The sequence below is a fragment of the Pseudohongiella sp. SYSU M77423 genome (assembly GCF_029911965.1).
In the GTDB taxonomy this organism is placed as follows: Bacteria; Pseudomonadota; Gammaproteobacteria; order Pseudomonadales; family Pseudohongiellaceae; genus Pseudohongiella.
Genome location: NZ_JARYTH010000002.1, coordinates 244843 through 609384, shown reverse-complemented (window position 1 = coordinate 609384; position 364542 = coordinate 244843). Strand labels below are relative to the sequence as shown.

Genomic DNA, 364542 nt, shown 5'->3' with positions numbered 1-364542 from the left:
CACCTCTGTACGGGCCTCTAACTGCAGTAGAAAAATGAGCTGCAGTGGATAGAGGGATGCGAACCCGAAAGAGGGTTCCGACGGATTGCAAAGCAATCCAAGACGAGCGCGACAGCGCGAAGCCCGAAGGGTTGGACAGCCCCCAAGGCTGTTCAATCAATCCCTCTCTCTCCGCCATACGCCTTATCCACCTCTGTACGGGCCTCTAACTGCAGTAGAAAAATGAGCTGCAGTGGATAGAGGGATGCGAACCCGAAAGAGGGTTCGACAAGCATCGCTTCGCGATGCGCAGCACGTCACCGCCAGGTGACGCCCCGACGGGGTGAGTCGCGCAGCGACGAATGCATCCCTCTCTCGTCAACCCTGCGCTAGATCCAATCAATCCCTCTCTCGTCAATCCTGCACTAATGCCAATCAATCCCTCTCTCGTCACTCCAGCGATACCCCCAAACCATACCTCTGGCTGTTTTCTAATATACCGTTCCCGGTCTCACACTTATCTGTAATCACTGTTCTACAATTTTCGATATCACAATTGATAATCATTACTATTCTTAGTATCATCACCGTTCCCAAATTTGAGTACCACCCATTTCTGGAGATTTTTACGTGATCGATCGACATACCTCTCGTGCTCTTGGCATTTTGTTCGGCGCTACGCCGCTTACCCTGTCCATACTATCAGCGCCAGCGCTTGCGCAGGGTGCCGAGGGAGGCGTGGTTGAAGAACTGGTGATAACAGGCCGCTATCTGAGCCAGGACCAGGTCAATGCGCTGCGCACACCAACCCCAATCATTGATGTGCCGCAAAGTCTGTCAATTGTCACGGCCGAACAGATTACCCAGCAGGGTATTACCAGCATCGGTGGCATTGTCGATTACACGCCAGGAGTAAACACCTCCCAGGGTGAAGGCCATCGGGACTCGGTGGTGTTCCGTGGTGTGCGGTCTACTGCGGACTTCTTCATCGACGGCGCCCGGGATGATGTGCAGTATTACCGGCCTCTCTACAATCTGCAGCAGGTCGAAATCCTGCGCGGTCCCAACGCGCTGCTTTTCGGTCGCGGGGGTACCGGTGGTATTCTCAACCGGGTCACCAAGAAGGGTGTTATCGGTGAGGCATTCACCAGCGCTCAGGCCGGCATGAATTCCTTTGGCGGCTTTGATCTTCAGCTCGACAGCAATTTTGCGACTGGCGACAACTCCGCTGTTCGCGTTAATGCCTTCTATGAAAGCCTGGACAGCCATCGCGACTTTTTTGACGGCGAGCGCATTGGCCTCAACCCGACCGCCAGGATTGCTCTGAGTCCGGACACTACCCTGGATCTGTCCTATGAGTACGTCGATCACCAGCGGTTTATTGATCGCGGTGTCCCCACTGGCAGTGACGGTCGTCCGATGGATGCGTTTGAGGACATTGTGTTCGCGGATCCGGAATTGAATACTTCTGATCTTCAGGCACATCTGTTCCGAGGCGCTCTGCAACATCGGTTCTCTGAAAACCTGAAGGCTAATTTCAGTGCTTTTTATGGTGACTACGACAAGTTCTACCAGAACTTTTATGTCTCAGGATACAACCAGGCCGTAGCGCCCCTGGAAGTGACGCTTGATGGCTACGCAGATGAAACCCTGCGCGAAAATATGATCCTTTCCGGTAACTTTATCTGGGAATCCAGTATCGGTGGCATTGGTCATACCATTATCGCAGGCGGTGAATACATCGATACTTCTTCGGATCAGTACCGCTTCAATGCGCTTTGGAGCACCACCAACGATGATAACGAAGTGTTTGCGGTGACCCGACCCCTTAGTCTGAACAACGGTGTCGGCGTCAATGCTGCGGGTGCCAGGACCGTCAATTCTTTCGCATCGGATCTGAATGACGATACACGGGTAGGCATTGATGTTCGTTCAATCTACATTCAGGACGAGATTGAGCTGTCAGAGATGTTGGATGTGGTAATTGGTGCGCGTTTTGACAGCTTCGACATCGAGGTTTTTGATGTCCCGGCCAACCAGGTGCGTACCCGCCAGGATGAGGAAGTTTCACCGCGGGCCGGCCTGGTGTTCAAACCGCTGGAGAATATTTCCCTGTATGCCAGCTATAGCGAATCGTTTCTGCCACGCAGCGGCGAGCAATTCGCGAATATCAGCGGCAGCAGCGGTCAGCTGGATCCGGATACATTCAGTAATCAGGAAGCGGGTCTGAAATGGGACTTCGGCAGAGGTCTCAGCCTGACCGCAGCGGTCTTCGAAATCGAACAGAGCTCGCCTCAGGTGGCCGATAATAATCCGGAAACACTCGATGTTATCGACTCTGAGATCAGTGGCTTCGAACTGCAACTGCTTGGCCAGGTAAATGACCGCTGGTATCTGTCTGCCGGGTACAGCAATCTGGATGGGGAGCAGGTGGACCGCTCAGGCCCGACCGGCTTGCGTCCGCGGGAGCTGCCGGAACATATGTTCTCACTCTGGAATACTTATCAGTTGACCGAACAGTTTGGCATGGGTCTGGGTGTGACACATCAGAGTGACAGTTACATCGACAATGGTAACTTTGCAGTACTGCCAGGCTATACACGAGTGGACGCTGCGGCATACTACGATGTTTCCGCGGATTTCCGTATTCAGGTGAATATTGAAAACCTGACAGATGAGCTGTACTACCCCAATGCACACAGCACTCATCAGGCTACCGTAGGCAGCCCGTTGAATGCTCGTGTGTCTTTGATTCGGAACTTTTAAGCGACGGCAAGACAGCTCCGATTCGGGCCTTCCGGCGTATTCAAGGTAAAGACGAATACCCGGAGGCCCCCATGCCCAACAACATCACCATCTTCGGCGCCAATGGCACCCTCGGCAGCGAATTCACAAGAGCGCTGTCCTCACACTATCCCGAAGCAACCATCCACGCCTTCTCTCGCAGGCCTCAAGACAGTGCCGCCCAAAACGTCACCACTCACCAGCTCGACTACCTCGACGAAGCCGCCCTGAAATATGCCGCTACAGAGGTATCTGCAAACGCCCCCGTCGACCTCGTCATCGTAGCGACAGGCATTCTGCACACTGACGACATCATGCCGGAGAAATCCCTGCGTGATTTATCTGCAGACAAATTCATGCAGATCTATCAGGCCAATACCATCGTGCCTGCGCTGATTGCCAAATATTTTGTGCCCGTTTTAAACAAAAAGCAGCTTTCGGTTTTCGCGGCTCTATCAGCACGTGTCGGCAGTATTTCCGACAACCATCTAGGTGGCTGGTACTCATACCGCGCCTCAAAGGCCGCGCTGAACATGATCATCCGAAACGTCGCCATCGAGGCGCGTCGCACCAATAAACAAGCGATCATCTGCGCCCTGCACCCGGGGACTGTTGATAGCCCGTTGTCAGAACCTTTCCAGAAAAACGTACCAGAGGGCAAGCTGTTTACCGCCGAATATTCAGCGTGTCAGTTGTTGCAGGTCATTGGTTCACTGAAAAATGAAGACAGCGGCAAGGTGTTTGCGTGGGATGGTAATGAGGTTCTACCCTAGGACAGTCGATCAGGGGAATGCGTTAGTCAGGGGGCCGGCAAAGGGGGAGGGCTTCTCGTCGTAGAGATTCAGTTCATTATTCAGCGTTAAAGGAAAGCGAGTCGGCGCCTGCATTCACAAACGACCGACTCATCTCAAACCTGTTGCTTTGATTGTTTTCATGTTTTATCCCGTATATCGTTTTTTGTGATTATGTCTGTTCTTCACTGGCTTGTGGCCGTGAAACGCCTTGTTGCTTACGGGTTTGAAACAACAAGCGTACTGTCTAACTATTCAACTATGAATCAAGGTACGTGTAACGACCGTAACTTACTGCTTACCAACGAAGCTGAACTTCATCAGCGTACGAACAGGAACTGCTTCACCAGCGTCAGCAACTACCGGCTCAAACTTCCAGGATTCAATAGCGCTCAGAGCGGCGCGAGTGAACAGGCGAGAGTTTGACTCAGCCACTGCAGGAGAAGAAACGCTGCCGTCGGGCATTACAGTGAACTCAACAACGGTGTAGCCTTCGATGCCAGACAGTTCGGCACGACGTGGGTACTCTGGCAGTGAAGACTCAACAACGCGCAGATCCTTGCTGCTGTACATGCCCATTGCTTCAGGAGTCTGTGCGTTGGCGCTTACAGAAACTGCGCTGCCAATAACACCGGCCAGAACTGCGATTTTTACTACTGCTGACTTACTCATTTATTTCACCTCGAATTTTGGGGTTGGATTAACTTGCACTTGGAATAAAGCAAAGCCTGTGCCAGTTTTTTATATTTAATAAAAACAATAACATAGCAAAACAGGCCGATTCGCGAGCAATTTTCTGGTGCGCTGTTTTAATGCAGGCTGCACCAACTTGCTTCACGAATGACAGCATGTTGCCATTAGACATTGACAATGTTGTGTCATATTTCTGAATCTTTCGTGACACTCCATTTCTGAACGCATTCATGATAATGTCCGGCGGTAGGTCATTGGCGCATCAGCCAATGAGTGCCGGAACACCGATCGATGTCCATTAAAAGCAGAACAGCAGCAAAACAATAAGAGAAGAGGCAGATCATGATTCGCAAGGTACCCCAGCTAGCCCTGACCGTTAGCCTGCTCGCCGCGCTGGCGGCCTGCAGTGAACCAGATACCGACACCAACTCCGCCAATCCGGCGGCTGACCTGGCCGCGGCTCGCGCAGCCGTAGACCTGGCTGTTGCTTCCAGCGCACCTGACCAGATCAGTGGTAGCTCGGTGCTGGTGACCATTAATGGGATTGACTCGCTGCAGGGGCTGACCTTCCTCGCTGATGACCGGCCATTGGCAACCGTCAGAGAGACCGCAATGTCTGCCGGGAATTCATTTAATGTGCTGCTGGCAGGGCTGGAGCAGGGGAGTCAGGCACTGTCGGTGCAGAACAGCCAGGGTCAGGTGCTGGCCTCGATTCCGGTGACCAGCCATCCTCTCAGTGGTCCCATCTTCTCCGGCCCGCAGCAATATCCCTTTGTCTGTACCAGTGTGCTTGAGTGGGGTGTGCAGCCACTGGTTGATCACAATGAGGAGTGGGGGTTCCCTGTATACGCCCCCGGCGCAACTGCCGAGAATGCAGAGCCCATCGGATACAGCAAGGACTGCATGATCGAACCCTTTGTTGAATACCACTATATGAGTACAGAGGGCGGCTACAAACCCTGGCCAGCCGATGGCATGCGCCCGGCTGACCTGGCAACAACCACGCTGACAGACGGCACTGAGGTGGACTTTGTGGTGCGCTGGGAACGCGGCACCCTCAACCGCTTCCTTTACAGCTTTGCTACTCTGGTACAGCCAGATGCAATGACCGGCAGTGTCATCGATCCTGGGCCCGCCAACTGGAATGGTCGCCTGTTATACCACTTTGAAGGTGGTGTGGGTGTCGGTCACAGTCAGGGGCGCGTCAGTGCCAGCCGTGCACGTTTGCCAGAGGCGCTGGGGCAGGGCTACGCCGTCATCTACTCGTCCGGCAATCGCACCGGTGAGCATTACAACCTGCAGGTCGGTGGCGAAACCGCGCTGATGGTCAAAGAGCACTTTATCAAGCGTTTTGGAGTGCCCGATTACACCGTCGCGGTGGGTGGATCAGGTGGTGCCATCCAGCAGTATGTGTATCAACAGAATCATCCTGGTCTGATTGACGCCGGTGTAGCCCAGTACTCCTATCCCGACATGGTCACACAGACCATCCACGTGGGTGACTGTGAGCTGCTGGAACACTATATGGATGTCACTGATCGCAATAACCCGCGCTGGCAGGTCACCGGGAACCGCAGCCTGATTATGGGTTTCAACTCCACCGATGCCGTGCCGGATCCGCTGGCCGACATCAAACGTCAGCTGGGTTATGCCTCCGCCCCGGGTGCCAACGAATGCATCCCTGCCTGGCGCGGCCTGACCCCGCTGAGCATGAATCCGCACTATGGGCAGGTACGGGAGCAGGACAAGATGCACCCGCCCGGTATCATGGATGACGTGGTGTGGACCCACTACGACGATCTGAAGAACATCTACGGCGTCGACGAAAATGGCTGGGCGCGCACGCCCTGGGACAATGTTGGTGTGCAGTACGGTCTGCAGGCACTGACAGAAGGTGCCATCACACCTGAGGAATTCCTCGACCTGAACGAAAAAGTCGGCGGCTGGAAACATCCGTCTGACATGGTGCAGGAAGGCGCCCCGTTTCTGGGTGAAATGACCCCGGAGAACTTTGATCCCTGGAGCAGTCGCAATATGAACCTGTCCACCAATGGTGAGCCAGCGCCGCGCACCAGTGGCGATCTGCAGGCCATCAGCGCACTGTATGAGTCCGGCATGGTGTTTGATGGCCAGCTGAACATTCCCATCATCGACTGGCGGCATTATCTGGAGCACGTGCTGGATATGCACAACTCGCATCAGTCCTTCTCTGCGCGCCAGCGCATCGAGAACCAGATGGGCCACAGTAACAACCAGCTGATCTGGTTCACCGATGCACGGCCCGAGCCTGCCTTCGACCAGACCCTGCAGGCGCTGGAAGTGCTGCACGAGTGGGTGAGCAATATCAAAGCCAATCCGGATGCCAGTGTCGCCGCGGCGCGTCCGGACAGCGCCCAGGATGCCTGCTTCAATACCCAGGGCGAACTGATCGCGCAGGGAGACGATGTCTGGAACGGCATTCTCAACGAGCAGCCAGAGGGTGCCTGTACGCAGCAGTTTCCGGTTTACTCGACCTCACGGATGGTGGCAGGTGGCCCAATTGAAGGCAGTATCTTCAAATGCGAGCTGAAGTCGCTTGATCAGGCGCTGGCCGATGGCACCTACGGCAGCTGGCAGCCGGACCAGACGCAACAGCAACGCCTGCGCAACATATTCCCGCAGGGCGTGTGTGATTACAGTGAGCCTGACAGTGCACGTCCACAATAAGGCAGGGTTTATGGAACACTTTGTCGGCATGCGGGTGATACGGTTACAATCGGGCACCGTATCAACCCGTCGACAAACGATTTGATGTAGAGCAGTAGTAAATTCTCAAAACAGGAAAACACAACACAGGACGCAACAATGAACTTTGAAGACATCAAGAATATATGTGTAGTGGGCGCCGGCAACATGGGTCATCAGATTGCCCTGCAGGCTGCCATTTGCGGATACAAGGTCAAATGTTTTGACGTCAATCAGGAAACGCTGAAAAAGGCCGATGCCTTCGTTGATTCCTATCTGCCGGGTCGCGTTGAAAAAGGCCGCCTGACCACCGAGCAGGCGCAGGCTGCGCGCGGCAATATTCAGTTTGTCGACTCACTGGAATCTGCGGCGGGTGATGCCGACTTTGTCATTGAGGCAGCCACCGAAGTGCTTTCACTGAAGCGCAAGATTTTTGCCGACCTGGATCGCATCGCACCCAAGCACGCGATTCTGGCCACCAACTCGTCTGCCATCGTCAGCTCCAAAATTGCTGATGCCACCCAGCGTCAGGATAAAGTGTTGAACATGCACTTCTTCAATCCGGCACTGGTGATGAAGCTGGTGGAAGTTGTTAAGGGGCCACATGTCTCGGATGAAAGCGCTGATCTGACCATGGAGCTGTGCCGCGTCTTCCAGAAAGTGCCGGTACTGCTGAAAAAAGAAGTGGATGGCTTTTTGCTCAACCGTATCTTTGCAGCGATTTCACGCGAAGCCAGCTGGCTGCTGGAGATGGGTGTGGCCGAAGTGGAAGATATTGATAACGCCTGCGTCTACGGCGCTGGTCACCCGATGGGGCCGTTCCGCCTGAACGACCTGACCGGACTGGATCTGAGCTACATCATGCGTATGGAAAAATTCCGTGAGACCGGCAACCCTGCCGATTTGCCCAACCCTCGCCTGGTAGAACACTACATGAAAGGCGAATACGGCGAAAAAACCGGCAAGGGCTGGTACGACTACTCCGGCAAGAAGTAAGTGCGGCGGTCGCCGTCAGGCTTCGAAGTCTGACGGCGCCAGTGCTTTGGCCAGTTCCGCCGGTTCCACTTCGCCACCGGTCAGCTCGGCATCCCAGTCAGTCCCCACCATGGCATTGTCTTCATGCATGCCCGGCAGCCACTCGGTCAGGAAATCATCCAGGCTGATGGCGCGCGGCTTATACACTGACCACTCATCCGTACACATGGCCGCTGCGGCCTGTTCGCTGGACCAGAACGGAAATACATCGGTATCTTCATACTCGATGGAGTCGCACAGCGCCCAGCCATCCTCGCCATACAGGCCCCAGACCTGGCCCTGCTGCAGCGCCTGTTCTACGAATGTCTCAATGTTGCTGTCATCATCGGTGTGGGTGTTCATAGGCGTCGAGGCTCCGCAGGCTGGCTGACCGGTCAAAGAAAGTCGCGTATTCTATCCACGTCAGGATATCGTATCCACCGATATTATTGCAGCAAAAAGGATGACCTTGCATGACTCAGGAAAACTGCCGTTACCAGACCGTAAATGCCGCCATCAGTCCTACGGGCAGCCTCGAGCTGCTCTCCCAGCAGGAGGTGGAACGCCTTAGCCGGGTAGGGCATGGGGAAATTCACGAGCTGTTCCGCCGTTGCGCACTGGCGGTGCTTAACTGCGACGATAGCTCCGACAGTGCCGAAGAGGTGTTTGCGCGCTACCCGGACTTTGATGTCGAGATTGTGCAGCGTACCCGCGGCGTCAAGCTGAAGTTAAAAAATGCGCCGGCCTGTGCCTTTGTGGATGGCAAGATCATGAGCGGCGTGCGTGAGCATCTGTTTGCCGTGCTGCGCGATATCGTGTTTGTGGCCAGTGAGCTGTATCGTCAGGATGAAACCAGTGTCGAGGAGGGCTTCGAGGCCATTCGTCTGGTGCATCGTGGCCCGCTCAGCCCCGCCGCCATCAATAATCTGGTATTTCTGCTGCTGCGCAATGCCGGTCTGCTGAAACCACGCATGCTGCCCAATCTGGTGGTGTGCTGGGGCGGTCATTCGATCAGCCGCGACGAGTACGATTACACAAAATCGGTTGGTTACGAACTGGGCCTGCGCCATCTGGACATCTGCACCGGCTGTGGACCAGGCGCCATGAAGGGCCCCATGAAAGGCGCCGCGATCGGGCATGCCAAGCAGCGCATCCAGGGCGGGCGTTATATCGGGATCAGCGAACCCGGTATCATCGCCGCTGAGTCCCCTAACCCGATTGTGAATCATCTGGTGGTGCTGCCGGACATTGAAAAACGCCTTGAGGCCTTTGTGCGCGTGGCCCATGGCATCATCGTGTTCCCGGGCGGAGTGGGGACGCTGGAGGAGATTCTGTTTCTGATCGGCACACTGATGGATCCGGCCAACAAGGACCAGCAACTGCCACTGATTTTCACCGAAGCGGCCTGCAGCAACGGCTATTTCAAGCGCATTGACGAGTTCCTGGTGGCCACGCTGGGAGAAGAAGTGCGCCGCCACTATCGCATTATTGAAGACGACCCGGTGGAGGTGGCGCATGTGATGCGCGAAGGCATGCAGCAGGTGGGCAAGGGCCGCCGTGTCTCGCGTGACGCCTATTACTACAACTGGCTGCTGCACATCCCGGAAGAGATGAAGCACCCCTTTGAGGTCAATCATGACAGCATGGCCAGCCTGCGCCTGACCCGTTCACTGCCTCCGCAGGAGCTGGCCATCAACCTGCGCCGGGCGTTTTCCGGCATTGTAGCCGGCAATGTGAAGGACCATGGGGTAAGGCTGGTGCGTGAGAAAGGGCCCTTTGTGCTGCGCGGCGATGTCAGCATAATGGCGGCGATGGACGGTTTATTGCGTGATTTTGTGGCACATGGACGAATGAAACTGGCCAGGGAACGCTACAACCCCTGTTATACTATCGAGCCCGAGCCAGCCCAGTCAGAACCGGTCTAATAGTTGACTAAAATAGTCGGATACTCGATAATTTGCGGCTCCTGAAAGCTTTTTTAATCGTCGTTAGAGCCGAGGTTGCCCATGAGTGAACAAGTCGAAAGCCTGATCCGTAAGGACTATGCTGCCGGATTTCATTCAGCAATCGAGTCCGACACGCTGCCACCGGGCCTGAATGAAGACGTCATCCGCCACATTTCGGCCCAGAAAGAAGAGCCGCAGTGGATGCTGGACTGGCGCCTGAAGGCCTTCGAGGCCTGGAAGCAGATGACCGAACCGACCTGGGCGCACGTGCACTACCCGCAGATCGATTTTCAGTCGATCTCCTACTACAGCTCGCCCAAGAGCATGAAAAACCGCCCGAAAAGCCTCGATGAGGTGGATCCGGAGCTGCTGGAGACCTACAAAAAGCTGGGTATCCCGCTGCACGAGCAGGAAGCGCTGGCAGGTGTGGCGGTGGATGCGGTATTCGACTCGGTATCGGTGGTCACTACCTTCCGCAAAAAGCTCTCAGAAGCTGGCGTGATTTTCTGCCCGATCAGCGAGGCAATTCGCGAGTATCCAGAACTGGTTCAAAAGTACCTGGGTTCTGTGGTCCCGCAAAAAGATAACTACTATGCCGCGCTCAATTCCGCGGTGTTCTCCGATGGCTCCTTTGTGTACATCCCCAAGGGCGTGCGCTGCCCGATGGAGCTGTCCACCTATTTCCGTATCAATGAGCTCAACACCGGACAGTTCGAACGGACCCTGATCGTGGCCGATGAAGGCTCCCACGTCAGCTACCTGGAAGGCTGCACCGCGCCAATGCGCGACGAGAACCAGTTGCACGCGGCTGTGGTTGAGCTGGTGGCGCTGGACAATGCCCAGATCAAATACTCGACCGTGCAGAACTGGTATCCCGGCGATAAAGAAGGCAAGGGCGGTATCTACAACTTTGTGACCAAGCGCGGTATCGCGCACACCAATGCCCGTATCTCCTGGACCCAGGTCGAGACCGGTTCGGCCGTCACCTGGAAGTACCCCAGCTGCATACTCAAGGGTGACAACAGCGTCGGCGAATTCTACTCAGTAGCACTGACCAACAATTTCCAGCAGGCCGATACCGGCACCAAGATGATTCACCTGGGCAAGAACACCAGTTCGACAATTATTGCCAAGGGTATCTCGGCCGGCCGCAGCAACAGCTCCTATCGCGGGCTGGTGCGTATCAATCCGGCTGCCGAGGGCGCACGTAACTTCACCCAGTGCGATTCACTGCTGATCGGTGATCGCTGCGGTGCGCACACCTTCCCGTATATCGAAAACCGCAATGCCTCTGCCGTCATCGAGCACGAGGCGACTACCTCCAAGGTCAGTGATGACCAGATGTTCCTGTGTCAGCAGCGCGGCCTGGATGCGGAGAAAGCGGTGTCGATGATCGTCAACGGCTTCTGCCGTGAGGTGTTCAAGGAGCTGCCCATGGAGTTTGCGGTGGAAGCCGGCAAGCTGCTGGAAGTCAGCCTGGAAGGCTCGGTCGGTTAAACCACCGCAGTCTGAACCTGATTCTTTTTTTATCAAACGGAACTTTATTATGTTACAGATCAAAGAACTGGTTGCTGAAATCGACGGCAAGCAGATTCTCAATGGCCTGAATCTGACCATTGGCGACGGCGAAGTCCACGCCATTATGGGCCCAAACGGGGCAGGCAAAAGTACGCTGGGCAATGTGCTGACCGGCCGCGATGGCTACGAGGTCAAATCCGGCGAAGTACTGTTCAACGGCAAAAATCTGTTTGATCTGGAGATCGAAGAGCGTGCCCGTGAAGGCATGTTCCTGGCTTTCCAGTACCCGGTGGAAATCCCCGGCGTCAGCAATATGGAATTCCTCAAAGCCTCGCTGGATGCCCGGCGCAAACACCAGGGCCTGGAAGAGCTGTCCTCCTTCGACTTCATGAAGCTGGCGCGCGAGACCAGCGCCAAGGTCAGCCTGGATGCCGCTTTCCTGAAGCGCGGCGTCAATGAAGGCTTCTCCGGTGGTGAGAAAAAGCGCAACGAGATTTTGCAGATGATGCTGCTGGAACCGCAGCTGTGCATTCTGGATGAAACCGATTCCGGTCTGGACATTGATGCCCTGCAGGTGGTTGCCAATGGCGTCAACGCCATGCGTGACGGCAAGCGCAGCTTTATCGTCGTGACTCACTACCAGCGACTGCTGGACTACATCGTGCCTGATCACGTGCACGTGCTTGCCGGTGGCAAAATCGTCAAATCCGGTGACAAAGAACTCGCCAAAGAACTGGAAGCCAAAGGTTATGGCTGGCTGGAAGGTGAGGTCGCCTGAACATGACTCAGCCCGTTCAGCCAAGCGATTTTCAGAAACGCGCCCTGACGCTGGCACAGCAGCGCAGCGCGCCTGCGTTCCTGCAGACGGTGCGACAGCAGGGCCTGGATGAATTCGGCCAGATTCAGTGGCCCGGTCGCAAGACCGAAATGTGGAAGTACACCACTTTGCGTCCGGTCGAAGCCTTTGCCAATGCCGAATGGCCGGCCGACGATGTCGCCGCCGACGGCGAGCAGCTGGCATCGCTGCCCGAGCTGGATGCCACACGTCTGGTATTTGTCGATGGTCTGTTTGATGGTGCCGCGTCGGATGAACTGCCCGACGGTGTGCGCCTGTTCAGTCAGGCCGACGAGGCGGCACGCGTGGTGCTTGACCAGTACCTGGGCAAGATCGCCAAGGATATTGATCCGTCACGTCGCAATCTGTTTGCAGCTCTCAATGATGCCTGGCTGACCGACGGCGTGCTGGTCTATGTGCCGAAAAATGCCACACTGGAAAAGCCACTGTATGTGGTGCACCTGTCGACTGCGCAAGCGGCCGAGCGCGTCGCCAATCAGCGACTGCTGGTGATGCTGGAGCAGGGCGCCAGTGCCGATATGATCGAACACTATCTGAGCGCCGACGATGCGAGTGCCAGCTTTGTGAACACGCTGACTGAGATACACGTCGGCGATAACGCGAGACTGAGCCATACCCGTCTTAACCTGGAACACGAAGCCAGCAGTCATGTCGGCGCGGTGCATATCAACCTGCAGCGCAGCGCGGTGGCCAATGGTTTCACACTGGCTGAAGGTGGCGAGCTCAAGCGTCTGGACTACCAGATTAACCACTGTGGCGAAGGTGCCGAGCTTAACCTCAATGGCCTGTATCTGGGCCGACATCAGCAACACGTCGACTACCACACTACTATTGAACACCGCGTGCCCAACTGCACCAGCCAGGAAGTGTTCCGAGGCATTGTGGGTGACAAGGCCAAGGCCGTGTTTAATGGCCGCATCCATATCCATCAGGATGCGCAGAAAACCCTGGCGGAACTGAACAACCGTAACCTGCTCACCTCCAACACTGCTGAGGTGGACACCAAGCCGGAACTGGAAATTTACGCCGATGATGTGCGCTGTGCACACGGTGCAACCATCAGCCAGCTGGACGAGACGGCGCTGTACTATCTGCAAAGCCGTGGCATTGAACTGCCCCAGGCGCGCATGATGCTCAGCTACGGCTTCATCAACGAGGTGCTGGAAACCCTGCCTCATGAGGGTATCCGTACCGCGCTGCAGAAGCGTCTGCGACAGCGGTTTGTTGAGGAGATCTAAGGTGGCCGACGTGGCAGCGGAGACAGTAGTGCAGGCGCACGGCTTTGATGCCGGGCGCGTCAAGCAGGACTTTCCGATCCTGAATCAGCAGGTGAACGGCCAGCCACTGGTCTACCTGGACAATGCCGCGACCACCCAGAAGCCACAGGCCGTCATCGACGCCATCAGCCACTATTATCAGTTCGACAACAGCAATGTGCACCGCGGTGCCCATACGCTGGCCGATCGCGCCACCGCCAAGTTTGAACAGGCACGGCAGCGCGTCGCACAGTTTATCAATGCCCCGGCCGCCAAACAGGTGCTGTGGACCCGTGGCACTACCGAAGGTATCAACCTGGTCGCCTCCAGCTGGGGTGGCGCGAATCTGAAACAGGGTGACCGCGTGCTGGTCTCGGCCATGGAGCACCACTCCAACATCGTGCCCTGGCAGATGGTTGCCGAAAAAACCGGTGCCCGTGTCGAAGCCATTCCGGTGGATGACACCGGCACGCTGGATCTGCAGGCCTTTACGGACATGCTGGATGACCGCGTACGTATGGTCTCCGTTAACCAGGTCTCCAATGCCCTGGGCAGCATCAATCCGATTGCCGACATCATCCGGCTGGCCCACCAGCACGGTGCGTTGGTGCTGATCGACGGCGCCCAGGCCATCGCGCACTGGCCGGTCGATGTGCAGGCCATGGACTGCGATTTTTATGTGTTCTCCGGCCACAAACTGTTTGGCCCCACCGGTATTGGTGTGTTGTATGGCCGCGAAGAACTGCTCAACGCCATGCCGCCGTATCAGGGCGGTGGTGAGATGATTGAAACGGTCAGCTTTGATGGCACCACCTACAACCAGCTGCCCTACAAGTTTGAAGCCGGCACGCCAGACATTGCCGGTGCCATTGGTCTGGCCGCGGCCATTGATTATGTCGACAGTCTGGATCGCGCAGCAGCGGCCGAACATGAACATGCGCTGCTGGCCTACGCGACGGAGAAAGCGACGCAGGTGCCGGGTCTGAAACTGATTGGCACTGCCACCGACAAATGCGCGGTCTTGAGTTTTGTGCTGGAAGGGGTGCATCCCTCGGATCTGGGCATGCTACTCGACCAGCAGGGTGTGGCCGTGCGAACCGGCCACCACTGCGCGCAGCCACTGATGCAGCAGTACGGGATACCTGGTACGGTGCGGGCCAGCTTCAGCTTTTATAATACATTTGACGATGTAGACAGATTATTCGCCGCCCTGGACAAGGCGCGGCAGTTATTAACGTGAGGTAACACAAATGACGGTAGAGACATTCGATCCGCAAGCTGCCTCCACCCCGGTGTCGGTCACTCCGGCGGCGGTGGCGCATTTTCGCAGGCAGCTGCAAAAAGACACTAACGCCAGAGCCGTGCGCCTGAGCGTCAAGGAAAGCGGCTGCACCGGTTTTATGTATGTGGTCGACCTGGTCCAGGAAGGCCAGGCCGAAGACCTGCACCAGCAGCTGGAAGACGGCCTGGAGCTGTTGATTGACAGTGGCAGTCTGGGGGTTGTTAAGGGGACGAAGATTGATCTGGTTACTGAAGGCGTTAATCGCCAGCTTCGCTTCCAAAACCCCAATGTCGTTGATCAATGCGGCTGCGGCGAAAGCTTTTCGATTGCGAAGGACTGACTGAGCCTCGATTGGATTATTTGATTTAGGAATCGGATATGGAACGCAAGATGGTGGTGGCGCAGCAGGATTGTCCGGCGCGGCGGGTGCCGGATGGGACGCCTGTCACCATCCCCAGGGACAGTTTTGTCAGCATTACGCAGGCGCTGGGTGGCAACTACACGGTGGTGCACCAGGGGCAGATGCTGCGGGTGGATGGCACGGATGCGGGCGCGCTCGGGCTGAAGCCGGAGACGCTGACGTTTCCGCCGGCCACTGACGACCAGATTCAGGAGTCGCAGGTCTGGGAAGCGCTGGGTACCGTGTTTGATCCGGAGATCCCGGTCGATCTGGTAAACCTGGGGCTGATCTACAAAGTGGACGTGGACCAGGATGCCAAAACCGTCGACATCGACATGACCCTGACAGCCCCCGGCTGCGGCATGGGTCCGGTACTGGTGGGTGATGTCGAATACCGCGTGCGCAAGGTGCCCAACGTCAAAAAGGTCAACGTCGATCTGGTGTTTGATCCACCCTGGAGCCGCGAGATGATGAGCGAGGAAGCCCAACTGGAAACGGGGATGTTTTTCTGATGGCTAAGCAATTCGGCGTCGACATCACCAGCGAAGACATCGTCGACACCCTGGCGTTTTTTGACAGCTGGGACGATCGCTACAAATACATCATCGACCTGGGCCGCGAACTGCCTCCTATGGCCGACGAACACAAGGTGGACGATAACCTGATCCGCGGCTGTCAGAGCCAGGTCTGGCTGGTCACGCGCGAGGAGCAGGGCAGCCAGGACGGCAAACTGTATTTCGACGTCGACAGCGACGCGTTTATTGTGAAGGGCCTGCTGGCCATTGTCATGGCCGCCTACAACGGCAAAACCGCCGACGAGATTCTGGCCTTCGATATCCAGGCCTACTTCGAATCCATCGACCTGATGCGCCACCTCAGCCCCACAAGAGGCAGTGGCCTGCAGGCCATGGTCGCCCGCATCCAGCAGATCGCCTCGCAGGCAGCCTGAGCCTAAGACCAGGTGTAGGTAAAAGCTGAGGCTTGCGCCTCAGCTGCGATTCTCCAGCACCCAGTTGGCATAATCACGCTGCCCCTGCGAGCGCTGCGCCGCGCTCATCTCAGTCTCCAGCGTGGTCAGAAACTGGGTAGCCAGCGCCACCTCATTATCCTGTGCCAGCCGCGCCCACATATAGGCCTGCGCCAGATCCCGGTCCACGCCGAGTCCCTGATGGTACATGGTCGCCAGGTAGTACTGAGCCTCACCATCATCATAGCCCGCTGCCTCACCGTACCAGCGTGCCGCCTGTTCATAGTGCGCGCCACGATTGATCAGTGACAGCGGCCAGACACTCATCCACGACGGCTGTACCCCCAACTGGTTGTAATACAGCACGCCCAGATTCACCATCGACCGCACATAACCCTGCTCAGCCGCCCGCTGCGTCCACAAAAAGGCCTGCTCATAGTCCTGCGGCACACCCTCACCACTGAAATACAGCACGCCCAGATTGTGCTGCGCAATCGCCAGCCCATTCTCCGCCGCCTCGGTAAACAGGGCGACCGCCGTCGCCATATCCCCCGCATCCCGCGCCTCAACGCCCTCGTAATAGACGCTGTAGTCCGGCAGCTCGGTATCCTCATCCGCCACCTGAACCTGCGCCTGCAGCGCAGCAGCCGGACAGAGCAGGGCAGCAACCAGCATCAGGCAGGAAACAATACGACTGGAAAACATCACCAAAAAACCTTCCTCAAGACCTTTCTTAAGACCGTATTCAAGACCTTTATTAAGGCGAGGGAGAGCCCGCCTGCTGGCTGTTGAATTCTTCAATCCACTGCTGCACTTCCCGCTGGACACGCTCCACCTCGGCAGGGGGCAGCAATTCCTGGATCAGCACCGCATTGGCCGCCGCACTCTGATGCCCACCGGCACCGGCCAGCGTAAACCAGCGATAGGCTTCCGCCGTATTCTGCGGCGCACCCATCCGGCCATTAAACATCACCACACCCAGTGTGAACTGTGACTGCCGGTCACCATTGTTAGCGGCCTTCAAAAACCACTCCAGCGCCTCAGCCTCGTCCCGAATCACACCCAGGCCATTCAGATACATCACCGCAATGTTGTACTGCGCATTGGCATTATCCTGATCCGCCGCCAGCGTAAACCACCGCAAAGCCTCAAAATTATCCGCCGCCACGCCCTCGCCATTCAGGTACCGAGTGCCCAGCGCAAACTGCGCCGCCGACTCACCCGCCTCAGCCCGCGACTGCAGCGCAGCCAGCTCATCCGACGACTGTGCGAATGCCCCGGTCGCCCATAAGCAAAGCCCCAAAACGCAAACTGCCCCGCAGGCCACGCGCCTAAAGGCACGCACCGGCAGGGCAGAACTCATCCAGCGAAAAGAATTCAAACGAAACCGCTCAGAACTGCTCGTACAGACTGTCCGTATCATCGTCAGCAAACACCACACGGTTGGCATCCTCCAGCCACTCCAGCGCCAGTTGCTCACCCCGAACCACATCCGACTCACTCAGACTCTCCCGAATCATCTCCAGCGTAGGCGCCAGATCCCGCTCCCCATTCACATAGGCCAGCGTCAACCACTTAACCGCCTGCACCAGATCCGGCGCCGAAGCCCCCTGACCCGTACGATACATCTCCCCCAGGCGGCGCTGAGCCTGCACATGCCCCTGATTGGCCTCCTGCGTGAACTCCATCATCGCAGCCCGGTAATTCCCCGACTCATAAGCCCGAACCCCAGCCTCAAAATCAGCCAGCACGGCCCCAGAGACCATCAACAGGCCAGCCATACCAACGGCGCCCAGCGTTTGTTTTATTGATATAGGCATAATGCGACCCTTAGACAATAAGTAGAGCGAAACAAAAGATTCCCGATCTTAGCACGACCACCCCGACCCTGGAAATTTCTACAGAAAATATCAAAAAGGGCTTTGAAAATACTGCCAGTTATATATAATACGCACCCTCAACGCACCCGTAGCTCAGCTGGATAGAGTACCTGACTACGAATCAGGTGGTCGCATGTTCGAATCATGCCGGGTGCGCCATATCCATAAAGAAGCCCGCCTTGCGCGGGCTTTTTTTATGGATCCGGCTTACCCGGCTACGTGAGAACTGCCGTTCGACAAAACGCAGAGCGTTTTGGACGCCCGCCAGGGCGCCCCGAAGGGGGGAGCGAATTTGCCCAAGGCAAATACGCGAATCAATCATGCCGGTTCCTTTCGAGTCACCCCAAAATGCGACTTATCGCACAAATCCCTCCGATTAGCCAAATGGCTAGTTGCCACAACTCTCTGATTCTGCACATATTCGGCCAATTAGCGCACCCAAGACGCAGGTGGCCAATCAATACGATTCACCCGTAGGGCGGTAGCGTGCCTGACTAATAAGGAATTGCTTGCCTGCACGCCTCCCTGAAAGAGCGGGCGCATGTTTATCTTATAGTTGATTAGGGCATCTACCGAATCTCTTTACTGGGTCAGTGTACTTTGGTGACAAGTAATGCAAAAACTGTATCGATATAGCGTGCAGTAAACCAGCGAAATTGTGTCAGTGTGCGATACGTATGGTGAGCAATTAGGAGAGATTTGTGCCGGGAAAAATAAAAAATCGTAAGCCACGCTCCAGGGGGATAGCCGAAACTTACATCCACATTAAAGATGTTCCTAGCGACCTTTCTAAAGAGAAAGTCCAACAATACCTAAAACAGCATGCTTGGATATGGGCAAAGAAAAATTTTAAGCATCCCGTAATTGTCAAAGTCCGGGTAGAAGAAGGTTCACTTAAAGTTTGGGTTTTTGTCGGCGGCCTATCGCTTATTAATTTTGTATCTGACTACGGGTCTTTTCGTAGCGGTATCGATCAGATGGTATCGGATGCCAAAGCATTTTCTTCATTTGTAATTGAGCATTTTAGTCACGATGAAGACATTCCAGATCAGGCGGTCATTCGAGCAGAAAAAAGACTCGGTGTACCTGGTAAAATTCAGAGATTTCTTAAATCCCTAGAAAATATTGATTCTCAAGACCTAACTCATAACGAGCGTCAAGTTAAAATTCAGGATTTGAGAGATGAGTTTTTAGTGATAGTACAACTACTTGATAACCCACGAGACCGTCAACTTTTTATGGAGCAAGTGCCAGATAATATTAAGCAAACTCCTAACATTCCCTTACCCGAGCCAATCCCTGGTGTTCTTTCGTTAGATGTTATCCGAAATGAAGAGGATTGAGATGCTTAACCAAATGAGCAAGTATGTTCGCGATTGCTTGCTGGGACGTACACGACGTTCGCTCCCCTTAGTATGACGTTAAAAGCTGTGCATTTACCGAGAAGATCAAGAGTTTAAATGTCAGAGCCTAAGCCAAGGAAAGAAAAGCTATCCATTTACTTGGTCAAAACTAGTTTGGCTGACGAAATATCAAAGTTCATTAATGTCGAAATCTCTAAGCCGCCGATTAATATTGAACTTATAGATGTGGAGGCAACTCTCTACGTCAAGAAAGAACCTCCAAAGTCGCCACCTACATGGACAAAGCTGTTTACTGAACACCAAGAATTGCCAGAAGATATTTTTGGCAGCAGGAAGTCAGTTGGTGCAGCACTCGTTATTAAGCTTAGTTCGAAGTGCTTTGTATTAACCTTCGGCACAGGTTTTCATATGGTTCGTAATGAGGCAATAGAAAGAGATTTCGGCCTAAGGGTAACGCTGAATTCGGTTAATCCCGATAAGCTGCGAAGCTTGGACAAAGCGAGTTACGATCACAACCCGTTAAACTCGCGGACTCAGAGCTCAATAGATTTAGGCGTGTTTGATTTGGATGTGGATTCCGAGATGGATATGCTGTATGCCGTAACTGGAGCATCAAAAGTACCTATTTTTGGCTCTCATGTGACGGGTAGAGACGCTTTATCTTTATCGCTAGAAATAAGTATGGATGGATTGAAAGAAGTTTTGCTAGAGGCAATTTCTAGATACGAGGCTTCGCTGCCAAAAGAATTTGAATGGGTTGATAACATACAGAGAATAAAAGACAAAGAGTTGACTGAAGTACTAGACTTAGAGCTTGATGAGATTCTTGCCGAAAAGAACTTCGGTAATATGTGGCTAGGAGAACCCGAAATAGTTGATTGGGAATCGCAGATAGGATATTCGTTTGATCTATATGCTCAAACGCCAAGGCATGTAGTACTAAGATTAGAGGACTTGATTAAATACTTAGAAGACAAGGGTATAACGTTTACATCAGAGAATCTTAAATCACAAATTATCAACATCAATGATAATGAATTCAATTCAATCAAGAAGTGGTCAGCATACAGATGCTTATACGCCGAGGTAAATTTTGACAAGGAGAAATTTATACTAAGAAATGGATTATGGTACAGGGTTAATACTAACTTTGCGAACTCGGTTGATGATTATTTACAGAGTCTTGATGCGTATGACTTCGAGTTTCCCGTGTATGCTCATGAACGCGAAGAAAACTACAATATTTCTGTCAGTGACTCGAATGGAAACATCGAACTTATGGATAAAGAGTTTGTGAAGATAGGTGGTCCTTACGACAAACTGGAATTCTGTGACCTAATCAAAGACTCAATTGAGTTTGTTCACGTCAAGTATTATAGAAATTCGTCGACTTTGAGCCATTTGTTCTCACAGGGGGTCGTTGCATCAGAGGCGTTCATAGGTGATGCAGCCTTTCGGCACAGGCTTAATGAAAAACTCCCGGTTGCCAGCAAACTGAAAGATGCGAATAGCAGGCCAGACCCCAGCAAATACAAAGTAGTATATGCTATTGCAACAAATCGAAGTATACCTAACGAATTGCCATTTTTTTCCAAGGTAACCCTAAAAAATGCCCTCAAACGGCTGAAGACTCTGAATTTCAACGTATCCCTTTCTGCAATTAACGTGGATCCTTCATTGGAAGTTAGGAAGAAATATAAGCCCAAGAAGTACAAGTAAGCCGAATAACTATCCTCTTCAGCTAAGCAATTCGTTGAACTAGCATCGGATCAAATTTGAATTAGAGGATCTATGCGAACGCGATTCTTTTTTGCGAGGAAAGTTTGTGCCGAGAGATCTGTATGATGGGTTTTCCAGACAACGCAGAAACTTGATGATCATGAGTGTGTTGATGATTATGTACTATCTTGCGGATCTGCAATTTACCAAGCTAAATATCTTTGGTAACGAAGTTGTTATTGGAAATCCTCTATATATTCCAATGATGTTATGGTTAATTCTTTCCTATTGGTTTGTCAGATATATGCAGTATTTTATCGATCTAGATGACAGATCCTATCGAGACAAATTTAATAAAACCTACGACCGCTGTATTTTTAAATACCACTTAAAGAAACTAAATTCAGATCCAGTTAAATTACAAGAGCTGGGAACAGTCGATGGGAAGCAGCGTCTGATTAAGCCTTTTAATATTAATTCATATAATCGACAAGCGACTTGGGCGAAATTCGAGTATTCATATTATGTTACTCACTTGAGAAGTGGGGATGTAGAAGCTCTCAAAAACCATAGCTCTCATACTGTTGAGATTAGCGGTTTGCCAGTGCTCCTAATATACTTATGGGCGAGATTTAGCGGATTCGCGCTGACTACATATGCCACGGAATATCTATTGCCTATACTTTTGTTTTTGGCGACGCTGATAATTGCTTGGCTATGAGCAATTAGATGTAGTAAAGGTGTTGTGATGGGTGGTCTTAGGTTTAGCAAGGGGAAATACAGATTATCAGTTGATCAACTGAAAGTGGCTTCGGCCGCTGCATCTGTCAAGAGGCAAGTAATTCGAACTATAAGGGGACTATTAGAATGACAAAAAGCATAAAAGAAACCCTAGTTTCCGGAAAGCTGGCTCGATTGATTCCAGTCGTTGCCGATTCTAAGAAAGAAGAACGAGCGACGGCTTCGCTATTGGCTTCCTTTATGGTCGTGCCAGCATTCGCGAGCGACGTTCTATCGGATCTCGGCGCCTCCATGGGAAAGCGCACTGTTGTAGAGGGCTATACAGAAGTTTGTTTCAAAGCTGCTGACAAGACAAAGAACTGCCGTCCAGACGGCTTGATTATCGTTACATCTGGTTCAAAGATCTGGACTGCCCTGATAGAGGCTAAGACAGGAAACGCGATACATACGAAAGAGCAGGTAGAAACCTACCTGGATCTAGCCCGTGCCCATGGTATCAATGCTGTCATTACGCTCTCCAACCAGTACGCGATTACGCCTCGTCACCACCCAATTGTATTGGCGAAGCAGAAGACCAAACATGTAGATGTATTTCACTACTCGTGGCTGTCACTGATTTCGAAGGCTGTTTTGATTACTGACAACAAAAAAGTCGAAGACCCAGAGCAAGCATATATATTGAGTGAGCTCGTACGTTACTACCGTCACGAGTCATCTGGCGTGACACATTTCACCCGAATGGACGGTGCCTGGAAGAATGTCTGCACAGCTATTCTACAGAATGCCCCATTATCTAAGTCCTCCAGCGACGTCACCGCTGCAATCGTTAGTTGGCAGCAGCTGCTCAAGTACCTAGCTTTGGATCTGAGCATGAAGATCGGGCAACCAGTAGCTCTGCACCTTTCCCGTACTCAAGCTAATGAACTTGAGTTAAAGTTTCAGGAAGATTGTGACAGCCTTGTGCAGCAACACTGTTTGAGTGCTGCCTTAGATATACCAAACGCAGCAGCGAAACTCACAATTCATGCGGACTTCGTGCGAAGAACATTGAACTTCAGTATGAAACTGGATGCACCAAAGGATCGTACTCGCGCCACTGCTAGTGTGAACTGGTTTACACGTCAACTCAAAGGTAAGAAGAATATTGAAGATCTTGTCCTTCGGGCCAATTGGCCACGGCGGCGCCCAGATACAGCAGCGCCCTTGGTAGACCTATTCGAGAAACCTGAATTGCTAGTGCCAGAAGGTGCTAGTGATACCCCCTCGAGCTTCGAGATCACGCGAGTAGTCGATCTGATGTCCCGCTTCAAAGGTGCGCAGACATTCGTCGAGGATGCGTCGCATAACATCACAGCTTTTTATCATGACGTAGGACAGCATCTGTCGCGCTGGGTTGCCAAGGCTCCAAAGATCAAGGAAAAGGCTGCCGAGCAGCCGACTATCCCGACAATAATGTCAGGCGTGACTGAGATTTCAGAAATAGAAGATTCGCCAAGTCCCGAATCGGTAGAACAAACTAAGCGGTCCTTTTTAGGGAGAATGTTGAACGTCTGAGTGGCACATAGTCGTGAATAGATCGCAGTGCACTGCGTAGGATTTGGCCTGACTAAAGTGCAACGACATGAGATTGATATCTTCGAAAAACATTGATGTTGCAAACGAACAGTGAATGGTCTGATAGGCAATATATCTATCCCACAGAGAATATTTAAAATGGTGTCGAAGAAACGCAAGGAACAGTCTCGAAACATACAGTTACCCAAAGATGCTCTGAAACGAATAAAACTCGGCGAGGCATTTGCAGAATACGACATAATACGAAGCGATCCTCAGCTATTTGTTACCACCCCATCCACAATTAGCTCGATGGATCCTGATAGCACCGATTGTTTCTATGTTGGCCGAAGAGGCGCAGGAAAAACCGCAATCACATTTGAAGTTCAAAGGAAGTTCAAGCGGTCCATACATATCATTCCTCAAATATTCGATCTATTAGTGTTACCACTTCAACATGAAGAGTTCCTTGATACCCGGCAACGCCCTTTTAAATCTTTAATGCACTCGATGGAAAGAGCATTAGTAGATGAAGTGATAAAAGTTTGGCAAGAAACCGGGATTTTTAGCTTTCAGAGAGAATCCGATGCAATCCGCCGTGAGCGGGGACTTATCGAAGACTGCGACTTCGATGTAAGAGTACTAAATCTTACAGAAGAGATATTCGATGCATACTCAAAGGAGAACGATAAGCTGTGGTTGCGACAGATCAATAGAAGTAAAGAGATAATTAGGGAAGCAAATGCAATCGCACTAAACGGTAGCTATGATTTTATTCTGCTTATTGACAGATTGGATGAGTCTTGGGACGGTTCAGATTCCGCCATAATCTGTTTGATGGCAATGATGCATGCGGCTGTCCGACTCAGAGCTTCGACCTCGTTTCTAAGGCCTTACATTTTTATTCGTGAGAATATCTATGATCGAATTCGTGCCATTGACAATGAGTTTTCTAGATTAGAGACATCCTCAGTATTTTTAGATTGGACAGATAATAAACTTATCGAACTTGTCGAAAGAAGGCTTGTCAGGCCGTTTAGTACCAAGCCAGCTCTTGGTGGGGACGCATGGGGCCACTTTTTTGAGGAGGAAGAAGGGAGGGAGCCAACGTCTACTCGTGTGTTGTCGCTCTGTCAGCATCGTCCTCGAGATATACTCATGCTTTGTAGTTACGCTATTGACAACGCAATAAATATTGGCCACACACGGGTTAAGCACGTCGATTTAGACGAGGCATCCGTGAGGTACAGTACGAGCAGGCTAAAAGATTTAGGGGACGAATACGCAGAGAACTACCCAAATATAAGTTTGGTATTGGAATATTTCTATGGCCTAGGTAACCAATACACAGTCAACGCCATCGAAGATTTTATTCAGAAGTTGCTAATTAATGACTCTATAAAGAAGCACTGCAAAGAATGGTTTTTTAGGAACACAACGCCTTATCGGTTTGTTGAAGTATTATACGGGATTGGTTTTGTCGGAATACAAAGAAGGAAACATACTCAATACAAAGGATCTGGGATGGATTCAAATGCAAAACCGGCATTTGATAATAACTCCATATTCGAAATCCACCCAACTTATCAGCAAGCTTTGAATCTTCGCTCTGTATTGATATCTGACTTAAAAGACGAAACCACACTAAAGAATGAAGGAATTCTTGAAGATATACCTGAGAGCTTCCAGCTTGATGATTATAAAATGGCACTTGAGCTTGTGCTTCGTAGGTTAAGAGGTCTTCCTTCAGGAAGAGGGAGCGCGAATGAATTTGAACAGATCGTCGGCGATGTAATCAAGCTTTGTTTTTTCCGATCTCTTACCAATATTCAGATATCTGAGCGTACGGCTGATGGGACGATTGTGAGAGATTGGGTGGCTTCTAATAGGGCCACTGGTGGATTTTGGGATATGGTACGCACCAAATATGGTGCTACTCAAGTTGTATGGGAGTGCAAAAATTACACGGAGCTTAAGTCTGATGACTTTCACCAGATTCAGTATTATCTAAATGATACATTTGGCAGATTCGGAATTATTGTCTTTAGAGGTGAGGATATTAAGGAATCGTATTTGAAACACGTTTCAAGCATAGCGAATAAGAATAGGGCTGGCTTAGTAATTTTGTTGACACAGAAGGACTTAGAAGTGTTTCTACGACAGTCAATTAAAGGAGCTTTCAAAGAGAGCCATATTCAAGACAGACATGATTATTTCGTAAGGAAAATATCTTAGTCAAATTTAACAATATTTTATTGGGTTAACTAACTCGGAATTAAGGTAAGGTCTCGACAATCCCAAGCTAACTTTCGAGTCAGGATTCGAGGTCTAGTGCGGCAGTGAACTAGACCCCAATTAAACCGGACACTTCGTTTGAAGTTATAGGCCAGAGGTGTTCGCAAACTGGGATCAGTCCACTGGCTAATTGGTGTTCAGTTTAGCAGGGGAAACACAAGAGCCTAGCTGAAATATTTCTGATCAGTAGCCTGTTAAAACAAGAGCCAGACTCATAACCTTATGTCATTGTGACATGTATGATTCTGGATATAGACGCTAAGAATGCACTGTATCGACTCTCAATTGATTGACACAATAGAATTTTCAGAAGCATGGAGTTGGTTCAAACGAACCTATTTACTGGAGAATCCAGTTTGACGGGTCTGGTGATGTCATAACGGGTACTACGCTCAAGGAGTATAATCGATATTGTGAAATCATATTGTTCGGAGAATATTGCAATCTCTTCACTTGGTTCGTTAAACCAAACGGGGGTCTCATGCCTTATACCATCGCGAGCCTTCTTGAAATCAACTGTACTTTTATTTGCCGCTAGAGATAGTGCCGGAACCTCAATCGGTGGGCGATTGGCTGTACGATAAAACGCACCACTCTTATATGCTGGTTTGCTCGACCGCGCAGATAGGATATAGCCGTCTCGTGAAACTACCAGAACTGCCCGTTGACTGGTGTACTCAATCCAGCGCGAAAGTGCCGCGATTAGTGAGACTCCGTATCGGTCTGTGATGAAGTCCATCAGCTCCATTGTTATTTTACAGCCATCAGGAGCTTGAGCTCGAAAATCATCTAAGGGCATCAGAAAGTTGGCAGCAAATACATTAGCCTCGTGCTCAACTTGGCCAAACTCGGATGCCCATTGAGTGAGGTCTCGCTCTCCGCATTGAATTCCTGACGGGTATTTCTTACGATGTAACAGGTAGTGCCCAAACTCGTGCGCAAGTGTGAAATTTATGCGCCCGGACGAACTGACGCTGTCATTGTAAAGAATGGCCCAACCTTTTTTGCCAGAAGGGTCTTTGAATAGAGCCCCCTCAAAACCTGGTAAATTTGCCCCTTGAACTAGACTAATCGGATCGTTCGGGTAAAGGGTACGAGATAACTCTTCTGCGACCTCCTTTGTCCTTATAGGAAAATGATCTGGGCCGAGTACAGTGTTCAAAATGCGTGATATTCTGAATGCCCACTGTAGTGGAGTTTTAGATTCAGTCATTGCTCTCCGTCCATTTGTTGACCATAGCCTTAAGCATATCTTTAGTCTTTTCATCCATAGACTTGTACTTTCGATAGAAGAGAGCGTCTTCTGCAGACTCCTTTGTAATCCCTGAGTCCGTATCGAGTAGATATTCGATCGTGACACCCAAGTGTGCAGCTATCCTTGATAGTTTTTCCGCAGACGGGCGCGGAGGGGTCTTGTTTTCCAGTTCCCATATATAGCTTTTGCTTGATTCAGTAAGGTCGGCTAGTTTTTCTAGGGTATATCCCTTCTCATCACGTAATTCCTTTATTTTTGAACCAAGTGACGTAGGCATAACAGCGGCTCCGGGGTCATTAAGTAGTTTGTTCAGAGTAGCGGAAATTATAGTATTGACTAGCGGCAAATGGAACTGGTATATTCTGTTCGGTATAGCGAACAATGGGTATGTTTATAAAGGAATATAATTGTTTGAGATACTATATATAGTGCTTTTTAACTGAATTGTGTCTATATGTCATATGGATGCTTAGGGATCGCACAAACTTAAGCTGGATATCTCATTCCCTATTCGGTTCGAGTGTAGATCTATGATGAGATGGCCAAATAGCTTCTCTCTTACAGCAGCAAATTTATGTTTGTGGACAAGGTAGTAAGCGGTAATTGAGGCATAACGCAGTAACTCAAGCCAGTTATGCAAATTGAGAAATAGGAGAGTTAGCTGTCATGTCAAGGCTGCACGTTAGTCATAAAGATATTGCTAAGTTCGCTGATGAAAAGGTGAATCTGCCAAAATTCAAGGCGGACGAGTACCGCAAGCAGGTTCGTGGGCTAAGAGAAAAGCTTGAAACGCATATCGCTGAAAACCCTACATTTTCTCTGCGAAAGATGATGCTCTCCGGGAGTCTGGCGAAGGGGACAGCTCTGCGGTCCCTAAATGATATAGATGTTGCCTGCTATGTAAGTGGATCCGATGTTCCCCAAGATATTTCTGAATTGTTGAAATATATAGCTGAGCGACTTCGAAAGGCATTTCCAAATTTTTCACCAGACCAAGTAAAGCCTCAAACCTACAGTATAACAGTGTCCTTTAAAGGTTCAGGATTGGATGTTGATATAGTCCCCATAATCTATAACGATGATCCTCAATGGTATGGAAATCTAGTCAGTCAAGATGATGGATCATTCCTGAAAACAAGCATCCCATTGCATCTTGACTTCATTCGCAACAGAAAGAAGCAGCAAGAAAAAGACTTTGCGCAGGTTATTCGACTCGTGAAGTTCTGGGCTAGACGCTTGAAGAATGAAGACCCCAATTTTCGATTCAAATCATTCATGATTGAAATGATCATGTCGCACTTACTGGATAGGGGCTTTGACTTCTCAGATTATCCAGAAGCACTTCAGCACTTCTTTACGTATTTGATCACGAGCGAAGTCCGGGAAAAGATCGTCTTTGGCGATTTTTATGAAGAATCTAAGGTTGGATCGTTCTCTGACCCCATTCAAATAATTGACCCCGTAAATGAGACCAATAATGTTGCGTCTCTCTATAGCTCAGCGCAAGCGGATTCGATCGTAGCCGCCGCATTAGACGCCGGGGATGCAATTGATTCGGCGCTAAGGGCAACAACGAAAGAAAAGACTGTCTACTACTGGCAAAAGGTCTTTGGGCCTTCATTTCAGGTATGAGGTGAATTATGTCATTTAGCACTACTGTTACGGAGTCAAGAACGTTTACAGTCACCCACGCAAGATATCTGGCATCAAAAATATCAACAGATCTTAAGCGAATTCAAAGATTTTATCCTGGTCATATCACGGACGATAGAATATCGGATTTTGAGCAGGAAGTGACAGAATACCTGAAAGCGGGATACCTTCAGTCAGTCACATACGGGTTTCAAAGAGATGGAAAATGGGTAGAACCTACAGTCAGATATTCCGCACAGCAGCTATTGGACAGTGAAGTGGATGACGATCCTGGAAAGATAAGACCAAATAGAAATGTAGAGGGTGCACGTTTTGCGAGTTATCTGATTCAAAATGATGCGTGGGGAAAGCTAACTGGAGAGCAAAAAAAAGCTTTCGAGGAAAAAGTCGTTATAAAAAGAGTCGGTGCCCCGGCTCCGAGTGTTAACGGTTATTTCGAGTCTGACTTGAAGTATACCGCAGGTGGACAATCCTTAATGCGATCAAGAGTAAGGAGCTTCGGATGAGTACTAGGCCTCCTATTGATGAATTATTTGAAAAGCGAATCGTCTATCCAGATTTTGAGCCTCAAGAGCGGCTTGCACGGCTTGTTGGACTAGATGCTCACATAGAAAGGCTTAAAAAAACGCTCGGCTTGCTGATTAATCCCGCAGGACTAGTTGCATGGGGAGAAAAGTTTCACCCAGGCTGTAGCTCCGTATTGAACTTGGTGCTACGTCGTCCACCGCTTGTGGTCCTTGCAGGTGATGTGGGGTCAGGTAAATCTGAGTTAGCCGAAACAATTGGTGATGCGGTTGCACGACAAGAGCATATTGATATTACACTTTTGCCAATGAGTCTGGCGACTAGAGGCCAAGGAAGAGTTGGAGAAATGACACAACTTGTTTCTGCTGCTTTTGATCACGCGATAGAAGAAGCTCAGAAGCTCCGTAATCCTCATGGGAAAGCAAGAGGTGGCGTAATTCTTCTGATCGATGAAGCTGATGCTCTAGCTCAATCAAGAGAATCTGCCCAAATGCATCATGAAGATAGAGCTGGTGTGAACTCTTTTATACGCGGAATAGACCGAATTGCCAATCAGAAACTGCCGGCGGCAGTAATTATGTGTACGAATCGCATCAATGCGCTCGATCCCGCTATCACCCGAAGAGCAGCAGATATATTGAACTTTTCCAGACCAGATGACGCGCAACGCCGATATATTCTTACAATGTCATTAGGCCCCCTTGGATTAACTAAAACAGATATTGACGCTTTGGTGGCATTAACAGGTCCTTCGGGGAATAGTGACTACGGGCTAACATTTTCTGATATAACGCAACGTTTAATACCTACGATAGTGCTCGAAGCATACCCTAGTCATTCCGTCGAGAGGGAACTCGCCATTGAAGTCGCCAAACGAACAATTGCAACAAAGCCTTTTGTAGAGGAAGTCAAATGAGTGAATGGTCTCTTACTAATATTTTTGAATCACTTCATGCCGACATTCATACGCAGTTGACTAGCGCTCGCAAGTCATTCGCACATCCAGGAACTAAAGGCGATGGTAGCGAAAACGCTTGGCTAGAGTTGCTGCGGACCTATCTTCCTAAAAGATATCAGGCGGATAAAGCTCATGTTGTAGATAGCAATGGGAATTTTAGTGAGCAAATGGATATTGTGATATTTGATCGGCAGTATTCGCCCTTTGTGTTTGATTTCCAAGGACAGATAATCGTACCTGCAGAAAGTGTGTATGCAGTATTTGAGTCAAAGCAAACTGTGAATAGTGAAAACATTCAATATGCGAAGAAAAAAATAAGCAGCGTACGGAAGCTACACCGAACCAGCCTTCCCATCCCTTTTGCAAATGGAGTTTATCCACCCAAGCCCTTGTTTCCAATAATTGGAGGCCTATTAGCGCTGGACTGTGACTGGAAGCCAGCTATGGGCGAAACGTTGGTTCGGCATCTAAGTGAGAGTACCACACATGGGGCAATTGACATTGGTTGTGTGGCGGCTCATGGATACTATTACTTTGACAAAGAGAAGCGAGACTTTGAGATACTGAATAGCAACAAGGCGGCTACGGCATTTTTGCTAAAGTTGATTGCCGAATTGCAGTTCAGCGGTACTGTACCTATGATTGATGTTCTTTCGTACTCAAAATGGATGTCATCATGAATAGTCATGCTCTATCGCTCCTAGAGATAGATAGCAACCGCAATATACTGACTATTATCTAATATTTAGAATAATTACCTTTTAGTGGGGGAAGAGTATCGTGAACCAAAAAGACAAGCAGGAGTTCACGGAAACGTTCCTAGATATATATTTGTCTCACGGCTTGGGGAGCTTGCCGAAAAGTGAGATCGACCTTTTGGTGTTTTACCTGCTAACTCAAACCAGCGAATACAAGAATAAATCCAATTACGAACTATCTAGCTTATTCAAGGTTCCAGAATCAAGAATCAAATCGCTCCGACTTAGCTCCGCTCTCAAATACGAAGAGATCAATTCAAAGGCGGTATTGTCGCGAATTGTCTTGCGGTTTATCCAAAGTGAGCAATTTGCCGAGTACGAAGACGGAAAGATGGAACTGTCATTAGAAGACCCTATTGAGAAGAGAGAACTTGAAAACTTCTTAAAATGCCGTGGACACCACGCTGAGTACGCTCTTAACTCCGAGGTGCTCAGGATATCGCCAGTAAGATTGTTTGAGCTGATTATTGAAAACTTGGAGAACCCAAAGTCTGAGTTTAATTCGATTATACGAGCCAGTATTCAGGATGCGGATATTGCTGAGGAGCTTACCGGTCAGGCACTCACGCTTGGGCAGAAATTCGCTCGATTCAGGAAACATGCTATTAGCGCAAGTACCATTAGAACCCTGATAGAAGCTGCTGCGAACGCACTGTGAAATACTAGAATGCTAAATATAGGGCTATAGGCGGATCAATTTCCGCATTGAGGACAATGTGAAGATTAAATTAGGGCCTCTGTTGGGTATCGAAGCAAACTATAGATATTCCGCCTGTTTCCTATCAGAGACAAAGCTGAATAAGAGTAACGTGAGACTGTGCCTCGACCAAGTTTCTATTGGCCTATCGTCATTGTTTGTATGTGAATCTCGGACAGATTTGGAGGCGCATTACTTCTATCGATTCAGTTTTGATGTTCCAAGGTCGGAAGAGTCCTACTTGTTCAAATACTCTATCGAAGTGAACGGGAGCAAACTCAGTGATCAACACGGAAGGACTGTATGGGAATTTGAAGTCCCTGGTCGGGGTGTAATACCAAAAGTTGGATTCTCCTCGTGCAATGGTGATAGTAAGAAACACCCTTCAAAGATCTTAAAAAAAGATTTTCTGATGTGGAAAAAGATGAAGGAAAACCATTTGCGCCCCGGCGAATGCTTTCACCTACTTCTAATGGGTGGAGACCAGATATACGCTGACAGCATTTGGGATGAGGTGCCCATAATAAATAGCTTAAAAGTCAAGTCAAAACTAACCTCCAAGGTCGTCGAAGAATTTTCTCTAACTCCCCGTTTGAGGCAAGAACTTACTGATCAACTAAAAAAGTTCTATGAACAACTCTATATTGACAGTTGGTCGGACTCTGACATGAGTTACATGATGGCATCGGTCCCCACAGTTATGATGTGGGATGACCATGATATATTCGACGGTTGGGGCTCATACCCGGACGAGCTACAGAACTCGGATCTTTTTAGGTGTATATACCCTGTCGCCAACCGATATTTTGAGATCTTCCAAACCCGTACCTCTTCGAACATATCTCGAATTTCGAACACACACTTTTCAATGCATTTTTCCTTTCGTAATTACGAAGTAATTCTGCTAGACAATCGTACTTTTAGAACTATGAAGAATGTTATGAGCCCTTCACAGTATTACGATCTGGGAAAGGTACTTGATAAGGCGCTATTCTCAGAAGTCCCAGAGGAACTTTCGAAACAGCGGACCCTTTGCTTCGTAGTTCCTGTTCCTATAGCTCATCTGGATTACTCACATCTTGTCGAAAGATTGCTCCCAAAAGTACCAAAAAAGGAGTTTCGTCACTCTATGAACGATGACGCCATTGACCACTGGGATCATTACAACCACAAGGCTGAGCAAAAGAAACTGCTGGATATTCTATTCGATGCGGGGGAGAAGCATAATGCAAAATATGTTTGTGTGGTTTCAGGTGATGTCCACACTGCAGGTGCCGCTACTATAACTAAAACAGGCGGCAAACGAAAAATTACGCAAGTAATTTCATCGGGTACGGTTCACTCGGGGCCTAATAGGTGGGAGTTTGCCCTCATGAATCTGGTCACTACCCCCAAAAGTGATATCACAGGATACAACTTATACCTAAAGAATTTTGGGAACTTCAGAAAACATACGATCAATCTACGTAACTTCGGGATTCTGACAAAAGCAAAGCATAGTGGCATTGTTGCTAGTATTGAGATGGAAAATAGGGAAAATCTCGCACACAGAACTTTGAATAAATTTAAGAATTGATTAGCCTTGACCGATTTTGGGTTTTCAGAAGGCGCGCCAAGTAATATAGATCAAAAACTGCCCTAATTAGGTGTCTGATAATGTAACAGAAATGAGGGCAGCTCAGATAGTCGTCGGGGCTCTACAGCCGATTATTATTGCGAAACTGTTATTGGGATATATCTCACGTTCCGGGTAATAACCAAGGAGGAGAAGGTTTTAAACTAATCACGATTAATGAGATCACTAAAATTCCCCACTCCAGGTATGTAATCACTTAGCACCTCATTATCGATTCCAGGGCTAGCCATTACATGAACCTTCCCACGAGGAACATATATTGTCCTTAAGGAGAATTTTTCGCCGTTATTTATCATTGGATGCTGAAATATACCCCAGTAGAAATCCATAGCATTATAGTTTCTAACATTTTCTGTTTCTTTTATACAGAACTTATCAAAGACCAAATGTATTGCAGCGCGGTTTATGTGAAAAAGTTCTTGGGTGACTTGGGTCTCCAAGCTAAATACCGCGGCGTTTAGGATGGCATTCGTGGCTTTTTTGTCGATGATCCTTTTAATGACGAAAAATGCTATCAAAGAGGCCCCAAAAGTTGGTAGGGCGAAAGCTAATGCAAGCAAAAACAAAACTATCAGATACATCTATACGTCCTTGTTAAATCTAAAAAGGGGCGATTCTAACACATATATCGGTCTGCCCCTGTATTGAACCGGACGCTCCGAGCAAAGTTCAGGCCTAAGCATCGTATTTAGCTTAAGGAATGTCGAAGACTTATAATAGGTAGAGTCTTTACCGGACCGACGTCGATCCGCAGCTGAGTAGCAACTCGATTTAGAGCTGAATATCCCAGCAAACACGGTGATTATCCATTGAATGACACACGTCCTAACCCACATTGCCGGAGACGCCTGGAATAGATAAAACACCACCCATCCCTCAAGCCCCAACCACCATTCTCTCCGCCGCCGTATACTCCATCCCAAAAACCTCCGCCACAGCTTTATAAGTCACCTTCCCCCGGCAAACATTCAAACCCGCCATCAAATGCTTATTATCCCGAAGCGCAGCCTCCCACCCCTTATTAGCAATCGCCAGCACATGCGGCAGCGTTGCGTTATTTAGCGCCAGCGTCGAAGTCCGCGCTACCGCCCCAGGCATATTCGCCACACAGTAATGCACCACCCCATCAACCAGATAAGTCGGATTCTCATGAGTAGTAGGGCGCGAAGTTTCAAAACAACCGCCCTGATCGATGGCCACATCTACCATAGCCGACCCCTGTTTCATTCGCGTCACCATCTCCCGCGATACAAGCTTCGGGGCAGCAGCGCCCGCTACCAGAACCGCCCCCACCACAAGATCAGACTGCAGCAGTTCCGCCTCGATCGTCTCCTCCGTAGCATAAGCCGTTGTTATGCGACCCTGAAACAGATCATCAAGCTGACGAAGGCGGGTCAGCGACCGGTCAATGATAGTGACATGTGCCCCCATCCCCACAGCCATACGCGCTGCATTAGTGCCGACAACACCGCCGCCAATAATAGTAACCTTCGCCGGCGGTACCCCAGGCACGCCCCCCAGCAGCGTCCCGCTGCCACCCTGACTCATTTCCAGAGCATGTGCGCCAGCCTGGATCGAAAGCCGTCCAGCCACCTCGGACATCGGCGCCAAAAGCGGCAAACCACCCTTGTCATCGGTGACCGTCTCATACGCGATTGCCACAGCACCGGAAGACATCAGCCCCTGAGTCTGCTTCTGGTCGGCAGCCAGATGAAGATACGTGAAAATAATCTGGTTCTCTCTGAGCATTTTTAGCTCAACTGCTTGTGGCTCCTTGACCTTAACAATCATGTCCGAGCCTGCGTAGATCTTCTCGGCATCAGGCGCGATATCCGCGCCGGCCTTCTCGTAGTCCTCATTCGTAAAACCAATGGCCAGGCCTGCATCTTTCTGAACCGCGACCTGGTGTCCATGAGCAACAAGTTCACGAACCGACGCGGGCGACAGACCGACCCGGTACTCTCGATTCTTGATCTCGCTGGGGATTCCGATACGCATAGCAAGCTCCTTACAACGACGGGTTCAAAGAATTTGTCAGATCAAGCTTAACATGATGATATGTATTCGCTGGTTTTCGACTCATTGGATCATTGCACAGAAAGCCGAATCGGAGTGCCAGACGTTTTTATATATACTGACTAACAAATCCTTATAGAATCCGAGCAAACACGGTGCTTATCCACTCCATGACACGCTTTCTGACCCACATTACCGGAGACATTCAATGGCTGTAGGTGTCTGGATAAGCCTGTTTGTCTACTTTGCGCTGATGATCATCATCGGCCTTTACGCCATGCGCACCTCAACCTCATCGTCGGAAGCCTACATGCTGGGCGGGCGCACACTCAGCCCCAAGGTTGCCGCCCTGTCAGCCGGTGCCTCCGATATGAGTGGATGGCTGCTGCTGGGCCTGCCCGGCGCTTTGTATATATCCGGTCTGGCGTCAGCCTGGATAGGCATTGGTCTGTTTATAGGCGCCTTCATCAACTGGATTCTGGTGGCACCCAGGCTGCGCGAGCAGACCGTCCAGTACGGTAACGCCATCACCATTCCAGCGTTTCTGTCGAATCGTTTTCCAGCCCAGGCATTATCCCTGCGCACCGTCTCAGCCCTCGTGATCGTCATCTTCTTTGTGGTGTATACCGCATCCGGCCTGGTGGCTGGCGGCAAGCTGTTTGAAAGTGCTTTTGCAGGAATCTTTAATGTCGCCGGTATCAGTGATTACGCCATGGGCATCCTCATCACCCTGGGTGTGGTGCTGGCGTACACCGTAGTGGGTGGTTTCCTGGCCGTGAGCCTGACGGATTTTGTGCAGGGCTGCATCATGATGCTGGCCCTGGTGATTATGCCAGCGGTTGTGCTGTTTGGCGAAGGCGGCGGGGGCTTTGCCCAGGCGTCTGCAACGTTGAATCAAGTGGATCCCGCACTGCTGTCCTGGACGGCCGGATTAAGCTTTGTCGGTTGGCTCTCAGCACTAAGCTGGGGACTGGGTTATTTTGGTCAGCCCCACATCATCGTCCGTTTCATGGCCATTCGCTCGCTGAAGGATGTGCCTATCGCCCGAAATATCTGCATGAGCTGGATGGGCATTTCGCTGATAGGTTCTATTTCCCTGGGCATTTTCGGCCGTGCCTATGCGATCAGAAACGACCTGGTTGTGGCCGACCCGGAAACCATCTTCATCATTCTGTCGGAACTGCTGTTTCATCCGCTGATTACCGGCTTCCTGTATGCTGCGCTGCTCGCCGCCATCATGAGCACCATTTCCAGCCAGCTGCTGGTGTCCTCATCATCGCTGACCGAAGATTTCTATCGCCTGTTCCTGCGCAAGCAGGCCACCGACCGTGAATGCGTCATGGCAGGCCGGGGCTGCGTTGTCGCCGTGGGCTTGATGGCTGCCCTGATTGCCTCCGATCCGGACTCTCAAGTGCTGGGCCTGGTCAGCAATGCCTGGGCCGGCTTTGGCGCGGCATTCGGTCCACTCATTATCCTGTCGCTGATGTGGCCGCACACGACCGGTACCGGTGCCATAGCGGGTCTTATCGTCGGGGCTGCGACCGTCATGATCTGGATTTCGCTGGGCTGGAACAGCCAGTTTATGGGAGGCCCGGGCGTTTATGAGATCATCCCGGGCTTTATTGCTTCCTGGATTGCTATAGTGGTTGGGAGCGTGGTGGGCGCTGGATCGCGCAGCTAGTTAAACATGGGGTGAAGTCGCAGGAAAACTGTTTTTCTGCGCATACTCACGATACGAATGTCAGGGCTCGTCGTAGTGACCACCCAGAGCAAAGATATAGATTGATGATTCGTCGAACCTATACACAATTCTATCCTTCTGGGATATGCGCCTTGACCATAAACCGGTCAGGTTATGCTTGAGGGGTTCAGGTTTGCCTGTCCCAACAGCGGGGTCCTCGCAGCGAATGAGCTCTTTGATCATCTTGCGAGCAGCGTCATGCAGTTTTTTGTCGTTCTGGCGCATGGCTTCATACGCTTCCCAGGTCTTACCCTCAAATACCAGTGATCTCATCCATTTGCTCTTTGGTAGGCGTGTATCCTTTACGCTCAGCATGGGTTTTGACCGATTCGGCCAGTTGTTGCATCAGGCTGCTGTTTTGCAACACGTACAACGTTTCCTGTTCGCGCTCCCAGTCTTCGGCGCTCATCACCACAAAGTCTTGCCCAGATCGTCGGGAGACTCTTATCGGTTCATGTCTACTAACACTTTGTTCTACAAGCTTTTTCAGGTTATCCCTGAACTTATTTACACTTACTGTTTCCATCGCAACCACCAATATATGTACGGGAATGCCGTACGAGTATACTCTGGCCGCCCCAACAATCACAAGCGATTGGGCGCCAGCTTATCTGGCGCCGTTGTTGATGGGCGTTATGTGTATTGATTCATTAGATCGATAGGGGTATCGTAATACCAAAGTCTTATCGATGGGTGGCGTCATGACAGAAGTTACTGTTTCTCCGAAGTATCAGATTGTAATTCCTAAAGAAATTAGAGAATCCATGGGAATAGTCTCTGGGCAAAAAGTCCAGATGATGTCATATCAAGGACGCATCGAAGTGATCCCGCTAAAATCCATGAAGGAGATGAGGGGCTTCCTCAAAGGGATTGATACCTCCGTAGTCAGGGAAGAAGATAGGGAATGAATGTTGTTGATTCGTCGGCTTGGCTGTCGTATTTCGCCAGTGACGGGAATGCCGCGGTATTTGCAGAGCCAATTGAAAGGCTTTCGGAATTGCTGGTGCCGAGCATCACGATTACGGAAGTTTTTAAAAACGTGCTGCGTCAACGTGGAGAAGAGGCTGCCTTGATTGTCACGGCCCACATGAAGCAAGGCAAAGTTATCTCGCTGGATTCAGAATTGGCAATGGGTGCTGCCAAGCTTGGTGTTCTCCATAAACTGCCCTTGGCTGACAGCATTATTTTTGCCACCGCTCAAAAGTATTCTGCTGTCATCTGGACTCAAGATAAAGACTTTGAGGGCTTGGCGAATGTCAGATACATTTCCAGAAACAACACATAACAACCCGCTCAAATTCGTTCCGCTTTGCTACATCGGACACGAACTGCGTTCTTAGTTATTGCACGGAAAGGAGTGACATGAACATGCGATTCTTCACCACCTTGATCTGCTATCCTCTAGCTTGGCTGATTCCGGCCACTGCGCTTGCCCAACACTTCCCCCCGGACCAGGATCTCATCGAGGTGATCCAATCCCGGGTCGAAGAGGGTCGAGGCGTCGGCATCGTACTCGGCGTCATGGAGGCGGACGGTTCGACTCGCGTGGTAACTTACGGCGACACTGGTGTGGACGACCTGCCTCTGGGCGAGAGAGCTTTATTCGAGATCGGCTCTATCACCAAGGCGTTCACAGGAATTCTGCTCGCCGACATGGTCGCACGGGGCGAGGTGTCGCTCTCCGATCCCGCCTCCGGCTTCCTGCCTGATGGCGTCACCGTCCCCAGGGCCGACCGCGAGATCACCCTCCTTGACCTCGCGACTCACCGTTCGGGACTGCCCAGAATTCCCGGGAACATGCCCTTTGCTAACCCTGCGAATCCGTACGCTGACTACACAGTTGACCATTTGTATGCTTTTCTCTCGAATCATGAGCTGCGGCGCGATGTCGGTTCACAGTACGAGTACTCAAATCTTGGCTTCGGCTTACTTGGTCATCTGTTGGCGCGCGCGGCAGGAGTTACCTACGAGGATCTCGTGCGTGAGCGAATCCTGGAGCCGCTTGGGATGAGCATGACTGGTATTACTCTCGACGCAGAGATGCTTCAGTGGATGGTGGCTGGTCACGATCAACAGGGTGAGAGAGTTCCGCTTTGGGACCTGCCCACGCTGGCTGGTGCGGGGGCGCTTCGCTCCAACGTCCGTGACATGCTTGCTTTTCTTGCTGCGAACATCGGCCCGCCCACGTCTGAGCTTGAGCGCTCGATGCACGCCAGCCATCAGGTACGGGAGAGTGCCGGTATGAGTAGGAGTATAGGGCTTGGCTGGCTCGTTCGGAGCGTCGATGAGCAGAGGATTGTCTGGCATAACGGGAGCACAGCTGGTTTTCGTACGATCATCGCTTTCGATCCTGATGCGCAGGTAGGGGTGATCGTCCTTACCAACTCGGCGCACGGCGCCGATGACATCGCTTTTCATTTGATCAATCCGGAACTGCCGCTCGCGCCGCCCCCAACACCTCCACGCGAGCGCGATGAAATCGCTGTCGCAGAGCACATTCTTCAGACCTACGTCGGCGAATATCAGCTCTCACCAAGTTTTTCGATCACCGTCACGCTGGAAGATGGAGCCCTGTTCGCTCAGGCCACAGACCAAAGCAGGTTTCCGATTTTCGCGGAATCAGAGACAGAGTTCTTCTACAGGGTTGTTGATGCACAGATCACCTTCGAGCGGGACGAAAACGGAATCGTGACGGGCATGGTCTTGCATCAGGCGGGACAGAACATACCGGGGCAAAAAGTGCGCTGACGCTGCGCGCGACCTCATCCCGTAATTGAGTAGCAGCGCATGTGTCGTCCTTACGAGTTCGTCTAATGGGGTTGACGGCACACCACCATCAAATACATACGTTATGATTTGGGGTGACAATCTGGTGAGATTCGTTGGACATCCAACTTTGACAACGTGAACGTTGAGTTCGATGCACCTGCCACTATAAAAAGCGCCAGTTCTTAACGCGGAGCACCATGTGATCACAGATAATCATAAAGAAATAGAAAACCTGTTTCACGCCATCGGCGAAACCTTCTCCAGGCTCGACTTCGACGCCTGGCTCGCACTTTTCACCACACCTAGAACCATCATATCCAAAGGCAATATTTTCTCCTCCGCCTCCACCGAAGAAACCCGCAACAAGATGATGCCCGTGTTCGACAGCCTGCGCCAACGCGGTTTCACCCACACCCGCCTCGACAAATGCCACATCAAACTACTCGGCGACACCAACGCCATGGTCAGCACCGTCTGGACCCGACTCGACAGCCACGGCGATGTCATCGAAACACTGGGCGCTACCTACACGCTGGTGCTGACCGACGATGCCTGGAAAGTCGCCGTTGTCATGTCACATCGCGCCGACGTCATGGCGATCCCGGACCAGGGTCAGGACTCGTAATAAGCCATCAGCCGGTTCATGCCCAGCACGTGCGGCTCGACCTTTTCCAGGAATTCCGCCAGTTCCAGCCCGTCAGCCATGGAGGGCTCCAGGTCCAGGGCCAGCACCCAGAAATAATAGTGGTGTCGACCGTGGCCGGGTGGCGGCTTGGGACCACCGTAGCCGATGCTGTCAAAATTATTCAGCCCCTGTGCGTAATCCTTGCAACCCTGTGGCAAATGATTCACTTTGGGCGGAATGTTGTAAACCAACCAATGCACAAAACCGTAATTACCCGTTGTCGAGATCAGAGGGGCATCCGGATCGTGACAGAATATCGCCAGTGACCTTGTGCCCTCGGGCACCTTGCTCCACGTCAGCTCTGGCGACACATTGCCACCGTCATGGCTGTGCCTGTCATCGATACGCTCACCCTGTTTCAGGTCGTGACTGGTCAGTTTCATGTCTGAAAGTGCAAATGTCATGAGGACTCCTTTATTGTCAGATTGTGATCGTGGAATACTTGAATATTACCTTACGGAGACCGGTCCGCATGTTCAAGCGTAAACTCTACCTGTTTGCCGGGGCATCCAGCGTGGCCTTGGTCGTCGTCCTGCTGGCCGCCGCTGTATCCGCGCAGATTACCCGCCAGAACCTCTCACAGAGCACCATGGCCCAGACTCTGCTGATAGAACACCAGCAGCTGTCCAGCATCTCCTACCGCCTGTTCAAGCAGCTCACCGACGGACTGATTTTTGGCCAGACCGCCAATCAGGCCGAGGTTCGCAACAAAAAGGAGCAGATAGATGAGTCACTCAGCAACATCCGGCGTCTGGAACTGACGCAGCGTGAATCGCTGGGTGCAGAAGCGACCCGTGGCAGCGTTGAAGACACCGAAGACCTGGCGCTGCTGATTACGCAGATTATTGAAGAATTCCAGTCAATCGCTGCAAGCGGCAGTGATGTGCCCCTGAGCCGGCAGGAAAGGGTGAGAACCCTGCTTGAGGTGACCATCGATAACCAGTTCCGCGAAGCCATCAATGATGCCGTTTCGCGTCAGAGCAATGTCGTGGCTGCCATCAATGCCCGCATCGACACGCTGAACACCGCCATTGTCTGGTTTACCGCTGCCTTCGGTTTGCTGGGACTGCCACTGATCGTGCTGGCCTGCCGCTGGCTGATCAATCAGCTCTATCCTCCCTTGCAGACCATCTCCAGCGGCGCCGAGGCGCTGGCACAGGGCAACTATGACCACCGTCTGCCAGACACGCTGGATCAGGAGTTTCTGCCCATCGTGCAGTCCTTCAATTCCATGGGACGGCAACTGCAGGAGCACAAGCTCATGGCAGAGCGCTCACGCAAACAGCTTGAGTTCGAAGTGGAACAGCGCACCAAAGAACTGATGGACGCGAATAACAAGCTGACTGACATCGATAATCGCCGGCGTCAGTTTCTGGCAGATCTAAGTCACGAGTTACGCACCCCGTTGACAGTCATCCGCGGTGAGGCTCAAGTGACCCTGCGCCAGCCTATCGTTACTGAAGACGCCAGCCGGCAAACTCTGGAGTCCATTCTTAGCCAGGCCGTCGGACTCAGCCGGCTGGTCGATGACCTGTTACTCCTGGCACGTGCCGATTCCGGCCAGCTGGTAATTGAGCCGCAGTGGATTGACATGGCCAGCTGGTTGCGACAGCAGACTGAACACTGGCAACGGCTTGCACCGACCCACCGTATAGAAATGGAATGGGCCTTTGATGACGAGGGGGCGCAGCTCTACGGCGATGAACAGCGTTTGACACAGGTCATTGCCATTCTTGTCAACAATGCCGTTAAGTACAGTGACCCGAATACCCGTGTCATGGTTAAGGCGTCACAGTCCGCCACTGACTTCAGGATCTCCGTGATTGATCAGGGACCCGGGATTTCTCCCTCCGATCTGCCTTATATCTTCGAGCGATTTGTCAGGATCAACCGTTCCATTGAAGGTTCGGGACTCGGCCTGGCGATCGCACGTACCATCGCCGAAGCCCATCATGGCGAGCTGAGCGTTGACTCGGTCGTCGGCAGGGGATCAACCTTTACGCTGACACTGCCCAGGGAGCCGCAGCCATGAGGGTGCTGATAGCCGATGACGAGCGATCCCTGCTTAACTTCATTGCGCGCGGGCTTGGCGCGGAAGGTATTGAATGCACGACGGTCAACCAGCTGCACGAGGTCAGCATGCAGGCCTATCAGCAGCAACCGGATGTCATCGTGCTGGATCGCATGTTTGCCGATGAGGACAGCCTGCTGGAACTGCCGGCGATTCTGAAGCGTTCGCCGAAGAGCAGGGTGCTGCTGTTGACCGCACTGGATGACGTCGCTGACCGAGTTGCAGGACTGCGAGCCGGCGCGGATGACTACCTGTGCAAACCCTTTGATTTTGACGAATTGCTGGCCCGTGTGCAGGCACTGGGACGACGCCTCGATGCACCGGCGCAGGAAAGCGGCGATATCATTCAACAGGGCCCGATTACGCTGGATATTGGTAGCCGACTGGTGGTCCGCGACGGTGTGGAGATATCCCTGACCAGCCTGGAATTTGATCTGCTGATGTTCCTGATGCAGAACCACGGCAAGGCTCTTTCCCGCGAGCGCATTCTCAACAAGGTCTGGGGGCATCAGTCCGAGCCCCTGACCAATATCGTTGATGTCTACGTCAGCCGGCTGCGACAGAAGCTGGACAACCCCCCACCAGCTGAATCCATGATCCAGACGGTGAGGGGGCTCGGATACCGCTTCCGGGCATTACATGGGTGACAGCAGCGACGGATGCGTCACCAGGTTGCGCACGCCGTGTGCCTGGGTCTCATCAAATACATTGTCATTACACCATTCCCCGACCGTTTCGATGTCGACAAAGGCTACGTTGGGCCGGACGCTCCAGCTGACCAGCAAGGGCGAACCATTTTCATTGTAGGCAGGACCCGTTGTTGATCCGGCGTATTGAATCGGCGTGCCAGTGTCAGTAGGAATGTTCAATGCCTGGTGATAGCCATTGCGCTCACCGATGGCCGCCAGCTCATTGAAGTCCAGCGCCGAGCGATCATTGACCAGCACCAGTACCTGTCCTTCCACACGCAACTGCGGGTTCATGGTGTTGTCATTCAGGCAGGCGCCCAGTGTAGGGCCTGGATTGATCTGCGCGCTGCTGAACACATAATGTACTTCAATGGTATCTCCCGGCATCAGGGACTCGTTATTGGTGGGGCAGATGTTCCCCGTGATTGGTGCCAGCTGGCTGGCAGCCAGTTCGCCGTCATAGAGAAAACCGGTGTGATTGCCGTGGCCGTCGCCGTTACCGGCATAGACAGTGAACTCCCCACCTTTGTGCTCAGCATTCTTGTGGAAATGGATGTTGCACAGGTTCAACTGCTCGTACTGCGGGGCCAGACTGAACTGACGCGTGTTCTCGCCAAGCGGGTTTGACAGATCACGAGGCGACTGCGGACCGAAGCCTTTGCCAGCGGTATTCTCCAGCAGTTTCTGATTCTGTTGCTCGATAACGCTGTCGGCGACGGCTGCGCCGTTGTCATTGGCATACACTGCCAGGGAAGCTGACATGCTGATAATGCCAGCCATTGCTGCCATTGATTTCATCTATTCACTCCTGCTGTGGATTAAGTGGCCCCAAAGGTAGTGAAAGATTCCGAATTGATAATGAATTAATTATTAAAAGTTTATGAACAGCGTGGTGGCAGGTGATGACCAGACTGGCGGCCGACAACGCCAACGTCCACTGGGTCGACATCACCGATAGAGACGAAGAGTTACGCCAACAGAGTATCGACCCCGAGCGGGCGCTGCGAGAACTCCACGTCAAAGATGCCAACGGGCAGATTCACAGCGAAATAGATGCCTACCAGCTATTGATGCGCCGCGCCCCCATTCTGCGCCCAGTGGGCTGGCTGATTGGTCTGCCCGTGATCAAACCCATCCTTTCCAGGCTGTACCGGCGCATGGTGGATAAACGATTGGAACGCACCGGGCGAGGGTAAGTACCACCCCTAAGCGCTATCCCGGACAGGCTTGACCCAAATCAAAAGCAGCGCGAGCACCAGCAGGTATTGTGGGGGTAGCTAACACAACCCAGACCGCGACCTTTTACATGCTTGCCTGGAATTCACCCCAATGTCCGTCACTGTTTATCTGCTCGCCATTCTCGTCATCACTGTGATTGTATTGTTTGACCGGCGACTGCTCGATCATCGCGCAGACCTCAACACCATGCATGAATTGCTGGCCTCGCAGCCCGCAAACCCGCCCGTCTTTACCCCGGAACGGGTTGCTGACCTGCCTGATCCTGCTCGACGTTACTTCCTGTACACCATTAAATCGGGCACGCCGCTGCTGAAGGTAGTCAACATCACCATGGCAGGGCGCTTTGGCATGGGCACCAAAGACAAACCCAATTACCTGGACTTCACTGCGACTCAAGTCCTGGCAATGCCGGCCGGATTCGTCTGGAAGATGCGTGCACGGCGCGGTGCCATGGTCTTGTCTGGGTCCGACAGTCAAAGCTGGACACGTTTCTGGCTGATGGGTTTATTGCCAGTCGCCCGCATGGGGGGAGACCCCGATCATACCCGTTCAGCCTTTGGTCGTTATGTCGCCGAAGCCGTCTTCTGGACACCTGCCGCGTTGTTGCCTGGTCCCGGCGTGGTTTGGGAGGCCCTGGCAGCTGATCGTGCACAGGTAACCGTCGAGTATCAAGGGCTGACTCAGGTTGTAGAACTGACCGTGAGCGAGAATGGTCAGCCGATTCAGATCAGGTTTGATCGCTGGAGCAATGCTAATCCCAGGAAACAGTATCAGCTGCAATCGTTTGGCGGTTATCTATCTGAATTTCGCGATTTTGGCGGTTTTCGTCTGCCGACACACCTTGAAGCAGGCAATCACTTTCAGACTGAACAGTACTTTCCATTTTTTGTGGCGGACGTGACTGAGATTGAGTTCGAGCATGGCTGACACGGATTATGCCTGGCTTCAATAACTCCGCAACCCCGGCAGCGGCGCCCGTCGCGTCGCAAACGCTGGCTGTTCAGTCAAACTGACACTGTGCTGCGCCACACCGGCTGCCGGCACCTCCACAGTAAACTCTGTCAGTTCCTGCCCGACACCTAAACCCTTGTGCCACATTCTTGCCGTGTAAGTTCCTGCCGGCAGATCCACAATTTTGCCTACACCTTCCATATCGCTGATGGCCATCAGATGCGACTCGCCGATATAGATATAACCGACCATCCAGTCGTGGATATTGCATCCAATCGTGACAACGCCCGGTGTTTCAAATACCACAGGGGCGGCCGGGTCGCCGGTGTAAAGTGGCAGTTCAAATCTTTTTGTCGGCGAGAAAGAGTAAACGTGGTGATGCACATCATCACTGTTTGGAAAACTGACCGAGGTACCAGCAACAATAGCAATCACCGGCTCGACAAACTCTTTGTTGATCTGATCAATGACAGCCGACTGCGGCCAGTCAGCCGGCTGTGGCAGGCCAGTGTTGATCAGCTCGACAACGGCACCCTCGACAGGATTACCCGCTTCATCGCGAATTAATACCTCAAGGTCGCCTCCATATGCTGCGTGGCTCAGGCTGAGCATGACAGCAATCGACACACCAGTTTTGGTACAGGCCATGATCAGAACCTCTTCAGGTAATCGAGATGAACGCGCGTTTCCCGATAACGCACACCCGCATCAGCGCGTGCCAGACGACGTTCAGCGCCCAGTGACAGCGAACTGTCCATTGATAAAGGCATGCTCCATTGCAGGCCGGCGGCGTAGCGGCGCGCCTCGACGCGATACGCCAGGTATCCTCGGTCAATACCGTTATCTCGGGCAATTGCCTCACCGATCCGGAGCAGGGCACTGCCAGGTCGCGCACTGGCACCCGTGTCACCATCTGTCGCGCTGAGGTGCGCACTCAGGGCATGGCTGTTATAGAGCAGGTAGTCTGCCTGAATGGTCAGTTGCTGTTGCTCCTGATTAAAAACATCAACGTCAAAAGCAGGATTGGCAAGTAATTCGCGCCGCGATGGCGCTGACTGTGCCGTCCACGACCAGCTTCCACTGAGCTGAATGTTATCAGCGATCCAGCGGCTCAATGCTGCACTGTGCGAGTGCACCGGGCCGCTTCGAACCGAGCCCTCAAACTCCTGATATAACCATTGTGAGCGCAGATTCAGGCGGGGTGCTTCGGGGCCAAGACCGAATTTGTGGCTATAGCCCACAGCCACGCCGGCAGCCAGCCTGTTCATGCCGCCGGTCTGCTGCCACAGGTCACCCTGGGTGAGCAGGCCAACGCTGAACCAGTTTCCTGGCGAGGTCACAAATCGCCAGTCCCGGTTGTAGTCCGCCTGCAGCAATCTATCCCAAAATGTATTGATGTCATCAGCCGCATTGGGGACGTTGCTGTGATGTGCCAGCCGCAGATTCAGAATGGCATCCGATTCTGCCGCTCGGAGGGAGCTTGCCGACAGCAGCAACAGCACACAAAGCAGTACCACTGCACTTTTGATCAGGCTGCGATGTGGGTCCTTGCTGTCCCGATGAACCTTGATTTCCACCAGAGATTCTCCATGTCTGAATCTCAGGTATTTTGCGCCTGAACTTGTGCGCTGTCTACGCTGTATGACGCCTCAGAACCACGTAGTCACATCCCTGCGCATGTAAAGAGCATGGCTGGCGTCATAACGTACAGAATACATAACTGATAAATCCAGAATATACCCTGGGCTGAGATAATGGTTGAGACAATTCACAAACACACAGCAGTACTCATAGTGAGATCCAATACTCAGTCACTCAGTGGAGAGCCCATCTGACCACTAAGCCTCCACCACGCCGACATGGAGGTACTATGAAAATTTTAATTGCGTGTTTTCTGGCCCTGTTTACAAGCGCCTGTGTGTCATTCAAGCCTGTAGAGCTGGGAAGCGTTCAGAGCATTACTGATACAAGCGCTTGTGGCACCCCAGTCACCGACATTTGCAAAGCCAGACTTTATGCATCTGAGGCTACTCAACAATATAAAACAGCCGTGATGACAAACTACGACAAAAACAATGAGTTTGATTCCTGGATTCTGAATCTGGTGACACTGGGCATTGGTGCTGAAGTGGCCGAACTTCACTCTGACGTATTAAAGACATCTGCGATGGGTCTTGGTTATCAGTCTGCCAGGAAAACGTATCGAAGCATCCCGTTTCAGTTGCAGATATACACCAGTGCAATCAGCGCAAGCCAGTGTGTTTTCGACAATTCAGAACGACTGGAGGAAGGTTTTTCGGATTTTCAGACCATCCAGAGCATTGCTTCACAGTTGAATCAGTCAAAAAATATTCTGGATACTAATCAATCGGCGATAAATCAAATTATTAGCGATCATTATGAAGAGCTTGGCTCATACAGTCAGGTCGCGGCCAAGTTAGACCGAGCTCTGGATCTGGCGGAACGATCCCTGGAGGCGCTTGAAACCGCCGACAATGAAGTTGTAAAGAGCATACAAAGAATCGAAGTCACAATCCTGCAGCGCTTTAACGGCCAGCTTCCTGATATCGACACGATTACCACACAGCTGCGGACGCAGATTGCTGAAAATATTGAACTGGAAGAGGGCGGCAAGGTAAGTGAGACGCCGGCTGGCAACGTACCTCTGTTGGGTCTCGCTGATTCTCTGGACGCACGTCTTCAACAACAACTGGAAACGGCTCTCGCAGCAATGAACGCCTTGGCCAGCCTGAGAGTGGAGCGATACCTGTCAGATCTGAATCTGGTAAAAGCCTGTTCGGTGAGCGTTTAAAAATGTAGCCAGCACGTGCGTCGCCATGCCGGTATGCTAGTCTAGAGGTCTGACCGAACCACGGACCCTGCCGCGCATGACGACAGACAACGAATTCAGCACCGACCGCCGCCAGAAGCAGGCCCGGAACCTTGTGCTGATTGCATTGATCGTTGGGCTTTTGGGTACGGTGCTGGGCATTGTTTTCGGGATCTCGGCAGGCACATTGGTCGGGCCCGATTTCTGGCTGATCAGCCTGTTGGGCATCGTCACCGGGGTCCTGACGCTGCTGCTCATCCTTAAACCCACGCTAGCGACCAGCGTGATCGCCGGTTCGCTGACCATCTACTTCGCCATTCATCTGAATGCTGGCGCAATCGTCCTTTACCGTGCCACTGGGGAGATTGTGCGCCTGATCCCCTATGTCATCTGGCTCTTTCCACTCGTTATTTTTCACCATTTCACGAATTTTGGTTTTTATAAACGCGCCATCACTATCCTGGTGGGCTTGAGCCCGCTACCGGTAGCCGGGGTTGTGCTGATGGACCTGCCACAGCCTCTGTCCGTTGCTACGGCAGACGCCGTCGTAACCTTTCTGTTCAGCTTCTACATCTTTGTTATCTGCTTCGGACTTTACGCGCGTCATCGTGACGCGGAAGTCCAGCGGGTGGCGATGGCTGAAGAAGCGCAGCGCAGCGCAGAGGCGCTCCGGGTTAGCGAAGAGCGCTTCAGACTGCTCAGTCGGGCGACGGACGATCTGATTTGGGACGCCGATCTGACATCCGGAAAAGTCTGGTGGAGCGAGTCCCTGCTCGAAACACTGGGTTACTCAACAAAGGATGCCAGGTCCGGCCTGTATGCCTGGCGGCGCTGGATACACCCCGATGACCGTCACCGGGTGGTCAGTAAACTCATTAAAGCCATCAAAAAGGGGACCAACTGGGCCAGTGAATTTCGATTGCTGTGCTCGGACGGGGAGGTCCTGGACGTTGTATCAAAAGGCGTTGTGCTGCGGGACTCAGTGGGCAAACCGGTTCGACTGATTGGCAGTACCACCGATGTCACTGAACTGCGTGTTCTGGAAAACAAGTTGCGCCAGTCACAGAAAATGGAAGCGGTGGGGCAGTTGACGGGCGGCATCGCGCACGATTTCAACAATCTGCTGACCATTATCATGGGCAGTTCGGAATCCTTGGCGGACATGTTTCCCGACAACCCCAACGCGCTTGAGTTGGCCAGTCACGCCATGCTCGCTGCACAGCGCGGTGCGGACCTTACCGCGCGGCTGCTCTCATTCGCACGTCTTCAGGCCCTGGCGCCCGAATACATTAATCCTGGACAGTTGCTGAAAGACATCAATGGCCTGATAAATCGAACCATATCTGAGGATATCGAGATCGTTGTCAGTGTGGCTGACAATGTGCAGCCCATTGAAGTCGATCGCAGCCAGCTTGAGAACGCCATTCTGAATCTGGTGATCAATGCGCGCGATGCCATGCCCTATGGAGGACAACTGACCATTGAAGCGTCGAACATCACGCTTGCAGCCGATGATCTTCCCTATTATGACGGTATGCAGGCAGGCGACTATGTAGTGATCGCTGTTTCCGACAATGGTATTGGCATTTCGCCGGAGACCATGGAGCGGGCATTTGAGCCATTTTTTACCAGCAAAGAGGCTGGAGAAGGCTCCGGGCTTGGGCTGTCCATGGTCTGGGGGTTTGTCCGGCAGTCAAAAGGCCAGGCATTGATTTACTCGGAGGTCGGCGAGGGCACTTCCGTAAAACTCTACTTCCCGTCGGCTAAAACCGCACAGGCCCGGGTCACTACTCCGACCACGAATGACAGACTGACCGGCGGCACTGAGCGTATCCTCGTTGTTGAGGACGACAAACTGCTGCGCGAGCAGGTTGCTGTTCAGCTTGCCGATCTTGGTTACCAGATCAACCAGGCTGCATCCGCCGATGAAGCGCTGATGCTCATGAATGATGGGCAGACAGTCGATCTGCTGTTCACCGATGTTGTGATGCCGGGTGGCATGAATGGGAAGCAGCTCGCCGATGCCGCAAAATCGCTACAGCCTGGAATCAGGGTGCTGTATACCTCCGGTTACGCCGAAGATGCGATCGTTCATCAGGGCCGTCTGGACCCGGGTGTGGATTTGCTCGGCAAGCCTTATCGACGGGCTGAGCTGATGAGCAAGATTCGCGAGGTACTGGACAGGGAGTCGGATTAAGCACCCGGTCAGGTACTAATCCGGGCGCCGCCAAGCAACGGCACCCGGATCATCACAACATCAGGCCAATCGCAGCGGCAGGCGCGTAAACGTCCTTCCAGTCACAGCTGCCAGCGCATTCGCCACCGCCGGTGCAATCGGCGGCGTGCCTGGCTCACCCACACCTGAAGGTGCATTGGTGGATGGGACGATATGCGTCTCTACCACCGGCATCGCATTCATGCGCAACACACGATAGTTGTGGAAGTTGGTCTGATCCACATGACCATCTGTCAGTGTCACCTCATCCGCCAGCGCTGCCGACAGACCGTAAGCAATGGCACTTTCCACCTGTGCTTTTACGATGCTTGGATTCACCGCGATACCGCAGTCAATTGCTGCGACCACCCGTTCAACCTTGAAATTGTTGCCATCAACAGAGACATCGACGATCTCTGCCACGGTTGAACCAAATGAGGTATGCACGGCCACGCCACGACCCCAGCCTTCCGGCAATTCAGTCGTGCCCCAGCCCGCTTTTTCTGCCGCCAGTTTCAGCACTGCGGTTTCGCGTGGATTGTTTTTTAACAGTTCCAGGCGATAGGCTACCGGGTCTGCACCCGCTTTTCGTGCCAGCGCATCAATAAACACTTCCTTACTGAACGCCGTATGCGTGTGACCCACCGAACGCCACCACTGTACTGGCACACCCACCTGGGGTGAATGCAGTTCTACTTGGCGCTCTGGCACCTCATAAGCAAACTCGGTCAGACCTTCCACTGAGGTATTGTCAATGCCGTCTCTGACCATCATCGCTGCCATTGAGGTGCCAGCCATGATGGACTGTCCGGCAATACGGATCTTCATCGCGTTGGGTTTGCCCGCAGCATCCAGCGCGGCAGACAGCTTGTGCACATAGGCCGGGCGATAATATCCCGCCTGCATATCATCCTCTCGCGACCACACCAGCTTTACGGGCGTATTTGGTACCTGGCGCGCAATCTGTACCGACTCCAGCACATAGTCCGAGGCCGGGTTGGCGCGGCGACCAAAACCGCCACCAGCAAATACCGTATGGATGGTGACCTTGTCACCGCTGGTACCGAGCAGCTGAGCAATTGCTGCCTTGTCACTGGTGGGTGACTGACAGCCATACCACATTACCGCTGAATCGCCGTTGACCTGCGCAACGCAGTTCATCGGCTCCATCTGTGCGTGCGCCAGATACGGATACTCAAACATCAGCTCTGTCACATCTGAAGAGGCCGACAGCACTGAATCCGGATTGCCATGCGCTTCGGCAATAGCGCCGGGTGTTTCCACCAGTTCACGATACTGCGCGAGGATGTCACCGGAGCTGCGGGTTTCCGCGTCACTGGCATCCCACTCAATCTGCAGCAGCTCGCGTGCCTTTATTGCGGTCCAGTAATCACTGGCCACCACCGCAACGCCACTGTCGATCTCAAACACCTGCTGCACGCCGCGGCGGGCAAGGGCAGCGCTGGCGTCGAAGGAGCGTACTGTGCTGCCAAAGCGGGGCGGGTGTGCCACGACTGCCGTCAGCATGCCCGGCAGTTTGACGTCCTGCGTGTAGATGGCGGTGCCATTGTGTTTGCCGACATCCTTGCGCAGCGTATTGTCCTGGCCGATCAGCTTGAATTCGCCAGGCGTTTTTAAGGTCAGTGAGGCTCTGTCCGGTGTAGGCTGCTGTGCCGCTGCAACCGCCAGCTCGCCAAAGGTGGCTGAATGATTACCGTGTGACACGACACCGTTACTGACCGTGATCTCACTGGCATCGACTTGCCACTGTGCCGCAGCTGCTGCAACCAGCATGGCTTTAGCGGCCGCGCCAGCCTGGCGCATCTGCATGAAGCTGTTGGCGATGGCGGTGCTGCCGCCGGTACCCTGCTGACCCATCAAAAGGTTGGCATATTTGGTGACATCCGCCGGTGCGTGTTCACAGACCACCTGGCTCCAGTCCGCATCAAGTTCTTCGGCCACGCAGGTGGCGAGACCGGTATACACACCCTGGCCCATCTCCAGATGTTTGATCAGCACCTTGACGGTGTTGTCCGGGCTGATGCTGACAAAGGCATTCATCTCCAGGGCGGCATCTGACGCCTGCTGGGCGAGAGCGGACGGTGCAGAAAAACTGACTCCCAGCATCAATCCGGCAGACGCTCCGGCACTGACTTTCAGGAAGCTGCGACGGCTGCTATCGGGCACTGCGGTGTCGGTTTTCAGAAAACGTCTGATATTCATTATGCAGTCTCCGCAGCGTTGGTGAATTGGGCCGAGGCCATCTTGATACCGGCCTTGATACGCGGGTAAGTACCGCAGCGGCATATATTGCCGGACATGGCGGCATCAATGTCGGCGTCGGTCGGGTTGGGGTTTTGCTCCAGCAGTGCCGTAGCAGACATCACCTGTCCGGACTGACAGTAACCGCACTGTGGAACCTGCAATTCCACCCAGGCCTGCTGCACGGCTTTTGCCTGCGGTGACTGCAGGCCCTCGATGGTGGTGATGTTCTTGCCGACCGAATCAGCCACGGTCATCACACAGGTGCGCGTGGCGACTCCGTCGACATGGACGGTGCAGGCGCCACATTGCGCCATGCCACAGCCGAATTTGGTGCCGGTGAGGTTGAGATGATCGCGCACCACCCATAGCAAAGGCATATCACCTTCGACGTCAACCTCGTGGGATTGACCATTGATTGTTAACAGGTAGGCCATACGTCCTCCGCAGACTTTTCAGGAACTGTTCAGAAATTTATAGGGATCGTTCGACATTAAAAGCCAAACTTGACAAATAGTCAAATTCTGTAAAGATGTCATTCTATGACAGCACCTGCAATGGACCAACGGGAAATCGATATCGTGGACGCCGCCATGCGAGTGGTGCTTCGCTATGGCATGGCACGCACCACGATGAGCGACGTTGCCCAGGAAGCCGGCATATCCCGGCAGACTCTGTATGCCATCTTTTCGAGCAAGGACGAGCTGCTGCGTGCCATCATCCGGCACCTGGCCAACCGCACCGTGGCGGAAATCGAGGCGGAATTTGCCCGTACCAGCGACCTGGGCGAGCGGCTGGACGCGGTGATCTGGCAGATAGCCGGGCGAAGCTTTGAGCTGCTGCGTGCGTCACCGGATGCAGACGACATTGTCAGTGGCTTTAACGCTGCCTGCAAAGAAGAGCTTGAGCGCAATACCGCCCGTTATCGCACGTTGATCGAAGCGATGCTGCAGCCATATTCAGAGCGCATCAGCGGCACTGGCATGAGCGTGCCCGCGCTGGCTGACTTCATCCAGAAGTCCACCTTGACGCTTAAGCATGAGGCTGCGGACATGGCCCATCTCAAAACGCTTGCCGGTTCATTGAAAACCCTGGTGCTGCAGGTGGCACGACCTGCAAACTAAGACCGCTCGCCAGTCGATATGACTGATATACAATGACCGGACGAGCGCGGGCAGCCTGCTGGCGACAGCCACTCAGTTGCCAGTCCCCGTTTACAAGAAAAACAGCTATCTGGGAGACGTGTCGTGATCAGCATGTATTCAAGACTTCGCCTGCGAACATTGCCATCCATCTTTGCCCTTCTATTTGCCGCCTCTAGCAGCATGGCTGCGGAGATACCCACGGTCACCCGCCTGAATGACGGCCCCATCATCACGCAGCACATGGATTCCCGAATGGGCTACAACGTTCAGGGCCCGTCGCTGATCAAGGTGCCTGACTGGGTCGAAAATCCTCTGGGTGAGTACTATCTGTATTTTGCCGATCATCGCGGCACCTATATTCGTCTGGCGTACGCCGATGACCTGCTGGGTCCGTGGACAACGCACGAACCGGGTTCCCTGCAACTGGCAGAATCTTTTTTCCCGGAGACGCTGGAAGAGGGTGCCGCCGCAAACGCTTATGCACACATCGCGTCGCCCGACGTACATGTACGCGATGATCTGCAGCAGATTGTGATGTACGTGCATGGCCGCGACGCCCGCGCCTTTGATTCAGCCACCTCGCAAGGGCTGTCCGCCCAGGTCACCCGACTGGCAACGTCCACAGATGGCATCAACTTTACCGGCCATCCTGAAATTCTGGGGCGACCCTATTTTCGCGTGATCCAGCACGGCGACTATTACTACGGTCTGGCCATGCCGGGTTATCTGTATCGATCACAAGATGGCATCAGCAATTTCGAAGAAGGTCCGCGCCTGTTTAATGATGACATGCGCCATTCGGCGTTATTGTTGAGGGGCGATACCCTGTATGTGTTCTGGACACAGGTCGGCCACGCCCCGGAGCGCATTCTGATGTCGACCATCGAGCTAGATGGCGACTGGATGAGCTGGCAGGAGTCGGAAGCTATCGAGCTGTTACGCCCCGAGACCGACTGGGAAGGTGGCAATCTGCCAATTGAACCCTCAACGCGCGGGCATGCCGAAGGCGATGTCAACCAGCTGCGCGATCCGGCCATTTATGAGGAAGACGGTGAAATCTACCTGCTGTATTCGGTTGCCGGTGAAAGTGGGATTGCCATCGCCAGGTTGGAGTTCTGAGGCTTGCCTGCCTCACCACGATCCAGAATAATCAAAGTGGCGACTCCAACACCGGCCAGCTACGTTAATAGGGATGACTGATACATGAAGAGCACTAGCGTCCAAACAGTATACGCATTCTTTATTATGTTGCATCTGGTCAGTACCGCCGGCGCAGCAGAACAACCCTACCAGCATGCCGATGAGCAGATTGGCACCGTTCGTCAGGTCTACGATGGCAAACTGTATCCTGATATTCAGGTCAACACCTTCCGCAATATTGACCGTCTGTTTCCCACACGCACCGTGGCACGTGGCGATTCGGTCAGCGCGATACCTGTGAGCGATCAGCCACTGCAGGATTTCTCTTATGTGGTAGATGGTCAGACTTATGACCTGTACGACGTGCTGGCGATGAATCGCGTCAGCGGCATGCTGATCATCAAGGATGGGGAAATCCTGTTCGAAAAATACCTGTTGGGCAACGATGAACACACACGCTGGATGTCCATGTCGGTGGTCAAGTCGATTACCGCGACCCTGATAGGCGCCGCCATCCACGACGGCTTTATCAGCGATATTGACGATCCGATTGTGGATTATCTGCCGCGTTTTGAAGGCACTGCCTATGATGGCGTCACGGTCAGAAACCTGCTGCAGATGAGCTCAGGCGTGGACTGGAACGAGACCTACACTGATCCGACGTCTGACCGACGCCGCATGCTGGAGGCGCAGATCAGTCAGCAGCCGGGGGCAGTTCTGGATTTGATGGCCTCCCTGCCGCGGGCAGGGGAGCCTGGCACAATCTGGAACTACAGTACCGGTGAAACCCAGTTGGCGGGTGCGCTGGTGCAGGCCGCTACCGGGATGCCGGTAGCCGACTACCTGTCACAGAAAATCTGGGCCAAAGCAGGGATGGAGGCGGATGCCAACTGGTGGCTGCAATCGGAAGACGGTCTGGAAGTCGGTGGCAGTGGCCTTTCTGCCACGCTGCGTGATTATGCCCGCTTTGGGCTGTTTCTGCTCAACGACGGTGTCATCAACGGTGAGCGGGTGTTGCCTGAAGGCTGGGTAGAGGCTGCCAGTACCCGCAAAGTGGTAGGCGGTGAGACGGTGCCTTATGGGTATATGCTGTGGCCATTGCATGGCAGAAGTTATGCTGCCGAGGGCATTTTTGGTCAGTACGTGTTTGTGGATCCGGACAAAGACCTGGTCGTGGCCATCTGGAGCGCGCAACCCAAGCCGCTTAATCGTGCCGGCCTGAATGAATACGTGTTTCTGCGTGCCCTGTCTGATTATTTTGAGTAACAGGTTTGCCCAATTTGGCTGCTCCCCTGCATAAAGCTCAATGGCTGGCTGATAAATCCTCGTAGTGCGGCCATGACGCTCTGTCGCAACAGGCACAAAGCACAGGAAATGCATGTTAATCTGATATTTTCCTGGCAGTGCCGCTCTTAGCTTGGCATTTCGGAATGTTCGAGTAGTAAGTCAGTGGCCGCATCTTCAATCATCCAGCGCTGAGCCTGGCAAAAGGCATCAATGCGGATCAGCTGCGCAGGTGGCAGCAACACCGCCAATACCTCCGGTCGGCTGAGCCGCCAATGCTTTTCCAGTTTGAACCACTGCTTAATAGCCAAAGGGCGTCTGGATCGCTTTTTAACCGTGCAGCGACAAATACATCGGCGCGTTTAAACTGATCAGTAGCAGGGATGATCATATTATGATCAATGATGAGATTTTCGTATCCACCGCGGACGGAGGTCTGGGGCATGCAGTACTCTGTGATTTCACCTGACTCGGTAACTTCTGTGGCCTGCGCCAATCCAGAAATAGTGCTTGCAAAGGATATAGCGACCAGACAGGCTCGCTTAATGTTCACATTCATGATGTTTCTCTCCTTGATGACCTTTCCTTGTGATTGAGTCACGCTTAGAATCTCACAAAGTCCGCTGCGAATCGTGTGACCTTTATCACATGAATCCAGATGCTATCCGTGTTCCTCACCAACAATACTTTAACTCTTAAATAACAGGTGCATTGTGAAAGGAAGCTGTCTGTGCGGCACAAGCCGATACGAAATAAACGCCCTGGCGGGTCCCATCGTGCATTGTCACTGCCTGACCTGCCAGAAGGCTCACTCCGCAGTATTCGCCACAACGGCACGCGTGAGCCGCAGTGATTTTCGCTGGCTGGCGGGCGAAAGTGAATTAGGGTCGTTCGAGTCTTCCCCAGGTAAACGTAGATGGTTTTGCAAAAACTGCGGCAGCCAATTGATGGCCGAGTGGGCTGATCGCCCAGAGGTGATAGTAAGAGTCGCAACACTGGATGAGGACCCAGGTGCGGTCCCTAAGGCGCATATCTGGACTTCACACGATCGCAGCTGGTTGGCGATCGATGGGGATATTCCTGTGTATCATGAGAAACCCTGAGCTGCGGCATCGACACGCGTCAGATTACGAAATGTTCACGCAATGAATATCACCCTGCGCCCAGCCAACACTGGCGACTTGCCCACATCTGCCATGGAGCGGGCCATACTACAAACGCAAAACCCCTGACCACAAAGGCCAAGCCATGCAAAGAGTCTATTCCCACGAGAACATGATGATTCTTTCATCTGCCAAGAACCTGCTCGAACTCAATGGCATCGATTGTTTCGTAAAAAACGAATACCACGCCTCTGGTGGTCATGTTGGTTTGAATGCCGTTCCTGTTGAACTCTGGGTTTATGACGATCAGTCAGCAGACAATGCAATCTCTATCATTGAGAAAGAGCTCAATCAGATTGGCGATCTCCCCGACTGGCAATGCAGGCACTGCTCGGAGTGGAATGCCAGCACATTTGAGACCTGCTGGAAGTGCCAGGCCACGCCGCAGTAATTCTTCAATCGCCCGCCGCGGGCTGTCCGGTAGAATTCTCTTTGTGTCGAATTCCTCCGTGTTCATTCGACTGGAGTCAGATCAATCACGATTTCCTGAGGAGAGTACCTGTGAAAATTACCATTGAAACCCTGGTCAAGGCTAAACTGGACACTGTCTGGGATGCCTGGAATAACCCGGACGATATCAAACAATGGAATGCGGCATCAGACGACTGGCACACGACACGCAGCACTGTTGATTTGCGCGTGGGTGGCAGTTTTCTGTCGCGCATGGAAGCCAAAGACGGCAGCTTCGGCTTTGACTTTGAAGGCACGTACACTCGCATTGTGCCGCACGAGCTTATCGAGTACAAAATGAGTGATGGCCGCGAGGTTACCACAACGTTTATTGATACTGCCGACGGTGTGCATATTAATTCAGTATTTGATGCGGAGTCAGAGAATCCACCTGAGATGCAGCGGGATGGCTGGCAGGCAATTCTGGATAATTTTGCAAGGCATGCGCAGTCACTTGTTTAGCCAGGCGCCCGAATGCGAAACACCAGAGGATATCAGGGTTGGCACTATAATCATCAGGAGCTACTGCCAATGAAACAAAACAAGCAGCTTGTACTCGACTTTTATGAGGCTGGTGCGCGGGGTGACACAGATGCTTGCTTCGCGCTTCTGTCGGATGACATCAGCTGGACCAACATCGGTTCTACCCGTTTCTCTGGAACGTTCCAGGGCAAGCAGTCGCTTGCGGAAAACCTTCTGGGCCCATTGTTTGCTCAACTCAAAGCAGGAATATCCACAAAAATCGAACGGCTGATTTCGGAGGACGATATCGTTGTCGCGCAGACAGTCGGTACCGCAGAAACCGTGGATGGACTGCCGTACAACAATAGGTACTGTCAGGTCATCAGGATTAGTGACGGGAAAATCGCATCAGTGACAGAATACATGGACACGGCATTGATCGACTCTATTTTCGGGAAAACCGACGACCATTAATTCGGCGAGCTGCCAGGCCACTATATCAGCAAGCCTATTAAGGATTATCTGTGATGATCGTAAAACGTGTATCGATGGCACTTCTAGTGTCCATGTTAGTCGCCTGCGGTGCCGGAGAAGAGAGCGCCAGGACAATCCATTCAACCGATGCCGTCTACCCGGCCGTCGGGCCGTACTCACAGATGGTACAGACGGGCAATCTCTACTTCCTGTCTGGCGTGATCCCGCTGAACAGTGAAGGGAGTTCTGTTGTGGGAGATGACATTGAACAGCAGACGCGCCAGGTCTTCGAACATATCACCTCAATGCTCGAATCGCAGAGTCTTTCACTGGCCGATGTGGTTATGGCAACAGTCTATATGACAGACCTGGGTGAGTTTGCAGCGATGAATGGTGTTTACGGCGAGTATTTTTCCGAGGCGCCTCCAGCCAGAGCGACTGTTGGGGTGGCCGAGTTGCCAAGAGGGGTGAAAATTGAGATCTCTGTCATCGCCAGCCGGTCGCCCTAGGGTTCGGACTGGCGCGAAGAGTCCAACAAAAAAGGCCTGGTGCAATTTTGCGCCAGGCCTTTGTTCATAGCGGGGTGACCCGCTCTTTTAGCAGCTGTGCAGTTTTAAGGCACACGTGCCGCACGTATTTCAATTTCGATCAACCAGCCATCAACGACCAGATCTTTGATCTCCACGAAAGAACGCACGGGCTTCATCGGGTTCTCTTCGGTTCCGAAGAACTGACGGTAGCCGCGATTGAAGCCGTCAAAATCTACCGTGCCATTGTCACCGGCGACGCCAAAAGCGCGTACCTGGATGATGTCGGACATTGACCAGCCTTCTGCTTCCAGCGTTTCCTTGAAGCCGTTGAAGGTATCAATGGTCTGCTGTTCCATATCGCCCCAGGTGCCATCTTCCATCGGAGATGCGCCCGAGCCGCTCAGATACAGGAATTCGGCATTGGCGGGCACGCGGATGGTGGTGTAGAAATGGCGGCCTTCGCCTTTACGCTCAATTTCCTGCGCCGTGACCATTGCTGCTGGTGCCATAAACATCCCGCCCAGCACTGCTGCCAGAGAGAGTAACTTCAATGCTTTCATACATTTTCCTCTTATTATCCAAATTCATGTCAAATGGCCGCTAAGGTTTGTTGACCAGGCCAGACTCAAGTATGCCATTATTCGACGCCAGCTGCGCCTGTTGTTTGAGCTTACTGCGCTCGTGTCATGCTCCATTCGCGGGTGGTTCCCATGGCCGTAGCCGTGCCAGTCGCCTGATTACCGTTTACAGTGCCTGACATTTCATAAATAACGCCAGAGTCGCCACGTTCCAGCTCAAAGCTGAAGGTGGGTCCGTTGGCTGATCCATTGCTGATCGGCCAGATGCGACCGTCGCTCAACTCAAACTGACCAATCAGGGAGGTACCGTCGGCGTACAGGTCGACGACCGCGGTGACATCGCCATTGGGGCCTGACATGACAAAATTCCACACTCCATCGGCTGAGTTCTGTGCATACAGCGTGGAGCTTATGGTAGCGAGGGCGGTGACCAAGAATACAAAGATTCCGGCTTTCATGGCTGCTTTCATATTTTTTCCTGTTATTGTGTTGATTGGTGTCTATTGGCCGTGCGGGTGATTGGACATGGCCAGACTCAAGTATGCCACTAATCCACTCCCGCTTCATTGACAGCTTGATACTTTCTTGGTTATCACTGAAGGACTGATCGGCCTGGCTTCGTATCTCGTAGTCATGGCAGGCATTAAGCAACTTCCCGGGAGCATATTATCAAGGCGATACAACCCGCAAAAATCGGCGTAGGCACTTTTGTTATACGTGATGGAAAGATTCTGCTGGGCAAACGGATTGGCGCTGACGGCGCGGGTTCGTGGGGGCTGCCTGGCGGCAAGCTCGACACGGGCGAGAGAATTGAAGCCTGCGCCCGCCGCGAAGTTCTGGAAGAAACCGGACTGGAGCTGGCCCAACTTGTTAAATGCGGCTTCTCCGATGATATCTTCACAGAGACAGGCAGGCACTGGGTGACAATATATTTTGGCACGCATTGCCCGACGGGCGAGGTTATAAACCTGGAGCCCGAATTCTGTGAGCGCTGGGACTGGTTTGAGCTGGATAATCTGCCGCAGTCATTATTTCTGCCCCTGAGTAATTTCCTGAAAGACACCAATAACCGCAAAGCAGTGTCTGACCTGCTGGCGCTTCACTCATCCCCGGACTGAGCCCTGTCCAGACACTGCACTCCGCGGTCAGGTTAGTGAAATGATCGATCGCAGTGGCGAGGCACAACGCTTTGATTATGGGATAAGTGCGGATGACAGGATATGGGCGATACCCTGGACTTCCTGGATGCTGCGAGCAATATTGTCGCTGTTGCAGCTTCTGGAATCTACCTTACAGGGGAGTACATATGCGCCATCTCATGATGAGTCTTATCGGAATTCTATTGGCTGGTACGGTGTCAGCCCAGTCCAATACCACCACGGCAGACGGACGCGAAATCGCGCCGTTGCCGCCCATCACCATCTACCACCTGGAGGCGCGTCGTTCGGAGCGTATCGTCTGGTTGATGGAAGAGCTGGGTTTTCCTTACGAGCTGGAGTTCGTGCGCGGCAATCTCGGCGCATCGTTGATGAACATCCGCCGCGCGAATCCGGAAATGCCGGTGGCACCCACCGTCATTTATGGTGATGAGATTCTGGTGGAGTCAGGTGCCATTATTGATGTGATCCTCAATCGTCATGCGCCAGACCGGCTGCAGCCACCTGTGCACAGTCCGGACTATCCCCACCATCAGATCTGGATGCACTACGCAGAAGGTTCGCTGGCTGCCCGCATGGGCATCGACTATCGGGTATGGCAATTACAGCGGCCGACATCATGATGCACTTCCCGATCAACTACACATTCCTGATCAATGTGGTGGATCGAAGCCTGTTCCCAAACATCAATGCGTGGATGGAAAAGGTCGAAGCTCGGCCTGCCTATCAGCGTATGGCGGAAATCTCCAAGCCAGACGGTATGCCCAGCCCTCCCGAGCCGCTGCCGGACAGCGCAAGACCGCCGATTACATTGGGTAATTAAGAGGTGTGAATTCTGGACAGTCTCTGTTACTCAGCACATGGGTGACAGAGACTGTTCCAGCGATTAAAACTATTGGCGGGAACTACTCTTCGTCTTCCTCGACACCGCCCAGCCAGCCGCTTCTCAATTCAGCAGCTGTTTCGCCAGCGTCCTCATTTACGTCGACCTCAAAATCTCCAATGACCGGATTCAGTGTCAGCGGCAGCGTTTTGAGGATGCCATCACGGAAGAGCGTAAACTCAACTTCCTCACCCGGACTGTAGCGTCTCAGCATTACATCCAGTCCATTGCTGATCTGCACGCCATCCAGTGCAATAAGTTCGTCGCCCGCGTTGATGCCGGCATTCCACGCCGCACCATCCAGGCGTGCGTAAGAGACTACCGGCGGGTTTCCACGGACAGGAGCGTCAATGGATACCTGCACCCGGTCTTCACTAGTGTCCTCGCGCTCCAGCACCCAGCCAATTGACGCCAGCGCCTCAGCCAGTGGCAGGGGTTGCGTGTCATAGACCCAGCCGTCCAGCTGGTCGGCAAGTGCATCGCCACCGGCTGCCGCCAGTCGCTCGCGGAAATCGGCATAGGTGAATCCGCCGCCGCCCAGAGGAAAGTCGTCATACAGCGCGGTCATCACCGTATCCAGGCTGCGCTCGCCATTGCTGATGCGACGGATCTCCAGATCCAGCACCAGACCCAACAGGCCACCCTGGCTATAAAAGGACACGGTACGGTTAGGTTTATCGGCTGCGCGGTCGGCACCGCGATGGAAGTTTTTGGTCCAGGCTTCAAAGCTTGCGCGCGCCAGTGTGTCCTGACTGTAGCCGGGTGCGTCCACCACGCCAGTGATGGCGCTGGCCAGCTGGTCACGGTAATCGTCGACCGACACCAGGCCGGCGCGCACTGGTAGCAACTGATCGTAATAACTGGTCAGGCCTTCGGCGACCCACAGCAGCTCTGTGTAATTGATGTCCTGGTAATCGTAGCGATCGATTGAAGCCGGGCGGAAGCGCTTGACGTTCCAGGTGTGGAAAAACTCATGTGCCATGAGTCCCAGAAAACCCTGCCAGCGATCCTCGTCCCAGAATGCGCGCGGATCAGTATGGACCAGTGTGCTGTTGTAGTACTCGGTGCCGCCACCGAGACCATCGCCGCTGTGCAGAATAAACAGATAGTAGTCGGTTGGCAGACCCGTGTCTGAGGCCGCAAATACTTCAGCGGTCGCTTCGACCAGTGCCGCCATTTCACTGGCCAGACGCTCTTCATCACCATCCCAGATACCGTGGATCAGGAAATCAACCGTCATGCCTGCGGCTTCAAAGGTGACCAGATCAAACGTGCCGGCCTCTATGGGTGAGTCCACCAGGCGATCGAAGTGCGGGGCCACAAATCGACCGGAGTCCGGCTGTTCCATGCCGCTGGCGGCTCGCCAGCCATCCGGCAGGTCCATGCTGACCTCGATGGGCTCATCGCGCAGCTGGTCGGCGTACATGAATACGGCGGCCGGATTCAGGAAGGCATGATCGGCATCAACATGGCGTGTGCGGTCGGTCAGACTGTCCGCATAGACTCTATAGGTAACGACTACATCACCAGAGCGGGCATTGGGCCGGGTGACCTGCCAGGATGACTTTGCGGTCTGTTCGAATGGCAGAGCATTGCCATTGCCATCAGTGACTTCGATGCCTGAAACCGTGCCCACAAAATCAAGGATCAGATACAGGCCGGAGCGCCAGACCGGCAGGTGAAAATCCAGCGTATTGCCAGTGACATCGCTGAATCGCGCCTCAATATTGACTGTCTGCGTCGCGCGCTCGGACAGGTCTACCTGGTAGTGAGTTTCCTGAGCGCTGGCGCTCCAGCTCAGGCAGCTCAGCACCAGTGACAACATGATGGCTGTCAGGGCAGGGATGTTTGATTGCTTAAGTCTCATAGATACTCCTCCGAATGTCCCGAAGGATAACCCAAAACGGTTGATCAGACACGATAGTGAGCTCAGTTGTGCTTAAATGTTTGAGCAATGATTGGTATAACTGACCCAGAGTTAGCAGCACAATAATAATGCCAGCACCTGCCAGCGAAGGAGAGCACCATGAAGAGGTTTTTACTGCGACGCAGGCTGATAGCAGCCTTGCTGGTCACCCTGCCGGGGCTGACCACAATTCACGCACAGCCCACAGCAAGTCCGGAAGAACTGGCGACCACCGTTGACGATGGCTTTACGCTGGCAGTTGTCGGCGACATCATCATCGCCTATCCCCTCAATCAGATGATGTCGACGCCAGGTTTCCCAGAAGTTCTGGAGCTGCTGCATGGCGCTGACGTTGTGGCCGGCAACATGGAAGGCAATATCATCGATGGTCGCACGTTTCGTGGTTCCCGCCCCGGCGGCTTTCGGGCCGAGCCAGAGGCGGCAGAATGGTTGAAGGAGATGGGCGTTGATATCGTGGCGCGCCCCAACAATCACGCCAATGACTTTGGTATTGAAGGGCTGATGGAAACCTCCGTGCATCTGGATCGGGCCGGTGTGCAGCACGCGGGTTATGGCGAAACTTACTGGGCAGCTCGCTCCGCCCGGTTTGTCAGCAGTGATCGTGGTCGCGTGGGCATGGTGGCCGCCTCCGATCACCTGCCACAGGCCGCCCCGATGAGCGGTGAGTGGCCCGGTACCGGCGGACTCAGCCCGCTGCGCGTGACCCGTAACTTCATGGTGCCAGAGGCTCACTGGGACGCCATAGGGACAATGCGCGACCTGTTTCCCAACGGTACCTCGCACTTTGCCCGTGGCGCGAACACCGATGAACATATCCAGTTTGTCGGTCAGAATTTTCGCAAGGCGGCACCAGGTATTGAAAAACCCTACTATTCATTTTCGATCAACCCGACTGACATGCGCGATATCATGACCGCGGTGGAAGAGGGCAAGATGATCTCTGATCTGATTACTGTGGCGTTTCATGCCCATCATTTCCACGATGCAAGTGGCGGCTATCGTGGTGAAGGACTGGAGGAAGGTGAGCATCTGGATACCAATCCCAGCATTGCCGACTATCTGCCAGTGTTCTCAAAGGCAGCGATCGACCACGGTGCCGATGTGGTGCAGGGCACCGGTGTCCACGCGCTGCGTGGGATCGAAATCTACAAAGGCAGGCCGATTTATTATGGTCTGGCTGAGTTCATCCGCCAGATGGACGTCACGGGTCTGGCTGGACGTGGAGCCCCCGGCAAGAGTGAAGGGCCGCCGGGGTTCGAGGAGATTCCGGTAAAGTACGAAAGCATCATTGCCATTAACGAGTTCCGAAACGGGCAGCTTTACGAGGCGCGACTGCATCCGATTGAGCTGCGCTATGACGAGCAGAAACTGGCCCGTCGGGGTATTCCGGTGATTGCACAACCTGAGGTGGCCCAACGTATCCTGCGGCGCCTGCAGGAGCTTTCAGAGCCATTGGGCACGCGAATCGAAATTGAAGGCAATATCGGGGTGATTCGGCCCTGATCAGGGGGCAATGGACAAGCGGTGTGTCTGTCGAACCTGTTCAGCCATCTGCGGATCCACACCTGCCGCTTCGACATAAGCCTGCCAATTATCTACGCTGTCGCAAACCTGCCGTATCAGCGTTCTGGCACGCCTGGGTTTAATCCCGCCCAGCGTGGCCAGCGCCATCAGGTCCTCCAGCACAAAACCATCACGCTTGCCATTGATGCTCATCTGGTGCTGCGCGGTGAATTTACCCTGCGGATTGTAGGAGTAAGCTACATCAAAGGCGGGGGAGAGCCACCATTGTCCCTGAGGATTCATCAGGAAAGCGATGTTCTTGACGTGGTCGTCCTGATTTCTGGCAATGACGTTCAGACTTGCGCGCAGTAATTGCTGCTCGGCGTCTTTGATAGGGTTTTTGCAGATCTGTCGGATGGCCTGCATGGCCTGCTCATAGCTGTAGCTGCTCGGATCGTTGTAGTCGAAGTGACACAGGCCACCCAGGGACAGCATGTGAATCTTTTTGCCCTCGGCAGTCCGGTCGAAACGGCGCGTCATAAAGTGCGCCCTGCCACCTTCTTCATGCAGACGGCATTCTTTCATGTCGATGCCGGCATCTCTGGCCATCAGGTAGTAGGCATACTCCAGCCGTCCAAAACCCTGAGGGTCAGCCAGCTCACGGTCGCGGTTATTGCTGATGCCATCAAATTTCAACAGCCAGTGTTCAAAACCCTCGGGGCCGGCAAGCTGGCCAGAGCGGAACTCGCCGGTACTTCGATTCCAGAGCAGCAGGGCCTTGGCGCGGGCGCCGCCTGCCGAGGTTCCAACACGAAGAATATTCTGCAGATGGTCCTGATCTTCGGTGCTGCCATCAAGCAGCCCAGCCAACTCACCGCGTTGAGACAGCACTTTGTTGGCCAGTTTCGTCAGTGCAGCCACATCCACATGGGAGTCATTATCGGCCTGCGGGCCAACCGTTGGTTCGAACTCCAGCGCCCCCATGCCGCGTCTTCCAATGTAGCAAAGTCGCTCCACCGGATTCATGCTGTTGGGCTTTCTGCCCTCAGCCGCCAGCCATGCGTCGATCAGCCGGTTGCCAAACTTGTCAGGCAGACTGTCGGCGACCAGTCCCGGCAGGTTTGAAAAACTGCCTTTGAGCTGGGGAAACTGATAAATTGCCTGGCTCAGTGGCATGGTGATGGGGCTGACTTCGATGCCAGAGTGGCGAAATGCCTCATCGTATTCAAATACGCCGAGTTCGCGTTCATCATCCCAGACAACGGCGCCAATCGTTCTTCCCCACAGCCGGACGGCAGCACTCATCATGGCGTCTCCTGCTCATCCCAGGACCAGGCGGGAATGGGCTTAACGGCTTTCTTGCGCGCACGCTGTCGCGACTTGTCTTTAATGACCCGTTTGCCGGGCGATTTAATCGCCTGCATGGGACTGATACCTGCGCGGGGGAGTATCAGTTCGAGTGAATCCGCCTGACCAAGTGCCTGCAGAAGACGAACCAGTGTTTCCAGCGAGCCGCCGTTGCCGGCTTCAAAACGGCGCAATGTGCGGACAGCGACGCCGGATTTTTCCGCCAGTTCGTCCTGGGTAATGTTTTGCTGCAGACGGCTGGCCGCGACGCGATCGCCGAGTTCTCGCAGGACTATGGCAGGAGGCGCTATTGTAAAATCTATTTTAGAGGCCATATATTGCCTTTAATATCGATAATATGCGAATAAGAGGTCAGAAGTGGCTAATAAAGATGATGTTTTAAGTGCCTGTCGATCATGCTATTGGATGTAAATAAAAGGTCATAATATGCCTATTAATACGATATATCAATATCAAAAGGCCATATATTGCCTTTTATAAAGGTGTTTGTGAATGCTGGTGGCATCCGTGATCATGCAGTGGTCTGGGTTCGTTGATTTTGGAGCGAGCGTCTAACGAACTTAAAGAGTAAAAACTGTGCTAGTGGGTCTGCGCCAGCGGCGCAGACTCTTGTCGTCCAAACTGCTCACGGTAGCGTCTGGGTGACACTCCAATCGCCGCCCGAAAGTGATGGCGCAGATTGCTTGCATTGCTGAACCCGGACAGTTCGGCCACTTTCTCTACATCATGTCGCGTGCTTTCCAGCAGCTGACGCGCGGCGTCCAGTCTCTGTGTGGTCAGCCATTCCTTGGCGGACACGCCAAATGTGTCCCTGAACTTACGATCGAACGTGCGTCTCGACATCCGCGCTTTTTCCGCAAACTCGTCGATGCCAATCGGACGGGAAAGGTTGTTCATGGCCCAGTCCAGAGATCTGGAAAACTGGCTGGGCTTCTCTGGCATTGGAGTTTCCACAAACTGGGACTGCCCGCCCTGGCGATGGGCGGATATCACCAGACGGCGTGCCACATGATTGGCGATACGGTAGCCGAAGTCACTGCGAATCACCTCCATGCCCAGGTCGATGGCCGCAGCGCTACCTGCAGAGCAGCCAATCTGGCCGTCATAGACGTAAAGAACGTCGTCTTCATACTCGATCTGCGGGTAAAGCGCCTTGAGTTTGTCCGCATAACGCCAGTGGGTTGTCGCCTTGCGCCCATCCAGTATTCCCAGCTGCGCCAGCAGGAAGGCGCCCGAGCAAAAGGTCAGGATACGTTTGTCAGAGTTGTAGGCGTTTATCAGCTCCGAACGGATGGCCTCGGGTACGGGTTTGCCGTCGGTCGACCAACTCGGGATGACGATCATAGAGTAGTCAGCAAGGCTGCTGACTGTCTTGACGGCAATGCTGACGCCGCCGGTGCCGACAATAGAGCCTTCGGCGAACGACACCACGTCGCAACGATACCAGTCGTCCATCTCGGGTCGTGGCAGCGCAAACAGCTCTACAGCGCAGCCCAGTTCAAACAGTGCGATCCGGTCGTGTACCAGAATGGCCACACGATGCATTTTAATGTCTCCCTGAGTGTTTGGCTGAATATATACGAATATTGTCCTTTCAGCCAATATTCTGATAGCTCCACGCGGTAGACAATAGCTTCGAACCGTCAGACAGGGACGGACAATCCCGAACGTAAACAGGAGGTATCATCATGTCATCAGCCGTATCCCGACCACCCGCCGCCGACAGTGCATCGGCACTGGCCCACTATGAGGCGCTGCTTCAATTTGAAACAGACTGCTGGGATGTACACCATGCCATCAGCAACAAGCGGCAGGATTTTGTGATTCTGGATGTCAGAGGCGAGGAGAGTTACCAGCAGGGGCATGTGCCGGCCGCCATTAATCTGCCGCACAGCAGGATCGGCGTGGAAACACTCGCACAGTACCCGGCGGACACCCTGTTTGTTGTCTACTGCGCCGGCCCGCACTGTAACGGCGCCGACAAGGCCGCGATCCGTCTGGCACGTCTGCAGCGCCCCGTAAAAAAAATGATCGGTGGTGTCACCGGCTGGCTGGATGAAGGCTTCAGCCTGGAAGTTGGTAAAAATGTCTAGCAATATTGTTGTCCGTCACGCAGAGCCCGACGACAGTCGGGCTGTACTCGGCTTAATGCAGGGGCTGGCAGAATTTGAAGGTTATGCTGAAAGATTCAGAGTCACTGAGGCAGCACTGTATGAAGGTCTGTTTGAACGACGCAGCTTCAATGTACTGGTTGCCAGCGTCGAGGGCAGGCTGGTGGGTATCCTGACCTACTATCACCTGCCATTCACTTACGACCTGACCCCTTGGGTCTACATGAAAGAACTGTATGTCGAGACGGATTTCCGTGGCGCCGGCGTGGGCAGATGTTTGATGAATAAATTGATTGCTGAGTGCAGGGCACGGGGTGGACGTAGGATTCGTTGGGACGTGCTGTCCGATAACCTGCCAGCCAAAAGGTTTTATCAAACGCTGGGTGCCCGACATGACTGCAGCTGGGAGTTGTATGCGCTGGATCTGAGTGAGGCAACTGAAGTTGGGCTTGAATTGAGATAGAGATGACAGGAAGTTGAAATGCAAATTAATGTCGCAGTGGTTAATGCGTTTGTCGATGGTGCGGCTGATACTGGTGCCGCAATGAATGGCGCAGCTTTGGAAAATACTATCGGTGGAAATCCGGCGGGCGTTGTACTTGATGCGGATAGTCTGACATCTATTCAAAAGCGGGAGATCGCCAGAAAAGTGGGCCTGTCAGAGACCGCCTTCGTCTCGAAGTCTTCGGTGGCGGACTTCAAACTGGAGTTTTTTACCCCGACACGACAGATTGCTCACTGCGGACACGCGACGATCGCGACATTCAGTTACCTGGCAGAGCAGGGCTTGGTGCCGGCCGCAAATACGTCGAAAGAGACCATTGATGGTTGCAGAAGTATCCGGATGCAGAATGGCTTTGCTTACATGGAGCAACTCAAGCCTAAGTACATTGACGTCACTGAGGACGAAACAGCCATTTTGAAATCACTGCGGCTTGCAGGCGGCAGCGTGACGGTAGCTCCAATTATCGCCAATACCGGAAACTCATTTGTCCTGGTGGGCGTTCGGGATCTGGAAACATTGAAGCGCATTCAACCCGATCAGATTTTGATCGAAGAATTGTCGGAGAAGTGGGACTTAATCGGGTTTTATGTGTTTGCGCAGGAAACCTGCCATGCCGGCAGAGATGCCTCCGCCCGGATGTTTGCGCCGCGCTACGGCATCCAGGAAGAGTCGGCCACTGGGATGGCCGCAGGGCCACTGGCCTCTTTTCTCCACGACCATCTGGGTATTCACAAAAGAGCTTTTGAAATTGAGCAGGGCTACTGCATGCCAAATCCGTCGCCTAGTTGTATCCACGTTTCACTTGAGAAATCGGGTACTCAAATCACGTCTCTGTCAGCAGGCGGGCGTGGCGTCTTGAGCAGAATGCTGCAGATAGAAATAGATGCGACGCTGTGATCAGAGCTCGGCGATCCATGCCACGGCAAGATGAAACGAGCCAACCTGTTTGTCTGCCAGCAGAAAGCCTATCTGTTCGACTTTTGCGGCATCAAATACGGGGCCAGGCAGGTTGCGGCCCCTAAAAACAGGCTTCAGACCGGAAAATGGAATGGGTATCTCTAGCCACTGACCCTTAACGGTATCTAAACCGAAACTGTAGGCAATTCTGGAGCCTTGGTAAGAGGCGTCCGTGTACAGCCGGAACTGGTAGCGGCGACCATCACCACAAACGCAGAGCATCAATCCATGCAGCTTGCTCAAATCCTGACGGTGCTGCCCGCGGATGGATGCAAAGCCACCGTTGTTCTCCAGCGAAATGACACCAGAAAAGTGCAGGCAGCCGTTGGCGATATCAGGAGCACTGTTCGAACGGCCGCCCATGACCTCATCGTCTATGGCGCGCCAGTTGGTTTGGGGCACGCTATTGGAGAAGTCGAGCAGAACTGTGTCTGGTGTTTGCCTTGAGTTCATGTTGGCAAGCTACCCTCTTTGTCGACGCCTGGCAATGCAGCGACCACAAGCCTGCTGCGCGGTCAGTCAGATGCGCGGCAGCCACATCCCGAATGTTGCACTCAGCACGCCTCCCAGCATAACAACACTGAGCAGAGCCACGCCGCTGGCGGTCATCAGCTTCTGAGTTGCCGACCCGTGTGCCTTTGCCCGCAGATACACTTCGAGAAAAAGCAGGGGGACGATATACGTCAGTGTATGCAGCGCTGTCAAAAATGGCCCTGTAAAACTCACCGGGTCAAAACCGACGGGTGCTCCGTGCAGGCCCAGCCAGGCCATCATGCCAATCCGGAACAGCCACACACCACTGACCGCCACGAACAGACGCAGGGCCCAGACACGGTGGCTTGCAAACTGTCTTCGGCGCGCAAATTTGAATGCCATGACCGCGCAGAGCAATATGATGCCGCCATTAATCATAAGCGCCGTATGTCCGAATGCACCGCCAGCTACCAGGTCAGTTCGCGTCACAATCATGTAGGCACCGCTCAGGCTCATTACGATTGCGATCAGAACATAAATACGGCCGTTCCAGCGGTGCAAAGCGGGCAGACGCCGACGAATACCCGGTAACAGCTGAAGCAAGCCACCCATTGTAATCAGCGCAGCAAACATCACATGCGTAATCACGGCGACATTGCCCGGGCCGTCGCCCTCGATGTAGCCGGCCGGCATCACCTGATTGAATCGCGCAAAATTACCCTGCAGGGTGGAACCGTAGTAGAACATAACGATATACATAGAAAATATCGCCTGTCCCAGCAGGACTGTCGCAAACCAGCATCTGGCGGCTGCATCCAAGGCCTTGCTGGCAAACACCGGGGACCGCCACCCCGAATCGAGCATCGCTTGTGATGTCATAACTGACTTTCTCCCTTGTGGTACTATCGTCCTGACTCACCACGAATGCAGGACTACGCCACCCAGTATCCGCATTGCCAGATCGTAGTCTTGCCGTTTTGGAAATCGACCAGTTTTAAGTTGACGACTATGTGGAAAATCAGCTCGCTGCCTGACGAACTAACAGCTGGAAGGCCCCGGGACGCGGCGTCAGTTGCTACCTCACTGATTTACCGCTTAAAGGATATTGAACCAGTTGTGCTGCTTTGGTGGTGTTTCGCCCTGGCCACCCTGAGTGCATCTCTCGCCCGTTATTATCCGACTGATACCGGATTTACCTACGTCGCACTAGTCATCACCGGCGCTGGTCCCTGTGCCTGGTTATGGTTTCTTAGCAGAGCACTGTTTCGTGACCGTAAACACCTGGGCGTAGGCGTATTCAGTCTGGTACCGCTTGTTATTGCTATTGAAGCCGCCGCTGCGTTGACCCCGTTTAGCGGGGCTTCCGTGTTTGCCACGGAGGCTGGTCGCATCATCCGCAATGCCGAAGCGCTGGTCTGTTTTACCGCTATCGCATTTGTCTGGCGTGAGACCCTGCATGGGTTTTCGGGACAGCCAAACGCGGCGGAGCGCCGTGTCAGAGTGCTTTTTTTAGCTGGATTCAGCCTTCTCGTTGGTGTTTCACTGCTGTGGGTGTCAGGGGCCGCGCCAGGTTCTATTGCGGCAGAGTGGCAGGACACCATGCTGACCCTTTGCGCGCTGCTTACGCTGATAATTAGCCTACTGGCTGTGCAGTTTCGTTTGCGCCACCCGCTGCATGAAACTGCCGGGCCGGGGAGAAACCAACGCGCGAGCTCTGTCGAAGGGGAGTCGGTTGAGCTGGCCAGCCGGATTCTCACCGCCCTGAAGGACGATAAACTGCTGACGTCAAGCTATCTGAAAGTGGCTGATCTGGCAGAACACACTGGGGACCAGGAATACAAGGTAACGCGGTGTATTACCAGCCACCTTGGCTACCGGAACTTTAACCACCTGGTGAACAGCTTCAGGATAGAACGGGCCAAACGCCTTTTCGAGGATCCGGAGCGTCAGCGCATGACCATTGCCAGTATTGCTTACGATTGCGGGTTTAACTCTCTTGGCCCATTTAATCGGGCTTTCCGACAGCATACAGGTGTCACCCCCAAAGAATATCGTCAGCGATCTGGTGCGGCCTGAGACGGCCTGTCAAGAAGATGCTTGGCGAGGTGATTGGCTGGCTCGATGATGAGGCTTCCTGCTGAAGTCTGAATAGACCGATGATTCGGATGCATCATGAGTAATTACATTGAATTCCTGAAAGAGATGTTTGCCGAGTTTGGCGACATTCGCGCGAGGAAAATGTTCGGCGGTCATGGCATCTATCACAATGATCTGATGATCGGTCTGGTCGCAGATGACATGCTCTATCTGAAGGTCGACGCTGTGACGGTCAGTAAGTTCAGGCATCGTGGTATGTCGCAGTTCATGTACCAGAAAGGTCAGAAGATGGTCGGCATGTCCTACTATCAGGCGCCCGAAGAAGCCCTGGAAGACCCGTCAGAAATGCGGCACTGGGCGGCCCTGGCGTATGAGGCTGCGCTTCGGTCGAGAAACTGAAAGCCGGGCTGGTCAGCACGAATATCACTGCTTGCCTGCCCGGTACCGAGCTTGTTGTGCCTGTCAACCAGATGGCCTCAGCTATTAGACTATCGGCTAGTTGTACCGAGCTTGATCGTCTGGTCTTATTGCTGACTATCTTAGTCCCGGGCCATGGCTCGTAGCCGAGAATCTCACTATGCAACCTGGATCGACATTTGTGACTGTGTTGGCCTGGATCTTTATTATTTTCGCCGGGTTTGCGACCCTGGTCTCACTTTCACAAGTCGTGATGGTATCGATCATATTTAGTAGCGAGGAATTACAGATAGCCAGTCTGTTGCTGCAAGCCAATTCGCTCTCGGACCTTATTGTTGCGCCGGAGGGTGGTGGTTTTGAAGGGGTCGAGCAATTTGGCACTATTTTACTCTGGTTCAGTGTGGCACTCGGCATTGCCATCAGAAACGAGTTTGTGCAATTCACTTCAGAAGATATGAGCGGTCCGCAGGCCGCCATCCAGTCATGAACATGTGGGCGGCGATACTCAAGAACGCGCAAGTGTGTTGCTTCACTGCCTGGGTGCCATGTCAAATCAAACGCCACAGATTGGTAATGGCCGTCATCGTGTCGTTTTTCGCGTTGTTTATGTCAATCGCACACGCCACCGTTGAGCCCCCAGTCTCGGACGTCCGCCAGCAATACGAGCTTCCAGCGCTGAGCATATCAACTTTCCTCGGCCGTTGGCTCGATTCCGTCAACTTGCGTTATAAGCCGGCAGGTGCGCATTCAGCGTATTCTGATAGCGAAGCTATGCTGGAGATGTTGCGGGAGGCTGCGCAGCGCTGGGAGAGAGTTAGTGGGATCAGATTTGACGTCGAGCTGGCCTCAGTTGCTGCTCCTGACGAGACAGATGTTATCGTTAGCTGGCAACATGCTGCGGGTGAGACCTGGGCCGGCAGGGCCGGCCCAGATTTTGGTGATTATCTGGAAAGTCGTGGATATTTCGAGTTTTCAGGTGGTGATTTAACCCTTAATAGCGCCGGCACCTGGTCCTCAGATCCATACGAAATGATGTCGATTCTTACTCACGAACTGGGCCACCTCCTGGGTTTGGGGCACTCTGAAAATCCGAACTCCATCATGTTTGCGAACCCCTACAACAGAATGGCATTTCCTATGGCTGACGATGTACGTGCTGTTCAGGTGCTGTATGGTCATCCCGATGCGGCTTTCGACTCAAGCTACATACAACCGCCTGCCGCATCTGCAGCGAAAGTCAGACGATTTATGGGGTCGGAGGCTGCCAGTCTGTTACTCGGAAGTTTTCAAGATTCCGACAGTATGACCGCCGCTTCAGTGATCAACGATGACACTCCCGACGATTCCTGGTTAATTCTGAAGACGCCGGTCCTGTCGACTGACGGTTTGCGAGCGCGGCTTGATATTGTGGGTCCAGACGGGATGCTGCATTCCAGTTTGCCTTTTGCGCCGGGCTGCCATTGGTGTTACTACCTCAAGGCCCTGGGTTTGGCCAGCTATTTCAAGGATTTTCCAGGTACCTGGTCAGTTTTCCTGCGCGAAGACAGTGCGCTGGTTTCCGAGCCTGAGCTTCTGTTCGCTACCTCATTTGAAGTGGATGCTTTCCGGCAATACAACCGCATCCCAGAAGCCAGAGCACTTGTTGAAAAGGCGGATACGCCCTATAGCATCAATGTGAAAGTTTTTGCAGACGATCCAGAGGGTGACGACATTATTGTGCGTTGGCATTTGCCGGAGCCCCGCAGCGACAAGGACGGTGATGGCATTGCAGACTACCATCTGACAGAAGACCTGGGCGGCAACATGCAGTCTGCGTGGCAACAAATAGACTTTAAGCGTCCGGGAATACACGAATTTTTCATTCAAATAAATGACAAGGCGGCACGATACGAAAACAGACCTGGCTTGGAGCAAAATACCAGAGCAGGGAAAGGTTTCCAGACCTTATTGAAAGTGACAGTCACGGTGCCCATTCAATCCAGTGCTGACATCAAAACCGTGTCATCCTACGTGCCGGATGGTCGCAGGCGATGGCTTTCAAGTCTGAATGGCGTTCAGGCGCATCCGGACTATCAGCTGCCTTACCAGCGCATAGGCACGATCGGCGATGGCGAACAACGTCTGTATTCATGTGTCAGGGTAACGACACGAGGTGAACCTGACCCCGGTTTTGCTGAGAATACAGACGTTACGTTTGTGATTACTTCCGTGGGTGAAGGTGAAATTCAGTTACAGGCCAGCAGAGCGTCGGCTCCTGTGCCCGGGGCAAATCCCACACAACAACGCTGCAGCGGCCGGTTTGAGACAAGCACTGGTCTATATACAGATATCATAAGGCTCGGTGAGCAGATTCTGGATGTTGAGTTCACAATGACAGACGACACCGCATTAACCTTCCGGCTTCAGGGCCTCCGTGAACTGCTGCCTCGAATCTGAGTGTTTGGTCTGCCAGGACAGGCTGATGCTGGAAGGCTGCTTATTCTTTCACACGCTTGAAGTTCTCGCTCAACTCATTGAGTGATATCTGCCTTATTGGTTTTGATTGTGACCAGCCGCCACTGTGCCCCTTAAACTTCGCAGCTCCATGTGAATATGGACATCCCTGATCACGTGTTCTATAAAGTAGCGTTTTATATAACGACCTTGAGTAGCAAAACGCGTCGTTCAACCACAATCGAATGCAGAAATTGAGAGTATTTATGAGCCTGGGGCACCGGTCAGCATGTTGAACGACCCAGAGATTGATCAGCAGCACCGTGAGTTTGCCCGCAAGATGCTGTTGGCCTACTCGCTGCTGGCTGTACTTCTATTGCCGATTTATCAGGTGTTGGACCTGATGTGGACTGATGGCATTCCTTCCTTGTGGTGGAGCAATGCAGCCTGGCGTGCTCTGGCTGTGATAACGGCGCTGTTCGGACTGTTGTGTATATTCAGGCGGCAGGATGGGCAGGGCGCACCTTTAATGTTGCGCCTGCTGGTTATGAACGTGATGTTGATGATGTTTGGACTTTTCATCAGCAACTATTTCGCACCTGATGGCAATGTCACCCTGATGGTGAATGGACTGATCATTATTATCTTCGCTGCGGCGCCTGCCTGCCTGCGTGGGGCTCGCGAGTTGTTGCTGATTTTTGGCGTACCTTTTATTGCCACTTTGCTGTTGATGGGGTGGCTGGATCAGTCGTTTCGCGATAGCAGCTATGTCCTTTATAACGTAGTCACCTCACTGATCATCGCGCTGATCATCTCAGAACTGCTGTTCCGCACCCGAACCGCCCTGTTTGAACAGCAAGTTGAGTTGCGCAAGTCGGCTGCAACTGACCCGTTGACCGGAATGAACAATCGACGCTTTGTCGAGCCACAATTACACAGCGAAATTGCCCGGGCACGGCGATACAACAAGACATTTTCTGTGGTGATGGCCGACCTGGACCGCTTTAAGCGCGTTAATGATGATCACGGTCATAATGTTGGTGATGCGGTACTGCGCCTGCTTGCCATCCGGATCAGTGAAACCATACGCGATGAAGATCGCGCTGTGCGCTGGGGCGGGGAGGAATTTCTGATACTGATGCCTGAGATAAATGCAGAACAGGCACTTCTTGCTGCTGAGCGTATCCGACGTGCTGTCAGCGCCAGACCTTTTGAAATTGATGGTCTGTCATTAAGCATCACAATCAGCCTGGGTGTGGCCGAATACGCTGGCGAAGAAAATCCTGAAACTCTGATAGCCAGAGCAGACAAGAACCTCTATCGAGCCAAGGACGAAGGTCGCAACCGCGTGTGTGCTGATCCTTCGTAAAACTTTTTCCTGCGTTACGTTGTTTCTTCATGCGCTTGGTCGGTGAAGGCCGACAAATGAAATTCTGCGGCTTCTTCGACCTCTTTGACGCCAGTTGCACTGACTTGCGGCACCTCGCCGCCTGCCAGTACCTCAAGAACTGCATGTACGCCCTGTGATAGGGAGGTCAGGTTATACCCGCCCTCCAGGACCAGCGCCAACCTGCCATCGCAATGTTTTTCTGCAATCCTCTGCACAATGCTGGTGATGACCTTAAAGCCATCATAAGTCAGGTTCAGGGCCATATCGTTGCGGTGGGGGTCAAAACCCGCTGAAACCAGCACCAGGTCCGGTTTGAAATGGTCGGCTGCTGGAACGAGAATCTCTCTGAAGGCCTTTTCGAATGCCACATCACCTGCCGATTCCGGAAGTGGCACATTGATGGTGTAACCCTCGCCGATGCCTGCGCCAACTTCTTCAAGGTGGCCCGATCCTGGGTAGAAAGGCGCGGCGCAGTGAGTATCAAAAAACAGCACACTGGAGTCAGCCCAAAATATATCCTGAGTGCCATTGCCATGGTGCGCATCCCAGTCGATGATCAGAATACGTTCGCAACCTAACTTGGCGTGCGCGTGCGCGGCCGCCACGGCAACATTATTGATCAGGCAGAATCCACGCGCGCGCACCGGCTCTGCGTGATGGCCCGGTGGCCTGACCAGTGCAAATGCACTGTCAGACTTGCCTTTAACCACCGATTCTACGGCGGCGATAGCCAGCCCTGCGGCCATGACGGCTGCCTCAATGCTGTCCGGCGATACGGCGGTTGTATCCGAGTCCAGCCAGGCACGTTTGCCGGTCAGAGAGAACAGATAATCCAGATAGGCACTGGTGTGAACGCGTGCCAGTTGTTTGTAGCTCGCTTTTGGTCCGGTTCGGTACTGCACGCCAGGTATGGGGTTTTCATCCAAGTAGGATTTGACTGCAGAAATGCGGCCCGGATGTTCAGGATAACTCCACTTGAAGTCCAGCTCGCTGAGGATGTGCCTGACGCGTTTTTCCACGCGGCTGGGGACGTAGGGCACGTCAACCTCAGGGTTGTGGCCAAGCATGACCTCATCGTAAAACACATTGACAGTGCGTGTAGTCATCAGCTGATTTCCCCTTTTTGTTGTGTCAGCGAGTTCGGCTGTTTTCAAGTGGTGTCACTCGTCTCACTTCAGCGCTTCCTTCACATTTTGTGTGAAGGCGGCGGCGCGAATGCCGGTTGTTACGAAGCCAAGACGCGTCCATGCCTGTTTAGCTTCTTTGTTTGATGAGGAGTACTCCAGCACCAGGTCGTAGGCACCACGTTCATCTGCAAATTCAACCAGGCGTTTTAACAATGACCGGAAGACACCGAATTTACGATAATCGGGCTCCACCCAGATATCGTCAATGATTGCCGAGCGATACTCTGCCACAGTGGCCTGCTCCCAGATACTCTGGCTGGACCAGACGGTGACGTCACCCATGCCAATCAGTCCGACACCGGGCAAATCCGCGACCACAATACGTTTGTCTGGCGACTCAAGCGCCGTCTCCAGCACTTCGTACAGGCGTTGATACTCTGACTCCTTGAGCTGCATTTCCAATCCACCGTTCACATGCAGCGCGAGCCTGGTCAGAAAATCCACCAGCACTGGCAAATCCGCGGTGACTGCATCGCGAATTGTGAAGGCTGGCTTGGGTATTCGGGAGGCCATGCCAAGGTCCTGTAAAAGTGAATGTCAGCCCCATGGTACCAGCATAAACATGCAGTGCTCCAATCACACGGTTCAGATAGCTTCGAGCCTCTGATCCGAATACGTCCAAGCTGTTTGGGCAGCAACGATTACAATCAAGATATTGAAAATATTTATAAATATACCGATAGTATGACAATCAGATTGGAGCAGGTTTTTAACGTGACCAACAGCAAACAAGGCGTTTTAATTGTTACCGGTGCGAGCCGCGGTATTGGTGCGGCGACTGCCCGCATTGCCGCCGAACGCGGTTACGCTGTCTGTGTTAACTATCACAGGAACCAAGCAGCTGCGCAGTCCCTGGTCTCTGAAATTGAGCATGGCGGTGGACGCGCGATTGCAGTAGCGGCAGATGTGTCCAGCGAGTCAGATGTCATTAGCCTTTTTGCAGATGTGGACAATGCTTTTGGGCCAGTCACCGCGCTGGTCAACAACGCGGGAATTCTGGAAAAGCAGACGCGTGTCGAGGACATCGATGCCGCGAGGCTAAACCGGATACTGGCTACCAATGTTATTGGAAGCTTTCTTTGTGCCCGTGAGGCGGTAAAACGCATGTCAACGCGACATGGCGGGCAGGGCGGTGCGATTGTCAATGTATCATCCGCGGCCTCCAGACTTGGTTCGGCTGGTGAATATGTTGACTATGCTGCCTCCAAAGGCGCCGTTGATACGCTGACAATTGGATTGTCGCGTGAGGTGGCTGGCGAAGGTATTCGCGTAAATGCAGTGCGTCCTGCGTTCATCTATACAGATATGCATGCCGATGGTGGAGAGCCAGGTCGCGTTGATCGCATCAGTAAATCGCTTCCCATGCAACGCGGCGGCCACCCCGTAGAGGTGGCACATGCGATTATGTGGTTATTGTCGGAAGAGGCTTCATATACAACAGGGACGTTTATTGATCTGGCGGGAGGGCGATAGCCTGTGACTGAGCGTCAGAGACAACACTTTAGAGGCAACAAACAACATCTGCCCAGTAAACCCTGCAAGACCTGCGGTCGGGAAATGAGTTGGCGCAAGGCCTGGGCCAAAAACTGGGATCAGGTGCTGTATTGTTCGGACAAGTGCCGGGCCAGCAAAAATAAATCTGCTGGCCCCTGATCTTACTCTGCCAGACTTTCGTAAATGATATCGCGTGCCACCTCACCCATATTGGCTGCGCCAGGGCGTCGCGGGCCCTGAGCCTGAATCATGGACAGCCAGAAAATGTCATTGACCGGATCAATCCAGAATGAGGTGCCGGCAGCGCCTGCCCAATAATAGGTGCCTGGTCCTTGTGGTGAACCGGCGGCTTGTGGATCGTAAAGCACGGCCATGTCAACGCCCCAGCCCTGTCCAGGCTGGCCGGGACCACCAATGCCGTAGCGCATGTCTTCATCACCGGTCAGGCTGTTGGTGCTCATGATGCGGACGGATTCCGGCTTCAGGATACGCACGCCATCAAGCTCGCCGTTATTGACCAGCATCTGGATAAAACGTGCGTAGTCATGAGTGGAGGAAACCAGACCGCCGCCACCAGACTCCAGTCTGTCAGCGTCCAGGTAGCTGGGTCGATCGGGGCGCTCGGCCTGCTGGGCCAGTGTATTGCGCTCAGCATCCCAGTAGTGAACCTGTGCAAAACGATCGACATCTTCCGGCAGCACATAGAAGCGTGTATCCATCATGTCCAGCGGCTCAAACAGATGCTGCCGCAGATATTCGCCAAAGCTCATGCCGGTCAGCTGCTCAACAATGTAGCCCTGGATATCCATGCCAATAGAGTAATACCACTGCTCGCCGGGTTGTGCCATCAGCGGGATTGCGGCGACTTTCTGGATGAGTTCATTCAGGTCGCTGGACGCCAGCACTTCCTGCTCGCGGAATGCCTGATTCGCCGGGTCATTGCCAAACAGACCGTATGCAAAACCAGCGGTGTTGCTCATCAGCTCACGCATGGTGGGCTGGCGTTCAAGGTCTTCCAGTTCGACATTGCCATTGTTGTCGTAGCTGACCAGCACTTTCAGATTGGCAAACTCAGGGACATGCTTGCTGATCGGATCATCAAAATCCCACAGGCCCTGCTCCCAGAGCATCATCATGGCAACGCCGGTTACCGGTTTGCTCATGGAGTAAATTCGAAACAGTGAGTCTTTGGTCATGGGTGTCTGATCATCAACACTGGCGAGTCCGGCAGCCTCGAAGGTGGCGATCTGACCATCCTTGCCCAGCATCCAGACCATGCCGGCCACGTCCTGATTCGCCACGATCTCGCGCATGGCGTCGTCCAGTCTTTCGATTCCCTCTGCAGTGAAACCGGCGGCTTCGGCGCCGACTTCGGCCTGGGGCCAGGAATCGGCGTGTAATGGCATTGCCAGGCAGGCTATGAATAAAGCGCTGAACAGTTTTTTGAAGCAGGGCGGCGGTGTGGGTAGTTTCATGAGTTATTCCTGGACTTTTTCTATTATTGGAATGGCTGGCTTGCCGTAGGATAACCCAAAATACGTCTATTTGTAGGGCAGCTTGGGACAGTCGGGCATTTTACAAAGAAAACCCGCTCTGCATTGCTGCAGAGCGGGGCCGTTTCTGCGACGGCTAAGTCACCTACTCAAAGCTGAACGCTACCCGCGCATAAACCACACGTCCCAGCACATCCTGTGATTCGGCAGCGACACCGGCAATCATGCCTGTCTTTTGTGGCATACGGTCAGTCAGGTTGCGAGCGCCAATGGAGAGACTGATATCGCTGCCAAATGCTTCCAGCCCACGATAGGAATAGAACATGTCCAATTGTGTCCAGGCTCGCAGCTTGTCGGTTGGCCCGCCCCACTCAGCGCCAGGGAAGAATCGCTGAAAACTGAACTCATTGGCATCGAAGATCACTTCGTCGATGTAACGGGTGGTTGCGTTTAGCGAATGCCCACCCATCGTCCAGTTGATACGCAGATTTGCTCTGAGCTGGGGAATGGTCGGCACGGCACCAAAATCGTTGTTCTGCTTACCTACGGCCTCCATGCGGGGCAGGTCATCGGCTAGCTGGAAGGTATAGGTGTCCATGTAGGTGGCCTGCAACTGGACACTGATGTCGCCCCAGCCGGTCAAATTCCAGTCATCCAGGCTGAAACCGTAGTCGAGCTGAGTATCCCAGGCGCGCACCAGCATCGATGATGCATTCGAATCGCTCTGCAATATGCGATCTGGCGTTGTGATATCGCCAGGATTACGAATGATGCGTTTGTCTGAGCGGGGGTCATTAACCCAGGCTTCCAATTGGGCAATTGTCGGATAGGGGTTGGCATCCGTTGGATTGAAGCCTGTGGCGGCGCGGAAATTACGGTAGTCCGAGCGAATGATGTCCTGGGTAGTGGTGCTGACGATTCGATCGGCAAAGTCAGTCTCACTCCAGGTGATCGACCAGGTCAGGTTGTCAAGGAGAGCCAGGTCCACACCAAATGACAGGCTGTCTGAGGTCTCCGAAGTGAGCCCTGGATTACCGGTTCTACAGGACGTGATAAAACCCTGGAACTGAGTAAAGAGATCATCCACATTACTCAAACCGCAGCTTTCGGGTGAATTCAGCTGAGCCAGCGTTGGTACGATAAAGGCCTCGCCGCGGGTGGCGCGCACACTCAGCCAGTCTGTAGGCACGTAAACAAGACCGAATTTGTCCACCACGGCGCCTTGCCCGGTACTGAAGCTTTCATCGCGCACCGCAGCGGATAGTTCCAGATTGTCCAGGACGGGGAATGCAAGTTCCGCGAACCAGGAGTTACTGAAACGGCTCTGGCTGTTGGGCAGAGCCTGCACACCGATCAACTGGTCATTGCGAATTGAAGTGGCGGTAGGGCCATCCTTGTCTGTTTCCTGACGACGCTGGTAACCCGTTGCCATTGCTATTGGCCCGCCCGGAAGTTCGAACTCGCCCAGGGGTACCTGGCCGTTCACAATCAGGTCGAAGGTCTGCAGTGAATCCCGGTCGTCTAATTGATCCTGGGTGAAGATGGCATCGGCAACATGCTGTGGAGTTCTGTAGCGCGGATCAATGGCGCCGAAAGGGTTAAAGCAGCTATCGACATCGTTAATGACGTCACAGTTCAGACCTTGTGCCAGGGCACCCAGACTAAATTGCTGGGTACTGTTGCTGACATTGTCGTAGTGGCTGTAAACATAATTGGTGGTTCCTTCCCAGCCTTCCAGGTACGGCACCGCGAAATCCAGCCCAGCCGCGAATCGAAATGCGCGCCGGTCGCCATGATTGATCTGAACATCGCCGTGTCTGGCCATTTCAGTCGGCAGCGTGTTGGCAGCTGATTTGCCGAATGGCAGCCATTGCGATCCATTGATAGTGACATCCTCACTGAACGGGACCCCGCCCAGCGGATCGTTATCAATTGATGCAAAACGGTTATTGGCCAGCTGTACCTGACCCGATGCGTCCCTTCGCGGCAGGGGGCGTCCATAGCCGTCAGTGACGATCGCTCCCGAACTATCCCTGAGGGGCTCAGCAAACAGATCTGCGCCAGTAGAGCTTCTGGCCCGGAAGGTGTTGCCCGGCAGTTCGCCGCGTATTACGGGGATGTCGGCAGTCCTGGCACCAGGATTGCCGGTATTGTTCCGGTTGCGTGTTACCTGTCGATTCCAGATTAACTGGGACCTGAAGCTGGTCTCAGAGTTAATATCCCAGTTCAGATTTCCGTAAAGCGAGGCTGTATCAAACTCTGGCTGGAAATCACGGGTATCGCCAAAGCTGAAAAAGCAGCGGCCACCCAGTGGATTGCCCCAGGGATTGTTTCCAGGGCTTACCTGGTCTGGTTCAGTCTGATACCCGCAACTGGGATCGACCCGGCTTCCTGCGGTGCCCGTCAGATTGCCGTTTGCATCGCGATTGGGGACCAGAAAGTTGCCGGGATTGGAGCCGCCATTGTGTGTCAGACCTGAGCGAACATAGTCCGGGCGCTCCGCCCATTCCAGAGTGGAGGCATCAACGTAGGAACCTGCCACGACGAGGTCGACGGGGCCAAGGCTGCGTCCACCGAGGAATGAAATCTCTGACTTGCTGTAGTCGCCGCGGCTGTCGCCTTCTTCAAAATACTCTAGCTTGACGCCGTCGTAGGATGTATACGGGATAAGATTGACAACTCCCGCGACTGCATCCGTTCCGTACAATGCCGCGGCCCCGTCGGTTACAACCTCTATTCGTTGCAAGGCGGAAGCTGGCAGCATGGACTGTACGTTATCAGTAGCTATCCGTTTACTGTCGATCAGTGTCAGCGTGGCGCGAGGTCCCAGGCCGCGCAAATTGAAATTAGAGGTAGTACTTGTGACACCCTGAATGGAATTGGTCACAGCAGTGCCGTTGTTAAAGGTCAGATTTTGCACAACCTGAGCCATATTGACAGTACCCTGGGCTTCCAGGTCTTCGGCATTGAGCTGAGTTACTGGTGATGCGGCATTCAGGCCTTCACTACGGCGGATGAATGATCCTGTAACGATTATCTCTTCCACCTCGGGTGAGTCAGATTGAGCATGACCTTGTGTCGACAGGGTAAAGAGAGTCATTGAAATGGCTGTACACAGCAAGCCGGTCTTTCTTTTGAAACAGGGTAACTGATTTGGCAGGTGAGAAAGCATCTTGGGCCTCGTCTGATTATTGTTATTGATCGTTTTCGGAACAGAACGCTCAATCGCATTACCATACAAGGCTTGCAATGATGTCTTGCGTAAAATGAAAAAAGTTCTGACGAACTATGGAAACGTTCGATTACAGAATACGTCAGCCGACGTATTTTAAATTTTGTTCCGCAATGCGAACTGGGTCACGATGAAACTGGAAAATGGCGGTTGTAGTTATTGCCAATTCAATTCAGGTCGATTATCTTCGAAGGATAACAAACAATAAAAGTCAGGCTTTAATGCAGATCGTATTGCACTATTCCGTTAGTGCACTCGCTGTCTCCCAATTGTTGTTCATGGGACTGAGCAGCCTCGTGCACTATCGTCACCAGACGTTGGCACGCCTGATGGCGCTATACAGCGTGGGTCTGATTTTCTATATCATTCTTGTGATGCCCGTCACAGAATTTGCTCCCACGGCGGCGCAGCAAACTTTTCGAGCGTTCGCCAGTAGTACTCCCTTTCTCTTGTGGTTGATCAGTCGAAATCTATTCATGGACCAACATGGCACGCCTGCCTGGGCCTGGGCTACGCTAGCGGTTTATGTGAGCCTGAGAGTGATCGGCTCGATCCTGATTTCTACCACGGGCGAGATTCCTTTTTTATCGCAGCTATTGCTTATGCAACTGCCTCTGGCTGTCATGCTTGGATTTACGGTACATGCGATATATCTGGCGCTAAAGCACTTCAATTCTGATCTTGTAGAGTCACGCAGGCGACTGAGGGGGCCTTTTGTTGTTTCCATGGGTTTAATAGTCGGTGTGATTGTCGCCTCTGGTTTTTTCTATTCCGTCCCCGGCGCTGTACGAATTGGATTTTTTACTGTTATTTTTGCTTGTGCACTGTTTTTTAATATTGTCATCTTTCGGCTTCATCACGATTCGTCGCAACTGATCAGAAACAAGGCGGTCGGTGTGGCACATAATATCAATCTTACTGATTTTGAAAGTCGGTCTGATAAAGCTCTTCTGGAGCGTCTGAAGTCAGCAATGGAAAAGGATCAGCTTTACACCAAACTCGGTCTTACGATTAAAGACCTGGCGATGGCTTTGGGAATTCAGGAATATCTGCTGCGGCGCTTCATAAACAAAAAAATGCACTACCGTAACTTTAACCAGTTTCTTAATGAGTATCGTATCAACAAAGCCACCGCGCGCCTGATGGATCCCTCGGAGTTTGATACACAGATATCCAATATCGCTTTCGAGGTTGGGTATGCCTCGTTATCTTCATTTAACAAGGCGTTTAAGGAGAAACATGGCGTCACGCCAAGTGCATTTCGAAACCAGCTTGGAAGCCAGGAGTTTGACCAAGAGTCGTGGCTGACTCAACAGATGTAAGGAGAGAGCTGCAAATAGATTGTGAACCGTTCACAGCATAATAATCAGGAGGTCGGATTGAGATTTGATCCCCGTTTGTGGCGATTGAGAAATTTGCATTTGATCATGTTTCTGGTCGTCGGGTGCTCGGTTGCCGAGCCGCACGCAATCCGTATAGAGTCAATGGCGGACAGCAATCAGAGTTCGGCAATCGCTGTTGATCTTGTCGCTGTTAATGATCCAGTCTTGACCTCAGAATTGAAGTCACTGTCCGGACCTGACTGGTTTGAGCGAAGAGCCGAGTTGTTGGCGGCTCATGCAGACAGGCTGTCTGTCGTCAGTCTGCAGATCGCACCCGCGTACGTGGTAACTGAAGTTCAGAGACCTTCCTGGCACCGAAGTGCTGAGACAGTCTTGCTGTTTGCCAATTACCTGTCGCCAGCCGGACAGCACGCATCGGTGCTATCCGGTTATAAACAATTACTGATTCGCCTTGAGCGCGACAGCTATCAACTGCTTGAGTCGGACTGAAAGTTTGACACAATTGCCGGGTAGCGCAGGAAAACCACCACCCACACGCTGAGCAGCATCAGCGACTGAAACCAGAAGCTTGTCAGCACCGGGCCAAAAAAGTTCTCGCCGCGGATGATATGGAACAGAATGGCGCCGCCCAGGTGGGCGCTTAGAAACAAGGCGCCGATGATGGATGTTCTTGGCACCGCATACAGCAGCGCTGCAGTTACCTCACCGAGACCGATCCAGAACACCCAGGGTGCCATGGCATCGATACTGGCCAACGGATTGGCGCCCAGCATTTTGGTAGAGCCTGCCAGCAGCAGGAACAGCGTGGCTGGCACCACCAGCACCCAGGCGGCAAGATTCAATTTCTTTTGCGTATCAGGCATGGGTTTGCTCCCCCGGGCTTATTGAGCGGGCTCCAGGCGCAGAACCGCGCCGTTTTCTTCTTCAGTCAACAGGTAGATCAATCCGTCTGGCCCCTGTGCCACGTCGCGCACGCGCTGATGTAATTCAGTGACCAGTGTTTCGCGTTGCAGCTCCCACATGTTTTCATTGAACACGACGCGCTCCAGTCCGCCGGTGCCGGGCAGACGTCCGCGCTGAATGCTGCCGGCAAACAGATTGCCCTGCCATTGCGGGAAAGCATCGCCGGTGTAAAACATCAAACCGGACGGCACGATACCCGGCTGCCAGATCAGCAGAGCTGATTCATAACCCTCGCGCGGCAGTTTGGCCATCGGTTCGCCATCGTTATAGCTGCCGTAACCATAAAGTGGCCAGCCGTAGTTGCCACCTGCCTTGATGATGTTGAGTTTGTCGCCACCCAGTGGACCCAGCTCGGCGTGGAACAGCTCACCGGTCTGCGGGTGAATGGCCACAGCGTACTGGTCGCGATGGCCATAGGAGTATATTTCCGGGCGTGCGTCAGTGCGCCCCACAAATGGGTTGTCGGTGGGGATCGTGCCGTCTGCATTCAGGCGCAGCACCTTGCCTTCCAGACGCATCAGATCCTGCGCCAGCGGGCGTCTGTCCATTGCACCGCCTACGGTGACGAACAGTTTGCCGTCGGGAGCGAACACCATCCGGGAGCCGCCAGAGATCGTCATCGGTGTGCCAATAAACAGTTGCTCAAAGTCTTTGAGCTGATTGCTGCCGTCGTAGCGTGCCCGACCGACCGCGATGGCATATTCACCTTCGGTTTCCAGGGCGGTGTGGTAGCTCAGATAAATGAGCTGGTTCTGCGCGAAGTCTGGATGCGCCTCAACATCCAGTAGTCCGGAATGAAAGCCCGTGCGGATCGCCGGCAGTCCCTGCAGAGGCTCAGGATCAAGCATGTCGTCGCGGATCACACGCAAAGCGGGTGTATAACGGTCGGTAATCAGGATATGGCTGTTGGGTAGCACAGCGAAACCAAATGGACGTGGAATACCTTCTGCCACCACTGAAACCTGAATGTTGGCAGTAACGCTGTCCAATACAACCGGTGCATCCGGTAATGGATACGGCGTGGGGCGGCCCTGAGCGTGGGCAGGGGCTGCCAGGATTGCCTGGAAGGCGAGGATGACGATAGTGAATAAGAGGCGTTGGTACATAGCGGCGAACCCTGGTAGTGACATTTGTGACTGGAGTCAGATGGAGAGTGGGGAGCATACGGTAATAGGGCTGCGTCTGAAAGCATTTTGCCCGCTGTTTTGCGTTCTGTTCTGGCGATACGGGCTTGAGGCTGCGATTATTGCCCACGGCGCGTCACACATTGTCAGTTTCGTGATGATGACCCTTGTGATGTAAATCCAACGGAATGGTTCAGCACCGAACAGGTAAGACAGACAATGAAAACAGGTCAATTGACTTTCTTCTGCGGAAAAATGGGCGCAGGCAAATCCACAAAATCGCTGGAAATTGCGAGAGCCAGCGGCGCTGTTCTGCTGTCGGAAGACGACTGGCTGGCATCACTGTATCCAGGCTGCATACAGACGCTGCAGGACTACATTGAATATTCGCGTCGCCTCAAACCGCCAATCAAAAAACTGGTGCAGGATATGCTGCTTGCCGGTACCGATGTTGTGATGGATTTTCCGGCCAATACCGTGCAGCAGCGGCAATGGTTCAGGGCAATTTATTCAGAGATCAATGCGCCGCATCAGCTGATCTTTATCAACCAGTCTGATGCGGTGTGTCTGGAACAGATCGCCAGGCGGCGCGAGTCACATCCGGAAAGAGCAGCAACAGACACCGAGGAAATGTTTGCGAGCGTCAGCAAACATTTTGTGGCGCCCACCGCGGATGAAGGGTTCAATCTCGTCACCATCAATCAGGCCTGAGCTTCACGCTCTCCATGTGCTCCCAGCGAAATCACCGGGATAAACGCTGTAATCAGCAGCCCGATCAGGCAGATCCACAAACTCGCACTGAACATCGATGTGATGGCATTGGAAAAAGCAGTACGTGTACCTTGCTGAATGGTGGTCACTGCAGTCTCTACCTGAGCGTCGATGCTGTCATGGTAAGCGGCAAGATAGCGCTGCGCGTTGGGGACTGCACTGTCGCTTTTGCTGCCCAGATATTCCACCAGTGGCGCCTTGAACTCATCAGGCAGCAGGGGATTGCCAACCACCTCCGACGCGGCGCTGCGGTCACCGGCAAAGGCCTGCTCCACCGTCGGGGCATACGCGTCGAACCGGGCACGCACCATGTCCTGCACTGCCTGCGGATTCATGGCACTGGACTGCGCCTGACTCATGTTCATTGACGCGCCGCTGCCTGCCATTTGTGGTAACTGTCTGGGAAGTTCAGTTGCCAGACTGCTGACCATGACTGCACCGAAGATGGCGACACCAACGGTATTGCCCACTTGCCGGAAGAATTGGGTAGAACTGGTTGCGACACCAATTTTTGCAATCGGAAATGCACTTTGCACGATCAGGTTGATCAGGCTTTGCGACGGACCCAGACCCAGTCCAACCACAACCATGGCAATATTCAATTGCGTGAGTGTGGAACTGGCATCAAGTCGTGTCAGCAGATAAACACCAGCCACCAAAATGATCACACCACCGACCATGTAGGCCTTGTACTTGCCCGATTTTGAAACCAGACGACCGCTGAGAATGCTGGTGAACATCAGTCCGCCCATCAGTGGCAACATGGCAAAGCCACTGCCTGTGGCGTCCACGCCCAGCACCACCTGCATGTAAAGAGGCATAAACATCACCGCGCCCATGAACGCCATGCCCAGAATGAACGAGGACAGATTGGCGAAGACAAACACCCGGCTTTTGAACAGATCGAGGGGCATGACCGCATCGGGCGTGCGTGACTCGACGGCAATAAAGGCGATCAGAGAGACCGCGCTGAGTGCAAACATGCCAAGCAATTGAGCAGAGTCCCAGGCGTAGCGGTTGCCACCCCAGGTCAGGGCGAGGAGGAAGGGGATAAACACCAACAGCAGCAGCGACGCGCCCAGGTAGTCGATTTTGCCACCCTGATGACTGTTAAGCGTGGGCATCTTTTTAGCGACCATGTACAGAGCAATCAGTCCCAGTGGCAGGTTTGCATAAAACACCCAGCGCCAGCCGGCAATCGGGTGACCAAACCACACACCACTGGCGTGATCAGTGAGCAGGCCACCGATGGTCGGTCCTATGAGACTGGCAAGCGCAAATATTGCGCCGAACAGCCCCATGAACTTGGCGCGCTTCATGGGTGGGTAAAGGTCGGCCACGATCCCGATGGCGCTGGTGAACAGAGCGGCGCCGCCAACCCCTTTGACTGCACGAAAGATGATGAGCTGCATCATGCCGTCACCGAGCAGGGGCAGATCACCAAACTCACCACTCATGCCACACAGCACCGAGCCGGCGAGGAAAATACTGATGCCCCACAGCAGAATGCGCTTGCGACCATACATGTCGCCGAGTTTGCCAAAAATTGGTACCAGCACTGTTGATGAAAGCATGTAGGCCGTGGTCACCCAGGCATACAGTTCCAGACCATTCAGGTCGGCCACAATGGTGGGCGTGGCGGTGGACAGGATGGTCATGTCCAGCGCGCCGAGCATGAATACAACAAGGATGGCGATCAGTGAAATACGGCGTTGCTGATCCGTGATCGCGGTTTGGGTGTCACTCATGGTGATTGTGTCCTGAATGGTGTCTTTTCTATTCGGGGGAGCTGGTCTTGCGCAGGGCATCGACCAGTTTTTTGTTAAGGCGCTCGTATTCCTGTAATTCGTCGGCACTCAGCGCCTCAAAAATTGGCGCCAGGTAAGAGGCCGCATTCTCTGTTCGGGCTGCCACCAGCTGTTCATATTTGAGGCCCAGCGTCACAACGGAGGCACGGCGATCGCGCGTGTCCTGACTGCGAATCAGCAGGCCTTTGTCGACGAGAGAATTAACGACCTGCGTCGCCGCACTGCTGCTGATCATGCGTGCTGCGGCAATCTCCTTGACGCTCATCGCACCCCGTGCGGCGATGGTCAGCAGTGTCATCTGCTGCGCCAGGCTGACATTGTCTTCGTTGTCATGGCACGACTGGTGAGCAGCCACCTGTTGCAGCATGGCGCGCCGGATGATCTGGAAGCTGCCAAGAATTCTGGAGATGGTCTGTTTGCGGCTGGGCATGATGTTTCAGGCTGCCTGTGTGACTGGCATTTAGGTAAGTAACTTAATAGATAAGTAGCTTACCTATATTTTGTGAATAGTCAAGATTCGTATCACCAGGGAGACATTAATGGAGGTCACGGAGACACTGAGGAAGCGCAAACAGAAAGCGGGGTAACAAAATTAATGGCGGAAGGACATGGGAGTCGAACCCACCAGACGCGCGCTGCGCATCTCACCGGATTTGAAGTCCGGGCGCCCCACCGGGGACGATGTCCTTCCATGTATGGCAACTTAATTCTTGCCCGGAACGGCCTCCTCACGCCAGGCTGCCTGCATGTATCGGCGCTCATCACGGTAGTATGTCACACCTGCGCGATCCAGATACTCAAGCACTTTAATGGTCAGGTTGCGGCCTATACCTGAGAGGTCACGATACTCGGCAGCTAAAAAACCGCCGTCACTGCTATTACGGCAAAGCTGCTGTGCCACTGCGGCAAGGTCATCCAGTTGCTCGGGCAGATAAAAGCGGTTGGGAGCCACTGGCAGCAGATACCCCCAGGCCTGCAGGCGGTGCAGAATGGCAAGCATCTGGTCTCGCGGCAATCCCAACTGATCGCCGAGCTCTCCGACAATTGGCGGACGTAATCCCGCCTTGCTGATGATGTCACGAATCTGTGGCCAATACTTTTGATCCTCAACCGGCAGTTGTGGCTGATGATCAGGCAGTGCCAGGATGCTGCCGTGTCGCCGGAGTTGCCCGTCGTTCAGCAATTGTTTGATGAGGGCCAGGCCGGTCGCTGGCGACAGTTCAGGTATTGCAGCTCTTAGCACAGACTGCTGGTGTGTGCCCAGCTGTTCAGGTTGTGAAGCGTGTGCCTTTGTCAGAAACTCCAGCAACAGCAATTGCGATCTTTGCCATCGGTTTTTGCTGAGAGCCATATCACCCAGTTTAACGACATCGGACCCTGCCAATAGCTTGTTGCACTGCGATTCGCTCAAATTCCAGCGTTGCGCGAATTTGGGTAACTCAATCTCAGCCTGGTGTTGAAGCTCGATAGATAGCGCATCGGCGGCAGATCGGATGCCAGCCAGTGCCCGTAGCCGCGCAATCGACCCGGGCTTGCTGCGGCCGCGTTGACGCCCCTGCGGATCCAGTACACGACCACCAGCCAGCGTGATATTGGCAGCAGGTTCACGCACGACCACTGTATCACCGACAATGCTGTGCACCGGTTTGTCGAGCAACAGTTGCGCCAACCCGGAAGACTCCTCCAGCCAGACCAGTCGACCGCTGACTGCTGTGGCGCCGCTGAGAATCTGCAGTGTGCCACGGTGCACATTTTGGTCCGGGAGCATGCGTAGCTGCACATCCAGTCGCTGACTGGTCTGCACCTTGTCGGTAGCCAGAAGCCAGTCACCGCGCTGTGGGTGCGCCTCGTTGATATCGCCCGTCAGGTTTAAGGCACCGCGTTGCCCGCTGACGATTTCAGTTGCAGGTTCTCCGTCAATCTGGATGCTTCGCAGGCGCAGCTGGCCTTCAGTGGCGGCCAGCTGCAGTGCGACTGGTTCTTTTGAGTTCAGCCTCCCATTCATAAGCGTGCCTGTCACCACACAACCTGCCCCTGAAACGGTGAAACGCCGGTCAACCAGGAAGCGGGGTGAACCCTCTGTGGCGCGCGCCGGGTTTGTCAGGGCCAATTCCCTGATGCATGTCTGCAGTTCGCCCATCCCGAGGCCGCTGACGGCATCGGTTACAACAACAGGTGAGCCTGCCAGACTGCTATCCGTGATGAGAGACCGGATAGCGCCCAGACAGTCATCTAATTGTTGCGGGCTGGCGCGATCTGCAGCGCTTATGACGATGATGCCGCGATCAATAGCAAGCAGGTCCAGCAGGGCGAGATGTTCACGTGTTTGTGGCATCAGACCTTCATCGGCGGCGACCACCAGCAGGGCGGCATGCGCACCGACCAGACCAGCCAGCATGGTGCGGATAAATTGCGCGTGACCCGGCACGTCAACAAAGCACAGCGCGCCTGCCTGCTTGTCGTGAAGCCAGGCAAATCCCAGGTCGATGGTCAGACCACGGCGTTTTTCTTCAGCCAGCTGGTCGGTGTCTTTGCCAGTCAGAGCTTTGATGAGAGTGGTCTTGCCATGGTCGACATGACCTGCGGTCGCGATAATCAAGCCGCTGTCTCCGGCACATAACGATGTGACAGCCATTGGCTGGCAAGGGTGTCTGGGTCTTCGACGCAACGACAATCAAGCAGCACACTGTCATCGGCTATGCGGCCTATGACTGGCACAGGCAGCTGTCTCAACTGGCTGGCCAGTTCCCGTAACTCCCGACTGCGGGCGCGTTTGTTGCCCAGTTGGCTGCGCAGGCGCAGTGCTGCACTGGGCAGTCGGTCCAGGGGCTGGGAACCGGAACCAATCTGGCTGAGCGTATCAGTACCATCAACGTCGATGCTGTCGCCGGTCCAGGATCTTAGCGCCGGCAAAAGAGCTTCAACTGTCGTCTGGATAGCAGTCTGTTCCCTGGCCAGCAGTCGCAGTACCGGGATGCGCTGGGCGAGTGTTTCCGGGTTGGCGTAAAGCCTGAGCACGGCGGACAGGGCGGCCAGCGTAAGCTTGTCACATCGCAGTGCGCGTTTTAGAGGACTTTTGCGAATGCGGGCAATCAGGTCTGCACGCCCGGCGATGATACCGGCCTGTGGTCCGCCCAGCAGTTTATCGCCGCTGAAGGTGACCACATCGACACTCTGGGCCAGTACATCGCGAACCACTGGCTCGGCCGGCAGTCCCAGATCCTGCATGTTGATCAAAGAGCCACTGCCCAGGTCCACCACCAGGGGTATGCCATGATCATGGGCTATCGCAGCCAGCTCCGATTCGCTCAGGCTGCTGGTGAAGCCCTGCACAGCGTAATTGCTGGTGTGTGCTTTAAGTAAAAGTGCAGTCGATTTGCCAATGGCATCGACGTAATCATGTGTATGTGTGCGATTGGTGGTGCCGACTTCGCGAAGTTTGCAGCCAGCGCGCGTCATGATGTCTGGCAGGCGGAATGAACCACCGATTTCGATCAGTTCCCCGCGCGAGACAATGACCTCCTTTCGCGAGGCGAGGGCGTTCAGTACCAGCAGCACTGCCGCAGCGTTGTTGTTGACGACTGTGGCAGCTTCCGCGCCGGTCAGACGGCAGATCAAGTCTTCGACATGAACGTCGCGGTCGCCGCGCCGCCCGCTGTCCAGCTCATACTCCAGGTTGCTCGCACCGCTGGCGACAGCGGTCATTGCCTCAATGGCTTCAGGTGGCAGGGGCGCACGTCCCAGATTGGTGTGAATGACAGTGCCAGTCAGATTGAAAACCGGCTTGAAGGAGGGCGTCAGCCAATCTTCCAGGCGGGTGCGAACATCAGAGAGCAGGGATTGTTCATCATGAATCAGGCCGTCGCGCCATCGCTGCAGACCTATACGCAGTGCATCCAGAACCAGCGTGCGGCCATGGCAGGCGATCAAATCTTTAACACCTGGCCAGGCAAGTGTTTTGTCAACCGAAGGTGGGCGTGTACTGGGGGCGCTACTCACATCCACGCCCCCTTTTCTGGCTCAGCTGGGCCCGGCTGTCCCGCCGAGGTTTTGATCTGCACACAGCAGGCGCAGAATTTCACCCAGAGCCTCGTCGGCCAGGGTGCGCATTTCCGCGTCGGTGCGGTTCTGAATCGGGTGCGGCACAAATACCATGGCCGGATCGAAACCCAGCGTTTTGCATTGTGCAGCTGCCGCATCAATAAACTCAGTGGAGGCAACTCCAACTCCCGGAATCTGTCGTGACTCCAGATCGGCTATGTCATGCATACAGCACGACGTGCACGATCCTCAGTCAGCCAGACCTTCTACCAACACATCCACTTCGCCCGCTATCTGCTGCTTGAGCTCAGTCGGGGCAGGGCGGGTGAATGTGGGTTTACTGTAGCGTTTGACCGAAACGCCAATGGCCGACAGTTGCTCCTCGATGCGATCAAGGAAAACATTGCCGCGCGGTTTGGAAATGTCCAGCAGACCAACGACCTTGCCATCCAGATTATCGGGTCTGGGCAGTCGGGCCCGCTCGGCCGGGGCGTTCTCGGCCGTCGGATCCAGCAGAATGGATTCGTTCATAATGTAACCTCTCGTGTGACAGGTGAAGAGCCTACCGGGCCAGAGGCGGCCCAGCCGGCGATGATCGCAGAAAACAGGCCGGCTGTGCCACCGGCGCGGACTATCAACAGGCCGCCCGGTCGGAACTTGGGCACCTGTTTATCTCTGAATTTTTCCGGAATACCCTCGGCCATGCCGCGTGCGCCCACCACCAGGTTTTCGCCCGGAGCCAACAGCAGCTGTTCAAGTGTCTCTCGCAGGCGCTGCTTGGACCAGCCAGCCTCGATAAAAATACGTGCATGATCGGGTGCCACCACCAGCACGGCATCGCCCGCCATGGCCAGTTTGACATTGTCCACCGCACGCAATGATTCGGCGATAGACCGTGCCAGCGACTCGGGGTCGCGCGACTTCTGATCAATGATGCCCTGCACACCCTCACCAGGGAAAATAGTCACAGCGGAGCGACCCGCCGGAATGCCGCGCTCCTGTGCCAGGGGCAGCCAGTCGCTGTCCTCGGCTTCGGCAAAGCAGAAGGTGTATTTGCCGGGATTGCCGAGCGTGGCCCGGTCAATTTCCCCGGGTCGGCCGCCGCCTACATTGCGTATGATGAGCTGCAAGGCCCGCCCAATCGTTGCATTGGCGCGATTACCCTGCCCCAGGGCATTATTGCCTGAGTTCATACCGATGGCTTTGGCGATCGGACCATTGACCATGATCATGGGGCTGCCGAACATGGTGGTGCAGATCAGGCCATGCAGGCCAAAGTCATCATCCAGTGACGCCTCCAGCGCTGCCAGCAGCACCGGCATGTATTCGGGTTTGCAGCCGGCCATGACGGCGTTGATGGCGACTTTTTCAATGGTGCACGGGACCAGATCTGGCGGCATTATGCCAATGACTTCCTGTGGGTCGCGCTGGGTGCCTTTTAACATGCGCAGCACGCGCACTGCTGTTGGCGGCACCACTGGCAGACCATCACTCCAGCCGCGGGCATAACAGGCTTCGATGGCATCATCTTCGGCGCTGACATCAATCTCGCGTGATTGCAGCTTTGTATCGCCAAACTCCAGTTCGAGCTTCTCCGCGATGCCAGGTTCCAGCGTTTTAGAGCCGCAGCCGGGGCGCATGACTGGCAGCTCTTCACCAAGGTCAGTGAGCCCGCTGATCGCCCGCCATTCCGCCTTGTCCCAGCCGTAAGTGCGCGCCGTTTCCTGCCCATTCTCAAAGCGTATCAGGGTTGGAACAAACTCAGTGTTCAGCCGCCAGGAGTGTTCCAGGCTCTGGTCAAAGTGAGTGCCCGGCAGGCTGGCCGCGAACTCAGGGTCATCCTGGACGAGCACCTGAATTGGGCCAGCAGCGGCAAGATCGGTCAGCAGGGGTTCGATCAGTCGGCAGGTAGGACAGTCTGCCTTGGCAACAACAACGAGGCCGTCGGCTGGTAGTGAAGTCATGGAGCTGCCTTATCAACAAAGATTATAGTTTTCACGGGTTCATTATTCCTGAAAGGTAGCGCCAGCCCGGAGAATTGTCCAGCCGCAACAGGCTGGCGGGCGTCCTGATCGAGAAGAGGCTTCCTGACGTACAAGTGGATAACCGACCTAACTGCGGAGATTTGCATGAAATTGCGTGTGTTCTACGACGGCAGTTGCCCGCTTTGTGCAGCCGAAATGAAACAGCTGGCTGCGGCGGACCGTCAGGGCCAGGTGGAGCTCCAGGATATCACCCAGCCGGATTTCAGTGAACGTTTTCCGCATATTGATCCGGTGGCGGCTGATCGTATTCTGCATGGCGAAACGGATGATGGAACCCTGCTGTACGGCCTTGATGTGACCGCGCGAGCGTGGAATCTGGCGGGTAAGGGCTGGCGGGTAAACTGGTTGCGCTGGCCGCTGATCCGTCCCGTGGCTGATCGGGTGTATCTGTTTTTCGCCCGGCACCGGCATCGTATCTCACGCCTGCTCACCGGGCGGGAACACTGCGAGGCTGGAACCTGCAGCCCCGCCGAGTCCAGACAACAGTCGTCGCGGCGCTAGACGAGGCTAAGGCCGTCGAACCTAGTCTTCGCTGACAGTTTCAACCACTTCCTCTTCGCCGGTGATTGCCAGATACAGAGCCGCGAAGGAAGCCTTGATCCAGATCAGCGCCGGGAATACACCCACTATCAGCAATACCAGGCCCAGAACGAATACAAAAATCGACACAATGGCCAGCAGAAAAATTCGCCAGGTGTGTCCCCGGGTCAGACGCCAGCTGGCTTCCACGGCTGCGATCGGATCCAGGTCTTCATCCATGACAAGGTAGGAGACAAACGCCAGACGGCAGGCGACATAAATGCCAGGGATGATAAAAACCACCAGGCCAATGCCTATCAGGCCGGCTGTCAGCAATGACGCGAGAATGACATTCACGTAATTATCAAAGCCATCAAAGATGCTTTTCACTTCTACCCGATCTCCGCGCACTCCACGCAGGAAAATCATGTCAGCACCATAGTTGATGATGGGATACAGCAGAACCAGGTATGCCGTCTCCAGGATACCAATCAGGGCTGAGACGTCGCCATGGTCGTCACCATCAATGTTGACCGGCATCATAAAAACGGTGAGCACCAGAACGGCCAGCAGGAATACCAGGAAGTTCTCCCGCATCTCGGACCAGCCGCGCCCAAGTGCATTTCCTACGCCCAATTCGAAGTCTTCTTTGTAAACGTTGTCCTGTAATTCATCGTTCATGGCGATCTCCACCTTTGGTTGAGTCTTGCAGGGAGAGTGACAGGGCTCTCGTGATGCCAACACTAGGTCTGATGCGCAATACTGCCAACCTACCAAAGTAGTGATTTGTGTTTTTATGCCATTTACTACTTTGGTAGGGGGTCAGAATTGTGGCCCGGTGCTATATTCCAGACCACAAGTTACCCGGGCCAGATTCCTTGAGCGCTAATGAGTCTTTTTAATAACTTCAACATCAACAGCCTGCCTCTGTGGATCAGCTTTATGCTGTGCCTTTCCATCACAGCGGGTGGTTTACTGGTGCTGTTTCGATTTCGCCAGACCCGCAACAGTAATAGCTTTCACTATCTGCAGTACTTTCTCATCCTGCTGTATGTGTACGGCTATTACAGCCTGTGGAGTGATATTCTGCTGTCCGGATTTTTGCAAATGGACAACGTGGAGGGTGTGGCGACCCTGGTGGCGCAGATGGGTGCCCCTTTTCTTTTGATCAGCCTGATCATGGTTCTGTTATGGGTAGCGCGCGTGCAGCAGCGGTCCTGGCCGCTATTGCTGGGCATCAGCATGATCGGAGGTGCTGCCGTTTTTGCTAGCCAGTACCTGTGGGCGGGGCCCCTTATGGACGGAGTGCGGTTGTTTTGCTCATCACTGGCGATGGTCAGTCTGCTGGTGGTAGCGGCAACTCTTGCGACGGGAAAGCAGGAAATTGTCACCGACAAGGGACGCCGACTGCTGATAGCGCTCGCGGCGGCAGCCGGCCTTATGCACCTGACCGTATTCAGTTCTCTGACAGACTATCAGCACTTCGACACGGTATTTGTGTTGTACTTCTATCTGCTGAATACCGCGCTGGTTGTGGTTTACACCTACCAGGCCACTGAGGGCTTGATGCGGCCTCAGCTGTCGCTGGATGATTTTCTGGTCAAACACGGTATCAGCAAGCGCGAGGCTGACATACTCAGGGGCATCTACGCCGGCAAAACCAACAAGGAAATCGCCGACGAGCTGTTTATCTCGCTGCAGACCGTCAAAGACCACTCCTCACGCATCTATCAGAAGACCTACGTGAAAAATCGCGCGCAGCTGATGGCGCTGGTGCGTGAAAGTCAGGAGGTCTGAAACAGCCGCCGCTCTTCCATCATCCTCCGGCAAGCCAGCTGCCGTGTTAGCATACGGTCATTGTCTGAATTGCGAGGATATTGACATGACAAACATCCAGATCGACATCGTTTCCGACATTGCCTGTCCCTGGTGTGCCATTGGCTACGCCCGTCTGGAGCGCGCCATGGCTCAGCTGGAAGCCGAGCACGAGTTTACGGTCAACTGGCATGCCTTTGAGCTGAATCCCACCCAGAGTGGTCAGGGCGAACCCATCCTGCCGGCGCTGGCCCGCAAATACGGCCGCAATGAGGACGAAATGCGCGAGGCGCAGGGCAATATGATGAGCATTGCCAAAGAGCTGGGAATCAACTTTGAAAAGTTACAGGAGCGCAGGACGGCCAATACCTTTGACGCCCATCGTCTGGTCAAGTGGGCCGCAGAGCAGGGAAAGCAGACCGCGATGAAACAGGCCCTGTTCGAGGCCTACTTTGGGCGCGCCCTGGATGTATCCGACCATGAAGTACTGCTGGATTGCGTTAAATCTGTCGGCCTGGACGTGACAGCTGCTGGCAAGGTGCTGGCGTCCGATCAATTTGCTGACGCAGTCCGCGAAGACGAGGCGATTTACCAGCGCGCGGGCGTGAACTCAGTGCCGGCCTTTATTATCAATAAGAAATACCTGATTTCGGGTGCACAGGATCCCGATGTGCTGGTAAAAGCCTTTCAGGATATCAGTGCGGAAGCAGCCTGAAGAGGGGCACCCGTCAGGCTGCAGTTGTGGTATTGTTAGTCGACAACAACAAGCAGGATGCCAGCTATGACTCAGTCCTATCAGTCAAAGATTCCGGTAAAAGAGCTTGATATACCGCTGGAGCGCGACGTATTCATGCGCTCTATGTTGCGTGAACTGGCCGGCGCGCTGCAGGATGTTGTTGGTATGGAAGAGGCCTCAGGTTTTGTCAGTCTGGTGGGCCAGCGCATAGGTGATCAGCTCAACAAAAGCTATCGCGAGGCACTTTCCCAGCGGCGCTTGAATCGAGAGCAGGTAGCGGATGTTCTGGTCGATCTTAAGCGACGCATCAATGGCGGGTTTTCAATTGTCGAGCAGAACGACGAACGCATCGTTTTGAGCAATACCCACTGTCCTTTTGCTGAGAAGATAGAGGGCCGCCCCGCACTGTGCATGATGACATCCAACGTGTTTGGAAATATTACCGCTGAAAATCTGGGCTATGCCCGGGTTGATCTTGAAGAAACCATTGCCGAAGGTGCTCCAGGCTGCAGAGTAGTCATCCACCTTAACCTGCCCATGGAGGAGCAGGTTACTGGCCGAGAGTATTTTCGCGGGTGAGCAGCAAGACTTCTGACATATCTTTCCTGCAGGCCGCTGAGCTGTTGCAGGATGCCTTGCTGGTGGTTGCCAGCGACGGCCTTATTCTGGGCGCAAATCGTGCTGCCAGACGCTTATTGACCAATTCTCGTCAGTCGATCGATGGCCAGTCGCTGTTAGCAATTGCGCATGGTGCTGAGGCCGATGTGCTCAAACTCCTTCGAGACGGGTCACGCACGCGAGAACGTCTGCCGGGTGTGATTGTTTTAAAGAGTGAGAACGGTCAACCGCTTCGTGTTCGCAGCTCGATACACCTGCTGACGCCCGCTACTGAAGAAAAACCTGCGCAACTGGTACTTCAATTGCGTGACGCAGACAGCGCACCAACAAAATTCAAGGAACTCTCCGATCGCGTAGCAAAAGTTACTGCGGCCCTGCATCGCCAGCAACGTGCAGAAGAGGAACGCCGTGAGCTTGAAGCCCAGATGCTGCAATCCCAGAAACTGGAAAGCCTGGGGGTCATGGCGGGCGGCATAGCGCATGACTTTAATAATCTTTTGACCAGCATCATCGGCTATTCCGAGCTGGCACGCGCTCAACTTCCAGAGCATTCGGCGGCCGGAGAGTTTGTTGATGCAGCAGTAACAGGAGCGCGCCGCGCTGCAGAGCTCACCCAGCAGATGCTGGCTTACTCAGGTAAAGGATCGCGAATCGTAGAGCCGGTCCAGTTGTCCCGGCTGGTCAAGGATATCACCCGGCTGCTGGAGGTTTCGATCTCCAAGAAATGTGTCATGCGCTTTGAACTGCCAGAAGACCTGCCGGCATGTATGGCCGATGCCACGCAGCTCCGGCAGGTGATCATGAACCTGATCATCAATGCGTCTGATGCGATCGGAGACAGAAGTGGCGTGATCTCAATAACGACGGGTGCGGCCTGGTGTGATCAGGAATACCTTGCTGACAACTTTATCAATGACACCCTGGAAGAAGGTCTTTACGTGCATCTTGAGGTGGCAGACACCGGTAAAGGCATGACTGCTGATGTTCGCGCACGTATATTTGATCCGTTTTTCACTACCAAGTTTACCGGGCGCGGTCTCGGACTGGCAGCGGTGCTGGGTGTAATACGCGGCCACAAGGGAGCGATTCGGGTTTACAGTGAGCCAGGACGAGGCACTACGTTCAAGGTGTTGTTGCCAGCCGCACCGGGGGTGGAGCCACAGTCAGCCAAGACAGACAGTGAGTCTGAACAATGGCAGGGGTCTGGCACCGTGCTGGTAATCGACGATGAAGAGAGCATTCGCGCACTGGCACGCCACATGTTGATGCGCATGGGTTTTGAGGTGGCAACAGCATCTGATGGTCGCGAAGGGGTCGAGGTGTACCGGGATATGGCCGCCAGCAATCCGCTGGTGTTGCTCGACCTGACGATGCCGCATCTGGACGGGGCGGCGGCATTTGCCCAGCTGCGTCGTATCAATCCGAAAGTCCGGGTCATTGTGATGAGTGGCTACGGCGAACAGACTATTGATACGCAGTTCGCAGGCAAGGGGCTGGCTGGTTTTCTGCAAAAGCCATTCCGCCTGGCTGAGCTGCGTGATGTGGTCAAGTCTGCAGTAGAGCCTTAGTCGACCTGCCCCAGCCTTCGTCAGGTCTGTTATCTTATTACCCCCTCAGTGTTATACAATTCGCGCGCCTTGCCGATAGCAGATGAGTCGGCTGACAAGCGACCTCAGTAACTCACCCATGCAGCACATCCCGTTGCCTTGAAACGAAAGAGCGCAGTTCATGATTATTTTTGGAGACTCCCGGCTAACGATAGAAGATGTCGCGGTCGTGGCGAGGCATCAGCAGTCTGTTGCCCTGAGTCAGGCACCTGAATTTCGTCGGCGTATCGCTGCGGGTGTCGAATTTCTGGATTGTCTGCTTGCCGAAGAAGGCGTGATCTATGGCGTGACGACCGGATACGGCGATTCCTGCACGGTATCCATACCTGCTGCGCTGGTTGAGGAGTTGCCCAGACATCTTTACACCTTTCATGGCTGTGGTCTTGGCGAAAACCTGTCAGCAGAGCTTGGGCGGGCCGTGCTGGCAGCACGACTGGTTTCCTTGTGCCAGGGCTACTCAGGCGTCAGAGAGGTTTTGCTGCAACAGCTTACCCGCTTATTGCAGGAAAACATCATACCGGTTATTCCCAGTGAGGGTTCTGTGGGGGCCAGTGGCGATCTGACGCCGTTATCCTACGTGGCTGCCGTTTTATGCGGTGAGCGCCAGGTCTACGACAAAGGCCGCATTCGTCCCACCATGGAGGTATTCCAGGAGCGCGGTATCACACCATTGACACTGCGCCCCAAAGAAGGACTGGCCATCATGAACGGTACCGCAGTCATGACCGGCATCGCCTGTATGGCCTATCAGCGGGCGGCCTATCTGACCCGGTTGGCGACCCGAATCACCGCCATGGTGTCTCTGGTAACAAATGGCAATGCCAACCATTTTGACGAAACCCTGTTTCAGGTCAAACCTCACCCAGGGCAACAGCAAATCGCAGAGTGGTTGCGCCATGATCTCCACACGGGTGAGACCCCGCGCAATTCAAAGCGTCTGCAGGATCGTTATTCGCTGCGCTGCGCGCCACATGTGATTGGTGTGCTGGCGGACACATTGCCGTGGGCGAGGCAGTTGATCGAAAATGAACTGAACAGTGCCAACGACAATCCGATTATTGATGGCGAGGGTGAGCATGTGCTGCACGGTGGGCATTTTTATGGCGGGCACATCGCGCTGGTCATGGATACCCTGAAGAACACAGTGGCAAACATCGCGGACCTGCTGGACAGGCAAATGGCGCTGATGATGGACACCCGTTTCAACAATGGGCTGCCTGCCAATCTGTCTGGTGCCGCACCTGAGCGCGCCGCGATCAATCATGGCCTGAAAGCTGTGCAGATCGGCACCTCAGCATGGACCGCCGAAGCACTCAAGCAGACTATGCCTGCCAGTGTGTTTTCACGGTCCACCGAATGTCATAACCAGGACAAAGTCAGCATGGGTACCATTGCTGCGCGCGACTGTCTTCGTGTGCTGCAATTGACCGAGCAGGTCGCCGCCGCTTCACTGATTGCCTGTGCACAGGGGCTGGATTTGCGCCTGGCGCGTGCTGAGCTATCGGAGCAACAGATTGGAGTGCAGTTGCTGGACACAGTCAGACAGGTGCGCGAGGTGACGGCATTTATCACCGAAGACCGCGCGCTGGAGCAGGAGCTCAGAGTGCTGATTGATCAGATACAGCAGCAACGCTGGTCTTTGTATGAGAACTGGCACTGATTACAGGTTCAGAATTTTGTCCAGGCCAAGCTGTTCGGCAAAAACTTCACCGTGGGTCACGACAAGCAGCGTGCCTTGGTAGCTTTTCAGTACATGAGCGAGCAGGGTCTGGCTCTCCAGGTCCAGATGGTTGTCGGGTTCATCCAGTAGTACGAGCTGGGCAGCTGTCGGCCCCATCAGCGTGCAGGCCAGTGCTACCTTCAGGCGTTCGCCGCCGCTTAACTGAGCGACCGGGTGCAGCGCCTGATTGCCCGGCAAGCGCACCAGAGCCAATCTGTCCCGGTAAGCCCATTCAGTCCAGCCAGGATTCAGTCGTCGGAAATTTTCCAGTGCGCTTTCCTCGTCGTCCAACAGGCTCAGGTGTTGGTCCAGTTTCAGCACTGAGCCTCGGCGATGAATCTGTCCCGCCCGTGGCTCAATATCGCCGCTGATCGCGTTCAACAGTGTTGATTTTCCGCTGCCATTATTTCCGCTCAGCCACCAGCGCTCACCGCTCCTGATCTGGATATCAAGCGGAAGAGGGTTGCTGACCCAAGGCAGAATGACTTTATCCAGCTGCAGCAGGTGCCCTGAAATGGGTTCCGGCTCGGTAAGCGGGAAGCCCAGAGTAATCTCCCTGCCCAGCACTGATTCGGCGCCCGCTTTGCGCCGCTGTTCTTCCCGCAGCACGGACTGATGCTTTTGAGCGATGCGCCCACCGGTGGCTTCGCTACGCTCTTTGCGAGCGTCCAGCAGGATCTTCGGCAGGTCCTTTTTGCTGGCTTTGGCTCGGCCTTTTTGGACGCGCTGTTCATGGCGCTCTTTTTCAGTCTGCTGTTGTTGCTGCTCTTTTTTTATCGTCTGGCGTGCATGTTGCTGGTCATGCCGGGCCTTCTCCAGCAATTGCTCGCGGGTTTGCAGATAGGCTGCGAATCCCTGACCGTGCCACTGCAGGGCGCCATCGCGCAGTTCGAGCAATCGTCCAAACGACTGCAGAAGCGTTTGATCATGCGTGATCACCAATGCACCACCAGGCCGCTGGCTGAGCCACTTGCTCAGCCAGCGTCGACCGGCCTGATCCAGATGATTGCTCGGCTCGTCCAGGATCAGGAATGCGTCACGGATGCGTGACAGTCTCAGCAAATGTAAACGCGTACGCTGTCCGCCGCTGAGCGAACTCATCGGGACCAGCAGGCAATCGGCGGGCAGATCGAAGCGGATGAGCTCTTCGATCAGATCCTCCTTCAGGGTCCAGCGTTCATCGAGTAAAGACAGGTCATCGACCTGTCCGGCGCCGGAGAGCAGGCGATCAAGCGCCGCTAACGCTGATTCAACACCCAGAAAGGCAGCCACAGTGTCCGGTGTGAGATGCTCTGCTGCGTGCTGAGAGAGATTGGCGACCGGCACATGGTGTTGTACCTGTCCAGCATGCGGAAGGCGAACACCTGCCAGGCATTCGCCCAGCAGCGTTTTGCCGGCGCCATTGGGGCCGATCAATGCAACAGTCTCGTCAGGCAGATGCAGATCAAGAGAGTGAAAAACCGGGGGATTGGGTTCGAATGCAACGGAAAGCCCCGTTGCGGAAATACAGGCCTTGGCCATAAACAGCTCCTCTAACACACCAGAAAAAATAGGGGTTTAGAGTGCTGACTTCATTGGCCTGGCTCCTGCTGATGGTTGGTGCTGATGGTTGGAAAGAAACGCGGGTCGGTATTAACCTATGCGATTAGTTTAACAGTAATGCTGACTATTGATCAAAAACTCAATTACTCAGAGCAAAAGGTCGTATCGATAACAGCACATTCAATAAGCTACCCAGTCCCGAGAAATCGTAGTATGGTTGCCTCAAAACACAGATTCACGGAGCGAATATGTTTTTCACACTATTGGCCCTTACGCTAAGCCTGTCCCTGGCCGTTTCCTACACGGCTGCCCGCGTATTTCGCAAGCCAATCGGCGCCATCTTCACACGCATCATCCAGGATGAAATCAGCACCGCATGGCAGCGCTACGTGATGTTTGCCACCTACGTGGTCGGCATCTCCTCTGGCGTTCGTATCTACGAACTGGAGCGGTACATTAGCCCACAGATCAGCGACATGGGCATCCTGCAACTGACATTGGAGCGCTGGGTGCTGGAGATCTATCGCACACTGATCGCCTGTCTGCAGGGCATCGCCTGGATGTATCTGGTGGTGTTTGTGGTGGCCCTGATTGCCTATGTGATTGTGCGTGGGTTTGAATTGCGGCGAGGGAAGGTATCCAAGTCAGAATATCCAGAATCGATGGAGTAATAGTGATTTAATTCATCGCACGCTTGGGGGATTAGTATCATATGCTTGTTTCAATTCTCTCTGGGAAAAAGCTTTTATCGAAATTTGGTTTGTTTGTCGTGTGCGCTACCGGTTTTCTATCGCATGTGTTCGCACAGTCTGATCTGCTTTCGCTGGAACTGGACCTGGAAGGAATGCCCAAGCTGATTCATGAAGTTGAGCCGCGTTACCCTGCACGGGCGGCAGCCCGAGGTATTGAAGGATGGGTTCAGCTAAAGTTTACAATTATGGCTGATGGGACTGTTGATCCATTCTCTATCGTAATCACGGATGCTGATCCATGGGGCATGTTTAACTCAGCGGCCATTAGAGCGATCGAAAAGTTTAGATACGAACCCAGTGTGGTTGACGGCGTTGCCGTGGAAATGCCGAATTTTCAGCACGTTGTCCGTTTTGAATTGTGAGCTGTGGCGGTTTATGCAATTCATATTTCTAGCCAATCTCCCCCAGGCCATCCCCACTGTCGCTGACTGGTATTATCAGGAGTGGGGCGCGTCCAATCCGGACCTGAGCCCAGCCAGCATCGCGGCCAATCTGGAGAGTAGTCTGAACACTGATGAGCTGCCATTGATACTGCTGGCCATGGATCAGGGCGACCTGCTCGGCGTGGTGGAGTTGAAATACCGCGAAATGGCGATGTATCCGGACAAGGAGCACTGGCTGGGCGGCATGTATGTCAGGCCGGATTATCGTGGCAGGGGCATAGGCAGAAAATTGATTGAACATGCATTGGAGGTGGCCGCCCGTCTGGGAGTACGAACATTGCACCTGCAAACCGAACAACTTGATGGCGGTCTGTACAGGCGTCTGGGGTGGCGGCCAGTTGAGCAGGTCAATAACAAGGGCATTCAGGTGCTGGTGATGGAGCGCGATATCTGAACCGGTAGACGAATAAGGCGCGTCACACGTCAGGATGTTGGACAGAATCTGAAATTGGCGTTAACGTGTCTCACTGTAATTACAACAATAATGCAAGTCCCGGGAGTCGAACAATGAGAAGAAGATCGCTCTATACCCTGGCAGTTGCGGCCCTCGTGTCGCTGCTTGCCATGCCAGCCAGCGTGCTGGCCCAACCCAATATCCAGCCCGCAGAACCCTTCAAGGTCGGCACCTTCGCGGTAGGCAATGAACAGTTCTCCGGTCTGGTCATGCGCGATGACAGCCTGATCGTGGATCTGGTCGAGGCCAACAAAGCTCTGGAACTGATGCCGGAGTACCCCTCGATTGACATGCCTGATGATGTTCTTGGCCTGATAGAAGGCTACGAATACGGTCTGAAGTTCCGGGTCTACGAAATCGTCAATGCGCTGGTTGATTCTGGCATGCTGAATGGCAGCAACATGCCTGATTACATCCATGCTGTTGAAGACGTGGATATCCGCGCGCCCATCCAGTATCCCAGCAAGATCATGAACGCGGCAGTCAACTTCTACACTCATGCCTGTGAAGGCTGCACCGAGGCAGAACTGGCTGAGCGCACCCGCCAGCGTCGCGAAAACCGTGGCGTGCCCTATCTGTTCCTGAAGCCAACGCGTGGTGCCATCATCGGTGACGGTGAAAATGTGATCATGCCTTATGGTCGTGATGAGATCGAATACGAAGTCGAGATGGCTATCGTTTTCGGTCGATCTGGCAAATACATCTCTGCTTCGCGTGCCTACGACCATGTCTTTGGTTACATGGTGGCAATGGATATTTCAGACCGTGGTGGCCGTCCACCAGGTGGCTTTAGCTCCGGTCTGGACTGGTTTGTAGGTAAAGGCCACGATACCTTTGCGCCGCATGGCCCCTGGATTGTGCCTAAAGAGTTTTATGGCGACCCCATGGACCGTCTGCACCAGATCACGGTTGTTGATGGTGTTACCGTGCAGGAAGCCAAAGCAGGCGACATGATCCACAACATCCCTGAGCTGATTGAATACGCTTCATCACTGATCACCTTGTTCCCGGGCGATGTGCTGCAGAGTGGCACATCAGGTGGCACTGGTGCCGGCCGTGTTGAACGTGCAACAGGTTCGGGTTATCTGATTGATGGTGAAACCATCAGCGCAACGATTGAAGGTATCGGCACCCTGACACACCGTGTGGTTCGCGAACAAAGCGTTCCCGATGATCTGTCAGGTTCGCAGTTGCCGCCGACCAGTACTTACTGATACTTTTCGACTGCATGAATGAATAAAGAGCCCTGGCACCTGTGATGGTGTCGGGGCTTTTTTCTGATTGAGACAAGGAACAACGGCCATGTCAATGCGCAAACTGATACTGCCTGCGGTGATTGTTGTCGTAGTGGCTGGGTTGTTTATCAACAGCAGGATTAGTCAGCGGGACCAGAATGCTGACTCAATGGCTGATCTTTCAGAGGGAGTTCAGCAGGTCGCTGATGGCCAGACGACTGACCTAGGTCAAGCTGCGGAAGCTGAGACGCATAACGATGCGGCAAATACTCAGTCTGTATCAGATGAGAGTTCGCCGACAGACGCAACAGACCCACGGGCCGCCGATCGAAGTGGCGATAGTACAGCCGAGCCGCAACGATCTACGCGCACACTCTCTACAATCAGCGACAACGCGGATGTGCCCGCCATGAGCGATCGCGTTTATTATGTCATTGAAGAAGCTCAGCGGATGCAGCAGGCTGATCAATGGGAAGCGGCGTTGATGGAACTGAATGCACTTTACGCCAGCTTTGAAAACCTGACACCTTTCGAGCAGATGACACTGCTGAACTTCTACACCAATACCCTGATCAGGCTGGAGATGTGGCAGGAGTCGATCACCGCATTTTCAAAAATGCTGACGGTGCCCGATCTGCGTCCGGATATCAATGCGCGCGCGCTGCTGGCTCTGGGGCAATTGCATCAGCAAGTTAACGAAGCGCCCGCGGCAGTTACCTATTACGAAGCCTGGCTTGATTTCACCGAGAATACACCCGGTCTGGAGGCGCAGAGAGCACGCGTGCGTGACCAGATGCAGGCGTTACGGTAGCCATTTGGTTCAATCAGACATCCGTTTTGTCAAACACTTCTTCGACAGACAGTTTGAACGCATCTGCAATCTTGAACGCCAGCGGCAAGGATGGGTCAAACCGTCCGTTTTCTATGGCGTTGATGGAATTGCGGGAAACCTGCACACGCTCAGCCAATTCGGCCTGGCTCCAGCCTTTTTCAGCACGCAGTACGCGAATAAAATTCTTCATGTTAGTACCCGTCCATCACTCCGATGACTTGCCCAGTCGCTGAGTCCACCAGAACGAAATGGCGCCGGTGCCAATGAGTTGCAGAACGACTACCAGCATGAATCCAATTGTGATACCCAGCTTGACGGCTTCCTCTGGTGATTCGGTTCCCAGCCGTAACGCCGCATCGGCAAGGGCGTTCATCAATGGCGGTATCATCATCACAATGACAGCGGCCACACTGCCGATGGTCATACCCCAGGTGCTGGAAAAGCGTTGGCCAGCTACCTGCACTTCATCCAGCCGACGATTGACCCGGGCAGACAGAAACAGGCTATAGGCCATGACGAACAGCGCCGCTGCCGCAGCGACAGACAGTGTAAGGGCGTCAGGTTGTTCGGCCAGCCATGGGGTAGCTGCAAAAAAAGCCACAGGTACGATAATCACGGGCGATATCCAAAGTGCACAGCGTCCTATTTTCCGGGTATTCAAGGTGGCCATGGCAAGCTCCTGAATTGTCTATTAACGGGTGAATGAAAAGGGTATTGGTCAAAATGTAAAGCTAGCTTGTCATACTGCGGCGATAATGACAAGTAAACTTTGCATTTTATTTCTGAGCTGTGTTCATCTCTGTATTACTGAATGACGAACCGTAGTATCTTGACCGCTAAATAGCAGCGCCAGCCCGAGACGAAAAAGAATGCAATCTCTGGAACTAAAAATACCTCCGCTGGCACTGGTCGTTATATTCGCAGGCCTGATGTGGCTGCTTGCGCGACTCACCCCGGGATTTGATTATGCAGTGCCATTGCGTCAGGTGCTGGTGGTCGTTGTCAGTGCATTAGCTGTTTTGATAGCACTGGCAGGTGTTGCGTCTTTCAGGCGAGCCAGCACAACCGTAAATCCCCTGAATCCTGGAAGCTCCAGTACGCTGGTGGTGTCTGGCATCTATCGCGTCACGCGCAACCCAATGTACCTTGGTTTCCTGCTATTGCTTGCGGCCTGGGCGCTGTTGCTGAGTAACCTGGCAGTGTTGCTATTTCTGCCTGTGTTTGTCTGGTATATGAATCGCTTTCAGATTTTGCCAGAAGAGCGTGCACTGACCAGTCTGTTCGGGAATGACTATACCAATTACTGTGCGCGAGTCCGGAGGTGGCTTTGATGTCTTCATTACTTTCCTCTGTGCCCTCGCGATCCATGGTGTTTTTATTAATGATCCTGACACCGCTGTCAGCCACGGCTCATCATGGTCTTGGCAGTTATGACCAGAGCAATGTGCTGACACTCAAGGGCAAGGTAGTCGGCTTTGAGCTCCGCGACCCTCACTCACTGCTGTTTGTAGAGGTGGCCAACCCTGACGGGTCAGCGACTGTCTGGGCCATTGAGGGGGGCGCGGCGCGAGGCATTGTCGAAACTGGCCTAAGCAGAGAGTTTCTCTCCGGCGGGCCCATGGTGACGGTGACAGCGCTCCCGTCCGTGGATTCCCGATGTGAACCATTATGCCGTGCCGCTGGCCAGAACTTCGATTTTGAACGGTAAAGGGGGGGACCCGCATGTGGTTACGTCGTCAGTTCAGGAATCTGGATCCGCGCCCTTCACCATGGCCAATGAAAACATTAAAAAGCGCTACTACCTCATTCAGAAAAAGCAGGAATGGTGTGCTTGAGTTGACCATACAGCACGACATTCTGCTTGGCGTAACACCTGCCATGCTCGCCTGGTGGTTTCATCATCTCGGGGAGACCATGTCGTTTAGAGGCGATACTTATGCCCGTTATCTGGTATGGCATCCAATTGACCACATCCATTGGCAATTGCTGGTTACCGGACCGGATGGCTGCACCGGGCAGGGTGCTACTTTCAGAATAGTCGAGGCTTTCGGTGGCCAGCTGGACCATTATATAGACAGTATTGAGTTCGTTGAAAAATGTGATGATCAGGGTTTGACTTTGGTGAAGCGGGTGATGGGGCTTGAGGTTTTTCGCCTGGAGCATCGTTTTATTCCGATGTCCGATGGCACGCGATACGCATCTCGTATGGTTGTCGGGAGCTGCACTCCCATTCTTGGGTGGTTGATTAATTATTTGATTCGGCCGGCGGTTTTCTCTGATGCCACTGCTCGGGCCTGGCTGTTGCACAATATTGAAGAGGTAGGTAATTTTGAAATATTTCTACCCGAATTATTCGCAGCTTCTATGGTTGATCAACAGAACACCACTCAGTCACCGTGAGGCACGCAAATAAGGATTAAGACAGTGATATCGCGAAGGAAAGCCGCGCTCCTGATTTATATTTTTATACTTGTCCTGCTCGCCGGTCGAGGTTTACAGCTGATTGTACCTGATTTACTGCCATACCAGGCTGCGCTTGTAGGCATGTCCTGGTCCGAGGTGCCGGCAGATATACAGACCCTGATTACCTTTCTGAATGCTTACAGTGGTGGCGTGTTGATAGTGTTCTGTGTAGTGATGGCAGTGCTGTTGCTGGTGCCTTACAGACAAGGTGCGGGCTGGGCAATCTATGCTGTCCCATCGCTGCTGCTTGTCTACTGCGCAGCTTCCGCTTCTTCCATGTGGCCGCTGATGGCTCATGCGCATTCGCAGCCGCCCATGGACTCTGTTGCGGTCATTGCTGTCACCACGATACTGGCCTTCCTGCTATCACGGAATAAGGATGTCCAGGACAAATCACAATAGACCCGCGGGCTATCCAATGGCAGAATCTAAAACTTGAACGGTCACGGAAGGCTTAATAAGGACGTCATATGAAAGACCCAAGAAAGTTCTGGAACAAATTGGCACCGCGCTATGCCAAAAGCCCGGTGCGGGACGAGAAAATCTACCAACAGAAGCTGGAAATCACCCAGTCCTATTTCAAGCCAGACTGGTCGGTGTTTGAGTTCGGCTGCGGTACCGGCAGCACAGCCATTGTCCATGCACCTTATGTCAAACAGATTCTGGCAACCGATATATCCGATGCAATGCTCGCCATTGCCGAGCAGAAGACCCAGGCGCAGGGCATCTCTAACATCAGTTATCAGCAGGGCACTCTCGAGAGCCTTTCCCTGCCACCCGAAAGTTTTGATGCTGTGCTTGGTCTGAATATTCTGCACCTGCTGCCCAACGTGGATGAAACCATCAAGCGGGTGCATCAATTATTGAAACCGGGCGGTATTTTTGTGTCCAGCAGCGCATTAATGCGTGACGTGGCTCTGCATTGGCGGATGTTAATCCCGGTAATGCAGTTAATTGGCCTGGCGCCGCAGATCGCCCACTTTAACAAGGATGAGCTGATCGGCAAGCTGACCAAAAACGGGTTTACCATTGACCATGAGTGGCAGCCAGCCAAGGCGTCGTTGTTCATCGTCGCAAGGAAAAAAGAGAACTGATGAACAGACGTACCGGCGGTATTACCTATGCAAGCTCAGAGTAGCAGCGGGCAGCAGCAGGGAGTCGCAGATCTGGATGACTTGCTGCGGTCCCTGCAGCCATGTCTCACAGATTCCGAGTTTGTGTTCTGTTGCGTGCCAGGCTCGCTCGATGACTACATCAGACTTGAGCCCTTGGCCACGATTCGGGAGGAAGAGGGGCTGACTCTGGTGTTGCCCCTGTCAGTAGCCGAGCGTGAGAGATTAGGGTTCAACGGCGTCTTTCGCCAGATAACGCTGTCAGTGCATTCCAGTCTTGAAGCTGTCGGCCTGACGGCGGCTGTATCGCGCCTGCTGGCTGATCATGGGATTGCTGCAAACATACTGGCGGGCTATTATCACGACCATATTTTTGTGCCTCGCGACAAGGCTGACGTCGCCTTAAGCTTACTTCAGCGCATCTAGCGCTACATAACTATGTCTATTCTTGTCTGGTTAATGGCCGCAATCAAGCTGGGAATGCCGATGGCAGCTCTGAGCTGGCTTATGTTCAACTGGTTATATGGTGCCGGCCAGCTCCCTCGAGATGCTGGGCACAAGGCGATTCGTGACCGCCTTGCGGAGCTCAAGAAACATCACAAGACCAACAAGAGCCGCAGTGGCAATTACCTGTACAAGCAATGGCTGTTTTTTGGCGGCGGTTTCTATGGACTGGCGGTACTCTGGACATTGCTGGTGCTGGAGATTCGCGAGTTGATCGGTTTTATTGCCAACTTTGATATCCCTGGCCTTTTTGCGAATGGGATTGTGGCGTTGATTGTCAATTTCATCGTGTCCCAGATTGGCAATATCGTTCAGGCGTTCATGTGGTTCGGTTACTGGCCCGATGGGCGGGGCGGGGAGCAGATTGTCGTCTGGGTGCTGGTTGCTTATGCAGGATATCTGTTTGGTATTCACCTGGCGCGAGAGACAGAAAGCCTGCACAGCCTTTCAGAACTGGTCCGGAGAGTCAGTCGTCGCAGGCAGATGCGAAACAAGGATGAGGAGTAGTATGTATCACCCGATGTGGCACCTGCAACGGTGTCCTTGTCGCCCTCAGTCGTTATAATCCCTCCCGTGAATAACAACTATCTCCAAAAGTGGCGCTCTTCCCGGTCACTGATGCGCAGTGTACTGGTGCGCATCATGCTGGCAGCTGCCCTGGTTGTCGGCGGACTGACTGCGCTTGCCTACACGTTTATCTACAACGAAACCCAGAGCCGAATGCTTGATAATTATGGCGACTGGATCGTTGAGCGTGCTCACAATGACAGCCTGATCTTTGAGCTGGCCCAGGAGAATCTGGCACGTTTCAGCCAGGAATTTCTGCGACTTTACACCTCGGATGTGGTGGTCGATGTAGAGACCTTCTGGGCCTATTACCAGCATGGTGACGATGGTGCAGTGCGATTGCGCCGGGAGTTCTATGATGGACTCTATGCTGATGATGGTCTGTATTACAGTGGTGTCACCAGCTTTATTGGCAATAATCAGCCGGTAGATGACCCCGAGCTGCAGCGCCGTCTTGTCCTTTCACTGAGGTTACTGGCGCAATTGGGCCCGGCGATGGTCAACCGCTTCGAAAACGTTCATGTGACCTATCCGGAGAATGCCATCGCACTGTACGCGCCTGGCACACCGTGGGGGCTGGAAGCCGAGGCTGATCTGCCTATGAACGAACTGGGCGTCATCAGAGCCATGCAGCAGTCGGAGAACCCGGAACGTCTGCCCGGCTGGAGCGGGCTCTACTTTGATGCGACTGCACAGGAATGGGCGCTGACCTATCAGGTGCCGCTGGACCTTGACGGTCGTCACCTGATCAACCCCAGCCACGATATTTCATTGACGGACCTGATGGAGCGACTGGTCAGCGACACCCCAGAGGGTGCGTACAACCTGATATTCAGACCAGACGGTTACCTGATTGCCCATCCCGCTGAACCGGCCTCAGACCGTCGCTGGGTGGGTCAGATGTCGCTGGAGACCATTGACGATACTGAACTTACAGGGCTGTATCACCGGATTAACGACGCCACGGGTGGGCGCCCCGGGGAGCGCACGCTGCTGCATTATCCGGAAATGGATGCCTGGTTGGCTGTGAGTGAGCTGACTGGACCGCAGTGGTGGTTTATCTCTGTTTACCCCGATGCGCTGTTGCGTCAGGCCGCCAATCAGGCGGCGACAGCGGTGCTGGTGTCGGGCCTGGTCCTGATGGCTTTGCTGATCGGCATCATTGTTTACATCATTCAGCGCGACGCGGCGACACCGCTGGCCCAGCTAAGCCGAGCGGCCGAAAGTGTGGCAGACGGTGACTATGATGCCGTTGCCGAGGGGCGCATCAGTCTGCCGCGCGGGCTTCGTAACGAAGTCGGTCTACTGGCGCGGACATTCCATGGCATGACCATCAATATCCGCGATGCCCAGTCAACGCTTGAGAAAGTTGTCGCGGAGCGCACAGAGGCACTGGAATCGGCCAATAAAAGCCTGCGTGAGTTGAGCCTGCTGGATGGCCTGCTGGGAATTCACAATCGTCGGGCCTTCGATCGTGACCTTAAATCAGTGTTTGAACAATCCAGGCGGGGTGTCGGGGATTTTTATCTGATGATGATCGACGTCGACGAATTCAAACTGTTCAACGACACCTACGGTCATGCTCGCGGTGATGAAGTGTTGAAGCAGATTGCTGCGAGCATAGCGGGCAGTATTCGCCGCGATGATCGCGTTTATCGCTATGGCGGCGAAGAGCTGGCAGTCATTTTCACACCGCATGGTAGCGAACCGCCAGAGCAGGCGGCCAGACGCGTACTGGCGGGCGTTGCGCAAATGAATATTCCATTCCCGGAGTCCGCCCACGGTCGAGTCACGATCAGTGCGGGACTCGCACACGGTCACACTGACTGTGTTGACCCTGATGAGCTTGTCACTGAGGCTGACAGACATCTGTATGCCGCCAAACGGGCAGGTCGCAACAGGTTGATCTCAGAACAGATCTGACGCGGTTCGCCATCAATCGCTGTTGGTTTTCCCATTGTGACACCAAAGTCACGAAACCCTCATCTAATCGTCACCGACTGGTCATAGTTTCGGCGTAGGCTGCCTCAACAATCACAAGCAGCCCCTGGAGAGTTTTTATGTCCACCGGTCATTTCAAGCGTCGTTCCACCAAGCTTTGTTTTGGCATTTTCCTGGCCATGAACAGTGCCACCCTCGTTTTTGCCCAGAGTGGCGATGGCGCCGTTTCTGGTCGTATTGCCGAGGCCGCCAGCGGTCGCTCACTTGAAGGCGCAATCGTCACTGTAGCGGACGAGCGGTTCCGTGATTTTACTGATGCCAGTGGTCGATTCTCGATTGCAGACGTGCCTCCTGGCACCTATCCGGTCACCATCACATACGTCGGCCTTGCGCCAGTGGAAAGTACCATCACTGTTTCTGCCGACCAGGTCGCTACCCTGAATGTGTCTATGGAGCGCAGCGACGCCATTGAGACCATCACTGTACGTGCGGCCCGCACTGGTACCGATCGTGCCATCAATGAGCAGAAAACTGCAGCCGGTATCGTTAATGTGGTCTCCGAGGAGATGTTCGGTGCCATGCTGGATGGCAATATCGGTCAGGCCATGCAGCGCCTGCCAGGCCTGAGTGTAGATCTTGCCCAGGACGGCTCGCACGGAGGTATCAATATCCGTGGCGTGTCGGGTGAGTTCAACTCCGTGCAGATGGATGGCAATCGCGTCCCGTCCTCTGGCAGCAGCAATACTTTTGATCCCCGGCAACTGGCTGCTGATGGTGTTACCAAGATTGAAGTGATCAAGTCGCCAACACCGGACCGTGACGGTGATGCGGTAGGCGGTATTGTCAATCTGGTATCGCGAAGTGCGTTTCAGCGTCCGGGTCGCGAAATGAGTGTTGATGTTGGAGCACAACTGAATGAAGAGCCCGGCAACTGGGGTCACAGCGGCAAATTCTCATTCTCTGATATTTTCAGCGTCGGGGATGAGCAAAACAATCTGGGTATCAGCTTTACATTGAGCACCTATGATACCGATCGCTATTCGCGCAATGCCGATCAGGACTGGGTGCGTGTGACACCTGAAACAAATCCGCAATTGAATCTTGGTGGATATAACGAGCCGGTATGGTTCATGGAGTCCACTCACTTTGAACACGACACCCGCACGACTGAGACGCATACGCTGAGTGGTTCTATTGATTTTCGTGTAGGCACCAATCACGAGTTCTATGTGCGACCGATGGTCAGCACCTTTTCGCGCCAGGGCACAAAATACGAAACCGATATCGATATCGACACCGCGTTTGGCAACAGTCTGAGCGGCGACAAAACCTACGCCGAACTGACGCCCACTTATGGCCGTGGCACGGCGGACAGCGAAGCGTCTCGCGGCTGGATCGGCACGCTGGAAGATCAGGATAACGACCTGTTCTCACTGTCTGTTGGTGCAAAACATGAATACGATGCAGACCTGTTGACCTACGATATTTCCTTCTCTCGAAACAAAAGCCAGATACATGACGACAGTGAATTGAACATGCTGATGGAGCCGGATGACCCCTGGTTCATCTTTGAGTATGAAGTGTTTGATCCCAACGGTGATATCCGCGTTGATGTGGTCAATGGTGTTGATTCCACAGACCTTAGCCTGATGACTGAAGGCGAGCTGGAAGATGTGTTTGGCGCAAAAGAAGACGAAGTATTGAGCGGTCGCATCGACTGGCAGCGTGAAATGGCACTGGCCAGTGGTTCGTTTACCTTCAAGACTGGCGCCAAGTATCGCCGTAGTTCGCAGTTCCGCGATATGACGGTTGACCTGTATGAGATGGATGATGCTTTCCCGTATGCGGAGGTGCTGATTCCGACCGACGAGCTCATCTTCCGCAAGCCCAAGTACTTTGATGTGCAACCGCAGATCGGCCTGGCCATGCTGCAAAGCAACCCGGGACTGTTTGAGTTTGTCGAAGACGACTCACTGGAAGACAGCAACGTTGAAGATTACGATGCCACTGAAACTGTCTCAGCCGCTTATCTGATGGGCACCTACGAAACAGGAATCCACACAGTGATTGCTGGCGTGCGTTACGAGCGTTACGAATGGGATAACCAGAACAAAATCGTCAGCTACCTTAACGATGTGCCTTCCGTGACACCAGGCACTAGTGGTGACAGTCATGGCTTCTGGTTGCCAGGCATACACTTCCGTCACGCGCTGACCGACAACCTGATCCTGCGCGAAAGCTACAATCGCAGCTATGCGCGACCGCGTCTGACTGAGCTGTCTCGTGGGCGCTGGGTTGATGACGACGGTAATATAGAAGATGGCAACGCCAACCTTCAGCCGGCGCTGTCGGATAATTTTGATGTCCAGCTTGAGTACTACACCGATCGCGGTGGTCTGTATTCGGTAGGTGTGTTCTACAAGGATATCGAGGATTTCACTTACACTGAAACTTACGACTTTGACACGCTGGGCAGTAACGGCATTCCGGTACCGGCGGAAAATGGGGATCTGGAATATGAGCGTCCAGTCAATGGTTCCTCCGCTACCAACTATGGTCTGGAGTTGATTGCCCGTCAGAACCTGTTTTTCCTCCCGGGTGCACTGCAGGGACTGAGCATCGCCGCCAGTACCACATTGACTGAAAGTGACGCGACCTATCCAAACCGCACGGATAATCGTGATCTGCCACTGGAAGGTTTTTCAGAGTTGCTGTACACGTTCACACTTGATTATGCCTGGGGCAACCTTAGTGCGCGACTGGACTATACCTTCCGTGATGATTACATCGAAGGACTGGGTAGCGATATTGAAAGTGATGAGTTCTATGCGGCTGAAGATCGCGTGGATGCTGAAGTACAGTATCGCTTTTCAGACAATCTGCAGGCCTTCCTCACCGGCAGCAACCTGACTGATGAGCCTCAGGTCTCCTATCAGGGCTATCGTCCGTTTGTTGAGGATGCCAGTTTCTCAGGACGCAAGTACACGATGGGTGTGCGTTACGAGTTCTGATAGTCGGAGCTTAAGAGATCAGCATTGATACGTCATCAAAAAGCAGCGCCCATGGCTGGGCGCTGCTTTCTTGATAGGGCTGATCAAGGATCGACCGAATACTTGGTGAACGCACCACCAGCCTGGCTCAGTGAGTTGGGTCCTTCCGCAGCATAGACGTTGCCATCTGCATCGACTGCCACACCTTCACCTGCTGTACCCTGATACACACGGTCTTCGCGTTCAAATGGCGGAATGAATCCAGTCACATGATCGTGATCGATATGGCCGATACGGACACCATTACGCCAGCCAACGTGGTTGGTCGGACTTGATTCGGAATCAATGGCGTAAAGCATGTCGTCATCGGTGATAAAAATTCCACTGACCCGGCTGAACATATAGCGGGACTCCAGGTAGTTACCGTCCTGGTCGAATATCTCGAGTCGATGATTGCCGCGATCCGCCACCCACAAACGGCCCTGGGAGTCAAAATCCAGCGCATGTGGTGTGCGGAATTCTCCGTGGCGAACCCCAATCTGTCCCCATTGTTTGATGAACGTGCCATCGGGCGCGAACTTCATGACACGTGCTGTCTGACCATTGGCTCTGCCTTCGGCCATGGCCTGGTTGGTGGTCATGCCCTGGCCGCTGTGACCATCGGACACATAGATGCTGCCGTCAGGACCAACCACCACATCGTTCGGCTGATTAAAATGCTGACCGTCGTTGCCAGTCTGCCCGGGTGTGCCCAGGCTCATCAGCAACTCCCCTGTGGGGCTGAATTTATGCACCTGCTGGCCTTTGGTGCCTTCATCGTTGGTGGCGAAGTCTGTGACCCAGACATTGCCCTCATCGTCAACGTGAATGCCATGCGGCGTGACCATGATGCCCCCGCCAAAGTTGGCAAGAACTTCACCGGTGTGGCGATCAAATTTAAAAATGGGATCGACCGGATTGGTATGGCAGTTGACCGGCACACCTGATCCGAAACTGCCGGCGCCACAGCGCTCGTAGGCCCAGATGTTTCCGTCAAAGGGATCAATGTCCACGCCTGCAGTAGAGCCCCATTCACGACCGGCTGGCAGCTCTCCCCAGTTGCGTGTCACAACGGGAGCAGGGTTGGGCAGGCCGTCGCCGGTGATTGCATTGTCATAACTCGTATTGAGGTTGTTACAGCCGGTGAGTAGCGCCAGTGCCAGGCCGGCGCCTGCAAGGCCCGGTTTGATGGGGTTTGTCATGGGTGCTCCTTGTTATTATCGTGTCCTGCATTGATTGGGTGAGGTACTGCCATGAAGTCCCAAGCATACTACCCCCGGTGTCCGGGTCAACCCAATCCTGTCAACGGCGGCCTGTTGAGGATTGCTGCAGGGCCCAGAGCAACAGTCGCTGCTCCAGCCAGTCCATTGTGGTTTGTGGCTTTTCCATACTCATCCGTTGCAACAGTGGCTGCCAGCCCTGACGATTTGCTGGTCGCAACAAAGCCGCTGCGATCGTTTGCCATTTCCCGGTAGTGGTAGCTGTAGCAGACTTGAGCGCCTGCAGTGCCTGACTCAATTCCAGCTCTTCATCGGTGAAATCATGACCAAACGGGTAGGGTGGGAACAGACTTTTCAGGGATTGATCTTCAGCAAGTGCCTTGATTGCCTCAGGAGTATTGCCCTGCCAATGCGGTGGTGGGGTAAAGTCAGGGTGAATCTTGCCAGCATCTTTGGCCTGTTGCAGCAGTTCATCCTGAAATTGCGCGTCGGCCAGGCCGATCAGTCGGGTATAGACTTCCTGCTCGGGTTGGCCACGCAGATCAGCAATGCCGTACTCGGTGATGACAATGTCGCGCAGGTGCCTGGGTATTGTGCAGTGAGCGTAGTTGAACACGATGTTTGAAACTGTTTTGCCTTTGTGCTGCCGGGTACTGCGCAGTGTGATGATGGATCGTGCATCGGGTAACTCATGAGCCATCGCAACAAAATTGTATTGGCCACCGACGCCAGAAATAATACGGCCATCTTCGAGCGCGTCGGAGATAACCGCGCCATTCAATGTGCACATCATGGCGGAATTTATAAACCGGCCATGATCGCGCTGCGACACCTTCAGCTGCTGATCTCCCAGGCGATGGTCGAACAGATCATTAATGAAGTTGACGCTGGTCATGCAGATTTTTTCACGCAGCTCATCAGGAAGCTCGCGCAGACGCTGATAAAAACGACGGGAACCCAGAAAGAAACCGCCATGCATTAGCGTGGCGCCGACGTCATCAGATTCACGGCTGGCGACTTCACGTTTTAGTACACCTGCATCAAGCAGATCGATAAAGCCCTCCGTCATCATCTCGCTGCAGCCATAAAGACCTGCGGTGAAAGGCTCCGTGCCGCCGACCTCGCAGGCAAAGGGGAAGCGCTGGTCGATGTCCAGAGCCCGGTATAACTGCAGCCACTGCTGATTATTGCTGTGCCGCTGGATCGCCTGGTAAATGAGACCTGTCCCCAGTGAGCCTATGCCCAGCTGAAGGGTGCCACCATCGCGCAGCAGGGTGCTGGCGTAAAAACCGATGAGGTGGTCCTGGGCACTGAGTGCCATGTTGGGAACAGAAAACAGGGGATAGTCATGCTGCGGCGAGTCAATTACAACATCGAACTGAGTCTGGTTGACCAGAGCATCACGAGTCATGAACGGCAGATTGCGGTTTGTTTCAGCGACCAGCGCGGTCGGCGTGCCATCCTGGGCGCGCTGTTTCAGCAGAGGAATCAGGTCCAGTGTCAGGTCTGGATTACCACTCAGGCTGAATGCCCCGGAATCGCCTGATGGGTCGGGTGACACCAGTTGCGCAATGACGTTCATGCCCTGTGCCATCAGGTCGCGAACTGCGTGGGTGTAATTTGTACACACGTAATCACGTTGTTGCTGCGGCTGATCAACAAAGCTGCCCGCCTGGAAAAAGAATTCGGATACCCTGACATTTTCCGGCAGCTTGCCGGTGGCTGCGTCACGGGCATATTCAAGTTCGGGAATGTCACCGTAAAGACGCTCTAAAAAAGGTTCGAGAAAGCGGTGCTCCATGGATGAGGAAGCCTTCGGCGCCTGCAGCGAGAGACCGGTGACAATATGCAGGGAGATGCTTGAGTCACGGCATGCGCGTTGATAGATGGCGTTGGCAAAATGCAGGGGTTTGCCAATGCCCAGTGGCAGGCCAAGCACGACGCGAGGGCCCACGCGTTCCAGGACGGCGTCCACAGCGGCCTCGGCATTGCCAAGCCAGACAGAGTCTGTCACGTACATGTCAAGCTCCTGTCGGTGCATTGCGGGCAGCAAAAACAATCTGTGCACCGCATATTAGCCATCTGACCGATGGCAGCTCTTGAAGTTTTGCAGTATCTTTCTGGCGACGTGCCAGCGACGCCGAGCAAGTCCCAGTACCCACACTATAACAACGAGGAATCTTTCATGTCTGCTCTGATCGGCAAAACCTTGCTGCTTCTATCTATTCTGACGGCGGTATTGGCCAGCTTGCCGGTTCAGGCACAGTTCGACAATGAGTTGGAGGCCGTTAGACGACCGGTCTTGTGGCACCCACCATCACAAGTGTATGGCGATGATGAAGCGTTTGTGTTGGTACATTTCATGGTGGACTCAGAAGGGTACGTGATTGAGCCCAGCGTCTACAGGTCTACAGGTCACCCGGACTTTCAAAAAGAAGCGTTGAAGGCAGTGGCAAGCAGCCGCTGGAAACCGCTTGAGCGCGATGGGGTTCCAACGTTGACAGCCGCTTTTTTTCTGGCACGTTTCGTTGATAGACACGAAGAACCATCCGTAAACTTCGCATTTCGTAGACGCTACGATGCAGTCATTGCCGCCATTGCGGAGAATGATCAGCAGTCCGCCAAAAAGCTGTTTGATGAGCTGGAGGCATATTCGATTTCCACAAACTTTGAACATATTTTATTAAATCTGACACGCTTCAGCTATTTTCGTAAATACGGTGGTGATGAGTTGCAACTGATGCAGTATCTTGACGCCGCGTTGTTTTTTGAGTCGAGTTTTCGCTCTCGTCGCACGATCGAAATCGGTGCTGAATCCATGCCTGCTGATGTGGTAGCGCTGGCCCTTCGAAATCTGTTTATGCTGCAGGTCAACAATAGACGTTACGTGGAAGCCTTGAGGACCTATGAGTTTATGCAGGAGGCCGGCCAGAATGTGGATGAGTATGATCAGGTGGCAGAGCGCATTCGCGCTGTTCGTCAGGATGAATCCGCCTATATCATAAATGATGTCATCCCTGACAGTGGCTCCTGGCACATACTTGTCGCCAAGCCGGGTTTTTTTGTCCAAAGCGCCAATAGTGACATCAGTGAGTTGACCTTAAGGTGTCTGCACAATTCACAGACGTTTGCGTTTGAGGAAGGGGCAGAGTACCGGATCCCACCATCGTGGGGGAGTTGCAGCCTGGAGATCAAGGGTAGTCCCGGTTCTCAGATACAGCTTGAACAGTTTGGCTGATTGACCCGACTCTTATGATGGGTGATGCAAATAGTAGTGAATTGGAAAGTTACCCTGGTCGTTTGTTAGGCTTCCCGCATGAAGGCCAATGCAAGCGAGGAAGAATTTCTTAAACAAGCAGTGCGCGATCATGTCGCACGTCCACCTCTCGGGTACCATCAACTACGGTGGTACGGTCCTGGCTTACTGTGGATGCTCTCCTCGGTAGGCACGGGGTCTATCCTCTTTACACCGCGAGTTGCTGCCGCCTATGAGTACCAGCTGCTTTGGTTATTGGTGCTGGTGGTTTTCTTCATGTGGGTGATGATTCGTGAGATGGCCAGATACTCCATTGTCACTGGTCAGACCATGCTTGAAGGTATGCATACCCTGGCTGGGCCACGGAATTGGGCGGTTTGGCTGATATTTTTACCTCAGCTCCTGGCAGCCGCTGTGGGTATCGCGGGGCTATCTTCGGTTGTTGGCGGGGCAATTGCCTCGTTCGCTCCGGGAGGCAGCGCGGTGTACGCCATGATTGTGGTGGCCGCCTGTACCTCATTAACGGCCACCGGCCGCTATTCCCTGATCGAGAAACTTAGCCGCACTTTGGCGATTGTCCTGCTCCTGATGGTGGTGATAGCAGCAGCTGTGGTGTTTCCCGGCATCAGCCGTGTCGGTGCCGGTCTTTCTCCAGGCTGGCCCAGTGATGCCGATCTTTACGTAATACTTCCCTGGGTAGGCACAATTCTGGCAGGTTCCATGGGAATAATCTGGTTTGGATACTGGACAGCCACACGCGGCTACGGCGGGGGGCTGAGAAGCCAGGAGTCTGACCAGGAAACGGTTGAGTCGGAGGAAAAATCCACCTCCAGAGAGCAGGCGCCAAAAACACCGCAACAGCGGTTGCAGCGATGGATCTCAGTGGGTTCTGGCGCCGCCCTGCTGGGCTGCCTGGGTGGCCTTATCGTGCTGGTGGCTTTCATGATTCTGGGCGCCGAACTATTGGCAGCTAAAGAGAATCTGCCGCAAGGCACTGATGTGGCCATCGACCTGACCACAATGTTTTCTGGTATCTGGGGAGCAATGGGCAAATGGATGTTGCTGACGATTGTCTTTATTGCGCTGGTAGGCAGCATTGTGGCCAATCAGGATGGCTGGGGGCGCAGTTTCGCGGATATGTGCCTGATTCTCTCCCGTAGAGCCCGACAGGCTTCTCAGCCTGGGCCGATGATCAGCATTATCCGCTCGCTTGAGTCTCGATTTGAGAGTGAAATACTCTCACGGATTATGTTGAAACGACTGTTCATCTTGAGTGTCACCGGTCTCGTTCCACTGCTGATTCTGGCGTTTTTTCGGGACCCGGTTCAGGTGATGTCGGCGTCGGGTATCATCGCAGCTGCACACACACCGTTCATTGTGGTTACAGCTCTGATTGTTAATCGGACCCGTCTCCCAAAGCAGCTCAGGCCCAATCTGTTCTATACGGCAAGCATGTCAGCAGCTGGCATCTTCTATGCCATATTTGCCGTGCTTTATATTGTTCAACTGATCAATGGCTACTCTTCTGGAGGTCCGTCAGGGTAGGGCGGTATTCGCATTAACGATGAGGATATGTTACACAGGAAATGAAGGATCAATGAACGAAGGAGGTGTTATGAGCAACTTGCTGAAAATGAGTTGGGAAAGTCACCGCAAATGCTTCGCTACCTTGATTTTGAGCGCCGGTTTGGCAGCTTGCGCGTCCACGGATGATGGGTATGAAGCGCCATCCTACGCAACCATGTGGGACAACGACAGTTATCGCGTCATTTGCACCGGTGTCGACAATCGCGATGTGTATGTGCGCTACAACGCCCTGGACACTTTTTATCATGAAGATGGTACAGCCAAGACGCGTGATGAGTTCTGTCGTGAGCACGCGGCAGGTGCCAGATCGCGATAATATGTAATTTTTTAATCGATAGTTCTGTGACTCAGCCAGAGCAGTTTTTGCTCTGGCTGAGTGTGAATCATCAGCCAGTAAACTAGAACTGATATCGTGTCGTGAGCAGGGCAGTGCGACCGTAGGTGTTGTAACCGTCCACCACCTGATAGTCCCTGTCAAAAAGATTGCCTATCTTGAGCTGTAAACGCAGATCGTTTATCAACTGATATTCCATGACAAGATCGAATACGGCACTGCTGTCCACGGAAGACGTGCCAAATGTCACTGGATCAACGTCCTTTTGTTTGCCACGCAGATGCCAGTCCAGCCCTACTTCGAGCTTCTGGAAAGTTCGTGAAATGCCGGCGCTCAGGGTTTGATTGGGACGGCGTAGTAATTCCTGACCCGTATCGCGGTTCTCGTGATCCAGCAGAGTCAGCGCCGCATTTGCCTGCCAGCCTGACCATTCGCCCTGAATGCTGAGTTCCAGTCCGTTGATCAGAGCGCTTTCCACATTGGCTAATGTCGTAAAGCTCGCGTCCGTGGCAATGAGGTTTTTGATCTCATTTCTGAAGGCATTGACGGACCAGCCAACGCTGGGATTTGAGCCACGCAGGCCAAGCTCAACGTTGCGTGAAGTTTCAGGCTGCAGGTCGGGATTCCCGTAGAAGAAAAACGCTGGGAAATCGACGTAAAGATCTACCAGTGTCGGGGCCTTGAATGCCGTGCTGTAGGATGCCCAGAGCTGCATCGTTGCACCCAGGTCGGTGCCTATGGCGGCTTTGCCAGTTGTCTCGCCTCCGAATTGTTCATTGTCATCGTAGCGCAGTGAAAATGTTGTGTGCAGGGTGTTGCCGTCGCGCGGGAATTCACTGTGGATGACGGCGAATGCGGCACTGTTGTCGCGACTGGTGTCGCTTTGTGTCGCTCCGCTGGACAGGTACAGCAGCTCTTCTGATTCAAAGTCAGCACCCAGCACCAAAGCATGTTCACCAAGCTCAATATGGTTTTGCCAATTGAAGGAGTCCCGCTCTGTGCGGCTTTGTGAGCCAAACGTACTCCGGTTGATGCTTTCATCCTCGAAACGCGCGAGCTGGACATCACTTTGCCACTGCTCTGTGACCGGCAGGCTCAGTCCGACGCTGGCGGACTGGGCATCGCTGTTATTGATACCGCCGTCATAGACCAGCTCAGATTCCGTCCAATAGTAACCACCTCTCAGAGTGGCGCCACCGGTGAATTCGTGGGCGATTGAAACGTCGGCGGCATCACTGTCATAGGCGCTCCGACGGGCGCTCGGTGTTGGCGTGTGGATGGGACGGATGCCGTCAGTCTCATGATGGGCCACGTTGAGTGACAGCGATGTGTTGTTGATTCGGGTATTGATACTGCCATTGGTATTGACGGTTGACTCCGTGCCTGCTGCGACGCTGACACTGCCATTCACGCCCTGTTCAACGGATCGATTGGCTGCCTGTTTGGTGAAAACCTGAATTACACCACCAATCGCATCGGCGCCATACAGGCTCGATTGTGGTCCGCGCACGACCTCAATACGCTCAATTTGCGCGACCGGGATATTTTCCAGTCTGGCGAAACCTTCGCTGGCTGTGTTGGCCTTGACGCCATCAATCAGTATCAAAGTATGGTCAGAGTTGGTACCACGCATGAACAGGCTGGTCTGTGTTCCCTGGCCGCCTGTTCGTGCCATCTGGATGCCAGGTGAGCCGCTCAGCAGGTCAAACAGGCTGAGCGCCTGCGAGGCTTCAATGTCTTCCCGCGTAAAGACGGTGCTGGCAGCCAGCGTTTCGTTCAGCGGCTGACTCATGCGGTTGGCAGTAACGATAACTTCCTGAGCCTGTTGATCGGCAGACTCGTTTGCGGGAGTCTCCTGACTGGCCGAGGCCATCGTCGCAAGCGGCAGTGCGGTACACAGCAGACCAGCGTAGCCCAAAAGGGCGGCAGCGCTGCGCGGTGTTTGTATGTTTGTCGTGTTGTCGTTAGGAGTCTTGTTAGGCGTGTTCTTGTAAATCATTGTGCAATCTCACCCGAGTGCGTCATGTAAAATCACGCAGTCAGAGATGGCGGCAACAGAAAGAACCACGGGCGGGCCGGGGGAAGCGTCTTTCCGCAGCACTGCCCTCCGCAGCGTGTCGTTGGCATCAGGCCGGTCTCCGGGCTTGCAAGTCATAATCGTTCGAAACAGAACGTTATCAAGCAGTATCGCCTTCCCGTCATTATCGCCGTTTGGCACTTTTGACAGTGGCACTGTGATACAGCTTACTTGCTTACCGTTGCGGGGGCAGCGTTGGCATTGACCTGATTGTGCGTCGCACCAACTTCCCGTTTAATTCCGTGGTCACCAGGGAGCACGGAACACCTGAAGCGGCGCCAATGTTAGGTGAATGCAGCGCATTAGGCAAATTGAATCGCAGATGCCTTGAAGCCAACAAAGACGTTGAGCTTGACGTCTATCCAGTTGGCATCGGAAACTGAATGTTCACCTATCTGTCGGAGAGAGCATGAAAAATAACAACATCTCAAAACATGGCGTGTCGCGATCAATCGCCCTGGTGGTGGGGCTGATGACCGTATCCACAGTCATTGCCCAGGACTGGGTGCCGTCGCGTTTTGGTGCAGATGATCGGATTGGAGCTGCCAATTATCTGAATGATGATCTGGTACTGCAGGCCGCCGAGTTGATCAGCACCGGCAAAGTCTATTCACTGGGCGTGGAGACTGCTGAAAACTCCCCGGCCTACGGCAATCGCAGTTACAACATCGATATTGTCAGCGCCAACAGTCAGATTCCGGTCGGCACCGATGTTGTCACTTCGAACGATGAACGCGTCAGCACCAGCTTTGGTATTGGTTCGCAACTTGATGGTCTCGGTCATCTGGGGATCGGCCACCAGTACTACAATGGCCTGACCACCGAGCAGATTGTTGCCGACGATGGTCTGTCGCAGCTTGGCACCCACAATGTTCCGCCCATCGTGACACGCGGCGTGCTGATCGATATGACTGCGCACTTCGGCGTTGATATGGTCAGCGAAGGCACGGCGTTCAATCGTGCCGAAATCGACGCGGCCGCCGAGGCGCAGGGCATAGAGATACGCCAGGGAGATGTTGTGCTGTTTCACACTGGCTGGATGCAGTTGCTTGGTGTGGATGATCAGCGCTTTATATCCGCCCAGCCCGGCCCGGGCGTTGAAGGTGCGGAATATCTGGCCAGTCTGGGCGTTGTTGCCATAGGGGCTGATACTCCTGCGCTGGAGGTCATTCCCTTTGAAGATCCCGCTCGTGCCTTTGCGGTGCATCAGACGCTGCTTGCCAAGCAGGGCGTGTACATACTGGAAAGCATGAACACCGCGGAGCTTGCTGCGGATGGCGTCCAGGAGTTCATGTTTGTTCTGGGTCAGCCGCGCTTCAAAGGTGCCGTGCAGGTGGTGGTGAATCCGATCGCCATACGCTAAGCTGATCGTCATAACTTACAGGGAGAGACCCAGATGACCGCGAAATACTCCAGCCATCCGGCAATGTTCAAGAATAATCCGATTGGCTTTGTAATCTCGGTGTTGCTGATTCCGGTGTTTGGCGTCGGCATCCTCATTCTGCTGTGGTGGTATCTGCAGACCAAGGCAGCACGACTGACAGTGACAGATACCGAGATCATTTACGAAACCGGGCTGCTGAACAAAGAGCACTCCGAAGTGAGCCTGCAAAGCATACGGACAGTGCGAGTCAAACAGAGCTTCTTCGATCGAATATTCGGCGTCGGCACCATCGCCATCTACACCGCCGGGGACAACCCTGAAATCATTGCCAAGGGCATGCCGGATCCAAACCGGGTCAGAGAGCTGGTCTGATTATGAAAACGCCCCTGGGAGATACAGACAACAAGGATAAAAAAGAGTCGCGACGTGTTGCCGCAGTGCTGGTGTCGCTGCTTATCGTATTGGCAGTGGGGGTGCTGTTATTGCTGCCGAGTCTTTCCGATATCGTTGCGACGCAGCTTACTCCGGGTGTGGGGCTGCGCACTGCAGCAATCATTGCATTTTTTGTGTCGGTCGTACTGATGATAGTGTTTACACTGTCGTCTGGGGACGGGCTAATCGGGGAAGTGCAGTTTGTGATTCCTGGTTTTTTGCTGTTTTTTGTCATTTTGTGGTTGATGATCGCCTGGATTTTCTAGGCCGTGTTTCAGTCGATCATCAATGGCTCAACACACTAAAGAATTTCCCGGTGCACTTCCAGCACGGGTGCATCTATGTGCTGGGCAATTGCCTTTTCGATCTGATCCAGTCTTGCATTGATTTCAGAGGGCGAGCCACCCACAGTGACAACACTCCAAACCGCGCTGTCCAGGGCGTCAAAATCGCCGCTTTCGGCAACGGCCAACTCGGGCTGTTTACCCCAGATTGAACGCATTGGCGCGAACACGCGTCGCTTCTCTTTTAAATCACTGACACCATAAAGCTGAAAGTGCAGGGACATGACACCAACCGGCACAGTGATGGCCGTTGGCACTGGCTGGCGGGCCGCCATAAGCTTGCGAAATGCTTCAGACATCGTTACTGCTTCCTGTTTGACTGGTATCAGCGTTGACGCGCACGGCTGCCGCGCGTGGCTTTATTTCCTGCCCCCTGGCAAGCAGATGCACGCGACTGAACGCGGCACCGAACAGCAGGATCAGCGAGGAATAGTAGACCCACATCAAAATCAGCACAATGGCACCGGCTGCACCGTAAGTGGAATCAGGAGCCTGATAGGCGAGGTAGGTTGCAATACCGAAGCGACCCAGTGAAAACAGCAGCGCAGTGACGACTGCTCCGATCAACACCTGGCGCCACCCCAGCACGACATCAGGCAGAACTTTAAATATGGCTGCGAACAGCAGCGTAATAACTACAAATGAGAGCACCGCCTCGGCACTGCTGATCAGCATCTCAACGGCTGGCAGAAGCTGCACGGTAAAATCCAGCATGGCGCGCAGCACTACCCCCAGCACCAGAGAGACCAGCAGGATAAAACCCATGGAGACGACCAGCATCAGCGAAAAAAATCGCTTGCGCAGGAACAGGAAAAAACTATTGCGCGAAGGTTTGGGTTTTACGCCCCAGATATCGTTAAGTGAATATTGAAGTTGTGCGAATACGGTTGTGGCGCCGACCATCAGTGCTGCAATACCCGCTACTGTGGGTAAAATGCCGTTGGCTTCAATACGCGAATTGGCGACTGCTTCCTCGATGAGACTGGCTGCATCATTGCCCATGACAGACTGAAACTCGGCCACAATCTGTCCTTGCGCAGCTGCTTCTCCAAGGACAACGCTGGCTACCGAGACGGCGATGATGACCGTTGGTGCCAAAGAGAAAAGCGTGTAGAAAGCCAGGGAGCCAGCATAGCTGAACGCATTGCATTCCATCCACAATTTGCCAGCATCAACCAGCAAGCGCCAGCCATACCGCAAAGTGTCCATCAGTGCATCTCCTTACTTGCCAGCAGACTTACAGTGTGACGGTTGAAGCGCGGGCTTGCAAATCTGACAGGTAATGGGGATTTGTATCGTCTGAAAGAATCCTCGCTAAAGACTGTTACCGCTTTTGTTTTGGCGTTGATGAGTTCTCACGCTTGCGCCCGCTGACATAGCCGATAACTGAAACTAGCAGCAATGCCAGCGGAATTGCACCAGGTTCACTTTCCACCGTGACCATCAAGACCAGGAGAACAAACCCGATCACTCCCACAATGATCGATGCATTTTTTTGAATTTTCGGATGCATTCATGTTTCTCCAGTTAGTCCTCAAAGTAAATAAATAACTCTCGGGAATCGTGAACGTGTCAATAATTGCGCTTCGCGCAATGGCCGTGATATCTCAGCACATGGTACGAGTTTCGGCGACGATGCGCTGAGCGTGATGGCGGGCCAGGTTCCAGTCACGCCAGTCCGTGGTAACCGGTTCGGCAAACTCTGCCCACATGCGGTTGAGTGCGCAAGTCGTCAAGTTGCGAGTGTCAGTGGTTTGCAGAAAGTTCGCGTATACGGGCAGCGCATCGGCACCGAGGTGTGTAAGGTAAGTTATGTCCAGCGGTACCTGCCCTGTGCGTGCGAGCTGTAAATTGATCTGCGCTACCCGAGCGGCGGGATTGGCAGCTGCGAACAGCAACATGATAGTTATGGCGCCATACAACAATGCAGACAGAAAGTGCCGTGGATTGCCACGCAGAACTGTCGCGGCGAACCAGAGTAGTGAGCCCCCAAGCCATCCCAGCACAGCAAGCGCCATCATACGCGACAGTGTCATCCCGAAATGGTCAATGTAGAGTGTCAGCCGCATCACGGCGGATACCAGCATCACCATGACACAGGATATGAGTACTGCGCCGAAACGACGAAACAGAGTCTGATGGCAGTCAGTTGATGCCATGGTCATCAGCAGTGCCAGCGTCAGCCCGGCGACCAGCAGCAGTTCGAAGAAGCCACGCCGCGCATAACTGGCCACCGTCAGGTCGGCTCGTTCGGCAATCACGTCGTAGCCACCAAACAGATAGAACGCCTGCAGGGCAACAAAGGCGATAAACAGCAGCGCAATCGATCCCATAATTACCGCTGTTTCTTCCGCTCCCAGTCGCAACCAGCTGTTGGCAGTATCAGGCGCGGAACCCGTTGCTGTGCCTCGAGCCTTGTTATGACTCTGGACCAGTGTACAGCTGAGAACACCGGTTGTCAGAGCAACCAATAGCAGACTGATTAACGGCGTGACAGGAGTGACTTGTCCCAGCATCGTGGTCAGCCTGTTTAATTGCTGGTCGACCAGTGCATCAGCAGAGGCAAACAGCATGACAAAAACAACCAGCAGTGGTGTTGCAAACAGTGCGCCGCGCAGAACGCCACGAACGCGTGGGTTGTTATGATGCGATTGACGCAAAAGTGCGTCGATCGGGGGCATAATGCCCAATGCGATTCTGGCAGGGAACCGCCATGCGGCCTTGATAAGCATGGGCAGTCTGGCGTCAGCAAGAGCTTCAACATGCGTCTTGTAATACACCAGTCCCAGGCTTAGCAACATCACCAGGAACATGGGCAGAATCACTGCTGGAGAGGCGCGCAGCGCTGCCAGCCCGGATGCTGCCACCATGACCAGTGACCAGACGGCAAGTTCGATACGCCATGGCTTCGCTTGGTGTCGATTGAGCCAGCAGACTGTCGCGCTGGCCAGCACGCTCCAGACAACCAGGCCCAGGCCGCCCGGAAGGCGATCCCAGACCAGCCAGTGTAAGGCCAGGCCGCACACCACGCCCGCTATGAGCAGCACAATCATGTCGGAGGTGGACGAGTGAGTGTCGCCTGATCGTGGCGACACTCTTGTGGCCCTGGCGCCGAATTTTGCTGACAGTGAGCTGGACGGATCCAGTATGGTCATGATCTTACTCCTGCTTCATTGCCCTGATCAGGGCTTCCATATGAGATACGTAGCGTTGCAGGGCAGCTTGGCCGCTGTCCGTGAGTGTAAACTCGGTGCGTGGCGTGCGGCCGACAAACTGCTTGTGACAGCTCAGATAGCCTGCCTCTTCAAGCTTTCGGGCCTGGACGCTGAGGTTGCCGTCTGACAACTCCAGCAGCTCTTTTAATTCACTGAAGCTCAAACGTTCATGAACCGCCAGTGTGCTGATGATTGCCAGGCGACTACGCTCATGAATCAGGTTGTCCAGTTGTCCTGCTGTTGCGCCATTCTGCACTGTCTGGGCAGCGGCAAGGCTGGCTTTCTGTTGCGCAGACCTGTGCTCACTGTCCACTTTCTGTTTCGGCTTAGCCGCCATAACGCCTCCAGATAATGAAGCCAAATATGCAGTGAAGACCACCAAATCCAACGCCCATCAGTGTATTGCCGATGCCGGGCATCACCAGCGCTATGCTGCCAAGCGCCATAAACAGCCCGCCCATGATCCGCAAAACACGAACTGACCAGGCCCCGGCGGTCATTACTGCTGCACCGTACAGGGTTAGCCAGATTCCCGGGAGCAGCGCGTGAAAGCCGTGCATATACCCAGCCAATGTCAGCAATCCGCCTGCAATCATGGAAGGCAGGAAGGCCCCCAGCAGTTTGCGTGTTGTAGCCAGCCGCAACGAACGGCCTTGGCGGCGCGTCTTGAGGACGGTGAAGCCGGATGCCACGGTGGTCGCGATAAGGAGCTCAATCATCCAGATGCCCACTCGTGGTTCTGGTGCGTAAGGCGCTGCCACCAGAGCGGCAATCAATGCGGTGAGTCCGGTCAGCAGGTAACCAAGGCCGGAAATGCCGGTGAATACACCAGCCTGTTCCATGGTTGAACGGATAAACCGCAGGTTCTCTTCTGCGTGATCGGATAGACGGGTGGGGGTGGATGAGTGGCTGGTTTTAGTCATATCTATTAGTTAGTGAGAAATTTTAAAAGTACTTTATACTATAAAGTAACTGGTCGCAAGCATAGATGAAGTCATGTGTTCTATATGCTAGTTTGCGGGCGAATGTTCTCAGTTCAGGACGTCAGTTGTAAAAAACTTCAACGAAATCAGATTCGACCGGTGTATTGCCCACATAGGCAGGGATGAACCTGCTTCGATTGACCGCTGTGATAATGTTTCGTTTGCAGGCGTCGCTGATGGATACATTCGATACGTCGATATCATGTGCCATCCCGCTTTTATCTACACGGGCTCTAAGTATCTCCGCAAATCGCCTTTGGCCACAAAACCAGATTTCGGTGGCGACTCGCTGGGCAGAAAAATAATCAGCCCCCAGCGTATCCGAATTCATAAAATGATGGGTGAAAATCCGGACACTTTGATCCCCGCCAGATTTCTGCAGAAGAACCGAAAAGTTCATCCGGACCTCTACAAGCTGCCCGTTCAGCCTTGCAGCTGTTATGCGCCTGTTATCCAGTGTGGTGTTTATCAAACGAATCACTCGCCGTGCGGCATTAGGTGTTTCATTGGGATAGCAGACCAGGCTGGTGAGTTCACCAGAAGTGCGCACGCGCCCGGCGCATCTGACGAGCAGGCTTTCGTCATACTCAAACTTTAAACGGGAAAGTCGGGTGGCAATCAGTTCAGAATGCTCACCGATGTGTGCTGGAGAAGTGACGTTCTGATCTACGTCAGCTGACGAGGTTGTCGACAATATGTGTTGTGCTGCGAATAGTAGCGTAAGGGTGAAGATATAGCGTCGCGGGCTTGACTTCCTTAACTTGATCAAGGTCCAGTCTCCTTTGGACATTTTTCTGTCTATTTATCTGTTTATCAGGATTTTGTCAATATAACTTTTAGACTACGGTAGCGCGAGTCAGTCAGTGTAGGGACATGCTCGCGTTGTCGGTATAAGTGGCAGAATCTACCCATTTTCAGGGGAATTCGTTACGATTTTATACATTGCTTGAAAAGATTTGCGCTCCGGCTAAAATCCCGCGCTTCGATTGGAAATGGGTCTGTGTCCCATAAACAGTCGAAGTCATCTTTCTAGGGAGAAGCCATGTATAATTTCAAGAATGATTTCAAGCGCAGCAAAAAAAATGCCCTTCGGCATGTAATCGCTGCATGTATTGCTTCGTCATCTGCATTGCCTCTGATGGCATCGGCGCAGTCTGACGCACCGGAACTTGAAGAAGTTGTGGTAACTGGCTCTTATATCAGGAATAGCGCGTTTGCCGGCGCATCTCCTGTCAACACTGTTACTCAGGCTGACTTGCTTGAGTCCGGTGCACCGGCCATGGGTCAGTACATTCGTGACCTGCCATACACTCAAAATACCGACGTTGTTGCTAACGTCAACTCTACTCAAAACGGTCAGCAGGATTCCAATGCTGCGCGCTTCAATCTGCGCGGCCTGGGCGTGAACAGCACATTGACACTGGTTGATGGAACACGCTCTGTAAATGATGGTGCTGTGGCATCCTTGCTGCCCGATATCGCCATGGAGCGACTGGAAGTCGTTCTGGACGGTGGCTCCGCGCTTTACGGTTCGGATGCCGTTGCAGGTGTTGTTAACCTGATCCCCATCAAGGAGTTTGATGGTCTGCGCGTACGCAGTTATTACCAGACAGACGAAGAAACCTCATTTGAGGAGCCGAAGCTGGCTTTACTGTTTGGCCGGTCTTTCCGTAACGACGTCAATTGGGTAGCCGCTTTCGAAGCCTCCAAAAAGACACCGGTGCTGCGTACCGAGCGCCCTGAGTACCTGTACTACGATATCTCTGAAACCTCCACGGGTACACCTGGCTCCTTCCAGCGTGCTGCTGGTGGCATTGGTAACGGCGGTGTTGGTGGACTGCTGCGCGACCCCTCCTGTGGTACCTTCAATGAAGGCAATACCGACAAGACCAAGCCTGGCGCATTTCCCAGTGGCCAGCCGCTGGGTTCGACCACCTGTCTTTACCACTACGGTCCACAGCATGACTACGCTCGTGGAAATGTAGACTACACCCTGTTTAACAATCTGACCTGGGACGCCAATGACTGGTTGCAGCTTGAGTGGCAGTCCAGCTACAACTATCGTGAGTCGCGCTATAACACATCTGCGAGCCTCTCGAATACCACCAATAACCGGTTTGCGCTGCTTGTGCCAGAGAATCATCCGGCCAACCCCTGGGGCTTTGATGTTGTGCCACGCAACTGGCGTCCGTTTAATGGTCTGGCAGGAACCCAGCCATCGTTCCTGAAAGATGACGGCCGTGAAGTTCAGGATTACCGTTACTACACTGATTCCAATCGCTTCAGTGCACGCTACGATATGACGGATACCTGGACAGGTTATACCTACTACACACGTCAGGAAATGCGTCGTAGTGTTGACACCCGCACCATGGTGCTGCCGCGACTGCAGGCAGCGCTGCAGGGACAGGGTGGTCCGGATGGCGATGAATGGTTCAATCCGTTTGGCTCCGCTGACCCGCGTTCACCATATTATGTAGCAGGTGTCACTGATAACAGTCAGGAGCTGGTTGACTGGCTGTACGAGATCCAGAATCAGCGCGAGGTCAGTCGCAACAACCTGGAAGTTTTCGAAACCATGGCAACAGGCGAGATCTTTCAGACTGCGTTTGGTCCAACTCAGGCTGCTGTCGGTATACAACGCCGTGACACCCGTGTGCGAACCAGCCCGAATCCTTTCTCAATGATTGGGCAGAACTACAACAGTTCGATCACGGATGCTCCGCCCGAGCCAACCGATTACACTGACCGTGTCAACGCTGCTTTCGTAGAGTTTGAAGTTCCGCTTTACGAAACTATTTCTGCTCAGATCGCTGCGCGTCACGAAGAGTTTACCGATCAGGATATCGAAACCACGACTCCGAAGGTGGCACTGCGCTGGGAAGCGCGTCACGACCTGGCGTTCCGACTGTCATGGGGTGAAAGCTTCCTGGCTCCAGAGCCGGGCACCAATCGTCCGTTCAACCCGAACGAGAATTGTGGTGAAGTTTTCTCAGGTACAGACCCTATCACTGGCAACAGCCTGGCGGGCACTCAGTCCTGTTCATCCGGCAACCCTGATATCCGTCCAGAGACATCCGAAATCTGGAATGTTGGTTTCACCTGGGAGCCAACTGATGAGCTGAGTCTGAGTGTGGACTATCAGACCATCGACTATAAAGACCGTATTCGTGAGCTGAGCACAGTAGATGCAGTTGAGCTGCAGTTTGCCGAGATGCTGAATGCGATCGGCGAAACTGAAAGCAGCTACGATGCGACACCTGGCTCTGCAACGCGTCAGGCAGCCAATGCCTGGCTTGCTCAGCAGGGGCAGCTGACTGGTCCCGGCATCCAGCGTGATCCGAACAACCAGCAGATCATCAAGACTGTTCGCAACGCCGCAAACGTTGCAGAGGTGATGATCGATCTGGTGGACGTAAAAGGTCGCTACCGTATTCCGACAGATGACTTTGGTACATTTGTTGCCACAGCAACCGCTTCTTACTTCACCAAGTACGAGTATGTTGATCTGTCCGGTCAGGTGAGTGATGCCCGTGGTCGCCAGAACGGTGACAGTGGCATTGTGCCACCACTGCCGAAGCTGAAAGCGAACCTGCGCATGAACTGGTTCCTGGGTGCGCACAGCGCGTCCCTGACAGCCAACTTCCAGGATCGTGTCAGCACCGATGGTTCGTTCTTCGCGTACACCACGGGTTTGACAGCACCGGATTACATCTCTTCACAGACATTGTTCAACACGCAGTACTCTTACGCGTTTGACAATTTCTATGACAGCGAAGTGATTCTGAGCCTGGGTGTGACCAACCTGTTCGACAAGCGTGCCCAGCCTCTGCCGCAACTCGGTGGTATGGAAACACGTCTGCAGACACCGTTCGGCCGTCAGTTCTGGCTGAGCCTTGACTGGACGCCGAACTTTTAAGCGCAACGCATAAGTTCAGCTAATAAAAAACCCCGGCACTGCCGGGGTTTTTTTTGACTACTGGTCTGGGCCCTTGCGGAACAGGCCGCGCCACTCAGACCTGATGTGGTAATTGTGTACGTGCCGACTCCAGTGGACGCAACTGCGGCAGACCCAATCTCTGCCTGCGGCGACCCAGCAACAGCACGATGGGTGCTGCTATAAATATTGATGAGCTGGTGCTGACAACAATACCGAAGAGCATGGGTACCGCAAAACTGGCTACGGCACTGCCACCTGCGACTGCCATCGGCAGAACAGCCACCAGCGTGCTCAGCGAGGTATAAGTGGTACGGGTCAGCGTTGCGCTGATGCTGCGGTTCACAATCTGCTCCAATGGCTGATCAGGACGGGCACGCATGCTTTCACGCATCCGGTCAAAGACCACCACTTTGTCGTTAACCGAATAACCGATCAGAGCGAGCAGGGCTGCTATAGCCGTCAGATTAAACTCAATGCCGGTCAGCACAAAAAAGCCGATGGTTTTGGTCAGATCCAGTGCGATTGTCAACACCGCTGCCATGGCAAAGTGGTTTTCAAAGCGGTACCACAGGTACAGCAACATGCCGGCGCCTGCGAGCATTACCGCGAGAATACTCATGTCCGTGAAATCGCCACTGACGCGAGGACCCACCAGTTCCGCTCGATCAATGCTTGCCTCTGGCAGAACTGACTTGACGGTGCCCCGTAGTGTTTCCATCTGACTGCCGCCGTCGATATTCTCCTGTATGGCCTGTCGCAGCAGCCAGGATTGTTCGCCGTCTCCCGACAGCGCCTGAACACTGATATCCACCAGGCCGGCGTCTGCCAGCTGCGTGCGCAGGGTTTCAATGGAGGTGTCTGGGGTTCTGATCTCCAGCAGCGCACCACCACTGAAATCGATACCGTAATTCAGGCCAGGTTTGGCCATCAACCCCAGAGAGGCAATGGACAGGACGGCTGACACGATCAGTCCGGTGGTACCAGCTTTCATGAAACGGATGACACGACGACCGCTGCTGAACTGCTCACCAAATGTATCAAGCATCGGCAGGCCGCGAATGTTCAGCGGTTGACGCGCTCTGCGTCGCACCACCCACTCCATCATGACGCGGTTTACGGCGACTGCCGTGAACAGCGATGTCAGTAGACCGATACCCATAGTTACTGCAAAACCGCGTATCGGGCCAGAGCCCATCATGAACAGGAGGCTGATGGCGATCAGCGTTGTGATATTGGAATCCAGGATGGTGCCATAGGCGCGACGGAAACCATTGTCCAGAGACAGCCAGGCACCTTTACCTTGACGTGCTTCATCGCGGATCCGTTCGTTGATCAGAATATTGGCATCGACGGCCATGCCCAGCACCAGAATCAGGCCGGCAATACCGGGCAGGGTAAGCGTGGCTCCCAGCAGGCTGAGTATGCCGAACACCAGTCCCATATTGATGCCCAGTCCCAGCCAGGCAATCAGACCCCAGCTGCCGTAGCTGCACAACATAAACACCAGCACCAGTGCTGCACCGAAGATACCAGCAACAATACCCATGCTGATGGCGTCACTTCCCAGATTGGGGCCTACCGTACGTTCTTCAACGATTTCAAGTGCCGCCGGCAATGCACCGGCACGCAGTAACATGGCCAGTTCACCAGCCTCCACGGCGTTAAACTGTCCACTGATCTCGCCACTGCCGCCGGTAATGGGAGAACGTATGACCGGTGCAGTAACAACCTCACCGTCGAGCACAACCGCCAGGGCGCGACCAACATTCTGACGCGTCATGTCGCCAAAAATACGGCCACCTTCCTGGTCCAGCGTAAAGTTGACGACGGGCAGGTTGGTCTGTGGCTGCATGGCCATGCGGGCATCGCGCACATGTTTGCCTTCCATCGCCACTTTGCGTTCCAGGCGATAGGTTTGTGCGGGATCCGCCTGATCAGGCAGCGTCATGACATCGCGGTTGCCCGGCTCGGCCACCCAGTGGAAATTCATTTGTGCCGTCGTACCCAGCAGTGAACGGACCTGTTGCGGGTCTTCAACGCCCGGCAGCTGCACCAGTATGCCGTCACGTCCCTGACGGGTGATGCTGGGTTCGACCATGCCGGTCTCATCCAGCCGCCGATGAATGACCTCTATGCTCTGGTTAACGACATCATCAAGCAGCGCCTCAGCGCTCAGTTCGTCGCGGTCTCTGTAAATCTCCTGGGTGTCCACAACCAGCAGCAGCTGTGAGCCGCCGCGCAGGTCCAGGCCAAGTTTGACAGTGTTGGTCTGGTAAGCGCTCGGAAGGCTATTACTGACCGACTCAGGTAATACATTGGGCAGGGCGCTAAGCAGGCCCAGCATGATGATAAATGCGTACCAAAAGGTGCGCTGGTGAAGCGAATTAATCATGTATAACTCCTGTGACTGACACGATTAGCTGTCGAACTTAATCAACAACTGCGACGTCAGCCGGCTACATCAAAGATAGGAAAGATGTGTACAGAGTTATCGGATTGGCGGCGCGCGCGCCTGGTGGGGAGAGCTGCTGTGACGAGGGTTGCTATCAGTGGTGGCAGGGATGCCAACAGTAGCAGTTCGCAAATAGCTGAGCGCTGACTGATTGAGCGTGGTGGAATTATCGTCAGGGTCTGAGTCGCCGGGTACGCCGGAAAGTGCAGCACGGGTGCTTGGCGAAGCCAGCAGCTGTGTTGAAACAAGTCGCTCCAGAGTATCGCCGCTTTGGCGTTCGATCGAGTTGTTGCCAGCAGCAGGCAGGCTGACCCCTACTGACAGTAGCAGCGAGCAGATCAACAGCTGAACAGACAACAGATGGCGGAGCAAAGTCACAGCACGAATATCCTGAATTACATGTGCCCGGTGGCCGACTGGCACTATGTCAGCGGTCAGGGACACTTGCAGCCTCCTTATACGCCTGTCGTAGATGGTTAGCAAGACACCTGCAAATAAATTTCGTCAGCCTCACGCCGCCGGAAGACTGAGGACATAATCGCCTAATGCTGCGGGCACGATTGATTAGTTGAGCCAGGTTGGTTAGATTCCATTGTCGATTATAATCGCTCGTAAACACTGATGGGGCCTATCGCTTGGATCTCGAATCAATCTATCAGCGTCTGATGACGCTGGGTGACCAGATACTGCTCGTTCTGCTGCAGACAGAAACCTATGCGCAGCTCGCGCTGGTGATGCTGATCTATGCATTTGCATTCTTTTTTGCCAACCGGCTGCGTGCCTATCTGCCGGCGTTTGCAGAAGCCCCGCCTGATGCCCCGTTAAGCCCGTTGCGCCGCGCGGCTGGCCATATTGGTAACCTGATGTTCCCGTTGCTGAGCATCCTGGCGCTGGGTTTTGCCGTCGAGCTCAGTGCCTCGCTGATCGGGCAGTCATGGCTGGTCAAAGTGGCACTTGTCGTAGCCATGCTGCTGGTCTACAACGCCATCATTCGTGATCACGTACGCAATGAGTTTATTGCCTTTGTCTTCCGCTGGGCCGGACTGCCGCTGGTGTTCCTGTACTCCGTGGAATGGCTCGGGCCGCTGATATCGATTCTTGAGTCCATGCAGGTGACGCTGGGTAACATTCGGATCTCTGCCTATGGCGTTGTCCGTGTTCTGCTGTTTGGTTCCATTCTGTTCTGGTTGGGACGCCTGTCGAACAACACCGGACAGGAAATCATCCGTCGTCAGGAAAAGCTGGATTTCAGGGCCAAGGAAGTGGCCGCCAAACTGCTGCAGGTCACAATCTTTTTTGTCATCTTCCTGTTGCTGCTCCAGATCATGGGCATCAATCTGACTGCGCTGGCGGTGTTCGGTGGTGCAGTGGGTGTGGGCCTGGGTTTCGGACTGCAGGCCATTGCTTCCAATTTTATCTCAGGCATCATTATTTTGCTGGATCGCTCGATTTCGCTGGGCGACTACATTGAACTCGAAGACGGACGGACCGGTGTGGTTCGTGAGCTGACGCTCAGGTCAACCACACTGGAAACCTATGATGGCAAAGACATCATGGTGCCCAACGAAAAGTTCGTTACGGAAAGTTTTACCAACTGGACTCACAAGAATCAGAAGCAGCGATACCGGGTTGATTTCTCGGTCGCCTATGACTCCGATATTCACAAGCTGGTGGAAGTCATCAAGGCGGCAGTGGCCAGTCATCCTCAGGTTCTCAGCGGGGACGACGTCCCACTTGAAGAGCGACCTGATTGTGAGATTGATGGCTTTGGAGACTCAGGCGTCAACATGTTTGTTGAGTTCTGGATGGAAGGAATCGACGACGGCCGAAACCGTGTCGGTGGCGATCTGATGCTGTTGATCTATGACACCATGCGTGAGCATGGCTTTGTCATACCTTTCCCGCAGCGCGAGGTGCGCGTACTTAACAAGCAGTCACTCAACGACGATCGTCAGTGACCCGATCCAGAAAGGCCTGAATCTCGCGGCGCAGTCCGGTATCGTTGCCGGCTTCGCTCATGGCTCTTTGTGCGAGTGCAGTTGCTTCAGCAGGTCGATTCTGCAACAGACGCACATTTGCCAGACTCAGCCAGATGCTGGCGTCGCGCGGGTCAATTCTTAAACCGCGCTCGGCAATCGCAGCTGCTCGCTCAAGTTCACCCGCGTCTACCGCGCTGTTAATGCCAGCCATCAATGTGGATGTCGGAGTAGCACGAGCGTCTGGCGGGGCAGGGGATGTGGGGCCAACAAAACCACCCTGGGCATCTGCCTGGTCGGTTCCTGAACGGACCGGGCCGGGTGGCTCAGATATTGAACCTGCTGCCGTTGTACCCGTCAATGATGGCTGGCTGCGCTCCACTGGAGCAGGTGTTTGCCTTTGGGGTGATGCACAGGCTGCCAGTAACAGGGTGCCAATCAACAGGCCAGAACGTAAGCTCATGGACTGAACACCCTGAAGCGATCAAGCACCCTGTTAAACAAAGAGCCGTCATCCTCGCAATCAACCGCACGGTCAGGAGGGCGGCTATCAGCAAAGGGCAGCAGGATACTGTCCTGACACTGGCGATAGGCAGGGTCACGTACCGCATTTTGAGAGACCTGGCGCCACTCTATGTCGGGTGGCGGGGCTGTTGTTCTGGGCTCTATGCGCAGTGCGCTCATGATGTCGCTCCACACTTTTAGCGCGCCTGTGGCGCCGGTCAGACCTGTGGCACCGTTGTTATCGTGGCCCAGCCAGACCACCGCCACCAGATCATCACCGTAACCGGCAAACCAGCTGTCACGCAGGTCATTGGTCGTGCCTGTTTTGCCGGCCAGCGGCAGGTTTGCCTGCATGGTGCCCTGAGCAGTCCGTGCAGTGCCGCGACTGAACACACCCTGCAGGGCATGCTCCAGCAGGAACATGCTGCGCTGGCTGGCGACCTGTTCAATGGCAAGACCATAGCGTTGCAGGCGCTGGCCGTCGCCGGTCATGACGGCTTCGACTGCACGCAGGGGCGTGCGGAAACCGCCGCTGGCCAGTGTCTGGTACATTTGTGCGACTTCAATCGGGGTCATATCCACGGCGCCCAGCAGTAGCGAGGGATAGGCTGCCACGTCTCCGTTGTAGCCAAGCCTGCGCAGCATGTCGATGGTTGCCGGCAGGCCCAGTTTCAGGCCCAGATCGACCGTGGCCTGGTTAAGCGAGCGTTCCAGTGCATCAAACAGGTAGACGTCGCCGTAGTAGCGATTTTCATAGTTGCTGGGCGACCAGTAAGTGCCATTGTCCAGTTCGATCTCGCGCTTGGCATCAGACAGCACAGTTGCCAGCGAATAGTCACCGGCACCGGATTCAAGTGCCGCCAGATAAGTTGCCGGTTTTACCAGCGAGCCGATCTGACGGCGAGCGTTAAGCGCGCGGTTGAAGCCGGTATACCCCGCCCGGCGTCCGCCCGCCAGTGCCCGGACATCACCGTTGGTGGCATCAGTAATCACCACGGCGGCTTCCAGCGGGCCATTGTCGCCGTCAGCTGGTTGCACTGCGGCTACGGCTTTGTCCAGACGCGCTTCCAGCGTGGTCTGCATGGCAAGATCCAGCGTGGTAAAGATGCGCAGGCCTTCGGTGCGCAGTGCTGCTGAATCGTAGTCACGGGCCAGATTCTGCTGCACAAGCTCCATAAAGGCAGGGTAGCCGTTGCCCCGGTATGCTGGTCGTGGCGTTACCGCCAGCTCCGCCCGAGATGCCTGCGTTCGCTGTTCATCAGTGATGTATCCGGCATCCACCATTCTTGCCAGCACGGTATTGCGACGGCTGACCGCACGTTCCGGGTTGCGGCGCGGATTGTACAGTGAGGGGCCACGCGGCATGCCTGCCAGCAGGGCAAGTTCGTCGAGACTGAGCTGGGTCAGGGGGCGGCTGAAATAATGCTGGGCACCGAGGGCAAACCCGTGAATGGCCCGGTTGCCATCCTGGCCCAGATAAACTTCATTCAGATACGCCTCGAGAATCTGTTCCTTGCTGAATCGCAAGTCCAGTGCCACGGCCATCAGGGCTTCTTCAATCTTGCGCCTGAATGTCTGGTCGCGATGCAGGTAGAGGTTCTTCACCAGCTGCTGGGTCAGTGTGCTGCCACCCTGGACGATGCCACCAGCACGAATATTGGCCAGCATGGCTCTGGCAATGCCTTTGGGATCGACGCCATGATGTTCATAGAAGCGACTGTCCTCAACGGCGATAACTGCCTGGACCAATGCGGGCGGCACATCACCGAGGGCCAGCGGCAGGCGGTCTTCGCCAGTGTCCGGGTTAAACTGTGTCACTTCGACTGGTTCCAGCCGGGCCAGTGGCACCGCGCCACCGCCAATGCGCTCCAGTGAACTGATGCGCTCGCCGGTGAAAAACACAGCCAGAGTTTGCGGGGGTTCTGGGCCATCCCAGAAATCAAAGCCACGAGTCTGAATCTGCAGGCTTTGTCCGAGGCGCCGAAATTCTCCGGGTCTGTTCAGCTGCGCAACTTCGCGATAACCAAGCTGTTGCAACGTGGTCTGAACTTCAGCAAGCGCGTGACCGGCGCCGGGATAAAGTTCCATTGGGCGCGCGTAAATACGTGCTGGCAGCGCCCACTGCAGGCTGCTGAAGCTTTCGCGAATCTGTCGATCAATCCACACGCACCAAAGCACAAACACAACGGTCGCTATCAAAAGCGTCCATACGGTCAGGCGGCGCAGGGAGGGGAGTTTGGTGTTGAGACGGCTCATAAGCGCTCATTATAACAGTGCTGTAGGTCAAACCGATGCAGCTCGGACCCGTTCCATGGGATTTTTTTGATTGTGGCGGCCAGCCTGCGCTCTTAACTGCAGTTTGGAGCAACAAATTGTCGATACAGGCCAGCCCATGCCGGGCCGTTGTTACTGCTCAAGTGTATTGGATTACTGGGCAGTGAGTGATTCAGCTCAAACTGATGGACGCTTTCCAGTGCCTGTAAAAGATACTGCTGAACGGCTTCTTCACAGCCCTTTTGCACCTGGAAGCCATCCTGATAAAAGTCTCCAAGCAATGGCCAGAAATGATCGTCACCAATGACATGTTTTAACACCAGAGCCTGTCGACTGCTGCCATCGGCCAGCTCAAAACGAATGGTCAGCCAGGTTTGCGGCGTTGCCATCGGCAGGTTAAGACGAATACATGAAACGATTTCCAGCGGGCTGCAAATACACCGCCAGCGCGAACGGTGCCACTGATAAACACCTGACTCGCCAAGTTCAAATAGAAATTCCTGCTGCATACCATTGACCTCTGGTTGGAACTGTCAGTTACCAGAGGTCAACGGCACAGCGGCTTCTTTATTCCCCGCTGCCCGCCGGGTTTATCCGGTTACGATCGGCGGTATCTACCTGCTTGATAAACCAGGCCATGAAGCGGGCCATTCGCTCCATACCGGGCACTGAGATGACCTCTTCGACTTCGCCGCTGGTGTGATAGAGCGGCGGCGCCTGCATGGTCGTCACGATTGGCACATTCGCGCGCCTGTAGCCTCCGCCTTCGCCGCTGGCCATATCCGAGTTGCCGGACACAAAATTGACGCCATAACGCTGTACACCAGCATCAAACAGTGATTGAAGATAAGCTGATTCGTTGGTGATGCCGGCGACTATGGGCGCCTCACCGGAGTCAGCGATAAAATCACGATAGCCATCGGGCAGGACGCTGCGGGCCGGCGAGAAGTTGCGCTGTGCGACATGCTCCAGATTAAAGATCAGCAGCGCCTCGTCAAACAGGTCCGGGTTCATGGCGACCGCATTGCTGGGGCCGTTGAGCCCGGGCGTATGGTGACCAGCGCTGGCCACCAGAACCAGTGTCCGCTGCAGTGTGACATCGTCGCGGGAGAAGTGTCGCGCCAGGGCCATCAGCACGGCCAGCCCATCACCATTGTCGCCGGCACCGTCATACCAGGCATCCATATGGGCATTGATGACAATTGTCTCGGTGGACTGGCCCGGTATGACAGCAATTACGTTTTCTGCCTGGAGTCCGCTGTATTCCTGTGCCTGCAGGCTCAACCTGGCCTGTAGCGTGCCGCTGTGCCCCTGCGAGGCAGCCGCGTCGAGTGCGGCGCTGAGGAAAACACCATCCCGTCCTCCCACGTTGAAACAGGGGCCGCCGCAGTTGGCCAGATCACGCGCCATTTCATTGCCAGGCTGATCGATGATATTAAGAACCGCAACTGCGCCGCGGGCAAACAGATCCTGAGCCCTGGGCACGGCATGACTGCGTTCGAACACCAGGTGGGCCTGTGGTGTGATGTGCTGTACCGCGATTTTGCCGCTTACATCGATATGTTCCAATACGGCAGGGCGCGCATTGCCCGTGTATACCAGCGGTGCCTGCAGTGAACCGCCCGCTATGTATGATGGAGACAGTGCCACCGCTGTTGACAGCACCACATCGTCGCCGCCGGTATGCTCATTGGCCAGCAGGCGAACCTCCCAGCGTTGAGGCAACCACAGGCTGCTGTCGGGATTCTGCGAGACCTGTTGTATCTCGACATCTTCAATCCCGTATTGCTGGAACTGATCTGCAACCCAGTCGGCAGTTGCCGTTAGTGATGGGAAGCCGGCGACGCGTCCCCACATCTGGTTGCCACCCAGTTCCTGATTGATCAGGCTCTGTCTCGAAAATTGCACAATGTTCTTCAGGTCCGAAGCCAGCCGGTCACCTTCCAGTTCGTTGAATTGTAACTCCTGGGCAGGGACTACAGCCGGAGCAGGGCCACGGGAACCGATAATGGCGGGAATCGTATGAGGTGCAAAGGTCGGTGGTACTGGCAGGCCGTACCATGTCTCCTGAGCCTGTGCTGTGCCGGCCAGGGCGACGCAAATCAGAGTGAGCAGTCGTGAACAAGCGTGAATGTACCGGTTCATGGGAGTCCATCCTGTTATTGTGATTATTTTTTCCGTATCAGACTTATTGTACCGCTTATCCTGGTTGACGTGATACAACTGCGTAAATGGCAGATTGTTGACAATGATGGCTAACAGGCGCAGTATTCGCCATGAAAACGCCAATAATCGTCATAATAGTTTAGGATTATCTACAATCCATGACTTCCAACACGAATCAGACCAGTTCCCAGACTCTGTCTGACGGCGCCTTTGAACGCATCCAGAGTGCGATTGTCAAAGGGGATATAGCGCCGGGGACGCGTCTGAGTGAGCAATACCTGAGTGATACTTTCGGGATCGGTCGTGGCCCGCTGCGGGAGGCCATTCGGCGGCTGGAAGGTCGACGATTGGTGGTCAGGATTCCGCACGCGGGTATTCGCGTGGCATCGCTGAGTGTGGCTGAGCTGATTGAGCTGTACTACGTCCGCGAGGCGCTGGAAGGCATGGCCTGTCGGCTTGCTGCACAGCATATGACCGAGGAGGAAATTGCGGGGCTGCGCCAGGTGCTGGCCAGACACGAGCAGCACGCGGGCCTGCATACCAACGAATCCTACTATCAGCAGGAAGGGGAGCTGGATCTTCACTATCTGATCATACAGGGTAGCCGCAATCACATGTTGCATGAGTTACTTTGCAGTGATCTTTATCATCTGGTACGCATGTACCGGTATCGTTTTTCGACAACTCCGGAGCGCCCGCAGCAGGCGTTTTCCGAGCACCATCGTATTATCGAGGCGATTGCCGACCGCGATGGTGAACTGGCGGAACTGCTGATGCGTCGGCACATCAGTGCCTCACGTCGCAATATCGAACAACATCTGGAAAAGCCATAAGACAAAAATCAGTTAAAGAACTCAAAAGGAGAGTCCTGGACATGCAGACAACACCCGGTCAACGCTTTCGTGCAGCAGTCGCAGAGGAGCATCCGCTGCAGGTTGTTGGTGCGATTAACGCCAACCATGCGCTACTGGCAAAACGAGCCGGCTTTAAGGCCATTTATCTGTCCGGCGGTGGCGTCGCGGCAGGGTCTCTGGGGTTGCCTGATCTGGGTATTTCCGGACTGGATGATGTTTTGACAGACGTGCGTCGCATCACTGACGTGTGCGACCTGCCGCTGCTGGTCGATGTTGATACCGGCTTTGGTGCCAGTGCGTTCAATGTGGCGCGAACCGTGAAGTCGATGATCAAATTTGGCGCGGCTGCCATGCACATCGAAGACCAGGTAGGCGCCAAACGCTGCGGCCACCGGCCCAACAAGGAAATTGTCACCCAGGCCGAAATGGTGGATCGTATCAAGGCGGCTGTGGATGCGCGCACTGATGACAGCTTTGTGATCATGGCGCGAACCGATGCGCTGGCAGTGGAAGGGCTTGAAGCGGCTCTGGATCGCGCCGAGGCCTGCATCGAAGCGGGCGCGGACATGGTGTTTCCGGAAGCGATTACCGAGCTGGATATGTACGCCAGGTTCACATCCCGATTGAAGGTGCCGGTACTGGCCAATATTACCGAGTTTGGTGCCACACCGCTGTTCACGACCGAGGAGCTGGCCGGCGTGGATGTTTCGCTGGTCCTGTATCCATTGTCAGCTTTCCGGGCCATGAACAAGGCGGCCGAGAATGTGTATACCGCCATCCGGCGCGACGGCACGCAGCAGAATGTCGTCGATACCATGCAGACACGTGCTGAGCTCTACGATCGTATTGACTACCATGTTTACGAAGAGCACCTGGATGCGCTGTTTGCCAAGCAGAAAAAATCCTGACGTTTTCATCCAAATGCCAGCTATGGTTTCAATAGCAGGGAGGAAATTTAATTATGTCTGACAAAAAAATTCTCAGTGGTGCAGGCCTGCGTGGACAGGTCGCAGGAAAAACAGCGCTGTCTACCGTGGGTGTGTCCGGTTCAGGGCTGACTTATCGAGGTTATGACGTCAAGGATCTGGCTGAGAACTGCCTCTTTGAAGAAGTGGCCTACCTGATTCTGAAAGGGGAGCTGCCAAGCCGCGCTGAGCTCACTGAATACCAGTCCACCTTAAAATCGCTGCGTGGATTGCCTAACGCTCTTAAAGAAGTTCTGGAGCGGATCCCCAAAGAAGCCCATCCCATGGATGTGATGCGTACGGGCTGTTCCATGCTGGGCAACCTGGAAACCGAAGAAAAGTTTGCTGATCAGGGGCACGCTGCAGACAGACTGCTGGCCGTTCTGCCATCCATCATCTGTTACTGGTATCGCTACAGTCACGACGGCGTGCGCGTCGATGAGGTAACCACGGATGAGTCCATTGGTGCGCATTTCCTGCATTTGTTGCTGGGGGAAAAGCCTAAACCGCTGCACGAACAGGTGATGAACGTATCCCTGATTCTGTATGCCGAACATGAATTCAACGCGTCCACGTTTACCGCGCGTGTCTGTGCATCAACCCTCTCTGATATGCACAGCTGCATCACCGGTGCCATAGGCTCGCTGCGCGGTCCTCTGCACGGCGGCGCCAACGAAGCGGCCATGGATATGATCGAGAAGTTCCGGGATCCGGATCATGCTGAACAGGAAATGCTCGGCATGCTGGAGCGCAAGGAAAAGATCATGGGTTTTGGTCATGCGATCTATAAAGAATCGGACCCCCGCAATGACATCATCAAAGCCTGGTCGAAAAAACTGTCCGACGACGTCGGTGACACGGTGCTGTATCCGGTATCAGTACGCTGCGAGGAAGTCATGTGGCGTGAGAAGAAACTGTTCTGCAACGCCGATTTCTTCCATGCCTCGGCCTATCACTTCATGGGTATTCCGACCAAACTGTTTACACCCATTTTTGTCATGAGTCGGGTGACTGGCTGGGCAGCCCATGTCATGGAGCAACGTGCCGACAACCGTATCATCCGACCCAGCGCTGAATACACCGGTCCTGCGCCGCGCCAGGTAACACCCATAGATCGACGGGGATAACATGAACAAACTGTATCGCAAGCCTCTGCCCGGAACATCGCTGGACTTTTATGATGCCCGCCAGGCAGTAGAAGATATCCAGAGCGGTGCCTGGGCGTCACTGCCTTACACCTCACGAGTGCTGGCCGAGAATCTGGTGCGCCGCTGTGATCCGGATATGCTGACTGAGTCTTTGAATCAGCTTATCGAGCGCCGCCGCGACCTGGACTTTCCGTGGTTCCCGGCGCGTGTGGTGTGTCACGATATTCTCGGGCAGACGGCTCTTGTGGATCTGGCGGGGCTTCGCGATGCGATTGCCGAGCAGGGAGGTGATCCAGCCAAGGTCAATCCGGTCGTGCCCGTGCAGCTCATCGTCGACCACTCACTGGCGGTAGAGTGCGGAGGCAATGTTCCGGATGCCTTTGAGCGCAATCGTTCTGTCGAGGAGCGCCGCAATGAGGATCGCTTCCACTTTATCGACTGGACGCGCTATGCCTTCAAGAATGTTGATGTGATACCGCCGGGCAATGGCATCATGCACCAGATCAATCTGGAAAAAATGTCACCGGTCATCTATGTCGACAAGGGTGTGGCATTTCCTGATACCTGTGTGGGCACGGACAGCCACACGCCGCATGTCGATGCCCTGGGTGTTATCGCCGTTGGTGTGGGTGGCCTGGAGGCAGAAAATGTCATGCTTGGCCGTGCATCGTGGATGCGTTTGCCCGACATTATTGGCGTGGAACTCAAGGGTAAATTACAGCCTGGTGTCACTGCCACGGACATGGTGCTGGCACTGACCGAATTCCTGCGCAAGCAACGTGTGGTGGGTGCCTACCTGGAGTTCCATGGCGAGGGTGCAGCTGCGCTGACACTGGGTGATCGCGCGACTATCTCCAATATGGCGCCCGAGTATGGTGCCACCGCCGCGATGTTCTTCATTGATCAGCAGACCATCGACTATCTGACCCTGACAGGTCGTGATGATGAGCAGGTGCAGCTGGTTGAGACCTATGCCCGTCATACCGGTTTATGGGCTGACGATCTGGTCTCTGCCAGATACGAGAGAACGCTGAAGTTCGATCTGTCGAGTGTTACCCGTAACCTGGCTGGACCCAGCAATCCTCACGCACGCGTTGCAACAGCTGATCTGGCAAGTAAGGGTATCGCCGTTGGCCTCGAGCAGGCGCGTGCCGAAGAGGCTCAGGGCCTGTTGCCTGATGGTGCGGTCATCATTGCGGCGATTACCAGCTGTACCAATACCAGTAACCCCCGCAATGTGATTGCTGCGGGGCTTTTGGCGCGCAATGCCAATCGCCTGGGGCTGGTGAGCAAACCCTGGGTGAAAACGTCCCTGGCACCGGGATCCAAAGCCGTTCAACTTTATCTTGAGGAGTCGGGCCTCAAGCAGGAACTGGAAAAACTTGGATTTGGTATTGTCGGTTTCGCCTGCACGACCTGTAATGGCATGTCGGGCGCGCTGGATCCTCAAATACAGCAGGAGATAATCGACCGTGATGTGTACGCGACCGCAGTGTTGTCGGGCAACCGCAATTTTGACGGACGCATTCATCCTTACGCCAAGCAGGCCTTCCTGGCCTCGCCACCCCTGGTTGTGGCCTATGCCATTGCAGGTACGATTCGTTTCGACATAGAAAAGGATGTTCTGGCAGAGGTGGACGGCAAGCCTGTTCGCCTGATGGATCTGTGGCCCACGGACGAAGAGATCAACGAGGTGGTCAAAGCCAGCGTGAAGCCGCAGCAGTTTCGTGATGTGTACATCCCGATGTTTGATATTTCGCGTGACGAAGCCAACAAGGTCAGCCCTTTGTATGACTGGCGCGAGATGTCCACCTATATCCGACGTCCTCCCTATTGGGAAGGCGCGCTGGCGGGCGAACCCAGCCTGAAAGAAATGCGCCCACTGGCCATTCTGGGTGACAACATCACTACGGACCACCTGTCGCCCTCGAATGCCATCCTCGCAGACAGTGCCGCCGGTGAGTATTTGACAAAAATGGGCGTTCCGGAAGAAGACTTTAACTCCTATGCAACGCACCGGGGTGATCATCTTACAGCGCAGCGCGCCACCTTCGCGAATCCCAAACTGATTAATGAGATGGCCATCGTTGATGGCGAGATCAAACAGGGATCGCTGGCGCGTATTGAGCCGGAAGGCAAGGTTACCCGGATGTGGGAAGCCATAGAAACCTACATGAAGCGCAAGCAACCATTGATCATCATTGCGGGTGCCGACTACGGACAGGGCTCTTCACGTGACTGGGCCGCCAAAGGGGTGCGCCTGGCCGGTGTTGAGGCGATTGTGGCTGAAGGTTTTGAAAGGATTCATCGTACCAATCTGATTGGCATGGGTGTATTGCCGCTGGAGTTTGAACCTGGCACCACTCGCAAGACGCTGGAGCTGGACGGTACCGAAACCTACGATGTGCGCGGCGAGCCCAGGGCAGGGGCGGCACTGACACTGGTCATTCACCGCCGCGACGGAACCGACCTCACCGTGCCGGTGCGCTGTCGACTGGATAGCGATGAGGAAACTTCTGTGTACCAGGCGGGCGGTGTGTTGCAGCGCTTCGCTCAGGATTTCCTGCAGGCAGAGGGCGCAGCATGAGTTTTCCACATCAAATGCGCATACCAGCCACTTATATACGCGGCGGCACCAGCAAGGGTGTCTTTTTTGCACTGCAGGACCTGCCAGTTGAAGCGCAGCAGCCAGGAGTCTACCGGGACAAGCTGCTGCTGCGTGTGATAGGTAGTCCTGACCCCTATCAAAAACAGATTGATGGTATGGGTGGCGCGACTTCAAGCACCAGCAAGACTGTCATTCTGTCGCGCAGCTCAAAACCCGGTTTTGATGTTGACTACCTGTTCGGACAGGTTTCGATCGACAGCGCCTTTGTCGACTGGAGCGGCAATTGCGGCAATCTGTCCGCGGCAGTCGGAGGTTTTGCAATAACAAAAGGGCTGATTGATCGCGATAAAGTCCCTCAGGACGGTATCTGTCGCGTAAACATCTGGCAGGCGAATATAGGCAAGGCGATTGTTGCGCATGTTCCCATGCGTGGCGGTGTGGTCCAGGAAACCGGAGACTTTGAGCTGGATGGAGTGACGTTTCCGGCTGCTGAAGTGCAGCTTGAATTTATGGATCCGGCTGAGGACTCTGATGAAGGTGGCGCCCTGTTTCCAACGGGCAACAGGGTCGATGAATTGGACGTGCCTGGCATTGGTCGTTTTGCGGCAAGCATGATCAACGCCGGTATCCCGACTGTATTTCTGAATGCCAGCGACCTGGGTTACAGCGGCACGGAATTACAGGAGGCGATCAATAATAATACTGATGCATTGCTACGGTTTGAGCAGATACGCGCCGCGGCTGCTGTGAAAATGGGTCTGATCAAATCCGTTGAAGAGGCGGCGGCAAGGCAACATACGCCCAAAATCGCCTTTGTGGCACCGCCGGCTGATTACACCACTTCCAGCGGGCGCCGTGTGCTCGGCAGTGAAGTCGACCTGCTGGTACGCGCTCTGTCCATGGGCAAGTTACATCATGCCATGATGGGGACGGCAGCCGTAGCGATCGGCACTGCGGCGGCGATACCTGGCACGCTGGTCAACTCTGCTGCTGGCGGCGGTGATCGGGAGTCTGTGGTGTTCGGTCATCCGTCAGGTACATTACGCGTTGGGGCCCGGGCGGAGCAGCGAGACGGGCAGTGGACCGTTGCCAAAGCCATCATGAGCCGCAGTGCGCGTACCTTGATGGAGGGCTGGGTCTACGTACCGCCGGTGGATTTGTAAAGACTTGACACAGATTGCCAAAAAGTCGATAGCTTAATTTCGTTACAAAGTATCAAACAGGCATTAAAATCGCCGTTCAATTAAATTTGAGGAACTGCGATGCGATCTGCTGTCACCGCCTGCTGGGCCATGTTGTCACCCTGGATGTTCCTGGCGCACGCTGCTTCTGCACAGGATGCTGCAGAAGCAGCTGTTGTTACTGATGCACCGAAACAGGTGCGTGCTGTTCGCATCAGCGTACCACCAGTCATTGATGGTAACCTGAATGACCCTATATGGGAGCAGGCCGAGGTCATCACCGATTTTCACCAGACCCGTCCCGGTAATGGCACACCGACCTCCGAGCGCACCGAAGTTTATGTGCTCTACGATGATGACGCGCTCTATATTGGTGCGCGCATGTTTGACAGCGAACCTGACCGTATCGCAGCGCCTGTCATTCGACATGGGCAGGGCATGCCCTCAGACGACCGGCTGGTTGTGATTCTCGACCCCTTTAATGCCGGCCGCGCTGGCTACCGGTTCGAAACCAATCTGAACGCAGCGCGCCATGACTCCCTGTACACCAGTCCAACCTCGTTCTCGCTGGACTGGAATACTATCTGGGATGTGGCGGCCAATGTCGACGGCAACGCCTGGGTTGCCGAGATAGAAATTCCCTTCAAGTCCATTCCCTTTGATCCGGCCATTGAAACCTGGGGATTTAATTTTGGCCGCGCCATTCGCCGTCGTGGTGAAGAAATGGCTTGGGTGTCGCGCAACCGGACCTATAATCCCACCGTGATGGGTCAGATGACCGGTCTCGAAGGATTGAGTGCAGGCGCAGGGCTGGATATTGTGCCATCGCTGGCCGTCAATCGCCGTCGCGTTTATGGACCTCAGGGTGAGTCGGAAGTGAACTGGGAACCATCGCTTGATGCGTTTTATCGCCTCACCCCATCTTTGAATGCAGCGCTCACTGTCAATACCGACTTCTCAGCCACTGAAGTCGACAACCGTCAGGTTAACCTCTCGCGATTCAGCCTGTTCTTTCCGGAGAAGCGGGACTTCTTCCTGAACGACTCGGACCTGTTCCAGTTCGGTAACATCAGTGGCATGGCTGGCGGCAATAGCGCAACTTCGGGTGGCAGCCGCGAAAACGCGCGCCCATTCTTCTCGCGCCGAATTGGTCTGAGTCAGTCCGGTGCGCCGGTTGATATCAACTACGGCGGTCGTATCAGTGGCCGGGTGGGGCGCTGGAATATCGGCACCCTGGCCATTCGTCAGGATGAGTTTGGTGCTGTCGATGCCTCGGATCTCTTCGTCGCCAGGGTCTCGGCCAATGTGCTGGAGGATTCGGCAATCGGGTTCATCTACACCGACGGTGACCCGGCGTCCAACATCGACAACTCTGTAGCTGGCGTTGATTTCCGTTACATCAACAACCAGCTGGCACAGGGACGAACCTTTGAAGCAGATGCCTGGTATCAGCAATCTGATACACCTGGTCTGCAGGGCGATGATGCGGCCTGGGGTTTTGGTCTGCGTATGCCCAACAGCACTGGCTGGCGGTCACGCATGGGCTTCAAGGAAGTTCAGCGCAACTTTAATCCGGCCATGGGTTATGTGAATCGATCAAACATCCGCGATTTGACAGCGGATGTCGGTTATACGCATTTCTTCACAGGTGGTGGCTTGCTGCAGAGCGCGTTTGCCGGTATCGACGGGCAACGAATCGAAGTCATCGACGGTGGTTTGCAGACCCAGGTGCTGACCTATCGGCTGCTGGAACTGGAGACAAACAGCCGCGACTCAATGGAACTGTCCGTGATAGATAACCGGGAAGTCGTGCAGCGCCCCTTTACGATCTATTCCAGCCCCGATCGCCAGGTCAGCATTGCGCCAGGCGATTATTCCTTCACGGAGCAGGAGATCGAAGTTTCCACCGGTGGTCAACGTCAACTGGCTGGCAGCGTGGGTTATCTGACGGGTGATTTCTATAATGGTGAGCGCGACAATATCCGTGCTTCGTTGAGCTGGAATCAGTCCAGTAACTTTGTACTGAGTACCAGTTTTGACTGGAACAATATTTCCTTGCCACAGGGTGATTTCATTACGCGCCTGACCAGTGTGTCGACGCAGGTAGCATTCTCATCCACCCTGTACTGGATCAATCTGGTGCAGTACGACAACCTGTCGGAGGAGATAGGCATCAATACCCGGCTGCAGTGGATACCACGCGCAGGACAGGAAGGTTTCATTGTGCTGAATTACAACGTGCAGGATTACGACAAGAACAATCGCTTTGAAGCACTGTCATCAGATCTGAGTGTGAAGTTCCGCTATACCATTCGATTCTGATTCGCGCCACCCGGGGTCTGGTCAGGAAGTTAAAGCCTGGCCGGGCCCAATCGGCAACACCGTGGTGGACTTGATTTCCTCCATGACAAAACTGGCTGTGACATCAAACAGGTCGGCCTCAATCAGGGACTGATAAAGCAGGTCATAGCCAGCCATGTCGGTGACAACAGCCTTGATCAGATAATCGATCTGTCCCCCCAGCCGGTAGACCTCCTGAATTCCCTCAATTGACTGCACTACCTCGCGAAACTTGTCCGCCCAGGCCTGATTGTGCTGATTCGTGCGGATGCTGATTAATACGGTCAGGCCCAGGCCTAGCTTCGCTGGGGAAAGCAGGGTGACGCGCTGGCGTATGACGCCCGATTCCTCAAGTTTCTGAATGCGCCGCCAGCAGGCGGACTTTGACATACCCAGCGCATCCGCGAGCTCGGCGACCGAAAGACTGGCGTCCGGCTGCATCAGTCGTAACAGTTTCCTGTCGAGCTTATCCATGATGTGACCTCAATTTTTTGCTCAGAAAGGTTTATCGTGCCGAATAAAGGCGATAATAAGAGACAGTGTTTCATAATATTAGTCTAATGCGAATCAAATAGGAACAATGTTCGCTTGATCCGTCGCTACTATACGGGCATCAAAAGCTGATACCTGATGTTGAGGTCCACGATGCATTCGCCCGATAGCCTGATTGAAAAAATACGCAGCAATATCATAGGCTGCGATGGCGCCATGACCACGGTGTTTGGCCTCAAACCCATGGTCTACGCGGATTACACTGCATCAGGTCGCAGCCTTAAGTTCATTGAGGACCTGATTCAGCAGCAGGTGCTGCCCTGTTATGCCAATACCCATACTGAAACGACGCTGACCGGGGCCAATACAACGGCCTGGCGCGAGTCAGCACGCCAGGCGATACGGCAGGCGGTCAATGGTACCGAAGACGACAAGGTCATTTTCTGCGGCTCCGGCGCGACGGCAGCGATTAACAAGCTTGTTGAAGTGTTAAATCTGCGTTTGCCCACCGACCCGGTTAAACGGCGCCAGGTGCTGGAGTTGACCCCGGCGGAGGAACGCCCGATTGTTCTTATCGGGCCCTACGAACATCATTCCAATGAGTTACCGTGGCGGGAAAGTCTCGCCAAAGTGGTTGTTGTGCCCCTGAACTCTCGCGGCGAGATGGATCTGGAGGCGCTGGAGTTGTTATTGCAGCGTTATCGATCGGCCAGTCGTGTGATTGGCAGCTTTTCGGCAGCCTCGAATGTCACAGGTCTGCGGACAGATGTCGTAGCAGTCACCCGACTGCTGAAGCGCTATGGGGCACTGGCCTGCTGGGACTATGCCGCCGCTGGCCCCTACAGCGCCATCGATATGAGCGAACTTGATGCTGTGTTTCTGTCGCCCCACAAGTTCGTCGGTGGCCCCGGTAGCTCTGGTGTGCTGGTGGCCAAAGCTGCACTGTTTGTGAATCCGGTGCCCGCAACTGCCGGTGGCGGTACTGTGGTTTATGTCAGCCCGGACAGCCATGCCTATGTGACGAATATTGAGCGCCGCGAAGAAGCTGGAACACCCGGCATCGTAGAGTCGATTCGCGCCGGTCTGGTCATGTCGCTGCAGCAGCAGGTTGGGGCAGAGCGCATAGCTGCGCTGGAGCAGCAGATGGCCAATCGGGTCATGAGTCGCCTTAAAAAAATCGACAATATCGAAATACTCGGTGGCTGCGAGAACGAGCGGCTGCCTATATTCTCCCTGCGCTTTCGCAGTAGTCAGGATGGACCCGGGAAAGGGCGGGACCTGCATTACGGATTTATCGTTGCATTGTTGAATGATCTTTTTGGTGTCCAGGCGCGGGGCGGTTGTTCCTGTGCTGGGCCCTATGCGCACTATCTGTTGCATATGGACAGAGACTACAGTCGCCAGGTAGAGAGTGCAGTGTTGCTGGGTGCCAATGTGCTCAGGCCAGGCTGGGTTCGTCTAAGCTTTAATTATTTTATTTCTGACGAAGAATTCGATTATCTGATGACAGCAATAGAACTGGTTGCGCGCCACGCTGAGCAGATGCTGGTGTATTACCACTATGATGCCATGCATGGTGTGTGGCGGCACTGTGAATCACAGCTGGCACCACGTGACCGGTTTGCGGGTATCGACTGGTTTGCTGAGAAAGTGGAATGTTCATTAAAATCGCAGCGTCCGGGTTTACAAGTCGCGCTGGACGACGCCCAAAAGCAGATAGAAGCGGCAGTAGCATCGGCACGATCGCGTTACCCGAAAGCGCTGAAAGAGCATCAGGAAGCGCTTAAACTCCCGCCAGAACAGGAAACAATCCGCTGGTTTATCTGGCCCTCCGAGGTCTTTTGCAACGAATTGTAGCCAGCTATCGGTGATTCTGAAACTTACCGTTATAGTCCGACCATAACTAGAATCAAGAGATCACCCACATGGTAGCAGTTCTTCTCTCGCGCCTCTCAGCCCGTGCGCGCTCTTCCCGTTTGCAAATTACCATCGCAGCTGTTCTTGCGTCACAGCTGGCCGCATCACAGGTTTCAGCCCAGGATGTCATTCCCCGTCTGACTCGTATCGATGTCCAGGCCAACATCGAACTGGACGGACGCCTTGACGAGGCAGTATGGCAGCAGATACCCGCTTTTGACGGGATGCGGGTTGTGACCCCAGACACCCTTGCTGAGAGTTCACTGCGCACCGAAACCCGCATTTTTTACACAGAACGCGGTATTTATGTGGGTGTGATGAATCACCAGGACACCGACACGCTGGTTGCCCGAATGACGCCACGTGACACGCGTCTTGAGCGCGATGGTGTGGTGATCAGTATTGATGCCTCTGGTGATGGTCTCTACGGCTACATGATGCGTGTCAATCTTGGTGATTCAAAAACCGATGGCACTATTCTGGCTGAGCGTCAGTTCAACATGCAGTGGGATGGTCCCTGGGAAGCATACACCAGCGTTGTTGAAGGTGGCTGGGTGGCTGAATACTTCATCCCCTGGTCGATGATTGCACTGCCCCAGGCCTCCGGCGGGGATCGTCAGATTGGCATCTACATGGAGCGTCAGGTAGGACACCTTAACGAAACCTGGTCTAACCCGGCTCTTCCCAGTACCGTTAACCAGTTTTTGTCCGCTTTCCAGAAGTTCGAGCTGGAAGACATCGAGCCCAGAACTCAGATTACCTACTATCCCTACGTCTCTGGCACTTACGACGGTGTTGATGATGAAGCTGAAATGCGCGCCGGAGCGGAAGTGTTCTGGCGTCCCAGTACCAATACGCAGCTGTCTTTGAGCCTGAACCCGGATTTCGGTAATGTCGAGTCGGATGACGTGGTTGTGAACCTGACTGCCTATGAAACCTTTTTCCCTGAAAAACGTGCCTTCTTCCTGGAAGGTCAGGATGTGTTCAATACCTCGCCAAGGAACCAGAGTGCGCGTGGTCCCGGCGGCCCCACATCCATGCTCAATACACGCCGTATCGGCAGTTCGGCCTCCTTTGATGTACCGGCTGGCGTTCGGGTTGCGGATACGGACCTGAGTGCACCGACCGATCTGCTGGGTGCTGTGAAGTTTACCGGGCAAAGTGGTAACTGGCGCTATGGCACACTGGCGGCTATGGAAGATGATATGGAAATCCGTGGCACACTTAACGACGGGACACGTGTCACACTTGAGTCGGAAGGTCGCGATTTTACCGTAGGCCGCCTGTTATACGAAACAACGGGCCCAGCGGGGCGACGATCGATCGGCTGGATGGGGACCGATGTCTCGCACTCGGATATAGACGCCACGGTCAACGGGGTGGATGTCCACTATTTCTCCGGCAACAACCGCTGGCTGTTTGACGGTCAGGTGCTGCGCAGTGATGTGGATGGTGTAGAAGGTAACGGTGCCACTGGCGATCTCATCTATATGCCTCAGCGTGGTGTCATGCACCGGTTTGCTGCGGGCTATCATGATGACACACTGGATCTGAATACTCTGGGTTTTCTGACGCGTAATGATCTCAGTCACTTTGATTACAACTATACAAACAACAGTTCAAATGTCGAGGGTCTGCGCTCGCGTGAGTATTCATTGTTTGTGTTCAATCACTGGAATGGTAACAACGACTGGGTACGTCAGGGCGTATTTAATTCCCTGAATCTGACATTTTTGAACAACCACTCACTGAACAACAGTTTGCGATATTATGCGCGCCGTGTTGAAGACCGGTTGGGCCGAGGCTCAGGAGACTACAAGATTCCGGGACGTTGGCAGTTTGTCAGCACCTGGGAATCGGATCCGTCGCAGCAGATACGCTACAAGCTGGGTATCGATGCCAACACCGAAGACCTGGGTGAGCGAAACACGACAACCACGGCCGGAATCAGCTATCGACCGGTCGACAACTTCTCGCTTGATGTGGAGGCTTCATATACTGACCGTGAAGGCCTGCTCGTATACCAGGGTGGCGGTCGCTACACCAGTTTCGAGGCAACTCAGTGGTCTCCCAAAGTGACACTGGATTACTTCATCAGCGCCCGGCAACAGTTCCGTGTCGGTCTGCAATGGACTGGTCTCAAGGCGTTTGAGAACAAGTTCCTGCAAGTGAACCCGGATCGCGTGGAAGAGCTGCGCGAGGTGCCCAAGCCGGATGCCGAGAGTGATAACTTTGTTATCAGTCGTTTGACCTTCCAGGCACGTTATCGTTGGGAAATTGCGCCTCTGTCTGATCTCTTCGTCGTATATACGCGAGGTGGTAACGTACCAGGTGGTCTGTTTGACGAGTATACCGGCCTGCTGAGCGAGTCCTGGCAGGATCCGGTGGTTGACACGCTGGTCGTCAAGCTGCGGTATCGACTCGGTTCCTGATCTGCGCTAATGTCAGTGGTGTCATTACCAAAACAATAATGAGATCACTGATATGCGACGTTTAACATACCCAGCAGCCGCCGCGCTGCTGGCTTTCATGGCCAGCCTGACTCTGGAGTTGCCCGGCGTGGCGCCTGTCCTGGCACAGGAGCCGGTTAGTCAGTCGGCGTCTGAAACCAGCTCGGATGCTCATCCTGGCGAAGACATCTATCAGACCTACTGCGCTGCCTGCCATGAAGGCGGTGATCCCCGTGCCGCCAGTTTTGAAGCTCTGCAGTCAATGACCGCGCAGGCACTTCACTACACACTGACTTCAGGCCCGATGGCCATTCAGGGTCAGCAACTGACCGACGAACAGCGAGATACTCTGGTTGACTATCTGGCGATTGCCGAGGTATCAGACGAATGGATCACCAGTAACCTGTGTGCCGACGACCGTGGCACCATCAGCCTGAGCCCTGTCCATCTGAGTCATGCAGGCGGTGACCTGGCTTTTTCCCGCCAGTTGACCGCTGCGCAAAGCGGGCTGAGTCATGAGGACCTTGGCAATCTGGAACTGGCCTGGGCGCTGGGCATCCCGGGTGTTGGCGGCCTGCGCTCATCACCGGCCATTGCCGGGGAGACGCTGTTCTATCCCGCGGGCGCCTCTGGCAAGGTTCTGGCACTGCACGTTGAATCCGGTTGTGTTCAGTGGAGTTACGATGCCGGTGCCGCACTGCGCGGTTCCGCTTTGCTCAGCGGCGCGCTGGATGATGGATCACAACTTCTTTATGTCTCTGATGAGCGCGCACGATTACATGCAGTGAATCCACTGACCGGTGAACGCCGCTGGCTGATTGATGGCACGATAGACGAAGGCGTGCATTCCCGGCTCACTGGCGTGCCCATGTACCACGATCAGCGTCTGTACGTGCCGGTCTCTGCTTCAGGCGTCCAGCGCGGTGGCGAGCCTACACACGAATGCTGCGATGGGCGCGGCGGAGTGCTGGCTCTTGATGCAGCCAGTGGCGAACGTATCTGGACCTATGTCACCATGCCGCCGGCTAAGTATACCGGGGAGCGCAACTCTGTTGGTGTCCGCCTGCGTGGGCCGTCCGGCGCACCTATCTGGTCGAGCCCTGGACTGGATCCAGAACGTCGACAGCTCTATGTCACGACCGGCGAAAATACCTCGCTGCCGGCGACTGAAACCAGCAATGCCATCATTGCGCTGGATATGGACACTGGCGAGCAGCGTTGGCTGTTCCAGGCCGTCGCCAATGATGTCTGGAACATGGCCTGCACCGGACGCGAGTACGGGCCCAATTGCCCCTCAGAGCAGGACAGCATAATCAAGGACTGGGATTTTGGTGGGGCGGCGATTCGTGTCACGCTGGCAGATGGCAGCGAACGACTGGTTGCCGGCCAGAAATCGGGTCATTTGTGGGCCCTGAACCCGGACAATGGCGAGCTTGTCTGGCAGCAGCGTGTCGGCGAAGGCGGCGCCCTGGGCGGCAATCACTGGGGTGTGGCAATTGCCGGAGACAAGGTGCTGTTGCCGATCAACGATCCCAATGGTGGCGGTCGCAGCGATGATGTCATCAAGGCTGGTGTGCACGCCTTTGAGCTCGCTGACGGTGAGCCGGCCTGGTCCTATCTGTCGCGGCCAGACTGTGCCAATGGACGGGAGGAGCGCGTGTCGGGTTGTCAGGCACGCTACGGTTTTTCAGCCATGCCGCTGGTTATCGACGGTGCGCTGGTCGCCGGAAATATCGATGGGCGACTGTTTATCTTTGACACCGAGACAGGTCAGATACTGTTTGAGTATGACACGGCGGTTGGCTTTGATACGGTCAATGGCGTTGCGGCGCGTGGCGGGTCCATTGACGCTCAGTCGATTGCTGCCGGTGCAGGCATGTTATTTGTCGGGTCCGGCTACGACCGTTTCCGTCAGCAGGCAGGTAATACGCTGCTGGCCTTTCGGCCAGCCAGATAGCAGCAAGGCGGCAGGGCTCACCAGCCCAGCTGAATATTGGCTGCCGTTTTATCTATGATGGTCTGCCTGGCCTCCGGCGAGATCCAGGCGTTGTGTGGCGTCACAATCAGATTGAGATGCTCCTCCAGCGCCTGCAGCAGCGGGTGGCCGTCGCGTGGCGGCTCCTGGGGCAGTACATCAACAGCCAGTCCGCCCAGCCGGCCGTCACGCAAGGCTGTCAGCGCTGCCAGTTCGTCAATCAGGCCACCGCGAGCGCAGTTGATCAACAGACAGCCTGGCTTGACGTTCTGCAGTCGACGGGCGTTGATCAGGTGCCGGGTTTCATCTGTCAGGGGACAATGCAGTGAAATAATGTCCGCGTCGGCCAGTAAAGCATCCAGAGGGGGACGGTGATCTGACGACTCATTGCCCGGGCGGGCGGTGAAACTGACAGTCATATCCATGGCCCTGGCCAGCATTGAGACACGTGACCCCAGCTCGCCCTGTCCGACAAGCACCAGATGACGGCCGGCCAACTGCATGGTCGTGTGATTCAGCAGGCAGAAGTGTTCACTGGACTGCCAGCGGCCGCGTCGCAACTCGTCCTGATACAACGGCAGGCGGTTGGCGAGGGCCAGCATCAGCATGAACGTGTGCTGAGCGACGCTCGCAGTTCCGTAGGCCGTTATGTTGCGTACTTCTATATCCAGGCGTCTAGCGGCCTCCAGATCAATATTGTTGGTGCCTGTGGCCATCACACAGATCAATCGCAGATTGGGGAGCGCTGCAAGCGCGCGTGCGTCCAGCACCACTTTATTCGTTATCGCGACGTTGGCATGCTGCAGTCGTGATACCACGTCATCTGAGTTCGGATCCGACGACGTATTATCGTGTATATACAGCGAGTCAGTGATGTTTTGCAGAGGCGAGAAATCGATATCTGAACCCAGTGTTGCGGCATCCAGAATGACGGCCCGGATATTCGTCTGTCTGCTTGTCATGCTGTTCTTCCGTGTGATTTTCGAATTGCCTGCAAAGCTTAAACCAATGATCAAAGTCCTTCCATCCGAGCAAGCGTTCTGGAAGAATGCGAGGGATACAGACAGCGAAACGAGCTGGTGTCCTGGCAAGTGGTCCACATCACTGAGTGGCGCTGATGAATCAACATAGTACCAACGAAAGAGCAGAAAGATTTTGAACAAGGCTAACGACAAAGAACACAACCCGGACCAGGGCAGAAGCGCAGCTGCGACAGTCATAGGCACCCCCTTGTCGGCATCTGCCACACGGATAATGCTGCTGGGCAGTGGTGAACTTGGCAAGGAAGTGGTTATTGAGCTGCAAAGGCTTGGCTGCGAAGTGATTGCAGTAGACCGCTATGACAGAGCGCCCGCCATGCAGGTGGCGCATCGCAGCCACGTCATCGACATGCTGGATGCCCGTGCCGTCAGAGCTATCGTCGAGCAGGAACAGCCCCACCTGATTGTTCCCGAGATTGAAGCCATTGCGACGCAGGAGCTGGTGGCGCTCGAGGCAGAGGGCTGGCAGGTGATTCCAACCGCCCGTGCTGCACAGTTGACCATGAACCGTGAAGGTATCCGCCGTCTGGCGGCTGAAGAACTGGGATTGCCGACCTCTCCGTATCGGTTTGCCGACACCAGAACCCAGTATCTCGACGCTATCAAGGATGTCGGTATACCCTGTGTTGTCAAACCCATCATGTCCTCCTCCGGCAAGGGACAAAGTATTGTCCGGACTGCCGAGGACATGAATGCAGCCTGGGAGTATGCGCAGTCTGGTGGTCGTAGCGGTAAAGGTCGGGTGATTGTTGAGGGGTTTGTTGATTTTGACTATGAAATTACGCTGCTGACAGTCCGCCACCGTGACGGCACCAGCTTCTGTGAGCCGATCGGACACCGCCAGGAGCGGGGCGACTATCGCGAGTCCTGGCAGCCTCAGGCAATGAGCGACCAGGCCCTCGCCAGAGCCCGCGAGGTGGCAGAGGCGGTAACAGGCGCCCTGGGCGGCTATGGCCTGTTTGGCGTTGAACTGTTTGTGAAAGGTGATCAGGTCTATTTCAGTGAGGTTTCACCGCGACCGCACGATACCGGGCTGGTCACACTGATTTCCCAGAACCTGTCCGAATTCGCCCTGCACGCGCGCGCCATTCTGGGCCTGCCGGTACCGCTAATCAGGCAGCGTGGTCCCTCAGCGTCCGCGGTGTTGCTGGTAGCGGGAGAATCGGACCGCGTGAGCTTTAGTAATCTGGCTCAGGCACTAAGTGAGCCAGACACCGACTTGCGCCTGTTTGGCAAGCCGGAAGTGCGTGGTGAGCGGAGAATGGGCGTGGCGCTTGCCAACGGTGAGTCGGTCGATGAAGCTATTGCCAAAGCATTGCGGGTTATCAATACGATCGAGGTTAAGGTCTGACACCTGGAGGCGGGTCGCCATGGCAAAAACACTGTACCTGCTCGGCACACTGTGGCTGACGCTCTGGATCAGTGTGGCCGCCAGTGCAGACGAGCGCGATATCGACCGTAGCGAATTTGCTGTCCCCGGCCAGCCCGCCTGGACCGCTCTGACCCCGTTTGAGAAGCAGGTCATTGACCAGTTCACGGGACCTTCTGCGCAACAGGCCAGCGCTGACGAGCTGCTGGCCCTGTTTTTGGTGGCATCCGGAAATGTCCGCTCAGAAGCCGACTATCACCACTATCGGGAACAACTGCTGAGTTTCCTTGCCAGCCATGACGAACTGATTGAGGCTGTCAGTCCGCGTGAAACAGGCGCGCTACTGTTGCGGCTGATGCACCGGCATTTTTTTAGCGCCGGCTATGATGCCAACCAGAGTGCCATGGCCGAGATCCTCGATACCGGGGTTTATAACTGTATCAGTTCGGCGCTGCTGTATATCGTGCTGGCGGAATACCTGGGTCTGAACGCCAGTGGCGTCATCATGCCCAGCCATGCTTTTGCGCAGCTGATGCTCGACGACGGACAGATAATAGAAATTGAGACAACATCCGAAGACGGATTCGATGTGATTCGCGATCCCGAATTTTTTGCGCGGCAGGCCGAGCAATGGTTTTCTGAGCGCCGACTGGTGGTGGCCGATTATAACGACTATGAAAGTCGACGCCAGATCAGCGCTGCTGAACTGGGCTTTGAAAATATGTGGGTGCAACATATCAGTGTTGACCGCATGAACTACGCCGACCGACTGCGCATGGCCGAGCTTAAGGGGCTGATGCAGGCGGATGACCTGGTGGCACAGCATAACCGTCTGGTCTATTACTACCAGGAGGCTGACTACCTGAAGCGGCATGACGAGGCTGCCTGGACGGCGCTGATGTCGAGAATCGACCCCTATCTGGCTGCCTGGCAAACGGTGTCCCTGTTCGAACAGCATCGCTTCACCGATAGAGATACGCTGCTGCCCATGCTGCTTTTACAGTCGCATCGGGCCGAGTGGATGCTGCGCAATAACGAGGTTGAGGAAGGGCTTGGGCTGGCTGAGGCGCTGCTTGCCGAAACACCAGACCAACTGCGTGACGCCCATGTGGTCCGCGCCGGTGCGCTGCAGGCGATAGAGCAATACTACATGTCACTGGCAGCCAGACACTGGGAGAATCAACAATGGGGGCAGGTGATATCTGTTTATCACGAGTACCTTGGCAAAGATCTGGAAAGCCCCAGTCGCAGCGTATTTCAGGCTAATCTGGAAGCCGCCTACCTGAACAGCTCCCGTGATTACTGGCAGAGTGAAGAAAGGGATGTTGCCATTTCTCTTCTCGAAGCCTGCATTATTCGTCTGCCGGTTGCTGAGCAATGCCATCAGCGCCTGCAGGAAATGCGTCAGGTGCTGCTGTAATCGTCCACTCACGATCCCATTCGCTCATATCAAACAGTCCTGTGGTCGGGAAGGCTGGTGGTCTGATTGATTCGAAACGGCTGTCATATTCAACCAACGTTGTGTAACGCGGCTCGGTCGCCGAGATTGAACCGGCTACCAGAGTGCCCACGATATGCAGGCGCCCCTGCGCGCGCGTGTTGTAACGCCTTACGCTAAAGCGCTGACGCGCAAACAGAGCGCCGTGAATGACCAGATCACCTGTGCCGGTGACTGAGGGATTGGCAATCTCGATGCTGCCGTTGCTGGTCAGGCTGAGCAGGTGATTTGCGCCGGCGCTCTGGTCGGCATAAACCAGATCATCAGTAATCGTGATACGGCGCGGAGAGTAGATGGCGACCTGCCCATGTATGGTGCCGGATACATCAAACCGGCTGTCGTCGGTGCCGGCAATAATCAGCACATCATCAGTCAATGGCTGGTGGCCACCGAGCTGGGTGTCGGGCTGATACCAGTTAAAACCATCCGCACCCAGAAAGGTAAGCTGTGTGTACTGATCATAGCTAATCACCTGGAGTCCGCTGCCTTGCCCCGGGAAAACTGCTGGCACAATGGCATCGGGCATATCTATGCGCCCAATGCCTGTTTCCACTTCGTCCGTGAATATGTCAGATTCGCGCAGGCGGCGACCGATAGACTGGTGCGTGGCCAGTGTGACTGGGCCTGCGAAGAGTGGTCTGGCGCGCCAGTCGGTTTCAAGGTTGACAGGGCTGTTCGAGTGGAAACGGCCAAAAATCTGGTCGTTGGCCATTATCACATCATTGTCCCAGCGATTAATAAACTTGGCATACCAGGAGAATGGACGTTCAGTTATTGTAAGCTCCGTGCTGGCCAGGCCGTCGCCAAGTTCAGTCTGAATGGTCACGCGGTAGCTGCTTAACGCCGTGGGGCCAGATTCTGCTATCTGTGAAACGCTTATTTCATAACCTTCAGGTGGCTGAGTTGTCAGCCGCTCCAGTATCTCTGACAGAGAAGCCTCGGTGGTAGACTGCAGTTGGTCGATTACCTCAGCCAGTTCCTGCTGTGTGGTCATGGAGATTGGCTGTGTTTCGGGCTGCACCATGACTTCCGGCGGAAGATCTGTTGCGGGCTCCATGTCTGGCTGCTCTGCGCTTTGCTCTTGGGTCGGCGTGGCTGCTACCTGCATCGCAGCAGGCTGCTCGCTGGCAGCATTGCCTGTTGGCATATTTTGCTGTTGGGGAGCCGGCACTGTGGCCGCTGCGGTCTCGGTGACAGTCTCGGCCGGGGTTTCAGGCCGTGAAGTTTCAACAACAGAGGAAGGCTCAATGGGCAGGGATTGCGCAGATGGTGGAGCAGGTGGTGTGCTCGCAGAGGCAGCGGCGGTTGCATTCTGGTTGCCAGCAACAGCGCTGATTTCCGAATAACTGGCTCCCAGATCAATCGCGACACTGAGGCTTGATGCCGCAGCCTGCTCGTTCCGCAGGTCAATACCCGGCCATGCCGCTGCCAGCAGCAAGTGAAGAATGGCCGAAGCGGGCACAGCTACCAGAATCAAAAAGCGGCTGGGAGCCGTCCCTGTGTGTGTGCGGCTGGCATACACGGAAGTCCGTCCTGATAATCTGGTGGATCAGAACAATCGGTTTGATTATAGGGTAATCCGGCAGCTTCGGTAAGCGCTGATGCAATTTCAGCCAATGTTCCGGAAAAACAGGCGTGTGTACTTGCTGGCCTCGGTTTTCATGGCCATTGCGTCAGGATCCGTCAGGTATTCGTAGACCATTCCCGTCAGATAAGCCATCAGCGCAACACTCAAGACCTGAGGCTCAACGTCTGCAGGAAGATGGCCATGCTGCTTGGCACGCTGGAAGTAACGCGAGAACAGCTCGATACCTTCCCGCCGATTTTTGTTCTGGTATTGGAGGATGCTCAGCATTTCGTCGGAATAGTCACACTTGAGAAAGAAAATCGTCAGTATTTTAAAACGCCCGACATCGTTCTCGAGGTCTCTGAGCAGATCGGTACTCAATCGTTCCAGTTGCAATAGCGGGTGAGGGTGGTCGTTCTCCAGGTCTTCAAGGATGGTATCTGAAACGGACTGATGCAGCTGTTCGTGCAGAGCAGCAAAAACATCCAGTTTGTTTTTGAAGTGCCAGTAAATTGCGCCACGGGTGACTTGTGCTCGTATCGCGATATCGTTCAGCGTTGCCTTGGCGACACCCTTCTCGAAGAAGGTATCCACAGCGGCTTCCAGAATCCGCAGTCTGGTACGCTCAGCCTCTTCTTTGGTCCTGCGTGGCATGCTTTCTACCTGTACTTGATACTGATCTGAAGGTTGCGCGTGGCAACCTGAATTCCTGGATCGGGATTATACATGCATGAACGAATGTATAGAAGCGTAGGAATGGTGACCCGGCAACTGGCAAAAAACGGGGTATCGGCCGTACCGGGCCGATACCCCGACTGCATCACCGGATCCAGCAGGAAGCGAGGGGCTTTCTCCGGTGTCCGCCTTCCCTGACGACTAGCGTGTACTTTCCGTGTACACATTCTGTTTATAGACCAGCTTTGCTGGCTCTGCCCAAAATTTACGAAATTTTGGACAGGCCCCTTGAAATTCAAAAAGCTCGGCCACAAATAAGTGATTAAGGTCAGGGCTCGTAGAGGCTGACCGGATGTCAGATCTGAGGATGGGCATCAAACAAACCAAACTTTTATATATTGCTTGATGAGGATATAGCTATGAGAACGATTGATTTTGCACCCCTGTACCGCTCAGCCATTGGTTTTGAGCATATCAGCCAGTTACTCGACTCTGTTGCACAGCGCGAACAGAGTCAGCCCAGTTATCCGCCCTACAATATTGAGCGGCTGGATAAAGATGAATACCGGATCACCATGGCAGTGGCCGGATTCACCAACGAAGAATTGAATATCGAGTCTGAACATCAGACTCTCAAGGTCAAAGGCAATAAGGCGGAAGAGTCCACCGAACGTCAGTACCTGCACCAGGGCATTGCAGCCCGAAACTTTGAACGGGTCTTCCAGCTTGCCGACCACGTCCGTGTGATTAGTGCCAAGCTGGAAAATGGCCTTCTGCACATTGAGCTGCGCCGTGAGATTCCAGAGGCGATGAAACCGCGCCAGATCCCGATCTCTGCCAGCAATGAGAAGTTGATCGAGGCTGGTAAGTAACTCCGCACGGAAGGTTAAATGCTTTAATATTCGCCATTATCAGGCAGCCCTTTGGGCTGCCTTTTTTTTGTCAGGCAAGTATACTCGGGGATGATCTGACAATAAGGAAGCGTTTATGCAAGCTGTAGGATATACCGGTACCAACGCCCTCGCGCTGATTGAATGTGAGAAACCTGAGCCAGGGCCGCATGATGTGCTTGTGCGTGTCAAAGCTATTGCTGTCAACCCGGTAGATACCAAAATTCGGGGGCGGGTGACCCCGCCGGATGACCAGCCAAAGATACTCGGCTGGGATGCGGTCGGTGAGGTCGTGGGTGTGGGCAGTGCGGCGAGCATGTTCAAGCCTGGCGATAGAATCTGGTATGCCGGTGATGTCAGTCGCGCAGGTTGCAACGCCGAATTTCAGTGCGTCGACGAACGTATCTGCGCTTTGGCACCGAAGTCCTTGAGTGATGCCGAGGCAGCAGCCATGCCTCTAACCACGATTACTGCCTGGGAAATGCTGTTTGATCGTCTGCAGATCCAGGAAGGGGAAGCCTCGGCTGACCGGACCTTGCTGGTCGTGGGTGCTGGCGGCGGCGTCGGCTCCATGCTGATACAACTGGCTCGCCAATTGACCTCTGCCACCGTTATCGGTACGGCCTCGCGTGCCCACAGTCGCGAGTGGGTCAGTCAACTGGGCGCCCATCACGTGCTTGATCACAGCAAGCCACTGGCTGCGCAGCTGGAGGCAACCGGGCTCAAGGATGTGACTGATGTGGCCTCGATCAATCGCACTGACCAGCATTATGCTGATCTTGTCACCATGCTGCGCCCGCAAGGGCGTTTGACGCTGATTGATGATCCTGCCGAGCCGCTTGATATCAAACTGATGAAGCAGAAAAGCCTGTCACTGCACTGGGAGTTCATGTTTACCAGACCGCTGTTTACGACATCAGATATCAAGGCTCAGCATGTTCTGCTGACCCGAGTCGCTGAGCTGGTTGATCAAGGTAAATTAAAAACCACGGTTGGAGAGAATTTTGGTGTCATGAGCCCCGAAAATCTGGAGCGGGCCCATCAGGCCATGAAAACTGAACACACCGTGGGTAAGGTCGTTCTGCAGGGGCTAGGGAGCTAAACAAGAGTCTCTGATTATTCCGTCCATCACCACCAATATTGACTGTTGATTCGTTTGCGTAGGGAGAGTTCATGTCACGCCTGCCCGCTGTATTGAGAGATCTGCCGCTACCGGTAGTTGGTTCACCACTTTTTATCATCAGCAATCCAACCATGCTGATCGAACAATGCAAGGCCGGGATCATCGGTTCCATGCCTGCCCTGAATGCCCGGCCTGCCGAACAGCTTGAAGACTGGTTGGCAGAAATCACCGAAACCCTGGACGATTACAACCAGAAAAACCCCGACAATCCTGCGGCACCTTTTGCGATCAATCAGATTGTGCATCGCAGCAATGACCGCCTGGATCATGACATGGCGCTGTGCGAGAAGTACAAAGTGCCCATCATCATTACCAGCCTGGGTGCTCGTGAAGATGTCAATCAGGCAGTGCACGGCTGGGGCGGCATCACCCTGCATGATGTCATCAACAATGTGTTTGCCCGCAAGGCCATTGATAAGGGCGCCGACGGCCTGATCTGTGTTGCGGCGGGTGCAGGCGGGCACGCCAGCGTAAAAAGCCCGTTCGCGATGATTCAGGAGGTGCGTGAGTGGTTTGATGGTCCTGTTTTGTTGTCGGGGTCAATTGCCACCGGCGGTGCCATTCTGGCGGCCCAGGCCATGGGTGCTGACCTGGCTTATATCGGCTCGCCTTTTATTGCCACTCACGAAGCTCGCGCTGTTGATGACTACAAAAAGATGATTGTCGAAAGCAACTCCGATGACATCGTCTACAGCAATTTCTACACCGGAGTTCATGGCAACTACCTGAAAGGCAGTATTATCAACGCCGGTATGGATCCGGACAATCTGCCTGAATCGGATCCGAGTAAAATGAATTTCGGTGGTGGCGGTGAAAAACGAGCCTGGCGTGATATCTGGGGCTGTGGTCAGGGTATCGGGGTCGTGCGGGAAGTTGTATCAACCGCCGAGCTGGTAGCTCGCCTGAAGCGGGAATACCATGAGGCCCGCTCCAGACTTTGCCAATAATGCACTATAGAACGGCGACGACAATCCAGTCCGCAATCAAGGCGGGTTTGTCGTCGCCTTCAATCTCAATAGTGACAGCGTGACGCAACAGGTATTCGTTGCCACTGCGCTCCTGTACGCTCAGGAGTTTGAAGCGGCCGCGTAACCGCGAACCAATCCGCACCGGATTGAGAAAGCGAACGCGATCGAGCCCGTAAATGATATTTTGCTGGGTTCCCTGTATTTTCAGACTGCCATAGGTTGCAAAGGTTGGCATCAGGGCCATGACAAGCATGCCATGTGCGATGGTGCCTGCATAACAGGTCTCACGTGCCGCGCGCTGACGGTCAACGTGTATAAACTGAAAGTCGCCAGAAAATTCAGCAAACTGATTGACCAGGCTTTGCGAAATCAGGAACCAGTTGGTCAGCCCAACATCCTGGCCGATATAGGCCTGTGCCTGCTCAGGTGTCACACGTAAGGGGGGAGCCTCACCAACCAGGGTTAGCGACGTGGTTTTAACATAATTTCGCAGCTGCGAATCTGTAGTCATCTGCGCGGAGTCATGCAGATAATTACGCAAGTCCTGTAGCGAATCTGTAAGAGACATGATTGTATATTCTCTATTTTTTATTGTGCGTTAAACAAACAGGTCAAGCTTGAGAAAAAATACGTTGGGACACTAAAAAGGGAATGCAGACAATGCCGCATTCCCCGATAGTATACGAGTTGTAGCTGATTGTAACTATCAGCGGGTTTTCGCTGTAATGACCTCAACTTCAACAAACATCAGTGGCCCAACCAGACGAGCCACTTCTACAGTAGAGCGTGCCGGCAGGCGCGGCTGCTCTTCCGTACCCCAGTACATGCGATAGGCCTCCATGAAGCCATCGAAGTCCATTTCGCCGCCGTTGGCCGGGTCACCCACGAGGAACACGGTCATCTTCACGACATCGCCCATGCTCAGACCCAGGTTTTCCAGATTGGCTTTGGTACGCTCGAAGACGCTGATTGCCTGCGTTCTTGTGTCGCCGTAGTACTCCGGTGTGCCGCGCTCGGCATCGGGGTTGGCGGCTGCGGGAGTGACACCACTATGGAAAATGATGGACGCGCCAGGACCCACTTCAACGGCATTGGCGATGGGAAAGGTGCCGGGGTTCGGGTGGATGATGACATTTTCATCTTGAGCGTTTGTCTGGGTGCTCATCAAGGGCAGGCTGATAGCCAGCGAGAGTCCCAGAAGTGAACGCTTGAATCGATTGCTCACTGACATTGAAGTTCTCCTTGAATAATAACTGGGATAATGAGCTGTATCAGCGCCCCAGCGTGTTGATGTAACTGGCAATGTCTTTCATGGCCTGCTCGTCAGGAATGGCGCGGGCCATCAGGGCCATTTGTGAGCCATAGGTGTCTCGCGAATCGTAGCCGCGGTGACCATTCTTGAATGCATTTAACTGATTAACAATATACCAGTCGTTCTGGCCCGCCAGGGCAGGTGCATTCATGGCTTCGTTACCCTGGGCATCGGCACCGTGGCAGGCCGCACAGGGTTGATAAAGTGTCTGTCCACGCTCGGCGTTACCATCAGTGATGGTAATTTCAGCGGGTTTGTATTCCCAGGTCGCAACCCAGTCCAGTATGTCCTCTATGCTTTCATCGGTCAGGATTTCAGCCATGGGCTGCATTTCCTGGCCGGGGATATCTTCAGGGTGTGTGCCACGCAGGCCATCCCTGAACAGTTCCAGCTGCCGCTTCAGATACCAGCGCTCCATACCGGCCAGACGCGGTGCGTCAATGCCCTGGTTGCCCTGGCCATCGGTGCCGTGGCAGGTCAAACAGAACCGGTCACTGACTTCTACGCCATCGATTGTCGCTGCCTGTGCAGTTGTGCACAGTGCGGCACCCAGCGCCAGACTAACCCAGAATCCTGCTTTTTTGGCTTTCATCATGCAAATCCACTCTTGTTAAAAAAGGGGACGGAGCACGGCTCCGTCCCCCCATTTGGTCCGCTTAACGCTTACAGATTGATCTGTACGCGACCGTAAAGGAATCGTCCGTTCGGGCTGAATGCACCATCAGTCAGGTAGATATTACTGCTGGTAGCACTGAAGTCCACGGGACGTACCCGCTCTGGCATGGTGTTGAACAGGTTGTCAGCACCAATGATGAAGGTGTAGCGGTTGTCGTAGGTGTAGGCCACTTCGCTGGAGAAGATGGTCTTGTCGCCTACCCAGTAGTCACGAGCCGGGTTCGCATTGCTTGGCACACGGAAGTACTCATCGTAGTAGTTCGCCTGCAGCGTGAAACGCCAGTCGTTATAGTTGTGGTTGGCGCGGAAGTTCAGACGATTCTTGGGAATGCCGTCTTCCAGGTCAGCCACGTTGGCGCGGGTCAGCAAACCAGGTGTGAATTCCTTCAGCTCCTGTGTCTGATAAGCCCAAGAGGCGTTGAAGCTGGTGGTGCCAGCGTTCTGCCAGTCCATGTCCCAGGACGCAACCACTTCCACACCTTCGTTGGTGGTGGACATGTCGTTGGTGTAGTAGTTGAACGACACGATGCTGCGCGCACCGGAGATACCGGAATCTTCCAGTTCCTGAGCGATCTGCGGCGTAATGTCGAAGGTCGCGGAGTTCAGGATACGGTCGTCGATATCGATGCGGTAGTAGTCCACAGACAGGTCAACTGGTCCGAGTTCCGCGGTCCAGCCGATACTGAAGTTGGTTGCTTCTTCTGGTGTCAGCTCGGTACCACCAAAACGCTGGGAGATCGGGTTGGTTGGCGGAATCTGACCCTGTGTAACCGGGATGGAATCAACAACACCGGTAGAGATGTTGGAGATGTTGGCCTGGCCGGGCGACGGGGCACGGAAACCGGTGCTCACAGTACTACGGATGTTCATGGTATCTGTCAGACGGTAACGGGCGCTCAACTTACCATTGGTGGTGTCACCAAAGGTGTTGTAGAAATCCTCGTAACGGATCGCAGCACCCAGTAACAGGCGCTCGGTCACGTCAATTTCCATATCCACGTAGAAGGCCCAGTTCTTACGATCCCATGAACCCTGCTGGTCCGGACCAAAACCCTGGAAGCCGTCAGAACCTACACCGAAGCCCTGGTTGGCATATGGTCCAATGCGGTATGAGTCCTGATCTTCGTTACTTACCTTGAAGATCTCACGGCGCCATTCTGCACCGTAGCCGATGTTCAGGTCGGAGTACATGCCAACGTCAAAACCTTTTACCAGGTCGACGTTAACGGTGTTCTCAATCGTGGTGTAGATACCCGGCTCAAATGAAGTCGGTGAATCCGGACCCATGGAAGGGTTGACGGTGTTGTAGATGAAGTACTTCATCTCGTTAAAGCCGTTGTTGATGCTGACATCGTAACGGGTGCCATCATCCAGCTCGCCGCGGATACCGGCAGCTGCCATGGTATCAACGTTTGTGCCACCGAAGTCAGGCGTGTAACCGCCCGGGAACCACTCGGCGAATGAGAAGCAGTTGGGGTTGGCCGCGCTTGCATCACGTGCTGCCAGCGAGCTGGTCACGCCAGTTTGCGGATTAACGCCGCGTGGAATATTCGGGCAGCCAACGCCGTCGTTGGGGGTCAGATCCGCAAAAAGTTGACGTGAACCGCTTGTGAATACGCCACCTCGGTTTTCCGGGTTACGGTAGAAGAAACCCAGCTCAACTTCTTTCTCGCCATAACCAGCAAAAGCATACAGTTCCTGGTTGGCGCTCAACTGGATGCCGGAGTTCATGAAGAAGTTAACCAGTTCGGAGTCGGGCAGACCCTGGCGCTGCACGTTAACGCGTGGAGCGTTGTTGCCGGCGTCAATCAGCGCCTGCGCGTCACCACGCTGCACGGAACGGTCGCTGCGGCGCTGGTCAGTCAGGTCGAAACTCAGGCTGACGAAGCCGTCCGGGCCGAGTGGCAGGCCCACGTTACCGGCGTAGTAGTTCAGCATGCCGTCGTCAGTTTCAGTCAGACGACCGTGCTTGGCTTCAAAAGTGGCGCCGTCACGGTTTTCTTTCAGCAGGAAGTTGATTACGCCGGCGATGGCATCAGAACCGTACTGGGCTGATGCGCCGTCACGCAGCACTTCTACCTGGCGCAGGGCGATCGGTGGAATCTGGGCGACGTCCGGGAAGTGGGTTCCCTGACGGCCGAACTGGATTGCTGCAGAGCGATGACGACGTTTGCCGTTAACCAGAACAAGCGTATCGTCTGCCGGCAGACCACGCAGTGTCGCCGGGCGTACCAGCGAGTTGGAGTCGTTGATGTCCTGAACGTCTACGTTAAATGTTGGAATCAGGTTACGCAGCAGATCATTCATGTCTGCGGTACCCTGGTCCTGGAAGTCCTGAGCGGAAAACACGTCGATGGGCGCTGCTGATTCAAGGGCAGTACGCGGTGCACCGCGGGAACCGGTGACCACCACTTCTTCGAGCTCCGGAGCCGCTTCCTGGCCGTATGCCAGCTGAGCGCCAGCAGTCAACGAGCCCAGCAGCACCAGTGACGATGACAGTGTGCAGAGTTTTAGTGACTTGTTCATTGATATTTCCTTTTATGTAGTAAGTGCGTCTTGTTCGTGAACCGAGTAAGAGCATGCCGGCTGGAGTTGTTATATGGTTTTTGACCCAACGGCAGTCTGATTATTAGATCAGCGCATGTGCAAAGTCCTCCCTAAAACCTTCTCAATACCTACTAAAACACTCTCCAGCTCACGTATGGCGCGGCTTTTGAGAGATTCTGACTTAGTGGACTCGAGCAGCGTTCAGGGTGGACGCCTGGGTCAGACGCTGGGTCTTGTGATGCTCGTATTCCGCCCACTGTTGCTCATTCCACAGATTATTTTTCTGCATGAACTGCTGATTCTCATAGGCGTCACGAGATCGGCGGCTAAGAGAAATGCCTGTGATCGATTCCATCGCCATTACACCTTCCATCAACCGGTGTTGCCAGCTGATACCCGCTCCCAGGGATTCAAGCAGATCCTGATAGTCAGATGATGCAAGTACGTGGTCGGGAAAAAGCTTTTCCGCCGCGTGGGTGACATTGAAGAGACGACGCAGATGAACCGGTTGCAGGTTTTGCCAGTAGGCGACACCGGTGTCGATATCGCCTGCCATAAAGGCCAGCACGCCGTTGTTGAAGTAGAAGTCGGGCTCGTCACGCATGGCGCCTAGATAACTGTTGTCATCTGCCCGGATATTGCCTGCCAGAAAGTTGATCACTGACTCACTGTAGTGTGTCAGGATACCGTCCTGATCGACCTCGCGCTGCTGGGTCAGATAGATCTGTGCCTGTCTGAAGTCCCCCAGCAGTGCCAGGTTTACAGCCACCGATCCCAGATAGGACACATGGTATGGTCGCTGCTGCAATTCGTTTTTACGCGCGATGACAGCCTCTGAGGGTGTCATCACGTTGTGCCTGTAGCTCCAGACTTCGTCGGGAGATATCTCAAAGGGGCCAACCTCGGACGCCTGGTCCAGAAACTGGGAGGCCTCGTCGTACATACGAGCCCCAATCAGCAGGAGCGCATAGTGCGCCATCGCAAAGCGGGGTGGGTTGCCGGACAGTATCTGTTCGCGTAGCTGCATTTCCTGCTGTACATAGCTGGAGCCTCGCATCCGTAGTTTGATCGCGTGGATGGAGTCCAGTATTTCACTGTCCGGATCTATGCGGGAGATTTCCCGGTGAACGTCCAGCACAACCTGTAGCAGCTCGTGAATACGTTCTCCCGCGCTGTATACCGCAAGGTTATTGGCGGCTGTGGCCAGGCCGTGGTAGGCATTCAGAAAATCGGGGTCCAGTTCGATAGCATTACGGTGGTAGTCCATGGCGCGCTGCCAGTCGGCAGGATTGAACTGGTTATTGTAGAACTCGCCGCGCAGAAATCGTTCATAGGCAAGAGGGTTGGTTGTACCCCAATCGCGCATCTGCTCACGTTCGCTGTCATTGAGGTATATGCGCAGGGCATCGACCACATTTTCGACAATCTGATCCTGGACAGCGAATATATCGTTCATGGGCAGATCGAACTGATCTGAGTATTCGCGCAGCCCATCGCTGGCGCGGACCAGTTGCACGATAACGCGCAGATGACCCTCGGACATCATGACACTGCCCTGCAGGATGTGATCTGCATTGTATAGCTCCGAGGCATCGTCATAGCGGCCTCCCCGAGACATGGAGGCATTGATCATTTCGGCGCCACGAGGGCGTGACAGGATCTGCAGATGTCCAAGTTTTGCCAGTCCATGAATCAGCGATTCACGGATACCTTCGGCCAGGATCTGATTCTCGTCACTGAAGTCGCGGCTGGTGAAAGGCAGTACCGCAAGTCGCACAACGCCGTCAGCTGCTGGCGTCGATTCCGGGCTCTTGATGAGAACAGGGGCTGCTACCACCATGGCAATCAACATCGCGGCCGCAAAAAATCGTTGCCAGAGCGGGCGATGGTCCAGCCAGCCAAACAGGGCGCCAGACCAGCCACCCGCGGTGGGAGATTCTGTGTGTGTGCTTTGTGCGGCGTGAATTGATCGCGGGTCAGCGGATGTCCCGCCAACAGACGCGCTCGGGAACCGATTTGCAGTTTGTGGGTCAGAATTATCAGTGCTTGATTCATCCTCGGCAACGTGACTGGCCACAGCCGTCACAGGCGCGATCAAAGTATAGCCGCGTTTTGGTATCGTCTTGATATATATGGGCTTATGCGCGTCGTCCTGTAATGCGCCGCGTAACTCTGCAATGGCTTTGTGGACAGCGTGGTCGGTGGCGATAGGAGAGCGCCAGATACTCTCAAGCATCTGAGTGGGGCTGACTACCTGGCCGGCGTTCTCGATGAGCAGGCGCAGAACATCCATACTGCGTGGCGTAACTTTGTTCTCGATGAGTTCGCCAGCTGAGTTTTGCTGGCCTTGAGCGGTGCCGGAGGTGTTTTTCGAGACAGTGCAGGCGCCCGGCGACACTTCCCAGTCACCGACCTTGACGAGTTGATAGTCCTGCATTTTTATCGTTGTTTTATCGGCCATAGGCAATCTTTCTTGTATCCATCTATGCAAACAAAAACGGCACCGAACGTCAAGCATTTACGTGCACATGTTGCGTTATATCAAGGCTTACCCTGACAGCGTAGTGACTATGGTCATGGCTGTGCCGAGAGGCAGGCGCTGAATATCTCCAGCGCCTGACGATGCAAGATTGAGGCCACGCATTGATGATGCCACATTGCACACGGGAGTTCTGATCGTCCCGCGTGTGGCGCGGGCTCAAGCCGCCAGCATTTGGTGCCGATAGCAATGTAGCGCACTAAAACAGGGCGTTTCGCTTGGGCCTGGAATGTTGCCAGGGTGAACCGGGTAGGTTTTTGGTATGTTTCGGGCAGGACTTTTTGCTGTGGCATGCGCATAATGGTGTCACCGATGATCAGCCAATGGTGCATAGACGCCAGCCCGGCCACTCGGCCAAGAAGTAGAAGTATGGACTGCAGAGGATATCGCAAGTGTCAAAACCCGTAACGCGTCGTGAATTTCTGAATCTAATTGCCGCCACTGGCGGTGTCGCTGCCGTACTCGGCGTAGGCGGAGCGCTGGGTCTGATTCCCGCCAGCACCTCGGCCAGTGTGCCGAACCTGATGCCACTGAACGGACAGAGCAAGCGGGTTGTTGTACTGGGTGGAGGTATCTCCGGCCTGACGACGGCCTACGAACTTGGCAAAGCAGGTTATGACTGCACCGTGCTGGAGGCATCCCACCGCTGCGGTGGACGAGTCATGACAGTTCGCCACGGAGACCTGATCGACGAGATCGGCAACCCCCAGATCTGTAATTTTGATGATGAGCCGCATCTTTACTTCAACTGCGGTGCTGCCCGAATTCCCAGTTCACACAAAAATGTACTGAACTACTGCAAGGAACTCGGAGTTGAGCTGGAAATGTTCATCAACGAGAACAAAAACGCGCTGGTGCATGATCCCGACCTGAATGGCGGCAAGCCCATGCGCAATATCGATATCAGCACCAACCTGAAAGGCTTCATGGCCGAGATGATGTTCAAGGGCTTTAATGCCGCAGAACTCGACCAGCCCTTTACGGATGAGGAAGCCAGCAAGGTCGTAACGCTGATTCGTCAGTTTGGCGACCTGGACCAGGACGGACGCTACACCGGCAGTCTGCGCAGTGGCTATGCCTCTGGTGGGTTTATATCCGACCCGGTGCAGGAAGAAATGATTCAGATCCGTGACCTGCTGAAAGCCGATACCGGCCTGCTGCGTTCCGTGCTGCTCGAAAACGAAGGCGAGACAGCCCCGATGCTGATGCAGCCGGTTCATGGCATGGACAATATCATCAAAGGCTTCCTGCGCAAGCTTGAGGGCAAAGTGCAGTACCACGCCATGGTCATGGCTGTGCATGATCATGGCGACAGCATTGATGTGACCTATGACCAGAATGGCGAACGCCACACTATCACTGCTGATTACGTCTTTAACTGTATCCCTGCACACCTGATGGTTGGTATTGAAAACAACTTCCCTGAAGAATATCGCGAAGCGATGAAACAGATCCGTCGCGGTGTTGCTTATAAAGGTGCCTTCCAGATGAAGCAGCGCTTCTGGGAAGATGAAGAGATTTATGGCGGGATCACCTGGACCAATCAACCGATTCGGCAAATCTGGTATCCCTTCCACGGGCTGCTCAAGCAGAAGGGCGTGATGCTCGCTGCCTATGACTACGGCGGTGGTGATCGCTGGCAGCGTCTGACACAGGAAGAGAGAATTGAAGAGATGCTGTCTCAGGGTGAAAAGATTCACCCGCAGTATCGCGAGATGGCCGAGCACGGTATCACCATCGCCTGGCACCGCATGAATCATATGCTGGGCTGTTCTGCGCGTTGGGGCAGCATGACACCCGAACGGGAAGTGCAGTATTCACTGCTGCAGCAACCTGCCGGGCGTCACTACATGATCGGAGATCAAATCAGTCGTAAGTCGGCCTGGATGGAAAGTGCGATTCAATCTGCACACTGGGCAATGGCACACCTGGATCAACGCGTGCGGTCGGAAGCCGCCGCTTGATGGCTGGCAGGTCGGGAACCCTGCCAGATCTGTAGTACTTGAAGTTCCTCTTGATGGGTAGTCTCTTGTGGCTGCTCTGGCGTTTGCCGGAGCAGCCTTTCTTTTTTACGCGCTTGTACAATTGTCGCAATCGTCATTTGATTTAAATCAAAACGCTGCCGTGGCGCTTGATTACTATTCCACCTGCACCCTTTCAACTAAAGCAAAAAGGCTGAATAAACAGTCGGGTGCGTCCGCAAATTATTATTTTGCGAGACCTGACAAGCCATGCAATTTTTATGATCCAACTGAGAGCAGGGGAAAGACATGATGAAAAATGCAAGCAAGCGCGGCGTGTGGCGAAGTGCAATGGCCGGAGTGGCTCTGTCCTTGATGGCACCTGTTGCGCTGGCCCAGATCGAAGGTGTTTATGTGTCTGATGCAGGTGATGAGTGTACCTTGACGATAACCGAGATCAATATCCCGGAGCCCCAGTTTGGCGACGGTTATTATCGTGTCGAGTCACGTGGTAAAGCCGCATGCATGTGGGATGGTGTCGGCATGGGGCAGTCCACCAATCTTGTCGGTGGTTACGTGACCCTTCCGCCCGTGTTCAATCGTGTCTATATCACGGCCAAATGGTTGTTCGGCCCTACAAGTCCAAAGGTGGAGATGGTGCAGACCAATGAGGCCGGTGAAGTATTGATGAGCTCCACGTATACGCGTCAGTGATAGTTGTTATTCATCTGACTGTTTAGAGGGTTGTTCTTTGGCGGCTCTGCATCAGGACTGATGCGAGAGCCGCTATTTACTGCATAAAAAATCAAGCTGTTACTGCGAAAGTGAGGTCTGACGCGTTTAAGCGAATCAGGCGGTTTTGCATGACAAATTGAATCGATTCACAATCTGTTGAACTGCGTATCTGCCTGGTTTAGTCTTGCTATCTCTATATCGTGCCACCAGGAGCAGAATAAATGACAATGCAACAGACTCCCTTATTAATGCACCGGCTGATGGACAGGGGCGCCATGCTGCAACCCGAGGTGGAGGTGCAGACGGCCACCGAAACTGGCGTTCGCAGCCAGACCATGCTGGAAACCCGTAATCGCGCGCACCAGCTCGCGCATGCCCTGAATGATGCCGGTGTCCAGATTGGGGATCGCGTTGCCACATTTATGTGGAATGGCGCCAGACATCTCGAGTGCTACCACGCCATCGCGTGCATGGGGGCAGTGGTTCACACTCTGAATATCCGCCTTTCGCCAGTTGACCTTGAGTACATCATCACTCATGCCCAGGATAAAATTATTGTGGTTGATGCGGACATCCTGCCTTTGCTTGAAAAGCTTGAAGGCAAGATGCCGAGCGTTGAAAAAATTGTTGTCGCCGCTGAGCCAGGGTTTGAAAACTGGTCTACCTCGCTGCCCAATGCGGTCGACTATGAGGAGTTCATCAAAGACAAGCCGACCCGCTATGAATGGCCGGAAATTGATGAAAACTCACCCATGGGGCTTTGTTACACCAGCGGCACGACCGGTAAACCAAAGGGCGTGATGTACACCCACCGGGCTAACTATCTCCACACTATCTCCATCGCCATGACAGACGTCATGGGGCTCTCAGCCACGGATACACTGCTGGGCATTGTGCCGCTTTTCCACGCCAACGCCTGGGGTCTGCCGTGGGTTGCCACAATGCTGGGCATGAAACAGGTCTATCCGCATCGTTTCATGGTTCCCGATCATCTGGCGCGACTGATTCGGGACTGCGATGTCACCATTTCTGCCGGTGTGCCGACCATCTGGCAGGGCATTAAAGGTCTGATGGAAGCCAATCCTGGCAAATATGAGTTCAAGACGCTGACTCGTCTGACCTGTGGCGGCTCTGCGCCACCCCCGTCATTGATTGAATGGTTCTGGAATGAGCTGGGCGTTGAAATGGTGCAGGGCTGGGGCATGACAGAGACCAGCCCGTTGGCGACCATCAGCCGCCGGACTGGCAAGCGAAAGCATCTGGAAATGTCCGATGCCGAGCGCGCTGCCAATCAGGCAAAAGCCGGCCTGCCGATTCCCGGACTGGAGATAGAGATTTTTGATGACAAATGGAATGCCCTGCCACACGACGGTAAAGCATTTGGCGAATTGCTGATACGTGGTCCGTGGATATGCTCTGAGTATTTTAACAACCCTCAGCCGGACAAGTTCCACGATGGCTGGCTGGTTACCGGCGATGTTGCCAAGATTGACCCGGAAGGCTACATCATCATTACCGACCGTTCTAAAGACCTGATCAAGTCGGGTGGTGAGTGGATCTCCTCAGTGGATCTTGAGAACCATATTGCCGGCATGGCCGGTGTAGCCCAGGCCTGTGTCGTCGCGCATCCGCATCCGAAATGGGATGAGCGGCCGGTGGCTCTGGTAATCAAGAAGCCCGGTGCTGATGTGACTGCAGATCAGGTGCTTGCCCACTGCGAGCAGAAGTTTGCCAAATGGCAGCTGCCTGACGATGTCCTGTTTGTTGACAGCATTCCGCTGACCGCTACCGGCAAAATGGACAAGAAGGTTGTGCGCGCACAACTTGAGTCTGACGGTTACAAGCTGCCGGATCAGCGATAATCCAATCGGGTCTCAGCGGGCAGCTCAGTATCTTGTCGATATTGAGCCGCCCGTTGCCCATGACGTTTCCCGCTATTTGCCCCGTTTTCCTCCGACCTGCTTCCGCTGTTGCATCCACCAAGTCGAAGACCCGTTCTGATAAGAGGTAGTACTGATCATTATGTCCACTCTGATACTCAACCGACGTGACATTGAATTTTTGCTGTATGAGTGGCTTGATGCTGAAAAGCTGACCGAGCTGCCCCGATATCGAGATCATAATCGAGAGACATTTGACACCGTACTGGATTTGAGTCAGCAGATGGCAAGCGAGCGTTTCGCCAATCACAACAAACTCAATGACAGTAACGAACCCTGGTTTGACGGCGAACGCGTGCACATGATTCCAGAAGTAAAGGTGGCACTTGATGCGTTTGGAGAAGCGGGTCTGGTCGCAGCCGGGCAGGACTATGAACTGGGTGGAATGCAACTGCCGACGGTGGTTGAAAAAGCCTGTTTTGCCTGGTTTCTCGCTGCCAATGTGGGCACGGCAGCCTATCCCTTCCTGACCATAGGTAATGCCAATCTGCTATTGGCGCATGGCAGCAGGGAGCAGATAGAAACCTGGGTGAAACCCATGATGGAAGGTCGTTTTTTCGGCACGATGTGTCTGTCTGAACCGCAGGCAGGGTCATCGCTTGCAGATGTGCGCTGTCTGGCAGAGCCTCAGGAAGACGGCAGTTATCGATTGACGGGCAACAAGATGTGGATTTCTGGCGGAGAGCATTCCCTTTCCGAAAATATCGTGCATCTGGTGCTGGCCAGAACGCCAGGGGCGCCGGCAGGCGTCAAGGGTATCTCGCTGTTTATTGTGCCGCGTCAGCTGGTCAATGCCGATGGTTCTCTGGGCGAGCGCAATGATGTGGTGCTTGCCGGACTGAATCATAAAATGGGTTATCGTGGCACGACTAACACATTGCTGAATTTTGGCGAAGGGAAATTCCAGCCGCAGGGCAAAGCCGGGGCAGTGGCCTACCTGGTTGGCCAGGAACATAAAGGCCTGGTGTACATGTTTCACATGATGAATGAAGCCCGCATTGGGGTCGGCCTGGGGGCTGCAGCGCTGGGCTACACGGGTTACCTGCACGCACTGGACTACGCGCGTGAGCGCCGTCAGGGTCGCTCTGTTACCAACAAGGATCCCTCTAAAGAACCTGTTCGACTGATCGATCATGCAGACGTGCGGCGCATGCTGCTGGCACAGAAAGCCTACGTGGAAGGTGGGCTTGCGCTCAACCTGTATTGTGCCCGACTGGTGGATCTGGAGCGCGAAGCGCTGGACGAAGAGCGCGATCAGCACACACTGCTGTTGGATATTCTGACCCCGATTGCCAAAAGCTGGCCATCACAGTGGTGCCTGGAAGCCAATAACCTCGCAATTCAAGTTCACGGTGGTTACGGTTACACACGCGACTACAACGTTGAGCAGTTTTATCGTGACAATCGGCTCAATCCCATCCATGAGGGAACGCATGGAATTCAGGCACTGGATCTGCTGGGCCGCAAGGTAGTGATGCACAATGGTGCGGCGCTCGAATTGTTGACCCAGCTGATATTACAGAGCAGTCAACAGGCTGCCGCCCAGCCGGAACTCGCTGAATATGCCGCTGAGTTGGATGCTGCTCTATATCGACTGCTGGATGTTACCGGACAACTCCATGCGGCGGATTTTCTGGAATTGACGCTGGCCAACGCTTCTTTGTATCTGGAGGCCATGGGACACATTGTTGTAGCGTGGATCTGGCTGGAGCAGATGCTGGTAGCACAAGGTCACAAACTGGCTGGGCAACCCGATGACTTCTATCTTGGCAAGCTGCAGGCTGGCCAGTACTTCTTTCGGTGGGAGCTGACTCGGACCGGCCCCTGGCTCGACACACTGTCAGCCCTGGACAGCACCTGCCTGGATATGCGGGACAACTGGTTCTGAGGACGTTTCCAATTTGTGACACAAGGTGTCACAAATTTTCCCGACGACCCCTGTGCAGCCAATCCGGCGCACAGGGGTCAGTTGTTTAGGGTGCCCGAATTTCAGGCGTCAGCTGAGATAGGGCGAGCGTTCTGTCGGTCAGAAAGAATCATGGTCATTTGTATCAGAGTTGTAACAGCAATTGTGATTTTTTTTACCAGTGCGCTCAAGTTCTAATTACTTAAGTATAGTCCAGCGGTGCGAAAGCGGACGTTTGTCGCTACTCGTCTGCTTTGCGGCCATCAAGAGCCAACACTGTAGTACTAATTAAAATTATAAACGGAGTGATACAAAGTAATGACTAGTCATCGAAAAACTCAATCGTTGCGATATCTCATACACGCCTGCCTGGCGGGGACATTGACGCTGCCAGCCATGGCGGTCGCCCAGCAGGAAGAGCCCGCTGAAATCGAAGAAGTAATCGTTACCGGTTCCTTTATCCGCAATAGTGCCTTTGCCCAGAACAACCCGGTAGACACTGTCAGCCAGGCAGACATTCTTGAGTCTGGCGCACCAAACATGGGCAACTACATCCGTGACCTGACCTATACCCAGAACACCAACACGGTCGCCAACGTTAACGCCGGCAACAGTGGTACACAGTCAAGTGTTGGCACTACGTTCAACCTGCGTGGTCTGGGTGAGAACAGCACGCTGACATTGATGGATGGCACCCGATCTGTTGATGCTGGTATCAACACATTGCTGCCAGAAATCGCCATTGATCGTCTGGAAGTCGTTCTGGACGGTGGTTCCGCGCTTTACGGTTCCGACGCGGTAGCCGGTGTAGTCAACCTGATCCCTGTTAAAGACTTTGACGGTCTGCGCACGCGCGTCTATCACCAGCGAGACGATCCCGGCGCGTTTGAAGACAACAAGATCGGCATCCTGTTTGGCCGCAACTTCCGTAATGGCCTCAACTGGGTAGTCGCTGCAGACTACGCGCGCACCACGCCATTGATGACCTTTGAACGTCCACGCACACTGCGCGCCGACTACGGCTGGGCGACCTCTGGCAATCCAGGTGTCTGGCGCGAACTGCAGGGTGCCACCGCCAACCCAGGCCAGGTACATGGCGGCAGGCAGGTTGGTTCCAACCTGGTCGATCCAAGCTGTGGCACGTTTAATGATGTAACGGATCTTGGCCAGGGCGACAATAACCCCAGTGGCATTCGGCTGGGCAGCAATTGCTACTTCCCATATTCGCAGCAATGGCCGTTGGCTGAGGGCAAGACTGAGGCGAACGTATTCCAGAACCTGACCTATCAGCTCAATCAGCGCGTGCAGCTGGAAGCGCAGATGTCACTGGCCAGCCGTGAAAGCGAAAACCACAACACGCTGACTTACCAGCTAAACGCCAACAACCGCGAGGCACTGGTTGTACCCGCTGCGCACCCGGCTAACCCGTTTAATCGCGACGTCGGTCCATTCCTGTGGCGTCCATTTGCTGCTGCCGGCACGTTGCCGTCTTATGCCGATGAAGCAACGGGTGCTCGCAAGCAGACCTACGAGGACAAGATTCAGCGCTACAAGGTGGGAGCACGATTTGATGTCTCCGATACCTGGACTGCGAATACTTCTTACTCATTCCAGCACACCCATCGAGACTACACGGCGCGTATGATCAATATGCCCAATCTGGCAAACGCTTTGATCGGACAGGGTGGTCCCGGCGGCAATGAGTGGTTTAACCCCTTCGGCTCTGCGGACCCACGTTCGCCGTTCTACAATGCCAGCGTGACAGCAAACAGCCAGGAACTGATCGACTGGATTGCGCCTACCGTGCCGTTCCGTACCTCGGAGCAGGAGCTGACAGTGTTCGAAGTGAACGCAACCGGTGACCTGTATGAGCTGCCGGCCGGTATGGCGCAAATGGCGGTTGGTTATCAGATGCGGGATATCCAGGAATGGAACTACGCCAACCCGCTGTCTGCAGCTGGCATTGATTACAACACCAGCATCATTGATACGCCACCTACCTCGCGCAACTACGGTAGTCGTGTTCAGGCAGCCTACCTGGAATTTGAAGTACCGATTCTGGAAACGCTGGATGCCCAGATTGCCGTGCGCCACGAAAACTTCACTACATTTGGTCTGGAAACAACTACGCCTAAGGTGGCGCTGCGTTGGGAAGCGCTGCCCACTCTGGCTTTCCGTGCCTCTGTTGGCGAAAGCTTCCTGGCACCAACACCGGCCAACGCACGTCCGTTTGATCCAAACGAGAACTGCGGTGAGATCTTCTTCGGTGCTGACCCGATCACGGGTGGTGTACTCAATGGTGGCGCAACCTGTTCGTCAGGTAACCCTAACCTGAAACCGGAAACATCCGACATCTGGAACGTTGGTTTTACCTGGGAACCGCTGGATGATCTGAGTGTGAGCCTGGATTACCAGTCTATCGAGTACACTGACCGTATCCGTACCCTGGGTACGCTGGATATCGTGGCCATCGAGTTTGAAGAAATGCTGGCAGCGATTGGTTCCACCCCAGGCACCTACGATCCTACACCGGGCTCGGCGACTCGTCAGGCAGCGAATGCCTGGATCGCGGCTGGTGGTACACCCAAGGCAAGTGTGACCCGTGAAGCGGGCTCTCAGCGCGTGTCTCGAGTTGTGAGCCAGGCGCAGAACGTCAGTACGGTATGGGTGGATCTGTTCGATGCCCGCGCTAACTACTCGTTCGACACCAGCCTGGGTAATTTCTCTGCCACTTTGAGTGCCACATACAACACCAAGTATGAATACGCTGATGGTGGTGATGTCGTGGACGCGCTTGGCTTCCAGAATGCTCGCACAGGTATCGTAGCGCCCGTGCCGGAACTGAAGTCGCAGTTGCGTGTAGGTTGGATGCGTGAGAACCATAACGCCTCTGTAACCTACAACTATCAGGACGAAGTGATCTTCGATGACGCCGTCAACAATCTGTTGACCGGTACACCGCCACCCGCTGATGGTAAGGTCGATGCGTGGGATACGGTGAACGCGCAGTACACCTATCTGTTCGACGATTATTTCGATAGCGACATCAGCCTGAGTCTCGGTGTCAGCAACCTGTTCGACAAGCAGCCGCAACTGCTGCCGATCCTGGGTGGCTTCGAAAGCCGTCTGCACGCACCGTGGGGACGTCAGTTCTGGATGTCAGTAGACTGGCAGCCACGCTTCTGATTTTCGCCGACAAGGCGTGATTGAAACGAAAAAGGCCCGGATCTTGCGATCCGGGCCTTTTTGTCAGGGGCTGGCCCCTAAAGGAACTGCTAAAGCTGTGCGTATGCCTTACAGGCCGATGACGTTCTCAGCCTGCAGGCCTTTGGCGCCTTGCGAAACTGTGAACTCAACACGCTGGCCTTCTGCCAGAGTCTTGAAGCCGTCTGATTTGATGGCGCTGTAGTGAACGAAGACATCAGGACCGTTGTCCTGCTGAATGAAGCCAAAGCCTTTGGTTTCGTTGAAAAATTTCACCTGGCCGGTAACTGTAGACATACTGAATTTCCTTGTTGCTGCAAATGTTGCAGCGGTATTAAATAGGTATTAATAACACTTTGTCCGACCCTGGCGGTCACGCCCGGCGTCAAAGTGGATAAACGCTCCTAAAGCATCAAGCTTAAAAGCACGAAGCTCAAATACGATTACAAATATGAGATACAGAACGAGGGACTGATTGCGGCACTTCGTATTGCAGACATAAATATAGCCGGTATTCTGGCTTATCGCGCAGTCTACAGCAGGTTCCTGGAATGTCAACGAGTATTTTGATTGTTTCTCACTGACCAACACTTCCTGAGGCTCAGTGTGACAGCAGTCCTTGCGCTCCCTTGTCGGAAAAGCCAGCCTGCAGCAGAGTATTACAATATCCGGGGTGCTGAGTTATCATCTGAACCTGTTCATAAAAAACGAATAACGACGTACAAGAATCACAATAGAAAAGGGGTGGGGTATGCAATTGAAGACATTCTCGGGCCGACAGGTTCTGAGGGCTGCAGCATTTCTGGGCGCGGCCCTGACGCTGGTTTCCACAGCAGCAGCCGACAATCTCTCCTATGGTTCGCCTGAATCGGTCGGTATGTCTTCAGAGCGCCTGGAGCGTATCGCACCGGTTTTGAATCAATATGTGGACGATGGCGAGCTGGTAGGCGTCGTCAGCATGATTGCCCGTCGCGGGGAAATCGTTCATTTTGATGCCTATGGCGATATCAATCAGCAGACTGGTCAGGATGTTGAGCAGGACAGCATATTCCGTATCTACTCAATGACCAAACCGATCACCACGCTGGCCGTGATGATGTTGTACGAGGAAGGCAAGCTGCTTCTTACCGACCCGGTGGAGAAATATCTGCCGGCTTTCCGCAATGTTCGCGTGGCAGGACCAGGCGGTGCCCTGGTTGCACCAGAGCGTCCGATGACCGTGCAGATGCTGATGACGCACACCTCAGGCCTTACTTACGGCGTATTCGGCGACACCATGGTTGACCGCCAGTATCGGGACGCCAACGTCATGGCGGCGCCGGATCTGGATACCTTCATTGAGCGACTGGGACAGATACCATTGCAGTATCAGCCCGGCACGCGTTTTCATTACAGTGTTTCAACTGACGTTCTCGGTGCGCTTGTCGAAGCGGTATCAGGCATGACACTGGGCGAGTTCTTTGAGACCCGCATCTTCGAGCCGCTGCAGATGCAGGATACCTTTTTCCAGGTGCCACAGGAAAAGCTGAACCGCTTCGGTACCAATCATAGTTACAATCCGCAATCTGGTCAGCTGGAAATCGCTGACAATCCTGCCAATAGCAATTTTGTGAACCGTATGACCTTCGAGTCCGGTGGTGGCGGTCTGCTGTCCACCGCGGAAGACTATATGCGTTTCGCCCAGATGGTACTTAACGGTGGTGAGCTTGATGGCGCGCGCATCATTGGCAACAAGACTCTGGAGTACATGACACAGAACCATCTTCCAGGCATTTTTGGTGATCAGGGTGCACATGACCCGCAGACATTGCCAGGTTTTGTAAACGGTACTGGCTTCGGTCTCGGGTTTGCAGTGGTGGAAGATCAGACAGCCGCTGGTGGTGTTGGTTCGGACGGTGAGTATTACTGGGGCGGTGCCGCAGGTACCATTTTCTGGATCGATCCTGTCGAAGACCTGATCGGTATTGTCATGATCCAGCATATGAATGTCCGTGTTCCTCTGCGTGCCACGTTCAAGGCACTGACCTATGCAGCGATCACCGATTGATTCAATTTTGCCAAACAGATACAAAGGAATAGCTTGATGCGTTTGCTTAACTCAATTGAGCAGGTAGTGATCAGTGGTGTTGGTCTATGGACACCTGAACACGTAGTAACCAATCATGAGCTGGTCGAGGCACTAAATGCCTATGCCGACAAGTTCAATCAGGAGCATGCCGCTGGTATCGAAGCAGGTGAAGTCAAACCGGTAATGAAATCGGATGCAGACTTCATAGAGAAGGCCAGCGGTATCAAGCAACGCTACGTCTACGTCAAGGACGGGATTCTGGATATCGATCGTATGCGTCCCAGGATAGAAGAACGCGCTGACGGCGAACTCAGTCACCAGGCGGAGATTGCCCTGCATGCTGCGCGCAAGGCAATGGCAGCAGCCAACAAAACCGGTTCAGATATTGATGCAGTGGTTGTCAGTTGCGCCTACACCCAGCGTGCCTACCCGGCGATTGCGATCGAAGTTCAGCATGAACTGGGTATAAACGGCTTTGGTTTTGACATGCTGGTTGCCTGTTCAGCGGCTACCTTCGCCCTGCACCGTGCCTACGAAATGGTCCGAGCCGGTACTGCGCGTGCAGTGCTGGTTATCAATCCCGAGCTGGTGTCACCGCAGGTTAACTACCGCGATCGTGACAGTCACTTCATCTTCGGTGACGTGGCCACGGCAGTCATTGTGGAGCGCAAGGACCTTGCCAGCAGTGAACACCAGTTTGACGTGCTGGGCACGCAGGCGAAAACGCTTTATTCCAACAACATACGTTCCAATTTTGGTTATATGTCACGCGCCTACGACGGAGATCCCTTCACGGCTGACAAACTCTTCCATCAGGAAGGCCGCTCAGTGTTCAAGGAAGTCTGCCCGATGGCTGCTGAGCACCTGGCCGAGCATCTGCGCCTTCACGGTTACCAGCCAGAGGATGTCCGCCGCTGGTGGTTGCACCAGGCAAACATCAATATGAATCAGTTGATTTCAAAAAAACTGCTTGGACGCATGCCTGATGGCGACGAAGCTCCCATCGTACTGGACCGCTATGCCAATACAGCATCGGCGGGGTCGATCATAGCGTTCAACCTGCACCATCAGGACATGTTGCCTGGAGAGCTGGGTGTATTGTGTTCCTTTGGTGCCGGCTACTCGATTGGAAGCCTGCTTCTGAAAAAATGTGCATAAATTTTTGTCTGATGACATTGTGCGCTGATTTTTTTTTCGACAGGTAGTTGTTATGTTCCAGAGACAGTTTGCAAGAAATCTTTTTAAACTGACGGCGACGCTGGGCGTTGCCAGCGTTTATGCCATGTCGAGCCATGCTTCGACCCCCAGGAAAGGGGGCAATGGATGGCTGCCATGGGTGAGTCGGGCCTCCGGGCTTTTTGTTCATCCGGCAGTGATTTTGGCGAGATGGTCAACCGGGCCGTCAGTTATCAGACTGCTCAGCGTTTGTATCAGGGAGCGCAGGGTCGTCCTGGGGCACCTGACGCTGATGATATGCGCTCGCGGAGCAATACCTGGGTAACTCAGAATGACTCCCTGATTCCGATCTTTGATAATGTGGCCCGTCCTGTGTTCGGGCGTGTGCTGGTTCGAGTGGCCGGCCGCGATGAACCGGGCAGGGTACAGAGCCGCAGTGACCGTCTTGACCTCGGAATCCTGTATGCACCGACGGCGCAGTGTTTTGTCAGCATTGGCATTGGTGCCGAGGAAACGACAGCGGATATTCTGTATGCCGATGGTCGGTCCCGGGGGCAGTCTTTCGGACCACGTTTTGATGCAGGCATGTCGTTTGGGCCCGTGTGGTCAGCCGGTATTCGATACGACCACCTTAAGTATCAGGGTGACAGCGAGGTCAATGTAAATACACCTGCTGGCCGCCTGAATATCGCTCGGGACAATGAATACACACGGCAGTATCTGCAGGCAGACCTGATCGGACGTTTTTACCCCAATCAACTGCCATTTCTACCTGAGCGTTCAGTGCTGCGATGGACCACGAGTCTGCAGATGCTGGACAATCGCTACGAGCAGTTTACTGACAGCCTCGGGCGACAGACCTCCGAGCCCTTCGGTCACCACGAGCGGCTCTCATTGCTGCGCAGCGGCTTTAATGTCAGTCGCTCTTTCCGTGAGGGAAGTGACTGGAGCATGTTTGGCGAGCTGGCCTACGACTATCAGTTTGATACCAATATGGCCTTTCCGATTGATGACCGCTCTGTTGTGACAGGAACGGTTGGAATTGTCAGGCAGCTGGCACGTGGCAAGCGTGTGCAGGTGTTCTACGACTACTACCATCACACACGCGATCGCCGCTCAAGAAGCAATATTTCGCTGATCGGCGTCATCGACTTCTGATCAGCGACTGTCTGCCTGCTCCTGATAGGTATCTTTGTATTTGCGGCCCAGCCAGAGCGCAAGGAAAAACCATAACAGTGAGACAGGCAGCATTGTCAAGGCGAGACCCGTCAGTCCCATGCCAAACCATGCCATCGCGGTATACGACCAGGCTCCGACCTGATCGCCGACCCGGTACACAAAGGTATCGTTGAAGTTTTTGGCCTTGTATTTGTCAGTGCGTGACACGACCGTATACAGTGACTCACGCGCGGGGCGCTGAATGGCAAAGTTGCCGGCGCGTCTGATCACGTCGAAAGTAATGACCACGAGTAACACCGGTGCAACGGCGAGCATGCCGAAGCCGACAAAACTTACCACCGGCAGTAATGCCAGACTCACCCCGATGCCCAGCCAGCGCAGAATGCGACCGGTCAGAAACATCTGCACGACCAGTGTAATTGAGTTGACAATCACATCGCGGTTAGCGAACAGCTGTGTACGGGCTACCCGGTCATCACCAAAAGCTTCATTGACGATGGCGATCTGCGCAAAATACAGATAGGTCGACACGATGGTAAACATCAGCATCAATAGCGCAATACCGAGCAGGTAAGGTGAGCGCATCACATGCGTCAGTCCCTCCCAGACACCGCCACCAATGATTTCTTTCTGTTTGTCGCTGACCTGTTGCGTGAGGGTGGCGGCATCGGGTCTTTCGATATTCCGCATGTCTTTGTCCTGACCTGTTGCTTCATCATCGATGGCAGCCATGGCAAGGGATTGTTCGTTGTCGCTGAGATAACGTGAGACACGCGCAGCGATCTCCAGCAGGGCGGCGGATACCAGCAGCAGAGTTACCGGCCCCAGTGCTGAAGAGAGGATGGAGGTAATTGTTGACCCCATCAGGGCACCTGCGGTACCGCCGACAGCTATGACTCCGAACAGCCGTTTACTTTGCGAGGGGCGGAATACGTCGTTGACCAGCGACCAGAACACCGACACTACAAACAGATTGAATACGCTGGCCCAGATAAAAAACACGCGGCCGGCCCAGACTTCACTGATGCCATCAAGCGCCTGAAAGGCCAGATAGAATATGATCAGCTGGGCGATAAAAAAGCGATAAACCAGAGCAATGAACTGCCGTCGGGTAAAACGCGCCACCATGGCGGTATACACGGGGTGCAACAGCATCATGCCAATCAGCGTGCCGGTAAACAGCCAGGCGAGGTTCTCGACGCCGCCAGCAGCGCCCATATCATCGCGAATGGGGCGGATAATGTAATAGGCGCAGAGCAGCAGGAAATAATACAGGGCTGAAAGAAACAGCGAAGGGCCTTCGCCCTGACGGATGTTGATGGATCGATTGACCAGCGCGTGCCACGTAGACTTCATGATGACCCCATCACATATGTTTTTGTTATTTATAGCGTCAGGTTCTTACGTTACAGCCAGCCTTTCAGTTTAAAAAACACATACGGCGCGACACCGGACAGCACCATCAATCCCAGTGCCCAGGGGTAGCCCATGCTCCATTCCAGCTCCGGAATAAAGTCGAAGTTCATGCCATAGATGCTGGCAATCACTGTGGGCGGCAGAAACACCACTGCGGCAATAGAGAAGGTCTTGATGATCTGGTTCTGCTGGATGCTGATAAAACCCTGAGCAGCGTCCATCAGGAAGTTGATTTTGTCGAATACAAAGCTGTTGTGTGGCAACAGTGAATCGATGTCACGTAGCAGTTCGCGTGCGGTTTCAGCGTGGACCGCCGACAGTTTGCCCCGCCGCAGCAGGAAGCTTAGCGCCCGTTGGGTGTCCATCAGGCAGAGACGGACCTTGCCGTTGGTGTCCTCCTGGCGGGCCAGTTCGTCCAGTGCGTCCTCGATATCTGTGTCGTTATCTTCCAGTACCAGGTTGCTGGTTTCCTCAAGCTGGGTATAAACCTCTTCCAGCGTATCGGCCAGGTCATCGATCTTGATTTCGAACAGGCTGAGAAGAATGGCTACCGGATCTTCAGCCAGTCCACGAAGACGCCGACCACGCATACGCATCAGACGGAACGCAGGAATCTCGCGCTCCCTGAGTGTAATAAGCTGTGTGTCTGTCAGGGTAAACGCAACGCTGGTGTTGCGATGGCGCTCATCGCTCTTGTGCAAAAAAAGTGAGTGAACGTGCAGGCCGGCTTCGTCCTGGTAGGAGCGCGCGGAGGCCTCGATCTCCTCAACGTCTTCAGTGTCTGGCAGCGGTTGGCTATGCAGGCTTTCGATCAGGTTGCGTTCATCGTCATCCGGGTTGACCAGGTCCAGCCACATCGCCGCGGCCAGTGAGTCACTGGTAATCTCGCCCTGGCTGGGTATCAGATGTCGCTGTTTATCCAGCTGGTATCGAATCAGCATACTGGTGCCCCTTTAGATATCGCGATCGGTAACAGCGCCGTCGGACGCCGAGGCAACGGTGCGCGCGTATTTTGCCAGCACGCCGCGCTTATAGCGAGGGGCTGGGGGCTGCCAGCTCTTCAATCTGTTTTCTATTTCACTGTCGTCAACATGCAGTGTGATCTGGCACGTCTCCGCGTCGATGGTGATCAGGTCGCCATCTTCTACGATGGCGATGGGGCCACCGACAAAGGCTTCCGGCGTCACATGACCGACCACGAATCCATGGCTGCCACCAGAGAATCGGCCGTCTGTAATAAGTGCCACATCCTTGCCAAGGCCACGCCCCATGATGGCAGATGTGGGGCTCAACATTTCACGCATACCGGGGCCGCCACGCGGGCCTTCGTAACGAATAACAATCACATCACCTGAGACAACGCTGCCATCAAGGATGCCCTTAAGAGAGTCTTCTTCCGACTGAAACACGCGTGCTCGCCCAGTAAAGGTCAGGCCTTCCTTGCCAGTGATCTTGGCGACGGCACCTTCGGGGGCCAGGTTGCCCTTCATGACCACCAGATGGCTGTCTTTCTTGATGGGTTTGTCGAAAGAATAGATTATTTTCTGATCGTCCGGATAGGGCGCCACATCAGCCAGGTTTTCCGCCAGCGTTTTACCCGTTACCGTAAGGCAATTGCCATCCAGCATGCCGGCATCCAGCATGCGCTTCATCAATGGCTGGATGCCGCCGATCTCGATCAGCTCGGACATCAGGTACTGACCGCTGGGGCGCAGGTCGGCAAGCACTGGTGTGGTTTTTCCGATTCTGCTGAAATCATCCAGCGTGATGGTCACGCCTATCGTGTGTGCCATGGCAATCAGGTGCAACACGGCGTTAGTGGATCCGCCCAGCGCAATGACGACCTTGATGGCATTTTCAAAGGCTGCCCGTGTCATGATGTCGGAGGGTTTGATGTCCCGTTCGATCAGATTCATGATGGCCGCACCTGCCCTCAGGCAGTCGTCCTGCTTTTCTTTGGAGATGGCATTCTGGGCTGAGCTGTTAGGCAGACTCATGCCGAGAGCCTCGATTGCTGAGGCCATGGTGTTGGCTGTATACATGCCACCACAGGAGCCGGGGCCAGGGATGGCGGTTTCCTCAATCTGGCGCAGTTCGATATCGGAGACATTGCCAGCTGCATGACCGCCCACCGCTTCAAAAACCGAAACGATGTCGGTGTGGTTCTTGCCTGGCAGGATGGTGCCGCCATAAATGAACAGAGAAGGGCGGTTCAACCTTGCCAGCCCCATCAGGCAGCCAGGCATGTTTTTGTCACAGCCGCCAATAGCGATGATGCCGTCGTGCCCCATGCAGCCGGATACCGCTTCTATGGAGTCGGCAATGATTTCCCGGGACACCAGAGAATACTTCATGCCTTCGGTACCCATGGATATGCCATCGGATATTGTGATCGTGTTGTAGATGACACCCTTGCCGCTGGCACTGTCGACGCCTCGATTGACGTGCTCGGCAAGGTCGTTGATATGCATGTTGCACGGCGTCACCATGCTCCAGGTGGAGGCAATTCCGATCTGGGGTTTGCGGAAGTCTTCGCGCGTGAAACCGACGGCGTGCAACATGGCGCGGCTTGCCGCGTGCTCGACACCATCGACAACCTGGCTGGAGTATTTGCGTGTCTTATCGTTACTCATCGGCTGTCACTCCTTCAGGGCTTGCATGTGCTTGTTATGGCAGGGACTTTCTTGCCGCGAACTATACACTATCGGGCTGTCCGAGGGCCAGAAGCGTATGACTTTGCCGTATCCAGCACTCGGCAGATCGATCATGTGTTCGCTTTGATGGGCGATTGCGGTAACATCGAAGGATAAAATCAGGTGCCTTTCCGGTCGTTGTCAGGCGGGCATTACTGATTACAGTAAACCAAGAATGTTTACGCCTAATATGACGCTTTATGTTGATAGGGGAGTGGTATGTTAAAACACAGTCGGCGCTTGCTCGCATCGCTGTTCATTGGCTCATTGCTGGTTAATGCCGCATTGGTGGCTGGTGTTCAGGCTGCAGAAAATCTGGATGGTGACAGTCTCTATACCCAGTACTGTGCCATGTGTCATACCGCCCCACAGGATGACCGGACTCCACCTCGCGACTCTCTGACAACTTATACCGCAAACAGCATTTTTCGTGCTTTGACAGAAGGTATCATGCAACCGCAGGGCGCCGCGCTGACGGCTGAACAGCGTATTGCCCTGTCCGAGTATCTGGCCGGCGAACCGATGCGCGAGGAGAGCACTGAAATGTCTGTCGCATCGTCCCGCTGTGAGCTGCCCATGCCAGAATTTGACCTGTCACTGGCCAGTAACTGGAATGGCTGGGGTAACGGCTTGAGCAATCCCCGCCACCAGGCTGCGACGGGCACCGCCATCAATGCCAGCAATATTGATCAACTGGAGCTGGTCTGGGCTTACGGGCTGGAAAACGCATCCGTCGCGCGCGCTCAGCCAACCATCATCAATGATGTGATGATCCTGGGCAGCACCAGTGGTGAAGTGCGCGCCATGAATCTGGAAACCGGCTGTGACTACTGGACCTATGAGGCACCACGCGAAGTGCGGGCCGCGGTCACCATTGCTTTCTCCAGTACACATGACACCTGGCTGGCAGTGATCGCCGACGTGTCGAACCAGCTGCATGTCCTGGATGCACGGACTGGCGAGCTGAAGTGGAGTGCCGAGGTTGACCCGCATCCCTACGCGGTCAGCACAGGTTCACCCGTTGTTTATGACAACAAAATCTTTGTGCCAGTGTCTTCGGCTGAAGTCAGTGCTGCCGGTCGGCCTGACCATCACTGCTGTACGTTCCGCGGTAATGTTGCGGCGTTTGATCTCGATACCGGTATCAAGCTGTGGCATACCTATGTCATGGAAGAGGCAACACTGGCAGGTGAGAACAGTCTCGGCAACCCATTCTATGCTCCGTCGGGCGCACCTATCTGGCAGGCCCCGAGTATCGACCCCGAGCGCCGCATCGTCTATGCCGGCACCGGGCAGAACTACAGTCGCCCGGCCAGCAACAGCAGCGACTCGGTGATTGCATTTAATATGGACAGTGGTGATATCGAATGGATCCATCAGACCACGCCCGATGATGCGTTTACCATGGCCTGTGCGCTGGGGCGTGAGCACCCCAACTGCCCGGACGCTGGTCCGGATGTCGACATCGGTGCACCCATCGTGACAACAACCCTGTCCAACGGGCAGGATATCGTGGTCGCCGGCACCAAGGGTGCAGTCCTGGTCGGACTGGATCCCGACAACAATGGCGAATTGCTGTGGTCAACACGAGTGGGTCGTGGTGGCGCTCTGGGTGGCATCCACTGGGGTATGAGTTTTGATGGTGATGTGCTGTATGTGCCGGTTTCTGATCGCGGTGGTCTGAACAGCAACGGCATCACCCCGATGCCCGGCCTGCACGCTGTAGACATGAAAACCGGTGAAGTGCTCTGGTATGCACCGGCACCTGAGCGCTGTCAGGAAGGACAGCAGGGCTGCATGGAGGCCTACTCTGGCCCGGTTACCAGCAGTGACGATGTTGTGATCGCCAGCTCACTGAATGGCCATCTGTTTGCACACGATGCGCAGACCGGCGAGCTGGTCTGGGAATTCAACACAGTTCAGGACTATCAGACCATCAATAATGTGGAGACACGAGGTGGTTCCATCGATGCCACCGGTCCAGTGCTGTCTGGCGAATACATGGTAGTGAGTTCTGGTTACGCAACATTCAGCCAGATGCCCGGCAATGCGATTCTGGTCTTCAAGCTGCGATCTGAATAATAACTCGAAAAATAACAAAACAGTCTGCTGCGAGCAGGGGGAATAGATGATCAAACAAACACACTTGAGTCTGGTGGCCGCTGCCGCCTTACTGTTGGCAGCCTGCGGTCCTGCAGAGCAGACTGCTCCCACGCAAACGCAAAGCGCGCCGGTGGAGACGCCATCCTATCCGGCCTATCAGGCATCGGTGACTACTGAGCGGCTGGTTAATGCGGATAACGAACCCGGCCAGTGGATGTCCACTGGACGTTCGTACTGGGAACAACGCTACTCACCGCTGGATCAGATCAACGAAGACACTGTCTCTGACCTGGGCCTGGTGTGGTCGGCAGACCTCGATACCAGCCGTGGTCAGGAAGCAACACCCATCATGGTGGACGGTGCCCTGTACGTCACCACTGCCTGGAGCATGGTGAAAGCCTATGATGCGCGCACAGGCGAGCTGCTCTGGGAATTTGATCCGGAAGTGGATCGTGCACGAGGCGTGGACGCCTGCTGTGACGTGGTCAACCGTGGCGTTGCCGTATGGGATGGCAAAGTCTTTTTCGGCGCGCTGGATGGTCGCCTGATTGCGCTGGACGCTGATACCGGTGAACAGGTCTGGAGTGTGGTGACCACGGATCAGAGCCAGCCCTATACCATCACCGGCGCGCCGCGCATCATCGATGGCAAGGTCATTATCGGTAATGGCGGTGGTGAATACGGCGTACGTGGTTACATCACCGCCTATGATGCCAACAATGGTGACGAAATGTGGCGCTTCTTCACGGTGCCGGGCAATCCTGAGGATGGATTTGAACAGCCGGAGCTGGAGTGGGCAGCCGATACCTGGACCGGCGAGTGGTGGGTCATGGGTGGCGGTGGCACCGTCTGGGACTCCATGGCCTACGATCCCGATTCAAACCTGCTCTACATCGGCGTGGGCAACGGCTCTCCCTGGAACCAGTCACTGCGCAGCCCCGGCGGCGGTGATAACCTGTTCCTGACTTCAATTGTGGCGGTCAATCCTGATGACGGCAGTTACGTCTGGCATTATCAGACCGTACCTGGCGAGACCTGGGACTACACGGCTACCCAGCAGATCATCGTAGCTGACCTGAATATCGGCGGTGAAACACGCCGGGTTGTGATGCAGGCGCCCAAGAACGGTTTCTTCTATGTCCTGGATGCTTTGACTGGACGTCTGCTGTCTGCTGAGAACTTCGTGCCGGTGACCTGGGCCAGCCATATTGACCTGGAAACCGGCCGACCCGTCGAAATTCCTGAGGCGCGCTACAACGAAACAGGCGTTCCGGTCATCGTGTCACCCGGTGCATTGGGTGGACACAACTGGTATCCCATGTCGTTCAGCCAGAAAACCAATCTGGTGTATCTGCCTGCGACTGAAAACTACATGGGATACGTAGCCCAGCCCGAATTTGAGAGATCGGAGCGCGGCTGGAACACCGGTACCGACATGGCTGAAGGCGCACGTCTGGTAGCAGCGGCCGGCGACGCCGCGCCGCAGCGCAGTGCCTACCTGCTGGCCTGGGATCCGGTAGCGCAGCGCGAGGTGTGGCGTCAGCCTCAGCTGGTGCCGACTGCAGCAGCCGGTGTGATGTCCACTGCCGGCGGCCTGGTATTCCAGGGCAACGCGGCTGGCGAATTTGTTGCCTATCGCGATACCGATGGTGAGCGCCTGTGGTCGCACATCACGCAATCCCACACCGTGGCAGCACCGATCAGCTACATGCTGGATGGCACCCAGTATGTTGCGGTAGTGACAGGTTCACGCGCCTTGCCACAGGTTGGACCGGGTGCGATTGGATCTACCACGCGTGAATCCAGCAACAACTCCCGTGTGCTGGTCTACGCACTGCAGGGTGATCACCAGTTGCCGACCGAAATCGCGGTAGCGGAAGAGCAGGAGCTGAATCCTCCGGCGCTTGTTGCCAACAATGAGATGCTGGCTCAGGGCGAGCAGACGTACGGTCGCTTCTGCAGCGTCTGTCACGGTAACAATGCGGCCAGTGATGGCGCCGGCGTGTTCCCTGATCTGCGTTATTCCGAGCGCCTGCATGACCTGGAAGAGTGGAATGCGGTAGTGCTGGAAGGTGAACTGGCGGACGGCGGCATGGTCTCATTCTCCGGTCAGCTGGAACCGTCGGACTCTGCCGCTATCCGGCAATATGTCATTTCCCGCGCAATCGCGCTGTCAGATGAGCTGCGCTCACAACAGTGAGCACTACTTACTATAGTGTCTACGAGTCTCCGGTCGGCAGTCTGCTGCTGGCCGGAGATGGCAGTGCACTGACGCTGATTGGTTTTCCCTCTGGCAAGGCTGCGCGTCAGCCTCAACCTGACTGGATGCGTCGCAATGAAGCATTCAAACAGGTCAAGCAACAACTGCAGGCTTACTTTGCTGGGGAGTTAAAATCTTTTGATCTGAATCTGGCGCCGCAGGGCACTGATTTTCAACGCCAGGTCTGGCAGGCCCTGCAACAGATTCCCTATGGCGCTACAGCCAGTTACGGTGACATCGCCAGGCAGATAGGCAGGCCTGATGCCAGCCGTGCAGTTGGTGCAGCCAATGGGCAGAATCCCATCCCGATAGTCATTCCCTGCCACCGCGTTATTGGCAGTGACGGCTCATTAACCGGGTTTGGGGGAGGGCTGGCTTGCAAGCGGCAGTTGCTGGTGCTAGAACAGCAGCACTCGCCATTTGATTTACTGGGTTAGCTGCTCCACAGACCTTGCTTAGCTTCTGTTGGCATGTGACTGGTTGCGTCCGGCTTTCTTGGCCAGATAGAGCGCCTGGTCGCTCTTCTCTATCCACTCCTGATAGGCGTTCATGTCAGGGTTCAGCGTACTGATACCCAGGCTTATTGTGACGCGCAGGCTCTTTTCTTCCCACTCGATAACAGTATCGGAGAGTTTTTTGCGCAAGCGCTCTGCGTATACCAATGCCTGGTCGATATGGGTTTCGGGCAGAATGATGCCGAATTCTTCGCCACCGTAACGCCCGGCAGTATCCGTTGAACGTCGGAATCGCTTCAGAAGACGGCCAACCACGCGAAGAACTTCATCTCCGGCCTGATGACCATGTGTGTCATTAAATGTCTTGAAGTGATCGATGTCGAACATGATCAGGGAGGCAGGTCGCTGGCTGCGTTTACAGCGCAGAAACTCCTGCTCAAGACACTCTCCCCAGAAGCCACGGTTGAAGACATCTGTCAGCTTGTCGGTGCGGCTGACAAGTTTGAGGGTGTCATTGGCGGCCTCAAGCTCTTTTTTCCGCGTGGCTATTTCAGTCACGTCATAGATCAGCAGGCAGACCTGTGAAACCGTGTTGTTGAGGCCGTGCAGCGGGATCAGCGTGACGTTCTGGTACATCTTGTCCGAGTGGCCTGTCAGCGGGCGTGTGCTCTTGAAATCAAATAGTCTGGGATGTTCCTCCCAGGTGCAGAACGCCCGGCTCTGAAGCTTGAAAACAGAGTCAATTTTCCGGGTCAGCCAGCTGCGCGGCAGGTCAGGAAACAGCTCGAACAGATTGCGATCACGGGCGTCGCTGATGGGGATACCGCTGTGGTTCTCCATGAAGCTGTTCCACAGCTGTACATTGTAATTCTCGTCCAGCAGGATCAGGCCATTGTCCAGTGTCTGCAAAAGCTGCATCAGCAGATGCAGGCGCTGGGTGCTGTCAGGGGATTCGGATGACAATGTCTGAAGTGGCATGCAGGTGTCTCGTCAGTCAGACGCACTGATCAGCTGAACACGGCTGGTCAGTGCGGGTATGGAATCGGAAGTCAGCAACAGCAGCAGGTGACACTCCAGAACCGGATGCATCATCTGATAGGTGATGGTGACAGCGAGCACATCCTGTTCGTTGTGCTCACTGTCCAGTAATTCAGCGCATTGCAGGTTGTGGCCCAGCACAGCAGGGTAGCTGTGGTTGAAATCCAGATCGAGCTGCTGGCTGATGCCTTTTAGACAGGCCCCGACCAGAAGCTCAGAAAGATCTGTCAGAATGCCGGCATCGGTATCGGCCTTGGCTGGCAGGTCGCTGGCGACCAGTGTGCGCAGTTCGCTCATCTGGTCGGTCCTCATCAGCAGCACACCCTCGCCAGCGATGCCATTGCCACTGAAACCGTGGGATACAGCACTCATTCCGGTACCATCTGCATAGCTGAGGTGTCGCGGAAGTGTTTTATACGCGCACTCGAGCACATCAGGTACTGGCAGCCCAATAAAGGTGTCCAGCAGGTCACTAAGGTGGCTGCCAGCCTGTCCCATGGCGACGTTGATGACTTCGCGGAAAGCTTCCTTAAAGTCAGGTGATTGCAGCGCGTCACCGTCAACAATGTGGGCGTGGGCGTCTTCATTGGCAGCGGCATCATAGATGCCATAGCGCTCGAGCAATTCCTGAATCTGATCAGCGGTTACGGGCTTTTTGATAAAGTCCAGTGCCCCCTTGGACATGACGCGCCGTCGAGCCTCTGTCTGTATATCGCCGGAAACCACCAGTACCAGTGTTGGCAGGTCTTCCTGTCGGATGATTTCCAGCACTTCGTAGCCATTCATTACCGGCATGTTGAGATCCAGAAACAGCAGATCACCCTTGCCCTGGCGGATCATGTCGATGGCTTCCTGGCCGTTCTCGGCAAAGGTGATTTCAACATCCCAGTTTTCCGGGAGTGAACGCGCCATCTGGCGTCGTGCCAGTCTGGAGTCGTCACATATTAATACGGGTAAGGTCATCCGTGGGTGGTTCCGATACGTTGCTGGAGATCGCTGTCAAAAGCCCTCTACTGTAACACACTGTGACAAATTTAGGTAAAGACAAGCGACAGAATTCGGGATTATACTTCGATGAACTCTATTGAGTAACTACACAGGAGTAGATTTCCATGAAGCTGGTACGACTAAAGATAGCAGCAGCCTGGTGAGACAAGGAGTGTTGTGAATTTAATGTGATCGCTCCGCATCGACGCATTTCACTTTCTCATTAAACCCCGCCTCATTGTTTCACCTTCGGTATTAAACCCGGGTTCCACGCACCCGACCTTTTGTATTCCAGACCAGTCAGAGCTTTCAGCACATCGGAATGATGCCGGCAGCGGCTGACATGACTGCGTCCGACTACCGGATTTGAAACATGTTTGCAAAATTAAAAGCAGGTCTGAGCCTGTTCAAACAAGCGCTGGTGGGTAATGCCAGCATCAACTACACAGAAGGCTCGATCGCACGCGCCACCTTCCTGCTGTCCGTTCCGATGATTCTGGAAATGGCCATGGAGTCGGTGTTCGCGATCGTGGATATCTTTTTTGTTGCCGGGCTCGGCGCGGATGCGGTTGCTACCGTTGGCCTGACCGAAGCAGTGATTTCTCTGCTGTACGCTGTCGCGATTGGCATCAGCATGGCCGCAACCGCACTGGTGGCCCGTCGAATTGGTGAACAGAACAAACTCGCTGCTGCCCAGGCGGCCGGACAGGCACTCTGGATTGGTCTGTTTGTGTCGAGCGTGGTGGGGGTGCTCGGGTTCTTTTACGCCGATCGCATACTCGCTCTGATGGGTGCCAGTGACAATGTCATTGCGACGGGCGAAACCTATACGCGCATCATGTTCAGTGGCGCGTTTACGATCGTCTTTCTGTTCCTCAACAATGCCATCTTCCGTGGCGCAGGTGATGCCAGTATCGCCATGCGCTCGCTGGTTCTGGCCAACGGTATCAACATAGTCCTGGACCCAATGCTGATTTACGGCTGGGGTCCTTTCCCGGAAATGGGGCTGACGGGTGCTGCTGTTGCCACCAATATTGGGCGTGGCGTCGGGGTTGCCTACCAGCTGTATTATCTGTGCTCGCACAACCGCCGTATTCGGGTGGCTTTGTCAGATCTGGTACTCAGACTGGGCATTGTGCTGCAACTTTGCCGTATATCGGTAGGTGGTATTGCGCAGTACCTGATTGCGACAGCGAGCTGGGTGTTTTTGATGCGTTTGGTCTCGCTGAATAGTGCCGATGCAGTGGCAGGTTACACGATTGCCATCCGTGTCATTCTGTTTGTGATCCTGCCATCGTGGGGGCTCAGCAATGCTGTTGCGACTCTGGTGGGGCAGAACCTGGGGGCCGGCAAGCCAGATCGCGCAGAACGCACTGTCTGGCAGGTGGCACGTTACAACCTGATGTACATGGGTTCAGTGGCGCTGGTGCTGATACTGATGCCGTCCTGGGTCATGAGCTTTTTCAGCCAGGACCCCGAGGTAGTCAGAAACGGTATCCAGAGCCTGCGTATCCTCAGTTATGGTTTTGTTTTTCTGGCGATCGGCTCAGTGGTAACGCAGGCATTTAATGGCGCCGGTGACACCATGACGCCGACCTGGATGAACGTAACCGCCTTCTGGATTGTGCAGATTCCCCTTGCCTGGAGCCTTTCTCAGGGAGCCGGCTGGGGGCCAGAGGGTGTATACTGGTCTGTCTTTATTGCCGATGCCACAATGAGTGTTCTGGGTATTGTGCTGTTCATGCGGGGCAGCTGGAAGACGCGCTATGTCTGAGGAATCTGTCATTGCTGCGCTGAACGTAGTATCGCTCAAACTCAAAAAGTCAGGATAGTTATGCAAAGCAGTCAACACCACATCATCAACCGGGTCGCGGCCTGGCTTCGTCAGGATAAAGCCGTATGGTTATGTACCATCCTCAAGACCTGGGGCTCTTCACCGCGTCCTGTCGGCGCCATGATGGCCTGCACGCCCGATGGCGAGCTGGTCGGTTCGATCTCTGGTGGCTGTATTGAAGAAGACTTTTTGCAGCAGCTGCGGGATGGCAGCCTGAAGCAGCAATACCAGGAAAATCCGCGACCCTTTGTTGTTCATTATGGCGTGTCCGCTGAAGAGCAGGCGCGCCTGCGCCTTCCCTGTGGTGGACAACTGCACGTGCTGGTAGAGTTCCTGGCGCCGGACGACGCACAGCGCCAGGTTTTCGATGCGCTGGACCAGGCGCTCAACAATCATCGTCCCATCAGCCGTCGCGTTGACCTTGAATCCGGCGCAGTGACGACACTCGATGAAACCTCGGATGAGGCGGTGCTGGTTGATGATCAACAGATGATCCACAGTCTGAGTCCTCGCTATAAACTGCTTCTGCTGGGCGCCGGAGATGTCGCCCGTTATGTAGCAGAGCTGGCGCTGGTAATGGACTATGAGGTGACGCTGTGTGATCCGCGCCCCGCCTATCTGGACAACTGGCACGTCGAGGGCGTGCACCTCTCGACAGAGTTGCCGGACGATCTGGTACGTGATGGGTTCAGCGACCCCTACAGCGGCATCATTGCTCTCGCGCATGATCCGCGTGTTGATGATATGGCCTTGATGGAGGCCCTGAAGACGCCGGCGTTTTACATTGGTGCCATGGGCTCTGACCGAACCTCGGCCAATCGACGCGAGCGACTGCCGGAGCTGGGACTATCTGAGGACGAGATCAATCGCCTGCATGCACCGATTGGTTTCCAGATTGGCAGCAAAACCCCGGCTGAGATCGCAATCGCGATCCTTGCCGAGGTTACTGCGGTCAGGCATGGACTAAAAGTCTGACCGTTTGCGATCACTCCTGCTCTTGCAGGTGACCGTAGTCCTGATCGTAGTCGGCCATTGACGCTGCGATGACTTCAGCGGCGCGGTCGAAGCCGTAAGGCTCGCCGATTGTGACCTTGTTTTCTTTGCCGGGCACCATCTTGTAGGTGCGGAAGTAGTGAGCGATGCGATGAATCATGATGGGCGGCAGCTCGCTGATTTCATTGACATGGCCAAACGCAGGGTCATCTACCAGGACGGCAATAATCTTGTCGTCAGCCTCGCCACCATCGTTCATTGGCAGGCCACCAACCACTTTTGCTTTCATCAGAATTTCTGTGCGGTCTATGGCTCGTTCGCTGATCACACAGATGTCCAACGGGTCGCCATCGCCACATTCAGCGCCAGGCATCAGATCGCGTACACGATCGCCACAGTAGGTCCGCGGGATAAATCCGTACAGCGTGGGCTGTTGTGCGGAAGTCGGCTGAGGTCTGTCGACACACAGGTATCCCGAATCCTTGTCAATTTCATACTTCATCTGATCAAAGGGGCTGATTTCAATGTAGGCGGTAACAATACGCGGAACATCCGGGCCAGCAGCAATGCCGTGCCATGGGTGAGGGCGCCAGCGGGAAAACTTGGTTTTGCTCATCTTCGATCAGTATCCTGTGTCAGTAGGTGAATGGTTGACAAAAAATCGGCTTGCCGGGTACCGCATGCCGACAATAGCGCACCTTTTAAATAACAATCGGTGCCAAAAAGGCGCGCATTATAACAACAGCAGGGTCAGCTTGCAGCAACCGGCACAACGCCCTCAATTAATGTGTTGGCCAGTTGCAGCAGCGTCTGATCGCCTCCCCAGGCGGTACTGAACATCACCCCGATGGGCAAACCCTGCTGGCTCTTCCCCAGCGGCAGCGAGATGCTGGGCTGGCCGGTGCCGTTAAACAGTGCAGTAAACGGGCTGTAAGCGGCATAGCGGCTGGCGTATTCGCGCATGTCCTGACTGTTCATGTCCAGCCAGCCCAGAGGGGCCGTCGGGCGCGCCAGCACCGGAGACAGTACCAGATCATACTGCTGATGGAAGTCTGCCATTTGCCGCTCTATCTGTTTCAGTGTGTCGATTGCCTGCAGGTATTCCCGGGCTGTGGCCTTGATACCGCGCGCGACCATTCGTAGCACTGACTCGGACAACTGTGCGTCTTTGAGTTCCTGCTGTTTCTGCTCCAGCAGGGGCGCGATGATCTGGGCTGCATGAATGTTGATAAGGACCGCCATGGCACTGCCTGCGGCCGCGTAGTCCACGGGCGGTGCGATGAGCGCGATCTGATGTCCCATGGCTTCACATCGACGGGCGGTTCCCTCTACAGCGGCCTGACATTCAGGGTGAATTGCGCCGCCGCCTGGGTGTTCCAGCTGCACAGCGATGGTCAGCTTGCCTGGTGTCCGCTGGCAGGCATCAGTAAAGCTTGAAGGCTGCGGTGGCAGGGCAAACAGGTCCGGCCTGGACAGCTTCTGTATATCCAGAAACGCGGCACTGTCGCGTACCGAACGGCAGACAACATGGCTGACGCTCATGCCACTCCAGGCGTTGCCCATGTCAGGCTCCGTTACGGTCAGACCACGGCTTGGTTTGAGACCAATCAGCCCGCAACAGGCGGCTGGTACACGTATGGAACCACCACCATCGCTGGCGTCGGCGGCGGGTACAATACCGGCAGCGACGGCACTGGCAGAGCCGCCGCTGCTGCCACCTGCACTGAATTCAGGGTTATGCGGATTGCGGCACAGGTCAAACAGCGACCACTCTGTGGTTATGGTCAGGCAAAGCTCTGGCGTGTTGCTGCTGGCAAAGGGAAGCAGCCCGGCAGCGAAGTAACGTTGTGCAATCCGGCTGTGCTGGCGGGCGACATTGTCTCGAAGCAATGGAGTGCTTCGTGTGTAGGGCCAGTCCTTGACGGCATTGACCTCTTTGATCACAAATGGAACACCCGCCAGTGGTCCATCGCCTGGCTCGTGATCCTGTCGCCGGGCAAGCTCCATTGCCGATCTGTCTTCACGATGCACCAGTGCGTTCAGCTTCGGGTTGACGGCGTCTGCCCTGGCGCAGGCGATGGTCAGCAATTCCTCGGCAGTGACTTCCTTTTCCCGGCACAACTGTGCCAGGCCGGTCGCGTCGTATTTGAGATACTCGTCAATCGTCAGCATTTAATTTCCTTGGTCAGCTTATTCGTATCAATTGAATTGTATGTCAATCAAGCACAGTGACATTGCGCCCGGCCGATTTGGCTTCAGTGAGCATGTCGTCGAGCTGTCGCAACAAAGCGCTAATATCTTTATCAGCTGTCATGGTGATGATGGCAATGCTTACAGTAAGCTTCATGGACTGTTCGTCATCGTCCGGACTGACATCAGTAAGTGTCTGGTGTAAACGGTCCGCCACCGCTCCTGCCTGGTGCTTGTCTGTTGCTGGCAGCAGTATGAGAAACTCCCTATCGCCCCAACGGCAGACAACATCGTACTGGCGAAAAACGCTGTTACAGATCTCTGCGAATCTGACCAGTACCTGATCACCCATTTCGTGGCCATATTGCTCATTGATATGCCGGAAATGATCGATGTTGGCCAGCAGCAGACAGGCAGTGCGGTCGCCGCGCTGAATCCGGGCGTGTTCCTGTCGCAATCGTTCAGAAAAGCTGCGCCGATTGTTAAGTCCGGTCAAAGAATCAGTGGTCTCCAGCTTTTCCAGTCTGCTCTTCAGGTACTGAACCTCTTGCTGCAGTGCCGCAGCCTGATTGGCTTCCGTATCGGAGGTGAGAGTTCTGACCGACGGCAATTCTGCCGACCAGCGCTGCATGACGGCATCGATGTCGGTGACAGTTGGGCTTGCGCCGCAGCCGGAGGGGGTGCGGGAAAAGCGTGGTGCCGGCGCAGGTTGATATTTACCAGATTGGCCAGACAGACTGACAAAAGTCTCGCGTGCCCTGTTGTGTGGGTGCTCTGGCGCTTCCGACATGCTTAGCACAGGTGCGAAGCAGGCGTCAGTTCCCTCCAGTAATTCACACCACTGATCGCGCGAGTGCGTTGCGAATAGATGCTTTAGCTGTTCCTGCATGCGAGGCCAGCTGCTCTGATTCATTTGCTCAAACAACAGGGCATTTTCCTTGTCGGCCCTGACTCCGCAACGCAGCAGCAGCTCCTCATAGAACTGAGGTTCAATCGGCGCAATGCTGATAAATTTACCATCAGCACATTTATAGCACTGATAGAAGGGCGCACCGCCATCGAGCAGATTTTTTCCTGGTAGCTGTGTCCAGCGTCCGGAGTTATACAGCGCATAGGGTAGTGACATCAACAGCGCGGTACCGTCACTCATCGCGGCATCTATCACCTGGCCCCTGGACGATTTTGTGCGTTCATGCAGGGCAGCAAGCACACCCGACAGCAACAGCATGCCGCCACCACCATAGTCACCAACAAGGTTGAGTGGTGGGCGAGGTGGGGTCTCTCCATCTGCCATGGCATGCAGGGCGCCACTCAAGGCGATGTAATTGAGATCATGGCCAGCCGCTGCAGCCAGAGGACCCTGCTGGCCCCAGCCGGTCATGCGCCCATAAATAAGCCGCGGATTGTCCGCCATGCACGGCTCCGGCCCCAGGCCAAGCCGCTCCATCACGCCGGGGCGGAATCCCTCCAGTAATACATCCGCCTGTGCAATGAGTCGACGTGCCTGCTCAAGATCGCCAGTTTTTTTAAGGTTCAGTGTGAGATTCTGCCGACCGCGATCCATGGCATTGGGCGAGCTTTCGTCTTTGCTTTTTGAGCGGTCGATACGAACAACGTCGGCACCCATGTCGGCCAGCATCATTGCAGTAAACGGAACCGGGCCGATGGCGGCCATCTCCACAACTTTCAGACCCTGCAGCGGGCCGCCTGGTTTTTCCTGCGACTGCTGGATGCTGTTGTTGTCTGATCTTGGTGTCATTGTTGTTTTTCTCACCCGGTGTTGATCTTGTTTTAAGTGCGCTATCAATAAGCACTTGCTTCAACTGTTTGCATCTTACATGCTTGCATAATTGACTGCATGCGGAGGTTTTACCATGGAGATTCAGGAAAAAACAGCATTTGTGACAGGCGCTGCCTCAGGCCTGGGGCTTGCGGCTACCCGGGCGCTGGTCGCCAGTGGCGCGAAAGTGCTGATGTTTGACCGTGATGAAGAACGGCTGCTTGAAGCTGCAGCGAGCGTGGCGGGGGAAGTGGCCTGGCAGGCTGGCGACATTACAGACGAGCAGAGTGTGCAGGGTGCCATTGATTCTGCAATGCAGAAGTTTGGCGGGCTGCATATCAATATCAATTGTGCTGGTATCGGTGGTGCTGCCAAAACCGTGGGCCGAGATGGCCCCATGCCGCTTGATATGTTTCGCCGAATTGTCGATGTAAATCTGATTGGTACGTTCAACGTACTGCGTCTGTGTGCCGCTGCCATGTGCCAGCGAGAGCTTGAGGGTGATGCAGATCGGGGAGTGATCATCAATGTTGCTTCGGTGGCAGCCTTCGATGGGCAGCGCGGCCAGGCTGCGTACAGCGCCGCCAAGGGCGGACTGGTCGGCATGACGCTGCCAATTGCGAGAGATCTGGCTCGCGACCAGATACGGATCATGACAGTCGCCCCCGGTGTGTTTTCAACACCGATGATGCAGGCGGCTCCTGAACAGGTTCGAGACGCCCTGGTGCAGTCTATTCAGTATCCCAAACGGATGGGCCTGCCGGAAGAATTTGCCGACCTGGCGCTATCCATTGTCAGAAATCGCTACCTGAACGGCGAGGTGATCCGCCTGGACGGTGGCGTGCGAATGCCGCCATGAAGCTTCAGTCTTTGGGGCGCAGCGACAAACCGCTGTAGTCGATATTGGTGTTTTCCTTTTTGCTCTGAGCGCTGTTGTCCTGCTGGCTGACATCAGCAGATGTACTCAGCTTCCCGCCACCGGCCAGTTCAAGTCGCAGCCGCAGATTGTTCCTGGAATCGGCATTGCGCAGTGCTTCGTCTATGGAAATGCGGCCATCTCGGACCAGGCCAAACAGGGCTGAGTCAAATGTGCGCATACCCTGTTCTTCCGATTTCTCCATAACCTCTTTGATCTCGTCAACTTTCCCCTGACGAATAAGGTCGGTCACCCGCGGCGTACCGAGCAGGATTTCGAAAGCTGCCGCCCTGCGACCATCAGTTGAGGGAATAAGCCGTTGCGAGATCAGGCCGCGAAGATTCAGCGACAGGTCCATAAACAGCTGCCGATGACGCTCTTCCGGGAAAAAATTGATAATTCTGTCCAGAGCCTGATTGGCATTGTTGGCATGTAACGTTGCCAGGCAGAGATGGCCGGTTTCTGCAAACGCGATAGCATGTTCCATGGTGTCCTGGCCGCGGATTTCACCGATCAGGATCACGTCGGGTGCCTGGCGCAGGGTGTTTTTCAGGGCATTCTGATAATTGAGAGTATCTATGCCGACTTCGCGCTGACTGATCAAAGACTTCTGGTGCGGATAGATGAATTCTATGGGGTCTTCCACTGTGACGATGTGGCCACTGTCATGGGCATTTCGATGATTGATCAAGGCCGCCAGTGAGGTTGACTTGCCGGTACCCGTGCCGCCAACAAACAGGATCAGGCCGCGTTTTTCCATGACCAGCTGTTTAAGAATGTCAGGGTGTCCCAATTGCTGTGGGGTGGGAATGTCAGTCTTGATATGTCTGAAAACAAGTGCAGTCTGTCCGCGCTGGCGATAGACATTGACTCGAAAACGGCCGACGTCCGGTTCCAGCCATGCCAGATTCATTTCGGACTCGCGCCGGAACTGCTCTGCCTGTTCGCTCGACATGATGTGGCTTGCCAGCGCTTCCGTGTCGCGTTCGCTGACGGGCGAGTCTGATATCGCACTGACCTTGCCGAAAACCTTGATGCTGGCCGGCGCACCGACGGTCACAAAAAGATCCGAGGCTTCTTTGGCCACCATCGTGCTCAACAGGTTCTGAAGGTCCATGTGTGTATCTCCTGACGGCTCAGAAGCGGCGTTCTGTATACCAGTTGACGTCGCGAGCGTGTTTATCAACCTGATCTGCAACATCCAGCGTCAGTGCGAACAATGCCATACGTACCAGCACTCCATTGTCTGTCTGGCGAAAAATGGCCAGATTGGGGTGTTGGTTCAGATCATTATCGAGCTCGTTGGCATCGTCACGAGAATCACGGGGCAGTGGGTGCATGATGACCGTGTTGGGCTGACAGTAACGTGTGTAGATTGCCTGGTTAAGGCGGAAGCGTCCCCGGTAGAGATCGGCTTCCATCTTGCTGGCGAAACGTTCTTCCTGGATCCGTGTCAGGTACACGATGTCATTGGCGGTCAGGCCTGACTCCATGTCTTCGGTTTCCACCACTTCGTGACCACGCTGACGGAGTTCTTCAACGATCTCTTCCGGCATGCGTAATTCCCTGGGTGAAATCAGGGTAAAGCGAATATTGCTGTACAGGCTGACCAGCTGGGACAGCGAGTGGACCGTGCGGCCGTGTTTAAGGTCGCCGACCATTGCCAGATGCATGCCGTCGATACCCTGCTGGCGTGACATCAGTTCGCGCTTGATGGTGTAAAGATCCAGCAGGGCCTGACTGGGGTGTTCATTGGGGCCATCGCCGGCGTTCAGTACCGGTACCCGGCTGGCTCTTGAAAACTCAGCGACCGAGCCAGCCTGGGGGTGGCGCATGACAATGATGTCGCTATAGCCGCTCATTACACGTCCAGTGTCGTAGAGAGACTCGCCTTTGGTCAGCGAGCTGGCTTTGATATCGGTTGTCTCTCGCACTTCACCGCCCAGCAGATTAAAGGCGCAACCGAAGCTGACGCGCGTGCGGGTACTCGGTTCGAAAAACATATTGCCGAGAATGGCGCCATCAAGCACTTTGGTTACCCGTTCACGGTGCGCGTAGGGGCGCATGGCGCTGGCAACGTCGAAGATGCGCTCGACATCGCTGCGTTCGAACTGGGACACACTGATGATGTGGGCTCCTGGAAAATGCATAGCTGGTTTCCCTGCAAAGATGGTGACACGACGCCCTGAACAAATCCGGGCGAATGATTTCTGTCGCCAAGTTTACACCACTTGAGGCACTTCAATAACCGGCCTTCGTGCTATATTCCGGAGCCATGACTTCGAATCAGCACCCCCGACACCCAGGCAATGGCTCAGGGCCCAGTCTTTACTGGCATGACTATGAGGCTTTTGGCGCGGACGCACGCCGCGACCGTGCCTGCCAGTTTGCCGGTATTCGCACTGACATGGATCTGAATGAGGTTGGTGAACCTCTGATTATCTACTGTCAGCCGGCCCTCGATTATCTGCCTCACCCTCAGGCTTGCCTGATTACCGGGATTACGCCGCAACTCGCGCAGCGAGAAGGCCTGCCAGAAGCGGAGTTCATCCGACAGATTCACGCGCAGTTTAGCCAGCCACAAACCTGTGGCGTGGGTTACAACAGTATTCGTTACGATGACGAGATGACGCGTCAGCTGCTGTATCGCAACCTTTACGACCCCTACGAACGTGAGTGGAAGAATGGCAATTCCCGGTGGGATCTGATGGATGTGATGCGCCTTTGTCATGCCCTGCGTCCCGCGGGCCTGCAGTGGCCGCAACGAAGCGACGGAGGTGTTTCATTCCGTCTTGAGGACCTGAGCCAGGCCAACGGGATTGATCATGCCAACGCACACGATGCGCTGGCTGATGTGCGTGCCACTATCGGTCTTGCTCGCTGTGTCAGACAGTCGCAACCGAAACTTTATGATTTCGCATTTGAGCTGCGGCGCAAACACAGTGTCAGTGCACAGCTGGATCTGGCCTCACATCGGCCAGTGTTGCACGTCAGTGGCATGTACCCCGTTGCACAGGGCTGCCTGACAATTGCCATGCCACTGGCTGCGCACCCAAGCGACGCAAACGGTGTCTTGCTTTACGACCTGATGATCGATCCCGGGCCCTGGCTTGACTGCGATGAGGCGGCACTCCGGCAGGCGATGTTCACGCCTGCGTCGGAGCGGTCGGAAGGGGAGCGACGCCTGCCGGTGACCACGGTCCACCTCAATCGCAGCCCGATGCTGGCACCAATGGCGACACTGGACCAGAAGCGCATGCAGGAACTGGGCATTGACATGTCAGTTGCTCGCCAACACTGGGAGAAAATTCATTCTCAGCCGGACTTCATGCGCCGGATTGCCAGTGCCATGGTCAGTGAGCAGGTGCCATCTGTGCAGATTGATCCAGACTTCATGATCTACAGTGGTGGTTTTTTCAGCGACGCTGATAAACGCCTGCTACAGAAGGTCAGGCAGCTCGACGTGCAGACCTTGAAACAACAGTTTTCTGCAATAACGGCTCAGTTTCGCGATGGGCGATTGCCGGAAATGCTGTTTCGCTATCGTGCGCGCAATTTCCCGTCCACGCTTGATGTAACTGAGCAGCAGCGCTGGCAGGAATTCTGCAGGCAGCGGCTGCAGCTGGCAGAACCTGATGATACCGACACCCTGGCTGGTCTCAGTGTGCAACAGTGCCGCCGGGAGATTTCTTTGTTGCGTCAAGAGCTTGGCAGCGAGTCAGATAAGCTGCAGATACTGGATGCACTGGAGCAATGGATCGAGTCAGTTTGCCTGAAACTGGCAAAATGAGTAGAATCGCGCGCACTCGCATCGCCATGGCTGAATAACTAATGACAGAGTCTTTAGCAGACACACAGCAACAGGATCCATTTCACGATATTCGTCCTTATCACGATGACGAGATCAGGCCAGTTCTGGACCAGTTACTGTCCGACAAAGACTTTATCCGCAGTATTGCTCATTTTAATTACCCGCGGGCGCATCGCATGCTGCCAGCAGTGCTGGAATTTCTGGCACGACGCAAGTTGCGTGAGCAACTGCAAAGCGTTCACAACGTGGCAACGATGCAGGATGTCATTGCGGGTTATATGGATCGCATGATCGAGCGAACCACAACCGCGCTGACCCACAGCGGTCTCGACCAGTTATCGAAGGACAAATCCTATCTCTTTATCAGCAACCATCGCGACATCGCAATGGACCCGGCATTTGTCAATTACATGCTGTATCACGCGGGTTTTGACACACTCTATATTGCGATTGGCGACAACCTGCTCAAGCGACCATTTGTTACAGATCTGATGCGGTTGAACAAAAGCTTTATTGTTAAACGCTCCCTGAAAGGACGCGAGCTGCTGAAATCGAGCAAGCAGCTATCGGCCTATATTCATCATTGCGTGGAAATCAATCGCAATGTCTGGATTGCCCAGCGAGAAGGTCGCGCCAAAGATGGCATTGACAGGACCGAAACGGCGCTGTTGAAAATGCTCGCCATGCATAAGCGCAGCGCGGGTCTGGCGCAGTCACTTAATGAGCTGCACATTGTTCCGGTTTCCATCTCTTACCAGTTTGATCCCTGTGACGCGATGAAAGCCGATGAGCTATATCAGAAACAGACAACCGGCACGTATATCAAAACCGAAAAGAGTGATATCGACAGTATCGTAACGGGTATGGTTGGATTCAAGGGTGATGTGCATGTTGCGTTCGGATCAGAGCTGAAGCTTGAAACCGACGATGATGAACAGGTCGCGGCAATGATTGATCAGCAGGTCGTGAATAACTACCGTCTGCAACAGACCAATCTGATGGCCTATCGACAATTGCGTGAACAGGGCGATAGTGATCTGCCGGCATTAAACGAGGAAGGTGAGCAACAGCTTGCCAGCCTGCCACAGGATGCAGCGGTGACCGAACGGTTTCAGCAGCGCATAGCGGCCATGCCGAAAGAAATTCAGCCGCTGGCTCTGCGTATGTATGCCAACCCGGTGGTCAGCCGCTTCCGGCGTTAAAAGTTGTTTCAGGCACGTTGACGGACGCGTTGCAGTCGCTCTGAAAACGAGGCACGATCCATCTCGGTTAGCGGACCACTGCAGATAAGATGCATCTCAGCCTGCTGTACATTCTCCAGACGCTCTTTCTGGGTCGCTGGCATTCTTCCCAGACCTTTCTGAAGCTGGTTCAGCTGCTGCTGCATGCGCAGTGCTTTATCGCTGGCAGGGGAATCCACCCCGCACATGATCTCGGCATCCACGCAGAGTAATCGCATCGCGTCTGCCTGTTGCCGTGCGGCTGCCTTGATAGTCTTGCCGTCGTCCGGGGCTGCGGCGACGTGAGCAAGCAGTTGTTGAAGTCGCTGTTCGAGCAGATTGCCAAGTGCCGGGTCACCCACTGAGTCAAAGGCCTGCCACTGAGTAGTGATTTCATCGGCAGTCTCGGTGACCGCTTTTTTGCCCAGCAGCTTTGCTTCGAGTTTCTGACAGTACTCCGCACGTGCCGTAATCAACTGCATCAGCTGCATGGTTTTTCTGTCGGGCAGCGTTTTCATTCTCGCATCAAACCGTCTGGCCAGTTTATTGAACTGATCCTGGAGGTTCTTGCGCTGCGCCTTCATGTCGGGGCTAAGTGCTGCCCTGAAAGCTTTGCTGAGGTCGTTGTACTGAGCTCTGGCGTCAGCGAACTGCTCGTCGTCCAGGGCCATCAGTGCATTCAGCTGTCCAATGATCTTGCGCGCTTCATTCTCAGCTTTATTACCCTGATTGCGCTGCTCGCGTGACACCTGGTCACGGCGTGCGAACAAGGCATCGCAGGCACCTCTGAACTCGGTCCAGAGTTTGCGGTCATCCTGGTAGGAGCCCGGGCCCAGAGCTTTCCAGTCTGCCTGCAACTTTTTTGCCTGATTGATGGCCGCCGCCAGGTCAGCCTCTTCAACCAGCGCTTTGGCCTGGTCGATCAGCGCCTGCTTCTGCGCGTTGTGTAATTGCAGAGCAGAGCGCTTCTGTTGTTTGAGGGCATTCAGGACGTTATTGAATCGTTGCTGCAGGCTTTTGATCTTGTTCTGGGCAACTGGCGCAAACTTTTTCCAGTCGGTGCGTGCCTGCTGTTCCAGTTTGACCGCTTCCTGAAGATCAATTGCCTGTTCAGGCTTGTCAGCGAGGGTGGCGACGTATGCCTCAAGCTGTTCGCAGATATTGGTGCGGGCTATCAGGTTGGCTGCCTGCTTCTCTTTACGTTCTTTGAAATAGACTTTACAGGGCTCAAATGCAGTTTTGCCCAGCTCACTGAATTGCAGCCAAAGCTCATCGTTGTCATCTGAATGGCCCAGCAGTTTCCATTCGTCCTGTAGTTCACGGATCAGTTTGGCCTTGGCAGCGGGGGCTGATTCGTCAGTTGTCAGCGCTCGCATTTTTTCGATCAGTTCGCGTTTCTTTTCTGATGCCGCGAACTTCTTCCAGTCCAGTAATTTGGTCAGCTCGGCTTTCAGCGGGGCGAGCAGTTCCTGCAGGCGCAGCTGTTCAGTTTCTGTAAGCTTCTTTAATGTATTCTGATTGCGATCCCAAAGACTCTGTGCTTCACGCAAACGTCCATCAGTCAGCAACTGTTGCAGTGTTGCCTGGGACTTTTCGACCTCCGACACCATGGATGCCTGCCAGTCGTGGTGCTGGGCAATTCGCTCGGCAACTGTACTGGCCAGTGCCTGCAGGGCGGGGTCGTCTGCACGAGACTCTTCGCTCATCAGGGCTGCAAGGCGGGTCTGCAACACTAGCAATGTCGGCAGGTCTTTATATGATGTATTGGGAATCGCGTTTTGCAGCTTTTCCTGTTCGGACACAGATGGCCGCGCCGGACGACTTTCGGTGGCGTCTGCGGTGGGCGTATCAGGCTGGCTGGTTGCCTCCTGCTGGGTTACTGCGTCATCATGTGGTGTCGAAGAAGTCATAAAGGCTGCTCTCCCTGATCGGCCCCGTATCATACCAGACAGGTGCTATAATCACAGCACAGTCTTATCAAGTTGCCAGTTAATGCTCCCCACCGAAGTCAAGGATGAAATCCAGCGCGCCTATAAACAGATTGTCTCAGCCAAGTCGCTGCGACCGCGCTATGGCCAACGGCTGATGATCGCCGAGATTGCCCGCGCACTGAGCGAAGTGGAAGTGGACGATGAACCGGATGAAGACGGTAAAGTGCATACGCCGCCCATTTGTGTGGTCGAAGCCGGGACCGGCACCGGCAAAACCCTGGCCTATGTCCTTGCCGCATTGCCACTGGCCAGACATCTGAATAAAAAGGTGGTCCTGGCTACCGCAACCGTTGCGCTGCAGGAGCAGGTGACGCAGCGCGATCTCCCCGACATTCTCAAACACAGTGGCTTAAGCTTCAGTTTTACGCTGGCAAAGGGCCGGGGGCGCTATGTCTGCCTGTCGCGTCTTGACCAGGTTCTCAAGGGTAACGCCAGTGAGAACGCGCTGTTCGAACTTTTTGGTGAGGTGGTGGGTGATATGGGCGCCGACGGGCGCGAAAACCAGGCTCTGTACCAGCGTATGCTGGACAAAATTGCTGACGGTAGCTGGCAGGGCGACCGGGACGACTGGGAAGGCGTGTTGCGGGAAGACGAGTGGCGACCGGTGACGGTCGAGGCAGGGCAATGTGCTGGCCAGAAGTGCAGCAACTATAGTCGTTGCTGTTTCTATCAGGCACGCGATCAGGTGCAAAGCGCAGACTGTGTGGTTGCCAACCACGATCTGGTGCTGGTCGATCTGGCCTTTGGCGGGGGCGCAATTCTGCCAGCGCCGGAAGACACCATCTATATATTTGATGAAGCGCACCATTTACCGGTCAAGGCTAACCAGCATTTTGCGGCCAGCACCAGGCTGAACGGTTCGCTGCAATGGCTGGAGACAGTCAGTAAAACATTGAGCAAGCTGGTGGCCGACACTCGCCTTCCCGACAATGATACCCTGCGCCGCGAATCACGTGAACTTGATCCGGTTGTCCAGCAGTTGCGGCAATTGCTGGTGGATGCGCGCTTGATGCTGGAGCCGCTTTGCCCGGAAGAAGGCGAGGGCACCTTCAGTTTTGAACTGGGGCGAGTGCCGGATGAGGTGCGCGAGCAGGCTGTGCAGATGGCGGCCGGGCATTTTCGCCTGACACGAGGTCTGAAGGAGATAGTGACTCACCTGCGCCGTTTGATTGAGGATGCCCAGACGCTTCCAGAGCGTCAGCAGGCAGAACAATGGTTTCCGGTTCTCGGTGGTATGGCCAGCCGCGCCGAGGCCGCAGAAAAACTCTGGCAGACCTTTGCGGCCCAGGATCGGCAGGAAAGTGCGCCAGCCGCGCGTTGGATGGCCTGGCTGGACGCCGGCGAAAATAAAGACCTGTCGCTGAACAGCAGTCCTGTGCTGGCTGACCGCACCTTGACGGAACATTTGTGGTCGCGCTGTGCCGGTGCCGTGCTGACTTCGGCAACACTGTCGGCATTGGGCAAGTTTGACGTGCTGACGATGCGCAGCGGTTTGCCGGCCCATACGGTCTATCACCATATCGACAGTCCTTTCGACTACGCAGCTGCGGCACGGCTGACCATCCCTAAAATGAACTGTGATCCGGGCAATGCGGCGGCTCACACCGACGCCATCATTAGCTGGCTGCCTAAGCTGATAGATCCTGCCGAGGCAACGCTGGTGCTTTTCAGTTCACGCAGGCAGTTGCAGGATGTGTTGGATGGCTTGAAAGCGCCCTGGCGTGAACACGTGCTTAATCAGGATGATTATCAAAAAGCCCAACTGTTGACTTACCATCGTCAGCGAATCGACAAGGGGCAGCCCAGTATCATTTTTGGACTGGCCAGCTTTGCTGAGGGGGTAGATTTGCCCGGCGATTACTGTCGCCATGTTGTCATCGCCAAAATACCGTTTGCGGTCCCTAACGACCCAATTGAGGCGACGCTGTCGCAATGGCTGCAACAGCAGGGTAAAAATCCATTCATGACCCTGTCGGTGCCGGAAGCAGCGTTTCGACTGGTTCAGGCGACCGGTCGACTGTTGCGCAGCGAAACTGACAGTGGACGTATCACCATCCTTGATGAGCGACTGGTGAACAAGTTCTATGGCAAGGCCATTCTGGATTCATTGCCGCCTTATCGACGCGAGATCTTTCCACGCGTGTAGGCAATACCATTGCGCTTGTCGACTTGATAACCAATGGCAGCGCCCACCGCCAGACCGGCAAGCGTCATCCACAAAACGCTACTGGCGAGGGCGCCCAGACCGAAGCCCAGGAAAAGCCCGGCTGTCAGGCTCATTGGCATTAGTGCAGTGCTTGCTTTTACAGCTCGGGCTTTGCTTTTTCTACGGGGTGGTTTGGCCATTATTGATTGTGTCCTCCGCGGGAGTAGCGCTAACGGGTCTGACCTGATACACACGTACACTGGCATTCGGATAACGACCAATCTGCTCGACAACGTCCATGCCTGAGGCTACTCGACCCACCACCGTGTGGGTGCCTGTGAGCCAGGGCGCATCTCTTAGCAGGATGACCAGTTCGCCATCATTGGTATTGGGACCATAGTTCGCCATCACGACACTGCCTGCCAGCGGCCGGCGGGATGCCAGCGTGCCATCATAGCGATAGCCCATTTGCTCATAAGCCTGCAACAGATTCATGCTGCGCAACTGCCCAAGCACTTCATCCTGGCGTTGTATCAGCTGCGACTCATTTCTGATATTCAGTCGACGATAAAGTGGCATCAACAGCTTGCCCTGAAAATCCATCTGGTCCCGGATATTCAGCCAGGCATGGGGCCTGCCGCCCGGGTCAAGCACCTGTTGCTGTTCCAGGCCCAGACCACGGGCGTTAATTTCATCAGGTACCGTGGTTGCTGGACGCTCGCGTCCCGCCCGCTCTGGTGCACCGAGCTGAATCAGTGTGTTGTTGACTGAGCGATGGAAGGTCAGATTGTCATAGTAGGCGCGCTCTGGCGCAGCTAGCTGCCGGACCCGCTCGACGTTCTGTGGTGCAGCATCGGGAAACAATTCGAGCTGAATATCGCCCAGCGAGCTGTTTATTTCCAGCACTGGATTGCGGAGATTGTTCAGCGTCGGTTCGTTGAACGATTGAGCTGGCACCATCGAACTGAAGCCGGCAGCGATTAAGCAAAGCACCGTCAGCGCACAGAGACGACGTAGATTAATCTGGTTGGTCTGTAAGATCGCAGTCATGGCGCCATTCTAGGCCAGATCGTCCGGCTGGTCGATATCCTGAAGAATGCCAGGATCGTTAACGGGCAGGGGACGTATTGCTTCGGGTCGGGAGCTAAGCAGGTTTCGCGCGCCGGTGTCACCGTGGCAGTTCTGCAGTTCCTCAAAAAACGTTTGTCCAAAACCGATAGGATGGCCGCGGCGTCCCTGAAAACTGGGGATTACAATATTGTCCGGGGCGCAGTGTCGCAGTATCTGACGGTAGGTTTCGGTAGCGATGTAGGGCATGTCAGCAAGACAGATCAGGCAACTGGGCCAGTGGGCCGGAATATGCGATGCCCCGGTCGCCAGCGTTCTGCCCATGCCTTCCTCGGCCTGGGAGCACATGACCAGTTTCACCCGGCGCGGGTCAGCGGATTGCACGTCTTCATAGACGCCCTGTTGTGCCAATTCAGCTCTGCCAACCACAATCACTTCCGGAGCTGCTGCCAACAAATTGTGAAGTGTTCTTGCGAACAGGGTATCTCCGTCAGGCAGCCTGGCTGCCAACTTGACACTACCGAATCGTCGGCTAAAGCCTGCTGCCAGCAGAACGGCGCCGCCTGCGCTGGAGAGCCCGGTGAGCTGGGAGGAGGTAGCGGACATGTCGCCGTCAGACAGGTGTGTGCCAGACATAGATATAGACTCATTTGGACAGGGTTGTTCAAGACACAGCGGTATCCGGCCTGGATGGTATGGCGAAAGACCACCCAGGCCGGACCCGATGTGTTAACTCTGCCCGATCAATCCCAGCTCAGTGCACCACCAGTCTGGTATTCGATGACACGTGTTTCGAAGAAGTTCTTCTCTTTGCGCAGATCCATGATTTCCGACATCCATGGGAAGGGGTTCTTCACACCCTTGAACTGCTCGGGCAGTCCAATCTGGACCAGACGACGATTGGCAATGAACTGCAGATACTCTTCCATCATGACAGCGTTCATACCCAATACACCGCGTGGCATGGTGTCGCGCGCGTATTCAATTTCCAGCTGGGTAGCCTGCAGTATCATTCGAGTTGCATCACGCTTCATGGCATCGTCCCACAGTTGCGGGTTTTCGATCTTGATCTGGTTGATCATGTCGATGCCGAAGTTCAGGTGCATGGACTCGTCACGCAGAATGTACTGGAACTGCTCGGAAGTACCCGTCATCTTGTTGCGGCGACCCATGGACAGAATCTGGGTAAACCCGCAATAAAAGAAAATACCTTCCAGGCAGCAATAGAAGGCAATCAGGTTCTTCAAAAGTGCCTTGTCGGTTTCTGGTGTGCCCGTCGTAAAGTTGGGATCACTCAGTTCCTGAGTGTACTTCAGACCCCAGGAAGCCTTTTTTGCGACCGAAGGGATCTCGTGGTACATGTTGAAGATTTCACCTTCGTCCATACCCAGTGACTCGATGCAGTACTGGTAGGCATGGGTGTGGATGGCTTCCTCAAATGCCTGACGCAGAATGTACTGACGGCATTCCGGATTGGTGATCAGGCGATAGATGGCCAGCACCAGGTTATTGGCAACCAGCGAATCGGCGGTGGAGAAGAAACCCAGGTTACGCTTGACGATAAGTCTTTCGTCCGGCGTCAGCCCATTGGCGCTTTTCCAGAGCGCGATATCCGCGTTCATGTTGATTTCCTGCGGCATCCAGTGGTTGGCGCAGCCATCAAGGTATTTTTGCCAGGCCCAGTCATACTTGAACGGCACCAGCTGGTTCAGGTCAGCGCGACAGTTGATCATGCGCTTGTCGTCAACGGATACGCGTTCCGTCCACTCTTCGAGCTCCTGCTGACCGGCGCTGATGTCCAGCTTCTCCAGCTCGGCGTGAGCCTGTGCCAGAACGCGCTGGTTATTGGCTTCAGCCTTGGCATCTGAAGATGCGTTGGCAGGCAGTTCCGTCTGGGCTGGCTCTGGCGCAAGTGCCTCGTCCATGGCCTGCATGGTTCGAGCGGCTGCCAGCGCTTCATTGTAGCTGGACGCTGTCTGTTCGGAGACACGTGGTGCCACCGATGAGGCGACACTGTTGTGGCTGGCCTGCGCCGCAGCAGTTGCTGCCGTCTGACCGGCAGCAGCATTTGCCGACTGTGAGGTGGCGCGAGCGGGTTGGGCTGGTTTTGCCGCCGCCTTGCCGTCGTCCACTGAAGTCGGATCGTCGTAGAACTCATCCCAAGAAATCATGTTAACCCCCTGATTTTGAAATTTATTATCACTGACATGCTTCGCAGTCAGGGTCATCGATAGAGCAGGCCTGAGGTACCGGTGCTGGCTCTGGTGTACTGGAAACGGCATTCAATTTGCTGCCCGCGACCGTCGACTTCTCGGTGCTGGTTGCCGCCAGGGAGCGCAAGTAATAGGTAGTCTTGAGACCGCGCAGCCAGGCCATGCGATACGTGATATCCAGCTTCTTGCCGTTGGCACCCGAGATATAAAGGTTCAGCGACTGTGCCTGATCGATCCACTTCTGGCGGCGACTGGCGGCATCCACCAGCCAGCGGGGCTCGACTTCGAACGCAGTGGCGTACAGATCTTTAAGGTGCTGCGGGATACGATCGATCTGCTGCACGCTGCCATCGTAGTACTTCAGGTCGTTAACCATGACGTTGTCCCACAGATCCAGTGCCTTCAGGTCGCGGATCAGGTAGGGGTTAACCACGGTGAATTCGCCCGACAGGTTCGATTTGACGTACAGGTTCTGATAGGTCGGTTCGATTGACTGTGATACACCCGAGATATTGGCGATGGTCGCAGTCGGTGCAATTGCCAGGACGTTTGAGTTACGCATGCCAGTCTGGGCAATGCGCTGTCGCAGTGCTTCCCAGTCCTGGGTCTGACCCATATCGACTTCCAGGTACTTCTCGCCCCGCACTTCCTGCAGCAGCTTCAGCGAGTCGATTGGCAGGATACCCTGATCCCACAGTGAGCCCTTGTAGGACTGGTAGGGACCACGCTCTTCGGCCAGATCAGTGGACGCCTGAATGGCGTAGTAGCTGATGACTTCCATCGAGCGGTCAGCAAACTCAACCGCCTGGTCGGAACCGTAAGCTATGCGCTGGGCGTACAGCGCGTCCTGGAAACCCATCACACCCATGCCCACCGGACGGTGCTTGAGGTTGGAGTTTTCCGCCTGTGGCACCGAGTAGTAGTTGATGTCGATAACGTTATCCAGCATGCGCACAGCAGTTTTGATGGTGCGCTGCAGTTTCTCTGTGTCCAGACCCTGTTCGGTGACATGGTTGACCAGGTTGACCGAGCCCAGGTTACAGACCGCGATTTCGTCAGCACTGGTATTCAGTGTGATTTCCGTACACAGGTTTGATGAATGAATGGTGCCGACATGCTGCTGTGGTGAGCGCACGTTACACGCATCCTTGAAAGTGATCCACGGGTGTCCGGTCTCGAACAGCATGGACAGCATCTTGCGCCACAGATCCTTGGCACGCACAGTTTTGTAGATTTCCATTTCGCCAGCAGCTGCTTTGCGCTCGTACTCTTCGTAGGCGCGCTCGAATGCTTCGCCATGCAGGTCGTGCAGTTCAGGTACATTGTTGGGCGAGAACAGTGTCCACTCGCCGTCATCAAACACGCGCTTCATGAACAGGTCGGGAATCCAGTTGGCCGTATTCATGTCGTGAGTACGACGACGGTCATCACCGGTGTTCTTGCGCAGCTCCAGGAACTCCTCGATGTCCAGGTGCCAGGTTTCCAGATAGGCACAGACCGCTCCTTTGCGCTTGCCACCCTGGTTGACCGCGACAGCCGTATCGTTGACGACCTTCAGGAATGGAACGATGCCCTGGGATTTGCCGTTGGTGCCTTTGATGTTGGCGCCCAGTGCACGCACGGGAGTCCAGTCATTGCCCAGACCGCCAGCCCATTTGGAGAGCATGGCGTTGTCTTTGATGGCGCTGTAGATGCCATGCAGATCGTCTGGCACGGTGGTCAGGAAGCAGGAAGACAACTGCGGGCGCAGGGTGCCGGAATTGAACAGCTGCGGTGTTGATACCATGTAGTCGAAGCTGGAAATCAGATTGTAGAACTCGATGGCACGTGCTTCACGGTCGGTTTCGTTGCTGGCCAGACCCATAGCGACCCGCATGAAGAAAATCTGCGGCAACTCGAAACGCACGCCTTCGCTGTGGATGAAATAGCGATCGTACAGAGTCTGCAGGCCCAGGTAAGTGAACTGCGTGTCACGCTCGGCTTTCAGGGCTTCACCCAGCACATCCAGGTCAAACTCCAGCAGGTGAGGTGACAGCAGGCCAAGTTCCACACCTTTTTCAATATAGGGGCGCAGCACGGTTGGATAGCGATAGTTCATTTCGCTCTGAGTTGCACTGTCAGTCAGACCGAGGAAACCCAGCGCTTCACTGCGCAGTGTGTCTAGCAGCAGACGTGCAGTGACGTAGGAATAATTTGGATCCTGTTCAACCAGCGTACGTGCCGTCATCACCGCAGAGGTGCGAACGTCTTCAAGCTTGACCCCAGGGTAAAGGTTGCGCAGCGTTTCTTCGTAGATGGCATCTGCAGAGACGCCTTCCAGTCCGACACAGGCTTCATCAATGACAGTGCGCAGTCGAACGGTGTCGAGAGGCGCCTGGCTGCCGTCAGGGTAGGTGACCTGAACACTGGTTTCCTGCTGTTGTTCGCGGCTGCGCTGCTGTTCACGCAGGCGTGTGTGTTCCGCGCGGTACAGTACGTATGCGCGAGCCACCTTGTGTTCACCAGTGCGCATCAGTGCCAGCTCGACCTGATCCTGTATCTCTTCAATATGGATGGAGCCACCGGACGGCATACGACGCTTGAAGATGGTGCTGATCTGTGCAGCCATCTTGCTGACAGTTTCACGGACTCGTGCCGAGGCAGCAGCCGTGCCACCTTCGATGGCCAGATAGGCCTTGGTGATGGCCACCACGATTTTTGACTCATCGTAGGTCACAACGGCGCCATTGCGCTTGATGACCCGCAGTTGGCCAGGCGCAGTCGCCGGCAGGTCTTGTTCTGCCCGCGGCGCGGCGCGTTGAGCGGTGGGTGTGCTGCCGTAGCTGGGGGTATTGGTCTGCATTGGATTCTCCATGAACGCAATGATGTTATTGTTAAGGTAGAAGCAAATTTCTGAATATCGTTGTGCTGTTTTTTGGTACAGGTCTTGTGTCAAAAATCGTCATTTCCGGGCGACAGGCTGTCGACACAGCAGTAATGACGGATGCCAAACAGGAAAACTACTATATATAGTCGGTTTTTGCGGACAACACACAAGATAGTGCGCTATTGGTCTTATTGCAAGTGCTTTTTCTGTGAATATCTTGTGGATAAGGTGTGATTTTTTGTGTAATCGAACACTATATATAGTGGTGGGATTTCAGATCTGGCAATACAAAGGGTTCAGGCGGGGCAGCGGGCAGTTCCTGTTTCCAGCATCAGCCCAAGCTGAGTAAGCGTCTGATCCAGGGATTCGGGATTGACCGGTGGTGAGAACAGAAATCCCTGCAGGATGTTGCATTGGTTGTCGAGCAGGAAATTCGCCTGTGATGCCGTTTCCACGCCTTCGGCGACGACCTGCAGTTTAAGGCGCTGCGCCATTGCGATGATGGCAGTCGTGATGGCGGTGTGGCGGGCGCTTTCAGGCAGGTTGCTGACAAAAGAGCGGTCAACTTTCAGTTTATCCACAGGCAACTGTGTCAGATAGCTGAGTGATGAATATCCGGTGCCAAAGTCGTCGATGGTCACCGTAACACCGAGTTTCTTGAGCTCGGTCAGAATCTCGATGGCCTGTTCGATATTGTCCATTAGCATGCTTTCGGTGATTTCCAGCTCCAGCCAGCGTGGTTCAAGCTGGGTTTCGGTCAGTACTTCACGAACCAGGCTGACCAGGTTGGAGTCGCGAAACTGGCGAGCTGACAGATTGACAGCAACGGTATAGCCGTGCAGGCCGGCCACTTGCAGAGCCTTTATCTGCGCACAGGCCTGGCGCAGAACAATTTCTCCAACCTGGATAATCAGGCCCGTTTCTTCGGCTACCGGTATGAATCGATCTGGCGGAATCAGGTCAACCTGTTCATGTCGCCAGCGTACCAGCGCCTCGAAGCCACAGATCTTATTGTTGGCAAGATTGATCTGTGGCTGGAAAAACACCACAAAATCGCGATTCGATACTGCCAGCCGCAGTTCATTCTCAAGCGACATGCGCGCCTGCGACTCGATGTTCATGTCATCGGTGAAAAACTGAAAATTGTTGCGGCCCTGATCCTTGGCACGGTACATGGCCAGATCGGCATTGCGCATCAATACGCTGGCGTTCATGCTGTCTTCAGGTGCAATGGTGATACCGATACTGCCACTGACAGTCACTTCCTGGGCACCCAGCTGAATCGGCTCGGTCAGTGACTGAAGTATCTTGCGGGCAACCAGACCTGCGTCGTCGGCGTGACTGATGTCCGCCAGTAGTATCGTGAACTCATCGCCACCCAGGCGTGCCACGATGTCTTCTTCGCGCACGCACTCACGCAGTCGCCTGGCGACGGTGGTCAGCAATTCATCGCCGGCATCATGCCCCAGCGTGTCATTGATGCGCTTGAACTGATCCAGGTCGATAAACAGCAGTGCCGTGCTCTTTTTGCTTCGACGCACATGCTTGAGGCTCTGTTCCAGACGGTCCTTAAACAGACGGCGATTCTCGAGGCCAGTCAACGGGTCATAAAAAGCAAGCTGTTCCATCTGCGCCTGGGTTTCCACGCGCTCGCTGATGTCTTCAATGTTCAGCACGATATGGCTTAGCGCGCCCAGGTCGTCATGAATGGGGGAGGCAGTTACCTGTTGCCAGAAGCGTTCGCCATTCTTGCGGGAGCTGACCATGAAGGTTTCCCAGCTACTGCCAAGCTGCATGGCTTCCTGCATGGTCAGGTTGTTGGGGTCTGTCAGCTGTTCGTTGTTCATCAGCTCGGCGATGCGCCCGACAGCTTCTGCATTGCTGTAGCCGGTGATCTGCGTGTAGCGGGGATTCACGTATTCGATGATGCCTGAGCAGTCGGCAATGACCACGCCGCTCTGGCTCTGTTCCACAGCGCTGGAGAGGATGCGCATGGACTGTTCATTGAGCTGGTCACGGCGTGAACGACTGCTGGCCTGGCTTGGCTGCCAGCGCCTGAAAACGTAAAAAAGCGGGGCTAACAAAAGCAGGCAGAACAATAAGGTTGTGATGGTCGCGTTGCTCATGTTGGATTTGAAATTAGTTCCACGGTTGTTGTCAGTTACACATCCTTGTCATTTTCCAGCATTAGCCTGCAAGCCTCTGGCCATCAAGTCCTACCTGGCGTTACAGAGAAACTCCAGCAGCGCTTTTTGAGCGTGAAGTCTGTTTTCTGCTTCGTCCCAGACCACACTGTCTGGATCGTCCAGCACTTCAGCACTGACTTCCTCGCCACGGTGGGCGGGCAGGCAATGCATGAACAGCGCGTCGGAGGCGGCATGTGCCATTAATTCACGCGTCACCTGAAAGCCGTGGAATTTTTCCAGCCGCTGGCGGCGTTCTTCTTCCTGGCCCATTGATGCCCATACATCGGTGGCAACCAGTGACGCCCCGGCGACTGCCTCTGCCGGATTGCGCACGATGCTGACCCGGTTGCTGTTCGCGTCAAGCATGTCCTGATTGGGTTCAAACCCCTCAGGACAGGCGATTCGCAGTTCAAAATCGAACTGTCGCGCAGCGTTGATGTAGGACTGGCACATATTATGGCCGTCACCGACCCAGGCCACGGTTTTGCCGGCGATGTCGCCGCGGTGCTCAAAATACGTCTGCATGTCTGCCAGTAACTGGCAGGGGTGAAAATCGTCAGTCAATGAGTTGATCACAGGTACAGACGAGTTTCGGGCAAAGCGCTCCAGCTTGGCATGTTCGAATGTACGGATGGTGATTACATCGACCATTCGGGACAGAACTTTAGCGCTGTCCTCTATGCTCTCGCCACGGCCCAGCTGGGTATCCGAGGGTGACAGAAACAGTGAGGAGCCGCCCAGCTGGGTCATGGCCACCTCGAAGGATACACGTGTACGTGTGGATGATTTCTCAAAAATCATCGCCAGCGTTTTGTTCTTCAGCGTTTCATCGCGCAGGGTAGGGCTTTTTTTCAGTGCGATGGCCCGGTGAATGATGTTGTGCAATTCCTGTGGCGTAAGATCCAGCAGTGTCAGAAAATGTCGAGTCGTCATGGTGATACCAGCTTTAAAACTAAAAAGGGCAGCGAGCGCTACCCTCCGACCAAGCGTCGTATATTAGCATTTTTTGTCATGGGGGCAATTATCGATTGCCAGTCATTTCATGTAGAATGACGCAACTTCAGTCAATGTACCAACAGGTAAGGGTTTTATGAGTGTAGAACAGACCATTCGTGATCAGATCAGCGGCAACAATATCCTGCTTTATATGAAGGGGTCGCCGGACCAGCCGCAGTGCGGGTTTTCTGCTCAGGCGGTACAGTGTCTGATGTCCTGCGGCAAGCGTTTCGCCTACGTCGACGTACTTGCCAATCCTGAGATACGCGCAACATTGCCAGGTATCGCAAACTGGCCGACTTTTCCCCAGCTATGGGTTGCCGGCGAGCTGGTTGGCGGCTGTGACATCATCACTGATATGTTCCAGAATGGCGAACTGCAGACACTGGTCGATCAGGCGAGTGCGGACGCGCCAGGCGCCTGATCTGGCAGCGCATTAGCCGGCACTGCGTGGTTCAGTGCTTCGTCGGCTTGTTGCCCCAGTTCAGCTTGATGTCCGGCAGTTCTGGGGCCTTGCCATTTGCCTTCTCTAGTTGCTCACGTTTTCTCCGCTCTTCGGCCAATTCCGCGGATTTTTCCTGCAGGGCCTTTTTAAATGCATCAGACATGATGGCTGTATCCTCCGTCCGAATAAAAGTGTCTGTTCACCGCCAGTATAACGATGGTGTCAGCCGGGGGCTACATGAGCCCGGGTAAATTGCACGCTGCCATCGCTCTGTTGCTGGTGATGCTGTTTCTCAGCCTGCCAGGCAATACGCTTGAGGCAATTCAATCTGGTATCGCAGAGATTCTTGGCTGGCAATCTGAGCTCGACAACACGTCGGGACTGCCCACCGACAAACTGGTCCACATGCTGTTATTTGCCTGGCTGGCCTGGAGTCTGTTGCTCGGTTGGCCGCAAAGACGCTTTTATGTGCGAACAGCGGCCTTTCTATTATTTATTGCCCTGCTTAGCGAGGGTATCCAGTTGTTTGTGCCGGGGCGCTCTGCCGACTGGCTGGATGTAGCGGCGGATATTGTGGGGGCCGGATTCGGTCTGTCTGCGCAACACTTCCTGCGTGAATGGCGCGGCAAAAAAAAGCCCGGCTGAGGAGCCGGGCTTGGAGTCATACTACTATCAAGGGAGAGATAAATGAAACAAAACCCACAATTTTGTCTGCAATCTACCTACACTTACTCAGACTGGAACCGTTTTTAAAAGTTCCATCCTGACCAAAAAAAATTTCACATACCGTTTTACAGCGCTTTAATCGTTAAGCTCAGTTGTTCGGCGACTTTGCGCTGAGAGCTGCTGCTGACAACACCAGTGCTGGCGTTGCCCGGTATCAGGTAGCGGCGTGCGACGCGGACCAGATCCTCCATGGTGACCGCAAGCACGGCTTTTCTGAATGCCATGCGGGTTTCTCGTGTGCGACCAAACTCATTATTGTAATAGTCCTGCTTGGCCGCCCCCGCCGGTGACGTGGATCTGTCCATGCCGCTGATCACGCCCAGAATCGCTTCTTCCACCAGTTGATGCTGGTGTGTCTCGTTAAGCAGCCAGCTGACAGACTGGTCAAAGTCAGTCAGCGTGTCTGCCAGACGCGGGTCGCGGTAGGAGAAGAACCGGAACGAGGCCGATCCTGAATCCTGCTCCGCACCCGCCCCATAGGCGCCACCCTGTTCGCGGATGGCACGGTGCAGGTAGGCATTGCGCAGTACACCGGCCAGCACACACAGGGCAGGGTGGTCAGGATGACCTCCTGGTACCGTTGGATAGGCTTTGGCGCAGAAATTGACCTGGCTGTTGGTGGTCCACAATTCAGCAGTACTGTCGCGCAGCTCTGGTAATACCAGTGGCTTGTGCGAGCTTTCCACTTGCGGCGCATCACGCCAGCATTGATCCAGCTGCTGCACCAGGGTCTGCTGGTGCGCTTCCTCACCAATCAGCAGGAATCGCCGTGGTGCTGCTGTCAGACGCTGCTGTATACGCTGGAATTTTTCAGTCAGCTCATCGACATAAGCATCGGACTTGATCATTTCTTTGAGGTTTTTTATTGCCGCCAGGCCAGTGAATCGATGGTTCAACGCGGCCGTTGGGCTCATGCGGCTGGCGGCCAGCGAGACGGCCAGGCTGTGTCCGCGACCGGTGACACTGGACTGCTGCCGGGCACTGATCTGGGATAGCAGTTCCTGGATACGCCTGGTTTCATCGAAGCGGGCATTAAAAAACGTCTCATAAAGCAGCGTTGTCATGTCAGCGTGCCGATCAAGCAGCGACTTCGATGACAGTATCAGAATGGCTTTGGATTTTTGTTCGCTTTCCAGAGAACTGCGGATACTGGCGTAGCAGTTCAGGCCGCCACTGACACTGGCCTGCCAGGTCTGTACAGAGCTGTAGTCGCGTGATCCCACGCCGAGCTCGGTATAAATGCTGGTGTACAAGGGCAGAACATCCAGCAGCTCGGGTTCGAGTTCGGGCAGATCGACAACAATCTGCTGGTACGCAAGGCCATTGGTGCCCTGGGCATACCAGGTCAATGGTGTACCCTGAGCTGTCTTGAGCTGTCGGGACTCGATGACCGGCAGTTCCGGAGGCACATCTTCAAGGCCAACCTTGGGCAGAATTCCCGGATCATCCTGCTGCGCCTGGCGTTCCGCCAGCCGGCGGTTCAACTCAATGATGGCCTTTTTCTCATCATCGTCGAGCTGCTCTTTGATGGCCTGCAGCCGCGCCGTTTCGGCGTCAATTTCACGCTGTGCAAGCCCTGCATCGGGTGTGAGAGTCAATGTGACGCGGTGCGGATTGTTCAGCAGCAGCTGTTTGATCAGGCCCTGGATGAACCCTGGTTGTGCGACATCTTCCCGCAGTTGTGTGAGGGCGGTTTCAATATCCAGTACCTGTATAGGATCACCGCGATGCACGGCGGTCGACAGTGCTGACATCATCAACTGAAGTCCGTAAGGCCAGGAATCACCCGATATTTCTCGCTGGTGCAGTTCGAGCTGATGCAGGGCTGCGTCTACCTGTTCACTGTCCACGCCCGTTTCCGCGAGTCGCTCCAGCGTTTCGACGATCAATGATTCAACGTCACTGGTGGCATCCTCAGAGCAGCCTTCAAGGCCGCAGATAAAGCTCATCTCACGATTGCTGTCCTCCAGGCCACACAGAGGTGAGGGCGACTGACCAAGCTCTGATGTCTCCAATGCAGACATCAGCGGGCTTGCACTGTTGTCCAGCAGGACTGAGCTCAGCAATTGAGCGCGAAATAATTCAGTCAGGTTGGTGCTCTTGCCAAGCAGCCAGGCCGTGACCACATGGGTTTTGTCACTTGTACCTTCTTCAGCGTCTACCGCGTAGGACTCCTGCACCCGGATCGGCGCCAGATAGCGTTTTTCGTCAGTGGCCGCAAATTTTATGGACAGGCGTTCAAAGCGCTTCAGGGCGAGGTCCTCGAACTGCTCCTGGAGCTCGTGGGCCGGGATATCCCCGTAAGTCATGAAGATGGCGTTACTGGGGTGGTAGTGTGTCTCGTAGAAACGCTTGAGCTGAGCATAACTGAGATCCGGGATATGAGTCGGCTCACCACCGCTGTTGTAGTGGTAGGTGCTGGTCGGGAACAGATAGCTGGTGACGGTCTGCCACAGGCGAGCCGTGGCAGAGCTCATGGCACCTTTCATTTCATTAAATACAACGCCCTTGTATTGCAGATCACTATCCGGGTTGCTGTCTTCTGCAAATGCCAGTCGATGGCCTTCCTGGGCAAAGTCCAGTTCGTCAAGATTCGAGAAAAACACTGCATCCATATAAACCTGCAGCAGGTTGTTAAAGTCTTTTCTGTTTTTGCTTGCAAATGGGTAGGCGGTGCAGTCACTGCTGGTGAAGGCGTTCATGAAGGTATTGAGTGAACGCCTGATCATCATGAAGAAGGGGTCGCGAACCGGATATTTCTCACTGCCACACAGTGCTGTGTGTTCAAGGATATGGGCGACACCGGTCGAGTCCATTGGCAGGGTGCGCAGCGCCACCATAAAAACATTCTCCGGGTTGTCAGACGCCAGGTGATAGTGGCGCGCTCCGGTTTTTATATGTTCAAACTCCTGGACCTCCAGCTGCAAAGAGGGGATGGCATGGCTGCGCAGCCACTGAAAGCTGGGGTGAGTCTGCGATGGCATTTGCTGACTGGAGGTTTGACTCATTACGGGCGATGTCCTCTTTTAATTCATGATTACCAGGTGGAGGGCTGTCAGTTCGGCTTTTGCGCCAGACAGGCAGGTGTGCAATGCCAGGGTCTGGTCCTTCAGGAACTGAATTTCCTCGTCTCGTATATTGGGATTGCGCTGCTTTAATGCAAGCAGTCGTTTAATTTCCTGCATCTGGGCCTCAAGCATGGTCTTGCTTGTCTGGCTGGTTAGCTGTTTGCACTGTTCGCTTGCCAGCTGATTGCCCGTTTGCAGCAGGTCCAGCAGGGACTGTCGGTTTTCCTCAAGGAACTGTGTCGCAGCGGAACGCTCAACGGCCTGTTGTGTGCTGCCGGGGTAAGCAGATGTCAATGTGACCGGCTCACCTTCCTCATTCAGTGTCAGTGTGACATTGATTGCGCTGTCAGTGAGGTATTTTTGCAACTGCAGCTGCGCCGGCGCGTCGACCCTGATCCGGTACAGTAGTTGTAGCACGAACTCACCGGTTCTCGGCTGATTCGGGTTCGTGGTCCGGTCGCTGCTCGATGTGCTGATACAGGCATTGCCATGCGTGGTAGCCAGGACCAGGTCCAATGCACCAATTACCATGGGATGCTGCCAGGTCAGGTGGGCCAGGTCGTCCCGGACCAGCGCCAGCTGGCGGTCGAAACAGGCGTCAATGCCGGCGTCCGGCAGCCCGGGAAATGCAGGTATCAGCATGTCTTCGCTGGGGACGATGGTGATGCTGCCGTCGCTGTGGCGCTCATTAAAGACGCCATAGTGATCGAGAACGTCTATAAGCCAGCTGTCCAGTGAGCTGTTGGCTTCAAACTGCTGGATGGCTGAGATGATTGTCTGCGCTGCGGCGGCGTCAAACGAGTTCATATCCAGCAGCTGGTCTCGTCCGTGCTCCAACGATTGGCACACGCCCTCGTGATGCGCTCTGGCGGCGTCCAGAAAGCCCTCAATTCCAGCAGTCTGAACATCCTGCCCGCTATCGGCGAGGTGAATGCAGCGCTGAAGCTGCTCACGGAACGCAGCCCAGGTTTGCCAGGCTCCCGGTGCAATCTGGCAAAAGGCGTTCAGTGCCCGGTGATACCAGTTGAACAGTACCTCCTGAGAGGTATTGCGCTGGTAGGGCACATGAATCTGGATGGTGTGGGTCTGTCCGATTCGATCCAGTCTGCCGATGCGCTGCTCCAGCACATCGGGACTGCCGGGCAAATCATATAGAATCAGGTTGCGACAGAACTGGAAGTTGCGGCCTTCACTGCCTATCTCTGAACAGATCAGTATGCGCGCCGCGTCAGGCTCATCGCTGGCGAAGTAGGCGGCAGCCCGGTCACGCTCCAGCAGGCTCATGCCGCGGTGAAAGACACTGCAGCGTACGCCAGCCAGCCGGAGCTGTTCTTCCAGCGTCATGACAGTGGCATCATCAGAGCATATCAGCAGTGTCTTGCTGCGATGGTCGTCCAGCCACTGTCGCAGCCAGGCAAGACGAGGATCAGTGTCAGAGTTTGCCGACTTGCCCGTCCTGGGTTGCGCCGACTCAGCCGAGGCTGGCAAAGGCCAGGCGTGCAGTTCGCGCTCGGGCATGTTGCCGAGGGCACGCCGAGTATTCCTGAACAGGATTCGCCCTGTGCCATGCTGGTCCAGCAATCGACGGATTTCGTCGCTATCCACTGGCGAGGTATTCCTGATTTTTTCTATTCGTTCGGCGATTTCCTGATAGCGGTGCTGTTCAGCCTGAAACTGCTCAAAATCGTTAAACCGGGCGGGGTCGATCAGCCTTAGCAGCGCGAAAAAATTCGACTGACCCATTTGTTCAGGCGTTGCCGACAGCAGTAACAGTCCTTTTGTGGTGGCAGCCAGACTCGCCAGTGCCTGATAGGCTTCGGTATCGGGCAAGGCCTGTGCAGGCGAACTTTCCAGTTGTAGTTGCAGGTGATGTGCCTCATCAACAATGCACAGATCCCACTCTACCGACCGGGCACTCGCCAGATGTGCGGGGGAGTTGAGTAATAGCGACAGGGGGCATAACACCAGCTGACTGGTGGCGAAGGGATTGTCCTCGCCGCTTTCGATTAACGCCTGGTAGCGCGGCTCATCAATGATGGTGAACAGCAGATTAAAGCGTCGCAGCATTTCCACCAGCCACTGGTGCAGTAGCGGCTCTGGAACCACTATCAGAACGCGGCTTGCCAGTCCCAGAGTCAACTGCTGCTGCAGAATCAGGCCTGCCTCTATCGTTTTGCCCAGTCCCACTTCGTCAGCCAGCATAACGCGCGGTGCGTAGCGGTTGGCGACTTCGCTGGCAATATAATACTGGTGTGGAATCAGGTCGGCGCGCGCGCTGCACAGGCCCATCAGGCCGCTGCTCTGGGCGCGCTGAAGCAGGTCGCTGGTTCGTCGCCGCAGCTCAAACCATGTCGCCGACTCGTACTGGCCAGCCAGTAAACGATCCAGTGGCCGGTTCATACTCAGTGCGTCAGGTAAGGCCTGCTCTGGCAAAGGCTGGGGCGGCCCGTCATTGACACTGACCATGTAAACGAAGGTGTGGTGACTACCTTCGTGGCGGGCTTCAATGACTGCGTCAAGCGGCGGCTCGTCGCCGGAGCCGGGAAGGCTGACGGGGTCCCCCGAAGCGAGTCGTAAGCGGGTCAGAGGCGCCTGGGCCTGAGCATAACGACGGGTTTGCTGGCATGAGCGAAAGGCGACTGTCACTGTGCGGTGATCGAGATCGGTTACTATGCCAAGCCCTAATTCTGGCTCTGTGTCGCTGATCCATCTCTGTCCCAGTGCGAAAATACGTGCTTCAGGCATGAGTTTCGGGTGTTCCTGCGGGTGGTTCGCCATTTAATGTTTGATTGGGAGACTCTTCAGGAGGCAGTTCCAGTGTCAGCCGGCCAAGTTTACCTTCCCGAAAGTCATGCAGGAGTATTTCCGATACTCTGTGCCAGTCGGTGTCACCGCGCTGGGTCCGACAGGCACGACGCTCGGCCAGTATGCTCATGAACTCTTCTGCTGAGTCGGGAAGCGGCTGTATGCGGTATCGCTCTATAAGTGCCTCCGGAAAATCCCGGAGCAGAAACTCGGCAGCTTCCATGGCAACATCCTCAAACACTATGGCGGTGTTGCGGATCGCGCCAGCGGCCGCCAGTCGGTAGGCCGCGTCCTGATCTTCCAGGCGGGGCCAGAGAACGCCCGGCGTGTCGAACAGGAACCACTGATCATTGAGTTTGATGCGTTGCTGGTTCTTGGTCACGGCGGGTTCGTTGCCGGTTTTAGCCAGTTTGCGACCGCTTATCTGATTCAACAAAGTGGATTTGCCAACATTGGGGATGCCAATAATCGCAGCGCTGTAGCGGCGTTTCTGGTGTTGGGCCAGGCGCTGGCAGTGCGTCACAATGGTGGCCGGAAACAGGAGCTGGCCAGTGCCATTGGGAAGTGCTGAGCTCTCACCGGCGCGCGTCAGGTGTTTCACCCAGGCGCGTGTCGCGTCCGGATTGGCGAGGTCAGCCTTGTTCAGTATATGGAGGCAGGGTTTGTGATGCTGTCGGCGCATCTTGTGCAGCAGAGGGTTGCTGCTTGCTGCAGGCATGCGGGCATCGAGTACTTCAATGACTACATCGACCTGTTCTATCAGTTTGGCCAGTTCCTTGTTGGCCTTGAACATATGTCCGGGATACCAGGATATCGTCATAGTGCGGGAGGTTCAGGATGTCAGTGCGGGGGCGCATGATAACACGTTGGAATAATCTGTCGTGCTCGACGTTACATCGGGGGTAAGACTTGCGTCGTGTTATACTCTGGCTTTAACAGTAAAACGCATCATCAGACAGTTTGCGGGTCTTTTGCCGCAAATGTCGATAGATAGTAGGTGACAGAAAAGATCGGGAGGGTGTATAGCAGATGACATCAGGACCTATGCAGCAACGTATACACCGGAGGGTGATTGCCGATTTGTCGCCCGAACATTTTGAGCTGATTAATGAAAGTCATCGGCACAGCGGACCAGCCACAGAGTCTCATTTCAAGTTGATTCTGGCGTCACCGCAGTTCATTGGCCTGAACGCGGTAAAGCGACACCAGTTGGTCTATCAGGTGCTGGCCAGCGAATTAAAAGATGGTGTGCACGCGTTGGCGATGCATCTGTATACCCCTGAGGAGTGGTCAGAAAAGGGGGGGGCGGTTGCTGCTTCACCGGATTGTCGAGGTGGCAGTCTGAGTGGATGAAGCTTGCCAGGAAAGGCAAATTCCGTTAATGTGCCGCCCATTCGTGTTCGCAGGATGTGTCGTGAATGCTAGCTAAAGCAAGAGTAAAACAATAATTATCAATACCTTATAGTGAGATTAACCGGTCCTCAGACAAGCGAGAGAAAAAGCGAAGTTTAAAGCGCTGCTGAGTGACACAACGATAGAGGAATGATAATCGTGTTTGATTTACTCCGACATCCCCGTTTGCCTGCTATTGCGCGCACCGCGTGTGTCAGCGCACTTGCCGTGTTTACCTTTACCGCTTTCGCCCAGTACCGACAGACCGATCCTGTGGTGGACGAGCGCATCATTTTCGATCACACGCAAAACGAAGCAACCGGGGAGGCCACCGTGGTCAGCCCGGAAATGCCTGATTTTGAATCGCTCGGTGATGTTGATACGCGCAAAGAAGCATTTTTTGAGTTTCTCAGCAGTTATGTAGAGAACGAAAACCGACGTATCGCCGCCACCCGTGCGGAACTGATGCCGATGTGGGAAGTGGTTCGTGACGGTATGCCCCTGTCAGCAGTCGAACAGGAGCGTTTTGCCGAGATAGCGGCGGAATACCGTCTTGATGATGCTGACCTGAGTAGTGCTGAAGGGCGCCTGAGTGTGGGTCGCGAGCTGGTGCGCCGCGTTGATGTTCTGCCTAAATCACTGGTGCTCGCTCAGGCCGCGAACGAATCAGGCTGGGGTACGTCCCGCTTCGCCCGTGAGGGTAATAACATCTTTGGTCAGTGGTGCTTCGATGAAGGCTGCGGGCTGGTTCCCAGACGTCGCGGCGAGTCACGGTCGCATGAAGTACGTGCGTTTGCCAGCGTGCAGGCCTCTGTGCGTGCTTATTTCCGCAACCTTAATACTCACCGCAGTTATGAAGATCTTCGAGTGCTGCGCGAAGCCATGCGCATGCGTGATATGCCGCTGGACTCGCTGGTTCTGGCTCGTGGTCTGACACGTTATTCTGAGCGTGGTCAGGCTTATGTGTCAGAGTTGCAGGACATCATTCGCATCAATCAGTTGCGTCATCGCGACAAGTCCTGAGTACTCAATCGGCATTATCAGGGGTGCTTCGCGTCCAGAACTTGCTGAACCAGTAGTAGCGATTGGTCCCACGCTTCGGTGCTGTGCAGATATAGTTGAAGCGCCGCATCGCGAACTCCTGGCCTTCGGCTGGCTGAATACGGAAATGCACCGCTTCTCGATCCAGCCACTCCAGCTCCATGGGCTGACCATTGGCGTAACATCCCAGTTGACTGACGTTAAAATCCCCTGCCAGCTGCATGGTCACTGCCGGGCGGCGGCTGTCAGTCACTGGCGAGACCGGATCGATGTGTCGTACCTCAAAGGCCAGTGAATTCAGTTTGGTTGAAGCAGACTCAATATCGGCGAACGAGGCAGCCAATGGGTAGCGTGGCAGAGCCCGGAAATCCGAATGATAACCAACAGCGCCAGAGTTTTGAGCTAGTGCCGTAAACCCCAGCGACTCGATCATGTCGAGGATTTCCAGATCGTACTCACCGTACGGGTAGGCCAGTATCTTGTGTGACTGTCCGGTCTGTTCTTCGATGCGCGATTCCGCTGTCAACAATTCCTCTCGCAATCTTTGCAGTCTTCCTGCGTCGCTCTCGCCCGGCTGGGCGTCCACCATGTGCGGGTGATAAACCATGTGATTAGCGATAATCACGCCTTCGTCAGCCATCTTGCGTATCTGTGGCCAGGTCAGATATCCAGACTGTTCGTCATCAACTGGTTGAGTGCTGACAAACAGTGTCATGGGGTAGCCAAATTCCTTCAGCATGGGCCAGCCTGTGGTGTAGATCGACTCGTAGGCGTCATCAAAGGTCAGCGCCGCAACCTTGTCTGGCATCGGCTCCTGATTTTTGAGGGCCTCAATGACACGGTCCAGTGGCCAGACCGCGAAATCATTATCACGCAGGTATTCCAGTTGCGTGCGCAGTTCCTGGGCTGTCAGGCTGGTAGAGCGCGGTGTGCTGTCAGATACGTGGTGGTAGATCGTAATCACAGCGTGCTGGGCAATGGCGGGAGATGCCAGTGCGGTGCTTAGCGACACGGCGCAGGCGGCTAGCTTGATGGCGTTTCTGAGGGGGCTGATTTTTGACGGCTTCTTTGAGTTCATGGCGCTCTTTTGAAATCGGACTGGTGCTGGATGTATTGAGGAATTGACTGTCCTGACCATTCTGTCCCATATCCTGCAATGAGTTCAATTTAAATCAGTTTTTCTTTATGCGCGGTAGCTTTTGTGGTATAAAAGCGCGCGCTGAAAAACTGGCCCTCACCGCAGGGTGGTCAACAGCGTAATCTAAATAATGTCACACATGCACCGTCACATGTTTCCTGGGTGCCCGACGATCATATCGGTACGGGTTGGAGCATGGGGTGTGTGGAGGCCTAACCCTAAGTAAAAAGGTAATTATCATGACTGCAGTATCCATGAAGGACATGCTGAAGGCTGGCGTTCATTTCGGCCACCAGACCCGCTACTGGAACCCGAAGATGAAGCCGTACATTTTCGGCGCCCGTAACAAGATTCACATTATCAACCTGGAGCACACTGTTCCTGCATTCACCGACGCGCTGATGGCCATTCAGAGCCTTGCGTCGCGCAACAAGAAAATCCTGTTTGTTGGCACCAAGCGTGCGGCAGGCAAGATCATCAAGGAACAGGCAGAGCGTGCTGGCATGCCTTATGTTGACCACCGCTGGCTGGGTGGCATGTTGACCAACTACAAGACCATTCGTGGTTCTATCAAGCGTCTGCGTGATCTGGAAGCCCAGGAAACTGACGGCACACTCGAGCGTCTGACCAAGAAAGAAGCGCTGATGCGTCGTCGCGACAAAGACAAGCTGGAGCGCAGTATCGGTGGTATCAAGGATATGGCTGGACTGCCAGACGCATTGTTCGTGATTGACGTTGATCACGAGCGCATTGCAATCACTGAAGCCAACAGCCTGCGAATCCCTGTGATTGGTGTTGTGGACACTAACAGCAATCCAGATGGTATCGACTACCCAATCCCCGGCAACGACGACGCAATTCGCGCCATCGAACTGTACGCGCGGGCTGTGGCTGACGCCTGTCTGGCTGGCCGTAACCAGGGGAACCAACTGGGTGACAGCGATTTTGTGGAAGTAGACGAAGCAGCACAGGCCAGCGCGCCTGAAGCGGCAGCTGACGAGAACAGCGCGTCTGCCTGATGGCTGCGTGAATGCTGCCGGCAAACGGCAGCATTCATCATCGGTTGAGTAACTCCATTTTTCGAAGAAAAGGGGCTAGGCCCCTTTTTTTCAAAGTATTCAAAGTATTTAGACATTAATATAGAGATAATTTGAGGCGTTTATTATGGCTAACATTACAGCAGGTATGGTCAAGGAGCTGCGTGAGCGCACCGGTCTGGGCATGATGGATTGCAAAAAGGCTCTGGTTGAAGCCGAAGGCGACATGGAAAAAGCGATTGAAGACCTGCGTAAGTCAAGCGGTCTGAAAGCAGCCAAGAAAGCCGGTCGTACTGCTGCTGAAGGCGTTGTGATCACGCGTGTGGCGGACGATGGCAGCTACGCAGTTGTGGTCGAAGTGAACAGCGAAACAGACTTCGTGGCACGTGATGACAACTTCCTGGGCTTTGCCAACAAAATTACTGACCAGGCATTTGCTGGCAAGGAAAGTGACGTCGAGAAGCTGCTGGCTTCCGGCATTGAAGACGAGCGTCAGGCGCTGGTACAGAAGATCGGTGAGAACATCAATCTGCGTCGTATTCAGGTTGTTGAAGCGCCTGCAGGTGGTGTAGTTGACGCATACGTGCACAGCAATAACCGTATTGCCGTGCTGGTCGCCCTGTCCGGTGGCAATGCTGAACTGGCGCGAGATGTAGCGATGCATGTTGCGGCCGTTAACCCAATGGTTGTGCGTGCTGATGACGTTCCCCAGGAAGTTCTGGATAAAGAGCGGGAGATTTTCACGGCCCAGGCGGCAGAGAGTGGCAAGCCTGCAGAGATCATTGCCAAGATGATCGAAGGCCGCATTCGCAAATACGTGTCAGAAATTACACTGCTGGAACAGGCATTCGTTAAGGATCCTGATCAGACTGTCGGCGCGTTGCTGAAAGCAGCCGGTGCTGATGTGGTCGGATTTGTCCGCTACGAAGTCGGTGAAGGTATCGAGAAAGAAGTTGTCGATTTTGCTGAAGAAGTTGCTGCGCAGGCAGCAGCTGCCAAAAAGCAGTAAAATCTGGCTCACTGGCTCTGCAGCCGGCAATCGCCGGTTGCAGACCACAGCAGCTGACTGGAGATGCGTCCTTAAATCTAACCCTTGACTGGAGTAAACCATGGCAAAAGCGGATAAAAAGTATAAACGCATACTCCTGAAACTGAGCGGCGAAGCGCTGACGGGCGAGGCCGACTTCGGTATCGATCCCAAAGTGCTTGACCGTATGGCAGTCGAGGTTGGACAGCTGATAGGCCTTGGCATTGAGGTTGGCATGGTTATCGGTGGCGGCAACCTGTTCCGCGGCGCCGCGTTGCACTCGGCAGGTATGGAGCGCGTTACCGGCGACCATATGGGTATGCTGGCAACCGTCATGAATGCGCTGGCGATGCGTGATGCGCTTGAAAGGGCTGGTATCTCAACCCGTGTCATGTCTGCGATACCCATGAGTGGCGTGGTGGAGCATTATGATCGTCGTGCCGCCATTCGTCATCTGCGTAATGGCGATGTTGTCATCTTCGCTGCTGGCACCGGCAATCCATTTTTTACCACCGACTCGGCAGCCTGCCTGCGTGGCATCGAAATTGATGCACAACTGGTGCTCAAAGCCACAAAAGTTGATGGCGTTTACTCTGCGGATCCAATGCGAGTGCCAGATGCCGTCAAATACGACTACCTGACTTATGATGAAGTACTCGACAAGAAGCTGGGGGTCATGGACCTCACAGCAATCTGTCTGGTGCGCGATCACGATATTCCGGTCTGCGTGTTCAACATGCAGAAGCCCGGGTCGCTGTTGAATAATGTAATGGGAACAACCGATGGCACGCTGATTGGCGTCGTCCGACCAGAAGTCTGACAGGGGAACGTAATGATTGAAGAGATCATCAAAGATGCCGGCGAGCGCATGGACAAATCCATCCAGTCGCTGGAGCTGGCGTTTAATAAAATTCGGACCGGGCGCGCCCATCCGGGCATCCTGGACAGTGTAAACGTGCCGTACTACGGGGCAGACACACCGCTTAACCAGCTGGCCAATATTACCGTTGAAGAAGGCCGTCTGCTGGTTGTGACTCCTTGGGAGCGCCCCCTGATTGGTGATATCGAAAAAGCCATCATGAAATCAGATCTGGGCCTGAATCCATCCAACAATGGTGAGTCCATCCGTGTACCGATGCCAGCCCTGACGGAAGAAACCCGTCGCGAATATACCAAACAGGCCAAGGCCGAAGCGGAAAACGCGCGAGTCGCAATCCGCAATATTCGCCGCGATGCCAACAGCACGCTCAAAGATCTGCTTAAGGACAAGGAGATCAGTGAAGACGAGCAGCGCCGTGCAGAAGAGCGCATCCAGAAGTTGACTGATAAACACATTGCGGCTGTTGAAGCCACATACAGCGAGAAAGAGAAAGACTTGCTGTCAATCTGAAACCCTGGGTGGAACCGGATATGCAGAACAAGGACGGTGACGCGCAGACAGACGCTCGCAGCTTGCCACAGCATGTTGCCATCATCATGGATGGTAATAACAGGTGGGCCCGCAGTCGCGGCGAGCGTGGTGCAGTAGGGCATCGAGTGGGTGCGCAGATTGCCCGGGACGTGGTGTTTGGATGTGTGGATCGTGGAATTCCCTATCTGACCCTGTTTGCCTTCAGCAGCGAAAACTGGCTGCGGCCACGCAAGGAAGTACAGGGCCTGATGGCGCTGTTTCTGAATGTCCTGCAGCGCCATGAAATCGGCATGATGCATGAGCGTAATGTGCGACTGCAGTTCATTGGCAATCGTAGTTCCTTTGCACCCCGACTGCAGAGGCATATGAATGACGTTGAAAAACTGACGCGCAATAATACCGGGACGGTTGTGACTGTTGCTGCTGACTATGGTGGGCGCTGGGATATCGCACAGGCTGCCAGAGTTATGGCTGAGAAAGTTCAGCAAGGGGAGATTGCGGCATCTGATATCACCCCTGAGCTGCTTCAGCAACACATCTGTCTGGGTGATGTCCCGGAGCCGGATTTGTGCATACGAACTGGTGGCGAGCAACGCATCAGCAATTTTTTGCTGTGGCAGTTCGCCTATACTGAGTTCTATTTTACAGAGTGCTTCTGGCCTGACTTCAATGATCAGGTTTTTCAGCTGGCATTGGATGATTACAGTCGTCGACAGCGCCGTTTTGGCAGACAATCTGGTAGCGACGACGAATTGAACAATAATTAGAGGTTTGAATTGCTCAGGCAGAGAGTTCTGACAGCCATCGTCATGTTGCTCGGGTTGTACCTTGGCACCGCCTGGCTACCAGCGCCATATTTTGCAGTGTTTCTTGGCCTGGTTCTGCTGCCGGCGCTCTGGGAGTGGGGGCAACTGATGGGCCTGCGGCGCGCTGCTGAGCAGGCGGTCTGGACGCTGGGGTTTGCTGCAATTCTGATGCTTACCTTATTCCTGGTGTCACGCTCATCAGTACCCGGTGCAGATCTCGATGTAGCTGGTCAGTCACTGGGTACGGCAGTTTCCTCAATCAACGAAATGGCCCTCACTATGCTGATGGCTTTCGCGACACTGTTCTGGTTCTGGGTTTTCTGGACTATCAGACAGTACCCCAGTGGGCAGCATCGCTGGCAACAGCGCTGGAAAATCGGCGCACTCGGTGTGCTTTGTCTGCTGCCTACCTGGCTGGGACTGTACTACCTCAAGATGATTGAATCCTCGGGCGTGCTGGTTTTTGTGCTGGTGGCACTGGTCAGTGTTGTCGACATCGGAGCATATTTCAGCGGTCGAAAATGGGGTAACAGACGCCTGGCTCCAGCCTTGAGCCCGAAAAAATCCTGGGCCGGGTTCTGGGGCGGTCTGGCAAGTTGTGTTGCCCTGAGTGCGCTCCTGCTCGCCTGGCTGCACAGTCGTCAGCCCCTGAGTATTGATTTATGGGCGCTGTTGATGTGCCTGGCGGTGCTGCTGGCCGTTCTGTCGGTGGTCGGAGACCTTTTCGAGAGCATGCTCAAACGACATCGCGGTATTAAAGACAGTGGCCGCAGTCTGCCGGGTCATGGTGGTGTGCTTGATCGTATCGATAGCCTGATGGCTGCTACACCCGTATTTGTGCTTGCCCTGATCCTGCTCCGCGCCATGCCGGAGGTCCTGTGAACGTAACTGAAAAGCGATTGACGGTACTCGGGTCTACCGGCTCGGTTGGCGTCAGCACGCTGGATGTGGTCCGCAAAAATCCGCAGTTCTCTATTTATGCCCTGACGGCAAACACCAATCACCAGTTGATGACGCAGCAATGTCTTGAGTTCGCACCTGCTTATGCCGTCATGACTGATGCTGATGCCGCGCAGCAGCTTCGACAGGCCTTGCAGTCTGCTGGGAGCGAAACAGTGGTCCTCGGCGGTGTGGAAGCCCAGTCGCAGGTAGCCAGCGCCGCGGAAGTTGACGCCGTCATGGCTGCCATTGTCGGCGCGGTCGGAATGCTTCCGGCATTGGCTGCGGCATCAAGCGGCAAGCTGGTGTTGCTCGCAAACAAGGAAGCTCTGGTCATGGCCGGTGAGCTGTTTATGCAGGCTGCCCGGGAAAGCCAGGCGACAATCCTGCCAATAGACAGTGAGCACAATGCAATCTTTCAGTGTCTGCCTGCCTCAGCTCAGCAGGGGGAAGCCAAGCTGTTGAAGGCCGGTATCCGCAAAGTGATACTGACAGCCAGCGGTGGGCCATTCCTGAGCGCCGACACCAGTCAGCTTGACCGGGTAACCCCGGAACAGGCCTGCAAGCACCCGAACTGGTCAATGGGGCGCAAAATTTCAGTCGATTCGGCAACCATGATGAATAAGGGACTGGAGTTTATCGAGGCCTGCTACCTGTTCGACCTTGCCCCGGACCGTGTTGATGTCCTCGTTCATCCGCAGAGTATCGTCCATTCCATGGTTGAGTACGAAGACGGGTCGGTGCTGGCCCAGCTGGGCAGCCCTGATATGCGTGTGCCCATTGCTCATGCACTGGGCTGGCCGTCCCGGATCAGCTCCGGCGCGAGCTTTCTTGACCTTGCGGCAGGTCCGGATCTTCAGTTTATGCGGCCTGACATGACACGCTTTCCCTGTCTTGAACTGGGAATCGAAGCGGCCAAGCGCGGTGGCGCCTCGCCGGCAGTGCTTAATGCTGCCAATGAAGTGGCGGTGGCTGCATTCCTGGGCAGACGGGTGGCGTTTACTGACATATCACGTATCATCGCCGCCACACTTGAGCAAATAACTTGTCGCGGGCCGGTCTCACTGGCTATGATTCAAGAGATGGATACGCAGGCGAGGTCGGTGGCAGGCGAATTGGTTGCCACCTTGCAAAGGCGCTCACGCACTGCATAACAATCCGGTGGAGTTTATGCTGCAAACCCTGATAGTCAATATATTGGCCCTGATTGTCACCCTGGGCATTCTCGTTACCATTCACGAGTTTGGACACTTCTGGGTGGCCAGGCGCTGTGGCGTCAAAGTGCTGCGCTTCTCCATTGGGTTCGGCAAGGCGGTAAAAACCTGGGTAGGCAAGGATGGCACTGAGTACGTCATAGCCCCGATTCCGCTGGGTGGTTATGTGAAGATGCTTGGCCAGGAAGACACCAATGCGGAAGCCGGCAGCTCGGTTCCCGAATCGCAGCGCCACATGGCTTTTAACTACAAACCCATCTGGCAGCGATTTGCCATTGTAGCGGCGGGGCCACTGGCCAACTTCCTGCTCGCGATTCTGGTGTTCTGGGTAATCAATGTTGCCTACGGCCAGCGTGGTATTGCGCCGGTGATTGCCAACGTGGAAACTGAATCACCGGCATGGCAGGCCGGTCTGCGCCCGGGTGACGAAATACTGGCCGTCGATGGTCAACCCGTGGACATCTGGCAGCAGGTGGTCATGGCGCTGCTCGATAGAATGGGCGAGAGCGGCGCCGTGAGTATTTCGGCATCACCAGGCAACAGCGATGCCGTCAACGAGTACAGTCTGTCTATCAACAGCTGGTTGTCGGACACCACCGAACCCAACCCGCTTGTTGAACTGGGCATCGTGCAGTATGAGATTCCTCCGATTATCGACATGGTTGTGCCGGGTGGAGCTGCCGAGACAGGAGGCCTGCAATCCGGGGATCGGATAGTTGCGGCTGATGGCGAGACAGTGACCGACTGGATGCAATGGGTCAATATCGTTCGAGGCTCTGCGGAACTGCCTCTGGAAGTTGTTGTCCAACGCGGAGCGTCCGAGGTGGCGTTGACTTTGGTGCCAGACGTCGGGCAGGCGCAGGATGGCAGTCGAATTGGTGTGATCGGGGCTGGTGTGCAGGCATTTGATCTGTACGGAAGCCTGCCACCGGAGCATCGCCGCGAGGTGTCTTACAACCCGCTGACTGCGATTGTCCCGGCGGTAGTGGAAACCTGGGACAAGTCGGTGTTCGTGCTCGACTCAATCAAAAAGATGGTTGTCGGGCTGATTTCCGTCAAGAATATTAATGGTCCAATTACCATTGCGCAGGTTGCTGGTGAAACGGCGACATATGGTCTGGAAGTATATCTCGGCTTTTTGGCAATCCTCAGCATAAGTCTGGGCGTGCTTAATCTGCTGCCCATACCGGTGCTCGATGGAGGTCATTTGTTGTATTACACCATAGAAGCTATCATACGCCGTCCCGTGCCAGAGCGCGTTCAGGCGATGGGCTTGCAACTGGGATTGCTGATGATCGGGGGTATCATGATGTTGGCCCTGTATAACGATGTGACTCGACTGCTGTAAATGACGGCAGGGCACGGCTGACATCAAAAAATTTACCAAGAATAAGTCCGGACTCGTTAGAACTTCATGATTAGAATTTGCCGTAGTGTATTGCTGACGAGTGCCTTATTGGGCACTACCGTCATGACCACCAGTGTTCCAACAGTCGCCCAGAATCAGCAACAGGGCTTCGAAATCACCGATATCCGAATTGACGGGCTGCAACGCATCTCTCCGGGGGTGATGTTCAGCCTGCTGCCAGTCAGCATTGGTGACTACTTTGAACCCGGCATGGCTGCTCAGGTCATTCGGGCTATTACCGAATCACAGTATTTTGAAGAGGTCGAAGTCGCCCGCGAAGACGGCGTCCTTCTGATAACGGTCCTCGAACGTCCGTCAGTCAGTGAAATCAATATTTCGGGTAACCGTGTTCTGCAGACAGAAGATATTCTGCGCAATATGGAATCCGCTGAAATCGTTGAGGGTGGTATCTTCACCCGTTCTACGCTGGAAGCGATCCGTCAGGGTATCCAGGAAGTGTATTCGTCTCGTGGGCGATATGGCACTACCGTTGATATTGAAGTAACCGATCTGCCACGTAATCGTGTTGCTATTGACATGACGGTGAACGAGGGTGAAGAAAGTCGCATTCGTGGCGTCAATGTTGTTGGCAATAACGTCTATGAGAATGACGAACTGCTGGAGCTGATGGACCTTGGGGTGAAGCCCTGGTACCTGCCTTTCAGTGGTCGTGACAATTATTCGCGAGAGCAGTTTGAAGGTGACCTCGAACGTATCACGTCGCACTATCTGGACAACGGTTTTGCCCGGTTCAATATCGATTCGACACCGGTTTCAGTTACCCCGGATAACGAAGACATCTATATCACCATCAATGTCAGTGAAGGGCAGGCCTACACGGTCAGCAACGTGGACCTGGTGGGTGACCTGGTTAATGCCGAAGCGATTCTGCGCGCCTACACACTGGTGGGTCCCGGTCAGACTTATTCCCAGGCGCTGATCACGGCCAGCGAAGAATACATGACGCAGATTCTTGGCAATCTGGGTTATGCCTTTGCTGAAGTTGAAGGTGTGCCAGAGGTAAACGACGAAGATCAGACAGTTGAAGTGATATTTTATGTTGAACCTGGTGCGCGGACCTACGTCAATCGCATCAACTACCGGGGCAACATTGCGACAGCGGACGATGTCCTGCGCCGCGAAATGCGACAGCTTGAAAGTGCACCGGCCTCTAGTCAACAGATCGAGTTTTCCAAAGTGCGCCTGGAGCGCCTAGGTTACTTCTCTACGGTAGAAGTGGAAACCGTTGAAGTCCCGGGCATGACCGACCAGATCGATGTCGAATTCGACGTTGAAGAACAGAACTTCGGCAGCATTTCATTCAGTGTTGGCTCTGGTGGTGGAGGTGACTGGTTCATTTCCACAGACCTGCAGGCCGAAAATTTTCTGGGGACAGGTCGAACAGTTTCTGTAGGTCTGAACCGAAGCTATTACAGCTCCAGTGCCCGCTTCAGTTACGTGGACCCTTATTACACGCCTGATGGTGTCAGCCGCGGCTTCAGTCTGTTTGCCCAGAAGCAGGACTCTTTCCTGAACGTTGCCAGTTTCTCGACGACGTCCTATGGCGGCTCAGTCAGCTTCAGCTATCCTATAGATGAATTCCAGCAGATTGGTTATAACCTGGGTTACAGCCATACAGAATTGACTTCCGGCACCGGCTTCTCCGTGCAGGAAATCGAATCTACACCCAAACTGAATCCGAATATCAATCGCTACATAATCAGTCCGGCCAATATCAATCCCTGGGAAGGTCCCGTGCGTGATGCCATTTTTGGCAACATCAGTGACCTGTCGGAGGAATATCTTAATCAGGGCGTAGAACCAGGTTTCATTGATAAGTATGGTCGCTCTTTCGACAATTTTACCATCACAACTAACTGGATCCGCAATACGCTGAATAGAGGCCAGCTGGCTACCCGAGGCTTCTTCCAGCAGGCGTCGGCAGAAATAACCCTGCCAGGCAGCGATCTGGAATATTACCGCCTGAGTTACAACACTGACTATTACAAGCCGGTGTTTGGCGAAGACTGGGTATTCCGACTGCGAACCAATTTTGGTTACGGTGACGGTTATGGCGATACCGGTGAGCTGCCGTTTTTCCAGAACTATTTTGCGGGTGGTCTTGCCTACAACGGTTCTGTTCGCGGCTTTGAGGAAAACAGCCTTGGACCGCGCAGTACACCGCCGGCCATATACAGCACAGACTTCACCGAGCTGGCAAAAGATGAAAATGGCGACATCATCATCAACCAGGCAGGCAGTCCGCAAGGTTTTGATCGCAACTCACAGGGCTACGTAACGGCGCCGGTGCTTGATGAGAACAACCAGCCCTTACTGGACGAAAATGGCAACCAGTTGCGTCAGTTAGTCACCAGTACGCGGGATATCTATGGCGATCGTAACAATTTTGGTGGCAACCTGCTGACAACAGCTTCATTCGAGCTGCTGTTCCCGCTACCGTTTGTTGATGATCGCAGCCGTGTCCGTTCAAGCCTGTTTGTTGACGTAGGCAGTGTGTTCTCAACGGATTGCACCCTGCGTCAGACGCGTAACAATAACTGCTCCGATTTCGACACTGGCGAGCTGCGCTACTCGGTTGGTGTTGGCGTGACCTATCTGTCGCCATTTGGACCTTTGACTTTCTACCTGGCCAAACCGTTCACCAAAGACGACAACGACCGTACCAAGAGTTTCGACTTTACGATTGGAGCAGGTTTCTGATCACAGTGCTATAATGCGCCTCCCTGATCGACTGGTCAGGGCCAAATTCATGTAAGTTTCTAATTATTTAGAATAGGGTGATGATGATGAGAAAGATGATGATACTGGTTGCTGCCTGGCTGCTGGTTGGCAACACGGCAATGGCGCAGTCGCAACCGGTTATAGGTATCATTAACCTCGAACAGGCACTGTTTAACACAGATGCTGCCCGTGAGCTGGAAGCGAACACCCGTAGTCAATTTGCTTCTGATGAGCAGCGTCTGGAGCGATTGAACACTGAATTGCGTGAGATCATCGAGCGCGCCCAGCGTGATGAATCCATCCTGAGCGAGCAGGAACTGCAGCAGCTTAACTCCGACGCCGAAGAGCGTCAGGTACAGATGCAGGTTATTGCCGAGCGCCTGCAGAATGCCTGGAATCAGCGTCAGCAGCAGTTCATTGAAAGCCAGCGTCAGTTCCTCGGACAGGCAATTGAGGCGGTGGTTGAAGAAGGTAATTACGATCTGGTTCTCAATGCAGAGTCTGTTGCATACTTCAATAACAGCTATGACATCACTGCGCTGGTGACGGCGAAACTCAACGAGCTGGCACGATAAGCGCCCTGAAGTTGCGGTAAAGACGATGGGATCTGTCACGCTGGGTGAGTTGGCACAGCATCTTGGCACTGAGCTGAATGATGCTGGCCAGCGGGTGACAGATCTTCCCATCACAGGTCTTGCGACCCTGGCCACAGCTACATCCGGTCAACTCAGTTTTCTCAGTAATCCCAAGTATATCAAGCAGCTGGCGAAGTCAGATGCCTCAGCATTTATTGTGCACCCGGATATGCTCGAGCTGGTTGACAAACCCTGCCTGGTGACCCGCAAGCCCTACGTCGCTTACGCGCATGCGTCACAACTGTTCGCCAGCATGGAAGCACAGGAATCCGGGGCAGATCACGACGGGTCGGGTATCGATGCCAGTGCGCGGGTCAGTCCCCAGGCAGTGATCGGCGAAAGAGTCGTCATCGGGCCCGGCGCCGTCATAGATGCAGCTGTTGTTATTGGTGACGGCACCCGGATAGGCGCCAATGTCAGCATAGGTCGCGGTTCCCGCCTCGGCAGCGACTGTGTTATCCACGCCAATGTCAGTATTTATCAGCGGGTACACATCGGTAGCCGTGTTATTTTGCACTCTTCAGTCGTTATCGGCGCCGATGGATTCGGGTTTGCCTTCGATGGTGAGCGTTCGGTAAAGATCGCCCAGCTTGGGTCTGTAAGATTGGGAGACGACGTCGAAGTAGGGGCGGGCAGTACCATTGATCGCGGAGCTCTGGACGACACCGTGATTGGTAACGGCGTAAAGATAGACAATCAGGTCCAGATTGGGCATAACTGCACAGTAGGGGATCACACGGTCATCTGCGGATGTACCGCATTGGCCGGCAGCACGCACATTGGTCGCTACTGCCTCATCGGCGGTGGTGTAGGGATAACCGGACATCTGACAATTGCCGACAAAGTAAGCATTGGGGCGATGTCCATGGTCAGTCGTTCTGTGGACAAGCCAGGTGTTTATGCATCGGGCGCGATACTGCAGGAAAGCAGTCAATGGCGCCGTAATGCGGTGGCGCAGACCAAGTTGGCAGACCTGTCCAAAGCGCTGCGAACTATTGAAAAGCAACTGGGCAAACGCCAGTTGTGACACTCAGGAATAAAACTATGATGAATGTGGAAGAAATCAAGGAGTACCTGCCCCAGCGATACCCGTTTTTGCTGGTGGATCGTGTGGTCAGCATGGAGCTGGGCAAATCAATCGTGGCGTACAAAAATGTCACTGTGAATGAACCCTTTTTTAACGGGCATTTCCCAGATTATCCGATTATGCCAGGCGTTCTCATTATCGAAGCGCTGGCTCAGGCTGCTGGTGTGCTGGGCTTCAAAAGCCAGGAGAAAAAACCCAAGGACGGTTATCTGTACTACTTTGTAGGTGCGGATGAAGTCCGACTGAAACGGCCAGTGGTGCCAGGCGATCGACTGACGCTGGAAGCCACTATCCTGACCAGTAAGCGCGGGATCTACAAATTCCAGTGCCGCGCTTCCGTCGACAATGAACTTGTCGGTGAAGCGACAATCATGTGCGCAGAGAGGAAGCGAGAACAGTGATAGACCCGCGCGCGATCATTGACCCTTCTGCCAAAATAGCTGACAACGTCAGTATTGGACCCTGGAGTATTATCGGTCCCAATGTTGAAATTGGTGAAGGAACGACCATAGCGTCTCATGTCGTTATCAAATCGAACACCCGGTTGGGTAAAGGTAATCAGGTGTACCAGTTTGCATCTGTTGGTGAGGATCCGGCTGACAAGAAATTTGCTGGAGAAGATACCTGGCTGGAAGTAGGCGACAACAATATCATCAGAGAAGGCTGTACGCTGCACAGAGGTACCGGTGCGGGCGGGTCGTATACGCGTATTGGCAGTAACAACCTGCTGATGGCGTACGTACACGTTGCACATGACTGTATCGTCGGGAACAACACGGTATTCGCCAACAACGCAGGTTTGTCCGGACACGCCGAGGTTGATGACTGGGCGATTCTGGGCGGTTTTGCCGGGGTCAACCAGTTTCTACGTATTGGTGCGCATGCCATGGTTGGTGGTATGACACATATTTCACATGACGTGCCTGCCTACGTAATTGTCAGCGGCTCTCCTGCAGCCGTTCGCAGCGTCAACACAGTAGGGCTTGAACGTCGCGGCTTTGACGCAGAAACCGTCAAACTAATTCGGGATGCGTTTAAAACTGTCTATAAGCGGGGCCTGAGCCTGGAAGAGGCGCGTGAAAGTCTGACACCAGTTGCAGAAACAAACCCCGCATTGGCAGTTTTTCTGAAATCCATCACCGGATCGACAAAAGGCATTCACCGCTAGGCGGCCCCGGTTCCAGTCACAACGTTAGTTGATGAGGCAGGTATGCTGATAGGGATCGTTGCCGGAGAAGAGTCTGGCGATATTCTGGGAGCGGGGCTGATGCAGCAGTTGCGCCAGCGTTATCCTGAGGCCCGGTTTATGGGCGTTGGTGGCCCCCGGATGCTCGCGCAGGGATTCGTCAGCATTACCCCCATGGAACGCCTTTCGGTGATGGGGTTTGTTGAACCTCTGGGGCGGTTGCCTGAATTGCTGCGCCTGAAACGGGACTTGCTGTCGCTCTATCAGCGCGAACGTCCTGCCGTCTTTATTGGTATCGACTCACCCGGTTTTAACCTGCGGCTGGAGCAACCACTGCGTGCGTCCGGTATCAAAACAGTTCATTATGTGAGCCCCAGTGTCTGGGCTTGGGGAGAGGGACGCATCAAACGCATTGCTCAATGCGTTGACCTGATGCTGACACTGTTTCCATTCGAATCAGAAATTTATCGCAGCAATGCAATCCCGGCGCGCTGCGTTGGGCATCCACTGGCAGACGAGACCGACCCCGATGCCGATCAGCAGGCCGTAAAGCTGCATCAGCGGGAGGCCCTGGGGCTGGCCAGTGATGCCGACTGGATCTGTTTGATGCCAGGTAGCCGTCGTAACGAAGTACAGAGGCTGGCACCGGTTTTTCTTGACGCAGCGATTGCCTGTCTGCGACAGCGCAGCACAGTTCGGTTTGTCATACCCTGTGCCAACGATTCACGCTACCATCAGCTTGTGCAGATGATGGATCAGCACGCGGCGTTGAGCCCGGAAATCAGAAATCACTTTGTATTATTGAACGGCCAGTCGCATGAGGCCATGCAGGCCTGTGATCTGGTTGTACAGGCATCAGGCACCGCGACGCTGGAAGCCATGTTGCTGCAGCGTCCCATGGTGGTCTGCTACAAACTTGCGCCAATCACCTGGATGCTGGCGTCGCGCATGTTGCGGGTGCCGTGGGTTGCATTGCCCAATCTGCTTGCCGGCAGGCAGCTGGTGCCGGAGTACCTTCAGCACGCAGCCACACCAGAGGCAGTCACGCAGTGTCTGCTGACCTGGCTGAACGAACCGGAGCGGACCGAGAATCTGGCTGAAGAGTTTGCCCGGATTCACCGCACTCTGAAACGCGATGCCAACCGTCAGGCTGCTGAGGCTGTAGCAGAGCTGATCGAGACTGAAGCTGGCAGCTGACACCCTGGCGGAACGGAAAGACATGAAGTGCTGCGCCAGCTGTGCTTTCTGTTATCAAAAAACAATAACACCAGAAGGAAAGTAGCTTGGTGGATACTTATCTGCAATCTGGATTCGAATTTGCTTCTGACATCTCTGGCCCGATAGCAGGAGTTGATGAAGCTGGCCGTGGGCCTTTGGCCGGCGCTGTTTACGCGGCGGCTGTTATTCTGCCAGAAAAGTATGATCTGCCCTTCCTGAATGACTCAAAAAAACTGACCGAGAAGCGACGACTGAATCTATTTCGCCAGATTCAGGAGCAGGCGGTATGTTACGCCATAGCCTGTGCCGAGCCCGAAGAGATTGATCAGCTGAACATACTGCAGGCCAGCCTGTTGGCCATGCACCGCGCGGTAGATGCTCTGTCTGAGACCCCCGAATTTGTCTTTGTAGATGGCAATCGCTGTCCTGTCTGGTCCTATCGATCGACAGCTGTTGTGCAGGGTGACAGCCGTGTTGATTGCATTGCGGCAGCATCGATTCTTGCCAAGGTTGCGCGCGACAATGTTATGCTCGAACTGCACGAGCAGTACCCTGACTACGGCTTTGCAAAGCACAAGGGATATCCAACAGCCGAGCATCTGGCTGCCCTGGAACGACTGGGCCCCTGCAACGCCCACCGCCGAAGTTTTGCACCAGTCAAAGCCCGCCTGGCACAGGCACCAAATCTGAGGCAGGTGGGCAGGAATTGATACATCGATGGAGACACACTGACAGATGAGCGGCCTAGACTTTGTCCACCTTCGGGTTCACACAGAATATTCTATTGTCGACGGACTGGTTCGTGTCAAACCGCTGATCAACACCGTCGCCGAAGCGGGTATGCCGGCGGTCGCAGTAACAGACCAGAGCAACCTGTTTGCCATGATCAAGTTCTACAGCGGCGCCATGGCGGCAGGTGTAAAACCCATTTGTGGCTGCGATATTCTGGTTGAGAACACGGACAACCGGGAACGCCCGTTTCCCCTGGTGTTGCTGGTCCGTAATCTCAATGGTTACCGCAATCTGACGCGCCTGATTTCCATGTCGTATACGCAGAAAGAAGGGCACGGCAGTCCGACCATAAAGCGTGAATGGCTGGAGGCACATGCTGACGGGCTGATTGCTTTGTCAGGCGGTCCGGAAGGTGAGGTCGGGCGACTGTTGAATGAACGCGATACCGCCGGTGCGCGCAGCGCCCTTGACTGGTGGATGAGACTTTTTCCGGAAAGTTTTTTCCTTGAAATACAGCGCTGTGGTCGTGCTGGCGAAGAGGCCTATATTCAGGCCGCGGTGAACCTCGCCTCGGAAGCCGGCTGCCCATTGGTTGCTACCAACGATGTGCGCTTTCTCAAGCCGGAAGATTTTGAAGCACATGAAGTGAGAGTGTGCATTCATGAACGTCGCACGCTCGATGATCCGCGCCGCCCGCGTCACTACACAGAGTCGCAGTACCTGAAGACCCCGGATGAGATGCGAGAGCTGTTTGCTGATATCCCGGAGGCGCTGAGTAATACCGTCAGTATTGCCATGCGCTGCAATCTTGATATCGAGCTGGGTAAACCCTTCCTGCCCAATTATCCTGTGCCACCGGGTATGAGTATGGACGAATATTTTCGTCAGCTCAGTCGCGAAGGCCTGGAGCAGCGCCTCCCGAGACTGTTTTATGAATCTCACGGGCGCAGCTATGAAGCACAGGATGCCGATTGCATGGCTTTCAGTGAGCCGTACTACAAGCGCCTCGATTTCGAGCTGGATGTCATCATACAGATGGGATTTCCTGGTTATTTTCTTATCGTGATGGAGTTCATCCAGTGGGCCAAGAACAATGGTGTGCCGGTTGGGCCGGGGCGAGGCTCGGGCGCAGGGTCAATTGTAGCTTATGCGCTAGGCATCACGGATCTGGATCCACTTAAATATGACCTGCTGTTTGAGCGCTTCCTGAACCCGGAAAGGGTTTCCATGCCTGATTTCGACGTCGACTTCTGCATGGAGGGGCGTGACCGTGTGATTCAGCACGTTGCTGAACTATACGGGAAGGACGCAGTGTCCCAGATTATCACTTTCGGAACCATGGCTGCCAAAGCTGTAGTACGAGACGTGGCACGTGTGCAAGGTAAATCCTATGGTCTGGCGGACAAGTTATCCAAACTGATTCCATTTGAAGTCGGTATGACGCTTACCAAGGCTATGGAACAGGAAGAAGCCCTGCGCGAATTTGTCGAAGGTGACGAAGACGCCCAGGAAATTATGGAGATGGCGTTTAAACTCGAAGGTATCACGCGCAATGTTGGCAAACATGCCGGTGGCGTGGTGATTGCGCCAACGGTGCTGACTGACTTCTCACCGCTTTACTGTGACGAGAACGGCGACGGTCTGGTCACTCAGTTCGACAAGAACGATGTGGAAACCGCCGGGCTGGTCAAGTTTGACTTTCTTGGTCTTCGAACGCTGACCATTATTGACTGGGCAATCAAGATGATTAACGCCCAGGAGCCTGACCGTCACAACAATCCTCTCGATATTACAGCCATCCCACTGGATGATGCCCGGGTGTATCAGCTGCTGCAGCGGGGCGATACCACTGCAGTTTTTCAGCTGGAATCCAGAGGGATGAAGGAGTTGATTCGTCGCCAGTTGCCCAGCTGTTTTGAAGATATCGTGGCATTGGTGGCCTTGTTCCGTCCTGGCCCGCTGCAGTCGGGAATGGTGGATGATTTTATCAACCGTAAACATGGTCGTGCGGATGTTGCTTATCCACACCCTGACCTGGAGCCGGTATTGAAGAACACCTATGGTGTGATTCTTTATCAGGAACAGGTGATGCAGATTGCCCAGGTGCTTGCCAATTACAGCCTGGGTGAAGCGGATATGCTGCGCCGCGCGATGGGCAAAAAGAAACCAGAAGAAATGGAGAAACAACGCTCCATTTTTCTTGAGGGTGCGGCTGCCAATGGGCTGGATGCGGATCTGGCTGGATCCATTTTCGACCTGATGGAAAAATTTGCCGGCTACGGTTTTAACAAGTCACACTCGGCGGCTTACGCGCTGGTATCCTATCAGACTGCCTGGCTGAAGCAGCATTACCCGGCCTATTTCATGGCCGCGGTGTTGTCGGCCGATATGCAGAACACCGACAAGGTGGTTACCCTGATTGAAGAATGCCGGTCAATGGAACTGCCACTTGTCGAGCCCAGCGTGAATATTGGCGCCTACAATTTTACCGTCAATGACAAGGGCGAAGTGGTTTATGGCCTTGGTGCGATCAAAGGCCTTGGGGAGGGCCCGATCAACGCCATTATTGAAGCGCGTACTGCAGGGGGTGCGTTCACGTCATTGCTCGACTTCTGCCAGCGGGTGGACCTAAAGACGGTCAATAAACGTGCTTTGGAGGCCATGGTTAAAGCAGGCGCCATGGATTGCCTGGTGGATGCCGATGCAGATACAGCGCGTGCACGGTTGTTTGCCTCAATCGCCGACACTGTTCAGGCAGCAGAGCAGAGCAGCCGCAATCAGGCCGCCGGCGTGATGGATATGTTTGGTGATATTGCACCTGTCACTGAATCCTCTGATGCAGCGGCGCTCAAACCGGCCCGGCCGTGGAGTCAGCAGCAACGTCTTCGCGAGGAGAAGGAAACCCTGGGCCTGTATCTGAGCGGTCACCCCATCGATGAATATCTGCCCGAATTGTCACGTCTGACCAGGGACCGGATCGCCAATCTTCGGCCGGAACGGGAAGCTCAGTGGGTTGCTGGCCTGGTAGTCGGTATGCGCACAATGCGCAGTCAACGCGGCGACCTGATTGCATTTATCACGCTTGACGACCGAAGCGGGCGATTCGAAGTGTCACTGTTTGCAAAAGAGTACGAGCAATATCGTGATCTTCTGCAGAAAGACGCCATCCTGCTGGTTGAGTGCCAGGTGTCCATGGACGATTTCAGTGGTGGCATGCGTGGCCGCACACGGCAGGTACTGAGTCTGACACAGGCCCGGCAGAAGTTTGCCCGTGCGCTTGAGCTGACACTGAGCGCCGACCGGCTGCACCCCGACTTCAGCAAGCGGCTGGCGGCGTGCCTTGATCCTTATCGCCGGCCATTACCGGTCGCCGGGACGGATCCTGACGAGAACGCAGAACCAGTGCTGAAGCCTTGCCGGGTGCGCATATGCTATCGGCGACCGGACGTGGATGGGTGGTTACAGCTGGGTGATGACTGGTGTGTGCTGCCAGAGCAGGATCTGCTGCAGGAGCTGGGTGAAATGTTTGGTCGTGAGTCAGTTGCTGTCGCTTACGGGCACTGATGCCAGTGCGGCTGGACAGGCCGAAAGCTGGCTGTCAGAAAGGAGATATGGGTCTGAATGACAGGACGGGACAGGGTGGCGTGATATTTGTTATCATCCGATCCTATAATGTCTTACAAAGGCTGATTTAACGCGACTATGAATCCCAATTATCTAGATTTTGAGCAACCGATTGCCGATCTTGAAGTCAAGATCAATGAACTGCGCCTTGTCAGTGATGACAATGAGTTGAATATCGGTGAAGAAATTCAGAAGCTGCAGGAAAAAAGCACCAAGCTGACAGAGAAAATCTACGCAAACCTGACGCCCTGGCAGATTTCCCAGGTTGCTCGTCACCCTCTGCGCCCTTATACACTGGACTACATCCAGCATATATTCACTGACTTTGATGAGCTGCATGGTGATCGGCTGTTTGCTGATGACCAGGCATTAGTGGGCGGTGTGGCGCGACTGGATGGCAAGCCTGTCATGGTTATTGGGCACCAGAAAGGCCGCGGGACCAAGGAGAAGGTGCGGCACAATTTTGGTATGCCGCGCCCCGAGGGCTACCGCAAGGCGCGACGATTGATAGAAATGGCAGAGCGTTTCAGGCTGCCGGTGCTCAGCTTTATCGATACGCCCGGGGCTTATCCCGGTATTGATGCTGAGGAGCGCGGCATTAATGAGGCGATTGCTGAAAACATGGCGATGATGTCGCGTGTCAGAACGCCGTTGATTGCCACCGTCACTGGTGAAGCGAATTCCGGGGGTGCGATCGCTATTGGCATCGCTGACCACCTGAATATGCTGCAGTACTCAACCTACACCGTCATTACCCCGGAAGGCTGCGCCACGATTCTCTGGAAGTCAGCTGAACACGCACCTGATGCCGCTGAGGCAATGGGTGTGACATCCAAACGACTTGAGGAACTGGGCATCGTCGACAGCACAATTCCGGAACCGCTGGGTGGTGCTCACCGGGACATAAAAACCATGGCTGAGAACATCAAGGCATCATTGGTGGATCAGGTTGAACGTCTGCAGAACATGGAGATAGACAACCTCATCGAGCGCCGCTATCGACGTCTGATGAGTTACGGAATCACTCGCTGAGCCCCGGCTCTGATTGCTGTTTTTGCGGTCCGCAGGAGCGCGTCACGTGAATTTGCAGCAAAGACTTCTCGACTCTATCGATGAATTACAGCGCCAGTTGCCGCGTAAGCGGCAGCTGGTGCTTGCTTTTAGTGGTGGACGGGACTCTACCGTATTGCTGCATCTGCTCTGGCAGTTGGGGGCTCAACTGCCTCTAGGGCTGCGTGCCGTCCATGCTAACCATGGACTGTCGCCCAATGCTGACGACTGGCAGCGGCATTGCGAAACGCAGTGCAGGGATCGGGCGATACCATTGCAGGTCTGCAGACTGGAACTGGGCCCCGATGATACCGGCAGTATTGAGATGCGTGCGCGTCAGGCCCGGTATCAGGCCTTTTCGGAGATTCTGGGCAGTGATGAGGTTCTTTTAACGGCGCATCATCTGGACGACCAGGCAGAAACCGTTCTTTTGCAATTGATGCGAGGCAGTGGTCCGCGAGGTCTGGCGGGTATACCCAGGTGTCGTGAATTGGGTGACGGGCATATCTGGCGACCACTGCTGGACCTGGGCGCAGAGCAGCTGGCCGAATTTGCCAGCGACCAGTCACTCAACTGGGTGACCGACGAGAGCAACCAGGATCTGGATATCCGGCGCAATCACTTGCGTCTGGAAGTAGCGCCGAAACTCGCGGAGAAGTGGCCAGCCTGGCGGCAGCGGCTTGGTGCCGCAGCAGAGGTTCAGCGCGAAGCTGATGAGTTGCTGCAGGAACTGGCTGAAACCTTGCTGGAAGAGGTTCGTGGTCCGGACCCGAATTTACTGAGACTGGAATCCTTGTTGAGCCTGTCGTCGCACCGGCAACGGCTGGTTCTGCGTCAGTGGTTATGGTCGCAGACAGGCGACTGGCCGTCCCGGGCATTGCTGCTGACATTGCAGGCAGAGTTGCTGCTGGTGGCCGAAGACGCGCAGCCTGTGGTGCGCTGGCAGGGCTTTGAATTGCGTCGTTACGACGGGCTTTTGTACCTGATCAGACAGAGCCTTGTACCATCTGCGCTACCCGCAGCTGGTCAGTCCTGGCCAACTGAGCAGGACAGTGTGCAACTGCCTGGTAATGGTGTGCTGATAAAGGTGCCCGTTTTGCGGGGTGGTCTGTACTGGCCGGCTCAGGCATCAGTGCAGATTACTTACCGACAGGGAGGTGAGCAGGCCAAATTGCCGGGCAGGCCACGCAAGTCGTTAAAAAAGGTGCTGAATGAGGCACGTATCCAGCCATGGCTGCGTGACCGGACACCGCTACTGTGGATAGACGGGCAGCTTGCATGGGTTGCTGGCGTAGGCCCCTGCGAGGGCTTTCAGGCCGACAACAGTGGTGCAGGGTTTCTCCCGCAATGGATTGGTGGCACGTCATAAGCCAATCGGAACAATTGTAATGAAGCAGAGAATTCGTTTGTCGATGGGGGGCGGTTCTGGTAATCTGTAGCCCCATCAATGATTAAGGATGGGGCGTTAATGACGCGATATATTTTCATTACCGGCGGGGTGGTTTCCTCGCTCGGCAAAGGCATCACCTCGGCATCTCTTGGCGCGATTCTCGAAGCGCGCGGACTCAAAGTGACCATGCTCAAACTCGATCCCTATATCAATGTGGATCCGGGGACCATGAGCCCTTTCCAGCATGGCGAAGTATTTGTAACCGAAGATGGCGCGGAGACCGACCTCGATCTCGGACATTACGAACGCTTCATTCGTACGACCATGTCTGCGCGCAACAACTTCACCACAGGTCGCGTTTACGAAGAAGTCATTCGACGTGAGCGCCGCGGAGATTATCTGGGTGCCACGATTCAGGTTATTCCGCATATAACCGATGAGATCAAACGGCGGGTCGTTGAAGGTGCAGCAGGTGCCGACATCGCTCTGGTAGAGATTGGTGGCACCGTCGGTGACATCGAATCGCAGCCATTTCTGGAAGCCGTACGACAGATGCGCGTCGAACTCGGTTCCCAGCATGCATTGTTCATGCATTTGACGCTGGTACCCTATATTGCGACGGCCGGTGAAACCAAAACCAAACCGACACAACACTCTGTAAAAGAGTTGCGCTCGATAGGTATTCAGCCCGATGTTCTGATCTGTCGCTCTGAACAGGAAATCGCAGAGTCGGCGCGCCGCAAGATTGCGCTGTTCACCAACGTTGATCTGCCTGCGGTGGTTTCCCTGCCGGATACCGATACCATTTACCGTGTTCCTTCTCTGCTCAGAAACGCTGAACTTGATGACATCATTGTTGGCAAGTTCGGGCTGGATTGCCCGCCGGCAGATCTGCGTGAGTGGGATCGTGTTGTGGACGCCAAGCTGAACCCGGACCAGGAAGTGACCATTGCCATCGTCGGCAAGTACATGGAATTACTGGACGCCTACAAGTCCCTGATCGAAGCGATCAGTCACGCAGGCATACAGACCCGCACCAAGGTCAACATTCGTTATATTGATTCCAGTGACATCAAAGTCCACGGCACAGGGATGCTGGAAGGCGCACATGCGATCCTGGTACCCGGCGGGTTTGGCCTGCGCGGTGTAGAAGGGAAAATTGCTACGGTACAGTACGCACGCGAGAACAAGATTCCCTATCTGGGGATCTGTCTGGGCATGCAGGTGGCCGTGATCGAGTATGCCCGCAACAAGGCGGGTCTGACTGATGCGCACAGCACCGAGTTCAAGACCGATTGTAAAGACCCGGTGGTTGCACTGATCAGTGAGTGGACAACAGCAGAAGGTGACGTTGAAAAACGTGATGAGAATTCTGATCTTGGTGGCACCATGCGACTGGGTGGCCAGCAGTGTCGCCTGCAGGAAACCTCGACGGCATATGGCTGTTACAACAAGGATGTCATTGTTGAGCGTCACCGTCACCGTTATGAATTCAACAACAACTATGCTGACGTACTGCAGCAGAATGGCCTGATTATCGCAGGTCGCTCCATGGATGGTGAACTGGTTGAGGTTATTGAGGTCCCAGATCACCCGTGGTTCGTTGCCTGCCAGTTCCATCCCGAGTTCACCTCTACACCTAGAGATGGTCACCCATTGTTTACTGGCTTCATAAAAGCCGCCCTGGTCCATCAGGCGAGCCAGCAATGACAGCAGAGACCAGCAATATTCATCTCAGGCTCAGCGACAGTATTGTGTTCGGCAATGATCTGCCGTTTGTACTCGTTGGTGGTATGAACGTGCTGGAGTCGCATGCTTTAGCGATGGAAGTGGCAGAGCAGTATGTTGATGTCTGCTCGCGCCTCAATATTCCCTATGTGTTCAAGGCATCCTTTGACAAGGCGAATCGCTCATCAATTCATTCCTATCGAGGTCCTGGTCTGGAGAACGGCTTGAAAATTCTTCAGGACATCAAGACCCGATTCAAGGTACCAGTTCTCACTGATGTGCATGAGCCTGGTCAGGCCGCCCCTGTGGCCATGGTTGCGGATATCATTCAATTGCCAGCGTTTCTCTCACGGCAGACAGACCTGGTAATGGCAATGGCGCGTACCGATGCTGTCATCAATATCAAGAAAGCTCAGTTTCTGGCACCTCAGGAGATGCGCCACATTCTGACGAAGTTTGAAGAAGCGGGTAATCGTAAATTGATGTTGTGTGAAAGGGGCTCCAGTTTCGGATACAACAACCTCGTCGTCGATATGCTGGGTTTCTCGGTAATGAAGAAATTTCGCTATCCGGTCATGTTCGACGTTACCCATTCGCTGCAGCGCCCAGGTGGACTCAGCGCCAGCGCGGATGGTCGTCGTGCTGATGTTACACAACTGGCGCGTGCTGGCTTGAGCCAGGGTCTGTCCGCTCTGTTTCTGGAGGCGCACCCGGATCCGGACAAGGCATTATGTGACGGCCCCTGTGCACTGCCGCTCGACAAGCTGGAACCCTTCCTGCGTCAGATGAAGGCAGTGGATGACCTGGTCAAACAGTTCCCGGAAATTGATACAAACTAACGGAAATACCGAATACCTTACCTATAGAATGGACAGGAAATAATATGGCAATTATTAAAGACATCTGCGCACGTGAAGTGCTGGATTCACGTGGCAACCCTACAGTGGAAGCCGATGTAACACTGGACAATGGCATTGTCGGTACAGCCTGCGCGCCATCAGGTGCCTCAACCGGTTCACGTGAGGCACTGGAACTGCGTGACAAGGATGCTGGTCGATACCTTGGCAAGGGCGTGCTAAAGGCGGTAGGAAACGTCAACAAGCAGATTCGGGATGCGCTGCTGGGACACGATGCCCAGGATCAGGCTGCCATCGACAAGATCATGATCGACCTGGACGGCACGCCGAACAAAGCCAATCTAGGTGCCAATGCCATTCTTGCGGTCTCGCTGGCTGCTGCCAAAGCGGCCGCACAAGCCAACAAAATGCCGCTTTACGCCTGGATCGCACAACTCAATGGCTCAAGCGACAGCATGAGTCTGCCGGTGCCAATGATGAATATCATCAACGGTGGCGAGCACGCAGACAATAACGTGGACATCCAGGAGTTCATGGTTCAGCCTGTTGGTGCACCAAGTTTTGCTGAGGCACTGCGTTATGGTGCCGAGATTTTTCACAGCCTCAAGTCGGTGCTGAAGTCTCAGGGGCTTAATACAGCCGTGGGCGACGAGGGCGGTTTTGCGCCAAACCTGCCATCCAATGCAGCGGCACTGGATGCCATCATGCAGGCGGTGGAAAAGACCGGTCTGAAGATGGGTTCTGATATCCGACTGGCACTGGACTGCGCCTCATCCGAGTTCTATCGTGACGGTAAATACGTCCTGAAAGGCGAGAATGCCAGTTTTGATGCGACCGGATTTGCCGACTATCTTGCCAAACTTGCCAGGGACTACAACATTCTGTCGATTGAAGACGGTATGGACGAAAGTGACTGGGACGGCTGGGCCGTGCTGACCCGCAAGGTTGGGGACAAGGTACAACTGGTCGGTGACGACCTGTTTGTAACCAACACCGAAATTCTGTCACGTGGTATTGAGCAGGGTATTGCCAACTCAATCCTGATCAAGTTCAATCAGATCGGCAGTCTGACTGAAACACTGGCAGCGATTCGGATGGCCCGCAAGGCCGGCTATACTGCCGTGATTTCCCACCGTTCAGGTGAAACAGAAGACACCACCATTGCGGACCTGGCAGTAGCCACAGGCGCAGGGCAGATCAAGACTGGTTCTCTGTGTCGCTCCGACCGTGTGGCGAAGTACAACCAGTTGCTGCGCATTGAACAGCAACTCGGTAGCAAGGCGATTTATCGGGGTATTCAGGAGTTCGATCACGTAAATTGATGAGGTCGATATGAAGGTCATCGTTTCCGGCCTGGTTGTGGTATTGCTGCTGCTTCAGTGGCGATTATGGATAGGAGAAGGCGGGGTGCGCGATTTGCGCCTGCTGGAGGAACAGCTTGCTGCCCAGCAGGCTGAGAACTCGGCTCTTCGTCAACGCAACCAGCTGCTGGAACGTGAAGTTCTTGACCTTAAAAATGGCCTGGATGCAATCGAAGAGCGTGCCCGGAGTGATCTGGGCATGGTCGGTGAAGACGAAACTTTTTACATGTTGATTGAATAAACCATGTCGATCCATGCCCTGGTAGCAGCGGCAGGCCTGGGAAGTCGGATGGGGGCGCAGATCCCCAAACAATATCTCCTCCTCCAGGGTAAAACCGTTCTTGAACACAGTCTCTTGCGCATGGCTTCGACCGAAGGCCTGTCGAGCCTGCAGCTGGTGCTGTCATCAGACGATGCTACGGGGCGCAGCATAGCCTATTCCCTCGCATCGAGAATTAAAACCCCTATTCATATCAGCCAGGGTGGCAGCGAGCGCTGGCAAAGCGTTCTGTCAGGTCTGTGCGATATCGCGGCGCGTTCCAGTGGGGATGACTGGGTGCTGGTCCATGACGCTGCACGGCCTTGCGTCCGGACAACGGATGTCAATCGTCTGATTGAAGCCTGCCTGACAGATCACGCGCCAGGCGGACTGCTGGCAACGGTCGTCTCTGACACATTGAAGAAAGCTCAGGATACTGTCGGAGGCGCCGGAGAGAAGATTGCCTGTGTTGCCAATACGGTCGATCGGCGTGAAATGTGGGCAGCATGTACACCACAATTGTTTCGGGTAGCGGATTTGATAGCGGCACTGCAGCAGAGTGAGTCCCGCGGTGAGCTTATCACTGATGAATCATCTGCCATGGAGCTTGCAGGCCTTAAGCCGGTTCTTGTTCCCTGCAGTAAAGACAATATCAAAATTACCTACCCCGAAGACCTGGCGTTGGCCGAGCTGATTCTGCAGGCGCAGGCCATTACAGCTGGTCAAAAGACAGTCAAAGGCAGGAATTGATGAATGTCGGTATTTAGCAATATACGAGTCGGTCACGGCTACGATGCACACAGGTTTGCCGAACCACATGACGGAAGACCCTTAATGATTGGTGGCGTACAGGTGCCGCATGACAGGGGCCTGCTGGCACACTCTGATGGTGACGTACTGTTGCACGCTGTCTGTGATGCCATTCTTGGCGCTATTGGCAAAGGTGATATTGGTCGACATTTTCCGGACAATGATGAGTCGTTCCGCAACGCCGATAGTCGACGGCTGCTATCATCTGTTTTCCAGATGGCGCGCGAGGATGGCTGGCAACTGGTCAACCTCGACTCTACAATTCTTGCGCAGACGCCCAGAATGGCCGCGTCCATACCCCGCATGTGTGAGGTCATTGCCGGGCTGCTGGAATTGCCTGTCAGTGCGGTCAATGTCAAGGCCTCAACTACTGAGGGTATGGGGTTTGTAGGTCGCCGAGAGGGTATCGAGGCATACGCAGTGGTTTTGCTTGCCCGTGACTGATCTTCACAACGAACAGGCCGAGGGCGTTGTTACTGAGGCGGAACAGGCAGATCTCATTGCATTGATGGCGCGGTTGCCTCATGCGCTGGGCGCAACAGAGGTAACAGGTGTCTTTAAAAAGACACCAGGCGATTTTGTTGTCGATGAAGTGCTTGGATTCAATTGCACCGGGCAGGGCGAACATGTCTGGGTGCAGGTACAAAAAACGATGCTGACAACCCTTGATGTTGCCCAGCGCATAACCGAAGTTACCGGTGTGCCGTTAAAGCGAATCAGCTACTCCGGGCTAAAAGACAAACAAGGAGTGTGCAGCCAGTGGTTCAGCATTCACGATAAATCCTTGTCCGAGTCGAGTATTCAAGAACTGGACAGCGATAACCTGAAAATTCTTGCTGTCAGCCGCAATAGCCGCAAACTGCGCCGCGGTAGTCATGGGGCGAATCATTTTCGGCTGCGACTGACAGGCCTCCGGTCAAAATGCGGAACAGATTCTTCGCCCGAGTTGTTATTGTCCAGCCGCCTGCAAAGCATTGCCAGTCAGGGTGTTCCCAACTATTTTGGTGAACAGCGTTTTGGTTTCGACAATATAGAAAATGCATTTGCCTATCTTGATACTTTGGCAAAGCGTTCTGAAGAAAATCGGGTTCCCCGGGCTTCACGAACACAACGCAGCATGTGGCTTTCCGCTGCAAGATCCTCTCTGTTCAACGCGGTATTGGCCGCGCGCGTCCAGCAGGGCAACTGGGATTCGCTGCTCGATGGTGATGTGATGAATCTCGACGGGACCGGCAGCGTTTTCCTGGCTGATAGCGAAGATCCGGCCTTGCCTGAACGACTGTCTCGCATGGATATCCATCCCACCGGACCACTGTGGGGAAAGGGAGCATTGCGCAGCCTGGGTGGAACCAGGGCTCTGGAGCAGGCATGCTGTCTGCGCTGGCCGACACTGTGCCATGGTCTCGAGAGAGCAGGCCTGGAACAGCAAAGGCGTAGCTTGCGCTTGCCGGTCAAGCGTTTACACTATCGCTTTTTTGACAGCGACCAGCTGGAGCTGAGTTTTGAACTTCCCGCGGGTTGTTTTGCCACAGCGGTGCTGCACGAACTGCTCGACTATAGTCAGGCGTAAAGAACCAACAACATTTTTGCAGGTAAGCAGTGAATACCATAAATCTCGCCGGCATTGGCATGACATCACAACGTACCAGGGAACGCATGATTGCGTCTCTGCTGGATCGCGGTATCAAGAACTGGGCGGTACTGGATGTCATGCGAACGACGCCGCGACATATATTTCTGGATGAAGCACTGGCTCACCGGGCCTACGAAGATACTGCACTGCCAATTGGTTACAACCAGACCATATCGCAACCTTACGTAGTGGCCAGAATGACCGAAGCCGTATTGGCTGGCCGCGCCAGTGATGGCAGTAAATTGCCGCGTGTACTGGAGGTCGGAACAGGCTGTGGGTATCAGACAGCCATCCTTGCGCAACTGGCAGATCGTGTCTGGACAGTCGAGAGAATTCAGCCGCTGCTGGATAAAGCCAGAAAAAATCTTGGCTTGCTGAAGATCAGGAATGTACGCAGCAAGCATGATGATGGCAGCCTGGGCTGGCCTGAGCATGGCCCCTTTGATGCTATCGTAGCTGCCGCTGCCCCTCAGCATGTACCTACCGAGCTGCTTGAGCAACTGGCTGACGGTGGACGACTGGTGATACCAGTAGGGCGTGAAAAAGGCAGCCAGGAGCTGCGTCTGATTCAGCGACAGGGTGATGAGTTCCACACTCAGGTGCTGGAAACCGTTAATTTCGTCCCGCTTTATATTGGACAGGTTCAGTACTGAATGTCTTTCCCCAGAGAAACCAGTGCCAGGGCCAGATTGTCGGTATTTCTGAAAGGAATGGCGATGGGAGTTGCCGACGCTGTACCGGGCGTGTCGGGTGGCACCATCGCGGTAATCACCGGGATCTATGAGCAGCTGGTAAACGCCCTGCGTCGCTGCAATCCGGTGGCGCTCAGCCTGCTCTGGAAGCAGGGGCCGCGAGCACTTTGGACTCACATCGATGGTGCGTTTCTGTTGTCGCTGGGACTGGGCATTCTTGGCAGTCTGCTGTTGATGGCAAATCTGGTGCTTTATCTGCTGGAACATCACTTTATGTTGGTGATGGCTTTTTTCATGGGACTGGTCCTGGCCTCATCCTGGCTGCTGAACAAGCAGGTGGGTATGTGGTCGATGATAAAAGTCCTGTTGTTCTGTCTGGGTTTCGCAGTGACAGGGCTGACGGCGCTGCTTAATCCAGCAGCGGGCAGCGATTCGCTGGTATATATTTTTTTCAGTGGTCTGATTGCCATCTGTGCCATGATACTGCCGGGCATCTCGGGTGCCTTTATTCTGCTGTTGCTGGGCGTTTATGAGTATGTGCTGGATGCACTGCGTGACTTCAACCTGCCGGTAATCGCTGTTTTTGCTGCCGGCTGTGCAATTGGACTATTGTCCTTCTCGCACGTGCTGTCTTTGACTTTCTACTATTATCGCGAACAGACTTATGCAGTACTGACGGGTATGCTGGCAGCTTCGCTGATCGTTTTGTGGCCTGGCAATGAGCTTGTTGCGAGCGCTGGCGTAAGCGGGCAGCTGCTTGCTGTGGCCCTGTCAGGGCTTGGCGCGGCTGTCATTGTGCTGTTTGCCCGCTACACTCAACGCGCATAAACAATAACTCGCGCGCTTAATAAAATACCGTCAAAATACACACAGTGCCGTAAACAGACGGCTTCAACAGCTTCCATCGCAGTGAGTCTGCAGGAGAGTGGTATGTCGTACATCGGAGTTGCCCAGGGGGCGCGCCAGCGTGGCTGGTTGCAGTGGAGCCTGGCGGGAGCACTTTCATTCCTGGTGGCATGCAGCAGCAGCTATGAAGCGCCTGTCGATGACAGAAGTAACAACCTTGAGCGTCAGCGCGCGGAAATCCTCAGCAGCGGCCAGAGTGGCAGCGGCGTTGCACGGAATCCCGCAACGGCTTCGCCAGCCCCGCAGAGCGCCAGCACCAGTCAGGGGCAGGTGGGCTCGGCTGCCACTGTGGTTCGCCCGGTTGCCATTGGCGGTGGTGTAAGGAGGGTTTCAAGCGATACTTCGACGGCGGGCAGTTCATCTTCTCAGAGCCCTTCAGCCCCATCGCCGGCGCCACTGTCCTCATCGAATGTGCAGAGTTCCACGCCGGTTCAGCAGCAGTCAGTTAGCTCAGCTGCCGACCGAGTGGCAGCTGCAAATCAGAGCCCGACTCCTGGCGCAGTGCATGTTGTAGCGCGTGGCGACACTCTTTACTCTATAGCCTGGACCCATAATCTCGATGTCAGAACCGTTGCCCTGGTAAATAACCTTAATCCGCCCTATACCATTTTTCCTGGTCAGCGGCTGATCGTCAGTGACCAGGCAATAGCCAGCTCTGCTTTGTCGAACATGCCAGACATTCCAGCATCACCTGCTGGTGAGAATATTGCCAGCTCGGAAGGTCAGCGCCCCAGCGAATCTGTTGCGGCCAGGCGCACCGGAAGCATCAACACCAGAACTCTGGATGGGGTTCAATGGCAATGGCCTGCAGATGGTCGTCTGTTAAGTACCTTCTCTGACACCCAGGCGCGCCGTGGTATCAACATCGCTGGTGCCCGGGGTAATCCAGTATACGCCGCTGCTGATGGTGATGTTGTGTATGCCGGGCAGGGTATCCAGGGTGCCGGTAATCTGGTCATCCTGCGTCACAGTGCGCGTCACCTGAGCGCCTATATGTACAACAGTCGCGTTCTGGTGGGTGAGGGCGACAGTGTGCGTGGTGGCGATAAAATAGCAGAGATTGGCACTGGCCCGGATGGACGCGATCTGCTGCATTTCGAGGTTCGTGTCGATGGTAAACCCAGTGACCCCACCGGTTTTCTGCCTTCGCGATAGAAGAAGCAGCGTATTCGTTGTTTTGTGAGATTGCGCACAATTTAAACCGGCTGATCCAGTATTGTGTCGATCCGGTCTTGCGCCGATCCTCCCATGTGATAGCTTAACGATCGTTCGTTTGACAATCGATCGTTTAAGAATGCGGTCTTGTAAAGATGCTATCGGGGGGAAAACAAGGTAATGGAATATCGTTCTGCGGCATTGGATGCCGAATCCGCTTACATTCGTGAAGTCACTCCAATCAATCTGCTTAGCTACGACGATGAGGTCAAACTGGCGCGTGCTGCACGTCAGGGGGACATGTTCAGTCGCGGGGAAATGATCCGCCACAATCTCAGGCTGGTGCTGAGTGTTGCGCGCAAATACCGCAGCCGCGGCCTGGCGTTCCTGGATCTGGTGGAAGAGGGTAATCTTGGCCTGATTCGGGCTGTCGACAAATATGATCCTGAGCGAGGCTACCGTTTCTCTACTTATGCAACCTGGTGGATCAAGCAGAACGTGGAGAGAGGGATCATGAACTACGCGCGCAATGTGCGTCTGCCTGTGCATATCATCAAGGAAATCAGTCTGTGTCTCAGGACAGAGCGCGAACTTGGCGCAGAGCTTGGGCGTCAGCCACGTCGCGCCGAGTTGGCTGAGGCGCTAAGCAAACCGCTGGCACAGTTGGATGCACTGCTTGACTGTCATGAATCGAGCTTCGACTCAACAGAGTGTCCCCCAGATCCTGACGAAGTGGCGAGCGATGATATTGATGCGGCAAATTCCGCTGATCCGATGGAAAGACTGCATGCCAGTACCCGTCAGCTGACCCTGCATCGTTGGCTGGCGGCGCTAGCTGAGCGACAACGTGAGGTGATCATCCGCCGTTTCGGTTTGCTGGGCCATCAGGCAGATACGCTTGAGAACGTCGGCAGGGAAGTGGGTTTGACGCGCGAACGTGTCAGGCAGCTGCAGCTGGAGGCGATCCGACGCCTGCGTAGCATGGCGAGTTCGGAAGGATGTGATATTTCGGTATTTTTTTGATGTTGCGGCGGCTGTTCAGCGCCTGTTGATCCAGGCGCTGGAAAGCCGGCAGTCAGGCGGATTTACTTGACCAGGTGCTCAATCTTTCCTGGGACGCCATTCCACTTTTCGGCTTCTTCCATCGGTGGCTTCATCTGGGTGATGTTGGGCCATTTTTCTGCCAGTTCCGCATTCAGTTCCAGAAACTGCTTCTGGTCGTCTGGTAGCTCGTCTTCAGCGAATATGGCATCTACTGGACATTCTGGCTCGCACAGCGCGCAATCGATGCACTCATCCGGGTGAATGACCAGGAAATTAGGGCCTTCATAGAAGCAGTCCACTGGGCAGACTTCCACGCAATCTGTGTGTTTGCAGTTAATGCAGTTTTCGCCGACTACAAATGTCATGTTGTATTCCAGTCCTGTTGAATCGGTGCAGCGTCAAAAGTGAAGCGGCATTATAAGTCACCTGGGGCGTCCGGGCCAAGGAGGGTTTTCATGTTCCCGGCAGCTGCTTCTTCAGACGATAGATCAGCTCCAGTGCCTGCCTCGGTGTCAGCGCGTCCGGATCTGCGGCCGACAGCAGTTCCAGGGCCGGGTGATGCTGCGGTGCAAAAAGATCATTCTGTGCCGGGTTTTTGCTGGCGGCAGCCTGTGTTTGGCGCTTCCCACTGGGAGGGCTGTTGTCGGCTGCGTCCATGACGGCATCCTTGGAACGCAGCGCCTGCTGTTCGAGCTCATGCAGCTTGTGGTGGGCCCGCTGGATCACGTCTGCGGGAATACCTGCCAGTTGCGCCACCTGCAGACCGTAACTCTGATTGGCTGGTCCCGGTTTGACACTGTGCATGAAGACGATGCCGTTGGCGTGTTCGGTAGCGTCCAGGTGAACGTTACCGATGGCCGGGTACTGATCAGCCAGCACAGTCAGCTCAAAATAGTGCGTCGCGAACAGTGTCATTGCCCGTAACTGTTCAGCGATGTATACGGCGCTGGCCCAGGCCAGCGACAGCCCGTCAAAGGTGCTGGTGCCGCGTCCCACCTCGTCCATCAACACCAGGCTCTGCGCTGTGGCGTTGTGCAGAATGTTTGCGGTCTCTGTCATTTCCACCATGAAGGTGGAGCGCCCGCCCGCCAGGTCGTCAGACGAACCAATGCGCGTAAAGATGCGATCAACGGGTCCAATGCGCGCTGCTCTGGCTGGCACATGACTGCCGCAATATGCCAGCAGCACGATCAGTGCTGTCTGGCGCATATAGGTCGATTTACCACCCATGTTAGGTCCGGTAATGATGAGCATGTCGTGCGATTCACCCAGTGAGGTGTCATTGGCGACAAATTGGGTTTCAAGTACCTGTTCAACAACCGGGTGGCGTCCCTGTTCGATCGCAATCCCGCTTTCTTCGGTCAGTTGCGGTTGCGCCCAATCCAGATTCAGGGCGCGTTCGGCAAAATTGCACAGCACATCCAGCTCGGCCAGAGCCTGCGCGCTGTCCTGAAGTTCAGACAATTGCGTCGCTACCCGCTCAAGCAATTCGTCATAAAGTGCCTTCTCTCTCGCCAGGGCTTTGCTGTTGGCGCTCAGAACCTTGTCCTCAAAGGTTTTCAGCTCGGGTGTGATGAAACGCTCCGCATTCTTGAGCGTCTGTCTGCGCTGGAATTCAGCAGGCATTTCCGCTGCCTGGGATTTACTGACTTCAATGTAGTAACCGTGTACCCGGTTGTAACCGACTTTGAGGGTGCTGAGCCCGGTTCTTTGTTTTTCACGTACCTCCAGATCAACCAGGTACTGTCCGGCATTACTGCTAAGAGCCCGCAGCTCATCAAGTTCGGCGTCATAGCCCTCGGCGATGACGCCACCTTCGCGGATGACAACAGGGGGGTTATCAATGACTGCGCGCGTCAACAGTTCCGCCAGTTCGGGGAACTCCGCGATTGTTGTTTGCAGGTTTACCAACTGAGGCGTCTCTCGCTGCGCGAGGATCGGCCGCAGCTGTGCCTGCAGTTCTGGCAGTGCCGACAGTGCGTCACGCAGTCTGGCCAGGTCGCGGGGACGTGCTGATCGCAAAGCTACCCTGGCCAGGATTCGCTCAGTGTCGCCAATCTGCTTGAGAATCGGCTGCAGTGTCTCAAATCGATAGTCCGCCAGCAGCTCCGCGACCGCCTGTTGACGTAGCTGAAGGCCATGCCGATCTCGGAGCGGCCTGTTGAGCCAGCGATTCAGCAATCGGCTTGCCATCGGTGACATGGTGCGATCCACAACCGACATCAGTGTGTTGGTGCTGCCGCCGCCGAGATTGCGATCGATTTCCAGGTTTCTGCGGCTTGCAGCGTCCAGTATCAGTGCATCGTCGGGCTGTTCAACGCTCAGACGCTGCATATGCGGCAGGCTGGATCGTTGCGTGTCTTTTGCATAGCCGAGCAGGGCGCCCGCCGCCTGAATGGCCAGTGGCAGGTGTTCACAGCCAAAGCCACGCAAGTCACGAGTCTGAAAATGGCTGGTCAGCAGCCGGTGACAGCTGTCGGCATCAAACTCCCAGACAGGGCGTCGGCGGGCGCCGGAACGCTGGGTCACAGCTGTCGGGAATTCGATAGCATCGTTGTAGAGGATTTCAGCTGGCCGGATTCGCTCAAGTTCCGCCAACAGGGACTCCTGGCTGCCAGCTTCGCAGACATGAAAGCGCCCGGCACTGATATCCATCCATGCCAGGCCGAAGTGCTCTGCACCGCCATGATCCTGAACGCCTGTCACTGCCAGCAGCACGCAGTCGCTGCGTTCCTTCAACAATGCTTCGTCGCTGACGGTACCCGGTGTGACAATTCTGACGACCTGGCGCTCAACCGGGCCCTTTGAGGTGGCCGGGTCACCGATCTGCTCGCAGATAGCGACGGAGCGACCCAGTTCCACGAGTCTTGCCAGGTAGCGCTCTGCCGAATGATAGGGCACGCCGCACATCGGGATGGGTTTTCCGTTGGAATTGCCCCGGGCTGTCAGTGTGATGTCCAGAAGCTCCGCAGCCTGAGTGGCGTCATCGTAGAAAAGTTCGTAAAAATCGCCCATACGGTAGAACAGCAAATGATCTGGCTGCTGTGCCTTGATCCGCAAAAACTGCTGCATCATCGGCGTATGGGACTGTAGGTCTTTTTCTGAAATCACAGGAGCTGTTTGCTTGGGTTTGAGAGTCACGGGTACTGGTGCCAAAATTCTTTCAATCGGTATCTGCAGGCGTCGCTGTCGAATCACTGCATTCGCAAGCGGCACAGATTAGCAGACCTGAGAGGCATCGAACAGCGTTGGCTGCGGGCACTGCAAAGTGATGCGGCAGACCGCTTTATTGATGTTAGACTTCGGCGCATGGATAACGAAATCTACATGCTGGCTGAATCTATAGGCCGACAACTTTCCCGACGTGGCCAGTCAGTTACCGTTGCCGAGTCCTGCACCGGTGGTGGCCTTGCTCACGCGCTGACGGATGTGCCCGGAAGTTCCGGCTGGTTTGGTCTTGGGCTGGTTACCTATGCCAACTCTGCCAAGCATCGTCTGCTGGAAGTGCCCCTGGAGTGCCTGGAAGGCGAACACGCGCCGGGAGCTGTGAGCGAACCGACCGTGCGTCATATGGCGACGGGCGCCCTCAAGGCTTCTGCCGCAGATTTCGCGATCGCCACCAGTGGTATTGCCGGTCCCGGTGGTGGATCGGAGCGAAAACCAGTCGGCACTGTCTGGATAGCCTGGGCCTGCCGGGGCAGCAGAGACAATGTCGAGATGCGCACATCCTGCCAGGTCTATGATGGAGATCGTGAACAGATACGGCGACAGGCTGTGATTTCGGCACTGGGTGGGCTGCTGGAATGGCTGCAGGAAGCTTAATTTTTAATACTACTGGTTGAATATACAGTATATGTCTGCTTTAATACCTGACAAGTCCGGTATTTAATTCTCAACAACTGATTTTAACAACAGGATACAAGCAATGGCTGATGCACAGAATCGAGATCCCAATAAGGAAAAAGCGCTGAGCGCCGCATTATCGCAAATCGAGCGGCAATTCGGCAAAGGCTCAATGATGCGTCTGGGGGACAAGGGACGTGAAGCAATACCGGCCATTTCCACTGGTTCGCTGGGACTCGATGTGGCGCTGGGTATTGGCGGTCTTCCCAGAGGACGCATCGTCGAGATTTACGGCCCGGAATCTTCGGGTAAGACGACACTGACGCTGCAGGTTATTGCTGAGTGTCAAAAGGCCGGAGGAACCTGTGCATTTATCGACGCTGAGCACGCACTGGACCCGATTTATGCGGGCAATCTGGGCGTTGATGTGGAGAATCTGCTGGTCAGCCAGCCCGACACTGGTGAACAGGCACTGGAAATCTGTGACATGGTTGTACGTTCCGGTGCGGTTGACGTTGTTGTTGTGGACTCGGTTGCGGCCCTGACGCCCAAGGCCGAGATTGAGGGTGAGATGGGTGACAGTCATATGGGACTGCAGGCGCGTCTGATGTCGCAGGCCCTTCGCAAAATGACTGCCAACATTAAGAATTCAAACACGCTGGTCATATTCATCAACCAGATCCGAATGAAAATTGGTGTCATGTTTGGTTCGCCTGAAACAACCACTGGTGGTAACGCTCTCAAATTCTATGCCTCGGTGCGCCTCGATATCCGCCGCATCGGCTCCATCAAGGAAGGCGATGAGGTTGTTGGTAACGAGACACGCGTGAAAGTGGTCAAAAACAAAGTGGCGCCGCCATTCCGTCAGACAGAGTTTCAGATCATGTACGGCAAGGGCATCTATCGTATGGGAGAGATTATCGACCTGGGTGTCAAACTCAACCTGCTCGACAAGTCAGGTGCGTGGTACGCTTACAATGGCGACAAGATCGGTCAGGGCAAGAAAAATGTCGCGGTCTATCTTGAAGAAAATCCTGCTTTGGCCACTGAGTTGGAAACCAAAATTCGCGCCCAGCTTCTTGGCGGAAATGCCCTGTTGAGCGGCAGCGATCAGGAGGAGTTGCAGGAAGCTGATGTCGACTGACGATCAGACCCGCAAGATTGCTGTGTCTTTACGCCGTCGCGCCATGGATTATCTGGCGCGACGGGAACACAGTGTAAGTGAACTTCGGCGCAAGCTTACTGAAAAATTCCCCGAGACAGAAACGCAGCTGCTGGAGTCAGTGTTGTCCACTCTTCAGGACGATGGTTTGCTTTCTGACCAACGATTCGCTGAGTCCTACGTGCGTGCCCGATTCAATAAAGGTTATGGGCCGCAGTATATTTTCTTGCATCTCAAAAATGCAGGAGTGCCGGATGAAATTAGTTCGCAGGAGCTGAGCATCGATGAAAATGAATGGGTAAAAAATCTGCAAAAAACAGTCAATAAACGGTTCGGTAGCCCCTTACCGCAACCTGGCACCCTGGCCTGGGCAAAACTCGAGCGCTTTGCGCAGGCACGTGGCTTTCGCGGCAACCATCTACAGAAACTCAGATACCAGCAATCTGAGGGCGAAGTGTAGCAAGTCTGGCTAGCAGACGGTTCTGGGTGCCAATGTTGACACCTACAGTATCCATGGCAGCAATAAGATCCTCCACGACCGCATTGAACTCAGCTTCACTTATATTCATGCCAGTGTGAGTCTGCACCATTGAGTCCCCGGTGTAGACACAGGGGCCATTTGCAATCATGCAAAAATGTTCGATGATTTTCTCGCGGAATCTTTGCACGTTTGAATCGGCAAAGCGCGGAAATACGCGATCGTCGTATGCTATTTCCATGATGAACTCATCAGCAATCCGATCAATTGTCGGCTGGCCTCCCAGATCGTCATAGAGGGTTGCGTCAGATTGATTGCTGGCACACGCGGCCAGCGCTAATGCCGCCAGCAAAGTTGTCAGAAGCCGTGCATTGCGAGCCGCCCTGATACCGGTCGTCAGCAGTGACTGTGTGAATCGTCTCATAAGGTTGCCTGTACTGAAATGTAATACCCGCGTTGATCAGTAGCGCCAGCTATATCACCCAGATCGATCCAGGCTCCAGTCACCGACAGATGTTTATTGGGGAACCAGGCGATGAACAGGTCGCGCGCATGATCCTCCTTCAATGCAGACAGGTAGTCGCCTTTTTGCCTGAACTCGCCACCGATGGCGATACTGCGAGTGAGAAACATGGCGGCGGCAACTTCAGTTGTAAATTTGTTACCGCTGGCATCACCACCATAGCCCAGAATGCCAAACTGATTCGACTCACCGTAACGGACATTCACGTTGAGCAGTGTGCTGCGGTTGGCAATACCGTCCAGCCAGACCTTACCGGCGCTGACAATGAAATCGGTGCCAGCCGTATGTTCGGCCCCAACAGCTCGCGCCACCGCCTTGTCGCGAAGTTGGCCATGTTCAACGCCGATGGTAATCTGTGGGGCGTTGCCGTAAATGATGTCGCCGTGCAACTTGTATCTTGCAGATATCTTATCCTGGCGGATGTGGAGTCCGGCGGCTTCTATCTCGAAGTCGTGTTTGGCGTAAGCAATCTCAACTCTGTCGTCGTAGTTGAAGGCACCACCGACCACATCCAGTGAATAGTCATCGACCGATGCCCGTGATTGAAAAATGTTGACTCCCTGCTGCCCGTCGCTCGCGTAGGTGCCCAGTGTAGCCCAAGGAGTAAGACCACCTCCCGAGGCGCCTGAAATGCTGCTCACGGCCCCAGTGCCTTTAATTTTTCCCTGCCTGCCAGCTGTTTCCAGTAACTGTGCCGAGGCTGTCATCGCAAAGCCAGCGCTCATGATGCCAAGCAGGGGCAGAAGCAGCCAGCGACCGGCGCTCTCTGAACGACCCGTTCGCAAATTGCGTTCTTTGTACAACACTGGCATCAGCTATTCTCCTCGCGAATGGCCCGGAAGCCGAATACCCGAGATGGATCTCTTACATCCAGTTCTATGGTCAATTGCTTATTGGAAGCGCCTGTGAGTGGAATCTCCTGCCGGTTTTCGGGTGTCTGCAGCCAGGGGTGCCATACATGGATGACATCGGCCCCGCTGTTATCCAGACTGATTCTGCCCAGCTCATCACTCTGGTAACGGTGCTGCCACTCAGAGACATAAACATAGGCGACCATGCTGTCGTGAATATTGCAGCCAAGCGTCGCAACTCCAGCCTGGTCAAACAGGATGGGATCTACCTCTTCGTCGGCGTACAGAGGTGTCGAGAATTGTCTTACATCCGAAAAAGAATAAACGTGGTGCCTTACGTTATCGCTGTTCGGAAATCTAACCAGTTGTCCACGCGCAATCAGCAAAACATTCGGCACAAAGGCACGGTTGACCTGGTCCATCACGCCAATCTCCTGCGGGACCGTCTCTATTCGGGAAACCTGCAGTTCGGCGATGACATCTTTGACGGGGTTGCCGTCGGTATCGATAAACACGATATTGAGTTGTGCATGGCTATAGGGGACGGCGGCCATCCAGAAGGAGATAACGAGTGCCAGAGGGCTTATGAGATTGCGTGCGTCGGGGCAAAATGCGGCGAAACAAGCCAGATACCGTCTTGTCATGATTAATTCCAGTTTGATTTCGTTCACAAAACGTGACTCCCCTACGATATAACAGGATAATGCTTCGGGTAAATGCCCATAAGCCTTCCAAGTGGCAGTTCATGAGCCTGACCAGTATTCGTTCGCGATTGATATTGTTTCTCCTGGTACTGATACTGCCGGTTCTTGCCCTTATCTACTGGTTTGTCGAGCAGGAGAATCTTCGCTACACAGATAGAACCATCAACTCATACCTGAATATCGGCACTCAGGTGTTTGACTACAGTGTCGAATCCCATAAAAACACGCTGCTGACCATCAGTAATGCGCTCACGCGTGACTGGGGCTTCCGGAACGCCTTTGGTGCCGCAGACCCAATGACCATTCGTGATGCGGCCACCAATCTTCTTGCCCGCTCTCAGGGGGCCGCTGATCTCATGCTCATCAGTGATATGCAGGGGCGAGTCATTATTGATACGCATGATCAGGGTTTTTCGACTTTGCCGGCTGACTGGCGAGCGGTTGTGGACAATGCGGTCACTCATCCAGAGGGGCAGGGCGACCGGATTCTCATCGTCGGAGAGACCCCTTATCAGATCACTGTTGTACCTCTAATGCTGCCGCAACCTGTTGCCTGGATATTCGCCGGGTTTCCGCTGGACGAGAGTTTTGTCAGAGAGATACGACGCAGCACCGCTTCCGAGATATCGATACTGCGCCATCGTCCTGACCAGGTAAATGCAACTGCACTGGAGGTGGTTGCTTCCAGTCTTGAAGGCGAAAACCGCCGGCTGCTGGCGGAACGCCTGGAACCGTCGCTGATGAACGAGACTCAGCGTGTAAGCCTGGCTACGGAAAGTTTTGGCACCCAGGTCCGGCAACTGGCAAGTGGGGATAATGAGACGCCAGCCATTCTCGCAGTCGTTCAGCGATCTTACCGGGAGAATCAGGAGAACCTGCAGGTATTGCAGCAACGCCTGCTGGACTTTTCGATTGCCATTGTCAGCATAAGTCTTCTGGCAGTGTTTGTGCTGGCCAGAGGTTTTACCCGGCCGGTTTTGCGGCTCGCCACGCGCGTGGAACAGATTGAACGTGGACAGTACCAACTGGCCGACGGCAACAGGGTGGTGACCGGTAAAGATGAAGTAGGCGAGCTGGAGCGCGCCGTTGAGCGCATGGCCAACGGGCTGGCAGAAAAAGAGAAGGTCAGGGATCTGCTCGGCAAAGTAGTTTCTAAAGGGGTCGCGGATGAACTTCTCAGCCGGCAGATTGAACTTGGCGGCGAGGATAGAGAAGTAAGCATCCTGTTCGCGGACATCGCAGGTTTTACTGCTCTTGGCGAGCGTGTTCCCCCGCAGCAACTAATTTCAATACTTAATACCTGTCTCGAGGGGCTATGCCGTGTTGTTGATCAGCACGGTGGTATCGTTGACAAATTTATCGGGGATGCTTTGATGGCGGTGTTCGGTGCTCCTGTTTCTCACGCCGACGACCACCAGCGGGCTCTTGAGTGTGCGATGGCAATGCAGGCTGAGCTGCCTGCTATCAACGAAATGCTGCGTGCCTATGAGTTTCCGGTCTCCATTTCTGTACGAATTGGTGTTCACACAGGGCATGTCGTTGCCGGCAACATAGGCTCATCAGATCGACTCAACTACACCGTGATCGGGGATGCAGTCAATCTTGCTGCACGCCTGGAAGGCCTGACACGCTTCTACAATCTTGCGGCGCTAATCAGTGAGCAGACACGTGTTGCTGCAGATCCTGACAACCGGATAGTCTGGCGTGATATTGATCTGGTTACGGTGTCTGGCCGCGAAAAGCCGGTCAAGCTGTTTGAACCCGTAGCGCACAGGGACACATTGTCTCAGGGTGAGATCGATCAGGTAGAACAGTTCAACAAAGCACTGGATTATTATCGTCAGGGACAGGGCGAGGAGGCGGCTGGTATAATCGCCATGCTGGTGGAGAAGGCTCTCCCAGCATCCAACATTCAGCTCTACGAGCTTTACCTTGAGCGTATCCGCACGCAGGCAGACATGGCCGATGAGCACTGGGATCCCGTTTTTAGACATACCGGTAAATGAGCTGAGACAGTGGGCGATGTTGATTTGACCGCAGATACAAACAAGATAATGAACCCTGTCTGGATGCAGCGTGGTCGAAGAATAGCGCTGATCAATCCCACCAAGTTCTTAGGCAATCTGCTGCTGTCAGGTCAGCATATTCAACATCTGGTTTCATATTGCGCCGATGAGGGAATCGAGCTGCTGCTGGTGCTGGATAGCGGTTTTCGGGAGCTTTTCGAGCCAGCCTTTCAGGCACCCGGTGTGCACTTTGTATATTATCCTCGACAGTTGCTCAAGGCTCGCCGGCAGCGCCTGAAAGCTGCCAGGGCATGGCTCGCGTGTGTGCGTTCTATCAGAAGATTTCAGGCGGATCTCGCCTTCACAATTGAAGAAGACTCAGTCAGTCACCGTCTTGCTCATCTTTCGGCCGCCAGGTTCAGGGTCAGCAGTACTGACGCGCGTTACCAGTTTGGTTTTCACAAATATCTGCAGGTTGAACGTGCCAATCGAGCTGCCGGAGAAAGGTCGATCTGGTACGCCTACCGGGAAATCTTCAGCCAGCTTGCGCTGCCAGTTCCCAGTGACAAGGCCTATCCAGTATTATCAAGCGTCACCGCTCAAGTACCTGCCCTGGAATCCGTACAATCTGATCGACCTCTGTTCATCATTCACGCCGGCGCAAGTAAACACTATAAGAGATGGCCAGTTGCCAGCTTTATTGAACTGGCTTTGCGTGTCATTGAACGTGGTTACCATGTCGTTTTGATCGGTGCCGGCGCCGGTGACGCAGCGCTCAATACAGCCGTGCTGGCGGGTTTGGGAGAGAGCCACAGGCAGTGTACAGACCTTTGTGACCGCCTTGATCTCAAATCACTGGCCGAATTGTTTGCCGCTGCCGCCTTTATTGTCGGAAACGATAGTGGCCCTTCGCATCTGGCCTCTGCGCTGGGCTTGCCGGGTGTGGTAATCTTCGGTCCCACAATCGAGGCCATATGGCGGCCGCTCGGTCCACAGACCAGGGTCATTCAGCACCGGCATGTTTGTCTTAGCGACTGTACACGCCACCATTGTCGTCAGGCATATGCCTGCCTATCGACCATCCAGAGTGATGAAGTTCTGGAGAGTGTTCCTGAGGTGAACGCAGCTGTTGAATCAGCGGCTGTCGGCAGCGTGTCCGAGATCAGGTCTCAAGACGTCCGAATCAAGCAGAAAGGGTAGGGAGCGAACAAACAACATGGAAAAATCGTTACGCATACTGGTCACAGGCGGGGCGGGATTTATCGGCTCAGCCGTCGTGCGGCAGATCATACAGCACAGCTCGGACATCGTCCTGAATGTCGACAAGCTGACCTATGCAGGCAACCTGGAGTCACTGGCCGCTGTCAGCGCCGATCCCCGCTACCAGTTTGCACAGCAGGACATCTGTGACCGGCAGGCCATGGATCAGTTGATTGCAGACTTCCAGCCCGATGCAGTGATGCATCTGGCGGCCGAGAGTCATGTGGACAGATCGATAGATGGTCCGGCAGCCTTTATTGAAACCAACATTGTGGGGACGTATACCCTGCTTGAAGCTGTGCGGTCGTACTGGAATCAGCTACCTGAGGACCGGCAATCACAGTTCCGTTTTCATCACATCTCGACCGATGAGGTCTACGGCGACCTTGAGGGGCCTGATGAGCTGTTTACCGAGTCGACACCGTATGCGCCGAGCTCCCCTTACTCCGCCAGCAAGGCAAGTTCAGATCATCTGGTCAGAGCCTGGCGTCGAACCTATGGCTTACCTGTCATTGTCACCAACTGTTCGAATAATTACGGTCCCTATCATTTTCCAGAGAAGCTGATTCCCCACATCATTCTGAATGCCATACACGGCAAACCCCTGCCAGTTTACGGTGACGGAAAACAGGTGCGTGACTGGCTGCATGTTGAGGATCATGCCAGGGCTCTGCATCTGGTCGTGCGGCAGGGCATACCCGGTGAGACCTATAATATCGGCGGTCACAACGAGAAACAGAACATCGATGTTGTTAAAGCGATCTGCGAACTGCTGGATGAGTTTCACCCACAGTCGCCAGTCACGCCGCATGCCAGTCTGATTACTTTTGTAAAGGACAGGCCAGGCCACGATCTGCGTTATGCGATAGACGCGTCCAAAATCCAGCGGGAATTGGGCTGGGTGCCAAGAGAAACCTTTGAGAGCGGATTACGCAGTACGGTGAAGTGGTACCTTGAAAATGCCACCTGGTGGGGGCGTGTGCTGTCAGGCGATTATCAGCTTGACCGCCTGGGCGACAGTAACTGACAAGCCGGAAGCACTGCGGCGGGCGCTGAATTGGCTTATAATTGCGCCGCGTAATTCAGTGTATGGGCAAGATTTTAAAACAGCATTTAAAACAAATATTTGCAGGAGAAGTCTAATGATTTATCAAGGCAAGGGCATAGAGGTCAGTAAACTCGAGTCGGGGATTGCGAGACTCTGTTTTGATCTGCCTGACTCCTCCGTCAATGTTTTTAATGCACTGATGCTTTCGGAGCTGGACGCCGCCATAAAAGCCATTGCAGCCAGTGATGCCACCGGTGTCATTTGTGTCAGTGGCAAAAGCAGCTACATTGTCGGTGCCGATATCAAGGAGTTCACTGACAAATTCAAGTTGTCTGAGTCCGAACTGCTTGAATGGGTTGCAGGCGCGAACGCCGTTTTTGATGCGCTGGAAGATCTGCCCATCCCAACGGTTGCTGCGATCAACGGCATGGCTCTGGGCGGTGGCTTTGAGCTCTGTCTGGCGGCCGATTATCGTGTCGGCAGCGAGGCAGCCGTGCTAGGCTTTCCGGAAGTCAATCTGGGGATCTGCCCCGGTTTTGGCGGCACTGTCAGAGCCTTGCGTCTGCTGGGCGCTGATCCGGCAATTGACATGGTACGCAGCGGCCGCCACGTAAAGGCGGAGCAGGCGCTCAGCGATGGCGCGCTGGACGTGCTGGTAACATCAGATGCGCTTGAAGATGCAGCCATCGAAGTGATCGAGCAGGCACTGTCTGGAGAGCTGGATATCTGGGAGCGCCGCAAACAGAAAACCTCTCCCGTGACGCTTAGCCCGGCGAGTCTTGAAAAGGTTTTTTCGGCCGGCATGGCGCGAACGCGCAAAGACGCTGGCAGCAACTATCCAGCAGCGGAAACGGCCGTGCAGTCAATGTGGGATGGCGCTACCAAACAGCGTGACGATGCGCTGCGCCATGAGAACCAGGCCTTTGTAAGACTGGCGCGCAGTGAGGTGGCTGGCAATCTGGTTCAGCTGTTCCTGAGTGACCAGTTCCTGAAATCGCGTGCCAAAAAGCTCTCCCGCGACGTCAGCCCTGTGAAAAAGGCAGCTGTGCTGGGTGCTGGCATTATGGGTGGTGGTATCGCCTATCAATCGGCTTTACGTGGCACTCCCATCATAATGAAAGATATCGCCCAGCAGGGATTGGATCTCGGTTTGAAAGAGGCAGACAAATTGTTGGCCAAAATGGTCGACAGGGGCCGCATGGACAGCGCCAAGGCAAAAAAGGTTCTGTCTGCGATAAGTCCTACGCTGGATTATGCAGGTTTCGAACAGGTAGACCTGGTGGTTGAGGCCGTCGTTGAAAACCCCAAAGTCAAACAGGCGGTGTTGGCCGAAGTCGAGAGCAGTACGCCGGATAACAGCGTGCTGACCTCCAACACCTCAACGATTTCAATCACTCGTCTGGCCCAGGCATTGAAGCGTCCTGAGAACTTCTGCGGCATGCACTTCTTCAATCCGGTCCCATTGATGCCGCTGGTTGAAGTCATTCGCGGAGAGAAAACCGGGGACGCTGCGATTGCCAAAACTGTTGGCTACGCGCTGTCCCTGGGCAAGATGCCCATCGTTGTGAACGACTGCCCTGGATTTCTGGTAAACCGTATCCTGTTTCCCTATTTCGGTGCCTTCTGTCAGCTGCTGCGGGACGGGGCAGACCTGCGCGAAGTAGATCGTGTCATGGAAGCCTTCGGCTGGCCTATGGGGCCGGCGTACCTGCTGGATGTTGTAGGTATCGACACCGCTTCGCACTGCATGAAAGTCATGGAGGAGGGGTTCCCGGATCGGATGAGCTATGACTTCACAACGGCAATCGATCACCTTTACGAGCTGGGACATTATGGTCAGAAAAACGGTCTGGGCTTCTATAAATACGAAACCGGCGGCGGTGGGCGACCCACCAAGGTCTTCGATGAGCAGATATTGAAGACGCTGCAGCCACTGCAGACAGGTCAGCAATCGCTTTCGGATGCGGAGATCCAGGAGCGTATGATGGTCGCTCTGTGTCTTGAGGCTGTACGCTGCCTTGAAGACAATATTGTCAGCTCTGCGGTTGAGGTGGACATGGGCCTGCTGCTGGGTCTGGGCTTTCCGAAGTTTCGGGGCGGGGCATTGCGGTTTATTGATAATATGGGTGTTGCCGCGTTCTGCCAGATGGCAGACAAGTATGCAGAGCTGGGACCGCTTTATCATCCCACCAGTGGGTTGAGAGAGATGGCTGCTGCCGGCAAAACGTTTTACTGAGGGTGAAAGCTGTGGAATACATTGAGGCCAGTCAGAGTCACACATTGGCGTGTGCATCAGAGGCGCCTGGCATCGCACAAAAAACGGACGAAAAACGTCTCAATCGCTGCCGTAAGAGTCTGCGACGGGACGTTGGCCGCGCCATCGCTGATTTTAATATGATCGAGGATGGCGATTTTGTCATGGTCTGCCTCAGCGGTGGTAAAGACTCCTACACCATGCTGGATGTTCTGCTGCACCTGCAGAAACATGCTCCCATTGATTTCAAAATCAAGGCTGTGAATCTCGATCAAAAGCAGCCGGGTTTCCCCGAGCATGTACTGCCTGAATATCTGGAGTCTATTGGCGTCGACTACCATATCATTGAGCAGGACACATTCTCGATTGTGAAAGAGAAAACACCCGAGGGCAAAACCTATTGTGGCCTTTGCTCCCGCTTGCGGCGCGGCAACCTGTATACCTACGCCCGTCAGATTGGTGCGACCAAAATTGCGCTGGGTCATCACCGGGACGACATCGTTGAAACGCTGTTTCTGAATATGTTTTTTGGTGGCAAACTGAAAGCCATGCCTCCGAAACTGTTGAGTGATGACAAGCAGAACATTGTGATCCGTCCGCTGGCTTATGTTGCCGAGAAAGATATTGCGCGTTATGCGAAATTGCGTGGTTTTCCTATCATCCCGTGCAATCTGTGTGGCACGCAGGACAACATGCAGCGGCAGGAAATGAAAGCCATGCTGCAGGCATGGGAAAAGCAGTGGCCAGGCCGAATTGATAACATTTTCCGCAGCATTGCCAATGTGGAACCGTCGCAGCTCGCCGATACGGACTTGTTTCCATTCCGCGACCTGAAGCTGGATCGGGAATCGTTCAACCGGATCCAGGCGATCAATGTTGCCTGATTATGGATATACCCTGGCAGACATTGCCTGAAGACACACTGACTGCATTGATCGAAGAGTTCGTTTCGCGTGAGGGTACCGAGTACGGCTGGCACGACTATTCGCTGGCTGACAAGGTTGCTCAGGTTCGCCTGCAGTTGAAACGGGGTGAGGCCAGAATCGACTTCGATCCCGATAGCGAAACATGCAATATCGTGGCGGCGGATGGACGGCGGCCATGAGCCGAAACAGAAAGATACAGCTTATATGAGCAAGGAAATACCCATCAATCATCACCTCGACGCTTCGGGACTTTTTTGTCCCGAGCCTGTGATGATGCTTCACAACCGTATTCGTGATATGCAATCCGGAGACGTGCTTGAATTGCTGGCCACCGATCCGTCCACGACAAGGGATGTTCCAAAATTCTGCATGTTCCTGGGACACGAGCTGCTTGATCAAACTGAAGCCGAAGGTCGTTATCGCTATCTGATCAGGAAAAGCGAATGAACGCGCCGCTGTATCTGGTTGACGCGTCGATTTATATCTTTCAGGCACACTTCTCTCCGGCAACAGTTGCCTACGCTACAGATGGCAGTGATCGCAGTGCATTTGTCGGTTTCGCCCGTTTTCTTATACGTTTTCTGCGACAGCTCAGGCGTCGCCACGATGAGGTTCTGGTCGCTGTGGCGTTTGATCAGAGCCTGTTCTCTGGTTTTCGACACCAGCTGTATCCAGCCTACAAATCCAATCGCGTGTTACCTGACGACAATCTTGCGCTTCAGCTTGATGCGTGTTTCCACTTGTGTGAGACCCTGGGTGTAAGTGCATTTGGCAGTCGCCAGTTTGAAGCCGACGATATTATCGGCACACTATGTATAAAGGCAGCTGATGAGCAGCCAGTTACCATAGTCAGCCGGGACAAGGATCTGTCGCAACTGCTGCTTCGACAGCAGGACAGGATCTGGGATTTTCAGTCCCAGACCTTTCGCAACCGTGATGACATACAGTTGCGCTTTGGCATCTGGCCGGAGCAGTTCCCCTGTTATCTGGGGCTGGTGGGTGACAGTATTGACTGCATACCGGGCGTACCAGGTCTGGGGCCAGTTGCAGCGCGTCATTTGCTGCAGGCTTACAGTGACCTTGATGTGCTGTACAACGAGCTCGACTCAGTTGCGAGCCTTGGTTTTCGCGGTGCCAGAAGCTGCCAACAGAAGCTGGAAACGCACCATGAGCAGGCACAATTGAGCAGACAGCTGGCACGAATAGTCTGTTGTCATTCTGAAGACTGCGCTGAGCCATTTGCAGCCGTTAAGCCAGAAGCACTGCTCGCGCGTGGTTTTGATCAGTCGGGCTTTACCGATCTGTTAAGGTCTCTCGCGATTGACGAGAAAGAGACACAACGATTGATTCGACAGCTGGACGGCGGCGTTGTCTGACGTAGTACGTAGTTTGAAAATTTGGCTTGTTTAATTACTAAGGGGCTGCGATGAAAATAGTTGCTGACCAGAACATACTGGCACTGGATAAGTGGCGGGCCAAAGACATCGAACTGGTCATGAAGTCGGGCAGAGATATCGTCAGTGCTGATCTGCGTGATGCGGATGCTTTGCTGGTTCGTTCTATTACGACAGTCGATGCCGAACTACTGGCCGGAAGTCGAGTCCGTTTTGTCGGAACCGCCACCAGTGGTACTAATCATATTGATATAGACTGGCTAACTTCCAATGATATTCACCTGGCTGATGCCGCCGGTGCAAATGCCGGTGCAGTCACTGACTATGTACTGGCCTGTCTTGCCGAGCAGATTCGTGGTGCCGGTTTCGATCCGTGGGCTGCGAGTATTGCGATTGTTGGTGTTGGTCATGTGGGGGGGCTGCTGGCAAGGCGCCTGAAAGCGCTGGGCATCAGCTGCGTGGGTTGCGACCCATTTCAACAGAATGTCGACGGACTTGAGTACGTCTCGTTCGAGCAGGCCCTGCAGGCCAATGTTGTCTGTCTCCACACTCCGTTGACACATGATGGCCCTCATGCGACCCGCAGCATGATGAATGCCGAAGCGTTCTCAAAGATGAGACCTGACGCTATCTTAATCAATGCCGGCCGGGGAGAGGTTGTCGACGACGAGGCATTGCTGACTCACTTGACGAAACAACGTCACTTTGTCGCGATCCTTGATGTCTGGCACAACGAACCGAACCCGTCCCGTGATGTTGTCAATGCCGCAAGTCTTGCGACACCACATATTGCAGGTTACAGCGTTGAAGCAAAACTGGCCGCGACACAACGCATTCTGAAAGCACTGGTGAACCATTTTGACCTGCCGGCATCCCTGGCTTCAGTCAGCAGATTGCCCTGCGTCGTTCATGACTCGCGTTACGAAACGGCTGCAGGGTCGGGCAGACAGCCAGGGCAGGGTAGTGACTCGGCCGTATTTGCAGATTACCTGCTGCGCGCATTTTCACCAGCACGTGTCGCTGCTACTTTCAGGCTCCAGTACAATAAAGCTTCCCACGATGAGGGCGCGATAGTCTTTGACAGGCTGCGCAGTCAGCTGGTCGGCAGACGTGAGTTTTCCGCCAGCCATGTTCATGCCGCCGGACTAAGCCCGCAGGTAGCGGGCTGGTTACATGCCGCAGGTTTTGTACTACAGGCTTAGCACTAGTGTGATTGCGCCCACTTGCTCAGGAAACGCTCTATTTTGTCCATCGCCTGCTGCAGAACATCTTTAGTGGGCAGGAAAACGATGCGCAGGTGTTGTGTGTCCTCTATGTTGAACGCGCTACCCTGCACCAGCAGAATTTTCTCTTTCTCCAACAGCTCCAGGATGAATTGCTGGTCATCAATAATCGAGTAAGTTGACGGGTCCAGTTTGGGGAACATGTAAATAGCCCCCTTGGGTTTCACACAGCTGACGCCCGGAATGCTGATCAGGGCATTGTAAGCTGCGTCACGCTGATCCCTGAGACGGCCACCTGGAATGATCAGTTCGTTAATGCTCTGGTAGCCTCCCAGTGCTGTCTGCACAGCAAATTGAGCAGGTACGTTGGCACATAAACGCATGTTGGAAAGTATTTCCAGTCCTTCTATATAACCTGTTGCCTGCTCTCTGGCGCCGCTAAGTATCATCCAACCAGAACGGAAGCCAGCCAGTCGGTATGACTTGGAGAGGCCGTTGAATGTCACTATGAACAAATCGTCACAGAGAGATGCAATGGGTGTGTGCACTGCATCGTCGTACAGAATCTTGCTGTAAATCTCGTCAGAAAAAATAATCAGCTTGTGCTTACGGGCAACTCGTATCAGATCGAGCAGCAATTCAGGGCTGTAGACGGCACCTGTGGGGTTATTCGGGTTAATAATGACCATCGCACGCGTTTTGGGCGTGATTTTCTTTTCGATGTCCGCGATGTCAGGAAACCAGTCGGCCTGCTCGTCACAGATGTAGTGCACTGGGTTGCCCCCTGCGAGGCTGACCGCTGCCGTCCACAATGGATAGTCCGGTGCGGGCACCAGAACCTCGTCACCATTGTTAAGCAGTGCCTGCATGGCCATGACTATCAGTTCGCTGACGCCGTTACCGAGATAGATGTCATCAATGTCGACGCCGTCAATGCCAAGCTGCTGGCACTCCTGCATGATCGCTTTACGCGCTGAAAACAGCCCTTTTGAATCACTGTATCCTTGTGCATTGGACAGATTTCGAATCACGTCCTGCAGGATTTCGTCGGGTGCCTCGAAGCCGAAAGGAGCCGGGTTACCGATATTCAGCTTCAGAATTCGGTTGCCTTCTTCCTCAAGTTGCTTGGCAACTTCGAGTACCGGGCCTCTGATGTCATAGCAGACTTTGGCGAGTTTGTCCGATTGGCCTATCTTGATCATATCTCCGTTTCCAGGATGTGCCTTGAGGCCGGATATTGTAAACTGACGTCAAAAAAATGATAGAGGCACGTATTTTATAAATTTCCGAATTACACCACCCTGAGGTGACAGAACATGAGTGACAAGGTGACTGACAACAAGGCAGCACTGAAAGAAAAACTGGATGCTGATACCTACAGAATCGTCTGCGACTGCGGAACCGAGCCAGCATTCACCGGAAAGTACTGGGATTGCAAAACGCCCGGTGTCTATCATTGCGTCGTCTGTGATGCTGCGTTGTTTGATTCTGAAACCAAGTATGATTCTGGTTCCGGCTGGCCAAGCTACTACCAGCCAGTTGACAGCAGCTCGGTTACAGAGCGTGCTGACCATTCGCTGGGCATGGCGCGTACAGAGATCCTGTGTGCCAACTGCGATGCTCATCTGGGACACGTTTTCCCTGACGGTCCACCGCCGACTGGGCTGCGCTACTGCATCAACTCCGCTGCGCTGAACCTGCGACCACGATAAGGAAGATCAAGGCTGCCAATGTTGTCACATGCAAAATCGCAATGTGCTGTCCTGATGGTATTGGCAGTCGCAGTTGCCGGAACATCCGATGCCGTGGCGCAGGCCGCCGATGAAGCAGCGGCATCGTTGATTGAGTCAGACTCGCCTGCGTCGATAGGGCATACTACGGCTATAGCCCTGTATTACAGTCGCGGGAAATACGGCGAAGATTCCTCCACCCGCATACGCTATATGCCTGTTTCTCACGAGATTGATGGTTCCAACTGGCGTCTGAAAGCCACTGCTCCGATGGTGGAAATCAGCGGCCCCGGCAACATTCTGGTCAATGTAGGCCGGGTAGGGGACGACAGTGGAGGGCGCGTATCAGAACGTGGCGTTGGCGATGTGCTGGTTTCTTACACCTACGAGCTGCCTGCAGTTTCTGAGAGCCTGCCTTTTTTTGATATCGGCTTTGAGCTAAAGCTGCCCACAGCAGACGAAAAGCGTGGTCTGGGCACCGGTAAACTTGACGGCACACTGCAGCTGGATGCGTATCAGGTCGCAGGTCCGATGACCTTGTTCGCGACACTGGCATGGAAGTATCGACAAGCCAGCCCGGTATTCCAGGACTTGCGCAATAGCTGGGTGGTCTCAGTCGGACTTTCCTACCCCTTGGCTGAAAACTGGCAGGGTGGTCTCATATACGACTTCAGAGGGGCTGTCTCAGAGTTTACAGGTGACACGCACGAGCTCATTCCGCATCTGAGCTGGAGCCCGGACCCACGCTGGTCAGTCATGATGTATCTGGTTGAGGGTTTCACGAACGACAGTGCCGATCTGGCGATCGGCACTCAATTGAGCGTTCGCTGGTAACCAGGATCTTAATTCCAGGACTAGATTCGCATCGGCTGCGGACGTGGTGCTGTTACTGCGGCGCGATCGATGGCTGGCCTGATGCGCTGGAATGGTGGCAGCTCGGGGCGCTGTATGCGCTCAGGAGATGCGCGCCGGTCAATTTCACCGTCCGCTGCTTGCTGCTCATCCGGCAACTCTGAATTGTCAGACAGATGATCCACTACCTGGTACAGCTCAGGCCGCTCAGTAGAGTCAGCCTCGTCCAGATTTTCGGGCGCAGTTTGTCTGGCAGGTGTGATGACAGTTTCCTGTGCCAGCGCCTCAGTATCGATGACATCAGGCAGCTCGGGAACAGTCAGATTGATTTCCAGCGGTGCCTGCTCAACAGTAGTCTGCTCCGCAAGATCCAGCATGCGACGGGTGTGCGGAGGCAGCTCCGCTGAATCGGGATCGAAAATCCGCAATGCATCGGGATCAACCTGTTCAGTGTCTGGCTGGCGGAACGGATCCTGCGGTAATGGAGTGCGTTGCAGATCTATCGCGGGCGCCATCGCATCGGGTGCGCCAACTGCGAGCTGATCCTGGCGCTGCATCCATGGAGCCGGCCACGCCTCCCGGCTTTGCAGTGGCTCTGTCGTTTCTGGCTGAGACTCAATGGGAGATCTGGATTCCGGCTCAGAGCTGTCAGGCTCGGTGTCATCTGTATCAATTCCACCCAGAAATGGGTTTGGCGAGCCCGTGCCGCCCAGGCCACTATCGCCGAACTGGCCGGTTTTACCGGTACCGCCCATGCCGCTTCCCTGATCGTCACCACCCGGGATGGCACGCAGTACACCGACGCTCTGGGTAGCGATAATCAGGCTGCAGGCGAACAGCAGCAGGGCTGCCAGCAGGGCAACCGGGTAATGACGCAGCGCTAGTATGGCTTTAGCCATGGTCGGGATCCTTGACCTGATCTTCTTGCAGATCATTGTAATGAAAAATACCGAAATTCATACGGTAGCTGCGATGACTTTTTGTCGAGTTTGTGACGTGGGACGCTTTATCACGCTGCTGCAGCGCCAGCGCACGCTGGTTGACAGCAATCAGGGCCTGCATACCAAGCTGTTCAGCCAGCGCCTGAAGCTCTTCGACTGACGCTTCGCTGAGTTGATCGTAGTACACGGTACGATCCATCATCGGTGGTTTTCTGTTCAAAAGGTTGTGGGTGCCTGCACTGATATGATCATGCAGTGACTTGCCAAAAAAGAATGCCTTCTCGTCAAAGCCCAGATGGGGGGTAAATGCCCCGGTATCCAGTATCACTTTGTCTGTTTCATCAAGCGTCGCCACACCCAGGCGCAGCCATTCGTCGAGTATGACGCGTGGGCGAATGTCCTTGCGGCAGACGCGTTCCACCAGCTCTTCGAAACTTGGTTCTTCGCCAGTGGCGGCCAGAGGCAGCGGCAGGGGATGACCCTCACTGTCGCAGAATCGCGCGTCGCCCATCCAATGACCGATCATTTGCGCGCCAGTGGAGACAGTGCGTGACAGTGGGGCGTTGTCGGTGTGCTCGGAACGCAGGCGTTTGACGTCTTTTCGGTGAACTCCCGTAAGAAGTGTGATCCGGCTGTCTGACGGGCGTTTCCCGGCAACCGGAAATTCCGTTTCGGCCACTTCTACGTACACGGTTTTCAGCAGATTTATCAGATAAGGGTAGGTGATCTGGAATGACAACAGCAATTTGACCAGTGGTCGAACCAGTTTGCGAATGGCATTGACCAGCGTTTCCGGCGGTTGTCCTGGAGGCGTCGGGCTATTGGGCGTTGTTGAATTTCCACTCATGCGCTGGAGTATAACGCTGGGTGGGAATAAATCCCACATAAAATTCGTCCTACTCAGACAGTATAGCCATTGGTAGTATTGACGTGGGAAAAATTCCCACTTAATATTCAGTCGTACCCAGACACAGGTGAAGTATGTTAGTTCCAGTCCGAGAAGAGCGCCGCACGCTGGGAAATCCCGGCGAGCAAGTCGACACGCCTGCCAACAGCGCGGTAAATGGTCGCACGCGTTGTCTGTCGCTGGCGGCTGGCGGACAGCTGGCCTGGTCTGAATTTGGACGCCGTCACGGATATCCCGTGCTGTATTTTCATAGCCAGGGCGGTTCGCGCCTGGAAGGGCAATTGCTACATGAGGCTGCAGTTGCCGCAGGTTTCAGACTGATCGCCGTAGATCGTCCGGGCATCGGTCTCTCAAGTTTCCGGCCTCTCACGGGGCATTCCCAATTTAATACTGATCTGATTGCTCTGATTGACCATCTCGACCTGGAGTCAGTCGCTCTGCTGTCCTGGGCTGGGGGCGGGCCATTCGCTCTGGCATTTGCACAACGGTACCCGAATCGGGTCAGTTCAGTGAATATGATGTCACCCTTTCCGGTGATGCCGGATTCGGAGTCCGCCCTGTCTCGCATTCTACTTGCCGGCTTGAGAGGCGCCATTTATCTACGTCACTCACTGCTGTCAAGACGGGTGGAGCACTATATGGATCGTGCTCGCGAGCGGCTCTGTTATTCCGACCGTAAGCAGTTCGATAACCCTGGTGTGCGACGAATTCTCAGGCAGGATGCTCTGGAAGCCTCGCGTCAGGGTGGGCGTGGCGTGGCCTTCGACAGTGCGATGAGTTTTCGCAAGTGGGATTTTGATCCGGCAGGCGTCGTTGCGCCGGTGCATTTATGGCAGGGTGGGGCGGATACACTGTCTGTGCCATGTTCAGCACTGCGGCTGCATGCCGTTCTGTCCGGCGCCGTGTTACACACGGTGGCCAGACAGGGTCATCTGTTCTTTACGACGAGTGCTGATGATATCTTTCGGGCCTGCCGGCAGGCATTGTGTCAGCGGGATTGACGTCCAAGCTGTGCGCTTATTCGAAAATGTGGTTTGGTGCTGACCGGTTGCTGCTGGGCAGCCAGGTCCTGAATGAAGCGTGTCAACATCAGCTCTGCCTCGGTTCGGTAGCGGAACGGGCCCACATCTTTTCCTTCACGCGTTCGGAAGTACCAGAGTCCTGACTTGCTGAATAGCCGATCGGTGCGTGCGTGCTCTACCGAGACACGGTCACCTGCGCGTACGGAGCTGGTTGTTCCGCTGGCCGCGGATTCAGTTTTATCGGTTGCGAGACTGCCGTTATTCAGGGTGACGGGCGTGTACATGTTGATCACCAGTTTGTTGTTGTGTTTTTGTTTAGTACTGACTTGGATAGTAGACCAGATGTTCAGGCAAAAATATCCCTCTTCTGAAAATAATTTGTAAAACGTCGCGAATGCCCGCCATCCCTGACTGTCAGCGATTATTTATTGAATAAACAGCGGTGATATGGGACAATCGCGCTCTTCAAATTTACCCGGTTTTCACTTAAGCCATTGAAATGTTTGATGGAAATCGGAATAGTAAGCCCATAAACACCGTTGATACTACGCTGGCGTGGTGGGCACGCCGGTTTGCGAGGACATTTCATGCAAGTTTCGATCGAAACCACGACTGGATTAGAACGCCGGATGACCGTTACCGTACCGGCGACAGAAATTGACAGTGCTGTTGACGCGCGCTTGAGCGAGGCAGCCAAAACGGTCCGCATCAACGGTTTCCGCAAGGGCAAGGTCCCCATGAAGGTCATCCGCAACCGTTTCGGTGCCGGCGTACGTCAGGAAGTCCTGGGCGATGTGATGAATCGCAGCTATTACGCCGCCCTGAATGAACAGGGTGTCAAACCTGCGGGTCAGCCGAAAATTGAGCCAAAAACTCTTGAAGAAGGCAAGGATCTTGAGTTTGTAGCCGTATTTGAGGTTTATCCGGAGATTGAATTGTCTGACTTCAGCAAAATCAAGGCTGAGAAGCAGGTCGCTGAGGTGACAGACAAAGATATCGACACAATGATCGAAAATCTGCGTCAGCAGCGCCAGGGCTGGAAAGAAGTCAAACGTCAGGCGCGCAATGACGATCGCGTGAACATTGACTTCGTTGGCACCATTGATGGAGAAGAGTTTCAGGGTGGCTCTGCCAAGGGTACCAATCTGGTTCTTGGCTCAGGCCGTATGATAGAGGGCTTTGAAAAGGGTTTGCTGAAGTCCAAGGCTGGTGACGAAGTCACGCTGAACCTGAACTTCCCGGAAGATTATCGTAACAAGGATCTCGCCGGTAAGCCGGTAGAGTTCAAAGTGACGGTTAACAGCGTGGAAGCACCTGAACTGCCGGAACTTAATGATGAATTTTTTGCCGCATTTGGTGTGACCGAGGGCGGTGAGGAAGGCTTCCGCAAAGAAGTCAAAGAGAACATGGAGCGTGAGCTGAAGAAAGCCAGCAAAAATCGCCTGAAGTCTGAAGTCATGGATACCCTGCTTGACCAGAATGATGTAGACGTACCGTCTGCGCTGGTAGCGGCAGAAATCAACGTATTGCGTCAGCAGGCCCTGCAGCAGTTCGGTGCGGGAGCGAAAAACCTCGACGCCAGTCTGCTGCCAGATGACCTGTTCCGTGAGCAGGCAGAAAAGCGCGTAAAACTGGGTCTGATTCTGGGGGAAGTGATCAAGCAGCAGTCAATGCGTGCTGATCCGGCCAAGGTGCGTGAAGCGATTGAAGATATCGCCGCCACCTATGAACAGCCAGAAGAAGTCATCAACTGGTACTACGGCAACAAGGAGCAGCTGGAAACCGTTGAATCCGCTGTGCTGGAAGATCAGGTATTTGACGTAATTCTTGAGCAGGCGACCGTGAAAGAGAAAAAAGTCAGCTATGATGAGCTGACCAAACCTCAGCAGGAAGCAGCCGAGGACGACAAGAAAAGCACCGCCAAGGCCAAAAAACCGGCTAAGAAAAAAGCCGCTGCCGCCAAAGACAAGGACAGCGAATAAACAGCGTTAAGTAGAGAAGGCCCGATTGATGCCATACAGAACCACAGTTAGCAGTGAATCGATGTTGTCCATGATCGAGGCCAATCTGGTGCCGATGGTGGTCGAGCAGAGCGCCCGCGGTGAGCGGGCCTATGACATATACTCACGCCTGCTAAAAGATCGCGTGATCTTTCTGGTGGGACCCGTGGAAGATCATATGGCCAATCTGGTCGTTGCACAGCTGCTGTTCCTGGAATCAGAGAACCCGGACAAAGATATACACCTGTATATCAACTCTCCGGGTGGTGCTGTTACGGCGGGTCTGTCTATTTACGACACAATGCAGTTCATCAAGCCGGATGTCAGCACGATGTGCATGGGTCAGGCAGCCAGCATGGGGGCGTTTCTGCTGACTGGTGGCGCCAAAGGCAAACGTTTCGCATTGCCGAATTCGCGCATGATGATCCACCAGCCAAGCGGTGGAGCGCATGGTCAGGCATCAGATATCGAGATCCAGGCGACCGAAATTCTCAAGATGCGTCAACAGCTTAATGAGATTATGGCGCACCACACTGGCCGTCCTCTGGACGAGATTGCACGTGATACCGAGCGAGATAACTTCATGAACCCCGAGCAGGCAGTGGCCTACGGCCTGATTGACAAAGTCATCTCTCGCAGGGCAGTCTAAAAGGCCAGAACAGTAGTTATACAAGGGTTAATGCATGGCAGATGATCGCTACAATAAGGGTGATGACAACGGCAAGCTGCTTTATTGTTCATTCTGTGGCAAAAGTCAGCACGAAGTCCGCAAGTTGATCGCAGGCCCTTCGGTGTTTGTGTGCGATGAGTGCGTGGATCTGTGTAACGATATTATTCGTGAAGAGATCCAGGAGAAGGAAGCCGAATCGGGACGCAAGAAATTGCCCGTTCCCGAAGAAATCAAGGCGACGCTTGATGAGTATGTTATCGGTCAGGACCAGGCTAAAAAGGTTCTGTCGGTGGCCGTCTACAACCATTACAAGCGCCTCGGTTACGATAACAAAGGCACTGACGTCGAACTCGGCAAAAGTAATATCCTGATGATCGGCCCGACCGGTACGGGCAAGACATTGCTGGCCGAGACGCTTGCCCGATTGTTGGATGTGCCGTTCACCATTGCCGATGCTACCACTCTGACAGAAGCTGGTTATGTGGGTGAGGATGTCGAGAACATCATCCAGAAGCTGTTGCAGAAATGCGACTATGATGTTGAAAAGGCTCAAATTGGTATTGTCTACATCGACGAAATCGACAAGATTTCACGTAAGTCCGACAATCCTTCAATCACCCGCGATGTGTCAGGCGAGGGTGTGCAGCAGGCGTTGCTGAAGCTCATCGAAGGCACTGTGGCTTCAGTTCCGCCGCAGGGTGGTCGTAAGCATCCGCAACAGGAATTCCTGCAGGTTGATACCTCCAATATTCTATTTATCTGTGGTGGCGCGTTTGCCGGCCTGGACAAGATAATCCGCGATCGCTCTGAAAAAAGTGGTATCGGTTTCACCGCAGAGGTTCGCAGCAAAGACGAAGACAAGCTGCTGGGCGATGCCTTCCGCAAGGTTGAGCCAGAAGATCTGGTCAAGTTTGGCCTGATACCAGAGTTTGTCGGCCGTCTGCCAATGATTGCCACGCTGGACGAGCTGGACCTGGATGCGCTGGTGAGAATTCTTAAAGAGCCCAAGAACTCACTGGTTAAGCAATATGCCAAACTGTTTGATATGGAAGGCGTAGAAATTCAGTTCCGCGACGACGCACTGCAGGCGGTTGCCCGCAAGGCGAAAGAGCGCAAAACTGGCGCGCGTGGCCTGCGGTCAATCATGGAAAGTGTACTGCTGGACAGTATGTACCAGATTCCCTCAATGGGTAATGTCACCAAAGTGGTCATCGACGAGGCAGTCATAAAAGGTGAGTCTGAACCGCTGTTGATGTACGAAGCTGATCAGCAGAGCTCTTCTCGCAAGGCGGACTGATTTTAGTTCGCCCGCACGACTGCATACCCTGTAATACTGATTGAAGGCCACCACTGGTGGCCTAAATCGCTCCCCGGATCGTACTCTTCGTAAAATCATACTTGAAATCAGTCGGCTCTGGCCTCACATTAAAGGTCAACAGTCACTGAGAATTTGACGAGAGTATTTATGGGCGATGTATCCGATAATCCCACCAATGTAAATTCTAGCCTGCCGCTGCTGCCGCTTCGCGACGTTGTGGTCTACCCGCAGATCGTGCAGCCACTGTTTGTCGGTCGCCCCAGATCCATCAAGGCGCTTGAAGTTGCCATGCACAGTCATAAGCAGGTGCTGCTGGTCGCCCAAAAGAACGCCTCCGACGATGATCCTGGGATCAAGGATATATTTGCCGTCGGCACGGTCGCTACCATTCTGCAACTGATACGCCTGCCTGATGGCACCGTCAAGGTGCTGGTGGAAGGTGTCACACGAGCTCGCATCAAGTCCGTTGAGCTTGAAGACGACTATTTCCAGAGCCAGGTCATGCCGCTGCACACGGACCCGCTGCCAGACAAGCAGGGCCAGCTGCTGCTGAGATCCCTGATGTCGCAGTTTGACCAGTATGTGCAGCTCAGCCGCAAGATACCGCCGGAAGTCATGAGCTCCATATCTGGTATCGACGAACCTGGGCGCATGGTGGATACCATCGCTTCACATATGTCTCTGCAGCTGCAGGAAAAACAGAATCTGCTTGAGCTGGTGAATCTGCAGTCGCGAATTGAGCATCTGATGGGGCTTATCGAGGCTGAAATCGACCTGTTCCAGGTTGAAAAGCGTATTCGTGGTCGTGTCAAAAAGCAGATGGAGAAAAGCCAGCGCGAGTACTACCTGAATGAGCAAATGAAAGCCATCCAGAAGGAAATGGGTGAGCTGGAAGATGCTCCCAATGAGGCAGAAGAGCTCAAGAACAAGATCGACAAGGCCGGCATGCCGAAAGAGGCAAAAGACAAGGCACTGGCAGAATGGAACAAGCTGAAGATGATGTCGCCGATGTCATCCGAGGCGTCGGTGGTTCGCACCTATCTGGACTGGATGGTGAACGTGCCCTGGAAAAAGCGCAGCAAAATCAGTCTGCAGCTGGATAAGGCCGAAGAAATCCTGAATGCTGACCATTACGGACTGGAAGAGGTCAAGGAGCGCATTCTTGAGTATCTCGCGGTTCAGAAACGGGTTCGTAAACTCAAAGGACCGATTTTGTGTCTGGTGGGTCCGCCCGGCGTGGGTAAAACCTCTCTGGGTGAATCGATCGCGCGGTCCACGAACCGAAAATTTGTTCGCATGGCACTTGGCGGCGTTCGCGATGAGGCTGAGATTCGCGGCCACCGTCGAACCTATATCGGATCGCTGCCCGGTAAACTGCTGCAGAAGCTGTCGAAAACCGGTGTGAAAAATCCATTGTTCCTGCTGGATGAAATCGACAAGATGGGCATGGATCATCGTGGTGACCCTGCATCGGCGCTGCTGGAGGTGCTGGATCCGGAGCAGAACAAGTCATTTAACGACCACTATCTGGAAGTTGATTTTGACCTGTCCGAGGTGATGTTCGTCTGTACCTCCAATACCATGAATATTCCTGGCCCATTGCTGGACCGAATGGAAGTTATTCGCCTGCCAGGTTACACCGAGGCTGAAAAAATCAATATCGCATCACGTTACCTGTTGCCCAAGCAGCTTGAGGCCAATGGCCTGAAGAAGGGCGAGCTGACGGTGCCAGATGAGACTGTGCGCGACCTCATCCGTTATTACACACGCGAGGCTGGTGTCCGTGGGCTAGAGCGCGAGATAGCCAAGCTGTGCCGCAAAGTTGTCAAAAAAGCGGCGCTGGAAGAGGGTAGAGGCGGTAAGAAACCCGCGGGCATCGTCCTGTCTCCAGACCTGCTGGAAGAGTATTCCGGTGTTCGAAAATTCGATTACGGCCGGGCAGAAGAAGACAATCGGGTCGGCCAGGTTAATGGTCTGGCCTGGACTCAGGTTGGCGGCGAGCTTCTGACCATCGAGTCGGTTGCCGTAGAGGGCAAAGGCAAAACTGTCAAGACGGGTTCGCTCGGTGATGTCATGCAGGAGTCCATCCAGGCTGCGCTGACTGTTGTGCGCAGCCGGTCAGCGATGCTAGGACTGAAATCCAACTTTCATGAATCAGTTGATCTGCATATTCACGTACCTGAAGGTGCAACTCCCAAGGACGGCCCGAGTGCCGGTATTGGAATGTGTACTGCACTGGTGTCTGTTCTGACAGGCATACCTGTGCGAGCCGACGTGGCAATGACGGGCGAAATTACACTACGGGGTCAGGTGTTGCGAATTGGTGGTTTGAAGGAGAAGCTGCTTGCTGCGCTTCGTGGCAATATCAAAACAGTCATTATTCCTGCTGATAATGAAAGGGACCTGAAAGAGATTCCGGATAACATCAAAGCTGAGCTCTCAATACACCCGGTCAAGTGGATAGACGAGGTTCTGGAGATTGCGCTTGAAAGAATGCCAACCCCCATTCCTCCGCAGGAAGGTGTGTTGCCAGAGCATAGCCAGGAGGGTGATAAAAAAGCCGTCAGCACGCACTGATTATCAGTGTTTTATGTTGACAGGCATTTCTGACGCTTGGTATAAAGTCACGGTTGTAGCGGCCGCAGGCCGCGCGCCGCTTGAGATTCAGGCGATTTCGAGAGAATCGACATCGGACATTGAATGGCGTAGGTCAGCTACATTTTGCTGACGGCAAACAAGTAACAAGTATTTAAGGAGTGGCAGGAAGAAACCGCTTCTAAAACCTAACTCAAATTAACATAACAGGTACCAAAACAAGGGGTTATCGTGAATAAATCAGAACTGATCGAAGCTGTAGCAGCAAGCGCGGATTTACCAAAGGCGGCCGCAGCCCGCGTGATTGACGCAATGATTGATACCATTACTGAATCTCTGCAAAAAAGTGAGCCGGTTGTTCTGGTTGGCTTTGGTACGTTCGGCACTAAAGAGCGTGCAGCGCGCACAGGTCGCAATCCCCAGACTGGCGCTACAATCCAGATCAGCGCAGCCAAAGTTCCAAACTTCAAGCCTGGCAAAGCATTGAAAGACGCTGTTAACGGCTGATCAGTTTTTGATCGGCAGGCTCTGGCCGCTGTCCTAGTCAGAGCGTTATCCGGAGTCAGATCTGGCTCCAACTGGGGCGCATCTTGGATGCGCCCTTTTAGTTTACATGTATGACATTCAGGAAGCGCTATGCTGCAGACTATTCGTGACAATTCCCAGGGCGTTGTAGCCAAGATCATTATTGGTTTCATCATTGGCATTTTTGCGCTGTTTGGTGCCGAGTCCATTGTTGGCGGGTTTCTTGGCAGCAACAATGTAGTCTCGGTCAATGGTGAAGACATTACTGAACAGGAGCTTGCTGTCAGTATTCAGAACCTGATGGCCTCGATGGGCGCCAATGTAGCGGACTTCGATGAAGAGCTGATCCGCGAGGTCGCGTTGAATCAGTTGATTGAGGATAAATTGTTGATGCAGGCCGCGCAGGAGTCCGGGATGGCAATCTCTGATGACTCGGTGGATCGACAGATTCTGCGTACCCCCCAGTTCCAGATTGGCGGCGTATTCGACAACGAGATGGCGCGTCGTACCATGGCTGCACAGGGCTATACGCCCCAGGCTTATCGACAGTTACTGGCAGAGAGCATGATGATGGGACAGCTGGCTAACGCCTATGCTGCGACGTCGTTTGTGACGGATGCCGACCTGCAACGCATTGCCGAGCTGCAGACTCAGACCAGAGATTTTCGATATCTTTCAATTCCATTAGGTAACAGAACCCTGGGCCAGGCGGTTGAGCCAGAGGCGATCGAAGCCTATTACGAACAGAACCCCGAGCAGTTCACAAGCCCCGAACAGGTTTCTGTGGCTTATGTGATGCTGGATAAAGACGCCATCTTCGATGAGGTCGAAGTCGATGAGGCCACCGTTATGGAGCGCTACGAGGCAGACCGTGATGCTGCCGTCGCTGACGTCGAACGAAGAGCTGCGCATATACTCTTTGACCTCGGTTCTGGAAGCGAAGAGGACGTGATTGCGCGCGCAAACGAAGTAAAAGCGCGGATAGATGCGGGCGAGGATTTTGGTGAGCTGGCCCGGGAGTTCTCCGTAGACGAAGCATCCGCAGCGGAAGATGGTGATATCGGTTTCACAGATGGCAGCGTGTTTCCCCAGGAGATGGAAAGCGCACTGGCAGCCCTGGAAGTGGGTGAGGTATCTGACCCGGTAGTATCAGAGTTTGGTGTGCACCTGCTTAAGCTGACTGAATATGATGCGCAGGATTACCCTCCCTTTGAGGAGGTTGAGGAGCGGCTGAGACGAGAACTCAGCCAGGCGCGCGTTGACGAATTGTACTTCAGTCGACTCGAATCGATGGCCAACCTTGCGTTTGAGAACTTTGATCTGCAGGCCATCAACGAAGAGCTGGGCCTTGAGATTCAACAGTCAGCGTTCTTTGGCCGTGAAGGTGGTAGCAGCGCGGTGACATCTGATCCTGCCGTTATCGAAGCAGCGTTTTCACCAGAAGTACTGGAAGAAGATCTTAACAGTGATCTTATTGAACTTGGCGAGACACGGGCCGTTGTCATTCATCTGGCGGAACATCGACCATCAGCGCTTCAGCCGCTGGAAGACGTTCGCGCCGATATCGCTGTCGAACTTCGTACACAGATGGAGCAGGAGCAGGCGAGAGCAGTAGGTGAACAAATTCTCGCAGCGCTTCAGGCTGGCGAAAGTATCGATTCATTTGTGCAGCAGGAGTCCCTGGAGTGGTCAGAGAGAGAGGGTGTTCGTCGCGGTCAATTTGATATCAATACCGAAATAGTGGCCAATGTATTCTCAATGCCGGCGCCAGCGGAGAACGATTCCGAGCTTGCCGGTTTTCAACTCAATAATGGTGCCTATGTCGTTATTGAACTGCAGTCGGTCAATGCTGGCAGCCTGGATGAGCTGGGCGAAGACCAGCGTCAGCAGCTGGCAGCCGCCATGCTGGAGAATCGTGGGCGAAGTGTGTTTTCTGCACTGTTGAGCAATCTGCAGGAAGAGGCTTCCATCAGGTAGTTTACAGTGATGTTACGCGCACCTGCCTAGCTGCTGGCAGGTACTAAAGCGCCGTCGTCAGGGCCGGAATTTCTTGCCAAGGCGACGGCGTTTTGCTAGTTTTCTCCTGCAATTATTTTGGTTGTCGGGCGGTACGGCTACTTTGACAACACATTGGCGCTATTGCCAAAAAAATAGGTTGTTGACACAAATTGATGTAATTTGTCATCACAAATTTGCAGTCAGACAATCACATCAGGGGTTAAAATCCCATTCATAACAAATGGTCTTGGCAGGTGCAGATTGGTGCGTCTGCTCTGGGGCGCTAAATAATGAAGCACATGTCAGCTCTACTGGTCATTCTGGCCGTTCTTTGGTGGATACTCTCCGGTTACACCAAGGTTCTTCTCATCTCACTCGGTGTTGTTTCTGTTATTTTCACCACTTTTCTTGCTCACCGCATGAACGTGGTTGACGACGAAAGCCACCCTCTGCACCTGAGCTTCAAACTCGTGCGTTACTGGGGCTATCTGCTTGGTCAGATCGTCATCTCAAATTTTCAGGTCATCAAGGTCATTCTCAGCCCGAACCCCGATATCGATCCATCAGTTGTGCAAACGCGCATCTCCCGACACTCAGAGTTGGGTAAGGTGGTTCTGGGCAACTCAGTCACACTGACGCCGGGTACTGTTACTCTGGAAGTTAAAGGCGACCTGATCGAAGCCCATGCGCTGAATCGGGCTGCGGCTCAGGGCGTGCTGAGCGGAGATATGGATGCCCGTGTACCTTCTGAAGTTGAGGTGAAATCATGATACTGGCCGCTGCTGCCATCGCTATTCTGGTGACAATGTTGCTGGCTATCGTTCGGGCATTGCTGGGTCCCAGCATTTTTGATCGCATGCTGGCTGTCAACATGTTCGGAACCAAAACGGTGATGTTGATATCCCTGATCGCCGCCCTGGCAGGACGGGCCGATTATCTCGACATTGCTCTGGTCTACGCCATGATCAACTTCATCGCCATGATTGCGGTGATGAAGTATTTCGAATACGGCACACTTGGCCACGACGGCGAAACTACCGAGGAGTAAGTCATGGATCTGTTGCAATGGCTTTCGGCCATCCTGCTGTTGTCCGGCTGTGCGCTGGGAGTAATAGGTGGTATCGGTATAAACCGGTTTCCAGATTTTTACACCCGGATGCACGCCGCTGGTGTAACCGATACGCTTTGCGCTGGGCTGTTCTTCGGCGGATTGATGATTCATTTCGGCCTGACTCTGGCGAGCGCTAAACTGTTTCTGATATTCCTTTTTATGTTGTTCACCTGTCCAACATCAACGCACGCCCTGGCTAAAGCGGCCCGCCATAGCGGACTGGTACCCTGGACTAAAACCAGTGGTGTAGAACAAGGAGCCAGCAAGTGATACTGGAACAATTGATTGACATTTTCCTGCTGGTATTTCTCGCCATCATTTCCATCGCAGTACTGCGGATCCGGGATCTGTTTACGGCAGTCATGCTGTTTGGTATCTACAGCCTAACCTCGGCATCACTGTTTATGGTGCTTGACGCGGCGGACGTAGGATTTACGGAGGCAGCTGTTGGCGCAGGTATTTCGACGATCCTGATGCTGGCAACCATTTCCATGACCGGCAGAGAAGAAAAGCCTCTAAAAAAGAAGGGCACCATTCTTCCCCTGGCGATAGTTGTGATAACTGGCGCGACGCTGGTGTATGGCATAATGGACCTGCCTCCTTTCGGAGAGCCTGATAACCCGGTTCATACTCATGTTGCTCCGCGCTACATCGAACAGTCCCCGCAGGAGATTGACGTACCCAATTTTGTGACTGCAGTGCTAGCCAGCTATCGAGGTTACGACACACTGGGTGAAGTGGTTGTTATTTTTACTGCGGGTGTTGGCGTCATGTTATTGATAGGCCGACGGCGCAAGCGCAAAGAGGGTATATCCAATGAGTGACCATCTGATCCTCAGGATCGTCGGCAAGTTTCTCATACCTTATATTCTGCTGTTTGGCCTGTATGTCCAGTTTCATGGCGATTTCGGCCCAGGTGGCGGCTTTCAGGCGGGTGTGATTTTTGCCTCAGCATTTGTCATCCATACACTTTTGTTTGGCCTGGAGTCAGCTGAACGTATTGCGCCGCAATGGGTGTTGAAGATTGTGGCCGCCTCCGGCGTATTGATCTATGCCCTGGTCGGTGTTGCTGCAATGCTGATGGGTGGCAATTATCTGGACTATGATTTTCTAGCTGCAGACCCAATAGCTGGTCAGCACATTGGTATTATTCTTGTTGAGTTCGGTGTGGGGCTGACCGTGGCATCAGTGATGATGCTGCTGTTCTTCACCTTCGCAGGTCGGGGAGAGGCATCATGAGTGGACTTGGAGTGTGGAACTACGTCATCATCATTTTTCTGATGATGATCGGTTTGTACATGGTCATGTCGAGCAGCAATCTGGTCAAGAAGCTGATTGGTCTGAACGTTTTTCAGACATCGGTCTTTTTCCTTTATATCAGTTTTGGTTACATCGAAGGTGCCACCGGTCCCGTCATGCAGGAAGGCGCATCGCTTTATTCCAACCCTCTGCCTCACGTACTAATCCTGACAGCGATTGTTGTCGGTGTGGCGACGACTGCAGTCGGGCTCGCATTGTCAGTACGCATCAAAGAGTCGTTTGGCACGATTGAAGAAGACGAATTACATACAATGGACTCCTCACTCTAATGTTAGCGCATCTTCCTGTACTTGTTATTCTGGCGCCCTTGCTTGGCGCGCCGGTCGCGTCGCTGCTGCGCGGCCCAAACTGGCCCTGGCTGCTGGCGACGCTGCTTTCCTGGTTCGCACTGTTGTGCAGCGTTCTGCTGCTGATTCAGGTCAATGCCCAGGGCACTTTCATCTATACCATGGGCGGCTGGGAAGCACCCTGGGGTATCGAATACAGAATTGATTTTGCCAATGCCCTGCTGCTGGTATTGATCACTGGTCTGGCTAGTGTGGTTTTACCCTATGCCCGGCTGAGTGTTGAACACGAAATCGGTGCTGATCGCTGCCCACTGTTCTACACAGCGTTGCTGCTGTTAATTCTTGGCCTTTGCGGTATCACAGTAACCGGCGATGCTTTCAACGTGTTTGTGTTCCTGGAAGTTTCATCTCTGGCGACCTATACACTGATTGCCATGGGCAGGGATCGGCGTGCTCTGACGGCGTCTTTCTCCTACCTGATCATGGGCACAATTGGTGCCACGTTCTACCTGATTGGTGTCGGCTTCCTCTACGTGATGACGGGTACACTGAATATGGCGGATCTGGCAGAACGCCTGCCTGCCATAAGCGATTCCAGCACCGTTCGCACGGCTTTTGCCTTCATCGTGACTGGTATCTGTCTGAAACTGGCTCTGTTCCCGCTGCATCTATGGCTGCCGAATGCGTACACCTATTCGCCATCGGCCGTCACGGCGTTTCTCGGCGCTACCGCAACCAAGGTGGCAGTTTATGTTCTGATTCGCTTCGTATTTACGATTTTTGGTGTGGAGTTCAGCTTTGGTGCGGAACCACTTGCGGAGGTTCTGGTTCCACTGGCGATTATCGGTCTGTTGAGTGCATCCACAGTCAGCATCATGCAGCCGAATATCAAACGCATGCTGGCCTACTCGAGCGTGGCGCAGATTGGCTATATCGTCCTTGGCCTTGCGATGGGCACGGCCATGGGTCTGACTGCATCGCTGCTGCATGTATTTAACCATGGCCTGATGAAGGGCGCGCTGTTTATGGTGATGGGTGCCGTGGCTTACAGGATGGGTGGTACCAGCATTGACGATATGCGTGGTCTGGCCAAAACCATGCCTTTGACATTCTGGGCCTTTGTTCTTGGTGGCCTCAGCCTGATAGGTGTGCCATTGACTGTTGGTTTTGTCAGCAAGTGGCACTTGATCCTGGCTGCCCTGGAGCTGGGCTGGTGGCCTGTTGTGGTTGCCATTCTGGCAGGTTCAATGCTGGCTGTTGTGTATGTTGGTCGTGTTGTGGAAGCTGGTTTCTTTGGTGAGCCCAAAGATGCCACCAAGCGTGAAGCACCCTGGGGTCTGCTGGTTCCATTGTGGGTACTCGTCATTGCCAATATCTGGTTTGGAATTGATACGCGTCTGACTGTGGATATAGCCGAAGCGGCTGCCGCTCAGTTGATGGCGGGAGGTGTTGTACGGTGACTGCCAATACTGCATTGTTGTTAACGCTGGTTGTACCGCTGCTCGGAGCGGTGCTGATTGCATTGGCAGGTCGCTGGCCGAACCTTCGCGAAACTGTAACCATGGTGACAGCCCTGACGCTGTTCGGTTTGGTCATTCGTGTACTGATGGGGCTGAACGCTGGTGAGGAAATAGGCGTTGAACTGGTCACGCTGTTCTCCGGGGTGCCAATTGCCTTCAATACCGAACCACTGTCGATACTGTTCGCAATGATCGCCAGCGGCCTCTGGATTGTTACCTCGATTTACGCCATCGGCTATATGCGCGGCACCAATGAAAAACAGCAGACACGCTTTTATGTATGCTTTGCCATCGCGCTGTTTGGTGCCATGGGTGTGGCGTTCTCTGCAAACCTGCTGACACTCTTCATTTTTTATGAAGTCCTGACAATCTCGACATATCCTCTTGTCACACATAAAGGTGACGACAAGGCCAAGGCGGGCGGGCGTACTTATCTCGGCATCCTGATGACAACGTCCATCGTGTTCCTGCTGCCGGCAATCATCTGGACCTATGCGGCCGCAGGTACGCTGGATTTTGTTCCAGGCGGAATCCTCGAGGGTCAGTTGGCGGCTGGCTCCGCGACGCTGTTGTTGATGTTGTTCCTGTTTGGTGTAGCCAAGGCTGCAGTGATGCCGGTTCATCGCTGGCTGCCGGCTGCGATGGTCGCGCCGACGCCAGTCTCCGCATTGCTGCACGCGGTCGCCGTTGTAAAGGCGGGTGTATTCACCTTGATCAAGGTGGTCATCTATATTTTTGGTACCGACTATCTGGCCGAAGTTCCGTATGAACAGTTCGCTGTTTATATCGCCGGTTTCACAGTCGTGGCAGCGTCCTGCATCGCCTTGCGGCAGACCAATATCAAACGACTGTTGGCATACTCAACCATTGGCCAGTTGAGTTACATCATCATGGCGACAATGGCACTCGCACCATTCTCTGAAATAGGCGCGGCCATACATATCGCTGCTCACGCTTTTGGCAAGATCACACTGTTCTTTACCGCCGGTGCCATCTATGTGGCGTCCAAGAAGACCGAGATCACCCAGTTGAACGGCATAGGCTGGCGGATGCCTTACACGATGACGGCCTTTGCGATCGGTGCTTTGTCCATGATCGGTGTGCCGCCAACGGCAGGGTTTGTCTCCAAGTGGTTCATCATTGCGGGTGCCTTCCAGCTTGATAATTATTTCGTGCTGGTTGTGTTGATTCTGTCCACGGCGCTGAATGCGGCTTATTTCCTGCCAATCATCTTTAATGCATTCTTCAAGCCCGAGGATGTGACACCCGTCAAGGATCACGCCGAAGCGCCCACCAATATGGTTATTGCGTTGAGCGTCACAGCGACCCTGACGCTGTTGTTCTTCTTCTTTAACGGTCCGGTACTGGATCTTGAGACTCAGATTGTAGGAGGGATGCCGTAATGAGCGAGCAGCCTGGTGAAATCAAGGCCGTACCCGGCAAGGCAGGCAAGGGCCTGGTGGCCAATGAATATGGCGCCGACTGTCCACGTGTAGAAACACCTGATCTGGTTGATGGCAAGCCCCATTGGCTGGTCAGGGCTTCCACTATCAAGATTCTGTGGTGGGTGTTTTCAGTCATCCTCGCATTGACGGTACTGGCACAGATATTCGTGCATGTGCATGCCTATTTTGCACTGGATGGTTATTTTGGCTTTTATGCCATCTACGGTTTTGTCAGCTGCCTGGGCATGGTGGTATTCGCCAAGCTCCTGGGAGTATTTTTGAAGCGTCCGGATACGTACTATGACGATCTCTGAGTTAATGTTCCCACCTGCCTTCATCATGATCATCGGCGCCATGCTGCTGCCGGTGGTCCGCGATAGTTTCCGTCCAGTTCTTCTGGTGCTGGTACCGCTACTGACACTCCTGATGATATGGAATCTGGATGACGGTGTGCTGTTGAGCGCCCGGTTTCTCGGTTATGAAGTCGAACTGGTTGAGGCCAGCAATGTCCGACGCCTGTTCGCGACGATATTCGCCCTGATGGCCATGATCGGCGGATTTTTCGCCTTCAGGCACGCAAAAGTAGCTGAACTCTCAGCGGCCATGGCATATGCCGCCGGCGCTGTCGGTGTTTCTTTTGCCGGTGATCTGATTACGCTGTTCCTGTTCTGGGAATTCATGGCACTGTTCTCGACGATCGTGGTCTGGTGTGGAGGCACTGAGGAGGCGCGCCGTGCCGGTATTCGTTACGGCATCATGCACCTGATCGGCGGCATCATTCTCAAGATCGGTATTGAAGGTGTGGCAATCCAGACAGGCTCAATCGAGATTCAGGCACTGCAGCTGGAAAGTTTTGCCACCTGGATGATTCTGATTGGTATCCTGATCAATGCAGCGGCGCCCCCGGTCTCTGCATGGCTGTCAGATGCCTATCCTGAAGCAAGCCCGACAGGTTCTGTGTTCCTCTCGGCGTTCACAACCAAAACGGCCGTACTGGCACTATGGTTGCTGTTCCCGGGTCAGTCTGTGCTGATCTGGATCGGTCTGTACATGATTTTCTACGGAATTATTTACGCGCTGATGGAAAACGACATGCGGCGTATTCTGGCTTACTCAATCGTAAACCAGGTGGGTTTCATGGTTGTAGGTGTTGGTATTGGTACCGAGATGGCGCTTAACGGTGTGGCCGCACATGCCTTCTCGCATATCATCTACAAAGCGTTGCTGCTGATGAGCGCAGGTGCGGTCATGGTCCAGACTGGCAAGCGCAAGTGTACTGATCTTGGCGGTCTGTACCGAACCATGCCGGTGACGGCTGTCTGCGGCATCATTGGCGCGCTTGCCATCTCGGCGTTCCCGTACACCTCTGGATTCATTTCCAAGTCAATGATCAGCTCAGGTGCTGCCTATGAGCAGTACGCCTTTGTCTGGTACTGCCTGGTAGCTGCATCGGCAGGTGTATTCCTGCATGCCGGCATCAAATTCCCTTGGTTTGTGTTTTTCCAGAAGGATTCTGGCCTGCGACCGAAGGATCCGTCCTGGAACATGCAGGCGGCGATGATTTTCTTTGCTGCGGCCTGCGTGCTGATCGGTGTTTTCCCGCAAATTCTGTATGACTTCCTGCCATTTGAGGCGACATACGAGCCTTATACGGCGGACCACCTGGTGACCCAGTTGCAGCTATTGCTGTTTGCTGGTCTGGCGTTCTTCGTTACCCTGCCTTTGATGAAACGCACGCTGACCATCAGCCTTGATGTAGACTTTTTCTACCGACGGCTTGGGCCGATACTATGGCGTGCATTCGAACGCCTGGTGAAAGGTCTGGGGGATTTGCTGCAGTCACTGGTCGTCAAACCCAGTAAATCAATCCCGGCAATGCTGCTGCGTTATCATGGTCCGGAAGGCCCGCTGGCCCGAACCTGGCCGACTGGCAGTATGCTGTTGTGGGTAACGGTGCTGCTGGTTATCATTCTGATAGGGGCCCGGTTGCTTTAACAGCAACCGGACCTGTTGTCCGGCGAAGCAGCCGGACTTACTCCACGTGCAAAATCAGCTCCTGGCCAGGATGGATAAGAGCACGTTGGCTGATGCCATTCCACTCAGTAATATCCTCTACACTCACACCATGCCGTCTGGCGATTCCCGCAAGGGTGTCGCCCGATTTGACTTCGTAACGCTGGGTCAGGGTAGCTTGGGTGCTGCCTGACAGGTCTGCAGCTGCGGTCAGGTTTCCGGCCTGCAGAACCAGTCGCTGACCCGGTTGCAACACAGTGCTCTCGCTCAAACTGTTCCAGCGCCTCAGTTCATTGACAGTCAGGCTGTAGCGATTAGCGATGCTCCAGAGGCTGTCTCCGCTTTTGACTATGTAATTGCCCGCGGGTATCGGCTGATTATTGTTTGCTGCCAGAATACTGGCCATACCGGGAATGCCATCACCGGCACCATAGGCGCGCGGAATCAACAGATCATCACCTGCCCGAATCGAGCTACCGGTAAGATTGTTGGCCTGCTGCAGGGCGGCGACCGTCGTTCGCTGTGAGCGCGCGATGCCGCTCAGCGTATCGCCTGGTTTTATCTGATAACGTTCCCAGGTAACACGGTTATCGCCCAGATCAGCAAGATTGGCAGAAAATCGCTCGGCAGCGTCCAGCGGCAGATTGATCAGGTGAGGGCCCTGCGGACGTGTAGCCCACTGCAGATAACCGGGGTTGAGTTGATACAGCAGTTCCGGCTCTATGCCAGCCAGCTGTGCTGCCAGATTCAGATCGATCTGCGAGCCTGCGTCGACACGGGCCAGCCAGGTGGTATCGGGCACTGGCTCTAACGCGAGTTCGTTTGATAATGGGTCTGCCATCAGATACGCCAGTGCGAGGAGTCGCGGTACATGACGCTGTGTCTCTCCTGGCAGTGACAAGGACCAGAAATCTGTGCCCCGGCCATTACGCTCGTTGCGTTCAATGGCTCTGGAAACGGTTCCCTGGCCGGCGTTGTAGGCCGCCAGTGTCAGTAACCAGTCCTCATTAAACAGAGCGTGCAGTCGCTGCAGGTAATCGAGTGCTGCACTGGTTGACGCGATCGGGTCGTGACGGCCGTCATACCACCAATCTCGCTGCAGGCCCAGGCTGGCTGCGGTGGGTGCCATGAATTGCCACAGGCCTGCTGCATTGACAGGTGAGCGGGCGCTGGGTTCAAAGGCGCTCTCAATAAAGGGCAGCAGTGCGAGCTCGGTCGGCAGATTGCGCTGCTGGATCTCTGATACGATTTCGTAAATGAACGGAGCAGCACGCGCACTTATCTCGCTAATAAAGCTGCTGTTACTCAAAAACCAGTCAATTTCTTCCTGAATGCTGTCGTTGTAATGCTGGTGGTAGAACTGCATGCCTTCGCTGACCCGGAACCACACACTGTTCTGAAATTCGATCTCGGCCTGGGTCAGTTCCAGTTCCGGCTGTGTTTCACGTTGGGTCCGTATCTGTTGTGCACGATTGCGTGTCTGGGCAACGCTTCGTGTTTGTGTGGAGAGTGGGCCGGCCTGTTCGGTATCTTCGGCCGGCGGTGGCAGAGTGCTGCAGGCGTTGATGAGTAGAGTCAGGGAAATCAGGGCCGACAGTCGCCGGCGCTTGAAGCGGGGTTTGGATGATTCTGGAGTCATGTTTCCTGCAGTATTCCTGTTAGTCGTTTCCTGCCGGCCATCTTCCTGTCCGGCCTGGCGTTTGTCTATGCGTTGTCCTTCCAACGACGCAGGGCAGCGAATGTGCCGCAGTCATCATTGATCTCAGCGGGAGAATGTTCGATTACACGCTGTTTGAGGCTGTCATTGTGACAACGCAAAAACGGATTGGTTCGCAATTCTAACTCAATTGTTGATGGGAGCGTCGGCAAATGTTTAGAGCGCTTTGTTTTCTCAGCGTCAATCCGCTGTTGCAGATCGATGTTCTGTGGTTCGGCAAGCGATGCAAATTCAAGGTTCTTGAGTGTGTATTCGTGCGCGCAGTAGACCCGCGTGTTACCGGGAAGACTGCTCAGACGCTGCAGCGACTGGTACATCATTTCTGGCGTACCTTCAAATATACGGCCGCAGCCGCCCGCGAAGAGTGTGTCGCCACAGAACAGAGCAGGGGAGTCATCGTCCGGTTGTTTGCCGAAATACGCGATATGGTCCAGTGTGTGACCAGGTACCGTAATAACCTGTAGTCTGAATCCACCGACAACCTCAAGCTGATCGGCCTCACCTACAGCTGTGCTTATGCCATCAATATGACCGCCTTTTGGACCATAAACCGGCACGAAATAGCGTGACAGCAGCGTTTTCAGGCCACCGACATGATCTGCGTGGTGATGAGTTATCAGTATTGAGTGCAGCTGCAGACCTTTTTCCTGAAGAAACGCGATCACGGGCTCGGCGTCACCCGGATCGACTACAGTGCATGCACTGCCATGACAGATAGCCCAAATGTAGTTGTCATTAAACGCCGGTATGGGAACCATACTGAACTGCGCCTGATCGCTCATGGTGTTCTCCTTTTGCTGCTTTTCTCAATGATATCAGATCAGGTTTGGTGAGTTTCCGTTGCGGTGCTAGAATCCAGACTCGAGGAGAATGCCAATGTCATCCCACAACCGCAAACCCGAGTTACCCGATCCCGTGACGCTGGAGCCAGAACTGTCTGAGTGGCTGCAATCACCGCTGGGTCAGGCCTTGCTGGATGCTCAGCGCCAGGCGCTATACCCGGTGCTCAGTCGTGTGTTTGGCTATCATGTCCTGCAGTTGTCCTGTGCACCGCAAGTGGACATGTTGCAGGACTGCCTGGTCGGGCACAAGATTTGTTTTGCACCGGCCTGGCGACCAGGTATCAACCAGCCTGTGGCCAGCATCGAGTCTCTGCCGCTGGAAACCGACAGCGTTGACGCAGTTCTTCTGCACCATGCGCTGGATTACACTAATGACAGTCACCGGCTATTGCGGGAAGCGACCCGGGTATTGCGGCCAGGCGGACGTTTGCTGATTGTTGGCTTCAATCCAGTTAGTCTCTGGGGGCTCAGCAAGTTGCTGCGCTGGCGACCACGCACACCATGGAATGCCCGCTTTCTGTCGCGACGTCGCTTGTCGGACTGGTTGAGCCTGCTGGATTTTAGCGTTGATAAAGTCACCTACGGTGGGTTTCTGCCACCGCTCAAGCACCCACGGATTCTTGCTAAAGCCGCCGATTTTGAGCGCTGGCTGGATAAACTGGGCAATCCGACAGGCGCGTTCTATATGGTGGTTGCCAGCAAGCAGCGCGTGCCACTGATTCCGGTAGCACCGCGCTGGCGAAAAATGCAGCGGCCGGCGCTCGGCGTACCATTGCCTGAAACGGGTCGTGTTGCCAGCCAGCCAGGCAGAGCGGCTGGCAGGGCACGCAAAGTCGTACCGCTGCGCCCCTACAGACGCCATACTCCCGATCACGAATAAGTTACAAATAAGGCTAGATGATTGAAAGAAGTTGTTGAAATTTATACCGATGGTGCCTGTCGTGGCAACCCGGGGCCGGGTGGTTGGGGGGCTGTTCTGCGTTACCGTGGGGTGGAGAAGCAACTGTATGGCGGCAGCTTCCACACTACCAATAATAAGATGGAGCTGCTTGCCGTCATCAAGGCGCTTGAGGCACTCAAACGTTCGGGCTGTCAGGTTTCATTATATAGCGACTCACGTTACGTCCTGACAGGCATCAGTGAATGGTTGCCCAACTGGAAGCGTAGAGGCTGGAAAACCGCCAATCGCAAGCCGGTACTGAATCAGGAGCTGTGGCAGGCGCTCGATGAGCTAAGTCAGCAGCACGATATTGACTGGCACTGGGTCAAGGGACACAGTGGCCACCCGGGCAATGAGCTGGCGGATGAATTGGCGAATCGTGGGATTGATGAGTTGCCGGCACAAGCAGATACGGGAGTGCATCAGTAGTGCGTCAGATTGTACTGGATACAGAAACGACCGGCCTGGAAGCCTCCCAGGGACACCGGATCATCGAAATAGGTTGCGTTGAAGTTGAACATCGCAGGCTTACTGGCAATCACTATCACCAGTATGTCAGACCCGAGCGGGAAATTGACGAAGGTGCCCAGGAAGTGCACGGCATCAGCAACGAATTTCTGGCTGACAAACCGGTGTTCTCCGAAATTGCTGATGAGTTTCTTGAATTTGTCCGTGGGGCAGAACTGCTGATACACAATGCCCCGTTCGATATTGGGTTCCTTGACGCGGAACTGGAGCGACTCGGCTCATCCTATGGGCGGATGGCAGATTATTGTCGCATTACCGATACATTGCAGCTGGCCCGGCGCAAACACCCCGGTCAGCGCAACAGTCTGGATGCCCTTTGTAAGCGCTACGAGGTCGATAACTCCCATCGTGAACTGCACGGCGCCTTGCTTGACTCCGAGATACTGGCCGACGTTTATCTACTGATGACCGGTGGTCAGACTGATCTGAGTCTGGCTGAAGAAGCCGCGTCAGAGAATGAAAGCGGCGCTACACAAGCTGTTCGCGTCAGCCGCGAAGGTCTGGCGCTGGCAGTTTCGCAGCCAACAGAGGCAGAGTGGCAGGCGCACCAGAAGCTTCTGGAACGCATCCAAAAGGCCAGTGGCGAGAATTGTGTGTGGCTTAGAGGCAAGTCCGACTGATGCCTGCTGCCGTCATCCTTTTTCACGAAGGCAGTGTTCTGCTGAACAATGGGCGTCCTCTCTGGAATCCAGATGTACTTAACCGCCCTGATGTTGTGCTTCGCGCCCTGTTGCCGGTGGCCGATGAGACCGGAGGCGCAGGTGTTTACCAGGTTGCGGTGCTTGACTCCCTCAAACCATTCCCCAGTATTGAACCGGTCGGCGTGCGCCAGTTTTTGCTGGAGTCAGGCTTTGATTCATTTTCGGTTGTGGGTCGTGCCAGTCAACTTGTAAATTGGTACATCATGCACCGCTACTGTGGCGCCTGCGGACATCAGACAGAATTGGCGGAAGCTGCCAACCGGGTGTTGTGCACTGCCTGTGGCAAGGAATACTACCCCCGCATTAATCCCTGCATTATTGTTCTGATTACCCGTGGCGACAATATTCTGCTGGCCAGAAGCAGTCGGCGCGGCACTGATTTTTACAGCTGTCTGGCCGGTTTTATCGAGCCAGGGGAGAGTGCAGAGCAGGCGGTAAGGCGGGAAGTCTTCGAAGAGGTCGGCCTGCAGGTTACCAATATTCGATACACCGGCAGTCAGCCGTGGCCGTTTCCGTCTCAGTTAATGCTTGGCTTTTACGCTGATTACCTGGATGGCGAAATTAACCCCGATCCGGACGAAATTGCTGATGCCGATTGGTATGCTGTTGATCAGCTACCGAAGGTACCTTCCCCGCGCATAAGCATTGCCGGGCAATTGATAGAGACGTATGTGGAATCGGCGCTGAACAACAGCGCTCGTTGAAAGGAGAGTGTAAATCTTGGAATACTTTGTTGAATACCTGATGTTTCTTGCGAGGGCGGTAACCATCGTCGTGGCCATTTTTGCGGTGGTAAGCATTCTTGTCGCTGCCGGTCAGCGCAACCGTCGCCAGGTGAACCGCGGCAGTATTTCTGTGATTCACCTGAACAAAGAAATTGAAGACCTGAAAGAGAGTCTGCAGCGCGTGATTCTGGACAAGTTCATGCTTAAAAAGCTGTTGAAGGCGCAGAAGAAAAAAGACAAAGAAGAGGCGCGCAGACTGAAGGGTGAGCAATCCAGTGAGCAGCGAAAAAAACGCATTTATGTTCTGAGTTTTAACGGTGACATGGAAGCAAACGAGGTGGAATCCCTGCGGCAGGAAGTGACGGCTGTGTTGACCATGGCAGAGTCAAATGACGAAGTCATGTTGCGACTGGAGAGCCCGGGTGGCATGGTGCATGCCTACGGACTGGCGGCGTCGCAGTTGCTCAGACTTAAGCAGAGCAATATCCCGCTCACCATCTGCGTAGACAAAGTTGCCGCTAGCGGCGGTTACATGATGGCGTGTCTGGCAGATCGGCTGCTGGCAGCGCCGTTTGCCATCATTGGCTCGATAGGCGTGCTGGTGCAGATGCCGAACATCCACAGGCTGTTGAAGAAAAACGATGTTGATTTCGAGATGATCACGGCTGGTGAATACAAGCGGACTCTGACTCCGTTCACTGAGGTGACTGAAAAAGGGCGCGAAAAGGTCAAGCAGGATGTTGAAGAGATGCATGGCCTGTTCAAGGACTGGGTTCAACGCTACCGTCCCGTCGTAGACATTGATCAAATCTCCACGGGAGAGACCTGGGTAGGCATGCAGGCTCATGACCGCAAAATGGTTGATGACATCGGAACCAGCGATGACTTTATTGTCCAGTCCTGCGAGGCTGCTGATGTCTACGAGGTCTGTTATGAGATACGTGTGCCGCTGGGCGAAAAAATTGGTGGGGTGCTGCAGCGGGCCATGGACAAGACTTTACTGAACTGGTGGCAACGCCTGCGCACGCCGCAGCAATTCTGACTTTCATGCAACACAAACTTCACGCGATACAGGATAGTTTATGAAACTTGACCAGGAATCATTCAAAGCATTGCTTGTTACCGAACATGCCGGTGATGACGGCAAAAACCGATACGAGTCGGCATTGGTTGATCGCAAGGTTGCGGAACTGCCTGCAGGTGATGTGCTGATTCGCGTGGCCTATTCGTCACTCAATTACAAAGACGCATTGTCGGCAGCAGGCAATAAAGGCGTGACGCGTAATTACCCTCATACACCGGGTATTGACGCGGCAGGCGTTGTGGCAGAGTCGGAGAACGAACACTTCAAGCCGGGTGATGAAGTGATTGTTATTGGATACGACCTGGGCATGAATACCGCGGGAGGATTTGGGCAATACATTCGTGTGCCAGCTGACTGGGTTGTGCCCAGACCGGCGGGTTTGAGCCTTCAGGAAAGCATGATCATCGGCACAGCTGGCTTTACCGCAGCTCTGTGCGTGGAAAAGCTGCTCCTCAACGGCGTAGATGCCGACTCCGGTCCCGTTCTTGTAACGGGTGCCAGTGGCGGGGTAGGCAGTTTTGCGGTGGCTCTGCTTGCCCAGCTGGGCTTTTCTGTTACAGCCATGACCGGCTCCGGCCAGGCTGCTGATTTCCTGAAGGGTCTTGGCGCTACTGAAATTATAGGTCGGGAAGACTACGCCAGCCCCAACCCGCGGCCTTTGTTGAAGGAACAATGGGGTGGGGCAGTCGATGCCGTTGGTGGTGACATCCTTTTTAATGTCGTTAAATCCCTGCGCTATGGTGGCAGTGTGGCCTGTTGTGGATTGGTCGCGTCACCCACATTTGATGCATCGGTATTTCCGTTTATTCTGCGAGGAGTGAACCTGCTGGGCATCGATTCGGTGAACCTGCCAATTTCTCACAAGCGACAGCTATGGAACAAGCTGGCTGCAAACTGGAAACCGGCGCAGCTGGCATCACTGCAAACCACGTTATCACTGGCGCAACTGTCCGATGCGCTCAAACAGGTTCTGGCGGGCAAGTCGACTGGTCGACTGGTTCTGGATCTGCAAGCCTAACGGCGACGAAACAGGGGTTCAGGCTGGTCAATGCTGGCCTGATATCCGGTTTTGAAGTCGGCAAAGGCAGTCAGCATGATCTCGGCATCCTGATCAGCGCGTGGCATGAGGATGTTGAAACCACAGCGTTTCAGGAAGAAAACCTGGTCGCGCAGCACATCGCCTACCGCCATCAGGTCGCCTTTGTAACCCAGATTCTGACGGAGTGCGCGTGCAGTGCTGTAGCCGCGACCATCGCTGAAAACTGGAAAATTGACAGCAATCAGCGGGATATCATTAATATCAAATGCGGAGTCGACGATAAGCGAACCCGGCTTTTCATTACTGTCCAGCCATACCCCAGTCTGTCCCTTTCTGGCCTGCAGTGTGCTGCGTTCGGCCAGCCAGAAATCGAGTGGCACTATGATGGCTTGCTGCTCCATGTCCGCCAGCTCATCGACGCCAACCTCGGCCTCCAGAATTCTCCAGGAATTACTTACAACAGTCTGGTCTTTGATGATCCATTCAGATGATGCTGGCATGTTTTCAGTGTCCAATGATTAAGCCTGGCGCGGCGCGCGTGAGTTGGATTTGTCGCCGTATAGTGCGGCCTTGAACGGATCCAGACCGATACGATTAAAGGTTTCGACAAATTCCTCACCACCACTTCGCTGCTGTTTATAGACCGATACGATCTTTTCTATCACATCCGGTATTTCATCCTGCGAGAAAGCCGGGCCGACAATCTTTCCCAGTGCAGTGTCGTTGCTGGCAGAACCACCGAGAGAAACCTGATAGAACTCCTCACCTTTTTTGTCTACACCCAGAATGCCAATGTTGCCGACATGGTGATGACCGCAGGCATTCATGCAGCCAGATATGTTCAGAGACAATTTGCCAATCTCGCGCAGTTCGGCATGGCTGAATCGACGCTGGATCGACTCCGCTATCGGAATCGATTTGGCATTGGCGAGTGCGCAGAAGTCACCGCCCGGGCAGCAGATCATGTCACTGAGCAGGCCAAGATTATCCGCCTGCAGGTCGTGAGTTTTCAGTGCCTGCCACAGGTCGTACAGCTTGTCCTGCTCAACATCGGCGAGTACCACGTTTTGCGTATGCGTGATGCGCATTTCACCAAAACTGTACTGATCAGCCAGATCGGCAATGAACTGCATCTGTGCGGCGTCCAGATCCCCGGGGGCATAACCGGTCTTCTTCGCACAAATGGTGACAATGGCATAGCCGGGTCGTTTGTGCGCGCTGACATTCTGGTCGTGCCACGCTGCAAACATCACGTCGCCGCCAAGTGCCCGCTTCAGCAGCTCACTGCTGGCAGGCAGATCTTTGTAATCCGGGTCGTGGAAAAATCCGCGGCAACGTTCCACTTCATCCTGAGTCAATGTCATAGGACCGTCCTTGACGGTCAGCCATTCAGCTTCGACCTTGTCCCGGAACTGCTCTACACCGGTTTCCCTGACCAGAATCTTGATGCGCGCTTTGTATTTGTTGTCACGGCGTCCTTCCTGGTTATAGACGCGCAGGATGGCATCGAGGTAACTCAGCAGATGTTGCTCCGGCAGGAAACTACGAATCTCACTGCCGATGACCGGGGTGCGACCCAGCCCGCCCCCAACCAGTACCCGAAAGCCCAGCTCGCCAGCTGCATTTCTGACCATGTACAGACCAATATCATGGACTTGCGTAGCCGCCTGGTCTTGCCTGGTGCCACAGACTGCAATTTTGAACTTGCGCGGCAGGTAGGCAAACTCGGGGTGGAAGGTCGACCATTGTCTGATTATCTCGCAGTACGGGCGGGCATCAGTTATTTCGTCTGCCGATACACCTGCGAACTGGTCGGTGGTGGTATTGCGGATGCAGTTACCACTGGTCTGGATCGCGTGCATTTCCACTTCAGCCAGATGTTCGAGTATGTCCGGTACTTCCTCAAGATGAGGCCAGTTAAACTGAATATTCTGACGGGTTGTCAGGTGGCCGTAACCTTTATCGTAGTGATCGGCGATATAGGCCAGCTTGCGCATTTGTCGCGATGACAGCATGCCGTAAGGGATTGCGATCCGCAGCATCGGTGCCAGGCGCTGAATGTATAGCCCGTTTTGAAGGCGTAATGGCAGGAATTCGGCATCCGACAACTGGCCAGCCAGGTATCTCTGCGTCTGGTCCCTGAATTGTGCTACACGATCAGCCAGCATCTGGTGATCATATTGGTCGTATCGATACATAATTCGAAACTGCTACGGAAAATTTGGGAGGGCATTGTAATAAAAACAGGTATTGATTACCACCAGACGGAATATGGCGGTTTGTCATAACCGTATAACCAGAAGTGATTTTCGTGCAGATTACTTGATTATCCGGGTAGATGAATTAAAATGCGCTCGCGATTTTTACTGCGTAATTCACAGACAGCCCCTATACAAGCAGGTGAGGCCCCATGACTGATCAAGCCAACAACAGCCATTACACTGAAGAAGAGTTGCAAGCCAACAGCCAGGTCGACGCAGTCGCCATTTTTGCCGCTGTTATCGTTATGGTCAGCCTGGTGATTTTCTTTGTAGCCAGCTGATTCAGGCGTAATTCACGCCAGCACCACCCGTACAACGACCACCAGAGTCAGCACAAACACTACGGTAAAAATGAGCGCGGCAGCGACAAAGCCCGAAATGGAGCCTTGTTCGAAGTCGCGCTCTTTGTTTTTGCGGCTTTGCACGCCAAAGCTGGCGGCGATCACACTGCTCATGGTCTGCCAGAAGCCAAGCTTCTTTCTGGCTGGCTGGGGCGCCTGGTTCTGTTCAGTGGTTCCTGGGCCTGAATGCTCATCAGAGCTGTAATCATCTGCAGTTTTATCAATCATGGTTGCCTCCGATAACACCCCGCTTAATCCAGCAGATTGGGTGTCAGTAACTTACGGGCTGCTTCAACGGTAATTCCGCGGCGCTCAGCAAAATCCTCTACCTGGTCTTCATTGATCTTGCCCACGGAGAAATAGCGCGAATCCGGATGGGCAAAATAAAATCCACTGACCGCTGCTGCTGGTAGCATAGCGAAACTCTCGGTCAGAGACATCTCAATTGAATTGTTTATATCGAGCAGATCAAAGATGGCAACTTTGTCTGAGTGTTCAGGGCAGGCCGGATAACCTGGCGCGGGTCTGATACCACGATACTTCTCGCGAATCAGGGCTTCGTTATCAAGGGTTTCGTCAGGGGCGTAGGCCCAGAATTCACGCCGCACTCGTTCATGCAGGTGTTCAGCGAAGGCCTCGGCCAGGCGATCGGCCAGGGCCTTGACCATAAGGGCGTTGTAGTCGTTATTTTCGGCCTGGTATTTGTCAGCCAGTTCCTGAGCGCCAAGTCCTGCCGTCACGGCAAACGCACCGATATAGTCTGTGTCTGCCTCTGAACTGTCGGCAACAAAATCAGCGAGTGAGAGGTTGGGGATGCCCTCAGCCTTGGACGCCTGCTGCCGAAGAAAGTTGAATTCGTGCAGTGGTTTAATGTGTGCGTCATCAGCAAATACCTTGACATCGTTGCGCCCACTGCGCTGGGCTGGCCAGAAGCCGATCACGCCCTGTGCACGCAGTTTTTTGTTGCTGACAAGATCATCCAGCATCTGTTGGGCATCCGCGAACAGGTCACGGGCTGCCTGCCCAACCACATCGTCCTCAAGAATGGCGGGATACTTGCCTGACAGGCTCCAGGTGATGAAAAAAGGTGTCCAGTCGATGTATGGCACCAGCTTTTCCAGAGGGTAGTCCTCAAACACTTTTGTCCCCAGGAAGGAGGGCCTGGTAATGGTGTCCGCGCGCCATTCAAACTGACCTGCGTTACTGTTGGCCTCGTCGAAACTCAGCAGGCTGCTGCGCTGGTCACGACCTGCGGTGCGCGTGCGTATTGTGTCGTACTCAGCTTTGACCTTGGCGACAAATTCGGGGTGGGTCTCTTTGCCGAGCAGGTTGCTGACGACGGTTACGCTGCGCGATGCATCTGGCACGTACACAGTCGCGTTATTCCTGTAATGCTGCTCGATCTTGACCGCGGTATGAGCCTTTGACGTCGTCGCTCCGCCGATCAGCAGAGGTACCTTAAAGTCCAGGCGCTGCATTTCCTTGGCGACATGGACCATTTCATCAAGCGATGGTGTGATCAGGCCGCTCAGGCCAATAATATCCACATCGTGTTCACGTGCCTGTTGCAGTATTTTCTCGCAGGGAACCATGACGCCGAGATCGATGATGTCGTAGTTATTGCAGCCCAGCACGACGCCGACAATGTTTTTGCCAATGTCGTGGACATCGCCTTTGACTGTGGCGAGCAGGACTTTGCCTTTGGATTTGCTGGCATCGCCCGACTTGAGCTTCTCGGCCTCGATATACGGCAGCAGGTAGGCAACCGCCTGTTTCATGACCCGGGCACTTTTTACGACCTGTGGCAGGAACATTTTGCCACTGCCAAACAGATCGCCGACAACATTCATGCCGTCCATCAATGGGCCTTCGATCACTTCGATCGGTTTGTCGTATTGCTGCCGCGCCTCTTCGGTGTCGGCGTCAATATAGCGAGTAATGCCTTTGACAAGCGCGTGGGTGATGCGCTGTTGGACAGGCGCGTCACGCCAGGCGACATCCTCATTGGACTCGGTGCTGCCAGTGCCGCTGTACTTGCCGGCGATTTCCATCAGGCGGTCAGTGCCGTCGCTGCGCCGGTTCAACACGATGTCGCTGACGCGCTCTTTGAGATCCGCGGGTATGTCATCGTAAACCGTCAACTGGCCGGCATTGACGATACCCATATTCAGTCCGGCCTTGATGGCGTGATAAAGGAAAACCGAGTGAATCGCTTCGCGCACAGGGTCGTTGCCGCGGAAGGAAAACGACACGTTACTGACACCGCCTGAAATCAATGCGTGTGGCAGATTCTTGCGGATGTAACGACAGCTTTCGATAAAATCCACGGCGTAGTTGTTATGCTCATCGATACCGGTGGCAATCGCGAAGATGTTGGGATCAAAAATGATGTCCTCCGGAGCAAAACCAGCCTCGGAGATAAGCAGATCGTAGCTGCGCTTACAGATCGACTGCTTCTTCTCCAGCGTGTCCGCCTGTCCGGTTTCGTCAAAGGCCATCACCACGACAGCAGCACCATAGCGACGACAGAGTCGGGCTTTCTCCAGAAAGTCTGCTTCGCCTTCCTTCAGGCTGATCGAGTTGACGATGCCCTTGCCCTGGATATTCTTCAGGCCACATTCAAGCACCTCCCATTTGGAAGAGTCGATCATGATAGGGACGCGGCTGATGTCAGGCTCCGACGCGATCAGACGCAGAAATTTCTGCATCGCCGCCAGAGAGTCCAGCATGCCTTCGTCCATATTGATGTCGATGATCTGCGCACCGTTTTCCACCTGCTGCAGCGCAACATCCAGTGCCTCGTTGTAATTGTTCTCGCGAATCAAGCGCGCGAACTTGCGAGACCCGGTTATGTTGGTGCGTTCGCCGACATTCACGAACAGGCTGTCAGGGCCGATGTTGAACGCTTCCAGTCCACTGAGTCGGCATTTGACCGGGACCTGGGGAATCTTGCGCGGCTTGTGAGCAGCGACTGCTTTGGCGATGGCACTGATATGCACAGGCGTCGTGCCACAGCAGCCGCCAATAATGTTTACGAAGCCGCTGGCAGCAAACTCTTCAACAATCGCAGCCATTTCGGCAGCGCTCTGATCATATTCGCCGAACGCATTGGGCAGGCCGGCGTTGGGGTGTGCCGATACAAACGACGAGGCCAGGCCCGAAATCTCTTCGATGTGTGGCCGCAACTGATCGGCACCCAGAGCGCAGTTAAAACCTATCGAAAGCGGCTTACTGTGCCGGACAGAGTTCCAGAAGGCTTCTACGGTCTGACCGGAAAGCGTACGGCCACTGGCATCCGTAATGGTGCCAGAGATCATGATCGGCAGCTCGATGGCCATGTCGTCAAACACTTCCTGAATGGCGAAGAGCGCGGCTTTGGCATTCAGTGTGTCAAAGATTGTTTCAACCAGCAGCAGATCAGCGCCGCCACTGATCAAACCCTCGACGGCGACTTTATAGTCCACCACCAGGCTGTCAAAGTCAGTGTTGCGGTACCCCGGGTCGTTCACATCGGGCGACAGAGAAGCAGTGCGGCTGGTTGGGCCGATGACACCCGCCACAAACCGGGGCCTGTCCGGTGTCTTCAGATTGATCTCTTCACAGCATTCGCGCGCCAGTTTTGCACCCTGGTAGTTCAGCTCTCTGACAATAGGTTGCAGGTTGTAATCTGACTGGGAGACTGCCGTAGAGTTAAAGGTGTTGGTCTCGACGATATCCGCGCCAGCTTCCAGATAAGCCAGATGGATTTTGCGGATGATATCCGGTCGCGTCAGTGTCAGCAGGTCGTTGTTACCGGTCAGGTCCGATTCATGATCCCTGAACTGTTCACCACGATAGTCTGCTTCAGTCAGCTTTTCGGCCTGAATCATGGTTCCCATTGCCCCATCCAGAATCAGGATGCGCTGGCTGAGGGCTTGCTTCAGAAGTTCAAAGGCCGGGTGTTGTTTCATCAGTCTGTCCATTGGGTCATCGCATTGGAAAAGCCGCAATTCTAGCAGAAGCAGGGCGGTGTACCGAGGGTTTTGTCATATCGCAGTGGGACGGGGGGATGTAAATCGGCTAATAACCTAGTAAAATACTCGGCTATTGGAGATAGAGGATTGCTATGATCACGATTACCGAACCAGCCCAGGAATACCTGGCGCAGTTACTGAAGAAACAGGATACCGAAGGGGTCGGCATACGGGTGTTCATCCTGGATCCGGGGACTCCGAAAGCCGAAACCTGCATATCCTTCTGTCGCCCTGGCGAGCAGAAAGACGAAGATGAGCTGAAAGAGTTCGCTGAATTTAATGCCTGGCTTGAAAAGCGCAGCATTCCTTTTCTGGAGGAAGCTGTTGTCGACTATGCCAAAGACAGCATGGGTGGTCAGCTTACAATCAAGGCGCCTAACTCACGCCTGCCTAAAATCCGCGACGACAGCCCGCTGGAAGATCGTATTAACTACGTGCTTTATAATGAGATCAATCCCTCACTGGCCTCGCATGGCGGTGTTGTCAGCCTGGAAGACATCGTTGATGACTCGATTGCGATACTTCGCTTTGGTGGTGGCTGTCAGGGTTGTGGCATGGTAGATGTGACGCTGAAGGAAGGTGTGGAAAAGACGCTGATGGACCAGATTCCCGGCCTGACCGGCGTGCGCGACGTTACCGACCATACCAACCGGGAAAACGCTTACTTCAAGTAGGCCGTAAACCGTCTGGCTGTGCCGCGGGTTTTAGTCGCGGCACTCGCTGTTTTTCATCCTGCCAGTTAAATCAATCGAGCATTGAAAATATAATAATATCAGTGACGTGGCGGATATCTCTCAAGCAGTGCCTGATATAGTCGAGTAGGGTAGTCGTCCGTTTCGGCAGGCAGGCCCGCCATGACCTCTACCAGGTGTTCGTTGTCTTCCCGCCCATGCCACAGCTTTTGATAGCTTCCTTCCTTGTAACCATGGTCCTGGCGGAAGAAATTAAGAACATTTTTACCCACGTACTGGCGAAACAGCTCGTTCCATGACATCTCGCAATCACGCATGATGTGTTCAAACAGGGGCAGCTCGATACGCCTGGCAGCCGCTGTTGCCGTCAATAGCTCCAGCTTTTCAAGCAGAGTTAAACCTCCCAGCTGCCATTCCCGGCCATCAAAGAGCATAGAATCACTGTTGGTGGGCTGTATAATCTGATTCAGGGATGTTTCCAGATCGCCTCTGGCTCGCAACAGCACTTCTGACATAAGAAAGTGCCATATATCGATCACTTCCATTTGAAGCTGCGGCAAGTCCAGCGTCTGTTTTTTCCACCATTTCCAGCCATGGTGCTCGATCGCTTCGGAAGCTTCGACAAGCACTGCGCGCAGGTAGGGGTATCCAGCGTTTAGCCAGTCAGGGTCGACTTTAGAGTTCATGGCAGTCTGAAGTTCCAGCATGGTGCGAGCCTGCCGGGGAGAGAGCGTGTCGTGCATGGTGAGGTCCGGTCGATTTCTGATCAGTGATTTGCAGTGTTGCTCAGATTGGCCTTTTGTTGCTGCAGTGCCGCAAGCATCTCCCGGCGACTTCGCAGCATATCTTCATAGGAGCGGCGGGGTTCTGCATCGTCAGAATCGATATCGGCTATCCAGTCCTGCAATGTCTTGATTTCCAGGCTCAATTGAGTAATACCCTGATCGAGCAGATCTGGCTCAACCTGGGGGAGCGATGGGGCGCGCTTTCGCTTTTCTGTCAAGCTCATGCCGGAATTCTCTGACAAACTGCAACCGCCGTTACCTTACCATGACAACGGTTATCGGCCACTAAGCCAATAGCATTAGTCATCGCTCGGATTGGATTTGTAAATTTTCTGGAGATTGGCACATTTGCGCTTAGAACTCAATAGTTTGCTTGCGTTTCAAGCCGGTTCGGAAGGTTCAAACAGACTTCGATGGTAGGCTTTGGCACTCTGTTGTCGTTCGGGCTCGCCCCACAGGTCTACCATCTGGCGACTATCGGTCTTGTTGAGTAGTCGCATGTGCTCGTGGCCAAGGTCCCGCCAGGGCAACTCAATTTGTGCGATTTGTTCGGCGGTGAAACGCTGTGACAGTGATTGCCATTTAAGATCGGGGACTCCAGGAACTTTATCGTGCAACAGGCTGGCCTCTGCAGCCAGACGGTAAAGCGTCTGCAGCCAGTCGGCCCTTGACTCCTCTTTGGCTGCACGGGCCGCAGCGCGGGCAATGATCGCAGCCTGTTGGTATCCCTGTAGCTGTGGCCAGGCGACATTGCAGGCAGAGAGCGCGGCATCATAGTCCCCCTGGTTCCTTAATGATTGCGCCACCTGCTTCCAGTCGCCGGGCGATGCGGCTGGAGAGGGACTGGCTTCCTGTTCGGGCTTATTGGTGAGGTTTTGTTCCTTGGTCTCTTTTGCTACCTCAGGAGCAGGCTCGGAACCTGTTGTTGCTGTTTCCTTTACACACTGTTCCGGTTCCGCTGTTGATGTCTCAAACTCATCAGGCGCCGCTTTCTCCGCTTCCGGTGCCAGTTCGGGAACTTCGACGTCCAGAGGAGGTAAACCGCGCTCACGCTCAACTGCATCAACACGGGCTCTTTGCTGGTGACGGTGGAGTACATAAGCGATTGCGCAGACCAGCGCCAGCGATAAGACTAGACTGAAGAATACTAACATTGTGCGAATCAGGCCCTGTTTGCAGAGTGTGGGTAGTCAACTATAACACTGTTGATCCGGTGTGAAGGAAATGCCGTATAGACTGGCACGATGGGTGAAGACTTCAGCATCAGTGCATATATGGTGCTGAAGTGAAAAAAACAAATAATTTGAAAATAGTTCTATCAGCTGCCGAATCTATTTGCTATTATGCGCGCGCTGCATCGGTAGGGCATTCAGTGTTCTCGAGTCACCGGTTTCGACTGGTGGTAGCAGCAAGAAACTGCGATACAACTCTGAGTAAGCTAATGTACAAAATCAGAGTGAAAAAAAGTTGTCCAGTTTGACAGAATTTACTTGACGGCGACGTGTTAGCTTCTTAAAATTCGCGCCGCTTTCTGCAACAAGGCAGGAAACAAAGTTTTCTGTCCCCTTCGTCTAGAGGCCTAGGACACCGGGTTTTCATCCCGGCAACAGGGGTTCGAAACCCCTAGGGGACGCCATATTTTAAGCCTGGCTTTTGCCAGGCTTTTTTTTTGGCCATAATTCGGAAATCGACGTCATCAGGTTCCGCCATGCAAACAGAAAATCACCACGCCATCTCGATTCGAAACCTGAAGAAAACCTACGACAATGGCCACCAGGCGCTTAAGGGAATCGATCTCGATGTTCGCGAGAACGACTTCTTTGCTCTGCTGGGACCCAACGGGGCAGGAAAGTCGACAATCATCGGCATTATCTCCACGCTGGTTCGTGCAACGTCTGGCCAGATCCAGATTTTCGGGCGGGATGTGGCGACCGACGTTTATCAGACAAAACTGTCACTGGGCGTGGTTCCGCAGGAAGTAAACTTCAGTCAGTTCGAGAAAGTTGGTGATATTGTCATGACCCAGGCCGGGTACTATGGCCTCAAGGGACAGCTGGCAAAGGAACGCACAGAAAAATACCTCAAGAAGCTTGACCTGTGGGACAAGCGCGACAACCGCTCAAGAATGCTTTCTGGCGGGATGAAACGTCGCTTGATGATCGCCAGGGCTTTGGTTCACGAACCCAGACTGCTGATACTGGACGAACCAACGGCAGGTGTTGATATCGAACTGCGTCGCTCAATGTGGGATTTCCTGCAGGAAATCAATAGAAGTGGCACAACCATCATTCTGACCACCCATTATCTGGAAGAGGCAGAACATCTGTGTCGCAACATTGCCATCATCAATCATGGCGAAATTGTTGAAAACACCAGTATGCGAAGTCTGTTGGGCAAACTGGCGCGTCAGACACTGGTATTCGACACGTTCAGTGAGCTCACTGCTGCGCCAGTATTCGAAGACCCGGATATCCATAGCCACCTGATTGATTCGCACAGTTTTGAGGTCAGTATGAGCACCAGTCGTGATATCAACGCGCTTTTCAACGTTCTGTCGCAGCAGAATGTATTAATCAAAAGCATGCGCAACAAGACCAATCGGTTGGAGGAACTGTTCCTGTCCAGCCTGAGCACCCAGAAGTAACGGGGCAGGGGGCACATTATGTTCAACGGACACAAATACATAGCCTTCGAGACGATTCTTATCAAAGAGGTGCGGCGCTTTACCCGTATATGGATGCAGACGCTGTTGCCACCTGCGATAACAATCGGCCTTTATTACCTCATTTTTGGCAACCTGATTGGTCGCCGTATTGGGGACATGGGGGGCTACGATTACATTGATTTTATCGTGCCTGGCCTGATCATGATGGCGGTCATCCAGAACGCCTACTCAAATGTGTCATCTTCGTTCTTCAGCAACAAGTTCCAACGCTGTATCGAAGAGATACTGGTGTCACCGGTTCCAAACTACATCATCCTGCTGGGGTTTGTAGCCGGCGGGATGGCCCGCGGATTGCTGGTGGGCATCATCGTAACCATCATGTCATTTGTCTTCACATCATTGAGCATTGCGCATCTCGGGCTGACCGTTCTGGTGGTGCTTTTGACGGCCATGGTTTTTTCCCTGGCAGGGTTTATCAATGCACTGTTTGCCAACACCTTTGACGACATTTCCATCATTCCCACTTTTGTTCTGACGCCGCTGATTTATCTGGGTGGTGTGTTCTACTCAATCGAATTGCTACCCGCGGCCGGGCAGTGGGTGTCTGCTCTGAATCCTGTGCTGTATATGGTCAATACATTCAGATACGGCATTCTGGGCACCAGTGACGTGAACGTTTACTGGGCGCTGTCCATGCTGGTCTTCTTCAGTGCTCTGCTTTTTGGTGTGGCGCTCTATCTGCTGCGACGTGGCACGGGGTTGCGACATTGATGGGACACTCGGACATTCCGCTGGGGAAACAGACCAGTTACCCGCAGCAATATGATCCTGCACAACTGTATCGTGTTGCACGAAGCGACAATCGCGCGCTTCTGCCGTTTGCTGCCGCCGGGACCGGTTCTGCCGATTTTTCAGACAAGGACCTGCCGTTCTTCGGCTTTGACCATTGGAGAGCCTATGAACTTTCCTGGCTGCAGCCTTCAGGTAAGCCCGTTGTGGCAACCGCAGACATCATCGTTCCCTGTGACTCGCCAAACCTGATTGAGTCCAAGTCAATGAAGTTGTACTTCAACTCATTGAACCAGCACAAACTGGCTGGCATGCAGGAAGCGAGCGAGCTGATAGCTCGTGACCTCAGTCTGGCTGCCGGCAAGCCAGTTCAGGTGCGACTGCATCCCCTGACGGCGGGCGAGCATCACACGTCGATTGATACAAGCGCTGTTCTGTTGGATGAGCTGCAGATAGCGACCGAAGCCTTCTCACCTGATGCTGCTCTATTGGGCGTTCGGGAAGACAGCTCTGGCCCGGTTTCCGAAAGGCTGCGTTCGGAGCTGTTTCGATCCAACTGCCCGATTACCAGTCAACCTGACTGGGGCAGTGTTACGATAGAGTACACCGGTCAGCCAATAAACCACGAGAGCCTTTTGCGCTACATTATTTCCTATAGGCAACATGAAGGCTTTCACGAACACTGTGTGGAAATGATTTTCTGTGACCTGATGAAGATCTGCCGACCCCAGTCTTTGACCGTAAGCATCAATTTCCTCAGGCGTGGCGGCCTGGAAATCAATCCGCTGCGCACCACACGCGCCGGGCTTACCCCACAAAGCCTGCCGCGGGAACTACGCCAGTAATTCCTGCGGATTCGCTTGTATTTGCCACTGCCATGTTATAGAGTTACGCGCCTTAAAACGGTGAGGTGTCCGAGTGGTTGAAGGAGCACGCCTGGAAAGTGTGTATACGGAAACGTATCGAGGGTTCGAATCCCTCCCTCACCGCCATTTTAAGAATCCCCGCAGTAAACCTATCATAGCTGACCCCGAACAAAGCGCTGCCCTCGAGGAGGGATGAGAACCCGAAAAGAGGGTTCGACCGATTGCATCGCAATCGGAGACGAGCGCGTCAGCGCGAAGCCCAACGGGTCAAACAGCCCTAAGGCTGTTTGATCAATCCCTCCCTCACCGCCAGTTTTAAAGTCCCCGCAGTAAAACGTCCATAGCTGACTCCGAAATAAACGCTAATGCTGCGGAGGGATGAGAACCCGACCAGAGGGTTCGACAAGCATCGCTTTGCGATGCGCAGCACGTCACCGCCAGGTGACGCCCCGACGGGGTGAGCCGCGCAGCGGCGAATGAAATCCCTCCCTCACCGCCAGTTTTAAAGTCCCCGCAGTAAAACATCCATAGCTGGCTCCGATAGGAGCGCTAATGCAGCGGAGGGATGAGAACCCGAAAAGAGCCTTCGATCACGCCTCGCCACCGCCTGTTGCGCCCCAACAGCATTGGTGTACTATCCCTCTCGACCAACAAAATAAAAAAACAAAGAGAGATCACCATGCAGCCATCCTGTAACCGCGGGCAAAGTGTACCTCCAGCTGACTCACCAAGAAAACGTAGCCTATTACTGGCCCACATCATCACGGCAGCATTTGTCACACTGTCTAGCGGCAGCCTGGCCAATGACTGGGTTCACTACGGTTCCGATCAGGCATCCAGCAAATATGTGCCTTTTGATCAGATCAGTGAAGACAATGTGGCTCAACTGCAAATGGCCTGGAGTTGGGATTCCCCAGACAACGCCACGGTCGCTGCCAACCACGAAGCCGGCAATTTCGCGGCCACCCCTAGTGCCTACAAAGCCACGCCTATAGCCATAGACGGCGTGCTGTACATTAACTCTTCTTTCGGCCGTGTTTCCGCCATTGACGGTGGAAGTGGGGAAACGCTGTGGACCTTTGACACGCGTGCATGGGAAGCTGGTCGCCCGGCTAATCTCGGCTACAACACGCGTGGCGTAAGCTACTGGAGTGATGGCGATGCGCAGCGCATCATTGTGCTGACCAATGACTCATGGATGTGGTCAATCGATGCTGAGACTGGCTTACCGGATCCCGCTTTTGGGGAGGAAGGCAAAGTCGATCTGGCGCAGGGACTGGGGCGTGAGATCGATCGTCGAGCATACTCCATGGTCAGCACCGCATTGATCCATGGCGATCTGGCAGTGGTTGGTTCAGTTGTAAACGACGTGCCGAATTATCAACTCGCGCCGCCCGGTCACGTTCGAGCCTTTGACGTTCGCACTGGCGAACAACGCTGGATATTCCGGACCATCCCGCAGCCTGGCGAGTTCGGCAATGAAACCTGGGAGAACGGTGCCTGGCAAACGGTGGGTAATACCAATGTATGGACACAGATGAGCTCGGATCCCGAGCTTGACCTGATCTATATGCCTACCGGCACGCCGACCAATGACTGGTATGGCGGCCACCGACTGGGCAGCAATCTGTTTGCAGAAACGATTATTGCGGTCGATGCTCAGACGGGGGCCAGAAGATGGCACTTCCAGACCGTTCATCACGGGCTCTGGGACTATGATTTGCCTGCCGCTCCGAATCTTATGGATATCACGGTCGACGGCGAGCCCGTCAAGGCGCTTGCGCAGATTTCCAAGCAGGGCTTTGTGTATGTCCTGAACCGCGAGACCGGTGAACCCATCTGGCCAATAGAAGAACGCTCGGTGCCGGCATCCACCGTGCCCGGAGAACGCGCTTCACCAACTCAGCCACATCCGACACGACCTGCACCGTTCGAGCCCCAGGGTATATCAGACGCTACGCTGATCGACTTCACTCCAGAACTGCGCGCTCAGGCAGAAGAGGCACTCGCACCGTTTGATTACGGCCCGCTGTTTACACCTCCGTCTTTGCGGGGCACGGTGTTGTTGCCAGGCTGGTCTGGTGGGGGTGGCTGGCAGGGCGCGGCAGCTGATCCAGAAACCGGCATGCTGTATATCCCTTCCGGCAGTGCACCAATTGTTGCGCAACTGGTTGAACCTGAGGCTGGCAGCTCTGACTTTCGTTATGTCCGTGGTGGCATCACTTCGGTATCTGGCCCGCAGGGGCTCCCGTTAACCAAACCGCCTTACGGACGGATTACCGCCATTGACTTGAACACTGGTGAGCATGCCTGGGTTGTTCCGCACGGAGAGGGGATTCGTCAACGTATCATCGATCTCGGTCTGGAAGACCCAGGTCCGGTTGGCTCAACGTCCAGAACTGGGCCTGTATTGACTAAAACGCTGTTGTTTGTCGCCCAGCAGGACGGCGGGCGTGCGGTGATGCGGGCATTTGACAAATCAAGCGGTGAGGTTGTTCACGAACTGGACCTTCCATCGTCGCCAGCGGCGACGCCCATGAGTTACATGGTCGGGGACAAGCAATACATCGCCATCGCCCTCGGTGGTGGTACGGACGCAAGAGTTGTCAGTTATGCATTGCCTTAACTTGCCGCGAGCAGGTGTTGCCTTACTTGCGCTGGGCCTGATCCTGATTTCTCCAGATCAGGCAGGGGCGCAGCATCAGGAATGGACCAGTTACGGTTCGGATCTGGCATCCAGCAAATATGTGCCATTGCAGCAGATCAACGCGGAGAATGTCGGGGATCTTGAAATCGCCTGGATGTGGGAAACTCCGGATAACGAACTGTTCCGGAGTCGCGCTGATGTCAGCGCCGCAGAGTACAAGTCTACGCCGCTTATGGTAAACGGCGCGCTCTACGTCAGCACGTCGCTGGGGCAGGTGGGCGCCGTTGATGCCCTGACCGGAGAAGAGCTCTGGACCTTTGATACCGGGTCCTGGCAACGTGGTCGTCATCCCAACTTCAATAACAACCATCGTGGAGTGGCCTGGTGGGATGATGGCGGTGATGGCCGTATTTTGATGGCCGCCAATGATGGCGTCCTATGGTCTCTGAATGCACGTACCGGACAGCCAGACCCGAATTTTGCCAATAATGGTCAACTGGACCTGAAACAGGGGCTGGGATCCAGCGCGACGATCGGACAGTACGGTGCCATCTCACCGCCGCTTGTAATCAACGGCGTAATCGTCGTTGGATCCTCCATCAACGACGTACCGTATTTCTCTGACCAGGTTCCGCCCGGGCATGTGCGTGGTTTTGATGCTCAAACAGGCGAGCAACTTTGGATATTCCACACTGTCCCGCAGGGTGATGAGCCCGGGACCGAAACGTGGGAAAACGATGCCTGGCAATCGGCAGGTGCAACCAACGTCTGGACCCTGATGAGTGCCGACCCTGAAACCGGCTATGTGTATCTGCCCGTGAGTACTCCCAACAACGACTGGTATGGCGGGCACCGCCTGGGTGACAACTTGTATGCCGAAAGTCTGGTCTGTCTCGATGCCGAGACTGGTGAGCTGATCTGGCATTTTCAGGCCGTCCGGCATGGCCTTTGGGACTACGATTTGCCGGCTGCCCCTAACCTGGTGGATATCTCGGTTGATGGTGAAGCCATCAAAGCAGTGGCCCAGGTCAGCAAGCAGGGTTTTGTCTATGTTCTGGATCGAATGACCGGTGATCCTGTCTGGCCAATCGAAGAGCGGCCAGTACCCCAGTCAACTGTACCGGGTGAGCGCACGTCGCCAACGCAGCCATTTCCGACCAGGCCAGCACCGTTTGAACCACAGGGGATATCGGATGCGACGCTGATCGATTTTACACCCGAGCTACGTGCCGAGGCACTGGATCTGATCAGCGAAGTCGACTACGGACCATTGTACACGCCGCCCTCCGAACGCGGTGTGATCCTATTTCCCGGTTATAGCGGCGGCGCAACATGGACCGGGGCAGCCGTAGATCCGGAAGAGGGGGTCATGTATGTGCCATCATTCTCGGCGCCACGTTTTGTGCGCCTGCGCAGACCTGATCCTGGCGAGTCAGATTTTGGGTTTATCCGGGACAGAGGCTTTGATATTCAGGGTCCTCAGGGTCTGCCACTGATCAAACCTCCCTACGCCAGAATTACCGCCATCGACCTGAATACCGGCGAGCACTTGTGGATGGTGCCGCATGGTGAAGGTATACGCCAACGGCTGATCGACATGGGAATCGATGATCCCGGCCCGGTTGGCAGCTTCGGACGCAATGGGCCCTTGCTGACTGAGTCGCTGCTCTTTGTGGCGCAGCTGGATGGCGCAAGACCCGTGTTCAGGAGTTACAACAAGCAGACGGGCAAGGTGGTCAGTGAGCTGGATCTTCCGTTGCCACCGATGGGCACACCAATGAGCTACATGGTCGACAGCAGGCAATTTATTGTCATGGCTGTTGGTGCCGGTCCCGATACGCGACTGCTTGCCTTGAGCCTGCCAGCCGAAGCTCAGGGCAACGAACTCTGATCGCAGCGCTTGATTAGCCCGTTGAATTTGACCATAATGCCGCCCCTGATGTGACATCACGTGTGCCGCATCAGGCGTTATGGTACCTCCTGTCGGTCCCCGCGCAATGATACGCTGTAAACCCCGCCAGGCCCGGAAGGGAGCAACGGTAGCAGCGAACTCATGTGCCGTGGTGTGGCTGGCGGGAGGTGCCCCCAAATTCTTGCAAACTCCCCATTCAGACCGTCTGCATCCAGGCATCCTCGCTCTGCTCACATTTTTGTTTTTTGACACACACTGGAGCTGCTTCAGCCCTGTCCCTGACCGGACGATTGCAATACAATAGCTGTTTAACCACAGAGCTTGCAGCTGACGCATGAGTTATCAGGTACTTGCCAGGAAATGGCGACCGAAAAATTTCAGTGAAATGGCCGGGCAGACACATGTGCTGCAGACCCTCACTCATGCTCTCGAACAGCAGCGCCTTCACCATGCGTATCTGTTTACTGGTACTCGCGGAGTCGGCAAAACAACGGTTGCGCGTATTCTGGCCCGCTGTCTGAACTGTGAGACCGGCATCACTGCCACGCCCTGTGGTACATGCGATGCCTGTCGTGAAATATCTGAAGGGCGCTTCATAGATCTGATCGAAGTGGATGCCGCCTCCCGAACGCGCGTTGAAGATACCCGCGAGCTCCTTGAAAACGTTCAGTACGCGCCATCGCGTGGCCGTTACAAGGTCTACCTGATCGACGAAGTACACATGCTGTCGACGCACAGCTTCAATGCCCTGCTGAAAACCCTTGAAGAGCCACCACCCCACGTCAAGTTCCTGCTGGCAACAACAGATCCACAGAAACTGCCAGTGACTGTGCTGTCGCGCTGTTTGCAGTTCCATCTAAAGAATCTGGCGCCGCGACAGATAGTCAGCTACCTGGAGTCTGTCCTGACCGCAGAGCAGATTGAGTATGAGGAAGATGCGCTCTGGCAACTCGCGCGAGCCGCGGCAGGCAGCATGCGGGACGCCCTGACCTTGCTGGATCAGAGCATCTCCTTTGGCGAGGGCCGTGTTCATACTGGCGCTGTCACCGATCTGCTGGGAACACCGGACCACGGTCTGATTTTTGCTTTGCTGGAGGCATTGGCCGGCCGCGATGGCGCAGCCATAACGACGCTGGTGGCTAACGCCGCAGAGAATAATCCGGATTTTGAGCGTCTGCTTTCTCATTTTACATCCGTGCTCCATCGCCTGGCGGTTGCACAGACTCTTCCGGACGCTGTGGACAACAGCGAAGGCGACAAGGAGCAGATAACGTCACTGGCAGGCAAGCTGTCGGGTGAAGACGTGCAGCTCTATTACCAGTTTGCCATGCAGGCAATGCAGGAAATGCACTTCTCTCCAGATCGCCGTATCAGTTTTGAGATGGCGATGTTGCGCATGCTGGCATTCAGCCCCGATGTCTTTTCCCGTGCTCAGGCCGACCTCGTGCCCGAGGGTGAAAAAAAAAAGCCTGAACTGACCATTTCAGAGACGTCGCCGTCAGACAATGACGCCGTCAGCGAACCTGCCACCAGACACGATGTTCCCCCGCAGATTGAGCAGGCTCCGGCTGACGATGACGCAATGAATCAGATTCCTGTTCAGTCAGTCGCCCCTGCGCCAGACTTCCCTGCGGAGACGCCTGAGCCTGCGCTGGACATGGCGGCTGAGGCAGATGTGAGTGTCGGTGAGGGGCCTGCTCCAGTAAACCCTGAAGGGGGTTCCCAGCCCGGCAAAATCGAGTCCAGTGATTGGGACTGGTATGACCTGGTGCAACGCAGCGGGCTTGCGGGCATCAGTGGCAATATTCTCTGGAACTGTGTGCTTAGCGACAGGCAAAATGATCAGCTAAGCCTGACTCTGGATCAACAGCAAAGCGCCCTGTATTCGACAGATCATGCAGAACATATCGCACATGCGCTGTCAGATTCACTGGGGTATCCGGTCACTGTAAACATCAGTATTGGAGAGCTGAATCAGGAGTCGCCTGCCCAGCGCCGCGCACGGGAAAAACAGGAAGCGATCGCTGCGCTCCACCAACGATTTCACAATGACCCCGGTGTCAAAGCACTGGTTCAAACCTTCGATGCAAGTATTGAGCAATTGAGGACAGAATATGAGCGATTTTAATATTAACGAGTTGATGCAACAGGCTAAAAAAATGCAGGAGCAGATGCAGAAGGCTCAGGAAGAAGCCGCTAAACGCACTGTTACTGGCGAATCGGGTGCCGGCATGGTCAAAGTTCAGCTGGGCGGACGTTACGATGCCAGACGCGTTGAACTCAGTGATGAATTGATGACTGAGGACAAAGAAATCATTGAAGATCTGATCGTCGCGGCGATAAACGACGCAGTTAAAAAACTCGATGACGGTAACAAGGACTCAATGAGTCAAATGGCCGCCGGCATGAAGCTGCCGGATGGTTTCAAATTCCCATTCTGAGCCCTGAGCATGCACAGTAAACTGCTGGAACAACTCATTCAGTCATTGCGATGCCTGCCCGGTGTCGGGCCAAAATCCGCACAGCGTATGGCGCTTCACCTGATGGAACGTAATCGCAATGGCGCTGCGCAGTTAAGTGAGGTCCTCAAAGAAGCGCTGGATCGACTGGGAAGATGCAGTCAGTGCAGAGCTCTGACCGAGGAGCCGGTATGCAGGCTTTGCAGTAATCCCGCCCGAGATCAGTCGCTGCTATGTGTCGTGGGTTCGCCTGCTGATATGTTTGCCATTGAGCAGGCTGGCAGCTACCGCGGGTTGTATTTTCTTTTATCGGGTCACCTGTCACCCATTGATGGCATAGGCCCTCAGGAAATTGGTGTCGATGAGCTTATGGCTTTGCTCGACAGTCGTCCTGTACAGGAGATCATACTGGCCAACAACCCGACCGTTGAGGGTGAAGCGACTGCCTGCTACATCTCGGGTTTGCTGGAAAACAGGCAAGTCGCGGTATCTCGCATTGCTCATGGCGTGCCGGTTGGCGGTGAACTCGAATACGTTGATGGCGGAACATTAAGCCATGCTTTTAATGGCCGGTTGCGACTTCGATGAGCATTGACTACGAGATAATCAGCAGTAATGAACGACTGGCAGAGCTGTGTGAGAAACTGCAGTCGCAGACTGTACTGGCTCTGGACACAGAGTTCATCCGGGTTAATACGTTTTATCCCAAGCCTGGGTTGATACAACTTTCTGACGGTGTTTCTGCGTTCCTGCTCGACCCTTTGAGCATAGACCAGTGGCAGCCGTTGCTGAACCTGCTGACTGCGCCCGATATCGTCAAAGTACTGCACGCTGGCTCTGAAGACCTGATTCTTTTCCTGGACTTTTTCGGTTGCCTGCCACAGCCATTTTTTGACACCCAGAAAGCAGCCGCTTTCCTTGGACATGGTCCAAGTATCAGCTACCTGAACCTGGTCAAAACACTCATTGGCGTTGAACTTGACAAGGGTGAGACCCGTTCCGACTGGTTACAGCGCCCGTTGACCAGTCAACAGCTTCACTATGCGGCCCTGGACGTAAAATACCTCCCTTCACTTTATCAGCAACTCGTCGCTGAGCTGGTCAGCAAAAGCCGACTGAAAATGGTAGAGGAGGAGTGCGAGTTGATGCGCCAATTAGCGCTCGCAACCGAACAGCAGGATAACTGGGAAGATCTGTATCGGCAGATGGGAGCCGCCTGGCGCCTCGATGCCAGACAGTTGGGCGCTCTCAAATCGCTATGTCTGTGGCGCGAGCAACAGGCGCGGCTGCGCAACAAGCCTAGGACCTGGATCGCCAGAGACCCGGATCTGATAACCCTGGCCCAGCGGATGCCTTCTTCTGTCGAGGCTCTCAAAAAGATTCCGGACCTGACCCGTAGTCTCTACAACCGGGATGCTGAGGCTGTTATTGACTTGATCCTGCAAAGCACTGCTGTTGATCCGGATATCCCCGCTTCACTGGAGGGCGCACCCCTCGATAACCTTCAGCGAGGATTGTTAAAGAGCATGCAGCGCGCAGTTCGGGATGTCGCCAGCCAGACAGAGATTGCAGAGGAAATTCTGGCCAGGAAAAAAGTCCTCATTCAGATTCTGCGTCTGAACCAGCAGGATGCTGGCAGTCAGTGTGCCAAGGAGCAGCTGGTTTGGCCTGAAGACTTCCAGCCGTGGCGGCAGAGTCTGCTGCAGGCGCCTTTGCAAAGGGCGCTTGGCAAAGCAGTAGGTCCTGTCGGGTCTGCTGATGACCAGGAGGGTCGGCGCCATGACTGACAACAAGGATGTACCTTTTTGGGAGCGTCCCCTCGAGACTCTGAACAGGGCAGAGTGGGAGGCATTGTGCGACGGTTGCGCGCGCTGTTGCCAGAAGAAGCTGCAGGACGAAGATGGTGAGTTGTGGTACACACGCGTCGTGTGCCGATTGCTGGACCAGCAGGCCTGCAGCTGCACGGCATATGGCAACCGCCAGGTTCTGGTGCCAGACTGCCTGGTACTGGATATGGACGTTCTGGCAAAGTCTCTCGACTGGATTCCGGGTACTTGTGCCTATAAACTCAGATATCAGGGTAAACCGCTACCGTCCTGGCACCCTTTGTTGACGGGCTCTAGTGAAGCCATGCTGGAGCAGGGAATCAAAGTGACGGGCCGCGTGCTGTCCGAAGAATACGTGCATGAGGACGGTCTGGAAGAACACGTCATTCGCTGGGTGACACCCTGATGCGTACAACGGCCATAACCGCCATTGGCGCTGGTGCCAAAAGCACAAATGCGCAAGACAACAAGAAAGGAGTCTGCTGCCGATGTTGAATATTTATGGCTATCTGACCGCCTGGGCCATTTACCTTAGCGCCGGCACGCTTTGTTATATTCTGTTCTACAAGGCCACTGGTTTCATCCGCCCCAAGGCACTGGCCAATGTCTTGCGCGGCATCATGATTGCACTGATTTACACACCGTGGACAATTGCCCCAGATGAAGATCTGATGGCGCCTGCGGTAATTGTCATCCTGCTTGACCTTATCACAGTCGGCGGCGAGTCATTCATCAGGGCACTGGTGCCCCTGACTCTGGCCTTGATGCTGGCTATAGTTGTAGGGTTGTTTTGGAATCTGATTCGCAGAAAAAGAAACTGACGAGGACACTATGCGCTTTACTGGCACAAAAGAATACGTGGCGACTGACGAACTGCAGATGGCAGTTAATGCCGCCATCAGCCTGAAGAAGCCACTATTGATCAAAGGTGAGCCTGGCACAGGTAAGACCATGCTGGCTGAGCAGATCGCACAGTCACTTGGGCTTGAACTTATTCAGTGGCATATCAAGTCGACCACACGGGCGCAACAGGGCCTGTATGAATATGATGCGGTTTCTCGTCTTCGCGATTCTCAGCTGGGTGATCCCAAAGTACATGACATTGCCAACTACATCGTTAAAGGCAAGCTTTGGGAAGCCTTTGATGCTGACAAGCAGGTTGTCCTGCTGATCGACGAGATTGACAAGGCAGACATCGAATTCCCCAATGATCTGCTGCTTGAAATCGACAAAATGGAGTTTTATGTTTATGAAACTCGTCAGCGTATCAAGGCCAAACATCGCCCGATTGTTATCATTACCAGCAACAATGAAAAGGAATTACCTGACGCGTTCCTGCGCCGCTGCTTCTTCCATTTCATCAAGTTTCCTGACCCGGTCACGATGGAAAAGATCGTTGCAGTACATTATCCGGACATCAAGAAAGAACTGGTCTCCCAGGCCATGGACGTATTTTTTGATGTGCGCAAGGTACCTGGTCTGAAAAAGAAACCTTCTACATCCGAGCTTATAGACTGGCTGAAGCTGCTGATGGCCGACGATATCCCGGAGGAGATTCTCCGCAACCAGGACAACACCAGTGCCATACCGCCGCTTTATGGTGCGCTGCTCAAGAATGAACAGGACGTCCATTTGCTGGAGAAACTGGCCTTTATGCACAGAGCAAAACGCTGATCGCCTATGTTGATCCGCTTTTTCTACACATTGCGCCGCGAAAAAGTACCAGTCACTGTTGGTGAACTGTTCACACTCTTTGATTGTCTTGAGCGCGACTATGCGTTTGCAGATATGGATCAGTTCTATCTGCTGGCCCGGATGTGCATGGTCAAGGATGAAAAATACTATGACCGTTTTGATCGCGCCTTCTCCAGTTACTTCAAGGAACTGACTGTCCTGGATGATCTGCTGCGCGAGATGATTCCAGACGATTGGCTGCGCAGACAGCTGGATAGTGTTCTGACACCTGAAGAGCGGCGTCAGATACAGGCTCTGGGCGGCCTGGAAGAATTAATGAAGGCATTCCGGGAACGACTCGCGGAACAGAAGGAACGACACCAGGGTGGCAACAAATGGATCGGCACGGGCGGGACTTCACCGTTTGGTGCGTTCGGCTACAATCCGGAGGGAATCCGGATCGGGCAGGATGAAGGCAAAGAAGGCCGTGCCGCCAAAGTCTGGGACAAACGCGAATATCGCGACCTGGACGACACAGCTGAGATAGGCGCCCGAAATATGAAACTGGCATTAAGGCGCTTGCGTAAATTCGCCCGCACTGGTGCACAGGAAGAACTGGATATCGACGATACAATTTCATCGACGGCCCGTAATGCAGGGCTGTTGGATATCAAGATGGTTCCAGAGCGACACAACGCCGTCAAAGTACTGATCTTTTTTGACGTCGGCGGCTCGATGGATCCCTATGTCCAGATGTGTGAAGAGTTATTCTCTGCCGCGAGATCTGAATTCAAACATCTGGAGTATTACTATTTTCACAACTTCATCTATGAATCCGTGTGGCGCAAGAACCGGCGCCGCCATGGCGAAACAACATCGCTGCATGATCTGATGAACAAATACGGCAAAGACTACAAAGTGATCTTTGTCGGCGATGCGACAATGGCACCCTATGAAATAACCCATACGGGTGGAAGCATTGAGCACTACAATGAAGAGCCTGGTGCAGTCTGGATGGAGCGGATGACAGACCATTACGAGCATCTGGCGTGGATCAACCCGGTGCCAGAGCAGCACTGGGAGCATGGCTACTCTATTGCCATAGTCAGGCAGTTGATAGGGGATCGTATGTACCCGATGTCTGTCAAAGGTCTGGAGCAGGCAATGCAGAGGCTAAGCAAATAAAAGATGAGTAAATAACAGAAGAAAAACCTGAGCCAGCAGTGATTTTATCTGACTGGTTATCGGAAACTCGGACGACATCACACGTAAAAGGGGAAATCATAATGTTCACGGCACCAGCGCTTGATACAAGCGGCGACATGAATGCCTCACGTTTTTCAACGATTACCGATGTTTTTGAATATGCATTTTCTAATCATGCGGGCAAGCAGGCGTTTCAGTGTCTGGGTCATACACTGACCTACGCGGACCTCGACAGATACAGCGCCAGGCTGGCGGGCTGGCTTCAACAGCATAGCGGCCTCAAGCCAGGTGATCGTATTGCCATACAGTTGCCAAACCTGCTGCAGTTTCCCGTTGCCGTGATGGCTGCTGCTCGAGCGGGTCTGGTTATCGTGAACACCAACCCACTCTACACAGCACGTGAGATGAAACACCAGTTCACTGACTCCGGTGTCAAGGGGATCATCATCCTTGAAAATTTCTGTCATAACCTGGAAAAGATTCTCCCGGAAACCGACATCAGCTGTGTCATCACTACCCGCCTGGCAGATATGCTGCCGCAACCTAAAAAGACCATCGTTAATTTTGTGGTCAAGCGTGTTAAGCGCATGGTGCCAGCCTGGAACATTGCATCAGCCAGAAGTTGGGACCAGGTCATGAAAGAGAGTTCAGGCAGCTTCTCAAGCGTATCAAGTGGAACCGATGTCGCTATCGTGCTCTACACAGGCGGCACAACTGGTCTGGCAAAAGGCGCCATGTTGACGCACCAGAATCTGATCGTGAATATGATGCAGCTGCGTCAGGTGAGCAAGGCGCTGATCAAGGATGGCAGAGATACTATTGTTGCACCGCTGCCGCTGTATCATACCTACGCTTTCATGTTTCACTGCATGGCTGCCGTCTACGCCGGAAATCTTAATGTCTTGATTCCCAATCCCCGTGACATCAATGAGTTAATAAAGACGCTGCAGGCGCTGCCCGAGATTAACGGTTTTGTTGGTCTGAACACACTGTTCCTGGCCATGTGCCGGCACAAAGATATTGCGCAGGTTGATTTCAGTAAGATGCGCTTCACCGGATCGGGCGGTATGGCATTGACCATAAGCGTCGCAGAAGAGTGGGCTAAAGTAACCGGATGTCAGATCTATGAGGGATATGGCCTGACAGAGTGTTCTCCAGTGGTCAGCGTAAACCCCCACGACAAGGTCAAAATTGGCACCGTAGGGCCACCCGTCCCAGGCACCGACGTCATGACAGTAGATGAGGAGGGTAACGATACCGGATTTAATGAAAAAGGCGAACTCTGGATACGCGGCCCGCAGGTCATGAAAGGGTACTGGCAGAACGAGAAGGCAACTGCCGAGTCGATCACTGCCGAAGGCTGGTTTAAAACCGGCGATTTTGCCCAGATTGATGAGGAGGGATACATCCGGATTGTTGACCGCAAAAAGGACCTCATTATCGTCTCTGGATTTAATGTGTTCCCGAGCGAGGTCGAGGAAGTTGTCAACGCACATCCAGGCGTCGCAGAAAGTGCAGCCATTGGTGTGCCCAGTGACAAAAGTGGCGAAACCATCAAACTGTTTGTTGTACGCCGCGACTCTGTGCTCAACATTAAGGATGTGGAGAGTTATTGCCGCGAAAATCTGACCGCGTACAAGGTGCCCAAACAGATTGAATTTGTCGACGATCTGCCCAAATCTAATGTTGGTAAAATTCTGCGTCGCGAGCTTCGCGAGCAGGAACTGAATAAATCTGGTTGAATTCAGCAGGCAGGCTTGTGCAGATATCGTATCCACCGGAATTACCGGTATCGGAAAAGCGCGGAGAAATAGCGCAGGCCATTACAGAGAATCAGGTTGTGGTTATTGCCGGTGAAACCGGCTCCGGCAAAACCACCCAGATTCCCAAGATCTGTCTTGAGCTTGGCTTCGGCCAGGATCGCATGATTGGACACACCCAGCCACGCCGACTGGCGGCTCGCTCGGTCGCGGCCCGTATAGCAGAAGAGCTTGGTATGGCGCTGGGTTCTGGCGTCGGGTATCAGGTGCGCTTCAATGACGTCACCAGCCCCGAGACACACATCAAGCTGATGACCGATGGCATCCTGCTAGCTGAGATTCAGCAGGACCGTCTGTTGTCTCGCTACGATGTCATCATCGTGGACGAAGCTCACGAGCGCAGCCTGAACATCGATTTCCTGTTGGGTTACCTCAAGCAGCTGACTAAAAAGCGTCCTGATCTCAAAATCATCATCACCTCAGCAACCATTGATGTTGAGCGATTCGCACAACACTTCTCTGGGGCGCCAATAGTCAGCGTATCGGGCCGCACCTATCCGGTAGAAATTGTTTACCAGGATCCAGCCGATGGCGAGGATACACAAGCAGCTGAGCTTGCTGATGACTGGGTTCTTAATGGCGTTCTCAGATCCCTGAAACTGTTCAGGCAGCACGAAAGCAAACTGGGGCAGGGGCCTGGGGACGTACTGGTATTTCTTAGCGGCGAGCGCGACATTCGCGAGCTCGCGATTGAACTGCGTAAACAGTCACTAGCCGATACAGAAATCGTACCCCTCTATGCCCGGCTGTCTCAATCGGAGCAACAACGCATATTCAGCCCGCATCGTGGCAGGCGCATTATTCTGTCCACAAACGTCGCTGAAACCTCGCTTACCGTGCCAGGTATACGCTATGTGATAGATACGGGTCTTGCCCGTATCAGTCGATACAGTGTGCAGAGCAAGGTACAACGCCTGCCAATAGAGCCCGTGTCTCAGGCCAGTGCCAATCAGCGGGCAGGTCGGTGTGGTCGAGTGGCCAGTGGTATCTGCGTCAGGCTGTATAGCGAGAGTGATTTTCTGGGGCGCCCTGAATTTACCGATCCTGAGATTCAGCGGACCAATCTGAGTGCGGTAATTCTCCAGATGCTGGCTCTGAGGCTGGGAGACATTGAATCTTTCCCGTTTGTTGAGCCACCCGACCAGCGGGCCATAAATGATGGATTCAGGCTGCTGGACGAACTGGATGCTATTGATCGTGATCGTCAACTGACGCCTGTCGGCCGGGCCATGGCAAGGGTGCCAGCGGATCCACGACTCAGTCGCATGCTTATTGAAGCAGCCAATCGTCACTGTCTGGCAGAACTGCTTATCATCGTCAGCGCATTAAGCATTCAGGATCCTCGCGACACCCCCGCTGAAAAGCGCCAGGCGGCACGCGAGCGTCACGCTGCATTCGCACACCCGGAGTCGGATTTCCTGTCCTGGGTTCTGTTGTGGAACGCGGTAGAGCAACAGCGCCAGGACATGTCGCAGTCGCAGTTCAAAAAGTACTGCAAGGAGAATTTTCTATCCTGGCTGCGCCTTCGCGAATGGCGTGAAACACATCGTCAGTTGCTGCTTGCCTGTCAGCAGGCCGCCTTTGCGCGCAAGGCAAAAGGCAAGGTGCAGGATGATACCGAGATCGATTATGAAAGTGTGCATAGGGCCATGCTGCCAGGATCGCTCAGCCAATTCGGACAGAAAGGGCAGGATGGTTTGTATGTCGCGCCGCGCGGTCGCAAATTCTCGATATTTCCCTCTTCGACTCTGAGTAGAAAGCAGCCACGCTGGATCCTGACATCCGAATTGATGGAAACCAGTCGTCTATTCGCGACCCAGGCAGCACGTATCGAGCCCGACTGGCTGATTAATGCTGCAGAACACCTGGTTAGACGGGAGTATTTCGAGGCACACTGGGAGAAGAAGCGTGGAGAAGTGGTCGCTTTTGAACGTGTGTCTCTTTTTGGTCTGGTGTTGATTGAAAAGCGTCGAGTCTCGTTTGGCAGGATCGATCCCGCGTTGGCTCGCGAAATTTTTATCCGGGAAGCCCTGGTCACCGGCGAGATCAATTCTCGCGCGGCATTTCTGCGCCACAACCAAAAACTGATTGAAAAATACCGCAAGCAGGAAGAGAAGGAACGTCGTCCGGATATTGTTGTACCCGATGAGGATCTTGCAGCGTTTTATGCCAACAGGTTGCCAGAACACGTGAACACCCTGGCGGCACTGCAACGCTGGCTAAGAAAGCAGGACAATGCTGGCGCTACATTGCAAATGTCAGCCGAGGACGTGCTGGCACGTCAGATTGACGAAACCAGCGCGCGTGCGTTTCCGGATCGCACAGTTGTCCAACAGAACCGACTCGCGATTGACTACCGATTCACACCGGGCAAAGCCGACGATGGCGCAAGCATTACCGTCCCTCGCACACTACTTGCGCAGATGTCACAACAGGACCTGGACTGGGCAGTGCCTGGATTGCTGCACGAGCGCTGTGTAGGTCTCGTCAAAAGCCTGCCCAAAATGATCCGTAAACATCTGGTACCCGTACCTGAATTCGTAAACAGAGCACTTGAACGTGTAGGTACGCAGGCCAGACCTGCTCTCGATAGTATGCTTGCCGAACAGGCCTGGCGCGAAAAGCAGCTGCAGATCCCGGTGGATGCCTGGGATGAATCCAGCCTTGCTGCGCATCTGCGTGCCACCGTCAAAGTAGTCGACGAACGCGGTAAGCTGCTGGGCTCAGGTCAGGATCTTGAGGATCTGAAACGGCGGTTTACTGCTCAGATGCCAGCTCCCGCTCAGCATCCACTGGAACAAGCTGGACTGACCAGCTGGACCCTGGACGAGTTTCCAGTGCAGATCGAAATCATGCAGGGTGGTGTCAGGCTGCAGCGATATCCCGCGCTGCGTGATGATGGCAACAGTGTCAGCAGCGTACTGACTGAGGACCCGGACAGGGCACAACAGTTGACTGAACGCGGGCTGGCTCGGTTGTATATGCTTAGAACCCCGCAACAACGGCAGATGTTGCAGGATCGTTTTGCGCATCTCAAGAAATCCCTGGGCCTGAAGCAGGCCATGCTGCCTGCCGACTGGCAGGAGGCAACCCTGCTTGCAGCGTACAGACTGGCATTTGAGACGGGCAGTGTCAGACCGACCAGTCAGCCTGCGTTCGAAAAACAGCTGACGCGCGGTAAAGCTGAGGTTGTGGCTTTGGGGGAAAAATTAAGTCGCTTGATGACAGGCATTTATGAGGACGTGTTTGCACTGCAGCAGCCATTGAAAGCACTGGAAAGCCGGTTCAAACGCAATGCTGCCGATATCAGAGCGCAGCTTGAACAGTTGTTTGCTGACAATTTTCCAGACTCAGTGCCGGGCGACTGGTTGTGGGAATACCCTCGGTATATCAAAGCCTTGAGGGCACGAATTGAGAAGCTTCCTGGCAATCCGGAGCGGGATCTGAGTGATGCGACGCAGATCCAGAACCTGTACCAGCAATGGCAGAGCCTGCGGGAAAGAAACAGCTCGGTGCTGCCCCAGTTTCCCTGGCAACTGCAGGAGCTGCGCGTGTCTATGTTTGCGCAAAACCTGGGTACACGCCAGCCGGTATCGATTAAGCGACTGCAGAAACAAATTGATGCTGCCCGTTTGGGGGATATCAAGTCATCCACGAATTTGCGATAATTATGCCCCTGATTTTTTAGGTGTCCCTGATGAAGAAGTTCACGCCTGCGAGTGTTGTGTTGACTGTTGTACTGGTGAGCTCGCCCACTTTTTCCGGTCAAGTGCTGGCACAGCAGTTTGTCTCCGACCCACTGGAACCTGTCAACACCAAGGTCCATGCATTCAACCAGTTCATGGACAAACACTTTTTGTTGCCAGTTGCTCGCGGCTACCGTAAATACATCCCGGGGCCTGCGCGCCAGGGCGTCAGTAACTTCTTCTCGAATATCGGCGACATCAGCGTCCTGGCCAATAACCTGCTGCAAATGAAACTCGAAGCGGCTGCCAATGACACCGGGCGCATCATGATCAACACCACCATCGGTATCGGTGGCCTGCTGGATGTGGCAACTGCCATAGGTTTCACGCCCAACGACGAAGACTTTGGTCAGACATTGGGCTACTGGGGAATAGGCACAGGACCTTATATCGTGCTGCCGCTGTTTGGACCAAGCACCTTGCGTGATGCCATCGGGTTTTCGGTTGATACGGCTACCAATCCCATCAGTCATCAGGACAATGTCAGGATCAGAAACAGTGCATTTGCCCTGGAACAACTGGACAAGCGTGTTGATGCGATGTCGGTGGAATCGCTGATTACTGGTGATCCCTACATCTTCATGCGCGAGGCCTACCTGCAGCAGCGAGAGTATCTGGTGAATGATGGTCAGGCCAATCAGGACTGGGATCAGGAGTGGGACTGGGACTAGGCTACTGATCCCTGACCTGCAGTTTGGTCTTTATAAAATCGCTGTGTGAAACATAAATCAAGTCAGCGGTTTTTCTGATCATCTGCTCCTCGTACTTGTCCAGAACCTCATCTGCCATCGCCAGTTCCCACAAGGTTCTGATCAGTTCAACCTTCTCCTCGTACTGGTAGTGCTCATTCACAAGACTGGTGAATTCGTAGAGTGAAACAGCCTGCTCGGCTTCCTGCTCAGCCAACTCGATGATCTCATCCAGGCGGGCGCTGTCCAGCTTGAACTGAGTTGCCACAATGTCCCTTAGTTTGGCGGTTTCTCGCGCGTCGATGTGCCGGTCTGTTTTTAGCAACTCAAACATGAGTGCTGCACTGGCCAGTTGCAGTCGACAGACTCGCTCTGAATCAGTCTCTGTGGCAGCAGTGGAAAGTTGAGCCTCAAAAAAACGTTTTACAGCAGCTAGCATTCAGGCTGACTCCCTTTGCAATGATCGTGACCTGGCCTGTTCAGCCAGCGCAGTAGCATCCTCAAGCACTTCAATTCCTGCATCTTTACGAAAAGCGTGCTGGCTCAGATGACGTCTGAACAGTTTGCCACCCGGCTCGCCCTTGTAAAGACCGAGAATATGGCGGGTCATGTGCTGGAGCGGTGTGCCGGCCTTCAGTTCCTCACGCACATAAGGTAGATAACGCTCGATAATCACGGATCGCTCCGCAACCGGCGCCGCGCTGCCAAACAGATTCCGGTCGACACCGGCCAGCAGGTAGGGGTTCTGATAAGCCTCACGCCCCAGCATCACGCCATCAACCGTTTTCAGCAGCGATCTGGAAGCCTCAAGACTGTTTATGCCACCATTAATGACAATCTCGAGCTCTGGATAGCGCTGCTTCATACGGAATACGCGATCGTATTGCAGTGGCGGTATTTCCCGGTTCTGCTTGGGGCTCAGCCCCTGCAACCACGCGGTTCTGGCGTGCAGTATAAAAGTCTGGCAGCCTGCGCCGGCGACTTTCTCGATAAAATCCTGCACAAATTCGTCACTGTCGTGCTCATCAATGCCGATTCGGGTTTTTACTGTGACGGGAAGAGGGCATGATTTACGCATCTCCCGCACGCAACTGGCCACCAGCTCAGGTTCTGCCATCAGACAGGCGCCAAAACGTCCCGACTGAACGCGATCACTGGGGCAGCCAACATTAATATTTACTTCATCGTAGCCATAATCTGCTGCCAGCGCAGCGCATTGCGCCATGGCCTGTGGGTCGCTGCCTCCCAGCTGCAGTGCAACTGGGTGTTCGGCGGCATCAAAGCGAAGATGACGATCGGCGTCACCATGTATCAGTGCTCCAGTGGTCACCATCTCAGTGTACAGCCAGGCATGCTGGCTGATCAGGCGCAGAAAGTAACGCTCGTGACGATCTGTCCAATCCAGCATAGGCGCGACACAAAAACGGCGTGTCGCAACCGGATCTGACGGACCGGCAGAGGAAACGAAAGGTTCAGTAGAGTTCATCAAAGAAGTCACATTGGAAGGTGTTTGCTGCATGGTAGTCAGTATAACATGCTGACAGCCAGGTGCCTGCGGGCGTAGAGCTTGCAGACCCCATCGCGTATAATTTGCAGCCATATTTGGCAATCTATGACTCTAGGGAGAAACATGTCCAACACTACGGCGTCCAGTAACTCCGCCACCCCTGTCAGAACCAGGATCGCACCATCGCCGACAGGCGACCCTCACGTTGGCACCGCGTATATCGCGCTGTTTAACCGCTGTTTTGCGAACCAGCATAAAGGTGAGTTCATCCTGCGCATCGAGGATACTGACCAGACGCGCAGCACGGCACGATCAGAGCAGGATATCCTGCGTGCGCTTCGCTGGCTTGGACTCGACTGGGCGGAAGGTCCGGACATCGGTGGACCACACGGCCCTTATCGTCAAAGCCAGCGCAGCGATATCTATCGCAAACACATTAACCAGTTGCTGGATAGCGGACACGCATTCCGCTGCTTCTGCACAAGTGAACGCCTTGATGCGCTACGCGCTGAACAGACCGCCAACAAGCAGACGCCGGGCTATGATGGACACTGCATGCATTTGAGCAATGCTGAAGTCAGCAGCAAGATGGCCGCCGGTGAGCCCTATGTGGTTCGTATGAAAGTTCCGCAGGAAGGCGAGTGCGTATTTACCGATCGCCTGAGAGGTGAAATCCGCATCAACTGGCAGCAGATCGACATGCAGGTGCTGATGAAATCAGACAATCTGCCAACCTATCACTTTGCCAATGTGGTGGATGATCACTTGATGGGCATTACTCACGTCATTCGTGGTGAGGAGTGGATCAACTCAACGCCCAAGCACCTCTTGCTGTATCAGCACTTCGGTTGGGAGCCACCGCAGTTCTGTCATATGCCACTGCTGCGCAATCCGGACAAAAGCAAGCTGAGTAAACGCAAGAACCCCACCAGTATCAATTACTACCGTGACATGGGTTATCTGCCCGAGGCCATGGTGAATTATCTGGGCATGATGGGCTGGACCATGCCAGATGGTCGCGAGAAATTTTCCCTGCCAGAAATGGAGCAGTCGTTTGATATTGACCGCGTCTCCCTGGGTGGGCCGGTATTTGATATCGACAAACTCAACTGGTTGAACGGCAAATACATTCGTGAAGATCTCGACACCGAGACCTTCGCGGAGCTTTACGCCGAATGGGCATTTGACGCAGAGCGCCTGAAACAGGTAATTCCGCTGGTCAAAGAGCGTGTTGAACGGTTCAGCGATGTCATACCACTGGCTGGCTTTTTCCTGAGCGGTCTGCTGCCAGTGACCGAGGGTGATTTCGCGCACAAGCAGCTGGATACGGAGCAGAGCAGGGAGCTTCTGCAGTTGATGGCGTGGCAGCTGGAGCAGTTACCGCAATGGGATAAACCGGCCATCGAACAGGCCTGTCGCAGGCTGTCGGCATTCAAGGGGCTGAAGATTCGCGAGACCCTGTTTCCATTGTTCGTGGCCGTCACCGGCCGTGCGGTATCGGTTTCGGTAATCGACTCGATGGTCATACTTGGGTTGGATGTCACCCGGGCCCGCTTGCGGTACGCAGTGGAAGTGCTGGGCGGCGTCTCCAAGAAACAGGCCAAGGCACTGGAAAAAACCTTCAGGGACCTGCAGGATTTTGAGCTGCCTGAGTCTGAATAGTTTATCCGGCAAATAAGCTAAATCGGGCATTGACACAACAGAGTCCGATGCCTAAAATGCGCGGTCTCTGCAGGAAGCAGGTGTCACTTGGAAGTCCAGACACAGCTGATTCCGTTCAGAGATACCAGTAGATTTGGGGCTATAGCTCAGCTGGGAGAGCGCAACACTGGCAGTGTTGAGGTCAGCGGTTCGATCCCGCTTAGCTCCACCAAATTGAAAAGGCCGCCGTGATTTCACGGCGGCCTTTTTTTATGGGATTGCGATCTAAAAAAACGGGGCCGAAGCCCCGTTTGATTTACTGCGGATAGTCGCGCTGTGGCGAGCCCTTGTACAGCTGCCGTGGACGTCCGATCTTGTAGGCGCTGCTCAGCATCTCGTTCCAGTGTGAAATCCAGCCAGGGGTGCGGCCTAGGGCAAAAATGACTGTGAACATGCTGGTGGGTATACCAATCGCCTTGAGAATGATGCCGGAGTAGAAGTCGACGTTGGGATACAGCTTGCGATCGATGAAATACTGATCTTCCAGAGCAATCTTCTCCAGACGACGCGCAATCTTGAACAGCGGGTCGTTCTCGACACCGAGATCCGCCAGCACTTCGTCGCAGATCTTGCGCATGACACGCGAGCGCGGATCGAAATTCTTGTAAACACGGTGACCAAAGCCCATCAGGCGGAAGGGGTCATCCTTGTCTTTGGCGCGAGCGATGAACTCTTCGATACGCGACTCGTCACCAATTTCGTTCAGCATATTCAGAACGGCCTCGTTGGCACCACCATGGGCAGGGCCCCACAGCGCCGCGATGCCTGAGGAAATACAGGCATAGGGGTTGGCACCGGTAGAACCAGCCAGACGTACTGTTGAAGTGGAGGCGTTCTGTTCGTGATCGGCGTGCAGCAGGAAAATGACATCCATCGCCTTGGCCAGTACCGGGCTGACATTGGGCTTGTCGGCGGGGACGCCGTACATCATATGGAGGAAATTTTCTGCGTAGGACAGGGAGTTAAGCGGAGACATGTAAGGCTGGCCAATCGAATGCTTGTAAACCATGGCCGCCAGCGTCGGCATCTTGGCAATCAGGCGTATCGCTGCCAGGTGACGGTGTTCTGCATTATCTACATCCAGTCCGTCGTGATACAGGGCTGCCAGCGCACCGGTCAGGGACACCATCACAGCCATAGGATGCGCATCGCGCTGGAAGCCATCCAGAATCTTGGCGATCTGCGCGTCTACCATGGTGTGCTGAGTCACTTCAGCGACGAAGGCTTTCTTCTGCTCGTCATTGGGAAGCTCACCTTTCAACAGCAGATAACAGGTTTCCAGATAGTCAGAGTGTTCGGCCAGCTGATCGATCGGGTAGCCTCGATGGAGAAGAACTCCCGCATCACCATCAATGTAAGTAATCGAAGACTCGGTTGAGGCGGTCGACATGAACCCGGGGTCGTAGGTGAACACACCTTTGGAGACCAGACTGCGGACGTCGATCACATCGGGACCGATATTGCCTTCCAATACGGGCAGCTCAATCGCATCCTGGCTGTTTGCCAGTGTCAAGCGGGCTTTTTTTTCACTCATATTGTACTCCTGACTGATAAACTTCCAGTTGCCGGCATCATAGGGCGGCCCGGGCCGCTCTACGGTCCGATCCGATCATGGAATCCTGAATTCGTATATTGAGTCGAGCAGGGGGCCAGCGATAAAGCCGCTACTGTACCACAAAATATCTGCTGTTTGCCTCACCGGAAATGTAAAAATATCAAGTTGACAAAATGCTGTCACATTCATGCGTGCTACTGAGGTGATTGGCTGCCAATTTATTGTATTCGCAACACTATAGGACTATACTCAGCGGCCGAATCTCCGATACCGACCCATCGTATCGAGATCGAACGAAGCGCCTGAACAAGCTCAACTTTTAGTGTGTCTTGTCCAGACTCTCCGGAGGTTGATCAGTGCAGCATCGTAACATCAGGCACTGATTGTTCTAACTAACGTGCCCTTTGTATGGGCCCAACTAGAATTGGCTACCAGTGAAAGACAACAGACCTGTAAATCTCGACCTGACCAAATTCCGTTTTCCTCTTCCGGCTATTACGTCGATCCTGCATCGTATCTCGGGCGTACTGATTTTTGTTGGTACAGCTGTGCTGCTTTGGATGCTCTCTGAATCACTTGCCTCGGCGCAGGGATTCGGGCGTATCGCTGAATTGCTGACGGCCCCTCACGCCAAATTCATTGTATGGGTGATCCTCTCGGGGCTGCTGTACCACCTGATCGCCGGTATCCGCCACCTGCTGATGGATGTCGGCATCGGTGAAACACTGCAGGGTGGACGCCAGGGTGCCGTGATGATCGTTGTGTTCTCGGTAATCAGTATTGTGTTGGCAGGAGTCTGGGTATGGTAAAGCGAGTCAACAGTGCGACCAATGTGGGTCGCAACGGCCTTCATGACTGGGTCATTCAACGTTTCAGCGCAATCATTCTGGCGGCATATACAATAGTGTTGCTGGGCTGGATGATCATGACGCCTGACATCGATTACGCCGCGTGGTCAGCGCTGTTTCAGACGACCTGGATGCGCATTTTCAGTCTGCTGGCCCTGATTTCACTCTGCGCTCACGCGTGGGTTGGTATGTGGACCATTGCGACAGACTACCTGACGTCAATGACTTTTGGTGGCGCGGCAACCGCAGTACGCCTGTTGTTTCAGGCCGGCTGCGTGATCCTGATATTCATTTACCTCGTTTGGGGTATCCAGATTCTGTGGGGACTATAAATGAGCGGTATGCGTACAATTTCATTTGATGCTGTCATTGTGGGCGGTGGTGGTGCCGGTATGCGTGCTGCACTGCAGCTGTCCCAGTCCGGCTACAAAACTGCCGTGATCAGCAAAGTCTTCCCGACGCGCTCTCACACTGTTTCGGCGCAGGGCGGTATCACCTGTGCAATTGCCAGTGCAGACCCGAACGACGATTGGCGCTGGCACATGTATGACACGGTCAAGGGTTCCGACTATATCGGCGACCAGGAAGCCATTGAGTACATGTGCAGTGAAGGCCCCCAGACCGTGTTCGAACTTGAGCATATGGGGCTGCCCTTTTCCCGAACAGAAAATGGCCGTATCTATCAGCGGCCGTTCGGTGGTCAGTCCAAGGATTTTGGCAAGGGCGGACAGGCTGCCCGTACCTGTGCAGCTGCTGACCGTACCGGTCACGCGCTGCTGCACGCTCTGTATCAGGGCAACCTGAAGAACAAAACGGTGTTCTTCAATGAGTGGTACGCGGTAGATCTGGTGCGCAATCAGGATGGCGTCATTGTTGGCGTTATCGCGATCTGTATCGAAACAGGTGAGACAGTCTACGTCGCTTCCAAAGCAACCGTGCTGGCAACAGGTGGTGCAGGCCGTATTTACGCGTCGACCACTAACGCCCTGATCAATACCGGTGATGGTATCGGTATGGCGCTGCGTGCCGGTTATCCGGTACAGGATATGGAAATGTGGCAATTCCACCCGACGGGTATTCATGGTGCCGGCACGCTGGTAACCGAAGGCTGTCGTGGTGAGGGTGGATACCTGATCAACAAGGACGGCGAACGCTTTATGGAGCGTTACGCACCGAACGCCAAAGACCTGGCGGGACGCGACGTAGTGGCGCGCTCCATGATACAGGAAATCATTGCTGGCAAAGGTTGTGGCCCCAATGGTGACCACGTACTGCTGAAGCTGGATCACCTGGGCGAAAAGGTGTTGAACGAGAAGCTGCCAGGCATCCTGGAACTGTCCAGAACCTTTGCGCACGTCGATCCGGTCAAGGAACCGATTCCGGTTATCCCGACCTGCCATTACATGATGGGTGGTATCGCTACCAATATTCATGGTCAGGCGATCGCACAGAACGAAGCTGGCGAAGATGTCCAGATCCCAGGTCTGTTCGCGGTGGGCGAAGTAGCCTGCGTTTCCGTACACGGCGCCAACCGTCTGGGCGGCAACTCATTGCTGGACCTGGTGGTATTCGGTCGTGCAGCAGGCAAGCACATTGAATCCATGCTGGGGCAGGGTATTGAGTACCGACGCGCGTCAGAATCAGATATTGAACAGTCCATGGCGCGTCTGAATCGTCTTAATAACAGCACCGATGGCGAAAGCGTGTCCAAGCTCCGAGGCGAACTGCAGAGCATCATGCAGAACCACTTTGGCGTGTTCCGCACGGGCGACTTCATGAAGGAAGGCGTGCAGAAGCTGGAAGGACTGCGCGGACGAATTGCCAATGTAAAACTCGAAGACAAAAGCAACGCCTTCAATACAGCACGAATTGAAGCGCTTGAGCTGGAAAACCTGTTCGAAGTTGCTGAAGCGACCGCGCTGGCAGCCGAAGCTCGAACAGAAAGTCGCGGCGCACATGCTCGCGAAGATTTCCAGGAGCGAGATGACGATAACTGGCTGTGTCACTCGATGTACCACCCGACACAACGCAGTGTGACAAAACGCGCTGTGAATTTTGCGCCCAAGACGGTGGAAAAATTCGAGCCCAAGGTCCGTACTTATTAAATCCGTTAATCTAGAGAAGGTGATTTAACGTGTTAGTCAGTGTTTATCGCTACAACCCGGAAACTGATGATAAGCCATCCATGCGCGAGTATCAGATCGAGCTGCCGGAAGGTCGTGACCTGATGGTGCTCGACGTACTGTCGATGATCAAAGAGCAGGATCCTTCAATTGCTTACCGACGTTCCTGTCGCGAAGGCGTCTGCGGTTCTGACGGTATGAACATCAACGGCACCAATGGCCTGGCATGTATCACACCGGTATCGGCAGTGGCTAAAGGCGGCAAGCTGGTGCTGCGTCCTCTGCCTGGTCTGCCCGTAGTTCGCGATCTGGTTGTTGACATGACCATCTTCTACAAGCAGTTTGAGAAGGTTCAGCCCTTCCTGATCAACGATACGCCGGCGCCTGCCATTGAACGTCTGCAAAGCCCGGAAGACCGTGCCAAACTCGACGGCCTGTACGAATGTATCCTGTGCGCCTGCTGCAGCACCAGCTGTCCTTCTTTCTGGTGGAACCCCGACAAATTCATCGGGCCTGCCGGACTGCTGCAAGCGTACCGATTCCTGGCCGATAGCCGTGACACTGCCACCGAAGAACGTCTGGCTGGACTGGAAGACCCATTCAGCGTGTTCCGCTGTCGAGGCATCATGAATTGTGTGGCTGTCTGCCCCAAGGGTCTTAACCCGACCAAGGCGATCGGTCACATTCGTCACATGCTGTTGCAGCGGGCAAGCTAAGACCAAGGAAATTTTTGTGAGGCGACTGGCAACGCCGCTCACGAGGCGGTGATTGATTGCGGTGGCCCTGTAACCCCGGGAAGAATAATATGCATGACAGCATAATGGAGTTGATGTGGAGCACTGGCCATTTATCCGGTGGCAATGCTGAGTATGTCGAACAGCTTTATGATCAATACCTGAAAGATCCTGAACAGGTCCCTGCCGAGTGGCGCAGTTATTTCGACTCGCTGCCCCGGATAGCAGAGCAGTCGCCTGCCGATGTATCACATCGTGAGATTCAGGCCTACTTCAAACGGCTGGGCAAAACCAGTCGCTTCATGCCGGTACTGAGCAACGATGTTGTTGTAAATTCCGAACATGAAAACAAACAGGTTCAGGTACTGCACCTGATCAGCTCCTACCGCGTCCGTGGTCACCAGAAAGCGGCGCTTGACCCCCTGTCACTGATGCATCGCGAACGCGTGCCAGACCTGGAGCTCGACTTTCACAATCTTTCACCCGCTGATTACTCCACAGTCTTTCAGACCGGCTCTCTGCATATCAATCGCGACACCGCCTCACTGCGCGAAATTGTTGAAGCGCTGGAGAATATTTACTGCGGGTCTATCGGCTATGAGTTCATGCATATTGTCGATCTTGCGCAGAAGCAGTGGATTCAAAAGCGCATTGAACCCAAACTCGGCAATCCGGGTTTCCCCAATGAAGTAAAGCGACACCTGTTGGAGCGACTCAGCGCAGCTGAGGGCCTTGAAAAGCATCTGGACTCCAAGTACCCGGGCACGAAACGCTTTGGCCTTGAAGGCGGCGAAAGCCTGATTCCGCTGGTCGATGAACTGATTCAGCGTGCCGGCAGCTACGGCGTCAAGGAAGTTGTCATCGGCATGGCTCACCGTGGCCGCCTGAATATGCTGGTGAACATTCTCGGCAAGAACCCGGCTGACCTGTTCAGCGAGTTCGAAGGCCGCGCCAAGTACAAGAGCTCAGGCGATGTAAAATACCATCAGGGCTTTTCGTCCAACATCATGACGCCTGGCGGCGAAGTGCATCTGGCAATGGCATTTAACCCTTCGCACCTGGAAATTGTTTCTCCGGTTATCGAAGGCTCCGTTCGTGCCCGTCAGGACCGACGCAAAGACAATCTGGGCCACGCTGTAATTCCGCTCAGCATCCACGGTGATGCAGCTTTTGCAGGCCAGGGTGTGGTCATGGAAACTTTCCAGATGTCCAAGACCCGGGCATATGGTACAGGTGGCACGGTACATATCATCATCAACAACCAGGTGGGCTTCACCACAAGTCGCCAGGACGATGCCCGCTCAACAGAGTATTGTACCGATGTAGCCAAAATGGTTCAGGCGCCAATCTTCCACGTGAATGCGGATGATCCTGAGGCGGTGCTGTTCGTCACTCAGCTGGCACTTGATTTCCGTTATGAGTTCAAAAAAGATGTGGTCATCGATCTGGTCTGTTATCGCCGTCGCGGCCATAACGAAACAGACGAGCCCTCGTCAACTCAGCCACTGATGTATCACAAGATTCGCAAGCACCAGACTACGCGCGCTCTGTATGCAGAACGTCTTATCAGTGACAAGCTGGTGACCGAGAAAGAAGTCGACGAGCTCAATGCATCGTACCGTAATGCACTGGACACCGGCGAACACGTAGTGAAGAGCCTTGTAAAAGAGCCCAACGTCGAAATGTTCGTCGACTGGAACCCTTACCTGGGTCACACTTGGACGCCGCATTTTAATACCAGCATCAAGCTTGAGTCGCTGGAAGCACTGGCACGCAAGATTACCAGTCTGCCTGAAAATCTGAATCTGCACCGTCAGGTACAGAAAATCGTCGACGACCGCAGCAAGATGGCTTCCGGCGAGATCCCGGTTGACTGGGGTTTTGCCGAGACACTGGCATACGCCAGCATTCTCACGACCGGCAATCGGGTCCGAATTACCGGGCAGGATGTTGGACGTGGCACCTTCTCGCATCGCCATGCGGTACTGCGTGATCAGAACACCGAAGAAGAGTACATTCCGCTTCGCAGCCTGGTTGCAGACCCCAAGATGTTCTGTATCTACGACTCACTGCTGTCCGAAGAAGCTGTGCTGGCTTTTGAGTACGGTTACGCGACGACCACCCCTAATGCGCTGGTTGTCTGGGAAGCCCAGTTTGGCGACTTTGCGAACTCGGCGCAGGTTGTTATCGACCAGTTCATTACCAGTGGCGAGCACAAGTGGCAGCGCCTGTGCGGCCTGACCATGCTGTTGCCGCACGGCTACGAAGGACAGGGCCCTGAGCATTCATCAGCTCGTCTGGAACGCTTCCTGCAACTTTGTGCGGAACACAATATCCAGGTCTGCCTGCCGACCACCTCAGCCCAGGTCTTCCACATGCTGAGACGTCAGGTCCTGTGTCCGCTGCGCAAGCCATTGATTGTGATGTCACCCAAGAGTCTGTTGCGTCACAAAGAAACCACAGCAACGCTTGAAGAGCTGGCAAACGGCAGCTTCCAGGTAGTCATCGGTGAAACCGACGAAGATATCAAGCCTGACAACGTTGAGCGCGTAATACTCTGCTCTGGCAAAGTTTACTACGACCTGCGAGCAGAGCGTCGCAAGCGTGAATTGACCAATATCGCAATCATCCGTCTCGAACAGCTTTACCCGTTCCCGGAAGATGATCTGCGCGCCGAAATGAAAAAGTACGAGAACGTTAGCGATGTTGTCTGGTGTCAGGAGGAGCCCATGAACCAGGGAGCCTGGTACTCCAGCCAGCACCACATGCGTAATGTCATACAGTCTCTTGGCTCGTCTGTGTCATTGCGCTATGCAGGCCGTGAGGCATCGGCAGCGGCTGCAGCCGGTTATCCAGAATTGCACATGCAACAGCTCAATGCATTTCTGGAGCAAGCACTGGGACCAAAGGAATAACTTTTAAACAAATAGTGATGACACCGAACAGTGTAAGGAATCAACATGTCTATTGAGATCAAAGCACCGCAACTGCCCGAATCCGTGCCAGACGGCACCATTGCAAGCTGGCACAAGAAAGTCGGTGATGCTGTCAAACGTGACGAGCTGCTGGTCGACATCGAGACTGACAAAGTCGTAATCGAAGTCGTGGCACCAGCTGATGGCGTCCTGGAAAAAATCATCAAGGACTCTGGCGATACTATCGTCAGCAATGAAATCATCGCCACGATCAAGGAAGGCGCGGCTGCTGATGACAAGTCCTCAAGTGCAGACAGCAAGTCATCAGACAAGTCGTCTGACAAAAAATCAGAATCGGCATCTGAGGCCAAATCTGACGATAAACAGGATGGCGAAACGCCTGCCCTGAGCCCGGCTGCCAAGAAACTTGCCGAAGAGCACGGCCTGAAAGCTGGTCAGATCAGCGGTACTGGCAAAGATGGTCGAATTACCAAAGAAGATGTGCTGAACGCGATCGAGAAGGGCGACAAACAGTCGAGCTCCAGTTCCGAGTCAAGCAGCAAGGCTGCTGCACCGACTACCGATGGCTCATCTGGCCGCGTTGAAGAGCGTGTACCCATGAGCCGCCTGCGCGCCAAAGTGGCGGAGCGTCTGCTACAGGCATCGCAGTCCACTGCCATGTTGACCACCTTCAATGAGGTCAATATGAAGCCGGTTATGGACCTGCGCTCGCGCTACAAAGACCAGTTTGAGAAAGCGCATGATGGTGTGCGTCTCGGCTTCATGTCCTTCTTCGTGCGTGCCAGTGTGGAAGCGCTGAAGCGTTACCCCGCCGTCAATGCCTCCATCGATGGCAACGACATCGTATATCACGGTTACCAGGACATCGGCGTTGCAGTTTCGTCTCCGCGCGGACTGGTAGTTCCGGTGCTGCGCAACGCAGACCACATGGGTCTGGCACAAGTCGAGGCAAAAATCCGTGAGTTTGGTAACAAGGCGCAGGACGGCAAGCTGTCCATCGACGAAATGACTGGCGGTACATTCACCATCTCCAACGGTGGTGTTTTTGGTTCGCTGCTGTCGACTCCGATCCTGAACCCACCACAAACTGCGATTCTGGGCATGCACAAGATCCAGGAGCGCCCGATGGCTGTGAACGGCAAGGTCGAGATTCTGCCGATGATGTACCTGGCACTTTCTTACGACCACCGAATGATAGATGGTAAAGAAGCAGTGCAGTTCCTGGTGACCATCAAGGAATTGCTCGAAGATCCAGCACGCATTTTGCTGGAGATCTGATAGCCAGGTTTAAACGGAGCAATGACTCCAGACCGTACCAAGATGAGCCACAGCCACAACTACGCTGTGGCTCATGCTTTTAACGAGACTGTAATCGAGAGTGACTCTGGGCAGGGAATATTATGAGTAAAAAATATGATGTAGTGGTTATCGGAGCGGGACCTGCAGGGTACGTTGCGGCCATCCGAAGCGCGCAGCTTGGTTTAAAAACCGCGTGCGTGGAAAAATGGCACGATGACAAAAACGATGCCGTTTATGGCGGTACCTGCCTGAACGTAGGCTGTATCCCATCCAAGGCATTGCTTGACTCATCACACAAATATGCCGAAGCCAAAAAAGACTTTGAAGTACATGGCATCAAGGTCAGCAAAGTGGACATTGACGTGCCCGCCATGATCGAGCGCAAAGCCAAAATCGTGAAACAGCTGACTCAGGGCGTTCGTGGCCTGTTCATGGCCAACAAGGTCGATGGTATACAGGGCACGGGCAAACTGCTGAAAGGCAAAAAGGTAGAAGTGACCGCTGCTGACGGCAGCACTCAGACACTGGAGGCTGACAACGTAATTCTGGCGGCCGGTTCACAGCCAATTGACATCCCGCCAGCGCCGGTTGATGACGAAGTCATTGTGAACTCTACGGGTGCCCTGGAGTTTCAGTCCGTACCAAAACGCCTTGGTGTCATTGGCGCTGGTGTGATCGGCCTGGAACTGGGTAGTGTCTGGTCTCGACTGGGTTCCGAGGTGGTTGTTTTCGAAGCACTCGAAACCTTTTTGCCAGCCGTTGACGAACAGGTTGCCAAGGAAGCCAAAAAGGTTTTCGAGAAGCAGGGCCTGGATATCAAGCTCGGTGCCAAAGTGGCCAGCACCAAAGTATCTGGCAAAGGCAAGAACAAGACGGTCAAGGTTACCTACAACAATGCTGATGGCGAACAGGAAGCCGAGTTCGACAAACTGATTGTTGCAGTCGGCCGCAAACCTTACAGCAAAGGCCTGCTGGCTGACGATTGTGGCGTTGAAATTGACGACCGCGGATTTGTCAAAGTTGACGAGACCTGTGCGACATCTGTACCCGGTGTTTATGCCACTGGTGACCTGGTGCGTGGCCCAATGCTGGCACACAAAGGTTCTGAAGAAGGCGTGATGGTTGCAGAGCGTATCGCCGGCAAGAAAACCCAGGTGAACT

At 54.2% G+C, this 364542-nt stretch carries 325 protein-coding genes, 5 tRNA genes, 1 other RNA gene, 2 pseudogenes and 1 riboswitch (1 of these 334 only partly in view); of the genes and pseudogenes, 219 read left to right on the top strand and 114 right to left on the bottom strand.

Features of this window, described 5'->3' with window-relative positions; all coding sequences use genetic code 11:
- The first annotated feature begins 609 nt into the window (after nucleotides 1-609).
- Together QGM61_RS06615 and QGM61_RS06610 are read left to right on the top strand one after the other, a co-directional pair.
- A complete protein-coding gene (locus QGM61_RS06615; RefSeq protein ID WP_317622146.1) occupies nucleotides 610-2745 on the top strand; it encodes a TonB-dependent siderophore receptor in 2136 nt (711 codons plus the stop codon).
- 71 nt (nucleotides 2746-2816) lie between these two features.
- Entirely contained in the window at nucleotides 2817-3536 is a 720-nt protein-coding gene (locus QGM61_RS06610) for an SDR family NAD(P)-dependent oxidoreductase (protein WP_281132402.1), read from the top strand.
- Nucleotides 3537-3845: 309 nt separating this feature from the next.
- Here QGM61_RS06610 and QGM61_RS06605 read toward each other — a convergent pair whose 3' ends face one another.
- Complete coding sequence (locus QGM61_RS06605) at nucleotides 3846-4226, bottom strand: energy transducer TonB (RefSeq protein WP_237133742.1); 381 nt, start codon at nucleotides 4224-4226, stop codon at nucleotides 3846-3848.
- A gap of 363 nt (nucleotides 4227-4589) precedes the next feature.
- Here QGM61_RS06605 and QGM61_RS06600 point away from each other — a divergent pair, with 363 nt between their 5' ends.
- Nucleotides 4590-6953: a DUF6351 family protein gene (locus QGM61_RS06600; protein WP_281132401.1), complete on the top strand. Its 2364-nt coding sequence runs from the start codon at nucleotides 4590-4592 to the stop codon at nucleotides 6951-6953.
- 138 nt (nucleotides 6954-7091) lie between these two features.
- Complete coding sequence (locus QGM61_RS06595; RefSeq protein WP_237133744.1) at nucleotides 7092-7967, top strand: 3-hydroxyacyl-CoA dehydrogenase family protein; 876 nt, start codon at nucleotides 7092-7094, stop codon at nucleotides 7965-7967.
- 15 nt (nucleotides 7968-7982) lie between these two features.
- Here the strand turns inward: QGM61_RS06595 and QGM61_RS06590 are convergent, their stop codons facing one another.
- Entirely contained in the window at nucleotides 7983-8348 is a 366-nt protein-coding gene (locus tag QGM61_RS06590) for a DUF2750 domain-containing protein (protein WP_237133745.1), read from the bottom strand.
- Nucleotides 8349-8458: 110 nt separating this feature from the next.
- Between QGM61_RS06590 and ppnN the strand changes: the two genes are divergently transcribed.
- From ppnN to QGM61_RS06550, 8 genes are all read left to right on the top strand, one after another.
- Nucleotides 8459-9910 carry a nucleotide 5'-monophosphate nucleosidase PpnN gene (ppnN, locus tag QGM61_RS06585; protein ID WP_281132400.1) on the top strand — a complete coding sequence of 484 codons (1452 nt, stop codon included), beginning with the start codon at nucleotides 8459-8461 and terminating at the stop codon, nucleotides 9908-9910.
- An 81-nt stretch (nucleotides 9911-9991) separates the two neighbouring features.
- A complete protein-coding gene (sufB, locus tag QGM61_RS06580; protein WP_281132399.1) occupies nucleotides 9992-11428 on the top strand; it encodes a Fe-S cluster assembly protein SufB in 1437 nt (478 codons plus the stop codon).
- A 49-nt stretch (nucleotides 11429-11477) separates the two neighbouring features.
- Nucleotides 11478-12227 carry a Fe-S cluster assembly ATPase SufC gene (gene sufC / locus QGM61_RS06575; protein ID WP_237133748.1) on the top strand — a complete coding sequence of 250 codons (750 nt, stop codon included), beginning with the start codon at nucleotides 11478-11480 and terminating at the stop codon, nucleotides 12225-12227.
- A 2-nt stretch (nucleotides 12228-12229) separates the two neighbouring features.
- A complete protein-coding gene (gene sufD / locus QGM61_RS06570; RefSeq protein WP_281132398.1) occupies nucleotides 12230-13543 on the top strand; it encodes a Fe-S cluster assembly protein SufD in 1314 nt (437 codons plus the stop codon).
- A 1-nt stretch (nucleotide 13544) separates the two neighbouring features.
- Nucleotides 13545-14801 (top strand): cysteine desulfurase, encoded by a 1257-nt coding sequence (locus tag QGM61_RS06565; RefSeq protein ID WP_317622145.1) that lies wholly within the window; start codon nucleotides 13545-13547, stop codon nucleotides 14799-14801.
- A gap of 10 nt (nucleotides 14802-14811) precedes the next feature.
- On the top strand, nucleotides 14812-15183 hold the full coding sequence (locus QGM61_RS06560) for a HesB/IscA family protein (protein WP_237133750.1): 372 nt from the start codon (nucleotides 14812-14814) through the stop codon (nucleotides 15181-15183).
- A 38-nt stretch (nucleotides 15184-15221) separates the two neighbouring features.
- Nucleotides 15222-15755 carry a putative Fe-S cluster assembly protein SufT gene (gene sufT, locus QGM61_RS06555; RefSeq protein WP_237133751.1) on the top strand — a complete coding sequence of 178 codons (534 nt, stop codon included), beginning with the start codon at nucleotides 15222-15224 and terminating at the stop codon, nucleotides 15753-15755.
- A complete protein-coding gene (locus QGM61_RS06550; protein WP_281132397.1) occupies nucleotides 15755-16192 on the top strand; it encodes a SufE family protein in 438 nt (145 codons plus the stop codon). The genes sufT and QGM61_RS06550 overlap by 1 nt, the downstream gene beginning before the upstream one ends.
- 39 nt (nucleotides 16193-16231) lie before the next feature.
- Here QGM61_RS06550 and QGM61_RS06545 read toward each other — a convergent pair whose 3' ends face one another.
- Genes QGM61_RS06545 through QGM61_RS06535 form a run of 3 tightly spaced genes read right to left on the bottom strand, consistent with a single transcriptional unit; the run spans nucleotide 16232 to nucleotide 18030 of the window.
- Nucleotides 16232-16915, bottom strand: a complete 684-nt coding sequence (locus QGM61_RS06545) for a tetratricopeptide repeat protein (protein ID WP_281132553.1) — start codon at nucleotides 16913-16915, stop codon at nucleotides 16232-16234.
- 52 nt (nucleotides 16916-16967) lie between these two features.
- Nucleotides 16968-17573: a tetratricopeptide repeat protein gene (locus QGM61_RS06540; protein ID WP_281132396.1), complete on the bottom strand. Its 606-nt coding sequence runs from the start codon at nucleotides 17571-17573 to the stop codon at nucleotides 16968-16970.
- Between the two features lie 28 nt (nucleotides 17574-17601).
- The gene (locus QGM61_RS06535) at nucleotides 17602-18030 is read right to left on the bottom strand and encodes a hypothetical protein (RefSeq protein ID WP_237133755.1); all 429 of its coding nucleotides are present in this window, start codon (nucleotides 18028-18030) and stop codon (nucleotides 17602-17604) included.
- Between the two features lie 142 nt (nucleotides 18031-18172).
- Between QGM61_RS06535 and QGM61_RS06530 the strand changes: the two genes are divergently transcribed.
- Nucleotides 18173-18249: transfer RNA gene (locus tag QGM61_RS06530), tRNA-Arg, on the top strand.
- Here QGM61_RS06530 and QGM61_RS06525 read toward each other — a convergent pair.
- Nucleotides 18233-18412, bottom strand: coding sequence for a hypothetical protein (locus QGM61_RS06525; RefSeq protein ID WP_281132395.1), 180 nt, complete (start codon nucleotides 18410-18412; stop codon nucleotides 18233-18235). The genes QGM61_RS06530 and QGM61_RS06525 overlap by 17 nt on opposite strands.
- A 379-nt stretch (nucleotides 18413-18791) precedes the next feature.
- Between QGM61_RS06525 and QGM61_RS06520 the strand changes: the two genes are divergently transcribed.
- From QGM61_RS06520 to QGM61_RS06500, 5 genes are all read left to right on the top strand, one after another.
- A complete protein-coding gene (locus tag QGM61_RS06520) occupies nucleotides 18792-19433 on the top strand; it encodes a hypothetical protein (RefSeq protein WP_281132394.1) in 642 nt (213 codons plus the stop codon).
- A 117-nt stretch (nucleotides 19434-19550) separates the two neighbouring features.
- The gene (locus QGM61_RS06515) at nucleotides 19551-21173 is read left to right on the top strand and encodes a TIGR04141 family sporadically distributed protein (RefSeq protein ID WP_281132393.1); all 1623 of its coding nucleotides are present in this window, start codon (nucleotides 19551-19553) and stop codon (nucleotides 21171-21173) included.
- 160 nt (nucleotides 21174-21333) lie between these two features.
- Nucleotides 21334-21894: a hypothetical protein gene (locus QGM61_RS06510; RefSeq protein WP_281132392.1), complete on the top strand. Its 561-nt coding sequence runs from the start codon at nucleotides 21334-21336 to the stop codon at nucleotides 21892-21894.
- A gap of 146 nt (nucleotides 21895-22040) precedes the next feature.
- The gene (locus QGM61_RS06505) at nucleotides 22041-23468 is read left to right on the top strand and encodes a hypothetical protein (RefSeq protein WP_281132391.1); all 1428 of its coding nucleotides are present in this window, start codon (nucleotides 22041-22043) and stop codon (nucleotides 23466-23468) included.
- A gap of 111 nt (nucleotides 23469-23579) precedes the next feature.
- On the top strand, nucleotides 23580-25703 hold the full coding sequence (locus tag QGM61_RS06500) for a P-loop ATPase, Sll1717 family (protein ID WP_281132390.1): 2124 nt from the start codon (nucleotides 23580-23582) through the stop codon (nucleotides 25701-25703).
- Between the two features lie 385 nt (nucleotides 25704-26088).
- Here QGM61_RS06500 and QGM61_RS06495 read toward each other — a convergent pair whose 3' ends face one another.
- Together QGM61_RS06495 and QGM61_RS06490 are read right to left on the bottom strand one after the other, a co-directional pair.
- A complete protein-coding gene (locus tag QGM61_RS06495; protein WP_281132389.1) occupies nucleotides 26089-26976 on the bottom strand; it encodes an ImmA/IrrE family metallo-endopeptidase in 888 nt (295 codons plus the stop codon).
- Entirely contained in the window at nucleotides 26969-27295 is a 327-nt protein-coding gene (locus QGM61_RS06490; RefSeq protein WP_281132388.1) for a helix-turn-helix domain-containing protein, read from the bottom strand. The genes QGM61_RS06495 and QGM61_RS06490 overlap by 8 nt, the downstream gene beginning before the upstream one ends.
- Before the next feature lie 389 nt (nucleotides 27296-27684).
- Here QGM61_RS06490 and QGM61_RS06485 point away from each other — a divergent pair, with 389 nt between their 5' ends.
- From QGM61_RS06485 to QGM61_RS06460, 6 genes are all read left to right on the top strand, one after another.
- Nucleotides 27685-28650, top strand: a complete 966-nt coding sequence (locus QGM61_RS06485; protein WP_281132387.1) for a CBASS oligonucleotide cyclase — start codon at nucleotides 27685-27687, stop codon at nucleotides 28648-28650.
- A gap of 8 nt (nucleotides 28651-28658) precedes the next feature.
- On the top strand, nucleotides 28659-29177 hold the full coding sequence (locus QGM61_RS06480) for a hypothetical protein (RefSeq protein WP_281132386.1): 519 nt from the start codon (nucleotides 28659-28661) through the stop codon (nucleotides 29175-29177).
- A complete protein-coding gene (locus QGM61_RS06475) occupies nucleotides 29174-30112 on the top strand; it encodes an AAA family ATPase (protein WP_281132385.1) in 939 nt (312 codons plus the stop codon). Before QGM61_RS06480 ends, QGM61_RS06475 begins: the two co-directional genes overlap by 4 nt.
- Nucleotides 30109-30834: a DUF6602 domain-containing protein gene (locus QGM61_RS06470; RefSeq protein ID WP_281132384.1), complete on the top strand. Its 726-nt coding sequence runs from the start codon at nucleotides 30109-30111 to the stop codon at nucleotides 30832-30834. Before QGM61_RS06475 ends, QGM61_RS06470 begins: the two co-directional genes overlap by 4 nt.
- Before the next feature lie 100 nt (nucleotides 30835-30934).
- Nucleotides 30935-31570 carry a hypothetical protein gene (locus QGM61_RS06465; RefSeq protein WP_281132383.1) on the top strand — a complete coding sequence of 212 codons (636 nt, stop codon included), beginning with the start codon at nucleotides 30935-30937 and terminating at the stop codon, nucleotides 31568-31570.
- Nucleotides 31571-32021: 451 nt separating this feature from the next.
- The gene (locus QGM61_RS06460; protein ID WP_281132552.1) at nucleotides 32022-33185 is read left to right on the top strand and encodes an alkaline phosphatase D family protein; all 1164 of its coding nucleotides are present in this window, start codon (nucleotides 32022-32024) and stop codon (nucleotides 33183-33185) included.
- Between the two features lie 203 nt (nucleotides 33186-33388).
- Here QGM61_RS06460 and QGM61_RS06455 read toward each other — a convergent pair whose 3' ends face one another.
- Together QGM61_RS06455 and ald are read right to left on the bottom strand one after the other, a co-directional pair.
- Nucleotides 33389-33826, bottom strand: coding sequence for a hypothetical protein (locus QGM61_RS06455; protein WP_281132382.1), 438 nt, complete (start codon nucleotides 33824-33826; stop codon nucleotides 33389-33391).
- Nucleotides 33827-34121: 295 nt separating this feature from the next.
- A complete protein-coding gene (gene ald, locus QGM61_RS06450; RefSeq protein WP_281132381.1) occupies nucleotides 34122-35243 on the bottom strand; it encodes an alanine dehydrogenase in 1122 nt (373 codons plus the stop codon).
- Nucleotides 35244-35469: 226 nt separating this feature from the next.
- Here ald and putP point away from each other — a divergent pair, with 226 nt between their 5' ends.
- Nucleotides 35470-36942, top strand: coding sequence for a sodium/proline symporter PutP (putP, locus tag QGM61_RS06445; protein WP_281132380.1), 1473 nt, complete (start codon nucleotides 35470-35472; stop codon nucleotides 36940-36942).
- A gap of 60 nt (nucleotides 36943-37002) precedes the next feature.
- On the opposite strand, the gene QGM61_RS06440 is transcribed toward putP, so the two are convergent.
- Nucleotides 37003-37275, bottom strand: a complete 273-nt coding sequence (locus tag QGM61_RS06440) for a Txe/YoeB family addiction module toxin (RefSeq protein WP_237133825.1) — start codon at nucleotides 37273-37275, stop codon at nucleotides 37003-37005.
- Entirely contained in the window at nucleotides 37256-37528 is a 273-nt protein-coding gene (locus QGM61_RS06435; protein ID WP_237133826.1) for a type II toxin-antitoxin system Phd/YefM family antitoxin, read from the bottom strand. The genes QGM61_RS06440 and QGM61_RS06435 overlap by 20 nt, the downstream gene beginning before the upstream one ends.
- A gap of 175 nt (nucleotides 37529-37703) precedes the next feature.
- On the opposite strand from QGM61_RS06435, the gene QGM61_RS06430 reads away from it, so the two are divergent.
- The 4 genes from QGM61_RS06430 to QGM61_RS06415 all read left to right on the top strand — a co-directional run bounded on the left by QGM61_RS06430 (nucleotide 37704) and on the right by QGM61_RS06415 (nucleotide 40396).
- Nucleotides 37704-37910, top strand: a complete 207-nt coding sequence (locus QGM61_RS06430) for an AbrB/MazE/SpoVT family DNA-binding domain-containing protein (protein ID WP_237133827.1) — start codon at nucleotides 37704-37706, stop codon at nucleotides 37908-37910.
- Nucleotides 37907-38287: a type II toxin-antitoxin system VapC family toxin gene (locus QGM61_RS06425; RefSeq protein WP_237133828.1), complete on the top strand. Its 381-nt coding sequence runs from the start codon at nucleotides 37907-37909 to the stop codon at nucleotides 38285-38287. The genes QGM61_RS06430 and QGM61_RS06425 overlap by 4 nt, the downstream gene beginning before the upstream one ends.
- Nucleotides 38288-38370: 83 nt before the next feature.
- Nucleotides 38371-39750: a serine hydrolase gene (locus QGM61_RS06420; protein ID WP_237133829.1), complete on the top strand. Its 1380-nt coding sequence runs from the start codon at nucleotides 38371-38373 to the stop codon at nucleotides 39748-39750.
- Nucleotides 39751-39970: 220 nt separating this feature from the next.
- On the top strand, nucleotides 39971-40396 hold the full coding sequence (locus QGM61_RS06415) for a hypothetical protein (protein WP_281132379.1): 426 nt from the start codon (nucleotides 39971-39973) through the stop codon (nucleotides 40394-40396).
- Here the strand turns inward: QGM61_RS06415 and QGM61_RS06410 are convergent.
- Nucleotides 40384-40860, bottom strand: a complete 477-nt coding sequence (locus QGM61_RS06410; protein ID WP_281132378.1) for a YbhB/YbcL family Raf kinase inhibitor-like protein — start codon at nucleotides 40858-40860, stop codon at nucleotides 40384-40386. The genes QGM61_RS06415 and QGM61_RS06410 overlap by 13 nt on opposite strands.
- Before the next feature lie 68 nt (nucleotides 40861-40928).
- Between QGM61_RS06410 and QGM61_RS06405 the strand changes: the two genes are divergently transcribed.
- Both QGM61_RS06405 and QGM61_RS06400 read left to right on the top strand, forming a co-directional pair.
- A complete protein-coding gene (locus QGM61_RS06405) occupies nucleotides 40929-42488 on the top strand; it encodes a sensor histidine kinase (RefSeq protein ID WP_281132377.1) in 1560 nt (519 codons plus the stop codon).
- Nucleotides 42485-43174 (top strand): response regulator transcription factor, encoded by a 690-nt coding sequence (locus tag QGM61_RS06400; protein WP_281132376.1) that lies wholly within the window; start codon nucleotides 42485-42487, stop codon nucleotides 43172-43174. Before QGM61_RS06405 ends, QGM61_RS06400 begins: the two co-directional genes overlap by 4 nt.
- Here QGM61_RS06400 and QGM61_RS06395 read toward each other — a convergent pair.
- The gene (locus tag QGM61_RS06395; protein WP_317622144.1) at nucleotides 43163-44014 is read right to left on the bottom strand and encodes a delta-class carbonic anhydrase; all 852 of its coding nucleotides are present in this window, start codon (nucleotides 44012-44014) and stop codon (nucleotides 43163-43165) included. The two genes, QGM61_RS06400 and QGM61_RS06395, sit on opposite strands and share 12 nt — an antisense overlap.
- Before the next feature lie 104 nt (nucleotides 44015-44118).
- On the opposite strand from QGM61_RS06395, the gene QGM61_RS06390 reads away from it, so the two are divergent.
- Nucleotides 44119-44412 carry a DCC1-like thiol-disulfide oxidoreductase family protein gene (locus QGM61_RS06390; protein ID WP_281132375.1) on the top strand — a complete coding sequence of 98 codons (294 nt, stop codon included), beginning with the start codon at nucleotides 44119-44121 and terminating at the stop codon, nucleotides 44410-44412.
- A gap of 133 nt (nucleotides 44413-44545) precedes the next feature.
- A complete protein-coding gene (locus tag QGM61_RS06385) occupies nucleotides 44546-45382 on the top strand; it encodes a YfdQ family protein (RefSeq protein WP_237133835.1) in 837 nt (278 codons plus the stop codon).
- 18 nt (nucleotides 45383-45400) lie between these two features.
- Here the strand turns inward: QGM61_RS06385 and QGM61_RS06380 are convergent, their stop codons facing one another.
- Nucleotides 45401-46054, bottom strand: a complete 654-nt coding sequence (locus QGM61_RS06380; protein ID WP_237133836.1) for a methylamine utilization protein — start codon at nucleotides 46052-46054, stop codon at nucleotides 45401-45403.
- A 2-nt stretch (nucleotides 46055-46056) separates the two neighbouring features.
- The gene (locus QGM61_RS06375; RefSeq protein ID WP_281132374.1) at nucleotides 46057-46983 is read right to left on the bottom strand and encodes a hypothetical protein; all 927 of its coding nucleotides are present in this window, start codon (nucleotides 46981-46983) and stop codon (nucleotides 46057-46059) included.
- Nucleotides 46984-47276: 293 nt separating this feature from the next.
- On the opposite strand from QGM61_RS06375, the gene QGM61_RS06370 reads away from it, so the two are divergent.
- Together QGM61_RS06370 and QGM61_RS06365 are read left to right on the top strand one after the other, a co-directional pair.
- On the top strand, nucleotides 47277-48218 hold the full coding sequence (locus QGM61_RS06370) for a hypothetical protein (RefSeq protein WP_281132373.1): 942 nt from the start codon (nucleotides 47277-47279) through the stop codon (nucleotides 48216-48218).
- 76 nt (nucleotides 48219-48294) lie between these two features.
- On the top strand, nucleotides 48295-50433 hold the full coding sequence (locus QGM61_RS06365; RefSeq protein WP_281132372.1) for a PAS domain-containing hybrid sensor histidine kinase/response regulator: 2139 nt from the start codon (nucleotides 48295-48297) through the stop codon (nucleotides 50431-50433).
- A gap of 60 nt (nucleotides 50434-50493) precedes the next feature.
- Here QGM61_RS06365 and QGM61_RS06360 read toward each other — a convergent pair whose 3' ends face one another.
- Together QGM61_RS06360 and QGM61_RS06355 are read right to left on the bottom strand one after the other, a co-directional pair.
- Complete coding sequence (locus tag QGM61_RS06360; protein ID WP_237133840.1) at nucleotides 50494-52674, bottom strand: xanthine dehydrogenase family protein molybdopterin-binding subunit; 2181 nt, start codon at nucleotides 52672-52674, stop codon at nucleotides 50494-50496.
- Entirely contained in the window at nucleotides 52674-53150 is a 477-nt protein-coding gene (locus QGM61_RS06355; protein ID WP_237133841.1) for a (2Fe-2S)-binding protein, read from the bottom strand. Before QGM61_RS06355 ends, QGM61_RS06360 begins: the two co-directional genes overlap by 1 nt.
- A 105-nt stretch (nucleotides 53151-53255) precedes the next feature.
- On the opposite strand from QGM61_RS06355, the gene QGM61_RS06350 reads away from it, so the two are divergent.
- The 3 genes from QGM61_RS06350 (at nucleotide 53256) to QGM61_RS06340 (ending at nucleotide 56264) form a co-directional block, all read left to right on the top strand.
- A complete protein-coding gene (locus tag QGM61_RS06350; RefSeq protein ID WP_281132371.1) occupies nucleotides 53256-53837 on the top strand; it encodes a TetR/AcrR family transcriptional regulator in 582 nt (193 codons plus the stop codon).
- 132 nt (nucleotides 53838-53969) lie between these two features.
- The gene (locus QGM61_RS06345) at nucleotides 53970-54977 is read left to right on the top strand and encodes a hypothetical protein (protein WP_281132370.1); all 1008 of its coding nucleotides are present in this window, start codon (nucleotides 53970-53972) and stop codon (nucleotides 54975-54977) included.
- Nucleotides 54978-55061: 84 nt separating this feature from the next.
- Nucleotides 55062-56264, top strand: a complete 1203-nt coding sequence (locus tag QGM61_RS06340) for a serine hydrolase domain-containing protein (RefSeq protein WP_281132369.1) — start codon at nucleotides 55062-55064, stop codon at nucleotides 56262-56264.
- Between the two features lie 238 nt (nucleotides 56265-56502).
- Here the strand turns inward: QGM61_RS06340 and QGM61_RS06335 are convergent, their stop codons facing one another.
- Nucleotides 56503-56841, bottom strand: a complete 339-nt coding sequence (locus tag QGM61_RS06335) for a hypothetical protein (RefSeq protein WP_237133845.1) — start codon at nucleotides 56839-56841, stop codon at nucleotides 56503-56505.
- 154 nt (nucleotides 56842-56995) lie between these two features.
- On the opposite strand from QGM61_RS06335, the gene QGM61_RS06330 reads away from it, so the two are divergent.
- The 5 genes from QGM61_RS06330 (at nucleotide 56996) to QGM61_RS06310 (ending at nucleotide 59340) form a co-directional block, all read left to right on the top strand.
- On the top strand, nucleotides 56996-57385 hold the full coding sequence (locus QGM61_RS06330; protein WP_237133846.1) for a GFA family protein: 390 nt from the start codon (nucleotides 56996-56998) through the stop codon (nucleotides 57383-57385).
- Nucleotides 57386-57530: 145 nt separating this feature from the next.
- Entirely contained in the window at nucleotides 57531-57836 is a 306-nt protein-coding gene (locus QGM61_RS06325; RefSeq protein ID WP_237133847.1) for a DUF2007 domain-containing protein, read from the top strand.
- A 110-nt stretch (nucleotides 57837-57946) separates the two neighbouring features.
- Nucleotides 57947-58357, top strand: coding sequence for an SRPBCC family protein (locus QGM61_RS06320; RefSeq protein WP_237133848.1), 411 nt, complete (start codon nucleotides 57947-57949; stop codon nucleotides 58355-58357).
- Nucleotides 58358-58426: 69 nt separating this feature from the next.
- On the top strand, nucleotides 58427-58831 hold the full coding sequence (locus tag QGM61_RS06315; protein WP_237133849.1) for a nuclear transport factor 2 family protein: 405 nt from the start codon (nucleotides 58427-58429) through the stop codon (nucleotides 58829-58831).
- Nucleotides 58832-58884: 53 nt separating this feature from the next.
- Nucleotides 58885-59340, top strand: coding sequence for a Rid family detoxifying hydrolase (locus QGM61_RS06310; RefSeq protein ID WP_317622161.1), 456 nt, complete (start codon nucleotides 58885-58887; stop codon nucleotides 59338-59340).
- A 104-nt stretch (nucleotides 59341-59444) separates the two neighbouring features.
- Here the strand turns inward: QGM61_RS06310 and QGM61_RS06305 are convergent, their stop codons facing one another.
- Both QGM61_RS06305 and QGM61_RS06300 read right to left on the bottom strand, forming a co-directional pair.
- Entirely contained in the window at nucleotides 59445-59921 is a 477-nt protein-coding gene (locus QGM61_RS06305) for a Rid family hydrolase (RefSeq protein ID WP_237133850.1), read from the bottom strand.
- Between the two features lie 110 nt (nucleotides 59922-60031).
- Entirely contained in the window at nucleotides 60032-60409 is a 378-nt protein-coding gene (locus tag QGM61_RS06300) for a hypothetical protein (RefSeq protein WP_237133851.1), read from the bottom strand.
- 195 nt (nucleotides 60410-60604) lie between these two features.
- Here QGM61_RS06300 and QGM61_RS06295 point away from each other — a divergent pair, with 195 nt between their 5' ends.
- From QGM61_RS06295 to QGM61_RS06285, 3 genes are all read left to right on the top strand, one after another.
- Nucleotides 60605-61057 (top strand): nucleotide triphosphate diphosphatase NUDT15, encoded by a 453-nt coding sequence (locus QGM61_RS06295; RefSeq protein WP_237134642.1) that lies wholly within the window; start codon nucleotides 60605-60607, stop codon nucleotides 61055-61057.
- Between the two features lie 188 nt (nucleotides 61058-61245).
- On the top strand, nucleotides 61246-61719 hold the full coding sequence (locus tag QGM61_RS06290) for a glutathione S-transferase N-terminal domain-containing protein (protein ID WP_281132368.1): 474 nt from the start codon (nucleotides 61246-61248) through the stop codon (nucleotides 61717-61719).
- The gene (locus tag QGM61_RS06285; protein ID WP_237133853.1) at nucleotides 61692-61919 is read left to right on the top strand and encodes a hypothetical protein; all 228 of its coding nucleotides are present in this window, start codon (nucleotides 61692-61694) and stop codon (nucleotides 61917-61919) included. The genes QGM61_RS06290 and QGM61_RS06285 overlap by 28 nt, the downstream gene beginning before the upstream one ends.
- 82 nt (nucleotides 61920-62001) lie before the next feature.
- Here QGM61_RS06285 and QGM61_RS06280 read toward each other — a convergent pair whose 3' ends face one another.
- Nucleotides 62002-63846, bottom strand: coding sequence for a M61 family metallopeptidase (locus QGM61_RS06280; protein ID WP_281132367.1), 1845 nt, complete (start codon nucleotides 63844-63846; stop codon nucleotides 62002-62004).
- Nucleotides 63847-64005: 159 nt separating this feature from the next.
- On the opposite strand from QGM61_RS06280, the gene QGM61_RS06275 reads away from it, so the two are divergent.
- On the top strand, nucleotides 64006-65409 hold the full coding sequence (locus QGM61_RS06275; RefSeq protein WP_281132366.1) for a CapA family protein: 1404 nt from the start codon (nucleotides 64006-64008) through the stop codon (nucleotides 65407-65409).
- Here the strand turns inward: QGM61_RS06275 and QGM61_RS06270 are convergent, their stop codons facing one another.
- From QGM61_RS06270 to QGM61_RS06260, 3 genes are all read right to left on the bottom strand, one after another.
- Nucleotides 65410-66717 carry a type II toxin-antitoxin system HipA family toxin gene (locus tag QGM61_RS06270; RefSeq protein WP_281132365.1) on the bottom strand — a complete coding sequence of 436 codons (1308 nt, stop codon included), beginning with the start codon at nucleotides 66715-66717 and terminating at the stop codon, nucleotides 65410-65412.
- Nucleotides 66714-67091, bottom strand: a complete 378-nt coding sequence (locus QGM61_RS06265; protein WP_281132364.1) for a helix-turn-helix domain-containing protein — start codon at nucleotides 67089-67091, stop codon at nucleotides 66714-66716. Before QGM61_RS06265 ends, QGM61_RS06270 begins: the two co-directional genes overlap by 4 nt.
- A 265-nt stretch (nucleotides 67092-67356) precedes the next feature.
- Complete coding sequence (locus QGM61_RS06260) at nucleotides 67357-68322, bottom strand: helix-turn-helix domain-containing protein (protein ID WP_281132363.1); 966 nt, start codon at nucleotides 68320-68322, stop codon at nucleotides 67357-67359.
- Between the two features lie 143 nt (nucleotides 68323-68465).
- Here QGM61_RS06260 and QGM61_RS06255 point away from each other — a divergent pair, with 143 nt between their 5' ends.
- Genes QGM61_RS06255 through QGM61_RS06245 form a run of 3 tightly spaced genes read left to right on the top strand, consistent with a single transcriptional unit; the run spans nucleotide 68466 to nucleotide 70290 of the window.
- On the top strand, nucleotides 68466-68870 hold the full coding sequence (locus tag QGM61_RS06255; RefSeq protein ID WP_281132362.1) for a rhodanese-like domain-containing protein: 405 nt from the start codon (nucleotides 68466-68468) through the stop codon (nucleotides 68868-68870).
- On the top strand, nucleotides 68863-69351 hold the full coding sequence (locus QGM61_RS06250) for a GNAT family N-acetyltransferase (protein ID WP_237133860.1): 489 nt from the start codon (nucleotides 68863-68865) through the stop codon (nucleotides 69349-69351). The genes QGM61_RS06255 and QGM61_RS06250 overlap by 8 nt, the downstream gene beginning before the upstream one ends.
- A gap of 18 nt (nucleotides 69352-69369) precedes the next feature.
- Nucleotides 69370-70290 (top strand): PhzF family phenazine biosynthesis protein, encoded by a 921-nt coding sequence (locus tag QGM61_RS06245; RefSeq protein WP_281132361.1) that lies wholly within the window; start codon nucleotides 69370-69372, stop codon nucleotides 70288-70290.
- Here the strand turns inward: QGM61_RS06245 and QGM61_RS06240 are convergent, their stop codons facing one another.
- On the bottom strand, nucleotides 70291-70803 hold the full coding sequence (locus QGM61_RS06240) for a CIA30 family protein (RefSeq protein WP_281132360.1): 513 nt from the start codon (nucleotides 70801-70803) through the stop codon (nucleotides 70291-70293).
- A gap of 66 nt (nucleotides 70804-70869) precedes the next feature.
- Entirely contained in the window at nucleotides 70870-71703 is an 834-nt protein-coding gene (locus QGM61_RS06235; protein ID WP_281132359.1) for a DUF2306 domain-containing protein, read from the bottom strand.
- A 129-nt stretch (nucleotides 71704-71832) separates the two neighbouring features.
- Here QGM61_RS06235 and QGM61_RS06230 point away from each other — a divergent pair, with 129 nt between their 5' ends.
- From QGM61_RS06230 to QGM61_RS06210, 5 genes are all read left to right on the top strand, one after another.
- Complete coding sequence (locus QGM61_RS06230; protein ID WP_237133864.1) at nucleotides 71833-72900, top strand: helix-turn-helix domain-containing protein; 1068 nt, start codon at nucleotides 71833-71835, stop codon at nucleotides 72898-72900.
- Nucleotides 72901-72996: 96 nt separating this feature from the next.
- Nucleotides 72997-73320 (top strand): TfoX/Sxy family protein, encoded by a 324-nt coding sequence (locus QGM61_RS06225; RefSeq protein WP_237133865.1) that lies wholly within the window; start codon nucleotides 72997-72999, stop codon nucleotides 73318-73320.
- A gap of 199 nt (nucleotides 73321-73519) precedes the next feature.
- Nucleotides 73520-73825 (top strand): hypothetical protein, encoded by a 306-nt coding sequence (locus QGM61_RS06220; RefSeq protein WP_237133866.1) that lies wholly within the window; start codon nucleotides 73520-73522, stop codon nucleotides 73823-73825.
- Complete coding sequence (locus QGM61_RS06215; RefSeq protein ID WP_317622143.1) at nucleotides 73822-75774, top strand: matrixin family metalloprotease; 1953 nt, start codon at nucleotides 73822-73824, stop codon at nucleotides 75772-75774. Before QGM61_RS06220 ends, QGM61_RS06215 begins: the two co-directional genes overlap by 4 nt.
- Before the next feature lie 286 nt (nucleotides 75775-76060).
- Nucleotides 76061-77140 (top strand): GGDEF domain-containing protein, encoded by a 1080-nt coding sequence (locus tag QGM61_RS06210; protein WP_281132358.1) that lies wholly within the window; start codon nucleotides 76061-76063, stop codon nucleotides 77138-77140.
- 14 nt (nucleotides 77141-77154) lie between these two features.
- On the opposite strand, the gene QGM61_RS06205 is transcribed toward QGM61_RS06210, so the two are convergent.
- Together QGM61_RS06205 and QGM61_RS06200 are read right to left on the bottom strand one after the other, a co-directional pair.
- Complete coding sequence (locus QGM61_RS06205) at nucleotides 77155-78267, bottom strand: histone deacetylase (RefSeq protein WP_411268273.1); 1113 nt, start codon at nucleotides 78265-78267, stop codon at nucleotides 77155-77157.
- A gap of 63 nt (nucleotides 78268-78330) precedes the next feature.
- Nucleotides 78331-78861, bottom strand: a complete 531-nt coding sequence (locus tag QGM61_RS06200) for a GNAT family N-acetyltransferase (RefSeq protein WP_237133868.1) — start codon at nucleotides 78859-78861, stop codon at nucleotides 78331-78333.
- A 201-nt stretch (nucleotides 78862-79062) separates the two neighbouring features.
- Here QGM61_RS06200 and QGM61_RS06195 point away from each other — a divergent pair, with 201 nt between their 5' ends.
- Together QGM61_RS06195 and QGM61_RS06190 are read left to right on the top strand one after the other, a co-directional pair.
- Nucleotides 79063-79821, top strand: coding sequence for an SDR family oxidoreductase (locus QGM61_RS06195; RefSeq protein ID WP_237133869.1), 759 nt, complete (start codon nucleotides 79063-79065; stop codon nucleotides 79819-79821).
- 3 nt (nucleotides 79822-79824) lie between these two features.
- Complete coding sequence (locus QGM61_RS06190; RefSeq protein ID WP_237133870.1) at nucleotides 79825-80001, top strand: DUF2256 domain-containing protein; 177 nt, start codon at nucleotides 79825-79827, stop codon at nucleotides 79999-80001.
- Between the two features lie 2 nt (nucleotides 80002-80003).
- On the opposite strand, the gene QGM61_RS06185 is transcribed toward QGM61_RS06190, so the two are convergent.
- Both QGM61_RS06185 and QGM61_RS06180 read right to left on the bottom strand, forming a co-directional pair.
- Nucleotides 80004-81317, bottom strand: coding sequence for a serine hydrolase domain-containing protein (locus QGM61_RS06185; RefSeq protein ID WP_281132357.1), 1314 nt, complete (start codon nucleotides 81315-81317; stop codon nucleotides 80004-80006).
- 163 nt (nucleotides 81318-81480) lie between these two features.
- Nucleotides 81481-84435: a TonB-dependent receptor domain-containing protein gene (locus tag QGM61_RS06180; protein ID WP_281132356.1), complete on the bottom strand. Its 2955-nt coding sequence runs from the start codon at nucleotides 84433-84435 to the stop codon at nucleotides 81481-81483.
- Nucleotides 84436-84710: 275 nt separating this feature from the next.
- On the opposite strand from QGM61_RS06180, the gene QGM61_RS06175 reads away from it, so the two are divergent.
- Entirely contained in the window at nucleotides 84711-85889 is a 1179-nt protein-coding gene (locus QGM61_RS06175) for a helix-turn-helix domain-containing protein (protein ID WP_281132355.1), read from the top strand.
- 57 nt (nucleotides 85890-85946) lie between these two features.
- Nucleotides 85947-86399: a hypothetical protein gene (locus QGM61_RS06170; RefSeq protein ID WP_281132354.1), complete on the top strand. Its 453-nt coding sequence runs from the start codon at nucleotides 85947-85949 to the stop codon at nucleotides 86397-86399.
- Here QGM61_RS06170 and QGM61_RS06165 read toward each other — a convergent pair.
- Nucleotides 86378-86773: a DoxX family protein gene (locus QGM61_RS06165; RefSeq protein ID WP_281132353.1), complete on the bottom strand. Its 396-nt coding sequence runs from the start codon at nucleotides 86771-86773 to the stop codon at nucleotides 86378-86380. The genes QGM61_RS06170 and QGM61_RS06165 overlap by 22 nt on opposite strands.
- 18 nt (nucleotides 86774-86791) lie before the next feature.
- Nucleotides 86792-87979 (bottom strand): PQQ-dependent sugar dehydrogenase, encoded by a 1188-nt coding sequence (locus QGM61_RS06160; RefSeq protein WP_281132352.1) that lies wholly within the window; start codon nucleotides 87977-87979, stop codon nucleotides 86792-86794.
- Nucleotides 87980-88216: 237 nt separating this feature from the next.
- Between QGM61_RS06160 and QGM61_RS06155 the strand changes: the two genes are divergently transcribed.
- A complete protein-coding gene (locus QGM61_RS06155; RefSeq protein WP_281132351.1) occupies nucleotides 88217-88708 on the top strand; it encodes an AAA family ATPase in 492 nt (163 codons plus the stop codon).
- Here the strand turns inward: QGM61_RS06155 and QGM61_RS06150 are convergent.
- From QGM61_RS06150 to QGM61_RS06120, 7 genes are all read right to left on the bottom strand, one after another.
- Entirely contained in the window at nucleotides 88699-90516 is a 1818-nt protein-coding gene (locus tag QGM61_RS06150) for an MDR family MFS transporter (protein WP_281132350.1), read from the bottom strand. The two genes, QGM61_RS06155 and QGM61_RS06150, sit on opposite strands and share 10 nt — an antisense overlap.
- A gap of 28 nt (nucleotides 90517-90544) precedes the next feature.
- Nucleotides 90545-91006 carry a MarR family winged helix-turn-helix transcriptional regulator gene (locus QGM61_RS06145; protein WP_281132349.1) on the bottom strand — a complete coding sequence of 154 codons (462 nt, stop codon included), beginning with the start codon at nucleotides 91004-91006 and terminating at the stop codon, nucleotides 90545-90547.
- Nucleotides 91007-91172: 166 nt separating this feature from the next.
- Nucleotides 91173-91267: transfer RNA gene (locus QGM61_RS06140), tRNA-Sec, on the bottom strand.
- Nucleotides 91268-91279: 12 nt separating this feature from the next.
- A complete protein-coding gene (selB, locus tag QGM61_RS06135; protein WP_281132348.1) occupies nucleotides 91280-93175 on the bottom strand; it encodes a selenocysteine-specific translation elongation factor in 1896 nt (631 codons plus the stop codon).
- Nucleotides 93172-94581, bottom strand: a complete 1410-nt coding sequence (gene selA / locus QGM61_RS06130) for an L-seryl-tRNA(Sec) selenium transferase (RefSeq protein WP_411268753.1) — start codon at nucleotides 94579-94581, stop codon at nucleotides 93172-93174. The genes selB and selA overlap by 4 nt, the downstream gene beginning before the upstream one ends.
- A 15-nt stretch (nucleotides 94582-94596) precedes the next feature.
- Complete coding sequence (locus QGM61_RS06125) at nucleotides 94597-95148, bottom strand: UGSC family (seleno)protein (RefSeq protein ID WP_281132346.1); 552 nt, start codon at nucleotides 95146-95148, stop codon at nucleotides 94597-94599.
- Nucleotides 95145-96581, bottom strand: coding sequence for a thioredoxin family protein (locus QGM61_RS06120; RefSeq protein ID WP_281132345.1), 1437 nt, complete (start codon nucleotides 96579-96581; stop codon nucleotides 95145-95147). The genes QGM61_RS06125 and QGM61_RS06120 overlap by 4 nt, the downstream gene beginning before the upstream one ends.
- A gap of 165 nt (nucleotides 96582-96746) precedes the next feature.
- Between QGM61_RS06120 and QGM61_RS06115 the strand changes: the two genes are divergently transcribed.
- Complete coding sequence (locus tag QGM61_RS06115) at nucleotides 96747-97163, top strand: thiol-disulfide oxidoreductase DCC family protein (RefSeq protein WP_281132344.1); 417 nt, start codon at nucleotides 96747-96749, stop codon at nucleotides 97161-97163.
- 21 nt (nucleotides 97164-97184) lie between these two features.
- On the opposite strand, the gene QGM61_RS06110 is transcribed toward QGM61_RS06115, so the two are convergent.
- Nucleotides 97185-97862, bottom strand: coding sequence for a hypothetical protein (locus QGM61_RS06110; protein WP_281132343.1), 678 nt, complete (start codon nucleotides 97860-97862; stop codon nucleotides 97185-97187).
- A gap of 207 nt (nucleotides 97863-98069) precedes the next feature.
- Here QGM61_RS06110 and QGM61_RS06105 point away from each other — a divergent pair, with 207 nt between their 5' ends.
- From QGM61_RS06105 to hutH, 5 genes are all read left to right on the top strand, one after another.
- Complete coding sequence (locus QGM61_RS06105; RefSeq protein ID WP_281132342.1) at nucleotides 98070-98978, top strand: helix-turn-helix domain-containing protein; 909 nt, start codon at nucleotides 98070-98072, stop codon at nucleotides 98976-98978.
- An 85-nt stretch (nucleotides 98979-99063) separates the two neighbouring features.
- A complete protein-coding gene (locus QGM61_RS06100; RefSeq protein ID WP_281132341.1) occupies nucleotides 99064-99711 on the top strand; it encodes a DsbA family oxidoreductase in 648 nt (215 codons plus the stop codon).
- Nucleotides 99712-99777: 66 nt separating this feature from the next.
- Nucleotides 99778-100311, top strand: a complete 534-nt coding sequence (locus QGM61_RS06095; RefSeq protein ID WP_281132340.1) for a methanogen output domain 1-containing protein — start codon at nucleotides 99778-99780, stop codon at nucleotides 100309-100311.
- Nucleotides 100308-101918 (top strand): response regulator, encoded by a 1611-nt coding sequence (locus tag QGM61_RS06090; protein ID WP_281132339.1) that lies wholly within the window; start codon nucleotides 100308-100310, stop codon nucleotides 101916-101918. The genes QGM61_RS06095 and QGM61_RS06090 overlap by 4 nt, the downstream gene beginning before the upstream one ends.
- Nucleotides 101919-102078: 160 nt before the next feature.
- Nucleotides 102079-103617, top strand: coding sequence for a histidine ammonia-lyase (hutH, locus tag QGM61_RS06085; RefSeq protein ID WP_281132338.1), 1539 nt, complete (start codon nucleotides 102079-102081; stop codon nucleotides 103615-103617).
- Here the strand turns inward: hutH and QGM61_RS06080 are convergent, their stop codons facing one another.
- Entirely contained in the window at nucleotides 103618-105198 is a 1581-nt protein-coding gene (locus tag QGM61_RS06080; RefSeq protein WP_281132337.1) for an ATP-binding cassette domain-containing protein, read from the bottom strand.
- Between the two features lie 269 nt (nucleotides 105199-105467).
- Between QGM61_RS06080 and QGM61_RS06075 the strand changes: the two genes are divergently transcribed.
- The 5 genes from QGM61_RS06075 (at nucleotide 105468) to QGM61_RS06055 (ending at nucleotide 108914) form a co-directional block, all read left to right on the top strand.
- Nucleotides 105468-105890, top strand: coding sequence for a hypothetical protein (locus tag QGM61_RS06075; RefSeq protein ID WP_281132336.1), 423 nt, complete (start codon nucleotides 105468-105470; stop codon nucleotides 105888-105890).
- 41 nt (nucleotides 105891-105931) lie between these two features.
- Nucleotides 105932-106333, top strand: coding sequence for an energy transducer TonB (locus QGM61_RS06070; RefSeq protein ID WP_281132335.1), 402 nt, complete (start codon nucleotides 105932-105934; stop codon nucleotides 106331-106333).
- 13 nt (nucleotides 106334-106346) lie between these two features.
- Nucleotides 106347-106808 carry a GNAT family N-acetyltransferase gene (locus QGM61_RS06065; RefSeq protein WP_281132334.1) on the top strand — a complete coding sequence of 154 codons (462 nt, stop codon included), beginning with the start codon at nucleotides 106347-106349 and terminating at the stop codon, nucleotides 106806-106808.
- Nucleotides 106809-106921: 113 nt separating this feature from the next.
- Nucleotides 106922-108082, top strand: coding sequence for a fumarylacetoacetate hydrolase family protein (locus QGM61_RS06060; protein WP_281132333.1), 1161 nt, complete (start codon nucleotides 106922-106924; stop codon nucleotides 108080-108082).
- Nucleotides 108083-108170: 88 nt separating this feature from the next.
- Entirely contained in the window at nucleotides 108171-108914 is a 744-nt protein-coding gene (locus QGM61_RS06055) for a hypothetical protein (protein ID WP_281132332.1), read from the top strand.
- Between the two features lie 13 nt (nucleotides 108915-108927).
- Here QGM61_RS06055 and QGM61_RS06050 read toward each other — a convergent pair whose 3' ends face one another.
- Nucleotides 108928-109125, bottom strand: coding sequence for a helix-turn-helix transcriptional regulator (locus tag QGM61_RS06050; RefSeq protein WP_237133900.1), 198 nt, complete (start codon nucleotides 109123-109125; stop codon nucleotides 108928-108930).
- Nucleotides 109126-109140: 15 nt separating this feature from the next.
- Nucleotides 109141-109605, bottom strand: coding sequence for a hypothetical protein (locus tag QGM61_RS06045; RefSeq protein WP_281132331.1), 465 nt, complete (start codon nucleotides 109603-109605; stop codon nucleotides 109141-109143).
- A 199-nt stretch (nucleotides 109606-109804) separates the two neighbouring features.
- On the opposite strand from QGM61_RS06045, the gene QGM61_RS06040 reads away from it, so the two are divergent.
- The 9 genes from QGM61_RS06040 (at nucleotide 109805) to QGM61_RS06000 (ending at nucleotide 118533) form a co-directional block, all read left to right on the top strand.
- Nucleotides 109805-110266, top strand: a complete 462-nt coding sequence (locus QGM61_RS06040) for a methyltransferase family protein (RefSeq protein ID WP_281132330.1) — start codon at nucleotides 109805-109807, stop codon at nucleotides 110264-110266.
- Nucleotides 110266-110643 carry a DUF6152 family protein gene (locus QGM61_RS06035; RefSeq protein ID WP_281132329.1) on the top strand — a complete coding sequence of 126 codons (378 nt, stop codon included), beginning with the start codon at nucleotides 110266-110268 and terminating at the stop codon, nucleotides 110641-110643. The genes QGM61_RS06040 and QGM61_RS06035 overlap by 1 nt, the downstream gene beginning before the upstream one ends.
- 14 nt (nucleotides 110644-110657) lie before the next feature.
- Nucleotides 110658-111335, top strand: coding sequence for a DAPG hydrolase family protein (locus tag QGM61_RS06030; protein ID WP_281132328.1), 678 nt, complete (start codon nucleotides 110658-110660; stop codon nucleotides 111333-111335).
- Nucleotides 111336-111479: 144 nt separating this feature from the next.
- On the top strand, nucleotides 111480-111800 hold the full coding sequence (locus QGM61_RS06025) for a hypothetical protein (protein WP_281132327.1): 321 nt from the start codon (nucleotides 111480-111482) through the stop codon (nucleotides 111798-111800).
- Between the two features lie 68 nt (nucleotides 111801-111868).
- Nucleotides 111869-112492, top strand: coding sequence for a class I SAM-dependent methyltransferase (locus QGM61_RS06020; protein ID WP_281132326.1), 624 nt, complete (start codon nucleotides 111869-111871; stop codon nucleotides 112490-112492).
- Between the two features lie 27 nt (nucleotides 112493-112519).
- Complete coding sequence (locus QGM61_RS06015) at nucleotides 112520-112936, top strand: ACT domain-containing protein (RefSeq protein ID WP_281132325.1); 417 nt, start codon at nucleotides 112520-112522, stop codon at nucleotides 112934-112936.
- A 12-nt stretch (nucleotides 112937-112948) separates the two neighbouring features.
- Nucleotides 112949-113521: a hypothetical protein gene (locus tag QGM61_RS06010; RefSeq protein WP_281132324.1), complete on the top strand. Its 573-nt coding sequence runs from the start codon at nucleotides 112949-112951 to the stop codon at nucleotides 113519-113521.
- A gap of 111 nt (nucleotides 113522-113632) precedes the next feature.
- A complete protein-coding gene (locus tag QGM61_RS06005; protein ID WP_281132323.1) occupies nucleotides 113633-115504 on the top strand; it encodes a GGDEF domain-containing protein in 1872 nt (623 codons plus the stop codon).
- 137 nt (nucleotides 115505-115641) lie between these two features.
- Entirely contained in the window at nucleotides 115642-118533 is a 2892-nt protein-coding gene (locus QGM61_RS06000; RefSeq protein WP_281132322.1) for a TonB-dependent receptor, read from the top strand.
- A gap of 83 nt (nucleotides 118534-118616) precedes the next feature.
- Here QGM61_RS06000 and QGM61_RS05995 read toward each other — a convergent pair whose 3' ends face one another.
- On the bottom strand, nucleotides 118617-119753 hold the full coding sequence (locus QGM61_RS05995; protein ID WP_281132321.1) for a peptidyl-alpha-hydroxyglycine alpha-amidating lyase family protein: 1137 nt from the start codon (nucleotides 119751-119753) through the stop codon (nucleotides 118617-118619).
- A 100-nt stretch (nucleotides 119754-119853) separates the two neighbouring features.
- On the bottom strand, nucleotides 119854-121791 hold the full coding sequence (locus QGM61_RS05990; protein ID WP_281132320.1) for an acetyl-CoA hydrolase/transferase C-terminal domain-containing protein: 1938 nt from the start codon (nucleotides 121789-121791) through the stop codon (nucleotides 119854-119856).
- A 165-nt stretch (nucleotides 121792-121956) separates the two neighbouring features.
- On the opposite strand from QGM61_RS05990, the gene QGM61_RS05985 reads away from it, so the two are divergent.
- The 3 genes from QGM61_RS05985 (at nucleotide 121957) to QGM61_RS05975 (ending at nucleotide 124930) form a co-directional block, all read left to right on the top strand.
- Nucleotides 121957-123009 (top strand): energy transducer TonB, encoded by a 1053-nt coding sequence (locus QGM61_RS05985; protein WP_281132319.1) that lies wholly within the window; start codon nucleotides 121957-121959, stop codon nucleotides 123007-123009.
- Between the two features lie 78 nt (nucleotides 123010-123087).
- Nucleotides 123088-124572 (top strand): Nramp family divalent metal transporter, encoded by a 1485-nt coding sequence (locus QGM61_RS05980; RefSeq protein ID WP_281132318.1) that lies wholly within the window; start codon nucleotides 123088-123090, stop codon nucleotides 124570-124572.
- A gap of 70 nt (nucleotides 124573-124642) precedes the next feature.
- The gene (locus tag QGM61_RS05975) at nucleotides 124643-124930 is read left to right on the top strand and encodes a hypothetical protein (protein ID WP_281132317.1); all 288 of its coding nucleotides are present in this window, start codon (nucleotides 124643-124645) and stop codon (nucleotides 124928-124930) included.
- A gap of 82 nt (nucleotides 124931-125012) precedes the next feature.
- Here the strand turns inward: QGM61_RS05975 and QGM61_RS05970 are convergent, their stop codons facing one another.
- Nucleotides 125013-126947, bottom strand: coding sequence for a TonB-dependent receptor domain-containing protein (locus tag QGM61_RS05970; protein WP_281132316.1), 1935 nt, complete (start codon nucleotides 126945-126947; stop codon nucleotides 125013-125015).
- A gap of 112 nt (nucleotides 126948-127059) precedes the next feature.
- A riboswitch (cobalamin riboswitch) is annotated at nucleotides 127060-127311 on the bottom strand.
- 123 nt (nucleotides 127312-127434) lie between these two features.
- Between QGM61_RS05970 and QGM61_RS05965 the strand changes: the two genes are divergently transcribed.
- From QGM61_RS05965 to QGM61_RS05955, 3 genes are read left to right on the top strand one after another with little or no spacing between them, the layout of a single operon-like run.
- Nucleotides 127435-128388 carry a cyclase family protein gene (locus QGM61_RS05965; RefSeq protein ID WP_281132315.1) on the top strand — a complete coding sequence of 318 codons (954 nt, stop codon included), beginning with the start codon at nucleotides 127435-127437 and terminating at the stop codon, nucleotides 128386-128388.
- Nucleotides 128389-128421: 33 nt separating this feature from the next.
- Nucleotides 128422-128781 (top strand): PH domain-containing protein, encoded by a 360-nt coding sequence (locus QGM61_RS05960; RefSeq protein ID WP_281132314.1) that lies wholly within the window; start codon nucleotides 128422-128424, stop codon nucleotides 128779-128781.
- A 2-nt stretch (nucleotides 128782-128783) separates the two neighbouring features.
- Nucleotides 128784-129107 (top strand): hypothetical protein, encoded by a 324-nt coding sequence (locus tag QGM61_RS05955; RefSeq protein ID WP_281132313.1) that lies wholly within the window; start codon nucleotides 128784-128786, stop codon nucleotides 129105-129107.
- Nucleotides 129108-129142: 35 nt separating this feature from the next.
- On the opposite strand, the gene QGM61_RS05950 is transcribed toward QGM61_RS05955, so the two are convergent.
- The 7 genes from QGM61_RS05950 to QGM61_RS05920 all read right to left on the bottom strand — a co-directional run bounded on the left by QGM61_RS05950 (nucleotide 129143) and on the right by QGM61_RS05920 (nucleotide 134152).
- Nucleotides 129143-129484 carry a DUF503 domain-containing protein gene (locus QGM61_RS05950; protein WP_281132312.1) on the bottom strand — a complete coding sequence of 114 codons (342 nt, stop codon included), beginning with the start codon at nucleotides 129482-129484 and terminating at the stop codon, nucleotides 129143-129145.
- The gene (locus QGM61_RS05945) at nucleotides 129477-130394 is read right to left on the bottom strand and encodes a YihY/virulence factor BrkB family protein (protein WP_281132311.1); all 918 of its coding nucleotides are present in this window, start codon (nucleotides 130392-130394) and stop codon (nucleotides 129477-129479) included. The genes QGM61_RS05950 and QGM61_RS05945 overlap by 8 nt, the downstream gene beginning before the upstream one ends.
- Before the next feature lie 115 nt (nucleotides 130395-130509).
- Nucleotides 130510-130698: a hypothetical protein gene (locus QGM61_RS05940; RefSeq protein ID WP_281132310.1), complete on the bottom strand. Its 189-nt coding sequence runs from the start codon at nucleotides 130696-130698 to the stop codon at nucleotides 130510-130512.
- Nucleotides 130699-130792: 94 nt separating this feature from the next.
- Nucleotides 130793-132340, bottom strand: coding sequence for a DUF4153 domain-containing protein (locus QGM61_RS05935; RefSeq protein WP_281132309.1), 1548 nt, complete (start codon nucleotides 132338-132340; stop codon nucleotides 130793-130795).
- A gap of 4 nt (nucleotides 132341-132344) precedes the next feature.
- A complete protein-coding gene (locus QGM61_RS05930) occupies nucleotides 132345-132737 on the bottom strand; it encodes a winged helix-turn-helix domain-containing protein (protein WP_281132308.1) in 393 nt (130 codons plus the stop codon).
- Entirely contained in the window at nucleotides 132727-133323 is a 597-nt protein-coding gene (locus QGM61_RS05925) for a hypothetical protein (protein WP_281132307.1), read from the bottom strand. The genes QGM61_RS05930 and QGM61_RS05925 overlap by 11 nt, the downstream gene beginning before the upstream one ends.
- 121 nt (nucleotides 133324-133444) lie before the next feature.
- The gene (locus tag QGM61_RS05920; RefSeq protein WP_281132306.1) at nucleotides 133445-134152 is read right to left on the bottom strand and encodes a hypothetical protein; all 708 of its coding nucleotides are present in this window, start codon (nucleotides 134150-134152) and stop codon (nucleotides 133445-133447) included.
- A gap of 273 nt (nucleotides 134153-134425) precedes the next feature.
- Here QGM61_RS05920 and QGM61_RS05915 point away from each other — a divergent pair, with 273 nt between their 5' ends.
- Nucleotides 134426-137302 carry a TonB-dependent receptor domain-containing protein gene (locus tag QGM61_RS05915; protein ID WP_281132305.1) on the top strand — a complete coding sequence of 959 codons (2877 nt, stop codon included), beginning with the start codon at nucleotides 134426-134428 and terminating at the stop codon, nucleotides 137300-137302.
- 94 nt (nucleotides 137303-137396) lie between these two features.
- On the opposite strand, the gene secD is transcribed toward QGM61_RS05915, so the two are convergent.
- Nucleotides 137397-139715 (bottom strand): protein translocase subunit SecD, encoded by a 2319-nt coding sequence (gene secD / locus QGM61_RS05910; RefSeq protein ID WP_281132304.1) that lies wholly within the window; start codon nucleotides 139713-139715, stop codon nucleotides 137397-137399.
- Between the two features lie 96 nt (nucleotides 139716-139811).
- The gene (locus tag QGM61_RS05905) at nucleotides 139812-140219 is read right to left on the bottom strand and encodes a hypothetical protein (protein ID WP_281132303.1); all 408 of its coding nucleotides are present in this window, start codon (nucleotides 140217-140219) and stop codon (nucleotides 139812-139814) included.
- A 191-nt stretch (nucleotides 140220-140410) separates the two neighbouring features.
- On the opposite strand from QGM61_RS05905, the gene QGM61_RS05900 reads away from it, so the two are divergent.
- Nucleotides 140411-141733, top strand: coding sequence for a mechanosensitive ion channel family protein (locus tag QGM61_RS05900; protein WP_317622142.1), 1323 nt, complete (start codon nucleotides 140411-140413; stop codon nucleotides 141731-141733).
- Here the strand turns inward: QGM61_RS05900 and QGM61_RS05895 are convergent.
- The 4 genes from QGM61_RS05895 to QGM61_RS05880 all read right to left on the bottom strand — a co-directional run bounded on the left by QGM61_RS05895 (nucleotide 141714) and on the right by QGM61_RS05880 (nucleotide 146674).
- Nucleotides 141714-142214, bottom strand: a complete 501-nt coding sequence (locus QGM61_RS05895; protein ID WP_281132302.1) for a tetratricopeptide repeat protein — start codon at nucleotides 142212-142214, stop codon at nucleotides 141714-141716. The genes QGM61_RS05900 and QGM61_RS05895 overlap by 20 nt on opposite strands.
- Nucleotides 142211-144511, bottom strand: coding sequence for a penicillin-binding protein 1B (gene mrcB, locus QGM61_RS05890; RefSeq protein ID WP_281132301.1), 2301 nt, complete (start codon nucleotides 144509-144511; stop codon nucleotides 142211-142213). The genes QGM61_RS05895 and mrcB overlap by 4 nt, the downstream gene beginning before the upstream one ends.
- Nucleotides 144512-144603: 92 nt before the next feature.
- Nucleotides 144604-145038 carry a hypothetical protein gene (locus tag QGM61_RS05885; RefSeq protein WP_281132300.1) on the bottom strand — a complete coding sequence of 145 codons (435 nt, stop codon included), beginning with the start codon at nucleotides 145036-145038 and terminating at the stop codon, nucleotides 144604-144606.
- Nucleotides 145039-145096: 58 nt separating this feature from the next.
- Nucleotides 145097-146674, bottom strand: a complete 1578-nt coding sequence (locus QGM61_RS05880; RefSeq protein WP_281132299.1) for a M28 family metallopeptidase — start codon at nucleotides 146672-146674, stop codon at nucleotides 145097-145099.
- A 179-nt stretch (nucleotides 146675-146853) separates the two neighbouring features.
- Between QGM61_RS05880 and QGM61_RS05875 the strand changes: the two genes are divergently transcribed.
- The 6 genes from QGM61_RS05875 (at nucleotide 146854) to QGM61_RS05850 (ending at nucleotide 155773) form a co-directional block, all read left to right on the top strand.
- Complete coding sequence (locus QGM61_RS05875) at nucleotides 146854-147528, top strand: GntR family transcriptional regulator (protein WP_281132298.1); 675 nt, start codon at nucleotides 146854-146856, stop codon at nucleotides 147526-147528.
- 41 nt (nucleotides 147529-147569) lie between these two features.
- Nucleotides 147570-148457 carry a methylisocitrate lyase gene (gene prpB, locus QGM61_RS05870; protein ID WP_281132297.1) on the top strand — a complete coding sequence of 296 codons (888 nt, stop codon included), beginning with the start codon at nucleotides 147570-147572 and terminating at the stop codon, nucleotides 148455-148457.
- 53 nt (nucleotides 148458-148510) lie between these two features.
- The gene (gene prpC, locus QGM61_RS05865; protein ID WP_281132296.1) at nucleotides 148511-149641 is read left to right on the top strand and encodes a 2-methylcitrate synthase; all 1131 of its coding nucleotides are present in this window, start codon (nucleotides 148511-148513) and stop codon (nucleotides 149639-149641) included.
- Between the two features lies 1 nt (nucleotide 149642).
- Nucleotides 149643-152249 (top strand): Fe/S-dependent 2-methylisocitrate dehydratase AcnD, encoded by a 2607-nt coding sequence (gene acnD, locus QGM61_RS05860; protein ID WP_281132295.1) that lies wholly within the window; start codon nucleotides 149643-149645, stop codon nucleotides 152247-152249.
- Complete coding sequence (prpF, locus tag QGM61_RS05855) at nucleotides 152246-153433, top strand: 2-methylaconitate cis-trans isomerase PrpF (protein ID WP_281132294.1); 1188 nt, start codon at nucleotides 152246-152248, stop codon at nucleotides 153431-153433. The genes acnD and prpF overlap by 4 nt, the downstream gene beginning before the upstream one ends.
- A 99-nt stretch (nucleotides 153434-153532) precedes the next feature.
- A complete protein-coding gene (locus tag QGM61_RS05850) occupies nucleotides 153533-155773 on the top strand; it encodes a carbohydrate binding family 9 domain-containing protein (RefSeq protein WP_281132293.1) in 2241 nt (746 codons plus the stop codon).
- Between the two features lie 21 nt (nucleotides 155774-155794).
- Here QGM61_RS05850 and QGM61_RS05845 read toward each other — a convergent pair whose 3' ends face one another.
- Nucleotides 155795-156265 (bottom strand): Lrp/AsnC family transcriptional regulator, encoded by a 471-nt coding sequence (locus QGM61_RS05845; protein ID WP_281132292.1) that lies wholly within the window; start codon nucleotides 156263-156265, stop codon nucleotides 155795-155797.
- A 171-nt stretch (nucleotides 156266-156436) separates the two neighbouring features.
- On the opposite strand from QGM61_RS05845, the gene QGM61_RS05840 reads away from it, so the two are divergent.
- The 3 genes from QGM61_RS05840 to QGM61_RS05830 all read left to right on the top strand — a co-directional run bounded on the left by QGM61_RS05840 (nucleotide 156437) and on the right by QGM61_RS05830 (nucleotide 162607).
- Nucleotides 156437-158140, top strand: a complete 1704-nt coding sequence (locus tag QGM61_RS05840; RefSeq protein WP_281132291.1) for an aminotransferase class V-fold PLP-dependent enzyme — start codon at nucleotides 156437-156439, stop codon at nucleotides 158138-158140.
- Between the two features lie 68 nt (nucleotides 158141-158208).
- Nucleotides 158209-160632 (top strand): DUF5916 domain-containing protein, encoded by a 2424-nt coding sequence (locus tag QGM61_RS05835; protein WP_281132290.1) that lies wholly within the window; start codon nucleotides 158209-158211, stop codon nucleotides 160630-160632.
- 52 nt (nucleotides 160633-160684) lie between these two features.
- The gene (locus QGM61_RS05830; RefSeq protein WP_281132289.1) at nucleotides 160685-162607 is read left to right on the top strand and encodes a PQQ-binding-like beta-propeller repeat protein; all 1923 of its coding nucleotides are present in this window, start codon (nucleotides 160685-160687) and stop codon (nucleotides 162605-162607) included.
- A gap of 17 nt (nucleotides 162608-162624) precedes the next feature.
- Here the strand turns inward: QGM61_RS05830 and QGM61_RS05825 are convergent, their stop codons facing one another.
- Nucleotides 162625-163587 carry a D-2-hydroxyacid dehydrogenase gene (locus tag QGM61_RS05825; protein WP_281132288.1) on the bottom strand — a complete coding sequence of 321 codons (963 nt, stop codon included), beginning with the start codon at nucleotides 163585-163587 and terminating at the stop codon, nucleotides 162625-162627.
- A gap of 256 nt (nucleotides 163588-163843) precedes the next feature.
- Here QGM61_RS05825 and purT point away from each other — a divergent pair, with 256 nt between their 5' ends.
- Both purT and QGM61_RS05815 read left to right on the top strand, forming a co-directional pair.
- Nucleotides 163844-165016 (top strand): formate-dependent phosphoribosylglycinamide formyltransferase, encoded by a 1173-nt coding sequence (gene purT / locus QGM61_RS05820; protein ID WP_281132549.1) that lies wholly within the window; start codon nucleotides 163844-163846, stop codon nucleotides 165014-165016.
- Between the two features lie 19 nt (nucleotides 165017-165035).
- Complete coding sequence (locus QGM61_RS05815; RefSeq protein ID WP_281132287.1) at nucleotides 165036-166454, top strand: transglutaminase family protein; 1419 nt, start codon at nucleotides 165036-165038, stop codon at nucleotides 166452-166454.
- On the opposite strand, the gene QGM61_RS05810 is transcribed toward QGM61_RS05815, so the two are convergent.
- Together QGM61_RS05810 and QGM61_RS05805 are read right to left on the bottom strand one after the other, a co-directional pair.
- Nucleotides 166387-168054, bottom strand: coding sequence for a hypothetical protein (locus QGM61_RS05810; protein ID WP_281132286.1), 1668 nt, complete (start codon nucleotides 168052-168054; stop codon nucleotides 166387-166389). The two genes, QGM61_RS05815 and QGM61_RS05810, sit on opposite strands and share 68 nt — an antisense overlap.
- A gap of 87 nt (nucleotides 168055-168141) precedes the next feature.
- Entirely contained in the window at nucleotides 168142-168753 is a 612-nt protein-coding gene (locus QGM61_RS05805) for a TetR family transcriptional regulator (protein ID WP_281132285.1), read from the bottom strand.
- A gap of 440 nt (nucleotides 168754-169193) precedes the next feature.
- On the opposite strand from QGM61_RS05805, the gene QGM61_RS05800 reads away from it, so the two are divergent.
- From QGM61_RS05800 to QGM61_RS05790, 3 genes are all read left to right on the top strand, one after another.
- On the top strand, nucleotides 169194-169646 hold the full coding sequence (locus QGM61_RS05800) for an Hsp20 family protein (RefSeq protein ID WP_237133943.1): 453 nt from the start codon (nucleotides 169194-169196) through the stop codon (nucleotides 169644-169646).
- Between the two features lie 115 nt (nucleotides 169647-169761).
- Complete coding sequence (locus tag QGM61_RS05795) at nucleotides 169762-170766, top strand: zinc-binding alcohol dehydrogenase family protein (RefSeq protein WP_237133944.1); 1005 nt, start codon at nucleotides 169762-169764, stop codon at nucleotides 170764-170766.
- Nucleotides 170767-170837: 71 nt separating this feature from the next.
- Nucleotides 170838-171794 (top strand): NAD(P)H-dependent flavin oxidoreductase, encoded by a 957-nt coding sequence (locus tag QGM61_RS05790; RefSeq protein ID WP_281132284.1) that lies wholly within the window; start codon nucleotides 170838-170840, stop codon nucleotides 171792-171794.
- Nucleotides 171795-171798: 4 nt separating this feature from the next.
- Here the strand turns inward: QGM61_RS05790 and QGM61_RS05785 are convergent, their stop codons facing one another.
- The 5 genes from QGM61_RS05785 to QGM61_RS05765 form a co-directional block, all read right to left on the bottom strand.
- The gene (locus QGM61_RS05785; RefSeq protein WP_281132283.1) at nucleotides 171799-172383 is read right to left on the bottom strand and encodes a MaoC family dehydratase; all 585 of its coding nucleotides are present in this window, start codon (nucleotides 172381-172383) and stop codon (nucleotides 171799-171801) included.
- A gap of 138 nt (nucleotides 172384-172521) precedes the next feature.
- A complete protein-coding gene (locus QGM61_RS05780; protein WP_237133947.1) occupies nucleotides 172522-173046 on the bottom strand; it encodes a RidA family protein in 525 nt (174 codons plus the stop codon).
- A 40-nt stretch (nucleotides 173047-173086) separates the two neighbouring features.
- Nucleotides 173087-173722 (bottom strand): c-type cytochrome, encoded by a 636-nt coding sequence (locus QGM61_RS05775; RefSeq protein WP_237133948.1) that lies wholly within the window; start codon nucleotides 173720-173722, stop codon nucleotides 173087-173089.
- A 68-nt stretch (nucleotides 173723-173790) separates the two neighbouring features.
- Nucleotides 173791-176328: a TonB-dependent receptor plug domain-containing protein gene (locus QGM61_RS05770; RefSeq protein WP_237133949.1), complete on the bottom strand. Its 2538-nt coding sequence runs from the start codon at nucleotides 176326-176328 to the stop codon at nucleotides 173791-173793.
- A gap of 202 nt (nucleotides 176329-176530) precedes the next feature.
- Nucleotides 176531-178810, bottom strand: coding sequence for a winged helix-turn-helix domain-containing tetratricopeptide repeat protein (locus QGM61_RS05765; protein ID WP_281132282.1), 2280 nt, complete (start codon nucleotides 178808-178810; stop codon nucleotides 176531-176533).
- Nucleotides 178811-179280: 470 nt separating this feature from the next.
- Here QGM61_RS05765 and QGM61_RS05760 point away from each other — a divergent pair, with 470 nt between their 5' ends.
- The 5 genes from QGM61_RS05760 (at nucleotide 179281) to QGM61_RS05740 (ending at nucleotide 188616) form a co-directional block, all read left to right on the top strand.
- The gene (locus tag QGM61_RS05760; protein WP_237133951.1) at nucleotides 179281-180852 is read left to right on the top strand and encodes an FAD-dependent oxidoreductase; all 1572 of its coding nucleotides are present in this window, start codon (nucleotides 179281-179283) and stop codon (nucleotides 180850-180852) included.
- Nucleotides 180853-181158: 306 nt separating this feature from the next.
- Nucleotides 181159-181563 (top strand): hypothetical protein, encoded by a 405-nt coding sequence (locus tag QGM61_RS05755; protein ID WP_237133952.1) that lies wholly within the window; start codon nucleotides 181159-181161, stop codon nucleotides 181561-181563.
- A gap of 242 nt (nucleotides 181564-181805) precedes the next feature.
- Nucleotides 181806-183446, top strand: coding sequence for a long-chain fatty acid--CoA ligase (locus QGM61_RS05750; protein ID WP_281132281.1), 1641 nt, complete (start codon nucleotides 181806-181808; stop codon nucleotides 183444-183446).
- Between the two features lie 160 nt (nucleotides 183447-183606).
- Nucleotides 183607-185412: an acyl-CoA dehydrogenase gene (locus tag QGM61_RS05745; protein WP_281132280.1), complete on the top strand. Its 1806-nt coding sequence runs from the start codon at nucleotides 183607-183609 to the stop codon at nucleotides 185410-185412.
- A 336-nt stretch (nucleotides 185413-185748) separates the two neighbouring features.
- Nucleotides 185749-188616: a TonB-dependent receptor domain-containing protein gene (locus QGM61_RS05740; protein ID WP_237133958.1), complete on the top strand. Its 2868-nt coding sequence runs from the start codon at nucleotides 185749-185751 to the stop codon at nucleotides 188614-188616.
- A 108-nt stretch (nucleotides 188617-188724) separates the two neighbouring features.
- On the opposite strand, the gene QGM61_RS05735 is transcribed toward QGM61_RS05740, so the two are convergent.
- Nucleotides 188725-188931, bottom strand: coding sequence for a cold-shock protein (locus QGM61_RS05735; RefSeq protein ID WP_237133959.1), 207 nt, complete (start codon nucleotides 188929-188931; stop codon nucleotides 188725-188727).
- A 454-nt stretch (nucleotides 188932-189385) separates the two neighbouring features.
- Here QGM61_RS05735 and QGM61_RS05730 point away from each other — a divergent pair, with 454 nt between their 5' ends.
- The 3 genes from QGM61_RS05730 to QGM61_RS05720 all read left to right on the top strand — a co-directional run bounded on the left by QGM61_RS05730 (nucleotide 189386) and on the right by QGM61_RS05720 (nucleotide 193036).
- On the top strand, nucleotides 189386-190681 hold the full coding sequence (locus QGM61_RS05730) for a serine hydrolase domain-containing protein (protein ID WP_281132279.1): 1296 nt from the start codon (nucleotides 189386-189388) through the stop codon (nucleotides 190679-190681).
- A gap of 54 nt (nucleotides 190682-190735) precedes the next feature.
- Nucleotides 190736-191860, top strand: coding sequence for a beta-ketoacyl-ACP synthase III (locus QGM61_RS05725; protein ID WP_317622160.1), 1125 nt, complete (start codon nucleotides 190736-190738; stop codon nucleotides 191858-191860).
- Between the two features lie 174 nt (nucleotides 191861-192034).
- On the top strand, nucleotides 192035-193036 hold the full coding sequence (locus QGM61_RS05720) for a hypothetical protein (RefSeq protein WP_281132277.1): 1002 nt from the start codon (nucleotides 192035-192037) through the stop codon (nucleotides 193034-193036).
- Here the strand turns inward: QGM61_RS05720 and QGM61_RS05715 are convergent, their stop codons facing one another.
- The 3 genes from QGM61_RS05715 to ilvD are packed head-to-tail and all read right to left on the bottom strand — an operon-like array spanning nucleotide 193037 to nucleotide 197106.
- Nucleotides 193037-194413: an NTP/NDP exchange transporter gene (locus QGM61_RS05715; RefSeq protein ID WP_281132276.1), complete on the bottom strand. Its 1377-nt coding sequence runs from the start codon at nucleotides 194411-194413 to the stop codon at nucleotides 193037-193039.
- A gap of 50 nt (nucleotides 194414-194463) precedes the next feature.
- A complete protein-coding gene (gene corA / locus QGM61_RS05710; RefSeq protein ID WP_237133964.1) occupies nucleotides 194464-195414 on the bottom strand; it encodes a magnesium/cobalt transporter CorA in 951 nt (316 codons plus the stop codon).
- 12 nt (nucleotides 195415-195426) lie between these two features.
- The gene (gene ilvD / locus QGM61_RS05705; protein ID WP_281132275.1) at nucleotides 195427-197106 is read right to left on the bottom strand and encodes a dihydroxy-acid dehydratase; all 1680 of its coding nucleotides are present in this window, start codon (nucleotides 197104-197106) and stop codon (nucleotides 195427-195429) included.
- Nucleotides 197107-197385: 279 nt separating this feature from the next.
- On the opposite strand from ilvD, the gene QGM61_RS05700 reads away from it, so the two are divergent.
- Genes QGM61_RS05700 through QGM61_RS05690 form a run of 3 tightly spaced genes read left to right on the top strand, consistent with a single transcriptional unit; the run spans nucleotide 197386 to nucleotide 201966 of the window.
- On the top strand, nucleotides 197386-199248 hold the full coding sequence (locus tag QGM61_RS05700; protein WP_281132274.1) for a PQQ-binding-like beta-propeller repeat protein: 1863 nt from the start codon (nucleotides 197386-197388) through the stop codon (nucleotides 199246-199248).
- 46 nt (nucleotides 199249-199294) lie between these two features.
- On the top strand, nucleotides 199295-201469 hold the full coding sequence (locus QGM61_RS05695; RefSeq protein ID WP_281132273.1) for a PQQ-dependent dehydrogenase, methanol/ethanol family: 2175 nt from the start codon (nucleotides 199295-199297) through the stop codon (nucleotides 201467-201469).
- Nucleotides 201466-201966, top strand: a complete 501-nt coding sequence (locus QGM61_RS05690; RefSeq protein WP_237133968.1) for a methylated-DNA--[protein]-cysteine S-methyltransferase — start codon at nucleotides 201466-201468, stop codon at nucleotides 201964-201966. The genes QGM61_RS05695 and QGM61_RS05690 overlap by 4 nt, the downstream gene beginning before the upstream one ends.
- Nucleotides 201967-201984: 18 nt before the next feature.
- Here QGM61_RS05690 and QGM61_RS05685 read toward each other — a convergent pair whose 3' ends face one another.
- Nucleotides 201985-202962 (bottom strand): diguanylate cyclase, encoded by a 978-nt coding sequence (locus tag QGM61_RS05685; RefSeq protein WP_281132272.1) that lies wholly within the window; start codon nucleotides 202960-202962, stop codon nucleotides 201985-201987.
- Nucleotides 202963-202974: 12 nt separating this feature from the next.
- Entirely contained in the window at nucleotides 202975-203985 is a 1011-nt protein-coding gene (locus QGM61_RS05680; protein WP_272907269.1) for a response regulator, read from the bottom strand.
- Between the two features lie 397 nt (nucleotides 203986-204382).
- Between QGM61_RS05680 and QGM61_RS05675 the strand changes: the two genes are divergently transcribed.
- Both QGM61_RS05675 and QGM61_RS05670 read left to right on the top strand, forming a co-directional pair.
- Entirely contained in the window at nucleotides 204383-205783 is a 1401-nt protein-coding gene (locus QGM61_RS05675; RefSeq protein WP_281132271.1) for an MATE family efflux transporter, read from the top strand.
- A 60-nt stretch (nucleotides 205784-205843) separates the two neighbouring features.
- A complete protein-coding gene (locus tag QGM61_RS05670) occupies nucleotides 205844-206818 on the top strand; it encodes an XdhC family protein (protein WP_281132270.1) in 975 nt (324 codons plus the stop codon).
- A gap of 10 nt (nucleotides 206819-206828) precedes the next feature.
- On the opposite strand, the gene QGM61_RS05665 is transcribed toward QGM61_RS05670, so the two are convergent.
- The 3 genes from QGM61_RS05665 to QGM61_RS05655 all read right to left on the bottom strand — a co-directional run bounded on the left by QGM61_RS05665 (nucleotide 206829) and on the right by QGM61_RS05655 (nucleotide 210785).
- Nucleotides 206829-207452 carry an inorganic pyrophosphatase gene (locus QGM61_RS05665; RefSeq protein WP_281132269.1) on the bottom strand — a complete coding sequence of 208 codons (624 nt, stop codon included), beginning with the start codon at nucleotides 207450-207452 and terminating at the stop codon, nucleotides 206829-206831.
- 134 nt (nucleotides 207453-207586) lie between these two features.
- The gene (locus QGM61_RS05660) at nucleotides 207587-209008 is read right to left on the bottom strand and encodes an amidase (RefSeq protein ID WP_281132268.1); all 1422 of its coding nucleotides are present in this window, start codon (nucleotides 209006-209008) and stop codon (nucleotides 207587-207589) included.
- A gap of 43 nt (nucleotides 209009-209051) precedes the next feature.
- Nucleotides 209052-210785, bottom strand: a complete 1734-nt coding sequence (locus QGM61_RS05655) for a CoA transferase (RefSeq protein ID WP_281132267.1) — start codon at nucleotides 210783-210785, stop codon at nucleotides 209052-209054.
- A 115-nt stretch (nucleotides 210786-210900) separates the two neighbouring features.
- Here QGM61_RS05655 and QGM61_RS05650 point away from each other — a divergent pair, with 115 nt between their 5' ends.
- A complete protein-coding gene (locus QGM61_RS05650) occupies nucleotides 210901-211665 on the top strand; it encodes an SDR family NAD(P)-dependent oxidoreductase (protein ID WP_281132266.1) in 765 nt (254 codons plus the stop codon).
- Between the two features lie 4 nt (nucleotides 211666-211669).
- Here QGM61_RS05650 and QGM61_RS05645 read toward each other — a convergent pair whose 3' ends face one another.
- Together QGM61_RS05645 and QGM61_RS05640 are read right to left on the bottom strand one after the other, a co-directional pair.
- A complete protein-coding gene (locus QGM61_RS05645) occupies nucleotides 211670-212839 on the bottom strand; it encodes a PilT/PilU family type 4a pilus ATPase (RefSeq protein WP_281132265.1) in 1170 nt (389 codons plus the stop codon).
- A 19-nt stretch (nucleotides 212840-212858) separates the two neighbouring features.
- Nucleotides 212859-213872, bottom strand: coding sequence for an aspartate carbamoyltransferase (locus QGM61_RS05640; RefSeq protein WP_281132264.1), 1014 nt, complete (start codon nucleotides 213870-213872; stop codon nucleotides 212859-212861).
- 125 nt (nucleotides 213873-213997) lie between these two features.
- Between QGM61_RS05640 and sbcB the strand changes: the two genes are divergently transcribed.
- Together sbcB and QGM61_RS05630 are read left to right on the top strand one after the other, a co-directional pair.
- Complete coding sequence (gene sbcB / locus QGM61_RS05635) at nucleotides 213998-215512, top strand: exodeoxyribonuclease I (RefSeq protein WP_281132263.1); 1515 nt, start codon at nucleotides 213998-214000, stop codon at nucleotides 215510-215512.
- A gap of 41 nt (nucleotides 215513-215553) precedes the next feature.
- Nucleotides 215554-216735, top strand: a complete 1182-nt coding sequence (locus QGM61_RS05630) for a 1-acyl-sn-glycerol-3-phosphate acyltransferase (protein WP_281132262.1) — start codon at nucleotides 215554-215556, stop codon at nucleotides 216733-216735.
- Nucleotides 216736-216743: 8 nt separating this feature from the next.
- Here QGM61_RS05630 and QGM61_RS05625 read toward each other — a convergent pair whose 3' ends face one another.
- Nucleotides 216744-218663: a DUF349 domain-containing protein gene (locus tag QGM61_RS05625; protein WP_281132261.1), complete on the bottom strand. Its 1920-nt coding sequence runs from the start codon at nucleotides 218661-218663 to the stop codon at nucleotides 216744-216746.
- An 82-nt stretch (nucleotides 218664-218745) separates the two neighbouring features.
- On the opposite strand from QGM61_RS05625, the gene dinG reads away from it, so the two are divergent.
- Nucleotides 218746-220890, top strand: a complete 2145-nt coding sequence (gene dinG, locus QGM61_RS05620; protein WP_281132260.1) for an ATP-dependent DNA helicase DinG — start codon at nucleotides 218746-218748, stop codon at nucleotides 220888-220890.
- Here the strand turns inward: dinG and QGM61_RS05615 are convergent.
- The 7 genes from QGM61_RS05615 to argF all read right to left on the bottom strand — a co-directional run bounded on the left by QGM61_RS05615 (nucleotide 220860) and on the right by argF (nucleotide 230156).
- On the bottom strand, nucleotides 220860-221024 hold the full coding sequence (locus tag QGM61_RS05615) for a hypothetical protein (protein WP_281132259.1): 165 nt from the start codon (nucleotides 221022-221024) through the stop codon (nucleotides 220860-220862). The genes dinG and QGM61_RS05615 overlap by 31 nt on opposite strands.
- A 46-nt stretch (nucleotides 221025-221070) precedes the next feature.
- On the bottom strand, nucleotides 221071-221940 hold the full coding sequence (locus QGM61_RS05610; protein ID WP_281132258.1) for a peptidylprolyl isomerase: 870 nt from the start codon (nucleotides 221938-221940) through the stop codon (nucleotides 221071-221073).
- A gap of 9 nt (nucleotides 221941-221949) precedes the next feature.
- A complete protein-coding gene (locus tag QGM61_RS05605; protein ID WP_281132257.1) occupies nucleotides 221950-222594 on the bottom strand; it encodes a nucleotidyltransferase family protein in 645 nt (214 codons plus the stop codon).
- 107 nt (nucleotides 222595-222701) lie between these two features.
- Nucleotides 222702-223892 carry a ribonucleotide-diphosphate reductase subunit beta gene (locus QGM61_RS05600; protein ID WP_411268288.1) on the bottom strand — a complete coding sequence of 397 codons (1191 nt, stop codon included), beginning with the start codon at nucleotides 223890-223892 and terminating at the stop codon, nucleotides 222702-222704.
- 265 nt (nucleotides 223893-224157) lie between these two features.
- Nucleotides 224158-227013, bottom strand: a complete 2856-nt coding sequence (locus QGM61_RS05595) for a ribonucleoside-diphosphate reductase subunit alpha (RefSeq protein ID WP_237133986.1) — start codon at nucleotides 227011-227013, stop codon at nucleotides 224158-224160.
- A gap of 320 nt (nucleotides 227014-227333) precedes the next feature.
- On the bottom strand, nucleotides 227334-229163 hold the full coding sequence (locus QGM61_RS05590) for a putative bifunctional diguanylate cyclase/phosphodiesterase (RefSeq protein WP_281132256.1): 1830 nt from the start codon (nucleotides 229161-229163) through the stop codon (nucleotides 227334-227336).
- Between the two features lie 90 nt (nucleotides 229164-229253).
- Nucleotides 229254-230156: an ornithine carbamoyltransferase gene (argF, locus tag QGM61_RS05585; RefSeq protein WP_281132255.1), complete on the bottom strand. Its 903-nt coding sequence runs from the start codon at nucleotides 230154-230156 to the stop codon at nucleotides 229254-229256.
- Between the two features lie 157 nt (nucleotides 230157-230313).
- Between argF and grxD the strand changes: the two genes are divergently transcribed.
- Nucleotides 230314-230643, top strand: coding sequence for a Grx4 family monothiol glutaredoxin (gene grxD, locus QGM61_RS05580; RefSeq protein WP_281132254.1), 330 nt, complete (start codon nucleotides 230314-230316; stop codon nucleotides 230641-230643).
- A gap of 31 nt (nucleotides 230644-230674) precedes the next feature.
- On the opposite strand, the gene QGM61_RS05575 is transcribed toward grxD, so the two are convergent.
- Nucleotides 230675-230827: a hypothetical protein gene (locus QGM61_RS05575; RefSeq protein ID WP_281132253.1), complete on the bottom strand. Its 153-nt coding sequence runs from the start codon at nucleotides 230825-230827 to the stop codon at nucleotides 230675-230677.
- Nucleotides 230828-230901: 74 nt separating this feature from the next.
- Here QGM61_RS05575 and QGM61_RS05570 point away from each other — a divergent pair, with 74 nt between their 5' ends.
- On the top strand, nucleotides 230902-231309 hold the full coding sequence (locus tag QGM61_RS05570; protein WP_281132252.1) for a VanZ family protein: 408 nt from the start codon (nucleotides 230902-230904) through the stop codon (nucleotides 231307-231309).
- Nucleotides 231310-231455: 146 nt separating this feature from the next.
- Here QGM61_RS05570 and QGM61_RS05565 read toward each other — a convergent pair whose 3' ends face one another.
- From QGM61_RS05565 to ylqF, 3 genes are read right to left on the bottom strand one after another with little or no spacing between them, the layout of a single operon-like run.
- Nucleotides 231456-234398 (bottom strand): insulinase family protein, encoded by a 2943-nt coding sequence (locus QGM61_RS05565; protein ID WP_281132251.1) that lies wholly within the window; start codon nucleotides 234396-234398, stop codon nucleotides 231456-231458.
- An 18-nt stretch (nucleotides 234399-234416) separates the two neighbouring features.
- A complete protein-coding gene (locus tag QGM61_RS05560; RefSeq protein WP_281132250.1) occupies nucleotides 234417-237203 on the bottom strand; it encodes an SNF2-related protein in 2787 nt (928 codons plus the stop codon).
- Entirely contained in the window at nucleotides 237196-238083 is an 888-nt protein-coding gene (gene ylqF, locus QGM61_RS05555; protein WP_237133994.1) for a ribosome biogenesis GTPase YlqF, read from the bottom strand. The genes QGM61_RS05560 and ylqF overlap by 8 nt, the downstream gene beginning before the upstream one ends.
- Before the next feature lie 209 nt (nucleotides 238084-238292).
- Here ylqF and QGM61_RS05550 point away from each other — a divergent pair, with 209 nt between their 5' ends.
- Both QGM61_RS05550 and QGM61_RS05545 read left to right on the top strand, forming a co-directional pair.
- Nucleotides 238293-238616 (top strand): BolA family protein, encoded by a 324-nt coding sequence (locus QGM61_RS05550; protein WP_237133995.1) that lies wholly within the window; start codon nucleotides 238293-238295, stop codon nucleotides 238614-238616.
- 198 nt (nucleotides 238617-238814) lie between these two features.
- Nucleotides 238815-239678 carry a glucosaminidase domain-containing protein gene (locus QGM61_RS05545; protein WP_281132249.1) on the top strand — a complete coding sequence of 288 codons (864 nt, stop codon included), beginning with the start codon at nucleotides 238815-238817 and terminating at the stop codon, nucleotides 239676-239678.
- A gap of 4 nt (nucleotides 239679-239682) precedes the next feature.
- Here QGM61_RS05545 and QGM61_RS05540 read toward each other — a convergent pair whose 3' ends face one another.
- Nucleotides 239683-240774, bottom strand: a complete 1092-nt coding sequence (locus QGM61_RS05540; protein WP_281132248.1) for a polysaccharide deacetylase family protein — start codon at nucleotides 240772-240774, stop codon at nucleotides 239683-239685.
- A 299-nt stretch (nucleotides 240775-241073) separates the two neighbouring features.
- Between QGM61_RS05540 and rpsB the strand changes: the two genes are divergently transcribed.
- The 29 genes from rpsB to QGM61_RS05395 all read left to right on the top strand — a co-directional run bounded on the left by rpsB (nucleotide 241074) and on the right by QGM61_RS05395 (nucleotide 272764).
- A complete protein-coding gene (gene rpsB / locus QGM61_RS05535; protein WP_237133998.1) occupies nucleotides 241074-241853 on the top strand; it encodes a 30S ribosomal protein S2 in 780 nt (259 codons plus the stop codon).
- A gap of 145 nt (nucleotides 241854-241998) precedes the next feature.
- Nucleotides 241999-242880 (top strand): translation elongation factor Ts, encoded by an 882-nt coding sequence (tsf, locus tag QGM61_RS05530; RefSeq protein WP_237133999.1) that lies wholly within the window; start codon nucleotides 241999-242001, stop codon nucleotides 242878-242880.
- Nucleotides 242881-242980: 100 nt separating this feature from the next.
- On the top strand, nucleotides 242981-243718 hold the full coding sequence (gene pyrH / locus QGM61_RS05525; protein ID WP_237134000.1) for a UMP kinase: 738 nt from the start codon (nucleotides 242981-242983) through the stop codon (nucleotides 243716-243718).
- Between the two features lie 12 nt (nucleotides 243719-243730).
- On the top strand, nucleotides 243731-244288 hold the full coding sequence (gene frr / locus QGM61_RS05520; RefSeq protein ID WP_237134001.1) for a ribosome recycling factor: 558 nt from the start codon (nucleotides 243731-243733) through the stop codon (nucleotides 244286-244288).
- 20 nt (nucleotides 244289-244308) lie between these two features.
- The gene (gene uppS, locus QGM61_RS05515) at nucleotides 244309-245076 is read left to right on the top strand and encodes a polyprenyl diphosphate synthase (protein ID WP_237134002.1); all 768 of its coding nucleotides are present in this window, start codon (nucleotides 244309-244311) and stop codon (nucleotides 245074-245076) included.
- A gap of 9 nt (nucleotides 245077-245085) precedes the next feature.
- The gene (locus tag QGM61_RS05510; RefSeq protein WP_237134003.1) at nucleotides 245086-245997 is read left to right on the top strand and encodes a phosphatidate cytidylyltransferase; all 912 of its coding nucleotides are present in this window, start codon (nucleotides 245086-245088) and stop codon (nucleotides 245995-245997) included.
- Entirely contained in the window at nucleotides 245994-247208 is a 1215-nt protein-coding gene (gene ispC, locus QGM61_RS05505) for a 1-deoxy-D-xylulose-5-phosphate reductoisomerase (protein WP_281132247.1), read from the top strand. The genes QGM61_RS05510 and ispC overlap by 4 nt, the downstream gene beginning before the upstream one ends.
- Before the next feature lie 16 nt (nucleotides 247209-247224).
- A complete protein-coding gene (gene rseP, locus QGM61_RS05500; protein ID WP_237134005.1) occupies nucleotides 247225-248616 on the top strand; it encodes an RIP metalloprotease RseP in 1392 nt (463 codons plus the stop codon).
- 66 nt (nucleotides 248617-248682) lie between these two features.
- A complete protein-coding gene (gene bamA / locus QGM61_RS05495; RefSeq protein ID WP_281132246.1) occupies nucleotides 248683-251397 on the top strand; it encodes an outer membrane protein assembly factor BamA in 2715 nt (904 codons plus the stop codon).
- Nucleotides 251398-251492: 95 nt separating this feature from the next.
- The gene (locus QGM61_RS05490) at nucleotides 251493-251993 is read left to right on the top strand and encodes an OmpH family outer membrane protein (RefSeq protein WP_237134007.1); all 501 of its coding nucleotides are present in this window, start codon (nucleotides 251493-251495) and stop codon (nucleotides 251991-251993) included.
- A gap of 25 nt (nucleotides 251994-252018) precedes the next feature.
- Nucleotides 252019-253080, top strand: a complete 1062-nt coding sequence (lpxD, locus tag QGM61_RS05485) for a UDP-3-O-(3-hydroxymyristoyl)glucosamine N-acyltransferase (protein WP_281132245.1) — start codon at nucleotides 252019-252021, stop codon at nucleotides 253078-253080.
- Between the two features lie 17 nt (nucleotides 253081-253097).
- Entirely contained in the window at nucleotides 253098-253541 is a 444-nt protein-coding gene (fabZ, locus tag QGM61_RS05480; RefSeq protein ID WP_237134009.1) for a 3-hydroxyacyl-ACP dehydratase FabZ, read from the top strand.
- On the top strand, nucleotides 253514-254308 hold the full coding sequence (gene lpxA, locus QGM61_RS05475) for an acyl-ACP--UDP-N-acetylglucosamine O-acyltransferase (protein ID WP_317622141.1): 795 nt from the start codon (nucleotides 253514-253516) through the stop codon (nucleotides 254306-254308). The genes fabZ and lpxA overlap by 28 nt, the downstream gene beginning before the upstream one ends.
- A gap of 42 nt (nucleotides 254309-254350) precedes the next feature.
- The gene (lpxB, locus tag QGM61_RS05470) at nucleotides 254351-255523 is read left to right on the top strand and encodes a lipid-A-disaccharide synthase (protein ID WP_237134011.1); all 1173 of its coding nucleotides are present in this window, start codon (nucleotides 254351-254353) and stop codon (nucleotides 255521-255523) included.
- Nucleotides 255524-255624: 101 nt separating this feature from the next.
- Nucleotides 255625-256254 (top strand): ribonuclease HII, encoded by a 630-nt coding sequence (rnhB, locus tag QGM61_RS05465; RefSeq protein ID WP_237134651.1) that lies wholly within the window; start codon nucleotides 255625-255627, stop codon nucleotides 256252-256254.
- A 25-nt stretch (nucleotides 256255-256279) separates the two neighbouring features.
- Complete coding sequence (gene dnaE, locus QGM61_RS05460; protein WP_281132244.1) at nucleotides 256280-259840, top strand: DNA polymerase III subunit alpha; 3561 nt, start codon at nucleotides 256280-256282, stop codon at nucleotides 259838-259840.
- Between the two features lie 138 nt (nucleotides 259841-259978).
- Nucleotides 259979-260932 carry an acetyl-CoA carboxylase carboxyltransferase subunit alpha gene (locus tag QGM61_RS05455; RefSeq protein WP_237134013.1) on the top strand — a complete coding sequence of 318 codons (954 nt, stop codon included), beginning with the start codon at nucleotides 259979-259981 and terminating at the stop codon, nucleotides 260930-260932.
- A gap of 46 nt (nucleotides 260933-260978) precedes the next feature.
- On the top strand, nucleotides 260979-262319 hold the full coding sequence (gene tilS / locus QGM61_RS05450) for a tRNA lysidine(34) synthetase TilS (protein ID WP_281132243.1): 1341 nt from the start codon (nucleotides 260979-260981) through the stop codon (nucleotides 262317-262319).
- A 99-nt stretch (nucleotides 262320-262418) separates the two neighbouring features.
- Nucleotides 262419-264050 carry a CTP synthase gene (locus QGM61_RS05445; RefSeq protein ID WP_237134015.1) on the top strand — a complete coding sequence of 544 codons (1632 nt, stop codon included), beginning with the start codon at nucleotides 262419-262421 and terminating at the stop codon, nucleotides 264048-264050.
- On the top strand, nucleotides 264047-264907 hold the full coding sequence (gene kdsA, locus QGM61_RS05440) for a 3-deoxy-8-phosphooctulonate synthase (protein WP_281132242.1): 861 nt from the start codon (nucleotides 264047-264049) through the stop codon (nucleotides 264905-264907). The genes QGM61_RS05445 and kdsA overlap by 4 nt, the downstream gene beginning before the upstream one ends.
- A 44-nt stretch (nucleotides 264908-264951) precedes the next feature.
- The gene (eno, locus tag QGM61_RS05435; RefSeq protein WP_237134017.1) at nucleotides 264952-266247 is read left to right on the top strand and encodes a phosphopyruvate hydratase; all 1296 of its coding nucleotides are present in this window, start codon (nucleotides 264952-264954) and stop codon (nucleotides 266245-266247) included.
- 10 nt (nucleotides 266248-266257) lie between these two features.
- Nucleotides 266258-266527 carry a cell division protein FtsB gene (gene ftsB, locus QGM61_RS05430; RefSeq protein ID WP_237134018.1) on the top strand — a complete coding sequence of 90 codons (270 nt, stop codon included), beginning with the start codon at nucleotides 266258-266260 and terminating at the stop codon, nucleotides 266525-266527.
- A gap of 3 nt (nucleotides 266528-266530) precedes the next feature.
- The gene (gene ispD, locus QGM61_RS05425) at nucleotides 266531-267295 is read left to right on the top strand and encodes a 2-C-methyl-D-erythritol 4-phosphate cytidylyltransferase (protein ID WP_281132241.1); all 765 of its coding nucleotides are present in this window, start codon (nucleotides 266531-266533) and stop codon (nucleotides 267293-267295) included.
- 21 nt (nucleotides 267296-267316) lie between these two features.
- The gene (gene ispF, locus QGM61_RS05420) at nucleotides 267317-267799 is read left to right on the top strand and encodes a 2-C-methyl-D-erythritol 2,4-cyclodiphosphate synthase (protein ID WP_317622159.1); all 483 of its coding nucleotides are present in this window, start codon (nucleotides 267317-267319) and stop codon (nucleotides 267797-267799) included.
- On the top strand, nucleotides 267792-268925 hold the full coding sequence (gene truD, locus QGM61_RS05415; RefSeq protein WP_281132239.1) for a tRNA pseudouridine(13) synthase TruD: 1134 nt from the start codon (nucleotides 267792-267794) through the stop codon (nucleotides 268923-268925). The genes ispF and truD overlap by 8 nt, the downstream gene beginning before the upstream one ends.
- Nucleotides 268926-268984: 59 nt before the next feature.
- Complete coding sequence (locus tag QGM61_RS05410; RefSeq protein ID WP_317622158.1) at nucleotides 268985-269641, top strand: protein-L-isoaspartate(D-aspartate) O-methyltransferase; 657 nt, start codon at nucleotides 268985-268987, stop codon at nucleotides 269639-269641.
- Nucleotides 269642-270508 carry a DUF368 domain-containing protein gene (locus QGM61_RS05405; protein WP_237134023.1) on the top strand — a complete coding sequence of 289 codons (867 nt, stop codon included), beginning with the start codon at nucleotides 269642-269644 and terminating at the stop codon, nucleotides 270506-270508. It abuts the gene before it with no gap.
- A 102-nt stretch (nucleotides 270509-270610) separates the two neighbouring features.
- Nucleotides 270611-271741: a peptidoglycan DD-metalloendopeptidase family protein gene (locus QGM61_RS05400; protein ID WP_281132237.1), complete on the top strand. Its 1131-nt coding sequence runs from the start codon at nucleotides 270611-270613 to the stop codon at nucleotides 271739-271741.
- A 180-nt stretch (nucleotides 271742-271921) separates the two neighbouring features.
- Nucleotides 271922-272764, top strand: coding sequence for a sigma-70 family RNA polymerase sigma factor (locus QGM61_RS05395; protein WP_281132236.1), 843 nt, complete (start codon nucleotides 271922-271924; stop codon nucleotides 272762-272764).
- Between the two features lie 62 nt (nucleotides 272765-272826).
- Here QGM61_RS05395 and fdxA read toward each other — a convergent pair whose 3' ends face one another.
- Nucleotides 272827-273150 carry a ferredoxin FdxA gene (gene fdxA, locus QGM61_RS05390; RefSeq protein WP_237134026.1) on the bottom strand — a complete coding sequence of 108 codons (324 nt, stop codon included), beginning with the start codon at nucleotides 273148-273150 and terminating at the stop codon, nucleotides 272827-272829.
- 88 nt (nucleotides 273151-273238) lie between these two features.
- Nucleotides 273239-275860, bottom strand: a complete 2622-nt coding sequence (gene mutS, locus QGM61_RS05385) for a DNA mismatch repair protein MutS (protein WP_281132548.1) — start codon at nucleotides 275858-275860, stop codon at nucleotides 273239-273241.
- Between the two features lie 234 nt (nucleotides 275861-276094).
- Here mutS and QGM61_RS05380 point away from each other — a divergent pair, with 234 nt between their 5' ends.
- The 3 genes from QGM61_RS05380 (at nucleotide 276095) to QGM61_RS05370 (ending at nucleotide 278250) form a co-directional block, all read left to right on the top strand.
- On the top strand, nucleotides 276095-276607 hold the full coding sequence (locus QGM61_RS05380; RefSeq protein WP_281132235.1) for a CinA family protein: 513 nt from the start codon (nucleotides 276095-276097) through the stop codon (nucleotides 276605-276607).
- A 103-nt stretch (nucleotides 276608-276710) separates the two neighbouring features.
- On the top strand, nucleotides 276711-277772 hold the full coding sequence (gene recA / locus QGM61_RS05375; RefSeq protein ID WP_237134028.1) for a recombinase RecA: 1062 nt from the start codon (nucleotides 276711-276713) through the stop codon (nucleotides 277770-277772).
- Complete coding sequence (locus tag QGM61_RS05370; RefSeq protein ID WP_281132234.1) at nucleotides 277762-278250, top strand: regulatory protein RecX; 489 nt, start codon at nucleotides 277762-277764, stop codon at nucleotides 278248-278250. Before recA ends, QGM61_RS05370 begins: the two co-directional genes overlap by 11 nt.
- Here the strand turns inward: QGM61_RS05370 and QGM61_RS05365 are convergent.
- The 3 genes from QGM61_RS05365 to QGM61_RS05355 are packed head-to-tail and all read right to left on the bottom strand — an operon-like array spanning nucleotide 278219 to nucleotide 280286.
- The gene (locus tag QGM61_RS05365) at nucleotides 278219-278692 is read right to left on the bottom strand and encodes a group I truncated hemoglobin (RefSeq protein WP_281132233.1); all 474 of its coding nucleotides are present in this window, start codon (nucleotides 278690-278692) and stop codon (nucleotides 278219-278221) included. The two genes, QGM61_RS05370 and QGM61_RS05365, sit on opposite strands and share 32 nt — an antisense overlap.
- Complete coding sequence (locus QGM61_RS05360) at nucleotides 278689-279603, bottom strand: DUF3034 family protein (protein ID WP_281132232.1); 915 nt, start codon at nucleotides 279601-279603, stop codon at nucleotides 278689-278691. Before QGM61_RS05360 ends, QGM61_RS05365 begins: the two co-directional genes overlap by 4 nt.
- Nucleotides 279603-280286, bottom strand: a complete 684-nt coding sequence (locus QGM61_RS05355; RefSeq protein WP_281132231.1) for a methylamine utilization protein — start codon at nucleotides 280284-280286, stop codon at nucleotides 279603-279605. The genes QGM61_RS05360 and QGM61_RS05355 overlap by 1 nt, the downstream gene beginning before the upstream one ends.
- A gap of 101 nt (nucleotides 280287-280387) precedes the next feature.
- On the opposite strand from QGM61_RS05355, the gene QGM61_RS05350 reads away from it, so the two are divergent.
- The 9 genes from QGM61_RS05350 to QGM61_RS05310 all read left to right on the top strand — a co-directional run bounded on the left by QGM61_RS05350 (nucleotide 280388) and on the right by QGM61_RS05310 (nucleotide 290436).
- Nucleotides 280388-282352, top strand: coding sequence for an adenylate/guanylate cyclase domain-containing protein (locus tag QGM61_RS05350; RefSeq protein WP_281132230.1), 1965 nt, complete (start codon nucleotides 280388-280390; stop codon nucleotides 282350-282352).
- Between the two features lie 9 nt (nucleotides 282353-282361).
- A complete protein-coding gene (locus QGM61_RS05345) occupies nucleotides 282362-283552 on the top strand; it encodes a glycosyltransferase family 9 protein (protein WP_281132229.1) in 1191 nt (396 codons plus the stop codon).
- A 16-nt stretch (nucleotides 283553-283568) separates the two neighbouring features.
- Nucleotides 283569-284639, top strand: a complete 1071-nt coding sequence (gene rfbB, locus QGM61_RS05340) for a dTDP-glucose 4,6-dehydratase (protein WP_281132228.1) — start codon at nucleotides 283569-283571, stop codon at nucleotides 284637-284639.
- 115 nt (nucleotides 284640-284754) lie between these two features.
- On the top strand, nucleotides 284755-286896 hold the full coding sequence (fadB, locus tag QGM61_RS05335; RefSeq protein WP_281132227.1) for a fatty acid oxidation complex subunit alpha FadB: 2142 nt from the start codon (nucleotides 284755-284757) through the stop codon (nucleotides 286894-286896).
- A gap of 71 nt (nucleotides 286897-286967) precedes the next feature.
- Complete coding sequence (gene ttcA / locus QGM61_RS05330) at nucleotides 286968-287798, top strand: tRNA 2-thiocytidine(32) synthetase TtcA (RefSeq protein ID WP_281132547.1); 831 nt, start codon at nucleotides 286968-286970, stop codon at nucleotides 287796-287798.
- A gap of 2 nt (nucleotides 287799-287800) precedes the next feature.
- The gene (locus tag QGM61_RS05325) at nucleotides 287801-288019 is read left to right on the top strand and encodes a YheU family protein (protein WP_281132226.1); all 219 of its coding nucleotides are present in this window, start codon (nucleotides 287801-287803) and stop codon (nucleotides 288017-288019) included.
- Nucleotides 288020-288044: 25 nt separating this feature from the next.
- Nucleotides 288045-288287: a sulfurtransferase TusA gene (tusA, locus tag QGM61_RS05320; RefSeq protein ID WP_237134038.1), complete on the top strand. Its 243-nt coding sequence runs from the start codon at nucleotides 288045-288047 to the stop codon at nucleotides 288285-288287.
- Nucleotides 288284-289216, top strand: a complete 933-nt coding sequence (locus QGM61_RS05315; protein WP_281132225.1) for a 5'-3' exonuclease H3TH domain-containing protein — start codon at nucleotides 288284-288286, stop codon at nucleotides 289214-289216. The genes tusA and QGM61_RS05315 overlap by 4 nt, the downstream gene beginning before the upstream one ends.
- Nucleotides 289217-289266: 50 nt before the next feature.
- Nucleotides 289267-290436 (top strand): 4-phosphoerythronate dehydrogenase, encoded by a 1170-nt coding sequence (locus QGM61_RS05310; RefSeq protein ID WP_281132224.1) that lies wholly within the window; start codon nucleotides 289267-289269, stop codon nucleotides 290434-290436.
- Between the two features lie 2 nt (nucleotides 290437-290438).
- Here QGM61_RS05310 and QGM61_RS05305 read toward each other — a convergent pair whose 3' ends face one another.
- Nucleotides 290439-291656 (bottom strand): pyridoxal phosphate-dependent aminotransferase, encoded by a 1218-nt coding sequence (locus QGM61_RS05305; protein ID WP_281132546.1) that lies wholly within the window; start codon nucleotides 291654-291656, stop codon nucleotides 290439-290441.
- Between the two features lie 117 nt (nucleotides 291657-291773).
- On the opposite strand from QGM61_RS05305, the gene msrB reads away from it, so the two are divergent.
- Nucleotides 291774-292169, top strand: coding sequence for a peptide-methionine (R)-S-oxide reductase MsrB (gene msrB, locus QGM61_RS05300; protein ID WP_237134042.1), 396 nt, complete (start codon nucleotides 291774-291776; stop codon nucleotides 292167-292169).
- A gap of 18 nt (nucleotides 292170-292187) precedes the next feature.
- Complete coding sequence (locus QGM61_RS05295; protein ID WP_237134043.1) at nucleotides 292188-293021, top strand: transporter; 834 nt, start codon at nucleotides 292188-292190, stop codon at nucleotides 293019-293021.
- 20 nt (nucleotides 293022-293041) lie between these two features.
- Here QGM61_RS05295 and QGM61_RS05290 read toward each other — a convergent pair whose 3' ends face one another.
- Entirely contained in the window at nucleotides 293042-293938 is an 897-nt protein-coding gene (locus QGM61_RS05290) for a hypothetical protein (protein WP_281132223.1), read from the bottom strand.
- On the bottom strand, nucleotides 293931-294866 hold the full coding sequence (locus QGM61_RS05285) for a DUF6502 family protein (protein WP_281132222.1): 936 nt from the start codon (nucleotides 294864-294866) through the stop codon (nucleotides 293931-293933). The genes QGM61_RS05290 and QGM61_RS05285 overlap by 8 nt, the downstream gene beginning before the upstream one ends.
- Before the next feature lie 95 nt (nucleotides 294867-294961).
- Between QGM61_RS05285 and QGM61_RS05280 the strand changes: the two genes are divergently transcribed.
- Nucleotides 294962-295888, top strand: coding sequence for an alpha/beta fold hydrolase (locus QGM61_RS05280; protein WP_237134046.1), 927 nt, complete (start codon nucleotides 294962-294964; stop codon nucleotides 295886-295888).
- On the opposite strand, the gene QGM61_RS05275 is transcribed toward QGM61_RS05280, so the two are convergent.
- Nucleotides 295876-296193, bottom strand: coding sequence for a DUF6316 family protein (locus QGM61_RS05275; protein WP_281132221.1), 318 nt, complete (start codon nucleotides 296191-296193; stop codon nucleotides 295876-295878). The two genes, QGM61_RS05280 and QGM61_RS05275, sit on opposite strands and share 13 nt — an antisense overlap.
- Before the next feature lie 303 nt (nucleotides 296194-296496).
- On the opposite strand from QGM61_RS05275, the pseudogene tig reads away from it, so the two are divergent.
- The 16 genes and pseudogenes from tig to QGM61_RS05195 all read left to right on the top strand — a co-directional run.
- Nucleotides 296497-297798: pseudogene (gene tig, locus QGM61_RS05270) on the top strand (trigger factor); the annotation flags it as partial.
- A 154-nt stretch (nucleotides 297799-297952) separates the two neighbouring features.
- Nucleotides 297953-298558, top strand: coding sequence for an ATP-dependent Clp endopeptidase proteolytic subunit ClpP (gene clpP, locus QGM61_RS05265; RefSeq protein ID WP_317622157.1), 606 nt, complete (start codon nucleotides 297953-297955; stop codon nucleotides 298556-298558).
- 34 nt (nucleotides 298559-298592) lie between these two features.
- Nucleotides 298593-299876 carry an ATP-dependent Clp protease ATP-binding subunit ClpX gene (gene clpX / locus QGM61_RS05260; protein WP_281132220.1) on the top strand — a complete coding sequence of 428 codons (1284 nt, stop codon included), beginning with the start codon at nucleotides 298593-298595 and terminating at the stop codon, nucleotides 299874-299876.
- A 168-nt stretch (nucleotides 299877-300044) separates the two neighbouring features.
- Complete coding sequence (gene lon / locus QGM61_RS05255; RefSeq protein ID WP_281132219.1) at nucleotides 300045-302474, top strand: endopeptidase La; 2430 nt, start codon at nucleotides 300045-300047, stop codon at nucleotides 302472-302474.
- Nucleotides 302475-302723: 249 nt separating this feature from the next.
- Nucleotides 302724-302999 carry an HU family DNA-binding protein gene (locus tag QGM61_RS05250; RefSeq protein WP_237134050.1) on the top strand — a complete coding sequence of 92 codons (276 nt, stop codon included), beginning with the start codon at nucleotides 302724-302726 and terminating at the stop codon, nucleotides 302997-302999.
- A gap of 129 nt (nucleotides 303000-303128) precedes the next feature.
- A complete protein-coding gene (locus QGM61_RS05245; RefSeq protein WP_281132218.1) occupies nucleotides 303129-304994 on the top strand; it encodes a SurA N-terminal domain-containing protein in 1866 nt (621 codons plus the stop codon).
- Between the two features lie 311 nt (nucleotides 304995-305305).
- Nucleotides 305306-305785, top strand: a complete 480-nt coding sequence (locus tag QGM61_RS05240) for a Na+/H+ antiporter subunit E (protein ID WP_237134052.1) — start codon at nucleotides 305306-305308, stop codon at nucleotides 305783-305785.
- The gene (locus QGM61_RS05235; RefSeq protein WP_272907271.1) at nucleotides 305782-306063 is read left to right on the top strand and encodes a monovalent cation/H+ antiporter complex subunit F; all 282 of its coding nucleotides are present in this window, start codon (nucleotides 305782-305784) and stop codon (nucleotides 306061-306063) included. The genes QGM61_RS05240 and QGM61_RS05235 overlap by 4 nt, the downstream gene beginning before the upstream one ends.
- Nucleotides 306064-306066: 3 nt before the next feature.
- Nucleotides 306067-306396: a monovalent cation/H(+) antiporter subunit G gene (mnhG, locus tag QGM61_RS05230; protein WP_237134053.1), complete on the top strand. Its 330-nt coding sequence runs from the start codon at nucleotides 306067-306069 to the stop codon at nucleotides 306394-306396.
- Entirely contained in the window at nucleotides 306393-306950 is a 558-nt protein-coding gene (locus QGM61_RS05225) for a DUF4040 domain-containing protein (RefSeq protein ID WP_317622140.1), read from the top strand. The genes mnhG and QGM61_RS05225 overlap by 4 nt, the downstream gene beginning before the upstream one ends.
- Nucleotides 306943-307365 carry a Na(+)/H(+) antiporter subunit B gene (locus QGM61_RS05220; RefSeq protein WP_237134054.1) on the top strand — a complete coding sequence of 141 codons (423 nt, stop codon included), beginning with the start codon at nucleotides 306943-306945 and terminating at the stop codon, nucleotides 307363-307365. The genes QGM61_RS05225 and QGM61_RS05220 overlap by 8 nt, the downstream gene beginning before the upstream one ends.
- Nucleotides 307362-307715 carry a cation:proton antiporter subunit C gene (locus QGM61_RS05215; RefSeq protein WP_237134055.1) on the top strand — a complete coding sequence of 118 codons (354 nt, stop codon included), beginning with the start codon at nucleotides 307362-307364 and terminating at the stop codon, nucleotides 307713-307715. Before QGM61_RS05220 ends, QGM61_RS05215 begins: the two co-directional genes overlap by 4 nt.
- Entirely contained in the window at nucleotides 307715-309193 is a 1479-nt protein-coding gene (locus tag QGM61_RS05210; protein ID WP_281132217.1) for a monovalent cation/H+ antiporter subunit D family protein, read from the top strand. Before QGM61_RS05215 ends, QGM61_RS05210 begins: the two co-directional genes overlap by 1 nt.
- A complete protein-coding gene (locus QGM61_RS05205; protein ID WP_237134057.1) occupies nucleotides 309190-310656 on the top strand; it encodes a proton-conducting transporter membrane subunit in 1467 nt (488 codons plus the stop codon). The genes QGM61_RS05210 and QGM61_RS05205 overlap by 4 nt, the downstream gene beginning before the upstream one ends.
- Nucleotides 310656-311012, top strand: a complete 357-nt coding sequence (locus QGM61_RS05200; RefSeq protein ID WP_237134058.1) for a hypothetical protein — start codon at nucleotides 310656-310658, stop codon at nucleotides 311010-311012. The genes QGM61_RS05205 and QGM61_RS05200 overlap by 1 nt, the downstream gene beginning before the upstream one ends.
- Complete coding sequence (locus QGM61_RS05195; protein WP_237134059.1) at nucleotides 310999-312693, top strand: Na(+)/H(+) antiporter subunit D; 1695 nt, start codon at nucleotides 310999-311001, stop codon at nucleotides 312691-312693. The genes QGM61_RS05200 and QGM61_RS05195 overlap by 14 nt, the downstream gene beginning before the upstream one ends.
- A 37-nt stretch (nucleotides 312694-312730) precedes the next feature.
- Here QGM61_RS05195 and QGM61_RS05190 read toward each other — a convergent pair whose 3' ends face one another.
- Both QGM61_RS05190 and gloB read right to left on the bottom strand, forming a co-directional pair.
- A complete protein-coding gene (locus QGM61_RS05190) occupies nucleotides 312731-314350 on the bottom strand; it encodes a LysM peptidoglycan-binding domain-containing protein (protein ID WP_281132216.1) in 1620 nt (539 codons plus the stop codon).
- A 65-nt stretch (nucleotides 314351-314415) separates the two neighbouring features.
- Nucleotides 314416-315210 carry a hydroxyacylglutathione hydrolase gene (gloB, locus tag QGM61_RS05185; RefSeq protein ID WP_237134061.1) on the bottom strand — a complete coding sequence of 265 codons (795 nt, stop codon included), beginning with the start codon at nucleotides 315208-315210 and terminating at the stop codon, nucleotides 314416-314418.
- A gap of 94 nt (nucleotides 315211-315304) precedes the next feature.
- On the opposite strand from gloB, the gene QGM61_RS05180 reads away from it, so the two are divergent.
- The 6 genes from QGM61_RS05180 to QGM61_RS05155 are packed head-to-tail and all read left to right on the top strand — an operon-like array spanning nucleotide 315305 to nucleotide 320266.
- Nucleotides 315305-316150: a class I SAM-dependent methyltransferase gene (locus tag QGM61_RS05180; protein WP_237134062.1), complete on the top strand. Its 846-nt coding sequence runs from the start codon at nucleotides 315305-315307 to the stop codon at nucleotides 316148-316150.
- Nucleotides 316151-316171: 21 nt separating this feature from the next.
- Nucleotides 316172-316639: a ribonuclease HI gene (gene rnhA, locus QGM61_RS05175; protein WP_237134063.1), complete on the top strand. Its 468-nt coding sequence runs from the start codon at nucleotides 316172-316174 to the stop codon at nucleotides 316637-316639.
- Complete coding sequence (gene dnaQ, locus QGM61_RS05170) at nucleotides 316639-317358, top strand: DNA polymerase III subunit epsilon (RefSeq protein WP_237134064.1); 720 nt, start codon at nucleotides 316639-316641, stop codon at nucleotides 317356-317358. The genes rnhA and dnaQ overlap by 1 nt, the downstream gene beginning before the upstream one ends.
- The gene (gene nudC / locus QGM61_RS05165; protein ID WP_237134065.1) at nucleotides 317358-318143 is read left to right on the top strand and encodes an NAD(+) diphosphatase; all 786 of its coding nucleotides are present in this window, start codon (nucleotides 317358-317360) and stop codon (nucleotides 318141-318143) included. Before dnaQ ends, nudC begins: the two co-directional genes overlap by 1 nt.
- Before the next feature lie 16 nt (nucleotides 318144-318159).
- Complete coding sequence (gene sohB / locus QGM61_RS05160) at nucleotides 318160-319206, top strand: protease SohB (RefSeq protein ID WP_237134066.1); 1047 nt, start codon at nucleotides 318160-318162, stop codon at nucleotides 319204-319206.
- Nucleotides 319207-319246: 40 nt separating this feature from the next.
- Complete coding sequence (locus tag QGM61_RS05155; protein WP_237134067.1) at nucleotides 319247-320266, top strand: YhdH/YhfP family quinone oxidoreductase; 1020 nt, start codon at nucleotides 319247-319249, stop codon at nucleotides 320264-320266.
- Here QGM61_RS05155 and QGM61_RS05150 read toward each other — a convergent pair.
- Together QGM61_RS05150 and QGM61_RS05145 are read right to left on the bottom strand one after the other, a co-directional pair.
- A complete protein-coding gene (locus tag QGM61_RS05150; RefSeq protein WP_237134068.1) occupies nucleotides 320263-320787 on the bottom strand; it encodes a DUF934 domain-containing protein in 525 nt (174 codons plus the stop codon). The genes QGM61_RS05155 and QGM61_RS05150 overlap by 4 nt on opposite strands.
- An 18-nt stretch (nucleotides 320788-320805) precedes the next feature.
- Nucleotides 320806-322485, bottom strand: a complete 1680-nt coding sequence (locus tag QGM61_RS05145) for a nitrite/sulfite reductase (protein WP_281132215.1) — start codon at nucleotides 322483-322485, stop codon at nucleotides 320806-320808.
- A gap of 212 nt (nucleotides 322486-322697) precedes the next feature.
- On the opposite strand from QGM61_RS05145, the gene QGM61_RS05140 reads away from it, so the two are divergent.
- Nucleotides 322698-322829, top strand: a complete 132-nt coding sequence (locus QGM61_RS05140; protein WP_272907272.1) for a hypothetical protein — start codon at nucleotides 322698-322700, stop codon at nucleotides 322827-322829.
- Nucleotides 322830-322841: 12 nt separating this feature from the next.
- Here QGM61_RS05140 and QGM61_RS15325 read toward each other — a convergent pair whose 3' ends face one another.
- Both QGM61_RS15325 and metH read right to left on the bottom strand, forming a co-directional pair.
- Nucleotides 322842-323117: a DUF2970 domain-containing protein gene (locus QGM61_RS15325; protein ID WP_411268275.1), complete on the bottom strand. Its 276-nt coding sequence runs from the start codon at nucleotides 323115-323117 to the stop codon at nucleotides 322842-322844.
- 23 nt (nucleotides 323118-323140) lie between these two features.
- Nucleotides 323141-326842, bottom strand: a complete 3702-nt coding sequence (gene metH, locus QGM61_RS05130) for a methionine synthase (protein WP_411268755.1) — start codon at nucleotides 326840-326842, stop codon at nucleotides 323141-323143.
- Nucleotides 326843-326988: 146 nt separating this feature from the next.
- Here metH and nfuA point away from each other — a divergent pair, with 146 nt between their 5' ends.
- The gene (nfuA, locus tag QGM61_RS05125) at nucleotides 326989-327576 is read left to right on the top strand and encodes a Fe-S biogenesis protein NfuA (RefSeq protein WP_281132544.1); all 588 of its coding nucleotides are present in this window, start codon (nucleotides 326989-326991) and stop codon (nucleotides 327574-327576) included.
- Between the two features lie 98 nt (nucleotides 327577-327674).
- On the opposite strand, the gene QGM61_RS05120 is transcribed toward nfuA, so the two are convergent.
- From QGM61_RS05120 to QGM61_RS05110, 3 genes are all read right to left on the bottom strand, one after another.
- Nucleotides 327675-328337 carry a dUTP diphosphatase gene (locus QGM61_RS05120; protein ID WP_281132213.1) on the bottom strand — a complete coding sequence of 221 codons (663 nt, stop codon included), beginning with the start codon at nucleotides 328335-328337 and terminating at the stop codon, nucleotides 327675-327677.
- 23 nt (nucleotides 328338-328360) lie between these two features.
- Nucleotides 328361-328603: a hypothetical protein gene (locus QGM61_RS05115; protein ID WP_281132212.1), complete on the bottom strand. Its 243-nt coding sequence runs from the start codon at nucleotides 328601-328603 to the stop codon at nucleotides 328361-328363.
- A gap of 156 nt (nucleotides 328604-328759) precedes the next feature.
- The gene (locus QGM61_RS05110; RefSeq protein WP_281132211.1) at nucleotides 328760-329533 is read right to left on the bottom strand and encodes a hypothetical protein; all 774 of its coding nucleotides are present in this window, start codon (nucleotides 329531-329533) and stop codon (nucleotides 328760-328762) included.
- 406 nt (nucleotides 329534-329939) lie between these two features.
- On the opposite strand from QGM61_RS05110, the gene QGM61_RS05105 reads away from it, so the two are divergent.
- From QGM61_RS05105 to QGM61_RS05015, 19 genes and pseudogenes are all read left to right on the top strand, one after another.
- Nucleotides 329940-330015 (top strand) — tRNA-Glu (locus QGM61_RS05105).
- Nucleotides 330016-330087: 72 nt separating this feature from the next.
- Nucleotides 330088-331023 carry an ABC transporter ATP-binding protein gene (locus QGM61_RS05100; RefSeq protein WP_237134074.1) on the top strand — a complete coding sequence of 312 codons (936 nt, stop codon included), beginning with the start codon at nucleotides 330088-330090 and terminating at the stop codon, nucleotides 331021-331023.
- A gap of 18 nt (nucleotides 331024-331041) precedes the next feature.
- Nucleotides 331042-331815 (top strand): ABC transporter permease, encoded by a 774-nt coding sequence (locus QGM61_RS05095; protein WP_281132210.1) that lies wholly within the window; start codon nucleotides 331042-331044, stop codon nucleotides 331813-331815.
- Complete coding sequence (gene queF / locus QGM61_RS05090; protein ID WP_281132209.1) at nucleotides 331815-332678, top strand: NADPH-dependent 7-cyano-7-deazaguanine reductase QueF; 864 nt, start codon at nucleotides 331815-331817, stop codon at nucleotides 332676-332678. The genes QGM61_RS05095 and queF overlap by 1 nt, the downstream gene beginning before the upstream one ends.
- Before the next feature lie 59 nt (nucleotides 332679-332737).
- Nucleotides 332738-332825: transfer RNA gene (locus QGM61_RS05085), tRNA-Ser, on the top strand.
- Between the two features lie 553 nt (nucleotides 332826-333378).
- On the top strand, nucleotides 333379-335325 hold the full coding sequence (locus tag QGM61_RS05080; protein ID WP_281132208.1) for a pyrroloquinoline quinone-dependent dehydrogenase: 1947 nt from the start codon (nucleotides 333379-333381) through the stop codon (nucleotides 335323-335325).
- The gene (locus QGM61_RS05075) at nucleotides 335312-337237 is read left to right on the top strand and encodes a pyrroloquinoline quinone-dependent dehydrogenase (RefSeq protein ID WP_281132207.1); all 1926 of its coding nucleotides are present in this window, start codon (nucleotides 335312-335314) and stop codon (nucleotides 337235-337237) included. Before QGM61_RS05080 ends, QGM61_RS05075 begins: the two co-directional genes overlap by 14 nt.
- Nucleotides 337238-337327: 90 nt before the next feature.
- An RNA gene (gene ffs / locus QGM61_RS05070) (signal recognition particle sRNA small type) lies at nucleotides 337328-337424 on the top strand.
- Between the two features lie 168 nt (nucleotides 337425-337592).
- Nucleotides 337593-339386 carry a DNA polymerase III subunit gamma/tau gene (gene dnaX / locus QGM61_RS05065; RefSeq protein ID WP_237134079.1) on the top strand — a complete coding sequence of 598 codons (1794 nt, stop codon included), beginning with the start codon at nucleotides 337593-337595 and terminating at the stop codon, nucleotides 339384-339386.
- Entirely contained in the window at nucleotides 339373-339699 is a 327-nt protein-coding gene (locus QGM61_RS05060; protein ID WP_237134080.1) for a YbaB/EbfC family nucleoid-associated protein, read from the top strand. Before dnaX ends, QGM61_RS05060 begins: the two co-directional genes overlap by 14 nt.
- Before the next feature lie 9 nt (nucleotides 339700-339708).
- Entirely contained in the window at nucleotides 339709-340305 is a 597-nt protein-coding gene (gene recR / locus QGM61_RS05055; RefSeq protein ID WP_237134081.1) for a recombination mediator RecR, read from the top strand.
- Complete coding sequence (gene rnd, locus QGM61_RS05050; RefSeq protein WP_281132206.1) at nucleotides 340302-341504, top strand: ribonuclease D; 1203 nt, start codon at nucleotides 340302-340304, stop codon at nucleotides 341502-341504. The genes recR and rnd overlap by 4 nt, the downstream gene beginning before the upstream one ends.
- The gene (locus tag QGM61_RS05045; RefSeq protein WP_281132205.1) at nucleotides 341497-341949 is read left to right on the top strand and encodes a YcgN family cysteine cluster protein; all 453 of its coding nucleotides are present in this window, start codon (nucleotides 341497-341499) and stop codon (nucleotides 341947-341949) included. Before rnd ends, QGM61_RS05045 begins: the two co-directional genes overlap by 8 nt.
- Before the next feature lie 82 nt (nucleotides 341950-342031).
- The gene (locus tag QGM61_RS05040) at nucleotides 342032-342364 is read left to right on the top strand and encodes a hypothetical protein (RefSeq protein ID WP_237134084.1); all 333 of its coding nucleotides are present in this window, start codon (nucleotides 342032-342034) and stop codon (nucleotides 342362-342364) included.
- Between the two features lie 10 nt (nucleotides 342365-342374).
- Nucleotides 342375-343217 carry an AAA family ATPase gene (locus QGM61_RS05035; protein ID WP_281132204.1) on the top strand — a complete coding sequence of 281 codons (843 nt, stop codon included), beginning with the start codon at nucleotides 342375-342377 and terminating at the stop codon, nucleotides 343215-343217.
- 6 nt (nucleotides 343218-343223) lie between these two features.
- Nucleotides 343224-344402 carry a vWA domain-containing protein gene (locus tag QGM61_RS05030; RefSeq protein ID WP_281132203.1) on the top strand — a complete coding sequence of 393 codons (1179 nt, stop codon included), beginning with the start codon at nucleotides 343224-343226 and terminating at the stop codon, nucleotides 344400-344402.
- 101 nt (nucleotides 344403-344503) lie between these two features.
- The gene (locus QGM61_RS05025; RefSeq protein ID WP_281132202.1) at nucleotides 344504-346165 is read left to right on the top strand and encodes an AMP-binding protein; all 1662 of its coding nucleotides are present in this window, start codon (nucleotides 344504-344506) and stop codon (nucleotides 346163-346165) included.
- A gap of 41 nt (nucleotides 346166-346206) precedes the next feature.
- Nucleotides 346207-349911: pseudogene (gene hrpA, locus QGM61_RS05020) on the top strand (ATP-dependent RNA helicase HrpA); the annotation flags it as partial.
- A gap of 29 nt (nucleotides 349912-349940) precedes the next feature.
- Nucleotides 349941-350660: a VacJ family lipoprotein gene (locus QGM61_RS05015; RefSeq protein ID WP_281132200.1), complete on the top strand. Its 720-nt coding sequence runs from the start codon at nucleotides 349941-349943 to the stop codon at nucleotides 350658-350660.
- Between the two features lies 1 nt (nucleotide 350661).
- Here the strand turns inward: QGM61_RS05015 and QGM61_RS05010 are convergent, their stop codons facing one another.
- Nucleotides 350662-351117 carry a TerB family tellurite resistance protein gene (locus tag QGM61_RS05010; RefSeq protein WP_237134090.1) on the bottom strand — a complete coding sequence of 152 codons (456 nt, stop codon included), beginning with the start codon at nucleotides 351115-351117 and terminating at the stop codon, nucleotides 350662-350664.
- Nucleotides 351118-352164, bottom strand: coding sequence for a tRNA dihydrouridine(20/20a) synthase DusA (dusA, locus tag QGM61_RS05005; protein WP_237134091.1), 1047 nt, complete (start codon nucleotides 352162-352164; stop codon nucleotides 351118-351120).
- Nucleotides 352165-352308: 144 nt separating this feature from the next.
- Between dusA and gltX the strand changes: the two genes are divergently transcribed.
- Both gltX and QGM61_RS04995 read left to right on the top strand, forming a co-directional pair.
- The gene (gene gltX, locus QGM61_RS05000; protein WP_237134092.1) at nucleotides 352309-353847 is read left to right on the top strand and encodes a glutamate--tRNA ligase; all 1539 of its coding nucleotides are present in this window, start codon (nucleotides 352309-352311) and stop codon (nucleotides 353845-353847) included.
- Nucleotides 353848-353982: 135 nt separating this feature from the next.
- Nucleotides 353983-354058: transfer RNA gene (locus tag QGM61_RS04995), tRNA-Ala, on the top strand.
- An 84-nt stretch (nucleotides 354059-354142) separates the two neighbouring features.
- On the opposite strand, the gene gltA is transcribed toward QGM61_RS04995, so the two are convergent.
- On the bottom strand, nucleotides 354143-355420 hold the full coding sequence (gene gltA, locus QGM61_RS04990) for a citrate synthase (protein WP_237134093.1): 1278 nt from the start codon (nucleotides 355418-355420) through the stop codon (nucleotides 354143-354145).
- A 455-nt stretch (nucleotides 355421-355875) separates the two neighbouring features.
- Here gltA and sdhC point away from each other — a divergent pair, with 455 nt between their 5' ends.
- From sdhC to lpdA, 7 genes are all read left to right on the top strand, one after another.
- Nucleotides 355876-356250, top strand: coding sequence for a succinate dehydrogenase, cytochrome b556 subunit (gene sdhC / locus QGM61_RS04985; protein ID WP_237134094.1), 375 nt, complete (start codon nucleotides 355876-355878; stop codon nucleotides 356248-356250).
- Nucleotides 356244-356621 (top strand): succinate dehydrogenase, hydrophobic membrane anchor protein, encoded by a 378-nt coding sequence (gene sdhD / locus QGM61_RS04980; protein WP_237134095.1) that lies wholly within the window; start codon nucleotides 356244-356246, stop codon nucleotides 356619-356621. Before sdhC ends, sdhD begins: the two co-directional genes overlap by 7 nt.
- Entirely contained in the window at nucleotides 356622-358394 is a 1773-nt protein-coding gene (gene sdhA / locus QGM61_RS04975) for a succinate dehydrogenase flavoprotein subunit (protein WP_237134096.1), read from the top strand.
- Nucleotides 358395-358423: 29 nt separating this feature from the next.
- Nucleotides 358424-359128: a succinate dehydrogenase iron-sulfur subunit gene (locus QGM61_RS04970; RefSeq protein ID WP_281132199.1), complete on the top strand. Its 705-nt coding sequence runs from the start codon at nucleotides 358424-358426 to the stop codon at nucleotides 359126-359128.
- An 89-nt stretch (nucleotides 359129-359217) separates the two neighbouring features.
- The gene (locus tag QGM61_RS04965) at nucleotides 359218-362061 is read left to right on the top strand and encodes a 2-oxoglutarate dehydrogenase E1 component (RefSeq protein WP_237134097.1); all 2844 of its coding nucleotides are present in this window, start codon (nucleotides 359218-359220) and stop codon (nucleotides 362059-362061) included.
- 45 nt (nucleotides 362062-362106) lie between these two features.
- Nucleotides 362107-363360 carry a 2-oxoglutarate dehydrogenase complex dihydrolipoyllysine-residue succinyltransferase gene (odhB, locus tag QGM61_RS04960; protein WP_237134098.1) on the top strand — a complete coding sequence of 418 codons (1254 nt, stop codon included), beginning with the start codon at nucleotides 362107-362109 and terminating at the stop codon, nucleotides 363358-363360.
- Nucleotides 363361-363482: 122 nt separating this feature from the next.
- Nucleotides 363483-364542 carry the 5' portion of a dihydrolipoyl dehydrogenase gene (gene lpdA, locus QGM61_RS04955; RefSeq protein ID WP_237134099.1) on the top strand. Its footprint extends 392 nt past the window's final position, so only the first 1060 of its 1452 coding nucleotides appear in the window; its start codon is at nucleotides 363483-363485; the stop codon falls past the right edge of the window.

What these genes read in the sequence shown, in the direction of transcription:
- QGM61_RS05945 (WP_281132311.1), bottom strand. Translation starts at nt 130,394, where the DNA reads ATGGACACTTTGCGGTATGGCTGGCGCTTGCTGGTTGATGCTGGCAAA.
- QGM61_RS05190 (WP_281132216.1), bottom strand. Translation starts at nt 314,350, where the DNA reads ATGACTCCAGAATCATCCAAACCCCGCTTCAAGCGCCGGCGACTGTCG.
- QGM61_RS05730 (WP_281132279.1), top strand. Translation starts at nt 189,386, where the DNA reads ATGCAATTGAAGACATTCTCGGGCCGACAGGTTCTGAGGGCTGCAGCA.
- QGM61_RS06015 (WP_281132325.1), top strand. Translation starts at nt 112,520, where the DNA reads ATGCAAGCTCAGAGTAGCAGCGGGCAGCAGCAGGGAGTCGCAGATCTG.
- QGM61_RS05325 (WP_281132226.1), top strand. Translation starts at nt 287,801, where the DNA reads ATGGATATACCCTGGCAGACATTGCCTGAAGACACACTGACTGCATTG.
- QGM61_RS05640 (WP_281132264.1), bottom strand. Translation starts at nt 213,872, where the DNA reads ATGCATTTTCCAGGAGCCCACATCATCAGTGTGTCCCAGTTCGAACGC.
- QGM61_RS06280 (WP_281132367.1), bottom strand. Translation starts at nt 63,846, where the DNA reads ATGAGACTTAAGCAATCAAACATCCCTGCCCTGACAGCCATCATGTTG.
- QGM61_RS06420 (WP_237133829.1), top strand. Translation starts at nt 38,371, where the DNA reads ATGCGATTCTTCACCACCTTGATCTGCTATCCTCTAGCTTGGCTGATT.
- QGM61_RS06605 (WP_237133742.1), bottom strand. Translation starts at nt 4,226, where the DNA reads ATGAGTAAGTCAGCAGTAGTAAAAATCGCAGTTCTGGCCGGTGTTATT.
- ilvD (WP_281132275.1), bottom strand. Translation starts at nt 197,106, where the DNA reads ATGAGTAACGATAAGACACGCAAATACTCCAGCCAGGTTGTCGATGGT.
- gltX (WP_237134092.1), top strand. Translation starts at nt 352,309, where the DNA reads ATGTCCAACACTACGGCGTCCAGTAACTCCGCCACCCCTGTCAGAACC.
- QGM61_RS05095 (WP_281132210.1), top strand. Translation starts at nt 331,042, where the DNA reads ATGTTCAACGGACACAAATACATAGCCTTCGAGACGATTCTTATCAAA.
- QGM61_RS06515 (WP_281132393.1), top strand. Translation starts at nt 19,551, where the DNA reads ATGTCAGAGCCTAAGCCAAGGAAAGAAAAGCTATCCATTTACTTGGTC.
- rfbB (WP_281132228.1), top strand. Translation starts at nt 283,569, where the DNA reads ATGGAAAAATCGTTACGCATACTGGTCACAGGCGGGGCGGGATTTATC.
- QGM61_RS06240 (WP_281132360.1), bottom strand. Translation starts at nt 70,803, where the DNA reads ATGAACTCAAGGCAAACACCAGACACAGTTCTGCTCGACTTCTCCAAT.
- QGM61_RS05220 (WP_237134054.1), top strand. Translation starts at nt 306,943, where the DNA reads ATGAGTGACCATCTGATCCTCAGGATCGTCGGCAAGTTTCTCATACCT.
- dnaE (WP_281132244.1), top strand. Translation starts at nt 256,280, where the DNA reads ATGAGCGGCCTAGACTTTGTCCACCTTCGGGTTCACACAGAATATTCT.
- QGM61_RS05630 (WP_281132262.1), top strand. Translation starts at nt 215,554, where the DNA reads ATGACAGAGTCTTTAGCAGACACACAGCAACAGGATCCATTTCACGAT.
- QGM61_RS05200 (WP_237134058.1), top strand. Translation starts at nt 310,656, where the DNA reads ATGAGCGAGCAGCCTGGTGAAATCAAGGCCGTACCCGGCAAGGCAGGC.
- QGM61_RS05075 (WP_281132207.1), top strand. Translation starts at nt 335,312, where the DNA reads ATGCATTGCCTTAACTTGCCGCGAGCAGGTGTTGCCTTACTTGCGCTG.
- QGM61_RS06610 (WP_281132402.1), top strand. Translation starts at nt 2,817, where the DNA reads ATGCCCAACAACATCACCATCTTCGGCGCCAATGGCACCCTCGGCAGC.
- QGM61_RS05685 (WP_281132272.1), bottom strand. Translation starts at nt 202,962, where the DNA reads ATGCCACTTCAGACATTGTCATCCGAATCCCCTGACAGCACCCAGCGC.
- frr (WP_237134001.1), top strand. Translation starts at nt 243,731, where the DNA reads ATGATTGAAGAGATCATCAAAGATGCCGGCGAGCGCATGGACAAATCC.
- QGM61_RS06290 (WP_281132368.1), top strand. Translation starts at nt 61,246, where the DNA reads ATGCGCCATCTCATGATGAGTCTTATCGGAATTCTATTGGCTGGTACG.
- QGM61_RS06250 (WP_237133860.1), top strand. Translation starts at nt 68,863, where the DNA reads ATGTCTAGCAATATTGTTGTCCGTCACGCAGAGCCCGACGACAGTCGG.
- QGM61_RS06210 (WP_281132358.1), top strand. Translation starts at nt 76,061, where the DNA reads ATGTTGAACGACCCAGAGATTGATCAGCAGCACCGTGAGTTTGCCCGC.
- QGM61_RS06505 (WP_281132391.1), top strand. Translation starts at nt 22,041, where the DNA reads ATGACAAAAAGCATAAAAGAAACCCTAGTTTCCGGAAAGCTGGCTCGA.
- QGM61_RS05445 (WP_237134015.1), top strand. Translation starts at nt 262,419, where the DNA reads ATGACGCGATATATTTTCATTACCGGCGGGGTGGTTTCCTCGCTCGGC.
- QGM61_RS05490 (WP_237134007.1), top strand. Translation starts at nt 251,493, where the DNA reads ATGATGATACTGGTTGCTGCCTGGCTGCTGGTTGGCAACACGGCAATG.
- gltA (WP_237134093.1), bottom strand. Translation starts at nt 355,420, where the DNA reads ATGAGTGAAAAAAAAGCCCGCTTGACACTGGCAAACAGCCAGGATGCG.
- QGM61_RS05765 (WP_281132282.1), bottom strand. Translation starts at nt 178,810, where the DNA reads ATGGCCGATAAAACAACGATAAAAATGCAGGACTATCAACTCGTCAAG.
- QGM61_RS05665 (WP_281132269.1), bottom strand. Translation starts at nt 207,452, where the DNA reads ATGAGCAAAACCAAGTTTTCCCGCTGGCGCCCTCACCCATGGCACGGC.
- QGM61_RS06310 (WP_317622161.1), top strand. Translation starts at nt 58,885, where the DNA reads ATGATCGTAAAACGTGTATCGATGGCACTTCTAGTGTCCATGTTAGTC.
- QGM61_RS15325 (WP_411268275.1), bottom strand. Translation starts at nt 323,117, where the DNA reads ATGATTGATAAAACTGCAGATGATTACAGCTCTGATGAGCATTCAGGC.
- QGM61_RS06095 (WP_281132340.1), top strand. Translation starts at nt 99,778, where the DNA reads ATGACTCAGTCCTATCAGTCAAAGATTCCGGTAAAAGAGCTTGATATA.
- QGM61_RS05010 (WP_237134090.1), bottom strand. Translation starts at nt 351,117, where the DNA reads ATGCTAGCTGCTGTAAAACGTTTTTTTGAGGCTCAACTTTCCACTGCT.
- QGM61_RS05780 (WP_237133947.1), bottom strand. Translation starts at nt 173,046, where the DNA reads ATGTCAGTGAGCAATCGATTCAAGCGTTCACTTCTGGGACTCTCGCTG.
- QGM61_RS05540 (WP_281132248.1), bottom strand. Translation starts at nt 240,774, where the DNA reads ATGAACTCAAAGAAGCCGTCAAAAATCAGCCCCCTCAGAAACGCCATC.
- sufC (WP_237133748.1), top strand. Translation starts at nt 11,478, where the DNA reads ATGTTACAGATCAAAGAACTGGTTGCTGAAATCGACGGCAAGCAGATT.
- fadB (WP_281132227.1), top strand. Translation starts at nt 284,755, where the DNA reads ATGATTTATCAAGGCAAGGGCATAGAGGTCAGTAAACTCGAGTCGGGG.
- fdxA (WP_237134026.1), bottom strand. Translation starts at nt 273,150, where the DNA reads ATGACATTTGTAGTCGGCGAAAACTGCATTAACTGCAAACACACAGAT.
- QGM61_RS06275 (WP_281132366.1), top strand. Translation starts at nt 64,006, where the DNA reads ATGAAGAGGTTTTTACTGCGACGCAGGCTGATAGCAGCCTTGCTGGTC.
- QGM61_RS05875 (WP_281132298.1), top strand. Translation starts at nt 146,854, where the DNA reads ATGACTTCCAACACGAATCAGACCAGTTCCCAGACTCTGTCTGACGGC.
- fabZ (WP_237134009.1), top strand. Translation starts at nt 253,098, where the DNA reads ATGATGAATGTGGAAGAAATCAAGGAGTACCTGCCCCAGCGATACCCG.
- prpB (WP_281132297.1), top strand. Translation starts at nt 147,570, where the DNA reads ATGCAGACAACACCCGGTCAACGCTTTCGTGCAGCAGTCGCAGAGGAG.
- gloB (WP_237134061.1), bottom strand. Translation starts at nt 315,210, where the DNA reads ATGAGCGATCAGGCGCAGTTCAGTATGGTTCCCATACCGGCGTTTAAT.
- QGM61_RS06285 (WP_237133853.1), top strand. Translation starts at nt 61,692, where the DNA reads ATGGCAATTACAGCGGCCGACATCATGATGCACTTCCCGATCAACTAC.
- QGM61_RS05980 (WP_281132318.1), top strand. Translation starts at nt 123,088, where the DNA reads ATGAAGGCCAATGCAAGCGAGGAAGAATTTCTTAAACAAGCAGTGCGC.
- QGM61_RS05990 (WP_281132320.1), bottom strand. Translation starts at nt 121,791, where the DNA reads ATGTACGTGACAGACTCTGTCTGGCTTGGCAATGCCGAGGCCGCTGTG.
- QGM61_RS06495 (WP_281132389.1), bottom strand. Translation starts at nt 26,976, where the DNA reads ATGACTGAATCTAAAACTCCACTACAGTGGGCATTCAGAATATCACGC.
- QGM61_RS06405 (WP_281132377.1), top strand. Translation starts at nt 40,929, where the DNA reads ATGTTCAAGCGTAAACTCTACCTGTTTGCCGGGGCATCCAGCGTGGCC.
- kdsA (WP_281132242.1), top strand. Translation starts at nt 264,047, where the DNA reads ATGACAGCAGAGACCAGCAATATTCATCTCAGGCTCAGCGACAGTATT.
- QGM61_RS05560 (WP_281132250.1), bottom strand. Translation starts at nt 237,203, where the DNA reads ATGCCTGAAGCACGTATTTTCGCACTGGGACAGAGATGGATCAGCGAC.
- QGM61_RS05365 (WP_281132233.1), bottom strand. Translation starts at nt 278,692, where the DNA reads ATGAGACGATTCACACAGTCACTGCTGACGACCGGTATCAGGGCGGCT.
- rpsB (WP_237133998.1), top strand. Translation starts at nt 241,074, where the DNA reads ATGACTGCAGTATCCATGAAGGACATGCTGAAGGCTGGCGTTCATTTC.
- QGM61_RS05295 (WP_237134043.1), top strand. Translation starts at nt 292,188, where the DNA reads ATGTTGTCACATGCAAAATCGCAATGTGCTGTCCTGATGGTATTGGCA.
- QGM61_RS05110 (WP_281132211.1), bottom strand. Translation starts at nt 329,533, where the DNA reads ATGTTAGTATTCTTCAGTCTAGTCTTATCGCTGGCGCTGGTCTGCGCA.
- QGM61_RS06315 (WP_237133849.1), top strand. Translation starts at nt 58,427, where the DNA reads ATGAAACAAAACAAGCAGCTTGTACTCGACTTTTATGAGGCTGGTGCG.
- QGM61_RS06325 (WP_237133847.1), top strand. Translation starts at nt 57,531, where the DNA reads ATGCAAAGAGTCTATTCCCACGAGAACATGATGATTCTTTCATCTGCC.
- QGM61_RS05995 (WP_281132321.1), bottom strand. Translation starts at nt 119,753, where the DNA reads ATGACAAACCCCATCAAACCGGGCCTTGCAGGCGCCGGCCTGGCACTG.
- QGM61_RS04965 (WP_237134097.1), top strand. Translation starts at nt 359,218, where the DNA reads ATGCATGACAGCATAATGGAGTTGATGTGGAGCACTGGCCATTTATCC.
- QGM61_RS06020 (WP_281132326.1), top strand. Translation starts at nt 111,869, where the DNA reads ATGAAAGACCCAAGAAAGTTCTGGAACAAATTGGCACCGCGCTATGCC.
- QGM61_RS06525 (WP_281132395.1), bottom strand. Translation starts at nt 18,412, where the DNA reads ATGATTGATTCGCGTATTTGCCTTGGGCAAATTCGCTCCCCCCTTCGG.
- QGM61_RS05740 (WP_237133958.1), top strand. Translation starts at nt 185,749, where the DNA reads ATGACTAGTCATCGAAAAACTCAATCGTTGCGATATCTCATACACGCC.
- dinG (WP_281132260.1), top strand. Translation starts at nt 218,746, where the DNA reads ATGCTCCCCACCGAAGTCAAGGATGAAATCCAGCGCGCCTATAAACAG.
- QGM61_RS05240 (WP_237134052.1), top strand. Translation starts at nt 305,306, where the DNA reads ATGAAGCACATGTCAGCTCTACTGGTCATTCTGGCCGTTCTTTGGTGG.
- QGM61_RS06030 (WP_281132328.1), top strand. Translation starts at nt 110,658, where the DNA reads ATGTGGTTACGTCGTCAGTTCAGGAATCTGGATCCGCGCCCTTCACCA.
- grxD (WP_281132254.1), top strand. Translation starts at nt 230,314, where the DNA reads ATGAGTGTAGAACAGACCATTCGTGATCAGATCAGCGGCAACAATATC.
- acnD (WP_281132295.1), top strand. Translation starts at nt 149,643, where the DNA reads ATGAACAAACTGTATCGCAAGCCTCTGCCCGGAACATCGCTGGACTTT.
- lpxB (WP_237134011.1), top strand. Translation starts at nt 254,351, where the DNA reads ATGCTGATAGGGATCGTTGCCGGAGAAGAGTCTGGCGATATTCTGGGA.
- QGM61_RS05355 (WP_281132231.1), bottom strand. Translation starts at nt 280,286, where the DNA reads ATGACAAGACGGTATCTGGCTTGTTTCGCCGCATTTTGCCCCGACGCA.
- QGM61_RS05245 (WP_281132218.1), top strand. Translation starts at nt 303,129, where the DNA reads ATGCTGCAGACTATTCGTGACAATTCCCAGGGCGTTGTAGCCAAGATC.
- QGM61_RS06270 (WP_281132365.1), bottom strand. Translation starts at nt 66,717, where the DNA reads ATGATGAGTGCTGCCGTCCGGCTGTGGGGAAGAACGATTGGCGCCGTT.
- QGM61_RS06305 (WP_237133850.1), bottom strand. Translation starts at nt 59,921, where the DNA reads ATGAAAGCATTGAAGTTACTCTCTCTGGCAGCAGTGCTGGGCGGGATG.
- QGM61_RS06425 (WP_237133828.1), top strand. Translation starts at nt 37,907, where the DNA reads ATGAATGTTGTTGATTCGTCGGCTTGGCTGTCGTATTTCGCCAGTGAC.
- QGM61_RS05315 (WP_281132225.1), top strand. Translation starts at nt 288,284, where the DNA reads ATGAACGCGCCGCTGTATCTGGTTGACGCGTCGATTTATATCTTTCAG.
- recR (WP_237134081.1), top strand. Translation starts at nt 339,709, where the DNA reads ATGCACAGTAAACTGCTGGAACAACTCATTCAGTCATTGCGATGCCTG.
- QGM61_RS05180 (WP_237134062.1), top strand. Translation starts at nt 315,305, where the DNA reads ATGTCATCCCACAACCGCAAACCCGAGTTACCCGATCCCGTGACGCTG.
- QGM61_RS05750 (WP_281132281.1), top strand. Translation starts at nt 181,806, where the DNA reads ATGACAATGCAACAGACTCCCTTATTAATGCACCGGCTGATGGACAGG.
- QGM61_RS05285 (WP_281132222.1), bottom strand. Translation starts at nt 294,866, where the DNA reads ATGTGGGATTTATTCCCACCCAGCGTTATACTCCAGCGCATGAGTGGA.
- ispD (WP_281132241.1), top strand. Translation starts at nt 266,531, where the DNA reads ATGTCGATCCATGCCCTGGTAGCAGCGGCAGGCCTGGGAAGTCGGATG.
- QGM61_RS05970 (WP_281132316.1), bottom strand. Translation starts at nt 126,947, where the DNA reads ATGATTTACAAGAACACGCCTAACAAGACTCCTAACGACAACACGACA.
- hutH (WP_281132338.1), top strand. Translation starts at nt 102,079, where the DNA reads ATGATTATTTTTGGAGACTCCCGGCTAACGATAGAAGATGTCGCGGTC.
- argF (WP_281132255.1), bottom strand. Translation starts at nt 230,156, where the DNA reads ATGACGACTCGACATTTTCTGACACTGCTGGATCTTACGCCACAGGAA.
- QGM61_RS06560 (WP_237133750.1), top strand. Translation starts at nt 14,812, where the DNA reads ATGACGGTAGAGACATTCGATCCGCAAGCTGCCTCCACCCCGGTGTCG.
- QGM61_RS05935 (WP_281132309.1), bottom strand. Translation starts at nt 132,340, where the DNA reads ATGACCATACTGGATCCGTCCAGCTCACTGTCAGCAAAATTCGGCGCC.
- dusA (WP_237134091.1), bottom strand. Translation starts at nt 352,164, where the DNA reads ATGAACTCTACTGAACCTTTCGTTTCCTCTGCCGGTCCGTCAGATCCG.
- QGM61_RS05060 (WP_237134080.1), top strand. Translation starts at nt 339,373, where the DNA reads ATGAGCGATTTTAATATTAACGAGTTGATGCAACAGGCTAAAAAAATG.
- QGM61_RS06475 (WP_281132385.1), top strand. Translation starts at nt 29,174, where the DNA reads ATGAGTACTAGGCCTCCTATTGATGAATTATTTGAAAAGCGAATCGTC.
- sufB (WP_281132399.1), top strand. Translation starts at nt 9,992, where the DNA reads ATGAGTGAACAAGTCGAAAGCCTGATCCGTAAGGACTATGCTGCCGGA.
- QGM61_RS06390 (WP_281132375.1), top strand. Translation starts at nt 44,119, where the DNA reads ATGACCAGACTGGCGGCCGACAACGCCAACGTCCACTGGGTCGACATC.
- QGM61_RS05595 (WP_237133986.1), bottom strand. Translation starts at nt 227,013, where the DNA reads ATGCAGACCAATACCCCCAGCTACGGCAGCACACCCACCGCTCAACGC.
- QGM61_RS05045 (WP_281132205.1), top strand. Translation starts at nt 341,497, where the DNA reads ATGACTGACAACAAGGATGTACCTTTTTGGGAGCGTCCCCTCGAGACT.
- queF (WP_281132209.1), top strand. Translation starts at nt 331,815, where the DNA reads ATGGGACACTCGGACATTCCGCTGGGGAAACAGACCAGTTACCCGCAG.
- QGM61_RS05210 (WP_281132217.1), top strand. Translation starts at nt 307,715, where the DNA reads ATGTTAGCGCATCTTCCTGTACTTGTTATTCTGGCGCCCTTGCTTGGC.
- rnd (WP_281132206.1), top strand. Translation starts at nt 340,302, where the DNA reads ATGAGCATTGACTACGAGATAATCAGCAGTAATGAACGACTGGCAGAG.
- QGM61_RS06470 (WP_281132384.1), top strand. Translation starts at nt 30,109, where the DNA reads ATGAGTGAATGGTCTCTTACTAATATTTTTGAATCACTTCATGCCGAC.
- QGM61_RS05835 (WP_281132290.1), top strand. Translation starts at nt 158,209, where the DNA reads ATGGTAGCAGTTCTTCTCTCGCGCCTCTCAGCCCGTGCGCGCTCTTCC.
- QGM61_RS05680 (WP_272907269.1), bottom strand. Translation starts at nt 203,985, where the DNA reads ATGACCTTACCCGTATTAATATGTGACGACTCCAGACTGGCACGACGC.
- QGM61_RS06035 (WP_281132329.1), top strand. Translation starts at nt 110,266, where the DNA reads ATGTCTTCATTACTTTCCTCTGTGCCCTCGCGATCCATGGTGTTTTTA.
- QGM61_RS05965 (WP_281132315.1), top strand. Translation starts at nt 127,435, where the DNA reads ATGAAAAATAACAACATCTCAAAACATGGCGTGTCGCGATCAATCGCC.
- QGM61_RS05805 (WP_281132285.1), bottom strand. Translation starts at nt 168,753, where the DNA reads ATGCCACGCAGGACCAAAGAAGAGGCTGAGCGTACCAGACTGCGGATT.
- QGM61_RS05195 (WP_237134059.1), top strand. Translation starts at nt 310,999, where the DNA reads ATGACGATCTCTGAGTTAATGTTCCCACCTGCCTTCATCATGATCATC.
- QGM61_RS05675 (WP_281132271.1), top strand. Translation starts at nt 204,383, where the DNA reads ATGTTTGCAAAATTAAAAGCAGGTCTGAGCCTGTTCAAACAAGCGCTG.
- QGM61_RS06485 (WP_281132387.1), top strand. Translation starts at nt 27,685, where the DNA reads ATGTCAAGGCTGCACGTTAGTCATAAAGATATTGCTAAGTTCGCTGAT.
- QGM61_RS06480 (WP_281132386.1), top strand. Translation starts at nt 28,659, where the DNA reads ATGTCATTTAGCACTACTGTTACGGAGTCAAGAACGTTTACAGTCACC.
- QGM61_RS06055 (WP_281132332.1), top strand. Translation starts at nt 108,171, where the DNA reads ATGTCAATGCGCAAACTGATACTGCCTGCGGTGATTGTTGTCGTAGTG.
- QGM61_RS05845 (WP_281132292.1), bottom strand. Translation starts at nt 156,265, where the DNA reads ATGGATAAGCTCGACAGGAAACTGTTACGACTGATGCAGCCGGACGCC.
- sbcB (WP_281132263.1), top strand. Translation starts at nt 213,998, where the DNA reads ATGACTTCGAATCAGCACCCCCGACACCCAGGCAATGGCTCAGGGCCC.
- QGM61_RS05950 (WP_281132312.1), bottom strand. Translation starts at nt 129,484, where the DNA reads ATGTCTGAAGCATTTCGCAAGCTTATGGCGGCCCGCCAGCCAGTGCCA.
- QGM61_RS06300 (WP_237133851.1), bottom strand. Translation starts at nt 60,409, where the DNA reads ATGAAAGCAGCCATGAAAGCCGGAATCTTTGTATTCTTGGTCACCGCC.
- QGM61_RS05975 (WP_281132317.1), top strand. Translation starts at nt 124,643, where the DNA reads ATGAGCAACTTGCTGAAAATGAGTTGGGAAAGTCACCGCAAATGCTTC.
- QGM61_RS05280 (WP_237134046.1), top strand. Translation starts at nt 294,962, where the DNA reads ATGTTAGTTCCAGTCCGAGAAGAGCGCCGCACGCTGGGAAATCCCGGC.
- QGM61_RS05880 (WP_281132299.1), bottom strand. Translation starts at nt 146,674, where the DNA reads ATGAACCGGTACATTCACGCTTGTTCACGACTGCTCACTCTGATTTGC.
- QGM61_RS06365 (WP_281132372.1), top strand. Translation starts at nt 48,295, where the DNA reads ATGACGACAGACAACGAATTCAGCACCGACCGCCGCCAGAAGCAGGCC.
- QGM61_RS05015 (WP_281132200.1), top strand. Translation starts at nt 349,941, where the DNA reads ATGAAGAAGTTCACGCCTGCGAGTGTTGTGTTGACTGTTGTACTGGTG.
- QGM61_RS06060 (WP_281132333.1), top strand. Translation starts at nt 106,922, where the DNA reads ATGAGAAGAAGATCGCTCTATACCCTGGCAGTTGCGGCCCTCGTGTCG.
- QGM61_RS06370 (WP_281132373.1), top strand. Translation starts at nt 47,277, where the DNA reads ATGAAAATTTTAATTGCGTGTTTTCTGGCCCTGTTTACAAGCGCCTGT.
- QGM61_RS06345 (WP_281132370.1), top strand. Translation starts at nt 53,970, where the DNA reads ATGTATTCAAGACTTCGCCTGCGAACATTGCCATCCATCTTTGCCCTT.
- QGM61_RS05570 (WP_281132252.1), top strand. Translation starts at nt 230,902, where the DNA reads ATGAGCCCGGGTAAATTGCACGCTGCCATCGCTCTGTTGCTGGTGATG.
- QGM61_RS06200 (WP_237133868.1), bottom strand. Translation starts at nt 78,861, where the DNA reads ATGGCCTCCCGAATACCCAAGCCAGCCTTCACAATTCGCGATGCAGTC.
- QGM61_RS05925 (WP_281132307.1), bottom strand. Translation starts at nt 133,323, where the DNA reads ATGACTAAAACCAGCCACTCATCCACCCCCACCCGTCTATCCGATCAC.
- QGM61_RS05885 (WP_281132300.1), bottom strand. Translation starts at nt 145,038, where the DNA reads ATGCAGCAGGAATTTCTATTTGAACTTGGCGAGTCAGGTGTTTATCAG.
- QGM61_RS05960 (WP_281132314.1), top strand. Translation starts at nt 128,422, where the DNA reads ATGACCGCGAAATACTCCAGCCATCCGGCAATGTTCAAGAATAATCCG.
- ftsB (WP_237134018.1), top strand. Translation starts at nt 266,258, where the DNA reads ATGAAGGTCATCGTTTCCGGCCTGGTTGTGGTATTGCTGCTGCTTCAG.
- QGM61_RS05745 (WP_281132280.1), top strand. Translation starts at nt 183,607, where the DNA reads ATGTCCACTCTGATACTCAACCGACGTGACATTGAATTTTTGCTGTAT.
- QGM61_RS05930 (WP_281132308.1), bottom strand. Translation starts at nt 132,737, where the DNA reads ATGGCGGCTAAGCCGAAACAGAAAGTGGACAGTGAGCACAGGTCTGCG.
- QGM61_RS05625 (WP_281132261.1), bottom strand. Translation starts at nt 218,663, where the DNA reads ATGACTTCTTCGACACCACATGATGACGCAGTAACCCAGCAGGAGGCA.
- nudC (WP_237134065.1), top strand. Translation starts at nt 317,358, where the DNA reads ATGCCTGCTGCCGTCATCCTTTTTCACGAAGGCAGTGTTCTGCTGAAC.
- QGM61_RS05985 (WP_281132319.1), top strand. Translation starts at nt 121,957, where the DNA reads ATGTCTGCTCTGATCGGCAAAACCTTGCTGCTTCTATCTATTCTGACG.
- QGM61_RS06000 (WP_281132322.1), top strand. Translation starts at nt 115,642, where the DNA reads ATGTCCACCGGTCATTTCAAGCGTCGTTCCACCAAGCTTTGTTTTGGC.
- QGM61_RS05575 (WP_281132253.1), bottom strand. Translation starts at nt 230,827, where the DNA reads ATGTCTGATGCATTTAAAAAGGCCCTGCAGGAAAAATCCGCGGAATTG.
- lpxD (WP_281132245.1), top strand. Translation starts at nt 252,019, where the DNA reads ATGGGATCTGTCACGCTGGGTGAGTTGGCACAGCATCTTGGCACTGAG.
- QGM61_RS06400 (WP_281132376.1), top strand. Translation starts at nt 42,485, where the DNA reads ATGAGGGTGCTGATAGCCGATGACGAGCGATCCCTGCTTAACTTCATT.
- QGM61_RS05655 (WP_281132267.1), bottom strand. Translation starts at nt 210,785, where the DNA reads ATGACACCAAGATCAGACAACAACAGCATCCAGCAGTCGCAGGAAAAA.
- mrcB (WP_281132301.1), bottom strand. Translation starts at nt 144,511, where the DNA reads ATGAGCCGTCTCAACACCAAACTCCCCTCCCTGCGCCGCCTGACCGTA.
- QGM61_RS05380 (WP_281132235.1), top strand. Translation starts at nt 276,095, where the DNA reads ATGGATAACGAAATCTACATGCTGGCTGAATCTATAGGCCGACAACTT.
- QGM61_RS05830 (WP_281132289.1), top strand. Translation starts at nt 160,685, where the DNA reads ATGCGACGTTTAACATACCCAGCAGCCGCCGCGCTGCTGGCTTTCATG.
- QGM61_RS05400 (WP_281132237.1), top strand. Translation starts at nt 270,611, where the DNA reads ATGTCGTACATCGGAGTTGCCCAGGGGGCGCGCCAGCGTGGCTGGTTG.
- QGM61_RS05145 (WP_281132215.1), bottom strand. Translation starts at nt 322,485, where the DNA reads ATGTATCGATACGACCAATATGATCACCAGATGCTGGCTGATCGTGTA.
- QGM61_RS05310 (WP_281132224.1), top strand. Translation starts at nt 289,267, where the DNA reads ATGAAAATAGTTGCTGACCAGAACATACTGGCACTGGATAAGTGGCGG.
- QGM61_RS05795 (WP_237133944.1), top strand. Translation starts at nt 169,762, where the DNA reads ATGCAAGCTGTAGGATATACCGGTACCAACGCCCTCGCGCTGATTGAA.
- tsf (WP_237133999.1), top strand. Translation starts at nt 241,999, where the DNA reads ATGGCTAACATTACAGCAGGTATGGTCAAGGAGCTGCGTGAGCGCACC.
- QGM61_RS05120 (WP_281132213.1), bottom strand. Translation starts at nt 328,337, where the DNA reads ATGCACGACACGCTCTCTCCCCGGCAGGCTCGCACCATGCTGGAACTT.
- QGM61_RS05840 (WP_281132291.1), top strand. Translation starts at nt 156,437, where the DNA reads ATGCATTCGCCCGATAGCCTGATTGAAAAAATACGCAGCAATATCATA.
- QGM61_RS05895 (WP_281132302.1), bottom strand. Translation starts at nt 142,214, where the DNA reads ATGAGCTTACGTTCTGGCCTGTTGATTGGCACCCTGTTACTGGCAGCC.
- QGM61_RS05030 (WP_281132203.1), top strand. Translation starts at nt 343,224, where the DNA reads ATGTTGATCCGCTTTTTCTACACATTGCGCCGCGAAAAAGTACCAGTC.
- dnaX (WP_237134079.1), top strand. Translation starts at nt 337,593, where the DNA reads ATGAGTTATCAGGTACTTGCCAGGAAATGGCGACCGAAAAATTTCAGT.
- QGM61_RS05370 (WP_281132234.1), top strand. Translation starts at nt 277,762, where the DNA reads ATGTCGACTGACGATCAGACCCGCAAGATTGCTGTGTCTTTACGCCGT.
- QGM61_RS05235 (WP_272907271.1), top strand. Translation starts at nt 305,782, where the DNA reads ATGATACTGGCCGCTGCTGCCATCGCTATTCTGGTGACAATGTTGCTG.
- QGM61_RS05615 (WP_281132259.1), bottom strand. Translation starts at nt 221,024, where the DNA reads ATGAGCCTGACAGCCGGGCTTTTCCTGGGCTTCGGTCTGGGCGCCCTC.
- QGM61_RS06115 (WP_281132344.1), top strand. Translation starts at nt 96,747, where the DNA reads ATGAAATTGCGTGTGTTCTACGACGGCAGTTGCCCGCTTTGTGCAGCC.
- QGM61_RS05360 (WP_281132232.1), bottom strand. Translation starts at nt 279,603, where the DNA reads ATGCCAGTGTTGTACAAAGAACGCAATTTGCGAACGGGTCGTTCAGAG.
- QGM61_RS06215 (WP_317622143.1), top strand. Translation starts at nt 73,822, where the DNA reads ATGAACATGTGGGCGGCGATACTCAAGAACGCGCAAGTGTGTTGCTTC.
- ald (WP_281132381.1), bottom strand. Translation starts at nt 35,243, where the DNA reads ATGCGTATCGGAATCCCCAGCGAGATCAAGAATCGAGAGTACCGGGTC.
- QGM61_RS05770 (WP_237133949.1), bottom strand. Translation starts at nt 176,328, where the DNA reads ATGAACAAGTCACTAAAACTCTGCACACTGTCATCGTCACTGGTGCTG.
- QGM61_RS05350 (WP_281132230.1), top strand. Translation starts at nt 280,388, where the DNA reads ATGAGCCTGACCAGTATTCGTTCGCGATTGATATTGTTTCTCCTGGTA.
- QGM61_RS05695 (WP_281132273.1), top strand. Translation starts at nt 199,295, where the DNA reads ATGATCAAACAAACACACTTGAGTCTGGTGGCCGCTGCCGCCTTACTG.
- QGM61_RS06350 (WP_281132371.1), top strand. Translation starts at nt 53,256, where the DNA reads ATGACAGCACCTGCAATGGACCAACGGGAAATCGATATCGTGGACGCC.
- QGM61_RS06380 (WP_237133836.1), bottom strand. Translation starts at nt 46,054, where the DNA reads ATGGCCTGTACCAAAACTGGTGTGTCGATTGCTGTCATGCTCAGCCTG.
- QGM61_RS06260 (WP_281132363.1), bottom strand. Translation starts at nt 68,322, where the DNA reads ATGCATCGTGTGGCCATTCTGGTACACGACCGGATCGCACTGTTTGAA.
- secD (WP_281132304.1), bottom strand. Translation starts at nt 139,715, where the DNA reads ATGATTAATTCGCTTCACCAGCGCACCTTTTGGTACGCATTTATCATC.
- bamA (WP_281132246.1), top strand. Translation starts at nt 248,683, where the DNA reads ATGATTAGAATTTGCCGTAGTGTATTGCTGACGAGTGCCTTATTGGGC.
- QGM61_RS05785 (WP_281132283.1), bottom strand. Translation starts at nt 172,383, where the DNA reads ATGTCTCTTACAGATTCGCTACAGGACTTGCGTAATTATCTGCATGAC.
- QGM61_RS06360 (WP_237133840.1), bottom strand. Translation starts at nt 52,674, where the DNA reads ATGAATATCAGACGTTTTCTGAAAACCGACACCGCAGTGCCCGATAGC.
- uppS (WP_237134002.1), top strand. Translation starts at nt 244,309, where the DNA reads ATGCAGAACAAGGACGGTGACGCGCAGACAGACGCTCGCAGCTTGCCA.
- sdhA (WP_237134096.1), top strand. Translation starts at nt 356,622, where the DNA reads ATGAGCGGTATGCGTACAATTTCATTTGATGCTGTCATTGTGGGCGGT.
- QGM61_RS06235 (WP_281132359.1), bottom strand. Translation starts at nt 71,703, where the DNA reads ATGACATCACAAGCGATGCTCGATTCGGGGTGGCGGTCCCCGGTGTTT.
- QGM61_RS05140 (WP_272907272.1), top strand. Translation starts at nt 322,698, where the DNA reads ATGACTGATCAAGCCAACAACAGCCATTACACTGAAGAAGAGTTGCAA.
- QGM61_RS05150 (WP_237134068.1), bottom strand. Translation starts at nt 320,787, where the DNA reads ATGCCAGCATCATCTGAATGGATCATCAAAGACCAGACTGTTGTAAGT.
- QGM61_RS06070 (WP_281132335.1), top strand. Translation starts at nt 105,932, where the DNA reads ATGCTTGTTTCAATTCTCTCTGGGAAAAAGCTTTTATCGAAATTTGGT.
- QGM61_RS06245 (WP_281132361.1), top strand. Translation starts at nt 69,370, where the DNA reads ATGCAAATTAATGTCGCAGTGGTTAATGCGTTTGTCGATGGTGCGGCT.
- QGM61_RS06590 (WP_237133745.1), bottom strand. Translation starts at nt 8,348, where the DNA reads ATGAACACCCACACCGATGATGACAGCAACATTGAGACATTCGTAGAA.
- sdhD (WP_237134095.1), top strand. Translation starts at nt 356,244, where the DNA reads ATGGTAAAGCGAGTCAACAGTGCGACCAATGTGGGTCGCAACGGCCTT.
- QGM61_RS05600 (WP_411268288.1), bottom strand. Translation starts at nt 223,892, where the DNA reads ATGCAGGCCATGGACGAGGCACTTGCGCCAGAGCCAGCCCAGACGGAA.
- pyrH (WP_237134000.1), top strand. Translation starts at nt 242,981, where the DNA reads ATGGCAAAAGCGGATAAAAAGTATAAACGCATACTCCTGAAACTGAGC.
- QGM61_RS05955 (WP_281132313.1), top strand. Translation starts at nt 128,784, where the DNA reads ATGAAAACGCCCCTGGGAGATACAGACAACAAGGATAAAAAAGAGTCG.
- QGM61_RS06440 (WP_237133825.1), bottom strand. Translation starts at nt 37,275, where the DNA reads ATGAGATCACTGGTATTTGAGGGTAAGACCTGGGAAGCGTATGAAGCC.
- QGM61_RS06005 (WP_281132323.1), top strand. Translation starts at nt 113,633, where the DNA reads ATGCGCAGTGTACTGGTGCGCATCATGCTGGCAGCTGCCCTGGTTGTC.
- QGM61_RS06455 (WP_281132382.1), bottom strand. Translation starts at nt 33,826, where the DNA reads ATGTATCTGATAGTTTTGTTTTTGCTTGCATTAGCTTTCGCCCTACCA.
- QGM61_RS06045 (WP_281132331.1), bottom strand. Translation starts at nt 109,605, where the DNA reads ATGGCCACCTTGAATACCCGGAAAATAGGACGCTGTGCACTTTGGATA.
- QGM61_RS06385 (WP_237133835.1), top strand. Translation starts at nt 44,546, where the DNA reads ATGTCCGTCACTGTTTATCTGCTCGCCATTCTCGTCATCACTGTGATT.
- clpX (WP_281132220.1), top strand. Translation starts at nt 298,593, where the DNA reads ATGGCAGATGATCGCTACAATAAGGGTGATGACAACGGCAAGCTGCTT.
- mutS (WP_281132548.1), bottom strand. Translation starts at nt 275,860, where the DNA reads ATGATGCAGCAGTTTTTGCGGATCAAGGCACAGCAGCCAGATCATTTG.
- QGM61_RS06050 (WP_237133900.1), bottom strand. Translation starts at nt 109,125, where the DNA reads ATGAAGAATTTTATTCGCGTACTGCGTGCTGAAAAAGGCTGGAGCCAG.
- QGM61_RS06145 (WP_281132349.1), bottom strand. Translation starts at nt 91,006, where the DNA reads ATGCCCAGCCGCAAACAGACCATCTCCAGAATTCTTGGCAGCTTCCAG.
- QGM61_RS05215 (WP_237134055.1), top strand. Translation starts at nt 307,362, where the DNA reads ATGAGTGGACTTGGAGTGTGGAACTACGTCATCATCATTTTTCTGATG.
- QGM61_RS06355 (WP_237133841.1), bottom strand. Translation starts at nt 53,150, where the DNA reads ATGGCCTACCTGTTAACAATCAATGGTCAATCCCACGAGGTTGACGTC.
- QGM61_RS05720 (WP_281132277.1), top strand. Translation starts at nt 192,035, where the DNA reads ATGGGTGAGTCGGGCCTCCGGGCTTTTTGTTCATCCGGCAGTGATTTT.
- QGM61_RS05715 (WP_281132276.1), bottom strand. Translation starts at nt 194,413, where the DNA reads ATGAAGTCTACGTGGCACGCGCTGGTCAATCGATCCATCAACATCCGT.
- prpF (WP_281132294.1), top strand. Translation starts at nt 152,246, where the DNA reads ATGAGTTTTCCACATCAAATGCGCATACCAGCCACTTATATACGCGGC.
- QGM61_RS05025 (WP_281132202.1), top strand. Translation starts at nt 344,504, where the DNA reads ATGTTCACGGCACCAGCGCTTGATACAAGCGGCGACATGAATGCCTCA.
- sufT (WP_237133751.1), top strand. Translation starts at nt 15,222, where the DNA reads ATGGAACGCAAGATGGTGGTGGCGCAGCAGGATTGTCCGGCGCGGCGG.
- QGM61_RS05850 (WP_281132293.1), top strand. Translation starts at nt 153,533, where the DNA reads ATGCGATCTGCTGTCACCGCCTGCTGGGCCATGTTGTCACCCTGGATG.
- QGM61_RS06540 (WP_281132396.1), bottom strand. Translation starts at nt 17,573, where the DNA reads ATGAGTTCTGCCCTGCCGGTGCGTGCCTTTAGGCGCGTGGCCTGCGGG.
- QGM61_RS05565 (WP_281132251.1), bottom strand. Translation starts at nt 234,398, where the DNA reads ATGAGTCAAACCTCCAGTCAGCAAATGCCATCGCAGACTCACCCCAGC.
- QGM61_RS05040 (WP_237134084.1), top strand. Translation starts at nt 342,032, where the DNA reads ATGTTGAATATTTATGGCTATCTGACCGCCTGGGCCATTTACCTTAGC.
- QGM61_RS05735 (WP_237133959.1), bottom strand. Translation starts at nt 188,931, where the DNA reads ATGTCTACAGTTACCGGCCAGGTGAAATTTTTCAACGAAACCAAAGGC.
- QGM61_RS05815 (WP_281132287.1), top strand. Translation starts at nt 165,036, where the DNA reads ATGGCAAAAACACTGTACCTGCTCGGCACACTGTGGCTGACGCTCTGG.
- QGM61_RS06150 (WP_281132350.1), bottom strand. Translation starts at nt 90,516, where the DNA reads ATGAGTGACACCCAAACCGCGATCACGGATCAGCAACGCCGTATTTCA.
- QGM61_RS06205 (WP_411268273.1), bottom strand. Translation starts at nt 78,267, where the DNA reads ATGACTACACGCACTGTCAATGTGTTTTACGATGAGGTCATGCTTGGC.
- QGM61_RS05550 (WP_237133995.1), top strand. Translation starts at nt 238,293, where the DNA reads ATGACATCAGGACCTATGCAGCAACGTATACACCGGAGGGTGATTGCC.
- QGM61_RS05790 (WP_281132284.1), top strand. Translation starts at nt 170,838, where the DNA reads ATGTCACGCCTGCCCGCTGTATTGAGAGATCTGCCGCTACCGGTAGTT.
- prpC (WP_281132296.1), top strand. Translation starts at nt 148,511, where the DNA reads ATGTCTGACAAAAAAATTCTCAGTGGTGCAGGCCTGCGTGGACAGGTC.
- QGM61_RS05405 (WP_237134023.1), top strand. Translation starts at nt 269,642, where the DNA reads ATGTCTTTCCCCAGAGAAACCAGTGCCAGGGCCAGATTGTCGGTATTT.
- QGM61_RS06410 (WP_281132378.1), bottom strand. Translation starts at nt 40,860, where the DNA reads ATGACATTTGCACTTTCAGACATGAAACTGACCAGTCACGACCTGAAA.
- QGM61_RS06160 (WP_281132352.1), bottom strand. Translation starts at nt 87,979, where the DNA reads ATGTACCAACGCCTCTTATTCACTATCGTCATCCTCGCCTTCCAGGCA.
- QGM61_RS06600 (WP_281132401.1), top strand. Translation starts at nt 4,590, where the DNA reads ATGATTCGCAAGGTACCCCAGCTAGCCCTGACCGTTAGCCTGCTCGCC.
- QGM61_RS06025 (WP_281132327.1), top strand. Translation starts at nt 111,480, where the DNA reads ATGTCCTGGTCCGAGGTGCCGGCAGATATACAGACCCTGATTACCTTT.
- QGM61_RS06545 (WP_281132553.1), bottom strand. Translation starts at nt 16,915, where the DNA reads ATGTTTTCCAGTCGTATTGTTTCCTGCCTGATGCTGGTTGCTGCCCTG.
- sufD (WP_281132398.1), top strand. Translation starts at nt 12,230, where the DNA reads ATGACTCAGCCCGTTCAGCCAAGCGATTTTCAGAAACGCGCCCTGACG.
- rseP (WP_237134005.1), top strand. Translation starts at nt 247,225, where the DNA reads ATGCTGCAAACCCTGATAGTCAATATATTGGCCCTGATTGTCACCCTG.
- QGM61_RS05755 (WP_237133952.1), top strand. Translation starts at nt 181,159, where the DNA reads ATGATGAAAAATGCAAGCAAGCGCGGCGTGTGGCGAAGTGCAATGGCC.
- QGM61_RS06460 (WP_281132552.1), top strand. Translation starts at nt 32,022, where the DNA reads ATGTGGAAAAAGATGAAGGAAAACCATTTGCGCCCCGGCGAATGCTTT.
- QGM61_RS05825 (WP_281132288.1), bottom strand. Translation starts at nt 163,587, where the DNA reads ATGACAAGCAGACAGACGAATATCCGGGCCGTCATTCTGGATGCCGCA.
- QGM61_RS06550 (WP_281132397.1), top strand. Translation starts at nt 15,755, where the DNA reads ATGGCTAAGCAATTCGGCGTCGACATCACCAGCGAAGACATCGTCGAC.
- ppnN (WP_281132400.1), top strand. Translation starts at nt 8,459, where the DNA reads ATGACTCAGGAAAACTGCCGTTACCAGACCGTAAATGCCGCCATCAGT.
- QGM61_RS05455 (WP_237134013.1), top strand. Translation starts at nt 259,979, where the DNA reads ATGAATCCCAATTATCTAGATTTTGAGCAACCGATTGCCGATCTTGAA.
- QGM61_RS06535 (WP_237133755.1), bottom strand. Translation starts at nt 18,030, where the DNA reads ATGCCTATATCAATAAAACAAACGCTGGGCGCCGTTGGTATGGCTGGC.
- QGM61_RS05155 (WP_237134067.1), top strand. Translation starts at nt 319,247, where the DNA reads ATGAAACTTGACCAGGAATCATTCAAAGCATTGCTTGTTACCGAACAT.
- QGM61_RS06100 (WP_281132341.1), top strand. Translation starts at nt 99,064, where the DNA reads ATGACAAACATCCAGATCGACATCGTTTCCGACATTGCCTGTCCCTGG.
- QGM61_RS05660 (WP_281132268.1), bottom strand. Translation starts at nt 209,008, where the DNA reads ATGCTGACGATTGACGAGTATCTCAAATACGACGCGACCGGCCTGGCA.
- QGM61_RS05700 (WP_281132274.1), top strand. Translation starts at nt 197,386, where the DNA reads ATGTTAAAACACAGTCGGCGCTTGCTCGCATCGCTGTTCATTGGCTCA.
- QGM61_RS05775 (WP_237133948.1), bottom strand. Translation starts at nt 173,722, where the DNA reads ATGATGAAAGCCAAAAAAGCAGGATTCTGGGTTAGTCTGGCGCTGGGT.
- QGM61_RS05915 (WP_281132305.1), top strand. Translation starts at nt 134,426, where the DNA reads ATGTATAATTTCAAGAATGATTTCAAGCGCAGCAAAAAAAATGCCCTT.
- QGM61_RS06430 (WP_237133827.1), top strand. Translation starts at nt 37,704, where the DNA reads ATGACAGAAGTTACTGTTTCTCCGAAGTATCAGATTGTAATTCCTAAA.
- clpP (WP_317622157.1), top strand. Translation starts at nt 297,953, where the DNA reads ATGTTGTCCATGATCGAGGCCAATCTGGTGCCGATGGTGGTCGAGCAG.
- QGM61_RS05610 (WP_281132258.1), bottom strand. Translation starts at nt 221,940, where the DNA reads ATGACTGCGATCTTACAGACCAACCAGATTAATCTACGTCGTCTCTGT.
- QGM61_RS06510 (WP_281132392.1), top strand. Translation starts at nt 21,334, where the DNA reads ATGAGTGTGTTGATGATTATGTACTATCTTGCGGATCTGCAATTTACC.
- QGM61_RS05650 (WP_281132266.1), top strand. Translation starts at nt 210,901, where the DNA reads ATGGAGATTCAGGAAAAAACAGCATTTGTGACAGGCGCTGCCTCAGGC.
- QGM61_RS05115 (WP_281132212.1), bottom strand. Translation starts at nt 328,603, where the DNA reads ATGAGCTTGACAGAAAAGCGAAAGCGCGCCCCATCGCTCCCCCAGGTT.
- QGM61_RS06265 (WP_281132364.1), bottom strand. Translation starts at nt 67,091, where the DNA reads ATGGCCTCTAAAATAGATTTTACAATAGCGCCTCCTGCCATAGTCCTG.
- QGM61_RS06255 (WP_281132362.1), top strand. Translation starts at nt 68,466, where the DNA reads ATGTCATCAGCCGTATCCCGACCACCCGCCGCCGACAGTGCATCGGCA.
- putP (WP_281132380.1), top strand. Translation starts at nt 35,470, where the DNA reads ATGGCTGTAGGTGTCTGGATAAGCCTGTTTGTCTACTTTGCGCTGATG.
- QGM61_RS06175 (WP_281132355.1), top strand. Translation starts at nt 84,711, where the DNA reads ATGGCGGTTGTAGTTATTGCCAATTCAATTCAGGTCGATTATCTTCGA.
- lon (WP_281132219.1), top strand. Translation starts at nt 300,045, where the DNA reads ATGGGCGATGTATCCGATAATCCCACCAATGTAAATTCTAGCCTGCCG.
- QGM61_RS05800 (WP_237133943.1), top strand. Translation starts at nt 169,194, where the DNA reads ATGAGAACGATTGATTTTGCACCCCTGTACCGCTCAGCCATTGGTTTT.
- QGM61_RS06155 (WP_281132351.1), top strand. Translation starts at nt 88,217, where the DNA reads ATGAAAACAGGTCAATTGACTTTCTTCTGCGGAAAAATGGGCGCAGGC.
- QGM61_RS05940 (WP_281132310.1), bottom strand. Translation starts at nt 130,698, where the DNA reads ATGCATCCGAAAATTCAAAAAAATGCATCGATCATTGTGGGAGTGATC.
- recA (WP_237134028.1), top strand. Translation starts at nt 276,711, where the DNA reads ATGGCTGATGCACAGAATCGAGATCCCAATAAGGAAAAAGCGCTGAGC.
- QGM61_RS06395 (WP_317622144.1), bottom strand. Translation starts at nt 44,014, where the DNA reads ATGAAATCAATGGCAGCAATGGCTGGCATTATCAGCATGTCAGCTTCC.
- QGM61_RS06065 (WP_281132334.1), top strand. Translation starts at nt 106,347, where the DNA reads ATGCAATTCATATTTCTAGCCAATCTCCCCCAGGCCATCCCCACTGTC.
- QGM61_RS06010 (WP_281132324.1), top strand. Translation starts at nt 112,949, where the DNA reads ATGTCTATTCTTGTCTGGTTAATGGCCGCAATCAAGCTGGGAATGCCG.
- QGM61_RS05275 (WP_281132221.1), bottom strand. Translation starts at nt 296,193, where the DNA reads ATGTACACGCCCGTCACCCTGAATAACGGCAGTCTCGCAACCGATAAA.
- QGM61_RS06335 (WP_237133845.1), bottom strand. Translation starts at nt 56,841, where the DNA reads ATGAATGTGAACATTAAGCGAGCCTGTCTGGTCGCTATATCCTTTGCA.
- eno (WP_237134017.1), top strand. Translation starts at nt 264,952, where the DNA reads ATGGCAATTATTAAAGACATCTGCGCACGTGAAGTGCTGGATTCACGT.
- QGM61_RS06595 (WP_237133744.1), top strand. Translation starts at nt 7,092, where the DNA reads ATGAACTTTGAAGACATCAAGAATATATGTGTAGTGGGCGCCGGCAAC.
- QGM61_RS05590 (WP_281132256.1), bottom strand. Translation starts at nt 229,163, where the DNA reads ATGAGCAACGCGACCATCACAACCTTATTGTTCTGCCTGCTTTTGTTA.
- QGM61_RS06080 (WP_281132337.1), bottom strand. Translation starts at nt 105,198, where the DNA reads ATGGCCAAGGCCTGTATTTCCGCAACGGGGCTTTCCGTTGCATTCGAA.
- QGM61_RS06040 (WP_281132330.1), top strand. Translation starts at nt 109,805, where the DNA reads ATGCAATCTCTGGAACTAAAAATACCTCCGCTGGCACTGGTCGTTATA.
- QGM61_RS05645 (WP_281132265.1), bottom strand. Translation starts at nt 212,839, where the DNA reads ATGGACCTTCAGAACCTGTTGAGCACGATGGTGGCCAAAGAAGCCTCG.
- mnhG (WP_237134053.1), top strand. Translation starts at nt 306,067, where the DNA reads ATGGATCTGTTGCAATGGCTTTCGGCCATCCTGCTGTTGTCCGGCTGT.
- QGM61_RS05290 (WP_281132223.1), bottom strand. Translation starts at nt 293,938, where the DNA reads ATGGCTAAAGCCATACTAGCGCTGCGTCATTACCCGGTTGCCCTGCTG.
- corA (WP_237133964.1), bottom strand. Translation starts at nt 195,414, where the DNA reads ATGCTGATTCGATACCAGCTGGATAAACAGCGACATCTGATACCCAGC.
- QGM61_RS05670 (WP_281132270.1), top strand. Translation starts at nt 205,844, where the DNA reads ATGCAAAGCAGTCAACACCACATCATCAACCGGGTCGCGGCCTGGCTT.
- tusA (WP_237134038.1), top strand. Translation starts at nt 288,045, where the DNA reads ATGAGCAAGGAAATACCCATCAATCATCACCTCGACGCTTCGGGACTT.
- QGM61_RS05410 (WP_317622158.1), top strand. Translation starts at nt 268,985, where the DNA reads ATGACATCACAACGTACCAGGGAACGCATGATTGCGTCTCTGCTGGAT.
- QGM61_RS06105 (WP_281132342.1), top strand. Translation starts at nt 98,070, where the DNA reads ATGAGTCTTTTTAATAACTTCAACATCAACAGCCTGCCTCTGTGGATC.
- QGM61_RS05395 (WP_281132236.1), top strand. Translation starts at nt 271,922, where the DNA reads ATGGAATATCGTTCTGCGGCATTGGATGCCGAATCCGCTTACATTCGT.
- QGM61_RS06120 (WP_281132345.1), bottom strand. Translation starts at nt 96,581, where the DNA reads ATGACTTCACTACCAGCCGACGGCCTCGTTGTTGTTGCCAAGGCAGAC.
- QGM61_RS05035 (WP_281132204.1), top strand. Translation starts at nt 342,375, where the DNA reads ATGCGCTTTACTGGCACAAAAGAATACGTGGCGACTGACGAACTGCAG.
- QGM61_RS06185 (WP_281132357.1), bottom strand. Translation starts at nt 81,317, where the DNA reads ATGAAACTACCCACACCGCCGCCCTGCTTCAAAAAACTGTTCAGCGCT.
- msrB (WP_237134042.1), top strand. Translation starts at nt 291,774, where the DNA reads ATGAGTGACAAGGTGACTGACAACAAGGCAGCACTGAAAGAAAAACTG.
- ylqF (WP_237133994.1), bottom strand. Translation starts at nt 238,083, where the DNA reads ATGACGATATCCTGGTATCCCGGACATATGTTCAAGGCCAACAAGGAA.
- QGM61_RS05100 (WP_237134074.1), top strand. Translation starts at nt 330,088, where the DNA reads ATGCAAACAGAAAATCACCACGCCATCTCGATTCGAAACCTGAAGAAA.
- QGM61_RS06075 (WP_281132336.1), top strand. Translation starts at nt 105,468, where the DNA reads ATGTTTTTCACACTATTGGCCCTTACGCTAAGCCTGTCCCTGGCCGTT.
- QGM61_RS05605 (WP_281132257.1), bottom strand. Translation starts at nt 222,594, where the DNA reads ATGTCTGGCACACACCTGTCTGACGGCGACATGTCCGCTACCTCCTCC.
- QGM61_RS06230 (WP_237133864.1), top strand. Translation starts at nt 71,833, where the DNA reads ATGTGGAAAATCAGCTCGCTGCCTGACGAACTAACAGCTGGAAGGCCC.
- QGM61_RS06340 (WP_281132369.1), top strand. Translation starts at nt 55,062, where the DNA reads ATGAAGAGCACTAGCGTCCAAACAGTATACGCATTCTTTATTATGTTG.
- QGM61_RS05080 (WP_281132208.1), top strand. Translation starts at nt 333,379, where the DNA reads ATGCAGCCATCCTGTAACCGCGGGCAAAGTGTACCTCCAGCTGACTCA.
- QGM61_RS06180 (WP_281132356.1), bottom strand. Translation starts at nt 84,435, where the DNA reads ATGACTCTCTTTACCCTGTCGACACAAGGTCATGCTCAATCTGACTCA.
- QGM61_RS06110 (WP_281132343.1), bottom strand. Translation starts at nt 97,862, where the DNA reads ATGAACGATGAATTACAGGACAACGTTTACAAAGAAGACTTCGAATTG.
- QGM61_RS06435 (WP_237133826.1), bottom strand. Translation starts at nt 37,528, where the DNA reads ATGGAAACAGTAAGTGTAAATAAGTTCAGGGATAACCTGAAAAAGCTT.
- QGM61_RS06490 (WP_281132388.1), bottom strand. Translation starts at nt 27,295, where the DNA reads ATGCCTACGTCACTTGGTTCAAAAATAAAGGAATTACGTGATGAGAAG.
- QGM61_RS06225 (WP_237133865.1), top strand. Translation starts at nt 72,997, where the DNA reads ATGAGTAATTACATTGAATTCCTGAAAGAGATGTTTGCCGAGTTTGGC.
- odhB (WP_237134098.1), top strand. Translation starts at nt 362,107, where the DNA reads ATGTCTATTGAGATCAAAGCACCGCAACTGCCCGAATCCGTGCCAGAC.
- QGM61_RS06165 (WP_281132353.1), bottom strand. Translation starts at nt 86,773, where the DNA reads ATGCCTGATACGCAAAAGAAATTGAATCTTGCCGCCTGGGTGCTGGTG.